We start from the raw sequence: 447,674 nt of genomic DNA, 5'->3' as shown, positions 1-447,674 counted from the left end.
CAGTCGGTGTAGTGCGACAGCGAGTTGACCGTCTTGATCGACATCATCGGACCTTCGAAGGTCGCGATCATGTAGAACGACACCGCCACGATGAGGAACTTCAGGATCGGATCGGTGCGCAGCTTGTCCCACGCGCCGGAGAGCGTGAGGATGCCGTTGATCGCGCCGCCCCAGCTGGGCGCCAGCAGCACCAGCGAGAACACCATGCCCAGCGACTGCGCCCAGTCCGGCAGCGCGGTGTACTGCAGGTGGTGCGGGCCGGCCCACATGTACACGGCGATCAGCGCCCAGAAGTGCACGATCGACAGCCGGTACGAATACACCGGGCGATTGGCCTGCTTCGGGACGAAGTAGTACATCATCCCGAGGAAGCCCGCGGTCAGGAAGAAGCCCACCGCGTTGTGCCCGTACCACCACTGCGCCATCGCGTCGACCGCGCCGGTGTAGAGCGAGTACGACTTGCCCCAGCCGGCCGGCATCGCCATGTTGTTGACGATGTGCAGCAGCGCGATGGTGATGATGAAGGCGCCGTAGAACCAGTTGGCGACGTAGATGTGCTTGACGCGGCGCTTCACGATCGTGCCGAAGAACACCACCGCGTAGGCCACCCACACCAGGGTGATCAGGATGTCGATCGGCCATTCCAGCTCGGCGTATTCCTTGCCTTGCGTGAGGCCCATCGGCAGCGTGATCGCCGCCGCCACGATGACCGCCTGCCAGCCCCAGAAGGTGAAGGCCGCCAGCTTGTCGAACGCCAGCCGCACATGGCAGGTGCGCTGCACGATGTGGTAGCTGGTGGCGATCAGCGCGCAGCCGCCGAAGGCGAAGATCACCGCGTTGGTGTGCAACGGCCGCAACCGGCCGTAGCTCAGCCACGGGATGTCGAAGTTGAGCGCCGGCCAATACAGCTGGGCGGCGATGAACACGCCGACCGCCATGCCGACGATGCCCCAGACCACCGTCATCGCGGTGAACTGGCGCACGATCTTGTCGTTATAGGTTTCTGGTTGGGTATGCATGATGGACACTCCCGAGCGGCAGGGCCGGGGTCGCGGCATGTTAGGAACCCGTTCATGCGCCGCGCTTGATTTCGATCAAAGCGTCGGCTACGGCATTCAAGCGCAACCGGACGGGGCCGGCCGACCGTTCGGCGGCTGAGCCCGTTCAGGGTTCCGGGGGGCGGTTGGACGGGGGGGCGCGCAGTACCGCGCGGGGATCAGGACCAGATGGGTACGACCGCCCAGAAGGGCTTGTCGCGATGGAAGTCGCAGCTGCCGCGAGGGCGACCCCGGGCTGCGGCTTCCGCCTGGCGGCGTTGACTCGCCCGCGCCTAGACCGTCCGCGAATAGCGCGCCGGCGCCGCCTGCGGCTGCCGGAGGTACGCGTCGAAGCACATCGCGATCACCCGCAACAGCAACCGCCCCTCGCGCGTGGCGACGATGCGTTCGGGCTCGATCCAGACCAGCCCGTCGTCCTGCAGGGGCTGCAGGCGGGCAAGCGCGTCGGCGAAGTGGTGCGTGAAGTCGATCCCGTGCGCGCGCTCGATCGCGCCGATGGCTATTTCGCCCTGGCACATCAGGCGCTGGATCACGTCCGCGCGCAGCTGGTCGTCGTCGGTCAGGCGCAACCCGCGCCACACCGGCAGGCGCGGCGCGTCGATCGCCTCCTCCCACGCCGGCAGTTCGCGCGGATTCTGGCTGTAGCTGTCGCCGATGCGGCTGATCGCGCTCACGCCGAAGCCGACAAGATCGCAGTCGGCATGCGTGGTGTACCCCATGAAATTCCGATGCAGGCCGCCGCGCGCCTGCGCGAGCGCGAGCTCGTCGTCGGGCAGCGCGAAGTGGTCCATGCCGATGTACACATAACCGGCGGCGGTGAGCCGTTCGATCGCCAGTCGCAGCAGTTCCAGCTTGAGTTCGCTCGACGGCAGGTCCTCGGCGCGGATCTGCCGTTGCGGCTTGAACAGTTCCGGCAGGTGCGCGTAGCTGTAGACCGCCAGGCGATGCGGGCGCGCGGCGACCACGATGTCGAGCGTGCGTGCGAAGCCATCCAGCGTCTGCAACGGCAATCCATAGATCAGGTCGACGTTGACCGAGCGCATGCCGTGCGTGCGGCACGCGTCGATGATCGCCAGCGTCGCGTCGACGTCCTGCCCGCGATTCACCGCGCGCTGCACGTCGGGGTCGAAATCCTGCACGCCCAGGCTCGCGCGGTTGAAGCCGGCGTCGGCGAGTCCGGCAACATCGTCCGGTGTGAGTTCGCGCGGATCGAGCTCGATCGAGATGTCGCGATTGGCAGCAGTGCTGAAGCGGAAATGGTCGCGCAGGTCCTGCACGGTCGCGCGCAGCTGCGCGGGCGTGAAGAAGTTCGGCGTGCCTCCGCCGAAGTGCAACTGCACGACTTCGCGGTCGGGATCGAACAGGCCGGACATCATCCCGATCTCGCGCGCCAGTCGCGTGCGGTAGGGCTCGCTGCGCGCGCGGTCGCGCGTGATCACGCGGTTGCAACCGCAGTAGAAACACGGACGCGCGCAGAACGGCACGTGCACATAGAGCGAGAGGCGGCGGGGAATCGGATCGCCGTTGCTGCCCAGGGCCGCGTCGCGCAGCTGCTGCGCGCCGAAATCCGCGCTGAACTGGGGCGCCGTGGGATAGGAGGTGTAGCGCGGGCCGGGCCGGTCGTAGCGGCGCAGCAGTTCGGTGGGAAAGGGCGGCGCGATGGGCATGCGCGGAGCCTATCGGCGCCGGTCCGGGGCCTTTTTGACCTGGGTCAATTCGCGTCCGCGAGCCTGTGGGCGTGCGGTCCCGGCCGACGGACGGCACGGCTTCGTTGCATTCGCGTTCGGGTGCGCTGCCTAGAATCCGCGGGATGGTCCGCTCCCGTTCCGCCGTCGCGCTCTTCGCACTGGCGCTCCTGATCGCCGGCAGCGTGGAAGCACGCACCGTATACCGCTGCGTGCGCGATGGCACCGTCAGTCTGTCGACCGCGCCGGAGCCCGGCTCGCGTTGCACGGCCAAGCACATCGACGACAACGCCGCGAGCGTGACGAACCTGTTCGGCACCGGCGAAGCGGTGAGCGGCGTGCTGTACGAACGCATGCAGGACGGCAAGCCGGTGTACGGCACGCGCAAGCTGCCGGGCGCGGTGAAAGTGCTGTCGTTCACCGTGCCGGCGCCGCCGGGCGAGCCCGCGCATGCAGGCCTCGGGCGCGTCGGTCCGCCGAAGCTGGATCGCTACCCGAAGCAGTTCCGCGCCGCGGCGAAGGCGACGGGCGTGGACGAGGCCTGGCTGCGTGCGATCGCGCACGCGGAGAGCGATTACGACGCCGCAGCCGTTTCGTCGAAAGGCGCGCAGGGCGTGATGCAGTTGATGCCCGATACCAGCCGCGAGTACGGCGTCGCCGACCCGTTCTCGCAGGACGAATCGATCATGGCCGGCGCGCGTCACCTGCGCGCGCTGATGCGCCGCTATCGCAACGACATGACGCTGGTCGCGGCGGCCTACAACGCGGGTATCGGGACGGTCGCGCGTTATGGCGGCGTGCCGCCTTACGCGGAAACGCAGGCGTACGTCGCGAAGGTGCAGGCCTTGCATGGGCGCTATCGCGCCGCGCTGGAGAAACCTTCGGCCAAGTCGCGCAGCGGCGCGCTCGCCTCGCCGTAACGTGCTTACGCCATCGCCTTGGTCGACTCGTAGGGAAGATGCGTGCCGCCGGCGGCGACGATCTGCGTTTCGGTGCGGTCGAGGAAATCCTTGTCGCCGTCGAGCACGACGAGAATGCGGCCCTCCTGGATTTCCGCATCGAACTTGCGGCGGATCGGGTCCGGCAGCGACGAACCCACCAGCGCCGAGGCCCACGATCCCACCAGCGCGCCGGCCACCGCCGCGGCGGCTGCGCCGGCGAGCGTCAGGCCGATCGGCGTGATCACGATCGCCGCCAACCCCGCGAGCAGGCCCGCCGCGCCGCCGTAGCCTGCACCGCGCAGGGCGGCGGGCATCAGGTCGGTGTCGGCTTCCTTCAGTTCGTTGGGGATCTCCTCCAGTTCGATGTCCGAACGCGCGACGAGCAGGATGTCGTCGTCGTGCACGCCGGCGCTGCGCGCGGCGTTCATCACGGCCTGCGCGGTGTCGAGATCGGGCGTGCTGAATACGTGGCGGACTTTCATCGGAGCCTCCCTCATCCGTGCTGCCGGCGCACGGTATGGATGCCCGCAGCTTTGCCGCGCCGCGGTTATTGGGACGTGATGAACGCGGGTCTCGCGCGCGCGGTGATAAGGTGCGCGCACCTACCGACACGGGTGCCGAACCATGCGTCTTTCCGCGCGTTCTTCCGTACTGTGCGGCGCGATCGCCGCGTGCGTGCTGGCGGCCTGCCAGGCGCCCTCGACGTCGGAACAGGCGCGGCCCGTCGCCGACACGCCGCAGGTCACCGCCGACACCTCGCAGCAACCGGCCCGTTCGACCGACCAGCCCGCACCAGGGGAAGCCGCGGCGCCCGCAGCGCCGGCCGTCACGCCGGCGGCGTTCACCGATAAGGTATGGCGCGTCAAGTCGTCGAGCGCGGTGGAACCCGACACGGTGTACGCGTTCCTGTCGGACGGAACGCTCGTGATCGATTCGCCGAACGGCACGCCGATGCGCGGCGAGTGGCGCTTCGAGAACGGCCAGCTGACGATGGTCGAGGAAGGGCAGGCGTATCCCACCGACATTCTTCGCCTGGACGCAAGCGAGCTGCACCTGCGCAGCCACAACCCCGGCACGCCGGTCGACATCGTGCTGACGCTCGCACCGGACGAGGCGCTGCCGAAGGCGAAGTGACGTGCTGCCTCCGGTCGACGTGACGTGCCCCTACTGCGGCGAGCCGCTGACGCTGTTCGTCGACGATTCCGCGGGCGCGCAGTCGTACGTCGAGGACTGCCACGTGTGCTGCCGTCCGATGGTGGTGCGCGTGCGCGTGCGCGTGGACGGGGACGGCGAACTCGACGTCAGCGTCGATCGCGAGGACGAGGCCTGAAGGACGCGGTCAACGCGCCAGCAGGGGAGGCGTTGACCTGTGGCGCGGTGAAGGTTGTGTTCCGTTCAGCCGCCAGACGCGTGCGGGGCGCGCGATAACTGCGGCGCAGGTCACGCTCGAGCGTGTCGGACATCACGACCGAGGCGCCTTCCTAGCCTCCACGCACGCTCGAATGGTTAAGGCAACGTTGCCTTAACGGCCGGGCACGCGCGCTCGTTCATCGCGGACACGTCAAGGTCGATCCGTGCGGCACGCCTCGGGCAAGCACGCGCAGAACTTCCTTCCCTCCAGGAGACATCGCATGACCATCCAGAACCGCAAGCCGCTGCTCGCCGCCGCCGCACTGGCCGCCTTCCTCGCGGCGCCGCTCGCGTTCGCGCAGACCGCTTCGCCGCAGCCGCAGGATCCGACCACCTCGTCCGACCAGGCCGGCGCCGCCGGTGCGTCGGATACGAGCGCGGCGCAGGGCAGCAGCTCGGGCAAGAAGAGCTGGTCTGACGTCGACACCGACAAGAACGGCTCGCTGAGCAAGTCCGAAGCCTCCAGCGTGCCGGCGCTGAGCCAGGTCTTCGACCAGGCCGACGCCGACGCCGATGGCGCGCTGACCGCCGACGAATACAAGGCCTACGTCGCCAAGGCGCAGGGCGGCGCGGCGGGCAACAGCGGCGGCAAGTAAGGCGCCGTTGCGGTCGATCCGTCCAACTCGCGCATTGGTTGGACACGGAACAAGGGCGGCTCCGGCCGCCCTTGTCTTTGCTCGTGTCGTGCGAATGCCGCAACCGCCATCGTCACGCCGGGCCGCGCGACATCCGCCTCCATTAAACTGCCCGCATGACCGCCATCCAGCTGATCGGCTTCGACGCCGACGACACCCTCTGGCGCAGCCAGGACTATTTCGACGACGCCCAGCTCGAATTCGAACGCATCGTCGGCACCTACGTGGACCTGCGCGACGCGCGCGTGCAGGAGCGCCTGTACGAAGTCGAGAAGCGCAACATCGCGCTGTTCGGCTATGGCGTGAAGGGCATGGTGCTGTCGATGATCGAAGCGGCGGTGGACATCACCGCGCAGCGCATCGAGGCGCGCGACGTGCATCGCATCGTCGAACTCGGCAAGGCGCTGCTGCGCCATCCGGTCGAACTGCTGCCGGGCGTGCGCGAGGCGGTGGAAGCCATTGCCGCGGACTTCGACGTGGTGCTGATCACCAAGGGCGACCTGTTCCACCAGGAAGCGAAGGTGCGCCAGTGCGGGTTCGCCGATCTGTTCCGGCGCATCGAGATCGTCAGCGAGAAGGATGCGGCGACGTACGCGCGGCTGCTGGACGAATTCGAACTGCCGGCCGAGCGCTTCGTCATGGTCGGCAACTCGCTGCGTTCGGACATCGCGCCGGTCCTGGAACTGGGCGGGTGGGGCATCCACGTGCCGTACCACACCACCTGGGGCCACGAGAACGAAGCCGACGTCGCCGACGACGCGCCGCGCCTGCGCCGCATCGCCAGCGCGCACGAACTGCCCGGCGCGGTGCGCGACCTCGCCGCCCGCGCGGCTTGAACACGTTCCCCAACCGCGGCTGAGCGCACGCGGGGCGGCCCGGCCGGATTAAAAAGGCGTTCACCGCGCCAGCCGCATCGTGGCCGCAAGGCCCGCGGGGTGCGGGCATCGAGGAGCGCAGACAATGGCCACCGTCCTGACCCGATGGTTCGCCCCGATGGTGCTGGCCGCAGGACTGGGCGCCGTCGCCGCGACCGCGCCGGCACCGGCGCGCGCCGGCGACGACTGGGCGCGTGTCGTGGTGGACGTCGCCGACGTGATCTATCACGGCGGCTATCCGTACTATCGCTACGACCGCGGCTATCGCGACCGCCTGGTCGTCGTGCACGACTACCGCGGCCGTCCGAACTACTACCGCCGCGTATACCGCGCCGGCCCGCCGTACGGCAACGCGTACGGATACTGGAATTCCCCGCGCGGGCGCTGCAACAAGCACGGCAAGTGCACCACCCATTACTACGACGCGCGCTACGACCGTCGCTACGATCGCGGCTACTACCACCACGACCGCCGCTGGGACGACCGCCGTTACCATCGCGACTATCGCGACCGTTACGAGCGCCGCTGGCGCGGTGACTGATCATGGGCGTGGACCATAAGGGGATGCCTTCGTGGCGTCCCTTCGACGACGAGAGGAGCTTGGACATGGCGATGACGTGGCGTGCACGACTCGGCGCGGTGCTGGTGGCCGCCGCGGCGACGCTCGGCTGGGGCTCGGCCTCGGCGCAGGACTACACCTTCGGCTGGAATCCGCGCTCGGGCGACGTCTGGGTCGATACCTGGCTGTCGGACATGAACCGCTACGGCACGCGTTACCGCGATCCGTTCGTGGACGAGATGGTGCGTTACTACGGCGCGCCGCGCGATCTGGTCAGCGAACTGCTGGTGGATCGCCGCTGGGCGCCGGGCGACGTGTACTTCGCCTGCGCGATCGCCTCCGTGCTGGGCCGCCCGTGCCGCTACGTCGCCGACGTGTGGGAGCGCGACCACGGGCTCGGCTGGGGCGCGGTCGCGAAGAACCTCGGCATCAAACCGGGTTCGGCGGAATTCCACCGGCTGAAGAAGGGCTTCGTCCCGAGTTACGACCGCTGGGGTCGCAGCATCACGCTCGATGCCGACCTCGCGCGCGATTTCCCCGGCCGGCCGCGCGAACCGGCCAGGGCGAAGCAGGGCGGGGGAGCGTCGAAGTCCTCGGACAAGGGACCCTCGAACAAGGGCGCTGCGTCTTCGGGCAAGACGAAGGCGGCCGGCAACAAGGACGCCGGCAGCAACAAGGGAAACGACAAGGCCGGCGGCACTCCGAAGGGCAAAGGCAACGGCAAGTCCGACGGGAAGCAGAAGGGCGGCCCGAACAAGGGCTGAGTCCGGCCCGTGTTGCGTTCCATGCGGCGGCTTCGGCCGCCGCATGCGTTTGGGGCGCGGCGGCGCCTATCATGGCGGCATGAACGCCCCCACCATCCGCATCGTCGATTACGCGCCGTGCTGGCGCGAGGACTTCGCCCGACTCAACCTGGAATGGCTCGAACGCTGGTTCACGGTCGAGCCGATCGACCGTGAAGTGCTGGGCGATCCGGAAACCCACATCCTCGCCCACGGCGGCCACGTGCTGTTCGCCGTCGACGGGGACGACCGCGCCATCGGCACCGTCGCGCTCAAGCGCGAATCCGACGGCGTGTACGAACTCACCAAGATGGTGGTGGCGCCGGACGTGCGCGGCGGCGGCGTCGGCCGCAGGCTGATGCTGGGCGCGCTCGACCTGTTCCGCGCGCTCGGCGGTCGCGAACTCTTCCTCGAATCCAACCGCAAGCTCGGTCCCGCGCTGGCGTTGTACGAAAGCGTCGGCTTCCGCCATCACCCCGCGCCGCGCCCCGGTTCGCACTACGCGCGCGCGGACGTGTACATGGTGTGGGAACCGGACGGCCCCGCGCCGGCGTGACGTGAACGCACCCGGGTAACGGATAATGCCCGCATGAAAGGCCTTGTCCCGCCCCCCGCCCAGATCCGCCTCTCCGTTGCGCCGATGATGGACTGGACCGACACGCACTGCCGTGTCTTCCACCGCCTGCTCGCGCCGCACGCACGGCTGTACACGGAGATGGTGCATGCCAACGCGGTGATCCACGGCGATCGTGCGCGCCTGCTGGCGATGGATCCGGTGGAGCATCCGGTGGCGCTGCAGCTCGGCGGCAGCGAGCCGGAGCTGCTCGCGCAGGCGGCGAGGATCGGCGCGCAGCACGGCTTCGACGAGATCAACCTCAACTGCGGCTGCCCGTCCGATCGCGTGCAGGCCGGGCGCTTCGGCGCGTGCCTGATGCGCGAGCCGCAGCTGGTCGCCGAAAGCGTCGCGGCGATGGTCGAAAGCTGCGACGTGCCGGTGACGGTGAAGTGCCGCCTCGGCGTCGACGACGATCACGACTGGGACCGCTTCTTCGCCTTCATCGACACCGTCGCGAAGGCGGGCTGCGGCATGTTCGTGATCCACGCGCGCAACGCGTGGCTGCAGGGACTTTCGCCGAAGGAAAACCGCGAAGTGCCGCCGCTGCGTTACGACTGGGCGTATCGGCTCAAGCGCGAGCGGCCGGAGTTGCAGATCGTCGTGAACGGCGGCATCGCCACGCAGGAAGAAGCCACCGCGCACCTCGCGCACACCGACGGCGCGATGCTGGGGCGCGCGGCATACCACGATCCGTACCTGCTGCATCGCCTCGATGTCGCCTGGTTCGGCGGTGACCCGCGCACGCGCGGCGAACTGCTGCGCGCGCTGCGTCCCTACATCGAGGACCAGATTGCGCGCGGCGTGTACCTCAAGCACATCACGCGCCATCTGCTCGGGTTGTTCGCCGGCGAACGCGGCGGACGCGCGTTCCGGCAGGTGCTCAGCGAGGGCGCGCACAAGCCGGGCGCGGGCTGGTCGCTGATCGAACACGCGCTGGCGGTGACCGGATCCTTCGCCGGCGAGCGCGTGGACGCCGCATGATCACGCGCGATTCCGCCGCGTTCTTCGCGCATGCGCGCACCCTGTCGCACGACTTCGGCCCGGCGACGGCGCAGGCGGCATTCCTGGTCGCGCCGGAAGGCTTCTGCCTGGCCGAGCAGTCCGCGCAGGACAACCGCTACATGGCGCAGGCGTCGTGCTTCGATGCCGAATGCGCGCTCACCCAGCATCGCGCGCTGCATCGCGCGATGTCGCAGGTGCTGCCGACATTGTGCTTCCCCGGCGACGCCGACACGCCCGATGCGGTGTTCCCCAACAACGTCTTCGCCACCGCGCGCGGACGTTACGTGGTCGCGCGCATGCGCCATGCGGTGCGCCAGCGTGAGGCCGGCCGCGCCGACATCCGTGGTTTCCTTGGCGGCGTGCTGGATTACGCGGAGATCGACCTGTCTGGGCAGCCGCACCCGTGCGAACTCACCGGCTCGCTGGTGATCGACCGCGCCCGTGGGCTCGGCCTGTGCGGCCTGTCCGAACGCTGCGACGAGGAGGGCGCTCGGCTGATGCACGAAGCGTTCGGCCTGCGCGCGACGCTGATGTTCGACCTCGCGCCGGGCGAGTACCACGCCAACGTCGTGCTCGCGGTGCTGGCGGGAAGGGCGGCGATCGTGAGCCCCCGCGGCTTCGCCGATCCAGCGGTGGCGCAGGGCATCGCCGATTTCTACGCGCCCAACGCCGTGGTGCTCTCGCAGGCCGAACACGCCGCCTTCGCCGGCAATGCCATCGCCCTGTCTGCGGACACGGTCTGGATGAGCGCCCGCGCCGATGCCGCGCTCGATCCGCGGAATCGCCAGTTGCTCGCGGCGGCCGGGTTCCAGGTGCGGGCGGTCGAGCTGGATGCCATCGAAGCGGGCGGCGGCTCGCTGCGGTGCTGCATCGCCGAGATTTTCTAGCCTCCGGCCCGAAATCGGCTGCCTCCGAGCCAAGGTCTGAATGATCGCCGTTGGCAAGCAGAAAAGTTCAGACCGGATTCACCGCATCGTTTCAAGAATGCACACTGTCGCACGGTCGTGCGATATTGCCCCGTTCGTGTGCCCAGTCTCGATGAAGATGCCGTCTTTCCGACCGTTGCCACTCGCCCTGCTCGCCGCGCTGCTCGCGCTGGCCGGCGCCGTGTCGGCACAGGATCGCGGCGGTCCGCATCGGGGTGACCGCGGCGATCGGGGGCACGGCCGCGCCAGCGACCGCCAGGCCCTGTCGGACTCGGTGCGCCGGGTCGAACGCCGCACCGGCGGTCAGGTCCTGAGCGCCGAGCGGGTCCCCTACGACGGCCGCGACGTCAACCGCGTGAAGGTGGTCGATTCGAGCGGGCGGGTTCGCATCTACATGGACGATCCGCAGTCCCGCGACCGCCAGCAGCAGGAAAACCGTACACGCCGCGACGACGACTGACCCGCCACGCTCTCGGGGGCCCGCCGGGGTAGCGGCCTAGACAGAACGACAGACATTGGAGTCCACATGCGAATTCTGCTGGTCGAAGACGAAGCTCCGCTGCGCGAAACCCTGGCCGCCCGCCTGAAGCGGGAAGGGTTCGCGGTGGATGCCGCCCAGGACGGCGAGGAAGGCCTCTACATGGGCCGTGAAGTCCCGTTCGACCTCGGCATCATCGACCTGGGCCTGCCGAAGATGTCGGGCATGGAGCTGATCAAGGCCCTGCGCGACGAAGGCAAGAAGTTCCCCGTGCTGATCCTCACCGCCCGCTCCAGCTGGCAGGACAAGGTGGAGGGCCTCAAGCAGGGCGCCGACGATTACCTGGTCAAGCCGTTCCACATCGAGGAGCTGCTCGCCCGCCTCAACGCGCTGGTCCGCCGCGCCGCCGGGTGGAGCAAGCCGACGCTGGAATGCGGCCCGGTCGTGCTCGACCTCGCCGCGCAGACGGTGAGCGTCAACGGCAGCAACGTCGACCTGACCAGCTACGAGTACAAGGTGCTCGAGTACCTGATGATGCACGCCGGCGAACTGGTCTCGAAGGCCGACCTCACCGAGCACATCTACCAGCAGGACTTCGACCGCGACTCGAACGTGCTGGAAGTCTTCATCGGCCGCCTGCGCAAGAAGCTCGATCCGGACGGTTCGCTCAAGCCGATCGAGACCGTGCGCGGCCGTGGCTACCGCTTCGCCATCGCGCGCAGCGGAGACTAAGCACCAGCGCACGGTTTCGATGAGCCAGCAGCGCCGGGCGTCGGCGAGTCATCGTCAACGCATGGCGCGCTGGGTACCCTTGGCGGCGATGCCGTCGCCCGTTTCCGACTTCGCCCCATGCCACGCCGCCCGCCGCAAGTGAGCTGGGGCCAGCCGCGCTCGCTCCAGGCGCGCCAGTTGCTGGCGGCGAGCCTGGGCCTGGTCGCGTTCCTCGCGCTCGCCGGCTACGCGCTCGACCGCGCGTTCCTGGAAACGGCCGAGAGCAACATGCGCCAGCGCCTGCGCAGCCTCGCGCTGGCCTACGTCGCCGGCGGCGAGTTCGCCCGCAACGGCGAGTTCATTCCGCCGTACGAAACCGTCGACCCGCGCCTCGAACGCCCCGGCAGCGGCCTCTACGCGGAAGTCGTGCTGCCCAACGGGCATTGGGATTCGACCTCGGCGCAGGGGCCGATCCTGCCGGCGGGCAAGATGCTCGATCCGAACCAGGAAATCTTCGAGCGCGCGCTGCCCATCACCGAGATCAGCGGCGAGGCCGGCGAAGCCTATCGCTATGGCCGCGGCCTGATCTGGAGCGCCGGCAGCGACGACGCGCGCGCCGAATTCCCGTACACGATCTACGTGCTGGAAGACACGACCGCGCTGAGCCGGCAGGTCAGCGTGTTCCGGCAGGCGCTGTGGCGATACCTCGGCGGCGCCGGCCTGATCCTGCTGCTCTTGCAGGCGGTGATCCTGCGCTGGAGCCTGCGACCGCTCAAGCGCGTGGTCGATGAACTCAAGCGCGTGCAGCGCGGTCTCGCCTCGCGCATGAGCGGACGCCATCCGCGCGAACTGGAACCGCTTACCGAGAGCATCAACGCCTTCATCGAGAGCGAGCGCGAGAACCTCGACCGCCAGCGCAACACGCTCGCCGATCTCGCGCACAGCCTGAAAACGCCGCTCGCCGTGCTGCGTGCGCGCAGCGGCGAGGACGTGCCCGTGCAGGAACTGCGCGAGGAAATCGACCTGCAGGTGCGACGCATGAGCGACCTGGTGTCGTACCAGCTCGCGCGCGCCGCGCGTTCGGGCCACGTGCTGTTCGCAGCGCCCTTGGAGATCGAGCCGTACGCCGACCAGATCGTGCGCAGCCTGGAGAAGATCTACGCATCGAAGGGCGTGATCTGCGAGTTCGACATCGACGCCGACGCGCGCTTCTACGGCGAGCCGGGCGACCTGCAGGAAGTGCTCGGAAACCTGATCGAGAACGCCTTCAAGTGGGCGCGCTCGCGCGTGCTGCTGACGGTGAAGGAAGGCGAGATCGCACCGAACCGTCGCCCGGGTTTGCTGCTCGCGGTGGACGACGACGGCCCCGGCGTACCGGAGGACAAGATCGACATGGTCCTGCAGCGCGGCGTGCGCGGCGACGAGCGCGTGCAGGGCCACGGCATCGGCCTTGCGACCGTGCAGGACGTGGTGCGCAGCTATCGCGGCACGCTCGATGTCAGCCGCTCGGCCGAACTGGGCGGGGCGCATTTCGAGGTGGTGCTGCCGCCGGGGCTGTAAGCCCCGCCTCATGCCGTCATCCCCACCAAGGCGGGGAGCCATGCAAGCGTGCATCACCGCCTTCGAAGGCGGAGCAGTGTGGGGAGACGGATTCCCGCCTTCGCGGGAATGACATCAAGGAGCGACCGGTCTTCTACCCGAACGGCGACGGCCCGTAGAAACGCTCCAGATGCGCCGCGACCTGCGGCATTTCCGCACGCAACGTGCGCGGGTCGCTGAAGTGGTACTCGGTGACGACGGCGAAGAACTCCTCCGGCGCTTCGGCGGCATACCCGTCGATCGCGGTTTCGCGGCCACGATCCACCTGTTTCGCGAGCCTGTCGTACGCGACCTGGAAATCGCGCGCCCATTCCTTCTGCCACGGACGCGGCAACGGCGGCGTGCCGTCGAGCGCGCCGTCGAGCACGTCGATCTTGTGCGCCATCTCGTGCGCGGCGACGCAGAAGCCGGCGCGCGGATCTTCGCAGTCGGCCACGATGTCCGCCCACGACAGGATCACCGGCCCCATTTCCCACGCCTCGCCGATCAGCTCGTCCTGCCACTCGTGCAGCACGCCGGCCGCATCGACGTGCGTGCGGTTCACGCGGAACGCGTCGGGGTAGACGATCAGCTGCGACCAGCCGCGCAGGCCTTCGGCGCCGAACTCCAGCAGCGGCAGGCAGCACAGCGCGGCGAGGCTGACGCGTTGCGCGTCGTCGAGCGCGAGCTCGCCGATCGGCGTGATGGTTTTCTCGTGCAGGAAGCGCGCGGCCAGCTCGCGCAGTCGCGCCTCGCGTGCGCCGTCGAGCGCGTGCAGCCACGGCACGAAATCGCGCGCGGCGTGCCAGGAATCGTCGGGGATCGGTGCGGGCGAGAGCCGCAGGCGCCGGAAGAAGCTCAGCAAATCACGACGCCCGCGCAGGAATCAGCGGAACATGCCCGGCAGGAAGCTGTGCCAGCGCGGCGACTGCATGCGGCCGGCGCTGGAGCCGGCATCGCTGTGGACGCTCGGACGGGCCGGCTTGACGTCGCGCACCGGTGCGCTCGCGCGCGGGGTCGCCCGCACGCTTTCGCGTGCGATCGAGGACGCCTCCGGGCAGCTGCCGCTGTTGGCGGAGCTGAGCTTGATCTCGCGCGCGGCCACGGTCGAACTGGCGACCACGATCAGCAGGCACAGGCAGATCCGGAACATGGCGGAATCCTCGGACGGACCCGGGGCAGACCCCGGGCAAGGCTGGACTATACCGCGAAAAAGAAACGTCGGCCGGGCGGTCGGGTGGCGCATTGCAACAACTCTCCGTGTTCAGGCGATCCTGCCGGCGGGCCGGCAACGTCGTCGGTCCGGACGGCGCCTTGCCGACGCCATCATCTCCTATCGATGCGCCGATGGAGCAAAGCGTTGCAACGCTTCGGCGCGCACCGCCATCGTCCCGCCGAATCCCCGCGCACGGTGTGCCGCGAGCGCCTTTCGGGAGGGCCCCGGAGCGCCCGGCGCCGTTCGTCGGTTGCAGGCGGCTCCCGCATAATCCGCGCATGACGTCGCTTCCTTCCCGCCGCTCCTGCGCCCGCCGTCGCCCGGTCAGGCCCGTCGCTCCTGCCGAATGCGCGCGCACCCGCCGATGAACGATCGCGAACTGCTCCAGCGCCTGATCGCCGGCCCGGTCTCGGGCGACGCCCTGGCCCGCGAAGGCGGGCAGACCCGCGCCGCCGTGTGGAAGCGCATCGAAACGCTGCGCGAGGCCGGCGTCCCGATCCAGGCCCAGGCCGGGCGCGGCTACGCACTCGCGGCGCCGATGGACCTGCTCGACGCGGAGGCGATCCGCGCCGCGTTGCCGTCGCCGGTCCGCGATGCGTTGGCGTTGCTCGAGACCGCGTGGTCGATCGACTCGACCAACACCGAACTGGTGCGTCGTCCGGTGCCGACGCGAGGCGCCGACGTCCTGCTGGCGGAGCGCCAGACCGGCGGGCGCGGACGCCGGGGCCGCCCCTGGGCCTCGCCGTTGGCCGCGCACCTGTACCTCTCTGTGTCGCGCCAGTTCGGCGGCGGGCTGGCGCGGCTGGGTGGGCTCAGTCTGGTGGCCGGCGTCGCGGCGGCCGAAGCACTGCGCGAAGCCGGCTTCGGCGTCGCGTTGAAATGGCCCAACGACCTCGTCGTCCCCGCGCAGGACGGTACGCTGCGCAAGCTCGGCGGAATACTGGTCGAAGGCGGTGGCGAACACGCCGGACCGGTGCGCGCGGTGATCGGCATGGGCATCAACGTGCGCATGCCGGCGGCAATCGCCGCCGGCATCGACCAACCCTGGTGCGATCTGGCCGGCCTTTCGGATGCACCGCCGGACCGTAACCGCCTCGCCGCCGCCGTCCTCGCGCGGTTGTTGCCGGCGCTGGACGAATTCGACGCCGAGGGGCTGGCGCCCTTCCGCGAACGCTACGCCGCGCTCGATGTGCTCACCGAACGTCGCGTCACCCTGCACACGCCATCGGGCGAACTGCACGGCATCGCGCTGGGACTCGCCGACGACGGCGCGCTGCGCGTGCGCCTGGCCGGCGGCGAGGAGCGCAGCTTCCATTCCGGCGAAGTCAGCGTGCGCAGCGGAGCGGCGGCATGAGCGCGTGGCTGTTCGACCTCGGCAACACGCGGCTGAAATGCGCCCCCCTGCATGCGGACGGCCGCATCGGCGACGCCATCGCGCTGCCGCATCGCGAAGAGGACATCGCCGCCGCGATGGCGTTGCACCTGCCCGCGCGCATCGACGTCGCGTACCTGGCGAGCGTCGCGCAGCAGGGCCTTCGGGTCGCGGTGCTCGACGCGTTGGCCGCGCGCTGCGGGCGCATTTCCATCGCGCGGACACAGCCTCGTTTCGACGAGCTGCGCATCGCCTACGCCGATCCGCGCAAGCTCGGCGTGGATCGCTTCCTCGCGCTGCTGGGCGCGCGCGCCCGCGTTCGCGGTGCGGCGCTGGTGTGCGGCGTGGGGACGGCGCTCACGATCGATCTGGTCGACGCGGACGGCCGCCATCTCGGCGGTCGCATCGCGCCGTCGCCGACGCTGATGCGCGAAGCGCTGCACGCGCGTGCGCCGCAATTGCCGGAAACCGGCGGCGCATACGAGGACTTCGCGAGCGACACCGAGGATGCGCTGGTGTCCGGTTGCGACGGCGCGGGCGTGGCCCTGATCGAGCACAGCCTGCGCGTCGCGACCGACCGCCTCGGTCAGGCGCCGCCGGTCCTGCTGCACGGCGGCGGATCGGACGCGCTGGCCCGCCACCTGCCGAACGCGACCGAAGTCGCAACGCTGGTGCTGGAAGGCCTCGCCCGCTGGGCCTGGGTCGAAACCGCCGCTTAGAATCGCCCCATGCTCGCTCGCGCCCTGGTCGTCCTGCTGCTGGTGCTCAATCTCGGTGTGGCCGCCTGGTGGGCGCTGCGCGCGCCGCCGGCCCCCGCGCCCGCGTTCGTGCCGCCGGCGGGCGTGGCGCGCCTGCAACTGGCGAGCGAGACGGTGAAGGCGACGGCGCCTACCGCGACGACATCCGCCGCGCCGGCGCCGACTTCACCGGCGGCAACGCCCCCCGTCGCGTCGGCCGCCACCGCGCCTGCGCCGCCTGCAATCGCAACCGCGCGCTGCTACAGCGTCGGCCCGTTCGCCAACAGCGCCGCCGCATCGAATGCGCGCGAAGTGCTGATGGCCGTCGCCACCCGCGTCGTGCCGCGCGAGCAGCGCACCGGAAGCGGCCGAGGCTGGCGCGTCTACCTGCCCGCCGCGGCGTCGGCCGAGGAAGCGTCCGCGACCACGCAGCGCATCGCCGCCGCCGGTTTCAACGACTATTTCATCGTCCGTCAGGGCGACGAGACGAACTCGATCGCGCTCGGCCGCTACCGCAGCGAGGACTCCGCACGCCGCCGCGCCGAAAGCCTCGTCGCCGCCGGCTTCCCCGCGCGCGCCGAACCGCTGGGCGACGGCCGCACCAGCGTCTGGCTGGACCTCGTCGCCAAGCCCGCGTTCGATCCCGCGCGTGCCGAAGCCGCCGTGCAGGTCCCGGCCCGCGAACTCGACTGCGCGCGCATGCGCTGACCGTTCCGACATGAACCTGCGCGTCGCCGCAGGCTAGAATGCCCTCTTCGCCGGCATAGCTCAGTTGGTAGAGCAACCGCCTTGTAAGCGGTAGGTCGTCAGTTCGATTCTGACTGCCGGCACCAGACGCGTTTGAAGACCCCGCGGATCGCGGGGTTTTTTGTTGGCGGCGCGTGGGTGATGGCTGGGAGTGTCGTCCGGCCCTGGTGTCGAGGGCGGACCACCCGCCCATTTTCCCCTCTACGCACACCCTGATTTCACGGGACGAGCGAACTGGCGTGTGCCACGCGCGGCGTCGCGGGGCGCTACTATTTCCCATTGCTCCGTCTGCGTGATGGGCGCAGCGTTGTCGAGTCACCGCAAATTCGGTGATCGGGTTTAGCAGCCCGCAGCTAAGGCGCGTAAGCGCCCATCGTCCGATGCTCGGCGCTTTTTTCATGCCCGCATCGTGATGGGCGTCAGTGCTGTTCGCTTTACGGCGGGCGGCGCGGGGGCACCGCAAGGTGCGCCGGTCCTTGGCCCGGTCTGCTAACCCCGCGTCGTCCGTCACCATTTAGCAGCGGTGGCGGATTTCCTATAAGCCAAGGAATCCATCATGCCGAAGTCCGCTTTCCCGCCGCGACGCAATTACGCGCGTCGCACTGGCCGCGCGCCCTTCTTCGATCTGCCCTTCGTGTCCCACCCGGGCAAAGGCCAGCACAGCAACTGGCAGGTACCGCCCGTGCAGGACTATGCCGAGGCGTGCGGCTTGGGCCGCGAATACGCCGCACATCTTCTGCAGTACCTCAAGGACAACCCGGACTCCGTCGGTTCGAACCTGCTGGGCCACATCGCCAAGCACATCGACTTCACGGACACGTCCGTCGCGAAAGGCTGCTGGGTCGGCTTCTTCACGCATCTGGAGCGCGTGCTGCATCACGGCGCCAGTTTGATCGATGTTTTCGCGGATGTGGATGAAGTGAAGGCCCATTACGCACGCTTGGTGAGAGTGCATCCATGAACGCTATGCACGATCCGCCGCACTCCGGCTAAGTCCTGCGCGACGTCGCGGATCAACCCACCGCCGCGCGCGGATGCACGTCGCGCGCGATCTCGGCCCGGTTGGGCAGCGTCTTCAACTCATAGTCGGCCTGCAACGCCATCCAGCTGCCGGCGTCGCCGCCGAAATAGCGGGCGAGGCGCTCGGCCGTGTCCGCGGTGATGCCACGACGCTCGTTGACGATCTCGTGCAGACGCGTCGCCGGCACGTGCAGCTTCACGGCGAGCGCATTGACGCTCATCTGCAATGGCGCAAGGAATTCCTCGCGCAGGATCTCGCCCGGATGGACGGGGCGCATGCGGTTGACGGGTCGATTCATGGGGTGTCGCGGGGTCTGCATCACTCATTGAAAGTGGAAGGACGGTTAGTTCAAGGCGAAAGAATCAGCTTGCGATCAGGTCGGGATGTCGGCCTATGGTTCGGCTGCAACACGTGCCGACAACAAGAAGGAGCCGAAGGATGCCTGGTAGCAACCCGCCGCAAACTTTGAATTTCGATACGCATGGAGACCGCGTCCTGCGAAGGACGTACCGGATCGCAGTGCTGGGAACGAGGACAGAACGAGGTGGCGTTGTGGTCGCGGTCCACGACAAGATTCACGAGCTGGAGGGGCGCCTCGTCGCATGCGTAGGCGACACCGTCCGATACTCCGACGGCACTGAGTCCAGGATCTCGACAGGCATCCCCAAGGTGCTGGTCAATGATCGCCCGTTGGCGGTCGTCGGAAGCCAACTGGAGAACGGAGACACGCTGGTCGAAAGCCCGCAGAGCACCTCCGGGATCGTGGAGTTCGACGACGATGAGCTGCTCCTGGTTCCGTGCGAGATGCCCAAATGAGCGAGCGGTTCCTGTGTGTGGTGGGTGACCCCACCACCGGGGGAGGTCAGGCGCTGACGGGGGCGGCGGGGTTCGACCTCGAATGTCTCGACGGTGTTCTCAGGCCAGTCGTTCGGGTGGGGGACCCCGTGCTCTGCGGGCAATGCGGTCCCACGCAGGTCGTGTCGGGCGTTGAGGCGTTCTGGGTAAGCGGCCCCCTCGTCGCGGCGGACGGGAGTGATCTCGCCTGCGGGCACAAGCTCGTCGCAAAGCTGCAGCGCGGCTTCTCCGTTACGGACGGAACGTCCGCCCGCAGGGGGCGACTCGCGGCGGCTCGCGCCGGCATACGTAGCCCCGCCGTCTGGGGTGCGATACAGCGCCCAGTTCGTGGTCAGGGACGCGAAAGGGCGCCCGGTCGCCGACTTCCCGTATCTCATCGTCGACGGTGCGGGAAAGGAGTATCGGGGGCGCACCAACACCGCCGGCGAAACTGCGCGGCGGTACTCGTCTGTATACACCCGCTTTGAGCTCTACCCGGACGAGACGGTTGAGCAAGGTGGTAACGGACTGGAAGTGTGCAAGGAGTGCTGACGATGCCAAATACTCAACAACGTGGCGTTCCATTGGCGCAAACGACTGCTTCCGAAGATCACGCGCGACAGCAGGTAGTGAGGGCCGATGGCCGTCGAATTCAATATCATTTCATTGCTGCGCCTCTCGATTCTGGAGCGCCCGGCGGACGCGCTTCGGATCGAATCGTCACGGACAGCGCGAGTAAACTCAGGAACCTGCCATATGTCGTTACCGAGGCAGGGAACAAAGAAAGAGTGCTTCACAGAACGAGCAACGGAAAATCGTTCTCGCTTCTCGGAACCACTTACGTAACTCCGGTTATTCCTGTTCCCGATGATGTCGCCGAGGTCGAAATATAGTTGGGTAACGACGCCTACGAGGCCCGTAGGATTTCGCCGCTATTCCGTGTCACGCCAAACGCGGAAGGTTTGACGGTTGTCTATATTCATGAACTGCCGCACCTCCGCTTGAGTCGGCTCCAGGCAAGCCCCGCGACTACGGCTGCCTATCCAGTGGCGGCGCATGCTCAAACCTTCAAGAAGCCAGACGACACGCACATCGGCTACCTGACAGGCGATGTATGGAAGGACTTCTCATACGAATTCTCCATTACAGACATCTCTCGTCTCTGCGCGCCGTCCACTCTAACCCGGCCTTTCGCAGAGGATCGTGGGCGGAATCGAGTCCGCCCCGCAGCAACGAGACCAGAGTTACCGCCTACTGCAACTGGGGAAGGAAGGCCGATTCCACCATTTCCTGGACGTCACGAGGTCGTTCCACCGCCCGCGCTCCCACGTCCCGACACACAGGAAACCCTAATCATTGACGATTGGGCGGCTGTCCTCTTGCCGATATTTGAGGGGCGATATGACGGGCTGATAGGCGCCCGCCACAGTGACTGGGGCTGCCACATTGACCTTCCGATCGTGAATATCCGCCTGCGTTATCAGCAAGGTGCGTTCGCGAACGCGATCGGGGCTGGGGAGCGCATCACTGTGGCCGATGTTCTGAAGCGCACCAATCCATTGACTTATAAGGGCGTTATCGAAGCGGCCTGGAAGTCAGGCATCGACGAACTGGTACTCAGCAGCACGTGGCGCCCAATGCTTGGATCAGTGCTGCATCGCATGGGCGTGGGGCTGGATGTAGTGTTCGTTGATGACTTTGATGACCGAGATGCCCAAGGGCGGCCGATCAACCGTTTCCAGGTGAACATCGCGTCGGGCGCGAGGAGCCGACTCTATTCAACATTTGAGGCGATCGTCTTCGCAGACTCGGAAAATCTCGGTGGGTTCAAGGCGGACCCTTGGCTCAACACTGACCAGACCCATCGAAACCATCTTCACGTGTCCGCTGTTGACCCCGACGCAGATTGAGCTCGAACCCATGAAAAGCGAATTTGTTGTGGCCTTGGCTCTAGCAGTCACCCCCGTATCGGCAACCGCAGACGGAGTTAGCTCTCCCGACGCGTCGTCTGGCTCGCCTTGCCGGTCCGAAGAACTGCGGAACTTCCGATCCGTCGTTTTCGCGAAGGCTGCCGAACCCGACACGCTGTGGCGACTTTTGACCAAGGTGCTGTGCGGCTTTGATGATCCGGCGGACTCTGCCGCAGTCGTGCTGCCGTATCTCCCGCAGCCCGTGCGTTTGGTGGAGGAAACCTTCACTTCGGAAGGAAACATTGAACAAGTGGCCAGGCGTGCGCCCCCAAAGGAGGTCGTCGGCATGCTCATCCCGGCACGTGAACCAGGCTATGCCGATCTAAGGGTCCACAATAGGCAGAGCATTCGCTTACAGACCAACAACGACGTTTGCGCAATGGACATGAGTGCGGAGTTGCGCAAGAGAAAATGGGTCGTGCGCGAGGTGCGAACACAATGCGAGTAGGCGGGTTGAGGGGCGTCCGGTATCGTGGACTTCTGCTCCGGCGGGTGACGGCGGTCGTTCGGCTAGAAGTTTGACCGTATCTGCTTATGATTCAGCTACTTACGTCGATCCCCGGGCGCCTACACCTCAAGAGGACCCCCGTTCGATGAGCCGCACCTATCCCCCCGTTTCGCTGATCGGCGCGCCCACGGATGTCGGCGCTGGACACCGCGGCGCGCGGTTGGGGCCGGAGGCGCTGCGCATCGCGGGGCTTGGGGAGGCGCTCGCCAAGCGCGGCGTGGACGTGATCGATCGCGGCAATCTCGACGGTCCGCGCAATCCCTGGCAGAAGCCGGTCGAGGGCTACCGCCACCTGGCCGAGGTGGTCGCGTGGAACCGTGCGGTGATGGACGCCGTCGGCGCCGAGCTCGACGAAGGTCGCATGCCGATCCTGCTGGGCGGCGACCACTGCCTGGGCCTGGGGTCGATCACCGCCGTCGCGCGCCATTGCCGCAGGGCCGGCAAGCAGCTGCGCGTGCTGTGGCTCGATGCGCATGCGGACTTCAACACGCACGAGGTCACGCCGTCCGGCAACATCCACGGCATGCCGGTGGCGTGCCTGTGCGGGCTCGGGCCCGATGCGCTCATCAACCTCGGCGGCGACGCCCCGGCGCTGCGGCCGGACGAGATCCGCCAGATCGGCATCCGTTCGGTCGACGAAGGCGAGAAGCGCCTCGTGCAGGAATACGGCCTGGACGTGTACGACATGCGCTACATCGACGAGATCGGCATGAAGCGCGTGATGGAGGAAGCGCTGGAAGGCGTGGACGACAACACGCACCTGCACGTGAGCTTCGACGTCGATTTCCTCGATCCCAGCATCGCGCCGGGCGTGGGCACCACGGTGCCGGGCGGGCCGAACTACCGCGAGGCGCAGCTGGTGATGGAGATGATCGCCGACACCGGGTGCATGGCGTCGCTCGACATCGTCGAACTCAATCCGATCATCGACAAGCGCAACCGCACCGCGAAGCTGGCGGTGGACCTGGTGGAGAGCCTGTTCGGCAAGTCCACGCTGATGCGCGACTGAACCGGATCCGCGCATCGCGGCGGACGGCGCCCGCCGGCAGGTGCGGCGCCGTTGCCATCGTGCGATGCTTCGCGCCCATCGACCCAACGTCTCCCGGGAGAGACATATGAAGCGTTCCATCGCCACGCTGCTGCTCGTCGCCCTGTCGCTCGTCCTGCTCAACGGCTGCAACACCATGGAAGGCCTGGGCAAGGACGTGGAGAAGCTCGGCCAGAAGATCGACGAGAAGGCGAGCAACTGATCCACGCGTCGCGTGCGCTGCGAAGGCCGGCTTCTGCCGGCCTTTCTTTTTCCGGCGTTCGGCGCGGACGAAGCGGCGCCAAGCGTGCACGGGGCCATCCACCGCGCGTTCACGGTCCCTCGCGTCAGATGCAGGCGCACGCCGCAAGCGTGACCAGGAATTCCCACGAACGAGGTGACCCATGAAGCGTTTGATGGCCCTGTTGCTGCTGGCCCTGTTTTCCGTCGGCACGCTGAGCGCGTGCAACACGATCGCCGGCGCCGGCAAGGACGTGCAGAAGGCGGGCGAGAAGGTCGAGGACGCGGCGAAGTAAGCGCCGCACGGAACCGCCGAACGCATCGGAAGGGCCGGCATTCGCCGGCCTCTCCGTTGCTGGCCGAGCGCTGAATCGCGCGCTCCCACATCCACTTCGCTTTCACGCCTTCTCGCGTGTGATGCATCCACCGCACGCCGTGGCGTGCCTGGAGCCGAGGAGACTTCCATGAAGCGTTTGATGGCACTGCTGCTGCTGGCCATGTTCTCGATGGGCACCCTGAGCGCCTGCAACACCGTCGCCGGCGCCGGCAAGGACGTGCAGAGCGCGGGCGAGAAGGTCGAGAACACGGCCGAGGACTGCAAGGACGGCAAGTGCTGATGCACGAAGCGTGACGCAACCCGATTGTCGAACAAGGGGCCGGAGCGATCCGGCCCCTTGTTTTTCAGGGGTTTTGCGCAAGCCCGGTTCGAGTGCATTCACCGACATCAAACGCCGGCTAACACAATCGCGACTCCATTCGAATGGCCCGATTGCGATGCTGGCCCCGCGGTTGAAGCCGTCACTTACGACAAGAGGAATGCAACGGATGAACAAAGACATCATCGCCGGCAAGTGGACGCAGTTGAAGGGCAAGGCGCAGGCGCGTTGGGGCGACCTGACCGACGACGACTTCGATGTCGCCGAAGGCAACGCCGAATATCTCGCCGGCAAGCTGCAGGAACGCTACGGCTGGGAACGCGATCGCGCCCAGCAGGAAGTTCGCGACTTCGAGAAGACGCTGAACTGACGTAGTGAATGCGGCGCGCGCGCCGGCATCGGGGCGGCCCCCGGCTGCCACCGGCGCGCGCAACGGCACGAACGCCGCGTCGGAAAGAACAGGCCGGCCGGGAAGGAGCAGGGCGGACGCGCAAGCGGGCCGCCCTTTCTGTTGCCTGTCCTGCCGCGATCGCGGGACGGGCGGGAGCGCCCCGGGTGACGGGGCGTCCGCTGGCGTTCCGCCGGGTACACTGTGGGGCCGTTTCCCGCCGTCAGCGTTCCATGAGCCTCACCCGCGTCCTCACCGGCATCACCACCTCGGGCACCCCGCACCTGGGCAACTACGTCGGCGCGATCCGCCCCGCCGTCGCGGCCAGTCGCGATCCTGGCGTGGAGAGCTTCTACTTCCTCGCCGATTACCACGCCCTGATCAAGGTGCAGGATCCGGCGCGCGTGCAGCGCTCGACGCTGGAAATCGCCGCGACATGGCTCGCCTGCGGGCTGGAGCCGGACAAGGTGTGGTTCTACCGCCAGAGCGACGTGCCGGAAGTGCAGGAGCTGACGTGGTTCCTGACCTGCGTCGCCGGCAAGGGCATCCTCAACCGCGCGCATGCCTACAAGGCCGCGGTGGACCGGAACCGCGAGACCGGCGAGGACGACGATGCGGGCGTGAGCGCCGGGCTTTTCATGTATCCGGTGCTGATGGCGGCCGACATCCTGCTGTTCAACGCGAACCAGGTGCCGGTCGGTCGCGACCAGATCCAGCACATCGAGATGGCGCGCGATTTCGGACAGCGCTTCAACCATCTCTACGGCGAGCATTTCGCGCTGCCCGAAGCGGTGATCGACGAGAACGTCGCGACGCTCCCCGGCCTCGACGGCCGCAAGATGAGCAAGAGCTACGACAATACGATCCCGCTGTTCACGCCGCGCGAGACGTTGAGGAAGCTGATCTATTCGATCGTGACCGATTCGCGCGCGCCGGGCGAGGCGAAGGACGCCGACACCTCCAACGTGTTCCAGCTGTACCAGGCCTTCGCGTCGAACGATGAAACCGCGGCGATGCGCCGTGCCTTCGAGGACGGCATCGCGTGGGGCGAGGCGAAGCAGGCGCTGTTCGAACGCATCGATCGCGAGATCTCGCCGCTGCGCGAGAAGTACGAAGCGCTGATCGCCCGGCCTTCGCACATCGAAGCCATCCTGCGCGACGGTGCGCAACGCCTGCGCGCGCGTTACGCGCGCCCGACGCTCGACACGCTGCGCGCGGCGGTCGGCCTGCGCGACCTGTCGCAGGTGCAGGTCGGTGCGAAGACGAAAGCCGCGAAGGCCTCGCTGCCGACGTTCAAGCAGTATCGCGAAGCCGACGGGCGCTTCTACTTCAAGCTGGTCGATGGCGACCGCCTGTTGCTGCAAAGCGGCGCGTTCGACTCCGCGCGCGATGCGGGCACGCTCATCGCGAGCCTGAAGTCGGGCGCGACCGGGTTCGATGCGCTTGCCGGCCTGGCGACGCCCGCCGAGGGCGTATCGCCCGATGAAGTGCGCGAAGCGCTGGTCGCGATGATCGAAGCCGACCTGGAAAAGAGCGCGCAGAAGGCATGAACCCGTTCGTCGAACTCAACCTTGCGCTGATCCTGTTCCTGCCGTGGTTCGCGATCCTGGGCGTGCTGTACTGGATGTTCCCGCGCCAGCCGCGCACCGCCTCGCGCAAGCTGTTCGACGGCGTCGCGTTGCTGCTGGCGTTCACCGCGTTCCTGCTGAGCCTGTACTGGTCGCACGCGAACGCCGATCCGGTGTACGGCAAGATGTGGCAGCAGATCCTCGCCACCGCCGTGGGATACGGCGTGTTCCTGGCGGTGCTGACGGTGGCGTTCTTCGTGCGGCGCCGCTGGCTGCGCCGGCACACCTGATCGCGCATCACGACCAAAGCCGCATCGAGGCATCATCCGGCGCGGCCTAGACTGGGCGGACGTCCCCCCAAGGAGCGCCACGGCATGAACGACGCGCACGGCATCGTCACCATCGACACCGGATTCCAGCGGCCGGACTTCGACGCCGCCTACCTCATCGTCGAGCACGGCCGCGGCGCCTACGTCGACTGCGGCACGCAGCATTCGGTTCCGGCGATGCTCGATGCGCTGTCCTGGCAGGGCCTGCAGCCGCAGGACGTCGACTGGCTGATCCTCACGCACGTGCACCTGGACCACGCCGGCGGCGCGGGCGCGCTGATGCGCGCGCTGCCGAACGCGACGCTGGCGGTGCATCCGCGCGGCGCGCCGCACATGATCGATCCCGAACGCCTCGTCGCCGGCGCCACCGCCGTGTACGGCGAGGAGGAAATCGCGCGCAGTTATGGCGAGATCGTGCCCATCGACGCGGTGCGCGTCCGCGAGGTGCACGACGGCGAAACGCTCGACCTGGCCGGCCGTCCGCTGCTGTGCATCGACACGCCCGGCCACGCACGCCATCACCTGTGCGTGTGGGACGAACGCAGCCGCAGCTGGTTCACCGGCGACACGTTCGGCCTGTCGTACCGCGAGTTCGACAACGCGCATGGCGAGCCGTTCGTGATCCCGACGAGTTCGCCCGTGCAGTTCGAACCCGAGCCGCTGAAGCGGTCGATCCGCACGATGCTGGCGCGCGATCCGGCGGCGATGTACCTCACGCATTACGGCCGTGTCGGCGATGTGGCGCGGCTCGGCAACGATCTGATCGAGCAGATCGACGCGATGGTCGAGCTGGCACGCGACGCGGAAGGCCGGGCGGACCGGCACGAGCGCCTGGTCAGGTCGCTGGCGGCGCTGTACCTCGGGCGCGCCCGCGAGCATGGCGCGCCGGTGACGGCGGAAGAGGCCCGCGCGCTGCTGGCCATCGACATCGAGCTCAACGCGCAGGGCCTGGAGGTCTGGCTGGCGCGCGAGGCCGCGGTCCGCCGCCCTGTTCAGGTTCGCTGACCTGCCGCGTCGCTGAACGGAGTGCGGGCAGCCGCGCAGGTTGTGGGCTGCATCACGAGTCGGGCGGCGGGCCGGGAGTAGCCTTAGCGACCTTTTTGGCCCCGCCCATGTCCGCCCTGCGCTCCCTTCCTCCGCCACCGCCCGACGAGGCGCGCCGCCAGGCCGCGCTGGACGCGTATGCGGTGGTGGATTCGGTGCCGGAGCAGTCGTACGACGACATCGTGCGGCTGGCGATCACGCTATGCGACGTGCCCGCGGCGGCGATCTCGCTGATCGACCACGATCGCCAGTGGTTCAAGGCCCAGATCGGCCTGGACACGCGCGAGACCGCGCGCAGCGAGGCGATCTGCGATCGCGTCATCCGCCATCCCGACCGCACGCTCGTGGTCGAGGACCTGCTCGAACATCCGGAACTGCCGCGTCCGGCGATGCGCGTGGATGGCGACCCGCTGCGCTTCTACGCCGGCGTGCCGCTGCTCAGTCCCGACGGCCAGCCGCTCGGCGCGGTGTGCGTGCTCGACAGCAGGCCGCGCACGCTCACCGACGCGCAGCGCGAAGGCCTGGAAGTGCTGGCGCGACAAACGCAGCACCTGCTCGAACTGCGTCGCTACGCGATGGAGCAGCGGCGCCTGCTCAGCGAGCGCGAGGCCTTCGCGCAGCGCCTGGAAGACGCGCGCGCCGACCTCCAGCGCCGCAACGACCTGCTCGAACACAGCGCCACGCACGACGCGCTGACCGGCCTGCTCAACCGTGCCGCGCTCGCCCAGCTGCGCGACAACGTCGAGGCGATGCGCCAGCTGCAGCAGGCGCCGTACACGCTGATGCTGCTCGACGTGGACCACTTCAAGGACGTCAACGACCGGCACGGCCACCTGCTCGGCGATCGCGCGCTGCGCGCCGTGGCCGACGCGGTGGCGGCGTCGATCCGCGACCACGACGTCGCGGTGCGTTATGGCGGCGAGGAATTCCTGATCCTGTTGCCCGACACGCGACTCGCGCAGGCCACGCAGGTGGCCGAACGCATCCGCCAGCGCATCGCCGTCGCGCCGCTGCCGTTCACGCTGACGGTGTCGATCGGCGTGGCGGCGGGCGAGCCGACGCGCGACTGGTCGGAGCAGGTGTTCGACCGCGCGGACCAGGCGTTGTATCGGGCGAAGGCGGGCGGACGCAATCGAGTGGTGGTGGACGATACGCCGGTGCACGATTGAGCGAAGCGTCGCATGGCGTTGTTTCGCGCTGCGCGCACTCACCATCCAGGCGGCCTTGCGGGCTCACGTCCATTCGTTAGGCGGAGACCGCTTCTCCGGTTCCTTCATCCGCACCACGCAGAACCGCTGTCCCGTCGGCGCTTCCATCACCCACCAGCGCTTCACGAACGCGACCTTCTTCGCGCCGAGCTTCTCGAGGCGTTCGGCTTCGGCATCGATGTCGTCGGCTTCGATGTCCAGATGCACGCGCGAAGGGTGATCGACCTTCTGCACCTCGATGTACAGGTCGCCCGGTGTGTCGCCGAAGTACTGGTATTCGGCCGTGTCGTCGCCGGCGTTGCGGTCGGCGATGGTGACGCCCAGCGCCTGCGCCCAGAAATCGGCGGCGGCGTCGAGGTCATCGGTCTTGCAGTCGATGATGAAACCGGCAAGGCGGCTGCGATGGGCCATGGCAACACTCCCGTTCGGATGGCAGTGGTTGCAGGTTGTACCGCAGCTGCTGACAACCTGGTGTCAGCAGCTTTCACGTGCAGTCGATGTCGCTCTCGTAGCCCGGGGAAGCGGAGCGCACCGGGAGCTTCGCCGAGGTGCATCCCGGGCGCGGCATCGCATGCCCGGGCTACGAATGCCGGTGATTACTGCGGCAACGCCATGTCGTCCAGCAGCGCCTTCAGGAAGCGCGCCGCTTCGCCGCCCGTGCAGGCGCGGTGGTCGAACGTCAGCGAGATCGGCATGCGGCGATGCACTTCGATGCCGCCCATCACCGCGACCACGTCGTGGCTGAGCTTGCCCGCGCCAATGATCGCCACGCACGGCGGCACCACGACCGGCGTCGCGTAGCGGCCGGCGAACATGCCGAAGTTCGACAGCGAGATCGTGTAGCCGCTCAGTTCGGTCGCCGGAATCGTGCGGTCCTCGACCTGCGCACGCAGGCGCTGGATGGCGCCGCGCACGCCGGCGCCGTCGAGCATGTCGGCGTTGCGCAGCGCCGGGACGAACAGGCCGTCCTCGGTATCCACGGCGATGCCGATGTCCACGTGCGGATGCAACGTGCGCGTCAGCGTTTCGCCGTCGAACCAGGCGTTGAGCGCCGGCACGGTCTTGCAGGCGGCGACGATCGCGCGCACCAGGCGCGCGGTGATGTCCTGCTTGCCGAGCCATGCGTGCAGGTCGGCGTCGTCGCACAGCGTGGTCGGCACGACCTTCGCGTGCGCGTCGGCCATCACGCGCGCCATGTTGCGACGCACGCCCTTGAGCTGTTCCGGCTGGCCGCTGGCGGAGACACCCGGCGGCTGCGTGCGCATCGGCTTGCCGCCCTGAGAGAGCGTGCTGCGCGACGGTGTCGTCGCCCCTGCCGTTTGCGGGATCGCGCTGGGGTGAGGGCGGGACGGCGGCAGGTCGGCGCCGCCGGTGCCTTTCACCCGGGCGGACGGGGCGATGCCCGAAGCCGAACCATCGGCCGCCGCGCGCTTCACGTCATCCATCGTCACCACGCCATCGGCGCCCGACGCGCGAACGCGCGCGATGTCCACGCCGAGTTTGCGCGCCATCGCGCGCACGGCGGGCATCGCCTTCACGCCGCCGACCGCGACGGCCTGTTCGCTGCGCACCGCGTCGGAGCTCTGCATCGCGCCGACGACCGTGCCCGAATCCGCGCGCGCTTCGCCCTTGGGGGCTGCCTCGCCCGCATCGCTGATCACGCCGCCTTCGTCGGACGCGACCACCTTGTCGCCGTCTTCCGGCGCATGGCTGCCCGCGCCGTGGTGATGGCCGGTGTCCTGGCCTTCGGCGCGCTGCGGCATCGACGGGTCGATCTCGAACTCGGCCAGCATCTTGCCGGTGACGATCACGTCGCCCGCGGCGCCCGCCAACTTGATCACCTTGCCCGACACGGGCGAGGGCACGTCGACCACCGCCTTCGCGGTTTCCATCGACACCAGGTTGTCGTCGAGGCGGATCGTGTCGCCTTCCTTCACGTACCACTCGACGATCGTCGCGTCGGGCAGGCCCTCGCCGAGGTCGGGGAGCAGGAAGGTCTTCTTCGTGTTGGCCATACGGTCGTTGTCTCGTTGGAGTGCGGTGATGGCCCTCGCGCGGCGCGCGGCGGGCCGTGTCTTTCAATGGCGGAACGTGGAAAGCGCGGCGACGGCGGTCATGCGTCCTCGCCTTCGTCGTCGTCGAGCAGTTCGAGCGCGCGCGCCGGAATCCAGCCCTGGTGGCCGAGCGCGTTCTCGGCCCACCACCAGTTCGCCAGCTCGTAGTGCAGCGTCAGCACTTCGTCGGCCTGCGCGTCGAGCTCGCGCGTGTCGTAGTCCTGCAGCGCGGTGGCCGGGCCCTGGTCGCGATCGAACAACCGCGCCGGAACCCAGCCCTCGTGCCCTTCGGCGATCGTGGTCCACACGAACTCCGGCCAGTCGGTGTCGCGCTCGCCAAGGTGCACGGCGTCGCCGCGCGCGAGCCGGATCGGCGGGCGATCCGGCGCGCTGTGCGAGACGACGACGCGTGCGTGGCGCATGCGCTCAGCTCGCCGCCAGCGTGCGCCTGGCCGCCGCGACGATGCGGTCGACGCTCGGCAGGTACTTCATTTCCAGGCGGAACAGCGGGATGTGCGTGTCGTAGCCGGTCACGCGTTCCACCGGCGCGAGCAGGTCGAACATCGATTCCTCGGCCAGGCGCGCGGCGATTTCCGCGCCGAAACCGGCGGTCTTCGGTGCTTCGTGCACGATCACGCAACGCCCGGTTCGGCTGACCGATTCGGCGATGGTGTCGAAGTCGAGCGGACGCAGCGTGGCGACGTCGATGACTTCGGCGCTGATGCCTTCGGCTGCCAGTTTTTCCGCTGCTTCCAGCGCTTCCTTCACCTGCGCGCCCCACGTCACCAGCGTCACGTCGGTGCCGTCGCGCAGCACGTAGCACACGTCCAGCGGCAGCGCTTCGCCGTCGTCGGGCACGACTTCCTTGTACTGGCGGTAGATGCGCTTGGGCTCCATGAAGATCACCGGATCCGGATCGCGGATCGCGGCGAGCAGCAGGCCGTAGGCGCGCGCGGGCGAGGACGGCATCACCACGCGCAGGCCGGGCACGTTGGTGAAGATCGCTTCGTTCGCTTCGGAGTGATGCTCCGGCGCGCGGATGCCGCCGCCCCACGGCACGCGCAGCACCATCGGGCAGGTAAGGCGACCGCGCGTGCGGTAACGGAAGCGCGCGGCGTGGCAGATGATGTGGTCGACCATCGGGTACACGAAGCCGTCGAACTGCGATTCGGCGACCGGCTTCATGCCCTGCGACGCAAGGCCGACGGTGAGGCCGGCGATCGTGGTTTCGTCGAGCGGTGTGTCGAGCACGCGCTCCGGACCGAACTGCTGCTGCAGGCCGGCGGTGGCGCGGAACACGCCGCCGTTGACGCCGACGTCCTCGCCGAGCACCAGCACCTTCTCGTCGGCGCGCATCTCGTAGGCGAGCGCCTGCGTGATGGCTTCGATCAGCGTGATCGCCGTCGGCGTCGCGGCCTTCGCGGCGTCGATTTTCTTCTTGTCCTCGGCGTTCATCAGCGGCCCTCCTGTGCGAGCGCGAAGGCGCGTTGCGCCAGCAGGTCCGGCGGCGGATCGGCATAGAGGTAATCGAACATCGCCTCGACCGGCTGCACCGGCGTTTCCAGGTAGGCGTTGATCTCGACGTCGACCTTCGCCGCGCACTCGTCGGCCCAGGCTTTCTCTTCCGCCTCGCTCCACACGCCCTGCGCGGAGAGGTAGGCACGCAGGCGCGCGATCGGTTCGCGCGTCCAGGCGTCCTTCACTTCGCTTTCGTCGCGATAACGGCGCGCGTCGTCGGCGGTGGTGTGGTCGTGCAGGCGATAGGTCATGAACTCGATCACGCTGCCGCCTTCGCCGCTGCGTGCGCGTTCGCTCGCGCGGCGCATGCCTTCGAGCACGGCGATGAGGTCGTTGCCGTCCACCTGCAGGCAATGCAGGCCGCCGGCCAGGCCCTTCTGCGCGAGCGTCTTCGCGCCGGTCTGCGCCGAACGCGGGACGGAGATCGCCCAGCCGTTGTTCACCACGCACAGGATCAGCGGCAGCTGGTAAGCACCGGCGGAATTGAGCGCGGCGTAGAAGTCGGTCTTCGACGAACCGCCGTCGCCGCAGCACGCCACGGCGAGCAGCGATTGCTTCATCAGCTTGAACTTCAGCGCGGCGCCGGCGGCGTGCAGGCACTGCGTGGAGATCGGCACGCACCAGGCGTAATCCTGCTTCGGGCCGGAGAAGTCGTTGCCGCGTTCGTCGCCGCCCCAGTACAGCAGCACTTCGCGCGGCAGTACGCCGCGCATGAACTGCGCGCCGTACTCGCGATAGCTCGGCGCGAACACGTCGTCGGGCTGCATGGAAGCGCCAATGCCGACGTGCGTGGCTTCATGGCCCAGGCAGCTGGCGTAGGTGCCGAGCTTGCCGGTGCGTTGCAGCGCGATGGCCTTCGCGTCGAAGGTGCGCACGAACAGCATCTGCTTGAACAGCGGCAGCAACGCCTTGGGATCGCGGAATGCGGAAGGAAGTTCGGCGACGGGCTTGCCGTCCGGGCCGAGGTATTGCAGGTATTCGATTTCGAAGGTCGCGGCGACCGTCATCGCGGGAGTCCTGACTGGGTGTCGGGTGACAGGGAGCCGAAACGGCCGCGTCCCGGATCCAGTGCCGGCAGGGACCGTTCGGAGGGCTGGGCCGGGGCGCGCCCGACCTGGCTCCGAGGCGCGCAGGCGGCCGGGAAACCGGGCCGTAGCAACGCGCTGTTGGACGCGATGATACCCAAGCCCGCGTCAAGGCCCGTTGCGCGGTGCGGCATGCAACTTTGCGGAAAAGACGCTAGATGGCGCCGGACGCGTCGGTATGGAGCGCGGCTGAATGCGCGCCGGAAAGCGGAAAGGGCGCGGGATGCCGCGCCCTTCCGGCCGATCGTCCGGGTTCTCAGCGCCGGATCGCCACGCGCAGCGTGTCCGTATTGTCGGACGCGTCGGGATCGGGCGTCACCGATTCGACGTGCGCGTTGAACTCCAGCTGCGTGCCGTTGGCCGGACGGTTCGGCACCACGATCGCGAAGGCGAACCACTGCACGCCCTGGCCGATGCTGCCGCCGTGCGTGCACTGCGCGCGGAAGCCGGCGACGGTCGCGGTGCGCGCGCAACTCCAGCCGGACGGCGCGGCGATCGCGGCGGCCGACGCCGCGACGTTGCCGTCGATCGACAGCGTCGGTTGCGCGGCCGCGTCCGGACCGGCGTTGCGCACCGGCACGAGGAAGGTCGCGATGGCGCCACGGCGCACGGGCAGCGCGCCGCCTTCGATCCGCACCGACAGGTCGGCCGCGGTCACCACGGTGACGCTCGCGGTGGCGTCGTTGTCTGCGTTGACCGGATCGCGCGTCTGCGAACGCGCAGCCACGGCCATGCGAACGACGGTGCCGTTCGGCAGCGACGGCATCGGCGTGAGCAGCGTGAATGTCGCCTGCGCCGTCGATGCGAACGAGCCGATCGTGCAGGCCACCGTCGTCGTCGCGGCGTCGTGCACCGGCGCGGCGCACCTCCAGCCGGGGGGCGCGGTGATGGACGGCGTCACATCGGCATCGAAGGCGAATGCGACGGCGGTGCCTTCCGCCGCATCCGGGCCGGCGTTGCGCACGTTGGCGCTCCACGTCGCGGTTTCGCCCGCACGCAGCGTCGACGGCGTCGCCGACGCGCTGGCCGACAGGTTCGCGCTGCGGAAATCCGGCACGCGGATCGAGACGCGCACCGGATCGTGGTCGGACACGCGCAGCGGCAGCGAGGCATCGGCGTAATGATCGACGGCGAAGCCGGCGTTGATGCGCGCGTGTTCGACGGTGACGGCGGACGCGCCCATCACCACCGCTTCGTTCACCAGTGCATGGTCGAGCGTCTGCGCGCTGCCACCGAACACGTAGGACCAGCGCTGCGCGGGATCGGCGATGAGTTCCGAGCCGTCGATCAGCGGCGTCGTCACCGGGCTGTCGACGTAGGTCAGCACCTGGTCCTCCGGCGCTTCGGTGCCCTTGATGACACCGAGCACGTCGACGTAGCCGTCGTTGAACTCGAACGCGTTGAAGTCGCCGACCAGCACGATCTTCTCGTCTGGATTCGTCGCCTGCATCTGCTGCACCAGGCCGGCGAGATACGCCGCCTGCGCGCCGCGCTTGGCGCGAACACGCGCGCCGTCGGTGCTCCAGCCGTTGCTGCCGGGCGCGACCGAGTCGATGTCGTTGAGCGAGCGCAGGTGGTTGACGATCACGGTCACCGGATACGTAGCGCCATTGTCGTGATGCACGGAGGCGCGCAGCAGCAGCGGCGGGCGATCGTTGAGCAGGCTGGTGCTGCCGTCGGGATTGGCGAGCGTCGCGTCCTTGCCGAACTGCACGACTTCGTGCACCTCGACGCGCGACACGCCGGCGTCGACCGCCCGCGTGGACACCAGGAAACCGACGTTGATGCCGCCCACATCGTTGCCCTGCGACAGATACGGCACGTATTGCGGCGCGCTCGCGCAGTTCGCGTTGATGCGATCGGCGAGCAGGCCCAGCACGCGCAGGTTCTCGACTTCGACCACACCGAGGATGTCGGGCGCCTTGAGGTAATCGCAGATCGCGCCGGCGGTCTTGGTCAGGCGTTTGTCGAGCGCTTCGGGCTTGATCGTCGGCGCGCCGTTGTTGTCGTCGATCTCGTCGAAGAAGCGCAACAGGTTGAAGCCGCCGATGGTGACTTCATCCGGGCCCGCATCGTTCACTGCCTGCGGAAGACCGCCGCCGGTGGCGGTGGGCGGCGTCCCGGTGTCGGGCAGCAACGCCCAGGTGCCGCCGAAGTAGTCGAGCACGCCGAACAGGCCCGCGACCTGCGCGCCGGTATCGACCGACAGCGGGAACGCGCCGACCTGGCCGCGGCTGCGGATCATCAGGCGTTCCTGGTTGGTGTCGAACAGCGGAGGGTCCTTGCCCGGGGGCAGCGTCGCGAGCGCGGCGTCCATCACGCCGATGCCGGGTTCGCGGAACGGCGTGGGCACGTCGGGCAGCGTCACGTAGAACACGCCGTCGCTGCTCGCGGTGGCGTCGTCCTCGTCGATGCGGCCTTCGGACGGGCCCACGACGACCGCGTTGCCGACGCTCACGCGCATGCCTTCCAGGCGTTCGAGCGTGCCCGGCGTGGCGTTCGGCGACAGATCGGCGGACGTGAGTTCGACCGGCGCGGGCAGGGCGAGGCCGGCTTCCAGCAACTCGACCGTCGGTCCGGTGATTTCGGTGATGGTGAGCTGGTTGACGTTGGAGGCCGGGACGAATTCCTCGACCTTGCCCGTCACGCGCACGCGGTTGCCGACGGCGGCGCTGGCGGGCGGCGCGGAACTGGTGAACACGAACACGCCGTTCGACGTGGCCGCATCGCCGTCGTCGTTCGCGGCCTGCAGGAAGAAGCCGTTGTTGAACTTCAACGCCGTGACGATGCCTTCTGTCACCACGCGCTCGCCTTCATGCGGCGAACGCAGCGCGCTGCCCTGGATCTGTCCGATCGTGCGCGGCGTCGCGGGTTCGGGTTCCGGCGTGGTCGATCCGCTGTTGCGCGGCGTGGGCGCGCCGGCGGTGAAGTCGGCGTTGTTGTTGTCGGTGTCGGTCGCGCCGTTGTCGTTGCGCAGCGCCGCGGTGGCGGCGCTGAGCGTCGGCGCCGCACCGGCGCCTTCGAAGAAGTTCGCGCTGCCGTATCCGACGAGGTCGGCGATCAGCGCGCGCTGCTCGGCCGAGCACGGCGCGCTGCCGCCGTTGCAGGCGAGTGCGGCGGACTGGCGCACGAGAACGACCTTGCCCGCGCTGGCGGACATCGCCGCGGGGCCGGTGGCATCGGGTGCCGGCAGCGGCGCGCCGGCCGACCCGCCGCTCATCGCGACGAGGAAGTACTTGCCCGGCTGCACCGTGACGGACGGCAGCACGGCGACGCCGCTGAAGTTGCCGGTGCCGGTCGCGCTGGCGTACTGCACCGACATGCCGGCGAGCGAGACGGGCGCCGTGCCGCGGTTGTGGAGCTCGACGTAATCGTTGGCGTAGACGGCCGTGCCGCCACCGCCGCCGCCGTACACCTGGCTGATGACGACCTGCGCATGCGCGCCGCCGGCGAGGGCGAGCAGCGATGCGAAGGCGAACAACGCGACCGCCCGGCGGCCCCTGACCCTGTCCATAGACTTCCCCGTTGTCGCGCCGCCCTGGCGGGCGGGCACTGAGAGTGAGCACCCGGTCCGCCAACGCCACTGTCGCGGACCGGCCGAGTCTGCCGCATGGTCCGTCGCGGGTATTTCACGCCGGTGACCACGCCGCCATCCCCGGGCGCAAAGGGCCGATGCGTTACCCTTTTGGCCCCCCTGGCCGGAACGATCCGGCGTCACCCGAGCCTGCAATGACGGTCGAGAAGAACGAGCGCGAACTGGAATCGAGCATCCACACCGACTTCGAAGGGCGGATGAGCTATTCCGGCTACCTGCAGCTCGACACGCTGCTGTCGGCGCAGCAGCGGCTGTCCAATCCGCCGCACCACGACGAACTGCTGTTCATCGTCCAGCACCAGGTCGCCGAGCTGTGGATGAAGCTGATGATCCACGAGCTCAAGGCCGCCATCGCGAACCTGCGCGAGGACCGCCTGGGCGAATGCCAGAAGATCTTCGCGCGCTGCAAGAACATCCTGCGCCAGCTCACCGAGATGTGGTCGGTGCTGGAAACGCTGACGCCGTCGGAATACATGGAATTCCGCGAGATCCTCGGGCCTTCGTCGGGCTTTCAGTCGCTGCAGTACCGCACGATCGAGTTCCTGCTCGGCAACAAGAACGCGTCGATGCTCAAGGTCTTCTCGCACGACGCGAAGGCGGAAGGCGCGCTGCGCGAGGTGCTCGAATCGCCGAGCCTGTACGACGAAGTGCTGCGCTACCTCGCTCGCCACGGTCATGCGGTTCCGGCGCGCCACGTCGAGCGCGACTGGTCGCAGTCGCACGTGGCCGATCCGGAGCTGCTGCCGGTGTTCGAACGCATCTACGAGGACACCGACGCGCACTGGGCCGCGTACCACCTGTGCGAGGACCTGGTCGACCTGGAAAGCCAGTTCCAGCTGTGGCGCTTCCGCCACATGCGCACGGTGATGCGCATCATCGGCTTCAAGCGCGGCACTGGCGGCTCCAGCGGCGTGGGCTTCCTCAAGCAGGCGCTGGAACTGACCTTCTTCCCGGAACTGTTCGACGTGCGCACGATGATCGGCGCGCAGGCCGGGTACGGCACGCCACCGCCGGCGAAATGACGACGTCGCGGCCGGTGCACGACTGCGTCGGCGCGCTGCTGGTGCGCGATGGGCGGGTGCTGCTCGGCCGCCGCAGCGACGATTGCGACTGGCTGGCCGGCGCGTGGGACGTGTTCGGCGGCCACGTCGAAGCGGGCGAGAGCGGCGAGCAGGCGATCGCGCGCGAGCTGGCGGAGGAGCTCGGCATCGTCGCGCGCGACTTCTTCTATCTCGATCGCCTCGAAGGCGCCGCGCCCGAGCCATGGCGCCTTCGGCTCTACCTCGTCCGCGACTGGAGCGGCGAGCCGGCGAACCTCGCCGAGCACACCGAGCTGCGCTGGTGCGCGCTGGACGAGGCCCAGGCGCTGCTGCGCGACGCGCATGCGGATTTCCCGCGTTTGCTCGCCTTGGCGATCGAAGCCGCCGCCGCGGGCGGCTAGGCGCGACGCCGTCCCCGTTCAGCTGCGATGCTGCGGCGCAGCACGACTTTTGGGCATTCACGCGGGTTTGACGGATCGGGCGCCGGCCGGTAATCCTCCCCGGTCCCGTGCCGCCCGGCGTGGGTTTTCCTTTGCCAGTACTTGATCCACCACGGGGGATACCGCATGAGCGGAACCGCATCATCGGCGAACGGCACGGCCGCGCCTCTTCCCGCATTCCCGCAGACCATGGGCCATCCGCGCCCGCTGTGGATGCTCTTCATGACGGAGTTCTGGGAGCGCTTCGCGTTCTACGGCATCCGCTGGGCGCTGGTGCTCTACATCGTCGCCCAGTTCTACGACGGCAGCGGCACGGGCGAGACGCCCGCCAACCAGCTCTACGGCGCGTACCTGGCGCTGGTGTATGCCGCGGCGATCTTCGGCGGCTACGTGGCCGACCGGGTGATCGGCTACCAGCGTTCGATCCTGCTCGGCGCGACGATCATGGCCGCGGGCCTGTTCATGATCGCGATGCCGAACCATGAGGTCTTCAAGCTCGGCCTGGCGACGATCATCGCCGGCAACGGCCTGTTCAAGCCGAACATCTCCACGATGGTCGGCAAGCTCTACGCCGTCGGCGACGAGCGCCGCGACTCGGGGTTCACCCTGTTCTACATGGGCATCAACCTGGGCGCGATGGTCTCGCCGCTGATCACCGGCTGGTTCGCCGAGAACGTGTTCGGTTCGCCCGAGATGCCGGCCTACAAGGTGGTGTTCATCACCTCGGGCATCGGCATGCTGATCAGCCTGGTGTGGTTCTGGATCGGCCGCAGCCAGCTGCAGGGCATCGGCCGTCCGCCGGCGGGCAGCGAAAGCCGCGCGCGCCTGGCGATCACTGCGCTGTGCGCGATCGTCGCGATCCCCGGCATCTACTTCCTGCTGAGCATGGGCGCCGATTCGCTGCAGTGGGTACTCACCGCGATGTTCATCGCACTGGCGATCCTGCTGCTGGTGGAAGGCATCCGCGAAGGTCCGCGCCAGCGCGACATGGTCATCGCGATGCTGATCATCTTCGCGTTCAACGTGCTGTTCTGGTGCTTCTTCGAACAGGCCGGCAGCTCCTTCAGCTTCCTGGCCGAGAAGATCGTCAACCGCGAGTTCGGCGCCTGGACGTTCCCGGTTGGCTGGTTCCAGTCGGTGAACTCGGTGGCGATCATCACGCTGGCGCCGATCATCGCGTGGATCTGGGTGAAGATGGGCCGCAACAACCCGTCGATCCCGCGCAAGTTCAGCCTGGGCCTGATCTTCAACGGCCTGGCGTTCCTGCTGCTGATGTTCGCGCTGTCGTCGCTGGTGAACCCGCAGACGCTGAAGATCCCGTTCTGGACGCTGTTCGCGGTGTACTGGATCCAGTCCATCGGCGAGCTGTGCCTGTCGCCGATCGGCCTGTCGATGGTGACCAAGCTGGCGCCGGTGCGCCTGGTCGGCTTCGGCATGGGCGGCTGGTTTCTCTCGACCGGCATCGGCAACAACCTGTCGGGCATCTTCGCCAGCCACGTGTCGGGCGAGACCGGCATGAACGTGCAGTCGGCGCTGTCGGGCTACACGTTCGGCTTCTGGGCGCTGGTGATCCCGGGCGTGCTGCTGTTCCTCATCGCGCCGCTCGTGCAGCGATTGATGCATGGGGTGAAGTGACGATCCGGCCCGCTCGCGCTTTGCGCGAGCGGCTTTGCCGGATCGCCGTCCCGGTGAGAGCCGGGATCCAGGCCCGCAGCCTGGCAGATCGCGATGCTTCACGAACAACGGCGACCTCAAGGTCGCCGTTGTTTTTTTGAATGGTCACGTTGAAACACTACGAGCCTTTGTAGCCCGGGTAAGCGAAGCGCACCCGGGTCGGGCATGACAGCCCCCGGGTGCGCTTCGCTTACCCGGGCTACAAGAACCTTCACGACATCCCTTCCGCCTCAGCCCGCAACTCCAGCTCATCCAGCTTGTCCAGCAACCGGAACAACACCGCCCGTTCCTGGTCGTCGATCCCGTCGAGCAACCGCCGCTCGAACTCCAGCGCCAGCGGCGCCACCTCGTCGTAGATGCGATACCCGCCCTCGGACAGTTTAAGGACCGAACGCCGCCGGTCGTCGCCATGGATCTCGCGATCCAGCCGCCCTGCATCGAGCAGGCGGGCCACCGCGCGACTCACGGCCACCTTGTCCATCGCGGTGCGCTGCGCGACCTCGTTGGCCGACAGGCCCGGGTATCGACCCAACACCGCCATCACCCGCCATTCGGTGATGCTGAGCTGGAATCGCTCGGTGTAGATGCGCGCGATGGTGCCGCTCACGCGGTTGCTCAGCACCGACAGCCGATAGGGAAGGAAATGCTCCAGATCGAGCTGGGCGTGGCCGGGCAGGGGTTGTCCGAGCCTTGGGAATCCGGGGTCGCGCGCATTCATGATGCGATGTGCCTTGATTATGGTTTCAGGTGAAACTATAACGTTCGTTTCCGAATGACCCGGCCGGAAGTCCGTCCCCACAGCCGGGTCGCCATCTGAGAACAATGCCATGAATGCACAGCCCAACCTCGGCATGCAGGTCACCACGTTCGAGAACCCGCTCGGCATCGACGGTTTCGAGTTCGTCGAATTCGCCGCCCCCGCCGGCCAGGGCGAGGCCCTGCACGATTATTTCCGCAAGCTCGGCTTCACCGCCGTGCTGCGCCACAAGACGCGTGCGATCACCGTCTACCGCCAGGGCGACGTGAACTTCCTGGTCAACGAGGAACCGGACAGCTTCGCCGCCGACTTCGCCGCCAAGCACGGCCCGAGCGCATGTGGCTTCGCGATCCGCTTCAAGGAGCCCTCGTCGAAGGTGTTCGACACCGTCGTCAACAACGGCGGCGAAGCCATCGTCGACAAGGCCGAAACGCGCGCCGTCGCCGCACCGGTGGTGAAGGGCATTGGCGACTGCATGCTGTACCTGGTCGACCGCTACGGCGCCGCCGGTTCGATCTACGACGGCGACTACCTGCCGGTGCAGGGCGCGGACGCCAATCCGAAGGGATTCGGCCTGACCTTCATCGACCACCTCACGCACAACCTCTACTTCGGCAACATGCAGAAGTGGTCGGACTACTACGAGCGCCTGTTCAATTTCCGCGAGATCCGCTATTTCGACATCAAGGGCGTCAAGACCGGCCTGGTGTCCAAGGCGATGACCGCGCCGGACGGCATCGTGCGCATCCCGCTGAACGAGTCGAACGACCCCAAGTCGCAGATCAACGAATATCTGGACGCGTACAAGGGCGAGGGCATCCAGCACATCGCCTGCTTCACCGACAACATCTACGACACGGTCGAGGCGATGCGCGAGCAGGGGGTCGAATTCCTCGACACGCCGGACACGTACTTCGAGGTGATCGACCAGCGCGTGCCGGGCCACAACGAGGACGTCGCGCGCCTGCAGAAGAACAAGATCCTGATCGACGCCGACCCGGAAACGCACCAGCGCAAGCTGCTGCAGATCTTCACCCAGAACGCGATCGGCCCGATCTTCTTCGAGATCATCCAGCGCAAGGGCAACGAAGGCTTCGGCGAAGGCAACTTCCAGGCGCTGTTCGAGAGCATCGAGCGGGATCAGATGCGGCGCGGAGTGTTGTAAGTAGCGCGAAGACCGTTTAGGCGGAGACGATGTCTTCGTAGCCCACGGGCTTTTAGCCCCTCTCCCACCGGGAGAGGGGTTGGGGTGAGGGTAGGGAAGCCCATGTCGTCCAAGCCGCCATTGCCGACACGAACCCACGCGCATGCGAAACGGTTGCGTGGCGGCATGACGGACTCGGAGCGCGTGCTGTGGCAACGGTTGCGTGCAAGCCAGCTCGGTGGCTTCAAGTTTCGTCGCCAACATCCAGTGCCCCCGTACATCGTGGACTTCTACTGCGAGCGTGCGCGGTTGGCGGTAGAGGTGGATGGCTCGCAGCACACGGCCGTATCGGATGCGGCGCGGGACGCCTTCCTCCATTCGCGCGGAATTGCGATCCTCCGCTTCGCAAGCAATGAAGTTCTCCAGCAACTGGACGCGGTGATCGAGGCGATCTGGAACCATCTGGACACCCCGACCCTCACCCCAACCCCTCTCCCGGAGGGAGAGGGGCTACAAGCAAAGGCGGACCCGTCATGACCATCACCCCCAACGGCTACCAATCCGGTTTCGGCAACGAGTTCGCGACGGAGGCCGTGGCCGGCTCGCTGCCGGTCGGGCGCAACTCGCCGCAGCGTGTCGCGCACGGCTTGTATGCCGAGCAGATCTCCGGCACCGCATTCACCGCGCCGCGCCATGCGAACCGGCGCAGCTGGCTCTACCGCATCCGCCCGGCGGCGATGCACGGAAGCTTCGCGCCTTACGCGCAGGCGAAGGCGACCTTCCACAACGAGTTCGGCGACGGCCCGGTCTCGCCCGACCAGCTGCGCTGGAGCCCGTTGCCGATGCCCGCCAACGGCATCGATTTCGTCGACGGCCTCTTCACCATGGCCGGCAACGGTTCGCCCGTGTCGCAGCACGGCGTCGGCATCCACGTGTATGCCGCCAATCGCGACATGCACGGCCGCTGGTTCTACGACGCGGACGGCGAACTGCTGATCGTGCCGCAGCAGGGCCGGCTGCATATCGAAACCGAGCTGGGCGTGCTCGACGTCGAACCGCAGGAAATCGCGGTGATTCCGCGCGGCATCCGCTTCGCGGTGACGCTGCCCGATGGCGAAGCGCGCGGCTATGTGTGCGAGAACTTCGGCGCGATGCTGCGCTTGCCCGACCTCGGGCCGATCGGCAGCAACGGCCTGGCGAATCCGCGCGATTTCCTCGCGCCCAATGCCGCGTACGAGGACGTCGAAGGCGAGTTCGAATTGATCGCCAAGTTCCAGGGCCACCTGTGGCGCGCGACGATCAACCATTCGCCGATCGACGTGGTCGCATGGCACGGCAACTACGCGCCGTACAAATACGACCTGCGCCACTTCAACACGATCGGATCCATCAGCTACGACCATCCCGATCCGTCGATCTTCCTCGTGCTGCATTCGCCCAGCGACACCGCCGGCACGAGCAACATGGATTTCGTGATCTTCCCGCCGCGCTGGCTCGTGGCGCAGGACACGTTCCGTCCGCCGTGGTTCCACCGCAACATCGCCAGCGAGTTCATGGGCCTGGTGCACGGCGCGTACGACGCGAAGGCCGAAGGGTTCGTCCCGGGCGGTGCATCGCTGCACAACTCGATGACCGGCCACGGCCCGGATGCGGCGACCTTCGAGAAGGCGAGCGCGGCCGACCTGTCGAAGCCGGACGTCATCCGCGACACGATGGCCTTCATGTTCGAAACGCGCGCCGTGATCCGCCCGACGAAGCAGGCGCTGGACGCCGCGCATCGCCAGCGCGATTACCAGGCGTGCTGGGCAGGCCTGAAGAAGCACTTCGACGCGAAGGCGTGAGGCCGTGCGTTTGCGCGACGTTGACGGCGCTCCGGAGTAGGCTGCGGGCCAGCCGTGGTCGAGGGAGCGGGTCGATGAGGATGGCGTTTGCGACGGTGCTGCTGCTGGCGTTGTCGGCCTGCGGCGAACGCGAACCGTCGCGCCCGCCGGGGCCCGCATCGCCGCCGTCGTCCGCATCCACGGCCCCCGCCGTACCCGCGCAGCCCGCGCCCGCCCCTCCGGCGCCGACTCCTCCGCCCGCACCGGCCGGCGCGATGCCCGCGCCGGGTGCGATCGGCTACGCCGGCTTCGGCCCGGCGCCGTTCGGCGCGACCGAGGAAGAGGTGCGCATGGCGTGGGGCAAGGACCTCGCGGGTCCGACGCCCGACACGCCGGCCGGCTGCTACTACCTCATGCCGCAGCCGCGCACGCAGCGCGGCTACCGCATCGGTTTCATGTTCGAGGACCAGCGCTTCGTGCGCATGGACGTCGATGCCGACGACATCGAGGCCCCGGGCGGTGGCCGCATCGGCATGACGACGCAGGACATCCAGCGCCTCTACGCCGGTCACGTCCAGGTGCAGAACCACAAATACGTCGAAGGCGGCCATTACCTGCGCATCCCGAACCCCGGTGGCGGGCCGGGCGTGGTGCTGTTCGAGACCGATGCGGACGGCCGCGTGACCGAGTGGCGCATCGGCGAGCCGCCGCAGGTGGACTACGTGGAAGGTTGTTCCTGAGGCAGGCCATGCGCTCGTCCTGTACGCCGCGCGGTGCCACGGGCATAGAATCCAGGGATTGAGGCGTGGAGGGGACACGATGCTCGAGGCCATCGGGTGGTTCGTACTGGGATTGGTGCTGCTCGCGCTGGGCGGCGACTCGATCGTGAAAGGCGCCTCCGGGCTGGCGCAGCGGCTGGGCGCATCGCCCTTCGTCGCCGGGCTGGTGCTGGTGGCCTTCGGCACCTCGCTGCCGGAACTGGCGGTCAACCTGCAGGCGGTCGTGCGCGACCAGCCGATGCTGGCGCTGGGCAACGCGGTCGGCAGCAACGTCGCCAACATCGGCCTGACCCTCGGCGCGGCGGCGCTGATCGCGCCGCTGACGGTGCGCTGGCGCGCGTTGGCGCCGCTGCTGCTGGCGCTGCTGCTGGGCACGCTGCTGACGATGATGCTCGGCTCCGATGGCGAACTCACGCGCGTGGAAGGCGCAATCCTGCTCGTCGCATTCCTCGTCGTGGTGGTGTACGCCGGGCTGCGGACGCGGCGCGAATCGCCCGAACTGCAGGACGCGATCTCCGCCTTCGCGCGCACCAGCACCGACCTGTGGCTCAACCTGATCCGCTTCGGCATCGCCGCGGTGCTGCTGTATTTCGGTTCGCGCATGATCGTGCGCAGCGCGCCGACGATCGGCGAAGGGATCGGCATGGCGCCGCTGCTGACCGGCCTGCTGCCGGTCGCCATCGGCACCGCGCTGCCGGAAATGGCCGCGGCCGTCTCCGCCGCGCGCAAGGGCCACGGCGACATGGTGGTGGGGCACGTGATCGGATCGAGCCTGTTCAACCTGCTCGTGGTGGTCGGCGGCATCGCGGCGGTCGGCGGTTCGCTCGCGTTCCCGGCGTCGTTCGTGACGTTCGAACTGCCGGCGGCGTGCGTGTTCGCGCTGATGCTCTATCCGATGCTGCGCGGCGACCTGCACATCAGCAAGGGCGAGGGCGCCGGGCTGCTGATCGCGTTCCTGGCGTGGGTCGCGTTCGAACTGCTGACGATGCATTGACTCCCGCCCGGCCGCGGCCTCGCCGGATGCGTCTCGCCGCGCCCGATATACTCGTGGCATGACGCAATCCCCGATGCACACCACCGACCGTTCTTCCCCGCGCGCGCTGCGGCTGCTGGCCGAGTTCTTCCGGCTCGAAGCGGCCGGCGGCATCGTGCTGATCGCCGCCGCGCTGCTGGCGATGGTCGCGGCGAACTCGCCGCTGGTCTCGGTCTACGAGGGATTCCGCGAGCTGCCGGTGCAGGTGCGCATCGGTGCGTTCGAGATCGCCAAGCCGCTGCTGCTGTGGATCAACGACGGCCTGATGGCGGTGTTCTTCCTGCTGGTCGCGCTGGAGATCAAGCGCGAGGCACTGAGCGGCCAGCTCGCCAGCCGCTCGCAGCTGGTGCTGCCGCTGGTGTGCGCCGCCGCCGGCGTGGCGGTGCCAGCGGTGCTGTTCATCGCGTTGAACCACCACGATGCGCAGGCGATGCGCGGCTGGGCGGTGCCGACGGCGACCGACATCGCCTTCGCGCTGGGCGTGCTCGCGCTGCTGGGGTCGCGCGTGCCCAGCGGCATGAAGCTGCTGCTGTCGACCATCGCGGTGGTCGACGACCTCATCGCGATCCTGATCATCGCGTTCTTCTATTCGCACGGGCTTTCGGTCACCGCGCTGGTGTGGGCGGCGGCCGCCGTCGCCGGCATGTGGCTGCTCAACCGCCGTGGCGTGATGCGGCTGGCGCCGTACCTGCTGCTGGGCGTGGTGCTGTGGGTGTGCGTGCTGAAGTCGGGCGTGCACGCGACGTTCGCCGGCGTGCTGACCGGCCTGATGATTCCCCACCGGCGCAATGTCGCCGACGCGCGGGACGGGGCGGAGCACGTGCATTCGCCGCTGGAATCGCTCGAGCACTCGCTGCATCCGTGGGTCGCCTACGCGATCCTGCCGCTGTTCGCGTTCGCCAATGCCGGACGCGTGCTTGCCGGCATGCATCTGGACGAACTGCTCGCGCCGCTGCCGATGGGCGTCGTGCTGGGCCTGGTCGTCGGCAAGCCGATCGGCATCGTGAGCGCGGCGGTCCTGATGCGCGCGCTGGGCTGGGCGCGCTTCCCGGCCGGCATGGACCTGCGCGCGATGATCGGCTTGGGCTTGATGTGCGGCATCGGCTTCACGATGAGCCTGTTCATCGCCTCGCTCGCCTATCACGACTCGGACGCCTACGGCGAAGCGGTGCTGGGCGTGCTGCTCGCCTCGCTGCTGTCGGCGGTGCTCGGCTGGCTGTGGCTGCGCGCGACCCTGCCGGCCACCGCGAAGGCGGATTGACGGCATGCGCCACGCACTGGTGTTCGGCGCGACCGGGCAGATCGGATTCCCCCTGCTCGGCATGCTGCAGGGCGACGGCTGGCGGGTGACCGCGCTGTCGCGGTCGGAACACACCGACGAGCCCGGCCTGCATTGGCTTCGCGGCGAACTTCCCGCCGCGCAGGGGCTGCCTGCGCGCGTGGATGCGATCTTCAGCTGCGGGCCGCTCGACGGATTCGCCGCGTGGTACGCGCAGGCGCCGATCGAATGTGCGCGCGTGATCGCGTTCGGTTCGACCAGCGTGGAGGTGAAGCGCGGTTCGGCGGACGCGGCCGAACGCGACGTCGCGCGTCGCCTGCGCGAAGGCGAGGAGCTCGTGTTCGCCACCGCCGCCAAGCGCAGCGCGACCGCGACCCTGCTGCGTCCGACGCTCATCTACGGCGCGGGGCGGGACGCCACGCTCACGCGCATCGCGCAGCTCGCGCGCCGCTGGGGCCGTTTCCCGCTGCCGCGCGGCGCGAACGGCCTTCGCCAGCCGGTGCATGCGGACGATCTCGCGGCGGCGGCGTTCGCCTGCGCCAACACGCCGGCCACGCAGGGACAGACCTACGCGCTGCCCGGCGGCGAAACGCTGACCTATCGCGATATGGTCGCGCGCGTGCTCGCCTCGCTGACGCCGCCGCCGACCCTGATCGAACTGCCGTCGCCGATGTTCAACGCGGCGTTGTTCGTCGCGCAGCTGACCGGTCGCGCGACCGGCCTGGGCGAAGCGGCAGTGCGTCGCATGCGCAGCGATCTCACCTTCGACATCGGGCCCGCGCAACGCGATTTCGGCTACGCGCCGCGCCCGTTCCGTCCGAACGCGAAGATGTTCCAGCCGCGAAGCGGGGAAGGCTGAGTCAGATTTCCTCGGCGGCCGGCGCAGGGCGCTGGCGGCTCAATGCGCGCATCGCGATCAGCAGCACGCCGCCGAGCACCATGGCGCCGCCGATCAGCAATCGCGGTCCCGGACGATCGCCCCAGAACGCGATGCCCAGTCCCATCGCGAGCACCGGCACCAGCAGCAGCCACGGCATGACGCGCGCCACCGGGTGGCGTTGCACCAGCACGTAGTACAGGCCGTGGCCGAGCAGCGAGGACACGAACGCCGCATAGAGCGCACCGGCCCAGGCGACCCAGCTCCAGCGCGGCAGCGTCGCGATCGCACCGGGCTCCAGCACCGCGCTGATCGCCAGCAGCGGCAGCACCGCGATCAGCGCCGTCCAGCCCTGCTGGCTGTAGGCGTCCATGCCGCGCAGGCCCTTCATCAGCACCGTGCCGACGGCGAGGAACGCCGCCGAAATCAGCATCAGCACCAGCGACATCGGATGGTCCATCACCGTCGGGTCCAGCCCGAGCACCAGCACGCCGGCGAAGCTGATCGCGATCGCCAGGCCCGTGCGCCACGCGAACCGCTCGCCCAGCCACCACCATGCGAGCAGCGTCGTCATCGGCACATAACTCTGCATGACGATGGCGGGTGAGGAGAGATCGCCAGCGAGCTTCAGCGCGGTGAAGCTCAGACCGAAGTGCAGCACGCCGATGCACAGGCACACCGCGAGCAGCCGCGGCCACTGTCCGGGCGCGGGCCGCTTCACCAGCCACGCCAGCGGCAGCGCGAGCAGCGCGAAACGCAGCGCGGTGAACAGGAACGGCGGGATCTCGCGCATCGCCAGCGCGGAAGTCAGGAAGTTCACGGCCCACGCCACGACGACGAGCAGGACCAGCAGGAGATCGCGGGGAGACATGGCACTCCACGGACGCGGGTGGAGGAGGCGTCCGGCCCGGCCATTGTCGTCGTTTCGCCGTGAGCGCGGCCAGACGGCGCACGCATCGTTTGATCCGGCTCAAGCGCGCGTGCCGCCCGCGTTCCTAAAGTCGCCCGCTCGTGCAAAGGGAAAAACCATGGCGACGATCCTGTTCGAGCAGCCCGGCCATCACTGCATCGCCTTCAGCGACCTGGTGCGCGGCGACGACGGCGTGCAGGCGAACCAGTTCCTGATCCAGCATGGCGACAGGAGCGCGCTGCTCGATCCCGGCGGCGCGCTGCTCTACAACCCGCTGATCCTGGCGATGGGCGAGTTCGTCGCGCCGACCGACGTCACCTGGCTGCTGTGCTCCCACCAGGACCCGGACATCATCGGTTCGGTCGACAAGTGGCTGCTGTACACCAACACCACGGTGGTGTGTTCGAAGCTATGGGGCCGCTTCGTGCCGCACGTCGTGCCGGGCTATCTGCGCAATGCCGGGAGCGATCGCTACCTGCTGCTGCCCGACGAGGGCGGGCACGTGCCGATGGGCGACAGCGTCGTGCGCGCGCTGCCGGCGCACTTCATGCATTCGGTGGGGAATTTCAGCTTCCACGATCCGGTGAGCGGGATCCTGTTCTCCGGCGACGTCGGCGCGTCGATGGTGCCCAGCCGAACGCCGTACGCGTTCGTGCAGGATTTCGACGCGCACGTGCCGCGCATGGAAGGATTCCATCGACGCTACATGGCCTCCAACCGCGCCACGCGGTTGTGGGCGCGGATGGTGCGCGAACTCGCGCCGTCGATGATCGTGCCGCAGCACGGCCTGCCCATGCGCGGCGAGGCGATGGAGCGTTTCCTCGACTGGATCGAACGGCTGGAGTGCGGCGTGGACCTGATCGGCCCCGAGCACTACAGGCTGTGAGGTGCAGGCCGTGATCGCTCAGTAGCGCAGGCCGATCTTGCGATAGAGCTTCGACAGCACCCAGGCCGGGCCGATCAGCAGGTAGGTGAGATCGGTGAGGAAGCTCGGGCGCTTGTTCTCGAAGCGCGCGCTGTGGCCGATGAACTGGCCGATCCACGCGACCACGAACACGCCGATCGCCAGCCACAGCAGCGTGCTGGCGCCGTGGCTGTCGTAAATCCACTTGGTCAGCAGGCCCATCAGCACGTAGACCGCCAGCATGCCCAGGCCGAGCATGCGCGAGGCGCGGTAGTAGAACAGCACCGTGGCGAGCATCGCCACGCCGGCCCAGAAGCCGGAGTTCATCCACGAGGCCGGCGTCGGGATGCACCACAGCAGCGCGATCACGCTCCACAGGATCGCCGGCACGCAGATCACGTGGATGCGCTGGTTGGTCTGGTTGCGATGATCGGCGGAGTAGTGCGCGAACCAGCGGTCGATCGGGCGCTGCGTGGCGTGCTGCGAAGATTCGGCGGCGGTGTTCATGGCGACCCTCCAAGGCGCATGACGGCCCGCGCTCGATGCGCGGGTGTAGGGAGGATAGCGGGATCGAAGGGGAGGCGCAGACCCGGCCTTTGTAGCCCGGCAAGCGCAGCGCACCCGGGTCCCGATCGCCAGAAGAATCGCGGCTTCATCGATGCAACGCGCTGCGGCGTGGTCATCGACCATGACGCCTGTATTACCCGGGGGCGCGGTGCGCTGCGCTTACCCGGGCCGCGCCGCCTTCAGTCGACCGAAATCCCCGCCAGCTTCATCAGCGCCTCGGCGTACTTCGCGCGGGTGCGGTCGATCACCTCGGCCGGCAGGTTCGGGCCGGGCGGCGTCTTGTCCCAGGCCAGCGTTTCCAGGTAGTCGCGGACGAACTGCTTGTCGTAGCTCGGCGGGCTGGTGCCGACCTGGTACTCGTCGGCCGGCCAGTAGCGCGAGGAATCGGGCGTGAGCATCTCGTCCATCACGTGCAGGCGGCCGTCGGCGTCCAGGCCGAACTCGAACTTGGTGTCGGCCAGGATGATGCCGCGCTGCGCCGCGTAGTCGCGCGCGAACTTGTACAGCCGCAGCGTCGCGTCGCGCACCTGTTCGGCCAGGTCCGCGCCGACCGTGCGCACGGCCGTGTCGAAGTCGATGTTCTCGTCGTGGTCGCCCACCGCGGCCTTGGTCGAGGGCGTGAAGATCGGTTCGGCGAGCTGCTCGGCCTGGCGCAGGCCATCGGGCAGGGCGATGCCGCTGACGCGTCCGGTTCGCTGGTAATCCTTCCAGCCGCTGCCGATGAGGTAACCGCGCGCGATGCATTCCACCGGCACCGGCTTGAGCTTCTTCGTCACCACCGCGCGCTTGCCGTACAGCGATGCGTCCACGCCCTCGGGCAGCACCGAGGCGACGTCGATGCCGGTGAGGTGGTTGCGGATGATGTGCTCGGTCTTGCCGAACCAGAAATTGCTGATCTGGCAGAGCATCTCGCCCTTGCCGGGGATCGGATCGGGCAGCACCACGTCGAAGGCCGAGAGCCGGTCGGTGGCGACCATCAGCAGGCATTCGCCGGCGTTGGCGGGCAGGCGGTCGGCGGGCAGGTCGAAGACGTCGCGGACCTTGCCGCGATGGCGCAGGTGGAGGCCGGGGAGATCGGACTGGAGCAGGGTCGTGGACAACGCAGGAGTCCCCAATGGGTGCGATGGAGTCCCCGCCCGACGCTCGCCTTGCCTCGCGCGCGTGCGCGACAGGGCCGGCCAGTGTACGCCGGCCGGCGACGGCGTGCAGGTACACTGTCGCCGGACCTAAACGGGCGACCGCGGACCCGCGGGGAGGACGATGAAACGCTGGTACGGCAAGCTGCTGGGCTTCTTGGCGGGAGCCGCGCTGTTCCGCACCAACCCGCTGTTCGGGGCCCTGGTCGGGCTCCTGATCGGCCACGCCTTCGACACCGACTGGTTCAAGCTGCGCCGGGACAACCCGTATGCCGCGCTGGGCCTGACCTCCGACGCGACCGACGCCGAAGTCGACCAGGCCTACCGCCGCCTGATATCCCAGTACCACCCGGACCGCCTCGCCGGCGCCGCCGCCGAACTGCGCGAGCAGGCCGAGGCGCGGGCCCGGGAGATCAACCAGGCCTACGACCGGATCAAGACGCTCAGGCGCAAGGCCTAGGAACCAGCGAAGAGGAACGGGTAAGGAGCGAGGCGCTCGTCCCGGACTCTTCCGGTCCATCCGTTTCCAGCAACAGGAATTCCCATGCAATCCACCGTCATCGCCCCTTCCATCCTTTCGGCCAACTTCGCCCGGCTCGGCGAGGAGGTCGACAACGTGCTCAAGGCCGGCGCCGACTGGGTGCATTTCGACGTGATGGACAACCACTACGTCCCCAACCTCACCATCGGCCCGATGGTCTGCGAGGCGCTGCGCAAGCATGGCGTCACCGCGCCGATCGACGTGCACCTGATGGTCGAACCGGTGGACCGCATCGTCCCCGACTTCGCCAAGGCCGGCGCCACGCTGATCAGCTTCCATCCCGAAGCCAGCGCGCACGTGCATCGTACGATCCAGCTGATCAAGTCCCACGGCTGCCAGGCGGGCCTGGTGCTCAATCCCGCCACGCCGGTCGACGTGCTCGAGTGGGTGCTCGAAGACCTCGACATGGTGCTGCTGATGTCGGTGAACCCCGGCTTCGGCGGGCAGGGCTTCATTCCGTCCGCACTGGCGAAGCTGCGTCGCGTGCGCGAGATGATCGACGCGAGCGGCAAACCGATCCGGCTCGAAATTGACGGCGGCGTGAAGGCCGACAACATCGGCGAGATCGCCGCTGCCGGTGCGGATACCTTCGTCGCCGGCTCGGCGATCTTCAATGCGCCTGACTACGCGGACGTCATCGGCCGCATGAAGGACGCGGTCGCGAAGGCACGCGGATGAAGACCTGCGACCTGTGCGATCTCCACGACGCGCAGGTGCGCGTGATCGAGCTTGCGTTCCGCGATTTCGGCGGGCGCATCGCGTTCAACGGCCCGGTCAGCACGGTGCGCGCGTTCGAGGACAACTCGCGCGTGCGCGAAGCGGTGGACCAGCCGGGGCTGGGCCGCGTGCTGGTGATCGACGGCGCGGGATCGATGCGCCGCGCGATGATCGGCGACCTGCTCGCGGGCAAGGCCGCCGAAAACGGCTGGGCGGGCATCGTCGTGTTCGGCGCGATCCGCGACAGCGATGCGATCGCCACGATCCCGATCGGCGTGAAGGCGCTGGGCACCTGTCCGCGCAAGACCGACAAGCTCGGCGCGGGCGAGCGCGACGTGGAGGTGGAATTCGGTGGCGTGCGCATCCGTCCGGGCGACTGGCTGTGCGCGGACGAGGACGGCGTGGTTCTCGCCGATACCGACCTGCGCTGACTCGCGCTGGCCGCCACGGTCGGATCGGCAAAACAAAGGAGCAGGCCATCGCTGGCCTGCTCCGGAATACTTGGAGGCAATCCCCCCTCCGCCCGTCGTCCTTGAGAATGGATTCCGATTCTCCGGACGTTCGATGACGGGCATGTGACGCGACGCGTACGTCTTGCCTGTTCACGAACGCTCACGCCCGCGCTGTTTAGCCTGCGCATCGGGCTCACGATCATGACGACGATGGCGACGCACTGGCGCCTGATCCTCAACGGAAAATCCGCGGGCAACGATGCCGTGCGCGCCGCGGTCGAAGCGATGCGCGCGTCCGGCGTGACGCTGGACGTGCGTGTGACCTGGGAACGCGGCGATGCGAAGCGCTACGTCGACGAAGCCATCGCGGATGGCGTGCGCTGCGTGATCGCCGGCGGCGGCGATGGCACGCTGGGCGAAATCGCCGGCGCGCTCGCGCAGCGCGCGGAAGACGCCGATGCGCTGCCGGCGCTCGGTGCGATGCCGCTCGGCACCGCGAACGATTTCGCCACCGCGGCGACGATCCCGATGGAGCCGCACGAAGCGCTGCAACTGATCGCCGACACGTCGCCGCACGCGATCGACGTGCTGCGCGTCGACGCCGACGGCGCGCGCCACTGGTGCATCAACCTGGCAAGCGGCGGTTTCGGCACCGAGGTGACGGTCGAGACCGACGATGGACTGAAGCGGCTGCTCGGCGGCGTCGCGTACCTCGTCACCGGCGTGGCGCGGATGGGGCGCATCGAGCCGATCGTCGCGCGCGTGCACGGCGACGGCTTCGACTGGCGCGGCGACTTCATCGCGCTCGGCATCGGCAACGGGCGGCAGGCGGGCGGCGGGCAACTGCTGTGCCCGGAGGCACGCATCGACGACGGGCTGCTCGACCTCACCATCGTCCCGGAACTCTCCGGCGAGCTGGCGACCACCGTCGCCACCTGGATCCGCGAGGGCCGCATCGCCGCGCTGGACCACGTCGGCGAACGCGGGCGCATGCGCGAGGTGCGCGTGGAAGCGGACGCGCCGATGACGCTCAACCTCGACGGCGAGCCGGTGCAGGCGCGGCGGTTCGCCATCGCCTGCGTCCCGGCGCGCCTGCGCATGCACCTGCCCGCGCATTGCCCGTTGCTCGCCCACGCTCGCATCGCGGCCCGTTGAGCGGCTACAGTACCGGCATGATTCCCGTGCCGGACACGCACCTGTCGAACCCGCATTTCCCGACCGTCGAGGCGGGATGGCGATGGTGACGCGCATGCCGCGACCGCCTTCCGCCACCGCCTGACACATCCAGGGATTTGCCCCGTGACCTCCGATCCTTTCCAGCCCGCCCCCGCGGCGGGTGCCGACCGCCATACCCTCGTCCCCGTCGTGCGCGAGGTCCTGAGCGATCTCGACACGCCGCTGTCGGTCTACCTCAAGCTCGCCGACGGCCCGCACACCTACCTGTTCGAATCGGTCGAAGGCGGCGAGCGTTTCGGCCGTTATTCGATCATCGGCCTGCCGGCGCGTCGCGTGTACGCGTTCGCCGGCCACACGCTGTTCGTCACCGAGGACGGCGAGCTGGTCGAAAGCCGCGTCGTCGAGGATCCGTTCGCCGAAGTCGAACGCCTGCGCGCCGTGCACAGCGTGCCGACGATCCCGGGCCTGCCCGGCTTCACCGGCGGGCTGGTGGGCTGGTTCGGTTTCGAGTCGATCCAGTACATCGAGCCGCGCTTCGCCGCTGGCGAAAAGGAAGACGAGCTCGGCACGCCCGACATCCTGCTGATGCAGAGCGATGAGCTGGCGGTGTTCGACAACCTCAAGGGCCGGCTGTACCTGATCGTGCACGCCGATCCATCCGAACCGCGCGCTATGGCGCGCGCGAACCGCCGCCTGGACGAGCTGGTGCATCGCCTTCGACAGGGCGGGCCGGGGTATCCGGAGACGCTGGAAGGCCGCCTGCTGGACGAGGCCGATTTCGTGTCCGGCTTCACGCGCGAGGGCTTCATCGACGCGGTGGAGAAGTCGAAGGAATACATCCGCGCCGGCGACATCTTCCAGGTCGTGCTGAGCCAGCGGCTGTCGGTACCGTTCAAGGCGCGCCCGGTCGACGTGTATCGCGCCCTGCGTGCGTTGAACCCGTCGCCGTACATGTACTACCTCGACGTCGGCGGCACGCAGGTGGTGGGTTCGTCGCCGGAAATCCTCGTGCGCCTGCAGGACGGCAAGGTCACCGTGCGCCCGATCGCCGGCACGCGCCCGCGTGGCGACACGCCCGAGCGCGATGCGGAACTGGAAGCCGAACTGCTCGCCGATCCGAAGGAGCGCGCCGAGCACCTGATGCTGATCGACCTCGGCCGCAACGACGTCGGCCGCGTCTCGGAGGCGGGCACGGTCGAGGTCGGCGAGCAGTTCGTGATCGAACGCTACAGCCACGTCATGCACATCGTCAGCGAAGTCACCGGCACGCTGAAGCCGGGCCTGAGCTACGCCGACGTGCTGCGCGCGACGTTCCCCGCCGGCACCGTCAGCGGCGCGCCGAAGATCCGCGCGCTGGAAGTGATCCGCGAGCTCGAACCGATCAAGCGCAACGTGTACGCCGGTTCGATCGGCTACCTCGGCTGGGGCGAACCCGGTCGCAGCGGCGACGCCGACACCGCCATCGCGATCCGCACCGCCGTCATCCAGGACGGCCGCCTGTACGTGCAGGCCGGCGCGGGCATCGTCTACGACTCCGATCCGGCGATGGAATGGGAGGAGACGATGAACAAGGGGCGCGCGCTGTTCCGCGCCGTCGCGCAGGCGGCCCGCGGGCTTTGATGGCCCGGGCATCGCGGCGCACCGGCGCCGCGATGCGATGCGAATCACGGTTCCTTTCTCACGCCGCGTTCACTTCGCGCGGGGTGGCGGCCGACTGCGCGCGCCAACAACGTTTTATTCACAAACACCGGGTTTCACTGCCGGGACGGTGTCATCGCGGCACCGACAACGCGGGAAGGAGACGGCCATGCAGCTCGTCCACGACTCACACGTCCAGTCGCGTTTCTCCAATACGTTCCCGCGCACGGTGGAAATCCTCTGCCCCCATTGCCTCAAGGAAGCGCTGTTCGAAGCGCGGCCCTGGCAGGAACACGGACGACAACTGGCGGCGAGCGAACTCGAATGTGCGCGCTGCGAACACACGGTGCTGTTCGTGCAGCTGCTCGAAGCCGACGGGACCAACAAGCCTTCCGGACTGTTCTGCCATCCCGGCCCCGGCGGACGCGAGACGATGGCCGGCGTCGAACACCTGCACGCGATGTCGGCGCCGCTGGCGCGCAGCTACGAATCGGCGCTGAAGCTGTACAACCATGCCGAATGGGGCGCGAGTTCACTGATCGTGCGGCACCTGCTCGGCGGGCTCACGGCGCGCATGCTGCCCGACGAGAAAGCCGAGCTGTCGCTCACGCGCAAGCTCGAAGCCTTGCCGAACGACGTGGACCTGTCGCGTCCGTTGCAGGACATCGCGCAACTGCTTGCGCCCAGCGGCACGTTCGGACGGCAGTTCGAGGACGAGACGACGATCGACAAGGCCAACGCGGAACTGCTGCTGGAACTGGCCGAGCAGCTGATCACCTACCTCGTCGTGTTGCCGGGGACCATGGCGGACCTGAAGGCGCGCATCGCGACGGCACCGGTGCCGCTGCGGCGGGGGAGCGGCGTGGCATAGGGGCGATTCGCCGTTGGTTCGCTGCTGGAAGGTCGGTCGCGTCGACCCCACCCGTACCGTCGTCCCGGCGTAGGCCGGGACCCTGGCCGTCACGTCGTCCGGAAGAAGCGCGCACCGCACGTAGCTCCGCTACCAGCCTGGATCCCGGCCTTCGCCGGGATGATGGGTTGTGACGAATTCCAGGAGGACGGATCGGCGGGGATGACGTCCATCGGCGCGCACAACATTACCGATCGTTAATCCAGCGGAAATCCCGTGGTGAGCCGCGTCGGCGCAGTCTGATCCTGCGACCGGGAAGACAGTCCCGGCCGGCAAAGATCCTCGTCCGAGTCATCCCGCGTCTTACCAAGGAGTCACCCATGAACCTGCGCAAGTCCCTGTTCGCCGTCGCCCTGACCGCGCTGGCCGGTTCCGCCCTGGCCGCGCCGCCGAGCACCGCGCCCGCCTCCCCGACCGCGTCGACCGCCCCGGCCAAGCACACGATCTCCAAGCACAAGCACGCCGGCAAGAAGGCCGCCGCCCCCGCCAGCAAGAGCGACGCGAAGAAGAGCTGATCCCCTTCAACGTCCCCGGAGCCCGTGCAACGCGGGCGGATACCCCGGCGGTGAGCACCGTCGGGGTATCCTTTTTTGCCTTCCGGAGTTGCCATGCGCGTCCTGCTGATCGAAGACGATCCCCACACCGCGGCCTTCATCGGCAAGGGTCTGCGCGAGGACGGGCACACCGTCGAACATGCCGGCGACGGCAGGCAGGGCCTGTTCCTCGCGACGACGGAAAATTTCGACGCCATCGTGCTCGACCGCATGCTGCCCGCGCTCGATGGCCTGGTGCTGCTGCAGACTCTGCGCGGCGCCGGAAACCGTACGCCGCTGCTGCTGCTCACCGCACTGGGCGAGGTGGACCATCGCGTCGAAGGCCTGCGCGCCGGCGCCGACGATTACCTCGTCAAACCCTTCGCGTATTCGGAACTGGGCGCGCGGCTGGACAGCATCGTGCGCCGGCAGCGCGAGGACACGCAGCGCGAACCGACGCGCCTGTCGGTGGGCGAACTCGAACTGGACCTGCTCGCCCGCGACGCGCGCCGCGCCGGCAAGCGCATCGAACTGCAACCGCGCGAATTCCGCCTGCTCGAATACCTGATGCGCCAGGCCGGTCGCGTCGTCACGCGCACGATGCTGCTGGAAGCGGTGTGGGACTACCACTTCGATCCGCAGACCAACGTCATCGACGTGCACATCAGCCGCCTGCGGCAGAAGATCGACCACGGTTTCGAACGGCCGCTGCTGCACACCGTGCGCGGCGCCGGCTACCGGCTGGGCGAATGACGCGGCCGCTGCGCTCCACGAGCACGCGCCTCGCGCTCGCGGTGATGGGTGCGTTCCTGCTTGCCTTCGTGCTGCTCGGCACGGGCGTGTACGTCGCGGTCTCCACGCTGCTGCTGCAGGACACGCGCGAACTCGTGCGCACAGACGCCGCCGGACTGATGCAGTTGCACCGCGACGGCGGCCGTGCCGCGCTGGTGCAGGAACTGCGCGATCGCGTGGAAGCGCCGGACGATCCGGACGCCGTGCACGCGCTGATCGCCGCGAGCGGCCGCGTCGAAGTGGGCGATGTGCCGTCGATGGGCGCGCGGGCGATGCGGACCGGCCGCGGCGCGCGCTGGGTCACGTTCGAACTCGCCGACGCGCAGGCGCCCGGCATCGGTGCGCAGTCGCGCCGCGTGCTCGCGCAACTGCAGCCGCTGCCCGGCGGCGACACGCTGCTGACCGGACTGCGGCTGCAATCGCAGGACCGCTTCCTCGCGCTGATGCTGCGCACGGCGCTGGTGGCGCTGGCGGTGGCGGCGACGCTCGGCGCGCTTGCCGGCTGGCTGACCTCGCGCTGGGTGTCGCACCGGCTGGAGCATCTCGATCGCACGGCCGCGCGCGTGGGCCGCGGCGAACTTGGCCTGCGCGTGCCGCTGGACGGCAGCGGCGATGCGTTCGACCGGCTCGGGCGGCGCTTCAACGCGATGCTCGACCGCATCGAGGAGCTGCTCGGCGGCGTGCGCCACGCGACCGACCATATCGCCCACGACCTGCGCACGCCGCTCACCCGCCTTCGCAACCGGCTGGAAGACCTGCGCCACCGTGCCGACGCCACGCCCGCCGAACGCGCCGCGCTCGACGGCGCCGTGCAGGAGACCGACCAGCTGCTCACCACGTTCGGCGCGCTGCTGCGGCTCGCGCGGATCGAAGCGCAGCCGCCGGCGGGCGAGGGGCCGTTGCTCGACCTTTCCGCGCTGGCCGCCGACGCCGCCGAGCTGTACACGCCGATCGGCGCCGAACGCGGCGTGCGGCTGCGCGTGGACCTCTCGCCGGCGCGCGTGCGCGGCGATCGCGACCAGCTGTTCCAGTTGCTGGTGAACCTGCTCGACAACGCGCTCAAGTACGCGCCCGAAGGCAGCCAGGTGGGCCTGTCGCTGCATGCGGGCGAGGCCGTCGTGCTGTGCGTCGACGATGAAGGCCCCGGCATTCCGGACGCCGATCGCGAGCGCGTGTTCGACCGCTTCCAGCGCCTGGAATCCCATCGCGGCACGCCCGGCAGTGGCCTGGGGCTGAGCCTGGCGCGGGCCATCGCGCTGCGCCATGGCGGGCGGATCGAACTCCTCGACCGCGGGCCCGGCCTGCGCGTGCGGGTGATCCTGCCGCCTGCCTGAGCCGGCGGGTCGCATCGCGCCGGCCGAGCCGTTACAGTAGGCCCATGATCGTGCGTCGCTCCCCACAGTTCCGAAAAGCCGACCAGGGTTGGCGATGGTGGCCGTTGGCTGCCGTCCGCCCGTCTTCGTCGTCCAAGGAACTGCCGAGTGTTTCCCGCCCCACGCACTGACCTTCCGCCGGACGCACCGGCCGCGTCCCGCACATCCCCTTCGCACCGATGCCCCCGCCGGCCCGCCGCCGCGCGGGATAATCGCGTTGCGTCCACATCGAACCCGAGCCCGTGCCGATGCTGTTGATGATCGACAACTACGACAGCTTCACCTACAACCTCGTGCAGTACCTGCAGGCGCTGGGCGCCGAGGTGAAGGTGATCCGCAACGACGAGCTCGGCGTGGCGCAGATCGAGGCGCTCGCGCCTGAGCGCATCGTCGTCTCCCCGGGCCCGTGCACGCCGAACGAGGCGGGCGTGTCGGTGGACGTGATCCGCGAACTCGGCCCGCGCATCCCGGTGTTCGGCGTGTGCCTGGGGCACCAGAGCCTGGGGCAGGCGTACGGCGGCGACGTCGTCCGTGCCAAGCGGATCATGCACGGCAAGACCTCGCGCATCCGTCACGAGGGGCGCGGCGTGTTCGCTGGCCTGCCCGACGGTTACGAGGCCACGCGCTACCACTCGCTGGTCGTCTCCCGAGACACGCTGCCCGATTGCCTCGAAATCACCGCCTGGACCGAAGTGGAGGGCGAAAACGGCGCGCCGGCCTTCGACGAGATCATGGGCCTGCGCCATCGCGAGCATCCGGTCGAGGGCGTGCAGTTCCACCCCGAGTCGATCCTCACCGAACACGGCCATGCGCTGCTGAAGAACTTCCTCGAGCGATGACCGGCTCCCACGCCAAGCGCCGGTTGCGAAACGCCCCGGTGCCCGCGCGCCAGCTGCTATCGTTCCGCTCTCACCCGCCCGAGACCCGCTTCCCGTCCGCCACGCCCGCCGCCGCCATGCCCATCACCCCGCAAGAAGCCCTGCAACGCACCATCGAGCATCGTGAAATCTTCCACGACGAGATGGTCGAGCTGATGCGCATGATCATGCGCGGCGAGGTCTCGCCGACGATGACCGCGGCGATCCTCACCGGCCTTCGCGTGAAGAAGGAAACCGTCGGCGAGATCGCCGGCGCGGCAACGGTGCTGCGCGAGTTCGCGCGGCCGGTGGACGTCGCCGATCGCACCCACCTGGTCGACATCGTCGGCACCGGCGGCGACGGTGCGCACACCTTCAACATCTCGACGGCGAGCATGTTCGTGGTCGCCGCCGCCGGCGCGAAGGTCGCCAAGCACGGCAATCGCAGCGTGTCGTCCAAATCCGGCAGCGCGGACGCGCTGGAAGCGCTGGGCGCGGCGATCGAACTCCAGCCCGGGCAGGTCGCGCGCTGCATCGAACGCTGCGGCATCGGCTTCATGTTCGCGCCGATCCACCACCCGGCGATGAAGGTCGTGGCGCCCGTGCGCCGCGAGATGGGCGTGCGCACGATGTTCAACATCCTCGGGCCGCTGACCAACCCGGCCGATGCGCCGAGCATCCTGATGGGCGTGTTCCATCCGGACCTGGTCGGCATCCAGGTGCGCGTGCTGCAGGAACTCGGCGCGCAGCGTGCACTGGTGGTGTGGGGACGCGACGGCATGGACGAGCTGTCGCTCGGTGCCGGCAGCCTTGTCGGCGAACTCCGCGACGGCGTCGTGCGCGAGTACGAAGTGCATCCGGAAGACTTCGGCATCGCCATGGCCGCCAGCCGCAACCTGCGCGTGAACGACGCGGCCGAATCCAAGGTCCTGCTGATGCAGGCGTTGAACGACGAAGCCTGCCTGCCGCGCGAGATCGTCGCGCTCAACGCGGGCGCCGCGATCTATGCCGCCGGCGTGGCCGACAGCATCGCCGAAGGCATCGAACGCGCGCGCGCGGCGCTGGCCTCCGGCGCGGCGAAGCGCAAGCTGGAGGAATTCGTCGCGATCACGCGCGAACTCGCCGGCGAAGCGGTGGGCGCCTGATGGACGACGCGTTCGCCCGCCTGCCGGCCCCGCCGTATTACGCGGTGATCTTCTCCTCGCGCCGCAACGGCGAGGACAACGCCGGCTACGGCGAGGCGGCGCAACGCATGGTCGAACTCGCCGCCACGATGCCGGGCTTCCTCGGCGTGGAATCCACGCGCGGCGCGGACGGCTTCGGCATCACCGTCTCGTACTGGGACAGCGAGGCCGCGATCGCCGCCTGGCGCCAGCACGCCGAACATGCCGCCACGCGCGCGCACGGTCGCGTGCACTGGTACGAACACTTCGAGCTGCGCGTGGCGAAAGTCGAACGCGCGTACGGAAAGGAGAGAAAACGCTGAAGAGGAACGAGAAACGAGTGGGAGGCAACACCCCGCACTCGTTTCTCGTTCCTTTCCACCCGTTCCTGTCATGAGCGACATCCTCGACACGATCCTCGCCCGCAAGGCCGAGGAGATCCAGCAGCGCAGCCGCGTACGGCCGCTCGAAGACCTGCGCGCGCGCGCGCTGCAGCAGCCACCCACGCGCGGATTCGCCGATGCCATCCGTCGCAGGCATGCCGCGGGCGAGGCGGCGGTGATCGCCGAAGTGAAGAAGGCCAGCCCGTCGAAGGGGCTGATCCGCAAGGACTTCGATCCTGCGCAGATCGCGCGCAGCTACGAAGCCGGCGGCGCTGCGTGCCTGTCGGTGCTGACCGACGTCGATTTCTTCCAGGGCAGCAATCTGTACCTGGGCGAAGCGCGCGCGGCGTGTTCGCTGCCGGTGCTGCGCAAGGACTTCACCATCGATCCGTACCAGGTGTACGAGGCGCGCGTGATCGGCGCCGACGCGATCCTGCTGATCGTCGCCGCGCTGGAAGACGGTCCGCTGGTGGAAATGGCCAACCTCGCCATGGAACTGGGCATGGACGTGCTGGTGGAAGTGCACGACATCGACGAGCTCGAGCGCGCGTTGCAGACCGACTGCGAACTCATCGGCGTCAACAACCGCAACCTGCGCACGTTCGAGGTCTCGCTCGACACCACGCTCGCGCTGAAGGACGCGGTGCCGCGCGACCGCACGCTGGTGACCGAAAGCGGCATCGCCACGCAGGCGGACGTCGCCAAGATGCGCGAGGCCGGCGTGCAGACCTTCCTGGTCGGCGAATCGTTCATGCGCGAGGCCGAGCCCGGCGTCGCCCTGCAGCGGCTGTTCGTCGCATGAGCACGCACAAGGCGAACATGCCCGAAGGCGTCGAGCACCTGCCGGGCGCGGCGGCCGTGCAGACGACGGGCGAGGACAAGCCGGGCGAACGCCCGTACGCGCCGCTGGTCGTGTTCGACTTCGACCACACGCTGTACGACGGCGATTCGGGCAGCCACCTGGTGTTGTGGCTGATCAGGCGCGATTGGGCGCGCGTGGCGGCGGCGATCGCGCTGTCGCCGCTGCTGCTGCCGCTGATCGCGTGGCTGCCGACGCGCCGTCACGCGATTTCGGTCTACCTGTGGATCGCGACGCTGGGCACGCACCGGCGCCACGACATGGACCGCCTGATCGACCTGTACGTGCGCAAGCATGCGAAGGAGATCCGCGCGCGCCTGCTGCCGACCGCGCTGAAGGTGCTGCAGAAGCACCGCGACGCGGGCGATCGCGTGATCATCGCCACCGGCGCCTCGCCGGAGCTGGCGCGCGCGATCCTGGACTTCGTCGCGCACGAGGACCTGCCGGTGATCGGCAGCATCGGCGGCCCGTTCCTCGGCGGCATGATCACCGTCGAACACTGCCATCACGAGAACAAGATGCGGATGATCTGGGACGCGGGCTACGACCAGATCGCCGTCGCGTACTCCGACAGCAGCGCCGACCTGCCGCTGCTCAAGGCCGCGCGCAAGCCGGTGGTGGTCAATCCGAAGCGCCGCCGCGTGGCGATGTTCCGCCGCGTGCTGCCACCGGGCACGCCGATCCTCAACTGGGGTTGCAAGGAGCGCGGCGGGGATCCCGTCGCGCCGTGAGGAGACTCAAGCCCTCTCACGCCGGGGAGGGCGGGGCGGTGGCGGCGTAACCGCTCGCCGAGGGTGACGCTTTCGATGGCGGACTAGTCGCCCAGCGCCTTCACGAACCGCATCGACCCGTCCAGATACCCGCACTGGCGGTAGAACGCGTGCGCCTCGGTGCGGCTGGCGTTGCTGGTGACTTCGATCCGGCGCACGCCGTAGCGGCGGCAGATCGACTCGACTTCGCGCAACAGGCGCCTGCCGACGCCTTTTCCTTGTTCTTCGGGCAGGACGACCAGGCCGGTGATGCGGCCCAGCTCATGACCGTGCACGACCGAGTAGAGCGTGTAGAGGGAAATCAGCCCGCAGGCATCGCCGTCGATTTCCGCCAGCAGCAGGTGCTGGCGCGGGTCGTGGCGGACGACGGCGATGCGTTCGGCGGCTTCGTCGCGAGAGCAGGGATAGCCGAGCTCGCCGAGCAGGCGGGCGACGTCGCTGGCGTCGCCCAGTTCGGCCTGGCGCACCCGGGCCGTCACGGCTTCATCGGGTGCGCCGGCGCGGGCCACGCGTCAGCGCGTGCCGTACAGGACGACGGTCTTGCCGCGCGCGTGCAGCTTGCCGTCGGCCTGCAGCTTCTTGAGCACGCGGCCGGCCATCTCGCGCGAGCAGCCGACCAGGCGCGACAGCTCCTGGCGCGAGACGCGGATCTGCGTGCCCTGCGGGTGGCTCATCGCCTCCGGCTCGCGGGCGAGGTCGTGCAGGGCGCGGACGATGCGGTCGGTCACGTCGAGGAACGCCAGGCGGCCGGCCTTCCTGCTGGTGTCCAGTAAACGACGGGAGATCTGCGCGCCGATGGCGTACAGCAGCTTCGGCGCGTCCAGCGACAGGCGGGTCAGCAGCAGGTCGTAGAGGCGCTCGTGGCCGATCTCTGCCAGCTCGCAGGTGCTGCGCGTGCGCAGGATCACTTCCCGCTGGTCGCTGGCGATGAACAGGCCCAGCTCGCCGACGAACTCGCCGGGGCCGAAGTAGCCCAGCACCAGTTCGCGGCCGTCTTCCTCCTCGGTGATGATGCTGACCGAGCCGGACACGATGTAGTACAGCGTGCTGGCCGGGTCGCCCGGACGGAACACATCCGTCCGCGAGGGGTAACGGCGGCGGTGGCAGTGGGCCAGGAAGCGTTCGATGGTGGCACCGTCCGGCAGCAGCGGGCTGTTGGTGCGACGCATGACGGACGAGGAGGCAGCCGGATTTGCGGACATGGGCGTGAAAGTTTTGTGATCGGTCGAGCTTAGGACGAAGTAACGCGTTGGGCAAATATCCGCCCTAGCGCGTCACTCCGTGTGAACTCTAACCTGTGACGGCAATCAGGTTCAGCCCCGGGTCGGCGCGGAAGCCCCCGCTGGGCGGTTTCCGGACCGCACGCGTTCCCCCGTGGGGGTTTGTGCCGCATAATCGCGGCCCTCGCCGCCCTACCGGGATCTCACTGCCGTGGTCAAGCCGTTGCCTCGCCTGAGGTTGCAAGGTTTCAACAACCTCACCAAGGCCCTCTCGTTCAATATTTACGACGTCTGCTTCGCGGCGTCGGAGGACGAGCGTCGTCGCTACATCGAGTACATCGACGAGGCGTACAACGCCGATCGCCTGACCCAGATCCTGACCGACGTCGCCGAGATCATCGGCGCCAACATCCTCAACATCGCCCGCCAGGACTACGACCCGCAGGGCGCGTCGGTGACCATCCTCATCTCCGAGGAACCGGTGATCGACAAGAAGGATGCCGGCAAGGAGATCATCTCCGACGCGGTCGTGGCGCACATGGACAAGTCGCACATCACGGTGCACACGTATCCGGAGACGCATCCGGACAACGGCATCGCGACCTTCCGCGCCGACATCGACGTGGCCACCTGCGGCGTGATCTCGCCGCTGAAGGCGTTGAACTACCTGATCGAGAGCTTCGAGTCCGACATCGTGGTGATGGACTACCGCGTGCGCGGCTTCACCCGCGACATCAAGGGCAAGAAGCACTACATCGACCACAAGATCAATTCGATCCAGGACTACCTGGCGAAGAACATCAAGTCGCGCTACGAGATGCTCGACGTGAACGTCTACCAGGAGAACATCTTCCACACGAAGATGCACCTGAAGGAGTTCGACCTCGACACGTACCTGTTCGAGGAAAAGGCCAAGAACCTGTCGTTCAAGGAGCGCATGAAGATCGAGGCGCGCCTGAAGCGGGAGATCGAGGAGCTTTATCACGGGCGCAACCTGGCCGATTGAGGCCGGGCTGTCGTCCTGAACGAAAAGGCCCGCGCTTGCGGGCCTTTTTTGTTGCTGTCGTGCGAACCGTCAGATGCGATACGCGACGGTCTTCATCACCTTCGACGCCATCGCCATCAGCGACGGCACCGGCGGGGGCAGCACGCGCGCGCCCGCGGCCTCGGCGTGATCGGCGTGGCGGGCTTCGTCGGCCTTCATCACTTCCAGGATCGCGCGGCTGCGCGCATCGGCGGCGGGCAGGGAGTCGAGGTGTTCGTCGATGTGCGCCTCGACCTGGCGCTCGGTCTCCACCACGAAGCCCAGGTTCCAGCCATCGCCGCGCAGGCCGGCGAGCGTACCGATCGCGAAGCTGCCGGCGTACCAGAGCGGATTGAGCAGACTGGGGCGGCTGTCGAGTTCGCGAAGGCGATCCGCGCACCAGGCCAGATGGTCGGTCTCTTCCTGCGCGGCGGCGAGCAGGTGCGCGCGCGTGGCCTCGTCCTGCGCGATCGCCGCCTGCCCGCAATACAGCGCCTGCGCGCAGACTTCGCCCACATGGTTGATGCGCATCAGACCGCTGGCGTGACGACGTTCGTCTTCATCGAGTTCGATCTGCGCGACGTCGCGCGCGGGATTCGGTCGCTGCGCGCCGGGCGCGCCGAAGACGGTGTCGAGCGCGCGCTGGGTGTCGGTGAGGAAACGGTCGAGGGGCGTGAGCTGGCGGTGCGTATCCATGCCGGCAGTTTACGCGCCGGCCGGAACGGTCCGCGGTGAAGGCGCCGCTTCGAGGCGTTCGGCCAGGAATTCGAGTGGATGCTGCACCGGCACCGCCGTGCCGTTGGCGAAGTGGAGACGGCAGCCGAGGTTCGCGCTGAGCAGCCGCGTCGCGCTGCTTGCCTCGAGCTGGCGCAGCAACGGCGCGCGGAACGCGGCGGCGCGGGCGGGATCCTCCAGCATCTGCGTGCCCGAGGCCCCGCAGCAGCCGGAGGCGTCGAGCTCGACGATCTCCAGCCCGGGCACCGACGCCAGCAGCGCGCGCAAGGCGCCAGCCGAGCGCACGACGTTGCGCTGTGTGCACGGCAAATGCAGCGCGATGCGCTCGGGCATCGCTCGCCATCGCCAGCGATCGGGGCGGACGGTGAGCTGCCGCGAGAGGTAGTCGAGGGCGTCGACGGTGCGGCGCTCCGGACCCTCGTCGACGGCCCGTGAGACGGCTTCGTGGCAGCCGCTGGCAAGCGTCAGCACGATGCTCGCGCCGCCGAATGCGTCGTGGTTGCGGCGGGCCAGTTCGTCCGCACCTGCTGTATTGCCCGCGTGCGCGTGAACGCTTCCGCAGCACGTCTGGCCGGAAGGGATGTCGACGCCGATCCCGAGCACGGCGAGGCATCGCGACAGCGCATCGCGCAGGCCGGCTTCGTACGTCCCCGCAGCGCAGCCGACGAACAGGGCGATGCGGGCTTCCGCCGATTCGACCGCTATCCGGCGGCTCGGAGCGGGCGCCGGCGGCGGCAACGGCCGCCAGCGGGCCGGCAACCACGGATGCAGCCGTCCATAGGTCCGCAGCACCAGGCCAAGCAGGGCGGGGCGCTCGACGAGCGCTTCGATCGCGCGCTGGCCCAGTCCAGCCGGCCGACGCTCGCGCTGGCGTGTCCGCGCCTGGACGAGCAGGGTGCCGTACCGGACCCCGGCCGGACAGACCGCCTCGCAGCTGCGGCAGCCCAGGCAATGGTCCAGGTGCGCCTCGCCGACCGGCGTCGGCTCGAGAGTGCCAAGCGCCCAGGCTCGGGCCAGGGCGATGCGGCCCCTCGGCGACTCGGTTTCCAGCCGGGATTCGGCGTAGGTCGGGCACGCTGGCAGGCATAATCCGCACTGCACGCAGCGGTCGGCCAGGGCCACCAGCGGATCCGGGGCGGTGGGTCGGAGCGGGGCGGCGGGCGGCATGGCGCAATTCTAGCCGGGCGGGCCGGGCGACTTGCGGCGCCGTCCCGGGCCGGCTATCATTCCGCCTCTTCGTTTTACCCCCTCTACAACGCGTGGCGAAGTTCCGCCGGTCCGGCCCTGCCGGAAACGAGTACGGAACCAGCCCGACCGGAACACCATCAAAGACCAGTCATGAAGACTTTTACCGCCAAGAACGAGACCGTCCAGCGTGACTGGTACGTCGTAGACGCCGAAGGCAAGACCCTCGGCCGCCTCGCTTCCGAACTCGCCCGCCGTCTGCGCGGCAAGCACAAGCCGGTGTTCACCCCGCACGTCGACACGGGTGACTACCTCATCGTGATCAATGCCGAGAAGGTGGCCGTCACCGGCAAGAAGCTGCAGGACAAGCAGTACCACCGCTTCACCGGCTACATCGGCAACCTCAAGACCGAGACCCTGGCCCAGGCGCTTGAGCGCCATCCGGAGCGCGTCATCGAGATCGCCGTGAAGGGCATGCTGCCGAAGAATCCGCTCGGCCGCGCCATGTACCGCAAGCTCAAGGTCTACAAGGGCTCCGAGCACCCGCACGCCGCCCAGCAGCCGCAGCCGCTGGACTTCTGATTCGGACCCTATTCTTAGAGACATCCCATGGCACTCCAGCAGAACTACGGCACCGGCCGCCGCAAGTCCTCCACCGCCCGCGTTTTCCTGCGCAAGGGCGCTGGCAACATCACCGTCAACCAGCGTCCGCTGGATGAGTTCTTCGGTCGCGAAACCGCGCGCATGATCGTGCGCCAGCCGCTCGAACTCACCCAGTCGACCGACAAGTTCGACGTCGTCGTCACCGTCGCTGGCGGCGGCATCACCGGCCAGGCCGGTGCGATCCGCCTGGGCATCGCCCGCGCGCTGGTCGAGTACGACGAAACCCTGAAGACCGAGCTGCGCAAGGCCGGCTTCATGACCCGCGACGCGCGTGAAGTCGAGCGTAAGAAGGTCGGTCTGCACAAGGCCCGCCGCGCTACGCAGTTCTCGAAGCGCTAATCGTTTTTGGGTTACAATCTGTCCCATAGCCCCGTCGCCAAGCGGTAAGGCATCTGACTCTGACTCAGACATTCGGTGGTTCGAATCCATCCGGGGCTGCCAGACAAAACAAGAAACCCGCCGCAAGGCGGGTTTTTTGTTGCCTGCGATTCCATGGCTCCGATACGTGACGCGTCTCGCGGCACCACGGCGGCGAGCCGCCGCCCGCGCTGTCAGAATGCGCCGGTGTTTTGCGTTCTCGTTCATGTCTCGCCACGCCGCGCGCAGTCGTTACAATTGAAACCATCGCGCGGCAGCGCTGGAATCCGGGAGTTTCGATGAAGCTTGGTTCACTGAAGGAAGGCGGTCGCGACGGCACGTTGATCGTGGTTTCGCGCGATCTTTCGCGCGGCGTGCGCGCCACCGGCATCGCCGACACGCTGCAGCGCGCGCTGGAAGACTGGTCGAACACCGCGCCGCGCCTCAACGCGCTGTACGACGCGCTCAATGAAGGCAATGCCGAAGGCGCGTTCGATCTCGACATGACCGCACTCGCCGCGCCGCTGCCGCGCGCGTACGAATTCGTCGATGGCTCGGCGTACCTGCCGCACGTCGAGCGCGTGCGCCGCGCGCGCGGCGCCGAAGTGCCGGAGAGCTTCTACACCGATCCGCTGATGTACCAGGCGGTGAGCGCCGGCTTCTATGGGCCGCGCGATCCGGTGCGCGTGCCGAGCGAGGAGTACGGCATCGACCTGGAAGCGGAAGTGGTCGTGGTCACCGACGACGTGCCGATGGCCGTCACGCCCGCGGAAGCGGCCTTGCACATCCAGCTCGTCGGCCTCGTCAACGACGTGTCGCTGCGCAACCTCATTCCGAACGAACTCGCCAAGGGCTTCGGTTTCCTGCAGTCCAAGCCGCGTTCGGCGCTGAGCCCGGTGTTCGTCACGCCGGACGAACTCGGCGACGCATGGCAGGGCAACAAGGTGCACCTGGCGCTGACCACGCACATCAACGGCGAGTGGTTCGGTGCGCCGGAAGCGGGCGTCGACATGCAGTTCGATTTCGCGCAGCTCGTCGCCCACGCGGCGAAGACGCGTCCGCTCTCGGCCGGCACGATCGTGGGCTCCGGCACCGTCGCCAACCAGGACACGTCGCTGGGCGCATCGTGCTTCGCGGAAAGGCGCACGGTCGAGACGCTGGAAACCGGCAAGCCGATCACGCCGTTCATGAGCTTCGGCGACACAGTGCGCATCGAGATGCTTTCGCGCGATGGCGCGAGCGTCTTCGGCGCGATCGAGCAGCGCATCGAGAAGGGCGGCAACGCCTGACGCATCACGCCGCGCATGGCCTCGCGCCGTGCGCGGATCGACACAGCTTCGCGGGGAACGGCATGGCGGCTGAGCATCTGCGGTTGTACTCGTATTGGCGATCGAGCGCGGCGTATCGCGTGCGCATCGGGCTGAACCTGAAATCGCTGCCGTACGAGACGGTGCCCGTGCACCTGGTGCGCGACGGCGGCGAGCAGCATTCGGATGCCTACCGGCAGATCAATCCGCAGGAACTGGTGCCGGTGCTTCAGCATGGCGATCGCGTGATGCGGCAGTCGGTCGCGATCCTGGAATACCTGGACGAAACCTGGCCCGAGCCGCCGCTGCTGCCCGCCGCGGCGCGCGATCGCCAGCGCGTGCGTGCGCTGGCGCAAACGATCGCCTGCGACATCCATCCGCTGAACAACCTGCGCGTGCTGCAGCATTTCGATCGCGCATGGCATGTTCCGCAGCCCGAGCGCGACGCGTGGGTGCAGCACTGGATCCACGAGGGATTCACCGCGCTGGAGGCAATGCTCGCCGACCATCCCTCGACCGGCATGTTCTGCGAAGGCGATTCGCCGACGCTGGCCGACTGCTGCCTCGTGCCGCAGGTCTACAACGCGCGGCGCTTCGCGGTGGATCTGTCGGAGTACCCGACGATCACCCGCATCGAGAAGGCGTGCCTGGCGTTGCCGGCGTTCGAAGCCGCGCGGCCGGAGAAGCAGCCGGATGCGCCGGTGACATAGATGGCGCTGAGCCGGGGCTTTTGTAGCCCCGGGAAGCGAAGCGCACCGGGGGCCGCCGTGCTTGCGTTCGGAGCGTTATCACACGAAGCATCGCGGGCGCCGAGGCGACCGCACGTCCGTCCCTCGGCCCAACCCCTCTCCCGGAGGGAGAGGGCTCAACAGCGCGGCCTGCTACGCAGGCGCTGACGTGGTCCGATGGAGGGCGCCCGAGGATTACTGGGTGGCCGAATCGTAGATATCCGCGTACGGATCGTGTTCGCCAGTGGAGCCTTCCGAGAGGCGGAACTTGAGCGCCAGGCCTTCGCGGGAGTCGGCGGCCTTCAGCGCCTCCTCCATGTCGATGCGGCCTTCCTTGTGCAGGCGGAACAGGCACTGGTCGAACGACTCCATGCCTTCCTCCAGCGATTCCTCCATCGCCTGCTTGATCTCGTGCACCTGGCCACGACGCATCAGGTCGCGGATGTGCGGCGTGTTGATCAGCACTTCCGCCGCCGGCAAACGGCGGCCATCGGTGCCGACCACCAGGCGCTGGCTGACCACCGCGCGCAGGTTGAGCGCGAGGTTCATCAGCACGTTCTTGTGCGCCGCTTCCGGGAAGAAGTTGAGGATGCGTTCCAGCGTCTGGTCGGCGTTGTTGGAGTGCAGCGTCGCCAGGCACAGGTGGCCGGTTTCGGCGAAGGCGATGGCCGCCTCCATCGTGGTCGCGTCGAGGATTTCGCCGATGAGGATGACGTCCGGCGCCTCGCGCATCGCGTTCTTGAGCGCGTTGTGGAAGGCGTGCGTGTCCAGGCCGACCTCGCGCTGGTTCACGATCGACTTCTTGTGCTTGTGCAGGTATTCGATCGGGTCCTCGATGGTGAGGATGTGGCCCGAGATGTTGCTGTTGCGGTAGTCGATCATCGACGCCAGCGTCGTCGACTTGCCCGAGCCGGTGGAGCCGACGATCAGCACCAGGCCGCGCGGGGCCATGATGATGTCCTTGAGCACCTGCGGCAGCTGCAGTTCCTCGATCGACGGGATCACGCTGCGGATCGCGCGGATCACCATGCCGACTTCGCCGCGCTGCTTGAACACATTGATGCGGAATCGGCCCGCTTCGGGGAGCGCGAGCGCCATGTTCAGTTCAAGGTCACGCTCGAAAAGCGGAACCTGTCCCTCGTCCATCAGGGAATAGGCGATCTTCTTGACCATGCCCGGAGGCAGGCCGGTGTTGCCCAGGGGGTAGAGCTTGCCTTCGACCTTGATGTACACAGGTGCGCCGGTCGTCAGGAACATGTCCGACGCGTTCTTTTCCGTCATCAGCTTCAGGAAATAGCCGATGTCCATGCAAGCAACCCCTATTCTTGCGCCGTCACGCCCCGGAACGGTCCCGTTGCAAGCGCGGCGGCGGCTTTACGACAATGGCCGGGTACCTAACTCAGGCACGGCCTCCCCAATGCGTCCAAGCTTCGCACAATTCCGATTTCCGCTGCTGGCTGCAGTTCTCGCTTCCGCACTCTGCTCCTGCGCTTCGCTGCCACCGCCGACGGGCGAGCTGGCCGCGGCCCGGCAGGCCGTGACCCGCGCCGAGGACGCCGACGCCGACCAGTACGCGCCGCAGGAACTGGGCACCGCCCGGACCGGGCTGTCGCAGGCCCAGGCCGCGATGAGCGCCGGCGACGACGACGAGGCGCGGCGCCTCTCGCTCGCGTCCGCCGCCGACGCCGACCTGGCATACGCGAAGAGCCGCGAGGCGCTGGCCACGGCCGAACTCAACCAGCGCCGCGCGGAAGTCGCCGAGCTGCGCAGCCGCCTGCAGGAGGCCCAGCCGTGACCATCCGCCCGATGCTCCTGACCCTCGCGCTGGCCGCGGCCTTCGCCGCCACGCAGGCCCATGCGGCCGACAACCCCGATACGGCCCGCCTGTCGCAGCGCCTGACCGCGCTCGACGCCGATTCGACCCTGAACACCTTCGCCGCCTACGAGCGCCTGCAGGCACGGCAGGCGATCGGCGTCCTCGATCAGGCCGCCAAGCGCGATCGTCCGGGCGCGCTGTACGTCGCCGAGCGCCGCGTCGCGATCGCCGAATCCGCCGCGCGCACGCAGGCCATGCAGCGCCAGGCCGACCAGCTGGAGCGCGAGCGCGCCGAGCTGCTGGTCGAGGCCAGCCAGCGTGACGCCGCGCGCGCCCGCGCCGAGAACGAGCGCCTGCGCCTGCAGGCCCAGATGCAGGCCGAGGAAGCCGAACGCCTGCGCCTGCAGAGCGAGGCCGACGCCGCCGCGATGCAGGACGTCGAGACCGCGCTGAAGGGCGTGGCCGGCGCCCAGACCGCGCGCCTGAACGCCGCCCGCGAACGCCAGGCCAAGCTCGCCCGCGAGGAAGCCGAACTGGTGACCGGCGGCAAGCTGCCGGCCGCCAAGCGCGACAATCGCGGCGAAGTGTTCGCGCTGGGCAAGGGCACCTTCGGTTCCGGCAAGGCCAGCCTCAGCGATGGCGCCCAGACCACCGCCAGGACCATCGCCGCCTACGCGCAGGCCTCGTCCTCGCCGGGCGTCCGGGTCGAGGTGACCGCCGCCGATGCCCAACTCGCGCAGCGTCGCGCCGAGGCCGTCCGCGACGCGCTCGTGGCCGGCGGCTGGCCGCAGGGCCAGGTGCAGGTGACCGGTCGCGCCGGCAAGGGCGATCGCGCCGAAGTCGTCGTTCAGTCCAAGTAAATCTGAGCGAAAACAATCAGTTACGCTGAATGCGCGGAAGCGCGGCGCAGACCGCCTTCCGTTCGTCGCGACCTTCGCGACGGTGCTCACAAGCCGCCCTCGACGCCCTTGCCGACCGCTGGAGGGAGGAGTAGGGTCGGTACTCCAAGCGGCCTGTTTTCCGCTTGGCGATGAGCCCGGTCGATGACGTCAACGCCCCTCTCGCAGGACCCCGCCGCCCCACGTCAGTACGGGGCCGGTCCTTGTGAGGCCGCCGCCCCGACCGGCTCTTCCACGACCCCGCGCAACGCCCTGGCCCGAGGACGGCTGGGGCGTTTTCGTTTGCGGGGCCTTCCGCACGGGCCCGGGCCTCGCGCCCGGGCTTCCATACCCGCTGAAGGAGGCTCTACATGTTCGAAGAACGACCGCAGCCGGAGATCGAGGCGCTGATGAAGGCCAACCCGGAATTCAAGCAGCTCTACCAGCGCCACAAGGATCTCGACAAGAGAGTGATGGATGCCGAACTGGGCGTGCTACCGATCGACGACATCACCCTGGCGCAGATGAAGCGCGAGAAGCTGGCTGCGAAGGACCGACTGGTCCGCATGTACGACCTGCAACACCACTGACGTCCACCCCTTTCCTCGCCGCGGGCGGCGACTTCCTCGTCGGTCTCTCCGCCCGCGTCTCCGAAGAGCCGGGGCGGCTGCGCCCAGCAGCCGCCCCGGTGCGAAGGAACTTCCCCTCCCCGATGGCGCCCGCATGGCCGGGCGCCCCCTGGCGCGCCGCGAATCGCGGCCCCGGCGGCGCCGCGACGTCCATCCGGCCTTTCCGCGCTTCACGCCGGGCTTTTACACTGCCCGGATGAGCATCCATCAATCCGTACTCGAATTGATCGGCGACACGCCGATCATCAAGGCGCAGCGCCTGGACACCGGCGTCTGCGAGCTCTATCTCAAGCTCGAATCGCAGAACCCGGGCGGCTCCATCAAGGACCGCATCGGCCTGTCGATGATCGAAGCGGCCGAGAAGGCGGGGCGAATCCGCCCCGGCGACACGCTGGTGGAAGGCACCGCCGGCAACACCGGCATCGGCCTGGCGCTGGTCGCGCAGCAGAAGGGCTACAAGCTCATCCTCGTCGTGCCCGACAAGATGAGCCGCGAGAAGATCTTCAACCTCAAGGCGATGGGCGCGCAGGTCGTGCTCACGCGTTCGGACGTCGCCAAGGGCCATCCCGACTACTACCAGGATCTGGCCGAACGCCTCGCGCGCGAAACGCCCGGCGCGTACTTCATCAACCAGTTCGGGAACCCGGACAACCCGGCCGCGCACGAATTCGTCACCGGCCCGGAAATCCTGCGGCAGATGGGCGACGTCGGCGGGCTCGACGCGATCGTCTTCGGCTGCGGCAGCTCGGGCACGATGACCGGCCTGTCGCGCTACTTCGCGAAGGAATCGCCGGATACCGAACTGATCCTCGCCGATCCCGTCGGTTCGATCCTCGAGGAATACATCAACCGCGGCACGCTGTCGGACAAGTCGGCGAGCTGGATGGTCGAAGGCATCGGCGAGGATTTCCTGCCGCCGATCTCCGACTTCACCCGGGTGAAGAAGGCCTACGCGATCAGCGACAAGGAAAGCTTCCTCACCGCGCGCGAACTGCTGGAGAAGGAAGGCATCCTCGGCGGTTCGTCCACCGGCACGCTGCTCGCCGCGGCGCTGAAATACTGCCGCGAACAGACCACGCCGAAGAAGGTGCTGACGCTGGTGTGCGACACCGGCAACAAGTACCTGTCGAAGATGTACAACGACTACTGGATGCTGGACAACGGCTTCCTCGCGCGCCAGTCCACGGGCGACCTGCGCGACCTGATCCTGCGTCCGTTCTCGCAGCGCGACACGGTGGTCGTCGGCCCGAACGACCTGCTGGTCACCGCGTACCAGCGCATGAAGCTGTACGACGTCTCGCAGCTTCCCGTGATGGACGGCGACAACATCGTCGGCATCGTCGACGAGAGCGACGTGCTGCTGCACGTGTACGGCGACGAATCGCGCTTCCGCGATCCGGTGTCGACCGCGATGGTGAGCAAGCTCGACAAGATCGACGTGCGTTCGCCGATCGAATCGCTGCTGCCGGTGTTCGATCGCGGGCATGTCGCGATCGTCGTGGACGGCGAGAAGTTCATCGGCCTGATCACGCGCATCGACCTGCTCAACTACCTGCGCAGGCGCGTGCAGTAATGAACGCCGCGGCGTCCGCGCACTGGCTGCCGGGCGACCGGTTGCCCGACGTGCGCCTGCGCGCTGCCGACGGAACGAACTGCACGCTGCACGCCGAATTCGCCGGCGCTCCGTTGTGGCTCGCAACGCCGGCCGATGCGCAGGACGCCGCGCGGCTTCCGCAGCCGCCGTCCGGCACGTTCGCGCTGTGCGTGGGTCCGCAGGCGCCGGTCGGCGCACCGCAAGGCTGGCGCGCGTTCGCCGCCGATGCGCGCTGGTGCGCCGGCGTCGGCACCGGCCTGCTGTGGCTGGTCGACGCGAACCTGCGCCTGTGCGCGTCGCTCGCGTTGCCGCAGCGGGCGCCGCCTGCAATAGCGCATCCGATCGAGCCGTTGACGGGTGAGCGCACGTTTCCGATCGCGCCGGTGCTGCAGATCCCGGGCGTGTTCGAGCCCGGGTTCTGCGCCGAATTGATCCGTCATCTCGAAGTCGACTGCGGCGGCGGCGACGTGTCCGCGGTGATGGTGATGCAGGACGGCGAACGGCGGATGCAGGTCGATCCGGACATCAAGCAGCGGCGCGAGACGATTCCGCGCGACGCGCAGCTCGAAGCGCGCATGCACGAGCGGCTGATGCGTCGCGCGCTGCCGGAGATCGCGCGCGTGTTCAATTTCGAAGTGCGGCGGCGCGATCCGTTCAAGCTGCTGGCGTATCCGGAACGCGCGGGCTATTTCCGCGCGCATCGCGACAACGAGTCGCCCGACGTCGCGCACCGGCGCTTCGCGCTGTCGGTGAACCTCAACCAGGGCGACTACGTCGGCGGCGAGTTCCGCTATCCGGAATTCGGCCCGCACCTGTTCTCGCCGCCGACCGGTGCGGCGCTGGTGTTCTCGTGCTCGCTGCTGCATGAAGTGCTGCCGGTCGAACGCGGCACGCGTTACGCGATGACCACGTTCCTGGCCTGATTCAACCGCGAGGACGCAGGCGCGGCGCCAGGTCGGCGGTGCCGATCGCGTCCAGCGCGGCCTGTGCCCATTCCATTCCGTCGCCGATGCCGTCGGCGTGTTTCTCCGCTGCGGCGGCGAGTTCGCGCCGGCGCGCGTTCGCATCGAAATGCGCGCCACCGTCCTTCGCGTAGCGGCTCAGCAGTTCGGACGCCTTGATGCGCTGCGCCCAGTCGTCGGGCACCGCGAGGCCGTAATGCGCCGCCAGCCGTGCCGTCGCCGGTGCGGGGTCGCGCAGGACGTCGGCGAAATCCAGGTCGATCAGGCGCCCGGCCAGGGCCGGGTCGGCGGACAGCGTTCGCCAGCGCAGCTGCTCGACCAGCCATGCGCGGGCGAGCCGGGCGCCGGTCAGTTCCGCACGCGGCAGCGCGGGCTGGCGCGCCAGCCGCAGCGGCTCGGTGGCGAGGACGCCCTCGATGAGGCCCGGGTCGCGGAGCATCGTCGCCAGCCAGGTCTGCAGGTCGACCCACAACAGGCAGCCACGGCCGGTGGGCGGCAGCAGGCGGTCGGCGAGGGTGGTCACCACGCTGGTCGGCTTCACCACGACCGCCCGGCTGTCGGGGAATCCCCGCGCGAGCAGGGCCAGCACCGGCGCCTCCCACGCGCGTACGGCCGGGTCCTCGCGGCCGTGGGCGAGGGCGAGCAGGGGCAGGGGTTCGCGCAGGCCGAGCACGCCCGGCACCAGGTCCAGCAGCCGGCTCACCAGCGAGGAACCGCAGTGGCCGACATGGAACAGCCAGTGGACGTCGCGCAGGGGCGGCGACGGCCCGAGCGCCGCGTCGAGTTCGGCCCGGTCGAGGGTCCAGCCGGACACCTCGCGGCGGCCCAGCGAACGCTGGTCGAGGAAGCTCGCCCGCCGGTAATCCCCGGCCTCGAAATGCAGCACCCAGGCCCGGTTTTGCGCCGCATCGAACGCGAACAGCGGATACGCTGCACTGCGGCTGAAGTCCGGCGGCAAACGCCTGGGTGGGCTCATGTGCGGTGCTAGAATCGTCGGCCGCCCATGCTAGCGCGGACTAGCTAAAAAAGACGGAAGGACGTAATGACTGAACGACATGCCGACGGCAGGGCGGGGAAGCCTGGCCTTGGTACCCTCGCGATCCACGCCGGCCAGGCGCCCGACCCGACCACCGGGGCGGTGATGACGCCGATCTACGCGACCTCGACCTACGCACAGAGCAGCCCGGGCGTGCACCAGGGCTTCGAGTACTCGCGCAGTCACAACCCGACCCGGTTCGCGTACGAGCGCTGCGTCGCCGGCCTGGAAGGCGGCACGCGCGGCTTCGCGTTCGCTTCCGGACTGGCGGCGACCTCGACGATCCTCGAGCTGCTGGATTCGGGCAGCCACGTCATCGCGATGGACGACGTCTACGGCGGTACGTACCGCCTGTTCGAGCGCGTGCGACGCCGCTCCGCCGGCCTGGACTTCAGCTGGGTCGACCTGAGCGACGCGGCTGCATTCGAAGCGGCGATCCGACCCGAAACGAAGATGGTCTGGATCGAAACACCGACCAACCCGCTGCTCAAGCTGGTCGACATCGCGCAGATCGCACAGATCGCGCGCAAGCGCGGCCTCATTGTCGTGGTCGACAACACGTTCTGCTCGCCAATCCTGCAGCGCCCGCTCGAACTGGGCGCGCACATCGTCATGCATTCGGCGACCAAGTACCTCAACGGCCATTCCGATATCGTCGGCGGTATGGCGGTGGTCGGCGACGACGCCGAGATCGCCGATCGCATGGCCTTCCTGCAGAACGCCGTCGGCGGCGTGCAGGGCCCGTTCGACAGCTTCCTCGCGCTGCGCGGCCTGAAGACGCTGCACCTGCGCATGAAGGCGCACTGCGAGAACGCGCAGGCACTGGCCGAATGGCTGGAGCAGCACCCGCAGATCGAAAAGGTCATCTACCCCGGCCTGAAGTCGCACCCGCAGCACGAACTGGCCAAGCGCCAGATGCACGGCTTCGGCGGCATGCTGAGCATCTGCGTCAAGGGTGGCGAAGCCGCCGCGCGCCGCATGATGGAGCGTTGCGAATACTTCACCGTCGCCGAATCGCTCGGCGGCGTGGAAAGCCTCATCAACCACCCGGCGATCATGACGCATGCCTCGGTGCCCGCCGAGCGCCGCGCCGCGCTGGGGATTTCGGACAACCTGGTGCGGTTGAGCGTGGGGGTGGAGGATCTGGCCGACCTGCGCAATGACCTGGGCCAAGCTCTGGGGCTGCTCGGATGAATCGGCAGTCAACAGCCTCGTTCTGGATTCAACGCGCGCTCGCGTGGGAAATGGCCAAGCGCGAAGTCTACTCGCGCTATCAAGGATCTGTGGCAGGGCTTGCTTGGTCGTTCTTCTACCCGGTCTTGATGCTTGGGGTCTATACGTTCGTCTTCGGCGTAATTTTCCGCTCTCGCTGGAGCGCCGATGCCGGAAACCTGCCTACGTCTGAGTTTGCATTGATACTTTTTGCTGGGTTGATCGTATACGGCATGTTCTCTGAATGCCTGATCAAAGCACCAGCGCTGATTACTGCGAATATCCAGTTCGTGAAGAAGGTGGTATTTCCATTGGAAGTGCTCCCTGTCTCATGCGTCCTCGCGGCTACTTTCCATATGGTCGTCGGATTGCTGGTGTTGTTTGCCGCGATGTTGCTGGTCCAGGGGTGGATTCCGGCAACGGCGCTGATGTTCCCGTTCGTTTTCCTTCCGCTGGCGTTTGCGACGCTAGGCATCACCTGGTTCATCGCGGCCTCAGGCGTATACCTGCGTGATCTGACGCAGGTCATGCCGCTCGTCTCGACGATGCTGCTCTTTCTTTCGCCCATTTTCTATCCAATCACTGCAGTTCCGGAAAAGTTTCGGCGCATCGTCGAGCTCAATCCCATTACCGGTGTCGTGGAAGGTGTGCGAGAAGTCCTCATCTTCGGAAGGTTGCCTGACCTGAGCGTTCTTGCTTGGCAATACGTGGCAGCGTTGACCATTGCTTCGCTCGGATTGTGGTGGTTCCGGTTCGTGCGCAAGGGGTTTGCCGATGTCATCTGAAGTCGTAATCCGGGCATCGGGTCTTGGCAAACGATATGAAATCTTCGCGAGTCCTGCTGATAGGTTGATGCAACTGGTCGAGACTCCGCTTACGAGAGCGCTCGGCCGCGAACCGCGCGCGCGTGGTCGGGAGGTGTGGGCCCTGCGTGGCGTGGACTTCGAAGTCGAACGCGGGGAGACGCTTGGTGTAATCGGCCGCAATGGATCGGGCAAGAGCACTCTTCTGCAGATGCTATGCGGCACGGTCAATCCGACCGAAGGCCATGTTTTCGTTGATGGACGAGTGGCCGCGCTGTTGGAGTTGGGTGCCGGATTCAATCCGGAGTTCAGCGGACGCGAAAATGTGTTCCTCAGCGGCATGCTGCTCGGACTACAGCGGGAAGAAATCGAGCAGCGCTTCGACGATATTGCCGCGTTCGCAGATATCGGACAGTACATCGATGAGCCTGCCAAGACCTACTCCAGTGGCATGTTCGTTCGATTGGCGTTCGCCGTGGCGACGTCGGTGAATGCGGACGTTCTCATCATCGATGAGGCGCTTGCCGTGGGCGATGCTCGCTTTCAGGCGCGCTGCATGAAACGGCTACGGCAGATTCAAGACCGTGGCGCCTCGGTGTTGTTTGTCAGTCACGATGTCTCGGCGGTACGCGCGTTGTGTCAGCGCGCTCTATGGCTGGATGGGGGGCGGGCGCGGGCGCTGGGACCGGTCCTCCAGGTCACCTCCCGTTACATGGAGTCGATATTCGCCGATGATCCGGAAGCAGCGGCAGAGGTAGGGGGCATCGGTACCGGAATGCCCGGCGTTGCCGAATCCGAGGCTGCCACATCTGTGCACAACGTGAGGGTGGCGGAGGACGGCATCAAGGCGCCCAAGATCGCCGACGTGGCTTTGGATGCGCGCCCGGTCGCTCACTGGGGCGAAGAGGTCGGTCTAATACGCTCTGCAAACGTTCTGGACGTCAATGGCCAGCCCGTCGACCTCATCTATTGGGGCGACGTCTGTCGAGTGCGGATTCGTTTCGTGCTTCCGGAGAGCTATTCGCCGGATACATTCGGCGTGGCCTTTTCTATCAAGGATCTGCGCGGGTCGGACATCATCGTGTCCAGCACGCACGATGCAGGCGAGGCTCGATATCCCAACTGGCGTGCTGGCGACGAGGTAGAAGTCGAGTTCGACTTCGAGAATGGTCTCGTCGAAGGGAAATATTTCCTGGTGGCCGCACTTGAGCGGCGACATGGCACATCGATTGAATACTATGAGTATGTTGAAGGGGCACGATACTTTTCATCGTTGACTCCGAGGCGCTTTTCTGGGGTCTATCAGCCGAGTATGAAGCACCGCTTCCGGGAGGCGTCGGGTGTCAGGTGATTCGATCAACTCTCAGGATTACTGGGACGGCCGCTTCGACGAAGACTGGGAGGCGCTTCACGGCCGCGAGCAATCACGGTTTTTCGGCGCGCTTGCACTGCAGATGCTGCCCGATTGGCTGAAGCAAGCATCGCGCAGGCTACCATTGAGCTGGTGCGACTGGGGATGTGCCTTGGGCGACGGCACGAACGAGCTCGCATTGGGCCTGAGCGGCGTGCCGATAACGGGCATCGACTTCTCACCGGTCGCTATTAAATCGGCGATGACGGCCTACCCTGCCCAGAACTTCGTTGTCCAGGATTGGACGAATGGCAGTGCCGAAGCCTCGTTGTACGACGTGGTCTTCAGTTCCAACACGCTTGAGCACTTTCACGAGCCGTGGGCGATTCTTGAGCGGGTGGCATCGCACGCGCGCTATGCCGTCGCGATGCTGTTGCCTTTCCGCGAGCGACGCTTGATTGATGAGCATCACGCGTCGTTCGATCCTTCGAACGTGCCGATCACGCTTCCGGGCGGCAAAGTACTGGTGCATGTGCAAGTGCGGGATACCAGCGCTGACCAGCCGTGCTATTGGCCGGGTGAGCAAGTCATGCTCGTATGGGCCGATCCGGCGTGGTTGGACTCGTTGTCGCTGCGGGTCAACGATGTTCGGTTCGAAGTCGAACCGTCCAGCACCGTGGCTGGGCTGCGCTCGGATGTCGAGAGTCTGGTTTCCGACCTGGGGACGACCCTCAACGCCCTCGCCGAATCTAGACCCGATCGTGCGGATGACGCCCAGCGACTGCGCAATGCACTCATGCACTGGCTTGCAGTGCGTCAATCCCAAAAGCAAAGTGCTGCGCCGGCGTGGCACTTCGAGCAAGTGGCCCGGGACCAGCGGCACGCGATCGAGCTTTCGTCTGCGCTCAACGCCTTGGTGCCATTGGTCGGCGAGACTGAAGCGGTCAGTGGACTCCGAGAGAAGCTGGCGTCGGCAGATGAGATCGCAGCTAAAGCAATTCAGGACATGGAGCTGTGGAAGAGGTTGTACGAACGCGAGTGCGCCGAAGCTGAGCGCTGGCAGCGCGTCGTAGAGGCGGAGCAGAAGCAATCTCTGGAAGCATTGAGAGAGATCGAGGTTATGTATGCGTCGCTAAAGGCGCAGAACAACCAAGCAGCCAGCTACCAAGCGGAGCTGAGTGCAGTCTATGCCAGTACGTCCTGGCAGATCACTCGTCCTTTGCGGTTGCTGCGGCGGTTTATGAGTCGCCCGCTTGAAACGACGAAGTATGTGGCGCGGTTATGCGTGCGCGGGCTGGGCGGGCAGTCGCGGGAAGTGGCCGCCTGGAAGCGGCGCATCGCCTCCGGGCTGAGGTTCGCCAGGCGCACCTTGAAGGCGCGGCGGATCGATCCCTCCGATCGGGCACGTGTGATGTCCATGATCCGCTCGCGAGCGGTCAAGCGGCTCAAGCATAGTGACTTTTCCAGACTTCCTAAGCTGGCTGGCGTTGCCGACGGCGTTGGCGATGTGTTCGTGTGGGCGGTGATCGACTGGAACTTCCGCACCCAGCGCCCTCAGCACCTTGCAACAGCGATGGCGAAGAAGGGGCATCGCGTTTTTTATATCTCTAACAATTTTGTGGACTCAGAGGTTCCTGGCTTTTCGGTGGAGGCAATCGAGGGGAGCGACAGGCTCTTCCAAGTCAATCTGAATGTTTCAGGGGCTCCCCAGATCTATTCTGACATGCCTACCAGAAGCCAGGTCGAAAGCATCCGCGGGAGTCTGTGCACGTTACTGGAGTGGACCAGATCCACGAAGTGTGTTTCATTCGTCCAGCACCCGTTCTGGCTCGATCCGGCGCAATGTCTGCCGAATGCGCAGCTGGTCTACGATTGTATGGACCATCACGGTGGATTCGAGAATAACGCGTCATCGATTCTCGAAGGCGAGCGTGCGCTGATCAACGCCTGTGACTTGTTGATCGTGACCTCCCAGTGGCTGGAGGATGAGCTTTCCGGCGAAGGGCGGAAGATCGCGCTTATCCGCAACGCAACGGAGTTCGACCACTTCAGTCGCGCGCCCGCCTCGGTATTCCGCGACGAACATGGACGCAAAGTAATCGGCTACTACGGTGCGATCGCCGAATGGTTCGACGCCGAGCTGGTCCGGCGTGTCGCGCTCGCACACCCTGACGCTCTGGTCCTGCTGGTCGGTCGCGACACGGCTGGCGTCGCCGCAGAGCTTGCCGACCTGGCCAACGTGCGGATGACCGGCGAAGTACCGTATGCCGAGTTGCCGTACTGGCTCTACGGGTTCGACGTCTGCCTGCTGCCGTTCAAGGTGATTCCGCTGACATTGGCGACGAATCCCGTGAAGGTTTACGAATACCTGAGTGCGGGCAAGCCTGTGGTGTCTGTCGACCTGCCGGAGCTGGCCCAGTTCGAAGACTTGGTCGCGCTGGCTGGCGACGCCGATTCGTTCGTGGATGAAGTGGGCAAGGTACTGGTCGACCAGACCGATGGCGCTTCCTCGGCCGAACTCCGCAGGGAGTTCGCCGCGCGTCAAACCTGGGCACATCGGGCGCAGGCGCTCGATGACGCGTTGGCCAGCATCAGCGAGCCGCGCGTCAGCGTCGTGGTGCTGACCTACAACAAGCTCGACTATACGAAGGCGTGCCTGGAAAGCCTGGAACGCTACAGCGATTACCCCAACATGGAAGTGATCGTCGTCGACAACGCATCCAGCGACGGCAGCCAGGACTACCTGCGCGAATGGGCCGCGCGCGGCGAAGACCGACGCTTCATCGCGAACGAGGTGAACTCGGGCTTTTCGGCCGGCAACAACATCGGGCTGGCCGTCGCGTCCGGCGATTACCTGGTGATCCTCAACAACGACACGTACGTCACGCCGGGTTGGATCAGGACCATGATCTCCCACTTCCGGCGCGACGCCAGCGTCGGCCTCGTCGGGCCGGTGACCAACAACATCGGCAACGAAGCGAAGATCGACATCCAGTACTCCGGCATGCCCGAAATGATCGAGGCGGCCGGCGCGTACACCCGCGCGCGCGTGGGCAGGTCGTTCCCGCTGGAAACCGCCGCGTTCTTCTGCGTCATGCTGAGCCGCGCCGCGTACACCGCGGTTGGCGGGCTGGATGAGCGGTTCGGCATCGGCTTCTTCGAGGACGACGACTACTGTCGGCGCCTGGCGATCGAAGGCTTCCGCATCCTCTGTGCCGAGGACGTCTTCGTGCATCACCAGCTGTCGGCGAGTTTCGGTGCGCTCGACACGGGCGTGCGCCAGGCCCTGTTCGAAAAGAACAAGGCGATTTACGAAGAGAAGTGGGGCGAGTGGAAGCCCCATTGCTATCGTCAGAAGGCATGACGCGGCAGGGGTGCCGCGTCGGCTTCACGGGTCGGTCGTAAGGGGGATGTCTTGAAGGATTCCAAGGGGACGGCCGTGTCGCTGCCACTGCGAACCATGGCGATCTCCGCCGTGATCGTGGTGTCGTGCGCGCTCCTGTCGAAGTTTCTGTTCGGATTCACCTACGGCATCCTTGCCGTGGTCATCGACACGTTGCTGCTCTGGCCTGCCGTTTGGCTCATCGGCTGGATGGCGCCGGGCCGTTCGTCGACATGGGTGTTCGCGACGGTCATCGCCGGCGTCTTCGTGCTCGGGCAGTCGGCCAAGATTTCGCTGATGGCCTTGCCGATCACGTTCGGCGACATCGTCTCCGGCGTCCAGCTGATCCGCGTGCTGCATGGGGCGCACCTCGTGTTCGCGCTAGCCGGGTGCGTGGTCGCGGTTCTCCTGCTGGCATGGGCGCTGCGGTTCCGCAAGGCGAGGTGGTACGCGCTGCCGGCACTCCTCGCCTACATTGCCTGCCTTCCGCTGCTGGCGTACGGCCTGGCATCGCTGGCCGGGCCCCGTTCGGAAGGAGCGTCCAGCGCATCCGTCGTCGGCGAACACGGAAGCCTCACGTTCGTATTCGCCGACCTGGCGCAGGGATGGCGGGAGAGATGGTCGTCCGTCGATGAGGCGAAGATCGACGCGCTCGCCGCTGGACACCGCGGGCGCGAGTCCCTGGGTGGGGACTTCAGGAAGCGCAACGTCCACCTGCTGCTGATGGAGGGATTGTGGGATCCGCTCCGCCTGGAGACCTACAAGTTCTCGCGCGACCCGTGGGATCCGCGTTTCCGGCGCCTATGGGAGCAGGGCGGGCGTTCGACCGTCCTGAGTCCGACCTTCGGAGGCGTTACCGCCAACGCGGAATTCGAGGCGTTGTGCGGCCTGCCCGCGTATCCCGACCGCGTCGTCTTCGAAGACGGATTGGACAATACGGTGCCGTGCCTGCCACGCATGTTGCGCGAGCGCGGTTACCTGACGGTCGCCAACCATCCCTACAAGGCCAAGTTCTGGTCCCGCGACGAGGCGTATCCGAAGGTCGGCTTCGAGCAGTACAACCCCAGTGGCGCCTACCGGCTGGACGACATGGACGGTGCGTTCCTCAACGACCGCTCCATGTATTTCCAGACGCTGGATCGGCTGAACAAGTTCGATCCCCAGCGCCCGTACTTCGCTTACGTGGTCAGCCTGAGTTCGCATTTCCCCTACGATCGCGATCGCGCCAAGCGCCCCGACCTGGTCACGGTCTCGCCCCAGGCGGACCTGTTGCAGGCGTACGCGAACGCGGTGGCGTATTCGACCGCGGCGATGATGGATTACATCGAAGCCGTTCGCGAACTGGATCCCGACGCCATCATCGTGCTGTTCGGCGACCACGCCCCCGTGCTGGGAGCCAATCCTGATCCCTACGTCGTCTCGGGCTTGAAGGGCGAGGCGGGGGCGGGTCGATCCGGCCTGGTGCAGATGAGTTCCACGCCCCTGCTGGTAATCGATGGACAGAAGGGCGCGGCGGACATGGGTCAGATCCCGCTGTACGCACTGCCTTCCCGCGTGCTCGCGCTGCTGGGCCCCGGCGCGCCTAAGTTGCCTTACGCGCAGGTCACGGGCGATGCGCGCAGCCGAATCTTCCTCGGGGCCTTCCTTGCGAGGAAGAATCGAGGCTGGGACGCCTGCACGACCGACACGCCTGATTGCAGGAAGGCGTCGAAGCAGCTCGAGCAGACCAAGATGCTGCGCAAGGATCTCATCCAGGGCAAACAGCAGTTCCTGCACGCCGCCAACCAGGCGTGGCTCGCGAAGCCCGTCGCCATGCAGCAGAACCTGCCCTACGGGGCCTGCAAGCTGGGCGTGCAGAACTGGGGGCCCCGCACGGCATCGAGCGGAAAGGGCTTCAACGTCCAGCCCGATGGTTCCAATGCGATCTGGCTGAAAGTGACGGAAGGCCGGGGCACGCCCATCCTGATGATCGGCGAGGACGAGGTCCGCGTGACCCTGGCGGGAAACATCGCGTCGGCCGGCTTCGACAATCCGCAATTCCTCACGGCGCCCGGTGAGTACCCGGTCAAGTACCGCTGCGAGGATGAAGCCGGTGAAGTTTCGGTCGGCACCTTCGTGGTCACCGCCAGCCCGTAGGCGATGCGGGGCAGGCTGATGCTCGCCCCTATGAAAGGCCCAGCGCCCACAGGGCGAAGCGGATGCGCCGCCCTGTTCTAAAGCGCCGTCAGGCCAGGATGCGTTCGACGATCCGCCTGGAGGCCTGCCCGTCCCCGTAGGGATTGTGGGCGCGTGCGAACTGCTCGTAGGCAGACGGCTCATCCAGCAGGCGGTTCGCTTCGGCGACGATCTTCCGGCTGTCGGTGCCCACCAGCACCACCGTGCCGGCCTCGACCGCTTCCGGGCGCTCGGTGGTATCGCGCATCACCAGGACCGGCTTGCCGAGCGACGGAGCCTCCTCCTGCACGCCACCGGAGTCGGTGATGATCAGGTAGGCGCGCGACATCAGGTACACGAACGGCAGGTAGTCCAGCGGCGGGATCAGCGTGACGCCAGGGTGGTTGGCGAGGATGCGGTTGACCGGTTCCTGCACGTTCGGATTGAGGTGCACCGGATACACGACCTGGGTGTCGCCCCGGTCGGCGATGGCCTTGAGCGCCAGGCAGATCTGCTCGAATCCGCCACCGAAGTTCTCGCGGCGATGACCGGTCACCAGGATCAGCCGCTTGCCCTCCTCGAGGAACGGGAACTGCGCGGACAGCGAAGCCTGCAGCTCTGGCGAGGCTTCGATCTTGCCGATGACTTCAAGCAGCGCGTCGATCACGGTGTTGCCGGTCACCAGGATCTTCCCGTCCGCAACGCCTTCGCGCAGCAGGTTGTCGCGCGCGGTCGCGGTTGGTGCGAAGTGCAGGCTGGCCAGAGGAGCCGTCATGCAGCGGTTGCCCTCTTCAGGCCATGGCGCATAGAGGTTGCCCGTCCGCAATCCCGCTTCGACATGGCCGACCGGCGTGCGGTTGTAGAAGGCCGCAAGGGCGGAGGCCAGCGTCGTGCTCGTGTCGCCATGCACGAGCACAAGGTCCGGCTTGTGCCTGCCGATGACTTCGCTCATGCCGGAGACGATCTTGCCGAACAGGCCCGGCAAGGTCTGCCCCGGCTCCATCACGTTGAGGTCGTCGTCGGGCGTGATGCCGAACAGGTCCAGGACCTGGTCGAGCATCTGCCGGTGCTGGGCGGTCACCACCACGATCGGCTCGACGGCGGGCGCTGCGGCGAGTGCCTTGATGACCGGCGCCATCTTGATCGCCTCTGGCCTGGTGCCGAAGGCCACCAGGACTTTCTTGCTGCGTTGATTCATTTATTCCCGTGGAGATGCTGGTTCAAAGAGCGCGCTTGCGGAACGTGCCATGGAGCTCGGTCGGGCGACCGCCGTTCCTGAAATGCGCGAGTTCCTGTTCGACGAGGGAATGGATGCGCAGGACATCCCCCTCTCGCGAAAGATCGTAGTTGTCGGAATAGGCCAGGTCGACGAGGCGCCACAGGAAGCAGTTGCGCCGATACACCGCGATGGGTTCGAAGCGATGGAGCAGCAGTGGTTCGATCTCGTCGCTGCGGATTCCCTCGAACGTCGCGTCCGAGAAATCGACGTTGGGCAGATCTTCGTCGACACGACCGGTGTTGCGGTTGCGACGATACCGCTCGGGAAGCGCACGGAAGACCGAGTTGCCGACCCGGTAGTCCTCGTCGAACAGGCGGTTGCCGCTGCGACCGATGGCTTCGCCGATGCTCCAGAACTCGCCGTCATCGGTGAGGGCATCGCGAATGAAGTTCAGCACGCCCTCCAGTTCGACGACGTGGTGCAGTGCCGAGACGCACATCACGATGTCGTACTGCTCGCCGAAGTCCCGGATCTCGTTGACGTCGGCCAGGATCAGCCGCGGTTGCTGGTCCGGCGGGAAGTTCAGCGCCGCGCTCTTCAGCAGGTCGCGGCTGATGTCGAGCAGCGTCCACCGTGCGCGATCGCCGACGCGCGATGCGAACTGCGCCTCGATCCTGGCCGCTCCCGCGCAGAGCGAAAGGATCCGCACGGGCTTGTTGGGCGTGGCCTGCAGGCGTTCCGCGGCGCGCACCAGCCGTTCGCCGAAGTCCGGCGCCGTCGCCTGCAGCGTGCTTCCAAGCAGGTGGTGTGCGTACTCGTAGGCGCCGGAAGGGAACCGGGCCAGCTGATGCGGGAACGGAAACTCGGGCCTGCCGGGCGGTGCCGGCTGCTGCTGCGTCGCCCGCGCGTTCGCCAGCAGCTCATGCAGGGGGATGCATTCGGCGGGCGGGACCGCGCTCCCGGACCGGTCCAGCGAGCCCTGGTACATCGAATGATCGTAGACGCTGGAAAAATGCGCGATCTCGTTCGCGATGCGCTCCTTGCGGAACGCCATCGCACGCAACGCGCCCATGCGCTCCTCGCTGCCGACCGCCAGGTCGTAGATCGCGATCCAGTCGCCGCGCGGATCGTTCGCATCGCCCGCGCCGCAGACCAGGCGGACGGTGAACTGCGCACCCATCCAAGGGCTCAGGTCGAAGTACGCATGGCGGGGAGCGAGCCCGAATTCCCCGTACGGCACCTTCAAGGCGCCGATGCGATGGGTACCGCCCTTGTCGTCGATCAGTTCGATGAAGAGCTCGGCGCCGTCCCGGCTCAGGTTGCCGTGGGCAGCGCCGTAGCGCACGGCCATCCGCTGCCCACTGGAGATCGTGATGGAACCCAGCCGCACCCGCTCGCCCGCGAGCAGCAGCAGGGCGGGGCGGGCGACGCCGCTATGGCCGATGGTCATCCATCTGCTGGGAGGAGGCGCCGCTCCGGCCTCGACCTCGATATGGCTGTCACTGGACAGATACAGTTCGTGCATATCGGAGCCCATCCGAGGGGAGCCCGATACTAACCGGACTGTAGGGCAGTCGTAAGTTCAGGGAGAAGGCTGAACAGATCCCCCACCAGCCCGATATCCGCGATCTCGAAGATCGGCGCGTCGCCGTCCTTGTTGATCGCCACGATGGTGCCGGCGTCCTTGATGCCGGTCAGGTGCTGGATCGCGCCGCTGATGCCGACGGCGATGTAGAGCTCCGGCGCGATGATCTTGCCGGTCTGGCCGACCTGCAGTTCGTTCGGCACGTAGCCCGCGTCGACCGCGGCGCGCGATGCGCCGACGGCGGCGCCGAGCTTGTCGGCCAGCGCGTAGATGACCTTGAAGTTCTCCGCCGATCCGACGCCGCGACCACCGGAGACGACGCGGCGCGCCGACTGCAGGTCCGGGCGATCCGACTTGCCGGCCGCCAGGCCGACGAAGCGCGTGTGCGAGGGCAGGGCGGCGTCGACGCTGGCGGCTTCGACCGCCGCATTGCCGCCCCTCGCCGCTTCCGGCCACGAGGCCGTGCGCACGGTGGCGACCACGGTCTGTCCGGCCGGCGCTTCGACGGTGATGATCGCGTTGCCCGCGTAGATCGGGCGCTTGAAGGTGTGGCTGCCTTCCGCGGCCATGACGTCGGACACCTGCGACACGCCCAGCAGCGCGGCGACGCACGGCATCAGGTCCTTGCCGAAGGTGGTGCTCGGGCCGAAGACGTGGGTGTAACCGGCGGCGATCTTCGCCACCTGCGGTGCCAGGATCTGCGCGATGGCGTTCGCGTTGGCCGCGTTGGCGACCGTCAGCACCTTGCCGACGCCGGCGATCTGCGCGGCTTCGGAGGCAACGGCCGACGGATCGGCGGCCAGCACCACGATGTCGATGGACTCGGGTTTCAGCGCCTGGGCAGCGGAAACGCACTTGGCGGTGGAGGCGTTGAGCTTGCCGTCCAGGTGTTCGGCGACGATGAGTACCTTGCTCATTACAGCAGCCCCTTCTGCTTGAGTGCGGCGACCAGTTCGGCCGCGTCCTTCACCATCACGCCCTTGCTGCGCTTGGCCGGCGCGGCGTAGTGCGTGGTCTTGAGGCCTTCGCCGGCATCGACGCCGAGATCGGCGAACTGCACGGTTTCCAGCGGCTTGCTCTTGGCCTTCATGATGTCCGGCAGCTTGATGAAGCGCGGCTCGTTCAGGCGCAGGTCGGTGGTGACGACCGCCGGCAGGTCGACTTCGAGCGTTTCCAGTCCGGCATCGACTTCGCGCGTGACCGTGGCCTTGCCGCCTTCCACCTCCAGCTTCGAGGCGAACGTCGCCTGCGGACGGCCCCACAGCGTGGCGAGCATCTGGCCGGTCTGGTTGGCGTCGTCGTCGATGGCCTGCTTGCCGAGGATCACCAGGTCCGGCTGTTCCTTCTCGATCAGCTTGAGCAGCGTGCGTGCGGCGGTCAGCGGCTGGATCGGCTGGTCGGACACGACGTGGATGGCGCGGTTGGCGCCCATTGCCAGGCCGTTGCGCAGGTGCGCCTGGGCGTCGGCCGGGGCGATGGTGGCGACCACGACCTCGGTCGCGATGCCCTTGTCGCGCAGGCGCAGGGCTTCTTCCAGCGCGATTTCGTCGAACGGGTTGGCCGACAGCTTGACGCCGTCGGTGACCACGCCGGAGCCGTCCGGCTTGACCTGGATGCGGACATTGAAGTCCACCACGCGCTTGTAGCCGACGAGGATCTTCATCGTGCGGGGATTCCTATGGTTGCTGGGCCGAAAGCGGGCCGAGAACCGGCGATTCTAGCCGAGTGGGGCTCCCTACGCAGGCGGATGGAATCGGTCTTCCTGCGTCCGGCAGGGACGGTAGGCGCGCCGCAATCCGTTCATTGTCTGGAATCCCGGCTTCGGCCGGGGCAGCCCGATCCGGTACCCTTCAGCGGGCTCGTTCCCCCCAAGGCGGAGTCCAAATGCTTCATCCGGTCATTCTCAGCGGCGGCAGCGGAACCCGGCTCTGGCCGTTGTCCCGCCAGAACCAGCCCAAGCAGTTCCTGGCGCTCGTCGGCGATCACTCGCTGTATCAGGAAACCGTGCGGCGGGCGAGCAAGCTGCCCGGCGCGCAGCCGCCCATCACCGTCTGCGCCGACGACCACCGGTTCATGGTCGGAGAACAACTGCAGGGCGCGGGAATCGCCAGCGGCGGCATCCTCCTGGAGCCCGCCGCGCGCAGCACCGCCCCGGCGATCGCGCTGGCCGCGCTGCACGCGCTGGCGCGCGACCGGGAGGCGATGTTGCTGGTGATGCCGGCCGACCACCTCATCGAGGACGAAGCGGCGTTCCGCGCCGCCGTCGAAGCCGCGACCGGGCTGGCCCACGAGGGCTGGCTGGTCACGTTCGGCATCCGCCCCGAATACGCCGAGACGGGCTACGGCTACATCCTGCGAGGCACCGAGCTCGGAGAAGGCGGCTTCCGTGTCGAGCGCTTCGTCGAAAAGCCGGACAAGGCGACGGCCGAGCGCTATGTCGCCGAGGGCACGTACGCCTGGAATTCGGGCATGTTCCTCTTCGGCGCGCAACGCTATCTGGACGAGCTTGGGCGCCATGCGCCGGCGATCCTGGAGGCCGCGCGCGCCGCCATGGGCGGTGCGAAGGCCGACCTCGATTTCACCCGCGTCGATCACGACGCCTTCGCGGCGAGTCCGAGCGACTCGATCGACTACGCGGTGATGGAGAAAACCGACAGGGCTGCCGTGGTTCCGGTGAGCTGCGGCTGGAGCGACATCGGGTCGTGGTCGTCGCTGTGGTCGGTCGCGCAGCGCGACGGAGACGGCAATCGGTACGAAGGCGACGTGATCGCCGTCGACACGCGCGACAGTCTCGTGCGTGCGTCGGAGCGGCGCATGGTTGCCACGATCGGCGTCGAGGACCTGGTGATCGTCGATACGCCCGACGCCACGCTGGTGGCGCGCAAGGACCGGGTCCAGGACGTCAAGGCCATCGTCGACAAGTTGAAGTCCGACGGTCGCCAGGAGCACCTGTTCCATCGCAAGGTCTACCGTCCGTGGGGTAGTTACGACTCCATCGGTGTCGGACCGCGCTTCCAGGTCAAGCGCATCATGGTGAAGCCCGGCGCCGCGCTCAGCCTGCAGAAACACGCGCATCGCGCCGAACACTGGATCGTCGTCTCCGGCGTCGCCGAGGTCACCTGCGACGACCGCGTGTTCGACCTGCACGAGAACGAAAGCACCTACATCCCATTGGGCAGCGTGCATCGTCTGCGCAACCGCGGCACCGAACCTGTCGAGCTGATCGAAGTGCAGTCCGGTGGCTACCTGGGCGAGGACGACATCGTCCGCCTGGAAGACGTGTACGGGCGTTCGTAAGCGATACCCCAGGGCGCCCCGGTCCGGGGCGCCTTGGACGATGCGGCCGTCAGGGCGAAACGCCGCCGAGGCGCTTCGCCAGCAACGACGCGAACCGCTCCGCGCTGCCCGGCGCATGCGCGAAGAACAGCGACGGCTCGCACAGCTCGAGTTCGAGCAGGCGCGGCGTGCCGGCACCGTCGTGGATGAGGTCGACGCGCGCGTAAAGCGGCGCTTCGTCCAGGCCCAGCGCATCGCGTGCGGCTGCCATGACGCGATCCGCCAGTGAGAATTCTTCTTGCGACGGCAGCCGCGGCGCGATCGCTTCGGCGGCGAACAGATGGTTCGTGGGCGCTTCGCCCGGCCGCAGCAGCGCGCCCTTGCGGATCGCGTGGCTGAATTCGCCGGCGAAGAACATCAGCGCGGTTTCGCCGTGTTCGTCCACCGACGCGAGATACGGCTGCAGCATCGCGCTGCGATCGGCGTCGAGCAGGCGCGCGAGATGGTTGGCCGCGGCGAATTCCTGCGACCGCGCGTAGCGCTGCGCATCCTTCGAGCCCGCGCCCACGCTCGGCTTCACGACGAACTCCGCCGCGTCCGCATGTTCGGCGAGGAACGCCTGCAACGCCGGCAGCGGTTCCATGTCCGGTTCGACGAACACCGTCGGGACGATCGGCGCGCCACGCGTGGCGAGGTCGGCGAGATAGTGCTTGTCGGTGTTCCAGCCGATGACGTGGAGCGGATTGATCAGCCGCGTCTGCGTCGACACGCGCGCGCTCCATGCGAGGAATTCGCGCAGCCGCGGCACGTAATCCCAGGGCGAACGCAGGATCGCCGCATCGAAGCGGCTCCAGCCGACGGTCGGGTCGTCCCAGGCGCGGACATGGGCGGCAAGGCCGGCACGGGCGCAGGCGTCGAGCAGCGGCGCCAGGTCGTCGTCGGCACCTGCGGCGGCGATGGCGGTCACGAGGGCGATCCGGGTCATGCCCGAAGTCTAGACGCTGGCGGCCTCCGGCCGCGATGAGAGCAACTCCCCGCCGCATGCCCGAACGTACGGTGGGGCGCGTCGCGCGGCCACGGTAAACTGCCGGCCATTGCGCAGAACCGAACGGAGTCCGTCATGGCCGCGACGCAAAACGGCAAGAACAAGGTTTTCCCCAGCGCGAAGGCGGCGCTCGACGGCATCGTCGCCGACGGGCAGACGCTCGCCGTCGGCGGTTTCGGCCTGTGCGGGATTCCCGAGGCGCTGATCGCCGCATTGCGCGACAGCGGCGCCAAGGGGCTCACCGCGATCTCCAACAACGCCGGCGTCGACGGCTTCGGCCTGGGCCTGCTGCTGGAGACGCGGCAGATCAGGAAGATGATTTCGTCCTACGTCGGCGAGAACAAGGAGTTCGAGCGCCAGTTCCTCTCCGGCGAACTGGAGCTGGAATTCAACCCGCAGGGCACGCTGGCCGAGCGCCTGCGCGCGGGCGGCGCGGGCATCCCGGCGTTCTTCACGCGCACCGGCTACGGCACCGTCGTCGCCGAAGGCAAGGAAACGCGCGAATTCGACGGCCACCATTACGTGATGGAAACCGCGCTCAAGGCCGACGTCTCGCTGGTGAAGGCGTGGAAGGCCGACAAGGCCGGCAACCTGGTGTTCCGCAAGACCGCGCGCAACTTCAATCCGGCCTGCGCGATGGCCGGCGCCGTCTGCATCGTCGAAGTCGAGGAACTGGTCGAAGTCGGCCAGATCGACCCCGATCACGTGCACCTTTCGGGCATCTACGTCGACCGCATCGTCGTCAACGCCACGCCCGAGAAGCGCATCGAGCAGCGCACCGTGCGCGCCGCCTGACCCCACGAATACAGGAACAACGACATGGCTTGGACCCGCGACCAGATGGCGCAGCGCGCCGCGCAGGAACTCACCGACGGCGCCTACGTCAACCTCGGCATCGGCCTGCCGACGCTGGTGGCCAACTTCATTCCCGACGGAGTGGACGTGTGGCTGCAGAGCGAGAACGGCCTGCTCGGCATCGGCCCGTTCCCGACGGAAGCCGAAGTCGACGCCGACCTCATCAACGCCGGCAAGCAGACCGTCACCGCACGCCCCGGCGCCAGCTATTTCGGCAGCCACGATTCCTTCGCGATGATCCGCGGCGGCCACATCGACCTGGCGATCCTCGGCGCGATGCAGGTCACCGAGAAGGGCGACCTCGCCAACTGGATGGTGCCCGGCAAGATGGTGAAGGGCATGGGCGGCGCGATGGACCTGGTCGCCGGCGTGAAGCGCGTGGTCGTGCTGATGGAGCACACCGCGAAGAACGGCGAGCACAAGATCCTGCCCGAATGCACGCTGCCGCTGACCGGCGTGGGCGTGGTGAACCGCATCATCACCGACCTTGCGGTGCTGGACGTCGCCGAAGACGGCCTGAAGCTCGTCGAGCTCGCGCCGGATGTGACCGAGGAAGAGCTGCGCGAGAAGACCGGCGTGCCGGTCTCGCGCGCCGCGTGAGATCGAGCGTTCGATGAAAGTGCTGGTTTGCGGAGGTGCGGGCTACATCGGCTCGCACATGGTGCGTCGCCTCGTGCGCGACGGCGTCGGTACGGTCGTGTTCGACAACCTTTCCACCGGTCATCGCGAGTCGATCGGCGACGCCGCCTTCGTGCGCGGCGATCTGCTCGATGCGGCGCAGCTGCGCGATCTGTTCGCGCAGCATCGCTTCGACGCGGTGATGCATTTCTGCGCGCGATCGCTGGTCGGCGAATCGGTGCAGGAGCCCTACGCGTACTACCAGAACAACGTCGCTGGCACGCTCAACCTGTTGCAGGCGATGCGCGACGCCGATGTCGGGAAGCTCGTGTTCTCGTCCACCGCGGCGGTGTTCGGCCATCCGGAATCGGAACTGATCGACGAGTCGCATCCGACGCGGCCGATCAATCCGTACGGCGCGAGCAAGCGGATGGTGGAAATCATCCTGGAAGATGCGGCGCGTGCGTATGGACTGCGTTCGGTCGCGCTTCGCTACTTCAACGCGGCGGGCGCGTCGCCGCAAGGCGACATCGGCGAGTCGCATTCGCCCGAAACGCACCTGATCCCGAACATGCTGCGCGCGGCCAACGGCGACGCGCCGTCATTGAAAGTCTTCGGCAACGATTACGCGACGCCCGACGGCACCTGCGTGCGCGACTACGTGCACGTCGACGACCTCGCCGATGCGCATTCGCGCGCGCTGGATTTCATGGCGTCGAACGAAGGCGCGCACGCGTTCAACCTCGGCAACGGCGCGGGGTTCAGCGTGATGCAGATGATCCAGGCCGCGGGCGACGTGGCCGGCACGCCCATTCCCTACGAGATCGCGCCGCGACGCGCGGGCGATCCCGATCGCCTCGTGGCAGGTAGCGAAAAGGCGCGGCGCCTGCTGGGGTGGCAGCCGCATTACACCGACATCGCGCGAATCATCGACACCGCGTGGCGCTGGCATCGCAATCCGCGCTACTGATTTCCAGCAAGCGCCTGCGAGGAAGTTCCCCGCAGGCGCGATGCCTCACAGGTTCTGGTAGTTCGGTCCCGAGCCGCCTTCCGGCGTCACCCAGTCGATGATCTCGTAGGGATCCTTGATGTCGCAGGTCTTGCAGTGGACGCAGTTGGCGGCGTTGATCTGCAGGCGCTTGCCGGCTTCATCCTGCACGATCTCGTACACCGCCGCCGGGCAGAAGCGCGTGCAGGGGTTGTCGTATTCCTCGGCGCAACGCGTGATGCAGATGGACGTGTCGCGCACCTTCAGGTGCACGGGCTGGTCCTCGTCGTGCTCGGTGGCGGCGTAGTACACGCCCTGCAAACGGTCGCGCGGCGCGAGTGGGCGGTCGATGTAGTCGCGTTTGGGACTTTCGTATTCGCCGATCTTTTCCAGCGAACACCAGTCGGCCTTGTTCTTCAGCGTCCATGGCGAGAGCCCGCCGGTGACGGTTTCCCACGCCGAGTTGAGGATGCCGAACCATAGTCCGCGCTTGAAGCCCGGTTTGATGTTCCGGACCTTCTTCAGCTCGGCCATGATCTCCGAGCCGCGCAGCTTCGCGTCGAAGCCTTGCGCCGACAGCTGCGAAGCGACGAGGTGCTCCGCCGCGAGCATGCCGGAGCGGATCGCCTGGTGCGTGCCCTTGATCTTGGGCACGTTGAGCAGGCCGGCGGTGTCGCCGATCAGCAGCGCGCCGGGCATCTCGATCTTCGGCAGCGACTGGTAACCGCCCGTCACGATCGCGCGCGCGCCCGCCGAAAGAATGCTGCCGCCTTCCAGCAGCGGCCTGAACAGCGGGTGGTTCTTCCATTGCTGGAAGGCCTCCCACGGTTTGTATTCCGGGTCCTTGTAGTCGAGTCCGCTGACGTAGCCCAGCGCGATGCGGCCCTTGTTCAGGTGGTACAGGAAGCCGCCGCCGTAGATGGCGTTGTCGGCCGGCCAACCGAAGCTGTGCACGATCTTGCCGGGCGTCACGCGGTCTTCCGGCACCTGCCACAGTTCCTTGATGCCGATCGAATAACCCTGCGGATCGCTGTCGGCGTCGAGCTTGAACTGCTTGATCAGGCGCTTGGTGAGATGGCCGCGCGCGCCTTCGGCGAGCACGGTGACTTTGGCGCGGATGTCGATGCCGGGCGTGTAGCCGGGCTTGTGCGAGCCGTCCTTCGCCACGCCCATGTCGCCGATGCGCACGCCCACGACGGCGCCGCTGTCGTCGTGCAACGTCTCGGCGGCGGCGAAGCCGGGGTAGATCTCCACGCCCAGCGCTTCGGCCTGCGGCGCGAGCCACGCGCACATCGCGCCGAGGCTGACGATGAAATTGCCCTCGTTGTGCATGCCGGGCGGAATCGGCAGGCGACGGTGGCCTTCGTGCGTGAGCAGCCAGAACTCGTCGTCCTTCGCCGGCACGCAGATTGGCGGCGGGTTGTCGCGCCAGCCGGGCAGCAGGGCGTCGAGCGGGCCCGGTTCGATCACCGCGCCGGACAAAATGTGCGCGCCGATGGTGGACGCCTTCTCGATCACGCAGACGGACAGCTCCGGATTGAGCTGCTTCAGGCGGATCGCGAACGACAGCCCGGCCGGACCGGCACCGACGGTGACGACGTCGTACTCCATCACGTCGCGTTCGACGGCGTTCGGATCGGGTTGGCTCATGGGAGGCGCTCCAAGACGGGCTGGCGTACAGCGGCTGGCGGATTTCAGGGCGGATTCCAGGGCGAGTCCGCAAGGCGTGATTGTCGCGGTTTGCGCCGCCCGCGCCAAATCCGCCGGCGGGCGCACGCGATACGGCGTGCTAGCTTGGCGTATGGTCCTCGCCCCCGTTCCCTTGCCCGACGCACAGCTGCGGTTCGATCCGCACTGGCTGGGCCCGGTCGAGGCCGATGCGCTGCTGGATACCCTGCGCGCGCAGGTTCCCTGGGAGGTCCACCGCATCCGCATCTTCGGCCGCGAAGTCGATTCGCCGCGGCTGAGCTGCTGGATCGGCGATCCCGACGCGCGCTACCGCTATTCGGGCACGTTGTTCGATCCCCACCCGTGGCCAGCGTCGCTCGGTCCCGTGCGTGAGCGACTCGAGCGTACGCTCGGCGTCGCGTTCAACAGTGTCCTGGCGAACCTGTATCGCGATGGAAACGACGCGATGGGCTGGCACAGCGATGCCGAGCCGGAACTCGGGCGCGAGCCTGTGATCGCCTCGATCAGCCTCGGCGCGACCCGGCGGTTCGCGTTGAAGCATCGCGACGATCCGGCCCGGAAACTCGCGCTGGACCTGCCCCACGGCAGCCTGCTGGTGATGTCCGGCGGGACGCAGCGCCATTACCGCCACGCGCTGCCGCGCACGACGCGGCCGATCGGACCGCGGATCAACCTGACCTTCCGGCGGATCCTCGCGCCGGACGGTTGAACGCGCTCAGGGTTTCGCGGGCGGAAGCGTGCGGCGGTAGGCCTCGCCGCTGGTCAGCGTCCAGCCGGCGATGTCGCCGCCGATGTTCGACAGCGCCTGTTCGAACGCGCGCGCCACATCGGCCACCGCCGTGCTCGAGGACGGCACTGCCTGGCGGAACACCTTCGACGCGGCGACCTTCTGCTGCGGCACGTGCAGCAGCTTGGCGCTGACCTCGATCGTCGCCGACGGCAGCGCGCCGCCCGCGTAGTCGGATTCGAAGCGGCGTACTTCGAAGAACAGCTTGAATTCGGACGCGACGCCCGTGCCCTGGCGTGCGACGCCGCCGATGCGGCCGGAGTCTTCCAGCGCGCGCAGAACGGTGTCCACGAGCATGTCCGAAGGCGGGCGCACCCATTGCGCGTCGCGATAGACCTGCACTTCGCCGGGCGTCGGGCGCACGGCGATGCGCAGGCTGTCGACGATGCGCGGTGCGGCGGGCGGGGCGACCACCAGCTGCCAGTCGACCTTCGGCCACGACGGATCGGCCTGCACGGTCGGCTCCGGTGCGTAGATCGTGCTGGTGCTGCGCGGCTTGTCGCTCAGGATCGAGCAGCCGGCGAGCGCGAGCAGCATTCCGGTGGCCAGCGCGAGGCGGGCGGTGCGGGTGAAGGTCGGAGCGGTCGTCGTCATGTCGGCGCGCGTGGTCATTCGGGTTCGAACTCGGAAGGGTCGAACTGTTTGGGGCCGTCGCGACCGAGCAGGTACCGCGTCGGGTTGCCGTCGAGGCGATCGCTGATGCGGCGCAGGTCGCGCACCAGCGTGCGCAGTTCGGCCAGCGTCGGGCCGAGCTGCGCCAGGCCTTCGTTGGCGAAGCTGTTGATCGCCGCGCGGTTGTCGGTGAGCACGCCGTTGGCATTGGCGGCGGCCGAATCCAGGCGCGTGAGCGTGCTGTCGAGCTTTGCGATCAGGCCCGGCAGCTTGGCGACCAGTTCGCGGTCCACGCTCTGCACCGCGCGGTTGGTGTTGTCGAGCGTGGCGGAGAGCTGCTCGCTGGACTTGCGCGCGTTGACGATGAGCGCGCGCAGGTCCTCGCGCTGCTCGGCGATGGAGCCGGTCATCGATTCGATGTTCGCCAGCGTGTTCGACACGCGCTGCACGTTCTGGTCGCTCAGCACCTGGTCCAGTCGCGACACCAGCCGGTTCGCGGTGTCGGCGATGTTCTGCAGCGCGGAGGCTTCGGTCTGGATCACCGGCACTTCGCGGCGGTCGGTGTCGGCCAGCATCGGGCTGCCCGGACTGCCGCCGGTGAGCTGGATGAAGGGGCTGCCGGTGATGCCCTGGATCGACAGCTTCGCGCGCGTGTCGGTCTTGACCGGCGCGTTGGCCTGGAGGCGCAGGATCGCGATCACGCGACGCGGATCGTCCGGCGCCAGGCTCAGGTTCTGCACGGTGCCGATGGAGATGCCGTTGTACTGCACCGAGCTGCCTTCGCTCAGGCCGGTCACCGGTTCGTTGAACAGCACCGCGTAGGTGCGCCATTCCTTTTCGGAGGAATACTTCGCCGCCCACAGCGCGAACAGCAGCAGCGCCAGCGTCACCAGGATGGTGAAGGCGCCGATCAGGACATAGTTGGCCCGGGTTTCCATGACGTCAGCTCGCGGCCTCGAGGGTGGTGCGTGCGGCGCGCGCACGCGGACCGTGGAAATACTCCTGCACCCACGGATGATCGAATCGTTCCACTTCCTGTATCGGCGCGCACACCACGACCTTGCGGTCGGCGAGCACGGCGACGCGGTCGCAGATCGCGTACAGCGTGTCCAGGTCGTGCGTGATCAGGAACACCGTCAGCCCCAGCGCCTGCTGCAGCGTGCGGATCAGGCGGTCGAACGCCGCCGCGCCGATCGGATCCAGTCCCGCCGTTGGCTCGTCGAGGAACAGCAGCGGCGGATCCAGTGCGAGTGCCCGCGCCAGGCCCGCGCGCTTGCGCATGCCGCCCGACAGTTGCGACGGCAGCTTGTTCAGCGCATCGGCCGGCAGGCCGGCGAGCTTCACCTTCAGCAGCGCCAGTTCGTAACGCAGCGAATCGGGCAGGTCGGCGTGGTATTCCTTCAGCGGCACCTGCACGTTCTCGCCGACGGTGAGCGAGGAGAACAGCGCGCCGTCCTGGAACAGCACGCCGGTGTTGCGCTCGATCGCGCGTCGCTGCGCGGCGTCGTCGGTGAGCGCGTCCAGCCCGAGCACCTCGATCTCGCCCGCCTGCGGCGGGCGCAGGCCGAGGATCGCCCGCATCAGCACCGATTTGCCCGTGCCGGATCCGCCGACGATGCCGATGATTTCGCCCGGCCGCACCTCCAGGTCCAGCCCGTCGTGCACGACCTGTTCGCCGAAGCGGTTCACCAGCCCGCGCACGCGCACGATCGGCCGGCCGCTTTCGCGGGTCGGGCAGAGCGGATGCACCGCACCGTTCGACGGGGAAGCCGACGTCGCGCTCACACGCCCATCTCCATGAACCAGATCGCGAAGAACGCGTCGAGCACGATCACCATCGAGATCGACTGCACCACGCTGGAGGTTGTGCGCTCGCCCACCGACTGCGCGGTGCCTTCCACCTGCAGGCCTTCCAGGCAGCCGATCAGGCTGATCAGCAGCGCGAATACCGGCGCCTTCGCCAGGCCAACGAGGAAATGCCGCAGCTCCATCGTCTCGTGCATGCGCGCGAGGTACTGTTCCGGCGGGATGTCGAGACTGTAGGCGCCGACGGTAAGACCGCCGAGCAGGCCGAAGACCATCGCGATGAAGGTCAGCAGCGGCAGCATCACCAGCAGCGCCAGCATGCGCGGGATCACCAGCAGGTCGATCGGGTCCATGCCCAGCGTGCGGATCGCGTCGACTTCCTCGCGGCTGACCATCGCGCCGATCTGCGCGGTGAACGCGCTGGCGGTGCGGCCGGCGAGCACGATCGCGGTGAGCAGCACCGCGAATTCGCGCAGGAACGAGATGCTCACCAGCTCGACCACGAAGATCACCGCGCCGAAATCGCGCAGGATGTTCGCGCCGAGGAACGCGACCACCGCGCCGACCAGGAAGCACAGCAGCGCGACCAGCGGCACGGCGTCGAGGCCGACCTGTTCCATGTGGTGCACGGTCGCCGTGGGACGGAAGCGGGCCGGCTCCTTGAACATGCGCAGCAGCTTCAGCTGCGTCTCGCCGAGGAAGCCCACCAGCGCCAGCGCCTCGTGCCAGTTGTTGTGCACCGCGCGGCCCAGGCGGGCCAGCGCCGCGCTGACGCCGTATTCGCGCTTGCGACGCGGGCGGTCGTCGGCGACGTCCTCGATCGCGCTGACCAGCGCGCGGTGCGAGTCGTGGAAGGTGAAGACGTCGAAATCGAGGTTGCTGCGCCGCGCGAAGCGCAGCAGTTGCAACACGCCGACCGAATCCAGCCGCTCCACGCCGGTGGCGTCGATCGCCTCGACGCCACCGGGCGCGCCGCCCAGCGCGGTGCCGATCTGCCCGGCGTAGTCGAGCGTCCAGGACCCGGACAGCCGCAGTCGCGACGGCGAGGGGCCGTCGGCGTCGATCTGCGGCGGGTGCGCGGTGGATTCCGTCATCGGGCGGGCCAAGGCAATGGCGCGAGGATAGCAGCCTGCGTATCGCGCCCGCCGCGAACGCGGCGCGAAGGTGTCCATGCGCATCCGCCCCGCTGCCACGCGGCACGGCCGCATGCGATGCTTCCGCGCATGTCGAATCCGCCTCCCCTCAGCGCCGCCACTTACGCCGCACGCATCAACTTCGTGATCGAGCTGGCCGAGCGCCTGCACGCCTACGGCACCACGGCGCAGCGCCTGGAGGGCTCGATCAGCGCCGTCGCGCACCGCCTGCGCCTGGAATGCGAGCCGTGGTCGAATCCGACGGGACTGATCCTCACCTTCGCCGACCCGCAACGCGCGCCGGGCGAGAGCGACACCACGCGCGTCATCCGCCTCCCACCCGGCGAGACCGACCTGCACCGGCTGGCCGAAACCGACCGCATCGCCGAGGAGGTGCTCGCCGGCAAGCTCGGCCTGGTCGACGCGCACGCGCAGATGAGCGCCCTGGACACGCCGTCGACGTTCCGCTTCCGCGCGATGCAGGTGCTGGCCTACGGGCTGGCCGCGCTCGGCATCGCCGGCGTGCTGCGGCTGCCGTGGCTCGACATCGGCGTGGCGGGCGTCAACGGGCTGATGATCGGCCTGCTGGTGCAGTGGTCCGAATCGCACCCGCGCTTCAAGGAAGCACTGGAAGCGGTGACCGCGATGTTCGCGGCACTGGTGACGCTGCTGGTGGCCTCGTTCGTCGCGCCGCTCAACCAGAACACGGTGATCATCGCCTCGCTGATCGTGCTGCTGCCCGGAATGGCGCTGACCAACGCGATGAACGAGCTGACCAGCCAGCACCTGGTGTCCGGCACGGCGCGTTTCGCCGGTGCGGTGACGACGGTGCTCAAGCTCGCCATCGGCACGATCATCGCGCTGTACCTGGCGAAGGTCGCCGGCCTGGACGCGCAGGTGCGCGCCTCGCGACCGCAACCGGAATGGGTGGAGTGGGGCGCGCTGACGCTGGCGGCGTTCGCCTTCGCGGTGCTGTTCCGCGCGCAGTGGCGCGACTATCCGAAGGTGATGGCGGCGGCGGCCGGCGGCTACCTCGTGTCGCGCTTCGGCGGGCAGGCGTTCGGCAGCCCGGCGGGCATCTTCCTCGCCGCGCTCGTGCTGACCGCCGCCGGCAATGCGTACGCGCGCTGGTGGAACCGTCCCGGCGCGATCCTGCGCGTGCCCGGCATCATCATGCTGGTGCCCGGCAGCGTGAGCCTGCGCGGCCTGCTCACGCTGATCCAGCAACAGGACATCGACGCCGGCCAGGCCGCCATCCTGGCGGTACTGAACATCCTGCTGGCGCTGATCGCGGGTCTTTTGTTCGGCAACCTGTTGTTGCCGGCCCGGCGGAATCTTTGAAGCCTTGGGGGAATCGGGAATCGGGAGTCGGGAGTCGGGAGTCGGGAGTCGGGAGTCGGGAGTCGGGAGAGCGAACGTCCGGACCTCTTTTCCCGTCATCCCGGCGAAGACCGGGATCCAGGCTGATGGCTGTCTGTCCGCAGGCTCCGTAATTCCACGACATCTCGCAGTGCCCCTGAAAACAGAAACGCCGGCACATGGCCGGCGCTCTGGTCGTACAGGCGACAGGCGATCCCTAGATCACCTGATCAGGAAATCCTCGAGCTTCTTCCCCGCGCTCGTCTGCGCCGCCAGCCAGCGCGGCTGCTTGCCGCGCCCGGCCCAGGTTTCCGACGGGTTCGCCGGGTTGCGATACTTCGGCGCGACCGGCTTCCCGGCGTTCTTCGACACCTTTCGGGCGGGCGCCTTCGCGGCGCGTGCGGCGGACGCCGGGGCCGACGAGCCGCCGAACAGCTCGGCGATGCTGTAACCCTCGGCCTTGGCGAGCTGGGTCAGCTTCTTGCGCACCACGGCGATCGGCTTGCGCTTGCTCAGCGTGGTCTTGCGCTTCTTCGCCTGGCTGATCAGCGCGTCGAGTTCCTTCGCGGACAGCGCATCGAGATTGATCGACATTGGAGCCTCCGGGCGGACGGGATTATCGGGGAATAATCGCGGCCATTTACCGCGCATTTTCCCGATGATAATCGCCGGCGGCAGGCGTCGTAAACGAAGCGCGGCCGGGGACCGGCTGTTTCGCCGCGGTATTGGGTTCGGCCAGAAGCGTTTGACCATTCCATCATCGGTGCCCGTACCAGCCCCCGGGCCGGGTCGACCAGAGCAGGAGCAGGAAGCCGGCGAACAAGCCTCCGCTTACGACCGTCATTACGGCCAGGGCTTCCGAAACGTCGCAGTTGCCGCTGTTCACGCCAGCAGCGAGCCCGACGGCGAGAAGCGTGCAGTGGCTCACGAGCGAGCGACGGCCCGCGAGGCGAAGTTCCGATCGTTGCGTATTTTTTTCGCTGTCGCGCTCACGAAGCAGCCATCCCCAGTCGCCGCTCGACAGCGAAAAGCCAAGCCACGATCCGGGACTGAGCGAGAACCAGAATCAGCCTGCGCAACCGGCGACTATCAGGAGAACAGACTGGCTCGTCATGCGCTCCGGTCCTTGATTCAAAACTGCCGCAGCAGAGGTCCATCCCTGGGTCGAAAGCAGGCGTAGGAACGCGACCCCGGGGCAGCGGGTCACCCTGTCCCGGATCCGGGACAGGGCTTCGAAGACGCGGTATGCGCGTCTACTTCCCGAACTTCGCGAACACGCCCGCGCGATCCAGGTTTTCCGCCTCGCTCGCCTGGCGGTGGCGGTACTCGAAGGTGCCGGCGGCCAGGCCGCGTTCGGAGACGACCACGCGGTGCGGGATGCCGATCAGTTCCATGTCGGCGAACATCGCGCCCGGGCGCAGGCCGCGATCGTCCAGCGCGGTTTCGATGCCGGCGGCGTTGAGGTCGCGGTACAACGCTTCGGCGGCTTGCGCGACGGTCGCGTCGTTCTTCGGATTGATCACGCACACCACCGCCCGCCACGGCGCCATGGGCTCGGGCCAGGCGATGCCGTTGTCGTCGTGGTTCTGTTCGATCGCGGCGGCGACGATGCGCGACACGCCGATGCCGTAGCAGCCCATCGACGGCGTGGCGGCCTTGCCGTTCGCGTCGAGCACGGTGAGCTTCATCGCCTCGGTGTACTTGCGGCCGAGCTGGAACACGTGGCCGACCTCGATGCCGCGCGCGATCTGCAGCGTGCCGCGGCCGTCGGGCGAGGGATCGCCTTCGACGACGTTGCGGATGTCGGCGACTTCATCGGGCTCGGGCAGGTCGCGGCCCCAGTTCACGCCGGCGAGGTGGAAGCCCTTTTCGTTGGCACCGACGACGAAGTCGGCCAGCGCCGCGACGCTGCGGTCGGCCACGATGCGGATCTTCTTTTCCGGGTTCACCGGGCCGAGGAAGCCCGGCTCGCTGCCGAGGTGTCCGGCGATTTCCGCTTCCGTCGCCAGGCGGTATTCGCCCAGGCCGGGAAGCTTGGCGAGCTTCACCTCGTTCACGACGTGGTCGCCGCGCACCAGCGCGAGCACGAACTGCGGATTGCCTTCGGCGTCCGCGCCCATGACCGCGACCGACTTCACCGTGCGATCGAGCGTGATGCCCATCAGCGCGGCGACGTCCTCGCAGGTCTTCTGGTGCGGCGTGTCGATCCGGCGCATCGTTTCGCTTGCGACAGGGCGCGGGCCGGGCGAGATCGCTTCGGCCAGCTCGACGTTCGCCGCGTAGTCCGAACCGTCGGAGAAGAAGATCGCGTCCTCGCCCGAATCGGCGAGCACCTGGAACTCATGCGACACCGCGCCGCCGATCGCGCCGCTGTCGGCGGACACCGCGCGGAACTTCAGCCCCAGGCGCGTGAAGATGCGCCCGTAGGTCTCGTACATGTTGCGGTATTCGCGATCGAGGTCCTCGTCGGTGACGTGGAAGGAGTAGGCGTCCTTCATCAGGAACTCGCGCGCGCGCATCACGCCGAAGCGCGGGCGGATCTCGTCGCGGAACTTGGTCTGGATCTGGTAGAAGTTGACCGGCAGCTGCTTGTAGCTGGACAGCTCGTTGCGCGCGAAGTCGGTGATGACTTCCTCGTGCGTGGGGCCGTAGCAGTACCAGGCTTCCTTGCGATCCTGCATCTTCAGCAGCTGGCCGCCGAACTTCTCCCAGCGGCCGGTTTCTTCCCACAGTTCCTTCGGCTGCGCGGCCGGCATCAGCACCTCGATCGCGCCGGCGGCGTTCATTTCCTCGCGCACGGCGCGTTCGACCTTGCGCAGCACGCGCAGGCCCAGCGGCGACCAGGTGTACAGGCCGGCGGCGAGCTTGCGGATCATGCCGGCCTTGAGCATCAGCTTGTGGCTGACGACCTCGGCCTCGGCGGGGGTTTCCTTGCTGGTGTGGAGGTGGAACTGCGACAGGCGCATCGGCGTGGGGCTTTCGAACGTAAGGGAGGCGGCCATTCTGCCATGCGTTCCCGGCCCCGCCGGACGCCCGGAACGACGAAGCCGGCGCGGGGCCGGCTTCGGTGGACGCGCCTGCGGTGCGGCTCAGGTGTTGCTGCTGGCGACCGCCGGGCTCTCGCAGTAGGTCTTGATCTGAGCTTCGGCCAGCGCAGTGCGGTTGGCGCGCTCGGTCTCGTTGAGGCTGCGGTCGGGCTTGCCGTCCTTGTCCTCGTCGATGCCTACCTCGCCGCCGTCCTTGAGCACGGCCAGGTTGCTGCGCGCATTGGAGCAGTTGGCGTTGACGACGGGCTTGGCCGGCTGCGCGGCCTCCGCCGTGCCGCCCTTGTCGGTCAGGTTGCGGCCCTTGATGTACTGGTCCGGCGGCGGCGCGTCGGAATAGTGGGTAACGCCCTTCTCGTCCTTCCACTGGTAGACCTTCGCGGCGAAGGCCGGGGTCGCGATGAGCAGGCTCAGGCCGGCCAGGAGGCCGGGCAGCAGGCGGATCGGGCTGGACATGCAGGGCTCCGGGGCGCGGTCGGGCGGGGGAATGGCCGCGATTGCAGCACCGCGACCGGCCGCAGGCAAGCGCCGGGAGCCGCTATCGTCCACTTATGTGGCCTGGGTCTCGTTGCCCGCGCGACGCGGCGACCGTCCCGGGGATGCCGGGTCGCGCGCCGATGGACTTACACTTTCCTGTCGCGGTCCGCCGCTTCCCCGATCCGTCATGCCGACTGCCCCCCACATGGACGACACGCAACAGCCCCCACGCCCGCGTGGCCGCGGGATCTACCTGCTGCCCAACCTGTTCACCACCGGCGGCCTGTTCGCCGGCTTCTACGCGATCATCGCCGCCACGCAGGGCCGCTTCGACGACGCCTGCATCGCGGTGTTCGTCGCCGGCATCCTCGATGGCCTCGACGGCCGCGTCGCGCGCCTGACCAACACGCAGAGCGAATTCGGCGTGCAGTACGACTCGCTGGCGGACCTGGTCAGCTTCGGCCTGGCGCCGGCGCTGGTCATGTACCACTGGGCGCTGCAGGAGATGCGGCTGGACGGCGCGATCCCCGGCAAGATCGGCTGGGTCGCCGCGTTCGTCTACGCGGCCTGCGCGGCGCTGCGGCTGGCGCGCTTCAATTCGCAGGTGGGCCAAGTGGACAAGCGCTGGTTCATCGGCCTGGCGAGTCCCGCCGCGGCGGGGCTGGTCGCCAGCTTCGTGTGGACCTGCGACGACCTGGGCTTCACCGGCGAGCAGCTGCGCTACCTCGCGCTGGGCGTCACCGTGGCGGCGGGCCTGCTGATGGTCAGCCGGATGCGCTATTTCAGCTTCAAGGGCGGCGGTCCGAAGAGCGACCGCGTGCCGTTCCTCGCCATCATCGTGGTGCTGGCGGTGCTGGTCGGCATCGCCATCGATCCGCCGCGCGTGCTGTTGGCGATCGGCGCGCTGTACGCCTTGTCCGGACCGGTGTACGCCGCGTTCCGCCGCGTGCGTCGCGCACCGGGGAGCGAGATCGCGTCATGACCGAGCCGTGGACCGCCGAGCAGCGCGAATGGCTGGAGGCCATGGGCCACACGGTGTGGTCCATCGCGCCGGCGGAGGCGCTGGTCGCCGAGCGGCAGCCGGAGTCGCCCGACGAACGCGGCCCTGACGAGCGTGGACGCGAAGCCCCAGCCGGCTCCTCCGGTGCGGGCGCCGCGATGCGCGAAGCGGCGGCGTTGCTCGCACGCGAGGAGCGCCCGGCGCGACCCGCGCCCGCGAGGCCGGCCCCGGCACGCGCGGCAGGCGGCGACCGCCTGATGCAGGCGCTGATGCGCGCCAGCGGCGGTGCCGACGAAGCACGCGTGCGCGACCTCGCCGGCGACCTCGCCGCGCTGCGCGGCAACGCCGCCGCCAAGCGCGCGCTGTGGCCGCGGCTGCGCGCACTGCGCAGGACATCGCGCGGATGAATGCGCTCGCCTCCGACGCCGGCCAACGCCCGCTGCCCGGCGCGCTGCGTCCGATGCGCGAGGACGATCTCGACGCCGTGCACGCGGTGGAGATCCGCGCCTACGAATTCCCGTGGACGGTCGGGATCTTCCGCGACTGCCTGCGCGCCGATTACCCCGCGTGGGTGATGCAGCACGAAAGCCGCATCATCGGCTATTTCCTGATGAGCATCGCCGCCGACGAGGCGCACGTGCTCAACATCTGCATCGATCCGGCCTTCCAGGGGCGCGGGCTCGGCCGCCAGTTGCTGCGCGCGCTGGTCCGCGTCGCGCGCGGGCGCAATGCCGAGCGGGTGTTCCTCGAGGTGCGCCCCTCCAACGCGGGGGCGATCGCGCTCTACCACTCCGAAGGCTTCAACGAGATCGGCCGCCGTCCGCGCTACTACCCGGCGCGGGACGGCCGCGAGGACGCCCTGGTGATGGCCATCGAGCTGTTGCCGCCGGAAGACTGATCGCGCGAGGATGCCCCTCACCTTGGGTGCGGGAGGCGGCAATGGGGAAGGGCAGGGCGTTGGCGATGGCGATGGTGATCGCGATGCTGTTCGGACTCACGCCGCTGCACGCGGCCGAACCGGTGGTCCCGGTGGTGTGGGAATCGCCGGGATGCGATCACGAGAAGCTCGGCGCCGTCGTCGTCACGGCGGGCGAGCGCGTCAGCGAGATCACGCAGGACGACAACGTGCCCACCGTCGATTACTCGCGCGCACTGCGCAAACTCGCCGGCGCCGCGGCGGACAAGGGCGCCAACGCGGTCGTGCTGCGCAATCATCAGGGCGTGTACTTCACCCGCAACGGCAAGCGCACCCGGAAACCCGTCTACGTGAAGCTGAGCGGCGCGGCGATCCATCTGCCGGCGGCATCGGCGGCGGAGTGCGTGTTGAAGCCGGTCGATGTCGCGGAACTGGAAGCGCGATCGCGCGGCATCAAGCCGCAGAACGTGAATTCGCGTACCGCGTTCGAGGGAGATGACGCGGCGGAGTGAGGCGGCGCGACGCTTCGGAAACACCCGCCTCGTCATCCCGGTTTCCGCCGGGATGACGAGTGAAGCGGACGCGTCAGCCCAGCTTCGCGCGCTGCACCGCCAGCGCGTCGCGCTGCAGGTTCCAGTCGGCCAGGCGCTTGCGCTCCTGTTCGACCACCGCCGGCGGGGCGTTGGCGACGAAGGTTTCGCTCGCCAGCTTGTTGTGGCACTTGGCGATCTCGCCATCGACGCGCTTGAGTTCCTTGTCCAGGCGCGTGCGCTCCGCGCCAAGGTCGACCAGCCCTTCCAGCGGCACCAGCAGTTTCAGTTCGCCGACCAGCGCGGTGGCGGCGGCCGGCGCGGCGTTCGCGTCGTCGAGGATCGCGATGGACTCAAGGCGCGTCAGGAAGCGCAACTGCGAGTCGAAACGCGCCGCGCGTTCGCGATCGCTTGCGCCCGCATCGGCGAGCAGCAACGGCACGGTCTTCGACGGCGCGACGTTGAGCTCGCTGCGGATCTTGCGCAGCGAGGTGACCATCGCCTTGAGCCATTCGACATCGCCTTCGGCCGCGGCGTAGTCCTGCCCAGCGAAGTCCGATGCCTGCGGGTACGGGCGCAGCATGATCGTCTTTTCGCCGACGCCGAGCTTCGGCGCGACCTGCTGCCACAGCTCCTCGGTCACGAACGGGATCAGCGGGTGCAGCAGCGACAGCAGGCGTTCGAGCACGAACAGCAGCGTGTGGCGCGTGCTGTTGGCGGCGAGGGCGTCCTCGCCCTGCAGCGCGGGCTTGGCCAGCTCGACGAACCAGTCGCAGAACTCGTTCCACGCGAATTCGTACAGCGCCTGCGACAGCAGGTCGAAGCGGTAGCCGGCGAAATGCTGCTCGGCCTCGGCGGCGACCTTCGCCAGGCGCGAGAGGATCCAGCGCTCGGCATCGGTCTTCGGGTCCGGGACGCCGATGAAGTTCGCGCCTTCGGTGTTCATCAGCACGAAGCGCGTGGCGTTCCACAGCTTGTTGCAGAAATTCTTGTAGCCCTCGGCGCGGCCGAGGTCGAACTTGATGTCGCGGCCGTGCGTGGCCAGTGCTGCGATGGTGAAGCGCAGCGCGTCGGCGCCGAAGGCGGGGATGCCGTCCGGGAATTCCTTGCGCGTCGCCTTCTCGATCTTCTCGGCCATCTTCGGCTGCATGAGGCCGCCGGTGCGCTTGGCGACGAGATCGTCGAGCGAGATGCCGTCGATCAGGTCCAGCGGATCGAGCACGTTGCCCTTGGACTTGGACATCTTCTGGCCGTGCGAATCGCGGATCAGGCCGGTGACATAGACGTCGCGGAACGGCACGCGGCCGGTGAACTGGTCGGTCGCCATGATCATGCGCGCGACCCAGAAGAAGATGATGTCGAAGCCGGTGACCAGCACGCTCGACGGCACGTAGCGATCGAAGCCGCGCTCGGCCATGGCCTGCTCGTCCGGCCAGCCCATCGTCGAGAACGGCCACAGCTGCGAGGAGAACCACGTCTCCAGCACGTCGCTGTCCTGCGAAAGCGTCACGTTCGAGCCGAGGCCCCGCTTTGCGCGCACTTCCTCCTCGGTGCGGCCGACGTAGATCCTCCCGTCGTCGTCGTACCAGGCCGGGATGCGGTGGCCCCACCACAGCTGGCGGCTGATGCACCAGTCCTGGATGTTTTCCATCCAGTGGCGGTAGGTGTTGATCCAGTTCGCCGGGACGAACTTCACGTCGCCCTTCTCGACCAGTTCGAGCCCGCGCGCGGCCAGTCCGTCCATCTTCACGAACCACTGGTCGGTGAGGTACGGCTCGATCACCTGGCCGGTGCGATCGCCGCGCGGCACCTGCAGCTTGTGCGGCTTGGTCTCGACGAGGCGGCCTGCGGCTTCCAGGTCGGCGAGCACGACCTTGCGCGCCTCGTAGCGGTCCAGGCCGCGGTATTTCTCCGGCGCGTTCTCGTTCACCGCCGCGGTGGGGGTGAAGATGTTGATCAGTTCGAGGTTGTGGCGTTGGCCGACCGCGTAGTCGTTGAAGTCGTGCGCCGGCGTGACCTTCACCACGCCGGTGCCGAATTCGCGATCGACGTAATCGTCGGCGATGACCGGGATTTCGCGGCCGGTGAGCGGCAGCGTGACGGTCCTGCCGATGAGGTGCGTGTAGCGCTCGTCCTGCGGATGCACCATCACGGCGACGTCGCCGAGCATGGTTTCCGGGCGCGTCGTGGCGACGGTGAGTTCGCCGCTGCCGTCGGTCAGCGGATAGCTGATCGACCACAGGAAGCCGTCTTCCTCCTCGTTGACGACTTCAAGGTCGGAGATCGCGGTCTTCAGTACCGGATCCCAGTTGACCAGGCGCTGGCCGCGGTAGATCAGGCCGTCCTCGTACAGGCGAACGAACGCCTCGATCACCGCCTCGGCGGCCATCGGGTCCATCGTGAACACGCTGCGCGACCAGTCGCCCGACGCGCCGATGCGCCGCATCTGCTTCTCGATGGTGTCGCCGGACTGCTGCTTCCACTCCCAGACCTTGGCGATGAAGCCGTCGCGACCCAGCGAGTCGCGCGTCTCGCCCGCGCCTTCGGCGGCGAGGTTGCGCGAGACGACCATTTCCGTCGCGATGCCCGCGTGGTCGGTGCCCATCTGCCACAGCGTGTCGTAGCCGCGCATGCGGTGGTAGCGGATCAGCGCGTCCATCAGCGTGTGCTGGAACGCGTGGCCCATGTGCAGCGTGCCGGTGACGTTCGGCGGCGGCAGCAGGATCGAATACGGCTCGCCTTCGCCGCGCGGCTGGAATACGCCGCTGGCTTCCCACTCCTGGTAGAGGCGGGTTTCGAACTGCTTGGGGTCGTAGGAGGAGGCGAGGGAGGACATGATGCCGTGATTCGTGATTGGTGATTCGTGATTCGAAAGAGCGGGAGGGGGCGGCGTACGTGCTTGGCTTCAACGAATCACCATTCACGAATCACCCATCACCGCTCCTCACATGTCGTACTTCTTCAGTTCCAGCCCGCGCGACTGGTACTGCTTCCAGCGTTCGCGCAGCGGGCCGCGCGCGCTGTCGTCGGCGGGTACCACTTCCAGCACGCGGTCGAAGCTGCCGTTGACCGGTTCGTCGCGCAGGTTGATCACCAGCGCGCGCATGGGCGTGTCGGTGTCGGGCGTGGCGATCAGCACGGGCGCGAGTTCGTCCTCGTCGTCGCCGGCCAACTGGTGCGGGATGTAGGCGTCCTCGTCGAATTCCCACAGCAGCTCGTCCAGTCGCTCGGCCTGTTCGGCGTCGCGCGCGAGCACCAGCGTCCACAGGTTCGCGTCGTGCGCCTTGCGGGCCAGCTCGCAGACCAGCAGGAGCGGTTCCTCGCGGAAACGCTCCTTCTGGATCAGGTAGAAATCGGCGCGTGCCATCAGGATCGGGAATCGGCAGTGGGGAATGGGGAATCGTAGGAGCGACAGGCCTCATGACTCGAAGCGAGTCCATCTGCGTCGTGCGCGTGTTTCACGATTCCCAATTCCCGGTTCTCAATTCCCGGCCCGATCCAGCAGCCACTGGCTCAGCAGGCCGACCGGGCGGCCGGTCGCCATGCCGCGCTTGCCCTCGTCCGACGCCGAGCCGGCGATGTCCAGGTGCGCCCAGCGCTGGCCTTCGGCGAAGCGGGCGAGGAAGCAGCCGGCGGTGATCGCGCCGGCCCAGCGGCCGCCGATGTTGTAGACGTCGGCGAAGCTGGATTCCAGCAGCGTCTGGTATTCGTCCCACAGCGGCAGGCGCCACGCGCGGTCGAACACGTTCTCGCCGGCGTCGAGCAGTTCGTTCGCCAGGTCGTCGTGCTTGCTCATCAGGCCGGAGGCGAACTTGCCCAGCGCGATCATGCATGCGCCGGTGAGCGTGGCCACGTCGACCAGCGCCTGCGGTTCGAAGCGCTGCGCATAGGTCAGCGCGTCGCACAGGATCAGGCGGCCTTCGGCGTCGGTGTTGCCCACTTCGATCGTCTTGCCGGACATGCTGGTGAGTACGTCGGACGGGCGGTACGCATCGGCGTCGGGCATGTTTTCCACGGCCGGCACGACCACGACGAGGTTGATCGGCAGCTGCATGCCCACCGCGGCGACGAAGGTGCCCATGACGGTGGCGCCACCGCACATGTCGTACTTCATTTCCTCGATGCCGCCCTGCGTCTTGAGGTTGATGCCGCCGGTATCGAAGGTGATGCCCTTGCCGACGAGCACGTACGGCTTGGCGTCGCCGCCATTGCTGTACTTCAGGACGATCAGCTTGGGCGGATTGGCCGAGCCGCGGCCCACGGCCAGCAGCGAGCCCATGCCCAGTTCCTGCATCTGCGCCACGTCGAGCACGTCGCACGAGGTGGTCGGGAAGCGGCCGGCGAATTCCTGTGCCTGCTGCGCCAGGTACGCGGGGTTGCAGATGTTCGGCGGCAGGTTGCCCAGCTCCCGCGAGAACTGCACGCCGGCGGCGATCGCCTGGCCCTGCGCCAGCGCGAGCGCGTCGTCGCCCAGCACGGAGAACGTGCGCAGGCCCGGCTCGTCCTTCTTGCGCGAGGTGCCCAGCGTGGCGGTGTAGCGATAGCAGGCGTGGTCGGCGGCGATCACGGCCTGGCGGATGTTCCAGGCCTTGTCGCGGCCGGCGACGTCGAGTTCGGACAGCGTGAACAGCGCCGTCGACACCGGGCCGCTCTTCAGCGCGCGGGCGGCGTCGCCCACGGCCTTGAGGTACTGCGGCACGCCGAACTTGCCGGCTTCGCCCAGGCCGATCACCAGCACTCGCGGCGCGGTCACGCCCGGCAGGTCGTGCAGCAGCGCGGTCTTGCCGGTCTTGCCGCTGGCGTCGCCGCGCTCGAGCAGGGCGCGGATGCGGCCGTTGCTGGCCTCATCGAGGGCTTTCGCCGCGGGCGTCAGGCTGTTGTCGGCAAAGGCGCCGACCACGATGCAATCGGTGTGGGCGGCGGCGGGCGCGTCGCGGTTCAGGTCGAATTCGAGGGCCATCCAACAGATTCCCGGGCAGATTGAGAGGCAGCTCCGTACGGTAGTTCCGTACGGAGTACGACAGTTCCGTACAATTGGGCGGTGAGGGGGATTCGATCCCGGGCCGCGCATCGCGCAGCCGCCTCACGCCCTCGGACGAACCTCCGATTCTAGCAGGCCGCACACACCCGGCCCGCGGAACGGTGGGGCCCGGCGGCGACGGTCGCGGCGGCAAAGGCGGAGGCTCGGGCGCAGGGCGGCCCACGGCGGATGCCCACGCGCTGCATGCGTCCGTTGCACCACACTGGCCCGTCCTTCCCCCGAAACGCCCAGGCCCGACCGACCCGATGCCCAAGCTGGACCGCTACCTCATCAGCGAATTCGCGCAGGCGATCCTTGCCACGCTGATCGTCCTGCTGATCGTCACCGTCGGTGGCGCGTTCACCGATGTGCTGCAGGACATCGCCCGGGGCCGCGTTCCGGCCGGATTGATGATGGCGCAGCTCGGGCTGGTGCTGCTGAAGTGGCTGCCGCTGATCCTGCCGCTGGCGCTGATGCTCGGCCTCATGATGGCCGTGGGCCGGCTGTACCGCGATTCGGAAATGCCGGTGATCGCCTCGATCGGCGTCGGCCCGCGACGCATGCTCCGGCCGCTGCTGATGGTGGTCGGGCCGCTGGTGGGCGTGGTCGCCGCGTGTTCGCTGTGGCTGGGGCCGTGGGCCGATCGCATCTCCAAGCAGATGATCAACGACGCCAACCGCAGCCTGGTGATGGCCGGGCTGGAACCGGGCGCCTTCACCGGCATTCCCGGCGACGGCGGGGTCATCTACGTGTCGAACATGTCCAAGGACGGCAGCGGCCTGGAAAAAATCTTCGTCTATCGCGACAACGGCGAGGGCCGCCTCGACGTGATCACCGCCAACGACGGCAAGCTCACCGTCGATGAAGCCGGCCACCGCTATCTCACGTTGAACCACGGCTTCCAGATCGAAGGCCAGGCCACGGGGGCGAAGGATTTCCGCCTGCTGCGCTACGCGCGCAACGAGATCCTGCTGCCCGCGAACGACGAACGCTACGACCCGGATGCGCCGGAAATGCAGCCCACGCTCATGCTGCTCGCCGACGGCAGCCGCGAGGCGCGCGCGCAGCTGCATTACCGCATCGCGCCGCCGCTGCTCGCGCTGGCCTTCGCGCTGATGGCGGTGCCGCTGGCGCGCAGCATGCCGCGGCAGGCGCGCTACGGGCGGATCCTGGTCGGCTTCCTCGCCTACCTGATCGGCCAGAACCTGATGACCGCCGGCCGCGGCTGGCTGGAGGACGGCAAGATCGCCACCGGCCTGGGCCTATGGTGGCTGGTCGTGCCCATCATGGCGATCGCGCTGTGGCTGTACTTCACCGACGGCCGCGTGGGCCGCCGCAAGAGCGCACCCGCCGCGAACGGAGCGGCCGCATGAAGCCGTTCCCGAAGATCCACGACCTATACGTCGGTCGCGTCGTGCTCGGCACGGTCGCGCTGACCTGGGCGGTGCTGGCCGGCCTGGACGTGATGCTCGGCCTGGTGAGCGAGTTCGGCGACATCGGCAAGGGCAAGTACGGCCTGTCGGAGGCGTTCGTCTACATGGCGCTCAGCATTCCGCGACGGCTGTATTACCTGTTCCCCTATGCCGCGGTGATCGGTTCGCTGATGGCGCTGGGCCAGCTCGCCGCCACGTCCGAACTCACCGCGCTGCGCGCCCTGGGCCTGTCGCGTCGCCGGCTCGGCCTGGCGGTGGCGGGCGCGCTCGCGCTGCTGACCGCGCTGATGGTGTTCAACGGCGAGAGCGTGGCGCCGTGGGCGCAGCAGCGCGCCGATGCGCTGAAGTCCTCGGCCAAGTCCGGCAACACCGTGGTGGCGCAGTACACCGGACTCTGGGCGCGCGAGGGCGAGACGATCCTCCACGCCGCCGGCGGGCAGGAGCGCGAGCGCGATGGCGAACGCTTCCTCGAACTGAACGACGTGAAGCTGTTCGAGTTCGCCCCCGACGGCCACCTGCGCTCGCTGGCCAACGCGCGCGTCGCCCAGCACCGCCCCGGCGGCTGGGTGCTGCGCGACGTGACGCGCAACTATTTCGAGGAGCGTTCGGTGCGCCAGGTGAAGGTGCCCGAGGAGCGCTGGGAATCGCAGCTCGACGCCGCCGCGCTCTCGTCCGGAACCGAGCGCCCGCGCTATCTCTCGGCGATGGCCCTTCGCGCCGCCATCGAGTATCGCCAGCGCAACGACCTGGACGCCTCGGAGTTCCAGGAACACTACTGGGGCCGCTGGTTCTATCCGCTCAACGTGCTGGCGCTGTGCCTGGCCGCGGTTCCGTTCGCGTTCGGCACGCTGCGCAGCGGCGGCATGGGCAAGCGGTTGTTCATCGGCATCGTGTTCGCGCTCATCTTCTGGCAGCTGCAGACACAGGCGGTGGGGCTGGCGAAGGTGGTGAAGTTCGACTTCCGGCTCGCCTATCTGCTGCCGACGTTCGTCATGCTCGGGGTGTCGTACTTCCTGTTCAAGCGACGATCGGGATGAAAACCTGCGGGCGTGCGCACACCTGCACGTCATGCCGCGTCAGCGTCTGTAGCCCGGGTAAGCGAAGCGCACCCGGGATCGCAGCCGCATCTCCTTCCCGGGTGCGCTTCGCTTACCCGGGCTACAACCGCATCACCTACGTCCGCTTGGGCAACCGCACCATCCGCGTGCCGCTCGCACGGTCGTGCCAGGTCAGCCGTTCGCGATCGACCCACGCCCACCAGAACCCCAGCCCCGCCAGCGCCAGCGAAAACGTTGCGACCACGAACCGGATCGTGAGCGCACGCAGTTCCGGCGCCGAGACAGCGTCGGCGGCGACGACCTTCAACCGCCACGGCCGCATCCCCAGCGTCTGCCCGCCGCGCCGCCAGCTCAACAGTGCGTAGCCGGCGGTGATCAGCCAGCACACCAGCCACAGCAGCCACTGCAGGGCGCTGAACGGCGCGATGTTCTCGCGACTCGCATGGCCGCTGAGCGTGAAGCCGACGGTGAACAACAGCGAGGCGACCATCCACATCGCGATCACCGGCCACATGTCGTAGACGAGCGCGAGCATGCGCCAGCCGATGAGCGCGGAAGGACGGGGCGATGCGGGAGTCGATGCCATCGCATCAGGATAGCCGCTAAGCTGCGGCGATGACCGCACGTACGCCCGCGCAACGCCGTTCCATCGCCATGGCGCTGCCGCCGCTGCCCGACGACGATGCCGCGCTGATCGGCCGTTTCCTCGATGCCATCTGGGCCGAGAACGGCCTCGCGCAGCCCACGCTCGACAGCTATCGCCGCGATCTGGAACTGCTCGCGCGCTACCGCTCGGGTCGCAGGGGCGGCCTTGCCGACGCCGATCGCGCCGCCTTGTTCGACTACCTGGCGTGGCGTTCGCAGCAGGGCTATTCGCCGCGCAGCAACGCGCGCCTGCTCTCGGCGTTGCGCGCGTTCTACGGCTGGCTCGTGCGGCGCGGTGCGCGCGCGGCAGATCCGACGGCGCTGCTCGATCCGCCGAAGCTGCCGCGTTCGTTGCCGAAAGCGCTGGCGGAAAGCCAGATCGATGCGCTGCTCGCCGCGCCCGACATCGCCACGCCGCTGGGCCTGCGCGATCGCGCGATGCTCGAGTTGATGTACGCCGCCGGCCTGCGCGTGAGCGAACTGGTGAACCTGCCCGCGACCGCGGTGAACCTGCGCCAGGGCGCGTTGCGCGTGATGGGCAAGGGCAGCAAGGAACGGCTGGTGCCGCTGGGTGAGGAGGCGCAGCACTGGCTGGAGAAATACCTCGCGCAGTCACGTCCGCAGCTTGCCGGCAAGCGTTCGCTCGCGCCGTTGTTTCTCTCCGCGAACGGCGAGGCGCCGACGCGCCAGCAGTTCTGGCAACTGGTGAAGAAATACGCCGCCGCTGCCGGCATCGACCCGGACCGCATCAGCCCGCATGGCCTGCGCCACAGTTTCGCGACGCACCTGCTCAACCGCGGCGCCGACCTTCGCGCGCTGCAGATGCTGCTGGGGCACAGCTCCCTCTCGACGACGCAGATCTACACGCTGGTGGCGCGGGAGCAGCTCAAGCAGCTCCACGCCAAGCATCATCCCAGGGGGTGAGCGACCGCGCTTGCGCGCCACTGGCGCGCGGTCGCGAACGCCCGACCACGGAAGGCCGGGCAGGGCGACCCGAAGCCGGTTGCGTGACGCCATGGATGGCGGCGAAGTGCGATTCGAAGCGGCGCTTTTGCGGTTGCGTTTGCAGTTGCAAGTTGCGTTTGCAGTTGCCTTGCTCTTGCTCGTCATCCCGGCGAAGGGCGGGATCGGCAACAGCAACAGCAAAAGCAAAAGCAAAAATGGGTTCCAGCTTCCGCTGGAATGGAGGTGGAATGGTTCACCGGGAAGGGAGTGCCCGAGCGTTGCGGGCCTGGATCCCAGCCTTCGCCGGGATGACGAGCCTCTGGTGCTGGGGTGAGGTTCTTCCTTCCAGCGGTGACGTGCCTCCCGGGGCAACGATCTTTGAGGAATGCGGATTGATCTACAACGGCAACAACCCAAACCGCAACCCGCCCCAACACCGCCCCCGCGACAAGCCTGCGCCGACACCGAAAGCGATCGTCCCAGACGCCCGCACCCCATGAACCCCCACCCAAACCCCCGCCCCACACCGGGACCTACGACACTCGCCCCGCCACAGCCCCGTGCCACAATCGGCCATTCCCCCTCGCGGCCCCATGGCCGCCCGACAGGATCGCGAATGAAACGACTCGTCCTCGCCGTGCTCGGCGCCATCAGTCTTTCCGCCTGCGCCCAGGCGCCCGGCGACAACAAGGCCCCGGTTTCGACGGCGACCACCGCCGCCGCCAAGCCGATCGCCGCGCCCAAGCCGGCCGCCGGCACGCCCGAGGCCCGCGCCATCGAGGCCGTGCGCACGCTGAACCCGCAGGTCGAAGTCGAGCGCGTCGCGCCGGCGGCGATGCCGGGCTTCCGCGAGGCCATCGTCGCCGGCCAGGTCGTCTACGTCAGCGACGACGGCCGCTACCTGTTCCTGCCGGGCTCCGGCGGCGCGCTGTTCGACGTGACCGCGAAGAAGAATCTCAGCGAAGACGCCATGGCGGGCCTGCGCAAGGAACTGGTCGCCACCATCCCCGCCAGCGAGCGCATCGTCTTCTCGCCGGCCAAGCCCAAGTACACCGTCACCGTCTTCACCGACGTGGAATGCGGCTACTGCCGCAAGCTGCACAGCCAGATCGCCGAGTACAACCGCGAAGGCATCGCCATCGAATACCTCGCCTTCCCGCGCATGGGCCTGGGCAGCGACGACTACCGCAAGATGGTCGCCGTCTGGTGCGCGCCCGACCGCCGCAAGGCGCTCACCGACGCCAAGAACGACCACGGCCCGACCAAGGCCGACTGCAAGAGCAGCGTCAACCAGCAGTACGACGTCGGCCAGCGCGTCGGCCTGACCGGCACGCCGATGATCCTGACGGCCGAAGGCGTCCAGGTCGGCGGCTACGTCCCGCCGGCCGCCCTGCGCGAGACGCTGGACAAGCTCGCCGCCGAACAGGCCCGCACCGCGTCCGCGACGCCGGGCATCTGACAAGCCGCAACTGGAAGCCCGACCCGACGTTCCGACGCCGCCCGAGGGGCGGCGTCGGCGTTTTCGGACCCCGATCCGGCCGGTTTCGGCGGCGGGGCGCGGGGCGCTTGGGTACAATGGCGGGCCCGACGTTGCACGGTTCCCCGGACATGATCGTCCTCGAGGGCGCTTCCGCCCTGTCGCCGTTCCGACTGGAACGGCTCCAAGCCCGACTGCAAGCCCTCCATCCGTCCGTCCGCCTTCTCGGCGCATGGCCCGTCTACTGGGTCGAGCCGGACGCCGGCGCGACGCCCGACGCGGACGCGCTGCGTCGCATCCTCCAGGCCGGTTTCGATGCCGCACCGCGCGCGGACGGCGCGGTATCGCGCTACGTCACGCCGCGCCTGGGCACGCTGTCGCCCTGGGCGAGCAAGGCGACCGAGCTTCTGCACGGCGCAGAGCTCCCGGTGAAGCGCGTCGAACGCGGTACGCGTTACGACCTCGCCGGCTGGCCGTCGGACGCCCCGACGCAGGGCGCGCTGGCGAAGGTGCTGCACGACCCGATGACGCAGTCGTTGCTGGAAGCGCACGAAGACGCCATCGCGCTGTTCTCCGTGCCGGTGCGCGGCGAACTCGAGCGCATCCCGCTGGCCGACCTGGAACTGGCGAACACCCGCCTGGGCCTGGCGCTGGCCGACGACGAGATCGCCTACCTGCGCGAGCGCTACGGCGCGCTGGGTCGCGTACCGTCGGACGTCGAGCTGATGATGTTCGCGCAGGCCAATTCCGAGCACTGCCGCCACAAGATCTTCAACGCATCCTGGACCATCGACGGCGTCGAGCAGACGACCTCGCTGTTCAAGATGATCAAGCACACGCACGCGACCACGCCGGAGTACACGCTCTCGGCGTACAGCGACAACGCGGCAGTGGTCGAAGGCTACGCGAGCCGTCGCTTCCGCCCCGACCCGCAGACGCATGCGTACCGCGAGGAAGCGCAGGTCGATTCGGCCTTCGCGATCAAGGTCGAAACGCACAACCATCCCACCGCGATCGCGCCGTTCCCCGGCGCGTCCACCGGCGCCGGCGGCGAGATCCGCGACGAAGGCGCGACCGGCCGTGGCGGCCGGCCGAAGGCGGGCCTGTGCGGTTTCAGCGTGTCGCACCTGCGCATTCCCACGCTGCCGCAGCCGTGGGAGCGCGAGCGTTCGCTCAACCCGCGCATGGCGTCCGCGCTGGAAATCATGATCGAAGGCCCGATCGGCGCCGCCGCGTTCAACAACGAATTCGGCCGCCCGAACCTCACCGGCTATTTCCGCAGCTTCGAGCTGGATGAAGGTGCGCACGCACGTGCGTACGACAAGCCGATCATGCTCGCCGGCGGCCTGGGCGCGATCGATCGCGTGCAGGTGAAGAAGCTCGGCCTGCAGCCCGGCGATGCGGTGATCGTGCTCGGCGGCCCGGCCATGCTCATCGGCCTGGGCGGCGGCGCGGCCAGTTCGGTGGCCTCGGGCGAAAGCCACGAGGAACTCGATTTCGCCAGCGTGCAGCGCGACAACCCGGAAATGGAACGCCGCTGCCAGGAAGTCATCGACCGCTGCGTCGCGCGCGGCGAGGACAATCCCATCGCGACCGCGCACGACGTCGGCGCGGGTGGTCTGTCGAACGCGATTCCCGAACTGCTCCACGACTCCGGTCTGGGCGGCATCATCGATCTGGCGAAGGTGCCCAGCGACGATCCCTCGCTCTCGCCGATGCAGCTGTGGTGCAACGAATCGCAGGAGCGTTACGTGCTCGGCGTGCCGGCCGACCGCGTCGAGGAATTCGCCGCGATCTGCGAGCGCGAGCGCTGCCCGTTCGCCGCCGTCGGTTTCGCGACGGCGGAGGAGCGGCTGGTCGTCGGTTACGGCGCCACGCGCGAAACCGCACGCGAAGCCGGCCGCGACTGGCCGATCGACCTGCCCATGGACGTGCTGTTCGGCAAGCCGCCCAAGATGCACCGCGACACGCGCCGCCCGCCCGCCGCGCCGTGGCCCGCGCTGCGCTGGGACGGCCTGGAACTGCGCGATGCCGCGCTGCGCGTGATGGCGCATCCGTCGGTCGCATCGAAGAACTTCCTGATCACCATCGGCGATCGCAGCGTCGGCGGCCTGACCGCGCGGGACCAGATGATCGGCCCCTGGCAGGTGCCGGTGGCCGATTGCGCGATCACGCTCGCGGGCTTCGACGGTTTCGTCGGCGAGGCGATGGCGATCGGCGAGCGCACGCCGCTGGCGCTGATCGACGCCGCCGCCGCCGCGCGCATGGCCGTCGGCGAGGCGATCACCAACCTGTGCGCCGCGCCGGTGGAATCGCTGGACCGCATCAAGCTTTCGGCGAACTGGATGGCCGCCGCCGGCCACGACGGCGAGGACGCGCGGCTGTTCGACGCGGTCAGGGCCGTGGGCCTGGAACTGTGCCCGGAACTCGACCTCAGCATCCCCGTCGGCAAGGACTCGCTGTCCATGCAGGCGCAGTGGCATGCCGATGGCGAAGCGCACAAGTCGGTGTCGCCGGTGTCGCTGATCGTCAGCGCGTTCGCGCCGGTCGTCGACGTGCGCGCGCAGCTCACGCCGCTGCTGGCGCGCGAGGAAGAATCGGAGCTGTGGCTGATCGGCCTGGGCGCAGGCAAGCAGCGCCTGGGCGGTTCGGTGCTGGCGCAATGCCATCCCGACGCCGCGGACGGCCAGGGTTCGCTGCCCGCGTTCTCCGGCCCGCTCGGCGTGCCGGATCTCGACAACCCGCAGCGCCTGCGCGATTTCTTCGAACTCATCCGCGATGCACGCGAAGCCGGCCTGGTCCGCGCGTACCACGACCGTTCCGACGGCGGCGCGTTCGCGGCGCTGTGCGAAATGGCGTTCTGCTCGCGCATGGGCTTGGACATCACGCTGGACGGCTGGGGCGACGATCCGTTCCGTACGCTGTTCAACGAGGAACTCGGCGCGATCGTGCAGGTGTCGGTCGAGGATCGCGCCGAATTCGCCGACCTCGTCGCGCGCCACGGCCTCATCGACTGCGCGCAGCGCATCGCCCGCCCGACCACCGCGCCGGCGATCCGTGTGCGCGATGACGGCCGGACGCTGGTCGAATGGCGCTGGGAAGAGCTCTTCGACGCGTGGTGGTCCACCAGCCACGCGATCCAGAAGCTGCGCGACAACCCGGAAGGTGCCGACGAGGAACGCACCGTCGCGCGCGACTTCAACGCGCCGGGCCTGAAGCCGAAGCTGACGTTCGATCCGTCCGACGACATCGCCGCGCCGTTCATCAACACCGGCGTGCGGCCGAAGGTCGCGATCCTGCGCGAGCAGGGCGTCAATGGCCAGATCGAGATGGCGTTGGGCTTCACGCGCGCCGGTTTCGAAGCGGTCGACGTGCACATGAGCGACCTCATCGCCGGCCGCTTCGACCTGGCCGACTTCAAGGGCATCGCCGCGTGCGGCGGTTTCAGCTACGGCGACGTGCTCGGCGCGGGCCGCGGCTGGGCGACGTCGGTGCTGGAACGCAGCGCGCTGCGCGACGCGTTCGCGGCGTTCTTCGCGCGCCCGGACAGCTTCTCGCTGGGCGTGTGCAACGGCTGCCAGATGCTCTCGCAGCTCAAGCCGATCATCCCGGGTGCCGGGCACTGGCCGAAGTTCCTGCGCAACCGCAGCGAACAGTTCGAAGCGCGCACGGGGCTGCTGGAAGTCGTCGAATCGCCGTCGCTGTTCCTGCGCGGCATGGCCGGTTCGCGGATTCCGGTCGCCGTCGCCCATGGCGAAGGCCGCGCCGAGTTCGACAGCCCGCTCGACCAGAGCGCCGCGCACGTCTCGCTGCGCTACGTGGACGGCAACGGCCACGCGGCCACGCGTTACCCGCTCAATCCGAACGGTTCGCCGGACGGTATCACCGGACTCACCAGCGCCGACGGCCGCGCGACCATCCTCATGCCGCACCCCGAGCGCACGTTGCGCACGGCGAACCTCAGCTGGGCGCCGGCGGAGTGGGGCGACGATTCGCCGTGGATGCGCCTGTTCCGCAACGCGCGGGTGTGGGTGGGGTGAGCGGTCGCTGAGAGTGCGCGACGGGGCGAGTGGCCCCGTTGCGTCTCATAGCGATTTTTCTTCGCGAAGTCGCGAGGAAGCGACGCGGCGTGATGCGTGGATTCCCGCTTCGCGGGAACGAGGGCAGAAGAGTGCCGCTCCTTCCGACGGCGCTCGGAGCCTGGTGTCGAACATCTCCAGTCAGTACGTCGCGCCGGCGAAAGTCGGCCCCCAGGCACACAGGCGCGCGGCGTACCCGCCATCCAGACGTCATCCCCGCGAAGGCGGGGATCCAGGCTTGCGTGCATCACCGCTTCCGGAGAGCGGAATCGCCGCGGATACATGGATTTCCGCCTTCGCGGGAACGACGGCAGACGCAAAAAAACACCGGCTCCTGCTGAGGACACCGGAGCTGGGTTGGCATCCACTCCACCGACGCATCGGCTCAGGAACACCGGATACGCCCGCCATCGGCGTCGCCACCTGCGCGCCCCTGCAAGCGACTACGCCGAAGCCGAGCCGCCTCACTCCTGCGGCTTGACGTCCAGATACGCGCCCGCCATGTGCAGCGTCGCCCACAGGTCTTCCGGTTCGATCGCGACCGAGCGGTCGAACATCTGCTCGGCCGTCTGCCGGTCGCCGTTGAGCAGGTAGAGCGCGCCGACTTCGGCCAGGCCGGTGCCGTCGTCGTCGGTGGTCTTGAAATACTGCTGGAACAGCGGCTGCGCCCGGGACCATTCACCGGCTTCGCTGTACACGCGGGCGATGCGGAACACGTCGCTGTCCTCGTGCTTGCCGTTGAGGATGGCGTCGAAGATCGCCTGGCCTTCCGCCTTGAATCCCCCGAGGTAATACACGCGGCCCACCGCGATCTGCTCCCAGCTGCCCTTGCCGGCCTGGATGCGCGCGGCGGCGAGCAGCGCCTTCGCGGCGTCCTGGTTCTGCCTGGCGTGGTACATGTCCGGCGCGGTGCGCTGCGCCTTTTGCGCGGTGTAACCGGCGCCGGCGCCGGCGATGAACACGGCGACGGCCGCTGCTGCGGCGTAACGGATCTTCATGCGTTGTCTCCCCTGTGAACGGGGCCAAGCGTACGCGATCGGCGCGGGCCGGCGTCAGGGAAGGGCGTGGTGACAAAAGCGCGTGGGCCTGCGCGCTTCCGTCAACCTCGGCCTGCTAAAGTCGAAGGCCCCATCGCGGAGGACGGTCGGCAACGACCTGACAAGCGTGAACGCCGTCGCCAACGATCTCATTCCCCCCTCGGACGCCGAGCACCGCATCGTCGACGCGCTGCTCGCCAAGGGCCGCCTCAAGGATGCCGACCTCACCCGCGCACGCCGCCTGCAGGAGGAAACCGGGGGCAGCCTGCTGGCGCTGCTCGCCCGGCTAGGCCTGGTGTCCGAGCGCGACCACGCCGAAACCTGCGCCGAAGTCCTCGGCCTGCCGCTGGTCGCCATCAAGGACGCACCGGAGCTGCCGCCCGAAGGCGTCGCGCTGTCCACCCGCTTCATGAAGCAGTTCGCCGTCTGTCCGGTCGGCGAGAGCGAAGCCGCCGTCGACGTGCTGATGGCCGATCCGCAGGACGAATACACGCGCGACGCGCTGCGCCTGGCGACCGGGCGCGACATCCATCCCGCCGTGGCCCTGCGTTCGGAAATCGGCGACCTCGTCGAACGCTGGTACGGCCAGGGCCGCAGCGCGATGGGCGCGATCGTCGAAACCGCCGAGGGCGAAGGCGCGGGCGGCGACCTCGACGACGTCGAACACCTGCGCGACCTGGCATCCGAAGCGCCGGTGATCCGGCTGGTGAACCTGATCATCCAGCGCGCCGTCGAACTGCGCGCGTCCGACATCCACATCGAGCCGTTCGAGAACCGCCTGAAGGTGCGTTACCGAATCGACGGCGTGCTCAGCGAAGGCGAAAGCCCCCCGGCGAACCTCACCGCCGCCGTGATCAGCCGCATCAAGATCATGGCCAAGCTCAACATCGCCGAGCGCCGCCTGCCGCAGGACGGCCGCATCATGCTGCGCGTGCAGGGCAAGGAACTCGACCTGCGCGTGAGCACCGTGCCGACCGCGCACGGCGAAAGCGTGGTGATGCGACTGCTCGATCGCGAAACGGTGGTGTTCGACTTCAAGCGCCTGGGCTTCACGGACGCGTTCCTGCCGCAGTTCCAGAAGGTGCTCGACCAGCCACACGGCATCCTGCTGGTCACCGGCCCGACCGGCTCGGGCAAGACGACCACGCTGTACACCGCGCTGAGCAAACTCAACACGCCTGACGTCAAGATCATCACGGTCGAGGACCCGGTCGAATACCAGATCGAAGGCATCAACCAGATCCAGGCCAAGCCGCAGATCGGGCTCGATTTCGCCCACGCGCTGCGCAGCATCGTGCGACAGGACCCCGACATCATCATGATCGGCGAAATGCGCGACCTGGAAACGTGCCGCATCGCGATCCAGTCCGCGCTCACCGGCCACCTCGTGCTGTCCACGCTGCACACCAACAACGCGGCCGGCGGCATCACGCGCCTGCTCGACATGGGCGTGGAGGATTACCTGCTGACCTCCACCATCAACGGCATCCTCGCGCAGCGCCTCGTCCGCCGCCTGGAACAGACGCATGCGCGTCGTTATCCCGCCTCGCCGGAGGAAATCGAGCGCTTCGATCTACGCCGCTACCAGCCCGAAGGTGAGATCTTCCTGTACCACCCGATGCCGTCGCCGATCGCGACGACCGGTTACCTGGGCCGCACGACCATCATGGAGTTCCTGGTCATGAACGACGAACTCCGTCGCGCGGTGATGCGCCACGCCGGCATGGGCGAGATCGAGCAGATCGCGCGCCAGAACGGCATGCGCACGATGTACGAGGACGGCATCGCCAAGGCCCTGCGCGGCGAGACGACGATCGAGGAAGTGTTGCGCGTCACCGAGGACGCGTAACGCCATGCCCCTCTACCACTACAAGGCCCTCAACCCGCGCGGCGAGCTGCTCGACGGCCAGATGGAAGCCGGCAGCAGTGCGGAGGTGGTCGCGCGCTTGCAGGAGCAGGGGCATCTGCCGGTGGAGGCGAAGCTCGCCAGCGAGGCGTCCGGGGCGTCGGTGTGGAAAGGGCTGTTCAAGGCCAAGCCTTTTGCCGGTGCGCGACTGGTGCAGTTCACCCAACAGCTTGCGACGCTGCTCGGGGCGGGACAGCCGCTGGATCGCGCGCTCACGATCCTGCTCGAACTGCCCGAGGACGAAACCGCACGTCGCACGATCGGCGATGTGCGCGATGCGGTGCGCGGCGGCAGTTCGCTGTCGACGGCGCTGGAGCGCCAGCACGGCACGTTCTCGCGGCTGTACGTGAACATGGTGCGCGCGGGCGAAGCCGGCGGCAGCCTGCAGGAAACCCTGGCGCGACTGGCCGATTACCTGGAACGCACGCGCGCCCTGCAGGGGCGCGTCGTCAACGCACTGATCTATCCCGCGATCCTGCTGCTGATGGTCGGCGGCAGCCTGCTGTTCCTGTTCGGTTACGTGGTGCCGCAGTTCGGCGCGATGTACGAAAGTCTCGATGCCGAGCTGCCGGTGTTCACGCAGATCGTGCTGGCCATCGGCCTGTTCGTGCGCGACTGGTGGATCCTGCTGCTCGCGGTGCCTGCGCTGGCGCTGTGGTGGTTCGATCGCAAGCGTCGCGATCCGGTGTTCCGCGAAGCCTTCGATGCATGGCTGCTGCAGCGGCGTTTCGTCGGCGGCCTGGTCGCCAAGGCCGAAACCGCGCGACTGGCGCGCACGCTCGGCACGCTGGTGCGCAACGGCGTGCCGCTGATCACCGCGCTGGGCATCGGCCGCAACGTGCTGGGCAATCGCGTGCTGGCGGCGGACGTGGACGCGGCAGCGCAGGAAGTGAAGAACGGCGTCGCGCTGTCCACCGCGCTCGGCCGGGGCAAGCGCTATCCGCGGCTGGCGCTGCAGATGATCCAGGTCGGCGAGGAGTCCGGCGCGCTGGACGCGATGCTGGTCAGGACCGCCGAGACGTTCGAACAGGAAACCTCGCTGGCGCTGGACCGCATGCTGGCCGCGCTGGTGCCGGTGGTGACGATCGTGCTGGCGGCGGTCGTCGGCGTCGTCGTGCTGGCGGTGCTGATGCCGCTGTACGGGCTGACGAACGCGATAGGGTGAGTCCGCAATGCGGGTCTGCGGCCCGCTCGCGGACGCCTCACGCAGCGGGGCGGCATCGCGACGAAGCGCGCCGCGAGGCCCGCAAGGCGACATATGCCCCTTCACACCGGCATCGCAGGAACTGAACATCGCCCCCCGCAGTCAGTCCACTTGCAATCGTTTTCGGGTAAACATCCCCTCTTCCGGACTCCAAAGGAACCCACATGCGCAACCGCCGTTCACCGACCCGTTCGCCATCGGCCGCCCGCCAGCGCGGCATGAGCCTGATCGAGATCATCATCGTGATCGTGCTGATCGGCGCGGTGCTGGCCTTCGTCGGCAGCCGCGTGCTGGGCGGCAAGGATCGCGGCGACTACAACATCGCCAAGGCGCAGGTGCAGACGATGGCCGGGAAGGTCGAGTCGTTCCAGATGGACACCGGCCGCCTGCCGACCTCGCTGGAGGAACTGGTCACCCAACCCGCCGACGTGAACGGCTGGCTCGGCCCGTACGCGAAGCCGGCCGAGCTGAAGGACCCTTGGGGCCACGCGCTCGAATACCGCGCGCCGGGCGAAAGCGGCCCGTTCGACCTGGTCAGCCTGGGCAAGGATGGAAAGCCGGGCGGCACCAGCGTCGACGGCGACATCAAGTACGAGTAAGCGCGAGCCCAGCGGGGGCATTCGGCCATGCATCGCGCGCGGGGTGTGTCCCTGCTGGAAATGCTGCTGGTGATCGCGCTGATCGCCGCCATCAGCGTGCTCGCGCTGGCGGCGATGAGCGGCGGTCGCGAAGGCATGCAGCTGCGTTCCAGCGCGAAGCAGGTGTCCGCCGCGCTGCGTTTCACCCGCACCCACGCGATCGCGACCGGGCAACCGCAGCGCTTCACGCTCGATCCGGCCAAGCGCGCCTGGGCCGCGCCGATGGGGCGCCGCGGCGACATCCCGCCTTCGTTGCGCATCACCTTCACCGCCGCGCGCGAAGTGCAGCCGCGACGCGGCGAAGGCGCGATCGTGTTCTTTCCCGACGGCGCCAGCACCGGTGGCCGCGTGCAGCTCGCCGCGCGCCGGGCAGCGTGGAATATCGACGTCGCCTGGCTCACCGGCGAAGTGAAGCTGCGGCGCGCGCAGGCCCAGCCATGAACGGGGAACGGGTGGAGAGGAACGGGAAACCAGTCACGGCCACGCGCCGATGCGCGCTTTCGACGCGTTCCTCGTTCCTCTCCGCTCGTTCCTCGCTCCAGACCGGCTACACGCTGCTGGAAGTCATCGTCGCCTTCGCGCTGCTCGCGATGGCGCTCACGCTGCTGCTCGGGATCCTGTCGGGTTCGACGCGGCAGGTACGGCAATCGGCCGACGCCGGACGCGCCGCGATGTACGCGCAGTCGGTGATGGACCAGGTCGGCGTCGGCGAGCGCCTGGCGGCGAGCGAGCGCGATGGCGAGTTCGAGCAGGGCCGTTATCGCTGGCGCCTGCGCGTGGCGCCGTGGCGCGATCCCGCGGTGGCCGCCAGCGGCCAGCCGATGACGCTCGGCGGGCCGGAACTGTTCGAGATCACCCTGGCGATGCAGTGGGGCGACGGGCCGGGGCAGCGCCTGCAGCTGCGCACGCTGCGCATCGCCGCGGCCGGCAGCGGAGGCGTGCTGCCATGACCCGCGCGCGTGGCTTCACCCTCATCGAAGTGCTGATCGCGATGGTGCTGCTCGTCGCGGGCCTTTCGCTGGCGTTCGCCACGCTCGGCGCCGCCACACGCACGACCACGCGCGGCGAGGCGATGGCCGGTCGCAGCGAGCGCATGCGCACGGTCGAAGGCTTCCTGCGCGCGCGCCTCACCGGCACGCGGCCGATCCCGTTCGACATCGACCAGTCGCGCGCGATCGCCATCCGTTTCATCGGCGAGCGCGAGCGCATGCGCTTCGTCGCCGACATTCCCGATTACCTCGGACGCGGCGGCCCATACCTGCACGATTTCCGCATCGAGGACGCAGGCGAGGGCGTGCGGATGACGCTCGCGCTGAGCATGGTGCAGGCCGGCAAGACCGTGGAGGAGCGCGATCCGCGCCCGCCGGAGCAACTGGTGGGGAACCTGCGCGAAGCACGCTTCCGCTATCGCGCGCTCGATCAGGAGGGGCGCCTCGGCGAGTGGCTCGACACGTGGGAAGCGACCGAACAGCTGCCGCTGCTGGTGGAAGTGACGATGGTCGACCGCGACGGCGTGCCATGGCCGCCGCTGATCGTTTCGCTGCCGCTCGCGCCGGCGTTCAGCGCGTACGCACAACCGGTGCAGACGCAATGACGCGCGCGCCGCGGACTCCCTCACGCGCACGCGGCGCCGCGCTGATCCTGGTGCTGTGGCTGATCGTGCTGCTGACCGCGCTGATCGGCGGTTTCGCGCTCGCCGCACGCGTGGAGGCGTTGCAGGGCCGCGTGCTGGTGCGCGGACTGGTGGCGTCCAACGCCGCGCGCGCGGGGCTGGAATATTCGCTGACCCGCGTCGCGCTGCCGGACGCGCGCCTGCAGTGGAAGCCCGACGGCCAGCCGCACCCCTGGCGCTTCGGCGATGCGCAGGTCGAGGTGAGGATCGTCGACGAGAACGGCAAGCTCGACATCAACCAGGCGCCGCATCCGCTGCTCGCCGCGTTGATCCAGCGCCACGGCGTGGAGCCGTCCGAGGCCGGGCGCATCGCCGGGGCCATCATCGACTGGCGCGATGCGGACCCGCTGACCCAGCCCGCCGGCGGCGCCGAGGACGGGGACTACGAAGCTGCCGGCCGCCCCTACGGCGCCAAGGACGCGGACTTCGAAAGCGTGGCCGAACTGCTGCAGGTGCTGGGCATGACGCCGGAGCTGTACGCAAAGCTGGAACCGGACCTGACCGTCTTCAGCGGCCGAGCCCAGCCGGATCCCGCGTATGCGTCTGCGGTACTGCTCGATGCGATGGGATTGAACGGCGCCGAGCTGGTGGCCCAGCGCGGTCGACCGGCCGGTTCGCTGCCCGTGGACGGCGCCTCGACAGGCCCGAACATGGCCGGCGCCGGCAGCGGCACCTATAGTATCGACAGCCGCGCGCGGCTTCCGGATGGTCGTCAGTCGCTGCTGCGAGCGGTGGTTCGTACGGGCGGAGGAGGCCTGCCTGGCATGGCGTACGTGCCGTTGCGCTGGGAGGAGGGAGCATCACCGCGATGAACGCTAGGAGCGAAAGCCGGTCCCCGAACCGGCCTGCCGCCGACTGGGCGCAGGACCGGCTGCGTCGCCTGGGCGCGCGCCTCGCGCCCGGCGCGGGCGGGTTCGCGCACTGGTGGGCGCACAACCTCGCCGCCTGGCTGCCGGCGCGGGTGCGCCGCGTGCTCGGGTTCGATCGCGGCCGGCTGCTGCTGCAGGTGCAGGGCGATGCGGTGCAGTTGCGGCTCCAGCAGGCCGGCGATCTCCGCGACCTCGGCGCGGTGCCGCAGCTGGCGTTGCCGGACGAGGACGCCATCGTCGCGCCGGTGGATCCGCTGGCGACGCTGCTTCCGTCGCGCCTGGCCGACCTGCCGCGCTGGCTGCTCCTGCCGGCCGCCGCCGGCCTGCGCCGCCGACTGACCCTGCCGGGCGCCGCGGGCGACCGGCTCCGCGACGTGGTCGGTTTCGAGATCGACCGCCAGACCCCGTTCTCCGCCGACACCGTCGCCTTCGACGCGCGCGTGCTCGGCCGTCGCGATACCGATGGGCTGATCGAGGCCGAACTCGTCGTCGTGCCGCGCCAGCGCCTGGAGGCGCCGATGGCGGCGCTCGGCCCGATGGCCGGATCGCTGGCCGGCATCGACCTGTGCGCCGAGAACGGCATGCCGCTGGGCGTGAACCTGCTCGATCCAGCGCTGCGTCGCCGCCACGGCGATGCCTTCCGCTACTGGAACCTCGCGCTTGCCGCGCTGGCGGTGATCGCCGTCGCCGCGACGATGTGGCAGCTGCTCGCCAATCGCCGCGCGGCGGCCGACGAACTCGAAGCGCGCATCGCCCAGCAGGCGACCGCCGCGCGCGACGCCGCGGCGCAGCGGCAGGCGTTGATCGACCTGATCGAAGGCCAGGCCTTCCTCGACCGCGAGCGCGCGCAGCGGCCGACCACGGTGGAAGTGCTCGACGAACTCACCCGGCGCCTGCCCGACAGCACGTACCTGGAAAAGCTCGCCGTCGAGGACGGCAACCTGCTGATGATCGGCCTCAGCCGCGAGGCGCCGTCGCTGGTGCAGCGCCTGCAGGGATCCAGGCTGTGGCGCGCGCCGTCGCTGACCGGCGCGCTGATGCCCGATCCCGTGACCAGCCGCGACCGTTTCACCCTGACCGCCGAACTCGGCGCGCCCGCGCCCGCCGCGCAGCGCGCACCCCCGCAACCGCAGCCGGAGGACGCCGATGGCGGTTGAACCGACCTCCGTGCAGGCGCAGGCGCCGATGGCGACGCCGGCGCGACGCATCGGCCGCGACCAGTGGCTCGCGCTCGGCCTGCTGCTCGCGGCGCTGCTGCTGGGCTATCTGGTGCTCGTGCATCCGTGGTTCACCGCGCCGATGCTGGAAGCCAACGAACGCGTCGAAACCCTGCAGCAGCGCGAACTGCGCCAGCGCATGCAGCTGCAGCAGGCGCCGCAGGTGCAGCAGCGCCTCGCGCAGGTGCGTGCGCAGCAGGCGCGTTCGCCCGGATTCCTTCCCGAAAGCAGCGCGGAACTGGCGACCGCCGGCCTCGTGCAGCGGCTGGAACGTGTCGTCGCCGAGGCCAGCCCGGGCAATCGCAGCTGCGCGATCAGCAACCGCTCGCCGCTCAGCGAGCCGCGCCGCGAACGCTACGCGCGCGTGATCGTGCAGGTGCGCCTGCGCTGCGGCACGCCGGAACTGGCGAGCGTGCTGTACGCGCTGGAAAGCGGATCGCCGCGCCTGTTCGTCGGCAACCTCAACCTGTTGTCCTCGCGCGGCTACTTCCTGCCCGGCGCGAACCAGCCCAGCGGCGACGGCGGACTCGACGTGAGCTTCGACCTCTACGGCTACCTGCGTCCCTCGCCCAACACCGCGGAGGTGCCGCGTGCGCCTTGACGACGCCGGTCCGCGCACCTGGCTGCTGGCGACCGTCGCCGGCTGGGCGGTGCTCGCCTGGGGCTTGGCGGTGTTCGGCATGGGCCGGCACGCGCAGGCCCTGGACGCCGACCCCGGCCTGCTGCGCCCGTTGCCGAACGCGCGGCCTCCCGCGCCGCAACGGCTCGGCCCGTTGTCGCAGTACGCGGCCATCGCGCAGCGTCCGCTGTTCTCGCAGGACCGCCAGCCCAAGCCGTTCTTCCTGCAGGGCGAAGGCGAGGGCGAAGGCCAGCAGACCGCGTTCGATTACGTGCTGACCAGCGTGCTGATTACGCCGACCCTGCAGATGGCGATCCTGCAGCCGGCCGACGGCAGCGAATCGGTGCGCGTGAGGCTCGGCGAAGTGCCCGAATCGCATCCGGCCTGGCGTCTGACCGCGCTGGATGCACGCAGCGCCGTGTTCGAAGGTCCAGAAGGCCGTCGCGAGATGATGCTGCGCGTGTTCGACGGGCAGGGCGGCCAGCCGCCGACCGCGGTGAACAACGCGCTGCCCGGTGCGAACCGGGCGCAGCCGGTGGGCGTTCCGGTCGCGCCGCCGCCGAGCGCTTCGACCAGCGCCGCACGCCCCGCCGCCAACGCGCGTCCGGCGAACAACGCCGCCGCGCAGAACCGCAGCGCGAACGGCAATGCCAACCCCCAGGCGCAGCCGGCCCCGCCGCCTGCGCCCGAACCCAGCGAAAACACGCCGATGACGCCGGAGGCGCAGATGGAAGCCATCCGCAAGCGGATCGAAGCGCGTCGCGCGCAGATGCGGCAGCAGCAATCCGCGCAACCCCCGGCCCAGACGCCTTGAGAGACTGCATGAAGCCTCGTCCGATGAAGCTCCGCCCCAGCCTCGCCGCACAGGCGATCGCGACCGCGACCATCGCCAGCCTGCTGGCCTCGTGCGCGACCGCACCCGTGCCGGACATCCGCCGCGCCGAGGTGCCACCCGGCCAGGCTGGCGCACCCGCTACGGCGCCCGGCGCCACGACCCAGGAAACCCTGCCCGAGTCCACCGCCGGCGGCGACGCGCGTCCGCAGATCCGTCGCGGCACCGGCCAGGTCATCAACCGCAGCGCGGCCTCCGCGCCGCCGCCGGGCCTGGGCGGGACCACGGGAGCGGCCACGTTCAATTTCGAAGGCGAATCGCTGCATGCGGTGGTCAAGGCGATCCTGGGCGACATGCTCGGCCAGAACTACGTGATCGCGCCGGGCGTGCAGGGCACGGTCACGCTCGCCACGCCCAAGCGGGTGAGCCCGGCCGAAGCGCTGAACCTGCTGGAGATGGTGCTGGGCTGGAACAACGCCCGCCTGGTCTACAACGGCGGTCGCTACAACATCGTGCCGGCCGACCAGGCGCTGGCGGGCAACGTCGCCGCGCGCACCGGCGCGCCGAGCACCGCGCGCGGTTTCGAAGTGCGCACGGTGCCGCTGAAGTACGTCTCGGCGACGGAGATGGAGAAGATCCTAAAGCCGTACGCGCGGCCGAACGCGATCGTCAACGTCGACAACTCGCGCAACGTGATCACCGTCGGCGGCAGCCGCGCGGAACTCGAAAACTACATGCGCACGATCGAGGTGTTCGACGTCGACTGGCTGTCGGGCATGTCGGTGGGCGTGTTCCCGCTGCAGTCGGGCAAGGCGTCCCAGGTCGTGGCCGACCTGGAGAAAGTGTTCGGCGAACAGAGCAAGTCGCCGGTCGCGGGCATGTTCCGCTTCATGCCGCTGGAAGGCGCCAATGCGGTGCTGGTCATCACCTCGCAGGCGAACTACCTCGACGACATCCAGCAGTGGCTCGACCGCATCGACAGCGCCGGCGGCAGCGTGCAGCTGTTCTCGTACGAGCTGAAGTACATCAAGGCCAAGGACCTCGCCGACCGCCTGGCGGACGTGTTCGGGTCCGGGCGCGGCGGTGGCGCGGGCGGGACCGGTGGTCCGCCCTCGCTCATGCCGGGACTGGAATCGGTGGAGCTGAAGGACACCGACGCCGGCAGCACCGCGACGCTCGGCAACTACCAGGACGGCACCGGCATGGACACCGGCACCGGAAGCGGTACCGGCTCCAATGGCACGCTGTCGCTGGGCCAGCAGCAGAACGGCAACGCCGCCCTCACCCTCGACGTCAACGGCGACCGCGTCGGCGTGTCGGCGGTGGAGGAAACCAACTCGATCATCGTGCGCAGCAGTCCGTCGGCATGGAAGTCGATCCGCGACGTGATCGAACGCCTCGACGTGATGCCCATGCAGGTGCACATCGAAGCCCAGGTGGTGGAGGTGCAGCTCGAAGGCGACCTGAAATACGGCGTCAACTGGTACTTCGAACGCGCCGTCACCGACGCAGGCCTGCCCAGCGCGGTCGGCCGCACGACGTGGAGCACGCTCGCCGGCAGCATCCTGCCCGGCGACGGCGAAGGGGGCGGCGGCCTGGCGTGGACCTTCCTCGGCCGCAATGCGGCGGCGGTCATCAGCGCACTGGATTCGGTCACCGACCTGCAACTGCTGCAGACGCCGTCCGTGGTCGTGCGCAACAACGCCGAGGCGACGCTCAACGTCGGCAGCAAGATTCCGATCTCGTCCGTCACCTTCAATCCGACCACCGGCAGCGACAACACTTACAGCCAGGTGCAGTACATGGACACCGGCATCATCCTCAAGGTGCGCCCGCGCGTGGCGAAGGATGGCGTGGTGTTCCTCGACATGGTGCAGGAAGTCAGCTCGCCCGGCGCCCAGTCCACCGCCGACCAGAACGGCAACGTGCGCATCGACACGCGCAAGCTCAAGACGGAAGCCGCGGTGCAGAGCGGCGACACGGTGATGCTCGCCGGCCTCATCAGCGACAGCGTCGAACGCGGAGCGTCGGGTTTCCCGGGCCTGAGCCGCATCCCGGTGATCGGCGGCCTGTTCGGCCAGCAGCGTTCGAGCAAGACGCGCAACGAAGTGATCGTGCTGCTCACGCCGACGATCGTGCGCAACCCGCAGGAAGCGCGCAATCTCACCGACGAATACACCCGTCGTTTCCGCGCGATGGAGCCGCTGCAGAAGAAGCCTCGCCGCCCAGGCCAGCAACAGTGACGAAGACGACCGCCTCGCCGGCGGTCGTCGGGCCCATCGTCGTCGTCCCGGTCGGCCCGGACGACGACGCGCTCGACGCCTGCCTGGCCGCACTCGACGCCGCCACCGCGCCGGGCACGCCGGTGTGGCTGGCCGACGACGCGCAGGCCGGCCCGCGCGGCTACGCGATCATCGAACGCTGGATCGCGCGCACCGCATTGAAGGCCGACTACACGCGCCGCCAGCGCAGCGTCGGCGAAGTCGCGCACCTGGACGAAGTGCTGGGCGCATGCGGCGATGCCGACGTCGCGGTGCTCGCCAGCGATTCGCTACCCGCGCCCGGCTGGCTCGCACGACTCGTCGCCAGCCTCGCCGGCGATGGCGCGATCGCGACCGCCACGCCGTGGAGCAACGCGGGCGAAGCCGCCTCGTGGCCGCGCATCGGCGAGATCGAACCGGTACCTGACGATCTCGAACGCGTCGCGCGCGCCGCCAAGGCGATGCCGGCGCTGCACCCGGAACTTCCCGCCGCCGTGAGCCACGCCGTGCTGCTGCGCGGCACGGCGCGACGTCGTGCGGGCGGACTCGACGCGAGCAGTTATGGCTCGTGGTATGCGGCGCTGATCGATCTGTCGCTGCGCCTGTCCGGCCTGGGCTGGCGCAACGCCCTGTGCGATACCGCCTTCGTCGCGCGCCGTGGCGAAGGCGTGCCGTTCGACGGCGACATGGACGCGCTCGCCGCGCGCTGGCCCGACTGGCACGCGCGTCTGGCGAACCACCTCATGCAGGACCCACTGCGCGCGTCGCGTGCGCAGCTTGCGGCGCTGCTCGAACACCTCGGACCTCCGGAACCGCAACGTGATCTCTTCGCCTGACGCCAGCGCCGGCATCGCCGCGGTGGTGGTGACCTACCGCAGCGCCGAAACCATCGACGACTGCCTGACGCGCCTGCGCGCGGCCGATGGCGTGCACGCGATCCGCGTGGTCGACAACAACTCCGACGACGGCACGCTGGAGATCGTCCAGCGCCACGCCAGCCACGATGCGCGCGTGCGCTTCATCGCCAATCCCGACAATCCCGGCTTCGGCACCGCCTGCAACCAGGGCGCGCGCGACGCGGGCGAGGGCGTGCAGTGGCTCGCGTTCGTCAATCCCGATTGCCTGGTCGAACGCGACACGCTTGCGCGCCTGCGCGCACTCGCGGCAAGGCAGGGCGAGGCGCTGCTCGGCGCCGACCTGGTCGACGACGAGGGCGTGCGCGACGGTGCCGCGCGCCGGCGCGACCCAGACTTCGGCGCGATGCTGACCGCCGCACTCGGCGGCACGCCCGCACCGAAACTCGAATTGCCCATCGACGACACGCGCGCGCTGCAGCAGGTCGAAGCGGTGTCGGGCGCATTGATGCTCATGCCGCGCGCATTGTTCGAACGCCTGCACGGCTTCGACGAAGGCTATCGCCTGCACGCCGAGGATCTCGACCTCTCGCGTCGCGCCCGCGAATCCGGCGCGCTGGTCGCCGTCGCCAACCACGTCCGCGTGTTGCACGTGCGCGGCGTATCGAGCCGCTCGCGTCCGTTCTTCGTCGAATGGCACAAGCATCGCGGGCTGTGGCGTTATTACCGCAAGTTCGAAGCGCCGCGTCGCGGCATCGCGATGTCGGCGGCGGTGTTCGCGGCGGTCTGGTTGCGGTTTCCGGTGGCGTACCTGCGGGCGCGACTCAAGTCATAGCGGTTGGCTGTCTTCGGCGCCGCCGTTCCCTTCCACCTGTACGACGACATCCAGGCGCACGGTTGTCCGGACAGCGATGCCGGCGCGACGTTCCGGCTCGAAATGCCACGCGTGAGCGGCGCTCATTGCACTCAGGTCGATCTCCTCAGAGCCGCTGGATTCGGCGATGGCGGCGTGAGTGATGGCTCCAGTCTCGTCCACCTCGAGTTCGAGAACGACACGCGCGTTCGACTGTGTCCGCAGGGATTCGGAAAAGGCCGGCGGATTCTCGATCCAGGAAGCGCCGTCGAGGTGTGCGGCAGTCGTTTCATCGTTCGCCGGGGTCAATCGCACGAATGCCCTGGCGTCGGGCGCAACCGTCTGTGTGCGGCTTGGGTCGTAAACGGAACCAGAGGTGTCGACGGGAAGGCCGACGGGAGCTGCATCTTCTTGCGTGGCGACCGAGGTGGTTGGCGCGTCGGAACTCGGCGTTGGCAGCTCTTCGGTCGAGGGCTCCGGCACGACATCAGGCACGCTGATCGCTTGCATTGCATGGGTGGGCTTTGCCGGCGATGTCGCTGGAATCCATTCGATCTGCAATGCATCGTCCGGCGTGAATCCGTACTTGTCGTCGGCGGTCAGTGTCGTCGGATCCATCAACCACACGACCATAAACAGTGGCAACCCGAGCGCAAGGATCGCGGCTATCAGTCGATCTTCATTGGATGAGGTGCTGTTGTCCATGCAGATCTCAGTGTTCGTGCGCGGTGATGTGCGCGACGTTCGCCATCCCGCACGGTTCTTGTGGGAGCGGAAAAGCTCCGGATTGGCAGCGAATAGCGGCGCTACGCGAGCGTCAATACGAGGAAGTCGCTACGACTTTTACGCGTAGTGCCTGTCTGAATGCGGAGATAACGTGACTCCCGGATCATGGAGAGAAGGGGAGTACGCATGAAGCATTTCTGCGCCGCATTGATCGTCTCGTGCTTGCTGCTCGGATCGCAGGCATATGCAGGCTCCGTGGCCTACACCTACGACTCGCTCGGACGCGTGATTCGCGTCGTGTACACGGTCGGTACCACGACCACGATGGTCAACTACACGTACGACGCCGCGGGAAACCGGACGTCGACGGTAACGACTTCGCCTTGATCGCCCGAAACCCGGGCTGATCGATCAATCCGCCAAGACGTGGCTGTACCGCGACCAGCTCGGCAGCGTTGTCGCCACCGCGAGCAGCACGGGAACCCGCAAGGATGCGTACACCTACGGTCCGTTCGGCGAAGCTCGGCGATCTGCTGTGGCCATCCACGCTTGTGAGCGCTGGTCTCACCCTCATCGCGTCCCGTGATGGAGTGATTCATCGCTGGCCGATCGCGTTTGGCGAATACAAAGTGCCGGCCGGAGCCGGCCTCATCTTCGCGGGGCTGGAGATGTTGTTGCGTACGAAACAACGCGATGAGTGAGCGGAGCTCAAACGCCGCCCGGCGTCGTCACTCCAACGCAAACCGCAGCACGAACAGCACCGCCACCAGCCACACCGCCGCGTGCGCCTCGCGGGCGCGGCCGGTGAACAGCTTCAGCACGGCGTAGGCGATGAAGCCGAACGCCAGACCATTGGCGATGGAGTAGGTGAACGGCATCGCCAGCGTGCACAGCGCGGCGGGGATGGCTTCGGTGAGGTCGTCCCAGTGCACGTCGCCCAGTTCGCGCAGCATCAGGCCGGCGACGTAGAGCAGGGCGGGCGCGGTCGCGTATGCGGGGACCATCGACGCCAGCGGCGAGAACAGCAGCGCGAGCAGGAACAGCGCGGCGATCACGAGCGCGGTGAGTCCCGTGCGCCCGCCGGCCTGCACGCCCGACGCGCTTTCGATGTACGCCGTGGTGCTGCTGGTGCCGAGCACCGAGCCGGCCAGGATCGCCGAGCTGTCGGCGAACAATGCGCGGCCGAAACGCTTCTGCTGCGCGGCCGAGGCATCGTCCAGCGGCAGCAGGCCCGCGCGGCGTGCGACGCCCATCAGCGTGCCGGTGGCGTCGAACACTTCCACCAGCACGAACACGATGACGACGTGCAGCATCGCCGCGATCGAGAACCCGTCGCCACCGCCGAGCGCGCCGGCGATGTCCAGCTGCAGGAACGTCGGCGCCAGGCTTGGCGGCACGTCGACGATGCCGTGGTACTGCACGCGGCCGAACAGCAGCGCGACGCCGGTGACGGCGAGGATGCCGATCAGGATCGCGCCCTTCACGCGCCACGCTTCGAGCACGGCGATCAGAAGGAAGCCGGCGACGGCCAGCAGCGGTTCGGGCTCGCGCAGATCGCCGAGCGCGACCAGCGTGTCGGGATCGCCGACGATCAGTTCGGACTTCTGCAACGCGATGATCGCGAGGAACAGGCCGATGCCTGCGGTGATCGCACTGCGCAGCGAATGCGGAATGCCCGCGATCAGCCACGCGCGCGCGCCGGTGATGGTGAGCAGAAGGAACACCACGCCCGAGACGAACACCGCGCCCAGCGCCTGCTGCCACGTGTAGCCCATCGCGCCGACGACGGTGAAGGCGAAAAACGCGTTGAGGCCCATGCCTGGCGCCATGCCGACCGGGTAATTCGCGGCGAAGGCCATCACCAGCGTGCCGATCGCCGCTGCAAGACAGGTCGCGACGAACACCGCACCGGTGTCCATGCCGGTATTGCCGAGGATGCTCGGGTTCACGAACACGATGTAGGACATCGTGAGGAACGTAGTCAGGCCGGCGACCATTTCGGTGCGCACGTCGGTGCCGTGCTGGCGCAACCTGAACAGCGAATCCAGCGCGCGGAAGGCGGGGCGTGCCATGGCGGGTCCTGGGGGAGGGGAGTGCGGCAGACTGGAGAGGTTAGCCTGCGGCGGCGTGCGGCAGCATCGGGAAATGGTCGCGACATGCCACGGGATGAGCCTCGCGCCGCCGCAAGTCCCGGGTGCGCTCCGCTTACCCGGGCCACAAGACTGCTGGACTCAGCGGAAGCGGTTGATCTGGTCGCGCAGTTCGCGCGCCGCGTTCGCTGCCGCGTCGGCGAAATCGTCGCCCTTCGATGCGTACAGGATCGCGCGCGAGCTGCTCACCATGAGTCCGGCGCCGTCCGCGCTCTTCGCATGGGTCACCACCGCTTCGACGTCACCGCCCTGCGCGCCCACGCCCGGGACGAGGAAGGGCACGTCGGAACCGACGATCGCGCGGACTTCCTTCAGCTGCGCGGGCCAGGTCGCGCCGACCACCAGCGAGCAGTTGCCGTGCGTGTTCCACTCGCGCGCGACCTTCTCGGCGACGTGCTGGTAGAGCGGCCGGCCATCGATGACGAGGTCCTGCAGATCGCCCGCGCCCGGATTCGACGTGCGGCACAGGATCACCACGCCGCGATCGGCGCGATCCAGGAACGGCTGCACCGAATCGCGACCGAGATAGGGATTGGCGGTCACCGCGTCGGCGGCGTAACGATCGAACGCCTCGGTGGCGTAATGCTGCGCCGTGCTGCCGATGTCGCCGCGCTTGCTGTCGAGGATCACCGGCACGCCGGGATGTCGCGCGTGGATGTGCGCGATCAGCCGCTCCAGCGCGCCTTCCGCGCCGAGTGCGGCGAAGTGCGCGATCTGCGGCTTGAAGGCGCAGGCATACGGCGCGGTGGCATCGGCGATGGCGCGGCAGAAGTTGAAGACCGCGTCGTCGTCGTTCGCGAAGATCGCGGGGAACTTCGCCGGTTCCGGGTCCAGGCCGACGCAGACCAGCGAACCGGCCTGCGTCCATCGTGCGCGCAGCGTCTGCATGAAGCTCATCGTGGCGTTCCTTGTTCCATTGCGAAGACGCCCGCCTTTGCAGGCGAGCGTCGGTCGTCGCCTTACTTCAAAGCCTTGAAGCGCAGGCGATGCGGCTTGGAAGCCTCGTCGCCCATGCGGCGCTTCTTGTCTTCCTCGTACTCGCGGTAGTTGCCCTGGAAGAACTCCACGTGCGAGTCGCCCTCGAAGGCGAGGATGTGGGTGGCGATGCGGTCCAGGAACCAGCGGTCGTGCGAGATGACGAACGTGTTGCCCGGGAACTCCAGCAGCGCGTCTTCCAGTGCACGCAGCGTTTCGATGTCCAGGTCGTTCGACGGTTCGTCGAGCAGCAGCACGTTGCCGCCCTGCAGCAGGGTCTTGGCCATGTGCAGACGGCCGCGTTCGCCGCCGGAGAGCGTGCCGACCAGCTTCTGCTGGTCCTGGCCCTTGAAGTTGAAGCGGCCGATGTAGGCGCGCGACTGGATCTCGATGCCGTTGATGTTGAGGATGTCCAGGCCGCCGGAGACTTCCTGGAAGACGTTGTGGTTGCCTTCCAGCTTGTCGCGGCTCTGGTCGACGTAGGCCAGCTTCACGGTCGGGCCGATGTCGATTTCGCCGGTATCCGGCGTCTCCTGGCCCGTGATCATCCTGAACAGCGTCGACTTGCCCGCGCCGTTCGGGCCGATGATGCCGACGATCGCGCCGGCCGGCACCGAGAACGACAGGTTGTCGATCAGCAGGCGGTCGCCGAACTTCTTGCTGACGTTCTTGAACTCGATGACCTTGTTGCCCAGGCGCTCGCCCGGCGGAATGAAGATTTCATTCGTCTCGTTGCGCTTCTGGTAGTCGACCGACTGCAGTTCCTCGATGCGCGCGAGACGGGCCTTGCCCTTCGAACGGCCGCCCTTGGCGTTCTGGCGCGCCCACTCCAGTTCCTTGGCGATCGCCTTCTGGCGCGCCTTCTCCTGGTTTTCTTCCTGCTTCAGGCGCTCTTCCTTCTGGACGAGCCACTCGGTGTAGTTGCCCTTCCACGGAATGCCGCGGCCGCGGTCGAGTTCGAGGATCCACTCGGCGGCGTTGTCGAGGAAGTAGCGATCGTGGGTGACGGCCACCACGGTGCCGGTGTAGCGCGCGAGGAACTGCTCCAGCCATTCGACGGATTCGGCGTCGAGGTGGTTGGTCGGTTCGTCGAGCAGCAGCATGTCCGGCTTCTGCAGCAGCAGGCGGCACAGCGCGACGCGGCGCTTCTCGCCGCCCGACAGGTTGCCGATCTTCGCGTCCCACGGCGGCAGGCGCAGCGCGTCAGCGGCGACTTCCAGCTGGTTCTCCAGGGTGTGCGCGTCGCCGGCGGCGAGGATCGCCTCCAGGCGCTCCTGTTCCTTGGCGAGCGCGTCGAAGTCGGCGCCTTCCTCGGCATAGGCGGCGTAGACGGCTTCCAGCGCGGCCTGGGCGTTGATGACGTCGCCCACGCCTTCTTCCACGGCCTGGCGCACGGTCATTTCCGGATCGAGCTGCGGTTCCTGCGGCAGGTAGCCGACCTTGATGCCCGGCTGCGGGCGCGCTTCGCCGACGAAATCGGTGTCCACGCCGGCCATGATCTTCAGCACGGTGGACTTGCCGGCGCCGTTGAGGCCCAGCAGGCCGATCTTCGCGCCCGGAAAGAAGGACAGCGAGATGTCCTTGATGATCTGACGCTTCGGCGGCACGACCTTGCTGACGCCGTTCATGGTGTAGATGTATTGCATGCGCTCTCCGGAACCGGGACGCGCCCATGCCGGCCGGGAGTGGCCTGGTCGGGCGGGTGGAAGCGGCGATTATCCCGCAGAAGGGGCGGCTTTCCCAGCGCGGGAGGCGCGCTGGCTTCAGCTTGGGAAACCCGGGCGTCTGTAGCCCGGGTAGGCGGAGCGCACCCCGGGGTTCGGGCCGCGGCGGGCTCCCGGGTGCGGCCTTCGGCCTTGCCCGGGCTACACGCGCAGGAACGTCAGATCCAGACGATGAGCGCCACCACCAGCGCCACCGCCGCGTACTTCAGCCCGTAATAGAGCGACTTGTTGCGCTCGCGCAGGCCCTTGGCCTTCAGGCGCAGGGCATAGAAGTACTTGAAGAGCCGGTTGAAGCCGCCCGTCCTGTCGCCTTCCTGGTTCGGCGAGGCGCCGGCGGCGATCAGGTTCCGCGCGACGAACCGGTTGAACACCCGCGCCGGGGCGGTGTGCAGCGGACGCTCCACGTCGCAGAACAGGATGATCCGGTTGCCCTGCGTGTCGTTGCGGGCGCTGTGGATGTAGGTCTCGTCGAACATCGTCCACTCGCCGTCGCGCCAGCTGTAGCGCTGGCCGTCGACCTCGATGAAGCAGCCGTCGTCGTTGGGCGTTTCCAGACCCAGGTGCAGGCGCAGCGACCCGGCGTACGGGTCGCGGTGCGGGCGCAGCTCGCTGCCCGGGGGCAGCTCGGTGAACATCGCGGCCTTCACGCTGGGGATCTGTTTCAGCAGCGCGGTGGTCTGCGGGCACAGCTCGGCGGCGGACGGGTGGGCGTCGTCGTACCACTTCAGGTAGAAGCGCTTCCAGCCGCGGCGGAAGAACGAGTTGAAACCGACGTCGGTGTAGCCCTCGGCCGCCTTGATGTGCTGCAGCTCGCGCAGGCGGAGGGCTTCGGCGCGGATCGCCCGCCAGTTCTGGCGAAGCGGTTCCAGCTCGGGGAAGTGGCGGCCCGGATCGGCGATGAACGGCGTGGTCGGCACGCGCGAGAACGCGTACATCAGCACGTTGATCGGGGCCATGAAGGTGGAGTGGTCCAGCAATTGCCGGCCCAGGCGGTGCCGCACCCGGCCGCGGTAGTGCACGTACACCGCGCTGGCGAGGAACAGCAGGACGAAGACCCATTTCACGGTCGGAGGATTCCCTGTGGGGTGGGGGGCGGAAAGCTCGCCTTGACGGCCCATGGGCCGGCGTGCTCGCTGGCCGCATTTTAAGCCCTGGGCTACCATCTTCGACCCGGCCGCGGCAGCTTTCCGGGCCTCGCCGGCCCCTGACCACCCCACGCCCGAGGTTGCCGAATGTTCCCCAGCTCCGCCCGCATCGCCGGTTACGACGATGAACTCGCCCAGGCCATCGCCAACGAGGCGCGCCGCCAGGAGGACCATGTCGAGCTGATCGCCTCGGAAAACTACGCCTCCCCGCGCGTGATGGAGGCCCAGGGCAGCGTGCTGACCAACAAGTACGCCGAAGGCTACCCGGGCAAGCGCTACTACGGCGGCTGCGAGTACGTGGACGTGGCCGAGCAGTTGGCGATCGAGCGCCTGAAGCAGCTGTTCGGGGCCGACTACGCCAACGTCCAGCCGCATTCGGGCAGCCAGGCCAACCAGGCGGTCTACCTGGCCCTGCTCAACCCGGGCGACACGATCCTCGGCATGTCGCTCGCCCACGGCGGCCACCTGACCCACGGCGCCAAGGTCAACGTCAGCGGCAAGCTGTTCAACGCGATCCAGTACGGCGTGAACGACCAGGGCCTGATCGACTACGACGAAGTCGAGAAGCTCGCCCTGGAGCACAAGCCGAAGATGGTCGTCGCCGGTTTCTCGGCCTATTCGCAGCAGATCGACTGGGCGCGCTTCCGCGCCATCGCCGACAAGGTCGGCGCGTACCTGTTCGTCGACATGGCGCACGTGGCCGGCCTCGTCGCCGCCGGCGTGTATCCGAACCCGCTGCCGCACGCGCACGTGGTCACGTCCACCACGCACAAGACGCTGCGCGGACCGCGCGGCGGCATCATCGTGGCGAAGGGCGCCGGCGAGGAGATCGAGAAGAAGCTGCAGTCGATCGTCTTCCCGGGCATCCAGGGCGGGCCGCTGATGCACGTCATCGCCGCCAAGGCCGTGGCCTTCAAGGAAGCGCTGGAGCCGGAATTCACCGCCTACCAGCAGCAGGTCGTGAAGAACGCGCAGGCGATGGCGAAGACGATCATTGCGCGCGGCTACAAGATCGTGTCCGGCGGCACGCAGAACCACCTGATGCTGATCGACATGATCGGCAAGGGCGTGACCGGCAAGGACGCCGAAGCCGCACTCGGCAAGGCGCACATCACCGTCAACAAGAACGCGGTGCCGAACGACCCGCAGAAGCCGTTCGTCACCTCCGGCCTGCGCATCGGCACGCCGGCGGTCACCACGCGCGGTTACGGCGAGGCCGACTGCATCGAGCTCGCCAACTGGATCTGCGACGTGCTCGACGCGCCGAAGGACGAGAGCGTCATCGCCGCCGTGCGCGAGAAGGTGACGGCGCAGTGCGCGAAGTTCCCGGTGTATGGCTGATACGGGAATCGGCAATCGGGAATCGGGAATGCCCGGAGCAGGCGCCCGTCGCCTTGGCCTCGCTTTCCGATTCCCCATTCCCCATTCTCCTTTGCCGGCTCGCTGATGCATTGCCCCTTCTGCCAACACCCCGACACCCGCGTGATCGACTCGCGCGTGTCCGACGACGGCGCGACGATCCGCCGTCGTCGCGTCTGCGAAGCCTGCGGCGAGCGGTTTTCGACGCTGGAAACCATTGAGCTCAAGCTGCCGCTGATCATCAAGAGCGACGGTCGGCGCGAGGCATTCGATGCGCGCAAGCTGCGCGCCAGTTTCGATCGCGCGCTGCAGAAGCGCCCGGTGTCGGAAGAGCAGATCGAAGCCTCCGTGCGCGCCGTAGTGCACCACCTGCGCATGACCGCCGAACGCGAACTGCCGTCGCGTCGCGTCGGCGATTTCGTCATGACCGAGTTGCGCAAACTCGACCACGTCGCCTACGTGCGCTTCGCCTCGGTGTATCGCGCGTTCCAGGACGTGGCCGATTTCCGCGAGGAACTCGACCGCCTGGAGAGCGACAATGCCGGCGAGGGCCAGCTGCCGCTGCTGGAAGAAGAAGCCGAGTCCTCGCCGCGCAACAGGAAACGTTGATGAGCCAGCGTCCGATCGACGCCTTCACCGCCACCGACCACGCCATGATGGCGCGCGCGCTGCGCCTGGCCGAGCGCGGTGCTTACACGACCAGGCCCAATCCGATGGTCGGCTGCGTGATCGCGCATGGCGAAGAGGCCGTCGGCGAAGGCTGGCACCAGCGCTCGGGCGAACCGCACGCGGAGGTCTACGCGTTGCGCGATGCCGGCGAACGCGCGAAGGGCGCGACCGCCTACGTCACGCTGGAGCCGTGCGCGCACGTCGGCCGCACCGGCCCGTGCGCGGATGCGTTGATCGCCGCGGGCGTGGCGCGCGTCATCGCGGCGATGCGCGATCCGTTTCCGCAGGTCGATGGCGCCGGTTTCGAGAAGCTGCGTGCAGCGGGAATCGAAGTCGCTTCGGGCTTGATGGAAACGCAGGCACGCGCGCTCAACCGCGGCTTCCTTTCGCGCGTCGAGCGCGGCCGGCCATGGCTGCGCGTGAAGCTCGCCACGAGCCTGGACGGGCGCAGCGCGCTCGCCAGCGGCGAATCGAAATGGATCAGCGGCGAGGCCTCGCGCCTGGACGTGCAGCACTGGCGCGCGCGCAGCGGCGCGATCGTCACTGGCGCGGGCACCGTGCTCGCCGACGATCCGGCGCTGACCGTGCGCATGCACGACGACACGCCGTTCGTGCCGCCGATGCGCGTGGTGCTCGATCCGGGACTGGCGACCGTCGCACGTGGCCGCGTGCGCGAAGGCGACGCGCCGACGCTGTACCTGCACGCGCCCGATGCCAAGCCGCCGCGCGGACTGGTCGCGCAGCATGCCGCCGTGCCCGTGCGCGAAGGTCGCTTCGACCTGCACGCCGTGCTCCGCCTGCTCGCCGAACGCGGCGTCAACGAGATCCAGCTCGAAGCCGGAGCCACGCTGGCGGGTGGTTTCCTCAGTGCGGGACTCGTCGACGAAGTGCTGCTCTACGTCGCGCCCGTGCTGCTGGGCGAACGCGCGCGCCCGATGTTCGACGGGCTGGCGATCGACACGATGGCGCAGAAGTTGAAGATGTCGATCGTCGAATCGCGCTACATCGGGCAGGACATCCGCCTGCTGCTGCGCCCGGAGGCTTCCGCGCAGGAGCCGACGGCCTGATCGACGCCTGAGGAGGCGCACATGAGCGGCGCGAACTTCAAGGACCACTTCTCCGGCATCGCCGATGCGTACGCGCAGGCGCGCCCGGAGTACCCGGACGAACTCTTCGACGCGATCGCCGCGGTCGTGCCGCGGGACGCGCGCGTGTGGGAGCCGGGCTGCGGCAGCGGGCAGGCGACGCGCGGGCTCGCCGCGCGCTTCGCGCACGTGCACGCGACCGAGCCGAGCGCGAAGCAACTGGCGCAGCATTGGGCACAACCGGGCACGGACAGCGTGAGTCTTGCGGTGGAGCCCGGCGAGCGCGCATCGCTGCCGGATTCGAGCGTCGGGCTCGTCGCCGTCGCGCAGGCGCTGCACTGGTTCGACCGGCTGACGTTCTTCGCTGAATGCGAACGCGTGCTCGCGCCGGGCGGCGTGCTGGCGGCGTGGGGCTATGCGGATTTCGTCGCGCCGGAAGGAATGGTCGAAGCCGTGGAGGATTTCCGCGCGCGCATCGATCCGTACTGGCCGCCCGAACGCGCGCAGATCGACGCGCACTACGCCGGCTACGACTGGCCGTTCCCCGCGCTGCCGGCCCCCGCGCTGTGGCTGGAGGCGGAGTGGTCGCTGGCGCATTTCCTGCGCTATCTGTCGAGCATGTCGGCCGTCGCGCGGTGCGCGGCGGATGCGGGCGAGGACCCGGTGGCGCGGCACGCGCCCTCACTGGCGGCGAGCTGGGGCGATCCGGACGAGACCCGGACAATCCGCTGGCCGCTGTTCCTGCACCTGCGGCAGAAGGCCTGAAACCCGCCGGTGCCGGGTAGGCGCCAGACGCGGAACAGTCCGTCCGGCGGGCCTCCCGGGGCGCGGGTGCTAGAATCCCCGCGCCGGTTCGCCGGCATCCACAACACGTAACGTCTTCAGGGCGGGGTGAGATTCCCCACCGGCGGTAGGTGCGATGGCGCTGTCGGCAGCGTCGTTCGCACGAGCCCGCGAGCGCCTCGCCGCCCATGGCGAAGAGGGTCAGCAGATCCGGTCCAATGCCGGAGCCGACGGTCGGAAAGCGCGAGCTTCCCGGAAAGTCCGGATGAAAGAAGACAGCCGCACACGGCCCCGTGCCGTGCGCCTGCCTCATGCCTTGAGGCGTTTTTCGTTCACTCCAGATCGAGAAACGTTTCAATGACCCAGCGCTTCACTACCCATGCCGCTTCCAAGCAGGAGGCGCGCTGATGTTCACCGGCATCATCGAAGGCGTCGGCCGCCTGGCTTCGCTCGAACACCGCGGCGGCGACGTCCGCCTCACCGTCGACGTCGGCACGCTCGCGTTCGACGCCGTGCGGCTGGGCGAAAGCATCGCCGTCAACGGCGTCTGCCTCACCGTCATCGAGTACGGCGCGCGCAGCTTCGCGGCCGATGCATCGAACGAAACGCTCGCGCTCACCACGCTCGGCGCGCTCGCCGTCGGCGACGCGGTGAACCTGGAGCGCGCGATGCGCCCGACCGATCGCCTCGGCGGGCATCTGGTCAGCGGACACGTCGACGGACTCGGCCGCGTCGAGCGCATCGAACCCGATGCGCGCGCGCAGCGCTGGCGTTTCTCGGCACCGGCGCCGCTGCTGCGCTACATCGCCAAGAAAGGCTCGATCTGCGTCGACGGCGTGAGCCTCACGGTGAACGAAGTGGACGATGCGGGTTTCGAAGTCGCGCTGATCCCGCACACCGTCGCGCACACGCGTTTCGCGCATACGCAGGTGGGCGACGCGGTGAACCTGGAAATCGATCTGGTCGCGCGCTACGTCGAGCGGCTGCTCGCCGGCCGTGCCGAATAGGGGGAACGACATGCCTTTCAGCCCGATTCCCGAACTGCTCGAAGAAATCCGCAACGGCCGCATGGTCGTGATCGTCGACGACGAGGACCGCGAGAACGAAGGCGACCTGATCATGGCCGCCGAACTCGTGCGGCCGCAGGACATCAACTTCATGGTCACGCACGCGCGCGGCCTGGTGTGCCTGTCGCTCACGCGCGAACGCTGCCGCCAGCTCGGCCTGCCGCCGATGGTGCGCGACAACACCTCGCCGCACCACACCAACTTCACCGTCAGCATCGAGGCGGCCGAAGGCGTCACCACCGGCATCAGTGCCTACGACCGCGCGCATACGGTGCGCACCGCCGTGCGGCCGGACGCTTCTGCAAGCGATCTCTCGCAGCCCGGCCACATCTTCCCGCTGCAAGCGCAGCCCGGCGGCGTGCTCAATCGCGCGGGGCATACCGAGGCGGCGAGCGACCTGGCGCTGCTGGCCGGCCTGGAACCCGCCGGCGTGCTGGTCGAGATCCTCAACGCCGACGGCAGCATGGCGCGTCGTCCGGAACTGGAGGCGTTCGCGGCCGAGCATGGATTGAAGATCGGTTCGATCGAGGAACTGATCCGCTATCGCCTGGAGACCGAACACACGGTCGAGCGCGTGGATGCGCGCGAGATCGACACCGAGCACGGTCCGTTCGAACTGTTCACCTACCGCGACCGCCTCAGCCACGCGCTGCATTTCGCGCTGCGTCGCGGCACGCCCGACGCGGCCACGCCGACGCTGGTGCGCGTGCACGTGCAGAATCCGCTCGCCGACGCGCTGCACTGGCGGCGCCCGGACTTCGGCCCGGCCGTGGGCGACGTGCTGAAGGCGATCGCCGCCGAAGGCCGCGGTGCGCTGGTGCTGCTGGCCGACCACGCCGATGCCGACGCGCTGCTGGCCCGCATCCGCGCGCCGCAGCATGCCGACGAGGCCGGCCCGACCCGCGGCCACGCGCTCGCCGAGTGGCGGCGCAACGGCGCCGGCGGCCAGATCCTCGCGGACCTCGGCCTGGGCAAGCTCCGCGTGCTGGGCACGCCGCGCAAGCAGATCGGGCTGGCCGGGTTCGGGCTGGAGGTGGTGGAGTACGTGCCGGGACCGGAAACGAGTGACTAGGAACGAGCGACGGGCGACGAGCGACGATTGCCTCACTCGTTCCTCCACTCTCGTTCGTGGCGGCGAGGGCTCCACGGCGCCCACGCCGACATCGCGCTAGAATCCCCGCCCTTCACCAAGAACGCCCCATGACCCACTTCGAAGGCGACCTGCGCAGCCCCCCGGGCGCGCGATTCGCGATCATCGCCAGCCGCTGGAACCCGCGCATCACCGATACGCTGGTCGCCGGCGCGCGCAAGACCTTCGCCGAGAACGGCGTGGACGAGTCCGCGGTCGACGTCATCCGCGTGCCCGGCGCATGGGAAATCCCCGTCGTCGCCACGCGCCTGGCGAAGGCCGGCCGGCATGCCGCCGTGGTCGCGCTGGGCTGCGTCGTGCGCGGCGATACGCGTCATTACGAGCAGGTCGCCGACGGGTGTTCGGACGGCCTGATGCGCGTGCAACTGGAGTACGGATTCCCGGTCGCCAACGGCGTGCTCGCCGTGGAGCGCCACGAGGACGCCGAGGCCCGCGCCGGTGGCACGCACGGCAACAAGGGCGAGGAAGCGGCGCTGGCCGCACTTGAAATGAGTCATCTGCTGGGGCAATTGCCATGAACCGTCGTCGTCCGGATGGAATCGATCCTGTCGCCCGTTCGCGTGCGCGCCGCCGCGCGTTGCAGGCGGTCTATGCATGGCAGATGTCGGGATCGAGCGCGCGCGAGGTGATCGCGCAGTTCGCCCACGAACAGGCCAAGGAGCAGGCGGACCTGGAGTATTTCGAGGACCTCGTGCGCGGCGTCGAAGCGAATGTCGAATCGCTGGACGATGCGCTCAAGCCGTTCCTCGATCGCGACATCGAGCAGGTCGACGCCATCGAGCGCGCCGCGCTGCGCATCGCGGCGTACGAGCTGCGCATGCGCCCGGACGTGCCGTACCGCGTGGTCATCAACGAGGCGATCGAAACCGTGAAGCGTTTCGGTGCCGAACACGGGCACACCTACGTCAACGGCGTGCTCGATCACGCCGCCGCCGAGTGGCGCGCGACGGAAGTGAAGGCGCCGCGTCCGCGATGAAGCGGCATCGCCGCGACCGCGCAACGCGCGTCGCGGTGGCAGTGTCGAACCGCACACGCCGGAGTGTCCCGTGAGTGATCCGCATCGCGACGCACGCGAATTCGACCTGATCGACCGCATCCGTCGCCGCGTGCATGCGCGGGACGACGTGGTGCTCGGCATCGGCGACGACGCCGCGCTGCTGCGGGTCCCAACCGGGCGCCTGCTGGTCGTAGCCGCAGACACGCTCAACGCGGGCGTGCATTTCCCCGAAGACACCGCACCGGCGGACGTCGGCTGGAAGTCGCTGGCGGTGAATCTGTCCGATCTGGCGGCGATGGGCGCGGAGCCCGCGTGGTGCACGTTGTCGCTGTCGCTTCCGGGCGGCGACGCGGCCTGGGTGGATGGCTTCCTCGATGGTTTTCTCGAACTCGCCCACGCGCATCGCGCCGCGCTGGTGGGCGGCGACACGACTCGCGGGCCGCTTTCGATCAGCGTGACCGTGCACGGGTTCGTGGCGCCGGACCGCGCGCTGCGTCGTGATGCCGCTCGTATCGACGACGACGTCTGGGTCAGCGGCACGCTCGGCGACGCCGCCGCCGCATTGGCGCAGTGGCACGAAGGTTCGCCGCGCGACGCGTTCCTGCGCGCGCGCCTGGATCGGCCGACGCCGCGTCTTGCGTTCGGCGCGGCACTCGCCGACGTGGCGCATGCGTGCATCGATGTTTCCGATGGCCTGCTGGCGGATTTGGCGCATGTCGCGCGTGCGAGCGGTGTCGGTGCGCGCGTCGAGCTCGACCGCCTGCCTGCATCGGATGCGCTGCGCGCCGCGTTCGACGATGCGACGCGTCATGCCCTGCAGGCCACCGGGGGCGACGATTACGAACTGTGCTTCACCGCTGCGTCCGGGCTGCGGGATGAGATCGAGCGGATCGCGCGTGAGACCGGAACGCCCGTCGCGCGCATCGGTCGCGTCGAGGCGGGCGAGGGTGTGCGGGCGTTCGATGCGCTCGGTGCGCCGTGGGAATCCGGTCGTGCGGGGTATCAGCATTTCGCGTGAGCGCTGAAGGCCGACAAGGTCCGTTCGCGGTTTCCCGGAGGTCGGGTGGCGGGCGACATCGACGATTCGGGCGAGGCGATCCCCGGGTGCGCTTCGCTTACCCGGGCTACAATAGCGGCCGGCCTCGCCGAAGCCCGATAGCATCGTAAGATCAGCCCGTCGCCGGTAGTCCTTGCCCAGGGAGGATTCGCGTGGAAACGAGGTTCCTGATCGGCATGCTGTTCTTCATCGTGCCCACCGTGCTGCTGGCGCTGGGTTTCTGGATGCAGCGCCGGCGCGGCAGGATCGGCAGCAACTGGGGTGCGGTGCTGCTGGTGATCCTGTGCTGGGTGGTCGGCATGATGCTGGTGATGCGCAAGCTCGACCAGTTCCTCTGACGCGCCGCGCTCAATCGGGCAGCAGCTTGCCCGGATTGAGGATGCCGTCCGGATCGAACGCCGATTTCACCGTGCGCATCATCGCCAGCGTCGGCGCGTCGATCGCCTGCGGCATGAATTCGCGCTTCGCCAGGCCGATGCCGTGCTCGCCCGACAGCGTGCCGCCCAGCGACAGGGTGAGCGCGAACACGCGCGCCATCGCGGCATGCGCGCGCGTCGTCTGCGCGGCATCGTCGGGATGGTAGAGCAGGTTGACGTGCAGGTTGCCGTTGCCCGCATGGCCGAAGCAGACGATCGGCAGGTCGAACTCGCGCGACAGCGCACGTACGCCGTCGACGAGTTGCGGGATACGCGACACCGGCACGACCACGTCTTCGTTGATCTTTCCCGGAGCGAGCGTCCGCAGCGACGGAGACAGCGCCTTGCGCGCGGCCCAGAGCCGTTCGCGGGCAGCGTCATCGGCGGCATCGTCGAGCGACACGAGCCCGTCGCCGGCCGCGGCGCGCATCAGCGCTTCCATGTCGTGCGGCAGCGTCTGCGCATCGCCGTCGGCTTCGATCATCAGCAGCGCGCCGGCATCCGGCGGCAGGTCGGCGCCGCCCACGTCGCGCGCGAGGCGCACCGCATCGGCGTCCATGAATTCCAGCATCGACGGCGTGACCGGTTGCGCCATCAAGCGGGCGACGGCCTGCGCGGCGGACGATACATCGCGATAGATCGCACGCAGCGCGCGCCGCGATGCCGGCGACGGCGTGAGGCGCAGGCTCGCCTCGACGATCAGCGCCAGCGTGCCTTCGCTGCCGACCAGCAGGCGTTGCAGGTCGTAACCGGTCGCGCCCTTCGTCGTCGCAGTGCCGCAGTGGATCAGCTCGCCCGCACCGGTCACCGCGGTGAGCGCGAGCACGTTGTCGCGCGTGGCGCCGTACTTCACCGCGCGCGGGCCGCCCGCGTTGCAGGCGAGGTTGCCGCCAACGCTGCTGTAGCCGGCGCTGGTCGGATCCGGTGGCCAGAACAGGCCGTGCGGCTTCAGCGCGGCCTGCAGGTCGCCATTGAGCACGCCGGGCTCGACCACCGCGCAGCGATCGCCCGGCCGGATGTCGAGGATCCGGTTCATCCGTTCGAACGACACCACCACGCCGCCGGCGACCGGCACCGCCGCGCCGGTGGTGTTGGTACCGCGCCCGCGCGCGATCACCGGCACGCGCGCCTCGCGGCAGGCCCGCACCAGCGTCACGACGTGCTCGCGCGAGGTTGGCAGCGCCACCGCATCGGGCAGCGACTGCCGGCGCGAGTTGTCGTAGGCGTAGGTAAGCCGCTCGCTTTCGTCGGTGCGCCAGGCGTCGCCGAGCAGCGAGCGCATCCGTGAATCGAGCGTGGTGGGCAGCGATGTCATGGACGCGAGGATAACGCCCGCCGCGCGGCGAAGCCCGCCACTGCGATCAGCGCGCAGGGCCACCAGATCCAGCGGAACTCCGACGCCATCACCGCCACGCCGCGCGCGCTGAAGAACCCGTTGCCGATGGGCGACACGGCGATCGGACGCCACGGCGCGAACAGCCGCACATCCGACCACGGCCACCACAGCGCGACGCCGAGGCCGCCGTTGGTGAATGCGTCGAGCAGCGGGTGCGACGCGACGCACGCGAACAGCCACACGGCCGCGATCCACGGCGACGTTCGCAGCGGCCGATGCAGCAGCGCGCCGAGCATCGCGACCACGCCGGCGAAGAACAGCGAATGGCTCGCTCCGCGATGGCCGAGATCGTCCGCGTACGCGATGCCCAGCTTGAACGCGACGACGTCGGCATCGGGCAATATCGCGGAGATCATGCCTGCCGCGACCAGGTGCGGCGGAACGCGCCGGGAACCCAGCGCGATGCCCGCCGCCAGCGGCACGACCGCGTGCGTGAAGATCGTCGGCATGTCAGCGACGGCGCCTGCGCCACGCGCGCCATGCGAGCACGGCCAGCGCGGCGCCCAGCCACAGCGGCCACAGGTACGCAAGGCCGATGATCAGGTTGAGCCCGAGCCGCCCGCCTTCGGCCAGCGCATCGCCCAGGCGCGCGAAGAAGCTTGGACCTTCGCGACGCATCGCCACTTCGAGGTCCGGCCGTTCGGTACGACGCAGCTGCGGCGCCTGGTGCAGGGCCAGGTCGATGCGCGCGAAGGCGATGCGGTCTTCCAGTTCGGCGCGCGCCACGGTCGCTTCGTCGCGCTGCGCCTGTGCGTCGGCGCGTGCGCCGATGGCGTCGGTCTTCTCGCCGGTCTTCCCGGGCGCGCGGGCCGCGTTCGCGAGCGCCTGTTGGGCGTTCTGGTGACGGTCGTATGCCAGCTGCTGGCGGAGCAGGTCGAACTGCGCGTCGGTCGCTTCGAAGGTGCGGGCGTCGAGGAATTCGACGTGGGTGGCGAGCGCGCGCAGGAACTCCTGCGTGCGTTCGCTCGGGACCCGCACGGTCAGCGCGCCTCGCAGGGTGTAGGTGGCCAGATCGACGCGCATGCCATCGCGGCTGGCATGCGATCGGACCACGCCGACGTCGCTGCGCATGACGTTGCGAGCCACGTAGCCGCCGTGTCTCGCGGCCAGGTCCTCGATCGCCAGCGCCGAGCGGTAGACGTCCGCGACGCGGAAATCGACGCTGGCCGTACGGATGAAGCGCCGCCCCTCCGGCGTCTGGGTGTTCGCCGCAGATTGCAGCTGCGAGGGCACATCAGGTGGCAAAGCCGACGTGGCGGGTGCGGGCGCGTCGGGTGCAGAGGTGTCCGACTTCATCTGCGACGACGTGGCCTGTGAGGGATCCTCGGCTGCTGCCGCCATCTCGGCGTTTGCCGCCTCTTGCTGCTGCGAGCACCCACCGAGCACCATCGCCCACGCACAGGCCAGAACGGCCGTCCGGATCATCGTTCGCATCATCGTCCCCTGATCGATTGAACTGCCGCGGCCCGATGCCGCGTCGGAGTTCAACGCGCGTCCGCACGGTTCGGGGTTGGCGGATCTTCGCCTAGACGTCGTCCGCGCGGAAGGCGTCTTTTACCCAGTGCAGGCGCGGCGACGCCGGGTCGCCCTCGGCTTCGACGACGTCGAAGCGGCACGGCGCGTTCGCATGTCGGGGGTGGTGTGCGAGGAAGGCGCTTGCCGCGTGCACGAGCTTGCGGCGCTTGTGCACGTCGACCGAGGCCGCGCCGCCGCCGAAGCGCGTGTCGCGCCGGTAGCGCACTTCGACGAACACCAGCGTGGCGCCGTCGAGCATCACCAGGTCGAGTTCGCCGAACCGGTAGTTCGCGTTCGCGGCGACGTCGCGAAGGCCGGCGCGGCCCAGATGCGCGCGTGCAGCGGCTTCCACCGCCGCGCCGCGCGCGCGCCGGTCAGCGGCGGGGCGCATCCGCCAGCGGCGTCGGCATGCCGGCGGTGAAGGTCGACCACGACGGCGTGCGCTGCACGTTGCCGTAGCCGTCCAGGCGCAGCGTGCCGGTGGCGCCGTCGATGTGGCCGTCGGCCGTGGTCGCCAGGCGCTGCAGGTAGGCGGTGATCTGCCACGCGTCGAAACCGAAGGCGAACAACCGCGCCGCCGGGCCCTTCGCGTTGTTGAGCTGCGAACCGGCGATCGTCGCCGGCGGCAGGCCCGGGACGCCGCGCGTGGTCCAGGTTTCGGTCGGGAACGCGATGCCGTCCAGCACGCGGTCTTCCTCGGCCTTGCCGGTGCCCGAAAGCAGCTGCGAGGTGGCCACGCGCGGCTTGCCCGCAAGGCCCGCGAGCGCGAGCTTGGGCATCAGCAATCGCGCGCTGCTGCCCCTCACCGCGAGGAAGACGGCGTCCACGCCGCCTTCCTTCTGCGCGAAGGGAATGAAATCGGACGTGCCTTCGCCGGCGACGTCGGTCACCGTCGCGCCGCGCGCGACCAGGCGCTCGCGCAGGCTCGACACCGCGCGCTGCTGGGTGTCGTCGACGGCCGCGACGACCAGCACGCGCTTCGCGCCCAGGCCGAGCAGGTATTCGGCCGCGGCGATGCCTTCGTCTTCCGGCGACAGCGAGAAGCTCGCATTGCCGGCCGGCGGTTCGCTTTCGCCGCGATTGAGCGCGAGCACCGGCACCTGCAGCGTGCCCCGCGCGAACAGCGCGCTGACTTCGTCGCGGCCGAGCGGACCGACAACGAAATCGTTGCCTTCCAGCGCCGCGCGGTCGTACGCGGCGAGGGCCCCGCCCGGCATGCCGGCGGTGTCGTAGAAGTTCACCTCGGGACGGCGGCGCGGTTCGCCGTAGTAACCGGCGAGGAAACCGTCGCGCACCGGTGCCGCGGCAACGGCGAGGTTGCCCGACATCGGCAGCAGCACGGCCAGCTTCACCGGCGGGCGATAGCCGTCGCTGTCGGCCGCCGGACGGCCGGCGGCGTCGAAGTTCCAGCCGGTGCGGTCGAACGGTCGCGGCAGCGGCAGCCCGCGGCGCAGCAGCGCCTGGCCGGCGTGGTTGTAGAGCGGATCGCCTGCCGGCAGCGCCGCGGTTTCTCGGGCGAGGGTGGCGTTGTCGAGCGTGGAGAGCAGGCGTTCGATCTCACGATCGTTCGCGGCGCGCGCCGCGCCGGTGAGCGCGGCACCACTGCGCACCAGTTCGCCGGCCTGGGCGATCGTCGCGTTGCGGCTCTGCTGCGAGGTCGTGGTGCCGGTGGTGGAGACGGTGGCGCAACCGCCCAGCAGCATGGCGGCCAGCGCCGCCGCGCACATCGACTTCATCGCCCAGCCGTTGGAAGCTCGGATCATCTGCATGCAAAGGCCGCGACGCGGCGTTCCTGAGGGACCGGTTAGGATTCTACCCGGCCCCACCGCAGACGCACGATGCACACGTCCCAGCCCGCCGTCCCGAAAGCCGGCGGCTCGAAAGCCCCCGGCACGCTTCACGTCGTCGCCACGCCCATCGGCAATCTCGGCGATCTCTCCAGTCGCGCGCTGGACACGCTCAGGTCCGTCGACGCGATCTGCGCCGAAGACACGCGCCACACAAGGCAATTGCTCTCGCACTTCGGGCTGGAACGCCCGTTGGTCGCGCTGCACGAGCACAACGAGGACGCGCAGGCCGCGCAGCTGGTCGCGCGGATGCAGGCGGGAGAAAGCTTCGCATTGGTGTCCGATGCGGGCACGCCGCTGGTAAGCGATCCCGGTTTTCGCCTCGTGCGCACCGCGCGCGCCGCCGGCCTGCGCGTGTCGCCCGTGCCCGGCGCCTGCGCCGCGATCGCCGCGTTGAGCGTCGCCGGCATGCCGAGCGACCGGTTCGTGTTCGAAGGCTTCCTGCCGGCGAAGGCGTCGGCGCGCCGGGAGCGGTTGTCGCGCCTGGCCGGAGAGGTGCGCACGCTGATCTTCTACGAGTCGGCGCATCGCATCGAGGAATCGCTGGAGGACCTCGCCGCCGCCTTCGGCGAAGCACGCCGCGGCACCATCGCGCGCGAACTGACGAAGCTGTTCGAAACCGTCCTCGACGGAACCTTGGCCGACTTGCGCCAGCGCGTCGGCGCGGACGCCAACCAGCGCAAGGGCGAGTTCGTCCTGATCGTCGAAGGTGCCGGCGAAGACGCCGATGCCGCCGTCGCCGAAGGCAAGCGCCTGTACGCCAAGCTCACCGAATACCTCAAGCCCTCGCAGGCGGCCAAACTTGCCGCCGAGCTGAGCGGCGCGCCGCGGAAGGCGTTGTACGGCGCGGAGGAGTGAGTCTGGGAGCGACAGCTTAGCGCTGTGCGGGAACCACCCGGCCACGGTTGACGCTTCGTTGCCCCTCACCCCAACCCCTCTCCCGTTGGGAGAGGGGCTCAACCCGGGCGGCTTTGAAGCGCAGCGGTGGACTCACCAATACGCCAAAGATGCGAACAGCCCCCTTTAGTAAAGGGGGCGCGCCGGCAGGCGCGGGGAATTGGAGGTCGTGAGCCGGGGCCCGAAGTTTTGCTTCAGCAAAACTTTGGGGGCAATTCGCTGCGAAGCAGTAGAATGCCGGCGCGGAGTCAGCCAGGCAGTCGCGTCATCCGAAAGGATGCCGAGGAAAGTCCGGGCTCCACAGGGCACGGTGCCAGGTAACGCCTGGGCGGCGAAAGCCGACGGAAAGTGCAACAGAGAGCAGACCGCCGAACGGCGTCGCAAGACGTGCGTGGTAAGGGTGAAACGGTGCGGTAAGAGCGCACCGCGAGTCCGGCAACGGACCGGCACGGCAAACCCCACCGGGAGCAAGACCAAATAGGGAGGCAATGCCGCGGCCCGCGGTGCCTCCGGGTAGGTTGCTTGAGCGTTGCGGTGACGCAGCGCCTAGAGGAATGACTGTCCACGACAGAACCCGGCTTATCGGCTGGCTTCGCGCTTTTTCTTGCCGCTTCGCGGCTTCAAAAAAGCCCCAAAGTTTTGCTCGCAAAACTTCGGGCCCCAGCTCCGGGGCTTCCAATTCCCCGCCGCTGCCGCGGCGCCCCCTTTACTAAAGGGGGCTGCTGCTTCGGGTGCGGATCCGGGCCAGTGTGGCTGCCGCTTCTGGGAGGCGGGTACCCCGTCAGGACAGCCCAGTGGCAATAGTCATTGGCGAATGATTCGCATGTTTCGATCACTTTCGCATATGGACATGCGGATGCTGCGGGGCAGCATGCGCGCCGCGGCCCTTTGGGACTTCGTCCCGACGCGGGTTGACCCGCAGGTTCCGTCTCAAAATTTGAGACGAAACAAAGGCTAGTGGATAACTCTTGAACAAACCTGTGAAGTTCTTCGCAAGTCATTGACGGGACAGGTGAATTTCCCTCCCAAAACTTGTTGACAACCCTGTGGGGCGTGCCTAAGGTGGGCATCTGAGGGAAAACCGGGTTTTTTGTGGTTTTCCGTGAACAAGCCGTCCGTAGAGGCGGCCCCAACAGGTGCGCAATGTTCCAAGGCGAGACCGCCATCACGATCGACGACAAGGGCCGGTTGGCGGTACCCACCGTCTACCGGGATGCCGTCGCGCGCGAGTGCGAAAACCGCCTGGTCATCACCTACAACCCCTTCGAATCCGGCTCGCTGTACCTCTACCCGCAGGCCGCGTGGGAGCGGCTGCGCGACCAGGTCAACGCGCTGCCGAAGGCGAAGGCGGTCAACCGCAGCATGCAGCTCAAGCTCGTCGGCGCCGCGGCGTTCGTCGAACTCGACGGCAACGGGCGCATCAGCATCCCGGCCAGTCACCGCGCCGCGGTGGGGATCGAGAAGAAGGCCGTGCTGCTGGGCATGGGCGACAAGTTCGAACTGTGGAGCGAGCAGGCGCACCACGCGCAGATCCGTCAGACGATCTCTGACGCCGATCTGAGCGAGGAGCTGCTCGACCTTCAGCTGTGACGGTGGGTGGCATGGAGCGCGGCGCGCTTTCCGGCCACCTTCCCGTGATGTACGCGCAGGTGCTCGACGGCCTGAACGTGCGCGGGAATGGAACGTACCTGGACGGCACGTTCGGGCGTGGCGGTCACGCGCGCGGCGTGCTGGAACGACTCGGCCCCGGAGGCCGGCTGCTGCTCATGGACAAGGACCCCGAAGCGATTGCGGTGGCGATGCGCGATTTCGCGCAGGACGCCCGCGTCGCCGTGTTCCGGGGCAGCTTCGCCGAACTCGCGCATTGGGACGAAACCGCCGCCGGCCTCGACGGCGTGCTGTTCGACCTGGGCGTGTCGTCGCCGCAGCTGGACGTCGCCGAGCGCGGTTTCAGCTTCGGCAAGGACGGCCCGCTGGACATGCGCATGGATCCGGACAGCGGCGAAAGCGCGGCGCAGTGGCTCGCGCGCGCCGATGATCGCGAGATCGCCGACGTGCTGTGGACCTACGGCGAGGAACGCATGAGCCGCAGGATCGCCCGCGCCATCGTCGCCCGGCGCGACACGCAGCCGCTGGAGCGCACCGCGCAGCTGGCCGACCTCATCGCATCCGTCGTGCCGCGCGGCGACCAGAAGATCCATCCGGCCACGCGCAGCTTCCAGGCGATCCGCATCTTCATCAATCGCGAGCTGGCGGATCTGGAAACCGGCCTCGACGCCGCGCTCGCGCGCCTGAAGCCGGGCGGCCGGCTCGCGGTCATCAGCTTCCACTCGCTGGAAGACCGCATCGTCAAGCAGTTCATCGCGCGTCACAGCAAGGCGCCGCCGGCCAACCGCCGCATGCCGGTGGAAGCGGCGTTCACGCCGGTGCTGCGTGCGATCGGTTCGGCGCAGAAGGCGACGGACGAGGAAACCTCGGCGAATCCGCGTGCCCGCAGTGCGGTGCTGCGCGTGGCGGAGAAGCTGGGAATCGGGAACGGGGAAGGCGCGAACGCATCGGACGGCGTCTCCGACACGGCACAGCCGGAAACGGGCCGTGGAGACCGGTGGGAAGCGATGGCGCCCGGCGAGCCGGTGCTCCGGCGATCGACTCTTCCCCGCACCCGATTCCCGGCTGGGGCGCAGGCGCGCGCTCCGCGCATGCACGTGCCACGTCCGCACGCGGGAGCTCAGCCATGAGCATCACCCGGCTGCTGCTGAGCGTCCTGGTGGTGGCCAACGTCGTCTCGGCGTTGGCCGTCGTGCAGGCGCGCCACCAGCATCGCCAGCTGTTCGTGCAGCTGAGCCGGCTGGAGCGCGCGCGCGACGAACTCAACATCGAATTCGGCCGCCTCCAGCTCGAACAGGCGACGTGGTCGGAAAGCAACCGCATCGACCAGGTCGCACGCGACCGCCTGGGCATGAAGTTCCCGGAAGGCGCCGAAACCGTGGTGATCCGTCCATGAGCGGCGCCTCCCGCAATCCGCGCAATGCCTCCGGTCGCAGCGGCCCGCTCGATGCCGTGCTCGCGCTGCGCGAGAAGTTCGGCGGCGGCAACGATCGCGGCGCCGCCGGCAAGGGTCGCAGCCGCGCCTCATTCAACCTGCGCAACCGCCTGCTGCTGGTCGGCGGCGCGCTGGGGCTGTGCTCGATCGCGCTGGTCGGCCGCGCGCTGGACCTGCAGGTCATCAGCAACGATTTCTACCGCCAGCAGGGCGATGCGCGCTCGCTGCGCGAGATCCCGATCCCGACCTCGCGCGGCATGATCACCGACCGCAACGGCGAGCCGCTCGCGGTGTCCACGCCGGTCGAGTCGATCTGGGCGAACCCGCAGGAACTGCTGAAGAATCCCGAACGCATCCCGCAGCTCGCGCGTGCGCTGGGCGTCCCGCCGGACGCGCTGACGCGCAAGCTCAGCCAGCGCGCCGGCAAGGAATTCGTCTACCTCAAGCGCCGCATCAACCCGGACGAAGCCAGGCGCATCCTCGCCGCCAGGATCCCCGGCGTGTTCTCGCAGCGCGAATTCCGCCGCTTCTACCCGCAGGGCGAAGCGATGGCGCACATCCTGGGCTTCACCAACATCGACGATCTCGGCCAGGAAGGGCTGGAGCTCGCGTTCGACGACTGGCTGCGCGGCAAGCCCGGCGCCAAGCGCGTGATCCGCGACGGCGCCGGCCGCATCGTCGAGAGCGTGGACCTGGTGAAGGCCGCCGAGCCCGGTCGCGACCTCACGCTCACCATCGACCGCCGCATCCAGTTCCTGGCGATGCGCGAACTGCGCGGCGCGCTGGAGCGCACCGGCGCCAGCAGCGGCTCGGCCGTCGTGCTCGACATCGCGACCGGCGAAGTGCTGGCGATGGCGAACCTGCCCACCTACAACCCGAACGCCGTGGGCGTCGGCAATCCCGACACGCACCGCAACCGCGCGGTGACGGACGTGATCGAGCCGGGTTCGACGATGAAGCCGCTGACCGTCGCCGCGGCGCTGGAGGCGGGCGTCATCACGCCGCACACGATGTTCGACACGAACCCGGGCTGGATGCCGAACGGCAGATTCCGCACGACCGACCATCGCAACTACGGCATGCTCGACACCACGGGCGTGATCACCAAGAGCTCCAACGTCGGCGCGGCGAAGATCGTCGCGAAGATCCCGAGCCAGGAGTACTACGAGTTCCTCAAGCGCTTCGGCTACGGCCGCAAGACCCACAGCGGCTTCCCGGGTGAATCGTCCGGCGTGCTCGCGCCGCCTTCACGCTGGAGCGGCACGACCAAGCAGACGATGTCCTATGGCTATGGCCTGTCGGCCACGCCGTTGCAGATCGCGCAGGCGTACGCCGCGCTGGGCAACGGCGGCAAGCTGGTCGCGCCGACGTTCGTGAAGGGCGAGCGGCACGAGCCGGTGCAGGTGCTCGACCCGGCCATCGCCGGAACCATCATGCGCATGATGCAGACCGTGACCGAGTCCGGCGGCACCGCCACGCAGGCGGCGATCCTGGGCTACCACGTCGCCGGCAAGACCGGCACCGCGCGCAAGTTCAACGCGTCCGGCGGCTATTCGCGCCGCTACGTGTCGTTCTTCGCCGGCGTCGTGCCGGTGAACAACCCACGCTTCTCGATGGTGGTGGTGATCAACGATCCCGATCCGGCGAAGGGCTACTTCGGCGGCTACGTCTCCGGTCCGGTGTTCAAGAGCGTGATGGAAGGTTCGCTGCGCCTGATGGACGTGGCGCCGGACGACATCGACACCTGGATGGCCGCACAGGCCGCCGCCGAAGCCAAGCGCGCCAGGCAGAACGGCGGCAAGCCGACCGGTACCGTCCTGCCGTCGCCGACGCATGCCTCCGCCGCGCTGCCCGCGCCGGTCGGCATGATCAGCCCGCCCGGAGGTGCGCGATGAGCCGCCTCATGCCGCTGGCCGAACTGCTGCCGGACGTCGCCGGGATTCCTGCCGATCTGACCATCACCGGCCTGGTGCTCGACAGCCGCGCCGTGCGTCCGGGCAATGCCTTCGTCGCGATCGCCGGTTTCGGCGCGCATGGGCTGCGCTTCGTCGACCAGGCGCGCGCGGCGGGCGCGGCGGCGATCCTGTTCGAACCGCCGGCGCCCGACGATCTGCCCGCGCCGGGCGATGCCATTGCCGTGCCCGGGCTGCGTTCGCGCCTGGGCGAGATGGGCGACCGTTTCCACGGCCGCGCGACCGAGGCGATGACCGTCGTCGGCGTCACCGGCACCAATGGCAAGACTTCGACCGTGCAGCTGCTCACGCAGGCGTGGCATGCGCGCGGCGTCGTCAGCGGCAGCGTCGGCACGCTCGGCGCCGGGCTGTATGGCCACGTGGTGCCGACCGGCTTCACCACGCCGCTGGTGCTGCAAACGCACGAACTGCTCGCGACGATGCACGACGACGGCGCGCAGGCCATCGCGATGGAAGCCAGTTCGCACGCGCTCGACCAGGGCCGCGTAGACGGCGTGCATTTCGATGTCGCGGTGTTCACCAATCTCACGCGCGATCATCTCGATTACCACGGCGACATGGCGACCTACGGCGCCGCCAAGGCGCGCCTGTTCGCGTGGCCCGGTTTGAAGGCCGCCGTGATCAACCTCGACGACGCGTTCGGTCGCGAGCTCATCGCCACGCTGCCGCAGGGCGTGCGTGCGATCGGCGTCAGTTCGCGCGGCGATGCGACAGCGACGCTGCAGGCGCGCAACCTGCGTTTCGACAACGCCGGCATCGGTTTCGACCTGGTCGTTGATCGCGAGTCGCACCCGGTGCAGTCGCCGCTGCTGGGCCGCTTCAACGTCGACAACCTGCTTGCGGTGGCCGGCGTGCTGTTCGCGCTGGGCGACCGGCCGGCGCAGGTCGCCGGGACGCTTGCGAAGCTCCAGCCGATCCATGGCCGCATGAACCGCCTCGGCGGCGACGGTCGCGCTCCGCTGGTCGTCATCGATTACGCGCACACGCCCGACGCGCTGGAACAGGCGCTTTCCTCGCTGCGTGCGCACGTGCAGGCGAAGCTGGTCTGCGTGTTCGGCTGCGGCGGCGATCGCGATCGCGGCAAGCGTCCGCAGATGGCGGCGATCGCCGAAGCGCATGCCGACGAGGTGATCGTCACCGACGACAACCCGCGCTTCGAGGACGGCGACGTCATCGTGGCCGACATCATGGCCGGCTTCGCGCATCCGGAACGCGTCACCGTGCAGCGCGACCGCGCGGCGGCGATCGCGCATGCGGTGGGCGAGGCGGGGCCGAACGACATCGTGCTGGTGGCCGGCAAGGGCCACGAGCCTTACCAGGACATCCAGGGCGTGCAGCATCCGTTCGACGACACGCAGTTCGCGCGCGCGGCGCTGGGGGCGAAGCACATGGATGTGCGAGTGCTGCGTCCGCAGGATGCGGAGGAGCAGCCATGAAGGCGCGCATGCTCTCCGACATCGCCCGCATGACGCACGGCCGCCTGGTCGGCGACGACCGCACGGTCGATGCCATCGCGACCGACACCCGCGCGTTGCCGCAAGGCGGCGCGGCGCTGTTCGTCGCACTGAAGGGCGAACGCTTCGACGGACACGACCACGTCGCGAAGGCCGCGCAGGCCGGCGTCGCCGCGGCGCTGGTGTCGCGGGAAGTCGACGCGTCGGTGCCGCAGGTCGTCGTCGCCGACACCGAACGCGCGCTGGCCGATCTCGCGGCCGCCGTGCATCGCGAGCGTCTCGAACAGGGCGGCGCGCAGAAGGTCGTCGCGATCACCGGCAGCAACGGCAAGACCAGCGTGAAGGCGCTGACGCTGGCGATCCTCGAGCGCGTTGGCAGGACGTACGCGACGCCGGGCAACCGCAACAACGAGATCGGCCTGCCGCTCGCCGTCATCGACGCGCCCGAGGACGTGCAGTTCGCGATCTACGAAATGGGCGCCGGCAAGCCGGGCGACATCGCGTACCTCACCGATGTCGTGCGCCCCGATGTGTCCATCGTGAACAACATCGCGCCGGGCCATCTGGAACGCATGGGCAGCCTGCTTGGCGTGGCCGACACCAAGGCCGCGATCTACGACGCGCTGCCGGGCGAGGGCGTGGCGGTGATCAACGCCGACGACGCGTTCGCACCGTACTTCGCCGAGCGCGCGCATGGCCGCAGGCTGCTGCGCTTCGGCCTGGAAGCCAGCGCCGACCTGACCGCGCGCGACATCCGCGCGACCATCGACGGTTCCAGCTTCACGCTGGTTACGCCGCAGGGCGATGCGGACATCACCCTCGCGCTTCCGGGCCGCCACAACGTGAGCAACGCGCTCGCCGCGGCCGGACTCGCGCTGAGCGTGGGCGCGTCGCTGCAGCAGGTCGCCGAAGGCCTCAACGCCGCCAGGCCCGTCGCGGGCCGCCTGATCACCCATCGCCTCGGCAACGGCGCGGTGCTGATCGACGACAGCTACAACGCCAACCCGGGGTCGCTCGCCGCGGCGATCGACACCCTCGCCGCTGGCGGTGGCGAAGCGTGGCTGGTACTGGGCGACATGCGCGAACTCGGTGCCGATGCCGAAGCGATGCACGCCGAAGCCGGACGCCGCGCGAAGGGCGCCGGCATCCGCCGGCTGCTCACGCTCGGCGCGTACAGCGCCGCGGCGTCGCAGGCGTTCGGCGAAGGCGCCACGCATTTCGAAACGCACGACGCGCTGGCCGGCGTGCTGCGGAACGAACTGCGCGAAGGCGTGCGCGTACTGGTAAAGGGATCGCGCGGCAGCGCGATGGACAGGATCGTGGCCGCGCTCGTGGGCCCGCAAGAAGGGGGAACCCATGCTGCTTGAACTCACGCGTTGGCTCGAACAACTGCAGAGCCTGTTCGGCCTGTTCGGCTATCTCACCTTCCGCGGCATCCTCAGCGCGCTGACCGCGCTCGCGCTGTCGCTGTGGTGGGGCCCTGCGGTGATCCGCAAGCTCGGCCAGCTCAAGGGCGGCCAGCCGATCCGCAAGGAAGGCCCGCAGTCGCACTTCTCCAAGGCCGGCACGCCGACCATGGGCGGTGCGCTGATCCTGTTCACGGTGATGGCCTCGGTCCTGCTGTGGGGCGACCTGCGCAACAAGTACGTGTGGATCGTGCTGCTGGTGATGCTCGCCTTCGGCGCGATCGGCTGGTACGACGACTGGATCAAGATCGTGCGGCGCGATCCCAACGGTCTGAAGTCGCGGTGGAAATACCTGCTGCAATCGATCTTCGGCCTCGGCGCCGGCCTGTACCTGTGGTTCTTCGCCGACGTCCCGACGGCGACGACCTTCTACGTGCCGTTCTTCAAGTCGATCGCGCTGCCACTGGCGGGCATCGGCTTCGTCGCGATCGCGTACTTCTGGATCGTCGGCTTTTCCAACGCGGTGAACCTCACCGACGGCCTGGACGGCCTGGCGATCATGCCCACCGTGCTGGTCGCCTGCGCGCTGGGCATCTTCGCGTACGCATCGGGCCATGCGGAATTCTCGAAGTACCTGCAGATTCCCGCCGTCCCCGGAGCGGGTGAGCTGGTGATCATCTGCGCGGCGATCGCCGGCGCGGGCCTGGGCTTCCTGTGGTTCAACACCTATCCGGCGATGGTGTTCATGGGCGACATCGGTGCGCTCGCGCTCGGCGCCGTGCTCGGCACCATCGCGGTGATCGTGCGCCAGGAACTGGTGCTGGTGATCATGGGCGGCATCTTCGTCATCGAAACGCTCTCGGTGATGATCCAGGTCGCCTCGTTCAAGCTCACCGGCAAGCGCGTGTTCCGCATGGCGCCGATCCACCACCACTTCGAGCTCAAGGGCTGGCCGGAGCCGCGCGTGATCGTGCGCTTCTGGATCATCTCCGTCGTGCTCGTCCTCGTCGGCCTTGCGACGCTGAAGGTGCGTTGATGAGCGAATCCGCGCGCCAGGCGACACGACTCGAGGCGATCGGCGGCCACTTCGATCCGTGGCTGCTCGGCATCTCGTGCGCGCTCGCGTGCCTGGGCGTGGTGATGGTCGGCTCGGCCTCGATCGGCGTCGCCGACGGCCACGACGTCGGCCCGTTCTACTTCCTCACCCGCCACATCGTCTTCCTCGCCATCGGCGTGGTCGGCGCGCTGTGGGTGATGCGCACGGAACTGAAGACCATCGAGCAGCACAACCAGTGGCTGCTGCTGGTGTGTTTCGTGCTGCTGATCGCGGTGTTCTTGCCGGGCATCGGACGCAGCGTGAACGGCGCGCGCCGCTGGTTGAACCTGGGCGTCTCGAATTTCCAGGCCGTGGAAGCGGTGAAGCTGCTCTACATCGTCTGGCTGGCAAGCTACCTCAAGCGTTACAGCGAGGAAGTGACCGCGACCTGGGGCGCGATGCTCAAGCCGATCGGCGTCGCCGTCGCCCTGGTCATCATGCTGCTGCTGCAGCCGGACTTCGGTTCGTCGTCGCTGCTGCTGGCGATCACCGCCGGCATGCTGGTACTCGGCGGCGTGAACATGCCGCGCATGTTCGGGCCGGTGCTGATCGGCCTGCCGGTGCTGGCGATCGTCGCGATCGCCGAGCCTTACCGCGTCGTGCGCCTGACCTCGTTCCTCGACCCGTGGCAGGACCCGTTCAAGACCGGTTACCAGCTGACCAACGCGCTGATGGCGGTCGGTCGCGGCGAATGGCTCGGCGTGGGCCTGGGCGCATCGGTGCAGAAGCTCTCGTACCTGCCCGAAGCGCACACCGACTTCATCATGGCGGTGATCGCGGAGGAGTTCGGATTCCTCGGCGTGTGCCTCGTCGTCGGTCTGTACGCGGGACTCGCCGGTCGCGCGTTCTGGCTCGGCCTGAAATGCGTGGAGATGCGCCGCCATTTCGCCGGCTACTGCGCGTTCGGCATCGCGCTGTGGATGAGCCTGCAGAGCTTCGTCTCGATCGGCGTGAACCTCGGTCTTCTGCCGACCAAGGGTCTCACGCTGCCGATGATTTCCTACGGCGGTTCCAGCGTGATCATGACCTGCGCCGCGCTCGGTCTGCTGCTGCGCGTGTCGTACGAACTCGATCGCGCGCAGCGCCAGGTGGCGCGCGTGCGCAACGAGACCGCGCCGCCGTCGGCCGCGAACGATCCGGGCGCACCGTCGCCGGCCGCCGCGCCGATGCCGTCACGCAAGCCCGCGCCCGTGGCGTCGGCAGCGACGTCACGCGGCACCAGCCGCCTGCAGCAGCGCGTCGAGCCGACGCTGGGGAGGATCGCGTGATGCACGCCGCGACCGACTCCGACCTGCATCCGGTGATGATCCTCGCCGGCGGTACCGGCGGGCACATCTTTCCGGGTCTCGCCGTGGCGAAGGCGCTGAACGAGCGCAACGTCCCGGTGCTGTGGCTCGGTGCAGAAGGCGGCATGGAGACGCGCCTGGTCCCGCAGCACGGCATCGCCATCGACACCATCGCCGTGCGCGGCATGCGCGGCAAGGGCGTCGCGACGCTGCTGGCCACGCCGTTCCGCCTCATCGGCGCCGTGCGCGCCGCGATGCAGACGCTTCGCGAGCGCCAGCCTCGCGCGGTGATCAGCTTCGGCGGCTATGCAGCGGGGCCGGGCGGTCTTGCGGCGAAGCTTGCTGGCATCCCGCTGATCGTGCACGAACAGAACCGCGCGCCGGGCCTGACCAACCGCGTGCTCGCGCGTTTCGCGCGCCACGTGCTGACGGGCTTCCCGGACACGTTCCCGAACGAGGAAGTTGTCGGCAATCCGGTGCGTGCCGAGATCGCCGCGGTCGCGCCGCCGGCGCAGCGTTTCGCCGGACGCACCGGCGCGCTGCGCGTACTCGTGCTCGGCGGCAGCCAGGGCGCGCGCGCGTTGAATACCGCCGTGCCGAAGGCCGTCGCCGGCCTGCGTGGCCGCATCCAGTGCGAAGTGCGCCACCAGTGTGGCGAGAAGCTGCGCGAAGAAGCCGAGCGCGCGTATGCCGAAGCGGGCGTGCAGGCGTCGGTGGAACCTTTCATCGCCGACATGGCGTCCGCTTACGCGTGGGCCGACATCGTCGTGTGCCGCGCCGGCGCGCTGACGCTGGCTGAACTCTGCGCGGTCGGCGTCGGCAGCGTGCTGGTGCCGTTCCCGCAGGCGGTGGACGACCACCAGACCAAGAACGCGCAATACCTCGTCGATCGCGGCGCCGCGCACCTCGTGCCGCAGGGCACGGCGGGCGACCTGGCGCAGCGTCTGTCGGCCACCCTCGAAATCCTCGGCGAACGCGGCGCATTGCTGCAGATGGCGCAGGCCGCGCGCGCGATCGCCAAACCCGACGCAGCCGAACGCGTCGCACAACTGGTTCTGGAGCAAGTCGAATGAGTACGGCCCTGCGTCGCCGCCTGCAGCACACCGGCGACCTCGCCAAAGCCTTCCCGCGCGTCCACTTCGTGGGCGTCGGCGGCGTGGGCATGAGCGGCCTGGCCGAAGTGATGTGCACGCTCGGCTACCAGGTGTCGGGTTCGGACAACGCCGACAACGCGGTGACGCGCCGTCTCGCCTCGCTCGGCGTCACCGTGAACAAGGGCCACGCCGCGGCGAACGTGCTCGGCACCGACTGCGTCGTGGTGTCCAGCGCGATCAAGCCCGACAACCCGGAGCTGATGGAAGCGCGCGCGCAGCGCATCCCGGTCGTGCCGCGCGCGGAAATGCTTGCCGAGCTGATGCGCTTCAAGCGCGGCATCGCGGTGGCCGGCACGCACGGCAAGACCACGACGACCTCGCTCGCGGCCAGCGTGCTCGCCGAAGGCGGCATCGATCCCACGTTCGTGATCGGCGGCCAGCTGCTCGCAGCCGGCGCGAACGCGCGCCTCGGCACGGGCGAATGGCTCGTGGCCGAAGCCGACGAAAGCGACGGCAGCTTCCTGCGCCTGAATCCGCAGATCGCCATCGTCACCAACATCGACGCAGATCACCTGGAAAACTACGGCGGCGATTTCGCCCGCGTGCAGGCGGCGTTCGAGGAATTCATGCATCGCCTGCCGTTCTACGGGCTGGCGGTGCTGTGCATCGACGATGCGGAAGTCGCCGCGCTCGCGAAAAAGACGCCGCGCCACGTGATGACGTACGGCTTCAGCATCGAAGCCGACGTGCGCGCCGAGGACGTGCAGCAGGACGGCCCGAACATGCGCTTCACGCTGTGCCTGCCCGATGCGACGCGCACGCCGATCACGCTCGCTCTGCCGGGCCGCCACAACGTGCTCAACGCGCTGGCCGCGGCGTCTGTCGCGTGGCAGCTGGGTGTCGCGGCCGATGCGATCGCCCGCGCGTTGCAGAACTTCGCCGGCGTCGGTCGCCGCTTCAACCTGCTTGCAAGCCCGACCACGTCGAAGGGCGCGACGGTGCAGCTGGTCGACGACTACGGCCATCACCCGAAGGAACTGGATGCGGTGTTCGCCGCTGCACGCGGTGGCTGGCCGGACAAGCGGCTGGTCGTCGCGTTCCAGCCGCATCGCTACAGCCGCACGCGCGATCTGTTCGACGAGTTCGCCGCGGTGCTCTCGACAGTCGACGTGCTCGTGCTGACCGAGGTGTACCCGGCCGGCGAGGCGCCGATCGCCGGTGCCGACGCGAAGTCGCTGGCACGCGCGATCCGCGCGCGCGGCCGCATCGATCCGGTGGTCGTCAGCGGCGCGGCAGATCTGTCGAGCGTGCTGCCCGACGTCCTCAACGATGGCGACCTGCTGCTGATGATGGGCGCGGGCGACATCGGCTACGCCGCGCAGCAGATCGCTGCGAACGGCTTCAACGCATCCAACGGAGAGAAGAAGTGAGCTTGCAGTCCGCAGCGGCGAAACTCGGTCCGACCCGCATCACCGATCCGGCCGCGTTCGGTCGCGTCGCCGTGCTGATGGGCGGCACCAGCGCCGAACGCGAGGTCTCGCTGGACTCGGGCCGCAACGTGCTCGAAGCGCTGCGCTCGCGCGGCGTCGATGCGTTCGCCGTCGATGGCATCCCGGCGCTGATCGACGCGATCCGCGCCGACAGCGTCGATCGCGTGTTCAACATCCTCCACGGCAACAAGGGCGGCGGCGAAGACGGCGTGCTGCAGGGCCTGTGCGAAGCGCTCGGCGTTCCGTACACCGGTTCGGACGTGCTGGGTTCGGCGCTGACGATGGACAAGATCCGCACCAAGCAGGTGTGGCTCGCCATCGGCCTGCCGACGCCGCGTTACGTGCGCCTGGCGAAGGGCAGTGACGTGCACTCCGCCGCGCGCGAGCTCGGGCTGCCGGTATTCATCAAGCCGTCGAGCGAAGGCTCCAGCGTCGGCGTGTCGCGCGTGCTGAGCGACGCCGACCTCGATGCCGCCGTCGAACTCGCCGCGAACTATCCGGGCGAGATGCTGATGGAGCAGCTGATCGTCGGCGAGGAACTCACCGTGCCGGTGCTCAACGACATCGCGCTGCCGTCGATCCGCATCGTCCCGAAGGGCGAGTGGTACGACTACCACGCCAAGTACATTTCCGACGACACGCAGTACCTGTGCCCCGGCCTGGAAGGCTCGGAGGAAGCGGAGATCGGCCGCATCGCGGCGGAGGCCTTCGTCGCAGCCGGTTGCCGCGGCTGGGGTCGCGTGGACTTCATGCGCGATCGCGCGACCGGCCAGCTGTACCTGCTCGAAGTGAACACCGCGCCGGGCATGACCAGTCATTCGCTGGTGCCCAAGGCCGCGCGCCAGATCGGCATCGAGTTCGACGAGCTGTGCTGGCGCGTGCTCGAGTCCAGCCTGGCCGACGACACGAACGCGGGAGGTGCGCTGGCGTGAACGCCATGCTTCGCCTCGTCGGATGGATCCTCGCGCTGGCGCTGGTCGCGCTGCCGGTCGTGGCCGTGCTCAACGGCTGGATCGGCGCGTCGCACTGGCCGCTGACGAAGCTGCGCGCGACGGGCCAGTTCGAGCGCGTCGATGGCGTGCTGCTGCAGAAGACGCTGCTGCCGTACGCGCAGCGCGGCTTCTTCGCGGTGGATCTGGCGGGCGCGCAGGACGCGGTGTCGAAGCTGCCGTGGGTCGAGCGCGCCGAAGTGCGCAAGCGCTGGCCCGATGTGCTGGAAGTGACGGTGTTCGAACACCGCCCGTTCGCACGCTGGAGCGGCGGGATGCTGCTGTCGGAGCAGGGCAGGCTTTTCCCGGCGAAGGGCATCGACGTGCCGAAGGGGCTGCCGCTGCTCGGCGGTCCCGAAGCGCGCGTCAGTGAAGTCGTCGAGCTCTACAACGAATCGCGCGCGATGTTCGCGCCGATCGGTCTTGAAGTGCGCGAAGTCGGCCTCGATCCGCGCGGCAGCTGGACGCTCGGCCTCGACAACGGTGCGCGCATCGTGGTCGGTCGCAGCGAGGCGCGTGCACGCCTGTCGCGTTTCGTGCGCCTGCTGCCGCAGCTGCTCACGCAGCAGGCGCAGGTGCTCAAGCTCGCCGACCTTCGTTACACCAATGGTTTTGCATTGACGTGGGCGCCCGTGCCGGCGCCGGCGGCAGTACCGCAGCAGCAGGGACAATCATGAGCGTGTTGTTATGAATCGCAAGGGTGACAAGTCGCTGATCGTCGGCCTCGACATCGGCACCTCGAAGGTGGTGGCGCTGGTGGGTGAATACTCGCCGGGCAACCCGATCGAGGTGATCGGTATCGGCTCGCACGAATCGCGCGGCCTCAAGCGCGGCGTCGTGGTGGACATCGAGTCCACCGTGCAGTCGATCCAGCGCGCCATCGAGGAAGCCGAGCTGATGGCCGGCTGCGAGATCCGTTCGGTCTACGCGTCGATCTCCGGCAACCACGTGCAGTGCCGCAACTCGCAGGGCATCGCACCGATCCGCGACGGCGAAGTCACTTACGGCGACCTGGATCGCGTGCTCGAAGCGGCCAAGGCCGTCGCGATCCCGGCCGACCAGAAGATCCTGCATGCGATCCCGCGCGACTACGTGCTCGACGATTCGCAGGAAGGCATCCGCAATCCCGTCGGCATGACCGGCGTGCGCCTGGAAGTGCACGCGCACCTGGTCGTGTGCGCGCAGTCGGCGGCAGCGAACATCAGCAAGTGCGTGCAGCGCTGCGGCCTGCAGGTTGACGACCTGATCCTCAGCGTGCTCGCCTCCAGCCAGGCCGTGCTCACCAGCGACGAGCGCGAGCTCGGCGTGGTGCTGGTCGACATCGGTGCCGGTACGACCGACATCGCGGTGTTCGTCGGCGGCGCGATCGCACACAGCGCGAGCCTGCCGATCGCCGGCGACAAGGTGACCGAGGACATCGCGCACATGCTGCGCACGCCGACGCCGGAAGCCGAGCAGATCAAGGTGCGCTACGCCTGCGCGCTGGCGCAGATGGCGACGGCGGAAGAGTCCATCCAGGTTCCGAGCGTCGGCGATCGCCCGCCGCGCCGCATGCCGCGCGCCTCGCTCGCGCAGGCCGTGCAGGCGCGCTACGAGGAGATCTTCGAAATGATCCAGGCCGAGCTGCGCCGCAGCGGCTTCGAGCAGCACGTGCGCGCCGGCATGGTGCTCACCGGCGGCGCCGCGAAGATGGAAGGCGTGGTCGAACTGGCCGAGGAAATGCTGCAGATGCCGGTGCGCGTGGGCATTCCGCAGCACGTGACCGGTCTTGGCGAGGTGGTGGGCAACCCGGTGCACGCGACCGGCGTGGGCCTGCTGCTGATGGGCAGCCAGATCGAGAACCCGCGCCGCCCGGTGATCCCAACCGGCCGCGCGGGCAGCTTCTTCAACAAGATCAAGAACTGGTATCGCGGCGAGTTCTGACGACGCGGCGACCAGGGGTTTTCAAGGAATCGACGCGGCATGGGCCGACGCCGGTTCCCGATCCGGGCAGGGCCTGGATCGAGCGGGCAGGCGAGGCGATGACGGCAGTACTTGCGGTTCCGGCACTACGACGATTCGAAAGCACAGCAAATAACTAGCACTACATAACGAGGACGACGACATGGCACATTTCGAACTGGTTGAAAAAATGGCCCCGAACGCGGTCATCAAGGTGGTCGGCGTGGGTGGCGGCGGCGGCAACGCCGTGGCGCACATGGTCAGCGGCAACGTCGATGGCGTGGAATTCATCACCGCCAACACCGACGCGCAGGCCATCAAGAACTGCGGCGCGAAGCTGCAACTGCAGCTCGGCAGCAACGTCACCAAGGGCCTGGGCGCAGGCGCGAATCCGGAAGTCGGCCGCCAGGCCGCGCTGGAAGACCGCGAACGCATCATGGACGCGCTGACCGGCGCCGACATGGTGTTCATCACCGCCGGCATGGGCGGCGGCACCGGCACCGGCGCTGCGCCGGTCGTGGCGCAGCTGGCCAAGGAGATGGGCATCCTGACGGTGGCCGTGGTCACCAAGCCGTTCCCGTTCGAAGGCCGTCGCCGCATGCAGGTCGCGCTGAAGGGCATCGAGGAACTGAGCCACCACTGCGACTCGCTGATCACCATCCCGAACGAGAAGCTGATCACCGTACTGGGTCGCAACGCGACGATGATCCAGGCCTTCCGCGCCGCCAACGACGTGCTGCTCGGCGCCGTGCAGGGCATCGCCGACCTGATCGTGCGTCCGGGCCTGATCAACGTCGACTTCGCCGACGTGCGCACCGTGATGAGCGAGATGGGCTTGGCGATGATGGGCACGGGCGCCGCGCGCGGCGACGATCGTGCACAGGCCGCGGCGGAAGCGGCGATCCAGAACCCGCTGCTGGACGACGTGAACCTGTCCGGCGCCAACGGCATCCTGGTCAACATCACGGCCGGTCCGGATTTCACGATGGCCGAGTTCGACGAAGTCGGCCGCACCATCGAGAACTTCGCCTCCGAGGACGCGACCGTCGTCATCGGCACCGTGCTGGATCCGGACATGCAGGACGAGGTGAAGGTCACCGTGGTCGCCACGGGCCTGAACCGGGCCGTCGCCCGCCAGAGCCAGCGCGGCAACGAGCGCGAGGCGTACCGCGCCCCGATCTCGCTGGTGCGCAACGCCACGACCGGCCAGCCGGAATTCTCGGCGATGGACGAGATGCCGTCGGCCCGCCCGAGCTTCGGCAACAGTCTGCGCGGCAGCGCCGGCGCCCGCAGCGCGGAACCGGCGGCGACGCCGGCCGTGGCGGACTTCGGCAGCGACAGCAGCTACCTGGACATCCCCGCGTTCCTGCGCCGCCAGGCTGACTGACGTACCTCGTCCGGCGGCGCTTCAACCCGCCGCCGGACGCTGAGCTTCACCCGGCCTTCCCCGGCGACGGGGAAGGCCATGTCGCCGTCGTCCTTCTGGCCCCTCGTGGGGCAGGGGCCGGCCGGTCCGCCCAGGCGGGTCCGGCCGGCCGTCTTGACGCCGGCTTTCCGTGACTCGTTTCCGTCATGGTTCAGCGTTCGCGGTGCTATTCTTGCCGGCCGTTCAGGCGAGAACCATTTGCATTCGCCTGCGGTCGCACACACCTGTAACAAGAAGAACGCCGCCTCCCAAGGTTCCCCCATGCTGCGCCAGCGCACCCTCAAGAACGTGATCCGCGCCACCGGCGTGGGCCTGCACAGTGGCGAGAAGGTGTTTCTCACGCTGCGTCCGGCGCCGGTCGATACCGGGATCGTGTTCCGTCGCGTGGACCTGGACCCGGTGGTGGAAGTGCCGGCGAGCGCCGAGCTGGTCACCGAGACCACGCTCTGCACGGGCCTGAGCTGCGGTCCGGCCAAGATCCAGACCGTCGAGCACCTGCTGTCCGCGCTGGCGGGCCTGGGCGTCGACAATCTCTATGTGGAGCTGTCCGCGGCCGAAGTGCCGATCATGGACGGCTCCTCCGGTCCGTTCGTGTTCCTGCTGCAGTCGGCGGGCATCCTCGAACAGGACGCGCCCAAGCGCTTCATCCGCATCCGCCAGCCGGTGGAAGTGCGCGAGGGCGACAAGGTCGCGCGGTTCGAGCCGTACGACGGCTTCCGCCTCGACTTCACCGTGCAGTTCGACCATCCGGCGATCCCGGCGTCGCAGTCGCGCGCGGTGGTGGAGTTCTCCACCGCCAACTACATCCAGGAAGTCAGCCGCGCCCGCACGTTCGGTTTCATGCGCGACCTGGAATACATGCGCGAGCGCAACCTCGGCTTGGGCGGCTCGATGGACAACGCGATCGTGCTGGACGAATTCCGCGTGCTGAACGACGACGGCCTGCGTTACGCCGACGAATTCGTCCGCCACAAGATCCTCGACGCCGTCGGCGACCTGTATCTGGCGGGGCGTCCGATCATCGGGGCGTATGTCGGTTACAAGTCCGGCCACGCCCTCAACAACAAGCTGGTGCGCGCGCTGCTCGCCGAGCGCTCGGCCTGGGACGAGGTCAGCTTCACCGAGTCCGACCTCCACGACGCGCCTGTCACCTACGGGATTCCGGCAACCGCCTGAGCGCGGTTCGCAAAGCGGCTGGGCACACGCCGCAAGCGTTTTCATGAATTGGGCGGGCGTCACAGACGTGAACTTCACGTGACGCCTTAACCTTTTTTTAACCAAATATTTCCGAAAGGTTTCTAACCTCTTAACAAATTCAAGGGGTTAGCCCTTTAGCATGCCCCGGACCCTGGCGTATCGACGCAATGGCGACACCTCAGCCGATGCGAAGAAATCTCAGGTCGGATCCCGGGAGCCGGAAGTATCCGGGTCTTTCAGGGAATCCAGCGCTGCCTGCAGAGCCTGCAGTGCAGTGGCGGAGATGGGTTTGGCTTTCCGGTCCGATTGCGGGGAGGCAGTCACCGGCGTTGTCGTTTTGACGATGAGTTCAGCCGCATCCAGCCCGATGGAACGGGCCGCGTCGAGCAGTTCAGGGGCAGCGAGCCGCATCTTGGCCCGCCATACCGGGGCATCGACGACAAACACGAGCCGGCCACCCCGCTCGTAGTTGGCCAGTCGCGCATGCGCGGCCAGCGACGGTGGGAGGAGCGGGCGAAACCGTTGGTCCAGTTCGTCGAGCCAAATGGCACGTCGTACGGGACCGCCAGCGGGCTCGGCGAGCAGCGCATCCAGCGCGGCGCGTGGAGTCGAGGGGCCGCCTTTGCGGGGCCTGGGCTTGGAATCAGAACTGGACATGACTTATTCGACCATCCTAAACAAATCGCGCGTGCAGCTCTCGCATTGGCTGCATCGCGCCGGCCACTGGGGCGCGCAGCGTCCCGCGCTGGCGATGGCGCTGCTGCTGGGCACCGGCACCGCGCTCGGCGCGGGCATCGGCCTGGCCGACAACGCCGTCCTGCGCAGCAAGGCCGACCGGCAGGAGGCGCTGATCGAAGCGACCCGCCGCGACGCCCAGCGTGAAATCAACGCCCTGGCCGCCCGCATGGGCGAGCTCCAGGCAGAGGCCAACCGCCTCAACGCCCTCGGCGAGCGCCTGACCCGCATCGGCCAGCTCCAGGACGGCGAGTTCGACTTCGACAAGCCGGTGGGCGTCGGTGGTGTCGGCCCCGTGCGCGACATGACCAAGTCCGAACTGGACGATGGCATGGCCACGCTGGACGCGCAGTTCAAGGCGTCGGGCGAGCAGCTGTCCGTGCTGGAATCGCTGCTGTTCAACCGCCAGCTCGACATGAACGCCGTGCCGGGCCGCGAGCCGATCGCCAACAGCTACATCACCTCCGGCTTCGGCGGTCGCGCCGACCCCTTCAGCGGCGGGCATGCCAACCACAAGGGCATCGATTTCAAGGCGAACGTCGGCGATCCGGTGCTCGCGGTGGCCGACGGCGTGGTCAGCTACTCGGGCGTGCGCTCGGGCTACGGCAACGTCATCGAAGTGGATCACGGCAACGGCTACGTCACACGCTACGCGCACAATTCGCGCCTGACCCGCAAGGTCGGCGAGCTGGTCCGCGCCGGGCAGGAAATCGCCAAGGCCGGTTCCACGGGCCGCTCGACCGGCGCCCACGTGCACTTCGAGGTGTGGGAGAACGGTCGGGTCGTGAACCCCCGCAAGTTCCTGAGCCAGCAGTCGCCGTTGAAGATGGAGATCAAGGGCTGAAGTAGGCGTCAGGGGAGGGATGGGTGAGACTTCGGGGCAACCGGACGCCTCACGAGGATCCCGGGCCCTCCGCGACACGCTCCAGGCGCCCGGACGGTGCAAGGCGGTGCCTTGCAAGCACCCGCCCTCGCCCACACGCTACAATCGGCGTGGCCACAGTTCAGGCTCGAGACGATCGGGGCGCGCGGCGCCCCGATTTCATTTGAGCCGGCCAGAGCCTTCCTTCGGGGAACTCGCTGGCGGACGCGGACTCTGATGCGTCCAGCCGCCGGTTTCCCTGTTCCGCTACAACGGACCCAGTCGCACTCCATGCTCAACAGCCTGCTTACCCGCGTTTTCGGCAGCCGTAACGAACGCCTGCTGCGCCAACTGCAACGCTCCGTCGCCAAGATCAACGCACTTGAGCCGGAGATGCAGAAGCTCTCCGACGAGCAGCTGCAGGCCAAGACGCCGGAGTTCCAGAAGCGCATCGCCGATGGCGAATCGCTCGACAGGATCCTGCCGGAGGCGTTCGCCGTCTGCCGCGAGGCATCCAAGCGCGTGCTCGGCATGCGCCACTACGACGTCCAGCTGATCGGTGGCATGGTCCTGCACCTGGGCAAGATCGCCGAAATGCGCACCGGCGAAGGCAAGACCCTCGTCGCGACCCTGCCGGTCTACCTCAACGCGCTGGAAGGCAAGGGCGTCCACGTCGTCACCGTGAACGACTATCTCGCCCGCCGCGACTCGGCCTGGATGGGCCGCCTGTACAACTGGCTGGGCCTGTCGGTCGGCGTCGTCTACCCGGGCATGCCGCACGGCGACAAGCACGCGGCGTACGGCGCGGACATCACCTACGGCACCAACAACGAATTCGGCTTCGACTACCTGCGCGACAACATGGCGCTGTCGAAGGACGACCGCTTCCAGCGCGGCCTGCATTACGCGATCGTCGACGAGGTCGACTCGATCCTGATCGACGAGGCACGTACGCCGCTGATCATCTCCGGCCCGGCCGACGAGTCGCCGGAGCTGTACATCAAGGTCAACCGCATCGTCCCGCAGCTGTCGCGCCAGGCGACGGAAGACAGCGAAGGCGACTACTGGGTCGACGAGAAGAGCAAGCAGGTGCACCTGTCCGAAGCCGGCCAGGAACACGCCGAGGACCTGCTGCGCCAGGCCGGCATCCTGCAGGGCGACGACGATTCGCTGTACGGCGCGCAGAACCTCAGCGTCGTGCACCACCTCAATGCCGCCATGCGCGCGCACGCCATCTACCAGCGCGACGTGGACTACATCGTGCGCGACGGCGAGGTGGTGATCGTCGACGAATTCACCGGCCGCACGCTGGCCGGCCGCCGCTGGTCGGACGGCCTGCACCAGGCGGTGGAAGCGAAGGAAGGCGTGCCGGTCCAGCGCGAGAACCAGACGCTGGCGAGCATTACCTTCCAGAACCTGTTCCGCATGTACAAGAAGCTGTCCGGCATGACCGGTACGGCGGACACCGAAGCGTACGAGTTCCAGAGCATCTACGGCCTGGAAGTCATCGTGATCCCGACCCACAAGCCGGTGCAGCGAAAGGATCACCCCGACGCGGTGTTCCTCAACCGCAACGGCAAGTACCGAGCGGTGCTCAACGAGATCAAGGACGCCAACGCGCGCAAGCAGCCGGTGCTGGTCGGCACGACCTCGATCGAAGTGTCGGAAATGCTCAGCCAGCAGCTGCGCGATGCCGGCATCCACCACGAGGTGCTCAACGCCAAGCAGCACGAGCGCGAGGCGCAGATCGTCGCGCAGGCCGGTCGCCCGGGCGCGATCACCATCGCCACCAACATGGCCGGCCGCGGTACCGACATCGTGCTGGGCGGTTCGCTCGAGAACGAGATCGCCGAGCATGAGTCGCGCAACGGCGGCGAGATCGACGAAGTCACCAAGGCCCGCCTGAAGTCCGAATGGCAGGCGCGCCACGAAGCGGTCAAGGCCGCCGGCGGCCTGCACATCGTCGGCACCGAGCGCCACGAAAGCCGCCGCATCGACAACCAGCTGCGCGGACGCGCCGGCCGCCAGGGCGACCCGGGCTCCTCGCGCTTCTACCTGTCGCTCGAAGACAACCTGATGCGCATCTTCGCGGCCGACTGGGTGCAGCGCGTGATGGCGCGCATGGGCCTGAAGGAAGACGACATCATCGAAAGCCCGCTGGTGACCAAGCAGATCGCCAACGCGCAGCGCAAGGTCGAAGCCCACAACTTCGACATCCGTAAGAACCTGCTGGACTTCGACGACGTCAACAACGACCAGCGCAAGGTGATCTACGCCCAGCGCGACGAACTGCTGGAAGCCGAGAGCGTCCAGGAGAACATCGAGGGCATCCGCGGCGACGTGGTGGCCGATACGGTGGCGCGCTTCGTCCCGCCGAACTCGGTGGAAGACCAGTGGGACCTGCAGGGCCTGGAAGCGACGCTCGCCTCGGAGTTCGGCGTGCAGATGTCGCTGGCCGACTTCGTCGGCAAGAGCGAGGAAGTCGACGCCGAGACGATCGAGCGCCTCGTGCAGGAAGCCGTCGAAGGTCACTTCGCGCAACGCGAGACGCAGCTGGGCGGCGAGACGATGCGCCTGCTGGAAAAGCACATCATGCTCAACGTGCTGGACCAGAACTGGAAGGAGCACCTGGCGCGCATGGACTACCTGCGCCAGGGCATCCACCTGCGCGGCTACGCGCAGAAGCAGCCCAAGCAGGAATACAAGAAGGAAGCCTTCGAGCTGTTCTCCGAGATGCTGGAGAAGGTCAAGCGCGAAGTCGTGACCCTGCTGGCGCGCGTGCGCATCCGCAGCGAGGAGGAGATCGCCGCGATGGAAGCGCAGGAGCGCGCCGCCGCCGAGGCGCAGGCACGGCAGATGCAGTTCCAGCACGCCTCCGCCGGTGGCTACGGCGCTGACGAGGAAGCCGCGCAGGCACAGGCGGGCGCGGGCGGCGATGTGTTCGCCAATGTCGGCCGCAACGATCCCTGCCCCTGCGGCAGCGGCAAGAAGTACAAGCATTGCCATGGGCAGATCGCCTGACGGCAGCGACTCCGCAGGCCCTCTCCCGCGCGCGGGGGAGGGCAGCCGGAATGCGCGACGCGTTCCGGTGAATGGATGAGCATCACCGCTTCGAAGGACGCCCCGCCGGCCATCGTGCCGGGCGCCGGGTTGCGTCATGTCGAAGTCGTCGCGGGCGTGATCCGCGATGCGCGCGGACGCGTGCTGCTCGCGCGGCGCACCGAAGGCCGCGACCTCGCGGGCCTGTGGGAATTCCCCGGCGGCAAGCACGAACCCGGCGAATCCGCCGAAGCGGCGCTGGCGCGCGAGCTGCACGAGGAGCTCGGCATCGAAGTCGACATCGGCGCGCCGCTGATCAATGTCCCCCAGCGTTATCCCGACAAGCGCCTGCGCCTGGACGTGCGCGTCATCGCCGCATGGCGCGGCCACGCGCGCGGGCTGGAAGGGCAGGCGCTGGTCTGGGTGCCGCCGCAGAAGCTGGCGAGCTATTCGATGCCGCCGGCCGACCGGCCCGTCGTCGCGGCGCTGCTGCAACCGCCGACGTATCTGGTGACGCCAATGCCCGATGGCGGCGACATCGCGTGGCTGGCGCAGCTCGAACAGGCCTTGGCGAACGGCGTTCGTCGCGTGCAACTGCGCGCGACGGGCCTGGATGACGGACGCTGGCGTTCGCTCGTCGCACGCGCGGCGCACGCCTGCCGGCAGGCCGGGGCCGACGTGCTGGTGAATGGCGACGCCACGCTCGCGGTGGAGTTCGGCATCGGCCTGCATCTGCCGGGGCGCCAGTTGCATGCGCTGTCCGGCCGGCCCATTCCGGACGGGCTGCCGCTGGCCGCCTCCTGTCACGACGTCGAGGACCTGCTCGCCGCCGAGGCGATGGGATGCGACTTCGCGCTGCTCGGCACGATCAAGCCGACGCCGAGCCACCCGGGCGTGGAAGGCATCGGTTGGGACGGTTTCGCGCAGATGCGCGAACGCGTGTCGTTGCCGATCTACGCCATCGGCGGCCTCGGCCCGGCCGACGTCGAGGAGGCCCGTGCGCATGGCGCGCAGGGCATCGCGGCGATACGGGGCTTGTGGCCTTCGACGTGAGCGCGCGCGGGGCGCAGGATCCTATCCGCTGACCGCAGCCAGCGACCGGTAACGCCGATCCAGCGCCGCCACATGCTCGGCGAGTGCTTCGATCGGCCCGTCATTCACGATGACGTCGTCCGCGATCGCGAGCCGCTGGTCACGCGTGGCCTGCGCGGCGATCATCCGCTGCGCCAGTTCCGCATCGACGCGGTCGCGCGCCATGACGCGCGCGCGCTGCACGTCGACCGACACATCGACGACGAGGATGCGCGAGAGCCACGGATAAGCGGCACGACCGCCGCCTTCGGCCAGCAGCGGGATCGCGGCGACCGCGTACGGCCCAGGCGCCGCGGCGGAGGTCTCGCGCAGGCTCGCGCGCACGCGGGGATGGATGATGGCTTCCAGGCGGCGGCGTGCGGCGGCGTCGCCGAAGACGTGGCGGCGCATCGCGGCGCGATCCAGGCTGCCGTCGGGCGCGAGCACGTCGGCGCCGAAGCCCGCGACCACCTCGGCCAGTCCTTCCGAACCCGGGGACACCGCTTCGCGGGCGGCGACGTCCGCGTCCGCGACGACGACGCCCAGCGCCTCGAAGCGGCGCGTGACTTCGCTCTTGCCGGAGGCCACGCCTCCGGTAACGCCGATGATGAATCCGCTCATGGACCTGCGCGCCGCTCCGGGGCGGCTAGGGTAAACCGGCGCGAGCGGTGCCCGTCTATTTCAGTCCGGCGATCTGCATGTACGAGCCGATCAGCTGGTCGCCCCAGAAGAAGGTGATCCAGCCGGCGATGGCGAGGTACGGGCCGAACGGAATCGGCGTCGCGCGGTCGCGACCCTTCATCGCCAGCCAGACCGATCCGACGATCGCGCCGACGACGGACGACAACAGGATCGTCGGCAGGATTCCCTTGAGCCCCGTCCAGGCACCGATGGCCGCCAGCAGCTTGAAGTCGCCGTGGCCCATGCCTTCCTTGCCGGTGAGCTGCTTGAACAGCCACCACACGATCCACAGGCTGAGGTAGCCCGCCACCGCGCCCAGCAACGCCGGCTTGGCCGGGAAGTACAGGTTGTCCGATGCCGCGATCAGGCCCAGCCACATCAGCGGCAGGGTGAGCTGGTCGGGCAGCAGTTGCGTGCGCAGGTCGATGCCGGACAGCACGATCAGGAAGCAGGTGAAGACGATCGCGCCGAAACCCTGCCAGCCGAAGCCGAAGCGCCACACGCTCGCGACCACCAGCAGCATCGTCAGCAGCTCGATGGCCGGGTATTGCGGGGAGATCGGCGCCTTGCAGTTGCGGCACTTCCCGCGCAGCGCGAGGTAGCTGAACACCGGGATGTTCTCGTACCACGACAGCTGGTGCTTGCAGTGTGGACAGTGCGAGCGCTCGACCACGATCCCCGGTGGCGGCGGATCGTAGGTGTCGGGCTCGCCGAGCACCTCGCGGCTGTCGCGCCGCCACTGCCATTCCAGCCGCTTGGGCAGCCGCAGGATGACCACGTTGAGGAAACTGCCGACCAGCAGGCCGAGTCCGGCCGCCAGCGGGAAACCGATGGCGGGGTTTTGATCGAGGAATGCCATTAAGGAGCAGGTTCGAGGTTAGATGGCCGCACCGAGCTTGAAGATGGGGAGGTACATGCCGATCACCATGCCGCCGATCAGCACGCCCAGCACCACCATGATCATAGGCTCGATCAGGCTCGACAGGGCATCCACCGCGTTGTTGACCTCCTGCTCGTAGAACTCGGCCACCTTGAACAGCATTGAGTCCAGCGCACCGGCTTCTTCGCCGATCGCGGTCATCTGGATCACCATGTGCGGGAACAGGTTCACCTGCTTCATCGCGAGGTTGACCTGGTAGCCCACCGATACGTCGTCGCGAATGCGCTTCACCGCCTTCTCGTAGACGGTGTTGCCGGTGGCGCCCGCAACGGTGTCAAGGGCCTCCACCAGCGGCACGCCCGCCTTGAAGGTCACTGCCAGTGTTCGGGCGAAACGGGCGATGGCCGAGTTGTGCATCACCTGGCCGATGACGGGGAGCTTCAGTACCATGCGGTCGAGGAAGTGCGAGAAGGCCAATGACCGGTTCTTGGCCATGATGAAGGCTACGCCAGTGCCTATTACGCTGACCAGCATCAGCCACCAGTAGCTGATCATGAACTCGCTCATGGCGATGATCATGAGCGTGAAAGCAGGCAGGTCGGCGCCGAAATTGCTGAATACTTCCTTGAACTGCGGCACCACGAAGATCAGCAGGATTGCGCTCACCAGGATCGCCACGGCGATCACCGCGGCCGGATAGAACAGCGCCTTCTTGATCTTGCCCTTCAGTGCTTCCAGGTTTTCCTTGTAGGTCGCGATAGTGTCGAGGACGGTCTCGAGCACACCCGCCGACTCGCCCGCCTTGACGAGGTTGCGGTACAGCTCGTCGAACTGCACCGGGTGCTTGGTCAGTGACTCATAGAGCGACGAACCGTTCTCCAGGTCCGAGCGGATGGCATTCACCATCTGCTTCATCCTGGGATTCTTGTGGCCGTTGCCGATGATCTCCAGCGCACCGACGATCGGTACGCCCGACTTCATCATCGTGGCGATCTGGCGGCTGAAGACGGCGATATCGAGCGGAGTGATGCGCTTTCCGGCGCCGCCGAACAGCGGCTTCGGTTTCACCTTCACCACGCCGGGCGTGATGCCCTGGCGGCGCAGCTCGGCACGCACGAAGTTGGCGTTCTTCGCCTGCTGCTCGCCCTTCATCTTCACGCCACGCTTGTCCGTGCCTTCCCACACGAACATGGGCATGGCCTCGACGCGTCGCGCGTTCTGTTGCGTCTTGGAGATCGTACGGGTAGCGGACATGGCTTAGTCCTTGGTAACGCGGTTGATTTCGGCGAGGCTGGTGACGCCGTTCTTTACTTTCAGCAGGGCGGACTGGCGAAGGTCGCGGATGCCCGCCTTCTGCGCCGCTTCGGCGATCTGCATGGCGTTGCCGCCTTCCAGGATGATGGCCTGGATCTCTTCGGACATCGGCATCACCTGGTAGATGCCGGTGCGCCCCTTGTAGCCCTCGGTGCAGTCGGGGCAACCGACAGGCTCGTAGATCTTCAGGCCGGCGGCCACTTCCTCTTGCGAGAAGCCTTCGGCCAGCAGCGCGTGCCCGGGCAGTTCGACTTCGCGCTTGCAGTCGTGCAGGCGGCGCGCCAGTCGCTGGGCGATCACGAGCGTCACCGACGAGGTGATGTTGTACGGCGCCACGCCCATGTTCATCAGACGCGCGATGGTCTGCGGCGCGTCGTTGGTATGAAGGGTGGACAGCACCATGTGGCCCGTCTGCGCGGCCTTGATGCCGATCTCGGCGGTTTCGAGGTCGCGGATTTCGCCGACCATGATCACGTCCGGGTCCTGGCGCAGGAAGCTGCGCAGCGCGGCGGCGAAAGTCATGCCGCGCTTGACGTTCATCTGCACCTGGTTGATGCCCGGCACGCGGATTTCGACCGGGTCCTCGACGGTGGAGATGTTGCGCTGGTCGTCGTTGAGGATGTTCAGCGCGGTATACAGCGACACGGTTTTACCGGAGCCGGTGGGGCCGGTGACCAGCACCATGCCGTAGGGCTTCTGGATCGCCGCGAGGAACAGGTCCTTCTGGTCGTCCTCGTAGCCCAGCTTGTCGATGCCGAGCCTGGCGGCGCTGCCGTCCAGCACACGCAGCACGACCTTCTCGCCGAACAGCGTCGGCAGCGTGCTGACGCGGAAGTCGATCTGCTTGGTCTTGGACAGGTTGAGCTTGATGCGGCCGTCCTGCGGCACGCGCTTCTCGGCGATGTCCAGCTGCGCCATCACCTTCAGGCGCGCGGCGATGCGCGCCTGCAGCTTGACCGGGACTTTCGCCACCGTCTTGAGGATGCCGTCGATGCGCAGGCGCACGCGGTATTCGGTTTCGTACGGCTCGAAATGGATGTCCGATGCGCCCCGGCGGATCGCGTCCACCAGCACCTTGTTGACGAACTTGACGACAGGCGTGTCGTCGCCTTTCGCGTCAACGCCGCTGTCGCTGGACAGATCGTCGTCCTTGCCGACGTCGAGCGTTTCGAGACCTTCGCCGTCGTCGCCCACGGCATCGCCGAGCGCGTCGGTGTGTTCGAGGGCCTTCTCCACGCTTCGTACGATCGTGTCCTGGTCGACCAGGATCGGCTCGATCGTCAGGTTCGTGTGGAACTTGATTTCGTCCAGCGCGTGCGAGTTGGTGGGGTCCGCGACGCCGAGGAACAGCTTGCCGCCGCGCTTGAACAGCGGCAGCACGTGATGCTTGCGCAGCAGTTCCTCGCTGACCAGTCGCACGGCCATCTGCGAAGGGTCGAGCGCGGCGGCGTCGAAGATCGGAATGCCGAATTCGACCGAGTTGGCCGCGGCCATCGCCTTGGGCGTGACCAGCCGTTTTTCGGTCAGGTAGGCGGCAATCGGTTTGCGTTCAGCGCTGGCAGCGCGCATGGCCTCACGGGCGGCGTGCTCTTCGAGCGCGCCGTCCAGAACCAGGCGTCGTGCAATACCGGTGACCCCCACCAGGTTGGCCGTGGCGACCGTGGACATGGTTGACCTTCTGTTTTCCCCGTCTGCAATGTACTCCAAGTCGCCCAGAATGGGGTGTTTCAAGGGCCGGGCCTGAGAGCGGCATCACGTCTCGGCCGTGAAAAACAGCAGCGGGATCGCCAGTACAGCCGAGCCGCGTTCCCAGCGCGCCCCCTGCAGCCGCCGGGAGCCGACGCGGCTAGAGTCGTGCGTGAACGATATAGCCGAAGCTTAACAGGGGGGTGAACCGCTCCACGCCCCTGACGCATGAGGCAGCCAGGCGCGTTCCGGCGCGTTTCAGGCCGGACGATCCGAGGATCATCTCGGTTGCATAGAAGTGGTACGGAATGATCCGCCAACCCGGAATGCCCGCTCGCAGGCAGAGGGTGTTGAGCGTCTTGAACGTGAAGTTGTGAAGATGATCCGGGTGTTGGACCTCTCTTCCGAGCACGCCCATCATCGTGTTGGAAAGACTCATTCCATTCGGTGTCGAGAGGAGCATCTCGCTGCCGGCGAACGATCGCGTCATCTGGCGCAGGAACTCGAGCGGATGCTCGATGTGCTCGATGAATTCGCCGGCGACCACGACGTCGACTCGGTCGAAGCCGAAGGCGTGCAGATCCAGAAGCGTTGCATCGCCCCGAACGATGCGACTGTTCGATCCCGAGACGAGACCCTCGTCCGGAACCTTGGGCGAGTTGTCTACGCCCAGGACCCGCTCGGCCACCTTTCCTATCCGACCGTGAAGCCAGTGCTGCGTATCGCGCTTGACCAGCGCGGTTTCATCAAGGCAACCAATGTCCAGCACCGACTTGCCCCGGCATGCCCCGGAAATATAGTCCAGGCGATCCACCGGCCTAGGGACCGGCAGTTTCTCGAAATTCGCGTAGGTGAGCCGTGGCGTATCCAAAGTCGTCCTTCAGCCCTGCCGGGCGATGAGCATCACGCCGATGGAAATGAAGATGATGCCCGACCACTGGTAGGGCGTGAGCCTTTCCGAGTAGAAGTGCCAGGCCGCAAGCGCCGTGAGAATGTAGAAGAGCGAGCCGGAAAGCGCGAAGGACACCGCAAGACGCTCGCGACTGAGCACGAAGAACCAGACGACATAGCCGCCCACCTGCAGGCAAAGTGCCAGCCAGGTGAAAGGATGCATGGCGGCCGAGAGGATGAAGCTCGTCGGGCCGGCGGCCATCGCCTCGCGGGTCGCCGGGTCCACGATGACCTTTTTCAGCATCAATTGTGCCGACAGCGTGCACAACGTGCTGACGGCGATCAGCAGATAGGTCAGGACGTTCAACTCAGGTATCCACGATAGGAAAGGCGGTAAACCGCCGCGATGCCCCGCGCAAGGGTGGACGGCCATAGGGACGCGAAGATCATCCTATCTTCGGCCAGCCGGCTCCCGTCGACAATGCAGCGTGCCGTCTCGCTGGCCTCGTGAACACGTCGGCGGACTAATGCCCGCCGGACGCGGATCACGGGCGCATGGCGGGACAAGGTGCTCCACGCCAGCCAGTCCATGTTCGTGCGCAGATCCTCGCGAAAGGCGAAGGTGGGTGCGACGGACCGGTCGAAAGTGACGGTGGCGCAGATGATCGGGTTGCCGAACCCCAGCAGCAACTGCCGACGAAGCTGCCCGCGCATCGTGCCCGCACCAAAGGTGGCCATTGCGATCAGGAGGCGCTTGATGCGGTGATTCAAGCCCCAGGTACGCACCCGCCCATCCGGCCACACTTCTTCCGAATCGCAGAACGAGAACGCCGCAGCCGGCGTGGCGCCATGGGCGTCCACGACCGTGCGAACGAAGTCCGGCAGGTACAGGTCGTCCTGATGGGCGAGCGTCACCAGGCGCGCATCCCCCGCCGCTCTGAGCGCGGCATTCCAATCGGGGCCGATGCCACGGTTTGGACCGTGTACATGCAGGGCCGCTCCATGCCGGCGACACAGTTCGTCGAGTCCCTCGAAGGGCGTGGAGGTGCTGACGATCACTCGCGATGGTAGCGATTGCGTCGCCAGTGATCGAAGGCATTCCTCGAGGTAAGGCGAGCGTCCATACGCGAGGACGACGAAGGCATGCTGGTCAGACACGTTCTTCACGCCGTTCCGAGGGGAGCCGGAGCGCTTCCAGGAAGAACGCGGCCAGGCCAACCTCGCCGGCTACCGCCATCATCGTGACGGACGGGATGACCCAACGCATCGTTTCCCTTGGCGCCAACGGGCCGAAGTCGGTGGCAGCCCACAGCGAGACGGCATGCAACGACAGCATGATGCCTGTGGCGAACAGCAACGCCGATGCGATCAGGCATCGTTCCAGCGTGAGTCGCGACAGCCATCGTTGCTGCAGTGGGGAAATCGGAAGCCAGCCGTTGCGAACGCCCATCAGCTTGGTCAGGATCGCGAAAACGACCATCTGCACACCGAGCGTGATCGCGGCGCCCGCGTACGAGAGCGTGTGGATGTCCAGTCCCAGGTTGCCGATCGCGACGGAGTGGAACGCGATCGCGGCCATGCCCAGCATGCCGGCAACGGCAAGTAACAGGCCCGGAATGAGGAAAAGCCAGCGGGGGCTATAGAGCAGGAGGAAGCGCAGATGGCGCCAACCATCGCGCCATGTTCGCAAGTGTGGTGGCCTGGAGCGTCCGTCGGGCGACAGCGTGACCGGCACTTCAGCGATGCGGAGCCGGTTGAGTGCGCTCTTGACCACCATTTCGCTGGCGAATTCCATCCCCGGCGTGGACAGGCCCAGCGATCGGATGGACTCCCTGCGGAAGCCACGCAGCCCGCAGTGAAAGTCTCCGATCGGCACGCGGTAGAAGAGTCGGCCGAGGAAGCTCAGGACGGGATTGCCGAGGTACCGGTGAAGCAGCGGCATCGCCCCGGGCTGGATTCCTCCCTTGAACCGGTTCCCCATCACCAGGTCGGCGCCATCGCGCAGGGCTTCGAGGATGCCCTGCAAGGAGGAGAAGTCGTAACTGTCATCGGCGTCCCCCATCACCACGAAGCGACTCCGCGCCGCCGCGATGCCTCCCCTGAGCGCCCCGCCGTAACCGCGTTCCGCGATGCTCTCGACTCGCGCGCCGGCTGCGATGGCCAGCGCCTGGGAGCCGTCCGTAGAGCCGTTGTCGGCCACGAGCACTTCGCCTGCGACGCCATGGTTCGAAAGGAAATCGCGCGCCTTGCGCACGCAGCGCTCGATCGTTTCGGCCTCGTTGAGGCAGGGCAGCAGGATGGTGAGCTCGAGTTCGTTGCTCATGGGAGCCATGTCATTCCGGCGTGGACAGCGGCCACAACTTGCATTGAAGATCACCGCGACCTTCGAGCACTTCATCGATCGTGCCCAGGTAGCGGATGGACAGCACGCGCTCGCGCGAGGCGAGCACACCCTTGGTCGGAGAGACGACCACGACAGTGTCGGTGTTTGCGTATAGACGTTCCCAGGCGTTCGGTGCCCGCTCGGTAACTGGCGGAGACGGCCCATAGACGAGGGGGCATTCGCGTTCGAGCAACGCGAATACGCGTTCTGCCTTCTCGTTCATGGGGTCGATCGTTGTCGGCAGGATGGGGGCCGCAATCAAGGCGCAGCTCGTGAGCTGGCGATCGAGTTTGCCCGGCAGGAACTTCTGGTGAATCCACCAGTAACTCGAATCATCAGGAGCGGTTGCGGCTCGATAGCGGACCTGCACGCAATCGCTCCAATCGACGGTAAATCCCAACCGCCGGATCATCACGGCGACCGCGTTTCGAAGGCGATCCTGCTTGCTCACTGCGGGAAAAGCCGGAAACAGCAGTCTCGTTCGGCCCTTCCATCGTTCGAAGCGTCGCTTGAGTTGGTCGCCGTTCGCGCCGTGCATTGGAAGGGACATCTGCCCAATGGGATTGATCAGCGCACCGTTACGATGGAAGAACGCTGCGAGCGATGCATTCGTTTGTGAGCCGCCGACAACCAGGTGCAGATACGGAGTGTCGGCTAGCTTTTCCGGCACTTCGACCGGAAGGTAAGACGCGTTCGTCCACGGCTCCGCTGCGATGCGGACGTCCTGGCCGGAAACGAAATGAGCCAACTGCAGCGGAATCACGATGAGCGCGAGGCTACGCGCAAGCTTGTCCGGCATGACCAGGTAGCAGGCGCGCGCCAGCCACAGCCCCATCAGCATCAGCAGCGCCAACGCATAACGCCCGTTACCGGACGTGGCCAGCCATCCGACATAGGCAACGATGCAGAAAACGGCGAGATCGGCGTCGGCCCCCGACCATCGCGAGACATGATTTGACGTAGCTTGCGTTCGACGCCGGACAAGGCGATGAACGGCGATCAGTACTCCGCCCAGTGTCACCATCAAGGCGAGGGCAGGGCGGATATCGGGAGCGAAGGTCTCCTGGTAGACATAGCGCCGCATGGACGCCATTTCCCATAGCCGCGAGATCCACTGCAACGGCGAGTCGGGCATGAAGCGCCGCGCCATGAGCGGCTGCGTCGACACGTGCGGCGAGTGGAAGATGTTGTTGGCGAATGGGAATACCGGGTTGCCGAAATGTTCCCAGAGCACCCAGGCATGCCACCCCATGCCTGCCGCGACGCCCACTGCGCCTCCCATGGCGCAAAGCAGCAGCGACGCAACCGGGAGTCGGCCGCGTGCGGTTTGCCAGATGGCCATTGCGCCGGCTGCGGCAACGAAGATGGCGTTGCTCAACTTGATGGCAAAGGCCAATCCGATCAGCGTGCCGGCCGCTATGGCTATCCATGGCGAGCGGCGTCCGTTCAGCGAAACGAGGCACCAGATGCCGCCTAGCACGAGGACCGCTGAAATCGGGTCCGCGGAGGACGTGCCCAAGGTCATGAGGAAAGAGGGCGAGACTGCCGCAAGTGCGGTGGCGAGGGTTCGCCACAACACCGCCTTGCGTTCATGGGTCCACAGTGCGCCCGTAATCCGCCAGACGAAATAGATGGCCAGTGCATGTAGAAGCCCAAGCAGCAGCCCTACGACCCAGGAGGGCAGGCCTGCAGAGACCAGCACATAGAACGGCAGGTAACCCAGCGGGTTCTGGTAACTCTGCGGTCCGGCACCGAAGAAGTCGGCGTCGATACGGCCCGTCATCCACGCGAAGGGGATGTAATAGTGATGATTGAAGACGTCCCAGCTGGCGTCCTTGCCTGCGCAGAAGATCCAGAGCGATGCCAGGATCGCGATCACCGTCGCAGCCGTAGCCTCGCGTGGCAGCCGCAAGGATGCAGCGTCGTCGATGGGATGCGCTCTCGCGCGATCCATGGCTTGTACCATGCGAAACTCCCCGTTCCGGTCGGCTGATGGCCGATCGACTTCAAACGGCAGCCGGTAACCCACGGCTGCGAACCCCAAGATTAGTTTGCCAAAAAAAACCCCGACCGAAGCCGGGGTTTTTGTTCAACTGACAATTGCGATTACTTGCACGAACCCGGCAGGAACTTGGGGTCGATGCCGGAGGTGGTGCCCGGCTTGCAATCGAAGGCGGTGATCTGCTCACCGATGTTGTTCGCCGTGGCAGCCGCCGGCGGGTTGCCGGCCATCGGGATCAGGTCGATCGTGGTGCTGGCCGCATCGCCCAGGCTGCCGTCAGCACTGGTGGTGACGGTGATCTTGCCGACGCCGTCGGTAGCGACGGAGGCCACGAACTTGGTCGCCGTGGTGGTTTCGCAGCCCCACTCGCCGGCGCCCGGCAGCGCGGTGCCGCTGGCGCTCTGGTACACCTCGGCCACCGTCGTGCGGCACTGGCTGGCCGCCAGGATCGCTTCCGACACCTTGGCCTTGATGGTGTAGGTCTGGTAGGCCGGCAGCGCGATGGCGGCCAGGATGCCGATGATCGCGACGACGATCATCAGTTCGATGAGGGTAAAGCCCTGCTGCTTCTTCATACGATTTCCCCTAGGAGTGTTGAACTTCACGTGCCTGTGGGCCGGACTTTCCGGTCCTCGGCAGCCGTGCCCACTTGCACGTGCCGCAAAGGTACACGCATAAGCCGTGCCAACAAGCTTTTCCGCACATGGGCGTGCTGAACTGGAGATGACATCACGCTAAATGTCAGAAGCCGCCAAACGTCGGGTGACGCAAATTGTCACGCAACTCAGGGGCTGACCATTTGCGTCAGTCCTGTGCGGGATTTCCGGACAGGGTTGTACGGATGCGTACGGCCGGATGTGGGGGGAGAGCCTACTTTCGGGGCTCATAGCGGCGGAGGTGGCGACCGTCATGCGGAGCCGCGGCGGCCCCGGGTGCGGCCTATGGCCTTACCCGGGCTACCAAAAGCGTCATGAGATCCAGTGCGGACATGCGCGCGCGATCGCACCCGATCACGCGGAACCAATCAGCGCGGACCGACGCGACGCATCGAGGCGTCGCGTTGCGATGCCCTCAATCGATCCCCAGCTTCTTCAGCTTGTACCGCAACGCGCGGAAGGTGATGCCCAGCGCCGCGGCGGTGCGGGTCTTGTTGTAGCGGTTTTCCTGCAACGCCTGCTGGATGGCGGCGCGTTCGATTTCCTCGATGTACGAGGGCAGGGGGCTGCTGGCGGTATCGCGCGGGTTGAGCGTGCGCGGGTCGATGGCCTGCGCGGGCTGGCCGGGGACCATCAGCGGCGGCGAAGCCGGAGCTGCGGGCGCAGCGGGCGCGCCGGGCGCTGGCGATGTCGTGACTGCCGAAGGCGCCGGCACGGCCGGCTTCGGCAGGCGCAGGTCCTCCGCCGTCAGGCTGTCGCCTTCGGCCAGGGCGAGCGCGCGCTCGAGGATGTTCTCCAGCTCGCGCACGTTGCCCGGGAAGGCGTACGCACGCAGCGCGTCGAGCGCGTCGGGGCTGAGCGTCGGCGGGAACACGCGGCCCTGCGCGACGGACAGGCGCTGCAGCACCTTCTCGGCGAGGCCGGGCAGATCGTCCTGGCGTTCGCGCAGCGGCGGCACGCGCAGTTCGATCACGTTGATGCGGTAATAAAGGTCCTGGCGGAAGCGGCCGTCGGCGACGAGCGCGGCCAGGTCCTTGTGCGTGGCCGAGAGGATGCGCACGTCGACCGGCACCTCGGCATTCGCGCCGACGGGACGGATCGATTTTTCCTGAATCGCGCGCAGCAGCTTCACCTGCATGGCGAGCGGCAGCTCGGCGATCTCGTCGAGGAACAGCGTGCCGCCGTCGGCGGTCTGGAACAGGCCGGGCTTGTCGGCATGCGCGCCGGTGAAGCTGCCCTTCTTGTGGCCGAAGAACTCGCTTTCCATCAGCTCGGCCGGGATCGCGCCGCAGTTCACCGGTACGAACGGCCCGGTGGAACGCGCGCCTTCGGCGTGGATGGTGCGGGCGACGAGTTCCTTGCCCACGCCGGATTCGCCGACGATGTACACCGGCGCCTGGCTGCGGGCGACCTTGGCGATGGTCCCGCGAAGCTGCGCCATCGCCGGCGACTGGCCGTACAGGCGCGCGGCCACGGCGTCGGCGGGCGGCGCGCTCTTGCGGCGTTCGTTGAGATCCAGCGCGTGGCGGACGAGGTCGCGCAGCACGGCCAGGTCCACCGGTTTGGCGACGAAATCGAAGGCGCCGGCCTTCAGCGCTTCCACCGCGGCTTCGACGTTGCCGAAGGCGGTGATCATCGCGACCGGGGTTTCCGGATGCTTCTGGCTGATTTCGGCGACCAGGTCCATGCCCGACCCGTCCGGAAGGCGCATGTCCGTCAGGCACAGGTCATAGCGATTGCGCGCGAGTTGCCCGCGCGCCTCGCCGAGGGTGGAGGCGGTGTCGCATCGCAGGCCCATGCGGCCCAGGGTCATGACGAGCAGTTCGCGGATGTCGCGTTCGTCGTCGACCACCAATGCACTACGTGTTTCGGCCATCCTCTCCTCCGGCCTTCACGATAACTTAAGGTCGCACGGGGCGCCAAGCGCGGCCGGTCGTCTCGCCTGTTCAGGCATTGGAATTGCGCACGCCACCTCAGGATGCGAGCAGCGAGTGGCTGCCGATCAGCCGCACGCGGAAGCATCCGCCACCGCCCGGCATGGCGACGTAATCGAGCGTGGCCTGATTCGCGCGGCACAGCTCGCGCGCGATGTAGAGGCCCAGCCCGGTGCCGTGGCTGGAGGTGGTGAAGAACGGCCGGAACAGCCGCGTCGCCACGGATTCGGGAATGCCGGGGCCGCGATCGAGCACGTCGATGCACGGCAGCCCGGCGTCATCCGTATACACGCTGACGGTCACCCGCGCCGGTTCACCCGGCATGCGCCCGTAGCTCAGCGCGTTGGACACCAGCACGGTGAGCACCTGGTGCAGGTGGCGCGGATCGATCAGCACCGGCAGTCGCGCGACCACGGAGGTGCAGCGCAGTGTGTCCAGGTCCAGCGGGTGGCTGGCGAGGTATTCCTCGACGAACTGCCGCCCGAAGCCGACCAGTTCGACGTGCTCGGGCTTGGCCGGTTCGCGTCGCGCCATGCCCAGCACGTTCTCGACGATGCCGTTCATGCGGATGCCCTGCTGGCGGATGATCTCCAGCAGGCGGCGCTCGGCGGTGGGGACGTCGTCGGATTCCTCCAGCAGTTGCACGGCGTAGTTGATCGCCGCCAGCGGATTGCGGATCTCGTGCGCGAGGCTCGCGGAGAAACGGCCCAGCGTCGCCAGCGTCATCGATTCGGCGTGGCGCGAGAGCAGCGAGGTGTCGTCGAGGAACACCAGCACCTGCTCGCTTCCGGCGAGCAGTCGGGTGAAGCGCGGCACGACTTCCGGAAGGTCCGGCGCCAGCTGCAGCGGGCTGTCGTTGTGGCTGCCGTCCTGGCGCCAGCGTTCCAGGCGTCGCGCGAGTTCCGGCGCGGCCACGGCGAGGCTGCGCTGCCCGTGCAGATCGGTGCTTTCGCCGGCGTCGCCGAGCAGCAGCATCGCCGCTTCGTTCGCCAGGCGGATGCGGTCGCCGCGGTCGACCAGCAGTACGCCGGTGCGAAGGCGGCGGATGATCAGCTCGTTGATCTCGCCCAGGTGCGCGGCCTCGGCGCCGCGGCGCTCGGCCAGGTCGTAGCTCTCGCGCATCTGCCGGCCGAGGATGCTGGTGAGCGTGGCGATCGCCATGTAGCCCACCGCGAACATCATCGGCTCGGCCAGCGTGCGGTCGCTGCCTTCGGGGTCGAACTGGGTCCAGATGAACTCCCCGAACAAGCCCAGCACCGCCACCACCGCCGCGCCGAGGCCGTACCGCGCCGGCAGCAGCAGCGAGGCCGCGCCGACGTTGAACAGCAGCATCAGCGCGATGCCGGTGCCGGCGGCGGGCATCGCGTGCATGGCCAGCAGGCCGAAGAACAGGTCGGCGCCGATGCCGGTCAGCGTCTGTGCGCGCAGCTCGCCGCGCCGGCCGAAGGCGAACAGCAGGGCCGCGATGAAGAGGTAGGACAGGGCGACCGACCGCGCGCCCAGCTCGTTGCGCAGCGGCTCGACCAGCCCGGTGGCCGGTCCGAACAGGAAGAACACCAGCAGCGCCGCCTCGAACAGGCGGTACAGCGTGAAGAAATACAGCTCGCGGCGAAGCGCGCTGTCGGCGTCGGCGGCAATGGGCGGCCGGGCGGAGGCGGTCGGCAAGCGGCGTTCCTTCCGTGCGAAAACGATGTGCCGAGTATGGCCGGCGGTGCCGCCGAACCGCTACCACGGGCGCCCGACCGCCGGGCGGTTTTGCCCGGGCCGCGTGGATGGGCGACAATACCGCCCCCTCGCGCTCGACCGTACGGGTGTCCCCGGGCTTCACGGACCACCGGCGCGGCATTGGCCGCGGGGATTCTTTTCACTCCCCTCGGTGACGCATGAATTTTCACGAATATCAGGCAAAGCAGCTGTTTGCCGACTACGGCATCGCGGTGCCGACCGGGCGCGTCGCGCGCACTCCGGACGAAGCCGTCGCGGCCGCCAAGGCCATCCCGGGCGACCTGTGGGTCGTCAAGGCGCAGATCCACGCGGGCGGCCGCGGCAAGGCCGGCGGCGTCAAGCTGGCCAAGTCGTACGACGAGGTGAAGCAGTACGCCGCCGCGATGCTCGGCACGAAGATGGCGACCTACCAGACGGCGGGCGTCGAGCTGCCGATCGATGCGGTCCTGATCTCCGAAGGCACCGACATCGCCAAGGAGCTGTACCTGTCGGTGCTGGTCGACCGCTCGACCAAGTCGGTCACCTTCATCGCCTCGGCCGAGGGCGGCATGGACATCGAACAGGTGGCCGCGGAGAAGCCGGAAGCCATCCACGCGCTGCACGTGAACTACGTGCAGGGCCTGCAGCCCTACGAGTGCCGCGACCTCGGTTTCGCGATGGGCCTGAACGCCAAGCAGGTGAACCAGCTGACCAAGATCATGCTGGGCCTGTACAAGCTGTTCAACGAAAAGGACCTGGCGCTGGTCGAACTGAACCCGCTGGCCATCCTCACCAACGGCGACCTCGCCGTGCTCGACGGCAAGGTCGACTCCGACGACAACGCCTCGTTCCGTCATCCGGAACTGGTTGCCATGCGCGACATCCGCCAGGAAGACGAGACCGAAGTGCTGGCCAGCCAGCACGACCTCAACTACGTCACGATGGACGGCAATATCGGCTGCATGGTCAACGGCGCAGGCCTGGCCATGGCGACGATGGACGTCATCAAGCTCAACGGCGGCGAGCCGGCGAACTTCCTGGACGTCGGTGGCGGCGCCACCAAGGAGCGCGTGACCGAGGCCTTCAAGCTGATCCTGTCGTCCGACAAGGTGAAGGCGATCTTCGTGAACATCTTCGGCGGCATCGTCCGCTGCGACATGATCGCCGAGGGCATCATCGCCGCGGTGAAGGAAGTCGACGTCAAGGTCCCGGTGATCGTCCGCCTCGAAGGCACGAACGTCGAAGCCGGCAAGGAACTGCTGAAGAACTCGGGTCTGGCCATTACCCCGGCCGACGACATCAACGATGGCGCGAAGAAGGCCGTTGCGGCCGTCGCTGGCAAGTAAGGGGCTGATGACATGTCCGTTTTGATCAACAAGAACACGAAGGTCATCGTCCAGGGCTTCACCGGCTCGCAGGGCACCTTCCACGCGCAGCAGATGCTGGAATACGGCACCCAGGTCGTGGGCGGCGTCACGCCGGGCAAGGGCGGCACGCAGCACCTCGGCCTGCCGGTCTTCAACACCGTCGCCGAAGCCGTGAAGACCACCGGCGCCGACGCGTCCGTCATCTACGTCCCGCCGCCGTTCGCGGCCGACGCGATCATGGAAGCGGCCGCGGCCGGCATCAAGGTCATCGTGTGCATCACCGAGGGCATCCCGGTGCTGGACATGCTGCGTGCGAAGAACGCGCTGAAGGGCTACCCGGACACCGTGCTGGTCGGTCCGAACTGCCCGGGCGTGATCACGCCGGGCGAGTGCAAGATCGGCATCATGCCGGGCCACATCCACATGCCGGGCAAGATCGGCATCGTGTCGCGCTCCGGCACGCTGACGTATGAAGCCGTGAAGCAGACCACCGACGTCGGCCTCGGCCAGTCGACCTGCATCGGCATCGGCGGCGACCCGATCAACGGCACCAACTTCATCGACGCGCTGAAGCTGTTCCAGGAAGACCCGCAGACCGAAGGCATCATCATGGTCGGCGAGATCGGCGGTTCGGCCGAGGAAGAAGCGGCCGAGTTCATCGCCACGCACGTGACCAAGCCGGTCGTGGGCTTCATCGCCGGCGCCTCGGCCCCGAAGGGCAAGCGCATGGGCCACGCGGGCGCGATCGCCTCGGGCGGCTCGGGCACGGCGGAAGGCAAGTTCGCCGCGATGGAAAAGGCGGGCGTGACCACGGTGAAGTCGCCCGGCGACCTCGGTGCGGCGATCGCCAAGCGCCTGGCGAAGTAAGCACGACGCGTCATCCGCGCTGCTTCGATGCATCGAAGAAAGGCCGCCTCCGGGCGGCCTTTTTTCTTGCCCGCCGCGCGGGCTTCAACCCCGATGGTCCGGCTGGGACGTTTGCAGGTCCCGACTGGAGTTTCCATCGGAGGATGACGCAGTGAACCTGAATTTCCGCATCGCCGGAGCGGCCCTGGCGCTATGCCTGTCGGCTCCCGCCGCATTCGCGCAGACCGCCGCGAAAGCCGCCACCGCGCCGCGCGTGTCGCTGGAGAGCGCCACGGTCTTCCTGCGCGGCGCGCAGCTCGACGGCTCGGTGACGCTCGACGTGCCGGCGGGCGACAGCGAGTGGGTGCTGCAGGGCGTGTCCGGCGGCATGGACCCCGACAGCCTCGCCCTGGCCACGCGCGCCGACGTCGTGGTGTTGTCCTCGATGTTCACGCCGGCGCTGGAAGGCGATGACGACGCGCTCTCGCCCGAAGCCCGCAAGGCGCGCGACCAGCTCGATGCGGCGATGGCGCGCACCGCGCGGATCGAGGCGCGGCAGGCGGTGATCGACGAGCAGCTCGCGCTGCTCAAGGAAAACCGCCGCGCCGGCAGCAAGGACGGCGCGGTGGCCGCCGCCGAAGTGACCCGCATGCTCGCGCTGCTGGGCACGACGATGCAGCAGGCGCTGGTCGAACGCGCGGCGAACGTGCCGCGGCTGGCGCGCGCGCAGGCGGAGCAGGCACGCGTGCAGCAGATGTTCGACGAGGTCGCCGCGCAGGGCTTCCAGCGTGCCGGCACGCTGACCCTCGCGCTGCATGCGCGGCAGCCGACGCGCGCGACGTTCCGGCTGTCGTACTGGGTGGACGATGCGGGCTGGGTGCCGTCGTACGACCTGCAGGTCGGGCGCATTGATCAACCGGTGACGCTGGTGCAGAAGGCGCGGATCTTCCAGAACACCGGCGTCGCCTGGAACCAGGTGCGGCTGACGCTGTCCAGCGGCGATCCGGCGCGGAGTGCGCAGGCGCCGGAGCTGCGGACGTGGCAGGTGGGTGTGCACGAACCGCGACTGGTCGCGCAGGCGACGGCCGGCTACGCGCCCGCGCCGGAGGCATCGGTATCGGATCGTGTCGAAGTGACCGGCGCGCGCCGGCGGCAATCCACGCTCGACGGCTACGTCGCCACCGAGGCCGCGGGCCTCAACGTCCAGTACAGGGTCGCGCTGCCGTACACCGTGCCGTCCGATGGCAAGGGCCACATGGTGATGCTCGGTTCGACCGATCTTCCCGCGAGCTACCGCTACGTCGCTACCCCCAAGCTCGATGCGGACGCGTTCCTGCAGGCGCGGGTGCGCGACTGGGATCGGCTCGACCTGCTGCCGGGACAGAGCAGCATCTTCCACGACGGCGCCTACGTCGGGCAGGGCAGGGTGGACGTGCGGCAGGCGCGCGACACGATGGACGTCTCGCTCGGTCGCGATCCACGCATCCTGGTGACGCGCAGGCAGACCACCGAACGCGCCACCCGCACGGGCAGCCGCCAGCAGTTCGCCTACACGATCACCGCGCGCAACACGCGTCCGGAGCCGATCGATCTGGTGGTGGTCGACCAGATCCCCGTCTCCACCGACAACCGCCTGCGCGTGGAAGACCTGCGCTACGCCGACGCGAAGCTGGAGCCCGACACCGGCCGGCTCGAGTGGACGTTGCGCCTCGCCCCGGGCGAGCAGCGCGAACTGCCGCTGTCGTACACGGTCGTCGCGCCGCGCGGCCTGGACGTCTGGGGGCTCTGACGAAGGCAGGGCGCCGCCGCGCGTGAGCCGCGCGTGTGCGGCGCGGGCGCCGGATTCTGCAAGAATTACCGCACCCCACGCCATCGCCGTACGCCCATGCGCATCGCCCTTGCCCAGTTCGATTTCCCCGTCGGCGCCGTCCAACGCAATGCCGAGCGCATCGCCACGATGATCGAACAGGCGCGCGACGAATACGGCGCCGACGTCGTCCTCTTCCCGGAACTGGCGCTCAGCGGCTATCCGCCGGAGGACCTGCTGCTGCGGCCCTCCTTCCTGGCCGATTGCCAGGCGGAGATCGAACGCATCGCTGCCGGCGTGCGCGGCATCGTCGCCGTCGTCGGCTGGCCGCAGGCGGCAGGCAGCGTGGTCTACAACGCCGCGAGCGTGCTGCGCGACGGCCACGTCTCGCATACCTATCGCAAGCGCGAACTGCCGAACTACGCCGTCTTCGACGAACGCCGCTACTTCGACGTCGATCCCGACCGCGACGACTGCATCTTCGACGTGGATGGCGTGCAGGTCGGCCTGCTCGTCTGCGAGGACCTGTGGTTCCCCGAGCCGCTCGCCAGCACCGTGGCAAAGGGCGCGGAGATCGTGCTGGTGCCCAACGCCTCGCCGTTCGAACGCGACAAGCATGCCGACCGCGACGCGCTGATGGCGCAGCGCGTGCAGGAAACCGGCGTCGGCCTGGTCTACGTCAACGCGGTCGGCGGGCAGGACGCGCTGGTGTTCGATGGCGGCTCGGTCGTGGCCGATGGCGACGGCACCGTGCATCCCGCCGCGGCGGCGTTCACCGACCAGTGGCTGGTGGTGGATTTCGATCCCGACTCGCGCCGTTTCTCGCCGGTGCAGTGGATGGAGGACGGCGACGAAAGCCGCGACGCGCTCGCGTGGCGCGCGGTGGTGCGCGGCACGCGCGACTACTTCGCCAAGAACGGCTTCAAGCATGCGTGGCTGGGGCTGTCGGGCGGCATCGACTCCTCGCTGGTGCTGGCGATCGCCGTCGATGCGCTCGGCGCCGACAACGTCACCGCCGTGCGCATGCCCTCGCGCTACACGGCGGGCATGTCGAACGACCTCGCCGAGGAGCAGTGCCGCATGCAGGGCGTGCGCTTGCTGACCTTGCCGATCGAGAAGCCGTTCCAGGGTTTCCTCGATGCGTTGGCCGACACCTTCGCCGGCCGTCCGGTCGACACGACCGAAGAGAACCTGCAGTCGCGCACGCGTGGCGCGCTGCTGATGGCGATGAGCAACAAGTTCGGCGGCCTGCTGCTGACCACCGGCAACAAGAGCGAATACGCGGTCGGCTACGCCACGATCTACGGCGACATGTGCGGCGGCTATGCACCGTTGAAGGATCTCTACAAGACCGAGGTCTTCGCGCTTGCACGCTGGCGCAACACGGTGGGCGATCGCGTCATTCCGCAGGCGGTGATCGACCGCCCGCCGTCGGCCGAGCTGCGCGAGAACCAGAAGGACCAGGATTCGCTGCCGCCCTACGACGTGCTCGACGCGATCCTGCTGCGCTACGTCGACCAGGAGCAGTCGCGCGAGGACATCATCGGCGCGGGCTTCGACCAGGCGACGGTGGATCGCGTGCTGCGGCTGGTGCGCATCAGCGAATGGAAGCGCCACCAGGCCGCGCCGGGCCCGAAGGTGTCGCGTCGCGCGTTCGGCCGCGAGCGGCGGTATCCGATCACCAACGGGTACGGGCACTGACGCCGGCGACTGCACGCACGCGTCATTCCGCCCTCATCGTCATCCCGGCGCCAGCCGCGACGCGGGCCCGCACCCTCCCGCGCGCCCATGCTTTTGTAGCCCGGGCAAGCGCAGCGCGCCCGGGTTGCCGACACGTTCACGGATCCCCGGGTGCGCTGCGCTTACCCGGGCTACAACGGCCGACTTCGGCAGCAACGGTTGCGCGAAACAAATAGAAACGCCGCCCGGGGGGGCGGCGTTTCGTTTGCATCCGGCCGAACCGGTTACTCGTTGTCCAGCGCCGACTTCTCGCCCGCGAACGGGTTGAGCTTGCGCCAGTTGCTCGGATAGTCCGGCCACTTGCCGGCCAGGAACGGGTGGTTCGGCTCGTTGAGCTGCAGCACACGTCGAGCGTCGGCGGCCAACGCCTCGTTGCCCAGGCCCTCGTACGCGGCGGCCAGCGTGGCGACGGCATCGTTCTGGTACTGGCTCTGCGGGTAGGTTTCCAGCAGGAACTTCGCGCGTTCGGCCGCCGCGACGTAGGCGGTGCGGCGCAGGTAATACAGCGCGGTGTCGAGCTCGTGGCGGGCGAACATGTCGCGCAGGCCGCGCATGCGCTCGCGCGCGTCGGCGGCGTAGCGGCTGTTCGGATAGCGGTCGGCGACGATCGAGAAATCGTTGAACGCCTGCAGCGGCGTCGCCAGGTCGCGGCGGCTGGCGTCCAGCGTCCACACCTTCTGCAGGAATACCGTGTCGCGGCTGGAGTTGGTCAGTCCGCGCAGGTAGTACATGTACGCGATGTTCTTGTGCGTCGGGTAGGTGCGGATGAAGCGGTCGATGCTGCTGATCGCGTCGTCGTGCTTGCCGGCCTTGTACTGCGCGTAAGCCGTCTCGACCAGCGCCTGCTCGGTGTACGGGCCGTACGGATACTGGGCAACGAGGCGCTTGAAGGTGGTCTCGGCGCCGGCCCAGTTGCCGTTGGTCATCGACTTGTGGGCCTTCTCGTAGAGCTGCTCGACCGGCACGCCCTCGTCCGAATCCTTGTCTTTGAATCGGCTGCAGCCGACGCCGGCGAAGACGACGATCAGCAGCAGGGCCAGCAGGCGCGAAGGGGCGGAACGGTGGGTCATGGGATCTCGACGGGCGCCGAAGGTACGAAGACCGGATAATAGCAGTCCCCACCTGCCCGCCCTGAATCCTGCCCGTCCGATGACCGACGATTCCAACCCGCCCGAGGCCCCCCTGCAGGCGACCGTCCCGGACGCCGCCGCCGGGCGCCGCTTCGACGCCGTGCTGGCCGAGCTGTTCCCCGACTTCTCGCGCTCGCGCCTGGCTGCCTGGATCAAGTCCGGCGACGCCCGCCTGGACGGCCGCGAGGTCCGCCCGCGCGATCCGGTGCGCGGCGGCGAGACGGTCACGCTGCACGTGCAGCTCGACATCCAGACGCATTCGCAACCCGAGGACATCGCGCTCGACGTCCTGTACGAGGACGAGCACGTCATCGTCATCGACAAGCCGGCGGGCCTGGTCGTCCATCCGGGCGCCGGCAATCCGGCCGGCACGCTGGTCAACGCGCTGCTGCACCGCGACCCCTCGCTCAACACGCTGCCGCGCGCGGGCATCGTGCACCGGCTCGACAAGGACACCTCCGGCGTCATGGTCGTCGCGCGCACGCTGCCGGCGCATACGGCGCTGATCGAACAGCTGTCCTCGCGCGAGGTGCACCGCCAGTACCTGGCCGTCGTGGTCGGCTCGCTGGTGTCCGGCGGCACGGCCAATGCGCCGATCGACCGCCACCCGCGCGACCGCATCCGCATGGCCGTGCGCGAGGACGGCCGCGACGCGGTGACGCATTACCGCCTGCGCGAGCGCTTCCGCGCGCACACGCTGCTGGAATGCCGCCTGGAAACCGGCCGCACCCACCAGATCCGCGTGCATATGGCGCACCTGAAGCATCCGATCGTCGGCGATCCGCTGTACGGCGGTCCGCTGAAACTGCCGCGCGGTGCGACCGGGGAACTGGTCGCCACGCTGCGCGGCTTCAAGCGCCAGGCGCTGCACGCCGAGACGCTGGAGTTCGCGCATCCGATGACCGGCGAGCCCGTACGTTGCACCGCGCCGGTGCCGGCCGACCTGAAGGCGCTCATCGGCGTGCTTCGCGACGACACGGCCGCCGCGGCCGAGCGGGAGCGCTGAGCGATGCCGGCGGCGTGGATCGACGCCCGTTGGCCGGCGCCTGCGCAGGTGCGCGGCTTCACCACGCTGCGGCACGGGCTGGGCGTTTCCGCGCCGCCGTTCGATCGTTTCAACCTCGGCCTGCGCGCCGGCGACGAAGCGGATGCGGTGCAGCGCAACCGCGCGTTGCTGGCCGAACACGCCCGCCTGCCTTCCACGCCGTGCTGGCTGCGGCAGGTGCACGGCACGCACGTGCATCGTTTCGATGCGCCGGCCGCGGAGGAGGTCGAAGCCGATGCGTCGGTGACATCCGAACCCGGCGTCGTGCTGGCGATCCTCACCGCCGATTGCCTGCCCGTGCTGTTCTGCGCCGACGATGGCCGCGAGGTCGGCGGCGCGCACGCGGGCTGGCGCGGCCTGGCCGCCGGCGTGCTCGAAACCACGCTGGTCGCGATGCGCACCGCGCCCGATCGCGTGCACGCCTGGCTCGGTCCCGCCGCCGGACCGCAGGCGTACGAGATCGGACAGGACGTGTTCGACGCCTTCGTTTCGCGCGATGCGGATGCGGAAAGCGCCTTCGCCGCCACACGTCCCGGTCACTGGCGCGTCGATCTCTACGAACTGGCGCGACGCCGCCTGCAGGCCGCGGGCATGACGCCCGATCGCATCCACGGCGGCGGCCTGTGCACGATCTCCGAGCCGCAACGCTTCTTCTCGCATCGCCGCGACCAGCGCGGTGGGCGCATGGCCTCGCTGGTCTGGATCGAGCCGCGCGGATGAACGCGACGACGCCGACGCCGCTGTACCGTCAGCTGCTTCCGGCGCGTTTCGACGATCTGCCGCCGACCGTGCGCGCGCTTCACGAACGCGTCGGGCGGCATCGTTATCGCGGCAAGGTCGAGGTCGAACGCGGACACGGGCTGCTCTCGCGCATGTGCGCCTGGGCGACGCGACTGCCCGGCGAAGGCCGGGGCACGATCGAAGTCGAGATCGACAGCGCCGCGCAGGGCGAACGCTGGGCGCGCATCTTCGCGGGGCGCGCGATGCGCTCGCGCCTGTGGGCACGCGACGCGCTGCTGTGCGAACGCCTGGGGCTGGTGACGTTCGCGTTCCGCCTCGACGTCGAGCCGCTCGGCGCCGGTCATGCCGTGGTGTGGCGTGTGGCGAAGGTGCGCGCGCTGGGCGTGCCGCTGCCGCGCCGCTGGTTCGACGCGGTGGGCGCGCGTGAGTACGAACGCGATCGTCGCTATCGGTTCGACGTGTTCGCGGCGCTGCCGTGGATCGGGCGGCTGGTGCATTACCGGGGGTGGCTGGATGTCGATCCAACCTGATCGCGATGGCGCGGTCATCGTGTTCGATGGCGTCTGCGTGCTGTGCAACGGCTGGGTTCGTTTCCTGCTGCGACACGATCGCCGCGGGCGCTACCGCTTCGCCGCGATGCAGGGCGAGAGCGGGCGCGCATTGCTGTTTGCGCACGGCCTGGATGCCGACGATCCGGCGTCGTTCCTGCTGATCGAGGAGAACGCAGCATGGACCGACACGGACGCGATCGTGCGCGTGCTGTCGGGCCTGGGCGGAGCGTGGCGGCTCGCGGCGCTGCTGCGCGTGTTGCCGCGTGGCGTGCGCGATCGCCTGTATCGCGGAATCGCGCGCAACCGGTATCGGATGTTCGGTCGCCACGAACACTGCATGATCCCGGCGCCGGAGCAGGCGGCGAGGTTCCTGCCATGACGAATCTTCGCTTCGTGCTGGGCGCGCTGTTCGCGGCGGTCGCATTGACCGGCTGCGCGACCACCGCATCGACCACCGCCGTGATGCACGGCGACGCCTCGCGCCCGGCGCAATCGTCCGGCTGGGTCCGCAGCGAGCTTTACTTCGCGGTCGGCAACGAGGACGGCACCGGTGTGATCGACGAAGCGCGGTGGCGCGCATTCCTCGATGCGGAAGTGACGCCGCGCTTCCCCGACGGCCTGACGGTGCTGGACGGTTACGGGCAGTGGCGTTTCCAGCAGGGCGGCCGGCTGGTTCGGCAACGCGCGAAGGTGCTCGTGGTGCTGCACGCGGACAGCGTCAGGCCGCACGAGGATATCGAGGCGATCCGGCTGGCGTGGAAGCGCATGACCGGACACGAGTCGGTGCTGTGGGCCCGTTCGGCGGTCGAGGTGTCGTTCTAGCCGGCGGCGCCCGCGCCTGTCGGCGACGCTGCATCGCCCGGCGCCATGTGCCCATTCCAATCCTTCCGGTGCCCGGCGGACCAAAGCCGCTACGATTCGCACATCCCACGTCGCGAGCCCTCCATGCCGCCATCCCCTTCCCGTCGCTGGTTCGTCCCCGGCGACCTCAACGGCTTCTTCGGCCTGGTCGTCGACAACCTGTCGATCCTGGGCTTCATCTCCGCCGCGCTGATCGGCATCTTCGGTTTCCCGGCGGAGGTCGTGTTCACCCGCATGTTCCCCGGCACCGCGTTCGGCGTGCTGGTCGGCAACCTGATCTACACCTGGATGGCGCACCGCCTCGCGCGCGAGAGCGGGCGGACGGAAGTCACCGCGATGCCGCTCGGCCTGGATGCGCCGACCAGCATCGGCATGGCGCTGCTGGTGCTGGGGCCGGCGTTCGTCGGCTTCAAGCAGCAGGGCATGGACGAAGCGGCGGCGGCGACCGCGACCTGGCAACTCGGCATGGCGTCGCTGGTGGTGATGGGCGTGCTGAAGCTGGTGCTGTCGTTCTTCGGCGATGCGATCACGCGCGCGGTGCCGCGCGCGGCGCTACTGGGTTCGATCGGCGGCGCGGCCCTCGCGTTGCTCGGCTTCCTGCCGCTCATCGAAACCCTGCGCTCGCCGCTGGTCGGCTTCGTGACCTTCGGCCTGCTGATGTACGTGCTCGTCGCGAAGGGCAAGCTGCCGATCCGCATGCCCGGCGTGCTGCTCGCCTTCATCGTCGGCACGGTGCTGTATTACGGACTCGGCCTTGCGGGCCTGGGCACGCCGGGCTTCAAGCTGCCCGACGCCGCACCGCTGCGTTTCACGCTGCCGCTGCCGACGCTGCAGTTCATCGATGGCCTGGCGTACACCGTGCCGTACCTGCCGCTGCTGCTGCCGTTCGGCCTGCTGATGGTGGTGGGCGGCATCAACGTGAGCGAAAGCGCGCGCGCCGCCGGCGACGACTACCGCACGCGCGACGTGCTGCTCGCCGAAGCCGTGTCCACGCTGGTCGCCGGTTTCTGCGGCGGCGTCGCGCAGACCACGCCGTACATCGGCCAGCCCGCGTACAAGCACATGGGCGCGCGCATGGGCTACACCCTGCTGACGGGCCTGTTCATCGGCCTGGGCGGCGTGTTCGGCTACGTCTCGGGCCTGGTGCAGTGGCTGCCGATCGCGGTGCTCGCGCCGATCATCGTCTACGTCGGCATGGACATCACCGTGCAGGCCTTCCACGACAGCCCGCGCCGCCATGCGCTCGCGGTCGCGCTGGCGTTCCTGCCGTCGGTGGCGTACCTGCTGGTGATCAAGCTCGGCAATCCGGCGTGGATCGCGCCGGACCGTTTCGCCGCGCTGTACGAAGGCATCGATGGCCACGGCCTGCCGGATCTTGCGACGATCGTGACGCTCGGCAACGGCTTCATCATCACCGCGATGATCTGGTCCACCGCGCTGGTGGCGATGATCGACCACCGCTTCCGCCGTGCCGCCGTGGTGCTGCTGATCGGCGCGGTGTTGACGCTGTTCGGCTTCATCCACTCGGTCGATCCGCGCGGCAGCATCTACTGGCCGTGGACGCTGGACGGCCTGCGGCGCGTCATCGCGTGGCAGTTCGCCGGCGCGTACGTGGCGCTCGCCGTACTGCTGGGGCTGCTGTCGCTGCAACGCCAGTCGCCCGAAAGCGCCGACGGCGCACATTGACCGGCGCGTCCGTAGCCCCTATTTCAGAAGTTCGATTCCCCCAGACGATCCAACGCCCATGTCCCTGCAAGACGAACTCAACGCCAACCCCGGCGTGACCGCGCAACGCGACGCGGCCACGCACGGTTTCGTGTTCAACCACACCATGCTGCGCGTCAAGGACGTCGCGAAATCGCTGGATTTCTACACGCGCGTGCTCGGCTTCACGCTGGTGCGCCGTCGCGATTTCGACGAGGCGAAGTTCAGCCTGTACTTCCTGGTGCTGGTGGACGACCCCTCGCAGATCCCGGCCGAGGAACCCGCGCGTGGCGAATGGCTGCTCAGCCAGCGCGGCGTGCTGGAACTCACGCACAACCACGGCACCGAATCCGATGCGGACTTCCGCTATCACGACGGCAATGGCGAGCCACGCGGTTTCGGCCACATCTGCGTGTCGGTGCCCGACGTGGAAGCGGCGTGCGCGCGTTTCGAACAGCTCGGCGTCGCCTTCCAGAAGCGCCTCACCGACGGGCGCATGAAGAACATCGCCTTCATCAAGGATCCGGACGGGTACTGGGTGGAGATCCTGCAGCCCACCGCGCGGGTCTGATCGCCGGCGGATGAGGTGATGGCCTCTGTGTCCGGGTGCGGCCTTCGGCCTTGCCCGGGCTGCAAAGGCATCAGCGCCCGGCGGTTGTAGCCCGGGTAAGCGAAGCGCACCCGGGGCGCCATACGTTTGCCGGAGCCTTCAGATCGGCTCCCGCAACGCCGCCAGGTACTTGCGCCGCCACGCGGTGATGTCGTTCTCGCGCAGCACGGCCATCATGGTTTCCCAGCGCTCGCGGCGTTCCTCCAGCGGCATTTCCATCGCGGCGGCGAGCGCGTCCGCAACGCCGTCCATGTCGTAGGGATTCACCAGCAGCGCCGCGTCGAGCTCGCGCGCGGCGCCGGCGAAGCTGGACAGCACCAGCACGCCCGGGTCCTTCGGATCCTGCGCGGCCACGTATTCCTTCGCCACCAGGTTCATGCCGTCGCGCAACGGCGTGACCAGGCCCACGCGCGAGAGCCGGTAGAAGCCGGTCAGCGTCGGGTGCGGATAGTTGCGATTGACGTAGCGCACCGGCGTCCAGTCGGGCTCGGCGTGCGCGCCGTTGATGTGGCCGGACAACTGTTCCAGCTCGCTGCGCAGCTTCTGGTATTCGAGCACTTCGCCGCGCGACACCGGCGCGATCTGCAGGAAGGTCAGCTTTCCGCGATGCTCCGGATGCCGCTTGAGGAAGCGTCCGAACGAACGGAATCGCTCGGGCAACCCCTTCGAGTAATCCAGTCGATCCACGCCGATTGCCAGCGCGCGTCCCGACAGGCTCGTCGCCAGCCGCTTCACGCCGGCCTTGCCCGCCGCCGCGCGCGCCTGCTCCTCGATCTGCGCGGTGTCGATGCTGATCGGGAACGCGCCCGCGCGCAGCCGCTTGCCCTTGCGGGTTTCCAGCACGCCGTGCGAGATCACGCGACCGCGCCCGAACAGGCGCACGTAGTCCTGGAAGCGTTCGAGGTCGCGCTCGGTCTGGAAGCCGATCAGGTCGTACGACGACAGGCCTTCGAACAAACGTTCGTGCTGCGGAAGCGCGGCGAGCAGGTCGGAGGAGGGCATCGGCACGTGCAGGAAGAAGCCGAGCCGGCACGTCACGCCGAGTTCGCGCAGCAGCTTCGCCATCGGGATCAGGTGGTAGTCGTGTACCCACACGATGTCGTCCTCGCGCAGCAGCGGCGCGAGTTTCTCGGCGAACAGCGCGTTGACGCGCCGGTACGCCGCGTATGTGATGCGGCTGTAATCCACCAGATCGACGCGGAAATGCAGCAGCGGCCACAACGTGCGGTTGGCGAAGCCGTTGTAGTAGTCGTCGTGGTCGCGCTTGGACAGGTCGACGGTGACGTAGCGGATGTTGCCGGCGTCGTGCTCGTGCACTTCGCCCGAATCGTTCGGGTCGATCCGGCCGCTCCAGCCGAACCACATGCCGCCGGTTTCCTCCAGCGCCGCCTGCAGCGCCACCGCGAGTCCGCCGGCGCTGCTCACTCCGGGTACTGCCACACGATTGGATACGACGACCAGACGGCTCATGCCGCATCCTGCCAGGGCCGCGACAGGCGCATGGCGGCGTTGATCAGCCCGACGTGCGAATAGGTCTGCGGGAAATTGCCCCAGGCCTCGCCGCCTTCGAATTCCAGGTCTTCCGACAGCAGACCCAGCGGGTTGCGCCGTGCGAGGATGCGCTCGAACAACGCGCGGGCTTCCTCGTGCCTGCCGATCGACGCGAGCGCGTCGATGTACCAGAAGGTGCAGATGGTGAAGCTGGTTTCCGGTGCGCCGAAATCGTCGGGGGTCACGTAGCGGAACAACGCGTCACCGCGCTTGAGCCCCTTGCCGATCGCCTCCACCGTGCGCACGAAGCGCGGATCGTCCGGCTTGACGAAGCCCAGGTCGGCGAGCAGCAGCAGCGAGGCGTCCAGGCGGTTGCCGTCCAGCGCTTCGACGAAGTGTCCGAGCTCCTCGTTGTAGGCGTGCGCGACGATGCGCGCGTGGATCTCGTCCGCGCGCTGGCGCCACAGCTGCACCTGCGGCGCGAGGCGAAGATGCACGGCGATGCGCGCGAGGCGATCGCACGCCGCCCAGCACATCACGCTGGAATACGTGTGCACTTCCTCGCGGCCGCGGAATTCCCAGAGCCCCGCATCGGGACGATCGTGCAACGCGTAGGCGAGTTCGCCCACCGGCTCCAGGCGCGCGAACACCGACGCATCGCCCACGCGCGCCAGGCGCTGGTCGAAGAACAGCTGCGTGGACGCCAGCACCACGCTGCCGTACACGTCGTGCTGCTTCTGCAACCACGCGAGATTGCCGCGACGCACCGGCCCCATGCCGCGATAACCGGCGAGCGATTCGACTTCCGATTCGGCGAGCTGCCGTTCGTAGCCGATGCCGTACAGCGGTTGCAGCTCGCCCTCGTTGGAGGCGACGTTGGCGAGGTAGCGAAGGTATTCCTCCATCGTGCGCGTCGCGCCCAGGCGGTTCAGCGCACGCACGACGAAGGCCGAATCGCGCAGCCAGCAATAGCGGTAATCCCAGTTGCGCACGGTGTGGGGCGCTTCGGGAATCGAGGTCGTCATCGCCGCCACGATCGCGCCGGTCTCGTCGTACTGGCACAGCTTGAGCGTGATCGCGCTGCGGATCACCGCGTCCTGCCATTCCAGCGGAATGTAGAGATTGCGCACCCAGTTGCGCCAGTAGTTGAGCGTGTGCTCCTCGGCCATGCGCACGAAGCCGGAGACCGACTGCGTCAACGTCTCGTCCGGGCCGAGCACGAAGTGCGCGTCGCGATCCAGCACGAACGGCAGCGAGTCGCGCACCAGCCGCACGGGAATGTCGCTGGTGAGGCGCAGCGTGAATTCGGGAATGAGGTAGCGGATGTGATTGCTGCCCCAGGTCGTTTCCGGCTTCATCGAGCCGTACTCGGCCAGCGGCCTCAGGTGCACGCGGATGCGCGGCGTTCCCGACAACGGTCGCACGCGGCGCATCAGCATCACCGGGCGATAGAAGCGGTCGTTCTGGTGCCAGCGCGGGGCGAAATCGACGATCTCGATCGCGCCGCCGTTCGCATCGCGCAGCACCGTGCGCAGCATCGCGGTGTTGGTGATGTACGACTGCTCGGCGGACACGCAGCCTTCCAGCTCGATCGTCCAGTCGCCACCGTCGTGCTCGCGTGGCGAGAGCAGGGAGCAGAACGTCGGGTCGCCATCGAACGCGGGCACGCAGCCCCAGACGATGCGTGCGTGCCGATCCACGAGCGCGGCGATGCTGCAGTTGCCGATCAGGCCGAGATCGAGGCTGGCGGTGCGGTCGGTCGAGGTCGAAGTCATCCTTTGTCCGGTCCGTTTCGAAGAAGTCGCGCGGCGGTCACGCGAGCGAGAGGCCTTCCTCCAGCCACGCGCGCACCGCCGCCGGATCGTGCAAGCCGTAGCGCGCGGCACTGGGCTGGCGCGAGCCCACGAGCACGCCGAATCCGCCGTGGCTGTCGACCGCGTGGAAGGCGTGTTCGTCGGTGAAGTCGTCGCCGACGAAGACCGGGCGGCGGCCGTGGAACGGCGGATGCGCGAGCAGGTCCGCCACCGCATGGCCCTTGTGCGCGCCGTTCGGGCGCAGCTCCACCACCATGTTCCCGTATTGCAGGTGATAGTCCGGCAGTTCGATCAGGATCGAGTCGGCGTACTGCCGCAGCAGGTCTTCGGCATCCGGCGCGGCGCGCCAGTGCAGCGCGATGGTGGTGCCCTTGTCCTCCACGCGCGCGCCGGGATAGCGCTCGGCCAACGCCCGGCCCCAGGCCACGGCCTCGTCCAGTATCAGCGGGCGCGGGTGGCGCTCCTGGTGTCCTTCCTCGCGGCGTTCGAGGCCGTGCAGGCCCACGGCGGGCAGTTTCAGCGGGGCGAACAGCGCGTCCAGCTGCGCCAGCCGGCGCCCGCTGACCAGCGCCATCGCGCCGTCGAGGCGCCCGTGCAGCACGGCGAGCACGTCGATCAGGCCGGGATCGACCAGCACGTCGCCGGGAACATCGGCGAAATCCAGCAGCGTGCCGTCGACATCGAGGAACAGCGCCCATTCGGAGGAGACCGCGGGCGGGGCGGGCAGGGTGAGGGAGGCGATGGACATGCACGCATTGTGAACACGGGCATGTAAGCATGAAGTGGACGAGCTCCCCAATGGCGGCAAGCGGGCGGCACTGGCGGGTTCGGACGTTGAATCGGGCAAGGATTGCCCGCATCTGGTGCACATTCGCGGCTGCGCGACGTGGCCGCCACCTGTCTAGAAGGACCCCTTCCATGCGGATGGACAAACTCACCTCGCGCTTCCAGCAGGCATTGCAGGACGCGCAATCGCTGGCGCTCGGCCGCGACCACAGTGTCATCGAACCCGTTCACCTGATGGCCGCGCTGCTCGACCAGAGCGGCGGCAGCACGCGCCCGCTGCTCGCGCAGGCCGGCGTCAACGTGCCGCTGCTGCGCGAACGCCTCGGCGAAGCGCTGGAAAAACTGCCGAAAGTGACCGGCCAGGCCGGGCAGATCAGCGTCGGCAACGACCTGGCGCGGCTGCTCAACGTCACCGACAAACTCGCGCAGCAGCGCGGCGATGCGTTCATCGCCAGCGAGCTGTTCGTGCTCGCCGCGCTGGACGACAACGGCGAAGTCGGTCGCGCCCTGAAGTCCGCCGGCGCGAACAGGGACAAACTCGAGGCGGCCATCGCCAAGGTGCGCGGTGGCGAAAGCGTGCAATCGGAAAACGCCGAGGACCAGCGCCAGGCGCTGGAGAAATACACCATCGACCTCACCGCGCGCGCCGAGGGCGGCAAGCTCGATCCGGTGATCGGCCGCGACGAGGAGATCCGCCGCACCGTGCAGGTGCTGCAGCGTCGAACCAAGAACAACCCGGTGCTGATCGGCGAGCCCGGCGTGGGCAAGACCGCGATCGTCGAAGGCCTCGCGCAGCGCATCATCAACGGCGAGGTGCCCGAAGGGCTGCGCGGGAAGCGCGTGCTGTCGCTCGACATGGGCGCGCTGATCGCCGGTGCGAAGTTCCGCGGCGAATTCGAGGAGCGCCTGAAGGCCGTGCTCAACGACCTGGCGAAGAACGAAGGCCAGATCATCCTGTTCATCGACGAACTGCACACGATGGTCGGCGCCGGCAAGGCCGAAGGCGCGATGGACGCCGGCAACATGCTCAAGCCCGCGCTCGCGCGTGGCGAGCTGCACTGCATCGGCGCGACGACGCTGGACGAGTACCGCCAGTACATCGAGAAGGACGCCGCGCTGGAGCGCCGCTTCCAGAAGGTGTTCGTCGGCGAGCCGAGCGTGGAGGACACCATCGCGATCCTGCGCGGCCTGAAGGAAAAGTACGCCGTGCACCATGGCGTGGAGATCACCGACCCGGCGATCGTCGCCGCGGCCACGCTGTCGAACCGCTACATCACCGACCGCCAGCTGCCCGACAAGGCCATCGACCTGATGGACGAAGCCGCATCGCGCATCCGCATGGAGATCGATTCCAAGCCGGAAGAACTCGATCGCAAGGAACGTCGCCTGATCCAGCTCAAGATCCAGCGCGAGGCGTTGAAGAAGGAGAAGGACGAAGCGTCGAAGCAGCGTCTCGCGGACCTGGAAAGCGAGATCGCCACGCTCGAACGCGAGTTCAACGATCTGGAAGAGGTATGGAAGGCCGAGAAGGCCACGCTGCAGGGCGCGACGAAGATCAAGGAGCAGATCGAGCAGGCCAAGCTCGAACTGGAAGCCGCGCAGCGCCGGCAGGATTTCGCGAAGATGAGCGAGATCCAGTACGGCACGCTGCCGGAACTCGACAAGCAGCTCAAGGCGGCGCAGGAAGCCGAAACGAAGGGCTTCACGCTGTTGCAGGACAAGGTGACCGCGGAGGAAATCGCCGAGGTCGTCGCGCGCTGGACCGGCATTCCCGTCAGCAAGATGCTCGAAGGCGAGCGCGAGAAGCTGCTGCGCATGGAAGAGCAGCTGCACACGCGCGTGGTCGGTCAGGAAGAGGCGATCAAGGTCGTGTCCGACGCCGTGCGTCGTTCGCGCGCGGGGCTGTCCGATCCGAACCGGCCCTCGGGCTCGTTCCTGTTCCTCGGCCCGACGGGCGTGGGCAAGACCGAGCTGTGCAAGGCGCTGGCGGAATTCCTGTTCGACTCATCCGACGCGATGGTGCGCATCGACATGAGCGAGTTCATGGAGAAGCACTCCGTGAGTCGCCTCGTCGGTGCGCCTCCGGGCTATGTCGGTTACGAGGAAGGCGGTTACCTCACCGAAGCGGTGCGTCGCCGTCCGTACAGCGTGATCCTGCTGGATGAAGTCGAGAAGGCGCATCCGGACGTGTTCAACATCCTGCTGCAGGTGCTGGACGACGGACGCCTGACCGATGGGCAGGGTCGCACGGTCGACTTCCGCAACACCGTCATCGTGATGACGTCGAACCTGGGTTCGCACCAGATCCAGGAGCTGTCCGGCGACGATTCGCCGCAGGCGTACATGCAGATGAAGGCGGCGGTGATGGGCGTGGTGCAGGCGCACTTCCGTCCGGAGTTCATCAATCGCCTGGACGACATCGTGGTCTTCCATCCGCTGGACAAGCAGCAGATCCGGCAGATCGCGCGCATCCAGCTCAACGGGCTGGAGAAGCGACTTTCCGAACGTGGCTTGAAGCTGGTGCTGTCGGACGACGCGCTCGCGTTGCTGGGCAACGTCGGCTTCGATCCGGTGTACGGTGCGCGTCCGCTCAAGCGCGCGATCCAGCAGCAACTCGAGAATCCGCTGGCGCAGAAGATCCTCGCGGGCGAATTTGCCAGCGGCGATACGGTGCATGTGGAAGCGCAGGGTGGGCAGCTGGTGTTTCGGAAGGCGTGATTGGTTGCCGTGGGGTGAACCACGCTCACCGTCATCCCGGCCGTCGCCGGGATGACGTGGTTCTTTTGTAGCCCGGGTAAGCGAAGCGCACCCGGGTTGGAGAAGCGCCTGCGGCGTTCCCGGGTGCGCTTCGCTTACCCGGGCTACAACGGCTTTTGGCGGCAACAGCAAAGTGGGTTCCAGCTTTCGCTGGAATGACGGTGTGGTTTGCCGATGCGAGGTTGCCCAGGCGCTACGCGCCTGGATCCCGGCCTTCGCCGGGATGACGTGGTTCTTTTGTGGCCCGGGTAAGCGAAGCGCACCCGGGTTGGAGAAGCGCCAGCGTTCCCGGGTGCGCTTCGCTTACCCGGGCCACAACGGCTTTTGGCGGCAACGGCAAAATGGGTTCCAGCTTTCGCCGGAATGACGGTGTGGTTTGCCGATGCGAGATTGCCCAGGCGCTACGCGCCTGGATCCCGGCCGTCGCCGGGATGACGTGGTTCTTTTGTAGCCCGGGTAAGCGAAGCGCACCCGGGTCGGAGAAGCGCCTGCGTTCCCGGGTGCGCTTCGCTTACCCGGGCTACAACGGCAACAGCAGCAGCCGTATCCGCAGAACGTACCTCAACCCTCGTCACGCCCCGCTTCAAGCGCGATCAGCCGCGCCTCAAGCTCCGCCACGCGCTGCTCCAGTTCGGCGACGCGCTCCGACAAGGGGGAGGACGCCGTACCGGTTCCCGCTTCGGCAGGCGATCCAACACTCACGTCCGGCTCGCCGCACAGCAGGTGCGCGAAGCGCTCTCCGCGCTGTCCGGACTGGCGCGGCAAGGCGACCACCAGCGCGGGCGAACGCTGCGACAGGCGTTCGAGTGCGTACTGCACATCCTCCACGCTCTCGAAACGCGCAAGACGCTCGCTGCGCGACATCAGCTCGTACGCGGTCTGCGGACCGCGAAGCATGAGCAGCGCCGTCTGCGGTCGCGTCAGGCTGAGCACCGCTTCGAGGCGATGCGCGTAACGCTCCGCGCGCGCGGTGTGCTGCGACTTCACCCAGCCGCGCGTTTCCAGGCGGCGCAGCGCGTTGCCGACTTCGCCGGGTTCCAGCTCCATCACCGGTTCGCGCGCGGTCTTCTGGTTGCACGCCAGCACAATCGCGTTGAGCGTCAGCGGATAGGCGTCCGGGGTCGTCGCTTCCTTTTCGAACAGCGACGCGAGGATGCGCGCGTCGATGGGCGACAGCAGCGGTGCGGTGTCTTCGCTCATGCGTGCGTCCTCAGGCCGTGGCCGGTGGCAGGTGCCGCGAACCGCGATACGGCGGCGTGGCCATCACCATCTCGGCGAGGCTGTGCGCCAGCTCGCGCTCGGCCATCACCGCGCCGTCGGCGCCGTGCTGCAGCAGATGCTTCACCTCGGCGTCGCTGTGCGCGCGCGCCACGATGGTGAGCGAGGCATTCGCTTCGCGCAGGCGCGCGATGATCTCGCCGGCCTCCAGCGCATTGGGAATGGCGAGCATCACCGTATGCGCGCGTTCCGGCGCGGCTTCGCGCAGCACGCGCTCGTTGGCGGCGTTGCCGCGGATCGCCGGAATGCCCGCGGCGCGGGCGCGATCGACCAGGTCTTCCTCGCCGTCGATCACCACCAGCCCCACGCCGCGGTCGGCGAGCAGGCGGCCCAGTTCGCTGCCGACGCGACCGTAGCCGATCAGGATCACGTGGTCGCGCAGGTCGGCGGGAATCGGCGGGTAAACGTGCTCCTCGACCTCGGCCGCGCGCTGCGCCTGCTCGCGCGCCTCGCGGCGGTCGAGCCAGGCGAACAGCAGCGGATTGACGATGATCGACAGCAGCGCGCCGGCGAGGATCAGGTCCTGGCCCTCCTTCGGCAGCACTTCCAGCTGCAGGCCGAGGCCGGCGAGGATGAAGGAGAACTCGCCGATCTGCGCCAGGCTGGTGGAAATCAGCAGCGCCGTGTTGTTCGGCTTGCCGAATGCGCGGACGATCGCGTATGCGGCGATCGACTTGCCCACCACGATGATCAGGAACGTCGCCAGCACCTGCAGCGGGCGATCCAGCAGGATCATCGGGTCGAACAGCATGCCCACCGACACGAAGAACAGCACCGCGAACGCGTCGCGCAGCGGCAGCGTTTCGTTCGCGGCCTGGTGGCTGAATTCGGATTCGTTCAGCACCATGCCGGCGAAGAACGCGCCCAGTGCGAAGGACACGCCGAACATGCCCGCCGAGCCGAACGCCACGCCCAGCGCGATGGCGAGCACGCACAGCGTGAACAGTTCGCGCGAGCCGGTGCCGGCGACGCGTTCGAGCACCCACGGGATCACGCGACGGCCGACGATCAGCATCACCGCGACGAAGCCGCCGACCTTCACCAGCGTCTTGAACAGCGCTTCCCACACGTCGGCCGCGCTCACGTCGCCGCCCTTGAGCAGCCCCGCCAGCGCGGGCAGCAGCACCAGCGCGAGCACCATCGCCAGGTCCTCGACGATCAGCCAGCCGACTGCGATCCGGCCGCGGCCGGTTTCGACCAGGCGGCGTTCCTCGAGCGCGCGCAGCAGCACCACGGTGCTGGCGACCGAGAGCGAGAGACCGAACACCAGACCTGCGCCATGCGACCAGCCCAGCAGCAGGGCCATGCCCCAGCCGAGCGCGGTGGCGAGCGCGATCTGCGCGATCGCGCCGGGCAGGGCGATGGCCTTCACGTCCAGCAGGTCGCGCAGCGAGAAATGCAGGCCCACGCCGAACATCAGCAGGATCACGCCGATTTCGGCCAATTGCGGGGCGAGCGTCTGGTCGCCGACGAAGCCGGGCGTGAACGGGCCGGCGACGACACCGGCCAGCAGGTAGCCGACCAGGGGCGACAGGCGCATTTTCTGGGCGAGCGCGCCGAAGACGAAGGCCAGGACGAAGCCGGCCACGAGGATCGCGATGAGGGACGTGTGGTGCATCGGCTCTCCGGAAAGGGATCGCGTTCAGGATGTGGGGCGGACCCGGTCGACGCAACCCGCGACCCCGCACGCCGTCGCCGAGCCAGCAGATTGCGTCAAGCGGCGTCAAACGAGGGTCATCGGCCGCCGCGCGTCCGGGCGCCCGGCCGAGCCTTTAGACTACGCGGCCCGGATCGCACCCGATCCCGCTTCCGCGACCCACGCCGTGATTTCCTTCCGCAATTTCGCCCTGCGCCGGGGCGAGCGCCTGCTGCTTTCGAACGTCGATCTGGCCCTGCACGCCGGCTGGCGCGTGGGCGTGATCGGCCGCAACGGCACCGGCAAGTCGTCGCTGTTCGCCGCGCTGCAGGGCGAGGTCGAAGCCGACCAGGGCGACATCGACATCCCCGCGCGCGTGCGCATCGCCAGCGTCGCGCAGGAAACGCCGGCGCTGGACGATCCGGCGCTGGACTTCGTGCTGTCCGGCGACGCCGCGGTGCACGCGGCCATCGTGATGGAACGCGAGGCGATGGCGCGCGAGGACTGGGAAGCCGTGGCCGAGGCCCACCACAAGCTGGAAGAGCTCGGCGGCTACGACGCTACCGCGCGCGCCGGCAAGTTGCTGCACGGCCTGGGCTTCACGCCCGACACGCACGAGCGCGCGGTGAAGGAATTCTCCGGCGGCTGGCGCGTGCGCCTGAACCTGGCGCGTGCGTTGATGACGCCGTCGGACCTGCTGCTGCTCGACGAACCGACCAACCACCTCGACCTCGACGCGGTGCTGTGGCTGGAGCAGTGGCTACTCAAATATCCCGGCACGCTGTTGCTGATCTCGCACGATCGCGAGTTCCTCGACGGCGTGTCCACGCACACGCTGCACCTGCACGACGGCAAGGCGAAGCTCTACACCGGCGACTACACCGCCTTCGAGCGCCAGCGCGCCGAGCAGCTGCGCCAGCAGCAGATCGCGTTCGAGAAGGAACAGGCCGAGCGCGCGCACCTGCAGAGCTTCATCGACCGCTTCAAGGCGAAGGCGAGCAAGGCCAAGCAGGCACAGAGCCGCATGAAGCGCCTGGCCAAGCTCGCCGGCACCGAAGCGGTGCGCGCCGAGCGTTCGCTGCACATCGACTTCCCCGCGCCGGCGAAGCTGCCGCACGCGCTGCTGCGCATTTCCGACGCCGATTGCGGATACGGCGAACACGTCGTGCTGGACAACATCCGTTTCGTGCTGGAAGCCGGCGACCGCGTCGCGCTGCTCGGCCCGAACGGCGCGGGCAAGTCGACGCTGGTGAAATCGCTGGTCGGCGAGATTCCGCTGCTGTCGGGCGAGCGCGGTGGGCATCCGGACCTGCGCATCGGTTACTTCGCGCAGCACACGGTGGAGTCGCTGCGCGAAGGCTCCAGTCCGATCGACCATCTGGGCGACATCGCGCCGGGCGTGCCGACGCAGCAGCTGCGCGACTTCCTGGGCAAGTGGAATTTCCCGGGCGATCGCGCGTTCGAATCGGTCGATGGCTTCTCCGGCGGCGAGCGCGCGCGCCTGGCGCTGGCGCTGATCGCGTGGCGCAAGCCGAACGTGCTGCTGCTCGACGAACCGACCAACCACCTCGATCTCGACATGCGCGAGGCGCTGGCCGAAGCGCTGTCGGATTTCGACGGCGCGATCGTGCTGGTCTCGCACGACCGCCATCTCATCGGCCTGGTGTGCGAGACGTTCTGGCGCGTGGCCGATGGCGTCGCGCAACCGTTCGACGGCGACCTGGACGCGTACGCGGTCTGGCTGCGCACGCGCGAATCCGCCGCGGAAAAGCCGAAGGCGCCGGTCGCCGCCGCGCCCGCGCCGAAGACGGCGTCGAAGGGGCCGAAGGTCAATGCGCACAAGCTCGCGCAGGCCGAGGCGCGCGTGGCGGAACTGGAGTCGAAGCTGCACACGCTGGACCTGGATCTCGCCGATCCGGATCGCTATGCGGGCGGTGGCACCGACGCTGCCGCCCTGGCGAAGCAGCGCGATCGGGTGGCGGCGGAGTTGGCCGCGGCGGAAGAAGCGTTGCTGGGGTTGTACGACGCCTGATCGGCTGGTTGATCTCACCGGGACCACGGCTTTTGTAGCCCGGGTAAGCGCAGCGCCCCCGAGGCTGGCCGCGTCCCCACGTGCGCTGCGCTTACCCGGGCTACCACGGCTTCCGTTGTCCTCAGGCGAGAGGATCCCGGTCGACCGATCGGATCGTCTCCTCTCCCAACACGGCGCGTCCCTCGATCGCCACCGCGACCGGCTCGCCGCCTTCCACCGTCACCGCGACATCCATGAACCCGCCGCGCCCCGCGCCATTGCGCTGCCGTGCGCGGAAGCGCGCTTCGCCGTCGCGAGCCGCGAGCAGACCATGCTTCACCAGCCACGCGCCCATCGGCCCGTTCGCGTTGCCGGTCACCGGGTCTTCCTCGATGCCGATGCCCGGGGCGAACATGCGGCCATGCGTCAGCGCGTCGTCGCCTTCTTCGGTATCGAGCGTGAAGACGAAGTAGCCGTGGCTGCCGCTGCGCTCGTCGAGCGCGGCCAGCCGCGCCATGTCGGGGCGCAACGCGCGCAGGCGCTCGCGGCTGCGGATCGGCACCATCAGCTTCCCGTGCCCCGTGCTGACGAACTGCACCGGCCCGCGCGGATCGAGTTCGTCGATCGTCAGCCCGAGCGCGTCGGCGAGCTCGCGCACCACCTCGTCCCCGAGCGGTGCGTCGAACTGCGGTGCGTTCTGCTGGATGCGCACGATGACCCCGTCCGCATCCCCGCGCGTGTCGACGTGCTGCACGCCAGCGCCCGTGAGCTGGCGCCGCATGCCACGGGCGCCGCCTTCCAGCGCCAGCGCGAAGTGCGTGCCGACGGTGGCGTGCCCGCACACCGGCACTTCGACCGTCGGCGAGAAGAACCGCACGTGCACGTCGTGATTCCCGCTGCGCGGCGGCAGGACGAACGCGGTTTCCGAATGTCCGAGTTCCGCGGCGATCGCCTGCATCTGCGCGTCGCTCAAGCCGCGCGCGTCGGTGACCACGCCGGCGGGGTTGCCTTCGCCGCGGGTGGTGGTGAAGGCGTCGATCCGGTAGATGCGAAGCGGAGACATTCCGTGTTCCTGGAAGGGGGCAGGGCAGTCTAGGGCCTCGTGCCGGACGCATCGCCGCCAAATTTTCGCGAGCCGCCCTTGTAGCGCGGGCAAGCGAAGCGCACCCGGGGGACGGACACGCTCGGATCAAGCGCGAGCGCACGCCACTTCACCCGTCCCCGGCCCTCCCCAGCCTTCGCGGAGAGCCCAACCCGGCGCATATGGCCCCAAACCCTTGAAAACCCCGCATTCGCCGCCAGAATGCCCGCCTGACTTCGCAACGTCCGTCGTGCCATGCCGATCTACGCCTTCGAATGCGCCGCCTGTGGCCACTCCTTCGACCGCCTGCAGAAGATGTCCGACGCCGACCCCGTCGAATGCCCGTCCTGCGGCGAGCCGCAGGTGCGCCGGCAGCTGACCGCCCCGCAGTTCCGCCTTGCCGGCGGCGGCTGGTACGAAACCGACTTCAAGAAGGACGGCGACAAGAAGCGCAACCTGGCCGGCGACGCCGGTTCCACGTCGAAGTCCGACGCCAAGCCGGCCGAGAGCAAGCCGGCGGAGAAAAAGGCCGACACGGCGGCCTCCAAGCCCTCGACCTGAGGTTCCCGGGCTCGCGCAGGCGATCGCGCCCGCGTCGGCCTCGCTCCGGTGCCCGCCGCTGCCGCTAAAATGCGCAGTTCTCCGGCCACGCGGCCGGATCGCGAAACCTGGAGCCCCCATGCGTACCCACTTCTGCGGCCTCATCGATGAGGCCCTGATCGGCCAGACCGTCACCCTGTGCGGCTGGGCCGACGTCGCCCGCAACCTCGGCGGCCTGTGCTTCATCGACCTGCGCGACCACGAGGGCATCGTGCAGATCGTGGCCGAGCCGACCACGGATAAGGCGCTGGGTGCGGGCGAGGCCAATGCGGCGGTCATCGCCACGGCGGCGAACGTCGGTTACGAGGACTGCCTGCGCGTGACCGGCGTCGTGCGCAAGCGCGAATCGGTGAACGCGAAGATCCGCACCGGCCAGGTCGAAGTCGTCGCGACGCAGATCGAAGTGCTGAACAAGGCCGAGCCGCTGCCGTTCCACGCGCACGAGAACGCGGGCGAGGACATCCGCCTGAAGTACCGCTACCTCGACCTGCGCCGCCCCGAGATGCAGAAGATGATGCGCACGCGCATCAGGCTCGTGCAGGCGCTGCGCCGTTACCTCGACGAGCGCGGTTTCCAGGACATCGAAACGCCGATCCTGACCAAGGCCACGCCGGAAGGCGCGCGCGACTTCCTGGTGCCTGCGCGCATGCATCCGGGCGAGTTCTACGCGCTGCCGCAGTCGCCGCAGCTGTTCAAGCAGATCCTGATGATGGCCGGTTTCGACCGCTACTATCAGATCGCCCGCTGCTTCCGCGACGAAGCGCTGCGTGCCGACCGCCAGCTCGAATTCACCCAGCTCGACATGGAATTCGCGTGGGTGTCCGAGCGCGACGTGCAGGACATGGTGGAGGAGATGATCCGCGTCGTGTTCCGCGAGGTGATGAACGTCGAACTCGCGGCGCAGTTCCCGCGCATGACCTACGCCGAGGCGATGCGCCGCTACGGTTCGGACAAGCCGGACCTGCGCATCGCGCTGGAATTCACCGACGTCGCCGAGCTGGTGAAGTCGTGCGAGTTCAAGGTCTTCACCGACTGGGCGAACCATGAGGATGGCCGCGTCGTCGCGCTGCGCGTGCCGGGCGCCGCCACGCTGAGCCGCAAGCAGATCGACGACTACGCCGCCTACGCCGGCAAGTTCGGCGCGAAGGGCCTGGCGTGGATGAAGGTGGAAGACGCATCCAAGGGTCGCGAGGGCATCAATTCGCCGATCGCGAAGTTCCTCGACGACGCGACGCTTTCGGCCATCGTGCAGGCCACCGGCGCGACCACCGGCGACGCGATCTTCTTCGGCGCGGCCACGTACAAGTCGGCGTCGGATTTCATGGGCGCGCTGCGCCTGAAGCTCGGCAGGGATCTCGGCCTCGTCGCCGAAGGCTGGGCGCCGCTTTGGGTCACCGACTTCCCGATGTTCGAGTGGGACGACGAAGAGAACCGCTACGTCGCGCTGCATCACCCGTTCACCGCGCCGGCGGTCGATTCGATCGACGACCTGCGCGCGAACGCGAAGACCGCCGTATCGCGCGGCTACGACATGGTGCTCAACGGCAACGAGATCGGCGGCGGTTCGATCCGCATCCATCGCCCGCAGATGCAGAGCGCGGTGTTCGAACTGCTGGGCATCGGCGCGGAAGAGGCCGAGGGCAAGTTCGGCTTCCTGCTTGACGCGCTGAAATTCGGCGCGCCGCCGCACGGCGGCATCGCGTTCGGCATCGACCGCATCGCCGCGCTGATGGCCGGCACCGAGTCGATCCGCGACGTGATCGCGTTCCCCAAGACCACCACCGCGCAGTGCCTGATGACCGGTGCGCCGTCGCCGGTGCCGGACGCGCAGCTGGCGGAAGTGCACATCCAGATTCGTGAAAAGAAGGAAGGGAAGTAACCATGAGCGAAGTTCCGTTTGACCTCGAGTGGGAAGCCCTCGGCGAAGCGGGTTCGGCCGCGGGCGCGGGCCTGGTGACCGAGCGCGCGCAGGTGTTCGGCGGCTGGCTGGTGCGCACGCGCGCCGGTGCGGGCGTCGTGTCGCTGGCGTTCGTCCCGGACGACCAGTTCCGCTGGGACGGTGAGGATTTCGGCGACGAGTACGAGGAAGAGGACGAAGACGCCGAGGACGAGGGAGACGAGGAGTCCGACGAGGACGAGGAAGAGGACGAGGAAGAGGACGACGAGTAACGATGGCGCTTCGTCGCGCGACCGTTGCCGACGCACAGGCGCTGTCGGCGCTGTCGTCGGCGTGCTTCACCGAAACCTTCGGCCATCTGTATCCGCCGGAGGATCTGTCGCACTTCCTCGACGAGGCCTACGCCGTTCCGGCATGGGCCTCGTTGCTTTCCGATCCGGCGTACGCGACGTGGCTGCTGGAGGAGGATGGCGTCGCGATCGGTTATGCCACGGCCGGCGCCTGCACGCTGCCGCACGCGGATGTCGCGCCCGGCGATGGCGAACTCAAGCGCCTGTACGTGCTGGCCGCGCACCAGGGCGGTGGCCGCGGTTCGCGCCTGTTCGACGCGGCGCTGGCGTGGCTGCTGCGCGACGGGCCGCGCACGCTGTGGATCGGCGTGTGGAGCGAAAACTTCGGCGCGCAGCGGTTCTATGCGCGGCATGGGTTCGAGCGGGTGGGAGCTTACGACTTCGTGGTCGGAAACACGCGCGACCATGAGTTCATTCTGCGGCGTTTAGGGTAGCTGCTCGGAAGCGGGCATCGGCAGCGTCGTTGCACCGCTTGTCCGCTCCCCACTCGAATGCCTTCCGTAGGGAAAAGGGCTTGAAGCTCCCTCCTCTGCGAATGCAGGGGAGGGTTGGGGAGGGTGAAGTGGAGCACCTCAGCCTTTCTGGCTACCTAACCTTTCTGGCCAGTTAAGGCCTAGGACGCACCGGGAGCAGCACCATCGGAGACGTTGGCCCGGGTGCGCTTCGCTTACCCGGGCTACAAGGGCGGCAGCTGCATCGTTGCATCGCTTGTCCCGACCCTCACCCCAACCCCTCTCCCGGAGGGAGAGGGGCTCAAACGCGGGAGAGCCTCGAGCGCGCGGAGACGCCCAAGCGACAGGAAAGCCAAAGCAACACCCCATCGGGCACCATGCCCCCATGACCGACCCCAGCCACATCCGCCACGTCGTCCTCATCCACGGCCTCTGGATGCCGAGGCTGTCGATGCAGTGGCTCGCCCGTCACCTCCGCGCCAGCGGTTTCACGCCCGAGGTCTTCGGCTACCCCACGATCGCGGGCGGCCCCGAAGCCGCCGTCCCGCGCCTGGCGCAACGCTTGCGGCAGCGGCCGGCGCACGTGCTCGCCCACAGCCTCGGGGGGCTGGTGACCCTGACCGCGCTGGAGCGCGACTCCGGCCTGCCGGTCGCCCGCGTGGTCTGCCTGGGCTCGCCCCTGCGCGGCAGCGCGGCGGCGGACCGGCTCGCCGGGCACTCGTGGAGCGCGCCATACCTGGGCCGCAGCGCCCGGCTGCTGCGGACCGGCTGCCAGCCATGGCGCGGCCGGACCGAGGTCGGCGTGGTCGCCGGCCGCACTCCGCTGGGGCTGGGCCGCTATTTCGGCCGTTTCGACGGCGAGAACGACGGCACCGTCGCGGTCGACGAAACCCGCCTGCCCGGGCTCGCCGACCACGTCGTGATCCCGACCAGCCACACCGGCCTGCTGTTCTCGCCCGAGGCCGTCCGGCTCGCCGTCGGCTTCTTCCGCGAGGGCCGCTTCGAGGCGCGCGGCACGTCGGGCCCGATCAGGTAAAATTCCGCGCTTCGACACGTTTTGAGCCGGACGATTCCATGGGCAGAGGTCCCTCCATCGAAGCGCGCAAGAACGCGGTGGACGCGCAGCGCGGCAAGATCTTCACCAAGGTGATCCGCGAGATCGGCGTGGCCGCGCGCAGCGGCGGCGGCGATCCGTCGGGCAACCCGCGCCTGCGGGCCGCCATCGACAAGGGGCTGGCGGTCAACATGTCCAAGGACGTGATCGAGCGCGCCATCAAGAAGGCCACCGGCGAGCTGGAAGGCGTCGAGTACGAGGAGATCCGCTACGAGGGCTACGCCCCGGGCGGGGTCGCCGTGATCGTCGACTGCCTGACCGACAACAAGGTCCGCACCGTGGCCGACGTGCGCCACGCGTTCGGCAAGTTCGGCGGCAACCTCGGCACCGACGGCTCGGTGTCCTTCATGTTCCGGAAGCTCGGCGTGCTGTCCTTCGCCGCCGGCGCGAACGAGGAGAAGATCACCGAGATCGCCATCGACGCCGGCGCCGACGACGTCGTCGTCTACGACGACGGTGCCATCGACGTGATCACCGCCCCGGACGCCTTCGCCGGCGTGAAGTCGGCCATGGAGGCCGCCGGCCTGACCGCCGACATCGCCGAAGTGACGATGCGCGCCGACAACGACATCGCCGTGGCCGGCGAAACCGCGCAGCAGGTCGTGAAGCTGCTGCGCTGGCTGGAAGACATGGACGACGTGCAGAACGTCTATTCCAACGCCGATCTCGACGAGGGCGCCTACGCCTGACCTTGCGTCGGCGCAGGCCAACCACCCCGTGATCCGCATCCTGGGCATCGATCCCGGCTCGCAGCGCACCGGCGTGGGCGTCATCGACGTCGCCCCGGACGGGCGCTGCACCTTCGTGCACGCGCAGGCGCTGGTGCTGCTGGAGGCCGAGGATTTCCCCTCGCGCCTGGGTCTGCTGTGCGACGGACTGGAAGCGCTGCTGGACCAGTGGCAGCCGCAGCAGGTCGCCATCGAGACGGTGTTCATGGCGAAGTCGGCGACCTCGGCGCTGAAGCTCGGCCACGCGCGCGGCGCGGCGCTGGCGACCGTCGTGCGCCGGCGCCTGCCGGTCAACGAGTACGCGCCGCGCGTGATCAAGCAGTCGCTGGTCGGGCGCGGCGCCGCCGACAAGGAGCAGGTCCAGCACATGGTGCGGCTGCTGCTGAATCTTCCCGGCATGAAACTGCAGGCCGACGCCGCCGATGCGCTGGCGATCGCGCTTACCCATGCCCACATGAGCGCCACGGCCGCGCGCACGGGGCTTTCGACGGCATTGTTGCGGAGACGTGGAGCATGATTGGACGCCTGAGAGGCATGCTCGTCATGAAGCAGCCGCCCTGGCTGGTGGTCGACGTCAACGGCGTCGGCTACGAGCTGGAGGCGCCGATGAGCACCTTCTACGACCTGCCGGACCTCGGCCGCGAAGTCTCGCTGTTCACGCACTACGCGCAGAAGGAGGACAGCGTGTCGCTGTACGGCTTCCTGCGCGAGGGCGAGCGCCGGCTGTTCCGCGACGTGCAGAAGGTGTCCGGCATCGGCGCGAAGATCGCGCTGGCGGTGCTGTCGGGCGTGTCGGTCGACGAGTTCGCCCGCCTGGTGCAGGCCGGCGACATCACCGCGCTGACGCGCATTCCGGGCATCGGCAAGAAGACCGCCGAGCGCATGGTCGTGGAACTGCGCGATCGCGCGGCCGACCTCGCCGGCGTCGGCGCGACGCTGGGCACGCCGGGCGCGGCGGCCGATCCGCAGAGCGAAGCGGTCATCGCCCTGCAACAACTGGGCTACAAGCCCGCCGAGGCCGCGCGCATGGCGCGCGAGGCGACCGAAGCCGGCGACGACGCTGCCGCCATCATCCGCAAAGCGCTAAAGTCCGCGCTTCGTTGACGCACGCACCGGGGCCACGCGCTCCGGTGCCATCTTCCTGCCGATCCCCATCATGTCCCATTCCGCATCCGATCCGCGCAGCCATGGCCATGGCAAGCAGGGACTTGCCAGCCTGATCGTCGGCGCAGTCGGCGTCGTCTTCGGCGACATCGGCACCAGCCCGCTGTACACGCTGAAGGAAGCGTTCTCGCCGCACTTCGCGCAGCAACTGGGCATGGTCGTGGACGAAGCGACGGTGCTGGGCATGCTTTCGCTGGTGTTCTGGGCGCTGATGATCGTGGTCACCGCGAAGTACGTGACCATCATCATGCGCGCCGACAACCAGGGCGAAGGCGGCATCATGGCGCTGATGGCGCTGGCCCAGCGCACGCTGGCGAAGGGCTCGCGGTCGGCGTACGTGGTCGGCATCCTCGGCATCTTCGGCGCGTCGCTGTTCTTCGGCGACAGTGTGATCACGCCGGCGATCACCGTGCTGGGCGCGGTCGAAGGCCTGGAAGTCGCCGCGCCCGGGCTGCACCGCTTCATCGTGCCGCTGTCGGTGGTGATCCTGGTGCTGGTGTTCCTGGCGCAGCGCTTCGGCACCGAGAAGGTCGGCCGCGTGTTCGGTCCGGTGATGCTGCTGTGGTTCTTGTCGCTGGCGGCGATCGGCATCTACAACATCGTCAAGGCGCCGGCCGTGGTGGCCGCGCTGAACCCGATGTGGGGCATGCGCTTCTTCATGGAGCACGGCGGCCTGTCGGTGATGATCCTCGGCGTGGTGGTGCTGGCCGTGACCGGCGGCGAGGCGCTGTACGCCGACATGGGCCACTTCGGCGCACGCCCGATCCGCCATGGGTGGTATTTCCTCGTGCTGCCGTGCCTGACCTTGAACTACCTGGGGCAGGGTGCGTTCGTGCTGGCGCATCCGGAGGCGGTGAAGAACCCGTTCTTCGAGGCGGTGCCGCCATGGGCGCTGTATCCGATGATCGTGCTGGCGACGATGGCGGCGGTGATCGCGTCGCAGGCGGTGATCACCGGCGCGTTCTCCGTGGCGAGACAGGCGATGCAACTGGGTTTCCTGCCGCGCATGCAGATCAAGCACACCTCGCGCGAGACCATCGGCCAGATCTACGTCCCCGGCATCAACTGGCTGCTGATGGTGGCGGTGCTGGTGGTGGTGCTGGCCTTCCGCAGTTCCACGGCGCTGGCGACGGCCTACGGCATCTCCGTGTCGGCGACGATGCTGATCGACACGCTGCTGCTGGCGCTGGTCGCGCGCGCGCTGTGGCCGCGCTGGCGCACCTGGGTGCTGCCGCTGTGCCTGGTGTTCTTCATCGTCGACGTGGGCTTCGTGGTCGCCAACGGCGCGAAGTTCCTGGACGGCGCGTGGTTCCCGCTGCTGCTGGGCGTGGTCGTGTTCACCCTGCTGCGCACCTGGCGCCGGGGCCGCGAGCTGCTGCACGACGAGGTGCGCAAGGAAGGCATCGGCCTGGATACCTTCATTCCCGGCCTGATGCTGGCGCCGCCGGTGCGCGTGCCGGGCACGGCGATCTTCATGACCGCCGACAAGGGCGTGGTGCCGCACGCGCTGCTGCACAACCTCAAGCACAACAAGGTGCTGCACGAGCGCAACGTGTTCCTGACGGTGGAGACGCTCAACATCCCGTACGCGCCGCGCGAGAAACGGCTGAAGATCGAGTCGATCGCGGGCGAGGACTTCTACCGCGTGCTGATCCGCTTCGGCTTCATGGAAGTGCCCGACGTGCCGCTTGCGCTGATGCGCTCGTGCGACGCCGGCGGCACCTATTTCGACCCGATGGACACGACCTACTTCGCCAGCCGCGAGACGGTCGTCGCCAGCCGCCATCGCGGCATGCCGATCTGGCGCGACCGCCTGTTCGCCTTCATGCACCGAAACGCCGCGCCGGCGACGGGCTTCTTCCGGATTCCGGGCAACCGGCTGGTGGAGCTGGGGGCGCAGGTGGAGATCTGAGCACCGGGATTGGAGATCCGGGATTCGGGATTCGGGATCGCCGGCTCGTTGGGATGCAAGGATTCGACCGGCACTGCCGCGGCGGGTTGCTTACAATCGCCTGATGATCCTCGCGTCGAATCTCCAATTCCGAGTCCCGAATCCCGGCCTTCAATGAACGATCAACGCATCATCGCCGCCGGCGCCACGCGCGAGGACGAGGCCATCGAGGCCTCGATCCGCCCCAAGCGCCTGGACGAGTACCTCGGCCAGCAGCCGGTGCGCGAGCAGATGAAGATCTACATCGAGGCGGCCAAGGCGCGCGGCGAGGCGCTCGACCACGTGCTGATCTTCGGGCCGCCGGGCCTGGGCAAGACCACGCTGAGCCACGTCATCGCCAACGAACTGGGCGTGAACCTGCGCCAGACCTCGGGTCCGGTGATCGAGAAGGCCGGCGACCTGGCCGCGCTGCTGACCAACCTGCAGCCGCACGACGTGCTGTTCGTGGACGAGATCCACCGCCTTTCGCCGGCGATCGAGGAAGTGCTCTATCCGGCGATGGAGGACTACCAGATCGACATCATGATCGGCGAGGGCCCGGCCGCGCGCTCGATCAAGCTCGATCTGCCGCCGTTCACCCTGATCGGCGCGACCACGCGCGCCGGCCTGCTGACCGCGCCGCTGCGCGACCGCTTCGGCATCGTGCAGCGGCTGGAGTTCTACAACGCCGAGGAGCTGACCCGCATCGTGCGGCGCTCGGCGCAGATCCTGGGCATCGCGTGCGAGGCGGAAGGCGCGGCGGAAATCGCCAGGCGCTCGCGCGGCACGCCGCGCATCGCCAACCGCCTGCTGCGTCGCGTGCGCGATTACGCGCAGGTGCGCGCGGGCGGGTCGATCACCCGCGAGGTCGCGGACGCGGCGATGGCGATGCTCAAGGTCGATCCGGAAGGCTTCGACGAACTCGACCGCCGCCTGCTGCACACCATCGTCGATGCCTTCGACGGCGGCCCGGTCGGCGTGGAATCGCTCGCCGCGGCGCTGAGCGAGGAGCGCGGCACGATCGAGGACGTGATCGAACCGTACCTGATCCAGCAGGGCTTTCTGGTGCGCACCGCACGCGGTCGCATGGCCACGCCGAAGGCGTACCGCCACATCGGCCTCAAGCCCAAGCCCGGTACGGGCGGACTGTTCGAGGGGGCGTGAGCGTGGCGATCGATCCGACGGTTGGGGTGACGTTCAGTTGGCCGACACGCGTCTATTGGGAAGATACCGACGCGGGTGGGGTGGTCTATCACGCGCAGTACCTGGCTTTCATGGAGCGCGCCCGGACCGAATGGATGCGCGCCCACGGCTACGGCCAGGAACTGCTGCGGCGCGAGCACGATCTGGTGTTCGCGGTGCGCGCGATGCAGATCGATTTCCTCAAGCCGGCGCGCCTGGACGACGCGCTGGCGGTGGAAGTCGAACTGACCGAATGCCGCCGCGCGAGCGCGGTGTTCGCGCAGACCGTCCGCCGTGGCGATGAGGTGCTGCTGACCGCGCAGGTGCGCGTGGCGGCGCTCGATGCCGGCGGCTTCCGCCCGCGCGGGATTCCCTCGCCGCTGCTGGACGAGCTCAAGGCGCTCGAACGGCCGCGCTGAGAGCGTCCCGGATCGACCCCGCAACGACATACGTACGTTAAAGACACACGTTCAGACAGTCCCGCTCGACGGGCACGGAGAACCAAGCATGACGCCACTGCTGACCGCGCTGCAGGCCACGACAGTCGAGGCCCTTCCGGAAGACGCCGCCAACGCCGCGGCCAACGCCGCGCAGGCCGTGACCGCCGGCGCCGCCGGCGACAACAGCCTCAACCTGCTGACCCTGGTGCTGCACGCGAGCATCCCGGTGCAGCTGGTGATGCTGCTGCTGCTGTTCGGTTCGATCGCCTCGTGGGTGATCATCTTCCGCAAGAAGCGCGTGCTCGATCGCGCGGCGCGCGAGGCCGACCACTTCGAGGAGCGCTTCTGGTCCGGCGCCGAGCTGTCCAAGCTCTATGCCGGCGCCACCGAGCGCAATCGCGACATCTCCGGCCTGGAGGCGATCTTCGAAGCCGGCTTCCGCGAGTTCAGCCGCCTGCGCCAGCGTCGCGGCGCCGACAGCCGCATGCAGCTGGAAGGCGCCCAGCGTGCGATGCGCGCCACCGGTTCGCGCGAGATCGACGGGCTGGAACACAACCTCGAATTCCTCGCCAATGTCGGTTCGATCAGCCCGTACGTCGGCCTGTTCGGCACGGTGTGGGGCATCATGATTTCGTTCCAGGGCCTGGCGAACATGAAGGAAGCGACGATCGCCACGGTCGCGCCGGGCATCTCCGAGGCGCTGGTCGCCACCGCGATGGGCCTGTTCGCGGCCATCCCGGCGGTGTGGGCCTACAACCGCTTCGCGACCAAGGTCGAGCGCATCGCGGTGCGTTACGACGCGTTCTCCGAGGAGTTCTCCTCGATCCTGCAACGGCAGGTCGACGAGGCGTGATGCGGGCCCCCGCAGGAACCCGCACCTGGGCGTGCGGACGCTTCAATCTTCTTGCCCTGGTCGCTGACGCGCCGGGCCAACCGAGGTAGCCCATGGCCGGAATCACCGCGCGCCGCCATCGCAAGCGCAAGCTCAAGGCCGAGATCAACGTCGTGCCGTACATCGACGTGATGCTCGTGCTGCTCATCATCTTCATGGTCACCGCCCCCCTGTTGAACCTGGGCGTGGACATCGACCTGCCGCAGTCCAACGCCAAGTCGATCCAGGAGAAGAAGGATCCGGTGATCGTCAGCGTCGACGCCGCCGGCAACTACTTCCTGACGGTGAAGGCCGGCAGCAACGAGGCCGTGTCGGCGCAGACGCTCGAGGCGAAGGTGCGCGGCATCGTGTCGCAGAATCCCGACGTGGCCGTCTTCGTCGCCGGCGACGCCAAGGCCAATTACCAGAAGGTCATGGACGCGCTGGTGCTGCTGCAGGGCGCCAACGTCAAGAAGGTCGGCCTGATGAGCCAGCCGGACCAGGCCGCGCAGAAGGCCGCCCAGGGACGCCGCTGATGCGGGAATCGCGCGCAGACACCACGCAGGCGGTCATCGCGGCGCTGCTGCTGCACGCGCTGCTGTTCGGCCTGATGTTCATCGGCCTGCTGTGGACCCGTTCCACGGCGCCGGTGTCGGTGGCTGGATCGCCCGTGGCGGCCGAGCTTATCGACGCCAACGCGCTGTCGCCGGCGATGCAGCGCACGCTGCGCGATCGCCCGAAGCCGGTCGAGGAGGAGATCCCGCCGCCGCCCGAACCCGAAGACGTCGCGCCGCTGCCGCAGCCGCTGCCCGAACCCGCGCCGCAGGACGCCGTCGCGCCGCCGCAGCAGGAAGCGCAGGACTTCATCCCGGTGCCCGACACCGAGAACCAGGAAGCGGTCGTCGAAACGCCGACCCCGACTCCGGCCGAAGAGAAGAAGGCGCAGGAGCTCAAGCGCAAGCAGGAACAGGTCGACCTGACCGAACAGAAGCGCCAGCAGGAAGTCGAGCAGCAGCGCCGCCTGGCCGAACAACAGGCGCAGGAGCGGGAACGCAAGCTCGCCGAGATCCGCAAGAAGCGCGAGCAGGCCGCGCGTGAGGCCAATCTCGCCGAGCAGCGCCTGCGCCAGATCGCCGACGTGCGCGCGCGCCAGTCGTCCGAGACCGAGCCGAGCAGCGGCAGCGATGCCGCCAGCCCGCCGCCGGGCAACAACGGCACGGACACCGGCCTCAAGGCCCGCTATGCCGCGGCGTTGCAGGAAGCCATCCTCGCCAAGTGGACGCGCCCGGAGACGGTGCCGGTCGGCGCGCGCTGCACGCTGCTGATCCGCCAGTTGCCGGGCGGACAGGTGATGAGCGCCGAAGTGTCCTCGCCCTGCGCTTACGACGAGCAGGGCCGGCGTTCGATCGAGGCGGCGGTCCTGAAGGCCCAGCCCTTGCCGTACGCCGGCTTCGAATCCGTGTTCGCCCGCAACCTGACGCTGAACTTCACGGCCCAGGATCGCTGAGGCCGCCGACGGTGGCCCGGCGCCAAGCGGGCCCGGCCGCGACGGTTCGCGGCGCGGCGGGGTTCAGCTTGAGGCGGCGTTCACCTCCCGGCGTTAACAATTACAAAGCTGAACGGATTGACCTGCGCCGATCCGACGACCGACTGGATTGATGACTGGAGTGCCGATGAAACGATCCCTCGCCTGGCTGGCCTCGCTGCTCGCCCTCCTGCTGCCCCTGTCCGCCCTGGCCCAGCAAGGGCTGGAGATCGACATCGTCGGCGGCAACGCCGCGGCCATGCCGATCGTCGTCGTGCCGATGCCCTACCAAGGCAGCGCGACGGCCCCGCAGACCGATGTCGCCCAGGTGGTCACCGCCGACCTGGCGCGTTCGGGCCAGTTCCGTCCGTTGCCGGTCAACGACATCGTCGAGAAGCCGACCCGCGGCGGCGAGATCAACTACCCGACGTGGCGCGCGCTCAACCAGGACTACATCGTCGTGGGCCGCGTGCTCGATGCAGGCGCCGGCAGCTTCCGCGTCGAGTACGAACTGTTCGACGTTGCCAAGCAGCAGCGCCTGCTCGGCTTCGCGCTGACCGCCCGCGCCAACGCGATGCGCGACGTCGCGCACCAGATCGCCGACGCCGTGTACGAGAAAATCACCGGCGTGCGCGGCGCGTTCTTCACCCGCATCGCCTACGTCACCGCCACCGGCTCCGGCCGCGGTGCGCAGTACGCGCTGATGGTCGCCGATTCGGACGGCTTCAATCCGCAGACGGTGGTGCGTTCGCCCGAACCGCTGCTGTCGCCGTCGTGGAGCCCGGACGGCAACCGCCTGGCCTACGTCAGCTTCGAAGGCGGCAATTCGTCGATCTACATCCAGAACATCTCCACCGGCGCGCGCGAGCTGATCGCCAAGTACCGCGGCATCAATGGCGCGCCGTCGTTCTCGCCGGACGGTCGTCGCCTCGCGCTGACGCTGTCGCGCACGGGTAATCCGGAGATCTACGTGATGGACCTGGGCAGCAAGAACCTGACCCAGCTGACCAACCACTTCGCGATCGACACCGAGCCGACGTGGAGCGCGGACGGCAGCACGATCTACTTCACCTCCGACCGCGGCGGGCGTCCGCAGATCTACTCGGTCCCGTCGAGCGGCGGCAGCGCCACGCGCGTGACCTTCCAGGGCAGCTACAACGCCAGCGCCAGCGTGTCCTTCGACGGCAAGAAGATCGCCACGGCCCAGGGCAGCGGCAACAACTACCGCATCGCACTGATGGACAGCAGCCTCGGGGGTGCGCGATGGAGCACACTTTCGCCCGGATCCCTCGATGAGTCGCCGAGCTTTGCACCCAATGGGGCAATGATCCTTTATGCTGCGCGCGAGGGCCGCCGGGGCGTGCTCTACGCAGTTTCGTCCGACGGCCGGGTGCGCCAGCGCCTGGTGCTGGCGGATGGGGACGTGCGTGAGCCGGCCTGGGGGCCGTTCCGTTTGCCGCGTTGATACAAACAAAGCGGTGTATTGCTGAGAGCTGTTTGCCCCGATCTGTCACACGCCCGATTTCGACGAGGAACAACCATGAATAACACCACTCGTATCCTGCTGGCTGCCGTGCTCTGCACCGCGGCCGTGGCCTGCTCCAAGAAGGTCAAGGAAACCCCGCCGGCCGAAACCACCCCGCCGCCGGCCCAGACCGAACAGCCGGCCACTTCGGGCGTCTACGGCCCCGAAGACCTCGACACCGACGCCTGCCTGCGTCAGCGCGTGGTCTACTTCGACTTCGACCAGGACACCCTGCGTCCGGAGTTCCAGGCCATCGTCGGCTGCCACGCCAAGTACCTGCGCGACCGTCCGTCCTCGCGCATGACGCTGGAAGGCCATGCCGACGAGCGCGGCAGCCGCGAGTACAACCTGGGCCTCGGCGAGCGCCGCGGCAACGCCGTGTCGTCGGCCATCCAGGCCAATGGCGGTTCGGCCAGCCAGATCACCGTGACCTCCTACGGCGAAGAGCGCCCGGTCTGCACGGACTCGAACGAGGACTGCTGGGCCAAGAACCGCCGCGTCGAGATCGTCTACACCGCGAAGTAAGCGTCGATGATCCGCACGACCGTACTCGCCATGGCATTCGCGGCGGCCCTCGGGGTCGCCGCGCCTGCCGCCGCACAGCGCGCCAGCCTGGCCGACCGCGTGACTGTTCTCGAACAGCAGGCGGCCAACAACCAGGGCAACGTCGACCTGCTCAACCAGGTCACCCAGCTGCGCAACGAGATCCAGTCCCTGCGTTCGCAGGTCGAGGAACTGCAGCAGCAGAACCAGCAGCTGCTGCAGAGTTCCAAGGCCCAGTACCTGGACCTGGACGGTCGCATCAACCGGCTCGAGAGCGGCGCGGTCCTTCCGCCCGCTCCCGAAGGTACGCCGGCGCCGGCGGGCACCAAGCCCGCCGCGCCGTCGGCTTCGGCCAAGGACCGCCCACCGGCGGTCTACGGCGACAAGGGCGCCCTGGCGAAGAGCGCCGACGAGCGCGTCGCTTACGACGCCGCCTTCAACGCCCTGAAGACCGGCGATTACGTCGAGTCCGCCCGCCTGTTCCAGAGCTTCATCGAGACCCACCCCGAAGGCGCCTACACGCCCAACGCGCTGTACTGGCTGGGCGAGAGCTACTACGTCACCCAGAACTACCAGATGGCCCAGGTGCAGTTCCAGTCGCTGCTGGACCGCTACCCGACCCACGACAAGGCCCCGGGCGCGATGCTCAAGATCGGCCTGTCGCAGTTCAACCAGAAGCAGGTCGAGGCCGCCGAGCGCACCCTGGCCGACGTGTCGAACAAGTACCCCGGCACCGACGCCGCCCGAACCGCGAGCGACCGCCTCAACGCGATCCAGCTCGGACGCCTGCGCTGATCCGCTAAAATAGCGGGATGAACGCCGTCCCCCTCGATGCGGCCGTCGCATCGCCCGACCGGCTGCGCATCACCGAAATCTTCCTGTCCCTGCAGGGCGAGGCCCGCTCGATCGGCTGGCCCACCGTATTCGTCCGCCTGACTGGCTGTCCGCTGCGCTGCCAATACTGCGACACCGCCTACGCCTTCCACGGCGGGGAGTGGTGGCAGATCGACGACATCCTGGCCGAGGTCGCTCGCCTCGGCGCGCGCCACGTCTGCGTGACCGGCGGCGAGCCGCTGTCGCAGAAGCGCTGCATCGGTCTGCTGAAACGGCTGTGCGACGCAGGCCTGGAGGTGTCGCTGGAAACCTCCGGCGCGATCGACATCGCCGAGGTCGATCCGCGCGTCTCGCGCGTGCTCGACATCAAGACGCCGGGTTCGATGGAGGTGCATCGCAACCTGTGGTCGAACCTGCCGCTGCTGACGCCGCACGACCAGGTGAAGTTCGTCGTCTGCTCGCGCGAGGATTACGACTGGGCGAAGGACATCGTCGCGCAGCACCGCCTGACCGAGGTCTGCGACGTGCTGTTCTCGCCGAGCTTCGCGCAGATCAAGCCGAGCGACCTGGCCGACTGGATCGTCGCCGATCGCCTGCCGGTCCGCTTCCAGCTGCAACTGCACAAGATCCTGTGGAACGACGAGCCCGGCCGCTGAGCCCGCTCGTCCTTGAGGAAACGCCATGAAGAAAGCCGTCGTCCTGGTTTCGGGCGGGATGGATTCCGCCGTCGTCGTCGCCATCGCCCGCGCGCAGGGCTTCGCCGTGCATGCGCTGAGCGTGCGCTACGGCCAGCGCCATACGTCCGAACTCGATGCCGCGCAGCGCGTCGCCGACTCACTCGGTGCCGTCGCGCACAAGACCGTCAATGTCGACCTGCGCAGCATCGGCGGCTCGGCGCTGACGGACGAGGCGATCACCGTGCCGACCGACGCCGACGGCCACGCCGTCGGGCAGGACGCGCCGAAAGATGCGATTCCCGTCACCTACGTGCCCGCTCGGAACACGATCATGTTGTCGGTCGCGCTGGGCTGGGCCGAAGTGCTGGGCGCGAACGACCTCTTCTGTGGCGTCAACGCGGTGGACTATTCGGGATATCCCGATTGCCGGCCCGAGTTCGTCGAAGCCTTCGAGAAACTCGCCAATCTCGCCACGAAAGCCGGCGTGGAAGGCGCGGGCATCCGCGTGCACGCGCCGCTGCAGTTCATGAGCAAGGCCGACATCGTGCGCGAAGGCGTGCGCCTGGGCGTGGATTTCGCGCAGACCGTCTCGTGCTACCAGGCCGACGACGATGGCCGCGCCTGCGGCCACTGCGACGCGTGCCGCCTGCGCGCCGAGGGTTTCGCCGCCGCGGGCGTCGCCGATCCCACGCGCTACGTCTGAACCGCATTCGCCCCGCGTGCGACGCACGCCGCCTGCACCGTCACGGCGCCCTGCGTTAGAATGCACGCCCCGGCGCGACGCCGGGTTCGCGCCCGGGCATCGCCCGCGCCGAACGTCAAAGTGGGCCGTTAGCTCAGTCGGTAGAGCATCGGACTTTTAATCCGCTGGTCGATGGTTCGAATCCATCACGGCCCACCATATCGATCAGGCAGTTAAGCAGCTCATCTGGCGAGAAACTGCCACGGCCGTAGTTAACTCCGTCACGTCCGTAATTGACTCCGTAATTCGTCATCGGGGGCCGCCAGTCGGCGCTCCGGCGTCGACACCATCAGCCACTGATCACAAGGACGAAGGTGCGAACACGAGTTCGTCAGTCCAGCGCGACTCAACGGCCTTTCCGTCCAGCATCGCCGGCTGGAACATCCACTGCAGACAGGCTTCGCGCGCCGCGGCGTCCAGGGATTCCTGGCGAGACGATTTCAGGATCTGCACCGCCTTTACCTTGCCATCTTCGCCCACCGTCAGTTCAACCCTGACGGTTCCGCCGATGCCTTGGGCTGCGGCGCGGTCCGGATACACCGGCGTAACCCGATAGACAATGACAGGATCGAAATAGCCATTCTGCCCAGGAGACGTGTGGCTCTCCGTCGAATGTGCATCCCTGCCAACCGTGATGCGCACGGTCAATAGACGATTGAACACGGCCTCGTAACCCGGGTAGGGCAGCGGCGAGGTCCGTTGAATGGCCTTGTAGATCTCCGCCTTGAGCTGACTGCTGAAACCGCAAGCAGGGCCAAAGTCGACACCTAGCACTGTGCCACCTGGGAGCTGCCGCAAATGCATCTCACATGAAGTGGATTCTTCTTGCCCCATGTCGGGCCATATCCGACGAACCGCTTCGGCGAGAGCCGCGTGATAGCGCTTGCCAAGGTCAGGATTCCGAGTCGTAGCGTCGAATCCGGTGCCGTCGAATGTGCCCTGGGAAATCTCGATACTGACAGCCGTGGCAGTACCGGCTTTGGCCGCCGCGAGCCCGGCCATCGGCATGAAAACCAGAAGGGCGCATGCAGCCGGGAATCGGGCCATGGACGAATCTCAGACGCTATAGAGGTCCAATTTTGAGCCGGCCCAGGCCGGTGCGTCGAGCGTCAAACGGTTCAAGCGAGACATTCACGCGTGCGACGCCATGCGATCGATTTGATTTGCGGGCGCTGGCATATACGCGCAGCCAGTGCCGGTGTCGTGGACGACGTTGTTCTGGGCGTTCTGGTCAAGGATGAACCTTCGCACTTCCCTTGCCCCTAAGGGTCGTAGTGCAGTTGGACTACTTTCTCGTGCCCTATCGGCCGCGATAGGGTTCGCAGCCAACGCCGTCGCCGTCGCGGTCCAGATGTGGCCCATAGCCAGGCTCGCCCCGGTATACAGGCGCTGCTCCAGCTGCTCGCGCTTCCGGGCAGTTGGCAAATGCGTTTGTTCGCGCCGGCGCCCTGCGAGTTGGCTGCAGGTTGTTCGTCGGAATGTTGGGCGAATGGTTTGATGAACTACCGCCACCGCGATGACAGTGATAGTCGCCGGTCTTGCGATTGGTGTGGCAACCGTCCTTATCAAGGCCGCCTCCGTGCGCGAACGCGCTGCTGGATGCGATCAAATAGACGATCACGGCAAAACGACAAGTCGCGCGCATGCAGCCCCCGTCGCGTCCTGACTCCCTGCGCTGATCATCAGTGCCGGAGCGAACAGCTGTCAACAAATTGCGCGTCGCGTCACATAATGAGGCGATCAGATGAAGCTTCGGCGCGCCGCATCTTTCTTCAGTTGGTTTCAAGCAGCGTTGCTCATGGCGACATGCGCTTGCATGTGATCGCTTGCTCGCACGCGACGCAGCGGCCTCAGAGCGCGCCCGCACTTGAAGACCTCAAGTATCCCGATCTGCGGCCGATCTCAGGAGTATCCGACAGCCGGTGACCCGATCACTCGTGCTGTGTGGCGCCAGGAATACCCTGCGCGTCCGATGCAGGAGAAGGATCTACGTGGCTCGATCGACAGGGATGTGGTTTGCACAGCTGGGTCCCAATGGCGTGTGGATTGCCCGCGCCCCCGACACTGATGCGAACGCTGACGTCAGCGCAAGAGCGACGCATGCGAACCGAAGCGCGCGACCGCGACGTACCCACGAACCCGCCACCCGTGCTGCATCGCCCGACGCGGATTGCGGGCGCGTCTGCGCTGATGCCCCTCAAACATATCCATCCATCCCGACAGCCGAACGCTGTGTCCTTTCCAACCAACCTGATCGACCCATGCAAATGAACAAGAAAACCACCGCCTGCCTCCTCTCGCTCGCACTCGCCGTCTGCAGCACGCAGGCCGCGGCTGCCGAGGCGGTATCCATCGATGCGCTGCGCGCCGGCGGCATCACGTTCGAGCCCGTCAAGGGCGCCAAGAACGTGGCCGTGAAGACCAAGGGCCAGCGCATGGCGGCCTTCGGCATCGGCATGCTGGTAGGCAATGCCATGGGCAGCGGCGCGAGCAATCCGCAGGATGCGCTGGAGATCGCGCAGCAGGCCGGAAACCTGACCCAGCAGGCCATCGACGACTACGGTCACCAGCGCGTCGGCCTGCTTGGTCCGGCGCCGGTCATGCAGGACGCGTTGCAGCAGCGCCTGGCCGAGATCGGCGTGCCCGTGCACGCCGCCGACGCCGCGGTGGGCTATCGCGTGCAGGTCCAGCAGAAGGTGTGGACGCTGGAGTACGAGGGCATGTTCAAGGACGACTACCACCTGGCGTACGCGATCGACGTGTCGATGAAGACGCCGGAAGGCAAGAAGGCCGGCAGGACGACCTGCACGGGCCAGTTTCAGCAGGTGCGCCCGCTGCCCGAATGGCAGGCGGACGAATACGCGAAAGTCGTGGAAGCGGCGACCGCCATCGGCGCGGAGTGCGCGGGTCAGGTCGCGAAGGATCTAGGCCTCGTCGGCATCGAGGGATGACTGCGAGCGTGCCCGCCAACGAGCGGGCTCAGGGCATCGTGGCGCGGTTCGCGCCCCGACGTCCTCAAGGCGGTATGGCCGCCTGCATCGACGCGCATCGGCGCGTCGGGTGAAACCCGGCGCGCGTGACCGCCCAGGCAGCCACGCGCACCGTCGAAGCGCTTACTTCAGCGCGTCCTTCAGGGCCTTGCCCGGCTTGAAGGCCGGCACGATCGTCGCCGGGATCACGATGTCCTCGCCCGTCTTCGGATTGCGGCCGGTGCGGCCGGCGCGGTTGCGCGCCTCGAAGGTGCCGAAGCCGACCAGCGTGACCGCTTCGCCGTTCTTCAGGGTCTCGGTCACGGATTCGACCAGCGCGTTGAGCGCCGCCTCGGCCTGGGACTTGGTGAGCTGCGAGCGCTCGGCGATCGATTCGACCAGCTGTGCCTTGTTCATGCGGATTCCTGCTTGGAAGGGCCGCGTAGCATACAGGCAAGCCGGGGATGTCTCATGTCCGCGGCCCGTCGGCCGGGGCGCCGGACCGGATCAGACCCCGGATCAGGGCGTGGTGTTCCAGACGATCGAGAGCAGCTGGTGGCGGTCCTCGAAGACGGGCCGGCACGGGTCGCCGCGGGTCGAAATGCGGTACCAGAACTCCAGCGTCGCCCCGTTCACCCGCATCCGGTGCGCGTAGGTGCCGATGTACACCGGCAGGTGGCCGACGTAGATCGCCCCGTATAGCGCGTCCTTCTGCGCCATGAAACGCGGGCGGCGAGGGCGCCGGCCGGTCGGGACGGGCTCGTCCATCAACGCGAACCGCTCGGCGTACATCTGCTCCATGACGCGCGCGACGGCGGCGTAGCTCTTGTGCGCCGGCAGCACCGACAGCAGCCGGCGCGGCGCATCGTGGCCACCATAGTCTTCGTAGATCACCCAGCCCGCGCTCTGGTCCATGGCGTCGACTCTCTGTTCGATCAAGCCGTTGGCACGTTCTGTCCAACGAACGTGCGCGGCGCCACCTTTCGAGACGCATTCTTGATCCGCGCACGCACCGCGCGCGCACCGGACGACGCGTTCGCCGACGAAGAGCAGTCGCCGCGCCATTGCCCCCGGTGTCACGCATGTCGTGCGTTCAGACGGGGAGCCGCAACATCCGGCACTCGAAGATCGGCCCGGGCGTTCCGCGGTCGGTGGCGATGCGGTACCAGAACTCGAGCACGCTCGCATGCGACACGATCCTCTGCGCATACACGCCGACGAACCGCGGCGAGTGCCCGACGTAGATGCCGCCGTGGCGCGGATCGGTCTTGGCCGAATAGCGCGAATCCTGCGGCTTGCGCCGGTACTGGAAACGCTCCTCCAGCGTCGCATGGCGATCGACGTAGACCTGCTCGGCGTACCGCGCCACCGACGCCACGCTGCGATGCGCCGGCAACAACGACATCAGCCGGCACGGTCCGCCGAAGGAAACGTCGTCTTCGTAGATGATCCAGCCTGCGCCACGGTTGATGGGCGTGGGCATCGGTCAGGCGTCCTTCCGCAAGGTGCGCATGTCGCGCCGGACGCCATTCGGTCCCGCGCGATTCGATACGTGCGGCAGTGACACCGTGAAGCATCGGCGCAGCGCTCGTTCTCCGTGCGCGCAGCTTCCCGATCGATTCCGTTCCAGGCGGCTTTCCATCTCGATTCCCGTGTGTTGCGACGGGTCTAAGCATTTTTCGCCATCGTGAAGATCGGCAACGCGAAGTTTTCTCATCAGGGCTGCGCGTGAGGAGCGGCCCGCAACTCCCGGTTTCGTACGCGCGGTGGCGGGAAAAAGGCCCTTGCGGCGGTGATCTGGCGGGAGGAATGGATGCCTTCCACGGCGACCGGACGCGATGCGCTCACTCAGAAAATTCCTGCAATGACATCTCGCGTACTAGGAGATAACAAGGTCCGCACATCGTTCGTGCGGCATGTCCAATGCGCTCAGTTGATCCTGAGCATGTCGGCTCCCCGCCAGCAGGGAACGGGCTGAAAATTCCGCATTGATTCCTGCGATTGTTGGCGGTGGTAGATCGCGGTGCCGCTGCCAGGCGCTGACGACGCCTGAGGCTGCCGGCCACGCGCAAGCGAAGTGGCCCGACATGACGGGACCGCAACCGAAGGCGATATCCTGTGACCGCCGGGACGCACCGGCACTTCCCCCTCGTTCGTCCCACGGAATGCGCGCGTTCCCGTGGGACAAGCACTGCCAACGCCCACCGGATTCGACCGCAATGGATCGCCCATTTCCTTCAGACGCGAACGCTTCCACCCGTACGGCGGCGCTCGTCAGCATCGCGCTTGTCGCGTTCGCCGTGATTTTCCAGGGGCAGGACGCGAACTGGGACCTGCGCAACTATCACCTCTACAACGCCATCGCCTGGATCGACGGACGCATGCTCGTCGACGTGGCGCCGGCGCAGCTCCAGTCCTGGCACAACCCGACGCTGGACCTGCCGATGGCGCTGGCCGTTCGCGCCGGTGCGCCGGGCTGGCTGGTGTCGATCTGGTTGGCGGCGTTCAGCGCGATCGCGCTCTTCTTCGGCCTGCGCCTGCTGGATACGCTGTGGCCCGCCCGCACCAGTTGGCAGCGGACGCTGGCCGCCGGCATCGTCGCGATCTCGGGCGCGGGCTTCTGGAGCGTCACTGGAACCACGTTGAACGATGCGCCGGTGGCCGCCGCCGTGATCGGCTCGCTGTGGTGGATGGTTTCATCGGACGGCCGTCGCGGCGTGTTCGCCACGTGGCTGCCGATCGGGCTGGTCGTTGGCGCCGCGGTGGGCCTCAAGCTGACGGCGGCGATCTATGCGCTCGGCTTCATTGCCGCGGCCTGCTTCGCGGGGCCCGTGCGTCAGTTGCCCATGCGGATCGTGGCGCTCGGGATCGGCGGCGTCGCCGCGACCCTACTATTCGCCGGGCCGTGGATGTGGACGATGTGGTCGCTCTACGAGAACCCGCTGTTCCCGTACTTCAACCACTGGTTCCATTCGCCCTACGCGCTGCCGCAGGCATGGAACGACACGCGCTTCCTGCCGCAGGGCGCGGGCGATGCGCTGCTTGCGCCGCTCAGGCTCCTGCGCAACAGCAAGCACTTTTCCGAAGTGAATCTCGCCGATCCGCGCCTTTTCCTGGGATGGCTCGCGCTCATCGCCATCGCCGTGGCGACCTGGCGCGGCCGGCGCGGTGCGATCGATCCGGGCGGCGGAAAGCGAGGCCCGCTCGCTCCGATCCTCGCGTTCTGCGCAGTCTCGTATGCGCTGTGGGTGTGCGGTTACGGCATCTACCGCTATGCGCTTCCGCTCGAACTGCTCTTCTCGCTGCTCATCGTCGGGTTCCTTTCGGAAATTCCGCTCACGCGGAAGCGCTGGATCGTCGCGCTGGTGGCGTGCTCGCTGGTGATGATCGCCGCGACCAATCGTCCGAGCTGGTGGCGGCAGAAGTTCGCTTCGCCGATGGTCTCGGTCGAATTCCCGGCGATGCCGGCCGATGCGCTGGTGCTGCTCGACACCAACGAACCCATCGGCCATGCCGCGGCGTTCCTGCCTGCATCGGTTCCCGCGGTGGCGATCGGCAACGGATTCATCCAGCCCGATGCATGCACGAAGTTCCAGTCGAAGGTCGTCTCGACCGTCCAGTCCCATGCCGGGCCGATGTTCCTCCTGCAACCGGCAGGGACCGATCCGGCCACGGGGCATCTGGCGCGATACGGACTGGAGCGACGCGGCACGTGCGCGCCCGTTGCCGACAGCCTGACGCCGCTGGAGCTTTGCCCGGTCGCCAGGACCGGCCCGGTCGTCACGAACTGCCGCTGATTCCGGGCGGATTTCCATCCTCCGCCAGGCTCGCCACCGCCGCGCTGCTGCGTTCGAAACGCGGCAGCCGGTCGGTCGTGTCGAACCATGGCACGCGCGAGCGCGTCCACACGTGGTCGTCGATGCGTACGCGGGAGGGGTCGTCGAGGCTGCCCACGCAGACCTGCACGCGATCGGCGAGTACGTCCTCGCGCATCCCCAGCGTGCTCCCGCATCGCGGGCAGAAGGCGCGCTGCGCGTGCGCGGAAGACTGGAACCACGCCGGCGCCGCGCCGATCCATTCGAAGGCAGTACCGGGGAAGTGCACGAACGCCAGCGCCGGCGCGCCGGAGTGGCGGCGGCAGGGCTCGCAATGACAGATCACCCCCCGCAGCGGTTCGGCCGTAGCGCGATAGCGGATCGCGCCGCACAGGCAGCCGCCTTCGAAACTGCCGAGCTCCGGCATCCTGTCGCTCCCGTGTCAGCCCGCGCTCGTGCGCGGGTAATGCCGCATTGCTTCGTTGGCGCGTTCCCACGGCAGTTTGTGCTCGATCCAGATTTCCTTGGTCGGCGGGAACTGTTCGGGTGCGTCGAGCGTCGCGGTGGTGATGTCGATGCTGTCCACGTCGTCGTCGTGCCGGTAGCTCAGTTGCGTGCCGCAGATGCCGCAGAACGTGCGCATCACTTCCTTCGATGAGCGGTAACGCACCGGCAGGCCGCGGGTGAAGACGAAACTGTTGACGTGGAAGGTCGACCAGGCGACGGAAGGCGCGCCGCTCGCCTTCCGGCAGCTGCGGCAATGGCAGATGCTTCGCGACACCGGCGGCGCCGTGGCGCGATACCGGACCGCTCCGCACAGGCAACCGCCTTCGATGGACATTCCCATGCCGGCCTCCACGACCCTGACGTGGCGGAGGTTTTGAGGCTAGCGGGGCGGGTGTGTGGGCCGCGCGAGGGAGCCCGGAGCGCGCGCCTGCAATTGCACGGATGAAACGGGAAATCGTCCGCTTCGCCGTCGCAGGCGCGATCGGGTTCGTGGTCGACGCCACGGCTCTGTACGCCGCGCTTGCGCTCGGGGCCGGTTATTTCGCCGGTCGCGCGTGCTCGTTCCTGCTGGCGGTGTGGACGACCTGGCGGATCAATCGCCGCTTCACCTTCGCCGGCGGGCGTCGCGGGTCGGCCTGGGCGGAGTGGTGGCGCTATCTGCTGGCGATGTCGGCCGGGGGCGTGGCGAACCTGGCCGCCTACACCGTGACCGTCCTGCTGCTGCCGAGGGCCGCGTGGGTGCCGCTGCTGGCGGTCGCAGTGGGGTCGGGTTTGGGCATGTGCCTCAATTTCGCCAGCGCGAAGTGGTGGGTGTTCAGGCGCTCCAGCCGGACCCCGGGCTGATCGCCGCCGGCCGCTCGCTCAGGCGGCATCGAACAACTGCTGCAGCACCGCCTCGCCGTAGCGATCGAGCTTGCTCGCCCCGATGCCCGGCACGCGCGAGAGCTCGTCGAGGTCTTCCGGCGCGGCCTGCGCGATGGCACGCAATGTGCTGTCGTGGAAGATCACATACGCCGGCACGTTCTGTTCGCGCGCGGTGCTGGAGCGCCACTCGCGCAGCGCGTCGAAACGCACCTGCGATTCCGGATCCAGGTCCACCACCATTGCCGTGCCGGCCGAGCCGCCACGCGTGCGGCGACCGCGCGCGGGCTTCTCGGGTTCATGGCGGAAGCGCAGTTCGACTTCGCCGCGCAGGACCGGCCCGCTCAGCGTGGTGAGGCGCAGCGCGCCGTGGTGCTCGACGTCGGCTTCGAGCAGTCCGCCGGCGACGAGCTGGCGAAACACGCCGCGCCACTGGCGCTCGTCGAGATCGCTGCCGATCGACCAGGTGCTCAGGCGTTCATGGCCCCACTGCTTCACCTTGTCGGTCGCCACGCCGCGAAGCACGTCGATGACATGCCCGGCGCCGAAGCGCTGCCCGGTGCGGTACACGCACGACAGCCCCTTGCGCGCGGCCTGCGTGCCGTCCCAGCTGCGCGGCGGGTCCAGGCAGTTGTCGCAATTGCCGCAGGCGCCGCCGTGCGCTTCGCCGAACCAGCCCAGCAGCGCCTGCCGCCGGCATTGCGTGGATTCGCAGTAGCCCAGCAACGCGTCGAGCTTGCGAAGTTCCAGGCGCTTGCGTTCCTCGCCGGCTTCGCCCTGCTGGATCAGTTGCCGCAGGTTGACCACGTCGCCCAGGCCGTAGCTCAGCCAGGCTTCGGCTGCCTCGCCGTCGCGGCCGGCGCGGCCGGTTTCCTGGTAGTAGCCCTCGATGGATTTGGGCAGGTCGACGTGCGCCACGAATCGTACGTCCGGCTTGTCGATGCCCATGCCGAAGGCGATCGTCGCCACCATCACGATGCCGTCCTGCTGCAGGAAACGCCGCTGGTTCTGCGCGCGCAGCGATGCGTCCATGCCGGCGTGGTAGGGCAGGGCGTTGAGGCCGGCGGCCTGGAGCTGCTCGGCGACGGTTTCCACGCGCTTGCGCGAGAAGGCGTAGACGATGCCGCTTTCGCCGCGATGACCGTCGAGGAAATCCAGCAGCTGGCGCACGCCGCCGCCGTCCTTGTGCACGATGCGGTAGCGCAGGTTCGGACGGTCGAACGAGCTGACGAACTGGCGCGCGTCTTCCAGGTTCAGGCGTTCGGCGATTTCGCGCCGCGTCGGCGCGTCGGCCGTGGCGGTCAGCGCGATGCGCGGGATGTCCGGCCAGCGCTCGTGCAGGACGGTGAGCTGGCGGTATTCCGGGCGGAAATCGTGGCCCCATTGCGAGACGCAGTGCGCCTCGTCGATGGCGAACAGCGCCAGTCGCGCGCGGTCCAGCAGCGAAAGGAAGCGCTGGGTCAGCAGCCGCTCGGGTGCGACGTAGAGCAGGTCCAGTTCGCCGGACAGGAGCTCGCGCTCGATCCGCGCGGATTCCTCCGCATCGAGCGTGGAGTTGAGGTACGCGGCGCGCACGCCGAGCTGGCGCAGCGCCTCGACCTGGTCCTGCATCAGCGCGATCAGCGGCGAGACGACCAGCGCGCAGCCTTCGCGCAGCAACGCGGGCAGCTGGTAGCACAGCGACTTGCCGCCGCCGGTGGGCATGAGGACGAGGGCATCGCCACCGCCGGTGACGTGTTCGACGATCTGCCGTTGTTCGCCGCGGAAGCCGGGGTGGCCGAACACGCGGCGGAGCAGATCGAGTGCGGGGTCTGACATGCCGCCAGTTTACCGGGCGACGCGGGCAGAGCTGTCAGGAAACTGCGGGAAGAACGGTCGGAAGGCGCCTCGTCCTGCGTCCTGCCGCCAGGATCCCTCTCCCGCGGACGGGAGAGGGGCGGAACCTTGAAACCTCAGGCGCGCGGCGCCATCACTCCAGCAGCGAGCGCAGCATCCACGCGTACTTCTCGTGGGTCTGCAGGCGCTGGGTCATCAGGTCGACCGTCGGGTCGTCGCCGGCATCGTCGGCGGTCTTGAGGACCTTGCGCGCGGTGCGGGCCACGGCCTCGTTGCCGGCGACCAGTTGGCGGACCATCTCCTTCCAGTCGGGCGCCTCGGTCAGGCCGGGCTCCTCGGGGATCGAGCTCAGGCGGATGAATTCGGCGTACGAACCCGGTGCGTTGAAGCCCAGCGCGCGAATGCGTTCGGCGGTTTCGTCCAGGGCGGTCCACTGTTCGGTGTACTGGGTTTCGAACATCACGTGCAGGCTGTTGAACATCGGCCCGGTGATGTTCCAGTGGAAGTTGTGGGTCTTCAGGTACAGCGTGAAGCTGTCCGACAGGAAGCGCGACAGCCCCTCGGCGATCTTCTGGCGGTCGCCGCCGCTGATGCCGATATCGATGGCCTGGCTGCTGGCGGTGGGGGTGAGCTGCGACTTTGCGGATTTCTGCGGCTTGGCGGTCTTGTCGTTCTTGGCTTTGGCCATTGCGGTTCTCCCTTCGATCATGGCATTGCGGCGACAATAGGCCATGCCGTCCGCGATGTGGGTGGTTTCTTCCAGGCAGTGCAATCGATGAAGTCTATGGACCCGGCGGAGTCTAGTCAGGGCAACGTCAGCAATACGTTACGCCAGGCCCGGCGCGCGATCGACGGCGCGCTGAGTCGCGATCGTGGCCGCCTGCACGGCCTGTGGTCGCGCTGGAGCGGCAAACCCGCCGACGCCCGCGCCCGCGATGCCTTCGCGCAGGCGCTGGCGGCATCGGTCGCGCAACGCGAAGCCCGCACCGCCGCGCTGCCCACCGCGCCGGTCGATCCCACCCTGCCGATCGCGGCGAAGGCCGACGAGATCGTCGAACTGATCCGCGCGCATCCGGTGGTGGTGATCGCCGGCGAAACCGGCTCGGGCAAGACCACCCAGCTGCCCAAACTGTGCCTGGCCGCCGGACGCGGCGCCGCCGGCATGATCGGCTGCACGCAGCCGCGCCGCATCGCCGCCCGCGCGGTGGCGCGCCGCGTGGCGGAGGAACTGCAGACGCAGCTCGGCGGTGCGGTCGGCTACCAGGTGCGCTTCACCGAGAACGTCGGCGAGCAGACCGCGGTGAAGTTCATGACCGACGGCATCCTGCTGGCCGAGATCCAGTCCGACCGCTGGCTGTCGCAGTACGACACCATCCTCATCGACGAGGCGCACGAACGCAGCCTCAACATCGACTTCCTGCTCGGCTACCTCAAGCAACTGCTGCAGAAACGCAAGGACCTGAAGGTCATCGTCACCTCGGCGACGATCGACACCGAGCGCTTCGCCGCGCACTTCGGCGACGCACCGGTGGTGAACGTGGAAGGGCGCAGCTATCCGGTGTCGGTGCGTTATCGCCCGCTGGAAGGCGAGGGCGAGGACGACGGCGATCGCACCACCAACGACGGCATCGTCGCCGCATGCGACGAGATCACGCGCGAGGACCCGCGCGGCGACGTGCTGATCTTCCTGCCCGGCGAACGCGAGATCCGCGACGCGCATCTGTCGCTCGAACGTCGCAAGTATCGCGAAACCGAGGTGCTGCCGCTGTACGCGCGATTGTCCGTGCGCGACCAGGACCGCGTGTTCAATCCCGGCCCGAAGCGCCGCATCGTGCTGGCGACCAACGTCGCCGAAACCTCGCTGACCGTGCCGCGCATCCGCTACGTCGTCGATCCGGGCCTGGCGCGCGTGAAGCGCTACAGCCCGCGCGGCAAGCTCGATCGCCTGCACATCGAGCCCGTCAGCCAGGCCAGCGCCGACCAGCGTAAGGGCCGCTGCGGACGCATCAGCGAAGGCACCTGCTATCGCCTGTACTCGGTAGCCGATTTCGAATCGCGTCCGCGCTACACCGATCCGGAAATCCGCCGCGCCGCGCTGGCCGGCGTGATCCTGCGCATGCTGTCGCTGGGGTTGGGCCGCATCGAGGAATTCCCGTTCCTGGAACCGCCCGATCCGCGCGCCGTCGCCGACGGCTGGCAGCAGCTGGCCGAACTCGGCGCGGTGGACGAACAGCGGCGCCTCACGCCGACCGGCAGGCTGATGTCGCGCCTGCCGGTGGACGTGAAGCTCGCGCGCATGCTCGTGGCCGCGAACGAACACGGCGTGCTGCGCGAGATGCTCGTCATCGCGTCGTTCCTCGGCATCCAGGATCCGCGCGAACGCCCGGCCGACCAGCGCGCCGCGGCGGACAACGCGCATGCGCAGTTCGCCGACCACAAGTCGGAGTTCGTCGGCATCCTGAAGTTGTGGAATGCCTACTACACCGCGCACGAGGACCTCACGCAGTCGAAACTGCGCGCGTGGTGCGAGAAGAACTTCCTCGGCTTCCTGCGCATGCGCGAATGGCGCGAACTGCATCGCCAGCTGAAACTGATGGCGGAGGAGTTGAGCTGGAAGGAATCGCGCGCCGCGCTCAACGAACACGGCGCGCTCGATCAATCCGCCTACGCCACGCTGCACAAGGCGCTGCTCGCCGGCCTGCCGACGCAGATCGGCACGCGCGGCGACAAGGGTTTCGACGGCCCGCGCGGTCGCAAATTCCAGCTGTTTCCCGGCTCGCCGCTGGCGAAGAAACCGCCGCCGTGGGTGTTGTCGGCGACCTTGCTCGACACCGAACGCGTTTGGGCGCTGACCAACGCGGCGATCGAACCGGACTGGGCCATCTCCGAACTGGCGCACCTGCTTTCGCGCCGGCAGCACGATCCGCGCTGGTCGCGCTCGCAGGGGCGCGTGATCGGCAGCGAACAGATCAGCCTGTTCGGACTGGTGCTCGCGCCCAAGCGCCCGGTGCATTACGGCGCGCTGTTCCCCGAGGAGAGCCGCGCGATCTTCGCGCGCGACGCGCTGGTGACGGGCGAGATCAACACGCGCAGCGCGTTCCTGCAGCGCAATCTGGCGACATTGGCGAAAGCGCGCGAGGAGGAAGCCAAGCAGCGCCGCAGCGGCCTGGTCGTCGACGAGGACTGGATGGCGCAGTGGTACCTCGATCGCCTCCCCGCGAACGTGCACAACACGCAGGCGCTCGATGCGTGGTACGGCAAGCTGCCGCAGCACGGGAAGGCCGCGCTGGAATGGTCGCTGTCGGATTTGATGATCGGCGACGAGAGCGATGCCGTGCGCTTCCCGCCGTACCTCGCGCTGGGCAACGTGCGGCTCGCGGTGAAGTACCGCTTCGAGCCCGGCGCGAGCGACGACGGCATGACGCTCGCGGTGCCGCTGCACCTGCTCAACGCGATCGATCCGGTGCGCCTGACCTGGCTTGCGCCGGGCTTCGTGCAGGACAAGGCCGCCGCGCTGATCAAGACGCTGCCCAAGACCATTCGCCGCAACTTCGTGCCTGCGCCGGATTTCGCGCGTGCGTTCCACGAGGCGCATCCGCAGCCGTCGGCGGACAGCATCACCGGCGAGCTCGCGCGCTTCCTGCACAAGCTCGGCGGCGTGCCCGTCGCACAGGCGGACTTCGACGAATCCGCGCTGGAGCCGCACCTGCGCATGAACCTGCGCCTGTTCGACCGCGACGGCAAATCCGTACTGGCCGAATCGCGCGATCTGGACGACCTGCGCCAGCGGTTCGGCGAACGTGCGGCGGCGGCGTTCGCGGCGAAGGCCGCAGATGGCCTCGCGCAACGCGGGCTGGTGGCGTTCCCGGATGCGCCGATTCCGGCGTCCGTGCCGGGTGCCGGCGGCGTGCCGGCGTATCCGGCGCTGCACGACGATGGCGACAGCGTCTCGCTGCGCGTGCACGCCGAGCGCGACGTCGCGCTGCGCGAACATCCGCGCGGCGTGCGGCGGCTGATGGCCATCGCGCTGGCCGACAAGCTCCGGCAGGCGCGCAAGCAACTGCCGGTGACGCCGAAGATGGGGCTGCTGTACGCCTCGATCGAAGCGGCGGCGCCACGCACGGACGGCCTGAAGGAAGGCGACCGGCTGCGCGCGGATCTCGTCGACGGCGCGTTCGCTTCGCTCACCGCCGAGGACGCGATCGGCGACATCCGCGACGCCGACACCTTCGCCGCGCGTCGCGATGCGATCGGCAGACAGGTGTTCGGCGATGCGATGGAGCGGTTGAAGCAGGCGGAGGCGATCCTCGCTGCCGTCGCGGAAGCGCGTGCCAAGCTCGAATCGCCGCTGATGGGCTGGGCGAGCGGCAACCTCGACGACATGCGCGCGCACCTGTCGACGCTGACCCCGCCGGGATTCCTGCGCAACGTGCCGGCCGATGCGCTGCGCGAATATCCACGCTATCTGAAGGCGCTCGCGTTGCGTGGCGAGCGTGCGTTGCGCGATCCGATGCGCGACCAGGCGCGCATGCTCGAACTCAAGCCCTTCGCCGACGCGCTGGCCGAAGCGGTGGAGAACGACGAGGCGGACGCGCCGGAATGGCAGGCGCTGCGATGGGACCTGGAGGAACTGCGGGTGTCGCTGTTCGCGCAGGAACTGGGCACGCGCGGCGGCGTGTCGCCGAAGAAACTGGCGCAGCGGCTTTCGCAGCTGCGCCGTTGACGCAGGCGCGCGTCAGTCGACGCGCTGCACCTTCACCGCCGGCGTGTCGTCTTCCATGCGCATCCACCACGCGCCCAGGAAGCCCGGCGCGATGGTGACCTTCGGGTTGCTCACCGGCCTCGAGAAATACACGTCGCCCTGCACGATGCGCCAGCGCTGGCCGTTGTCCAGCTGCACGGTCTGGCCGGTGGACCATTTGCGCAGTTCGCCGGCCACCGTGCCGGACACCGGCTGGCGTTCGACGCGCTCGGCACGCTTGCCGGCGCTGTCCTGCGTGTGTTTCGCGACCACTTCGGCCTCCACCGCGCGCGCCACTTCGGCGCGGTCCTCGCTGAGCAGGCGGTTGAGCAGCGACAGCTGCTCCTGCGACAGCGTGTCCAGGCCCGTGGCGCGCATCTGCTCGGCGCTCAGGCGCTGTTCGATGGGAACGTAGGTCTTCTCCGCGGCATGCGCCGACGGAGACGGAAGGAACGCATACAGCGACATCACAACGGCGAACGGCAACGACCAGCGCATCGGATCACCTCGTCGGACTCAATCGCGAACGGACATCCCGGGAACGGCCGAGGCCGTCGTCACTTCACGCGCTGCACCTTCGCGCGGGTGTTGTAGCCGTCGACCGCCAGGTACCACGCGCCGCCGAGCAGGCTCGGGGTGATGCGCACCTTGGGGTTGTCGAGCTTGGCGCTGAGCGAGACATCGTCGATCTGCTGCCACACCTGGCCGTTGTCGAGCGTGAACTGGCGCCCCTTGCCGAAGCCGGTGAACGCGCCGGTGATGGCGCCGGCGACCGGCTCGCGCGATTCGCGCTGGGCGATACCGCGGCGGTCCTCGCCCGATTGCTGGCGGACCTCGTCGGCGGCCTTCGCGGTCTCGACTTCCAGCTTGCCCGACAACCACGCGTTGAGGTTCGCCAGCTCCGCCGCCGACAGCTTGTCCAGGCCCGAGGCCTTGAACTGCTCGTAGGTCATCTGCTGTTCGATCTTCTCCTGCGCCATCGCCGCCAGGGCGAAGGGCAGCAGCGCGGCGAGCGCGAGAAGGCGGGCAGGCGGGGCGATGCGGGTCATGCGCTGTTCCTCCAGTCGGATGCGGGCTAGTGTAGACCGTCCCCGCGTCGCCGACTCCAAGGCACATCCGTTCAGCGCCATGGCAACACCGTCCCCCTCGTCGCATCCGGCACTGGCGCATCCGGCCAGCGCGGGCATCCCCGCGCCGCTGCAGCGGGCGATGCAGCAGGCGGCGGCGACCGCCGATGCGGAAGGCGGCGATCCTCCCGAACTGGTGGCCAGCATGCTCGATGCGCTGGCGCTGCTCGGCGCCGACGGCGACACCGCGGCGGCGGCGATCCTCCACGCGCATCCGGCGTGGGAGGAAGCGCTGCGCCCCCGCATCGAACGCGATTTCCCCGGCATCGCGCCGCTGCTGGAAGGCCAGCGCGCCGCCGGGCAGGTGTGGGAACTGCATGCCCAGCGCCACGGCCAGGCCGGCAACGAGGGCCTGCGCCGGCTGCTGCTGGCGATCGTGCGCGACCTGCGCGTGGTGCCGATCCTGCTCGCGCGGCAGCTGGCGCGCATGCGCCACGCCGAGCGTCTGCCCGAAGCCGAGCGCCGCGAACTGGCGACGCTCACGCGCGACATCCACGCGCCGCTCGCGAACCGGCTTGGCATCTGGCAGTTGAAGTGGGAACTGGAAGACCTCGCGTTCCGTTACCTGGAACCGGCGACCTACCAGCAGATCGCGCGCCTGCTCGACGAGAAGCGCACCGATCGCGAACGCTACATCGAGCAGGTGAAGCGCACGCTGCGCGAGGCGATGGCCGCGCAGGGGCTGACGGCGGACATCGCCGGCCGTCCCAAGCATATCTACAGCATCTGGAAGAAGATGCAGCGCAAGAACGTGCCGATCGGCGAGTTGTACGACCTGCGCGCGGTGCGCGTGATGGTCGACAGCCTCGCCGACTGCTATGCCGCGCTCGGCGTCGTGCACGCGACGTGGACGCCGGTGCCCAGCGAATTCGACGATTACATCGCGCGACCCAAGCGCAACGATTACCGCTCGCTGCATACGGCGGTGATCGGCCCGGAAGGCAAGACGCTGGAAGTGCAGATCCGCACGCACGAGATGCACCGCCAGGCCGAGCTCGGCGTCGCCGCGCACTGGAAATACAAGGAAGTCGGCAGCCACAGCGCCGATGCCGCGTTCGACCGCAAGATCGCGTGGATGCGCCGGCTGCTGGAAGCCGGCGGCGAGGGCGGACGCGAGGAGGTGTCGCTCGCGGGCGAGTTCGACACCGAACTGGTGGAGGACCGCATCTACGTGCTCACGCCGAAGGGCGAGGTGATCGACCTGCCCACCGGCGCGACGCCGCTGGATTTCGCGTACCACGTGCATACCGAAGTGGGCCATCGCTGCCGCGGTGCCAAGGTGGACGGACGCATCGTCCCGCTCGACCACAAGCTGCGCAGCGGCGATCGCGTGGAGATCATGACCGCGAAGACCGGCGAGCCGCGCCGCGACTGGCTGGTCGCGGCGAATGGTTTTCTCGCCAGCGGGCGTTCGCGCGACAAGGTGCGCGCGTGGTTCCACAAGCTCGACCGCGCGCGCAACGAAGCGGCCGGCAAGGAGCTGCTCGACAAGGAACTGCGCCGCCTCGGCCTGCTCGGTGCCGACCTCGCGCCGGCGCGGGAGAAGTTCAACCTCGCCAGCGATGCGGAGGTGTACGTGCAGGTGGCGCTGGGCGACATCGGCCCGCACCAGGTGGGTCGCGCGCTGCTCGAGCACGAACGCGCCCGCGAAGCCGCGCAGGCCGTCGCCGCCGCGCCCGCGACGACCACCACCGTCACGCCGCCGACCCCGCGCCGCGCGCCTCGACGGAGCAACGACTTCACCGTGGAAGGCGTGGGCAACCTGCTGGTGCAGCTCGCGCGCTGCTGCCAGCCGCTGCCGGGCGAGGCGATCGTCGGCTATCTCACGCGTGGGCGTGGGGTGAGCGTGCACCGCCCTGGATGCGCCGCGTTCCAGCGCCTGGCGGCCGCGCAGCCGCAGCGCGTGCTGCCGGTCGAGTGGGGCCGCGCGGGCAGCGGCTACGAGGTCGACGTCGAAGTGCTGGCGCTGGACCGCAAGTGGCTGCTGAAGGAAGTCACCAACCTGATCGCGCAGGGCAACGCGCACATGGTCAGCATCCGAAGCGAAAGCGAGCGCAACGGTGCGCGCGTTCGGTTGCGCCTGCGCCTGCGCGTGGGCGACTACGGCCAGCTGTCCACGCTGCTGGGCAAGCTGTCCGCGCTGCCGGGCGTCGAGCACGCGCAGCGCCGCTGAACGCGCGCCGCTGAACGCACGCCGAAAGTTGCGACGGACCCACCACTTTCCCGGCGTTATCCTTGCGTGGTGAGTTCAAAGACGCCCCGCGATCCCAACCCGGACCCCTGGCACGGCCCGCTCGGCGACGATGCGGCCTCGCCGCGTGGTCGCATCGAGCCGACGCTGGGCGCCGAGCCGCGCGAGGAAATGGTCGGCTGGGAGGTCGACGACTTCCGTGCCGGGCCGAAGAAGCGGCATCGCCGTCGCAGCCCCATCGCCGAGCCGGCGCAGCCGTCGCGTCCTTGGGCGTGGCTCGTGGCGATGCTCGCCCTCGCCGCGCTCGGTGCCGGCCTGTTCGTGCTGCGCCAGCCGCTGTCGGACATGCTCTGGCCGGAAACGCGCGCCCAGCAGTTGCAGGCCGACGCCGCACGCGCGCTGGCGCAGGGCCGCCTGACCTCGCCCGACGGTCGTGGCGCCCGCGAGCTGTATGCCGCGGCGCTCGCGCGCGATCCGGACCGCAGCGAAGCGCGCGCAGGCCTGGCGAAGGTCGGCCAGGCAGCGCTGGCGCGCGCCGGCAAGGCGATGAACGCCCGGCGCCACAAGGAAGCGCATTCGATGCTGGCGCTCGCCCGCGAACTGTCCGTGCCGCGTGCGCAGGTCGACGCGCTCGAAAAACGCCTGCGCGCCCGCGAAGCCGCCGAAGCGGGCATCGACACGCTGCTGGCGCAGGCCGCGGCTGCACGCCTGGCGGGCCAGCTCGACGGCAACGAGCACGCAGCATTGCCGCTCTACCAGCGCGTCCTCGCGTTGCAGCCGGCGCGCATCGAAGCGCTCGAGGGCCGCGAGGACACGCTCGCCGATCTGCTCCAGCTCGCGCGCACCTCGCTCTCGCGCGGCGAACTGGCCGAGGCCTCCGCGCGCATCCGCCGCGTGCAGTCGGCCGATCCGGGCCACGTCGACCTGCCCGACGCGCTGGCGCAGCTCGCGCGCGCCGGCGAACAGCACCGCAGCCGCGGCGACCAGGCGCTGCGCCGGGGCCACCTGGACGATGCGCTCGACGAATACCTCGCCGCGCTCGCCGCGATGCCCGACGATGCCGCCGCCGAGCGCGGGCTGATCCAGATCGCCAACACCTACGCCCAGCGCAGCGAACGCTACGCCGCGGATTTCCGTTTCGATGAAGCCGAAGCCGCGTTGCGCGACGCGCGCGCGATCTCGCTGCAGGCGCCGGGCATCGACCAGGCCCAGCAGCGGCTGACGCAGGCCCGGCAGACGCAGCAGCGCTACGGGCAACGCGAATCGTCCGGGCAGCGTGCGCGCCGCATCGACCAGTTGCTCACCGATGCCTCGCGGGCCGAAGCGAACGGCGACCTGCTCACGCCGCCCGGCGACAGCGCGTACGACAAGCTGCGCGCCGCGCAGGCGCTGGCGCCGCAGGATCCGCGCGTGCGCGGCGCGATGGCGCGATTGTTGCCGGCCGCGCAGCGGTGCTTCGAGAACGAACTGCGCGGCAACCGCCTGCGTCGCGCGCGCGAATGCCTGGACGCACGCGCCGTGCTGGAAGGCGAAAGCGCCGCCCTGCGCGACGCGCGCCGGCGTCTTGCGCAGCGCTGGATCGCGGTGGGCGACGAGCGCCTGGGCGCGGGCGAGATCGGCGCCGCCCAGGCCGCCCTGACCGCCGCCCGCGAACTGGATCCGCAGGCGACGGGACTCGGGGAATTCGCCGACCGGCTGCGGGCGGCGTCGGCGGCGAACTAGCGGTCAGTCGCGTTCCAGCAATACGCGACGTACGACGTCGCGCGCGGCGTCCAGCGAGAAGTGGCGCTCGACGTTCGCGAGGCCGCTGCGGGACAGGCGATTCCACAGCGCCGCATCGGTGTAGAGCCGTACCACGGCCTGGGCGAACGCCTCCGGGTCGTTGCCGACCAGCACGTCCTCGCCGTCGCGCAGGTGCATGCCTTCGACCGCGCAGGCCGTCGCCACCACCGGCTGGCCGTGCGCCATGCTCAGGTTTACCTTGCCCTTCACGCCGGCGCCGTAACGCAGCGGCGCCACGGCGATGCGTGCGCCATCCATGTACGGGTCGATGTCGGGCACATACCCGTGCACGACCACGCCGGGGCGTGCGGCCAATGCCGCGATCTCCGGCGGCGTGTCGCTGCCTATGCAGTGGAATCGCACTTCGGGCAATTGCGCGCGGACGATCGGGAACACGTCACCTACGAACCACTGCACCGCGTCGACGTTCGGCGGATGGCGGAAACCACCGACGAAGACCAGGTCGTGGCGTTGCTCGAATGGCAGGCCGCGGCCGCGCACGTGGTGCAGGTTCGACACGATTTCCACACGGGCGCCGGGTGCGTCCTGCGCGAGCAGCGTGCGTTCGACCTCGCTCACGACCAGCGTCGCGTCGCTGCGGGCGATCATCTCCAGTTCCAGCGTGCGGGTACGCTCGGACGCGCGCTTGCGCGCGACATCGCCCGCGAGCTCGGCGCCGCGGCGTTCGCGCAGGTAGTGCAGGTCGACCGTGTCGAAGACCAGCTTGGCCTGCGGCGCGAACCGGCGCACCAGCGGCAGCCATTCGCGCAGGACGTAGTGGCGGCAGATCACGATCGTGTCGAAGGCCCGGCCGTGCGTGCGCATCCATTGTGCGGGCGTCGTCGCGAACGGCGCGTACCAGGCTTCGACGCCAAGCGACTGGAGCCTGCGCGTGTTGTCGCCCGCATGGCTCAGGTCGCCAGGGAAGAACGCCACCTGCGCCTGCTCCTCGCGCAGCAGCCGCATCAGATTCACCAGCCGCAACGAAGCCGAATCGCGATCGGGTTGCGGCGTCGCGCCGTCTACGATGAGCACCCGCCGCGCAGCGCCGGCACCGGCTGCGAGGTACGGGGTTGTTTGCGGTGGCGGCTGATGCTGCAGCGCTTCATGCCATTTTTCGGCGAAAACATGGCGATTTCGCGCCTGGTAGGCCTTCACGCCTTTGGTGTCGTCCACGCCGGCCGTGGTGCCTTCCATGTGCACGACGTGGGCGTGCGGCTGGTAGACGACGCGCAATCCCTTCGCGCGGACCGCGAAGGCCATATCGGTATCTTCGAAGTACGCCGGCTCATAGCGTCGATCGAAGCCGCCCACGCTTTCGAAGAGCGCACGCGGCATGGCCAGCGCCGCGCCGGAGCAGTAATCGGCGTCGCGCACGAACCCATAACGCGGATCGTTGGGGCTTTCGAAACGGCCGTAGTTGTGCGCGGAGCCGTCGGAGAACACGAGGCCGCCGGCTTCCTGCAATCTCCCGTCGGGATACACCAGTTGCGCGCCGGCCAGTCCGATGTCCGGGCCGCTGTCGAACGTCGCCAGCAACGTATCGAGCCAGCCCGGTTGCGGAATCGTGTCGTTGTTGAGGAAAACCAGGAACTCGCCGCGTGCCTGCATCGCGCCATCGTTGCAGGCGGCGATGAAACCGCCGTTGCGCGCACGGCGGTGGTAACGCACGCCTTCGACCTGCGCGAGCGCATCCGCTGTTTCGTCCGAGGAACCATCGTCGGAGACGATGATTTCGATCGGGGCTGACGGCGGATGCGCTGCGATCGCCCGCAGGCACGCCAGCGTGTGCGCGAACTGGTTGTAGACGGGAATGACGATGCTCGCCTTCGGCCGCTGCGCATGCGGCACCGCGAACGGTGCGAACGGCTCCGCCTGAGGCAGGTACAGTGCCAGACGCTGCTCCATCGGCACGGTGTGGAACTGCTTGAGCACCCGCTCCCACGAGGCGCGCACGCCGCGCGTGCGCACGCTGGCGAGCCCCCGGCGGACAAGACCGGTTCCCCGGTCGTAGAAGAATCGCAACTCGGTCCAGCTCAGGCCCATCGGATCATCGTCATGCTGAAGGAACTCCCTAACGCGAACGGCGGTCCCGCACCCCGTTCGCGGGGCCGCCGGCCGGCTGCGCTAGACTCGCGGGCACGAGGGCGCAGCCCCGCCATTGTCCCATGCCGTGGCCCGAATCCAGTACGACGAAGACGACAACGACGACACCGAGCAGCGCGACGCCCCGCAATGGCGCCGGCGGCTGGTCATCTGGGTACTCGCGGCGATCGGCCTGGGGCTGGGCTTCCTGGTCCCGTACACCCTCTACCTGAACCATGAAGTCGGCGAGCGCTTCGGCCAGCTGAAGTGGCAGATCCCCACGCGTGTCTACGCGCGACCGCTGGAACTGGCGCCGGGCCTGACCCTGGATTCGGCGACGCTCAAGACCGAACTCGATGCGGCGGCCTACCACGAAGGCGACGGGACGCGCCCGGGCACCTACGCGCGCAAGGGCGGGCGATGGCTGGTGTCCAGCCGCGGCTTCCAGGACGTCGACGGCCCGGTGCCGGCGCGGCGCATCGAAGTGGTGCTGTCCGGCAGCAAGGTCGCCTCGGTGCGCGATGCGTCGGCGAAGCGCGCGCTGAAATCCGTGCGCCTGGACCCGGCGCGCATCGCCACGCTCTACGGCCAGAAGAACGAGGAACGCCGCCTCGTGCGCCTGCGCGAGGTGCCCGAATTGCTGGTCACCGGCCTGCAGGCGGTGGAAGACCGCGATTTCAACAGTCACCACGGCATCGACGTCAGCGGCATGGTTCGCGCCGCCTTCAAGACCGCCACCGGCAGCACGCAGGGCGCGAGCACGCTGACCCAGCAGCTCGCGCGCAGCGGCCTGCTCGGCATCGGCCGGGAGCGCACGCTCAGCCGCAAGGGCAAGGAAATCCTCTACGCCCTGCTGATCGAAGCGCGCTACGACAAGGGCACGATCCTGGAGGCGTACTTCAACCAGGTCTACCTCGGCCAGCGCGGCGCGCAGGCGATCCACGGCGTCGCGGCGGGTTCGGAGTTCTGGTTCGGGCGCGACTTGTCGGACCTGAGCACCGAACAGATCGCGCTGCTCATCGGCATCGTGCGCGGCCCGTCGTACTACGACCCGCGCCGCAATCCCGGGCGTGCGCTGGAACGCCGCAATTTCGTGCTCGGCGAGATGCACGAAACCCACCTCATCGACGACGCCGAGTACCAGCGCGCGCTGAAGGCGCCGCTCGGCGTGACCACCGATCCGGGCAGCATCGCGGCCAACCGTTTCCCGGCCTATGTCGACCTGATCCGTCGCCAGCTGGCGCGCGACTATCCCGCCGACGCGCTCGCCGGTGCGGGCCTGAGCGTGATGAGCGGCATGTCTCCCTCCGCGCAGGCGATGGCCGAAGGCGCGGTCGCGCGCACGCTCAAGGGCCTGGACAGCAAGCGTCGTCCGCCGTTGCAGACCGGCCTGGTGGTCACCGACGTGCACAACGGCAACGTGGTGGCCGTCGTCGGCAGCCGCAGCGTCGCCGAACACGGTTTCAATCGCGCGATCGAAGCGCAGCGTCCGGTCGGTTCGCTGCTCAAGCCCTTCGTCTACCTGCTCGCGCTGGCGCAGCCGGGCAGGTATTCGCTGGCCAGCTGGGTCGACGATTCGCCGGTCACCGTCGCGCTGGGCAAGAACAAGAACTGGAATCCCGGCAATTCCGATGGCCGCAGCCACGGCACGGTGCGCCTGGTCGATGCGCTGGCGATGTCCTACAACCAGGCCACGGTGCGCGTGGGCATGCAGGTCGAGCCCGAACGCATCGCCAGCCTGATCCGCACGCTTGCCGGCATCGAAGCTCCGCCGCATCCGGCGCTGATCCTCGGCGCGGTGGACCAGAGCCCGTACGCGATGGCGCAGCTGTACCAGTTCCTCGCATCCGGCGGCGAAATCCAGCCGCTGCACGCCGTGCGCGGCGTGCTCGACGCGAACGGAAAGGCGCTCAACCGCTACGACAAGGAGCCGGCGCCGGCGCAGGAAGGCGACGCGATCGCCGCGCGGCTGATCACCATCGCGCTGCAACAGGCGGTGTCCAACGGCACCGGCACGCAGCTCGTGCGCGACGGCCTGGGCCGGCTGTCGCCGGCCGGCAAGACCGGTACGTCGAACGACGGCCGCGACAGCTGGTTCGCCGGCTGGACGGGCGACCATCTCGCGGTGATCTGGGTCGGCAACGACCAGAACAAGGAAACCGGCCTGTACGGCGCGACCGGTGCGATGCGCGTGTGGTCGTCGATCTTCTCGCGCCTGCCCACCGCGCCGCTGGAAGTGGGCAACAAGGGCATCGACTGGCAGTGGACGATCGGCTCCAACTCCACCGACGCCGATTGCCCCGGCGCCCGCCGTTTCGCCTATGTCGCCGGCTTCGCGCCGCAGTACGCGCCGTGCCCGCAGCCCGAACCCGTCGAGGAAGAGAGCGGCGGCTGGCGCGAGTGGTTCGGCTTCGGCCGGAAGGAAGAGGAGGCCCCGCGCGAGGAGGCCCCGCCGCAAGAGACCCCGTGATGAACCCCCGCATCCCCCGCATCGTCCTCCACGCGCTGGCGCTGTCCGTCCTGGCGGCCTGCAGCAGCACTCCGCCGGCGCCGCCGGCCCCGAGCATCGACGCCGTCGCGGCGGTCGCCGCGATCCGTGCCGCCGGTGGCGCCGCCAGCACCGAGCTGGACGTGCAGCCGATCCGCGATCCCCAGGTCGAAGACCTGCGCGAGGACGCCGAACGGCTCGAACAGAGCGGCCAGTACGCGCAGGCCGTCGCCGCGCTGGACCAGGCGCTGCAGCTGAACCCCGACGATCCCGCGCTGCTGCAGGAACGCGCCGAGGCCGCGTTGCTGGTGAAGGACCTCGCCGCTGCCGAGCGCTTCGCGAAGCTCGGCGTCGAGCGCGGTTCGAAAGTCGGCCCGCTGTGTCGCCGCCACTGGGAAACCATCGCCCAGGTGCGCCAGGCGCGACCGGTTCCGCTGGAAGTGCCAGGCGAAACCGTCGCCGACGCGCGCCGCGAGCGCGACGCGTGCACCGTCGCCGCCCCGCCGCGCTACTGAGCGGCAGCGGCGTTCCGACACACCGGATCGCGACGCCGCATCGGCGCTCGTCGCATTCATCTCGAATGCGCTTCTGACCGGCTCCTCCCATCGCGCAGGCTAGAATGGCCCGGTGCACGCGGCGTCGCCGCGGATTCCCGTGATCGGCAGGTGTCGTGAGTGGGGCGGCCACGTGGGATGGCCGGAGGCGCGAAGCTCGCGCCGCGCCATTCACAGGAACCGTCGAGACCATGCAGGCCGCGCCGCCATCGCCCATCGAAACGAGCTTCGACGACGCCTCCATCGAAGGTGCGACGGCCGATGCGCGCGCCTTGAGCCGCCTCGCGCAGGCGAGCCGCGACGCGCTGTCCGAAGGCGGTGAACTGGCGCGCAACATCCCGTCCTTCGCGTCCCGTCCGGCGCAGCAGGACCTCGCCGCCGCCGTCGCCGATGCCGTCGATCGCCGCGGCACGCTGCTCGCCGAAGCCGGCACCGGAACGGGCAAGACCTTCGCCTACCTCGTGCCGGCGCTGCTGTCGGGCAAGAAGACCATCGTTTCCACCGGCACGCGCGCGCTGCAGGACCAGCTCTACCATCGCGACCTGCCGCGCGTGCGCGACGCGCTCGGCGTGGGGCTCAAGACGGCGCTCCTGAAGGGACGCGCGAATTACCTGTGCCATTACCGCATGCGGCAGGCGCAGGGCGAACCGCATCTTTTCAAGGGCGCGTTCAGCTCGCGCGAGATGGCCGCGCAGTTCCAGCGCATCGTCGCGTGGTCGGGCCGCACGCGCATGGGCGACCTCGCCGAACTCGACGCGCTGCCCGAAGACTCGCCGCTGCTGCCGATGGTCACCAGTACCGCGGAAAACTGCCTCGGCAGCGAGTGCCCGTTCTTCAACGACTGCTTCGTCGTGCAGGCGCGCCAGCGCGCGCAGGCCGCGGACCTGGTCGTGGTGAACCATCACCTGCTGCTCGCCGATCTGGCGCTGAAACAGGAAGGTTTCGGCGAAATCCTGCCGGGCGCGCAGACCTTCGTCGTCGACGAGGCGCACCAGCTGCCCGAACTCGCCGCGCAGTTCTTCGGCGAAGCGCTGAGCGCGCGACCCCTGGTGGAGCTTGCGCGCGACGCGCTCACCGAATGCAGGCAGGTCCCGTCCGCGCTCGCCGCCGTGCAGGATCCGGCACGCGCGCTGGAGCAGGGCGTGCGCGCGCTGCGTGCCGCGATGGACGAACTGCCCGTGCGCGGCACGCGACGTCGCGCCGCGGAGGATGCCGGCGTCGAACAGGCGTTCGACGCGCTGGAACACGCGCTGCGTGCGTTCCATTCGGCGGTCGTGCCGTTCGCGTCCGCGTCGCCCGGATTCGATGCGTGCGCGGCGCGCGCGGTGGAATTCGAAGGACGTTTGAAGCGCTGGCGCGATGGCGAGGACGTGCCCGTCGACGAAGCCGCGGAAACGCCGGATGACGAAAGCGTCGCGGGTGAGAGCGAGGCGGAGTCGTCACGCAAGCGCGCCGACGACAGCGTGCTCTGGTACGAACTCACCGCACGCGGTTTCCGCCTGAGCCGCACGCCGCTCGATGTCGCGGGGCCGTTGGCGCAGCATCGCGCGCGCTCGCAGGCGGCATGGATCTTCACGTCCGCGACGCTCGCGGTCGGCGGGCGTTTCGAACATTTCGCGATCAAGCTCGGCCTGTACCTCAAGGGCGAGGATCCGCCGCACACGCTGCTGGTGCCCAGTCCGTTCGATTGGGAAACGCAGGCGCTGTGCTACCTGCCGCGCGGCCTGCCCGAGCCGATCGTGCGTCACTACAACGAGAGCATGATCGAGAAGATCAGGCCCGTGCTCGAAGCGTCCAACGGCCGCGCGTTCGTGCTGTTCGCCTCGCATCGCGCGCTGCGCGAAGCCGCCGAGTTGCTGAAGGACGGGCCGTGGCCGCTGTTCGTTCAGGGCGAGGCGCCGCGCCCGGTGCTGCTGGAACGCTTCCGTGCATCGGGCAACGGCGTGCTGCTGGGCGCGGCGAGTTTCCGCGAAGGCGTCGACGTGGCCGGCGATGCGCTCAGCGTGGTGGTGATCGACAAGCTGCCGTTCGCTGCGCCCGACGACCCGGTGTTCGAGGCGCGCCTGGATGCGATCCGCCGCAACGGCGGCAACCCGTTCCGCGACGAGCAACTGCCGCAGGCGGTGATCGCGCTGAAGCAGGGCGCCGGCCGCCTGATCCGCAACGAGAACGATCGCGGCGTGCTCGTCCTGTGCGACCCGCGCCTGACCAGCAAGACCTACGGCAGCGTGTTCCTCAATTCGCTGCCGCCGCTGCCGAAGACGCGGCGGGTGGAGGATGTGGCGGCGTTCTTCGATAGGCGGGAAGGAGGCGGCGCGTGATGCACGGGAACGACAGGCAGGACGACGACCTGGCGCCCGAGGAGGCCGCGGCGATCGTGGCCTCGCTCGAGGCGGAGATTCGCGAGGCGATATTGATGTATTGCCCGGAACTGGAAGCCCGGGTCGTCGCGCCATTTTGTGTGCAATGCGATGAGGGCGAAGCCTGGGTGGTGGCCCGCGAACGCGAGGCCGCACTCTTCATCTCGCTGGAATTCGAGCAATGCGGCGTAGGTTTCCTGGACGAGGATGGCATGCTTCGCGAAAGCACGCGGTACCCCGACATCATCCAGGCAGCCCAGGCGTTTGGATGGGCCGTTTCGAACACCGCGACACCGGCCACCTCACATTGATCCACGCGGCGGAACCCAATGAACCTGCTCGCCTTTGAGACCTCCACCGAAGCCCTTTCCGTCGCGTTGTCCATCGACGGCGAGGTGCGCGAGCGGTTCGAGATCGCCCCGCGCCGGCATGCGGAACTCGCGCTGCCGTGGGCGGAAGAACTGCTCGCGGATGCGGGCCTGAAGCGCGCGCAGCTCGACGCGATCGCCGTCGGTCGTGGGCCCGGTGCGTTCACCGGTGTGCGTCTTGGGATCGCGCTGGCGCAGGGGATCGCGCTTGCGCTGGATCGGCCCGTCGTGGCGATTTCGACCCTGGCCGCGCTTGCGATGCGCGCCGATGCGCACGCTACCGGCGCGTCGCGCGTGTTCGCCGCGATCGACGCGCGCATGGGCGAGGTGTATTCGGCAGCGTTCGAACTGCGCGACGGCGACGCCCGCGCACTCAGCGATGAGCGTGTCAGCGCGCCCGGCGATGTGGTCGTGCCGGGAGAAGCCGGCGGCTGGATCGGCGTGGGAACCGGCTTTGCTGCGACGGAGCATGCGTTGTCGGAACGGCTGGCGTCACGCTTCGTTTCGATCGACGCAACGCAATTGCCGCATGCGGCGGACGTCGCGCGGCTCGCGGCGATGGCCTTCGCACGTGGCGATGCGGTCGCGGCCGAACGCATCGAGCCGGCCTACCTGCGCAACAACGTCGCGTTGACGTTGAAGGAGCAACAGGCGTTGCGCGAGTCGAAGCGGTAAGCCACGCGTGTGGCGTTAGCGCTTTCACTCCACTCATCCTGTCATCCCGGCGAAGGCCGGGGCAGGGCGTCAGGGCAGCCGCGGGCGATGGCTTTTGTCGCCCGGGTAAGGCCGAAGGCCGCACCCGGGATCGCCACGTCGCCTCGACCTCAGACCATCAAGCGCCACGGATGCGCTTCGCTTGCCCGGGCTACAACCGCGGCGTAGTCAACGCCTCAGTCGTCCACCAGCGTCCCGCCCGGCAGGAAGTTCCACGTCCGCGTGACGTGCAGGATGTCCGGGTTCTCGTCCGTGCGCGGCAGCGGCGCATACGGTTCGGCGAGTTTCGCGATGCGCAGCGCGGAGGCATCCAGCAACGGAATGCCGCTGGTGCGCACGATGTCGGCGCGCTCGACCGAACCGTCGCGACGGATCGCCACGCTGATCACCACCTGTCCCGCGAGCCGGCGGCGACGCGCTTCATCGGGGTAGTTGAGATTGCCCACACGCTCGACGCGATCGACCCAGTCGCGCAGGTAACCGGCCCACACGTACTCCTGCGTGCTGGCCGAAACGAACTTGCGCGACGGGCGCTTCGCGTAGCGTTCCGAACGCATGTGGATTTCGGCCGCCAGTCGCGCCATCTGCATGTCACGCTCGATCTTCTCCTCGCCGCGCGGCAGTGCACGTTCGCTCGGCGACGGCGTGCTGCGCGGCGTCGGCGTGGCGGTTTCGCCGCGCGTGCTGGCGACCACGCGCGCCTGCGGCGCCGGCTGCGGCGCGGGCGACTGCGCGCGCAGCGTACGCGGCGCGATGCCGGTGGCCGCCTGGGGCAGCGGGCCGGACTGCGCATCGCGCGGACGCGTGCTCTTGTCGTGTTCGCCGCCGCCCTGGTTGTTGGCCTGGGCGAGGAAATCGGCCTGTTTCGGCGTCAACGCGCTCGTCGTCTGGGTGAGGATCACGTCCAGCGTCGGCATCACCGGCGCGGCGGTTTCCAGCGTCCAGCCCACGCCCAGCAGCACGATGCCGTGCACGATCAGCGACAGCACGAAGGTCGCGCTGACGCGGCCATTGCCGGCCGGTTCGTAGGGAGTGGCGACTGCTGCGTTCATGCGTGCCTAGCGTACGCGTCGATCGTGGCTGCCGGAGCGGAATTGCGTCGGGATTTCACGCGCCGATCCGGCGTTCGATCGCGTCGAACAGCAGGCCGGCGATGTTGATCCCGAACTGCGCATCGAGTTCGCGGATGCACGTCGGGCTGGTGACGTTCACCTCGGTGAGGTAATCGCCGATCGCATCCAGGCCGACGAACAGCATGCCGCGGCGCTTCATTTCCGGGCCGACCTGTGCGGCGATCCAGCGGTCGCGCTCGCTCAGCGGACGGCCTTCGCCGCGCCCACCGGCGGCGAGGTTGCCGCGGAATTCGTCGCCCTGTGGAATGCGCGCCAGGCAGTAGTCCACCGGCTCGCCGTCGACCAGAAGGATGCGCTTGTCGCCGTCGGTGATTTCGGGGAGATAACGCTGCGCCATCGCGAGGCTGTGGCCGCCCTGCGTGAGCGTTTCGAGGATGACGTTGAGGTTCGCTTCGCCGGCGCGCGCGCGGAAGATCGAACGCCCGCCCATGCCGTCCAGCGGCTTGAGCACGGCGTCGGTGTGTTCGTTGACGAAGGCTTTCAGCGCGGCCGGATCGCGGCTCACCAGCGTCGGCGGGCAGCACTGCGGGAACAGCAGCGCGGCGAGCTTCTCGTTGTAGTCGCGCAGGCCCTGCGGGTCGTTGACGATCAGCGCGCCGGCGTTCTGCGCCAGGCCGAGGATCTGCGTGTCGTGGATGTATTCGCTGTCGACCGGCGGGTCCTTGCGCATCAGCACGACCTGTCCCGGCCCGAAGCGCAGCGTCGCGAATTCGCCCAGTTCGAACCAGCCGTTCTTGTCGTCGCGCACGCGCAGCGGGGCGACGATCGCCTCCGCCGCGCCGTCGCGGACCGACAGCCCGCCGGGTCGCACGTAATGCAGCCGATGCCCGCGGCGTTGCGCCTCCAGCAGCATGGCGAAGGTGGAATCCTTGGCGATCTTGATCGACCCGATCGGGTCCATCACGACGACGATGTCGAGCGGCATGGCGGGCTGCTGGGGGAGGGTCGGGGGATGGTAGCAGGCGAGAAACGCGCAGAGAGGAACGGGAAACGAGGGGGTGCCACCCCACCCATCACTCGTTTCTCGTTCCTTTCCGCTGGTTCCGGGCTAATGAGACCGCCGTCCCGGCTCGGCCCCGAAGTGCTCGGAATTGTCACTTCGTTACGGTATATGCAATGGGCGTGCCCACCATCGTCGCCTGACCGCCCCGCGGCACCTCAAGCACGATCCGGATGCGGAACCGGCCGGGCCGGCTCCGTGGCGCATTCAGCTTGCCTGCCGGAACGGCTGCTTGACAGCTTCCGCGCGGCTTGGAATAAAGGCGACTGGCGAAGTGCCTGCACACGGCGGCATTCGCATGGGGGAATTCGAAAATGCTAGACGAGGTCCGCAACGGCAGCCTCGGCGGTCTGAAAGTCATGGTCATCGATGACTCGAAGACGATCCGCCGAACCGCCGAGACGTTGCTCAAGCGCGAGGGGTGCGAGGTGGTCACCGCCACCGACGGCTTCGAGGCGCTGGCGAAGATCGCCGATCAACAGCCGCAGATCATCTTCGTGGACATCATGATGCCGCGGCTGGATGGCTACCAGACCTGCGCGTTGATCAAGAACAACCATCTGTTCAAGGGCACGCCGGTCATCATGCTGTCCTCCAAGGATGGCCTGTTCGACAAGGCGCGCGGACGCATCGTCGGCTCCGAGCAGTACCTCACCAAACCATTCACACGCGAAGAACTGCTCGACGCGATCCGCACGCACGTAAACGCCTGACCGGGGGGTAGGGCACCAATGGCACGTATTCTTCTGATCGAGGACTCGCCGACCGACACGGCGGTCCTGACCCAGCTCCTGGAGCGCAACGGACACCAGGTCCTGGCCTCGGGCAATGCCGAGGACGGCATCGAGACCTGCAAGCGCGAGAAGCCGGACCTGGTGATGATGGACGTCGTGCTTCCGGGCATGAACGGCTTCCAGGCCACGCGCGCGCTGTCGCGCGACGCCGACACCAGCGCCATCCCGGTGCTGATCGTCAGCACCAAGGGCATGGACACCGACAAGGCCTGGGGCATGCGCCAGGGCGCGCGCGACTACATCGTCAAGCCGCCGCGCGAGGACGAACTGATCGCCCGCATCAACGCCCTGCTGGGCGCCTGAGCCGGACCCGCCGATGCTCCATTCGCCCTTCGACGTGCTGGTGGATTACGAGCGCCGCAGCCTGGCGCACGTGGTCGGCCTGCCCGAACAGCTCGACGCGCCCGGCCTGTGGCGCGGCGTGGGCTACCGCATCGGCGCCCGCCGGCTGGCCTCGGGCTTCGGCGAAGTGCTGGAAATCCTGCCGCTTCCGCAGGTCACGCAGGTCCCGGGCGCGCAGCCCTGGCTGCTCGGCCTGGCCAACGTGCGCGGCAACCTGCTCCCCATCGTCGACCTGAAGCAGTTCCTCGAAGGCGAGCGCACCGTCCTGCACGAAAGCCAGCGCATCCTGCTCGTCCGCCAGCCCGGCGGCGACGTGGCCGTGCTGATCGACGAGCTCTACGGCCAGCGCAGCTTCCACGAGCAGCACCGCATCGAACTCACGCCCGGGCAGGACGACGACGAAGACATCGTCGCGCTGACCCAGGGTCGTTACGCGCATTTCGTCGAACGCGGCTATCGCCTCGACGCGCACACGTGGGGCATCTTCAGCCTGGACAGGCTGGCCCGCACTCCCGAATTCCGCCAGGCGGCATCCGACATGCCGCATCGCATCAGCAACGTTGAGGTTCAACCATGAGCACTGTTATGGATAGCGCTGCCGGCAAGGGCCGCAATCTTGGCGTCAACACCTGGCTGGTCGTGCTGGGCGTATCGGTGCTCATCTTCGGTTTGAACACAGGCTACGCGACATGGAAGGCCGCACGCCTCGGCGGCGCGAGCTCCTCCGCCTCGGACCTGCAGGTGAATTCGCAGAAGCTCGCGGTGCAGGGCCAGGAAGCGGTGAGCGGCGACGCCGCCGCGTTCTCCGCGTTCAAGGAAACGCGCGCGCAGATCGTGAAGGACGTCGAGCAGCTCAACGCCAACTTCGGCCAGACCGCCGGCGTGGCCGGGCCGATCAACACCGTGACCGACACCTGGGGTCCGCTCGGCAAGAGCGCCGAACAGGTGGTCGCCTCCGAAAAGGCCGTGCTGGCGCTGGCCGGCAATGCCGACAGCTTCGCCAGCCGCGTGCCGCAGTTGCAGGCGCGCCTGGACGAACTGGTTCGCGCGATGTCGGCGTCGGGTTCGCCATCCTCGCAGGTCTACATCGCGCTGCGCCAGGTGGTGCTGTCGGGCAAGATGGCCGAGCGCATCACGCAGATCCGCGCCGGCGGCAGTGGCGCCGCACTCGCCGGTGAGGCGCTGGGCCGCGACGCGGCGGTGTTCGGCAACGTGCTGACCGGCCTGCGCAAGGGCGACGCCGCATTCGGCGTGACCCCGCTGGGCAACGCCAACGCGATCGCCGCGCTCGGCCAGGCCGAAACGCTGTGGCTGGAAATGAAGAAGGACCTGGACGCGATCCTGTCCTCCTCGCAGAACCTGTTCGCCGCGCAGGCCGCCGCCGAGTCGATCACCGGTGGCTCCAACAAGCTGCTGACCGACAGCCAGGCGCTGTTCCGCGCCTTCACCTCGTTCGGCTCGGTGCGTTCGACCAACCCGATCGGCCACATCCTGGTGTCGATCATCTCGGGCCTGGTCGCGCTGCTCGCCATCGTCTTCCTGGTGGTCTCGCTGAACAGCCAGCAGAAGAAGCGCTACCTGACGACGAAGGAACTCAACGACCGCAACCAGGAGGCGATCATGCGCCTGCTGGACGAAATGGGTTCGCTCGCAGAAGGCGACCTGACCGTGAAGGCGACCGTGACCGAGGACATGACCGGCGCGATCGCGGACTCGATCAACTTCGCCGTCGAACAGCTGCGCAGCCTGGTGCAGACGATTACCGACACCTCGGTGCAGGTCGCGGCCAGCGCGCAGGAAACGCAGGCCACCGCCATGCACCTCGCCGAGGCCGCCGAACACCAGGCGCAGGAAATCAACTCCGCCTCCAGCCGTATCAGCGAAATCGCGGCGTCGATCAACCAGGTGTCGCGCAACTCGGCCGAATCGGCGGACGTGGCGCAGCGCTCGGTGCAGATCGCGACCAAGGGCGCGGGCGTGGTGCGCCAGACAATCGCGGGCATGGACAGCATTCGCGACCAGATCCAGGAAACCTCGAAGCGAATCAAGCGACTGGGTGAGTCGTCGCAGGAAATCGGCTCGATCGTGGAACTGATCAACGACATCTCGGAACAGACGAACATCCTCGCGCTGAACGCCGCAATCCAGGCGGCCTCGGCGGGTGAAGCGGGCCGCGGCTTCGCGGTCGTGGCGGACGAAGTGCAGCGACTCGCAGAACGCGCATCGAACGCGACCAAGCGAATCGAAACGCTGGTGCAGACGATTCAGTCCGACACCAACGAAGCGGTGTCCTCGATGGAACAGACGACCTCCGAAGTGGTCGCCGGTGCGCGACTGGCCGAGGACGCGGGTACCGCGCTGGGCGAGATCGAAAAGGTGTCCAGCGATCTGTCCAACCTCATTCAGGGCATTTCGAGCGCGGCGCAGCAGCAGTCCAGCGCGGCATCGAACATCACCGCCACGATGAACACCATCCAGTCGATCACGGCGCAGACGTCGCAGGGTGCGAACCAGACCGCCGCGTCGATTGGAAACCTGGCGCAACTGGCCGCCGACCTGCGCCGCTCGGTCGCCGACTTCAAGCTGCCGGCCTGAGCAGGGACGCGAGGTCCATGAAAATGTTGACCACCGGCCACCGTAAGCGGGGCCGCCTCGGCCACATGCGAGGTGGACGATGACCGTGATGCGCGAGGCCATCGACACGACCACGCTGGGTTGGATCAAGCCCGAGCTGGACGAGACCCTGCGCCTGGCCCAGCAGGAGATCGAGGCGTACGCCGAGAATCCCGCCGACGCCACCCGCATGCGCCACTGCGCCGACCAGCTGCACCAGGTGCACGGCACGCTGCGCATGGTCGAGCTGTACGCGCCGGCGATGGTCGCCGAGGAGATGGAGCGCCTGGCGCTGGCATTGCAGCAGGGCAAGGTCGCCGACCGCGACGAAGCCTGCGCGGCGCTGATGCGCGGCGTCGTCCTGCTGCCCGATTACCTGGAACGCCTGCAGGGCGGCCATCGCGACATTCCGATCGTGTTGCTGCCGCTGCTCAACGAACTGCGCGCCACGCGCGGCGAGGCGGGCCTCAACGAAAGCGTGCTGTTCGCGCCGGATCTCGACCGCCCGCTCCCGGCCAACCTGCCCAGCGCCCTGCCGGCGGCTGCGCCGACGCGCGGCGCGACGTCGCCGCACCTGGCCGCCCTGCGCGATGCGCTGGCGAACTGGCCGGAAGACGGCAACCCGACCCAGCCCGAGAAGCTCGCCGGCGCCATCGACGGCCTGCTCGGCGAGGTCGTGCTCGAACCCGTGCGCCGCATGCTGTGGGTCGCATCGTCCGTTGCCGGCGCCCTGCGCGACGGCGCGCTGCCGGCCACGCGCGCGCTGCGCCAGGCCTTCGGCGGCGTCGAGCGCGAAGCGCGCCTGATGCTCGCCGACGACGGTTTCGGTGCGCACCGCTCCGAGCCGGCGGCCGAGCCGACCCGCCAGCTGCTCTACCACGTCGCCCACAGCGACGGCCGCCATCCGGCGCTGGACGATCTGCGCCACACCTTCGAACTGGCGTCGCACCTGCCCAGCGAGTCCGAACTCGAACACGCACGCGGCTCGTTGTCGGGCCGCAACCGCGCGCTGCTGGACACCGTCGCCGCGGCGATCAAGGAAGACCTGTTGCGCGTCAAGGACGCGCTCGACCTGCACCTGCGCACCGGCCAGACCGACGTCGCCGAGCTCAAGCCGCAGGTGGAAGCGCTCGGCCGCGTCAGCGACACGCTCGGCATGATGGGACTGGGCGTCGCCCGCACCGTCGTGCTGCAGCAGCGCGATGCGATGCACGACATCGTTTCCGGCAAGCGTCCGGCCGACGAAGGCGCGCTGCTCGATGTCGCAGGCGCCTTGCTCTACGTCGACGCCTCGCTGGACGACCAGGTCTCGCGCCTGGGCCTGCCCGACGCCGGCGCCGAGGACGACCTGCTCGCCGGCGAGGCGCGCAAGGTGCTCGACGTGCTCGTGCGCGAAGCCATCGCCAACTTCGGCGATGCGCGCCAGGCGTTCGTCGCGTTCGTGGAAACCAACTGGGACCACGCCGAACTGGCCGAAGTCCCGCGCGTGCTGGACGAAGTCGCCGGCGCCTTGCGCATGCTGGAGCTGCCGCAGCCGGCCGACTACCTCACCGGCGTGAAGCGCTACACCGAGGTCGAGCTGATCGGCCGCAAGCGCGTGCCCAACGGCCAGCAGCTGGACACGCTCGCCGACGCGCTCGCGAGTCTTGAGTACTACCTCGAAGCGCTGCGCGAGCAGCGCCCGAACCGCAACCACATCCTCGACATCACCCGCCAGAGCCTGGAAGCGCTGCGCTACTGGCCGCTGCCGGAGTTCGACATCGCCGCGACGATGGCGCCGTCCTCGCCGATCAGCCGCGAGGACCTGGCGCGCGTTCCGGACTTCGAACTGACCGACGAGATCACGCTTGGCACGCCGGCCGCGCCGGCCTTCGACGCGAATGCGTTGACGCCATCGCCGACGCTGGCCGCCGAAGTGCCGGTCGCGCAGGTCGCCGCTTCCGCGCCGGCCGCTCCGGCGCCGGCGCCCGCGCCGGTCGCGAGCACGCCGCAGCAGATCGCCGCCGGCGGCTTCGAACACAGCGACGACATCGACGACGAGATCCGCGAGGTGTTCCTCGAGGAACTCGACGAGGAAATCCGCCATCTGGGCGACCTGCTGCCCGAATGGCACGCGCGGCCGGAAGACAGCGAGCGCCTGCGTCCGATCCGCCGCGTATTCCACACGCTCAAGGGTTCGGGCCGCCTCGTCGGCGCGAAGACGCTGGGCGAGTTCAGCTGGAAGATCGAGAACCTGCTCAATCGCGTGCTCGACGGCACCCGTCCGGCGAGCCCGGCGGTGATCGGCCTGGTCGGCCACGCGTACACGGCGCTGCCGCAGTTGCACGCCGCGCTGCGCAACGAAGGCGCCATCACCGCCGACCTGCCGGCGATGGAAGCCCACGCCGATCGCCTCGCCGAGGGCGACGAAACGCTGTACACGCCCGCGCCGCCGAAGGTGGAAGTGGTTGTCCAGGCGGTCGAGCCGGTGGTCGAACCGGTCGCCGAGCCGGCGATCGAGGAGATCACGCTGGAAGCCGTCAGCTTCGACGGCCTGGACGGCGTGGACGTCGAGGAAATCAGCTTCGACGACGTGCCCGTCCTCGACGCCGCCCCGGTGCTGGAACCCGAGTCCGGCGTGCCGGCCTCGGTCGATTCGGTGCTGCTGGAAATCCTCGACGCCGAAGTCAGCGGCCATCTGGCCACGATCGAACAGTGGCTGGCCGCCGCCCAGGCGCAGCCGCGCCCGGCCGACGACGGTCTGCAGCGCGCGTTCCACACGCTCAACGGCGCCTTCGCGATGACCGAAGTGCCGGTGATCACCGAGATCACCGGTCCCACCGAGGTCTACGTCAAGCGCCTGCTGGCCTCCGCCCAGCCCGCCAGCACCGAGGGCGTGGCTGCGATGGGCGAGGTCGCCGACGCGATCCGCCGCACGCTGGCGACGCTGAAGTCGCCGGCACCGCGCATCCCGACCTTCGACGGCCTCGCCGAGCGCATGCGCGCGCTGCGCGACAGCCTGCCGGACGCGCGCCAGCCGATGCAGCACGAGCCGGCCGAGCCCGCGTTCACCGCGATCGACCTCAGCGAGTTCACCGACCTGGCCGCCGACGTCGGCCCGGACTACCTCTCCGATCCCGCGCACGCCGCGCGCATCGAGGCCGAGCTGGCCGAAGCGCGCCGCATCGAGGCCGAACGCGAGGCGATCGAGCGCGCCAACGCCGAGCGCATCGAAGTCGAACGCCTGGAAGCGGAGCGTTTCGCGCTGGAAGAACAGCAGCGCGAAGCCGAACGCCTGGCGCTGCTCAAGCGCGAGGAAGACGCGCGCGCGGACGCGGAACGACGCGAAGCCGAACGCCTCGCCGCCGAAGCCGCCGAAGCCGAGCGCCTGGAAGCCGAGCGCATCGCGGCCGAGCAGGCGCAAGCCGAACGCCTCGCTGCCGAACGTGCCGAGGCCGAGCGCCGCGCCGCCGAACAAGCCGCCGAACGCGCCGAAGCGGAGCGTCTCGCCGCCGAACACGCGGAAGCCGAACGCGCCGCGGCCGAACGCGCCGAAGCCGAACGCCTTGCCGCGGAACACGCCGAGCGGCTCGCTGCGGAAACCGCGCACCAGGCCGCCGTCGAAGCGGCGATGGCCGAGCGCCAGGCCGCCGCACTCGCCGAACAGCAGCGCATCGAAGCGCAACTGCTGGAAGCCGAGCGCCTCGCCACCGAGCGCCTGGAAGCCGAACGCCTCGAAGCGGCGCGCATCGCCGACGAGGAAGCCGAGTACGCGCGCCTGGAAGCCGAATACGCCGAGGCCGAGCGCGTCGCCCGCGAACAGCAGGCGACGGTCGAAGCCGCGTCGCTGGAAGCGGCGTCCATCGGCCAGGGCTTCGTGGATGCGCCGGCGATCGGCGACGTGCGCGACGAATTGCCGGACGTGGAGGAGATCGCGCAGGACGCGTTCGCCGAAGCGCCCGCGCACGAGCCTTCGCAGGCATCGCACGAAGCGCCCGCTCCGTCCATCGAAGCGCAGGAGCCGGCCGTGGCCGCGCTCATCGCGCACGCGCTGGCCGGGGCCGACGATCCGGACGAAGCGCTGGACCTGAGCGAGCTCGATCCGGAGCTGGTCGACATTTTCGTCGAGGAAGCCAGCGACCTGCTCGACCATTCCGACGGTCTGCTCGCGCAACTGCGCGAAGCCCCGACCGAGCGCGAATCGCTGGTCGGCCTGCAGCGCGACCTGCACACCATCAAGGGTGGCGCGCGCATGGCCGGCATCATGGCCGTGGGCGAACTCGGCCACGCGATGGAATCGCTGCTCGAAGCCGTGGTCGAGAACCGCTGCGAACTCGGCCGCGACGGCGTGCCACTGCTCGAGCGCGGTTTCGACCGCCTGCATGCGATGGTCACCCGGGTCGGCGACCGCCGCGCGATCGCCATGCCCGAAGCGCTCATCGCCGAGTTCGACGCGCGTTCGCGCGGCGAGACGACGCTGGGCGACCTGGCTGCCGCCCATGTCGCGAAGCCCGCTGCAAAGCCGGCGCCCGCGCCCGCGCCGAAGCCGACTCCGCAGGTTGTCGACGACGCGACGCACGAACCGCACGTCGACCTGAAGCCGCTGTCCGCACCGATCAGCGACCAGCCGCTGACCGACGAGGACGACATCGGCGTGCGCGCCCCACAGGAACAGGTGCGCATCCGCGCCGACCTGCTGGACCGCCTCGTCAACTACGCCGGTGAGGTCGCGATCTACCGCGCCCGCCTGGAACAGCAGCTCGGTGCGTTCCGTGGCGCCATCGCCGAAATGGCGGCGACGAACACGCGTATGCGCGACCAGCTGCGTCGCCTGGAAATCGAAACCGAAGCGCAGATCGTCGCCCGCTACCAGCGCGAGGGCGACGACGGCGAGCAGGCGTTCGATCCGCTGGAACTCGACCGCTTCTCCACGTTGCAGCAGCTCTCGCGCGCGCTCGCCGAATCGGCGGCCGACCAGGTCAGCCTGCAGACCACGCTGGACGACCTGACGCGCCAGTACGAAACGCTGCTGCTGCAGCAGTCGCGCGTGAGCTCGGACCTGCAGGAAGGCCTCATGCGCACGCGCATGGTGCCCTTCGATGGCCTGCTGCCGCGCCTGCGCCGCGTCGTACGCCAGGCCTCGAACGAGCTGGGCAAGCACGTCGCGCTCAAGCTCGACGGCACCCAGGGCGAACTCGACCGCAACGTGCTCGAGCGCATGACCGCGCCGCTGGAGCACATGCTCCGCAACGCCGTCGCGCACGGCCTGGAAACGCCGGACAAGCGCAGGAAGGCCGGCAAGACGGACGAAGGCACGATCCGCATCGCGGTGCGCCGCGAAGGTTCGGAAGTCGTGCTGATCGTGGCCGACGACGGCGCCGGCCTGAACCGCGAGGCGATCCTGCGCCGTGGCCGCGAGCGCGGCCTGGTGCCGGAAGGCGCCACGCTGTCCGATGCCGCCATCGACGCGCTGATCCTGGAACCGGGCTTCTCCACCGCCGAATCGGTCAGCCGCCTGGCCGGTCGCGGCGTGGGCATGGACGTGGTCGCCAGCGAAGTGCGCCAGCTCGGCGGCACGCTCGACATCGCGTCCACGCCGGGCAAGGGCGTCACCTTCACCCTGCGCCTGCCGCAGACGCTCGCCGTCACGCAGGCGGTGTTCGTGCGCATCGGCGAGACCACCTTCGCCGTGCCGATCGCCTCGGTGCGCGGCGTGGGCCGCATCGCCCGCGACCGCCTGGACATGGTCGACGCGACCTACCGCTACGGCGGCGAGGACTACGCGGTGCACGATCTGGGCACGCTGGTCGGCCATGGCACCGCCAAGGCCGAAGGCGCGCTGCAGATGCCGCTGCTGCTGATCCGCTCGGGTGACCTGCGCGCGGCGGTGTGCGTCGACCAGGTCGTCGGCAACCGCGAAATCGTGGTGAAGCCGGTCGGTCCGCAGGTGGCGTCGGTGCCGGGCATCTTCGGCGCGACCATCATGGGCGACGGCCGCGTGGTGGTGATCCTCGACGTCGCGCCGCTGGTGCGCCGCCAGTCGATGCTGCCGCGCGAACACGTCGCCGCGCCGGTCGCGCCGGCCGAAACGCGCCGCGTTCCGCTGGTCATGGTGGTCGACGACTCGGTCACCATGCGCAAGGTCACCGGCCGCGTGCTCGAACGCCACAACTTCGAGGTGCTCACCGCGAAGGACGGCGTCGACGCGCTGGAGCGCATGGTCGAGCGCGTGCCCGACCTGATGCTGCTCGACATCGAAATGCCGCGCATGGACGGCTACGAGCTCGCCACCGCGATGAAGGGCGATCCGCGCCTGCGGAGCGTGCCGATCGTGATGATCACCTCGCGTACCGGCGACAAGCATCGCCAGCGCGCGTTCGAGATCGGCGTGGAGCGCTACCTGGGCAAGCCGTACCAGGAGCCGGAACTGATGCGCAACGTGTACGAGCTGCTGGGGGCTGCACGGAATGAGTGAGTCCTCCCGTCGCGCGGTCCTTCTGGCGCGACCGGGCGCAGCCTGCGAACGCCTGCGCTCGGCCCTGGCCGACGCGGGCGCGCACCTGGTGCTGGAAGCCGACCCGACCACGCTTCAACCCGAAGCACTCGGCCAGGCCGCGCCGCAGGTGATCGTGGTCGCGCTGGATCCGGTCACCGAGGACGTGATCGAGAAGTTCGATCCGGTGCTGGCCGATCCGTCGGTCGAAGTGATCTACGAAGAAGCCGCGCTGGCCGCCACGCGCGAGGGCTGGGACCTGGCGCGCTGGGTGCGCCATCTCGCCGCGAAGCTGCACGGCCACGGCGACGTCCTGCCGCCGGGCCACGAACCCGAAGGCATGGAGCCGCCGGAACCGGTCGCCGCGCCACGTGCGGTCGAAGCCGCCGCGCCGGTCGCGACGTTCGACGCGCCATCGCGGGCGCAGACCAGTGAAGCGGCGCCGGTCGCCACGATCGCGGCGCGTGGGCCGGTGATCGAAACGCCCGCGCCGGTTGCCGTGGCGAACACCGCCCCGCCGGCGCTGGAAATCGCCGAAACGCAGGTCCAGTACACGCACGAAACCACGCTCAGCCCGTTCGACCCCGTCGCCGCGGAAGCCGGCTTCGATGTTTCCGAGGCCGTCGAACTGCCGCCGGCGCTGGCCGACATCGAACTGAGCTTCGCCGCCGACACGTCGCTGGTCCCGGCCGATGCCATCGATGCGTCCGCGGAACTGGTGATCGAACCGTTCGAATCGAGCTTCGACTACGAAGTCGCCGACACGCCAACGCCGGTGTTCGAATCGACGATGCCGGACGTGGTCGAGCTGTCCACGTCGATTCCGGCGGCAGCGCCCGCCGCGTCCGCACCGGTGCTGATGTTCGACGTCAGCCGCGACGGCGCGCCGGCGGTGGACGCGCCAAAGGCCGCCGCACCGGCCGCGCCGGACTGGTCCTTCACCGACGATGCGCCCGCCTCGGCGCCTGCCGCGCGCGAGGCCGATCCGAACCACAAATTCCAGCGCGACCTCGGCGACATCGAGCGCCGCATCTCCGCGCTCGAACTCGTCGAGGACAAGCCGGCGGTGCAGCTGGGCGGCGCGATCCTCGTGCTCGCCGGCATCGGCGGACCGGATGCGGTGCGCCAGCTGCTCGGCGGCCTGCCGGAACAATTCCCGCGTCCGGTGATCGTCCAGCAGCGTCTGGACGGTGGACGCTACGACCGCCTCGTCGCGCAGATGCAGCGCGCCACGCCCCTGCAGGTGCGCCTGGCCGAGCCCGGCCTGATCGCGATGGCCGGCACGATCTACATCCTCCCGGCGGACGTCTCCATCGCGGTGAGCGAGTCGGGCATGCGCTTCGTCGAAGGCGGCGACGACGTGCTCGCCACGTTGCCGGCCAGCGATTCCGCCGTGCTGATGCTGAGCGGCGCGGATCCGGCGCAGGTCGATGCGGCGATGAAGTTGTCGTGGTCGGGCGCGCTGGTCGCCGGACAGGCGGCGGACGGCTGCTACGATGCGGTCGCCGCGTCGGCGCTCGTCTCGCGCGGCGCGCAGTCGGGCCAGCCGGCCGAACTGGCGGCGCGTCTGGCCGAACGCTGGCGCTGAGCGAGCAGGTGCACGACCCAGGAGCACAGGACATGGCCACCGAACACGCAGCCCAATCCAGCGGCGCACCCGAAAACGACATCCGCGGCGTGCTCATCCAGGTCGCGGGCGGACGGCTGCTGCTGCCCAACGCGACCATCGCCGAAGTGCTCTCCTACGCCGAACCGGACGCCGTCGCCGACGCACCGGACTGGCTGCTGGGCCGCATCCGCTGGCGCGGCTGGCAGCTGCCGCTGCTCGCGTTCGGCCGGTTCTCGGGTCTGGCGAACGAACGCGGTGGCCTGGGCAGCAAGGTGATCGTGCTGCGCGCGCTGGGCGGCAATCCGCGCGCACCATATTTCGCGCTGCTGACGCAGGGCTTCCCGCGACTGGTCACCGTGTCGCGCGATGCACTGGTGGTGGTCGACGACCACAACCCGCTCCCCAACGGCGTGCAGGCGCGCGTGCTGCTCAACGAGGACGCGGCGTTCCTGCCGGACCTCGGCGCGATCGAAACCCAGATCGGCCTCGCGCTGGCGCAGGCGGCTTGAGCCGCGGCGACCGCGCTGGCGGTCCGTCCGCACCGCGCTACGCCTCGGTCGATGCGCTGCGCGGGCTCACCGTCGCGGCGATGCTGCTGGTCAACAACCCGGGCGACTGGGGCCACGTGTTCGCGCCGCTCGAACACGCGGCGTGGCACGGCTGCACGCCGACCGACCTGATCTTCCCGATGTTCCTGTTCATCGTCGGCGTGTCGATCGCGCTGGCGCTGCTGCCGCGCGTCGAACGCGGCGACGACGTGCGCGCGCTGACAAAGACCGTGCTCGTGCGCGCCGCGCGCATCGTCGGGCTCGGGCTGCTGCTGCACCTGTGCGCGCTGTGGGCGTTCGACCTGCCGCACTACCGCGTGATGGGCGTGCTGCAACGCATCGGCCTGTGCTTCGCCGCCGCGGGCGTGCTCGCGCTGCACACGCGGGCGCGCGCGCAGTGGGTCCTCATCGGCGCGCTGCTCGCCGGCTACGGCGCGCTGCTCGCGACCGGCGGCTCGCTGGAGCCGTTCGTGAACATCGCCAGCCGCATCGACCATGCGCTACTCGGCGCGCACGTTTACCAGCTCGATGCGGCCACCGGCCGCGGCCACGATCCGGAAGGCCTGGTCAGCACGCTGGGCGCGCTCGCCACGACGCTGCTCGGCCTGCGCGCGGGCGAATGGCTCAGGCGCGGGAACCGTCGCGCGCTGTGGATCGCGGGTGCGGTCGCGATGGCTGCCGGCCTCGCGTGGTCGTCGTGGCAGCCGCTCAACAAAAACCTGTGGACGCCGTCCTACGTGCTGTGGACTGGCGGCATCGCGTGCTGGGTCCTCGCGATCTTCCATTCGCTCATCGACCTGCGTGGCTGGCCGCCGCTGGGCCGCGCCTTCGGCGTGAACGCGATCGCCGCGTACGCCGGTTCGGCCTTCATGCTCTACGCGCTGGTCGCGCTCGGCTGGCTCGATCCGCTGTACCAGCACGCATTCGCCGGATGGATCACGCCGCACTCCGGGCCGTACGTGGCGTCGCTCTCGTATGCGATCGCGTTCGTGCTGGTGTGGTGGGGCGTGGTGCGGGTGCTGGATGCGCGGAAGGTGTACTTCAAGATCTGATCCTCTACCGACCGGCCTGAATGGAATTCATCTGCCGCTTCCACGATGGCGACGAACTGAAACGCGTTCGCCACCTGCTCGCTTCAAAGGGCATTCCGACGTTCGCGCCATTGGTCGAGCGGCCCAGAATGGGCGAACAATGGGCCCTGTTCGCCTGCATCAACGAGCAGGCGGACGACGTCCGCAAGTTGCTGCGCGATCCCACGCACCAGCCCGCGCTCAGCGTGGATGCGCAGGCGTTCGAGGCCATGCTTGAACATCCCGACACCTCATTGCTGACGCGCTATGCAACCGTCATCGCGATGACGGTGTTCGTCCTGTTTGCGTTGCTCATGTGGCTGATGATGCGTTACGCGTGAGCGGACGATTGGGGCCAAGGCCGCGGGGCCTCACGCGAAATCGCCGAGCTTCGCCTGCAACGCCGCCACCGCAGCCAGTCCCGCCGTTTCGGTGCGCAGGATGCGCGGGCCGAGCCTGAGACCACGGAAGCCGGCGGCACGCAGTTGGGTGCGATCGAGGTCGGACCAGCCGCCTTCCGGTCCGATGGCGAGATGGACCGGTTGCGCGATATCGACCTCGAGCGTGCCGAACGACAGCTCGCCTTCCGGGTCGAGGATCAACCGCAACCCGCCCGAAGGCAGCGCCGTCAATGCCGCCGCCAGCGACACCGGTGCGGCGACCTCCGGCACGAACGCACGTCCGCTCTGCTCGCACGCCGACGACACGACGCTGCGCCAGTGTGCCAGGCGCTTCTCCGCGCGCGCTTCGTCGAGCTTCACCTCGCTGCGCTGCGACCACAGCGGATGGAACGCGTGCGCGCCGAGCTCGGTCGCCTTCTGCAGGATCAGGTCCATCTTCTCGCCGCGCGCGACGCCCTGCAGCAGCACGAGTTTCAGCGGCGACTCGCGCGTCACCGGTTCCATCGAATCGATCGCCACGCGCAGCTCGCGCTTGTTCATCGCGACGATGCGCGCCGCGTAATCGTGGCCGTCGCCGTTGAACAGCACGCACGCATCGCCCACGCCCAGCCGCAGCACGCGGCCCAGGTGCGCGGCGGCGCTGTCGGGCAACGCGATCTCGCGGCCGACGGCCAGCGGTTCGTCGACGTGGACGCGGGTCAGGCGCATGCGGCTTCCTCGATGGCGTGGTCGATCGCCGCACGCGTGGTGTCGGCGAGCAGTTGCAGGGCGTCGTCGTCGACGCAGTAGGGCGGCATCCAGTACAGCACGTCGCCCAGCGGACGCAGCAGCACGCCGCGACGCAGCGCTTCGCGGTACGCGCGAAGCCCGATGCGCGCGGACGCGTCGAACGGCGTGCGCTTGTCGCCGCCGCGCGTGAGTTCGAACGCGACGATCATCCCCGCCTGCCGCACATCGGCCACGTGCGGATGTCCGGCGAACGCGGCGGCGAGCTGCGCCATTCGCTTCGAAGTGGCGCTGTTGCGCGCGATGACGTCGTCCTGCTCGAAGATCGCCAACGACGCCAGCGCCGCGGCGCAGGCGAGCGGATTTCCGGTGTAACTGTGCGAATGCAGGAAGGCCTTCTCGCGCGAATCGTCGAGGAATCCCTCGTAGATGGACTGCGTCGCCAGCACCGCCGCGAGCGGCAGCGCGCCGCCGGTGAGTCCCTTCGACAGGCACAGCAGGTCGGGCTGCACGCCGGATTGTTCGGAAGCGAACAGCGTGCCGGTGCGGCCGAACCCCACGGCGATCTCGTCGCAGACCAGGAACACGCCGTGCGCGTCGCACAGCTCGCGCGCGCGCCGGAGGTACAGCGGATCGTGCATGCGCATGCCGCCGGCGCATTGCACGCGCGGTTCCAGGATCAGCGCGCAGACTTCGCCCGCGTGGCGTTCGAGCAGCGCGGCGAGCGCGTCGGCGGCGCGTTGCGCACGCTGCGCGGGCGTTTCGCCGTCGTCGCACAGGTACGCGTCCGGCGAGGGAGCGAACATCGCCTCGGCCAGCAGCGGCGCGTACACGCGGCGGTACAGCGGGATGTCGCCGACGGCGAGCGCGCCGAGCGTTTCGCCGTGGTATCCGTTGTCGAGCGCGATGAACTTCGTGCGTCCCTCGATGCCGCGGTTGCGGAACCAGTGGAAGGCCATCTTCAGTGCGACTTCGACACCGGCCGAACCGTTGTCGGCATAGAACACCTTCGCCAGCGGTTCGCGCCCGGCCTCGCGCGGCGCGATGGCGAGCAGCTTCTCCGCCAGTTCGACCGCCGGCGCGTGCGACACGCCGGCGAGGATCACGTGCTCCAGCGTGCCCGCCTGGCGCGCGATGGCGGCGGCGATGCGCGGCTCGGCGTGGCCGAAGAGGTTGGTCCACCAGCTGCTGATGGCGTCGAGGTAGCGGCGGCCGTCGCGGCCGATCAGCCACGCGCCTTCGCCGCGTTCGACCGGCAGCAGAGGCAGGGTGCCCCCCGGATCGAGGTGTTCGCGCATCTGCGTGCACGGGTGCCACAGCACCGCCAGGTCGCGCTCGCGCCACGCGGCCGTCGCGTCGCCGCGCGCTATCATGTCGTCCATTCGCTGCATCCCGCCATTCTAGCCGCGCGCCGGGCCGGGACCTTCCACGCCCGCGTTCGCGCCATTCCGGATGGCGCATGTCTGGAGCCCGCATGTCGCGTCGCCTGCCCACCATCCACCGCATCACCGAACACGACGCCGGCCCGTACCGGCTCGAGCGCCTGGACCTGGAGTTCGCCAACGGCGAGCGCCGCCACTACGAGCGCCTGCACGGGCGCGGGCACGGCGCGGTCGTGGTGGTGCCGATGATCGACCAGGACACCGTGCTGCTCGTGCGCGAGTACGCGGCGGGCGTGCACCGGTACGAACTCGGGCTGGTGAAGGGCCGCATCGACGCGGGCGAGACGCCGGAGCAGGCGGCCGATCGCGAACTGAAGGAAGAAGCCGGCTACGGCGCGCGCGACGTGCAGGTGCTGCGCGCGCTCACGCTCGCGCCGACCTACATGAGCCACCAGGCGCACCTGGTGATCGCGCGCGACCTGTATCCCGAGCGCCTGCCCGGCGACGAGCCGGAGGAACTGGAAGTGGTGCCGTGGAAGCTCGACGCGCTGCACGAACTGATCCTGCGCGAGGATTTCTCCGAAGGCCGCAGCATCGCCGCACTGTTCATCGCCCGCGAATGGCTGAGGACGCACTCCCGATGACGAACCCGTCCGCACTTCCCAATGCCGCGATGCGCGAGGCGGTGATCGCCGTGGCTTTCGATGCCGCCAGCGCGATCCTGGGCATCTACGACAGCGAATTCGCCGTGCAGCACAAGGACGACGATTCGCCGCTCACCGCCGCCGACCTTGCCGCGCATCGCTGCATCGTCGATGCACTGGCGCGGATCACGCCCGATATTCCGGTGCTTTCGGAGGAATCCGCGCACGAAGTGCCGACGGCGATGCGTCGCCAATGGACGCGGTTGTGGATCGTCGACCCACTCGACGGCACGCGCGAGTTCGTCAAGCGCAACGGCGAATTCACCGTGAACATCGCGCTGATCGAGGACGGCGTTGCCGTGTGGGGCATCGTGCAGGCGCCGGTGACCGGCGAGCTGTGGCACGGCGGTGCGGCGCTGGGCGCGTTCCGCCGCGAAGGCTCGCGCGACCTGCCGCTGCACGTGCGCAGGCCGGCGACGGCGCCGCTGCGCGTGGCGGCGAGCCGTTCGCATCGCGACGGCCGCACGCAGGCGTTCATCGATCGCATGGGCGAGACCGAACCGGTCGGACTCGGTTCGTCGCTGAAGTTCTGCAAGCTCGCCGAGGGCACGCTCGATGTGTATCCGCGCTTCGGCCCGACCAGCGAATGGGACACCGCCGCGGGCCAGTGCGTGCTGGAAGGCGCGGGCGGCGCGGTGCTCGATCCGCAGGGACGGCCGTTCCGTTACAACCAGCGCGAACGCATCCTCAACGGCGATTTCATCGCGCTCGGCGATGTGGAATTGCCGTGGCGGGAATGGATGGGCGATCGCGCGTAGCGCGCAGCTACAGAGCCGTCATCCCGGCGAAGGCCGGGATCCACGCACGGGCGGCAGGTTCTTGCGGGCCTTTCTTTCGGGAACGTGACCGCCTGGATTCCGGCCTTCCGGGATGACGATCATCAGGAATCGTCTTTGGAACGAGAACATGCGCAAGTCCAGTGACATCCACCGCCTGCTCGACATCATGGCCCGCCTGCGCGATCCGAAGGGCGGTTGCCCGTGGGATCTGGAACAGGACTTCGCGACCATCGCGCCGTACACGATCGAGGAAGCGTACGAAGTCGCCGATGCGATCGATCGCGGCGATCTGGCGGACCTGAAGGACGAACTCGGCGATCTGCTGCTGCAGGTCGTCTTCCATGCACAGATGGCGTCGGAGCAGGGGGCGTTCGCGTTCGGCGATGTCGTCGCGGCGATCTGCGACAAGATGGTGCGCCGGCATCCTCACGTGTTCGGCGATGCATCGGTGGACGATGCACAGGCGCAGACCGTCGCGTGGGAAGAGACCAAGCGTCGCGAACGCGAAGCGAGCGGGCACGCGGACACCTCCGCGCTGGCCGGCATCGCGCGCGGCCTGCCCGAATGGCAGCGCGCCGTGAAGCTGCAGAAGCGCGCCGCGCGCGTGGGCTTCGACTGGCCGGACGTGACGCCGGTGTTCGCCAAGCTGCACGAGGAAATCGACGAGGTGCGCGCCGAATTCGCCGCGCTCGACGCCAATCCGGACGATGCCGCGGCGCGCGACCGGCTGGAGGACGAGATCGGCGACGTGCTGTTCGTCTGCGCCAACCTCGCGCGGCATGCGCAGGTCGACGTGGGCGCGGCGATGCGGCGCGCCAACCTCAAGTTCGAACGCCGCTTCCGTGCGATGGAGGCGCTGGCGCAGGCCGACGGCACATCGCTTGCCGGCCTTCCGCTGGAAGCGCAGGATCGCCTCTGGGATCGCGCGAAGGCCGCCGAGAAGGCCTGAGCGCCCGGCATCGGAGGACGACATGTCGCGCTTCGCCAGCTTCCGCGAGTTCTATCCGTTCTACCTGAGCGAACACCGCCACCGCACCAGCCGACGGCTGCATTTCATCGGCAGCTGCGGCGTGCTGGCGCTGGTCGCGCTGGCGATCGTGCGTGCCAATGCGTGGTGGTTGCTCGCGGCGCTGGTGTGCGGCTACGGCTTCGCGTGGGTCGGGCATTTCTTCTTCGAGAAGAACCGGCCGGCGACGTTCAAGCACCCGTTCTATTCGTTCCTCGGCGACTGGGTGATGTTCAAGGACATCGTGACGGGGAAGATCCGGTTCTAGGGGAGGGACGAGGAACCAGGAACGAGAAGTGGGAAGCGCGGCTTTGCCCGCTTCCCGCTCCTGCTCCAAACCCCTCACTCCAGGAAGATCAACCAGGCGGCTACCGCGATCAGCGCGAATCCCGCCCAGTGGTTCCACTTCAGCGGCTGGTCCAGGTACCACGCCGAGAACGCGGCGAAGACCAGCAGCGTGATGACTTCCTGAAGGCCCTTGAGCTGCGGCGCGGAGTAGACTGCGCTGCCCATCCGGTTGGCCGGGACCATCAGGCAGTATTCGAAGAACGCGATGCCCCAGCTGGCGAGGATCGCCATCATGAGCGGCGCGGACTTGTACTTCAGGTGGCCGTACCAGGCGAAGGTCATGAAGACGTTCGAGCCCAGCAGCAGGGCGATGGGGAGGATGCGTTCCAGGGGCATGGGCAGGATTCGCTGGGGCTGGTTCAGTTTTCGTGGTGGGCCTTCACGGTCCCTCCACCCGCGCCCCGGCAGCCTTCACAAAGCTGAAGCGTCGGGAGGTTTGCATGCAGGGTACCGGAACAAGGGATGGCGGCCTGGTCCTCATTGTCGAGGACAACCGCAACATCTCGGAGATGGTAGGCGAGTATCTCGAAGGTCGCGGCTTCGAGGTGGACTATGCCAGCGACGGCCTCGACGGTTATCGCCTGGCGACGGAAAACAATTACGACGTCATCGTGCTGGACCTGATGCTCCCGCGCATGGACGGCGTGGAGCTTTGCAAGAAACTACGCGAGGAAGCGCGCAAGTCGACGCCGGTGCTCATGCTCACCGCGCGCGACACGCTGGACGAGAAGCTCACCGGCCTGGGCGCCGGGGCCGACGACTACCTGACCAAGCCCTTCGCGATCCAGGAGCTGGAAGCGCGCCTGCGCGCGTTGATCCGCCGCGAACGCCGGCAGGTCGGGGGCGAGGTGCTGAAGGTCGCCGACCTGGTCCTCGATCCCGCCAGCCTGCGCGTGACGCGCGGCGGAAGCGAGCTGCAGCTTTCGCCGATCGGGCTTCGCCTGCTGACCATCCTCATGCGCGAATCGCCGCGCGTGGTGAGCCGCCAGGAGATCGAACGCGAGATCTGGGGTAACGGCCTGCCGGATTCGGATACCTTGCGCAGCCATCTCTACAACCTGCGCAAGACCATCGACAAGCCGTTCGACAAGCAGCTGCTGCATACCGTGCAGAGCGCGGGCTATCGCGTGGCGGACATATCCCAGCCGCCTGAATAGTCGCGACTCATGGCGCACGGACTACCGCGCAGGATCAAACTCGCGTTCATCACGCAGGCGTTGATCGGCAGCATCGTGATCACGGTGGGCATCCTGCTCACCGGGATCATCGTGCGCCAGAAGGTCGTGGAACAGCGCGTCGCGCAGGAAGCGCAGGCGTTCTGGCAGGCGTACGCGGAAGATCCTTCGCATCGCCTGCCGGGCAGTTCGACGATGACGAGCTACCTGGTCATTCCCGGCAACCTGCAGCCGGCGTTGCCGGCCGAACTGCGCGCGGTGACCGGCAACGGCGTGCAGCGCCTGCGCGACAGCGGGCGGCTGGTGTACGTCGATCGCCGCGAGCAGGGCACGCTGTACATCGTGTTCTCCGCGTGGCTCGCCGACCAGTCGGTGCTGCTGACGGGACTGGTGTCGCTGTTGCTTTCGCTGGTCACCAGCGGCGTGCTGATCTGGATGACGTATCGCACGTCCAAGCGCCTGGTTTCGCCGGTGAGCTGGCTGGCGAACCAAGTCGCGCACTGGGACCCGCGCGATCCCGATGCGAGCGCGATCGCCTCCGCGCACCTGCCGCCGGAAGCGGGCGACGAAGTGCGCAAGCTCTCGCGCGCGCTCACCGGGCTGTCGCAGCGCGTCGGCGATTTCGTCCAGCGCGAACGCAACTTCACCCGCGACGCCAGCCACGAACTGCGCACGCCGCTCACGGTGATCCGCGTCGCCACCGACCTGATGCTCGCCGACACCGAGAACAGCCCGCGCACGCGGCGTTCGCTGTCGCGCATCCAGCAGGCCGGGCGCGACATGGAGGCGGTGATCGAGGCGTTCCTGATCCTCGCCCGCGAAGCCGACGTGGCGCCGCAGAGCGAGGAATTCGAGGTGCGCGAGATCGTCACCGCCGAGGTCGAACGCATCCGCCCGCTGCTCGGCGACCGCCCGGTCACCGTGAGCCTGCACGACGAAGGCGCGCCGCGACTGGTCGCGCCGCCGCACGTGCTGCGGGTGATGGTCGGCAACCTGCTGGGGAACGCGGCGCGGTTTACCGAATCGGGCGAGATCGAGGTGCGCCTGATGCCCGATCGCGTGGTGATCCGCGACAGCGGCATCGGCATGTCGCCGGAAATCCTGGCCAAGGCGTTCGATCCGTTCTTCCGCGCCGATTCGGCCGACAGCGACGGCAAGGGCATGGGCCTGTCGATCGTGCGCCGGCTCGGCGAGCGCTTCGGCTGGCCGGTGAGCCTGGCGAGTGCGCCGGGGCAGGGGACGACGGCGGTGATCCGGTTCGGGCGATGAGTCCGTTCCTCTCCCCCGGCGTCTGCTCGTCCCCCTGCTTGCAGGGGTAAGCGGCGCTAGCGCCGAACCTCCGCGCGGGAATCCCGCCGCTGTCGCGGCCTCCGCAACCCCGCGGCCATCGGGCCTGGCCCGTTCGTCGGGACGCGCGCCAGTGGTGCGCAAGCGTCCCTCCTCACCCGTGCACGCAGGGGAGGGAGAATCGGCTGAACGATTCCCTCCGCCCACTGTCAACGCACACGCCGCTGGCGCGTTCGCGCCGGCATACCTCCTGAATAGAGCCCCATGAGCGCAGCCCGCCCGACCCGCAATGCCCGCAAGCCCACGCCCTGGATCCGCCACGGCATCGTCGCCGCGGTGGTGCTCGCCCTGGTCGCGGGCGGCGCGTACTTCTATCGCAAGCGCGGCGCGGAAGCGGCCGAGGGCGCGTTCCGCACCGTGCCCGTGGAGCGCGGCGACATCCGCGTGGCGATCTCCTCCACCGGCACGCTCAGCGCGATTTCCACCGTCACTGTTGGCAGCCAGATTTCCGGCCAGGTCACCGACGTGCTGGTCGACTTCAACGACCAGGTGAGCAAGGGACAGGTCATCGCGCGCATCGACCCGAAGACCTACGAGGCGCAGATCGCGCAGGGCAACGCGCAGATCGCCAGCGCACGCGCGTCGCTCAACCAGGCGCAGGCGACGCTGCTCAACGCCGAGCTCGATTACAGGCGCAAGGCCGACCTCGGCGCGCGCCAGCTGGTCGCGCGCAGCGACGTCGACCTCGCCAAGGCCGCGCTCGACCAGGCGCGCGCGCAGGTCAATGCGGCGCAGGCGTCGATCCGCCAGCAGACCGCATCCACGCAGACCACGCAGGTGAACCTGGAGCGCACCGTGATCCGCTCGCCGGTGGACGGCGTGGTGCTCACGCGCAGCATCGAGCCCGGCCAGACCGTGGCCGCGAGCCTGCAGGCGCCGGAGCTGTTCACCATCGCCGAGGACCTGGCGAAGATGAAGATCGAACTGGCCGTGGACGAAGCCGACATCGGCCAGGTCCGCACCGGGCAGAACGTGTCGTTCACCGTCGATGCGTTCCCGGATCGCCAGTTCCGCGGCACGGTCGAGCAGGTGCGCCTGTCGGCGACCACCACGAACAATGTCGTGACCTATCCCGTCGTCGTCACCGTCGACAACAGCGACGGCACGCTGCTGCCGGGCCTGACCGTCAACGCGGAAATCGAAGTCAGCAAGCGCGACGACGTGCTGAAGGTGTCCAACGCCGCGCTGCGCTTCAAGCCGGCCGACACCGGGCAGAACGCGGTCGCCACGCCGCAGGCGGGTGGCCCCCGCGGTGGCACGGGCATGCTCGACGATCTCTCTCGCACGGCCGCTTCGATGAAGTTGAACGCCGACCAGCAGGCGGCGTTCGACACCGCCGTCGAAGCCGTACGCGCGCGCCAGGCCGCGCGCCAGGCGCAGGCGACGCAGCAGGGCGGCAACGGCTTGTTCGGCGGCGGTCGCGGTGGCCCGGGCGGGCCTGTGACGATCGGCGGACCCGGCGCCGGCAACGTGCAGGCGCAGGTGCGCCAGCGCATGGCCGACCGCTTCAAGGAAGACTTCGCCGCCTTCCGCGCGACGCTCGACGATGCGCGGAAGAAGCAGTGGGATGCCGCGCTGTCGAACCTGGTCAACGCCAAGCGCGTGCCGCTCTACAAGCTCGTCGACGGCCAGCCGCAGGCGGTGATGGTGCGCCTGGGCGCGAGCGACGGCACCGACACGGAAATCTCCGGCGGCGGCCTCAAGGCCGGCGACGCGATCGTGACCGGCGAAAGGGCGCGCGAATGAGCGCGCCCTCGAACGAGCAAGGTCGCGCGCGAATGAGCGCGCCCTTGAACGCCGCCGTACGCGACGGCGCAGACGTGCCGGTGATCCTCACCCGCGCGCTCAGCAAGACCTACGCCGCGCACACCGAAGCCGAAGTGCAGGCGTTGCGCGGCGTGAACCTGCGCATCGATCGCGGCGAGTTCGTCGCGATCATGGGGCCGTCGGGCTCGGGCAAATCCACGCTCATGAACCTCATCGGCTGCCTCGACACGCCCACCGCCGGCACCTACGAATGCGACGGCGTGGACGTCTCCACGCTCGATGCGGAAGAGCTGGCGGCGCTGCGCCGGGACAAGATCGGCTTCGTTTTCCAGGGGTTCAACCTGCTGCCGCGCATGAGCGCGCTGGACAACGTGGCGATGCCGCTCGGCTACGCGCGCGTGCCGCCGCACGAACGCCTGGAGCGCGCGCGCGAAGCGCTGGTGTCGGTCGGCCTGGGCGAACGCGTCGGCCACAAGCCCAGCGAACTTTCCGGCGGCCAGCAGCAGCGCGTGGCGATCGCCCGCGCACTGATCAACCGCCCCCCGATCCTGCTCGCCGACGAACCCACCGGCGCGCTCGACAGCAGGACGGGCGAGGAAATCCTCGCGCTGTTCAAGCGCCTGCGCGACGACGACCATACCGTGGTGCTGATCACGCACGACGCGGAGGTCGCCGCGCATGCGGACCGGGTGTATGTGATGCGCGATGGGGAGTTGCACGCCGAAGAGCCGGTTCCCGAAGGAAGCGCGCCATGAACTTCTCCGACATCCTGAGAACCGCCATCTACGCCCTGCGCGGCAACTGGATGCGCAGCGCGCTGACGTCGCTGGGCGTGATCATCGGCATCGCGGCGGTGATCGTGATGGTCTCCGTCGGCCAGGGCACGCAGCAGGAGATCGACAAGATGGTCTCCGGACTGGGCTCGCAGCGGCTGGACATCAGCCCGGGTTCGCGACGCGGTCCGGGCGGCGGCGGGCGCATGAGCGCGTCGAGTTTCTTCACGCTCAACGAAAGCGACGTCGACGCGATCCGCAACGAGATCCCCGAAGTGCAGTACGTCGCCGGCGCCCTGCGCGGCAACACGCAGGTGGTCTACGCGGAGAACAACGCGTCCACCAGCTGGCAGGGCGTGCAGGCGGATTTCTTCGACATCAACGGCTGGGCCATCGACAACGGCCAGGGCTTCGACGCGCAGGATTACACCAGCGCGGCGAAGTCGGTGATCATCGGCGAGACGGTGCGGCGCACGCTGTTCGGCGACGACTCCGGCGTGGGCCAGACGATCCGCCTGGGACGCGTGCCGTTCACCGTGGTGGGCACGCTCAAGCCGAAGGGGCAGGGCGGTTTCGGCCAGGACCAGGACGACGTGGTGATGGTGCCGCTGGAAACCGGACGCCGCCGCCTGATGGGCGCGATGGGCCTGCCTTCGGGCGCGGTGATGCAGATCGCGCTGACCGTCGCCGATGCGAAGGACCTCTCGTACGCGCAGGGCGAAGTCGAGGCGCTGCTGCGCCAGCGGCATCGCATCAAGCCGGGCGAGGAAGACGACTTCAACGTGCGCAACATCTCCGAGATCGTCGCCACGCGCACCGCGACGACGCGCCTGATGTCGCTGCTGCTGGGCGCGGTGGCGACGATCTCGCTGATCGTCGGCGGCATCGGGATCATGAACATCATGCTGGTGTCGGTGACCGAGCGCATCCGCGAGATCGGCCTGCGCATGGCGGTCGGCGCGGGGCCGTCGGACGTCCGGCGGCAGTTCCTCGCCGAGGCGATGCTGCTCTCGCTCGGCGGCGGCGTGCTGGGCATCGCGATCGGCGTCGCCGGTGCGCTGGTCGTCGGCCGCTTCAGCGACCTGCCGGTGGCGTTGAACGGACAGGTGATCGCGCTGGCCGCGACGTTCTCGATCATGACCGGGCTGTTCTTCGGCTATTACCCGGCGCGGAAGGCTTCGCAGCTGGACCCGATCGAGGCGCTGCGGCAGCAATAGGCGGACGCGACAGCGGTCCCCGTGCAGCAGGCGCGGGGACCCGGGTTGGCGTTCAGGCGGATCCCGCCGTTTGAGGACTGCGATGTCCCGGGCCGGCCCGGGCTCCGCCGCCCATCGGACGGGCCCGGCAACGTTGGCCAGACTGCGACTCTGTCGCATGAGAAAAAGTCGCTATCCTCGGGCCAGGTTTCCATCCGGTCCGTCCATGCGTCTTTCGCTCCCGCTCGCCGTCCTGTTCGCCATGTCCTTCAACCTCCATGCGGCCGACGCGCCGGCCACCGGCAAGACCGCGCTGGTGATCCACGGCGGCGCCGGCTTCGTGCCGCGCAACGCGATCACGCCGGGCGAGCGCAAGGCCTACCACGAAGCCCTCAACCGCGCGCTCGACGCCGGCAACGCCGTGCTCAGCCGGGGCGGCAGCGCGCTGGACGCGGTGACCGCGGCGGTGGTGGTCCTGGAGGACGCGCCGCAGTTCAACGCCGGCAAGGGCGCGGTCTTCAACGCCAAGGGCGGGCACGAGCTCGACGCCTCGATCATGGAAGGCCACACGCGCCGCGCCGGCGCGATCGCCGGTGTCACGACGATCAGGAACCCCATCAGGCTCGCGCGCACGGTGATGGAGAAGAGCCCGCACGTGATGCTCGCCGGCGACGGCGCGGAAGCGTTCGCCGATGAGCACCCCGAGATCGAGCGCGTCCCCAACAGCTATTTCGACACCGACAAGCGCCGCCAGCAGCTTGAAAAGGCGCAACGCGACGAAGCCGCGAAGGGCAAGCGCGAGGCGTACAACGGCACGATGGAGGCGCCGACGTATTTCGGCACCGTCGGCGCGGTCGCGCTGGATTCGCAGGGGCACATCGCCGTGGCGACCAGCACCGGCGGCATGACCAACAAGAAGTGGGGCCGCGTCGGCGATTCGCCGGTGATCGGCGCCGGCAGCTGGGCCGACGAACGCTGCGGCGTCTCCGGCACGGGCTGGGGCGAGTTCTACATCCGCAATGCGGTGGCGCATGACATCTGCGCGCGCATGGCGTATCGCGGCGATTCGCTGGAAACGGCGGCGAACGCGGTGGTCAACGAAGTCGTCACGGCGGCTGGCGGCGACGGTGGCGCGATCGCGCTCGACCGCGACGGCAACATCGCGATGCCGTTCAACAGCGGCAGCATGTTCCGCGGCTGGATCAGGCCCGATGGCAGCCGGGGAACGGCGATTCACGAGGGGGAGTGAGGGGCTTGTCCGTTCAGGCGGATGACGCCTCCGCATGGAGCGGTTCCGCGCGACAGGGTCGCGTGACACTTCGCCGACCCTCACCCAACCCCTCTCCCGGTGGGAGAGGGGCTCGAACCCTCAGGCCGTCAGCCCCGCCTGCTGCTGCATCCATTCGTCCATGCGGCGCTTGAGTTCCTCCGGCGACACGTCCTCGACGTGCGTCGCCAGGCTCCACTTGTGGCCGAACGGATCGACCACGGTGCCCATGCGGTCGCCCCAAGCCTGGTTCTCGACGGGGCGGTCGATCTTCGCGCCGGCCTTCACCGCGCGGTCGTAGGACGCGTCGACGTCGGGCACGTAGATCACGAACGTCGCCGTCGCGCCGCCCCGGCGTTTCGGGCCGAAGGCGTCCATGTCGGGCCATTCGTCCGACAGCATGAGCATCGAATCGCCGATGCGGATTTCCGCATGGCCGATCTTGTCGCCCATCGGCAGGCGGAAGATCTCCTCCGCCGCGAGCGCTTCGCGATAGAAGTCCAGCGCGGCGCTGGCGTCGTCGACGATCAGGTACGGCGTGACGCTGTGGTAACCCTCGGGAGTGGCGGGGACGCTCATGTCGGCCTCCATGGGCACGTGGCGGCGCGTGGTGCGCCGGTGGGGTGGAACCGGTGGGAATCAGTGCGGCAGCTTGCTCGCCAGAAGATCGACACGGTCGATCTGCGGCGGCGCGGCCAGCAGGTCGCCGGCGCGTTCCATGAGCGCGGCGGCGATCGGGCCGTCCAGGTGCGCCTGGCGGCCGGCTTCGGTGTCGAAGGTGTCGTAGATGCCGAACGAGGTCGGCCCGAAGCGCAGCGCGAACCATGTCCGCGTGCCCGGTTCGGCTTCGGCCAGCGGGAGGGCGCCGCGCAGGAACCGCTCGACTTCCTCTTCCTTGCCCGGCTTCGCCTCCAGGCGGGCCAGCAGCGCGCAGCGGGACATGGCGGACCTCCGGGCGGGTCGGTCAGGATGGGCCCGCCCGCGCTAACGGGACGCGAAGAACCCGCTACCGGCGCATGACACGCACGGCTCGCCGCACGGCGCGTTCCGTGAACGCCGGCGGGCCGGAGGCTTTGTGGCAAAATCGGCCCCCTGCCGCGGCCCGTCCGCGACCTCTTCCTTCCACGACCGCCTCCCATGCCGATCGCAGATCCGCTCCTCGCCGTGTGCGCGCCCGCCGGGAATCCCGGCCGCGCTCCCGTCGCGTGCGGCCCGGATCGCCCACGGCAGGCCTCCTGAGTCCACGAATGGCCGACGAATTCGGGCACCTTCCGCGCGGTCCCGCGCGTATCGCCAAAGCCACCCAATGGTCCATGCAGGGCCTGCGCGCAGCCTGGCTGCACGAGTCCTCCTTCCGGCTGGAGGTATACCTGTTCGTCGTCCTGGCCCCGGTCGGCTGGTGGCTCGGGCAGACGCCGGTGGAACGCGTGCTGCTGATCGGCTCGATGCTGCTGGTGCTGAGCGTGGAACTGCTCAACTCCGCGGTCGAGGCGGTCATCGAACGCTACGGCCCGGAGTTCCACGAACTGGCCGGCCGCGCGAAGGACATGGGGTCGGCGGCGGTGTTCGTGGTGATGATGAACGTATTGCTGACCTGGGGCGCGATCGTGCTGCCCCGGTTGCTCTGACTCGCTGAAATGAATCTGGCAGGAAATCGAACGTGATTCTGGAAATGCTGACCGATCCGCAGGTGTGGATCACCCTGGTGACGCTGAGCGCGATCGAGATCGTGCTGGGCATCGACAATCTCGTCTTCATCTCGATCGCGGTCAGCAAGCTGCCGTATGCGCAGCGCGAGAAGGCGCGCAAGTTCGGCATCGCGGTGGCGTGCATCACGCGTATCGCGCTGCTGCTCACGCTGGCCTGGCTGGCTGGGCTGACCAACGATCTGTTCACCGTGTTCGGCCAGGGCATCTCGGTGCGCGACCTGGTGCTGATCCTGGGCGGCGCGTTCCTGCTGGTGAAGGGCACGATGGAGATCAAGGACCTCATCATCGGCGAGTCCGAGGAAGAGGACATCCACACCAAGCCCAAGGCGTCGTTCATGGGCGTGATCGCGCAGATCGCGGTGATCGACATCGTCTTCTCGCTGGACTCGGTGATCGCCGCCGTCGGCATGGCCAACCACACGCCGGTGATGGTCGCGGCGATCCTGCTCGCGGTCGCGGTGATGCTGCTGGCCTCCAAGCCGCTGGGCCAGTTCATCGACCACAACCCGACGATCAAGATGCTGGCGCTGGCCTTCATCGTGCTGGTCGGCGTGTACCTGGTGGCGGACGGTTTCGAACTGCACATCCCGAAGGGCTACATCTACGGCGCGATGGGTTTCTCGGCGCTGGTGGAATGCCTCAACCTGTGGGCGAAGCGCCGCGCGCAGGCGCGACTGCAGCCGGAATGATGTTGCGAGGAACGAATCGATAGGAAAGAGAAACGAGCGAGGCCAGAGCCGCGTCCGTTTCCACGACGGCCTTCCCCGCGGAAGGCCGTTTGTTTTTGGCGCCTGCGTTCCTCGTTCCTCTTCGCTCGTTCCCACACCCCGCTCCGTCGTAACGCCTTCGTAACGAGCCGTCCAAGACCCTCATTGCGTCTCGACCTTCCCGGTGCTGCAATGCCCGCCAATCGTCACCCCAGGAGTTCCCCATGATCCGTCTGGTGCAAGCGCTCGTGCTGCTCATGATGGTCGCCACGCTCAGCGGCTGCGGCTACAACACCATCCAGGAGAAGGACGAGGCGGTGAACGCCGCCTGGTCGGAAGTGCTCAACAACTACAAGCGCCGCGCCGACCTGGTCCCCAACCTGGTCGCCACGGTGAAGGGCTATGCCAGCCACGAGCAGCAGGTGCTCACGCAGGTCACCGAAGCGCGTTCGCGCGTGGGCAGCATCAACGTCAACGCCAACGATCCGGCCTCGCTCGCGCAGTTCCAGCAGGCGCAGGGCGAACTGCAGAGTGCGATCAGCCGCCTGCTGGTGGTCAGCGAGAACTATCCGCAACTCAAGGCCGACCAGAACTTCCTGCAACTGCAGGCGCAGCTGGAAGGCACCGAGAACCGGATCACTGTCGCGCGCCAGCGCTTCATCCGCGCGGTGCAGGACTACAACACCACCATCCGCCGCTTCCCGGTGAACCTCACCGCGATGATGTTCGGCCACAAGACGCGGCCCAACTTCACCGTCGAGAACGAAGCGCAGATCCAGCAGGCGCCGCAGGTCGATTTCAGCGCGCCGGCCCAGCCGCAGACGCCGCCGCAGCAGCAGGCGCCGCAGCAGCAGCCGGCACCGTCGAACGGCTGATCGGCGCGACGGACGGATCGTGATGCCGATGCGCCGCAGTTTCGTCGCAGCCCGCGTGCTGCCCGCATGGCGTCGCGCGCTTGCGTCGGTTGCGCTGATGCTGTTCTGCGCGATCGCGCAGGCACAGGATCTCGCGCCGGTCCCGCCGCTGGATTCGCCGGTGATCGACACCACCGGCACGCTCGATGCGACGACGAAGCAGCAGCTCCAGGCGCAGGCGCTCGCCCTGCAGCAGCGCAAGGGCAGCCAGTTGCAGGTGCTGGTGGTGCCGACCACGCAGCCGGAAGACATCGCGCAGTACGCGGTGCGTGCGTTCGAGGAATGGAAGATCGGCCGCAAGGGCGTGGACGACGGCGTGCTGCTGGTGGTCGCCAAGGACGACCGGCGCGTGCGCATCGAGGTCGGCTACGGACTGGAAGGCGCGATTCCCGATGCGACCTCGGCGCGCGTGATCCAGGAGTACCTGGTGCCGAAATTCCGCAGCGGCGATTACGCCGGCGGCATCACCGACGCCACCGCGGCGCTGGTCAAGCTGATCGACGGCGAAGCGCTGCCGGCGCCGATGGCCGACCACCGGCCCGAACGCAGGAAGGGCGGCGGATGGCTGATCGCGCTGTTCGTCGCCTTCGTCGTGGCGCAGGTCGCGCGCGGGATCTTCGGGCGCGCACCGTCGCTGGTGCGTGGCGTGATCGGCGGCGCTGCGGCGGGCGGCATCGCCTGGCTGCTGTCGTCGCTGATCGTCGTCGGCGGCATCGGCGCGCTGATCGGCTTCTTTTTCGGCCTGACCTCGATGCCGGCCGGCCGCTACGCGCGCGATCGCGGATTCGGCGGCTGGGGCGGGGGAGGTTGGGGCGGCGGCGGTTTTGGCGGTGGCGGTGGCGGCTTCGGCGGAGGCGGCTGGGGCGGTGGTGGCGGCATGAGCGGAGGCGGTGGCGCCTCCGGAAGCTGGTGAGGCGCGCACGATGAGGCTCTTCAAGCACCTGTTCGCGCCGTCGGCCAAGCGCCTGTTCCCGGGCGACAGCCTCAAGCGCATCACCGATGCGATCGCCGAAAGCGAGCGCCATCACACCGGCGAGATCTGCTTCGCCGTCGAGCCCGCGCTGCACCCGCGCGCGGTGCTGTCCGGCGTGCAGGCGCGCGATCGCGCCCACGAGGCTTTCGCCCAGTTGCGTGTGTGGGACACGCAGGCGAACAACGGCGTGCTGCTCTACCTGCTGCTGGCCGACCACCGGATCGAGATCGTGGCCGATCGCGGCTTCGTCGGCCGCGTGAGCGACGAGCAGTGGCGCGGTGTGTGCCAGCTGATCGAGGAACGCCTGCGTGCCGGTGAGCCGGAAACCGGCGTGCTTGCCGGCGTGTCCGCGCTCACGGCGATCCTGGTCGAGCACTTCCCGCGCGAGGAAGGCATGCACGACGCCAACGAGTTGCCGGATCTGCCCTACGTGCTCTGACGCGCGCCGACCGGCGCCACGGCGACCCGCCGCGCGCCTGCCTGCGGCACAATACGGCGACGCCTTCCCGAGCCGCCGCAGCCGAGCCGCCGAATGACAGTCCTGCACCAGATCGACCCGATCGCCTTCAACCTCGGCCCGTTGCAGGTGCACTGGTACGGGATCATGTACCTGCTCGGCTTCGGCACGGCGTGGTGGCTCGGCCGCATGCGCGTGCGCGCCGGACGCCTGCCGGGCGTCAACGAACAGGCGTACGGCGACCTGCTGTTCTACGCGATGCTCGGCGTGGTGCTGGGCGGCCGTCTGGGCTACGTCTTCTTCTATTCCTTCGGCGACCTGCTGCGCGATCCGCTGATGCTGTTCCGCATCTGGGAAGGCGGCATGAGCTTCCATGGCGGCCTCGTCGGCGTGGTCGCAGCGGCGTGGTGGTGGTCGCACCGCCACCGGCTGCACCTGATGGACACCGTCGATTTCCTCGCGCCGCTGGTGCCGCCCGGCCTGGGCTTCGGCCGGCTGGGCAACTACATCGGCGGCGAACTCTGGGGCAAGTACACCCAGGCCGGATGGGGCGTGATCTTCCCGCGCGCGGAAGCCGAATTCGCCGGCATGACGCTGCCGCAGTTGCAGGCGCAGTTCGCGACGGGCGCGCTGGACCGGTTCGCACGCCATCCGTCGCAGCTGTACCAGGCGGCGCTGGAAGGGCTGACGATGTTCCTCGTGCTGTGGTGGTTCTCCAGCAAGCCGCGTCCGCGTTACGCGGTGTCGGGCCTGTTCGCGCTGCTGTACGGCTGCTTCCGCTTCCTCGTCGAATTCGTCCGCGTGCCCGACGCGCAGATCGGCTATCTCGCGTTCGGCTGGCTGACGATGGGCCAGGTGCTGAGCCTGCCGCTGATCGCGTTGGGCCTGTTCTGGCTGTTCGTGTGGTCGCGCCGCCAGCCGACCCTGGAACCGCAGCCGTTCGTGCCCGTGAAGTAAGCCGGAGAGATCGCGATGAAGCAGTACCTCGACCTGCTCCGCCACGTGCTGGAACACGGCAGCGACAAGTCCGACCGTACCGGCACCGGCACGCGCAGCGTGTTCGGATGGCAGATGCGCTTCGACCTTGCGGAAGGTTTCCCGCTGGTCACCACGAAGAAGCTGCACCTGCGCTCGATCGTGCACGAACTGCTGTGGTTCCTGCAGGGCGACACGAACATCGGTTACCTGAAGGACAACAAGGTCTCGATCTGGGACGAATGGGCCGATGCGCAGGGCGAACTCGGCCCCGTGTACGGCAAGCAGTGGCGGGGCTGGGCGGGCGCGGACGGCATCGAGATCGACCAGATCCGCTGGGTGGTCGACGAGATCAGGCGCAATCCGGATTCGCGCCGCCTGATCGTCAGCGCCTGGAACGTCGCCGACCTGCCGCGCATGGCGCTGATGCCGTGCCACACGATGTTCCAGTTCTATGTCGCCAACGGAAAGCTCAGCTGCCAGCTGTACCAGCGCAGCGGCGACATCTTCCTCGGCGTGCCGTTCAACATCGCCAGCTATGCGCTGCTGACGCACATGGTGGCGCAGGTGTGCGGACTGGGCGTGGGCGATTTCGTGCATACGCTGGGCGACGCGCACCTGTACTCCAACCATTTCGAACAGGCGCGCGAACAGCTCTCGCGCACGCCGCGCGCGCTGCCGCAGCTGCGACTGAATCCGGAGGTGAAGGACATCTTCGGCTTCGCCTTCGACGACATCGCCATCGAGCATTACGACCCGCTGCCGGCGATCAAGGCGCCGGTGGCGGTCTGAGCGCATGAAGCTGAGCCTGATCGCGGCGCTCGACCGCGACCACGCGATCGGTCGCGACAACGATCTGCCGTGGCGCCTCCCGGACGATCTCAAGCGCTTCAAGGCGCTGACGATCGGCAAGCCGGTGCTGATGGGACGCAAGACGGCGCAGTCGCTGGGGCGCGCGCTGCCGGGACGGCGGAACCTGGTGCTGACGCGCTCGGGGGCGGTGCCGTTCGAGGGGATGCAGGCGGTGGCGTCGGTCGACGAGGCGTTGCGTATCGCCGGAGCCGACGGTGCCGACGAACTGTGCGTGATCGGCGGCGGTGAGGTGTATGCGCTGACGCTGCCCGTCGCGACGCATCTGTTTCTCACGCATGTCGAAACCCGGGTCGAAGGGGGCGAAGCGTTCTTTCCGGCGTTCGACGTGTCGCAGTGGCGCGTGGTTTCGCGCGAGCGGCATGACGCGGATGCGAAGCATGCGTTCGCGTTCGAGTTCGTGGATTACGTGCGGGTTTAGGGACGTTCCGCCGAGGGCCCTCGGTCCGCATCCACGAAGAACGTCATCCCGGCGAAGGCCTGGATCAAGGCTCACGGCGCAGGGGCACTCTGTCGACGGTTCCAAACCACACCGTCAATCCAGCGAACGCTGGAACCCATTTTGATCTTGCGTGTGCGTTCGCTGCGGGGGCAAAAGCGTATCGCGAGCGCCAGCGTGCCCGTACGTCCCGACCCTCACCCCAACCCCTCTCAGCGCTGCACTTCCTTCGGTCGCCGAAGGGAGAGGGGCTCAATGCGTCGCGTGGTGAAGGATCCCGATGATTCCGAGGCATGCGGAATTTTCCGCTCGCTGCGCCACCTCAGTCGCGATCCTGCTCCGTCGTCGCCTTCGGCGCGGGCGCTTCGTTACGCGGTCCCTGCGGACCATTCGGATTCGGCCGTCCATGATGGCGCCGCTGCCCGTTATGGTTCGGACGTGGGCGTTGCGCGCGCTTGTCGTCGCCGTGGTACGGCGGACGCGGACGCGGCGGCTGGGCGGGAACGTCGCGTCCCGGCACCTGCACGATGCGCAGTTCGTCGGTGTCGAGTTGGAGTGCGGTCAGCTTGCCGCCCCACACCGCGCCGGTGTCGATCGCGTGGACGCCGTGGCCGATGAACAGGCCCAGCGTGGACCAGTGGCCGCAGACGATCTTCAGGTCGCGCTCGGCGCGGCCCGGGACTTCGTACCAGGGATACAGCCCGACCGGCTGCGTGCCCGGCGCGCCCTTGTCCTCGAACGAGATCCGGCCACGCGGCGTGCAATAACGCAGGCGCGTGAACACGTTGATGATCGCGCGATGGCGATCGATGCCGGCGAGCTTGGGGTGCCATGCCGGCTTGTCGCCGTACATGTTCTTCAGCAGCCGGCGGAACTGGTCGCCATGCAGGCGTTCCTCGACCTCGCGCGCGAAGCGTTCGGCCATCTGCGTGGTCCACTGCGGCGCGAGCGCGGCATGCACCATCATCCAGCCGAGCGAGCGGTCCACGTGCACCAGCTTCTGCATGCGCAGCCAGTCCAGCAGCACGTCGCGATCCTCGGCGAGCACGATGCGCTGCAGATCGGGATTGACCTTGCGCTGCTCGTCCTCGCGACGCTCGCCGATCGCCAGCAGCGACAGGTCGTGGTTGCCCAGCACGACGACGCTGTGCTCGCGCAGCGAATGCACCAGGCGCAGCGTTTCCAGCGATTGCCCGCCGCGGTTGACCAGATCGCCGCAGAACCACAGGCGGTCGCGCGCCGGATCGAACGCGATGCGTTCGAGCAGTCGCTGCGTCGCGTCGTAACAGCCCTGCAGGTCGCCGATGGCCCAGATGCTCATGGGGCGTCCGTCAGTGCAGCGTGCGGGGCACGGACAGGCTGAAAGCCGGGATCGGCGCTTCGACCTGCGTGCCGTCGTCGCCGACCATCGTGTAGGTGCCCTCCATCATGCCGTGCGTGGTTTCCAGCACGGCGCCGGAGGTGTATTCGAAATCGTCGCCGGGACGCAGCCAGGGCTGTTCGCCCACGACGCCTTCGCCCTCGACTTCCTGCACCTTGCCGTTGCCGTCGGTGATCAGCCAGTGGCGGCGCGTGAGCCGCGCCGGCGCGCTGCCGCTGTTTCGGATGCTGATGGTGTAGGCGAAGACGTAGCGGTCCTGGCCCGGCTCCGACTGGGTGTCGAGGTAGCGGGTCGCCACGGAGATGTCGAAGGAATAGTCGGTACTGCGGTTCATGCGGACAGTGTAGGGGCTGCGGTGCACGATAGGTCAACGCGTCGTGGAGAACGCGTTGCCGCCGGCGTCACGCGTTGCGTTGGCGTGCGAGCGAATTGGCCAGGCGTACGAAATCGGCGACGTCGATCTGCTCGGCGCGCGCGTCCGGGCGTACGCCCGCGGCTTCGATCGCCGCGCCGTCGCACTGGTTCGAAAGCGCGTTGCGCAGCGTCTTGCGGCGCTGGCCGAAGGCGTCGCGCACCACGGCGGAGAACACGGCCGGATCGTCGATGCCGATCGTCTCCGGCTTGCGCGGCACCAGCCGCACCACGGCCGAGTCCACCTTCGGCGGCGGGCGGAACGCGCCCGGCGGCACGTCGAACAGCGGCGTCACGTGGCAGTACGCCTGCAGCATCACGCCCAGGCGCCCGTACACCTTGCTCCCGGGGCCGGCGGCCATGCGGTCGACGACTTCCTTCTGCAGCATGAAGTGCATGTCGCGGATCGCGTCGGCGTGTTCCAGTGCGTGGAAGAGGATCGGCGAGGACAGGTTGTAGGGCAGGTTGCCGACCAGCCGGATCTGCCCGCCTTCGTCGCCGGCGTTGCGCGCCAGCGCGGTGAAATCGACGGTGAGCACGTCGCGATGGATCACTTCCAGCGTACCGTGCGCACGCGCGGCTTCGGTCAGCGGGAAGATCAGGTCGCGGTCGAACTCGATGACCGTCAGCTCCTTGTGGCGATCGAGGAGCGGGAAGGTGATCGCGCCCTGGCCGGGGCCGATCTCGACCAGCCGGTCGCCGGGCTTCGGGTCCACGGCCTGGACGATCCGGTCGATGATCCGGCGTTCGTGCAGGAAGTGCTGGCCCAGATGCTTCTTGGCCGGCTCGGTGAAATGGGGGCTGCGCGTGCTCATCGGGGCATCATGCCGGGGTGCGGAAGCGGGCGATACGGGCACAGGTGTCGGCCGCGGCGAGCAGGCTCGACGGATCGGCGGTGCCGCGCCCGGCGAGTTCCAGCGCGGTGCCATGATCCACCGCGACGCGCGGGTAGGGCAGGCCCAGGGTGAGGTTCACCGCGCGCTCGAAGCCGCTGTATTTCAGCACCGGCAGTCCCTGGTCGTGGTACATCGCGACCACCGCGTCGAAGCCGCGCAGCTTGGCCGGCAGGAACGCGGTGTCGGCCGGAAGCGGACCGACCAGGCGCATGCCGCCCGCGCGCAGCGTCGCGAGCACCGGCTCGATCACGTCGATTTCCTCGTACCCAAGATGGCCGGCTTCGCCCGCATGCGGGTTGAGGCCGAGCACGGCGATCGCCGGATCGTCGATGCCGAAATCACGACGCAGCGCCTCGTGCGTGATGCGCAGCGTGCGGTCGAGCGCGACGGGCGTGATCGCATCGGCGACCTCGCGCAGCGGCAGGTGCGTGGTGACGAGCGCGACACGGACGACGTCGTTGGCGAGCATCATCACGACGTCGCGGCCGGCCTGGTCGGCAAGCAGTTCGGTCGTGCCGGTGTAGGCGATGCCACCCTGGTTGATCACCGCCTTGTGCACGGGCCCGGTGACCACGCCGGCAAAGCGGCCGTCGAGGCAGCCCTGCGCCGCTTCGCACAGTGCGCGGATCACGGCGGCGGCGTTGCGCGGATCAGGTTGGCCGAAGGCGGGAACGGTGGCGTTCGGGATGTCGACCAGCGCCAGCTCGCCGGGAGCGGTCGCCGCGTCGTCCGGACCGAGCAGTCGCAACGGCAGCGAAACCGCCTGCGCCGCCGCAAGCAGCGTGCGTGCGTCGGCGAACGCCGTCAGGGAGTAATCGCGTGGCTGCTGCGCCAGGCGGACGCAGAGCTCGGGGCCGACACCCGCCGGCTCGCCCGGCACCAGCGCGAGCCGAACAGGGGTCACTCAGCCCACCTCAGCCGCCGTTGGCCGGCGCGGTGGGCGTGGCGGTCTCTTCGGCGGCCTTGCCGACGCGCACGTCGACGAAGGCTTCGCCGCGCATCTCGCGCAGGAAGCGGTTCCACTCGTCTTCGAGCTTGCGGCGGCCGATGGTTTCCTGGACCTGGGCGCGGCGGTTGCGCTCGCCGACGTCGGCCTCGCGCGTGCCTTCGAGCTTGATCAGGTGGTAACCGGCCTGGGTGCGGATCGGCTGCGAAACCTGGTTCGGCTGGAGGCCCGCGACGGCATTGCCGAATTCCGGGCCGAACTCGTCGCGGGTGAACCAGCCCAGCTCGCCGCCCTTCGAGGCGGAGCTCTGGTCCTGCGAGTGCTCCTGTGCGAGCAGGGCGAAGTCGGCGCCGCCCATCAGGCGGGCCTGCAGGGTCTGCGCCTGCGCCTTGGCCTTGGCGTCGTCCACCGAATCGCTCACGCGGATCAGGATGTGGCGCGCCTGGTACTGCGTGACCATGCTCGGGCCGGCCTGCGAGGCGTCGCGGACTTCGATCAGCTTGAGCAGCTGGAAGCCGCTCGGGCCGCGGATCGGCTCGGTGACCTGGCCGGGCGACATGTTGCGCATGAGCGAGGCGAACGCGTTCGGGATCTCGTCCACGCTGCGCCAGCCCAGGTCGCCGCCTTCCAGCGCGTTGGGGCTGTCGGAATAGCGCACCGCGGCGGCGGAGAAGTCCATCTCGCCCTTGTCGATCAGCGACTTCACGCCTTCGACCTTCTTCTGCGCCGTGGCGATCTGCTCGGCGGTCGCGCCCTCGGGCAGGGCCACGAGGATGTGCGCGAGGTGGAACTGCGCGCCCTGGTTCGCCTGGGCGGCCATGGCGGCATCCACTTCAGACTCGCTGACCGAGACGCGGCTCTGCGCGAAACGCTGGCGCAGGCGCTGGATCAGCAGTTCGTCGCGGATCGAATTGCGGAAATCGGTGTACGGCGTGCCCTCGCGCGCCAGCTGCTGGCGCAGCTGCTCGGGGGTGACGCGGTTCTGCTGGGCGATGCCGGCGATGGCCTGCTCGACTTCCTGGTCGGTCACGCGCACGCCGGTGCCCTGGGCGCGGGCGACCTGCAGCTTCACCAGCACCAGGCGCTCGAGCACCTGGCGCTGCAGCACGTCGCGCGGCGGCAGCTGGTTCTCGCGTCCCGCGTACTGGGCCAGGATGTTGTTCACCGCGCGATCCAGCTCGGTCTTCAGGATCACGTCCTCGTCCACGATGGCGGCGATGCCATCGATGGGCTGGACGGAGGCCGCGGTCTGGGCCAGGGCGGTCGCGCCGGGCAGGAGGGTGCCGGACAGCACCGCGACGGCGAGGGCGGACGCGAGTAGTTTCTTCATAGGGTCGGGTCGGGGGTGGATTCGACTTGGCCGCCGCCGTTGTTCAGGCGTTGCGTCGAGGTGGGCGGCACGAGATACAGGTCGTCGCGGTCGTAGCCGAGGATACCACGGCGCAGGACCCGCTCCGTGTTCTGGCCCGCGGAGCCAAGGCCCTTCAGCTCGAATTCGAACATGATCCGGGTGTCCAGTTCGCCGTCGCGGTTTCTCAGGTATCGGCGGCCCACCAGGCGCGCGGCCAGGCAGCAGCTTTCCCATTGGACACCGGCGATCGTCTCCAGTTCCTTCCTGTCCAGGATCGAGTAGTAGTAGCGCCCGACGACGCTCCAGGTCTCGTTGATCGGATACAGGAAGGAGAAATCCGCCTGCTCGAGCTGATCGCGGTTCTGCGGCGGGTCGATGCCCTCGCGGAACGCCGCATTGCGACGGTAGCGATAGCCCAGGTTGACGATGCCGCCACGCTCGAACATGTAGCGCACGCGTGCGCTGACGAAGTCTTCGCCGCGGTATTTCGGATTCCAGATGTAGGTGGCGCCGAGGTTCCAGCGGTCGTTCGGGGTCACGCTCGCGTCGGCGACCCAGGCCGACTTGCCCGACTCGATCGTCGCCTGGTTCGGCAGCGTCACACGGCTGTCGTCGAAGTACTGGATCTGGCCGATGCTCGCGGCCAGGCGCTCGCGGCCGTCCTCCTCGCTGATGAAACGCGTGGTCAGGGCGGCGGTGAGCTGGTTGGCGTCCATCTGACGGTCCGCGCCGGTGTAACGGTTGTCGCGGAACAGCTGGCCCCAGCTGAAGGTCATCGAACCGGTGTCGAAGACCGGGAAATCGTCCTGGTTGCGGTACGGGACCTTCAGGTAATACAGGCGCGGCTCCAGCGTGTGCAGATAACTGGTGCCGCGGAACATGGTGTTGCGGTCGAAGTACATGCCCGCATCGACCGAGGTGATCGGCATGCTGCGGGTCAGGTGGCTGTCCTGGAACTGCTCGGGAGACGCGGTGCCGCCGCTGCGGCTCACGCGTTCGTCGGCGCGCTGCTGTGCGCTGCCGTCCAGCTGGTAGGCCGTGTAGCGCCAGGCCAGCTTCGGGCGGACGAACCAGCTCGCGCCTTCCAGGGGGAAGGTCACGAACGGTTTGACGTCCAGGCGCGCGCCGCCGAGGAACTCCTGGTGCTCGAAGCGCACGCCCTCGGCGTCCACGCCGGCCTGCACCCACGAGGTGAGCGGCTGCTCCCAGCTGAAGTAGGCGCGGGGCAGGCGGTCGAAGGCGAGGTTTCGCTCGCGCAGGGTGTAGTCGGCGAGCTGGTAATGGTCGGCCATGACCGCCGCCTGCCAGTAGCGGCCACGCCCGTACACGCCCGCATCGCTGCGGATCGAATAGCTCGAGATGCCGTACAGGCTGCTGCTGAAGTCCTCGAAGTAGTGGGTGTCGCTCACCCAGCCGAGGTTGGTGCTGGCGTACCACGCGCTGTTGATGTTGTGCGAGGCCGACAGCGCGAACTGCCCGCGGTTCTTCTCAGGCAGGCTCGACACCGGAAAGCCGACGTCCGGGTTGAGGTAGCGGTCGGGCTCGTCGCCCGGCAGCTTGTCGCTCGGCATCCAGTTGCCGTAGACCTCGCCCTTGCCGCGCTCGTACAGCCAGCGGAATTCGGCGCCGAGCAGCCCGCCGCGATCGGCCATGATGCGCGGGTAGAGCGTGGCGTCGTAGTTCGGCGCGAGGTTGAGGTAGATCGGCTGCCGGTAGTCGAAGCCGTTGCGGCCGGACATCGACAACTGCGGATACAGCAGGCCGGTGCGGCGGCGTTCGTCGACCGGGAACATGAACCACGGCACGTACAGCACCGGCACGTTGCCGATGCGCACGGTGGCGTTGCGTGCCACGCCCATGCCTTCGACGGTGTCGATGTCGATGCGGTTCGCGCGCAGTTCCCACGCGCGCTGGTTCGGCGCGCAGGTGGAGTAGGTCGAACCGACCAGCCGGCCGCGTGCGCCATCGAGTTCGATGCGCTCGGCGCCGCCGTTGCCTCGCCGCTGGGTGAGCTGGTACTGCACGTCCTCGATGCGATGGCGGTCTGCGTTCTGGTCGCCTTCGGCGCGCTCGGCCAGGATGCGCATGCCGCTGTCCTGGTAGCGCACGTTGCCGATCGCGCTGTAGCGACCGGTCTCGGCGTTGTAGCTGAGCTTGTCGGTACCCAGGAACTGGTCGCCGCGGTTCAGGCGCACGTTGTCCTGCACGACGATGTCTTCCGCGGTGCCCGCGCGTTCGAGCTGGCCGCCGGCGATGTCGGTGGGCTCGTTCGCGCGCGTGGTGGCGTCGCCGGTCGGGACGGGTGCGTCCTCGAACGTCGGCACCACGTCGATGATCGGGCACAGGCCCCAGTCGTCCTCGTCGCCGTCGGCAGCGTAGGCCGGCAGGGCCAGCGCGATGCACAGCGATAACGGGAGCAGTCGGAGGGGTCGGCGCACTCGGGAACCGTGATCGTCGGCGTTCAGGAAAACGGGGTCGCTAGCTTGCCGCATCCCTTGCAAGGGGGCAACGCGAGCACCATCTTGCTCCCGGCACTGTTCATTTCCGCGTCAAGACAGGAGTGGCCCATGTCCCAGCAGCCTTCTTCCGACAACGCATCGGTCTGCCGGACCGACGACGAATGGCGCGAGCGCCTCAGCCCCGAACAGTTCGCGGTATGCCGCTGCTCGGCGACCGAGCGCGCATTCACCGGCCGCTTCTGGAACCACAAGGAAGCCGGCACGTACACCTGCGTGGCTTGCGGCGCGCCGCTGTTTTCCTCGAAAACGAAGTACGACTCCGGCAGCGGCTGGCCCAGCTACTGGGAACCGGTCTCCAGGGACGCCGTCAGCGAGCACGTGGACGACAGCCACGGCATGCGGCGCGTGGAGATCAAGTGCGCGCGCTGCCAGTCGCACCTGGGCCACGTCTTCCCCGACGGCCCGCCGCCGACCGGCCTGCGTTACTGCATCAATTCGGCCGCGCTGGAGTTCGTGCCGGAGACCTGATCGCCGCCAGGCGGTTCAAGCGAGCATCGCGCCCACGTGCGCGACGCTCGCCTCGCGCAGCGCGGCCAGGTCGTAGCCGCCTTCAAGCATCGACACGATCCGGCCGTCGCCATGCCTTTGCGCGATCGCGACGAGTTCGCGCGTGATCCAGTCGTAGTCGTCGGTTTCCAGTTCGATCTGCGCGAGCGGGTCGCGCTTGTGCGCGTCGAAGCCAGCGGAGATGAAGAGCAACTGCGGCCGGAAGGAGTCCAGCGTCGGAAGCAGCAGCTCGCGCCAGATGCGGCGGAACGCCTCGCTGCCGCAGCCCGGCGGCAACGGCGCGTTGGCGATGTTGCCCACGCCGCGCTCGTTTGCGTAACCGGTGTCCGGATACAGCGGCATCTGGTGCGAACTCAGGTACATCACGCGCGGGTCGGTATCGAAGATCGCCTGCGTGCCGTTGCCGTGGTGCACGTCGAAGTCGACCACCGCCACGCGCGCGAGCCCGTGTTTGTCGCAGGCATGCGCCGCGGCGACGGCGATGTTGTTGAACAGGCAGAACCCCATCGCCGCCGAGGGCGTGGCGTGATGGCCGGGCGGACGCACCGCGCAGAACACGCGTCGTGCCTCGCCGTGCATCACCGCATCCACCGCCGCGATGCCGGCGCCGGCCGCGCGCAGCGCCGCTTCGGCCGAACCCGGCGCGAGGACGGTGTCGGGATCCAGCGGCATTGGACCATCGACGGGCGTGTCGAGCACCAGCGCGAGCAGCGCGTCGTCGTGCACGCGCAGCAGCTGCCCGCGGCTCGCGCGCGGCGCTTCTTCCCAGTGCAGGTCGGGGAACGCCTCGCGCAGCGCTTCGGTTACCGCGACCAGTCGCGATGGACGTTCCGCGTGACCCTCGCCGGGATCGTGGCGCGTGCAGGCAGGATGCGTGTAGATGCGCATGGCGCGCGGCGCGTCAGGCCTTGCGCCGTTCGTGATTCCACAGCACTTCGCCGTGGCCGCTGGCGCGCGCGAGCACGCGGGCCAGCACGAACAGCAGGTCGGACAGGCGGTTGAGGTAGCGCACCGCTTCCGGACGGACCGTTTCGACGCGCGACAGCGAGACGGCTTCGCGTTCGGCACGGCGCACGACCGTGCGCGCGATGTGGCAGCGCGCCGCCGCTTCGCCGCCGCCGGGCAGGATGAAATCCTTCAGCGGCGGGAGCGGTTCGTTGAAGGCGTCGAGCTGCTGTTCGAGGCGATCGATGTCGGCGTCGACGATCGCGGCATGGCCCGGGATGCACAGCTCGCCGCCCAGGTCGAACAGCTGGTGCTGCACGGTGGTCAGCAGCGCGCGGACGTCGTCGGGGACGTCGCTCGCCAGCACCAGGCCGATGCACGAATTGGCTTCGTCCACCGTGCCGTACGCGGCGACGCGGGCCGAGTCCTTCGCGACGCGGCTGCCGTCGCCCAGCCCGGTCGTGCCGTCGTCGCCGGTGCGGGTGTAGATCCTGGAGAGACGGTTGCCCATGTGAGTCTGGATGGGGATTCGGAGACGGGCTTCTTACGAATCCGGAATCCCGAATCCCGTCCTTCTCAGACCGTCTGCGCGCGCAGCGCCGGGACGCGGCGGCGCAGCAGGGCGAAGCCGCCGAACAGCAGCGCGGCGTAGAACAGCGTGCCCAGCACCGTCCACTGGAAGAACGGCAGCGCGGCGACGTAGCACGGGCCCAGGCCGACCAGGCAGGCCGGATGCGCGGTCATCGGCGTGGCCGTCGCCCACACGGCGAAGTTGGTGACCACGAAGAACAGCACCGAGCCGACGATCGAATAGCCCAGCACGCGCGCGCCGTTGACGCGACCGCGCAGGCCGAAGCCCAGCACCGCCGAGATCGCGATGCACGCGTACACCGACAGCCACGTCGCCAGGTAGGCCGGGCTGGTGAAGTGTTCGAAGTAGGTCCCGCCCAGCGTCAGGCCGAGGACGAGGTCCGACACCAGCATCGCCACCAGCGGCACCGCGATCGCCAGCGCGCGCGAGGCGAAGTAGGCGCCGCCGAACAGCGCCACCGCTTCGACCGGCGAGAAATTCGGCGGATGCGGCAACAGGCGCGTGAGCGCGGCGATCACGATCATGCCGATGAGCACCAGCGGACCGGGCGCGAACAGGCCGGAAGCGGGACGGTCGTGGGCGGCAGGCGAGGCGGAAGCGGGACGGTTCATCGTGTTCGGGTCTTGAGAAGGTCACGGCCTTCAGGAACCGCTAGCATAGCGCAATGCCTGTCGCGGCCCCCTCAAACCCGCCCTCCGGCGCGCCCGGAGATTCCCTCGCCCAAGGTCCGTCCCACGATCTCCACGATGTCCTCATCGTGGGCGGTGGCCTGGTCGGTGCCAGCCTGGCGATCGCGCTGGAGCGCCTGGGCCTCGTCGTCGGCCTGGTCGAGGCGACGCCGCCCGGCGCGCTCCCGGCGGTCTTCGACGAGCGCAACCTCAGCTTCGCCGAAGCCACGCTCAACGCACTGACCGCACTGGAGGTGATGCAGAAGCTGCGCGCGCCCACCGGCGCGATCGCACGCATCCACGTCAGCCGGCGCGGCGATTTCGGTCGCGGCCTGCTGGATGCCTCGCGCTACGGGCGCAGCGAATTCGGTCGGGTCGTGGTCGCGCGCGATTTCGGCGAGGCGCTGGAAGCCCGTCTCGCCGACGCAACGCGCCTGCTGCGCCATCGCCCCGTGCGTTTCATCGGCCTGGCCGAAAGCGCCGGCGACGTGCGCGCGATCCGCGTGGCCGATGCCGATGGCGAACGCATCCTGCGCGCGCGCCTGCTGGTGGCGGCCGATGGCACGCGCAGCCTCGTGCGCGACGCGCTGGGCATCGGCGTGGACGAGCACGATTACGCGCAGACGCTGTTCGTCGCGCGCCTGCGCAGCTCGCGCCCGCCGGACGGCACCGCCTTCGAGCGCCTCACCGACCACGGCCCGACCGCCCTTCTGCCGCGCGGCGATCGCCACCACGGACTGATCCACGCCGTCGCGCGCGAAGACGCGGATGCCGTCGCCGCGCTCGACGAAGCCGGGTTCCTCGCGCGTGCGCAGGACGCGTTCGGCTGGCGCGCGGGACGCTTTCTTTCGTGCGGCCCGCGCAGTTCGCATCCGGCGATCCGCGTCGTCGCGCAGCGCACCATCGCCTCGCGTGCGGTCCTGGTCGGCAACGCCGCGCAGACGATCCATCCGATCGGCGCGCAGGGTTTCAACCTCGGTTTGCGCGACGCGCTCACGCTCGCCGAACTCATCGAGGACACGCGCGCGCTCGATGCGCAGGCCGACTGCGGCAGCGATGCGCTGTTGCAGGCCTATGCCGAACGGCGCCGCGAGGACCGCGAGCGCACGATCGGGTTCTCCGACGGCCTCGCGCGCCTGACCGCAAACGACGCGACGCTCCTGCGTCCGCTGCGCAGCCTCGGCCTGTTCGCGGTCGATCGCGTTGCCTCGGTGCAGTCGTTCCTCGTCGGCGGCGCGATGGGATACCGCGGCGACGTGCCGGCGCTGTGCCGCGAGGTGCACGCATGAGCCGTCGCGGATCGGGACTCGACGCGATCGTCGTCGGCGCCGGCGTGGTCGGCGCGGCTGCCGCGCTTGCGTTCGCGCGCGATGGAATGCGGGTCGCGCTGGTGGAACCCCGCCAGCCGCCCGCATGGCAGCCGCTGCCCACCGATGCCGATCGCATCGACCTGCGCGTGTATGCATTCGCGCCCGACAACGCGGCGCTGCTCGACAACCTGGGCGTCTGGCGCGAGGTCGCGAACGCGCGCGTGCAGCCGTACCGCGCGATGCGCGTGTGGGATGCCGCCGGCGGCGGCGAGCTCGCGTTCGATGCGGATGCCTTCGGGCGTCGCGAACTCGGCTGGATCGTCGAGCACGCCCTGCTGGTCGACCGTCTCTGGAACGCGCTGCCCGGCGCCGGCGTGCAGCTGCATTGCCCCGACAGCGTGGTCGGATTCGAACAGGACGAAAGCGGCGCGACGGTCGTGCTCGAAAGCGGCCTGTCGCTGCGTTCGAAGCTTGTGGTCGCCGCCGACGGCGCGGAGTCGAAGCTGCGTTCGCTCGCCGGCATCGAAGCGCCACGCCACGATTACGGCCAGCGCGGGCTGGTCGCGTTCGTCGAAAGCGAGCGGCCGCATCAGGCGACGTGCTGGCAGCGCTTCCTGCCGACCGGGCCGCTCGCGTTCCTGCCTTTCGACGCACACAACGTCAGTTCGATCGTGTGGACGCTGCCGGAGGCCGAAGCGCAGCGTCTGCTCGAAGCCGACGAGACGGCGTTCCTGCGCGAACTCGACAATGCCTTCGCCGGCACGCTCGGCGCATCGACGCGCGTATCGCGGCGCGCCGCGTTCCCGTTGCGCCTGCAACTCGCGCAGTCGTTGGCGAGCGGTCGCATCGCGGTGATCGGCGATGCCGCGCACGCGGTGCATCCGCTGGCGGGGCAGGGCGTGAACCTGGGGCTGCGCGATGTCGCGACCCTGCGTCGCACCGCCGCCGATGCGCGTGAGCGCGGCATCGATCCGGCATCGCGACTGTCGCGCTGGGCGCGCGCGCAGCGCAGCGGGAACGCGCTGTCGGCCTATGCCTTCGATGGCATCAACCGGTTGTTCTCGAACGATTCGCTCGCCGCCACGCTGCTGCGCGGCCCGCTGCTGGGCCTGGCCGGCAAGCTGCCGCCGCTGACGCACGCGTTCTGGCGGCACGCGGCCGGGCAATAAAGCGAACCCCTCCCGACGCGGGAGGGGTTCGCCATCGCCAGCGGCTTCGACAGGTCACTTACCGCCGGCAAGCTCGGACTTGGAGATGCGACCGTCGCGGTTGGCGTCGATCGCGGCGAAGTCGGCGGACAGCATCGTTTCGGATTGGACTTCGGCGCGGCTGAGGTTGCCGTCGCGGTTGGTGTCGAGTCCGTCGAAATCCACCTTGTTGGCGAGCGTCGAGTTGGGCGGGCTGGAGGTCGCGTTCACTTCCTGTCGCGTCGACGCGCCGGTCGTCGTCTGCGGGGTGGTGGGCGTCATCGGGGTCGCGGGAGGCGGATTCGCGGCCTGCGCGGCGGCGTCGGCCGCATCCTGCGCCTGCATGCTGGCGTTGCCTGCGGTGGTTGCCGCCTGCTGCGCTTCGGCGGCCGGCGTCGCGGGGTTGGCGGCCGACTGCGCGGCCGAGGTCGCATCGTGCGCGTCGTGCGACGCGTCCACCGCCTGGTTGGCGGCGCGCTGCGCGGTGTCGGCGTGCTGGTGCGTGGTGGTGTAGCCGCCGGTCGTCGCCTTGGTCGCGTCGCGCGCACTCTGCGCGGCGTCGCGTGCGGTTTCGGCTTCATCGGTCGCGGCCTGCGCTGCCGCTTCGGCCTGCTGCTGCGCCTTCGCCGGCTGGGCCTGGGTGCGCTGCGCGGCTGCCGGACCGGCGATGCCGATCGTCGCGAGCACCGCGGCCGCCAGCAGTTTCGGTGAAAGAACATGCGCGGAATTCATGGTGGGTCTCGCCTGGTTTGGGGGCGAGGCCGACGCTAGTCCCGCACGCATCAACCACAGGTAAATTTCACGCGTGCGGTCGCGCCCAGCGTTCACCCACGTGATCGCCGCGTCAGCGCACCGTCGCGAAAACGGTGATTTCCTCGCGGTCGTGGTAGAGCTGGCGCGCCCGCAGGAGCAGCGGCTTCTCTGCGCGCTGCTGGAACAGGTCCAGGCACAGCCGCGTTTCGTCCCAGCGCTTCTTCATCGGCAGCTTGAGGTTGAAGATGGTGTGCCGGCACCAGCCCTCGCGCAGCCAGGTCGCCATGCGTTCGGCGACGCGGCGCGGCTGTTCGACCATGTCGCACACCATCCAGTCCAGTGGCGCGCGCGGCTGCCAGTGGAAACCGTCCTCGCGCAGGTGGTCGACGCGCCCGCTTTCGAGCAGGTGTTCACGCAGCGGACCGTTGTCGACCGACGTGACGTGCAGGCCCTGTCGCATCAGCACCCACGTCCAGCCGCCGGGTGCGGCGCCGAGGTCGGCGCCACGCATGCCTTCGCGGAACAGTCGTTCGCGTTCCTTCCCGCTCATCAGCACCATCAGCGCTTCCTCGAGCTTGAGCGCGGAACGGCTCGGCGCGTCGGCATGCATGCGCAGGCGCGGAATGCCGAGCGGCCACGGCGCGCTGTCGCCGGCCTCGCCGATGGCGAGCAGCACGTGGTCGCCGGAAAGGAACACGACATGCAGGCGCGACTTGCGTGAATCGTCGAACTGCGTGAGCCAGCCGCCCTTTCGCAGCACGGGGCGCAGTGCATTGCCGAAGGCGCGCGCAAGGCCCGCCAACGGTTTGGCTTCGTCGGAATCGGGATGCTCCACCCACAACTCGCCGAAGGTGTACGTGTTGCCCAGCGTCGCTTCGAGCGCACGCAGGATCGGCGTGATGCGGTCCTTCGGATCGAGGCCGCGCAGTTCGGCGAATCGCGCAAGCTTCTGCCGCGCGAAGATGAGCGAGTCGAACGGCATCGCGCGCGTCAGCGCGCCGGCGTCCGCACCGAGGAATTCCACGTAGCCGCTGTTGCGCTCGGTGCGCGCATAACCGGGATGGCCGGCGAGCGCCGCGCGTTCGCCGAGTTCTGCCGCGAGTTCGGGCTCGAAGCCGGGGCGGCAGTAGCAGAGCAGGGCGTCGGCCGGGATCATGTCGATGCGGGCGTCAGTACCGCTCGCCGCCGGATTCGCCATACGCACGCAGCACCTCGCGTGCGAGTTCGCGATGCACGTCGCGCACGACTTCGATGCCGCGGCGTTCGAGTTCGCCGATCCAGTCCGCGGGCAGCGGGCCTTCGTCGAATTGCGTCAGCGATTCGACGTCCTCGCTGCGCGCCCCGATGAGCAGCCGATCGATGCCGGCCCACATCGTCGCGCCGTAGCACTGGCAGCACGGCTGCGACGAGGTCGCCAGCGTGACCGGCCCGAGCTTCGCGCCCACCGCATCCTCGTTGAGGCGCGGGCGCTGCGTGCGCTGCTGCGCGAGCATGTAGGCCATCGTCTCGGCATGCGCGAGCGAACACGTGTGCGGCATCACGCGGTTCACGCCGATGGAGATGATGCGTTCGTCCGGCCCGAACACCGCCGCGCCGAACGGTCCGCCGCTGCCGGCTTCGATGTTCATGCGCGAGAGCGCGATGGCGAGTTCGACCTTCGCGGCGTCGCCGACGTAGAGGCGTTGCGTATCGACCGATTCGTGGACCCAGGCGGGCAGGGTGAGGTGAACCTGCGCGTAGAGCATCAGTGCACCATCTCCACTTCGGCGATCTTGTCCTTGCACTGGCCCTGCACGCACTGGCAGCCCTCGATCGGCTTGAAGCCGCACATCGCCATCATGCCCTTGCGCGCGCATTCGGCCTTGACGCCTTCCGGATCGGTCGGGCTGTTCGCGTTGACGCACGCCGGCCTGGCGCCGCAGCAGTTGCCGACGTTCTTCACCGCGCAATCCGCATCGGTCCTGCAGCTGAAATCAAGTTTGACGGGCGTCTGCGCGGAGTCGGCCTGACGCACTTTCGGCGTGGGCTCCGGAGCGCGTGCACGGGTCGCTTGCGCGGCAGCCTGCGCGTCGTCGGATGCAGGCGTGGCGACATCGCCCGCCGTCGGCGTGGCCGCACGTGCGCCTTCCGGCGACGGCGCGGCGCACGCCGCAAGCGCGAGCAGGGACGAAACCAGCAGTACGGTCAGCAGGCGGCGCATGGCGTGCTCCTTCGCGTTGTTCAACCCTTCGTGGTCCAGGTGTCGCGAAGCGTGACGCTGCGGTTGAACACCGGCGCCTCGCTGCGATGGTCGTAGCGGTCGGCGACGAAATAGCCGATGCGCTCGAACTGGAACGACTGCTCCGGATGCGCGTTCGCCGCAGCGGGTTCGACATAGCCCGTGACGACCCGGCGCGATTCGGGATTGAGATGATCCTTGTACGTCTTGCCGCCTTCCTCGCTGTCCGGATCGGGCACGACGAACAGGCGGTCGTACAGGCGCACTTCGGCCTTCGTCGCGTGCTTCGCGCTCACCCAGTGGATCGTGCCCTTGATCTTGCGATCGGCGCCGGCCATGCCGGGGCGCGATTCGGGATCGAGCACGCCGCGGATCTCGACGACGGTATCGCCGTCCTTGACCACCTCATCGCAACGGAAGATGCCGGCGCCGCGCAGGCGCACTTCGCCGCCCGGGATCAGGCGCTTGAAGCCCTTCGGCGGCACTTCCTCGAAATCCTCGCGCTCGATCCACAGCTCGTTCGAGAACGGCAACGTGCGCGTGCCCGCGCTCTCGTCCTTGGGATGGTTCGGGAACGTCAGCGATTCCTCGTGGCCCGCATCGAGGTTGGTGATGACCAGCTTCAGCGGATCGATCACTGCCATGCGGCGCTGCGCGGCGGCGTCGAGGTCGTCGCGCAGCGCGCCTTCCAGGATCGAGATGTCGAGCAGCGAGTTCTGCTTGCTGATGCCGACGCGATCGACCATCAGGCGCAGCGCGCTCGGCGTGTAGCCGCGACGACGTATGCCCTGCAAGGTCGGCATGCGCGGGTCGTCCCAACCGTCCACGAGGCCTTCGTTCACCAGCGCGAGCAGCTTGCGCTTGCTCATGACGAGGTAGTTGAAGTTCAGGCGCGAGAACTCGATCTGGCGCGGCTTGCTCGCTTCCTTCGGGAAGCCCTTCGACAGCACGGGTTCGAGCAGCTCCGGCGAGTTCGCCAGATCGACCTTGTCGACGCACCAGTCGTACAACGGGCGGTGGTCCTCGAACTCCAGCGTGCACAGCGAATGCGTGATGCCTTCCACCGCGTCGCTGAGCGAATGCGCGAAGTCGTACATCGGGTAGATCGGCCACTCGTGGCCGGTGTTCTGGTGTTCGACGTGCTTGATGCGGTACAGCGCGGGATCGCGCAGGTTCATGTTGCCGCTGGCCATGTCGATCTTCGCCCGCAGCGTGCGCGTGCCGTCGGGAAATTCGCCGGCGCGCATGCGGCGGAACAGATCGAGGTTTTCCTCGACGCTGCGGTTGCGGAACGGCGATTCGCGGCCCGCCTCGGTCAGCGTGCCGCGGTATTCGCGCACCTGTTCCGGCGTGAGGTCGCACACGAACGCGTCGCCCTGGCGGATCAGTTTTTCCGCGGCGAGGTACAGCACGCCGAAGTAGTCCGACGCGTGGCGCAGGTCGTGCCATTCGAAGCCGAGCCAGCGCACGTCGTCCTGGATCGCGCGGACGTACTCGGGGTCTTCCTTCACCGGGTTGGTGTCGTCCAGGCGCAGGTTGCAGTCGCCGCCGAACTCCGCCGCGATGCCGAAGTCCAGGCAGATCGCCTTGGCGTGGCCGATGTGCAAGTAGCCGTTGGGCTCTGGCGGGAAGCGGGTGCGGATCGCGTGGTGCTTGCCGCTGGCCAGGTCCTCGCGGACGATCTGCCGGATGAAGTCCTGCTTCACGGGCGCGGTTTCGGGGAGGGCCGATCCAGGGTTGGCCGATCCGGGCGCGGACGGGGCGGGGTGGGGCGTAGCGGACATGCGTGAAGCCGTGGACGGAGTAGACCGGCAAGTTTAGCCGGTGGCGCAATTCCCCGCCGTGCCCCCGCCGGCATCCGCGTTCAGGCCGGGCGTATGCTGTCCGCGAGCCTCTTCCCCCGGAGCGTCCCATGAAAGTCGTCTACCAAGCCGCGAACCTGATCGACGCCCACCTGGTGCGGCACGCGCTTGAGGCGGAGGAAATCCCCGTGTTCCTGCAGGGCGAGGCGCTGACGGGCGGGATGGGCGAGCTGCCGCTGTTCGGGACCATCCTGGTGTGCGTGCCGGACGTGGTCTGGCCGCAGGCGCAGGACATCGTCGCCGCGCTCCCGCTGAATGCGCCTGCCGAAGCGTCGGACGACGACGAGGCCGCGGATTCCTCGCAGGGCTGGCTGCCGGCCTGAACGCCGGGTTCGGGTATCGTGGCCGGCCGTTTCATGGGCCCCGCGCCATGTCCTTCGATTTCGATTCCCTGATCCGCGCCGTCGCCGATTTCCCCAAGCCCGGCGTGACCTTCCGCGACGTGACCCCGTTGCTGGCCGATGCCGGCGGTTTCGCGCGCTGCATCGACGCGCTCGCCGAGCCGTGGCAGGGCAGCCAGGTGCAGGCGGTGTGCGGGATCGAATCGCGCGGCTTCATCTTCGGCGCGGCGCTCGCGCAGAAGCTGCACGCGGGCTTCGTCCCGCTGCGCAAGCCGGGCAAGCTGCCGCCGCCGCTGGTCGAGGTGGACTACGCGCTGGAATACGGCACCGATCGCCTGCAGGCGCGCAACGATGCGCTGCGTCCGGGCGAACGCACGCTGATCGTCGACGACGTGCTCGCCACCGGCGGCACGCTGGCCGCGGCGCGCGAACTGGTGGGGAAGCTCGGCGCGAACCTGGTCGGTGCGAGCGTGCTGATCGAGCTTGATGCGCTGGGCGGTCGCGAACGCTGGGGCGCGGACGTGCGCCTGCATTCGCTGCTGCATTACTGATCGTTCGATGCGGTCGACGCTGTTGCAGCTGTTGTAGCCCGGGTAAGCGAAGCGCACCCGGGCAGGCGGCCGGCTACTTCCCGGGTGCGCTTCGCTTACCCGGGCTACAAAAAACCGGGCTGCTACTAAAGCCGGGCTACTACAGCCGGCTGTCCTGCGACGGTGCCGGTTGCGGCGGGCGCAGCAACTGCTCGGGCAATGAACGGAACTCGGCGGCGAGCTGCTTCAGGAATTCGCCCATCGCCGAGCTGCGCCGCCACACCATCGCGATCTGCCGGTGCGGCGGCTGCCCGCGGAAACGCAACAGGTGGATGTCGGGCGAGGACGGCACCGGCGGCTGCACGGCGAGCACCGGCAGCAGCGTGATGCCGACGCCGGCGGCGACCATCTGCCGCAGCGTCTCCAGGCTCGTCGCGCGAAAGCCGTCGCGTTCGTCGGCACCGGCCATGTGGCAGACATCCAGCGCCTGGTCGCGCAGGCAGTGGCCTTCCTCGAGCAGCAGCAGGTGCTGGTTGTCGAGGTCGCCCAGTTCCAGCGAATCCTGTTCGGCCATCGGATGCTGCTGCGGCACGGCCAGCAGGAACGGTTCGTCGAACAGGACTTCCACGTGCAACTGGTCGTCGTGGATCGGCAGCGCGAGCAGGCCCGCGTCCAGGCGGCCATCGCGCAGGCGCTGCAGGATCTGGTCGGTCTTCTCTTCGATCAGCAGCAGTTCCAGGCGCGGGAAACGTTGCCGCAATCTCGGCACGACGTGCGGCAACAGGTACGGGCCCAGCGTCGGGAACAACCCCAAGCGCACCGTTCCGGCTTCCGGGTCCTGGCTGCGGCGCGCGATTTCCGCCATCTGCTCGACATCGGCGATGACCTTGCGTGCGCGTTCGGCGACTTCGCGGCCGACCGGCGTGAGCATCACGCGACGCGGCGCGCGCTCGACCAGCGCGACGCCGAGTTCGTCCTCGAGTTTCTTGATCTGGGTCGACAGCGTGGGCTGGCTCACGAAGCTCGCCGCCGCGGCGCGGCCGAAATGCTTGTGGTCGGCCAGGGCCACCAGGTACTTGAGATCGCGCAGGTTCAAGGCGTGTCCCTCGCGTGATGCTGCATGGATGTGGAGCATCGGCCTCCGCGCCCTTCCCCCGCAAGCAGGGGAAGGGCCGGGGACATCAGGCCGCGGCGGCGGTCGTCGCCTGCGCCGGTGCGCTGGTGCGGATCAGGTGGTCGAACGCGCTCAGCGCCGCCTTCGAGCCTTCGCCCATCGCGATCACGATCTGCTTGAACGGCGTGGTCGTGGCATCGCCGGCGGCGAACACGCCCGGGACCGAGGTGCGGCCGTGCGAATCGACTTCGATCTCGCCACGCGGCGACAGCGCCACCGCGCCCTTCAGCCATTCGGTGTTGGGCAGCAGGCCGATTTGCACGAACACGCCTTCCAGGTCGATGCGGTGCGCGTCACCTTCGATGCGGTCCTTGTAGACCAGGCCCGTGACCTTCTGGCCGTCGCCGAGCACTTCGGTCGTCTGTGCGCTGACGATCACGTCCACGTTCTTCAGCGAACGCAGCTTGCGCTGCAGCACTTCGTCGGCACGCAGCTGCGCGTCGAACTCGATCAGCGTCACGTGCGAGACGATGCCCGCCAGGTCGATCGCCGCCTCGACGCCCGAGTTGCCGCCGCCGATCACCGCCACGCGCTTGCCCTTGAACAGCGGGCCGTCGCAGTGCGGGCAGTAGGCCACGCCCTTGTTCTTGTATTCCTGTTCGCCCGGCACGTTCATCTGGCGCCAGCGTGCACCGGTCGACAGGACGACGCTGCGCGACTTCAGCGACGCGCCGTTTTCCAGCTGCACTTCGATCAGGCCGCCCGGCTCGTTCGCCGGGATCAGCTTGCTCGCGCGCTGCAGGTTCATGATGTCGACGTCGTACTCGCGCACGTGCTGTTCCAGCGCGGTGGCGAGCTTCGGGCCTTCGGTGTAGGTGACCGAGATGAAGTTCTCGATCGCCATCGTGTCCAGCACCTGGCCGCCGAAACGCTCGGCCGCCACGCCGGTGCGGATGCCCTTGCGCGCGGCGTAGATCGCCGCCGCGGCGCCGGCCGGACCGCCGCCGATCACGAGCACGTCGAACGCATCCTTGGCCTTGATCTTCTCGGCATCGCGCGTCGATGCGCCGGTGTCGAGCTTGGCCATGATCTGTTCGATGGTCATGCGGCCCTGGTCGAACGGCTGGCCGTTGAGCAGCACGGTGGGCACCGACATGATCTGGCGTTGCTCGACTTCGTCCTGGAACAGCGCGCCGTCGATGGCGACGTGGTGGATGTTCGGGTTGATGACGCTCATCAGGTTCAGCGCCTGCACGGTGTCCGGGCAGTTCTGGCACGAGAGCGAGAAATAGGTTTCGAAGTGGTACTCGCCTTCGAGGTCGCGCACCTGTTCCAGCAGTTCCGGCGCGGCCTTGGACGGATGGCCGCCGACCTGCAGCAGGGCGAGCACGAGCGAGGTGAACTCGTGGCCCATCGGAATGCCGGCGAAGCGCACGCTCACGTCCGTGCCTGCGCGGTTGATCGCGAACGACGGACGGCGCGCGTCGTCGTCGCGGCGCGAATAGGAAATCTTGTCCGACAGCGTGGCGATGTCCTGCAGCAGGCTTTCCAGCTCGCGCGACTTCTCGCCGTCATCGAGCGATGCGACGAGCTCGATCGGCTGCGTGACCTTTTCCAGATAGGCCTTCAACTGGTTCTTGAGATCGGCATCCAACATGCGATGACTCCATTGGCTTTGTTCGGGTGAACGCCGCGAGCGCCCGGGCGGAGGGAGGGAGAGACCCGAGCGTCGCGACATTCAAAAAAGAGTGGCCAGCATCTGACCGGAACGGCCTCGCGATGAGGCGGTGGAGCGGGGCGGTTGCGCGATGCGCGGCTCGCCGCCCCGTCCAGACCACGCCCTGCGGACAGGGCGTGGCGTGCGGTCGTCAGATCTTGCCGACCAGGTCCAGCGACGGCTTCAGGGTCTGCTCGCCTTCCTTCCACTTGGCCGGGCAGACTTCGCCCGGATGCGCGGCGACGTACTGGGCGGCCTTGACCTTGCGCAGCAGCTCGCCCGCATCGCGGCCGATACCGCCGGCGTTGATCTCGACGATCTGGATCTTGCCTTCCGGATCGATCACGAACGTGCCGCGATCGGCCAGGCCGGCTTCCTCGATCATCACGCCGAAGTTGCGGGTGATCACGCCGGTCGGATCGCCGATCAGCGGGTACTGGATCTTCTTGATCGTGTCGGAGGTGTCGTGCCACGCCTTGTGCGTGAAGTGGGTGTCGGTCGACACGCCGTAGATCTCGACGCCGAGCTTCTGGAATTCGGCGTAGTTGTCGGCGAGGTCGCCCAGCTCGGTCGGGCAGACGAAGGTGAAGTCGGCCGGGTAGAAGAACACGACGGACCACTTGCCCTTCAGGTCGGCATTGGTGACTTCGATGAACTCGCCGTTCTTGTAGGCGGTGGCCTTGAACGGCAGGACTTCGGTGTTGATCAGCGACATCAGGATGGTTCCTTTGGCTGGGTGGGTGAGGGTTGAAACCAGTGCGAGTAGGGTAAGGAGGCCGATCCAATCCATCAAGTTGATTGATGAGATTGATTCAATAGGCGATGTCTATGGACATGTCGGGCCGATAGGAAGCCCGGCACCCATTCGACATGCGGGTGGTGGAGCGCCGCGCAAGGCCTCCCTGCGCGGGCCGCGGCAGGCGAAAATGCGGGATGCATGACGACCTTCGCTCCCTCGACGCCGGCGACGGCCCGACGCCGGCCACGGTCGGCGAACTCCTCGCCGCTGCCACGCGCCGTTTGCCCGGCGACGAGGCGCGCGCCGAGGCGGAGCGCCTGCTCACCCACGCGCTGGGCGTGGGCCCGACCTGGCTGTACACGCATCGGGACGACGTTCCGCCGATCGCGCGCCAGGCCGAATTCGAGCGCCTGCTGCAGCGCCGCCTCGCCGGTGAGCCGGTCGCGCACCTGCTCGGCCATCGGGGGTTCTGGCGGTTCGACCTGGCGGTGACGCCCGCGACGCTGATTCCGCGTCCGGAAACCGAGCGGCTGGTCGAACTCGTCCTGGAACGCCTGCCGGAAGGCGTGTCGCTGCGCGTGGCGGACCTGGGCACCGGAACGGGCGCGATCGCGCTGGCGATCGCCTTCGAACGCCCGCTCGCGCAGGTAGTGGCGACGGATGCGAGCGCGGCGGCGCTGGCGGTGGCGCAGGCGAATGCGAACGCGCTGGGCCTGTCGCGCGTGCAGTTCCGCGAAGGCGACTGGTTCGCGCCGCTCGCGGACGACCGCTTCGATCTGATCGCGAGCAATCCGCCCTACATCGCCGATGACGATGCGCATCTGAAGCTGGGGGATCTGCGTTTCGAGCCGGCGAGTGCGCTGGCGTCGGGCGCGGACGGGCTCGACGATATCCGTCGCATTGCGGCTCATGCGCCGATGCATCTGAATCCGGGCGGCTGGTTGCTGGTGGAGCACGGCTGGGATCAGGGTGCCGCGGTACGGTCGATCTTCGAACACGCGGGCTTCGACGCGGTCGAGACGGTGCAGGATTGGGAGCGGCGCGATCGGGTGACGTTGGGGCGGGTGGGCGCGTAATCGATTCCCCACCTCACCGTCGTTCCAGCGAAAGCTGGCCATTGCTAGTCGTCCCGGGTTGCGCCGGGATGACGATCTTCTCGGACGAAGGTTTGCTGTTGTAGCCCGGGTAAGCGAAGCGCACCGGGAAGGAGAGGCGACCGCGCACCCGGGTGCGCTTCGCTTACCCGGGCTACAACATCCAGAGCGACAGAAACGTCCACAGCGACAGACGCGACGTCCACACCACAAGCGTTCGCGACGCAAAAGGCTTGCGACCAGGAACTCGCGACCAGGAAGTTCACGCGCAAAAAAGGGCCCGCAAAGCGGGCCCTTTCGTACAACGCCGGGAAACAACCCCGACTCAGAAGCTCGCGCGAACGCCCAGCGAGTAGGTGTCGACGCCTTCGGCCAGGCGCAGGCCGCCGTGCAGGCCCCAAGTCTTGTTGAAGGCATAGACCATGCCGAACTCGGCGAAGAAGTTGCCGTCGTAGTTGTGGTTGTAGTCCTCGTAGCCGAGGTAGGCGTTGGCGGTCAGGCCGTCGAAGACGCGGCCCAGCACGCCGGTGCTGATCTGGCCGCCCTGGTAGTCCAGGTCGAAGCGGCAGTCGTCGCAGACCCAGAAATCACGGTCCAGACGGACGCGCGCGTCGCTGTCGATGTACTTGATCTGCGAGACCCAGTCGGCGTTCGCGCCGATGGCGGTGTTGAAGCCCAGGCCCAGCGACCAGTTCGGGTCCTTGTACTTGGCGTGGTAGCCCGAGTCCTCGGTCCAGCCCCAGCTGGCCGTGCCGAACACGTTGTCGGTGAACGCGTACGAGCCGCTCAGGTTGCCGCCATTCGGGTAGGCGTTGACGCCGTCGATCTGCGCGCCGTCCTGGTAGACGTAGTCGAGCTGCACGTAGTTGTAGCCGATGTCGTTGGCCTCGCTGGCCGCGGCGAAGAACGGAACGGCGGCGAGCGCCAGGGCAAGGAAAGACTTCTTCACGGGTGTTCCTCATCAGGGGGATCCCCGGCGGACGCCGGGCGGTGCGCAGTAAAGCCGCGCGGCACCGGACCCCACATCGGACGGTTCTTAAAAATTCGTTTCCCGAGAAAAGGTCGTCATCGGCCCGCGCGCTAGAATTTCCGGACTCCTCCCACGAGAGCACGCGATGCGCACGCTTTATCCCGAGATCGAACCCTTCGACAGCGGCACGCTCCAGGTCGACGGGCGCCACACGCTGTACTTCGAGCAGTGCGGCAATCCCGACGGCAAGCCGGTCGTGCTGCTGCACGGCGGTCCGGGCGCGGGGTGCAGCGCGAAGATGCGGCGTTTCCACGATCCATCGCGCTACCGCATCGTGCTGTTCGACCAGCGCGGCAGCGGGCGTTCGACGCCGCACGCGGACCTGGTCGACAACACCACCTGGGACCTCGTCGCCGACATCGAACGGCTGCGCGGGAAGCTGGGCATCGACCGCTGGCAGGTGTTCGGCGGCTCATGGGGTTCCACGCTCGCGCTCGCCTACGCGCAGACGCATCCGCAGCGCGTCACCGAACTGGTGCTGCGCGGCATCTTCATGCTGCGTCGCTGGGAGCTGGAATGGTTCTACCAGGAAGGCGCCTCGCGCCTGTTCCCGGATGCGTGGGAGCACTACCTCTCGGCCATCCCGGCGGACGAACGGCACGACCTGATCAGCGCCTTCCATCGCCGCCTGACCTCGCCCGACGAAGCCACTCGCCTGGCGGCGGCGAAGGCATGGAGCGTGTGGGAAGGCGCGACGAGTTTCCTGCACATCGATCCGGACTTCGCGGCGAGCCACGAAGACCCGCAGTTCGCGCTCGCGTTCGCGCGGATCGAAAACCACTACTTCGTCAACGGCGGATTTTTCGAGGTCGACGACCAGCTGCTGCGCGACACGCATCGCATCGCCGACATCCCGGGCGTGATCGTGCACGGCCGCTACGACGTGGTGTGCCCGGTCGCCAACGCGTGGGATCTGAAAAAGGCGTGGCCGAAGGCTGACCTGGAGATCACGCCGGCCTCCGGCCACTCCGCGTTCGAAGCGGAGAACGTCGACGCGCTGGTACGCGCCACGGACCGTTGCGCGGGCTGACTTTTTCCCAATCGCCGGAGCCGGATCGACCGGCTCCGGCGCATGCATACGTATTCAGCCCTTCCGCCGTCCGCCCGGCCGCGCACAATCGGCCGCGCATGGTGCCCACCGTGGGTGCCCGGGAGAGACGATGGATACCTTGGTGCATGCGCAGCAGCACGCCACTTCGCGCGTGGTGCTGATTTCCCTGGCCGCCGCGATGGGCGGCTTTTTGTTCGGCTTCGATTCGGCGGTGATCAACGGCGCGGTCGATGCGATCCGCGGCGGCTTCGCGCTGGACGCGGCGCGCATCGGCTTCGCGGTGTCGTGCGCGCTGCTCGGCGCGGCGCTGGGCGCGTGGTACGCAGGTCCCGTCGCCGACCGCTGGGGACGCGTGCGCACGATGCAGGTCGCCGCGGTGCTGCTGGCCGCCAGCGCGATCGGCTCGGGGCTGGTGATCGGGCTGTGGGACCTGATCGCCTGGCGCTTCGTCGGCGGCGTCGGCATCGGCGTGGCGTCGGTGATCGCGCCGGCCTACATCGCCGAAGTCTCGCCCGCGCACGTGCGTGGACGTTTGGGTTCGCTGCAGCAGCTGGCGATCGTGCTCGGCATCTTCGCGGCGCTGCTCAGCGATGCGTGGATCGCCGGTGTCGCCGGCGGTGCCGCGAAGCCGGCATGGCTGGGGCTGGAGGCGTGGCGCTGGATGTTCCTCGTCGCGACGGTGCCGGCGCTGGTCTACGGCACGCTGGTGCTGGGCGTTCCCGAGTCGCCGCGCCATCTGGTCGCCAAGGGGCGCATCGACGAAGCGCGTGGCGTGCTGCGGCAGGTGCTCGCGCTGGAGGACGGCCCGGCGCTGGAGCAGAAACTGCAGGACATCCGCCGAAGCCTCGCCAGCGAGGTGCGCCCGCGCCTGCGCGACCTGCGCGGTCCGCGCTTCGGCCTGCTGCCGGTGGTGTGGGTGGGCATCGCACTGTCGGTGTTCCAGCAGGCGGTCGGCATCAACGTGATCTTCTACTACAGCGCCACGCTGTGGCATTCGGTCGGTTTCAGCGAGTCGGACGCCTTCACCATCACCGTGGTCACCTCGATCGTGAACGTGCTGGTGACGCTGCTGGCGATCGCGCTGGTGGACCGCATCGGGCGCAAGCCGCTGCTGATCATCGGTTCGATCGGCATGACGGTGACGCTCGGGCTGATGGCGCTGTGCTTCGCGCAGGCGGTCGGCAATGGGACGGCGCTGTCGCTGCCGCCGCCCTGGAACATCGTGGCGCTGGTGTCGGCGAACGCCTACGTCGTGTTCTTCGGCCTGAGCTGGGGGCCGATGGTGTGGGTGCTGCTCGGCGAGATGTTCCCCAACCGCATCCGCGCGATCGCGCTCGCCGTCGCGGCGTCCGCGCAATGGCTGGCGAACTTCGCCATCACGGTGAGTTTCCCGTCGCTGGCGGAGATCGGACTGAGCTTCGCCTATGGCCTGTACGCGACGTTCGCGCTGGTGTCGCTGGTGTTCGTGCTGCGTGCGGTGCGTGAGACGCGAGGCGTGGAACTGGAGGACATGCAGGGCTGAGCTGCGGTTTTGCTTTTGTAGCCCGGGTACGCGAAGCGCACCCGGGGTCAGGCGTGACAGGTCCCGGGTGCGCTTCGCTTACCCGGGCTACAAAGGCAAAAGCTCGCGCAGTGGGGCGGCGGATCAATCCGCCGGCGAGCCGTCCGGGTTGTGCTCGAGCATCCACAGGCCCGCCCAGAGCTTGAGATCGAGCTCATAGCCCTCGCGCTGCTTCTGCATCAGCCACGCCGGCGCCTGCGCGCGCGGGACTTCGTGCACGGTGATCTGCTCGTTGTCGACACCGCCGCCGCTGCCGACCCTGGAAAGCCCGCGCGCGCGCACGAAGGCGATGCGTTCGCTGCTCATGCCGGCCGAAGTGGGGCCGACCAGCAGCACTTCCAGGCGCTGCGCGGCCCAGCCGGTTTCCTCGATCAGCTCGCGCCCCGCGGCGGCTTCCAGCGTGTCGGTGTCGTGGTTGTCGCCGACCAGGCCGGCCGGCATTTCGATCGTCGGCGCGCCCAGCGGCACGCGGAACTGCTCGACGAACAGCAGCTTGTCCTGCGGCGTCACGGCGATGACGATCACCGCCATGCCTTCGCCGGTCGTGCGTTCCACGTATTCCCAACGGCCGCGCCGCAGCATGCGCAGCCACGGGCCTTCGTACAGGGTTTCGATGGGTTCGTTTTCGTCGTGTCCGGCGGGGTTCGCGTTCATGCGGTTCGCGTCGAGGGTGATCGCCCGATGCTATTACGGAGCCTGTGACGGAGCGAAGTCGAGCCCGGCCGACTGGTACAGCCGCCGGCGCGTCATCGGGCCGAAGCGCAGGCCATCGCACAGCGTCCCGAGGATCGCCGCGTCCGCCGCGCCGCGTGCGAAATGCAGCGAGGTCTCGCCCAGCGGCGCATCCAGCGCGATCGTCGTCAGCCGACGGCACAGCAACGCCTGGTCGCGGTGCTGGCGCAGCTTCGCGGCGGTGGACGCGGCGCCGCGAAGGCGCAGGAACGGCACTTCCTCCACCCGATCGAGCAGCGCGTCGAGCGTGCCGAAGTGCGCCAGCAGCGCGGCGGCGGTCTTGGCGCCGATGCCCGGCACGCCCGGGATGTTGTCCACCGCGTCGCCGGTCAGCGCGAGGTAGTCGGCGATCTGGTGCGCGCCCACGCCGTGGCGCTCCGGCACGCCGGCCGCGCCCCAGCGCTGGCCCTTGGCGAAGTCCCACTGCTCGTCGTGGTCGCCCAGCAGCTGCGAGAGATCCTTGTCGGCCGAGACGATCACCGAGCGGAACCCATGCGCGCGCGAGGCCGCGACGGCGCTGCCGATCAGGTCGTCGGCCTCGTACTCGCCGTGCGAGAGCACCGCCAGCCCGAGCGCCGCGCACAGCGTGCGGCAGTGGACGAACTGGCGGCGCAGCTCTTCCGGCGCCGATTCGCGATTGGCCTTGTAGGCCGGGTAGATCGCGTTGCGGAAGCACGAGTCCAGCGCTTCATCGAAGGCGATGGCGATGTGCTGCGGGCGCGCGCGGTCGAGCAGCTCCAGCAGGAACCGCGCGAAGCCGTGCACGGCGTTGGTCGGCCATCCCTCGGTGTCGTGGAACTCGTTGGGCATCGAATGCCACGCGCGGAACACGTACATGCTCGCGTCGACGAGATAGAGCGTGCCCGACGATGCGGACGCCGTGGCGACGGGCGTGCTCATGCCGGCGTCCATTCGGACAGCAGCTCGTGCGGGTCGGGGCGTTCGCGTTCGGGGGCGTCCAGCTTCGGCGTGCCGATGTGGATGTAGCCGACCACGCGCTCGTGTTCGGCCAGGCCCAGCCAGCCGGCGACTTCGGCGTCGTAGGCCAGCCAGCCGGTCAGCCAGATCGCGCCGAACCCAAGCGCCTGGGCGGCCTGGAGCAGGGCGAAGCAGACGCAGGAGGCCGTGGAGAACCGCTCGGATTCAGGAATCTTTTCGTCCGGCCCGAGCCGGGCGATGACCGCCACCACCAGTGGGGCGTGCGAGAATCGCGTACGGTCCTTCTCGAACACCGCCTCGCTGGCCTCCGGGTCGCGCTCGCGGCTGCGGGCGGCCAGGCGCTCGCCGAAGGCGTGCCGGGCCTCGCCCCGGAAGCTCAGGAAGCGGAACGGCACGCGCTTGCCGTGGTCGGGCACGCGGACGGCCGACTGGAGCATGCGCAGGAGGGTGTCCGGGTCGGGAGCGGGCTCGCCGAGCTGCTTCGGCGGCACCGACCGGCGGGCGTCCAGACCCGCCAGGGCCTGATCGATTTGCCGGGTATCAGAAGTGTTTAGCGACATCAGTCACAATTGTCTAATGTGGGCCTGCAAGAGGTGTCGTATCTTGCCACTATGTGCCGGGGAACTGCCGGCAAGCGGCAGGTTCGGTCCTAACTTCAGCTTCAAATCTTCGCTCCGCTTCAGGATGTAACAGGGGACATCGAAGTGTCCGGCTACCCGCACGGCGTCGCTCAAGCCACGCGTACCGATCCCTTGCGCGTGCTCGAGGAAATCAAGCGTCTGTCCCTGGAGGTCCTCGGCGGCCTGCCGGGCACGCTCTATGGCCCGGTCGAGGATGCCCTGAAGGTCGCCATGCTCAAGGGCGACGGCAAGACCAACCATTATGAGGAACAGGCGGCGTTGTGGATGCTGCGCCAGCACCAGGCCACGCACGTCATGAAGTTCCGCCAGCAGATCGCGCAGGCCTTCGACGACTTCCGCGCGCTGCGCATCCGCAGCGGCGGTGACGTCCCGCTGCGCCTGCTCGACGAACAGCAGCTGGAATACGAACTGGCCAGCGGTCGCCTCAACGAATCGCTGGTGGCGCGCTTCGCGCGCCCGCTGGACACGCTGCAGGGGCGCCTGCAGACGCTCTCCGACACGATGCGCGTGCCGTCGGGGACGAACCCGATCGGCCCGGAGCGCCTGGTCACCGCGTTCTCGCAGACCCTTCAGGATGCGCAGGTACCCGACACGCTGCGCGGACGGCTGTTCCGTCATTACGAAAACGAACTGATCCGCCTGCTCGGCGATCTCTACGCGCGCGTGAACGCGCTGCTCGGCAGTTCGGGCTATGGCGCGCCGATCGCGCGTTCGCAGGAGAATTTCCGGCGGAACGAGCCCGCCCCGCCCGCACCTGGTTACGGCACCTATCCACCCCAGGACGGGTTCGGGGCACCGGAGTACGGCCCGCCGCCGGCACGTCCGTCCAGTCCGCCGATGTCGCAACAGGACATCGCGTCGATGGCGCAGGAACTGGCGCAGCTGCGCAGCCAGTTGCATGCCTGGCGCGATTCGATCTCCCGCGGCGACGTGGCCGCAGGTCCCGCCGGCATGTCCGATCGCCCGGTCATGCAGCGCCGCGAAATGCGCGTGGACGAGATCCTCAGCGTCGCCTCGCTGCTGCAGGCCGAGCCGCCGGATGCGTTCGCCCGTGCGCTGGCCGTGTCGGGCCGGCTGGGCGAGACCATTCGCGACCACCTCCAGGACGGCGCGCGCCGGTTGGGCCTCAACCCGGACCAGGCCTGCTTCAGTCCGGAAGAAGAGGACGCGATCGATCTGGTCGCGATGCTGTTCGATTCGCTGTTCCACCACAACGCGCTGCAGGATCGTGCGCGTCGCCTGTACGCGCGCCTCGTGCTGCCATACGTCAAGGTCGCGCTCACCGACAACGCCGTTTTCGTCAAGCGCGAACACCCGGCGCGCCGGCTGCTCGACGCGATCACCGAAGCCTGCGAAGGCAACGACGGCGAAACCCCGCAGGATCGCGAGCTGCTCGACCGCGCCACCGAGATCTCGCAACGCATCGTCGCCGATTACAACGAGGACCTGGCGGTGTTCGAGATGGCGCACGCCGAGCTCGACGCCCTCCTCGCGCAGCAGCGCCGTCGTTTCGAACTGCAGGAGCAGCGCGCCGCCAAGGCAACCTACGGCCGCGAGCGCCTCGGCGCCGCGCGCGCGCAGGCCGAATCGGCGCTGGAAGAGCGCCTGGCCGACTCGACGCTGACGCAGGCGGTGGCGGATTTCCTCGCCATGCCGTGGCGCCATCATCTGGTGCAGATGCTATTGCGCGAGAACACCGACCAGCGTCGCCACGCCGAAGCCATCGCGCTCGGCGATGCGCTGGTGATGGCCGATCGCCTGGCCGAGGAAGGCCGCGGTCGCGAGCTGGCCGACCAGTTGCTCGCGTTGCAGCCGGCGATCATCGAATGCCTGGCCAGTTCCGGCCTGGACGACAGCGCCGCGCAGCACGGCATGGCCGGCCTGGTGCGTGCGCTGGCGACGCCCGACACGCCGCGCCGCCAGCGCCCGGTGTCGCCGCTGGCGATGCCCGAGGACGATGCGGGCGAGGCCGAGCGCCGCCTGTGGCTGGCCGGCGGCACCGACGAGGTGCGCCACGATCCGCTGCTCGCCGACCGCATGCGCACGCTGGAAGTCGGCGACTGGCTGCGTCTGAGCAGTACCGAAGGCGAGAGCACGGCGGTGAAGGTCGCCTGGCTCAGCCCGCTCACCTCGCGCTACCTGCTGGTGAACCGTCGCGGCCTGCGCGTGCTGGTCGCCTCGGCGGAGGAACTCGCTTCGCTCGCCGGCACCGGTCGACTGACCATCGGCGCGGAGCGCACCGCCTTCGACGAGGCGATGCGTCAGGTGAAGCGGCACCTGGATCGGGCGTCGGCCACGCGCTGAGTGGATTTGCGCCGACGGTGGGTCTTTCACCGGCGTTGCGATGAAGGGGTAGCTTGCCGGCACTTCGCACGGGCACTCTTTCATCGGTGAACTGCTTGGGATGATGGTGTTCCCGGACGACGATGTTCTTTTGTAGCCCGGGCAAGCGAAGCGCACCCGGGTTGGAGAGGCGGTCGCGTTCCCGGGTGCGCATCGCTTACCGGGCTACAACATCAGCAACAACAAAATGGCTCCAGCTTTCGCTGGAATGACGGTGACGTGGTTTGCCGGTGCAGGAGTGCCCGTGCGTTGCGGGTCTGGTCCCGGCCTTCGCCGGGATGACGATGTTCTGGGATGACGGTGTTTCGGGCGGCGATGTTCCGGGACGACGATTTTCTTTTGTAGCCCGGGTAAGCGAAGCGCACCCGGGTTGGAGAGGCGGCCGCGTTCCCGGGTGCGCTTCGCTTACCCGGGCTACAACATCAGCCGCGACGCATGCGCACGCGCAACTTCCATCGCAACATCGCGACGCCTCGACCCCCGTTGCTGCGTTGCCACGTCTGATCGTCATTGCCACGCAGGCGGCCCAAGCCGACCGCCTTCGCTCGAATGACCGGCAACCCCAGCCGAACCAGCCTCGCCCTACGTCGCAGCCGCAGCCACCGCAGCCGCAACCACCCGCTCCGGCCACACCGTCTTCGCCAGCAGTTCGTCGCCCCAGTCCAGGGCCAGCCGCCCTTCGCGAGAGGCGTCGCCGGTCACGAACAGGTTCACGAAATTCAGCACGTTGCGCGCGTACATCTCGCTGGCGTGCACCGCGCCCATGCTCGCCAGGTCGAGCGGTCCGGCGACGGTCACGCCGCCGATGTCGATCGTCTCGCCCGGACGGGTGAGTTCGCAGTTGCCGCCGGTTTCCGCGGCGAGGTCGACGATGACGCTGCCCGGACGCATGCCCGCGACCATCGCGGCGGTGACGATCTTCGGCGCGGGTCGGCCCGGCACCGCGGCGGTGCAGACGATGGCGTCCACGTTCTTCAGGTGTTCGGCGAGACGGCGCTGCTGCTCGGCGCGTTCCTCGTCGGTGAGCGCGCGCGCGTAGCCGCCTTCGCCCGCGGCGCTGACGCCGAGATCGAGGAAGCGTCCGCCCAGCGATTCGATCTGCTCGCGCGTTTCCGGTCGCACGTCGAAGCCTTCGACCTGCGCGCCCAGGCGCTTGGCGGTGGCGATCGCCTGCAAACCCGCCACACCCGCGCCGACGATCAGCACCTTCGACGGCCGGATCGTGCCGGCGGCGGTGGTCAGCATCGGGAAGAAGCGCGGGGCGAGCTGCGCGGCGATCAGCACCGCCTTGTAGCCGGCCATGCCCGCCTGCGAGCTGAGCACGTCCATCGCCTGCGCACGCGTGGTGCGCGGCAGGCGTTCGAGCGGGAAGGCGATGAGGTTGCGCGCGTTAATCGCCTCGCCGCGCGCGGCATCGGCCTGCGGCGCGAGCAGGCCGACGATCGCCGCGCCCTTGCGCAGGCTCATCAGCGTCGGCGAGGAAGGCGGTTGCACGCAGAGCACGACGTCGGCTTCGCGCAGCGCATCGGCGGCGGTGTCGACCAGCTCCGCGCCGGCCTCGGCATAGGCGTCGTCGGTGAAGGCCGAACGCAGGCCAGCGCCGCGCTGCACGCGTACGCGCGCGCCGAGGGCGACGAGTTTCCTGCAGGTTTCGGGCGTCAGTGCAACGCGGCGCTCGCCGCGTGCGGTCTCGCCCGCCACGCCAATGGTGATGCCCGCCATCGTTGCTCCCCATGCCGGTTTTTCCGCATCGTAGCGGAAGGTTCCGGGATGCGGGGTGCGACCGGCTGCGGATGCGGGTCCCGGCTGTAGCCGGGAGGGGGCGGGATGCGGGAAGCCTCGGCGACGCGCGATCAATCCCGCGGCGGCGGCCCCGGCGGCATGTCGGCCGGCGCCGGGTTGGCCTGCACCCAGACCCGGCGTTCCTCCGGCGACATCGCGCGCCACTTCACCTTGAGCGCCTTGCGCTGGGGTTCGTCGAGCGTGCGCATCTTCGCGAACAGCGCGCGGGTCTGCTCGCGCTGCTCGGGACTCATGCTTTCCCAGCGCTGCATGCCATGGCGCGCGCGCTTGCGCTGTTCGGGCGTCATCTGCTGCCAGCGCTGGGCGCGTTCGAGCATGCGCGCGCGTTCGTCGGGTTGGGCGTTCCAGCGATCGCGGATCGGCGCGAGCAGGGTGTCGCGCTGCGCCGGCGTCAGCTGCTCCCATGCGGGCAGCGGATTGGCCGGGGCTGCCGGCGGATCGGCGGCCAGCACCGGCGCGCTGGCGATCAGCAGTGCGAAGGCGAGGGACGTCAGGGCGATGCGCATGTCACGGCTCCAGGGCAGGCACGGCGTCGCTGTTGGACGCGAGCCACAGGTACAGGTCGGGGTTTTCGTCGAGCGCCGCGACGGCGGTATCGGCGTCGAAGGCGATCGCGGGTTCGGTCGTCGCGACCGCCACGGCCGGCGGTGCGGCGGTGGGCACGGGCGCCTGCGACGGCCGCAACTGCAGGCCGATCGCCACCGCGAACACCGCGGCGAGGCCGCTGCCGAGCATCCAGTTGCCCGCGCCCCAACCGGCCTTGCCCCCATGGAGCCGCGCACGCGGCACGGCCGGCCGGGCAGCGGCGTTGCGGGCCACGCGCAGGCGCGCGCGGGTGGCGGAGGACACCTGCGTGACGGCCTGCGCGTGCAGCTCGCGCATGGCCTGGTCGAAGCGGTCGTCGTGGGTGGTCCCGCCGTGTGGGGTCATGGGGTCGTGCTCGCGTGTCATCGCCAATCCTCCAGTTGCCGCTGCAGCGCTTCGCGTGCGCGCGACAGATGGGTCTTCACCGCGCCTTCGCTGCATCCCATCGCCCGCGCGGTCGTGGCGACGTCGAGTTCCTCCAGCACGCGCAGCGTGAACGCCTCGCGTTGCCGGGCCGGCAGCGTGCCCAGCGCATCGGCGAGCTTGCCGTAGGCCTCGCGCCCCTCGTGGGCGCGCGAGGGATCGGGCGCGTCGTCGGCCCAGTCCAGCGCGCTGTCCTCGCGCTCCGGCGTCGGCATCAGCCAGCGCAGGCGGAAGGTGCGGCGCCGCTGCACGTCGACGATGCGGCTGCGCAGGATGCTCCAGAACAGCGGCGTCCATTCCGGCGCCGGGCGCTCGCGGTAGACGAGCATCTTCATCATCGCGTCCTGCACCGCGTCTAGCGCGTCGTCGCGATTGCGCAGGCCGAGCTCGGCGAAACGGAACGCGCGCGTGCCGATGCCGGCGAGGAATTCCTCCAGCGACGCCGGCAGCCGTTCCGGCGCGGCGTCGGGCGCCGCGCCCGGCGCGGACACTGCCTGTGCGTGTGCGTCCGCCGCGGAAGCGGACGGCGCGTCGTCTTCGGTTTCGCGGTTCACGCGTCGGAGCATACGGGGTCCGGGGCGATGCCGACGCCAGCGGTCCCGGCACGCGGGGCGATGGTCGATGCGGTCATGCGTCGCGGTCCTTCCTCGTGTCGGCCCGGGTGGCCTTGCGGGAAGGGGAACGCCCCGGCGCCGGGCCGGTTGACACGACTGGCGCCGCATTCATCCGCGGTTATGATGCCGACGACAACTGGATGGGGATGGATGATGGGCGACGGGTTCGTGGCGCTGTACATCTTCATGCTGGCGGCCATCGCCGGCCACGTGATCATCTCGCGCGTGCCGGTGATCCTGCACACGCCGCTGATGTCGGGTTCCAACTTCATCCACGGCATCGTGCTGATCGGCGCGATGGTGGTGCTCGGCCATGCCGACACCACGCTGGAGAAGGCCATCGGCTTCCTCGCCGTGCTGCTCGGCGCGGGCAACGCGGCGGGCGGTTACGTGGTGACCGAGCGGATGCTGGAGATGTTCAAGTCGAGCCGGAAGCCCGGAGGCAAGGCATGAGCGCCACGGCGAACGTGCTCGTCTGGGTCGCTTCCGCCAGCTACTTCGTCGCCGCCACGCTGTTCCTGCTGGGCCTGCAACGCATGGCCTCGCCGGTGACCGCGCGCAGCGGCATCCGCTGGGCGGGCCTGGGCATGGTGATCGCCACTGCCGCCACGTTCCTGCTCCCCGGACTGCACAACCTGCCGCTGATCGTGACCGCGCTGGTGATCGGTACCGCAGCCGCGTGGATCTCCGGCAGGAAGGTCGCCATCACCGACATGCCGCAGATGGTCGCGCTCTACAACGGCATGGGCGGCGGCTCGGCGGCGGCGATCGGCGCGGTGGAACTGCTGCGTTTCGCGTCCGTCGGGCAGGCACCGTCGCCGACGGCGCTGGTGCTGGCGGTGATCGGCGCGGCGATCGGCGCTATCTCGCTGTCGGGTTCGATCGTCGCGTGGGCCAAGCTCGACGGCCGCCTCGACAAGCGCGTCGTTTTCCCGGGACAACAGCTGTTCAACCTCGCGGTATTCGTCGCGATGCTGGTGCTCGGCGGCATCGTCGTGCATTCGCTCAGCGTGCCGGCGATCGTCGGCTTCTTCGTGCTGGCGCTCGCGCTGGGCGTGCTGATGACGCTGCCCATCGGCGGCGCCGACATGCCGGTGGTGATCTCGCTCTACAACGCGCTCACCGGTCTTGCGGTCGCATTCGAGGGCTACGTGCTGGGCAACGAGGCGCTGATCATCGCCGGCACCATGGTCGGCGCGGCGGGCACGCTGCTCACGCAGCTGATGGCCAAGGCGATGAACCGGCCGATCCGCAACGTGCTGTTCTCCAACTTCGGCGGCGGCGGGCAGGCGCAGGACGCGATCACGGGTTCGCAGAAGCCCATCGAAGCCGGCGACGTCGCGGCGATGATGGCCTACGCCGAGCGCGTGGTGATCGTGCCCGGCTACGGCATGGCCGTGGCGCAGGCGCAGCACAAGATCTGGGAACTCACGCAGAAGCTGATGGAGCGCGGGGTGAAGGTGAAGTTCGCCATCCATCCCGTCGCCGGACGCATGCCCGGTCACATGAACGTGCTGCTCGCCGAGGCCGGCGTGCCCTACGACCTCATCGCCGACATGGACGACATCAACCCGGAATTCCCCAACACCGACGTGTCGCTGGTGATCGGCGCGAACGACGTGGTGAATCCGGTGGCGAAGACCGATCCGGCCTCGCCGATCTACGGCATGCCGATCCTCGACGTCGCCAATTCGAAGAACACCATCGTGATCAAGCGCGGCAAGGGCACGGGCTTCGCCGGCATCGAGAATGCGCTGTTCTACCAGGACAACACGCGCATGCTCTACGGCGATGGGGCGGAAATGGCGAGCGCGCTGGTGAGCGAGCTGAAGACGCTCGACGGCGGCGGACACTGACGACGCCAATGTCCGCCGCTCTCCTTGCAGGAGCGGCGGACGTTGCAGGCACTATGCCGCCGCTGCGTGCGCCAGTCCGGTCACCACGCCGAGCGATGCGTCGCCGCGCACGATCCGCGCATCGGGGAATACTTCCGCCGCCAGCGCAGGCACGTACGGCGAACGCGACATGCCGCCGGTGAGATACACCACCTCGGGCGCCTGCGCGGCACCGCCCTTCGCCGCGTGCATCAGCTCGCGCAGCTGGAACAGGAACGGCCGCTGCGCGGCCTCGTGCAGGCGCGCCTGGTCGATCGTGCAACGCAGGTGGTCCTCGATGTAGTCGAGTTCCAGCGTGACGCTGGCCTGCTCGCCGAGCTCGATCTTGGCGCGCTCCACCGCGCGGTTCAGACGCACGGTGTGGCCGGATCGCTTCAGCGCATGAAGGCGCTCGCGATACGGCGATGCGACGTCGTCGAAGTTCGCGGCGCGGAAACTCGCCTGGCGCTGCAGGTCCTGCACGTGCGACGCCTCGGAGTAGCGATGCACCGGCGTCGGCGTGACCCCCTTGCCGAAGACCGGCATCACCCCGCGCAGGCTCAGTTCCAGGTCCACGTCGGTGCCGCCCACCGGCTGGCCCCACGACCCGCGGATCACCGGCACCGGTGCATCGCCGCCGACGTCGGCCAACGCCATGTCGGTCGTGCCGCCGCCGATGTCGAGGATCATCGTGCGGCGCGGACGATCGACGCTGCGGTGATAACCGTAGGCGGCCGCGGACGGTTCCTCGAGGAAGCTCACGTCCTCGAAGCCGGCGGCATTGGCGGCATCCGTCAGGATTTCCAGCGCCTGCACGCCACCGGCTTCCTTCATCGAACTGCGGAACTGCACGGGCCGGCCGAGCACCGCGGCGCGCACGTCGGTCCCGAGCTGCTCCGATGCGGTGATGCGGATGTGACGCAGGATGTGCGTGGCGATGCCGAGCAGCACGTCGCGCGCGTGCGCTTCCAGCTTGTAGCCGAGCATCGACTTGGGCGAAACGACGAGATGGCCTTCGCCGGCCGACAGGAACGCATCGACGGCCTCATCGCCGTACAGCGCGTTGCCGACGTCGGCCTTCGCTTCCATCGCCTCGCGCACCTGCGTGGCGGCCCAGTCGCGACGCACCGCGGCGACGGCCGCGCGCCAGAGCTCGTCGTCGCTGCGCCTGCGCAGGGTCGGGATCTGCGCCAGCGCCTCGGCGCGCCGGTGCGCGGGCTGGTTCATCGCGTCGCGTCGCAGCGCGTCCAGTCGCGCGATCTCGCGCGTCTGCCCGCTCTTCGCGGTGGCCGCCCACTGCCGGGCCTGTTCCTGCAGTGCGTCGGTCAGTTCGAACTGATGCACGTCCGGCAGGCGCTGCGGGAAGAACACGGTCGTGCGGAACTGCCGCGCATCGCCGAAGCGGATCAGCTGCACCTGGCCGTCCACGACCGCGCCGGCCGCCGAATAGCTGGTGCCGAAGTCGATTCCAATGCGCATGCGTCCCCGGCCCTGCTCCACGAAAGGGCGCTATTTTGAACGCAATGACGCACTGCGTGGCGCTGTTTTCGCGCGGCGACGTTCAGGTCCCGCCGCAGCGCAGGCCGTGCATCCAGCGCCGTTGCCCGTCGGCAACGGCGCTGGCCGATCGCTCATGGCGCGCAGATTTCACCGTTGACGAAGGTGTCGACGGTGCCGCCGCTCTTGTGCCCGCTGACGAAGAAATAGCCCGTCACGCCCGCGAATTCGCCGGTGCCCGACACGATCTGCTGGTACGCCGTCACCACGCCCTCGCTGCCGCGCGTCGTCGCTCCGGTTTCGCGCGCGACGATGGTGCCGCGGCCGGTGCGATATTCGAACGGTCCGCTGTAGATGATGAAGTTCGGCGAGGTCGACGGGCTCGTCTGCACCGCGCTGTCGGAATTGAAGTGCGTGGTGCCGCGCAGGCCGTGGTTGCCGTCGACTTCGCCGAGGAAGCAGCCGCTCAGGCCGGGATTGCAGCCCTGGGTGGACTGGACCTCGTCGAGGTCCGCGTGGATCTTCCTGCATTCGCCGGCGCTCGCCGGCAGGACCATCATCGCGCTCGCGGCCAGCACGGCGAGCAGGGCGGGTTTCACTACGTTCATGGCATGACTCCATGCATGTGCGGGCCGCATGCGCGCGGTGCGGCGCCGCGTGCTCCATGCGGGCGCGCGAGCGAGGGGGAAGTGCGGTCAGGTCGTGGAATCGACGAATGCGTGCGATACCGGTCTTCGCGACCATCGGCCGTCCCAGCCGCGCCGCGCGAACCACGCGCACGGCCAGCCGACGAGCGCGACGTGCGCGATCACGCTGCACACGGTCCACGACACCGGCAAGGTCGCGCTGCGCGGCGACGCCGACAGCGGCACGACCACGAAGGTCATGAACGCGTACAGCACCAGTCCGTACAGCGCGCCAAGGCGCCACGGGCGGTCGCGCAGCGCCGGGGCGTCGCGCGCAGCCCACGCATACGCCAGGCCCATCATTGCGGCGATGAGGTAATGCAGGGCGAGGCCGAGCATCGCCGTCGTCCATCCGCCGGCATACGCAGCGGTTCCGAGCGCGCCCGCCGCGACGCTCTGGAAGATGCGTTGCGATGCCACGCCATGCAGCGTCCAGAAGCCCGTGGCGTAGAGCATGTCGAGCGTCCCGGCGACCACGCCACCGAGCAGGCCCCAGCCCACGGCGCGCCGCGTCACGCCGCGCATGCATCGGTCTCCCCGCGGCGCGCCTGCGTGGCGGTCATGCCGAAGGCGTGCTTGAACGCGCGGCAGAACGCACTCTGGCTTTCGAACCCGAGCCGGTGCGTGATCGTCGCCACCGGCATGTCCGTCTCGCGCACGAGTTCCCATGCGCGCGCGTGGCGCAGCCGCGTGAAGTAATCGCTCGGCGTTTCGCCGAACACCGCACGGTGCAGGCGGATGAGGTGGCCGGGCGAGTAGTGAGCGCGCGCGGCGAGCCACGATACGTCGATGGCCGCGTCGTCGTCGGTCTCGACATGGCACTGCATCAGGTGGCGAAGATGCAGCAACCGCAGCAGCGCCTGGCGCCGATGCGCGAGCGTGCGTCCGCGACAGCGCGGCAGGCACGCGGCGACGTCGCGCTGGCGTCCGATCAATGCGGGGATCAGCGATGCCAGCGCCGCGTCGTCATCCGCGAGTCGTTCGATGGCGGCGTGCACGTCGTCGCCCGGATCGCCGCGCCACGGAAGCGGTTCTTCCTCGATGCACGTTGCGTCCGCATGCATGTTCGCGAACGCGTCGTTCCACGTCGCCGGTGCGGCGGTCAACGCGAACCAGCGTGCGTCGCGCGAGGCCTGCATGCACAGCGCGCCGGCACGCCACAGCTGCGCCTGGCCGCCGATCAGCGTCCAGCGTGCGTCCTGCGCCTGCATCGACAGGCGCCCGCGCATCGGCAGCCAGAGCGACGGCCAGGCGGGTGGAAGCTGCAGCGATCCCGCGCCGCCGCCGGCGATGAAATGCCAGCCATCGGCGGCGTGCGCATCGCCGTCGGCGGCGAACGGGCAGGGCATGACGTGTCTGTGCAACGGCATGTCGAAGGTCCAGTCGGCGCATCGCGCCATTGGCCCCACGCTAGTTGCGTTGGTGTGGCGTTTGGAGAACCAATCCGGAGGTGTGGGCAGGGGCCATTTGGACCGCGTCCGCGCCCGAAGCCGCGCTCTTGTAGCCCGGGCAAGCGAAGCGGACGGGGAGCCGTCAAGCGCGAACCGGGCGCAACCGATGGCGTTTGATTACGTTCGAAGGGGAGGGAGCCACCGCTGCGCTTGCGTCAACGCACGCCCCCATACCACCGCCGCGCCATCCACGCCGCAGGAATCCCGATCAGCACCACGTGCGCAAGCAGGCACGCGAGGTTCCAGTCCGGCAGGAAGCGCTTCGGCGGCGCCGCGGAGAACACCGGCACGAGGACGACGTGCAGGAGCACGAACCACGCCGCGCCATACAGCGCGCCCGGCAGCAGCGGACGTTCGCGCAGGACGCGGTGCTCGCGCGCGGCGGCGTGGTAGATCGCAACGATCGCCGACATCAGCACGAAGTACAGCGCCGCGCCGGCGAACGCGGTGATCGCGCCGCCGCCGAACGCCGCCTCGCGGCCCGCGATCCATGCCCACACCGATTGCAGGATCCGCGCCGGCGGGGTGCCTGACTGCGCCCACCAGGCCATCGCGAACAGCATGTCCGCGCTGGCGATGGCCAGGCCCCCGAGCGCGATCCAGGCCCACAGGGCGGGGCGCGAACGGCCCGGGTGAATGCGGGACGAGGCGAAGGGGCGGGCGGTCGCTTTCATCGGCGCTCTCCGGCGGCGGGCGAATGGCCCTATGAGGCCGCGCCGAATTGGCACTGGCAAGGGCCAATCGGGGGCGGTTGAATGGAGCCAATCGCCTTTTGGCGCTTCAGGGAGAGCGGCCATGCACCTCCAGCTCGACGGCCGCGGCCCGCTCCATGCGCAACTGACCCGGGCGCTGAAGAGCGCGGTCTTCGCCGGCCGCGTCAGCGAGGGCGCGCGGCTGCCGGCCACGCGCCAGCTCGCCCGCGAGCTCGGGCTTTCGCGCAACACTGTGCTGGCCGCGTACGAACAACTGCGCGCGGAAGGCTTCGTCGATGGCCGCGTCGGTTCGGGCAGCTACGTGACGCCTCCGCTGCAGAACGCGCGACCGCTGCACGCGGTCGATTCGCCGCTGCCGCCGCAATCGCAGTTCGCGCGGCGCGCGCGCATCGTGCACGACCACCTGCGCATTCCCGGTCGCGCGATCCCCGGCGTGCGTTACGCCTTCCAGTACGGCGTGCCGCTGGCGAACCCGGCGCTGACCAGCGCCTGGGCGCGCGAACTCGCGCATGCGGCGGCGTACACCTCGCCGAACTATCCCGCCTCGCAGGGCGTGCCCGCGTTGCGCGAGGCGGTGTGCGATTACCTCGCGCGGCGGCGCGGCATCCAGGCCGAGCCGCAGGACGTGGTGATCGTCGACGGAACGCAGCAGGCCGTCGCGCTCACCGCGCGCGTGCTGCTCGACCCCGGCGACGAGGCGCTGCTGGAGGAGCCGCACTATTCGGCGATGCGCGAGGCACTGCAGATCCACGGCGCGAAAGTGACCACGCTGGCGGTCGACGACAACGGCATGAAGGTCGGCGAACTTCCGGCCACGCCGCCCAAGCTGATCTGCGTCACGCCCTCGCACCAGTTCCCGAGCGGCGCGGTGCTGTCGCTGCCGAGGCGGCTGCAACTGCTGGATTACGCGCGACAGCACGGCAGCTGGATCCTGGAGGACGACTACGACGGCGAATTCCGCTACGACGCGCGTCCGCTCGCCGCGTTGCGCTCGCTCGACGAAGGCGATCGGGTGATCTACGTCGGCACGTTCTCCAAGGCGATGTTCCCGTCGCTGCGGCTGGGTTACCTCGTCGTGCCCGCCGGTCTGCGCGGGGATTTCGTCAATGCGAAGTGGCAGGACGACTTCGGTTCGTGCGGCATCGAACAGGCGGCGCTGGCGCGGTTCATCGTCGATGGCGGCTTCGAACGCCACCTGCGCCGCGCGTGGAAGACGCTGAAGGAGCGCCGCGACGCGCTGCTCGACGGGTTGCGCCGATGCAGTCGCGGGCGGCTGCAGATCAACGATTCGCACGCCGGCATGCACCTGCTGGTGTGGCTGGTCGATCGCAGCGCGGAAGAGGGGGAGGCGTTCATCGCGCGGGCGCGCAGCCTGGGGCTGGGGCTGTATCCGATCGCGCCGTATTACCGGTCGCCGCCGGATCGCGCGGGGCTGCTGCTGGGGTATTGCGGATTGTCGGTGGGAGAGATCGAACAGGCGGTGGCGTTGTTCGGGCAGTGCCTGGAGGAGTTCTCGTCCCCTCGCGTGCAGCCCTGCGAAAGCGGCCTCAGCGCGACAGCCACGCCGCCACCAGCAACCCCACGCCGATCCACACCGCGTCCATCGCATGGTTCGCCAGCGACACCAGGATCCACGCGTGATGCCAGCCCAGCCGCATCGCCGAATCCCATGGATCCAGCCCCAGCATCGCACCCAGCTGGGTCGCGGTGATGAACCAGTTCGAGGCGATCACGATGGCGGCGGTCGCGCCGACGCCTGCGAGCATGCGGCCCGGGCCCCGTTGCCAGCCGCCCAGGCGCAGCATCCAGGCGATGTCGAGTGCGCCGAGCACCGCCATCCAGCCCAGCTGGCGCCCCGTGTAGAGGCTCGCGAGCACCCAGACCGCGGCGAAACCGAAGGCGCCCAGCAGCAACAGCAACCACGAGAAGAACGTGGAGCGGCGGGCGGGCAGGGCGGCTGGGGTCATCGAACGCTCTAGCGACGGCAGGCCGCACAGCATAGCCGGCAAGGCCGCGAGACACCGCGCGCACCCATGGACGCCGCACGCGGCACGCTGCGTGCTGTCGCCGGACGGCCCGCGCGAAGGCGCTGCCGGTAGAATGCACGGCCTTGTGCCGGGGTCCGGCACCCCAATCTTCCCGGCATGTATTCCCGCAGCAGCGAACCCGTCCGATTCGAGCGCGATTGCGCCGTCGTCATGGTCCCCCAGGGCGAACAGGTCACCTTGCCGGCCGGCAGCGTCGGCTACATCACCCAGGGCCTGGGCGGCAGCTACACCGTCTTCGTCGAGGGCAACCTGTTCCGCGTCGCCGGCCGCGACGCCGACGCCATCGGCAAGGAACCGCCCGAACCGCTCGAACTCCCCGAGGGCGCCGACGACGACGCCGTCGAGCAGATGGTGTGGCGCCAGCTGCGCACCTGCTTCGACCCGGAGATCCCGATCAACGTCGTGGACCTGGGCCTGGTGTACGAGGCGCGCATCCTGCCGCATCCGGAAAAACCCGGCCGCCGCGTCGAGGTGCGCATGACCCTGACCGCGCCGGCGTGCGGCATGGGCGACATCCTGGTCGCCGACGTGCGCGACAAGCTGGAGATGATCCCGACCGTCGCCGAAGCCGACGTCGAACTGGTCTTCGACCCGCCGTGGAACCGCACGATGATGTCCGAGGCGGCGCGGCTGGAAACCGGGATGTTCTGAGCGCGTCGAACCGCGCCTTCACGCCATCCTCATGCTGCATCGCAAGAGCGCCCCGCATCGCGGGGCGTTCGCGTTTGTGGTGTCCACCGGGCGCATCGACCGTGTCACCGCCGCTGAACGGGGACGCCATCCACAGAACTCGACTTTGCGCTAACTGTCGCTTCGATGAACGGTGGGGCGTGGGGTAGATGTCGCGTTGAGTTGAAACGCGCCCCGGATTCCAGCCGGACGCGTGACCCCTTCCGGTACCGGGCCGGGCGGGGTGGAAGTCCCGACAGCTGCGCAGGCAGGGGTCACGGGAACAGGGGGCGGGCGACCGCCGGGACCCCGGAGTGCGTGATGCCGGGCTGTCGCAGGTTCTGCGGCACCGGGGGTGTCAGCTGGCAGCACGGCCGATCGCCTCGATGCGGCGGCCGCACAAAGGCCGGCCGCACGGCGCTCGCGCGCCGGTAGGCCGGGCTTCCCATCACGCAGTTCCAACTTCGGGGGTTCCACCAGATGTCGATGCACCAGGATGAACGTAGCCGTACCCGTCGTTTCCGCGCGCATGCGCTTTCGATCGCCACCGCCATCGCCCTGTCGTCCGCGCTCGCCGCGCCGGCGCTCGCGCAGCAGGCGCGTGTCAACCTCTCGGGGCTGGACGCCCAGGCAGGCAGCGATCGCTTCATCGTCAAGTACAGGGACGGCAGCGCGCAGCGCGCCAATGCCGCCTCGTTGCAGAGCGCGTTGAGCACCGCCGCCGCCGCGTCCGGCGGCAAGGCGCTCGGCGTGCGGCACGTGCGCCGCACCGCCACTGGCGCCGACGTCGTGCGCGCCGACCGCAAGCTCGACCGCGTCGAAGCCGAATCGCTGATGCGCCAGATCGCGGCCGATCCGGACGTCGAGTACGTCGAGCTCGACAAGCTCAACCGCGCGTACCTCACGCCCAACGACACGCGCTATTCCGAACAGTGGGGCTATTCGGGCACCTACGGCATCAAGGCCAACCAGGCGTGGGACGTGACCAACGGCGCGGGCTCGGTCGTCGCCGTGCTCGACACCGGCATCACCAGCCACAGCGATCTGTCGGCGAACGTGCTGCCGGGTTACGACTTCATCATCGACACCAGCGTGTCGAACGACGGCAACGGCCGCGACAGCGACCCGAGCGATCCGGGCGACTGGGTCAGCGCGAACCAGTGCGGCTTCTCGCACGCCGCGCAGCCGTCGAGCTGGCATGGCACGCACGTGGCCGGCACGATCGCCGCGGTCACCAACAACGCCAAGGGCGTGGCCGGCGTGGCGTACGGCGCGAAGATCGTGCCGGTGCGCGTGCTGGGCACCTGCGGTGGTTACGACTCCGACATCGCCGACGCGATCATCTGGGCCTCCGGCGGCACGGTCAGCGGGGTGCCCGCCAACGCGAACCCGGCCGAGGTGATCAACCTCAGTCTCGGCGGCAGCGGCGCGTGCGGCACGACCACGCAGAGCGCGATCAACAGCGCCGTTTCGCGCGGCACCACGCTGGTGATCGCCGCCGGCAACGACAACACCAACGTGTCGAACGCCTCGCCGGCGAACTGCAACAACGTCATCGCGGTGGCCTCCACCACCAGCACCGGCGCGCGTTCGAGCTTCTCCAACTACGGCTCGCTGATCGACATCGCGGCGCCCGGTTCGAACATCCTGTCCACGCTCAACAGCGGTTCGACCACGCCGGGTTCGGAAACCTACGCCTCGTACAACGGCACCTCGATGGCGACGCCGCACGTGGCGGGCGTGGTCGCGCTGCTGCAGTCGGTGGCGACCACGCCGAAGACGCCGGCGCAGGTGGAATCGCTCATCAAGGCGAACGTCACCGCGTTCCCGTCCACGCCGTCGCAGCAGATCGGTCCGGGCATCCTCAATGCGAAGGCCGTGGTCGACGCCGCCAACGGCACCACGCCGCCGCCGACCGGCACGCTCACCAACGGCGTACCGGTGACCGGCCTGTCGGGCAGTGCGGGCACCGAACTGCGTTACACGCTGGTCGTTCCCGCGGGCGCCACCGGGTTGAAGTTCGTCACCACCGGCGGCAGCGGCGATGCCGACCTGTACGTGAAGTTCGGCAGCGCGCCGAGCACGTCCAGCTACGACTGCCGCTCCGAAGGCAGCACCAACGCCGAGACGTGCAACATCGCCACCGCGCAGGCGGGCACCTACCACGTGCTGGTGCGCGGCTATTCGGCGTTCTCCGGGCTGAGCCTCACCGGCAGCTACACCGCCGGCGGTGGCGGCACGCAGACCTACACCAACGGCACCGACTACGCGATCGGCGACAACACCACGGTCGACAGCCCGATCACGGTGTCCGGCCGCAGCGGCAACGCGCCGACGAATGCGTCGGTGACCGTCGCCATCGTGCACACCTATCAGGGCGACCTGAAGGTGGACCTCGTCGCGCCGGACGGCAGCCTCTACAACGTGCACAACCGCAGCGGTGGCAGCGCGGACAACGTCAACAAGACGGTGACGTTCAACCTGTCGAGCGAACCGCTCAACGGCACGTGGAGGCTGCGCGTGAACGACAACGCGGGCGGCGACACCGGGTACATCAACAGCTGGTCGGTCACGTTCTGATCCGCTTCACCGGTTGATCTGTTCCAGGCATGTGCGACACCCGCTCCCGGGCTTCCGGGAGCGGGGTTGCCGCGTGGTTTCGAGCCTCTCTCCCCATGGGAGAGGGGTTGGGGGTGGAGGTGACGAAGTGTCGGGGCTCGCACTCGCATCGGCACCGCCGCGCCCGCTCGAAATCACGCGGGAAAGGACACCCATTCCACGCAGGAGAACGCATCCATGAACCGCAACGCTTCGCTTCGCGCACGGCTGCTGGTCGCGGCCGGCGCACTCGTCGTTTCCGGCGCGGCCTTCGCCGCGCAACCGCTGTTCCTCGGTCCCGCGCAGGTGCAGGCCGGATCGGCCGCCACCGCCGGCCGCCTCGCCGCGCAACCAGCCTCCGCTTCGCTGCGCGCGCTGCGCGCCAACCCGGATGCGGTCGCCGCGCAGAACGCTGAAATCGGCCTTGATCTCGGCCTGAAGAACGTCACGGCCGTGCTCGAGCAGGCGACCGCCAATCCCGACGGCAGCCTCACCTGGATCGGCCACGTGCGCGAGACCGCGAAGTTCCGCACGATGACCGCGCGTGAAGTGCGACATGACGGAAACAACTCGGTGATCCTCGTCCGGCGCGGACAGGGCGTCACCGGCAACGTGCGCGTGAACGGGCAGCTGTACCGCATCCGCCCGCTGCCCGATGGCAGCCACGCGGTGATCGAAGTCAACGAACATGCGATGCCGCCGGATCATCCCGCCGCCTTCCGCGACCTGCCGCAGATCGACATGCAGGCGCCGTCGGGAATGGTGGGCGCGCTGGCGATCGATCCGGGCCCGACCGCGACCATCCGCGTGCTCGTCGTCGCGACCAACGCGGCGGTGTCCGCGTACGGCGGCGACATGCAGGCGCTCGCGCAACTGGCGGTGGCCGAATCGAATCAGGGGTACGTCAACTCCAACGTCGGCATCAACCTGCAACTCGCCGGCTACACCAGCGTGGCCTACAGCGAAGTGGGCATGAGCACCGACCTGTCGCGTTTCCGCGGCACGTCCGACGGCTACATGGACAGCATCCACTCGCTGCGCGACAGCACCGCCGCCGACGTCGCCGTGCTGATCGGCAACGACGGCTCCGCGTGCGGCCTCGCGTCGGGCATCGGTTCCAGCGCGACGACCGCGTTCGCGACCGCTTACTGGGATTGCGCGACGGGCTATTACTCCTTCGCGCACGAGATCGGCCACCTGCAATCGGCGCGGCACGATCCCGCGACCGACCCGAGCACCTCGCCCTACGCCTACGGCCACGGTTATCGCGCGCCGAACAACGCCTGGCGCACGATCATGGCCTACGACTGCAGCGGCGGCTGCCCGCGCCTGAACTACTGGTCGAACCCCGACGTCACCTACGGCGGTGTCGCCATGGGCACGGCGGCCACCAGCCACAACCAGCGCGTGCTGGTGAACACCAAGGCGACGATCGCCGCGTTCCGTGGCGGTACCCCCGGTGGCGGCACGCAGATCTACACGAACGCGACCGACTATCCGATCAACGACAACGCCACCATCGACAGCCCGATCACCGTTTCGGGCCGCACGGGCAACGCGCCGAGCAACGCGTCGGTCAGCGTCAACATCGTGCACACGTACCGGGGCGACCTGAAGGTGGACCTCGTCGCGCCCGACGGCACGCTCTACAACATCAGCAACCGCAGTGGCGGCAGCGCCGACAACCTCGTCGGCACGTACACGAAGAACCTGACCAGCGAGCCGCTCAACGGCACGTGGAAGCTGCGCGTGAACGACAACGCCAACGCCGACACGGGCTACATCAACAGCTGGTCGATCACGTTCTGACGAACACGTCCTGATGAAGCCGGGGCCGGCGGATCGGCTCCGGCAGGCGCGGAACCCGCACGACCTCCTCCCCCTCGTGCGGAATGGAACCCCTCTCCCGCCACGCGGGGGAGGGGCTCCTGGAGGGCCGCGGTGGACATCGCCGCCGCGCGGGATTCTTTCGCATGGAAGGCGTGGCGAAGGCTCGTCGACGATCGGTGCGCGCGCATGCGCGCGTCCCGCTCTCAACGGAACCTCCAACATGTCCCTCCAATCGCACGCCACCCGGCGCGCCCGGCGCCTGTGGGCGCTTTCGTTCGCCGCGCTCGCGGCTTTGACGGGCATCCCGCCCGTCCTCGCACAGGACGCGCGGGTCCACCTGTCCGGCACCGACGTCCCCGCCGGCACCGATCGTTACATCGTCCGATACCGCGACGGCTCCGCGCCGCGGCGCGATGCCGCCGTGCTGCGCTCGACCCTGGGCGCCGCCGCGACGACCACCGGCCGCGCCACGCAACTGCAACCGCTGCGGCGCATGGCGAATGGCGCCGACGTGATCCGTGCCAGCCGCAAGCTCGATCGCGTCGAAGCCGAATCGCTGATGCGCCGCCTCGCGGCCGACCCGGATGTCGAGTACGTCGAAGTCGACAAACTCAACCACGCCCTGCTCACGCCCAACGACACGCGTTATGGCGAGCAGTGGGGTTATGCCGGCGCCTACGGCATCCGTGCGGACCAGGCATGGAATGTCGCCAGCGGCGCCGGCGTCGTGGTTGCCGTGGTCGACTCGGGCATCGTGAATCACAGCGACCTCGGTGCGAACGTGCTGCCGGGGTACGACTTCGTCAGCGATGCGTGGATGGGCAACGATGGCGACGGCCGCGATTCCGATGCACGCGATCCGGGGGACTGGGTCAGGGCAGGCGAATGCGATTACGGAAGCGCGGCGAGCAACTCGCTGTGGCATGGGACGCACGTCGCCGGCACGATCGCGGCGGTCACCCACAACGGCAAGGGCGTGGCGGGTGTCGCGTACGGCGCCAAGATCCTGCCGGTGCGCGTGCTCGGACGCTGCGGCGCCTACGACTCGGACATCGCCGACGGCGTGATCTGGGCGTCCGGCGGCGCGGTGCCCGGCGTGCCGGGCAACACGACGTCCGCCGAGGTCATCAACATCAGCCTGGGCGGACGGAGCGCATGCGGCGTCACGCTGCAGAACGCGTTCGACGTCGCTGTCGCGCGCGGCAGCACGGTCGTGGTCGCGGCCGGCAACGAGAACATCGATGCATCGCTGTCGACGCCGTCGAACTGCCGCAACGTCATCGTGGTCGGCGCCAGTACGGCCACCGGCACGCGCGCGTCCTTTTCCAACCACGGCTCGCCGGTGGACGTCGCCGCGCCGGGTGTCGGCATCCTCTCGACGCTCAACGCCGGCCAGACCTCGCCAACGACCGAGTCGTACGCCGCGCTGCACGGCACGTCCATGGCCGCGCCCCACGTCGCGGGTGTGGTCGCGCTTATGCAGTCGGTTTCGCCGATGCCGAAGACGCCGGCGCAGATCGAGGCGCTGCTGAAATCCACCGCGACGCCGTTCCCGTCGGCGCCCTCGCAGCCGATCGGCGCGGGCATCGTCAACGCGCGCGCGGCGGTGGAAGCGGTGATGCCGCCGCCGATCGTCGCGCTGGTCAACGGCGTGGCGGTCACCGGACTGTCGGGTGCGAGGCTGGGCGAACGGCTGTTCACGCTGGCCGTGCCTGCGGGTGCCACCGGACTGACGTTCGCCACCAGCGGCGGTACGGGCGACGCCGACCTGTACGTGAAGTTCGGCAGCGCGCCGACCACGACGAGCTACCAGTGCCGCTCGATCAGGTCCGGCAATGCCGAGACGTGCAGCATCGGGGTCGCGCAGGCCGGCACGTACTACGTGCTGGTGCGCGGGTACGCCGCGTACAGCGGAGCCTCGCTGGTGGGCCGCTACACGCCCGCGACGACGAGCGCGCGCAGGACCTACGCGAACGCCACGGAAGTCCCGATCCTCGACCTGCGCACGGTCGAGAGCCCGATCGTGGTGTCCGGTCGCGGCGGCAGGGCGCCCGCCAATGCGTCGGTGTCGATCGACATCGCGCACACGTATCGCGGCGACCTGAAGGTCGACCTCGTCGCCCCCGACGGCACGCCGTTCAACCTGCACAACCGCAGCGGCGGCAGCGCGGACAACCTGGTGAAGACGGTGGAACTCGACCTGTCGAACAAGCCGCTCGACGGCACGTGGCGTCTGCGCGTCTACGATGGCGCGCGAGGCGACACCGGCCGCCTGCGGCAGTGGTCGATCACGTTCTGATCGGGCGCGTTGCGGGCCGGTGTCGTGCCGGCCCGCATCGCCGATGGCTCAGGCGAGCGGCTCGAAGCGGTTCGCCGCGACGTTCTTGCGAACCTGCATCGGGTCCCAGATGCGGCCGTTCATGGCGATGTACACGCCCGCCGGCAGCGACTGCACGGCGCCAACCGCGCAGCCGACGTTGAATTCGGCGTCCGAACCGCGGAATCGCGCCGGACTCAGCGCGCCGGTCAGGACGATGGTCTTGTCCTTGAGGTTCGCCAGCACCTTGGCCGTTTCCACCATCGTGTCGGTGCCGTGCGTGAGCAGTACGTGGCGCGCAGGCTGGGCGGCGATGGTGGCGCGGATCAGCTCGCGGTCCTCGGCGGTGATGTGCAGCGAATCCTTGCGCAGGATCGGGATCACGTTGAACTGGAACGCCACGCCCAGCTCGCGGAGGATGCCGCCGATCTGCGGCTCGCCGATCTGGTAGTCCGACTTGTCGTCGAAGTAGATCTTGTCGATCGTGCCGCCGGTGGTGACGATGCAGAGCTGGTCCATCGAAAGTGCGCGCGGTGGGGATGCGCGCAATTGTAGCCCGGGTGGGCGCAGCGCACCCGGGAGATGCATCCGAAGGCCAACCCGGGTGCGCTGCGCTCACCCGGGCTACAAAAGCTATTTCGTCTTCGCGAAGCGGGCGCGCAGGCCCGGCAGGCTCGCCGAGAAGATGACGACCAGCGCCAGCACGACCTCGGCCAGGGCGAAGCCCCGTTCGGCCGGGCGCGACCAGGCCACCATCACGCCGTGGCTGAACCACGCCAGCCCCAGCACGCCGGCCCAGAACGGGGCGGTGCGCATGCGGCGCAGCACGCCCATGGCGAGCGCGAGCGGCGGGAAGGCGAACACCAGCAGTTCGGCGACGGGCGAGGATTGCGGCGCGAACCAGGCGATGAACACCGCCGCCAGCGCCAGCAGCGCGAGGACCAGTATGTGACGTGCGTTCATACGGCCACCTTCGCGACCAGCGCGGCCAGGCGGCGACCGAGGGCGCGTGCGAGCTGTGCCTCCTCCTCGGTCGGCTGCGGATCGTCGGAACCGCCGGCCACGTGAGAGGCGCCGTAGGGCGTGCCGCCGCTGCGCGTGCTGCTCAGTGCGCTTTCCGTGTACGGAATCCCCATCAGCACGCAGCCGTGGTGCAGCAGCGGCACCATCATCGTCAGCAGCGTGGATTCCTGCCCGCCGTGCATGGTCGCGGTCGAGGTGAACACCGCCGCCGGCTTGCCGACCAGCGTGCCGCTGGTCCATTCGCCGACCAGGCCATCGAGCCAGTACTTCACCGGCGCGGCCATGTTGCCGAAGCGCGTCGGACTGCCAAGCGCCAGGCCGGCGCATTCGACCAGGTCGCGCGGTTCGACGTAGGGCGCGCCGTCCTCCGGCACCGGGGGCGCCGCGGATTGCGTCACCGCCGCCACCGGCGGCACCGTGCGGATGCGCGCGGACACGCCCTCGACCTCGCCGATGCCGCGCGCGATCTGCCGCGCCAGCCGCGCCACCGAACCGCCGCGGCTGTAGTAGAGCACCAGGATCTCGGGCATTTCGTCCTCCTAAGCTGGAGGGGAAGGATAGCGGCGGAGGCTGGAAACCGCAGCGTTGCGATGTTGATGGATCTTCGAAGCCGCTGCTTCGTTGGTCCTCACCCAACCCCTTTCCCGCTGGGAGCGGGGCTCGACGATGAGAAGGGCTCAACGATTGGAGAGGGGCTCGGCGGTGGGACAGGGGCTTTGCACTGACCCCGCCGCATGCCCCCATCGGTTACCCTCCGCCGCATGGAGCCACTGGATTCCCTGTACCGCTGGAGCGAACGCGCGCGCGACCGCGCCCGGGTGGGCACGTTCTTCCGCTTCCTCGCGCGGCGCTTCCTCGAGGACAACCTGTTCCAGGCCGCCGGCGCGCTGGCGTACACGACGGTGTTCGCGCTGGTGCCGCTGTCGATGGTGGTGTTCGGCGTGCTGTCGGCGTTCCCGGTGTTCGGCGAATGGAGCGATCGCCTCAGCGACTACATCTTCTCCAACTTCGTGCCCAGCGCGGCGCGGTCGGTGGAGGCGTACCTCAAGCAGTTCTCGGCGAACGTCGGCCAGCTCACCACCGCCGGCGTGATCGCGCTGGTGGTGTCGCTGCTGATCACCCTCAACGGCGTGGAGGCGGCGTTCAACCGCATCTGGCGGGTGAAGTCGGCACGGCCGCGCATCGGCCGCTTCCTGGTGTACTGGACGGTGCTGACCCTGGGTGCGCTGATCGCCGCGGCGAGCCTGGCGATGTCGGCGAAGTTCTTCGCCATGTCGCTGTTCGAAACGCAGGCCGGTCGGACCCTGCAGACCGCGATGCTCCGGCTCACGCCGATGACGCTGGAGCTGCTCGCCTTCGCCGCGATCTACCGCGTCGTCCCGCACCGCACGATCCACTGGCGCCACGCCTTCGCCGGCGCGGCGCTGGCGGCGGTGCTGTTCGAGATGGTGAAGTGGGGCATCGGCCTGTACCTGGGCAACTTCAATTCCTATTCGAAGATCTACGGCGCCCTCGCGGTGGTGCCGATCTTCCTGCTGTGGATCTACCTGAGCTGGGTGGCGATCCTGCTGGGCGCGTCGCTGGCGTCGTCGATATCCGAGTTCCGCTACCAGCCGGTCGGCATGCGCCTGCCGCTGGGCTTCGAGATCTACGGCCTGCTGCGCCTGCTCGCGCGTTTCAACGAGGCGCGCAGGACCGGGCGCGGCCTGCACAGCGACCAGATCGAAGCGATGGAGCCGATGCTCACCGACGCGCTGGTGCAGCAGATGCTGGCGCAGCTGAACACCATCAACGTCGTGCGCCGCGCCGAGACCGGCGAATGGCTGCTCGCGCGCGACCTGGACGAGCTGTCGCTCGCCGAACTGTACGAAGCCTGCCAGCTGCGCATCCCCGTCACCGAAGCGGTGCTGCCGTGCCGGGACGATTCGCTGGGCCGCTCGGCGATCGCCGCGCTCGACGAACTCCGCCTTCCCCTGCGCGAGCTGCTCAAGCGGCGCGCCTCCTCCATCCACGCCGACGAGGTCTGACATGTCCCGCGCACCCGTGCGTTCCCTTCTTGCCGTCGCATTCGTGATGACGGCGCTCGCCGCCGGCTGCCAGAAGAAACCCGCCGACACCGACCTCGCCGAACCGCAGGCGCCCGACGAAACCGGCGCGCTGACGCTGCCGCAGACGCCGGAACATCCGGTCAGCGAGGGCGGCGCCGAAATACCGAAGCTCACCATCGCCACCGTCGACGGCAAGCAGTTCGATCTGGCCGCGCGTCGCGGCAAGTGGGTCGTGGTGAACTTCTGGGCCACGTGGTGCAAGCCGTGCCTGAAGGAGATGCCCGAGCTGTCGGCGCTGGACGCGATGCGCGAACACATCGAAGTCGTCGGCCTCGCCTACGAGGACATCACGCCGGACGACATGAAGGTGTTCCTGAAGCTGCATCCGGTGGTGTACCCGATCGCGGTGGTGGACACGTTCAATCCGCCCGCCGATTTCGCCACGCCGCGCGGCCTGCCGATGACGTACCTCATCGCGCCCGACGGCAAGGTCGCCGACAGGTTCCTCGGCCCGGTCACGGCGAAGGACATCGAATCGGCGATCGCCAAGGCCGGCGGCCCCAAGCCGTTGCAGGAACCGGCCGCGCAAGCGCCGGCGGCGCAGTCGTGAGCGCCGCGCGCTTCGTCGTCAGCGGCAAGGTGCAGGGCGTGTTCTTCCGCGCGTCCACGCGCGACCGCGCGCAGGCGCTCGGCCTGCGCGGTTTCGCGAAGAACCTGGCCGACGGCCGCGTCGAAGTGCTCGCCGCCGGCGACGATGCGGCGATCGACGAACTCGCCGCGTGGCTGCGCGAAGGCCCGCCGATGGCGCGCGTGGACGATCTGGAGCGCCTGCCGGCGCGCGAGGACGAGGCGGGGCAGGGTTTCTCGGCGGTGTGAGACATCCGCTTCACGAAGCGTAACGAACGCGCTGGACCTGGTTCGACGTTGTGACGGCGCCTTTCATCGGACCTGCCGGAGACTGGCCCGCGCGTGGACGATTTCGAGGGCGACGACATCGCTGCGCAGGTGCGCTTCCGCGACGCCGAATCGCTGGCGGCGCGCCTCGGCCTGCACTGGGCGCGCGACCGGCGCCTGGAGCCGACACCCGCGGCGCGCCGCGTCTCATGCGCGGCTGGCTGCGTACGGGCACGAGTTCAAGGGCGAGCCGCGAACGGTGTTCGCCTCGGGCCATCGCGACCTGCCGTTCCAGGCCGACGTGTCGGGCACGTGGTGGCAGTTGAACGCGGGCGGGACGCGCCAGTTCGGCGGCAACACGGCGCGGTACGCGAACCCCGGCTACCAGCGCAGTTTCGCCGGCAACCGCTTCGATGCGCGGGACGGGAAGCCGGGCGTGCGCTGGAACTGGTGAATCAGTCCTCGTCCGGCTCGACCGGCTCGATGGGTTCGATCACCGTGTAGCGCTCCTTCCTCAACTTGCGCTCCAGCGGCGGGAATTCGATGCAGTGCTCCGGCACGCGCTTGTCGGGAATGCGCGAGAGCAGGTCGCGGATCAAGGTCAGCCGGCCGCGCCGCTGGTCGTTGAAGTCCACCAGCGTCCACGGTGCGTGCTGCGTGTGGGTGGCCTTGAGCATGGCCTCGCGCGCCTTCGTGTACTCCTCGTAGCGTTCGCGCGAGGCGACGTCGATGGGCGAGAGCTTCCAGCGCTTGAGCGGGTCTTCCTGCCTTTCGGCGAAGCGTTCTTCCTGCCTGGCCTGGTCGCAGCACAGCCAGTACTTGAACAGCAGCACGCCGTCGTCGACGAGCAGCTGCTCGAACACCGGCGCCTGGCGCAGGAACGTGCGCACCTGTTCGGCGTCGGCGTAGCCCATGACCTGCTCCACGCCGGCGCGGTTGTACCAGCTGCGGTCGAACAGCGCGATCTCGCCCGCGGCCGGCAGGTGCGGCACGTAACGCTGGAAATACCACTGCGTCTGTTCGCGATCGGCCGGCTTGGGCAGCGCGACGATGCGGCACTGGCGCGGGTTGAGGTGTTCGGCGATCGCGTCGATCGCGCCGCCCTTGCCGGCGGTGTCGCGGCCTTCGAACAGCACCACCAGCCGCTTGCCGGTATCGGCGAGCCAGCGCGCCATTTCCACCAGTTCGATCTGCAGCGGTTCCAGCGCCGCCTTGTAGTCCTTGCGCTTGAGCTTGCCCATCACGATGCGCTCCGGTTGCGCGCGCGCGATGCGACCGCCTTCTTCGGCTTCGATGCGCCGCGCCGGCGCGTGCCGGCCATGCTGCGCGCGACTTCGAGCAGGGCGCCCCGCTGGCGCGTGTCGAGCGCGCGATATGCGGCGAGCAGGTCGTGTTCGCCCTGTGTGCGCGCGGGGTCGAGCGTGCTCGCCAGTTCCGCGAGCAACGCGCCGGCCGGCACGCCGAAGGCGCGTGCGAGTGCGTCGAGCTGTTCGCGTCCGGGAAGCCTGTCGCCGCGCAGCCACGCGCTCACCGTCGCCGCGCCGGCGCGCGGGATCGCGGTGGCGATGTCGGCGGCGCTCATGCCGCTGGCCTTGGCGAGCAATCGCAGGGTGGTGTCCAGCGGCATGTCTGACTCCAACGCGGGAAGGAACTGCGCCGAACCAAGGATCCGGAGACCGTGGTGACGCGCGCGTCAGCGCTCGCGCAAGCGCGGGCGCAGCGTGGCGAGGTTGCAGGGCTTCGTGCGCGAATCCAGCTGCGTGCGGATGATCTTCTCCCACGCCGTGCGGCATGCCGACGTCGAACCCGGCAATGCGAACACGAACGTGCCGTTCGCCAGCCCGGCGAAGGCGCGCGACTGCAGCGTCGAGGTGCCGATCTCCTCGAAGCTCACCGCGCGGAACAATTCGCCGAAGCCGTCCATCTGCTTGTCGAGCAGCGGCAGCAGCGCTTCGGGCGTGGAGTCGCGGCCGGTGAAGCCGGTGCCGCCGGTGACCAGCACCCCGTCCACGTTCTCGTCGGCGATCCAGCGCGAGACGACCGCGCGCAACTGGTAGCGGTCGTCCTTCAGCAGGGCGCGCTCGGTGAGGCGATGGCCGGCGTCGGTGAGCGACTGCACGAGGTAATCGCCGGAAGTGTCCTCGGCGGGCGTGCGCGTGTCGGACACGGTCAGCACGCACAGGTTGAGCGGAATGAGATCGGCGGTGGCGGTCATGGGGGGAGCGTACTCCTACGCAACAGGGGATCGCGCCATGCGTTGCACGGCGTCGGTGAAATCGCGGGCGAAGCCGGTCATGTCGAACAGGCCGCTGTCGCTGCGACGCCGTGCGAGTTCCGCACGTAGCGCACGCACCGCCGCCGGATCGCGCGCCAGTTGGATGCCGCGCGCGACGAAGGCTTCATCGGTATCGACGTTCATCCCGGCCATGCCCAGATGATGGTTCAGGCTGCCGGCGACGCGCGCGGCGAACGTGTCGCCGGGGCGCGTCAGCACGGGACAGCCGGCCCACAGCGCGTCGGAAGCGGTGGTGTGGGCGTTGTACGGTTCGGTGTCGAGGAACAGGTCGGCATGCTGCAGGCGCGCCATGTACGCGGCGTGCGGCTGCTTGGGCATGAAGACCAGGCGTTGTGGATCGACGCCGTTCGCCTGCGCCGCCGCGCGCAGCCGCGCATCGGCGTGGCCCGGGCCGGACAGCAGCCACAGCACGCTTCCCGGCGCATCGCGCAATATCGTGAACGCACGCGCCATGCTGCGCGGGTTGAGCTTGTAGCTGTTGTTGAAGCAGCACAGCACGATCGCGTCCTCGGGCAGCCCCCATTCGGCGCGCGAAGGCGGCGGCGGGATCGCGCGCGTCGTGTCGGAAGGCTGGAAGCAGCGCGGCAGGCGGACCACCTGTTCGCTGAAGGCGCTTTCCATCGATTCGGGCAGCACGAAGCCGTCGGCCAGCACGAAGTCGATCCACGGCGCGCCCGAGGTGCCGGGATACGCGAGCCAGTTCACCTGCACGCGCGCGGGCCGCATCGCCAGCACTTCCGGCGTGCCGCCGCCGCCCCAGCCGCGCAGGTCGAACAGCACGTCGATGCCGGCATCGCGAATGCGCTGCGCGACGCGCGCGTGCGGTTGCTGCGATACGTCGTGCAGCACGTGCGCCGCTGCGTGCAGGCGCGTGCGGATCGGGCTGCGATCGTCGGCGTCCAGTGCGAACAGGTGGAGGTCGAGTTCGTCGAGCGCGCGCAATCGCTCGAACATCGCCGCCGTCAGCAGGCCGGTCGGATGCGCGCCGAAGCCGTTGGACAGGAAACCCACGCGCAGGCGGCCGCGCGTGCGCGGCGGCGCGGATGGCATCGGGCGGATCTGCCGCGACAGTACGACGGCGCGAAGGCGCGCGCAGCGCAGCTGTTCGGCGGCGCTCGCGTCCTCGCTGAGGAAGGCGAACGGTTCCACCGACGCCGTGCCGTCGTTCACCGCCGCGCGCACCTGCATCGCGAGCGTGTCCAGGTCGCGCCAGTCGCACAGCTTGCGTCGCCACGCGAGCAGGTAGGCGGCGATCTGCGGTTCCTGCGGCGCCAGTGCGTGCGCGCGCGCATATGCTTCGGACGCGGCTTCGGCTTCACCGGTGTCCTCCAGCGCATGGCCGAGCCACACCGCGATGCCGGGATGGTCCGGCGCATTGTTCGCGGCCGCGCGCAGGCTGGCGACGGCGTCCTCTCGGTGTCCCTGCATCCACTGCGCGCGGCCCAGGCGCGCGAGCGCTTCCGGATGCCCCGGCCGCAGCGCCAGCGCGCGCCGCGCCGCGGTTTCGCCGGCCACCGCGTCGCCGCGATCGAGTTCGTGTTCGGCCAGCAGGATCCACGCGTATCCGTCGGCCGGATTGCGCTCCAGTGCGCGACGCAACTCGATGCGCGGATCGGCGTGGTTCATTGGCGCCCGTTCGCGAACGACAGGCCGTACCACTGCGTGTCCGCTTCTTCCCATCCGGCGGTGCGATAAAGCGCGCGTGCGGTGGCGTTGTCGCGCGTGGTTTCCAGGGTGATGCCGACGGCACCGTCGGCGCGGGCGAAATCCGTCGCGGCGTCGAGCAGCGCGCGGCCGGCGCCGATACGGCGTGCATCGGCATCGACGTAGAGGTCGTTGAGGATCCACAACCGCCCGGTGCGGACCGAAGAGAACATCGGATAGAGCTGGGTGAAGCCGACCGCGCGTTCGCCATCGCGTGCGATGAGGATGACCGATTCGCCGGCGCGCAGGCGCGCTTCGAGGAAGGCGCGGCCACGCGCTTCGTCCGAGGGCTGCGCGTAGAAGCGGCGGTAGGCGTCGAACAGCGGTACGACGTCGTCGAGGTCGTCCAGCGTGGCGCGTGCGATCGCGAGGGGCATGGGGCGGGTCCGTGCTCGGGTGCTGCGATTGTAGCTGTGCTCCCTTCGGCACACGCGCAGCGCGGTAGCGCACGGGGGCGCGAACACTTCGGCTCCGTTGTTGTCACTCAAGCCCGCCCCTCTCGCGGTGGGAGGGGGCTCAAAGCGCAGCGTCAGCCTTCCTGCGTCAAACGCGCCAGCTCGTCCGCCTGGTGCTCGTGCTGGAGGCGCGCGACGAGTTCGTCCAGGTCGCCCTGGATGACGTTGGGCAGGTCGTAAAGCGTGAGGCCTTCGACGCGGTGGTCGGTGATGCGGCCCTGCGGGAAGTTGTAGGTACGGATGCGCTGGCTGCGGTCGCCGCTGCCGACCTGCAGTTTGCGCATCGAGGCCTGCGCCGCCGCGGCCTTCGCGGCCTGCGCTTCGGCCAGCATCGCGGCCAGGCGTTTCATCGCCTTGTCGCGGTTGGCGTGCTGGCTGCGTTCGGTCTGGCTCTCGACCACTATGCCGCTGGGCACGTGGGTGATGCGGATCGCCGACTCGGTCTTGTTGACGTGCTGGCCGCCCGCGCCGCTGGAGCGGAACGTGTCCACCTTCAGGTCGGCGGGGTTGATCTCGATGGGATCGCCTTCGGCTTCCAGCGGAATGATGGCCACCGTCGCCGCCGAGGTGTGGATGCGGCCCTGCGATTCGGTTTCCGGCACGCGCTGCACGCGGTGCGTGCCGGATTCGAACTTCAGCCGGGAATACGCGCCGCGGCCTTCCACTCGCGCGATGACTTCCTTGAAGCCGCCGTGTTCGCCGGGGCTGGCCGATTCGATCTCGACCTTCCAGCCCTGCCGCTCGGCGTAGCGCGCGTACATGCGGAACAGGTCGCCGGCGAAGATGGCCGCCTCGTCGCCGCCGGTGCCGGCGCGTACTTCCAGGTACAGGTCGCCTTCGTCGCGCGGGTCCTTGGGGATCAGGTGCGCGAGCAGTTCGGCGTCCAGGCGCTCCAGGCGTTCCTGTGCGGCGGCGATTTCGTCGGCGGCGAGTTCCGCCAGTTCGGGGTCCTCGCGCATCGCCTGCGCGGCGGCGAGGTCGTCCTTCGCCTGCGCTTCGGCCTTCAGCGCGTTCGCGACCGGTTCCAGCTGGGCGAATTCGCGCGAGAAGCGGCGGAAACGGTCCGCGTCGCCGATGACGTCGGCGTCGGAGAGCAGGCGTTCGAGTTCGTCGCGGCGTTCGGCGAGTGCTTCGAGTTTGCGGCGCAGGCTGGGCGTCATGGGGCGAGCAACGAGTGTGGAGGAGTGGGAAACGGGTACAGGCGGCGACATGAAGGTCGCTAGGCTTCCCGTTTGCCGCCCTCGTCCACTCGTATCTCGTTCCTGTCCACTCGTTCCTCGCTCTGCGCGAAGAGTTTCTCCGCCGCGCGCGCGAGTTCCGCATTGCCGGTCAGTGCGGCTTCGCGCAACGCGATCGTCGGCGCGTGCAGCAGGCGGTTGGTGAGGGTGTGCGCGAGGAAGTTCAGCACGTCCTCCGGCGCCTGCCCGGCGGCGAGCTGCTGCTGCGCGCGCGCCAGCACGTCGGCCTTGGCGGCTTCGCCGTGCGCGCGCAGGCGCTTGAGCGGCTCGGTGCGCGTGCTGGCGGCCATGGTTTCGGTGAAGCGCGCGACCTGCAGTTCGACGATCGCTTCGGCTTCCGTCGCGGCTTCGCGGCGGCTGCGGCGGTTGTCCTCGATGGCGCGTTCCAGATCGTCCACCGTGTAGAGGAACACGTCCTTGAGCTCGGCCACGTCGGGTGCGATGTCGCGCGGCACGGCAAGGTCGAGCAGCAGCATCGGCCGATGCTTGCGCGTGGCAAGCGCGGCGGCGACCTGCGGGCGCTGCAGGATCGGATCGCGGCTGGCGGTGGCGGAAATCACCACGTCGGCCTCGCCGAGATGCTTGTCGATCTCGCTCAGCGGCAGCGCGAAGCCGCCGTGGCGGCTGGCGAGTTCCTGCGCATGCGCGAGCGTGCGGTTGGCGACGAGAAGACGTTTGGCGCGCGCCTGCACGAGGTGGCGCGCGGCCAGCTCGATGGTCTCGCCGGCGCCAATCATCAGCACCGTGGAGTCTTCCAGCCGGGCGAAGGATTCCTGCGCCAGGCGCACCGCGGCGGAAGCGACCGACACCGGATTGGCGCCGATGCGCGTGTCGGTGCGCGCGCGCTTGGCGGTGGTGAAGGCGTGCTGGAACAGGCGGTCGAGCTGGCTGCCGAGCGTGCCGGCGTGGCGCGCGGTGGCCCACGCGTCCTTCACCTGGCCGAGGATCTGCGGTTCGCCGAGCACGAGCGAGTCGAGGCCCGTCGCCACCCGGAACAGATGGCGCACGGCATCGGCGTCGCGATGGCGGTAGAGATAGGCGTGCAGATCGCCGACGTCGTCCGGATGCGTCGCCAGCCAGTCGGCCAGCGCCTGTCCGTCGTCGTTGGACACCGCGTAGAGCTCGGTCCGGTTGCAGGTGGAGAGCAGGGCGACTTCCTGCACCTGCGGCAGCGTCTTCAGGGCATCCAGCGCGGCCGGCACCGTATCGGCCGAGAACGCCACGCGCTCGCGCAGGCTGACCGGCGCGGTCTGGTGGTTGATGCCTAGTACGAACAAACTCATTGACGCCGGACTCTCGTTCAGGTGCTTGCGATAAGCTGCTGGCTACCCGGAGGCCGACATTCTACCGGCCCCGTCCCGTCCCGGCTTCCCTCAGGCCCGTTCGAATGCCCGCTGGCTCGCGCACGCACTGTTTCGCTCCCGTCACGTTCGCCCTCATCGCCGCGTTCGCCCTCACGCCTCTGTGGGCGGCCGAGAAGGAGCCGCCGGCACCGGCCGATCCGACCGGCGCCTCGCTGGAATCGCTGCTCGCGGGCGAATTCGCGCTGCAGTCCGGCCGTCTGGACGACGCCGCGCAGGCGTACCTGGACGCGGCGCGACAGGCAGACGACGTCGCGCTGGCCGAGCGCGCGACGCGCATCGCGCTGCTCGCCAAGGACGACAAGCGCGCCGCGCAGGCGCTGGACCTGTGGCGCGAGCAGGGCGGCGAGGGGCTGAGCCTGACCGCCGCCGAGGCCGTGCTGGCGATCCGCCGCGGCAACGAGCGCGAAGCCCGCAAGCACCTGACGGCGCTGCTGCAATCGCCGGGCGACGCCGGCTGGCGCCAGGTGCTGGGCGTGCTGTCGGGCGGGGCGCGCGATCCGAAGCAGGCGGCGCGGCTGCTGGAGAAGCTCGTCGACGGCGGGCGTATTCCCGACAAGCTGCAGGCGTGGCTGGCATTCGGCGGGCTGGCGCAGGCGCTGGAGCAGCCGGAGTTGGTCGAGCGCATCGTTGCCGAGGTCGTCGAGCGTTTCCCCGGCGAGGCGCGCGTCGGCCTGCTGCGCGCAAGCCAGCTGCGCGAGGCCGGCAAGACCGATGAGGCTCGCGAGCTGCTGGCCTCCCTCACCGGCCAGGCCGGCGACGATGCCGACCTGCGTCGCGCGATCGCCGACGAATACCACCGCCTGGGCGACTACAACGCGGCCGAGAACGTGCTCGCCAAGGGCCCGCAGGACGACCAGACCTTCGCGTTGCGCGCGGCGCTGCTCGCGCAGGCCGAGGACAAGACCGCGCTCGGCCGGCTGTACGACGAACTGCGTACGCGTTCGAGCGACCCCGATCCGCAGCGTCGCCTGCTGCTGGGGCAGATCGCCGAATTCCTCGAGCGCAACGACGAGGCGCTCGCCTGGTATCGCGGCGTGCCAGGCGGCGACCAGCGCTGGTCTGCGCGGCTGCGCGCGGCGAACGTGCTGCACGAACTCAAGCGGGGCGACGAGGCCTACAAGTCGCTGCGCGAGCTGCAGGCCGACGCGGCGGCCGACGACGAAGCGCGCCGCGATGCCTACCTGCTGGAAGCTTCCCTGCGCGACAAGGACGACGACGCCACGGGCGAAATGGAAGCGTACGCGCGCGGACTGGCGGCCTTCCCGGACGATCCGGAAATCCTCTACGCACGCGGGCTGAGCTGGGAGCGCCGCGACGACATCCCGCGCGCCGAGGCCGACCTTCGCAAGATCCTGGTCGCCGAACCCGACAACGTGGCCGCGCTAAACGCGCTGGGCTACACGCTGGCCGATCGCACCACGCGCTACCAGGAAGCGCTGCAGCTGATCGAGCGCGCGCGCACCGCCGAGCCGGACAACGCCGCGATCATCGACAGCTACGGCTGGGTGCTCTATCGCCTGGGCCGCAAGGAGGAAGCGCTGGTCGAGCTGCGCCGCGCGCTGACCTTGCAGAAGGATGCGGAAATCGCCTCGCACCTGGCGGAGGTCCTGTGGGAGCTCGGCCGCAGGGACGAGGCGCGCAAGGTTTTCGAGCAGGCGCGCAAGATCGATCCGGACAACCGTGCGCTCAAGCGCGCGCTGGAGAAGACCGGCGCATGAAGGCGATCCACGCGTTCCTCGCGCCGGCGATGCTGGCGCTGACCCTCGCGGGTTGCGTCTCGCAGCCGACGCGCGCGCCGCAGGTACCGGTCGATGCCGCGAACGCGCGGGCGCAGGACGAACGTCGCGCGGCGCTGACGGACTGGTCGCTGTCCGGGCGCATCGCAGTGTCGAACGGCAAGCAGGGCGGGAGCGGGCGCATCGACTGGCAGCAAACGGGCGATCGCTACACGATGTCGCTGGGCGCGCCGGTGACGCGGCAGAGCTGGCGCCTGAGCGGCGATGCCGGCGGCGGCCGGCTCGAAGGCATCGAAGGCGGGCCGCGCGAGGCGGCCGACGTCGAGGCCATGCTGCGCGAGACCACCGGCTGGAACATTCCCGTGCGCGCGATGGCCGATTGGGTCCGCGGCGTGGGCGCGGACGCCGGGCGCTTCGGCGAGGCGCGCGTCGTCTACGGCGAAGGCGACCGCCCGGTGCGCCTGACCCAGGCTGGCTGGACCATCGACTACACGCAGTGGCAGCCGGATGTCGCAAGCGGACCGGTCCTGCCTGCCCGCCTGACCGCGACGCAGGGCGAGGCGAAGGTCCGCCTGATCGTCGACCAGTGGACGCCCGGCGCGACGCCATGACCGGGATTGCACCGACTCCGGCGTGGACCCTCTGGCCCGCGCCGGCCAAGCTGAACCTGTTCCTGCGGATCACCGGTCGGCGCGACGACGGCTATCACCTGCTGCAGACGGTGTTCCGGATCCTCGAATGGGGCGACACCGTGCGGTTGCGGGTTCGCGATGACGGGCGGATCCGGCGGCATGGGGTCTCCGTGCCGGGGGTCGAGGAGGCCGACGACCTGACGGTGCGTGCGTCCAAACTGCTGCAATCGGCTGCGAACTGCACCCAAGGTGCCGACATCATCATCGACAAGCGGATTCCGGCAGGAGGCGGTTTCGGCGGCGGATCGTCGGACGCCGCATCGGTGCTGGTCGGGCTGGATGCGCTCTGGGGCACAGGGCTGGGCACCGACCGGCTCGCCGAGCTGGGCCTGAAACTTGGTGCCGACGTTCCCGTCTTCGTGCGCGGTGAGAACGCGTGGGCCGAGGGGGTGGGGGAGCGGCTTTCGCCGGTCGAACTGCCACCGGCCTGGTATGTCCTGGCCGACCCCGGCGTGCACGCGCCGACGGCGACTTTGTTCAAAGCCCCTGAATTGACGCGTGATGCCCCGGCCGCGACAATATCGGACTTCGTTTCGGGTGGGCCGCTCGGGAATGCGTTCGAGCCGGTATTGCGCGCGCGCGAGCCAGCCGTCGAGGCTGTCTTTGCTGCGCTGTCGCGGATCGGCTCGCCACGCCTGACCGGTTCCGGCAGCGGGTGCTTCGTCGAATTCGCCACGCGCGAAGCCGCCGAAGCGGCGCTGGCCGCATTGCCGACCGGGCTTCGCGCCTGGGTGGCGGAAGGGGCGCACGCCTCGCCGCTGCACCGTGCACTGGCGGACTGGACGAAACAGGCAACACCGGCGCCCTGACGGGCTCCACTGCAGGGGCGTCGCCAAGTGGCCCAAGGCACCGGGTTTTGATCCCGGCATCCGTAGGTTCGAATCCTACCGCCCCTGCCAACTCCATCCGGAACCACTTGCTTGAGGGATCGGGCATTCGGGATTGGGGATTCGGTTCGTCGAATCCCCAATCCCGAATCCTTGATCCTCGACCGGCCCGACCATGCAGAACGATCGCAACCTGCTGATTTTCAGCGGTAACGCCAACCGCCCGCTCGCCGATTCGGTGTGCAGGGAACTCGGCATCCGCCTGGGCAAGGCGCTGGTCGGCCGTTTCTCCGACGGCGAAGTGCAGGTGGAAATCGAGGAGAACGTGCGCCGCCAGGAAGTGTTCGTCATCCAGCCGACGAACGCCCCCACGGCGGAGAACTTCATGGAACTGCTGGTGCTGGTGGATGCGCTCAAGCGCGCCTCGGCCGCCAGCGTGACCGCGGTGGTGCCGTACTTCGGCTACGCCCGCCAGGATCGCCGCCCGCGTTCCTCGCGCGTGCCGATCACGGCGAAGGTCGCGGCGAAGATGTTCAGCGCGGTCGGTACCGATCGCGTGTTGACGGTCGACCTCCACGCCGACCAGATCCAGGGCTTCTTCGACATCCCGGTCGACAACGTGTACGCCTCGCCGCTGCTGCTCGCCGACATCTGGCGCGCGCACGGTACGGAAAACATGGTGGTGGTCTCGCCCGACGTCGGCGGTGTGGTGCGTGCGCGCGCGATCGCCAAGCGCCTGGACGACGCGGATCTGGCGATCATCGACAAGCGCCGTCCGCGCGCCAACGTCGCCACGGTGATGAACATCATCGGTGACGTCGCCGGCAAGACCTGCGTGCTCGTCGACGACATCGTCGATACCGCCGGCACGCTGTGCGCCGCGGCGAACGCGCTCAAGGCGCAGGGCGCGACCAAGGTGGTCGCGTACTGCACGCATCCGGTGCTGTCGGGCGCGGCAATGGACAACGTGACCAGGTCGCAGCTCGACGAGCTGGTGGTCACCGACACCATCCGCCTCTCCGACGCGGCGCGGGCCTGCGGCAAGATCCGCCAGCTCAGCGTCGCCGAGCTGCTGGCCGAGACGATCCGGCGCGTGGCGTTCGGCGAGTCGGTCAGTTCGCTGTACGTGGATTGAAGTTTTCCGGGAGCGGTTTCCGGTCCCGGTCCAAAGGCTCTTCTGGTCGCGGAAGAGTCACATCGCCGCCGCGAGGCGGCATAACGAAGTAAGTGAGTAAACGAAAATGTCCGAACATACCCTCAAGGCCACTGGCCGCAAGGTCGAAGGGAAGGGTGCGAGCCGCCGCCTTCGCCACGCCGCCAGCATCCCGGCCATCGTCTACGGCGGCAAGTCCGAGCCGAAGGCGATCCAGCTCGACCACGAGAAGATCTGGCTGGCCCAGCAGAACGAGTGGTTCTACTCGTCGATCCTGAACCTCGACATCGACGGCACCGTCGAAGCCGTGCTCCTGCGCGACATCCAGCGCCATCCGTTCAAGCAGATCATCATGCACCTGGACTTCCAGCGCGTTGATCTGAACGCCGCGCTGAAGGCGTCGGTGCCGCTGCACTTCATCGGCCAGGAAGGCTCGCCGGCCGGCAAGTCGGCCGACGTCGTGATCACGCACGAACTCAACGAAGTCACCGTCAGCTGCCTGCCGCGCGACCTGCCGGAGTTCATCGAGATCGACCTGTCGGCGCTGAAGGTCGGCGACATCGTCCACCTGTCCGACATCAAGCTGCCCAAGGGCGTCGAGCTGCCGGAACTGAAGCTGGGCAAGGAACACGACGTCGCCGTCGTGATCGCCAAGCATGGCCGCGTCGAAGCCGAAGAGTCGGCCGAGGCTCCGTCGGCCGAAGTGCCGGCCACCAAGGCCGCCAAGAAGGACGAGAAGTAATCGCGTCCCGACGACCTGCCCGCGCGGGCGGGCAGGTTGCGGCGTGACTTCACGATGGACGGTTTGCGCCTCCTCGTCGGCCTGGGAAATCCCGGTGCCGAACATCTCCGGACCCGGCACAACGCCGGGTTCTGGTTTGTGGACGCCCTCGCGTTGCGCCAGGGTGTCCGCTTCGGCCTGGAATCCAAGCTGTTCGGCGAGACCGCCAAGGTCGATATCGCCGGCCGGCCCGTGTGGCTGCTCAAGCCGGCCACGTACATGAACCTTTCCGGCAAGTCGGTCACGGCGGCGCTGCGCTACTGGAAGATCGAGCCGGAACAGATGCTGGTCGTCCACGACGAACTGGATCTCGCTCCCGGTACCGCGCGCCTGAAGTTCGACGGCGGCCACGGCGGCCAGAACGGCCTGCGCGACATCACCAGGCTGCTCGGCCACGGCAAGTACCACCGCCTCCGCATCGGCATCGGTCACCCGGGCCACAAGGACCGCGTGACGTCCTGGGTGCTTGGCAAGCCCGGCGTGGACGATGAAGCGTCGATCCTGCGCGCCATCGGCGATGCCGACGACGTGCTTCCGCTGGCGGTCGCCGGCGATTTCAACGAAGCCATGAAGCGGCTGCACACCAGCCGATGATCCGCGATTGGTGATTGTCGATTCGCAGCGAGCGCAGCGAGTCGCCAATCACGAATCCCGAATCACGGAACACCGCCATGGGCATCAAATGCGGCATCGTCGGCCTGCCGAACGTCGGCAAGTCGACCCTCTTCAACGCCCTGACCAAGGCCGGCATCGCCGCGGCCAATTTCCCGTTCTGCACGATCGAGCCGAACGTCGGCGTCGTGCCGGTGCCGGATCCGCGCCTCAATGCGCTGTCGGAGATCGTCAAGCCGCAGAAGGTCATTCCGACCGCGGTGGAGTTCGTCGACATCGCCGGCCTCGTCGCCGGTGCCGCGAGCGGCGAAGGCCTGGGCAACAAGTTCCTCGCGCACATCCGCGAAGTCGATGCGATCACGCACGTCGTGCGCTGCTTCGAGAACGACGACGTCATCCACGTCAGCAACCGCATCGATCCGATTTCCGACATCGACACGATCGACACCGAGCTCGCGCTCGCCGACCTGGAGTCGGTGGAGAAGGCCCTGCAGCGCGCCGAGCGCTCGGCCAAGACCGGCGACAAGGACGCGAAGATCCGCGTGGAAGTGCTGGGTCGCGTTCGCGCGGGTCTCGACGACGGCAAGCCGGCGCGCGCGCTGGGGCTGTCGGACGATGACAGGCTCGTGCTGCGCGATCTTTTCCTGCTCACGCTCAAGCCGGTGATGTACGTCGCCAACGTGCTCGAGGACGGCTTCGAGAACAACCCGCACCTGGACGCCGTGCGCGCCCGCGCGGTGACCGAGGGCGCCGAAGTCGTGCCGGTCTGCGCGGCGATCGAGGAAGAGCTGAGCCAGCTCGACGATGCCGACCGCGATGCGTTCCTGGCCGACCTGGGCCTGGACGAGCCCGGCCTGAACCGGGTGATCCGCGCCGCGTACAAGCTTCTGGGCCTGCAGACCTACTTCACCGCCGGCGTGAAGGAAGTCCGCGCCTGGACCGTGAAGGCCGGCGCGACCGCGCCGCAGGCCGCGGCGGTGATCCACACCGACTTCGAGAAGGGCTTCATCCGCGCCGAAACCATCGCGTTCGACGATTTCATCAAGTACAAGGGCGAATCCGGCGCGCGCGATGCCGGGCGCCTGCGCCTGGAAGGCAAGGAATATCGCGTCCAGGAAGGCGACGTGCTGCACTTCCGCTTCAACGTGTAAGGCGCTGGCCTGCCGTTCGTCGGCGGGCCTGAAGGACCGGGAAAGTGCCCCAGGGCGCATCGCGCGAAAATTGATGCGTGAAACGCGTTGACAACCCCGGATCCCAGCCCCAAAATTGCGGGCTCTTTTGGAGGGATACCCAAGCGGCCAACGGGGGCAGACTGTAAATCTGCTGGCTTACGCCTTCGGTGGTTCGAATCCACCTCCCTCCACCAGTTCCAATCCGGCCCGGCTTCAAGCAAGGTCTGGTGGATGCAAGACCCGACGGACTTACCACCTGTCGGCGCAGTACCCAAGCAGGTTTGTCCGGCGCGGGAGTAGTTCAATGGTAGAACCTCAGCCTTCCAAGCTGATGGTGCGGGTTCGATTCCCGTCTCCCGCTCCATTGATGCCGCGACAGACGAACTGCTGGAACAACCTGCTCACGTAGCTCAGTCGGTAGAGCACCTCCTTGGTAAGGAGGAGGTCGCTGGTTCGATTCCAGTCGTGAGCACCATCTTTCCGTACCACCCGTAATTCCGTCCTTAAGCGAGAGTCGACTGTCATGGCCAAGGGTAAGTTTGAGCGCACCAAGCCGCACGTGAACGTGGGCACGATCGGTCACGTCGACCACGGCAAGACCACGCTGACGGCGGCGCTGACGAAGGTGGGCGCGGAGCGTTTCGGTGGCGAGTTCAAGGCGTACGACGCGATCGACGCGGCGCCGGAAGAGAAGGCGCGCGGCATCACGATCTCGACGGCGCACGTCGAGTACGAAAGCCCGACGCGCCACTACGCGCACGTGGACTGCCCGGGCCACGCCGACTACGTGAAGAACATGATCACGGGTGCGGCGCAGATGGACGGCGCGATCCTGGTGTGCTCGGCCGCTGACGGCCCGATGCCGCAGACGCGCGAGCACATCCTGCTGTCGCGCCAGGTGGGCGTGCCGTACATCGTGGTGTTCCTGAACAAGGCCGACATGGTGGACGACGCCGAGCTGCTGGAGCTCGTCGAGATGGAAGTGCGCGAGCTGCTGACGAAGTACGAGTTCCCGGGCGACGACACCCCGATCATCAAGGGTTCGGCGCGTCTGGCGCTGGAAGGCGACCAGTCGGAAATCGGCGTGCCGGCGATCCTGAAGCTGGTGGACGCGCTGGACACGTTCATTCCGGAGCCGCAGCGTGACGTCGACAAGCCGTTCCTGATGCCGGTGGAAGACGTATTCTCGATCTCGGGCCGCGGCACCGTGGTGACCGGCCGTATCGAGCGCGGCATCATCAAGGTGGGCGACGAAATCGAAATCGTCGGCATCCGCCCGACGCAGAAGACCACGGTCACCGGCGTCGAGATGTTCCGCAAGCTGCTGGACCAGGGCCAGGCGGGCGACAACGCCGGTCTGCTGCTGCGCGGCACCAAGCGTGACGACGTGGAGCGCGGCCAGGTGCTGGCCAAGCCGGGTTCGATCACCCCGCACACCGAGTTCGAAGCCGAGGTGTACGTGCTGTCGAAGGACGAAGGCGGCCGTCACACGCCGTTCTTCAAGGGCTACCGCCCGCAGTTCTACTTCCGCACGACCGACATCACCGGCGCGGTGACGCTGCCGGAAGGCGTCGAGATGGTCATGCCGGGCGACAACATCAAGATGTCGGTCACGCTGATCAACCCGGTGGCGATGGACGAAGGCCTGCGCTTCGCGATCCGCGAAGGCGGCCGTACGGTCGGCGCCGGCGTGGTGGCGAAGATTCTGAAGTAACAAACCGGCCCTGCGCGCCTTGGCGCGCAGGGCGCTTCCGCGAGAGCGGGATCCGACGACCTGGACGCGCCCTGCGGCTAGGCGACGCCGGAATCGACAGCAGGGCGGGCTTCGGTCCGCCCTTGCCGTCTGAGAAAGCCCTACACTAGTTCCATACGCCAGTAGCTCAATTGGCAGAGCAGCGGTCTCCAAAACCGCAGGTTGGGGGTTCGAGTCCCTCCTGGCGTGCCAACCCATGCGGGTCCTCCGCAGAAGCCCGGTCAGACGTGGTCGGTCTTTCCCTCTACAGACGCGGCGCGGCTGCCGCGCGATGGATCGGATGAACAGCAAGGTCGAACAACCCGGGTCCGGTTCCGCCGGCGACATCGTCAAGTACGCACTTGCGGTGCTGCTGGTGGCCGCTGGCGTGGCTACGTACATCTACTTCGACCAGTGGGCGGGTATCGCCCGCGCGGGCGCCGTGGCCGCCGGCCTCGTGCTCGCCGCTGTCGTGTTCCTGACCAGCGCCAAGGGGCTGCAGACCCGCGAGTTCCTCTCCGAGTCGCGCTTCGAGCTGCGCAAGGTCGTCTGGCCGACCCGTCAGGAAGCGATGCGCACCACCTGGGTGGTGATCATCGCGGTGGCCGTGCTGAGCCTGATCCTGGCCGCCATGGACCTGCTCATCCAGTTCCTGGTCAAGTTGATTCTGGGGCAGTAAGCAAATGACCGAAGTGCACAAGCGCTGGTACGTCGTCCACGCCTATTCGGGCTTCGAGAAGTCCGTGGCGCAGGCGCTGCGCGACCGCATCGCCCGTGACGGCATGCAGGACAAGTTCGGCGAAGTGCTCGTCCCGACCGAGGAAGTGGTCGAGATGCGCTCGGGCCAGAAGCGCCGTTCCGAACGCAAGTTCTTCCCCGGCTACGTGCTGGTCCAGATCGCGACCCATGAAGAGGCGGGCATCCCGCGCATGGACAACGAGAGCTGGCACCTGGTCAAGGAGACCCCGAAGGTCATGGGCTTCATCGGCGGCACCGCCGATCGTCCGCTCCCGATCGCCGACCGCGAGGCCGATGCCATCCTGCAGCGCGTTCAGGAAGGCGTCGAGAAGCCCAAGCCGAAGGTCCTGTTCGAGCCCGGCGAGATGGTCCGCGTCATCGACGGCCCGTTCAACGACTTCAACGGCGTGGTCGAGGAAATCAACTACGAGAAGAGCCGCCTGCGCGTGGCGGTGCTGATCTTCGGCCGCTCGACCCCGGTCGAGCTCGAATTCGGCCAGGTCGAAAAGGCCTAAATCTCTGCTATACTTGCCGGCTCGCTGCCTCTGGCGCGGGCCGGAACACCGGCCGCCGCAGGGCGGCCGTTGCCGTGTCAGCGGCAACCCCAGGTTCAAACGTGATGTCGGGACACGTGATTTTCCCGGCGCGATGGGGAGCCTGAGGTCCAGGCGCTAGCACCCGGAGAGAAGAAATGGCTAAGAAAGTAGTCGGTTACATCAAGCTGCAGGTCAAGGCCGGCCAGGCCAACCCGTCCCCGCCGGTGGGTCCGGCGCTGGGCCAGCGCGGCCTGAACATCATGGAGTTCTGCAAGGCCTTCAACGCCGCGACCTCCAAGCTCGAGCCGGGTCTGCCGACCCCGGTCATCATCACCGCGTACTCCGACCGTACGTTCACCTTCATCACCAAGTCGACCCCGGCCACGGTGCTGCTGAAGAAGGCTGCCGGCATCACGTCCGGTTCCAAGCGCCCGAACACCGAGAAGGTCGGCAAGGTCACCCGCGCCCAGCTGGAAGCCATCGCCAAGCAGAAGGAGCCCGACCTGACGGCGGCCGACCTCGATGCGGCGGTGAAGACGATTGCGGGTTCGGCCCGCAGCATGGGCCTGGTGGTGGAGGGTTAAGACATGGCAATGAGCAAGCGCGAGAAGGCCATCAAGGCCGCAGTCGTCCCGGGTAAGGCGTACGCCATCGACGAGGCGATCAAGATCATCAAGACCGCCACCAAGGCCAAGTTCGTCGAGTCCGTCGACGTCGCCGTGCGCCTGGGCGTGGATGCGAAGAAGTCGGACCAGCAGGTCCGCGGTTCCACCGTGCTGCCCGCCGGCACCGGCAAGAGCGTCCGCGTGGCGGTGTTCGCTCCGTCCGGTGCGAAGGCCGATGAGGCCCTGGCCGCGGGTGCCGAAGCCGTCGGCATGGACGATCTGGCCGAGAAGATGATGGCCGGCGACCTGAACTACGACGTCGTCATCGCCACGCCGGACGCCATGCGCGTCGTCGGCAAGCTGGGCCAGGTGCTCGGTCCGCGTGGCCTGATGCCGAACCCGAAGGTCGGCACCGTGTCGCCGAACCCGGCCGAGGCGGTCAAGAACGCCAAGGGCGGCCAGGTGCGTTACCGCACCGACAAGGCCGGCATCATCCACTGCACCATCGGCAAGGCCTCGTTCGAAGACGCCTCGCTGAAGGACAACCTGCAGGCCCTGCTGCTCGACCTGATCAAGGCCAAGCCGGCGACGGCGAAGGGTCAGTACCTGCAGAAGATCTCGATCAGCTCGACCATGGGCCCCGGCGTGACCGTGGACCAGGCCTCGCTGACCCTGAAGTGACGCATTGGCGCGCTCGCGCATAGCGCGAGCGCCTTTGCCAATGCGTCATCCCGGCGAAGGCCGGGATCCACCAGTGCCCTCACCGCAACAGCCGCGAGGACACTGGAAGAATCAAACGTCGATGGATCCGCGCAGCGGAATCGATTGACGAAACTTTTGAGGGCGTCGCAACGACTCCGGTCCGCGCGGCAGCCGTCAAAGACCGCAGGTGCGGTCAGCGCCTACCGGCGACGGGCAGGGATGCTCGACATGGCAGGGAATCGCCGTCGGTGGAAGCGGGGCTGCTTAATCCGGACCCGTCCGGGTCGGCCTGCGTAGATGGTGCCTTCTGGAAATCTTTCTGGATTGGCCACCACCGGGATGCTTCGACATCCCCGGCGCCAGGGATCCGGTGCCGCCCAGGACCGCAAGCGGCTGGAGCCGCGAGCGGAGTTCATTTGGAGGAGTGCAATGGCTCTCAATCTGTCCCAGAAGCAAGAAGTAGTCGCCGAATTGGCGGAAGTCGCTTCGAAGGCGCACTCCCTGGTCGCTGCCGAGTACGCAGGCACCACGGTCAGCCAGATGACCGCGATGCGCAAGAAGGCTCGCGAGACCGGCGTGTTCTTGAAGGTTGTCAAGAACACCCTGGCCGCGCGCGCCGTCGAAGGTACCGAGTTCGAGTGCACGAAAGACGCGCTCGTCGGTCCGCTGCTGTATGCGTTCTCGTCGGAAGACCCCGGTGCTGCCGGGCGTCTGATCAAGGAATTCGCCAAGACCAACGACAAGCTGCAGGCGAAGGTCGTTTCCATCGACGGCAAGCTCTACCCGGGCGCGCACGTCGAAGTCCTCGCTTCCCTGCCGACCCGCGAACAGGCCCTGGCCATGCTGGCCCGCGTCCTGGCCGAGCCGGTCACCATGTTCGGCCGCGCCGTCAAGGCGGTCGCCGACAAGCAGGGTGGTGGCGAAGCAACTGCCGAGGCCGCAGCCGAGACGGCGTAACCGCCGCTCGTGTGACGCGACTGAACCGATTCGTACGTTCAAATATTTCCAGAGGTTAACAACATGTCCCTTACCAACGAACAGATCGTCGACGCCGTTGCCGGCATGACCATCAGCCAGGTCATGGACCTGGTCAAGGCGATCGAAGACAAGTTCGGCGTCTCCGCCGCCGCTCCGGTTGCCGTGGCCGCTGGCCCGGCCACTGCCGGCCCGGCCGTCGAAGAGCAGACCGAGTTCACCGTCGTCCTGAAGGATGCCGGCGCGAAGAAGGTCGACGTCATCAAGGCGGTTCGCGCCATCACGGGCCTGGGCCTGAAGGAAGCGAAGGACCTGACCGAGGCCGGCGGCATCATCAAGGAAGGCGCTTCGAAGGAAGACGCCGAGAAGTTCAAGAAGGAACTCGAGGCCGCTGGCGCGACCGTCGAGCTGAAGTAAGCAGTACCCGCGTCGCCAGCTCTTGACCGAGAGCGCAGTACCGGCGACCACCTGAAGGCTGGGGACGAAAGTCCCCGGCCTTTGGCCGTTCCAAGGGAAACGCGGATTTTCACGTTCCCGGCAACAAAGAAAACCCAACCGAGTTGGTAGTTGGAAGCAGCACTAGAGGGCGTGCGGGTGCCGGCAATACCCGCGGCTTCCAACTGACAGTTCATTCCCCTGAAGGGGTCGCGATTCGAGACAACGGAAACGCCGCAAGCGAAACACGTCAGTCCGGTTGGAATGACATGGCACGCAGGCACCCGTTTCCCTTCTCGATCCGAACCTTCGATCCAGAGAAAACCGAGGCGGCAGCTCATCATGACCACGGCTTCCACGACGAATTATTCGTTCACCGAAAAGAAGCGCATCCGCAAGGACTTCGGCAAGCGCAAGTCGATCCTTGAAGTGCCCTTCCTGCTGGCCATCCAGGTCGATTCCTACCGCGAGTTCCTGCAGGAACACACCGATCCGGCCAAGCGTGCCGATCGCGGCCTCCATGCCGCGCTGAAGTCGGTGTTCCCGATCGTCAGCTACAGCGGCAACGCCGCGCTGGAATATGTCGGCTACAAGCTCGGCGAACCCCCGTTCGACGAGCGCGAGTGCCGCAACCGCGGCCTCTCCTACGGCGCGCCGCTGCGCGTGACCGTGCGCCTGGTGATCTACGACCGCGAGTCGTCGACCAAGGCCATCAAGTACGTGAAGGAGCAGGAGGTCTACATGGGCGAGATCCCGCTCATGACCGAGAACGGCACCTTCATCGTCAACGGCACCGAGCGCGTCATCGTCTCGCAGCTGCACCGTTCGCCGGGCGTGTTCTTCGACCACGACCGCGGCAAGACGCACAGCTCGGGCAAGCTGCTGTACAGCGCCCGCATCATTCCGTATCGCGGCTCGTGGCTGGACTTCGAGTTCGACCCGAAGGACGCGCTGTTCACCCGTATCGACCGTCGCCGCAAGTTGCCGGTGACCGTGCTGCTGCGTGCGCTCGGTTACAACAACGAAGAAATGCTGCGCGAGTTCTTCGAGATCAACACGTTCCACGTCGATCCGAGCGAAGGCGTGCAGCTGGAGCTCGTGCCGGAGCGCCTGCGCGGCGAAACGCTGAACTTCGACCTGTCCGATGGCGAGAAGGTCATCGTCGAAGCCGGCCGCCGCATCACCGCGCGCCACGTCAAGCAGCTGGAGCAGTCGGGCATCTCCGCCCTGGCCGTGCCGGACGAATACCTCGTCGGCCGCATCCTGGCGCATGACGTCGTCGACACGAAGTCCGGCGAACTGCTGGCCATCGCCAACGACGAGATCACCGAAGACCATCTGGCCGCGTTCCGCAAGGCCGGCATCGAGTCGGTCGGCACGTTGTGGGTGAACGACCTGGATCGCGGTGCGTACCTCTCGCACACCCTGCGTATCGACGCGACCAAGACGCAGCTGGAAGCGCTGGTCGAGATCTACCGCATGATGCGTCCGGGCGAGCCGCCGACCAAGGACGCCGCGCAGAACCTGTTCCACAACCTGTTCTTCACCTTCGAGCGCTACGACCTGTCGGCCGTGGGTCGCATGAAGTTCAACCGTCGCCTCGGCCGCAAGGAAACCGAGGGCGCGTCGGTGCTGTACGACGCCAAGTACTTCGCCGAGCGCAAGGACGAAGAGTCCGTGCGCCTGCGCGGCGAGTGCGGCCAGACGTCGGACATCCTCGACGTCATCCGCGTGCTGACCGAGATCCGCAACGGTCGCGGCACCGTCGACGACATCGATCACCTGGGCAACCGTCGCGTGCGTTCGGTCGGCGAAATGGCCGAGAACGTGTTCCGCGTCGGCCTGGTCCGCGTCGAGCGCGCCGTGAAGGAGCGCCTGTCGATGGCCGAGTCCGAAGGCCTGACGCCGCAGGAACTCATCAACGCCAAGCCGGTGGCCGCCGCGATCAAGGAGTTCTTCGGCTCCTCGCAGCTGTCGCAGTTCATGGACCAGAACAACCCGCTGTCGGAAGTCACGCACAAGCGTCGCGTGTCGGCCCTCGGTCCGGGCGGCCTGACCCGTGAGCGCGCCGGCTTCGAAGTGCGCGACGTGCACCCGACCCATTACGGTCGCGTCTGCACCATCGAGACGCCGGAAGGCCCGAACATCGGCCTGATCAATTCGCTGGCCGTGTTCGCGCGCACCAACAAGTACGGCTTCCTCGAGACGCCGTACCGCAAGGTCGTGGACGGTCGCGTGACCGATGCCGTCGAGTACCTGTCGGCGATCGAGGAGAACGAGTACGTCATCGCCCAGGCCAACGCGCCGCAGGACGAGAAGGGCCACATCACCGCCCAGTTCGTCGCGTGCCGTTACCAGGGCGAGTCGATGCTGCGTCCGCCGAGCGAGATCCACTTCATGGACGTCTCGCCGATGCAGACCGTGTCGGTCGCGGCGGCGCTGGTTCCGTTCCTGGAGCACGACGACGCCAACCGCGCACTGATGGGCGCGAACATGCAGCGCCAGGCCGTGCCGACGCTGCGTGCGCAGAAGCCGCTGGTCGGCACCGGCATCGAGCGCGCCGTGGCGCGCGACTCGGGCGTGACGGTGAACGCGCGTCGCGGTGGCGTGATCGAGCAGATCGACGCCGGCCGCATCGTGGTGAAGGTGAACGAGTCGGAGATCGTCGGTGAGACCGACGCCGGCGTCGACATCTACACGCTGATCAAGTACACGCGTTCGAACCAGAACACCTGCATCAACCAGCGTCCGCTGGTGAACGTGGGCGACGTGGTCGCGCGCGGCGACGTGCTGGCCGACGGTCCGTCGACCGACATCGGCGAGCTCGCGCTGGGCCAGAACATGCTGGTCGCGTTCATGCCGTGGAACGGCTACAACTTCGAAGACTCGATCCTGCTCTCCGAGCGTGTGGTCGAGCAGGATCGCTACACCACGATCCACATCGAAGAGCTGACCTGCGTCGCGCGCGACACCAAGCTGGGTCCGGAGGAAATCTCCGCAGACATCCCGAACGTCTCCGAGCAGGCGCTGAACCGCCTCGACGAGTCGGGCGTGGTGTACATCGGCGCCGAGGTGCGCGCGGGCGACATCCTCGTCGGCAAGGTCACGCCGAAGGGCGAGAGCCAGCTGACGCCGGAAGAAAAGCTGCTGCGCGCGATCTTCGGCGAGAAGGCGTCCGACGTTAAGGACAGCTCGCTGCGCGTGCCGCCGGGCATGGACGGCACCGTCATCGACGTGCAGGTCTTCACCCGCGACGGCATCGAGAAGGACAAGCGCGCCCGCCAGATCGAGGAATCGGAAATCCGTCGCGTCAAGAAGGACTTCGACGATCAGTACCGCATCCTCGAAGCCGCGATCTACGACCGATTGAAGTCCCAGCTGGTCGGCAAGACCGCCAACGGCGGCGGCGGCCTGAAGAAGGGCGATACCGTCACCTCGCTGGTGCTCGATGGCCTGGCGAAGAAGGACTGGTTCACCCTGCGCATGAAGGACGATGACGCCGTCGAGGCGATCGAGCGCGCGCAGAAGCAGATCGAAGTGCACAAGGCGGAGTTCGAGAAGCGCTTCGCCGACAAGCGCGGCAAGATCACCCAGGGCGACGACCTCGCTCCGGGCGTGCTGAAGATGGTGAAGGTGTTCCTCGCGGTGAAGCGCCGCATCCAGCCGGGCGACAAGATGGCCGGCCGTCACGGCAACAAGGGTGTCGTGTCGACCATCGTGCCGGTGCAGGACATGCCGTACGCGGCCGACGGCCAGACCGTCGACATCGTCCTGAACCCGCTGGGCGTGCCGTCGCGTATGAACATCGGCCAGATCCTGGAAGTGCATCTGGGCTGGGCCGCCAAGGGCCTGGGCCAGAAGATCCAGCGCATGCTGGAAGCACAGCAGGCGATCGGCGAGCTGCGCAAGTTCCTCAACGAGATCTACAACCACGACAACTCGGTCGTGGGTGAGCGCGTCGACCTGACGCAGTTCACCGATGAGGAGCTGCTGCGTCTGGCGAAGAACCTCACCGATGGCGTGCCGATGGCGACGCCGGTGTTCGACGGTGCGGCCGAGTCGGAGATCAAGCGCATGCTGGAGCTGGCGGACCTTCCGTCCAGCGGCCAGACCGAACTGTTCGACGGTCGTACCGGCGAAGCGTTCGAGCGCAAGGTCACCGTCGGCTACATGCACATGCTGAAGCTGAACCACCTGGTCGACGACAAGATGCACGCGCGTTCGACCGGTCCGTACTCGCTCGTCACCCAGCAGCCGCTGGGCGGCAAGGCGCAGTTCGGCGGCCAGCGTTTCGGCGAAATGGAAGTCTGGGCGCTGGAAGCCTACGGCGCGGCCTACACCCTGCAGGAAATGCTGACGGTGAAGTCCGACGACGTGCAGGGCCGCAACCAGATGTACAAGAACATCGTCGACGGCGAGTACGAGATGGTGGCCGGCATGCCGGAGTCCTTCAACGTCCTGGTGAAGGAAATCCGCTCGCTCGCGATCAACATGGAGCTGGAAGAGAACTGATCGGGTTGCGGGAAGCGCCGCGGAACGCGCGCTTCCCGCTGCATTGACTCAGCGATTTACGGCCCATCGACGAATTCCTCCGATTGGAGAAAAACATGAAAGACCTGCTCAACCTCTTCAACCAGCAGCGCGCGGCGATCGACTTCGACGCCATCAAGATCGCGCTGGCCTCGCCGGACCTGATCCGTTCCTGGTCCTACGGCGAAGTGAAGAAGCCGGAAACCATCAACTACCGCACCTTCAAGCCCGAGCGCGACGGCCTGTTCTGCGCCGCGATCTTCGGTCCGATCAAGGACTACGAGTGCCTGTGCGGCAAGTACAAGCGCATGAAGCACCGTGGCGTGGTGTGCGAGAAGTGCGGCACGGAAGTGACGCTGGCCAAGGTGCGCCGCGAGCGCATGGGCCACATCGACCTGGCCTCGCCGGTCGCGCACATCTGGTTCCTGAAGTCGCTTCCGTCCCGCATCGGCCTGATGCTGGACATGACGCTGCGCGACATCGAACGCATCCTGTACTTCGAAGCCTACGTGGTGACGGAGCCGGGCCTGACCGCGCTGGAGCGCGGCACGCTGCTCACCGAAGAGCAGTTCCTGCAGGCGCGCCAGGAGCACGGCGACGACTTCGAGGCGTCGATGGGCGCCGAGGCCGTCTATGAGCTGCTGCGCACGATCGATCTGCAGTCGGAAATGGTCACGCTGAAGGAAGAGATCGCCGCGACCAACAGCGAGACCAAGCTCAAGCGCCTCACCAAGCGCATCAAGCTGGTCGAAGCCTTCCTCGAATCCGGCAACCGTCCGGAGTGGATGGTCATGACCGTGCTGCCGGTGCTGCCGCCGGACCTGCGTCCGCTGGTGCCGCTGGACGGTGGCCGCTTCGCGACCTCCGACCTCAATGACCTGTACCGCCGCGTCATCAACCGCAACAACCGCCTGCGTCGCCTGCTCGAACTCAACGCGCCCGACATCATCGTGCGCAACGAGAAGCGCATGCTGCAGGAGTCGGTCGACGCGCTGATGGACAACGGCCGTCGCGGCCGTGCCATCACCGGCACCAACAAGCGCCCGCTCAAGTCGCTCGCCGACATGATCAAGGGCAAGCAGGGCCGCTTCCGCCAGAACCTGCTCGGCAAGCGCGTGGACTACTCGGGCCGTTCGGTCATCGTGGTCGGTCCGACCCTGCGCCTGCACGAGTGCGGCCTGCCGAAGAAGATGGCGCTGGAGCTGTTCAAGCCCTTCATCTTCGCCAAGCTGCAGCGCCGTGGCCTCGCCACGACGATCAAGGCCGCCAAGAAGCTCGTCGAGCGCGAAGAGGCCGAGGTGTGGGACATCCTCGAAGAGGTGATCCGCGAGCATCCGGTCCTGCTGAACCGCGCGCCGACGCTGCACCGCCTGGGCATCCAGGCGTTCGAGCCGGTGCTGATCGAAGGCAAGGCGATCCAGCTGCATCCGCTGGTCTGCACCGCGTTCAACGCCGACTTCGACGGTGACCAGATGGCCGTCCACGTGCCGCTCTCGCTGGAAGCCCAGCTGGAAGCGCGTGCGCTGATGATGGCGTCGAACAACATCCTGTCGCCGGCGAACGGCGAGCCGATCATCGTGCCGTCGCAGGACGTCGTGCTCGGCCTGTACTACATGACCCGCGCCCTGGAAAACAAGGCGGGCGAGGGCATGGCGTTCGCCAACGTCGCCGAAGTCAAGCGCGCCTACGACAACCGCGTCGTGCAGCTGCACGCCAAGTGCAAGGTGCGCATCACCGAGACGGTGAGGAACGAGGACGGCACCACCGAGCAGAAGACCTCGATCGTCGACACGACCGTGGGTCGCGCCCTGCTGCGTGAAATCCTGCCGGAAGGCCTGCCGTTCGCGCTGGCCAACGTCGAGCTGACCAAGAAGAACATCAGCCGCCTGATCAACTCGTGCTACCGCATGCTCGGCCTGAAGGACACGGTCGTGTTCGCCGACAAGCTGATGTACACCGGCTTCGGCTACGCAACGCGTGCCGGCGTGTCGATCGGCATCGACGACATGCTCATCCCGGTCGAGAAGAAGGGCATCCTGGACGAGGCGGAAGCCGAAGTCCTGGAAATCCAGGAGCAGTACCAGTCGGGTCTGGTCACCGCCGGCGAGCGCTACAACAAGGTCGTCGACATCTGGTCGCGCACGAACGAGCGCGTGGCCAAGGCGATGATGGACGCGATCGGCACCGAGAAGGTGCAGAACGCGAAGGGCGAGACCATCGACCAGAAGTCGATGAACTCGATCTACATCATGGCCGACTCCGGCGCGCGTGGTTCGCAGGCGCAGATCCGTCAGCTGGCCGGCATGCGCGGCCTGATGGCCAAGCCGGACGGCTCGATCATCGAGACGCCGATCACCGCGAACTTCCGCGAAGGCCTGAACGTCCTCCAGTACTTCATCTCGACCCACGGTGCCCGTAAGGGTCTGGCCGATACCGCGCTGAAGACGGCGAACTCGGGTTACCTGACCCGCCGCCTCGTCGACGTGGCGCAGGACGTGGTGATCACCGAGACCGATTGCGGCACGTTCGAAGGTCTCACCATGACCCCGATCGTCGAAGGCGGCGACGTGGTCGAACCGCTGCGCGACCGCGTGCTCGGTCGCGTCGTGGCCGAGGACGTGTTCCTGCCGGGCAACGACGAGGAACCGATCGTCACGCGCAACACCCTGCTCGACGAAGCCTGGGTGCAGAAGCTCGAGGACGCCAGCGTCCAGTCGATCAAGGTGCGTTCGACCATCACCTGCTCCAGCTCGTTCGGCGTGTGCTCGCACTGCTACGGTCGCGACCTGGGTCGCGGTCACCTGGTCAACCACGGCGAAGCGGTCGGCGTCGTCGCCGCGCAGTCGATCGGCGAGCCGGGTACGCAGCTGACGATGCGTACGTTCCACATCGGTGGTGCGGCGTCGCGTGCTGCGGCCATCGACAACGTGACCGTCAAGACCACCGGTACGATCAAGTTCAACAACCTCAAGCACGTCGAGCACGCCAGCGGCAGCCTGGTGGCGGTCTCGCGTTCGGGCGAACTGTCGGTGCTCGACGGCCACGGCCGCGAGCGCGAGCGCTACAAGCTGCCGTACGGCGCCACCGTCACCGTGAAGGACGGCGCGGAGATCAAGGCCGGCCAGACGGTCGCCAACTGGGATCCGCATAACCACCCGATCGTGTCGGAAGTGGCGGGCTTCGTGCGCTTCATCGACTTCGTCGACGGCGTCACCGTCATCGAGAAGACCGACGAACTGACCGGCCTGGCCTCGCGCGAGATCACCGATCCGAAGCGTCGCGGCTCGCAGGGCAAGGACCTGCGTCCGATCGTCCGCATCGTCGACAAGAACGGCAAGGACCTGACCATCCCGGGTACCGACCTGCCGGCGCAGTACCTGCTGCCGCCGCGCTCGATCGTGAACCTGCAGGACGGCGCGCCGGTGGGCGTGGGCGACGTGGTCGCCAAGATCCCGCAGGAAGCGTCGAAGACCCGCGACATCACCGGTGGTCTGCCGCGCGTGGCCGACTTGTTCGAAGCCCGCAAGCCGAAGGATCCGGCGGTGCTGGCGGAGCGTTCGGGCATCGTGTCGTTCGGCAAGGACACCAAGGGCAAGCAGCGCCTGATCATCAAGGACACCGACGGAAACGAGCACGAAGAGCTCATCCCGAAGTACCGCCAGATCATCGTGTTCGAAGGCGAGCACGTCGAGAAGGGCGAGACCGTGGTGGACGGCGAGCCGAGCCCGCAGGACATCCTGCGCCTGCTGGGGGTCGAGCCGCTGGCCGTGTACCTGACCAAGGAAATCCAGGACGTCTACCGCCTGCAGGGCGTGAAGATCAACGACAAGCACATCGAGGTGATCGTTCGCCAGATGCTGCGCAAGGTCGAGATCATCGACCAGGGCGACAGCAAGTTCCTCAATGGCGAGCAGGTCGAGCGCCAGCGCGTGATCGAGGAGAACGCGCGCCTGGCGGGTCGCAACGAGATCGTGGCGAAGTTCGAGCCGGTGCTGCTCGGCATCACCAAGGCCTCGCTGGCGACCGAGTCGTTCATCTCGGCGGCTTCCTTCCAGGAAACCACCCGCGTGCTGACCGAGGCCGCCGTGCGCGGTACCCGCGACAGCCTGCGCGGCCTGAAGGAGAACGTGATCGTGGGTCGCCTGATCCCGGCCGGTACCGGTCTGGCGTACCACACCCAGCGCCGTCGCGGCGCCACGGGCCTGACGGAATCGGAGCTGGAAGCGCTGTCCACCCCGGTGGCGAGCGCCGAGCCGGCGACCGAGACCGCCGACGTCCAGGGCGAGGAGTCCAGCGCCTCGTAAGGGGCGCCACGCCGGGCGGGTTTCCACCCGCCCGGTTTGCCGGTACAATCCCGGGCGTTTTCGCGAACCTTCGTGGTTCGCCCAGATCACGAAATGAGGTCGCACGGAATGCGCCTCGTGTTCGGCCCAGGACGGGCGGGATCGCAGTGAAGCCCCAGCCGTGCGCCATCCATGATGGCCGGGCAGGGCATCCGGTTTAGTCCGCGTTGACGGTAACGTCGAACGCGGGCTATACTTTTTCGTCTCGGTATGCCGGGTTCCTCCGGCGTGCCGTTCGTTTTTTCCACGTAGGCCCGACGGCCTTCCTCAAAGAGTTCCAGATGGCGACGATCAATCAGCTGGTCCGCAAGCCGCGGCAGGCGACCACCTACAAGAGCGCCTCGCCGGCGCTGGCGAACTGCCCGCAGCGTCGTGGCGTTTGCACCCGTGTGTACACCACCACCCCGAAGAAGCCGAACTCGGCGCTGCGCAAGGTGGCCAAGGTGCGCCTGACCAACGGTTACGAGGTCATCTCGTACATCGGTGGCGAAGGCCACAACCTGCAGGAGCACTCGGTGGTGCTGATCCGCGGCGGCCGTGTGAAGGACCTGCCGGGCGTGCGTTACCACACCGTGCGTGGTTCGCTCGACGCCGCCGGCGTCGCCAAGCGTCGCCAGGCCCGCTCCAAGTACGGCGCCAAGCGTCCGAAGTCCTGATCCGTTCGGTCGCTCCAACGGCCTTTCGTACAAGAATCACAGAATAGGTACGCACCATGTCGCGTAAAGGTTCCACCCCCCAGCGTTCGGTCCTGCCGGACCCCAAGCACGGCAGCGAGACGATCGCCCGTTTCATCAACATGGTCATGCAGAGTGGCAAGAAGTCGGTCGCCGAGAAGATCGTCTACGGCGCGATGGATGTCATCGGCGAGAAGAACCCCAACGCCCTCGAACTCGTCGAGAAGGCGCTGGGCAACGTGGCTCCGGCGGTCGAAGTGAAGTCGCGTCGCGTCGGCGGCGCCACCTACCAGGTGCCGGTCGAAGTGCGCGCCTCGCGCCGCATGGCGCTGGCGATGCGTTGGCTGATCGAGTCGGCCCGCAAGCGCGGTGAAAACACGATGCCGCGCAAGCTCGCGGCGGAACTGCTGGACGCCTCGGAAAACCGTGGCGGCGCCATCAAGAAGCGCGAAGAAACCCACCGCATGGCGGAAGCGAACAAGGCGTTCGCTCACTACCGCTGGTGATCTGAGCGAGGCGGCCCCATATCGGGGTCGCCGGCCCCGGCAGCCCGCTGAGCTGCCGCGGCGGCAAGAGAGCCGCCATGCGAACCGGACGCCGGCCCAGTGCCGGCATCTGGCCATCTGGAATTCCAAAATTTACGAGAGGGTCCCGTGGCTCGCACCACTCCCATCGAGCGTTACCGCAACTTCGGCATCATGGCCCACATCGATGCCGGCAAGACCACCACGTCGGAACGCATCCTGTTCTACACCGGCGTCAGCCACAAGATCGGCGAAGTGCACGAAGGTGCCGCGACGATGGACTGGATGGAGCAGGAGCAGGAGCGCGGCATCACCATCACGTCGGCCGCGACGACCGCGTTCTGGACCGGCATGGACAAGTCCCTGCCGCAGCACCGCTTCAACATCATCGACACCCCAGGCCACGTCGACTTCACCATCGAGGTGGAGCGTTCGCTGCGCGTGCTCGACGGCGCGGTGTTCGTCCTGTGCGCCGTCGGTGGCGTGCAGCCGCAGTCCGAGACCGTGTGGCGCCAGGCCAACAAGTACTCGGTGCCGCGCATGGCGTTCGTCAACAAGATGGACCGCACCGGTGCCAACTTCGACAAGGTCGTCGAACAGCTGAAGTCCCGCCTGGGCGCGTACGCCGTGCCGATGCAGGTGCCGGTCGGCGCTGAAGACGGCTTCGAGGGCGTGATCGACCTGCTCAAGATGAAGGCCATCCACTGGGATGTCGCCTCGCAGGGCACGAAGTTCGAGTACCGCGACATTCCGGCCGATCTGCAGGCGAAGTCCGAGGCTGCGCGCAGCTTCATGGTCGAAGCCGCGGCCGAAGCGAACGAAGCGCTGATGGACAAGTACCTGTCCGAAGGCGAGCTGTCGGAGGCCGAGATCATCGCCGGCCTGCGCGAGCGCACCCTGCGCGTGGAAATCGTGCCGGTGTTCTGCGGCTCGGCGTTCAAGAACAAGGGCGTGCAGGCCATGCTCGACGGCGTGATCAACCTGCTGCCGTCGCCGGCCGATCGTCCGCCGGTGCAGGGCATCGACGAGAACGAAAAGGAAGACAGCCGCAAGGCGTCGGATTCCGAGCCGTTCTCCGCGCTCGCGTTCAAGATCATGACCGACCCGTTCGTCGGCGCGCTGACGTTCTTCCGCGTCTACTCGGGCGTGCTCAACTCCGGCGACCAGGTGTTCAACCCGGTCAAGTCGAAGAAGGAGCGCATCGGCCGCATCCTGCAGATGCACGCCAACCAGCGTGACGAAATCAAGGAAGTCCGCGCGGGCGACATCGCTGCCGCCGTGGGCCTGAAGGACGTGACCACCGGCGACACGCTGTGCGCCGCCGACCACGTCATCACGCTCGAGCGCATGACCTTCCCGGAACCCGTCATCTCGATGGCGGTCGAGCCGAAGACGAAGTCGGACCAGGAAAAGATGGGCATGGCCCTGTCGCGTCTCGCGCAGGAAGATCCCTCCTTCCGCGTCCGTACCGACGAGGAATCCGGCCAGACCATCATCGCCGGCATGGGCGAGCTGCACCTGGACATCATCGTCGACCGCATGCGTCGCGAGTTCAACGTGGAAGCGAACGTCGGCAAGCCGCAGGTGGCCTACCGCGAAACGATCCGCAAGTCGGACGTGAAGTCGGACTACAAGCACGCCAAGCAGTCGGGCGGTAAGGGTCAGTACGGTCACGTCGTGATCGAGCTGTCGCCGATGACCGAAGCCGATCGCGCCAATCCGGACGTCGAGAACGATTTCCTGTTCATCAACGACATCACCGGTGGCGTGATCCCGAAGGAATTCATCCCGGCGGTCGAGAAGGGCCTGCGTGAGACGATCACCAGCGGTCCGCTCGCCGGCTTCCCGGTGGTGAACGTCAAGGTCAAGCTCGTCTTCGGTTCGTACCACGACGTCGACTCGTCGGAGATGGCGTTCAAGCTCGCCTCGTCGATGGCCTTCAAGGAGGGCTTCCGCAAGGCCGATCCGGTCCTGCTGGAGCCGATGATGAAGGTCGAGATCGTGACGCCGGAAGAGTACGTCGGCGACGTCATGGGCGATGTGAGCCGCCGCCGTGGCCTGCTGTCCGGTCAGGACGACAGCCCGTCGGGCAAGGTCATCAACGCGATGGTGCCGCTGGGCGAAATGTTCGGCTACGCGACGTCGCTGCGTTCGATGTCGCAGGGCCGCGCGACCTTCACGATGGAGTTCGACCACTACGCCGAAGCCCCGGCCAACATCGCCGACGCGGTGATGAAGAAGGGCGGCTGATAGCTGAGTCCGCGGGTGCCGGCCCCCGCCGGCACCCTGTTATGCCAGATCAACTAGCAACAACTTTTTTTAGAGAGAGATAGCCATGGCCAAGGGTAAGTTTGAGCGCACCAAGCCGCACGTGAACGTGGGCACGATCGGTCACGTCGACCACGGCAAGACCACGCTGACGGCGGCGCTGACGAAGGTGGGCGCGGAGCGTTTCGGTGGCGAGTTCAAGGCGTACGACGCGATCGACGCGGCGCCGGAAGAGAAGGCGCGCGGCATCACGATCTCGACGGCGCACGTCGAGTACGAAAGCCCGACGCGCCACTACGCGCACGTGGACTGCCCGGGCCACGCCGACTACGTGAAGAACATGATCACGGGTGCGGCGCAGATGGACGGCGCGATCCTGGTGTGCTCGGCCGCTGACGGCCCGATGCCGCAGACGCGCGAGCACATCCTGCTGTCGCGCCAGGTGGGCGTGCCGTACATCGTGGTGTTCCTGAACAAGGCCGACATGGTGGACGACGCCGAGCTGCTGGAGCTCGTCGAGATGGAAGTGCGCGAGCTGCTGACGAAGTACGAGTTCCCGGGCGACGACACCCCGATCATCAAGGGTTCGGCGCGTCTGGCGCTGGAAGGCGACCAGTCGGAAATCGGCGTGCCGGCGATCCTGAAGCTGGTGGACGCGCTGGACACGTTCATTCCGGAGCCGCAGCGTGACGTCGACAAGCCGTTCCTGATGCCGGTGGAAGACGTATTCTCGATCTCGGGCCGCGGCACCGTGGTGACCGGCCGTATCGAGCGCGGCATCATCAAGGTGGGCGACGAAATCGAAATCGTCGGCATCCGTCCGACGCAGAAGACCACGGTCACGGGCGTGGAGATGTTCCGCAAGCTGCTGGACCAGGGCCAGGCGGGCGACAACGCCGGTCTGCTGCTGCGCGGCACCAAGCGTGACGACGTGGAGCGCGGCCAGGTGCTGGCCAAGCCGGGTTCGATCACCCCGCACACCGAGTTCGAAGCCGAGGTGTACGTGCTGTCGAAGGACGAGGGTGGCCGTCACACGCCGTTCTTCAAGGGCTACCGCCCGCAGTTCTACTTCCGCACCACCGACATCACCGGCGCGGTGACGCTGCCGGAAGGCGTCGAGATGGTCATGCCGGGCGACAACATCAAGATGTCGGTCACGCTGATCAACCCGGTCGCGATGGACGAAGGCCTGCGCTTCGCGATCCGCGAAGGCGGCCGCACCGTCGGCGCCGGCGTCGTGGCGAAGATCCTGAAGTGATGAACGAAGCCCGGCGCCTCGCGCGCCGGGCTTTGTCTTGCCGGACCCGGTGCTTGCGCAGGCTGTGGATATCCGGTTAGAATGCACGACCACTGCGGCAGATCCCTCGGGAACCGCCGCAACCAGCGAAATGAGGTGCAGGAAGCGCCTCGTGTTCGCCAGACAGGGACATGTCGCACGGCGCGCTCCGTACGTTCCGGGCCTTCGGGCTTCCAAGGAACGCTAAACGGGGCTCTTCGTGCGTTCTACTCCGTCTGGGCGGGCCGGGTGACCGGTCTGCCTTGTTTTTTGAGGCATGGAAGCTCCGGGGCGAGGGTGCAGCTCCGGGGTGTTTGCATTTTTTCAGGGGTACGGCACACCCAGAGGCCGGCCCGTCGCTCTTTTAACCAAGGAATTCCGTCATGGCGGACCAAAAGATCCGAATCCGGCTCAAAGCGTACGATCATCGCCTGATCGACCGCTCGGCCAGCGAGATCGTCGAGACGGCTAAGCGCACCGGTGCCCAGGTCAAGGGCCCGATTCCGCTGCCGACCAAGATCGAGCGCTACACCATTCTCGTGTCGCCGCACGCCGACAAGGACGCGCGCGACCAGTACGAGACCCGCACGCACAAGCGCGTGCTCGACATCGTCGATCCGAACGACAAGACCGTGGACGCGCTGATGAAGCTCGAACTCGCGGCTGGCGTCGACGTCCAGATCAAGCTGACCTGAGGCTCCCACCATGACCGCGAAGAAGTATTCGTTGGGCATCGTCGGTCGCAAGGCCGGCATGAGCCGTTTCTTCACTGAAGACGGCAAGTCGGTTCCGGTGACGCTGATCGAAGCGACCCCGAACCGAATCACCCAGATCAAGACCGACGACACCGACGGCTACAGCGCCGTGCAGGTCACCGTCGGCGTGCGCCGCGCCGCGCTCGTCAACAAGCCGGAAGCCGGTCACCTCGCCAAGGCGAAGGTCGAAGCCGGTCGTGGCCTGTGGGAGCTGCGCGTGGAAGCCGACCAGATCGGTGGCTTTGAAGTGGGCGGCGAGATCAAGGCCGACATCTTCAGCGCCGGCCAGCTGGTCGACGTCCAGGGCGTCACGAAGGGCAAGGGCTTCCAGGGCACGATCAAGCGCTGGAACTTCACGATGGGCGACGCGACGCACGGTAACTCGCTGTCGCATCGTTCGCCGGGCTCCATCGGCCAGCGCCAGACGCCGGGCCGCGTGTTCCCGGGCAAGAAGATGGCCGGTCACATGGGCGCGGAAACCCAGACCACGCAGCGCCTTGAAGTGGTGAAGGTCGACGCCGAGCGCGGCCTGATCGCCATCAAGGGTGCCGTGCCGGGTGCGCCGGGTGGCGACGTCATCGTGCGTCCCTCGAGCAAGGCATAAGGAGAGATGACGATGGAACTCGCCATCACCAACAGCAGCAAGACTGTGTCGGTTTCCGACGCGATCTTCGGCCGCGAATTCAGCGAAGACCTGGTCCACCAGGTGGTCGTTGCCTATCGCAACGCCGGTCGCGCGGGCACCAAGGCGCAGAAGACCCGTTCTGAAGTCAACGGTACGACCAAGAAGTCGAAGAAGCAGAAGGGCGGCGGTGCGCGTCATGGCGCGCTGACGGCTCCGATCTTCGTCGGCGGCGGCGTGACCTTCGCGGCCAAGCCGCGCAGCTTCGCGCAGAAGGTCAACCGCAAGATGTACCGCGCCGCGATCGCCGCGATCCTGTCCGAGCTGAACCGCCAGGGCCGCATCAAGGTCGTCGAGTCGTTCGATCTGGACGCCCCGAAGACCGCCGGTCTGGTTTCCAAGCTCAAGGGCCTGGAAGTCGGCAAGCGTCCGCTGATCGTCACCGAAGATGCCACCGAGAACCTGTACCTCTCGGCGCGCAACCTGCCGTACGTCGAAGTGCGTGACGTCCAGGGCCTGGATCCGGTCGCCCTCGTCGGCGCCGACTCGGTCGTGGTCACCGCCGACGCGGTCAAGAAGATCGAGGAGTGGCTGGCATGAACGAGGCCAAGCTCTACAACATCATCCGTGCGCCGCGCGTGTCCGAAAAGACCGCCCGTCTGCAGGAAGTTTCCAACCAGTACGTCTTCGAAGTCGCGACGGACGCTACCAAGGCAGACATCAAGGTCGCCGTGGAAAAGCTGTTCGAAGTGAAGGTTGAAGCGGTCAACGTCGTGAACGTCAAGGGCAAGAACAAGTCCTTCCGTTTTCGCGCCGGTAGCCGCGGCAGCTGGCGCAAGGCGTACGTGACGCTGGCCGAAGGCCAGTCGATCGACGTGATGGCCAAGGCCTGAGGAAAGACCCATGGCATTGATGACTTTCAAGCCCACCTCCGCCGGCCGCCGCAGCGCGGTTCGCGTGGTGACCCCGGGCCTGCACAAGGGCGCCCCGCACGCGGCGCTCGTCGAGAAGCAGGGCAAGACCGGCGGTCGTAACCACCACGGCCGCATCACCACCCGTCACATCGGTGGTGGTCACAAGCAGCACTACCGCATCATCGACTTCAAGCGCGACAAGGAAGGCATCCCCGCCCGCGTCGAACGCATCGAGTACGACCCGAACCGCACCGCGCACATCGCGCTGCTGTGCTACGTCGACGGTGAGCGCCGTTACATCATCGCCCCGAAGGGCCTGAAGGATGGCGACCAGGTGATCGCGGGCCGTGACGCCCCGATCCGCGTCGGCAACACGCTGCCGCTGACCAACATTCCGGTCGGTACGACGGTTTGCTGCGTCGAAATGAAGCCGGGCAAGGGCGCCCAGCTGGCCCGCGCGGCCGGCGCCAGCGCCTACCTGGTCGCTCGCGAGCAGGGCTACGCCACGCTGCGTCTTCGCTCCGGCGAAATGCGCAAGGTGCCGGCCGAGTGCCGCGCCACGATCGGCGAAGTCGGCAACGACGAGCACAACCTGGAGAAGCTGGGCAAGGCCGGTGCAGCGCGTTGGCGCGGCATCAAGCCGACCGTCCGCGGTGCGGCCATGAACCCGGTCGACCACCCGCACGGCGGTGGTGAGGCCAAGGCCGGCCAGGGTAACCCGCATCCGGTCACCCCGTGGGGTGTGCCGACCAAGGGTTACAAGACCCGCAAGAACAAGCGCACCCAGCAGTTCATCGTGCGCGATCGCAGGAGCTAATCGGCCATGGCACGTTCACTGAAGAAAGGCCCGTTCGTCGACCACCACCTGATCAAGAAGGTGGAGACCGCGGGCAACAACAAGAAGCCGATCAAGACCTGGTCGCGTCGTTCGATGATCCTGCCGGAGATGGTGGGTTTCACCATCGCCGTGCACAACGGCAAGAACCACATCCCGGTGCTGGTCAACGAGAACATGGTTGGCCACAAGCTTGGCGAGTTCGCCCTGACCCGTACGTTCAAGGGTCACGGCGGCGACAAGAAGTCGGGCAAGTAAGGAGATGACCATGGAAGCGAAAGCCATCCTGCGCACCGCGCGCATCTCCCCGCAGAAGGCCCGCCTGGTCGCCGACCAGGTGCGTGGTCTGTCGGCCGAGCGCGCCGTCAACCTGCTGAAGTTCTCGGACAAGAAGGCTGCCCACCTGATCAAGAAGGTGGTGGAGTCCGCGATTGCCAACGCCGAGAACAACCAGGGCGCCGACATCGACGAGCTCAAGGTCAAGACCATCATGGTGGACGAGGGTCCCGCACTGAAGCGCTTCATGGCGCGTGCGAAGGGCCGCGGCACCCGCATCCTCAAGCGCACCAGCCACATCACTGTGGTTGTGGGCGCGGGCAAGTAAGGCGGAGTCAGACAATGGGTCATAAAGTTCATCCCACCGGCATCCGCCTGGGCATCGCCAAGGATTGGAACTCCAAGTGGTTTGCCAACAAGAAGCAGTACGCCGACTTCCTGGCGGCGGACCTGAAGGTCCGTGATCTGCTTCGCAAAAAGCTGGCGCAGGCCGGCATCTCGAAGATCTTCATCGAGCGTCCGGCGAACAACGCCCGCGTGACGATCCACACCGCCCGTCCGGGCGTGGTGATCGGCAAGCGCGGCGAGGACATCGAGAAGCTGCGCAAGGAAGTCAGCGACGTGATGGGCGTTCCGGCGCACATCAATGTCACCGAGGTCCGCAAGCCGGAACTCGACGCGCAGCTGGTCGCCGAGTCGATCGCGCAGCAGCTCGAGCGCCGCATCATGTTCCGTCGCGCGATGAAGCGCGCCGTGGGCAATGCGATGCGCCTGGGTGCCCTGGGCATCAAGGTCAACGTCGCCGGCCGCCTGAACGGCGCCGAGATCGCGCGTTCGGAGTGGTACCGCGAAGGTCGCGTGCCGCTGCACACGCTGCGTGCCGACATCGACTACGGCTTCGCTGAAGCCAAGACGACGTACGGCATCATCGGCATCAAGGTCTGGATCTACAAGGGCGAGGTGTTCGACTTCTCGCAGGTGGGCCAGGAGAAGCAGGAAGAAGCGCCGCGTGCAGAGCGCAGCGAGCGTCCGGCCCGTCCGGCGCGCGCCAACCGCGAGGCGAGGGACTAAGCCATGTTGCAACCCAAGCGAACCAAGTACCGCAAGGTACACAAGGGCCGCAATGAAGGCCTGAGCTGGAACGGCAATGCCGTCAGCTTCGGCGAGTACGGCCTGAAGGCGACGGCGCACGGTCAGCTGACCGCGCGCCAGATCGAGGCCGCGCGTCGTTCCATCAGCCGCTACGTGAAGCGCGGCGGCAAGATGTGGATCCGCGTGTTCCCCGACAAGCCGATCACCAAGAAGCCGATCGAAGTCCGAATGGGCTCCGGTAAGGGCAACGTCGAGTACTGGGTCGCCCAGATCCAGCCCGGTCGCATGATTTACGAGATCGAAGGCGTGGCAGAGGACGTGGCGCGTGAAGCGTTCCGTCTGGCCGCCGCCAAGCTCTCGGTGACCACCACTTTCGTTACCCGGACGGTGCGCTAATGGACCTCAAGCAACTGCGAGAGAAGTCGGCCGACGAACTGAAGGCCCATCTGGCCGAGCTGCACAAGGAGACGTTCTCCCTGCGCATGCAGAAGGCCACCGGCCAGCTCGCCAAGACCCACGACGTCCGCCGCGTGCGCCGCGAGATCGCTCGCGTCAACACGCTGCTCGGCGAGAAGAAGTAAGGACCCGCCATGACCGACAACAATACAGAGAAGGCTGTCCGCACGGTTGAAGGCCGGGTTGTCAGCAACAAGATGGACAAGACCGTCACCGTGCTCGTCGAGCGCCAGGTCAAGCACGCGCTGTACGGCAAGTACATCCGCCGCTCGACCAAGCTCCACGCCCACGACGCCGACAACGCCTGCAAGGAAGGCGATGTCGTGCGGGTGAAGGAAATTGCGCCGATGTCGAAGACCAAGAACTGGAGCGTGGTTGAGATCGTCAGCCGCGCGGCCGAATAAGAGGAGGCTGAGTCATGATCCAGATGCAGAGCTACCTCGATGTGGCTGACAACTCCGGTGCCAAGGAAGTGATGTGCATCAAGGTGCTGGGCGGCTCGAAGCGCCGTTACGCCGGCATCGGCGACATCATCAAGGTCACCGTCAAGGACGCGATCCCGCGTGGCAAGGTCAAGAAGGGCGACGTCTACGACGCCGTTGTCGTGCGCACCCGCAAGGGCGTGCGTCGACCGGACGGTTCGCTGATCCGCTTCGACGGCAATGCCGCCGTGCTCCTGAACAACAAGCAGGAACCGATCGGTACCCGCATCTTCGGGCCTGTGACCCGCGAGCTGCGTACCGAGAAGTTCATGAAGATCGTCTCGCTCGCTCCTGAAGTGCTCTGAGCGGAGGAATTGATATGAACCGTATCCGCAAGGGCGATCAGGTGATCGTCACCACCGGCAAGGACAAGGGCAAGAAGGGCGAAGTGGTGCGCGTGCTCGGCGAGAAGGTCGTCGTGTCGAACATCAACGTCGTCAAGCGCCACACCAAGCCGAATCCGCAGGCTGGCCAGCCGGGCGGCGTGGTCGAGCGCGAAGCGCCGATCCACATTTCCAACGTGATGCTGTTCAACCCGGCCACTGGCAAGGGTGAGCGCGTCGGTTTCAAGGTGCTGGAGGATGGACGCAAACTGCGTGTGTTCCGCTCCAGCGGTGAGGCGGTTGACGCCTGAGGAATGCTCAAATGACCACCCGTCTCGAAAAGTTCTACAAGGACGAAGTCGTCCCGGCCCTGACCAAGAAGTTCGGTTACACGAACCCGATGGAAGTGCCGCGCCTGTCAAAGATCACGATCAACATGGGCGTTGGCGAAGCCGCCACGAACAAGAAGATCCTGGAGAACGCGGTCGCCGACCTGACCAAGATCTCGGGCCAGAAGCCGATCGTGACCAAGTCCCGCGTGTCGGTGGCTTCGTTCAAGATCCGCGACGGCTGGCCGATCGGCTGCAAGGTGACGCTGCGTCGCGCCCACATGTTCGAGTTCCTGGACCGTCTGATCAACATCTCGCTGCCGCGCGTGCGTGACTTCCGCGGCGTGTCGGGGCGTTCGTTCGATGGCCGTGGCAACTACAACATGGGCGTCAAGGAACAGATCATCTTCCCGGAAATCGACTTCGACGCCGTCGACGCGATCCGCGGCATGGACATCGCGATCACCACGACCGCGAAGACCGACGCCGAGGCGAAGGCCCTGCTGGAAGCGTTCCGCTTCCCGTTCCGCAACTAACTCGAGGATTGAACAATGGCTAAGACCTCCATGGTCAACCGCGAGATCAAGCGGGCGAAGCTGGCCAAGCAGCACGGCGCCAAGCGCGAGGCGCTGAAGAAGATCATCTCCAGCCAGACGGCCTCGTACGAGGACAAGCTGGAAGCGGCCACCAAGCTGCAGAAGCTGCCGCGCGACTCCTCGCCGAGCCGCCAGCGCAACCGCTGCGAGCTGTCGGGCCGTCCGCGTGGCGTGTACCGCAAGTTCGGCCTCGGCCGCAACATGCTGCGCAAGGCCACCATGAACGGTGACGTTCCGGGCCTGCGCAAGGCCAGCTGGTAAGACAGGGCGCCGGCAAGTCTGCTAGACTTGCCGGCTCGCTCGCGTCATGCCCCGACCGACAGGGCGGGGCGCCTGCCGGGAACTTTCCCGATCAAGCAGGCACTACAACTGAATTCGCAATCCCGCGGATATCGGTGCTACTCATAGGTGCATATTCATGAGCATGACTGATCCCATCGCCGACATGCTGGTCCGCATCAAGAATGCGGCGGCTGTCCGGAAGCAGACGGTGAAGATGCCGTCGTCGAAGGTCAAGGTGGCCATCGCCAAGGTGCTGCAGGACGAGGGCTACATCCTCGGTTCGCGCGTGACCGAAGCCGGCGCCGGCAAGTCCGAACTCGAAATCTCGCTGAAGTACTACGAAGGCAAGCCGGTGATCGAGCGCCTCGAGCGCTACTCCCGTTCGGGCCTGCGCCAGTACCGCGGCAAGGCCAATCTGCCGAAGGTCCTGGGCGGCCTCGGTATCGCCATCATCTCCACCTCGAAGGGCATCATGACCGATGCGCAGGCGCGCCAGCAGGGCGTCGGCGGTGAGGTCCTGTGCTTCGTGGCCTAAGGGAGGAATAGACATGTCCCGAGTTGCCAAGAAGCCGGTCGCCCTCCCGAAGGGTGTCGAACTCAACATCCAGGCCGAATCGATCAGCGCCAAGGGCCCGAAGGGAACCCTGAGCGTCGCGAAGCCGGCCGGTATCAACGTCAATGTCGACAACGGCACGGCCACGTTCTCCACCGAGGACGCCGCCCTGATCCCGCTGGCCGGCACGCTGCGCGCCATCCTGTCCAACATGGTCAAGGGCGTTTCCGAAGGCTTCGAGCGCAAGCTCGAGCTGGTGGGCGTCGGTTACCGTGCCTCGATGCAGGGCAAGGACCTGAACCTGGCGCTGGGTTTCTCGCACCCGGTGCTGCTGCAGGCTCCGGCCGGCATCACCATCGCCACGCCGTCGCAGACCGAAATCGTCGTCGCCGGCGCAGACAAGCAGGCGGTCGGTGAGTTCGCCGCCAAGATCCGCGCTGTCCGTCCGCCGGAGCCCTACAAGGGCAAGGGCGTGAAGTACGCCGGCGAAGTCATCATCCGCAAGGAAGCCAAGAAGGCCTAACCGGGTCTTCAGCTTTCGGAGATACGCACATGAACAAGAACACCGCCCGTCTGCGCCGCGCCAAGTCGACCCGCGCGCACATCCGCGAACTCGGCGTGCCGCGCCTGTCGGTGCTGCGCACCGGCCAGCACCTGTACGCCCAGGTCTTCACCTCCGACGGCTCCAAGGTCCTGGCTTCGGCCTCGACCGTGCAGTCCGACGTCAAGGAAGGCCTGAAGAACGGCAAGAACGCCGACGCCGCCGCCAAGGTCGGTCGCATCATCGCCGAGAAGGCGAAGGCCGCCGGTATCGAGAAGGTCGCCTTCGACCGCTCGGGCTACCGTTACCACGGTCGCATCAAGGCGCTCGCCGACGCCGCCCGCGAGGGTGGCCTGCAGTTCTGATGCCTTGAAGGCGTGGGGATTCGTCCCCACGCCTGGGTTTTCGCCCGCCGGCATGGGGAATGCCGGGCGCGACCACGGATTTCCGCGATCGCGAAGCACCCGCAACACACCACAACGATAAGCGGCGAAGCCGCAAATCCCTCAACTACCGAGCTATCGAAATGGCAGAAGAACAACGTGCACCGCGGGGTCGTGATCGCGACCGCAACCGCGAAGAGATCGACGACGGCATGATCGAGAAGCTGATCGCGGTCAACCGCGTCAGCAAGACCGTCAAGGGCGGTCGCCAGTTCACCTTCACCGCGCTGACGGTGGTGGGCGACGGCAACGGCAAGGTCGGCTTCGGTTACGGCAAGGCGCGCGAAGTGCCGGTCGCGATCCAGAAGTCGATGGAATACGCTCGCAAGTCGATGGCAAACGTCGACCTGAACAATGGCACTCTGTGGCACTCGGTGAAGGCCGGCCACGGCGCAGCCCGCGTGTTCATGCAGCCTGCTTCCGAAGGTACCGGCGTCATCGCTGGTGGCGCGATGCGCGCCGTCCTGGAAGCCGTCGGCGTGAAGAACGTGCTGGCCAAGGCCGTCGGTTCGCGTAACCCGATCAACCTGGTCCGCGCCACGCTGAAGGGCCTGACCGACATGCATTCGCCGGCCAAGATCGCCGCGAAGCGTGGCAAGAAGGTGGAGGACCTGATCAATGGCTAAGAACGAAGCTGTCGCCGGCGGCACCGTCAAGGTGCGCCTGGTCAAGGGTCTGCGTGGCACCCAGTCGCGTCACCGTCTGTCGGTGCGTGCGCTGGGCCTGAACAAGCTCAACGACGTGCGTGAACTGAAGGACAGCCCGCAGGTGCGTGGCCTGATCAATCAGCTGCACTACCTCGTCCGAGTCGAGGAGTAATCAACATGCGTCTCAACACTCTGCAGCCCGCCGACGGCGCCCGTACCGAGCGTACCCGCGTCGGTCGCGGTATCGGTTCCGGCCTGGGCAAGACCGCCGGTCGCGGTCACAAGGGCTCGTTCGCGCGCTCGGGTAAGGGCAAGATCAAGGCCGGCTTCGAAGGCGGTCAGATGCCGATGCAGCGCCGTCTGCCGAAGATCGGCTTCCGTTCGAAGCTCGCCAGGGACACGGCCGAAGTGCTGCTGTACCAGCTGGACAAGCTGCCGGCCGGTGACGTCGATTTCGCCGCCCTGAAGGCCGCCAAGCTGGTGCCGAGCACCGCGAAGCAGGCCAAGATCGTGGTGAAGGGCGAGCTGACCAAGAAGTTCGTGCTCAAGGGCGTGGCCGCTACGGCCGGCGCGAAGGCCGCGATTGAAGCGGCCGGCGGCAAGGTCGAGGAGTAATCGACGGATGGCGCGCAGCGGTAGCAACGCGGTAGCCGGCCTCGGTGGCGGACTCGGTAAGTTCACCGAGCTCCGCCAGCGCCTGCTGTTCGTGGTCGGTGCCCTGATCGTCTACCGCATCGGCTGCTACATCCCGGTGCCGGGCGTCAATCCGGAAGCCATGCTCCGGCTGATGGAAACCCAGAAGGGCACCATCGTGGACATGTTCAACATGTTCTCCGGTGGCGCCCTCCATCGCTTCAGCCTGTTCGCGCTGAACGTGATGCCGTACATCTCGGCGTCGATCATCGTGCAGTTGCTGGTGCAGATCGTGCCCAGTCTGAAGGCCATCCAGAAGGAAGGCGAGTCGGGCCGGCGCAAGATCAACCAGTGGTCGCGCATGGGTGCGATCCCGTTGGCCGTGTTCCAGGCCTGGGGTATCGCCACTGCGCTTCAGGCCGGTGGCGCGAGCCAGGGCATCGCGGTGGTCTACAACCCGGGTCCGGGCTTCATCCTGACCGCGGTGATCGCGCTGACGGCGGGCACCATGTTCCTGATGTGGCTGGGCGAACAGGTGACGGAGCGCGGCATCGGCAACGGCGTCTCGCTGATCATCTTCGCGGGCATCGTGGCAGGCCTGCCGGCAGCCGTGTTCGGCATGTTCGAGCAGATCCGCAACGGCGACATGAGCGCGCTCGTGGCCATCGTCGTGGTGGCGATCGTCCTGGGCTTCACGTACTTCGTGGTGTTCGTCGAGCGGGGCCAGCGCCGGATCACGGTGAACTACGCCCGTCGTCAGGGCGGCCGTAGCGCGTACATGAACCAGTCGTCGTTCCTGCCGCTGAAGCTCAACATGTCGGGCGTGATCCCGGCCATCTTCGCCTCGAGCATCGTGATGTTCCCGGCGACGGCGGCCAACTGGTTCAGCCAGGGCAATTCGGGGTCGTTCCTGCATCGTGTCAGCCAGTGGCTGAACCCGGGCGAGCCGCTCCACATGATCCTGTACGCCGGGCTCATCGCTGGTTTTGCGTTCTTCTACACCGCGCTGGTGTTCAACTCGCAGGAAACCGCCGACAATCTGAAGAAGTCGGGCGCGCTGATTCCGGGCATCCGTCCGGGCAAGGCGACGGCTGACTACATCGACGGCGTCCTCACCCGCCTCACGGCGGCCGGCGCGGCTTATCTGGTGCTGGTGTGCCTCCTGCCGGAGGTCATGCGCACCGAACTGGGCACCTCGTTCTACTTCGGCGGCACCTCGCTGCTGATCGTGGTCGTGGTGGTCATGGATTTCATCGCCCAGATCCAGGCTCATCTGATGTCGCATCAGTACGAGAGCCTGCTGAAGAAGGCGAACTTGAAGGGCGGCTCGCGCGGCGGTCTCGCGCGCGGGTGATCCCGGACCTTTCGCGCGCCAGAGTAGCGCGCGGGGCCGGGCAGGGCAGTTCAACGCCTTGTCCGACCAGTCCGGTTTCGTCGCCGGAGCATGGGCACACTCCCCATGCCGGGCACTGCCGCGTCCCCCGGGATGCGGCAGGGCTTCCTATTAACCCGAGACCTTGTTAAAATTTCCAGTTCACTCCGCCGGGATTAATCCGTCCTGGCCGCCAAACCAGTTGGAGATCGCGTTATGGCGCGTATTGCGGGCGTCAATCTGCCTGCCCAGAAGCATGTCTGGGTCGGGCTGCAAAGCATCTACGGCATCGGCCGTACCCGTTCGAAGAAGGTCTGTGAAGCCGCTGGCGTCACCTCGACCACCAAAATCCGTGACCTGTCCGAGCCGGAAGTCGAGCGCCTGCGCGCCGAGGTCGGCAAGTACGTGGTCGAGGGCGACCTCCGCCGCGAGATCGGCATCGCGATCAAGCGCCTGATGGACCTGGGTTGCTACCGCGGCCTGCGTCATCGCCGCGGTCTGCCGCTGCGTGGCCAGCGCACCCGTACCAATGCCCGTACCCGCAAGGGTCCGCGCAAGGCCATCAAGAAGTAAGGACTTAGACCATGGCTAAGCCGGCTGCTACCAAGACCAAGAAGAAGATCAAGCGTGTCGTCACCGACGGCATCGCCCACGTCCACGCTTCTTTCAACAACACCATCGTCACGATCACCGACCGCCAGGGCAATGCGCTGTCGTGGGCGACCTCGGGCGGCGCGGGTTTCCGCGGCTCGCGCAAGTCGACCCCGTTCGCTGCCCAGGTCGCCGCCGAGAAGGCCGGTCGTGCCGCGCTGGACTACGGCGTCAAGTCGCTGGAAGTCCGCATCAAGGGCCCGGGTCCGGGCCGCGAATCCGCCGTTCGTTCGCTGAACAACGTCGGGTACAAGATCATCAACATCATCGACGTGACGCCGATCCCGCACAACGGGTGCCGTCCGCCGAAGAAGCGTCGCGTCTGAGGAGCTGAAAGAACATGGCTCGTTATATTGGTCCCACCTGTAAGCTCGCCCGTCGCGAAGGCGCTGACCTTGGCCTGAAGTCGTCGGCTCGCGCCCTCGACTCCAAGTGCAAGCTCGAGCAGAAGCCCGGCCAGCACGGTCCGACCGCCCGCAAGGGCAAGCTGTCCGACTACGCCACCCAGCTGCGCGAGAAGCAGAAGGTCAAGCGTATCTACGGCCTGCTGGAGCGTCAGTTCCGCAACTACTACAAGAAGGCCTCGACCAAGAAGGGCAACACGGGTGAAAACCTGCTGCAGCTCCTCGAGACCCGCCTGGACAACGTCGTTTACCGCATGGGCTTCGCGGTGACCCGTCCGGCCGCCCGCCAGCTGGTTTCGCACCGCGGCGTCACGGTCAACGGCAAGCCGGTCAATCTGCCGTCGTACCAGGTCAAGGCTGGCGACGCGATCGCGCTGGCCGAGCGCGCCCAGAAGCAGCTGCGCGTGCAGGAATCCCTGACCGTCGCATCGCAGATGGACCTCTCGCCGTCGTGGGTCGAAGTCGACAGCAAGAAGTTCTCTGGCGTGTTCAAGGCCGTTCCGGATCGTGCCGACCTGCCGGCCGACATCAACGAAGCGCTGATCGTCGAGCTGTACTCGAAGTAATCCCAGGAGACGCCAACACATGACGGTTACCGCAAACCAGGTGCTGCGCCCGCGCGGCCCCCAGATCGAGCGCCTTACGGGCAACCGTGCCAAGGTCGTGATCGAACCGCTGGAGCGTGGCTACGGCCATACGCTCGGCAATGCGCTGCGCCGTGTGCTGCTGTCGTCGATTCCGGGCTTCGCAATCACGGAAGTCGAGATCGATGGCGTGCTGCACGAGTACACCACGGTCGAAGGCCTGCAGGAAGACGTGCTTGAGGTTCTGCTGAACCTCAAGGACGTGGCGATCCGCATGCACACCGGCGAGTCGGCGACGCTGTCGCTGGCGAAGCAGGGCCCGGGCATCGTCACCGCTGGCGACATCAAGACGGACCACAACGTCGAGATCCTCAACACGGATCATGTGATCGCGCACCTGACCAAGGACACCGCGCTCAACATGCGTCTGAAGATCGAGCGCGGTTTCGGCTACCAGCCGGCGGCCGCGCGTCGTCGTCCGGATGAGGAAACCCGCGCCATCGGTCGCCTGATGCTGGACGCCAGCTTCTCGCCGGTCCGCCGCGTCGCGTATGCCGTGGAAGCGGCCCGCGTCGAGCAGCGCACCGACCTGGACAAGCTGGTCCTGGACATCGAGACCAACGGCACGATCGACGCCGAGGAAGCCGTCCGCACCGCGGCCGACATCCTGACCGACCAGCTGTCGGTGTTCGGCGATTTCACCCACCGCGATCGCGGTGCGGCGAAGCCGGCCACCAGCGGCATCGACCCGATCCTGCTGCGCCCGATCGACGACCTCGAACTGACCGTGCGTTCGGCCAACTGCCTCAAGGCCGAGAGCATCTACTACGTCGGCGATCTGATCCAGAAGACCGAAGTGGAGCTGCTCAAGACCCCGAACCTCGGCAAGAAGTCGCTTACCGAGATCAAGGAAGTCCTCGCCCAGCGTGGTCTTTCGCTCGGCATGAAGCTCGAGAACTGGCCGCCGGCAGGCATCGCCTCCCACGGCATGATGGGGTGAACGGCCCGCGCTTTGCCGATGCCCACCGGCATCGGCTGCGGGCGCGAACGACCGGGCAGGATGCCCGGGCAGGACTCTCCGGAGCCCACCACCTTTCGCCAGGGATGGCAGCAGCAAAGTTCAAAGCGCGGCGCTTTTGATCCGATCAAAGCGCCGCGTCCTGCCGACAGGGCCCAAGCCCTGCGGCATAGCCGGCAACGGAGCGCCGGTTCGGACCATCCGCAGTCCAGGTAACAGCGCCACGAAGGCGACAGCGAACTCCAGCGTTTCAACATTCAACAGGAATCACAGTCATGCGCCACCAGAAAGCCGGCCGTAAGTTCAGCCGTACCAGCGCCCATCGCGATGCCATGTTCACCAACATGGCGGCCTCGCTGATCAAGCACGGCCTCATCCGCACCACCCTGCCCAAGGCGAAGGAACTTCGCCGCGTCGCCGAGCCGCTCATCACGCTGGCCAAGGTCGACGGCGTCGCCAACCGCCGCCTCGCCTTCTCGCGCCTGCGCGACAAGGAAGCCGTGGGCACGCTGTTCACCACGCTGGGTCCGCGCTACCAGGCGCGTCCGGGTGGCTACGTGCGCATCCTCAAGTGCGGCTTCCGCGCTGGCGACAACGCGCCGATGGCCTACGTCGAACTCGTCGATCGTCCGGAAGCCGCCGCGGAGTAATCCGAAGGCTGCCGGTAGCCCAGGCTGCCGACGGAAGATCCAGCAGAACCCCGGCGAGAGCCGGGGTTTTTTGCTTTTGCGACTCGCGCACGAGCGCCGATAGGGGACGAGCGGTCGGTGCGCGGGAGCGTCGCCGCCGTTGTAGCCCGGGTAAGCGAAGCGCACCTGGGTTCGCCACGCCGCTGCATCGCGCCTATGCATCCGCCCATTCCGCGACGGGATATGCGCGCAGTCGAACGCCACCCGCACGTACGACGGCCCCGGCCAATCAAACGTCCGCGCGCCGAACCGTGCACCGCCGGCGACCAGCCGTGCGATCGCCGCCCATTCGCCGTGCAATCGAACACGCAGGCCGGTTAAGCTCTCCCGCCATGACGACCCTCCTGCGCGGCTCGTTCCGCCTCCAGTTCTTCCTCGGCTTCCTCGCGTGCGCAGGGCTGCTCGCTTATGCGATCTACCTGCAGCTGCACGACGGGCTGGAGCCGTGCAACCTGTGCATCTTCCAGCGCGTGGCGTTCGCCGCGCTGGGGATCGTATTCCTGATCGGCGCACTGCACGGCCCGAAGCGCCCGGCCGGACGCAAGTCCTACGGCATCGCCGCGTTGCTCGCGGCGCTCGCCGGCATCGCGGTGGCCGGCCGCCATGTGTGGGTGCAGATGCAGCCGCCGGGCGTGGCCTCGTGCGGCGCGCCGCTGTCGTTCATGCGCGAGACCATGTCGACGTGGGACGTCGTGCGCAAGGTGATGACGGCGACCGGCAACTGCGGCGACGTCGACTGGACCTTCGCCGGGCTGTCGATGCCCTGGTGGAGCCTGATCTGGTTCGTCGCCCTCGCGCTGTGGGCCGGTTACGCGGCCTTCCGTCGCGCCTGAGCGCGTTCCTTACCGTATCCCGGACCCGAAGAAGGGCGGCCCGGCTCGGTTGCCGCTGTAACGGTTGCAGCGCGCCGGACGAGCGCCCATAGTGGTTCGCCGCATCGCAGCATCGTGTCATGCCCACGTCCGACCGCACCCTCCGCGCCGTGAACCTGCCCGCCGACTGGTCGCCCCAGTCCTGGCGCAACCGCACCGCGATGCAGTTGCCGCAGTATCCCGACGCCGCAGCGCTCGACAGCGCGCTCGCCGAACTGCGTACTCTGCCGCCGCTGGTGACCTCGTGGGAGATCCTCTCCCTCAAGCAGCAGCTCGCCGAAGCGCAGGAAGGCAAGCGCTTCCTGCTGCAGGGCGGCGATTGCGCGGAGACGTTCTCCGGCTGCACCTCCGACGTCATCTCCAACCGGCTGAAGGTGCTGCTGCAGATGAGCCTGGTGCTCGTGCACGGCCTGCGCAAGCCCGTGGTGCGCGTGGGGCGCTTCGCCGGCCAGTACGCAAAGCCGCGTTCGGCCGATACCGAGACCATCGGCGATGTCACGCTGCCCAGCTACCGCGGCGACATGGTCAACGCGCCGGAGTTCACGAAGGACGCGCGCACGCCCGATCCGCGCCGCATGATCAAGGCGCACGCGCGTTCGGCGATGACGATGAACTTCGTTCGTGCGCTGATCGACGGCGGTTTCGCCGACCTGCATCACCCCGAATACTGGAACCTGAGCTGGGTCGGCCATTCGCCGCTCGCCGACGAATACCGCCGCATGGTCAACGCGATCGGCGATGCGGTGCGCTTCATGGAAACGCTGTCGGGTAGCGAGGTGCACAACCTCAACCGCGTCGACTTCTACACCTCGCACGAAGCGCTGCTGCTGCCGTACGAGGAATCGCTCACGCGCCAGGTGCCGCGCCACTGGGGCTGGTTCAACCTGAGCACGCACTACCCGTGGATCGGCATGCGCACCGCGCAGGTCGACGGCGCGCATGCGGAATACTTCCGCGGCATCCGTAACCCGATCGCGCTGAAGGTCGGCCCGTCGGTCACGCCGGACCAGTTGCTGCGCACGATCGACCTGCTCAATCCGGAAGACGAGCCGGGCCGCCTGACCTTCATCCACCGCATGGGCGCGACCGGCATCGCCGAGAAGCTGCCGGCGCTGCTCGACGCCGTGCGCCGCGACGGACGCCGCGTGTTGTGGGTCTGCGATCCGATGCATGGCAACACGGAAAGCACGAGCAACGGCTACAAGACGCGCCGTTTCCGCAACATCCGCAGCGAGCTGGAGCAGGCGTTCGAACTGCATGCCGCCGCCGGCACGCGCCTGGGCGGCGTGCACCTGGAACTCACCGGCGAGGACGTCACCGAATGCCTCGGCGGTGCGCGCGAACTCACCGAGAGCGATCTGGAACGCGCCTACAAGTCCACGGTCGATCCGCGCCTGAACTACGAGCAGGCGCTGGAAATCGCCATGCTGATCGTGCGCAAGCAGGCGCAGATCGCGGCGCCCGCGTAACCCTCGCGCTCATCGCGCTGCTTGACGGCCCCTCCGCGAACGGGGCGGCCGTCTGCTTGGCGGCCGCGTCAGCCCTTCGTCGTTTGCAGCGGAGCCGTCGCGAGGAACTGCGGCGCCTTGCGCGCCTTCGTCTTCTGCTCGAACGCGTACGCCAGCTCGATCAGGCGCGGTTCGCTCCACGCCGGGCCCATGAAGACGATGCCCATCGGCAGCCCGAAGTAATCGCCCATCGGCACGGTGATGCTCGGCGTGCCGGCGACCGCGGCGGCGCCGTAGCCTTCGCCGAGGAAGTGGTCGCCGTTGACCGGATCGATCAGCCACGCCGGCGAGGTCGCCGGCGCCACGATCGCGTCGAGCGACGACGCCGACAGCACCGCCTCGAGCCCTTCCGCACCCGCGAGACGCCGCGCCTTGCTGCGCGCGTCGATGTAGGCCATCTCGTCCAGCGTGCCCTTCGCCTGCGCGCGTTCGAACAGCTCCTGCGCGAAGAACGGCATCTCGGTCTTCGTGTTGCGGCGGTTGTATTCGATCAGCGCCGCCAGCGAGTTCACCGGCGCGCCGCTGCGCGACAGATAGCCGTTCAAGCCGTGCTTGAACTCGTAGAGCAGCACGTCCATCTCCGCGTCGTTCCACTGATCGGCGGTGGGCAGCTCGACGTCGACGATTTGCACGCCGGCCTGGCGCATCGCGTCCAGGCTGCGTTCCAGTGCCGCGTCGGCCGCGGGATGGAAGCCCATCGCCTTGCGCAGCACGCCGATGCGCGCGCCGCGAAGGCCGTCGCGGTTGAGGCGCGCGTGGTAGTCGAAGATCGCGCGGCCCGTGCTTTCGGCCGTCGCCGCGTCGTTGTCGTCGCGGCCGACCATCGCCGACAGCAGGATCGCCGCATCGGCGACGCTGCGTGCCATCGGGCCGGCGGTGTCCTGGCTGTGCGAGATCGGGATGATGCCGCTGCGGCTCACCAGACCCACGGTCGGCTTGATGCCCACCAGCCCCGCGACCGAGGACGGGCAGACGATGCTGCCGTCCGTTTCGGTGCCGATCGCCGCGGCGGCGAGGTTCGCGGCCACCGCCGTGCCGCTGCCGGAGCTGGATCCGCACGGCGAGCGGTCGAGCGCGTACGGATTGCGCGTCTGCCCGCCGCGCGCACTCCAGCCGGAGGTCGAACGCGTGGAGCGGAAGTTCGCCCATTCGCTGAGGTTCGTCTTGCCCAGGATCACCGCGCCGGCGTCGCGCAGGCGTGCGACCACGAACGCGTCGGTGCGCGGATGGTGCGAGGCCAGCGCCAGCGAGCCAGCGGAATTCGCCATCGGCGTGGCGTCGATGTTGTCCTTCAGCAGGACCGGTATGCCGTGCAGCGGCCCACGCACGCGGCCGGCCCTGCGCTCGGCATCGAGCGCGTCGGCTTCCTTCAGGGCGGCCGGATTGAGCTCGATGACGGCGTTGAGCGTGGGCCCGGCGTCGTCGAGCGCGGCGATGCGGTCGAGATAGGCCTGCGTCAGCGCGTGGCTGGTGAGTTCGCCGCGGCCCATGCGGGCCTGCAGTTCGTCGATGCCGACCTCGGCGAAGGCGAAGCCATCGCGCGGCGCCGAGGCGGGCGACGTCGTCGCGGCAGCGGCGGGCCTGGCGGCGTGCGCGGTGCCCGGCGCGTCGGTGCGTTGGCAGGCGGGCAACAGGGCGAGCAGCGTCGCCAGCGGCAACGTCTTGACGATCAAAGAGCGCATTGCGATTCCCCGGTCGCAGGTGGCTGACCGGAGGATACGTCATTCAGGTTCGCGCGCGCGGCCTAGTGGTGGCGCTTGAAGATGTCGCGTGCCAGCACTGCGACGACGATCAAGTTGAGCGCCAGCACGCCGACCGACATCCAACCCGGATGGCGGAACAGCGCATAGACGTCGAGGGGCAGGTAGATCGCCGCGCTGATGCAGCCCAGCCACGAGGCCCAGACCTTCACCCGCCACAGGCCCCAGGCTTCGACCATGCGCAGCACCCCGTAGGCGAAGATGAGCGCCGCGGCGAGATGCACGCTGTCGGGATTGATGGCGCTGGAGAGCCACGCCAGCGCGCCGTGTTCGGTGCTGATCTGGAATCGCAGCGTCAGCTCGTGCAGCCAGCGCAGCAGCGGCTCCGGGCCCAGCAGTTCCAGCCCGAAGGCCGCCGCGAAGGCCAGCAGGCCCTTGGCGGCTTCGAAAATCGCGATGAGATGCAGGCCCGGATGCGCTTGCGGATCCGGGTCGTAGTGGGCGTCGCTCATGGCCTGGTCAGACATGGCGACGCCCCGTTGGTTCACGCCGCACGCGAGGCGCGCTTGCGGTCGTTCTCGGTACGCAGCTTCTTGCGCAGGCGGATCGCCTTCGGCGTGACTTCGACCAGTTCGTCGTCGTCGATGAATTCCAGCGCCTGTTCCAGCGAGAACTTGATCGGCGGGATCAGGCCTTCGTCGTCGTCCTTGCCGGCGGCGCGGAAGTTGGTCAGCTGCTTGCCGCGCAGGGCGTTGACGGTGAGGTCGTTGTCCTTGGCGTTGATGCCGACGATCTGGCCTTCGTAGATCTCCTCGCCCGGCTCGATGAACAGACGACCGCGTTCCTGCATCGCCGCCTGCGCATACGCCGGCGACGGGCCGGTGCCGTTGGAGATCAGCACGCCGTTGATGCGCTGGCCGATCGCGCCCTCGGTCTTCGGGCCGTAGTGGTCGAAGACGTGGAACAACAGGCCGGTGCCGGCGGTGAGGGTGCGGAACTCGGTCTGGAAGCCGATCAGGCCGCGCGCCGGGATGATGTAGTCCAGGCGCACGCGGCCCTTGCCATCGGGTTCCATGTTCTGCAGCAGCGCCTTGCGCTCGCCCAGGCGACCCATGACGCCGCCCTGGAACTGTTCTTCCATGTCGACGACCAGCGACTCGTACGGCTCCTGCATCACGCCGTCGATTTCCTTGATGATCACTTCCGGACGCGACACGGCCAGCTCGTAGCCTTCGCGGCGCATGTTCTCGATCAGGATCGACAGGTGCAGCTCGCCGCGGCCGGAGACCTTGAACTTGTCGGCGTCCTGCGTGTCCTCGACCTTCAGCGCGACGTTGTGCTGCGTCTCGCGGGTGAGGCGGTCGCGCAACTGGCGCGAGGTGAGGAACTTGCCGCCGCTGCGGTCCTTCACGCCGGCGAACGGCGAGTCGTTGACCTGGAAGGTCATCGAGATGGTCGGCTCATCGACCGTCAGCACAGGCAGCTGTTCGACCGCGGACGGATCGCACAGCGTGTCGGAAATGCCCAGGCTTTCGATGCCCGAGAAGGCGATGATGTCGCCGGCCTGCGCCTCGCCGACTTCCACCCGCTCCAGGCCCATGAAGCCCAGCACCTGCAGCACCTTGGCGTTGCGGGTCTTGCCGTCCGGCGCGATCACCGTGACCTGCTGGTTCGTCTTGACCTTGCCGCGCTGGATGCGGCCCACGCCGATGATGCCGACGTAGTTGTTGTAGTCCAGCGACGTGACGCGCATCTGGAACGGGCCGTCCGGATCGACCGGCGGCGCCGGCACGTGCTCGCAGATCGCCTCGAACAGCGGGGTCATGTCGCCGCCGCGCACGTCCTCGGTCATGCCGGCGTAGCCCTGCAGGCCCGAGGCGTAGACGGTGGTGAAGTCGAGCTGCTCGTCGTTCGCGCCGAGGCGGTCGAACAGGTCGAAGGTCTGGTCCAGCACCCAGCTCGGGCGCGCGCCCGGGCGGTCGACCTTGTTGACCACGACGATCGGCTTGAAGCCCATCGCGAACGCCTTCTGCGTCACGAAGCGCGTCTGCGGCATCGGGCCGTCCATCGCGTCGACCAGGATCAGCACCGAGTCCACCATCGACAGCACGCGCTCGACCTCGCCGCCGAAGTCGGCGTGTCCCGGGGTGTCGACGATGTTGATGCGCCAGGTTTCGCCCGTCTTCGGGTTGGTCCAGCGGATCGCGGTGTTCTTCGACAGGATCGTGATGCCACGTTCCTTTTCGATGTCGTTGCTGTCCATCACGCGGTCCGGGACGACGGCGCGCTCGTTCAGGGTGCCGGACTGCTTGAGCAGCTGGTCGACGAGCGTGGTCTTGCCATGGTCGACGTGGGCGACGATGGCGATGTTGCGCAGGCGTTCTACGGACTGGGAAGCGGACATGGGAAGAGGGCGCCGGTCGGCGCTCAATTTGGAAAAGGAAGCCTGACAGTATACCTGGATTGTGACCGCACCGGCCTGTTCATCTGAACGGCGTCGCTTCCCCCTTGTGCGGGCTCCGCGCCGCCGCCATGTGGGCCCACGAATGCGGGAATCCTTCCCCCAGCTGTCCAACGTCCAGGAGAGACGGTTATGAGCCTCATCGCCACCTTCGACACCGAGCGCGGCCCGATCCGCGTGGAACTGGCCGCCGACAAGGCGCCCCTGACCGTCGCCAACTTCGTGAATCTGGCCCAGCGGGGCTTCTACGACGGGCTGAACTTCCACCGCGTCATCAACGACTTCATGATCCAGGGCGGCTGCCCGCAGGGCACCGGCACCGGCGGCCCGGGCTACCGCTTCGAGGACGAAACCCGTACGGGGCTCAGCCATGAGCGCGGCGTGCTGTCGATGGCGAACGCCGGCCCGGGCACCAACGGCAGCCAGTTCTTCATCACCCACGTCCCGTGCCCCTGGCTGGACGGCAAGCACACCGTGTTCGGCAAGGTGATCGAGGGCCAGGAGATCGTCGACAGCGTGAAGCAGGGCGACACGATCAAGTCGGTGAAGATCGAGGGCGACACCGCGGGCGTGCTGGCGGCGAAGGCCGATCGCGTCGCGGAGTGGAACAAGACGCTCGACGCGAACGCTCGTCCGTAATCGCGCGATGCTTGAGCCCCTCTCCCACCGGGAGAGGGGTTGGGGTGAGGGTCGGGACGAGCAATGCGCTGCTGATCGCGATGATCTCGGACGAATGCTTCGGGCCCGTCCCGGCGTTCGGCGGCAGGACGGTTTCTGCTCCGCCACGTAAAGCCCGAGGAACGCCCGCCCGGCTTGCCCAGGCGGGCGTTTTCGCATCGGCCGCCGGCAGGCACGCCGCCCCCGCGTGTTAACATCCGAAGGCTCGATGGCCGACGTTCGCGGCGTGTTCCAGGCGGACTGATCCAGCCGCGAGCCACACCCCACATCCGACTCCCACGAGGTTCCGCGATGCCCCAGCTTGCCCGGCGCATCGGTCGCGCCAAGCCCAGCGCGATCATGCAGGTTGCCGAGAAGGCCAAGCGGCTCAAGGCCGAAGGCCGCGACATCATCAGCTTCTCGATCGGTGTTCCCAACTTCCTGCCCGGCGAGCACGTCTACGCCGCCGCACGCGAGGCGCTGTCGAAAGACAGTGGCCAGTACGGCAGCAACCGCGGTCCCGACGCGCTGCTGGACGCCTTCGTCGAGCACATGGCGAAGATTGGCCTGACCGGCTACGGCCGCGTCAACTGCGCCACCGGCATCGGCGCCAAGCACGTCATCTACAATCTCGCCGAAGCGCTGCTCGACGAAGGCGACACGATCGCGTTCCCGACGCCGTACTGGACCAGCTACCTCGACATCGCCGAAATCGTCGGCGCGAAGATCGACCTGCTGCCGTGCCCGCCGGAACAGGACTACAAGCTCAAGCCCGCGCAGCTCGACGCCGCGCTCGCGAAGAAGCCGAAGGTCTTCCTGTTCAACAACCCGTCCAATCCGACGGGCATGGTGTACACGAAGGAAGAAATCGACGCGCTGGCCAACGTCGTGGCGAAGTATCCGGACACGTGGATCATCACCGACGACATCTACAACCGCATGGTGTTCGACGGCATCGGCTACCACAACTTCGTGCATTCGCGCCCGGAGCTGAAGGACCGCGTGATCTTCCTGGACTCGCTGTCCAAGACCTACGGCATGCCGGGTTGGCGCGTGGGTTTCATGGCCGGTCCGGAAGTCGTCGCGCAGGCGCTGGTGACGATGAACTCCAACCACATCACCAACGTGCCGGAAATCGTCAATGCCGCGGCCGTCGCCGCGCTCAACGGCCCGCAGGACGTCCCGACGCAGAAGTGCGCCGAGTTCCAGGCCAAGCGCGACCAGGTGATGGACGTGATGAACGCGATCCCGGGCGTCGTCTGCCCGCGTCCGCAGGGCGCGTTCTACGTGTTCCCCGACATCAGCGTCGCCTTCGGCAAGACGCACGGCCCCAGCGGCATCAAGATCAACAACGACGTCGACGTCTGCAACGCGCTGCTGGAAACCAAGGGCGTCGCCTGCGTGCCGGGCTCGGCGTTCGGCGAGCCGCGCGCGCTGCGCATCAGCTACACCTGCCCGACGCCGCAGCTCGCTCCAGGCCTGCAGCGTTTCCAGGAATTCTTCGCTGAATTGCAGTGATTCGTGATGGGTGATTCGTGATTCGCGAAAGCGGGTCACGCATCACCGTCCTCACTGCTCTTGCGAATCACCAATCCCCGATCACGAATCACGATCACGAATCACGGAGTCACCCATGAAAACCCCCGTCCGCGTTGCCGTCACCGGTGCTGCCGGCCAGATCGGCTACTCGCTGCTGTTCCGTATCGCGTCCGGCGAAATGCTCGGCAAGGACCAGCCCGTCATCCTGCAGATGCTCGAGCTGCCGATGGAGAAGGCCCAGGCCGCGCTCAAGGGCGTGATGATGGAGCTGGAAGACTGCGCGTTCCCGCTGCTGGTCGGCATGGTCGGCACCGATGATGCCGAAGTCGCGTTCAAGGACGCCGACATCGCCCTGCTCGTCGGCGCGCGTCCGCGCGGCCCGGGCATGGAGCGCAAGGACCTGCTGCTCGAGAACGCCAAGATCTTCACCGCCCAGGGCGCCGCGCTGAACAAGGTCGCCTCGCGCAACGTGAAGGTGCTCGTCGTCGGCAACCCGGCCAACACGAATGCCTACATCGCCATGAAGTCGGCGCCGGACCTGCCGGCGAAGAACTTCACCGCGATGCTGCGTCTGGACCACAACCGCGCGCTGTCGCAGCTGGCGAACAAGGCCGGCGTCGCGGTGGGCGACATCGAGAAGCTCGTCGTGTGGGGCAACCACAGCCCGACGATGTACCCGGACTACCGCTTCGCCACCGTCAACGGCCAGTCGCTGAAGGACAAGATCAACGACGCCGACTGGAACGCGAACGAGTTCATCCCGAAGGTCGGCAAGCGCGGTGCGGCGATCATCGAAGCGCGCGGCCTGTCGTCGGCCGCCTCGGCCGCCAACGCCGCCATCGACCACGTGCGCGACTGGGTGCTGGGCAGCAACGGCAAGTGGGTGACGATGGGCATTCCGTCCGACGGCAGCTACGGCATTCCGAAGGACGTGATGTTCGGCTTCGCCGTGACCACGCAGAACGGCGAGTACACGATGGTCCGCGACCTGCCGATCGACGATTTCAGCCAGAAGGCGATCGACAAGACGCTGGCCGAGCTGGAAGAAGAGCGTTCGGGCGTGGCGCATCTGCTGGGCTGATGCGGTTCCCGCGTTGAATGCGAACGGGGCGGCCAATGGTCGCCCCGTTTGTTTTTGCGGCGCGTGTTGCCGCGCACGCACCAGGCCGCGCCGCATCCGCAGTAAGCAGGTGCGGCGCGCCTCGCGTCAGAACTGCACCTGTCCCCGCAACTCCACCGCATCGCTCGCCGAATACGCGGAACGCTTTTCGTCGAGCACATGCACGTAGTTCGCCTGGAACTTGAAGTGCGAGGTGAGATACCAGTTCGCGCCGAACGTCAGGTCGCGCTGCCGGCCGCCGGCCAGGCCCGCGTCGTCCAGATCGAGGTCGCCGTAGCGCGCCAGCAGTTCCACCGCGCCGTAGCCGTGCGCAGGCTTCACGTTGCCGACGTTGCCGTTCGAGTACGGGCGCGATTCGCCGGTCACGACCCAGCTGCCCGTCAGATAGCCGCCCTGCGCCGTGTAATCGCGCAGTCCGTCGGCACGGTTGGAGGTGCCGCGCAGGTATTCGCCCTGCAGCGACCACGGGCCGTCGATCCACAGGCCTTCCAGGCCGCTGCGGACGATGCGGTCGGTCGGGCCGAGCTTGCCCGAATCGACCAGCCGCACGTCGGTGAGACCCGCCTCGGGACGCGCACGGAAGCGTGAATCGGGGCCGTGGTGGATATCGCGCCCATCGGTGCTGCCGTGCGGATTCTCCACCGATGCCGACACGCCCAGGTGCAGCGTGCGACCTTCACCGTGCACCGGCAGCCAGTACGCGCGACCGGCGGCGGTCGTGCCCGGGTTGTCGCCGTGCAGATCCTGACCGAAGAAATACGCCGCGCTGACGCCGTAGTCCGGACGCGCGAGCGACCATTCCACGCCGGTGCGGCGGCCTTCGTACACGGCCTGCGTGGCGGACGCGGTTTCCATCAGGCTGGTCGCGCGCGCGGCGGTGTTCGCCTCCAAGCCCACCGGCGTCTTGAAATAGCCCACGCGCACGCGGCCGACGTCCGCGCCGAACAACGCCCTGGTTTCGACGCGAAGCGCGACGTCCAGCCAACTGTCGTTGTAGAAATCCATGCCGACGGTGAAGTCGTACACGTCCTTCTTCTTCACGAACAGGGCAAGCTCGCGACGGCGCACCGCGTCGTCGTCGTGCAGCGTGGTGGCGGGCGTGCCGTAACCGCGATCGCCGGAGAAATCGTTGAGGTCGTAGGCGAAGCTGCCGGTGAGGCCGACGTCGGTGCCGTCGGCGAAAACGCGGTGCGTGGGCCACTGGTCGAAGTCGGCGGCGGAGGCGGCAAAGGGCAGCAGGCCGCCGAGTGCGGCGGCCAGGAACGCATGTTTCATGGGGGATGGGACCGTGGGGTGGGAGGGACTCAGTCGGCAGCGGTACGCACGGCCTGCTGCGGTGCGAGCGGGAACGAGCCGGGGTGCCGCAGCTCCTGCTGGAGGCGGACGCGGTCGAGGTCGTTCTCCCAGCGCGCGACGACGATCGTCGCCACGCCGTTGCCGATGATGTTGGTGAGCGCGCGCGCCTCGCTCATGAAACGGTCGATGCCCAGGATCAGTGCGAGCCCCGCGACCGGTACCGACGGCACCACCGCCAGCGTCGCGGCGAGCGTGATGAAGCCCGCGCCGGTCACGCCCGAAGCGCCCTTGGACGTCAGCATCGCCACCGCGAGCAGGGTGATTTCCTGCGTGAGCGTCAGTTCGATGCCCAGCGCCTGCGCGACGAAGATCGCCGCCATCGTCAGGTAGATGTTGGTGCCGTCGAGGTTGAACGAGTAACCGCTGGGAATCACCAGGCCCACGACCGAACGCGCACAGCCCAGGCGTTCCAGCTTCTGCATCAGCGGCACCAGCGCCGACTCCGACGAGGACGTGCCCAGCACCAGCAGCAGTTCGTCGCGGATGTAGCGGATGAAACGCAGGATGCTGAAACCAGTGAGGCGCGCGATCAGCCCCAGCACGACCAGCACGAACAGCGCGCAGGTGAGGTAGAAACTGCCCATCAGCAGTGCCAGCGGGCCGAGCGAATCCACGCCGTACTTGCCGATGGTGAAGGCCATCGCCGCGCCCGCGCCGATCGGCGCGAGCTTCATGATCGTCGCCATCATTCCGAAGAACGCCTTGGAGATCGTGTCGAACAGCTCGACCACGCGCGCGCCGGATTTGCCCATGTGCATCAGCGCGAAGCCGAACAGCACCGCCAGCAGCAGCACCTGCAGCAGGTCGCCGCTGCCGGTGAAGGCGTCGGTGAAGGTCTTGGGGATGATGTGCAGCAGGAATTCGGTGGTGCTTTGTTCCTTCGCCGCATCGACGTACTTGGCGACGGCGCCCGCATCCAGCGTGGCCGGGTCGACGTGGAATCCGGCGCCCGGCTTGATCGTGTTCACCACGATCAGGCCGATGACCAGCGCGATGGTCGAGACCACTTCGAAATAGGCGATCGCCTTCACGCCGACGCGCCCGACCTTCTTCACGTCGGACACGCCGGCGATGCCCAGCACCACGGTGAGGAAGATGATCGGCGCGATCAGCATCTTGATCAGCGCGATGAACGCGTCGCCGAGCGGCTTCAGCTTGACGGCGGTGTCGGGAAGGAAATGGCCCAGCGTGCCGCCGATCACGACGGCGGCCAGGACCCAGAGATAGAAGCGGGAAGGGGAAGACTTCATGGGCGATGCGATGGCATGGAGCGGGAACGCCCGCGCTGGCGGACGTCCGGGTGTCGGGGGAAACGCGGTCCCGATCCCCGGGGCCGCGATGCCCGACACAATGCGGCCCGCGGTGCCGGCAGGAGCAGGGCGAAAATTCCGCATTGCCCACGTGCGCCGTTGCTGCATCGCGCCAGGCGCTTTGCCGGATCGGTGCGCCGCGCCGGCCAGAATCAACCGCTTACGCGCGCGCCCGTGCCGATCGCCGCCCGTTCGACCATCGTCGTAACGAATGCTCACGCCGCCCGGACTAGCCTGAAACGCATCGCCGCCGGAGGGCCATCCATGCGCTACGAAGAGTTCTACCGCCGCTCGATCGAACAGCCCGAGGAGTTCTGGGGCGAGCAGGCGAGGGCGATCCACTGGAACAAGCCGCCGGAAAAGATCCTGGATTACTCCAATCCGCCGTTCCGCAAGTGGTTCGCCGGCGGCGAGACCAATCTCTGCCACAACGCGGTCGATCGCCATTTGCACGAACGCGCCGACCAGCTCGCGCTCGTCGCGATTTCGACCGAAACCAATGCCACCCGCGAGATCACCTATCGCGAGCTGCATCGCGAAGTGAACACCTTCGCCGCCGCGATCCGTTCGCTCGGCGTCGGGCGCGGCGATCGCGTCGTCATCTACATGCCGAACATGGCCGAGGCGGTGTTCGCGATGCTCGCCTGCGCGCGGATCGGCGCGGTGCATTCGGTGGTGTTCGGCGGATTCGCCGCGCACAACCTCGCGCTGCGCATCGACGATGCCACGCCGCAGCTGCTGATCTGCGCCGACGCCGGCATGCGCGGCGGCAAGGTGATTCCGTACAAGCCGCTGGTCGATGCCGCATGCGATGCCGCGAAATCGCCGCCGCCGAAGGTGCTGATCGTCGAGCGCGGCCTCGATCCGCAGCACGCGATGGTCGACGGCCGCGACGTGCACTACGCGCCACTGCGCGAGCGGTTCGACGGCGCGGAAGTCGACGTCGAATGGCTCGAATCGAACGAGCCGAGCTATCTGCTCTACACCTCCGGCACGACCGGGAAACCCAAGGGCGTGCAGCGCGACGTCGGCGGCTACGCGGTGGCGCTCGCGCTGTCGATGTGGTCGATCTACGACGTGCGCGCGGGGCAGGTGATGTTTTCCACGTCCGACGTCGGCTGGGCGGTCGGACATTCGTACAACGTGTACGGGCCGCTGATCGCCGGCGCCACATCGGTGCTGTACGAAGGATTGCCGACGAATCCCGATCCCGGCATCTGGTGGCGCATCTGCGAGCAGTACGGCGTGCGCACGATGTTCTCCTCGCCCACCGGCATCCGCGTGCTGAAGAAGCAGGACGCGTCGTTCCTGAAGAAGCACGACCTGTCCGCGCTGCAGTGGCTGTTCCTCGCCGGCGAACCGCTGGACGAACCGACCGCGCAATGGATCACCGACGGCATCGGCAAGACCATCGTCGACAACTATTGGCAGACCGAAACCGGCTGGCCGGTGCTGTCGCTGATGCCGGGACTCGACCTGAAACCGGTGAAGTTCGGCTCGCCCGGTTTGCCGACGCCGGGCTACAAACTGCGCGTGATCGACGACGTCACGGGCGACGACGTGCCCGCCGGAACCAAGGGCGTGCTGGTGATCGAACCGCCGCTGCCGCCGGGCTGCCTGACGACGGTGTGGAAGGACGACGCGCGTTTCCTCTCGAGCTACTTCAGCCATTTCAAACAGCTCGTCTACAGCTCGCTGGACTGGGCGATCCGCGACGAGGACGGCTACACCTTCATCCTCGGTCGCACGGACGACGTCATCAACGTGGCGGGCCATCGCCTGGGCACGCGCGAGATCGAGGAGTCGTGTTCGACGCATCCCAGCGTCGCCGAAGCGGCGGTGATCGGCGTTCGCGACGAACTGAAAGGGCAGGTTCCGGTGGTGTTCGCCACGCTCAAGCGGCAGGATGAATCGGCGAGCGATGCGGCGATCGGGATGCAGCAGCGCGTGGTGGAACAACTCGGTGGCGTCGCGAAGCCGGCGCGCGTGTATGTCGTGAACGCGTTGCCGAAGACGCGGTCGGGCAAGCTGCTGCGGCGTTCGCTGCAGGCGTTGGCGGAAAGCCGCGATCCAGGCGATCTGTCGACGCTGGACGATCCCGGTGCGCTGGAGGAAGTGAAGCGCGCGCTGGAGCGCGGGCCCGACGCGGAACGTTGACTCGCATCATTCCTGCGCGGGCGTCACCCCGGCGTAGCGGGCGCGCGGGCGGATCAGTCCGCCCTGCGCCTGCTGTTCCAGCGCGTGCGCGAGCCAGCCGGCGAGGCGGCCGGCGGCGAACATCACCAGCGCCGGCGTCGCCGGCAATGCGTGCGCGTGGCAGATCGCCGCGAGCATGAAGTCGATGTTCGGACGCTGGCCGCTGATTTCCTCGGTCGCGGTGACCAGCGCGTTCAACGCGTCCATCTTCGCCGCATCGGGCGCGCAACGGCGCAGTCGCGACAGCAGCTCGGCGGCGCGCGGATCGCCGTGCGGATACAGCGCGTGGCGGAACCCCGGCAGGTCGTCGCCGCGCTGCCAGCGCGCCGCGATCGCCTCGCGCGGAGATTCCGATTGCAGCGCCTCGCCGATCAGCGCGTACGCACGCGCGGTCGCGCCGCCATGCCGCGGTCCCGACAGCGCGGCCAGGCCGCTGCAGACCGTCGCGTGCAGATGCGCGCCGGTCGATGCGACCACGCGCGCGGCGAAGGCCGACACGTTGAGCTCGTGGTCGGCGCACAGCACGAGCGCCGCGCGCACCAGATCCTCGAACGCCGCATCGCGCGGCATCCATGCATGCGCGAGCAGCGCATGCACCGGTGCCGAGGCCGGCGCTCCGGCGACCAGCAGCGCCGCGTTCTGGCGCAGCAGCGTGGCCGCGACGCGATGGCGCGTTCGCGTGGCCGCGTTGAGGGAGTGGCGTTCTTCCAGCGCGAGCAGCGGGAACGCCGCCATCGTGCGTTCCAGCGGAGGAAGCGACGCATCGCTGGCGATCGCCGCCACCGTGGCCGGCCACGCGGCCGGAAGGGGTGCGTCGAACGGATCGTCATCGCCACAGTCCCACAGCAGACGCGCGGTGTCCTCCAGCGTGGCGCCGCCGCGCACGAGCGCGATCGCCGACCGCCCGCGGTAATACGGGCCCTCGTCGGGATGGATCAGCGAGATCCGCGTCTCCAGCACGGGCAGGCCGCGATCCAGGCTCTGCGCTGCCCCGCGCGCCTCGCCGCGGCCGGCGCGCTGGCGCTGGGCCAGGCGCTCGACGTCCTGCCGCAGGTACAAGCGGCTCCGATGGTCGGGCCCGGGGCGGGATTCGAGCAGGCCGCGGCTGACGTAGGCGTACAGCGTCGCCGGGCTGATGCCGAGCAGGCGGCAGGTTTCGCGGGCGGAAAGCAGGTCCTGGGTCGGCGGCATGGCGGTGACATATTGATTGGGTCGATCAAGATTGATCAACCAATGCGATGGTGCCAGATTGACGGCCGCCGCACACAGGAGCCCCGCATGACCACCGCCTCCGCCGGCGCGCGTTTCCGCGCCGCCCTTGCCGCCGAAAAGCCCCTGCAGGTCATCGGCGCCATCAACGCCAACCACGCGCTGCTCGCCCAGCGTGCGGGGTATCGCGCGATCTATCTGTCCGGCGGCGGCGTCGCGGCCGGTTCGCTCGGCCTGCCGGACCTGGGCATTTCCGGGCTGGAAGACGTGCTGATCGACGTTCGCCGCATCACCGACGTCTGCGAATTGCCGCTGCTGGTCGACATCGACACCGGCTTCGGCCCCAGCGCGTTCAACATCGAGCGCACGGTGAAGTCGCTGATCAAGGCCGGCGCCGCCGCCTGCCACATCGAGGACCAGGTCGGCGCGAAGCGCTGCGGCCATCGTCCCGGCAAGGAAATCGTGTCGCAGGGCGAGATGGTCGATCGCGTCAAGGCCGCCGCCGATGCGAAGACCGACCCGGAGTTCTTCCTCATCGCGCGCACCGACGCCATCGCGGTGGACGGCGTGGACGCGGCGATCGAGCGCGCCATCGCCTGCGTCGAAGCCGGCGCCGACGGCATCTTCGCCGAGGCCGCGTACGACCTGGACACCTACCGCCGCTTCGTCGATGCGGTGAAGGTGCCGGTGCTGGCGAACATCACCGAGTTCGGCAAGACGCCGCTGTTCACCCGCGACGAGCTGGCCTCGGCGGGCGTCGCGATCCAGCTGTTCCCGCTGTCGGCGTTCCGTGCGATGAACAAGGCCGCCGAGAACGTCTACACCGCGATCCGTCGCGACGGCCACCAGAAGGCCGTCGTGGACACGATGCAGACGCGCGATGAGCTTTACGATCGCATCGGTTACCACGATTTCGAGAACAAGCTCGACGCGCTGTTCGCAAGCAGGAAATAAAGGTCGGCCGACGGAGCGTACAGGGCCTTCCCATGGAGTCCCCCTGTCCCCATCTCCGCCGGCGCGTCCGTCGCCCTTCGACCGTGGCGGGCGCGATCCGGCCCACCACGGTCGGCTGCGACCCCCGTCGCAGGCTGGCTTTGATCGAATAATCCCGCTGTCGCCCCTTCACGCTCACCCTTCGATCCAGACAACGTCGCACCCCGGGCCGACCGGTCACCCCGCGTCGGACCACGCACGAGGAGAAACCCGATGACCGAGACCACACAGGTCCTGCCCAAGGCCAAGAAATCCGTCGCGCTCAGCGGCACCGCCGCGGGCAACACCGCGCTGTGCACCGTCGGCCGCAGCGGCAACGACCTGCACTACCGCGGCTACGACATCCACGACCTGGCGACGAAGTCGACCTTCGAGGAAGTCGCGCACCTGCTCGTGCACGGCGCGTTGCCGACCGCGTCGCAGCTGAAGCAGTACAAGGCCAAGCTCAAGCGCCTGCGCGGGCTGCCGGCGATCGTGTCCGAAGCGCTGGAACTGGTTCCCGCCAACGCGCATCCGATGGACGTGCTGCGCACCGGTTGCTCGGTGCTGGGCACGGTGCTGCCCGAGCGCGAAGGCCATCCGGCGTCCGAAGCGCGCGACATCGCCGACAAGCTCATCGCCAGCTTCGGTTCGATGCTGCTGTACTGGTGGCACTTCACGCGTAATGGCCGTCGCATCGACGTGGAAACCGACGACGATTCCGTCGCCGCGCATTTCCTGCACCTGCTGCATGGCGAGGAGCCCTCGCAGCTGCATGCCGACTCGCTCGACAAGTCGCTGATCCTCTACGCCGAGCACGAGTTCAACGCATCGACGTTCACCGCACGCGTGATCGCCGGTACCGGTTCGGACCTGCATTCGTGCATCACCGGCGCGATCGGCGCGCTGCGCGGCCCCAAGCACGGCGGCGCGAACGAAGTGGCGATGGACATCATCGCGCGCTACGGTTCGGCCGATGAGGCGGAGGCCGACATCCGCGCGCGCATGGATCGCAAGGAAATCATCATCGGCTTCGGCCACCCGGTGTACACCATCGGCGATCCGCGCAACCCGATCATCAAGGAACTCTCGCGCAAGCTGTGCATCGATGGCGGCAACAAGACGCTGTTCGACGTGTCCGAGCGCATCGAGAACCTGATGATGGACACCAAGAAGATGTTCCCGAACCTCGACTGGTACAGCGCGTCGGCCTATCACATGATGGGCATCCCGACGCCGATGTTCACGCCGCTGTTCGTCATCGCGCGCACCACCGGCTGGAGCGCGCACGTGATCGAGCAGCGCGAGGACGGCAAGATCATCCGTCCGAGCGCGAACTACACCGGGCCGGAAGATCGCGAGTACGTGGCGATCGACAAGCGCTGACCGGCGCTTCGTTCGAGATGGAAAGGGCCGCGCATTGCGCGGCCTTTTTCCTGGGAAGGTCTGTGGCGGGGAACGCGGACGTCGCAGGGCAGGGCAGGCCGCCCGGCATCGGCGGCGTCGAACATTGAACGGGTGCCGAGCGCGGCGCGTCCAACCGTGGCATAGTCGGCCGGCTTTCGCAGCCAATGGTCCGGGGGGAACCATGCGCGACGACGAAGTGCCGAACAAGACCGATGCCGGTCGCGACGAGATCCAGAGCCGCACGCTGAAGCTGCCGAACGGGTTGCGGTCGATCCTGCTGATGGTGGACGGGCAACGCAACGGGGCGCAGCTGCGTGGCGTGGCGGTCGGCCTGAAGGCGCCGGACGACGCCCTGCAGCAGCTCCAGGCGATGGGCCTGATCGCCGTGCCGCAGAGCCTGGCCGCCGCCGCTGCCGCGACGATCCGCGAAGCCGCGCGCCCGGCGTCGGCAAACGAACCGGCTCCCGTGGCGCCCGCGCCCGTCTCCGGGCCGTCTGCCGCGAACGGCTATTCCGCGCTCTACACGCTGATGTCCGACACCGTGCGCGAGCACCTCGGGCTGCGCGGCTATTTCCTGCAGCTCAAGGTCGAACGCTGCACCGACGTGGGCGAACTGATCGCGCTGCTGCCGGACTTCAGCACCGCGCTGGGCAAGGCGCGCGACACCGATTTCGCCGCGGAGATGGAGCGCCGCTTCCGCGCGCTCGCGCAGGCCTGAGGCGCGGCGGGGTGCCAACGACACGAAGGCGGCCGGAGCCGCCTTCGTGCGTTCGTGGCGTGGCTTCGCGCGTTACGCCAGCCCTTCGATCTGCAACGCCTTCTGCACCGCCGGGTCGGCCTCCATGCGGGCCTTGAACGCGGCCAGGTGGTCCAGGCCCGTCAGATCGATGCCCACGCCCCGCGCCCAGCGCAGGGTGATGTAGAGGTAGGGATCGGCGTAGCTGCGGAAGCCGGCGAGCCACTGCCGGCCGGCGAGCTGGCGGTCGGCGACCTCGAACAGCGAACGCACGCGGGCGCGGGCGGCGTGCTTCACGGCTTCGTACTGGCTCTCGTCGCCGATGAAGTTGCCCGGCCCGAACAGCGGCTTGAACGCCGGGTGCAGGTCGGAATTGACGAAGGCCAGCCAGCGGGACGCCTCGGCGCGCTGGCGCGCGCTGCCGTCGCCGGCGAGGCCGGCTTCGGGGAAGGAGTCGGCGATGTAGCCCATGATCGCGGCGTTCTGGGTCAGCACGAAGTCGCCGTCCACGATCGCCGGCACCGCGCCGGTGGGATTGATCGCCAGGTACGCCGGCGCCTTCATCGAGTCCTTGTCGAGGATCTCCAGCTGGAAGGGCTGGCCCGTCCACTGCAGCGCGATGTGGTCGGCGGTCGAGCACGCGCCGGGCTTGGTGTAGAGCTTCATGCGGGATCCCTTCAAGGAAAGCGAATCCCGACACTATGGCCGACGCGCGGGCCGCGGCTCAACGCCGTGGAATGCAACAGATCATTGCCATGAATGCGCCCGGACGGGCCATGCCGCCGGGCGGAGGCGCCGCGCGCCTACGAACGCCGCGGCTTCAACGACTGCACCTTATAGAAGGTGTGGTCGCCGATCGTCGCCACCTGGTACGCCGTGCGCCAGGACGGACTGGCGATCGCGTGTGCGGCGAAGTGGCTGGCGCCGGGGACGATCTCCTTGCGCTCGCCGGGCGGCAGCGCCCAGTTGCGCTCGGCGTCGAGGGCGATGCCGACGGCCTCGGCCCAGGCATCGGTGTTGCTCAGCCGCGTGCCCGGCGACACCAGGGTCGGGGCGAACTGCTTGCGTGCGGTGACCACGTCGCAGACGGTGTTGCCCCACAGGCCGCTGTCGCGGCGACGCAGGGCGACCTCGGCGACCGCCTTCTGGCCGCGGACCGACTGGTCGCGCGCTTCCAGGTAGACGGTGGTGCTCAGGCACAGCGAGTCGGCGGTTTGTGGCGGAAGCACGGAGGCCAGCCACAGGATCCAAGCCAGTTTCATCTAATCGGACTCCTTGCTCCGTTGCGCCGGGCCGCTTGGAGTCCGCTTCCCAAGGGGAAGGGGCCGCCGCGCGAACCGGCATGGCGTACTGGGGAGGGCAGCGCACTCTGCGGCGCGCTTTTGCCCATTCACCAAAGCCGCGCGGAAGGGTGGGGTGCGCGGGCGGTGAGGGTCGCCACCAAGGGGGGTGGCCGAAAAAAGTTGGCGCACGGTAGCGGCGCGAAGATAAATGCCTCGTGAACAAAGGGGGCTTGACCGGGCCTCCCGGTTCCGGCTGGAAATCCGCCGGCCCGATCGCAACTCGTTGTATGCAAACGGGATTGGGTTGCCGGCCCCGGTCACCGGAACGCCGAACGCCTGTTCAGGAAGCTGCCGGTCGGGTCGGCGCACGCCCCAAACCAGGCCTCCCGATCGACTGCGCGACACCCCTGCAGCCCTTGCCCCGCAAGGGCTGCGCAATTCGCTACAGGATGGCCGCGAGGCGGCTTCCCTGGGCGATGGCGCGCTTCGCGTCGAGCTCCGCCGCGACATCCGCGCCGCCGATCACATGCACCACGGCGCCCTGCGCCACGAGCTCCTCCGCCAGCGGTTTGAAGGGCTCCTGACCCGCGCAGACCACCACATGGTCGACCGCCAGCACCTGTTCGCTGCCGTCCACGCGCACGTGGAAGCCCTCGTCGTCCACGCCGAGGTATTCGACGCCGCCGAGCATCCGCACCTTCTTCGCCTTGAGCGTGGCGCGGTGGATCCAGCCGGTCGTCTTGCCGAGCCGGGCGCCGGGTCGGCCGGGGCTGCGCTGCAGTAGCCAGACCTCGCGCGCGGGCGCTTCGGGCTTCGGCGCGGCCAGGCCGCCGCGGTTGCCGTCGTAGGCCAGGTCGACGCCCCATTCGGCGCGCCAGCGGGCCGGGTCCAGCGCGGCGCTGGGCCCGTGCTCGACCAGGAATTCCGCCACGTCGAAGCCGATGCCGCCCGCGCCGACGATCGCCACCTTCCGTCCCGGCACGACGCGACCGCCCAGCACATCGAGGTAACTGACGACCTTCGGGTGGTCAGCGCCGGGGAAATCCACCTCGCGCGGGCGGATGCCGCTGGCGAGCACCACCGCGTCGAAGCCCGCCAGCGTCGCGGCCTCGGCGTAGGTGCCCAGGCGGACGTCCACGCCGGTCTGCTCCAGCCGGCGGCCGAAGTAGCGCAGCGTTTCGTGGAACTCCTCCTTGCCCGGGATCCGCTTGGCGAGGTTGAACTGCCCGCCGATCTCCCCCGACGCTTCGAACAGGGTCACCCGGTGCCCGCGTTCGGCCGCGACCGTCGCCGCGGCCAGCCCGGCCGGGCCGGCGCCGACCACGGCGATGCGCTTCGGGTTCGAGGTCGGCACGTAATTCAGTTCGGTCTCGGCGCAGGCGCGCGGGTTGACCAGGCAGCTCGCGGTCCTGTTCTCGAACACGTGGTCCAGACACGCCTGGTTGCACGCGATACACGTATTGATGTCGAGCGCGCGCCGCTCGCGCGCCTTGTTCACCCACTGCGGGTCGGCCAGCAGCGGTCGCGCCATCGAGACCATGTCGGCCTCGCCGCGGGCGAGCACGCCCTCGGCCACCTCGGGCATGTTGATGCGGTTGGTCGTCACCAGCGGCACGCCGACGTGCGGCTTCAGGCGCGCGGTGATCCCGGTGAACGCCGCACGCGGTACCGACGTGGCGATCGTCGGCACCCGCGCCTCGTGCCAGCCGATGCCGGTGTTGATCAGCGTCACGCCGGCCGCTTCGATCGCCTTCGCCTGCTGCACGACCTCGTCCCACGCCAGGCCGTCGTCGACCAGGTCCAGCATCGAAAGCCGGTAGACGATGATGAAATCCGGCCCGCAGGCCTCTCGGATGCGGCGAACGATCTCCACCGCGAAGCGCATGCGCTTGCCGGCATCGCCACCCCACGCGTCGTGACGTTTATTGGTGCGCGGTGCGGTGAACTGGTTGAGCAGGTAGCCCTCCGAGCCCATGACTTCGACACCGTCGTAGCCGGCCTCGCGCGCCATCGTCGCGCTGCGCACGAAGGCGCGGATCTGCCGCTCGACGCCACCGGCCGAGAGCGCGCGCGGCGTGAACGGGTTGATCGGCGCCTTGAGCCGGCTCGGCGCGACCTGCAACGGGCTGTAGCCGTAGCGGCCGGCGTGGAGGATCTGCAGGCAGATGCGCCCGCCGTGCGCATGCACCGCGCCGGTGACCTGCCGGTGGCGCCGCACTTCCCACGGAAAGCGCATCGTCCCGCCGAACGGCTTGAGCCAGCCGGCGAGATTCGGCGAGAACCCGCCGGTGACGATCAGCCCGACGCCGCCGGCCGCGCGCTCGGCGAAGTAGGCGGCGAGCTTCGGGAAGTCGGCCGCCTTGTCCTCCAGCCCCGTGTGCATCGATCCCATCAGCACGCGGTTGGGCAGGGTGCAGAAGCCCAGGTCCAGCGGCGCGAACAGGTGCGGGTAGAGCGGGTGGGGCTCGTGCGGCGCGGCGGGGGCGAAGCTCAGGGGGCTGGCGACCGTCATCGGCGGATGTCGTCGATATGTACGCTGGCGTACGGAAGCGGGCACGATGCCGGGAAAGCCGGTGGCGTTCAAGCAGGGGGCGCCCACCGCCCACGCCCAAAAGGCCCCGGCGCGCAAGGGTTGTCTCCCGCCCGCCCCTCGCCGAACATGGCCCACCCGTAGTTTCCGGTCCTGTATGGACGACGCTTCCGCACCCCTGCAGGACTACCTCCGCGCCGGCATCGTCGCGGCCGACCTGCCCGACCTGCATCCGCTCCTGTCCGCCCGCGACCTCCTGCGCGCCTTCTCGACCCTGTTCCACGGTGGCGAGGAGAGCGTGATGGTGCGCCTGCTGGTGCTGCGCGCCATCGGCGAGCGCGGCGCCGCGCCGGACTGGAGCCCGCAGGAGCTGCGCGACCACTTCGCCTACCTGGACCCGGTGAAGTTCGACACCGTGCTGGGCCGCCTGCGCGAGAACGACCTGCTGCGCTGGGACAACGACACGCAGCGCTACCGCATCAGCCCGGTTGGGCGCCAGGCGCTGTCGTCGATCGGCCTGCTGCTGCAGTTCAACCGCGAGGGCGACGAGCTGGCCTACGTCACCGCGCAGCTCGCCGCCGGCCAGGCCGTCGGGCGCGTGCGCGGCGACGACCTGCAGCACCTGCTGTCGCGCCTCAACGAATACCGCGAGGATTTCGACCAGGCCGTGCTCAGCGGCTCGGAGCACCGCATCCAGCGCGCCGCCGGCACGCTGCAGCAGGTGTGGCAGTGGGTCGAGAAGGGCACGGCGATCGTCAAGGAGATCGCCGCCGACGAGGAACTCGACGCCGCCACGCACCGCGTCGCGCAGCAGATCGGCCGCGCGCAGAGTTCGATGCTGCGGCAGGCGTCGGTGTTCCAGCGTGCGCTGAACCAGCTCGACCGCCATCGCGTACACATCGGCGCGAGCGGTCTGTCGTCCACCGACGTCAACCGCTTCCTGCGCGGCATGGACACCGACGCGCTCGCCGCGCTGGCGGACGATGCGCTCGCGCGCGTGGTCGCGCCGGCTTTCATGCTGGCGCCCATCGCACTGGACATCGCCGAATACGAGCTGGTCGAACGCGAGCGCGAGGCGCAGGAAGACGCCTCGCTGCCGCCCGCGCAGGACGCGCCCGACGACACGCAGGCGCCGGTGGCCGAGAACGACTACGCGCACGCGGAGCAATGGTTGTCGCAGCTGACCTCGCTCGAACGCGATGCCGACACGGCGCTGTCCGACTGGGTACCGCAGGACGGCTTCGCGGTCAGCGCGTACCGGCTGTCGCTGCTCGGCCTGATCGGCGACCCCGGCGCGGAAAACCGCAACGGCGTCAGCGCATCGATTGCCCAGCTGCCGCTGCGCTGGAAGGTCGGCACGCAGTTCGAGCAGGTCAACCGCGCGGGCGTGGCGTACATGAGCCGGGCGTGGCTGACGGGGAAGGACGACGCGGCGTACGAGGCCGACTCGGTGAACCACGGCGACGACGAATGCGATGCAGGTAGCGAAGCCGACACGCATGCCGCTCCGAAACCTTCCAGGAAACCGTCATCCCGGCGAAAGCCGGGACCCAGGCCCGTAGCGTCCGACGACGCCGTGCCTGCTTCCGACGCTGCCAGCCTGGATCCCGGCCTTCGCCGGGATGACGGGGCAAGCGAGGCAACGGCGAAACAACCAAAGCGGAAGAAAAAGTCCGCCGCAACAACGGAAACCCCATGAGCGACCCCACCGCCACCCTCATCGCCCGCCTGCTCGCCGAGCGCTGGTTGCCGCGCGACGACTCCGCGGTGCGTCAGGTCCTGGTCGACGCGGAACTGCGCGACGACCTCGACCGCCGCCTCGCCGGCGTCGGCCTGCGCCTGCTCGAACATCCCTACGCCGCTCACGTCGCCGTCGGCGTGGCGCGCGCGCAGGAGAACGACGTGTTCGGCAGTGCCCGCGCGTGGGCCGCGAGCAACCTGCAGCTGGATCGCGACGCGCTCGCGCTGCTGGTCGTGCTGTGGTCGCTGCTGGTGCTGCCCAAGCGCCAGCGCCAGATCGCGCGGCAGGAAAGCGAACGCCAGCAGGACCAGGAGCAGATGTTCGCCGAACTCAAACCGGTGCCGGTGGGCCAGGACATGGTCGAACCGATCAACGAACGCACGCTGGTGGCCGACTTCGGCGACAAGCTCGGCGGCAAGTTCCGCATCAACCTCTCGCTCGGCGCGCTGCAGCGACACGGCTTCATCGTGCGCCGCAAGGAACGCATCGCCGAAGGCCCGCTGCTCGACCTCGCATTCGATTACGAACGCATCGCCAGCCGCGTGATGGATGGCGCGCTGTCGTTCGTCGTCGAACAGGCGCGCGCGACGCAGGCGGCCAACGCCGACAGCCTCGACGACGATGCGTACGACGCACCGCTCGACGACGACCTCCACGAAAGCAGCGACACCACCGAAGAGGCGCAGGCCGATGTTTGAGTTCCGCAGCCTGGAAGTCGTGCACTGGGATTACTGGCAGCGTTTCCAGCTGCCGCTCGATGCCTCTGTCATCACCGTCGTCGGGCCGAACGGTTCGGGCAAGACAACGCTGCTCGACGCGCTGCGCACGCTGCTCGCCATCGAGGACCGCGAAACCGCGCGCGACTACAAGACCTACCTGCGCCACAACGGCAAAGGCCAGGCGTGGCTGCGCGCGGTGGTGAGCAATCGCCCCGATCGCCGCGGCGGTCGTCCGTTCTTCCCGATCAAGGACGAGACCGTCACGCTCGCATGCCGCATCCGCAAGCGCGGCGGCGACTGGTCGCGCGATTACCAGATCCTTGCCGGCGACGTGCCGGTCGAACAGATCGAAACCGGCGGCGAATGGCTCGGCGTGCGCGATTACCGCGTGCGGCTTGCCGGCGCCGGCCTCACGCGCGCGATCTGCCGGGTGCTCACGCTGGAGCAGGGCGCCACGGACAAGCTCTGCCAGCTTTCGCCGCGCGAACTGCTCCAACTGGTGTTCGACGTGTTCGAGGACAAGGCGGTGCTGGACGACTACCAGCGCGCCAAGAGCGAACAGCTCGACGTCGAGAAGGAAATCGAACAACTGCGCCACGGGTTGGGCGAGCTGCATTTCAAGCTCGAATCGGCCCGCGTGGACGTGCGTTCGTTCGAGGAAGGCCAGGCGCTGCGAAACCAGCGCCAGCGACTGCAGGCGGAGATCGCGCCGAAGATCGAACTGGCCGATTTGCGCGCCACGCTGGAAGGCGCGCGTCCGCGCCTGACCGGCCTGCGTCGCGCGCTGCGCGAACGCGAGCGCGTGTTCGATAGCCTTCGGACGCGCGAAGCCAACGCCGTCGGTCAACGTGACGAACTGCGCGCGGCGATCGAACGCGCCCGCGCCGATGTGCGCGCATGCGAAACCGAATTCACCGCCGCGCGCGATCACGCACGCGATGCCGAGATGCTGGTGCGCCGTCGCGACGAACTCGCGCGCGTGCAGGCGCAGCGCGGTGCGGTGGACGTGGAAGCGCTCAGCCGCCGCGTGGAAGAAGGCCGCCGCCGTCAGGCCGAACTGAAGCTGGAAGCCGAGCGCGATCGCCAGCGCACCGGCGAAATCGCCGCGCAGGTCGCGGCGCTCAGCGGTGGCGGCCGCATCGTCGAGCCGTTCGAGCGCGATTTCCGCACCACGCTCGACAACGCGGGCATCGAACACCGCGTGCTCACCGAACTGGTCGACATCGTCGATCCGAAGTGGTCGGTCGCCGTCGAAGCCGTGCTGGCGCCGTATCGCCACCTCATCGTGCTGGAGAATCCGCGCGACGAAGGTGCGGCGTGGAAGCTCGGCGAGAAGATGCAGTACCGCCACTTCGTCGTGTCCACGCGCACGCCGGTGGAGAAGGCGACGAAGGGCTCGCTGCTGGAAGTGGTGAAGTTCTCGGCCGAGCCGCCGTCGTGGCTGCCCAAGCAACTGGACAAGATCCAGCGCGTGGAGGACATCGAGGACGGCCGTCGCCTGCCGAAGGGGCAGGACTGGATCACGCTGAAGGGCTACCTGCGCGAACATCGCGGCGGTCGCCACATCGGCGGCGGTGCGCCGCACTTCGGCAGCGGCGCTCGGCAGGCGCGCCTGGATGAGCTGCGCGCCGAACAGGTCAAGATCCAGCAGCGTACGCACGCCCGCGAAGACGAATTGAGCGAACTAGGCAGGCGCGTCGACGCCGAACAGAGGCGATTGCTTGGCTTGGATGCCGGGCAGGAGCTGGTGACGCGCGCGGCGGAGTTCGCCGATGCCGCCGAACGCCTTCCTGCGCTGGCCGAAGCGGCGCAGCAAGCGGGCCTCGCATTGTCCGACGCGCGCGCGAAGCTCGACGGGCTGGAAGCCGAAGACAAGGCCCAAAGCATCGCCGGTGCTACGCGCGCCGGCGAGATCCGTTCCCTCGACAATGAAGTGCGCGAGCGTGCCCAGCAGATCGCGCATGAACGTCAACAACTGGTGCAGCGCATTGTCGAGTTCCGCCGCAAACGCGCGCTGATGCCTGCCGCGTGGCGGACCACCGATGCCCTACGCCTGGTGCGAGAGGAGTACGAAAGCGTCGGTGCTGTGCGGCGCGAGCTGGAACGCCTTGACGAGCGCCTACAACGTGGTGGCTACATCGAGGACGATGGGTGCATCGCGCTGCGCGACAAGTTCGCCGCCGACCATGATGGCCTTGAATCGACCATCGGCAAGCGCGAGGCGCACCTGCAGCGCGCGCGCCGCATCACCGAGGAAGCGCGCGGCGCGTACATCAACGTGCTGCGCGCGACGGTGCGCCGTTACAAGAAGAACCTCGCCGCGCTGGGTGAACTAGCCGGCATCGGCGTCGATGTCGACATGCCGGAGCTGGTGAACGAGGACGCAGCGCTCGCGCAGGCAGGGCTGACGGTAAAGTTCGACTTCGACCGCAAGGGCTGGATCGGGCTCGACGACGGCGAAGCGTCTGGTGGCCAGCAGGTGATGAAGTCGTTGTTGCTGCTCGTCGGCCTGCTGCGCGACGACGATCAGCCGGGCGGTTTCGTCTTCATCGACGAACCCTTCGCGCATCTAGATGTGTTCAACATCGAGAAGGTCGGTCGCTTCCTTCGCTCGACCGATGCACAGTACATCCTGACTACGCCGATCACGCATAACTTAAACGTGTTCGAGCCTTCAGATCTCGTCTTGGCGACCAGTAAGCGTCGCGGCGGCAATGTGTGGGCCGAACCGGTTGCGGTGCTCAAGCGCGATAGAAGCGGGGAGGTTGTAGCAGCGTGAGCACAATAGATGGGTGGTCTGCGCCGGATGGACGGGGGATACGATCCCATGCTTTGCAAAGCGCTCGGATATCGGAGCGCCGTCGTCTACGGCGAAGTTTCGCAAGCGGACACCAAATTGTCGTCGATGCGTGGTCAAAGGAGCAAAGAGAACTAGCGTTGGCTTGGTTGCGGTTACGGACAGGAAAGCAGGGAACCCTTACCTGGAAGGCGATGTCCCAGAAGGCGGGCGAGCAACGATGGGCTGAGGCGCGAAGGCTGTTACAAGCATTGCTTGAAGAGGGATGGGTCGAGCTATGTGAGCAGATAAGGAAGGGGGAGTGGTTACCTCAGCACGTGAGATGGCTGCGTCGCGAGGTGTTGGAGGCCGCTCTCGGCATGCCAAATCTGTTAGACATAGGAACAGGCGTCCAGCGGCTGCGCACGCTCGGCTTCGCGGACTCACGCTTGATCGCACTTGCCGATAGCGTGTCGGGGCTGCGGCCGGATTTGCAACTGCGGCGCATGCACCTGCTCCATAAGCTGGATGCATGGTTGGCATCAGACCAAGTCGGTACGCGCCGACAGTTTGCATTGGCTGCTCGTAATGACACTAAAGGGATAACCGAAGCTGAGTGGAAATGGCTGGACGAGTCACTTGGTTTGGAAACATTGGGCATCGAGGCTCACACGCCGGGCCTCTGGTTGCGTGCGCCAATACGACTTTCATGTGCTGACGGTATTCTGGATCTGCGAGCTGTGCCGGACGCGATCGCAATCACTCCGGCTACCTTCGCGGCCGCCAAGATTGAAGGCTCCATGGGTTGCTGGCGTGTGGTGGAGAATCGAACAAGTTTTGAACAGGCAGCGCGTGCGCATGGTGCTAAAGAAGGCGTGTTGTGGCTGCCCGGATTTGCTCCAAAGTGGTGGAGAGCGATAGTTTCCAATCTCTTGAAAGTGGCGCCAGCGCCACTGTGGATCTCCTGCGACCCTGATCCCGCTGGCATTCGCATCGCCCTATCTGTCGCTGAACTCTGGGAAGAGCATGGCTTGCAATGGCAGCCTTGGAGAATGAGTTCTACTGACTTGCTTTCTTTGTCGGCGCACAGGCCTTTGAATGATTACGATCGGGCCGAGATCCTGCGGATTTCAGACCACCCATCGCATACGATTTTCGCTGGCCTGATATGCGCTCTAACAGAGCGCGGTAAAGGAGAGCAGGAAGGATTAGATCTGGGGCTTTGAATCACATTGGATCGTTGATGTAGTCCGGGTGCTGGTGCACGTCCTTCTTAACCTTGTGTGTGTGTTCTTGCCTGGAGCAAAGAATCCCGTGAATGTGCGGGCTGGAACTCGACTCAGATAGAGGGTTGGGTTCACCACCCCGACACCACCAGCTTCCCGATCGTAGTCCCCGATTCCAGCCGGCGATGCGCCTCGCGCAGGTTCCCGGCGTTGATCGGCGACAGCGTGTCGCGCTGCGTGCCGCGCAGTTCGCCCGCGTCGATCAGCTGCGCCACGCGCGCCAGGATGCGGCCCTGTTCGTCCATGTCCGGCGTCTGGAAGCGCGGGCGGCCGAACATCATTTCCCAGTGGATGCCGATGCACTTGAACTTGTACGGGTCGCCCAGTCGCACCGGCTCCTTCGGCTCGACGATCAAACCGACATGGCCCTGCGGCGCGAGGATCTCGCCGAGCTCCTCCCAGTAACGATTCGTGTCGTACAGATTCAGCGCCGCATCGACCGTTTCAAAACCCAGCGCCTTCAACTGCGCATGCAGCGGCTTGCGATGGTCGATGACGTGATGCGCGCCGAGTTCGCGACACCACGCGATGGTGTCTTCGCGCGACGCCGTGGCGATCACGGTGAAGCCTGCACGGCGCGCGATCTGGATCGCGATCGAACCCACGCCACCGGCACCAGCGATGATCAGCAGCGACTTGCCCTTGCCGCCGTGCTCGGAATCGAACGGCATGCGCTGGAACAGCAGTTCCCACGCCGTGAGCGCAGTCAGCGGCAGCGCGGCAGCCTGCGCGGCATCGAGCGTCTTGGGCGCATGCGCGACGATGCGCGAATCCACCAGCTGCAGCTGCGCGTTGCTGCCCGGGCGCGTGATGTCGCCGGCGTAGTACACGCGGTCGCCGGGCTTGAATTCGGTGGCCTTGTCGCCGATGGCTTCGACGATGCCGGCCGCGTCATAGCCGAGCACCTTCGGCTGTTCTTCGACCTGCGGCTTGGGCGAACGCACTTTCGTGTCGACGGGGTTCACCGATACCGCTTCGACGCGCACGAGCAGATCGAAACCGGTCGGTGCGGGCGGGTCGGGAAGTTCGACGTCGAGCAGCGACTGCGGATCGTCGATGGGGAGATAGCGGGTGAGGGCGACGGCTTTCATGTGAGGTTTCTCGTTGTCCGAATGTCGCCTCCTCCTGCGCGCAGAGGGAGGGTGGGAAGGGTCTTGCGGCGACGTCAGCGCCGGGCTCGCGCGATGCGGCTTCGCGACCCAGCCCTCCCCTGCGAGCAGGGGAGGGAGCATCACGGGGGTGTTTCGATCACACCGGCGACGGATTGCGCTCGAACGTGCGCTGGTGCCAGTACGGATAGGCCGGCGTCACGGCGCTGGCTTCGTCGAGCACGGCCACCTGTTCGGGCGTGAGGTTCCAGCCGACCGCGCCGAGGTTCTGCTTCAGCTGTTCCTCGTTGCGCGCGCCGATGACGATGGTCGAAACGGTCGGGCGCTGCAGCAGCCAGTTGAGCGCGATCTGCGGCACCGTCTTGCCGGTTTCGGCGGCGATCGCATCGAGCACATCGACCACGCGATACAGCAGTTCCTCGTCGACCGGCGGGCCGAAATCCGAACTGCCCGGCAGGCGGCTCACTTCCGGACGCGGCTGGTTGCGACGGATCTTGCCGGTGAGGCGCCCCCAGCCAAGCGGGCTCCAGATCACGCCGCCCACGCCCTGGTCGAGGCCGAGCGGCATCTGCTCCCATTCGTAATCGCGACCGATCAGCGAGTAATACGCCTGGTTGGCGACATAGCGCGTCCAGCCGTAGCGATCGGCGGTGGCGAGCGACTTCATCAGGTGCCAGCCGGAGAAGTTCGACACACCGAGGTAACGGATCTTGCCCGCGCGCACGAGATCGTCGAGCGTGCGCAGCGTTTCCTCCACCGGCGTCTTCGCATCGAAGCCGTGCAGCTGGAACAGGTCGATGTAGTCGGTGCCCAGGCGCTTGAGCTGCGCGTCGATCGTGCGCAGCAGATGGAAGCGCGACGAACCGACGGCGTTGGGATCGTTCTCGTCGAAGCGGAACGTCGCCTTGGTCGAGATCAGCACCTTGTCGCGGCGGCCCTTGATGGCCTCGCCGAGGATGCTTTCGGCCATGCCGCCGGAATACACGTCGGCGCTGTCGAACAGGTTGAGGCCGGCATCGAGGCAGATGTCGATCAGTCGCGACGCTTCGGCGACATCGGTATTGCCCCACGAACCGAACAACTGCCCTTTGCCGCCGAACGTGCCGGTGCCGAAGCTCAGTGCGGGAACGCGGAAGCCGGAATTGCCGAGATAACGAAAGTCCATCGTGGAATCCTCTTGGAGCCTCTTCCGCGCGCGGAAGAGGGTGGGGGTGAGGGGAGGAAGCGGCGGCGTTCGAGCGTGCCACCGCCGTTGATGCGTTTCAGTGAACCCGGGTGCGTCAGGCCGCTTCGGCGGCGCAGTCGCGCGGCAGGGCCTCGGTGCGCGCGGCGCGACGCTCGATCCGCACGCTCCACAGTGCGACGAGCAGGCCGGCGGCGGTGACCAGCGCGGCGGCCCAGGTGATCGCGGCAAGTCCCGGGCCACGTTCGATCACCATGCCGCCGAGCCACGCGCCGGTCGCATTGCCGAGATTGAACGCGGCGATGTTGAAGCTCGACGCGAGGTTCTGCCCGGCACCCTCGGCGAAACCTAGCACGCGCAGTTGCAGCGGTGAGACGGTGGCGAACGCGGCGATGCCGAGCAGGCCGACGAAGGCGACCATCAGCACCGGGCTGTGCAGCACGAAGCTCATCACCGCCAGCACGACGGCCAGCGCGAACAGCGTGCCGAGCAGCGCGGGCGTCGCCCGGTGGTCGGCGAGTCGGCCGCCGAGCAGGTTGCCCACGACCATGCCGCCGCCGAACACCAGCAGGATCGGCGACACCGCAGCGTCGGAGAAACCGGTGAGCGACGTCAGCAGCGGCTGCACGTAGGTGATCACCACGAACACGCCGGCGAAGCCAAGCATCGTCATCAGCAGGCCGAGCAGCACCTGCGGACGCGCGATCGTCGCCAGTTCCTCGCGCAGCGGCGCGGGCTCGCTGGTGTCGCGGCTGCGCGGCACCAGCAGCGCGATCACCGCCAGCGACACGACGCCGACCAGGCCCATCGCCCAGAACGTCGAACGCCAGCCGAAATGCAGGCCGAGCCACGCGCCAACCGGCATGCCCAGCAGCGTCGCGAGCGTCAGTCCGGAGAACATGATCGAGATGGCGGACGCCTTGCGTTCGGCCGGCACCAAGCCGGTGGCGACCACCGCGCCGACACCGAAGAACGTGCCGTGCGTGAGCGAGGTGACGACGCGGGCGATCATCAGCGTCGTGTAGTCCGGCGCGAGCGCGCAGGCGAGATTGCCGACGGTGTAGATGCCCATCAGCGCGAGCAGCACCGCCTTGCGCGGCATGCGGCGCGTGAGCAGCGTGAGGATCGGCGCGCCGGCGAACACGCCCAGCGCGTAGCCGGACACGAGCATGCCGGCGGCGGCGATCGAGACATGGAGGTCCGCGGCGACCTGCAGCAGCAGGCCCATGATCACGAACTCGGCGCAGCCGATGCCGAAGGAGCCGGCGGTCAGCGCGTACAGCGCCAGCGGCATGCGGCCGGGCGCGGTGCCGGCAGCGGGAGAAGCGGGAAGGGGAGTGGCCATGGGGCGTGCTTTCGAAGGGAAGCGCGCAGGCTAGGCCCTTGCATCTTGTCGGGAAACCGGCAGGATCGCTAAGGAGTTTCAATGAAGCATTGATAATCCACGAATCCCGAATCCCGAATCCCGATTCCCGATTCCCGATTCCCGATTCCCGAATCCCGATTCCCGATTCCCGATTCCCGAATCCCGAATCCCGATTCCCGATTCCCGATTCCCGATTCCCGAATCCCGATTCCCGAATCCCGAATCCCGAATCCCGAATCCCGATTCCCGATTCCCGATTCCCGAATCCCGAATCCCGAATCCCGAATCCCGAATCCCGATTCCCGATTCCCGAATCCCGAATCCCGAATCCCAAATCCCGAATCCCGAATCCCGAATCCCGATTCCCGAATCCCGAATCCCGAATCCCGAATCCCGATTCCCGAATCCCGATTCCCGATTCCCGATTCCCGAATCCCGAATCCCGAATCCCGAATCCCGAATCCCGAATCCCGAATCCCGAATCCCGAATCCCGAGCCAGACCAATGGACCGCATAGGCGACCTCACCCTGTTCCTCCGCGTGCTCGACCTCGGCTCGATCAGCGCAGCCGCGCGCAGCCTCGATCTGTCGGTCGCGGTGGCGAGCCAGCGCCTCAAGCGGCTGGAGCGCGACCTCGGCGTGCGCCTGCTCCACCGCACCACGCGCCGCCTGCACGCCACGCCCGAAGGCGCCGCGCTTGCGGAGCAGGGGCGGCCGCTGGTGGAAGACCTGGAGGCGCTCACCGGCGGTCTGCGGCAGGCCGCCGCGGAAATCAGCGGCACGTTGCGCGTCACCGCGTCGGCGTCGTTCGGGCGCCAGTACCTGTCGCCGCTGCTGCCCGAGTTCCTCGCGCTGCATCCGCGCGTGAAGCTCAGCATCAACCTCACCGACCAGATGGTCGATCTGGTCAGCGCCGGCGTCGACCTGGCGATCCGCATCGGCGCGCTCGACGACTCCTCGCTGGTCGCGCGCAAGCTCGCGGTGAACCGGCGCGTGGTGTGCGCCTCGCCTGACTACCTGCGTCGCCACGGCACGCCGCGCACGCCGCAGGATCTGGTCGAACACGAATGCGTGCTGCTGGTCGGCAGCCAGGGGCGGCAGGACGTATGGCGTTTCGGCGATGGCTCTGGCGGAGAGATCGTGGTGCGCGTGCGCGGTCGCATGGAGACGAATTACGGCGAACTCGTGCGCGATGGTGCGGTCGCGGGAATGGGCATCGCCATCCATTCGAACTGGCACGCCAGCCGCGACCTGCGCGAAGGCCGCCTGGTGCAGGTGCTGCAGGATTACCCGATCGCCGAAAGCGGCATCTACGCGGTGATGCCGCAGCGGCGCCTGGTGCCGCCACGCGTGCGGGCGTTCGTGGATTTCCTGGCGGAGAAGTTTGCGGACCCGCCTTGGGAAATGGATTCGCGTACTTGAGTTCTGAAGTCCCTATCCATCGGAAGAGGGGTCGAGGGGGAACGAAGGGCCAACGGCAAACACACGGTGCAGTGATGCACCTGTGGTTCAAAGCTTCTGTAGCCCGGGTAAGCGAAGCGCACCCGGGGAAGCTGCCGCGCCTCAATCCCGGGTGCGCTTCGCTTACCCGGGCTACAAGAGCTACAAGAGCTACAAGAGCTACAAGAGCTACAAGAGCTACAAGAGCTACAAGAGCTACAAGAGCTACAAGAGCCCGGGCCGGGCAGTTCAGTCGAACGCGAACGCATCCAATGCGAGCGACCCGAACTCGTACGAGCGATGCAAGGTCCGCACGTTCGCCATCGCACCACCGGCGCCCAGCGCCACGAATAGCGGCATCAGGTGCTCCACGGTCGGGTGCGCGCGTCGCGCATGCGGCGCGCGCGCGTGCCAGTCGATCAACGCGTCGACGTCGTTCGCCTCCAGCTTCGCACGCATCCACTGTGCGAACTCGTCGGCCCACGGCGCGATCGGCGCGTCGGCGTGGCTCCAGTCCAGTTCGCCCAGGTTGTGCACGAAACCGCCCGAGCCGATCACCAGCACGCCTTCGTCGCGCAGCGGCGCGAGCGCGCGGCCGATCGCCACGTGCTGTGCCGCATCGCCGTGCGGCATCACCGACAGCGGCACCACCGGGATGTCGGGCTGCGGATACATGCGCCGCAAGGGGACCCACACCCCGTGGTCGAGCCCGTGGTCCTCGCGCACGCGCGCGGGCAGTCCCGCCTCCGCCAGGTGCTTCGCGATCGCCTCCGCGAGGTCCGGCGAACCCGGCGCCGGATAGCGCAGTTCGTACAGCGCCGGCGGGAAGCCGCCGAAGTCGTGCACGGTCCGCGGTTGCGCGGCGCCGCCGACGAGCGGCGTTTCGCTGGCGAAATGCGCCGACGCAACGACGATCGCCTTCGGCCATGGCAACTCGCGGCCCAGGGTGTCGAGGAAGCGACCGGCGGGGGAATCCTGCACGGCCAGCATCGGCGAGCCGTGGGAGAGGAACAGGCTGGGGAGTCGGATGGGAACGTCCATTCCATGAAACTTGAGCCTGACAGGGCAATTTTCCAAGCACGGGCGCCGGTCCGGTGCGTTCCGCCCGTCGCGCTTCGCCCCGGGCTTTTCACGGCCGGCGTGCGAAGGGTGCACCAACATGGCGGTTTTCACGCATGGAACCGCGCGCATGAGCCACGCCCAGGTCCGCTCCGCCGTCCGTCCGCCGCCGGACGCGCCGATGACGCAGGTCGCCGATTACGTCCTCGATCCCGGCGTCGGTTCGCGCGAAGCCTTCGAGACCGCGCGCTTCATGCTGCTCGACTCGCTCGCCTGCGCCGCGCTGGCGATGGACCACGAGGAATGCCGCAAGCACCTGGGCCCGCTCGTGCCCGGCGCGGAGCTGCCCGGCGGCGCACGCGTGCCGTACACCGCGTACGAACTCGATCCCGCGCAGGCGGCCTACAACATCGGCACGCAGATCCGCTGGCTCGACTTCAACGACACCTGGCTCGCTGCCGAATGGGGCCATCCGTCGGACAACCTCGGCACGATCCTCGCGATCGCCGATTACCTCGGACAGCAGGCGATCGCGCAGGGCAGGGCGCCGATGACGCTGCGCGAGGTGCTCGGCTGGGCGATCAAGGCGCACGAGATCCAGGGCTGCTATGCGCTGAAGAACGCGTTCAATCGCGTCGGTCTCGATCACGTGATCCTGGTGCGCCTCGCATCGACCGCCGTCGCGACGGCGATGTTCGGCGGCAGCCGCGAACAGGTCGTCACCGCGATCTCGCACAGCTGGATCGACAACGGCGCACTGCGCACGTACCGACACGCGCCCAACACCGGACCGCGCAAGAGCTGGGCCGCGGGCGATGCGTGCCGGCGCGCGGTGATCCATGCGCTCAACGCGATCAAGGGCGTGGTGGGTTATCCGAGCGCACTCACCGCGCCCACGTGGGGTTTCTACGACGTCGCTTTCGATGGCAAGCCGTTCGAGTTCGAACGCGACTTCGGCAGCTACGTGATGGAAAACGTGCTGTTCAAGATCAGCTTCCCCGCCGAGTTCCATGCGCAGACCGCGGTGGAATGCGCGATGCAGCTGCATCGGCTGGTCGCTCCGAAGCTGGAGCACGACGGCGTTGAATCGGTCGAACGGATCGTCATCGAGACCCAGCAGGCGGCGCTGCGCATCATCGACAAGACCGGCCCGCTGGCCAACTACGCCGACCGCGACCACTGCATCCAGTACATGGTGGCCGTCCCGCTGCTCTTCGGCCGTTTGACCGCGCAGGACTACACCGACGCCGTGGCGATCGATCCCCGGATCGATGCGCTGCGCGCGCGGACGACGGTGGTGGAAAACCCCCGTTTCACCCAGGAGTACTTCGATCCCGACAAACGGTATATCGGCAATTCGGTCCAGGTGTTCTTCAAGGACGGTGCGTCGACGCCGAAGGTTTCGATCGACTTTCCGATCGGCCACCGACGCCGGCGCGCGGAAGGCATGCCCGTGCTGATGCGCAAGTTCGAACACGCGGTCGCTTCGAAACTCCCTGAAATGCAGGCACGCACGTTGACGACGCTCGCTTCCTCGCCGGGCGGATTCGATGCGGTGCCCATCACGCAGTTCATGTCGTTGTTCAGGAAATGAACCCCCGCGTAGCAATGAAAACGCAGGCGGGAACTCCTGCGTTTGTTAGTTCACCGTTAACACCGCTTTCACATAGGCAAACTTAACCTCCGCGTCGATGGCGTCGTTAGGGCGGCCGTCCTCCATGGAACGGGAGGACCACGCAGGCGCTGTTCCCGTTTCTCAGATCAAGGAGCTGGATACATGAATAAGAAACTCCTCTGCGCCGCCCTGCTGGGTGGTCTGAGCCTGGCCCAGGTCGCCAATGCCCAGGTCGCCGATGACCGCTGGTACCTCACCGGTTCGGCCGGCATGAACATCCAGGACAACGATCGCGGCACACGCAACGCGCCGTTCGGCGCGCTCGGCGTGGGCAAGTTCCTCAACGACAACTGGTCGCTCGACGGCGAGCTGAATTACCAGAACCCCAACTTCGACGACAATCAGGACCTCAACTGGTCGCAGTACGGCATCTCGTTCGATGCGCGCCGCTTCTTCAATGCGGAAGGCCGCAACTGGGCGCCGTACATCCTGATGGGCCTGGGTTACCAGGAATCGGAAGAGGAGTTCGACCGGTTCCCCGATCCGAACTCGCCCGGCGAGCGCAAGGAAGGCAACGTCGCCGCGAAGGTCGGCGTTGGCATCCAGAGCGCGCTGGCCGGCAAGCGCGCGGCGATCCGCACCGAACTGGCCTACCGCGCCGACTTCGACGACGGTGCGCCGGACGTGGGCGCCGAAGCGCTGCGCGACGAGAGCTGGTACGGCGACCTGCTGGCCTCGGTCGGCGTCGTGATCCCGCTGGGCGCCCCGGTCGTCCCGCCGCCGCCGGCTCCGGCCGCGCCGAGCTGCGCCGACCTCGACGACGACGGCGACGGCGTCAACAACTGCGACGACAAGTGCCCGGATTCGCAGGCCGGCCAGACCATCGGTCCGGACGGCTGCCCGGTCCCGGTGTCGATCGACCTGAAGGGCGTGAACTTCGACTTCGACAAGGCGACGCTGCGTCCCGACGCGGTTTCGATCCTGTCGGAAGCGACCGAGATCCTGAAGCGCTATCCGGAGCTGCGCGTCGAAGTCGCCGGCCACACCGACCAGTGCGGCAGCGACGAGTACAACCAGAAGCTGTCCGAGCGTCGCGCAACGGCCGTGTACGACTACCTGACCAGCAACGGCGTGGATGCCTCGCGCCTGCAGGGTCCGATCGGCTACGGCGAGAGCCGTCCGCTGGAGGACAAGGGTCAGAAGTTCCCGGAGTGCAAGAGCGAGATCAACCGCCGTACCGAGCTGAACGTCCAGAACTAAGGACCGGCCGGTACGCGGGAGACGCCCGCGGTACCAAGACGAAGCCCGGCGATCGCCGGGCTTCGTTTATTTACCGGACATTCTTTGCAAAGAACGTTAACTAGTATTAACAATCGTCTTGACGGGTGTATCATTCCCGCGTCAGTGACCCGCGGTGCTGACCCTCGCTGGTCCCCGTTCAGGTCCTGCCGGGTGTGCGCCGCCTGCAGTAATGACGTGTTTTCCCCCAACCGCTTCCTTACTGATCCAAGGAGTGACAGATGAAGATCCGTTTGTTGAGCACTGCGCTGCTGGCTGGTCTGGCGTTCGCCCAGGTCGCCGGTGCGCAGGAATTCGATGACCGTTGGTACCTGACCGGCTCGGCCGGCATGAACATCCAGGACAACGATCGCGGCACCCGCAATGCCCCGTTCGCGGGCCTGGGCGTCGGCCGTTTCCTGAACCAGAACTGGTCGCTCGATGGTGAGCTGAACTACCAGAACCCGAACAACGACGCGAACCAGGACCTGAACTGGAGCCAGTACGGCGTCTCGCTCGACCTGCGTCGTCACTTCACGGCCGAAGGCCGCGACTGGGCGCCGTACCTGCTGATGGGCCTGGGCTACCAGCGCTCGGAAGAAGAGTTCGATGCGTTCCCGAGCACCAACTCGCCGGGCGAGCGTGAGGAAGGCAACCTGGCCGCCAAGATCGGCGTCGGCGTGCAGAGCGCGCTGGCCAACAAGCGCGTCGCCATCCGCACCGAGCTGGCCTACCGCGCCGACTTCGACGACGGCAGCGTCTCGGCCCCGAGCGAAGACTGGTTCGGCGACGTGCTGGCTTCGGTCGGCGTCGTGATCCCGCTGGGCGCCCCGGTCGTCCCGCCGCCGCCGGCTCCGGCCGCGCCGAGCTGCGCCGACCTCGACGACGACGGCGACGGCGTCAACAACTGCGACGACAAGTGCCCGGATTCGCAGGCCGGCCAGACCATCGGTCCGGACGGCTGCCCGGTGCCGGTCTCGATCGACCTCAAGGGCGTGAACTTCGACTTCGACAAGGCGACGCTGCGTCCCGACGCGGTTTCGATCCTGTCGGAAGCGACCGAGATCCTGAAGCGCTATCCGGAACTGCGCGTCGAAGTCGCCGGTCACACCGACCAGTGCGGCAGCGATGCGTACAACCAGAAGCTGTCGGAGCGTCGCGCCACGGCCGTGTACGACTACCTGACCACCAACGGCGTGGATGCCTCGCGCCTGCAGGGTCCGATCGGCTACGGCGAGAGCCGTCCGCTGGAAGACAAGGGCCAGAAGATGCCCGAGTGCAAGAGCGAGCTCAACCGCCGTACCGAGCTGAACGTCCAGAACTGAGGACACAGCCAGGTACGCGGGTAGTTCCGCGGTACTTCGAAGCCCGGCCTCGTGCCGGGCTTTTTTTTGAGCGCGTTTTTCGTACGCCTTCGAAGAACTCCAGCGAGAACCTTTCTCGGATACGTGCAGCTAACGACTTCTTATCATTCCTGCGCTTCGTGAATGCGTACCGCGGCGACACCGCGAGCGGCGGCCTTCATGAGAACCCGTTGCTTTCCAAACTGCTGCAAGGAGTGAACCTTGAAGAAGATGCATCTGCTCGGCTCGGCCATCCTGGCCGGCCTGACGTTCGCCCAGGTGGCCAACGCGCAAGTTTCCGACGACCGCTGGTACCTGGCCGGTTCGGCCGGCATGAACATCCAGGACAACGACCGCGGCACACGCAATGCGCCGTTCGGCACGCTGGGCGTCGGCAAGTTCCTCAACGAGAACTGGTCGCTCGACGGCGAACTGAACTACCAGAACCCGAATTTCGACGGCAACCAGGACATGAACTGGTCGCAGTACGGCGTCTCGCTCGACGCGCGCCGCTACTTCAACGCCGAAGGCCGCGACTGGGCGCCGTACCTGCTGATGGGCCTGGGCTACCAGCGTTCGGAAGAAGAGTTCCTCGGCGCCGGCGTGCCGGCTCCGCTGCTGGATCGTGAGGAAGGCAACCTGGCCGCGAAGGTCGGCGTCGGCCTGCAGAGCGCCCTGGCGGGCAAGCGCGCCGCGATCCGCACCGAAATCGCCTACCGCGCCGACTTCGACGACGGCAGCGTCCACGTGGGCGACAAGGAAGACTGGTTCGGCGACGTGCTGGCTTCGGTCGGCGTCGTGATCCCGCTGGGGGCGCCGGCCGCAACTGCCGTGCCTCCGCCGGTCGTCACCCCCGGTTGCGAAGATCGCGACGACGACGGCGACGGCGTCAACAACTGCGAGGACAAGTGCCCGAGCTCGGTCGCCGGCCAGACCATCGGTCCGGACGGTTGCGCGGTGAACGTGTCGATCGACCTGCGCGGCGTGAACTTCAACTTCGACAAGGCGACGCTGCGTCCGGACGCGGTTTCGATCCTGGCCGAAGCCGCCGAGATCCTGAAGCGTCACCCGGAACTGCGCGTCGAAGTCGCCGGCCACACCGACCAGTGCGGCAAGGACGGCTACAACCAGAAGCTGTCCGAGCGCCGCGCACGCGCCGTGTACGAGTACCTGACCGCGCAGGGCGTCGATGCCTCGCGTCTGGCCGGACCGAACGGCTACGGCGAGAGCCGTCCGCTGGAAGACAAGGGCCAGTCGTTCCCGGCGTGCAAGAGCGAAACCAATCGCCGCACCGAGTTGAACGTCCAGAACTGACGGACGTGCGATCCGCGCGGTCCGTTCCGCGCGATCCCTTCGAAGCCCGGCCTCGCGTCGGGCTTCGTCGTTTTCGCGGGCGACGATCCAGCCGGCCGATGCGCCACGCATTCACGGCCGCTCGCACGTCCGGCGGCGTACACTGCGCACGCCCGATTGAAGGAGAACGGCCATGCGCGCGCTGATCGCCCTGTCCTGCCTGCTGCTTGCCGGCGTCGCCCAGGCGCAGGGCGCGCAATGCGGTTCGATGACGCCGCCGAAGGCGCTGCCGATCCGTCCGACCCTCGTCGCGCCGATCGCCCCGGAACTGGTCGCGCCCAGCCACCAGCTCGGCGCGCCCACCGGCGTGCTGTCGCAGGCGTTCGATGAATCCCTCGCGGTCGACCAGGTGCTGTTCCGGCTGCGCGTGGAAGGCTGCCAGGTCGCCAAGGCGCTGCCGGCGGCTGGCTCGGTGACGCCGGCCGATCCGAACGACCCGGCCGCGTACAAGCCGAAGACGCAGTTCGACAACACGCCGTGGCGCTTCAACATGAACCAGAACGGCAAGCGCATGACCGCCGAGGAATTCGATGCATGGATGAAGGCCAAAGGCGTGCGCGTGGTGAAGGGCAAGACGGTCGTCACGCCGCCGGCCGCAACCGAAGCGCCGAAGACCGAACCCGAGAACAAGTGACGCCGCGCGCGCCCCGCGCGCCGGCGAGAGGCGGATCGCAGCACGGACGCGGGCACGCGTCGACCGCGCCGCGCCACGGGCTCGCACGCGTGCTGTCGAAGCAGGGCCTGTGCTCGCGCACCGAAGCGGCGCGCTGGATCCACGCTGGACGCGTCGAAGTGGACGGCCGCGTGGTTCGCGATCCCGAGTTCCCGATCCTGCGCGATGGCGGCCAGCGCATCGTCGTCGACGGCCGCGCGATCGACGTCGCGCCGCGCGTGTACCTGATGCTCAACAAGCCACGTGGGCTGGTGACGACGACGCAGGACGAACGCGGACGCGACACGGTGTACCGCTGTTTCGACGGCGCAGGCCTGCCGTGGCTCGCGCCGGTGGGACGGCTCGACAAGGCCAGCGAAGGGTTGCTGCTGTTCAGCAACGATCCCGCGTGGGCCGCGCGCATCACCGATCCCGACACCGGTCCACTGAAGACCTACCACGTGCAGATCGACACCGTGCCGGACGCGCACGTGCTCGCGTCGCTCGTCGAAGGCGTGGAGGCCGATGGCGAACGTTTGCGTGCCGCCTCCGCGACACTGCTGCGCAGCGGCGAGCGCAACGCATGGCTGGAGATCGTCCTCGACGAAGGCCGCAACCGGCAGATCCGCCGATTGCTCGCCGCCGTCGACATCGCCGTGCTCCGGCTCGTGCGTGTGGCGATCGGTCCGCTCGCGCTCGGCGAATTGCAAAAAGGGCAGTGGCGCGAGCTCGACGCCACCGAAGCCGAAGCGCTATTCAGCAACGTGCATGTGCAGCCGCGGTGACGCCGCTTGTCGCGGCAATGCAGGAATGTGGGGGAAATCACTGTTTTTCCGACGATTCTGCTTGCGTTGCCCCCCTGTGTCGGGCCTAAACTTCCGCGAACTTCGTCGTGGGGAAAACCGGAAATGAACAAGGCAATGGTGGCGGTTTCGCTGCTCCTGGTGAGCGCCGCGGCGTCGGCGCACAGCGGTTCGCAGCTGAAGGTGGACGGCGTGCGCGCGCAGGGTTCGGAGCATTCGCTGGTGCGTTTCGATGCGGCGCACACGGTCGCGTTCGCAGGCAAGAAGAAGCCGGCCGCGAAGGCCAAGGCGGAAGCGCCCAAGGCCGAGCCGGCCAAGGAAGAGACCGCCAACCTCGATCCGAACACGTACAAGCCGAAGACCCAGTTCGACA

426 protein-coding genes, 8 tRNA genes, 1 other RNA gene, 7 pseudogenes and 1 riboswitch (2 of these 443 only partly in view) are annotated in these 447,674 nt (G+C 68.1%); of the genes and pseudogenes, 300 read left to right on the top strand and 142 right to left on the bottom strand.

All coding sequences use genetic code 11. The annotated features are described in order from the left end of the window. Both ccoN and hemN read right to left on the bottom strand, forming a co-directional pair. Window positions 1–1,019: the 5' portion of a cytochrome-c oxidase, cbb3-type subunit I gene (gene ccoN, locus I4U41_RS05890; protein WP_206860157.1), read on the bottom strand. Its footprint begins 421 nt before the window's first position; 1,019 of the gene's 1,440 nt are visible here — the first part of the coding sequence; the start codon lies at window positions 1,017–1,019; its stop codon lies off the left edge, out of view. A gap of 311 nt (window positions 1,020–1,330) precedes the next feature. Continuing rightward, on the bottom strand, window positions 1,331–2,725 hold the full coding sequence (gene hemN / locus I4U41_RS05885; protein WP_206860156.1) for an oxygen-independent coproporphyrinogen III oxidase: 1,395 nt from the start codon (window positions 2,723–2,725) through the stop codon (window positions 1,331–1,333). A 143-nt stretch (window positions 2,726–2,868) separates the two neighbouring features. Between hemN and I4U41_RS05880 the strand changes: the two genes are divergently transcribed. Continuing rightward, window positions 2,869–3,663 carry a lytic transglycosylase domain-containing protein gene (locus I4U41_RS05880; RefSeq protein ID WP_206860155.1) on the top strand — a complete coding sequence of 265 codons (795 nt, stop codon included), beginning with the start codon at window positions 2,869–2,871 and terminating at the stop codon, window positions 3,661–3,663. 5 nt (window positions 3,664–3,668) lie between these two features. Here the strand turns inward: I4U41_RS05880 and I4U41_RS05875 are convergent, their stop codons facing one another. Further along, on the bottom strand, window positions 3,669–4,166 hold the full coding sequence (locus I4U41_RS05875) for a hypothetical protein (RefSeq protein WP_206860154.1): 498 nt from the start codon (window positions 4,164–4,166) through the stop codon (window positions 3,669–3,671). Between the two features lie 142 nt (window positions 4,167–4,308). On the opposite strand from I4U41_RS05875, the gene I4U41_RS05870 reads away from it, so the two are divergent. The 12 genes from I4U41_RS05870 (at window position 4,309) to I4U41_RS05815 (ending at window position 13,238) form a co-directional block, all read left to right on the top strand. Further along, entirely contained in the window at window positions 4,309–4,818 is a 510-nt protein-coding gene (locus I4U41_RS05870) for a hypothetical protein (RefSeq protein WP_206860153.1), read from the top strand. A 1-nt stretch (window position 4,819) separates the two neighbouring features. Further along, on the top strand, window positions 4,820–5,014 hold the full coding sequence (locus tag I4U41_RS05865; protein ID WP_206860152.1) for a zinc ribbon domain-containing protein: 195 nt from the start codon (window positions 4,820–4,822) through the stop codon (window positions 5,012–5,014). A gap of 301 nt (window positions 5,015–5,315) precedes the next feature. Continuing rightward, entirely contained in the window at window positions 5,316–5,690 is a 375-nt protein-coding gene (locus I4U41_RS05860) for an EF-hand domain-containing protein (protein ID WP_206860151.1), read from the top strand. 155 nt (window positions 5,691–5,845) lie between these two features. After that, window positions 5,846–6,565, top strand: a complete 720-nt coding sequence (locus tag I4U41_RS05855) for an HAD family hydrolase (protein WP_206860150.1) — start codon at window positions 5,846–5,848, stop codon at window positions 6,563–6,565. 124 nt (window positions 6,566–6,689) lie between these two features. Beyond that, window positions 6,690–7,145: a hypothetical protein gene (locus I4U41_RS05850; protein WP_206860149.1), complete on the top strand. Its 456-nt coding sequence runs from the start codon at window positions 6,690–6,692 to the stop codon at window positions 7,143–7,145. 65 nt (window positions 7,146–7,210) lie between these two features. Then, window positions 7,211–7,927, top strand: a complete 717-nt coding sequence (locus tag I4U41_RS05845; RefSeq protein WP_206860148.1) for a hypothetical protein — start codon at window positions 7,211–7,213, stop codon at window positions 7,925–7,927. Window positions 7,928–8,006: 79 nt separating this feature from the next. Continuing rightward, window positions 8,007–8,501, top strand: coding sequence for a GNAT family N-acetyltransferase (locus tag I4U41_RS05840; protein ID WP_206860147.1), 495 nt, complete (start codon window positions 8,007–8,009; stop codon window positions 8,499–8,501). A gap of 33 nt (window positions 8,502–8,534) precedes the next feature. Then, a complete protein-coding gene (gene dusA / locus I4U41_RS05835; RefSeq protein ID WP_206860146.1) occupies window positions 8,535–9,542 on the top strand; it encodes a tRNA dihydrouridine(20/20a) synthase DusA in 1,008 nt (335 codons plus the stop codon). Next, window positions 9,539–10,450: an arginine deiminase-related protein gene (locus tag I4U41_RS05830; RefSeq protein ID WP_206860145.1), complete on the top strand. Its 912-nt coding sequence runs from the start codon at window positions 9,539–9,541 to the stop codon at window positions 10,448–10,450. The genes dusA and I4U41_RS05830 overlap by 4 nt, the downstream gene beginning before the upstream one ends. Window positions 10,451–10,490: 40 nt before the next feature. Next, a complete protein-coding gene (locus I4U41_RS18305) occupies window positions 10,491–10,949 on the top strand; it encodes a hypothetical protein (protein WP_242524996.1) in 459 nt (152 codons plus the stop codon). 66 nt (window positions 10,950–11,015) lie between these two features. Further along, window positions 11,016–11,699 carry a response regulator transcription factor gene (locus I4U41_RS05820; RefSeq protein ID WP_115841270.1) on the top strand — a complete coding sequence of 228 codons (684 nt, stop codon included), beginning with the start codon at window positions 11,016–11,018 and terminating at the stop codon, window positions 11,697–11,699. Between the two features lie 117 nt (window positions 11,700–11,816). Continuing rightward, window positions 11,817–13,238 (top strand): ATP-binding protein, encoded by a 1,422-nt coding sequence (locus tag I4U41_RS05815; RefSeq protein ID WP_206860144.1) that lies wholly within the window; start codon window positions 11,817–11,819, stop codon window positions 13,236–13,238. A gap of 133 nt (window positions 13,239–13,371) precedes the next feature. Here the strand turns inward: I4U41_RS05815 and I4U41_RS05810 are convergent, their stop codons facing one another. Together I4U41_RS05810 and I4U41_RS05805 are read right to left on the bottom strand one after the other, a co-directional pair. After that, complete coding sequence (locus I4U41_RS05810; RefSeq protein ID WP_242524995.1) at window positions 13,372–14,121, bottom strand: M90 family metallopeptidase; 750 nt, start codon at window positions 14,119–14,121, stop codon at window positions 13,372–13,374. Window positions 14,122–14,142: 21 nt separating this feature from the next. Next, window positions 14,143–14,409, bottom strand: coding sequence for a hypothetical protein (locus I4U41_RS05805; protein WP_206860143.1), 267 nt, complete (start codon window positions 14,407–14,409; stop codon window positions 14,143–14,145). A 409-nt stretch (window positions 14,410–14,818) separates the two neighbouring features. Here I4U41_RS05805 and birA point away from each other — a divergent pair, with 409 nt between their 5' ends. From birA to I4U41_RS05780, 5 genes are all read left to right on the top strand, one after another. Beyond that, window positions 14,819–15,826, top strand: a complete 1,008-nt coding sequence (gene birA, locus I4U41_RS05800) for a bifunctional biotin--[acetyl-CoA-carboxylase] ligase/biotin operon repressor BirA (protein ID WP_425492495.1) — start codon at window positions 14,819–14,821, stop codon at window positions 15,824–15,826. Beyond that, complete coding sequence (locus I4U41_RS05795; RefSeq protein WP_206860141.1) at window positions 15,823–16,563, top strand: type III pantothenate kinase; 741 nt, start codon at window positions 15,823–15,825, stop codon at window positions 16,561–16,563. The genes birA and I4U41_RS05795 overlap by 4 nt, the downstream gene beginning before the upstream one ends. 9 nt (window positions 16,564–16,572) lie before the next feature. Next, the gene (locus I4U41_RS05790) at window positions 16,573–17,289 is read left to right on the top strand and encodes an SPOR domain-containing protein (RefSeq protein WP_206860140.1); all 717 of its coding nucleotides are present in this window, start codon (window positions 16,573–16,575) and stop codon (window positions 17,287–17,289) included. Between the two features lie 49 nt (window positions 17,290–17,338). Beyond that, window positions 17,339–17,414, top strand: a tRNA-Thr gene (locus I4U41_RS05785). A gap of 470 nt (window positions 17,415–17,884) precedes the next feature. Next, the gene (locus I4U41_RS05780) at window positions 17,885–18,289 is read left to right on the top strand and encodes a hypothetical protein (RefSeq protein ID WP_206860139.1); all 405 of its coding nucleotides are present in this window, start codon (window positions 17,885–17,887) and stop codon (window positions 18,287–18,289) included. A gap of 52 nt (window positions 18,290–18,341) precedes the next feature. Here the strand turns inward: I4U41_RS05780 and I4U41_RS05775 are convergent, their stop codons facing one another. After that, entirely contained in the window at window positions 18,342–18,647 is a 306-nt protein-coding gene (locus I4U41_RS05775) for a HigA family addiction module antitoxin (RefSeq protein WP_206860138.1), read from the bottom strand. A gap of 140 nt (window positions 18,648–18,787) precedes the next feature. On the opposite strand from I4U41_RS05775, the gene I4U41_RS05770 reads away from it, so the two are divergent. From I4U41_RS05770 to I4U41_RS05710, 13 genes are all read left to right on the top strand, one after another. Further along, entirely contained in the window at window positions 18,788–19,165 is a 378-nt protein-coding gene (locus I4U41_RS05770) for a PAAR domain-containing protein (RefSeq protein WP_206860137.1), read from the top strand. After that, window positions 19,162–19,671, top strand: coding sequence for a PAAR domain-containing protein (locus I4U41_RS05765; protein WP_206860136.1), 510 nt, complete (start codon window positions 19,162–19,164; stop codon window positions 19,669–19,671). Before I4U41_RS05770 ends, I4U41_RS05765 begins: the two co-directional genes overlap by 4 nt. A gap of 972 nt (window positions 19,672–20,643) precedes the next feature. Beyond that, on the top strand, window positions 20,644–21,093 hold the full coding sequence (locus I4U41_RS05760) for a hypothetical protein (RefSeq protein WP_206860135.1): 450 nt from the start codon (window positions 20,644–20,646) through the stop codon (window positions 21,091–21,093). After that, a complete protein-coding gene (locus tag I4U41_RS05755; protein WP_206860134.1) occupies window positions 21,074–21,601 on the top strand; it encodes a hypothetical protein in 528 nt (175 codons plus the stop codon). The genes I4U41_RS05760 and I4U41_RS05755 overlap by 20 nt, the downstream gene beginning before the upstream one ends. 145 nt (window positions 21,602–21,746) lie before the next feature. Beyond that, on the top strand, window positions 21,747–22,670 hold the full coding sequence (gene rocF / locus I4U41_RS05750; protein ID WP_206860133.1) for an arginase: 924 nt from the start codon (window positions 21,747–21,749) through the stop codon (window positions 22,668–22,670). A 106-nt stretch (window positions 22,671–22,776) separates the two neighbouring features. Further along, window positions 22,777–22,911: an entericidin A/B family lipoprotein gene (locus I4U41_RS05745; RefSeq protein ID WP_206860132.1), complete on the top strand. Its 135-nt coding sequence runs from the start codon at window positions 22,777–22,779 to the stop codon at window positions 22,909–22,911. Window positions 22,912–23,092: 181 nt separating this feature from the next. Next, on the top strand, window positions 23,093–23,224 hold the full coding sequence (locus I4U41_RS05740; RefSeq protein ID WP_206860131.1) for an entericidin A/B family lipoprotein: 132 nt from the start codon (window positions 23,093–23,095) through the stop codon (window positions 23,222–23,224). Window positions 23,225–23,392: 168 nt separating this feature from the next. Then, entirely contained in the window at window positions 23,393–23,545 is a 153-nt protein-coding gene (locus tag I4U41_RS05735) for an entericidin A/B family lipoprotein (protein WP_206860130.1), read from the top strand. Between the two features lie 208 nt (window positions 23,546–23,753). Then, window positions 23,754–23,954: a CsbD family protein gene (locus I4U41_RS05730; RefSeq protein WP_206860129.1), complete on the top strand. Its 201-nt coding sequence runs from the start codon at window positions 23,754–23,756 to the stop codon at window positions 23,952–23,954. An 8-nt stretch (window positions 23,955–23,962) separates the two neighbouring features. Then, complete coding sequence (locus I4U41_RS05725) at window positions 23,963–25,522, top strand: tryptophan--tRNA ligase (RefSeq protein ID WP_425492494.1); 1,560 nt, start codon at window positions 23,963–23,965, stop codon at window positions 25,520–25,522. Then, window positions 25,519–25,830: a hypothetical protein gene (locus I4U41_RS05720; RefSeq protein ID WP_206860127.1), complete on the top strand. Its 312-nt coding sequence runs from the start codon at window positions 25,519–25,521 to the stop codon at window positions 25,828–25,830. The genes I4U41_RS05725 and I4U41_RS05720 overlap by 4 nt, the downstream gene beginning before the upstream one ends. 84 nt (window positions 25,831–25,914) lie before the next feature. Beyond that, window positions 25,915–26,874, top strand: a complete 960-nt coding sequence (locus I4U41_RS05715) for an MBL fold metallo-hydrolase (protein WP_206860126.1) — start codon at window positions 25,915–25,917, stop codon at window positions 26,872–26,874. Window positions 26,875–26,981: 107 nt separating this feature from the next. After that, window positions 26,982–28,082: a GGDEF domain-containing protein gene (locus tag I4U41_RS05710; protein WP_206860125.1), complete on the top strand. Its 1,101-nt coding sequence runs from the start codon at window positions 26,982–26,984 to the stop codon at window positions 28,080–28,082. A 63-nt stretch (window positions 28,083–28,145) separates the two neighbouring features. Here the strand turns inward: I4U41_RS05710 and I4U41_RS05705 are convergent, their stop codons facing one another. From I4U41_RS05705 to I4U41_RS05680, 6 genes are all read right to left on the bottom strand, one after another. After that, window positions 28,146–28,532, bottom strand: a complete 387-nt coding sequence (locus I4U41_RS05705; protein ID WP_206860124.1) for a VOC family protein — start codon at window positions 28,530–28,532, stop codon at window positions 28,146–28,148. A gap of 185 nt (window positions 28,533–28,717) precedes the next feature. Further along, entirely contained in the window at window positions 28,718–30,136 is a 1,419-nt protein-coding gene (locus tag I4U41_RS05700) for a dihydrolipoamide acetyltransferase family protein (RefSeq protein WP_206860123.1), read from the bottom strand. Window positions 30,137–30,234: 98 nt separating this feature from the next. Further along, complete coding sequence (locus I4U41_RS05695; protein WP_206860122.1) at window positions 30,235–30,597, bottom strand: SH3 domain-containing protein; 363 nt, start codon at window positions 30,595–30,597, stop codon at window positions 30,235–30,237. Between the two features lie 4 nt (window positions 30,598–30,601). After that, window positions 30,602–31,630 (bottom strand): alpha-ketoacid dehydrogenase subunit beta, encoded by a 1,029-nt coding sequence (locus I4U41_RS05690; protein WP_206860121.1) that lies wholly within the window; start codon window positions 31,628–31,630, stop codon window positions 30,602–30,604. Continuing rightward, window positions 31,630–32,700, bottom strand: a complete 1,071-nt coding sequence (pdhA, locus tag I4U41_RS05685; protein ID WP_206860120.1) for a pyruvate dehydrogenase (acetyl-transferring) E1 component subunit alpha — start codon at window positions 32,698–32,700, stop codon at window positions 31,630–31,632. Before pdhA ends, I4U41_RS05690 begins: the two co-directional genes overlap by 1 nt. A 334-nt stretch (window positions 32,701–33,034) precedes the next feature. Then, window positions 33,035–36,292 carry a lamin tail domain-containing protein gene (locus I4U41_RS05680; RefSeq protein ID WP_206860119.1) on the bottom strand — a complete coding sequence of 1,086 codons (3,258 nt, stop codon included), beginning with the start codon at window positions 36,290–36,292 and terminating at the stop codon, window positions 33,035–33,037. 215 nt (window positions 36,293–36,507) lie between these two features. Between I4U41_RS05680 and I4U41_RS05675 the strand changes: the two genes are divergently transcribed. The 3 genes from I4U41_RS05675 (at window position 36,508) to I4U41_RS05665 (ending at window position 39,488) form a co-directional block, all read left to right on the top strand. Then, complete coding sequence (locus I4U41_RS05675; protein WP_206860118.1) at window positions 36,508–37,395, top strand: tryptophan 2,3-dioxygenase; 888 nt, start codon at window positions 36,508–36,510, stop codon at window positions 37,393–37,395. Then, window positions 37,392–37,814, top strand: coding sequence for an NUDIX domain-containing protein (locus tag I4U41_RS05670; protein ID WP_206860117.1), 423 nt, complete (start codon window positions 37,392–37,394; stop codon window positions 37,812–37,814). Before I4U41_RS05675 ends, I4U41_RS05670 begins: the two co-directional genes overlap by 4 nt. Before the next feature lie 165 nt (window positions 37,815–37,979). After that, window positions 37,980–39,488: a peptide MFS transporter gene (locus I4U41_RS05665; protein ID WP_206860116.1), complete on the top strand. Its 1,509-nt coding sequence runs from the start codon at window positions 37,980–37,982 to the stop codon at window positions 39,486–39,488. A 250-nt stretch (window positions 39,489–39,738) separates the two neighbouring features. Here I4U41_RS05665 and I4U41_RS05660 read toward each other — a convergent pair whose 3' ends face one another. Further along, complete coding sequence (locus I4U41_RS05660; protein WP_206860115.1) at window positions 39,739–40,245, bottom strand: MarR family winged helix-turn-helix transcriptional regulator; 507 nt, start codon at window positions 40,243–40,245, stop codon at window positions 39,739–39,741. Window positions 40,246–40,354: 109 nt separating this feature from the next. Between I4U41_RS05660 and hppD the strand changes: the two genes are divergently transcribed. From hppD to I4U41_RS05625, 7 genes are all read left to right on the top strand, one after another. Then, the gene (gene hppD / locus I4U41_RS05655; RefSeq protein WP_242524994.1) at window positions 40,355–41,449 is read left to right on the top strand and encodes a 4-hydroxyphenylpyruvate dioxygenase; all 1,095 of its coding nucleotides are present in this window, start codon (window positions 40,355–40,357) and stop codon (window positions 41,447–41,449) included. 102 nt (window positions 41,450–41,551) lie between these two features. After that, window positions 41,552–41,965: an endonuclease domain-containing protein gene (locus tag I4U41_RS05650; protein ID WP_206860114.1), complete on the top strand. Its 414-nt coding sequence runs from the start codon at window positions 41,552–41,554 to the stop codon at window positions 41,963–41,965. Further along, entirely contained in the window at window positions 41,962–43,269 is a 1,308-nt protein-coding gene (gene hmgA / locus I4U41_RS05645; RefSeq protein WP_206860113.1) for a homogentisate 1,2-dioxygenase, read from the top strand. Before I4U41_RS05650 ends, hmgA begins: the two co-directional genes overlap by 4 nt. 74 nt (window positions 43,270–43,343) lie before the next feature. Then, window positions 43,344–43,988 carry a hypothetical protein gene (locus I4U41_RS05640; RefSeq protein ID WP_206860112.1) on the top strand — a complete coding sequence of 215 codons (645 nt, stop codon included), beginning with the start codon at window positions 43,344–43,346 and terminating at the stop codon, window positions 43,986–43,988. Between the two features lie 79 nt (window positions 43,989–44,067). Next, complete coding sequence (locus I4U41_RS05635; RefSeq protein WP_206860111.1) at window positions 44,068–45,021, top strand: calcium/sodium antiporter; 954 nt, start codon at window positions 44,068–44,070, stop codon at window positions 45,019–45,021. A gap of 58 nt (window positions 45,022–45,079) precedes the next feature. Beyond that, on the top strand, window positions 45,080–46,321 hold the full coding sequence (gene nhaA / locus I4U41_RS05630) for a Na+/H+ antiporter NhaA (protein WP_206860110.1): 1,242 nt from the start codon (window positions 45,080–45,082) through the stop codon (window positions 46,319–46,321). Between the two features lie 4 nt (window positions 46,322–46,325). Continuing rightward, window positions 46,326–47,198 (top strand): NAD-dependent epimerase/dehydratase family protein, encoded by an 873-nt coding sequence (locus I4U41_RS05625; RefSeq protein WP_206860109.1) that lies wholly within the window; start codon window positions 46,326–46,328, stop codon window positions 47,196–47,198. A gap of 1 nt (window position 47,199) precedes the next feature. On the opposite strand, the gene I4U41_RS05620 is transcribed toward I4U41_RS05625, so the two are convergent. After that, the gene (locus I4U41_RS05620; RefSeq protein WP_206860108.1) at window positions 47,200–48,087 is read right to left on the bottom strand and encodes a DMT family transporter; all 888 of its coding nucleotides are present in this window, start codon (window positions 48,085–48,087) and stop codon (window positions 47,200–47,202) included. Between the two features lie 157 nt (window positions 48,088–48,244). Here I4U41_RS05620 and I4U41_RS05615 point away from each other — a divergent pair, with 157 nt between their 5' ends. After that, window positions 48,245–49,012 carry an oxygen-binding di-iron domain-containing protein gene (locus I4U41_RS05615; protein WP_206860107.1) on the top strand — a complete coding sequence of 256 codons (768 nt, stop codon included), beginning with the start codon at window positions 48,245–48,247 and terminating at the stop codon, window positions 49,010–49,012. Window positions 49,013–49,030: 18 nt separating this feature from the next. Here I4U41_RS05615 and I4U41_RS05610 read toward each other — a convergent pair whose 3' ends face one another. Together I4U41_RS05610 and I4U41_RS05605 are read right to left on the bottom strand one after the other, a co-directional pair. Continuing rightward, entirely contained in the window at window positions 49,031–49,537 is a 507-nt protein-coding gene (locus I4U41_RS05610; RefSeq protein WP_206860106.1) for an Mpo1 family 2-hydroxy fatty acid dioxygenase, read from the bottom strand. Between the two features lie 239 nt (window positions 49,538–49,776). Beyond that, window positions 49,777–50,697 carry a phosphoribosylaminoimidazolesuccinocarboxamide synthase gene (locus tag I4U41_RS05605; RefSeq protein WP_206860105.1) on the bottom strand — a complete coding sequence of 307 codons (921 nt, stop codon included), beginning with the start codon at window positions 50,695–50,697 and terminating at the stop codon, window positions 49,777–49,779. 160 nt (window positions 50,698–50,857) lie between these two features. Here I4U41_RS05605 and I4U41_RS05600 point away from each other — a divergent pair, with 160 nt between their 5' ends. The 14 genes from I4U41_RS05600 (at window position 50,858) to I4U41_RS05535 (ending at window position 62,858) form a co-directional block, all read left to right on the top strand. Further along, window positions 50,858–51,193: a J domain-containing protein gene (locus tag I4U41_RS05600; RefSeq protein WP_206860104.1), complete on the top strand. Its 336-nt coding sequence runs from the start codon at window positions 50,858–50,860 to the stop codon at window positions 51,191–51,193. 84 nt (window positions 51,194–51,277) lie between these two features. After that, window positions 51,278–51,952: a ribulose-phosphate 3-epimerase gene (gene rpe / locus I4U41_RS05595; protein WP_206860103.1), complete on the top strand. Its 675-nt coding sequence runs from the start codon at window positions 51,278–51,280 to the stop codon at window positions 51,950–51,952. After that, window positions 51,949–52,422: a ribonuclease E activity regulator RraA gene (gene rraA, locus I4U41_RS05590; RefSeq protein ID WP_206860102.1), complete on the top strand. Its 474-nt coding sequence runs from the start codon at window positions 51,949–51,951 to the stop codon at window positions 52,420–52,422. Before rpe ends, rraA begins: the two co-directional genes overlap by 4 nt. Window positions 52,423–52,644: 222 nt before the next feature. After that, complete coding sequence (gene yegS, locus I4U41_RS05585) at window positions 52,645–53,598, top strand: lipid kinase YegS (protein WP_206860101.1); 954 nt, start codon at window positions 52,645–52,647, stop codon at window positions 53,596–53,598. Between the two features lie 144 nt (window positions 53,599–53,742). Next, the gene (gene trpE / locus I4U41_RS05580; RefSeq protein WP_206860100.1) at window positions 53,743–55,239 is read left to right on the top strand and encodes an anthranilate synthase component I; all 1,497 of its coding nucleotides are present in this window, start codon (window positions 53,743–53,745) and stop codon (window positions 55,237–55,239) included. 187 nt (window positions 55,240–55,426) lie between these two features. Beyond that, a complete protein-coding gene (locus tag I4U41_RS05575) occupies window positions 55,427–56,128 on the top strand; it encodes a hypothetical protein (RefSeq protein WP_206860099.1) in 702 nt (233 codons plus the stop codon). A gap of 359 nt (window positions 56,129–56,487) precedes the next feature. Further along, window positions 56,488–56,682 carry a hypothetical protein gene (locus I4U41_RS05570; RefSeq protein WP_206860098.1) on the top strand — a complete coding sequence of 65 codons (195 nt, stop codon included), beginning with the start codon at window positions 56,488–56,490 and terminating at the stop codon, window positions 56,680–56,682. 93 nt (window positions 56,683–56,775) lie between these two features. Further along, window positions 56,776–57,453: a winged helix-turn-helix domain-containing protein gene (locus I4U41_RS05565; RefSeq protein ID WP_206860097.1), complete on the top strand. Its 678-nt coding sequence runs from the start codon at window positions 56,776–56,778 to the stop codon at window positions 57,451–57,453. Further along, a complete protein-coding gene (locus tag I4U41_RS05560) occupies window positions 57,450–58,826 on the top strand; it encodes a sensor histidine kinase (RefSeq protein WP_206860096.1) in 1,377 nt (458 codons plus the stop codon). Before I4U41_RS05565 ends, I4U41_RS05560 begins: the two co-directional genes overlap by 4 nt. A 287-nt stretch (window positions 58,827–59,113) precedes the next feature. Then, on the top strand, window positions 59,114–59,704 hold the full coding sequence (locus I4U41_RS05555; protein WP_206860095.1) for an anthranilate synthase component II: 591 nt from the start codon (window positions 59,114–59,116) through the stop codon (window positions 59,702–59,704). Between the two features lie 116 nt (window positions 59,705–59,820). Next, the gene (gene trpD / locus I4U41_RS05550; protein ID WP_206860094.1) at window positions 59,821–60,867 is read left to right on the top strand and encodes an anthranilate phosphoribosyltransferase; all 1,047 of its coding nucleotides are present in this window, start codon (window positions 59,821–59,823) and stop codon (window positions 60,865–60,867) included. Then, complete coding sequence (locus I4U41_RS05545) at window positions 60,867–61,208, top strand: antibiotic biosynthesis monooxygenase family protein (RefSeq protein ID WP_206860093.1); 342 nt, start codon at window positions 60,867–60,869, stop codon at window positions 61,206–61,208. The genes trpD and I4U41_RS05545 overlap by 1 nt, the downstream gene beginning before the upstream one ends. A gap of 70 nt (window positions 61,209–61,278) precedes the next feature. Beyond that, window positions 61,279–62,070, top strand: coding sequence for an indole-3-glycerol phosphate synthase TrpC (gene trpC, locus I4U41_RS05540; protein WP_206860092.1), 792 nt, complete (start codon window positions 61,279–61,281; stop codon window positions 62,068–62,070). A 17-nt stretch (window positions 62,071–62,087) separates the two neighbouring features. Then, window positions 62,088–62,858 (top strand): haloacid dehalogenase-like hydrolase, encoded by a 771-nt coding sequence (locus tag I4U41_RS05535; protein ID WP_206860423.1) that lies wholly within the window; start codon window positions 62,088–62,090, stop codon window positions 62,856–62,858. 83 nt (window positions 62,859–62,941) lie between these two features. Here the strand turns inward: I4U41_RS05535 and I4U41_RS05530 are convergent, their stop codons facing one another. Both I4U41_RS05530 and crp read right to left on the bottom strand, forming a co-directional pair. Beyond that, a complete protein-coding gene (locus I4U41_RS05530) occupies window positions 62,942–63,376 on the bottom strand; it encodes a GNAT family N-acetyltransferase (RefSeq protein WP_206860091.1) in 435 nt (144 codons plus the stop codon). Between the two features lie 33 nt (window positions 63,377–63,409). Beyond that, window positions 63,410–64,066, bottom strand: coding sequence for a cAMP-activated global transcriptional regulator CRP (gene crp / locus I4U41_RS05525; RefSeq protein WP_242524992.1), 657 nt, complete (start codon window positions 64,064–64,066; stop codon window positions 63,410–63,412). 262 nt (window positions 64,067–64,328) lie between these two features. On the opposite strand from crp, the gene speD reads away from it, so the two are divergent. Continuing rightward, entirely contained in the window at window positions 64,329–65,123 is a 795-nt protein-coding gene (gene speD, locus I4U41_RS05520; protein ID WP_206860089.1) for an adenosylmethionine decarboxylase, read from the top strand. Window positions 65,124–65,192: 69 nt separating this feature from the next. Here the strand turns inward: speD and coq7 are convergent, their stop codons facing one another. Both coq7 and I4U41_RS05510 read right to left on the bottom strand, forming a co-directional pair. Next, complete coding sequence (coq7, locus tag I4U41_RS05515) at window positions 65,193–65,837, bottom strand: 2-polyprenyl-3-methyl-6-methoxy-1,4-benzoquinone monooxygenase (protein WP_206860088.1); 645 nt, start codon at window positions 65,835–65,837, stop codon at window positions 65,193–65,195. Between the two features lie 9 nt (window positions 65,838–65,846). Beyond that, window positions 65,847–66,998 carry a heterodisulfide reductase-related iron-sulfur binding cluster gene (locus tag I4U41_RS05510; RefSeq protein ID WP_206860087.1) on the bottom strand — a complete coding sequence of 384 codons (1,152 nt, stop codon included), beginning with the start codon at window positions 66,996–66,998 and terminating at the stop codon, window positions 65,847–65,849. 216 nt (window positions 66,999–67,214) lie between these two features. On the opposite strand from I4U41_RS05510, the gene rplM reads away from it, so the two are divergent. From rplM to maiA, 5 genes are all read left to right on the top strand, one after another. Continuing rightward, window positions 67,215–67,643, top strand: a complete 429-nt coding sequence (rplM, locus tag I4U41_RS05505) for a 50S ribosomal protein L13 (protein ID WP_115841323.1) — start codon at window positions 67,215–67,217, stop codon at window positions 67,641–67,643. 27 nt (window positions 67,644–67,670) lie between these two features. Then, entirely contained in the window at window positions 67,671–68,063 is a 393-nt protein-coding gene (rpsI, locus tag I4U41_RS05500) for a 30S ribosomal protein S9 (RefSeq protein ID WP_115841324.1), read from the top strand. Between the two features lie 27 nt (window positions 68,064–68,090). Continuing rightward, window positions 68,091–68,165: transfer RNA gene (locus I4U41_RS05495), tRNA-Gln, on the top strand. 215 nt (window positions 68,166–68,380) lie between these two features. Then, the gene (locus tag I4U41_RS05490) at window positions 68,381–69,370 is read left to right on the top strand and encodes a fumarylacetoacetate hydrolase family protein (protein WP_206860086.1); all 990 of its coding nucleotides are present in this window, start codon (window positions 68,381–68,383) and stop codon (window positions 69,368–69,370) included. A 62-nt stretch (window positions 69,371–69,432) separates the two neighbouring features. Further along, window positions 69,433–70,098: a maleylacetoacetate isomerase gene (maiA, locus tag I4U41_RS05485; protein WP_206860085.1), complete on the top strand. Its 666-nt coding sequence runs from the start codon at window positions 69,433–69,435 to the stop codon at window positions 70,096–70,098. Between the two features lie 213 nt (window positions 70,099–70,311). On the opposite strand, the gene I4U41_RS05480 is transcribed toward maiA, so the two are convergent. Next, window positions 70,312–71,424 (bottom strand): PilT/PilU family type 4a pilus ATPase, encoded by a 1,113-nt coding sequence (locus I4U41_RS05480; protein WP_206860084.1) that lies wholly within the window; start codon window positions 71,422–71,424, stop codon window positions 70,312–70,314. Here I4U41_RS05480 and I4U41_RS05475 point away from each other — a divergent pair. From I4U41_RS05475 to I4U41_RS05455, 5 genes are all read left to right on the top strand, one after another. Continuing rightward, window positions 71,417–71,911: a DUF4398 domain-containing protein gene (locus I4U41_RS05475; RefSeq protein ID WP_320415140.1), complete on the top strand. Its 495-nt coding sequence runs from the start codon at window positions 71,417–71,419 to the stop codon at window positions 71,909–71,911. The genes I4U41_RS05480 and I4U41_RS05475 overlap by 8 nt on opposite strands. A 2-nt stretch (window positions 71,912–71,913) precedes the next feature. Then, window positions 71,914–72,792, top strand: coding sequence for an OmpA family protein (locus I4U41_RS05470; protein WP_425492508.1), 879 nt, complete (start codon window positions 71,914–71,916; stop codon window positions 72,790–72,792). Window positions 72,793–73,181: 389 nt separating this feature from the next. Continuing rightward, complete coding sequence (locus tag I4U41_RS05465; RefSeq protein ID WP_206860082.1) at window positions 73,182–73,400, top strand: HP1242/YdcH family protein; 219 nt, start codon at window positions 73,182–73,184, stop codon at window positions 73,398–73,400. Window positions 73,401–73,635: 235 nt separating this feature from the next. Beyond that, window positions 73,636–75,012 carry a pyridoxal-phosphate dependent enzyme gene (locus I4U41_RS05460; RefSeq protein ID WP_206860081.1) on the top strand — a complete coding sequence of 459 codons (1,377 nt, stop codon included), beginning with the start codon at window positions 73,636–73,638 and terminating at the stop codon, window positions 75,010–75,012. After that, complete coding sequence (locus I4U41_RS05455) at window positions 75,012–75,956, top strand: 2OG-Fe(II) oxygenase family protein (protein WP_206860080.1); 945 nt, start codon at window positions 75,012–75,014, stop codon at window positions 75,954–75,956. The genes I4U41_RS05460 and I4U41_RS05455 overlap by 1 nt, the downstream gene beginning before the upstream one ends. 1 nt (window position 75,957) lies before the next feature. Here I4U41_RS05455 and I4U41_RS05450 read toward each other — a convergent pair whose 3' ends face one another. Beyond that, entirely contained in the window at window positions 75,958–76,971 is a 1,014-nt protein-coding gene (locus I4U41_RS05450; RefSeq protein ID WP_206860079.1) for a hypothetical protein, read from the bottom strand. Window positions 76,972–77,037: 66 nt separating this feature from the next. Between I4U41_RS05450 and I4U41_RS05445 the strand changes: the two genes are divergently transcribed. From I4U41_RS05445 to I4U41_RS05425, 5 genes are all read left to right on the top strand, one after another. Further along, window positions 77,038–78,225 (top strand): cystathionine gamma-synthase, encoded by a 1,188-nt coding sequence (locus I4U41_RS05445; protein WP_206860078.1) that lies wholly within the window; start codon window positions 77,038–77,040, stop codon window positions 78,223–78,225. Between the two features lie 50 nt (window positions 78,226–78,275). Further along, entirely contained in the window at window positions 78,276–79,028 is a 753-nt protein-coding gene (locus I4U41_RS05440) for an ABC transporter permease (RefSeq protein WP_206860077.1), read from the top strand. Between the two features lie 67 nt (window positions 79,029–79,095). Further along, a complete protein-coding gene (locus I4U41_RS05435) occupies window positions 79,096–80,397 on the top strand; it encodes an ABC transporter ATP-binding protein (RefSeq protein ID WP_242524991.1) in 1,302 nt (433 codons plus the stop codon). After that, window positions 80,387–83,761, top strand: coding sequence for a glycosyltransferase (locus I4U41_RS05430; protein ID WP_206860075.1), 3,375 nt, complete (start codon window positions 80,387–80,389; stop codon window positions 83,759–83,761). The genes I4U41_RS05435 and I4U41_RS05430 overlap by 11 nt, the downstream gene beginning before the upstream one ends. 75 nt (window positions 83,762–83,836) lie before the next feature. Continuing rightward, the gene (locus I4U41_RS05425) at window positions 83,837–85,915 is read left to right on the top strand and encodes a sulfatase-like hydrolase/transferase (protein WP_206860074.1); all 2,079 of its coding nucleotides are present in this window, start codon (window positions 83,837–83,839) and stop codon (window positions 85,913–85,915) included. 88 nt (window positions 85,916–86,003) lie between these two features. Here the strand turns inward: I4U41_RS05425 and wecB are convergent, their stop codons facing one another. The 4 genes from wecB to I4U41_RS05405 all read right to left on the bottom strand — a co-directional run bounded on the left by wecB (window position 86,004) and on the right by I4U41_RS05405 (window position 90,400). Further along, window positions 86,004–87,131 carry a non-hydrolyzing UDP-N-acetylglucosamine 2-epimerase gene (gene wecB, locus I4U41_RS05420; protein WP_206860073.1) on the bottom strand — a complete coding sequence of 376 codons (1,128 nt, stop codon included), beginning with the start codon at window positions 87,129–87,131 and terminating at the stop codon, window positions 86,004–86,006. Between the two features lie 22 nt (window positions 87,132–87,153). Next, window positions 87,154–88,602: a class I SAM-dependent methyltransferase gene (locus I4U41_RS05415; RefSeq protein WP_206860072.1), complete on the bottom strand. Its 1,449-nt coding sequence runs from the start codon at window positions 88,600–88,602 to the stop codon at window positions 87,154–87,156. 104 nt (window positions 88,603–88,706) lie between these two features. After that, window positions 88,707–89,654: an electron transfer flavoprotein subunit alpha/FixB family protein gene (locus tag I4U41_RS05410; RefSeq protein ID WP_206860071.1), complete on the bottom strand. Its 948-nt coding sequence runs from the start codon at window positions 89,652–89,654 to the stop codon at window positions 88,707–88,709. Beyond that, window positions 89,654–90,400 carry an electron transfer flavoprotein subunit beta/FixA family protein gene (locus tag I4U41_RS05405; RefSeq protein WP_206860070.1) on the bottom strand — a complete coding sequence of 249 codons (747 nt, stop codon included), beginning with the start codon at window positions 90,398–90,400 and terminating at the stop codon, window positions 89,654–89,656. The genes I4U41_RS05410 and I4U41_RS05405 overlap by 1 nt, the downstream gene beginning before the upstream one ends. Before the next feature lie 221 nt (window positions 90,401–90,621). On the opposite strand from I4U41_RS05405, the gene I4U41_RS05400 reads away from it, so the two are divergent. Further along, complete coding sequence (locus I4U41_RS05400) at window positions 90,622–92,034, top strand: mannose-1-phosphate guanylyltransferase/mannose-6-phosphate isomerase (protein ID WP_206860069.1); 1,413 nt, start codon at window positions 90,622–90,624, stop codon at window positions 92,032–92,034. 49 nt (window positions 92,035–92,083) lie between these two features. On the opposite strand, the gene I4U41_RS05395 is transcribed toward I4U41_RS05400, so the two are convergent. Continuing rightward, a complete protein-coding gene (locus I4U41_RS05395; protein WP_206860068.1) occupies window positions 92,084–92,998 on the bottom strand; it encodes an ATP-grasp domain-containing protein in 915 nt (304 codons plus the stop codon). Between the two features lie 135 nt (window positions 92,999–93,133). Here I4U41_RS05395 and I4U41_RS05390 point away from each other — a divergent pair, with 135 nt between their 5' ends. From I4U41_RS05390 to galE, 3 genes are read left to right on the top strand one after another with little or no spacing between them, the layout of a single operon-like run. Next, a complete protein-coding gene (locus I4U41_RS05390; RefSeq protein ID WP_206860067.1) occupies window positions 93,134–93,853 on the top strand; it encodes a CoA transferase subunit A in 720 nt (239 codons plus the stop codon). 24 nt (window positions 93,854–93,877) lie between these two features. Further along, entirely contained in the window at window positions 93,878–94,513 is a 636-nt protein-coding gene (locus I4U41_RS05385) for a CoA transferase subunit B (RefSeq protein WP_206860066.1), read from the top strand. Between the two features lie 13 nt (window positions 94,514–94,526). Continuing rightward, the gene (galE, locus tag I4U41_RS05380) at window positions 94,527–95,501 is read left to right on the top strand and encodes a UDP-glucose 4-epimerase GalE (protein WP_206860065.1); all 975 of its coding nucleotides are present in this window, start codon (window positions 94,527–94,529) and stop codon (window positions 95,499–95,501) included. Between the two features lie 45 nt (window positions 95,502–95,546). Here galE and I4U41_RS05375 read toward each other — a convergent pair whose 3' ends face one another. Next, complete coding sequence (locus tag I4U41_RS05375) at window positions 95,547–97,169, bottom strand: electron transfer flavoprotein-ubiquinone oxidoreductase (RefSeq protein ID WP_206860064.1); 1,623 nt, start codon at window positions 97,167–97,169, stop codon at window positions 95,547–95,549. A gap of 151 nt (window positions 97,170–97,320) precedes the next feature. Between I4U41_RS05375 and I4U41_RS05370 the strand changes: the two genes are divergently transcribed. Next, window positions 97,321–97,917, top strand: coding sequence for an alpha-ketoglutarate-dependent dioxygenase AlkB family protein (locus I4U41_RS05370; RefSeq protein ID WP_206860421.1), 597 nt, complete (start codon window positions 97,321–97,323; stop codon window positions 97,915–97,917). A 6-nt stretch (window positions 97,918–97,923) separates the two neighbouring features. Here the strand turns inward: I4U41_RS05370 and I4U41_RS05365 are convergent, their stop codons facing one another. From I4U41_RS05365 to I4U41_RS05350, 4 genes are all read right to left on the bottom strand, one after another. Then, window positions 97,924–98,532, bottom strand: a complete 609-nt coding sequence (locus tag I4U41_RS05365; protein WP_206860420.1) for an ABC-type transport auxiliary lipoprotein family protein — start codon at window positions 98,530–98,532, stop codon at window positions 97,924–97,926. A 71-nt stretch (window positions 98,533–98,603) separates the two neighbouring features. Continuing rightward, complete coding sequence (locus I4U41_RS05360; RefSeq protein ID WP_206860063.1) at window positions 98,604–99,545, bottom strand: MlaD family protein; 942 nt, start codon at window positions 99,543–99,545, stop codon at window positions 98,604–98,606. A gap of 4 nt (window positions 99,546–99,549) precedes the next feature. Further along, entirely contained in the window at window positions 99,550–100,356 is an 807-nt protein-coding gene (locus tag I4U41_RS05355) for an ABC transporter ATP-binding protein (RefSeq protein WP_206860419.1), read from the bottom strand. 32 nt (window positions 100,357–100,388) lie between these two features. Further along, the gene (locus I4U41_RS05350) at window positions 100,389–101,621 is read right to left on the bottom strand and encodes an ABC transporter permease (protein WP_425492489.1); all 1,233 of its coding nucleotides are present in this window, start codon (window positions 101,619–101,621) and stop codon (window positions 100,389–100,391) included. 15 nt (window positions 101,622–101,636) lie between these two features. On the opposite strand from I4U41_RS05350, the gene I4U41_RS05345 reads away from it, so the two are divergent. Further along, a complete protein-coding gene (locus I4U41_RS05345) occupies window positions 101,637–102,887 on the top strand; it encodes a threonine/serine exporter family protein (RefSeq protein ID WP_206860061.1) in 1,251 nt (416 codons plus the stop codon). Between the two features lie 246 nt (window positions 102,888–103,133). Here I4U41_RS05345 and I4U41_RS05340 read toward each other — a convergent pair. From I4U41_RS05340 to I4U41_RS05330, 3 genes and pseudogenes are all read right to left on the bottom strand, one after another. Next, window positions 103,134–103,499: pseudogene (locus tag I4U41_RS05340) on the bottom strand (H-NS histone family protein); the annotation flags it as partial. Window positions 103,500–104,158: 659 nt separating this feature from the next. Then, on the bottom strand, window positions 104,159–105,871 hold the full coding sequence (locus tag I4U41_RS05335) for a proline--tRNA ligase (protein ID WP_206860418.1): 1,713 nt from the start codon (window positions 105,869–105,871) through the stop codon (window positions 104,159–104,161). A gap of 123 nt (window positions 105,872–105,994) precedes the next feature. Further along, window positions 105,995–106,405: a DUF4124 domain-containing protein gene (locus I4U41_RS05330; protein ID WP_206860059.1), complete on the bottom strand. Its 411-nt coding sequence runs from the start codon at window positions 106,403–106,405 to the stop codon at window positions 105,995–105,997. A 226-nt stretch (window positions 106,406–106,631) separates the two neighbouring features. On the opposite strand from I4U41_RS05330, the gene pssA reads away from it, so the two are divergent. Genes pssA through I4U41_RS05310 form a run of 4 tightly spaced genes read left to right on the top strand, consistent with a single transcriptional unit; the run spans window position 106,632 to window position 108,854 of the window. Further along, a complete protein-coding gene (gene pssA, locus I4U41_RS05325) occupies window positions 106,632–107,408 on the top strand; it encodes a CDP-diacylglycerol--serine O-phosphatidyltransferase (RefSeq protein WP_206860417.1) in 777 nt (258 codons plus the stop codon). Continuing rightward, the gene (locus I4U41_RS18300) at window positions 107,405–107,833 is read left to right on the top strand and encodes an alanine acetyltransferase (RefSeq protein ID WP_242524990.1); all 429 of its coding nucleotides are present in this window, start codon (window positions 107,405–107,407) and stop codon (window positions 107,831–107,833) included. Before pssA ends, I4U41_RS18300 begins: the two co-directional genes overlap by 4 nt. Next, complete coding sequence (gene rimI, locus I4U41_RS05315) at window positions 107,830–108,324, top strand: ribosomal protein S18-alanine N-acetyltransferase (protein WP_206860058.1); 495 nt, start codon at window positions 107,830–107,832, stop codon at window positions 108,322–108,324. The genes I4U41_RS18300 and rimI overlap by 4 nt, the downstream gene beginning before the upstream one ends. A 41-nt stretch (window positions 108,325–108,365) precedes the next feature. Then, entirely contained in the window at window positions 108,366–108,854 is a 489-nt protein-coding gene (locus tag I4U41_RS05310; protein ID WP_206860057.1) for a hypothetical protein, read from the top strand. 73 nt (window positions 108,855–108,927) lie between these two features. On the opposite strand, the gene I4U41_RS05305 is transcribed toward I4U41_RS05310, so the two are convergent. From I4U41_RS05305 to I4U41_RS05295, 3 genes are all read right to left on the bottom strand, one after another. After that, window positions 108,928–111,708, bottom strand: coding sequence for a valine--tRNA ligase (locus I4U41_RS05305; protein ID WP_206860056.1), 2,781 nt, complete (start codon window positions 111,706–111,708; stop codon window positions 108,928–108,930). A gap of 108 nt (window positions 111,709–111,816) precedes the next feature. Beyond that, complete coding sequence (locus I4U41_RS05300) at window positions 111,817–112,239, bottom strand: DNA polymerase III subunit chi (RefSeq protein WP_206860055.1); 423 nt, start codon at window positions 112,237–112,239, stop codon at window positions 111,817–111,819. Between the two features lie 114 nt (window positions 112,240–112,353). Continuing rightward, a complete protein-coding gene (locus I4U41_RS05295) occupies window positions 112,354–113,832 on the bottom strand; it encodes a leucyl aminopeptidase (RefSeq protein WP_206860054.1) in 1,479 nt (492 codons plus the stop codon). 326 nt (window positions 113,833–114,158) lie between these two features. Here I4U41_RS05295 and lptF point away from each other — a divergent pair, with 326 nt between their 5' ends. Both lptF and lptG read left to right on the top strand, forming a co-directional pair. Continuing rightward, a complete protein-coding gene (lptF, locus tag I4U41_RS05290) occupies window positions 114,159–115,265 on the top strand; it encodes an LPS export ABC transporter permease LptF (RefSeq protein ID WP_206860053.1) in 1,107 nt (368 codons plus the stop codon). After that, window positions 115,193–116,362, top strand: a complete 1,170-nt coding sequence (gene lptG / locus I4U41_RS05285; protein ID WP_425492488.1) for an LPS export ABC transporter permease LptG — start codon at window positions 115,193–115,195, stop codon at window positions 116,360–116,362. Before lptF ends, lptG begins: the two co-directional genes overlap by 73 nt. A gap of 136 nt (window positions 116,363–116,498) precedes the next feature. Here the strand turns inward: lptG and I4U41_RS05280 are convergent, their stop codons facing one another. Next, the gene (locus I4U41_RS05280) at window positions 116,499–116,969 is read right to left on the bottom strand and encodes an RDD family protein (protein WP_206860051.1); all 471 of its coding nucleotides are present in this window, start codon (window positions 116,967–116,969) and stop codon (window positions 116,499–116,501) included. 29 nt (window positions 116,970–116,998) lie between these two features. Between I4U41_RS05280 and xerD the strand changes: the two genes are divergently transcribed. The 4 genes from xerD (at window position 116,999) to purL (ending at window position 123,490) form a co-directional block, all read left to right on the top strand. Continuing rightward, window positions 116,999–117,952 carry a site-specific tyrosine recombinase XerD gene (gene xerD / locus I4U41_RS05275; RefSeq protein WP_206860050.1) on the top strand — a complete coding sequence of 318 codons (954 nt, stop codon included), beginning with the start codon at window positions 116,999–117,001 and terminating at the stop codon, window positions 117,950–117,952. Between the two features lie 79 nt (window positions 117,953–118,031). After that, on the top strand, window positions 118,032–118,307 hold the full coding sequence (locus tag I4U41_RS05270; RefSeq protein ID WP_206860049.1) for a hypothetical protein: 276 nt from the start codon (window positions 118,032–118,034) through the stop codon (window positions 118,305–118,307). A gap of 282 nt (window positions 118,308–118,589) precedes the next feature. Then, window positions 118,590–119,432 (top strand): DsbC family protein, encoded by an 843-nt coding sequence (locus I4U41_RS05265; RefSeq protein WP_206860048.1) that lies wholly within the window; start codon window positions 118,590–118,592, stop codon window positions 119,430–119,432. Between the two features lie 149 nt (window positions 119,433–119,581). Further along, the gene (gene purL / locus I4U41_RS05260) at window positions 119,582–123,490 is read left to right on the top strand and encodes a phosphoribosylformylglycinamidine synthase (protein ID WP_206860047.1); all 3,909 of its coding nucleotides are present in this window, start codon (window positions 119,582–119,584) and stop codon (window positions 123,488–123,490) included. A gap of 503 nt (window positions 123,491–123,993) precedes the next feature. Here purL and I4U41_RS05255 read toward each other — a convergent pair. Continuing rightward, entirely contained in the window at window positions 123,994–124,527 is a 534-nt protein-coding gene (locus tag I4U41_RS05255) for a tetratricopeptide repeat protein (protein WP_206860046.1), read from the bottom strand. Window positions 124,528–124,693: 166 nt separating this feature from the next. Between I4U41_RS05255 and gspE the strand changes: the two genes are divergently transcribed. From gspE to I4U41_RS05190, 13 genes are all read left to right on the top strand, one after another. Further along, window positions 124,694–126,415, top strand: coding sequence for a type II secretion system ATPase GspE (gene gspE, locus I4U41_RS05250; protein WP_206860045.1), 1,722 nt, complete (start codon window positions 124,694–124,696; stop codon window positions 126,413–126,415). A 4-nt stretch (window positions 126,416–126,419) separates the two neighbouring features. Continuing rightward, window positions 126,420–127,637: a type II secretion system protein XpsF gene (gene xpsF / locus I4U41_RS05245; RefSeq protein WP_206860044.1), complete on the top strand. Its 1,218-nt coding sequence runs from the start codon at window positions 126,420–126,422 to the stop codon at window positions 127,635–127,637. Between the two features lie 203 nt (window positions 127,638–127,840). After that, window positions 127,841–128,275: a type II secretion system major pseudopilin GspG gene (gspG, locus tag I4U41_RS05240; RefSeq protein ID WP_206860043.1), complete on the top strand. Its 435-nt coding sequence runs from the start codon at window positions 127,841–127,843 to the stop codon at window positions 128,273–128,275. A 27-nt stretch (window positions 128,276–128,302) separates the two neighbouring features. Beyond that, window positions 128,303–128,755 carry a type II secretion system protein XpsH gene (xpsH, locus tag I4U41_RS05235; RefSeq protein WP_242524989.1) on the top strand — a complete coding sequence of 151 codons (453 nt, stop codon included), beginning with the start codon at window positions 128,303–128,305 and terminating at the stop codon, window positions 128,753–128,755. Next, the gene (gene xpsI, locus I4U41_RS05230; protein ID WP_242524988.1) at window positions 128,752–129,264 is read left to right on the top strand and encodes a type II secretion system protein XpsI; all 513 of its coding nucleotides are present in this window, start codon (window positions 128,752–128,754) and stop codon (window positions 129,262–129,264) included. The genes xpsH and xpsI overlap by 4 nt, the downstream gene beginning before the upstream one ends. After that, entirely contained in the window at window positions 129,261–129,908 is a 648-nt protein-coding gene (locus I4U41_RS05225; protein ID WP_206860042.1) for a prepilin-type N-terminal cleavage/methylation domain-containing protein, read from the top strand. Before xpsI ends, I4U41_RS05225 begins: the two co-directional genes overlap by 4 nt. After that, the gene (locus I4U41_RS05220) at window positions 129,905–130,798 is read left to right on the top strand and encodes a type II secretion system minor pseudopilin (protein ID WP_206860041.1); all 894 of its coding nucleotides are present in this window, start codon (window positions 129,905–129,907) and stop codon (window positions 130,796–130,798) included. Before I4U41_RS05225 ends, I4U41_RS05220 begins: the two co-directional genes overlap by 4 nt. Next, the gene (locus tag I4U41_RS05215) at window positions 130,795–132,012 is read left to right on the top strand and encodes a PilN domain-containing protein (RefSeq protein ID WP_206860040.1); all 1,218 of its coding nucleotides are present in this window, start codon (window positions 130,795–130,797) and stop codon (window positions 132,010–132,012) included. Before I4U41_RS05220 ends, I4U41_RS05215 begins: the two co-directional genes overlap by 4 nt. A gap of 28 nt (window positions 132,013–132,040) precedes the next feature. Further along, window positions 132,041–132,673: a type II secretion system protein GspM gene (gspM, locus tag I4U41_RS05210; RefSeq protein ID WP_206860414.1), complete on the top strand. Its 633-nt coding sequence runs from the start codon at window positions 132,041–132,043 to the stop codon at window positions 132,671–132,673. Next, a complete protein-coding gene (locus I4U41_RS05205; RefSeq protein ID WP_206860039.1) occupies window positions 132,663–133,505 on the top strand; it encodes a general secretion pathway protein GspN in 843 nt (280 codons plus the stop codon). The genes gspM and I4U41_RS05205 overlap by 11 nt, the downstream gene beginning before the upstream one ends. A 23-nt stretch (window positions 133,506–133,528) precedes the next feature. After that, window positions 133,529–135,766, top strand: coding sequence for a type II secretion system secretin GspD (gspD, locus tag I4U41_RS05200; protein ID WP_206860038.1), 2,238 nt, complete (start codon window positions 133,529–133,531; stop codon window positions 135,764–135,766). Further along, window positions 135,763–136,620: a glycosyltransferase gene (locus I4U41_RS05195; RefSeq protein ID WP_206860037.1), complete on the top strand. Its 858-nt coding sequence runs from the start codon at window positions 135,763–135,765 to the stop codon at window positions 136,618–136,620. Before gspD ends, I4U41_RS05195 begins: the two co-directional genes overlap by 4 nt. Next, a complete protein-coding gene (locus I4U41_RS05190) occupies window positions 136,607–137,473 on the top strand; it encodes a glycosyltransferase (protein ID WP_206860413.1) in 867 nt (288 codons plus the stop codon). The genes I4U41_RS05195 and I4U41_RS05190 overlap by 14 nt, the downstream gene beginning before the upstream one ends. Here I4U41_RS05190 and I4U41_RS05185 read toward each other — a convergent pair. Further along, the gene (locus I4U41_RS05185; protein ID WP_206860036.1) at window positions 137,468–138,196 is read right to left on the bottom strand and encodes an energy transducer TonB; all 729 of its coding nucleotides are present in this window, start codon (window positions 138,194–138,196) and stop codon (window positions 137,468–137,470) included. The genes I4U41_RS05190 and I4U41_RS05185 overlap by 6 nt on opposite strands. A gap of 207 nt (window positions 138,197–138,403) precedes the next feature. Between I4U41_RS05185 and I4U41_RS05180 the strand changes: the two genes are divergently transcribed. Then, complete coding sequence (locus I4U41_RS05180; RefSeq protein ID WP_206860035.1) at window positions 138,404–138,604, top strand: hypothetical protein; 201 nt, start codon at window positions 138,404–138,406, stop codon at window positions 138,602–138,604. A gap of 104 nt (window positions 138,605–138,708) precedes the next feature. Further along, window positions 138,709–138,918 carry a hypothetical protein gene (locus tag I4U41_RS05175; protein ID WP_206860034.1) on the top strand — a complete coding sequence of 70 codons (210 nt, stop codon included), beginning with the start codon at window positions 138,709–138,711 and terminating at the stop codon, window positions 138,916–138,918. A gap of 27 nt (window positions 138,919–138,945) precedes the next feature. Here the strand turns inward: I4U41_RS05175 and I4U41_RS05170 are convergent, their stop codons facing one another. From I4U41_RS05170 to lpxO, 4 genes are all read right to left on the bottom strand, one after another. Beyond that, window positions 138,946–140,289 carry an NCS2 family permease gene (locus I4U41_RS05170; RefSeq protein WP_206860033.1) on the bottom strand — a complete coding sequence of 448 codons (1,344 nt, stop codon included), beginning with the start codon at window positions 140,287–140,289 and terminating at the stop codon, window positions 138,946–138,948. Between the two features lie 159 nt (window positions 140,290–140,448). Further along, window positions 140,449–141,264 (bottom strand): orotidine-5'-phosphate decarboxylase, encoded by an 816-nt coding sequence (gene pyrF, locus I4U41_RS05165; RefSeq protein ID WP_206860032.1) that lies wholly within the window; start codon window positions 141,262–141,264, stop codon window positions 140,449–140,451. 62 nt (window positions 141,265–141,326) lie between these two features. Further along, a complete protein-coding gene (gene ettA / locus I4U41_RS05160) occupies window positions 141,327–142,988 on the bottom strand; it encodes an energy-dependent translational throttle protein EttA (protein ID WP_206860031.1) in 1,662 nt (553 codons plus the stop codon). Between the two features lie 236 nt (window positions 142,989–143,224). Beyond that, on the bottom strand, window positions 143,225–144,184 hold the full coding sequence (lpxO, locus tag I4U41_RS05155) for a lipid A hydroxylase LpxO (protein ID WP_206860030.1): 960 nt from the start codon (window positions 144,182–144,184) through the stop codon (window positions 143,225–143,227). Window positions 144,185–144,298: 114 nt separating this feature from the next. Here lpxO and glyA point away from each other — a divergent pair, with 114 nt between their 5' ends. The 10 genes from glyA to I4U41_RS05105 all read left to right on the top strand — a co-directional run bounded on the left by glyA (window position 144,299) and on the right by I4U41_RS05105 (window position 152,716). Then, window positions 144,299–145,552, top strand: coding sequence for a serine hydroxymethyltransferase (glyA, locus tag I4U41_RS05150; RefSeq protein ID WP_206860029.1), 1,254 nt, complete (start codon window positions 144,299–144,301; stop codon window positions 145,550–145,552). 105 nt (window positions 145,553–145,657) lie between these two features. Then, window positions 145,658–146,179, top strand: a complete 522-nt coding sequence (nrdR, locus tag I4U41_RS05145; RefSeq protein ID WP_206860028.1) for a transcriptional regulator NrdR — start codon at window positions 145,658–145,660, stop codon at window positions 146,177–146,179. Then, window positions 146,179–147,306, top strand: a complete 1,128-nt coding sequence (ribD, locus tag I4U41_RS05140; RefSeq protein ID WP_206860027.1) for a bifunctional diaminohydroxyphosphoribosylaminopyrimidine deaminase/5-amino-6-(5-phosphoribosylamino)uracil reductase RibD — start codon at window positions 146,179–146,181, stop codon at window positions 147,304–147,306. Before nrdR ends, ribD begins: the two co-directional genes overlap by 1 nt. A gap of 21 nt (window positions 147,307–147,327) precedes the next feature. Then, window positions 147,328–148,089 carry a class I SAM-dependent methyltransferase gene (locus I4U41_RS05135; protein ID WP_206860026.1) on the top strand — a complete coding sequence of 254 codons (762 nt, stop codon included), beginning with the start codon at window positions 147,328–147,330 and terminating at the stop codon, window positions 148,087–148,089. 108 nt (window positions 148,090–148,197) lie between these two features. Beyond that, window positions 148,198–148,388: riboswitch (FMN riboswitch) on the top strand. Between the two features lie 126 nt (window positions 148,389–148,514). Next, window positions 148,515–149,114: a riboflavin synthase gene (locus I4U41_RS05130; RefSeq protein ID WP_206860025.1), complete on the top strand. Its 600-nt coding sequence runs from the start codon at window positions 148,515–148,517 to the stop codon at window positions 149,112–149,114. A 10-nt stretch (window positions 149,115–149,124) separates the two neighbouring features. Then, window positions 149,125–150,246 (top strand): 3,4-dihydroxy-2-butanone-4-phosphate synthase, encoded by a 1,122-nt coding sequence (gene ribB, locus I4U41_RS05125; protein WP_206860024.1) that lies wholly within the window; start codon window positions 149,125–149,127, stop codon window positions 150,244–150,246. A 128-nt stretch (window positions 150,247–150,374) separates the two neighbouring features. Next, complete coding sequence (ribH, locus tag I4U41_RS05120; RefSeq protein WP_206860023.1) at window positions 150,375–150,842, top strand: 6,7-dimethyl-8-ribityllumazine synthase; 468 nt, start codon at window positions 150,375–150,377, stop codon at window positions 150,840–150,842. Further along, window positions 150,839–151,300 carry a transcription antitermination factor NusB gene (gene nusB / locus I4U41_RS05115; protein WP_206860022.1) on the top strand — a complete coding sequence of 154 codons (462 nt, stop codon included), beginning with the start codon at window positions 150,839–150,841 and terminating at the stop codon, window positions 151,298–151,300. Before ribH ends, nusB begins: the two co-directional genes overlap by 4 nt. A gap of 70 nt (window positions 151,301–151,370) precedes the next feature. Beyond that, a complete protein-coding gene (gene thiL, locus I4U41_RS05110) occupies window positions 151,371–152,339 on the top strand; it encodes a thiamine-phosphate kinase (RefSeq protein WP_206860021.1) in 969 nt (322 codons plus the stop codon). A gap of 191 nt (window positions 152,340–152,530) precedes the next feature. After that, a complete protein-coding gene (locus I4U41_RS05105; RefSeq protein ID WP_206860020.1) occupies window positions 152,531–152,716 on the top strand; it encodes a hypothetical protein in 186 nt (61 codons plus the stop codon). Between the two features lie 10 nt (window positions 152,717–152,726). Here I4U41_RS05105 and I4U41_RS05100 read toward each other — a convergent pair whose 3' ends face one another. The 5 genes and pseudogenes from I4U41_RS05100 to I4U41_RS05080 all read right to left on the bottom strand — a co-directional run. Beyond that, window positions 152,727–154,109, bottom strand: a complete 1,383-nt coding sequence (locus I4U41_RS05100) for an FAD-binding oxidoreductase (RefSeq protein ID WP_206860019.1) — start codon at window positions 154,107–154,109, stop codon at window positions 152,727–152,729. Beyond that, window positions 154,106–154,639, bottom strand: coding sequence for a metal-dependent hydrolase (locus tag I4U41_RS05095; RefSeq protein WP_206860018.1), 534 nt, complete (start codon window positions 154,637–154,639; stop codon window positions 154,106–154,108). The genes I4U41_RS05100 and I4U41_RS05095 overlap by 4 nt, the downstream gene beginning before the upstream one ends. Before the next feature lies 1 nt (window position 154,640). Next, complete coding sequence (locus I4U41_RS05090; protein WP_206860017.1) at window positions 154,641–155,531, bottom strand: DUF4349 domain-containing protein; 891 nt, start codon at window positions 155,529–155,531, stop codon at window positions 154,641–154,643. Between the two features lie 184 nt (window positions 155,532–155,715). Further along, window positions 155,716–156,096 carry a YraN family protein gene (locus I4U41_RS05085; RefSeq protein ID WP_206860016.1) on the bottom strand — a complete coding sequence of 127 codons (381 nt, stop codon included), beginning with the start codon at window positions 156,094–156,096 and terminating at the stop codon, window positions 155,716–155,718. Beyond that, window positions 156,080–157,327, bottom strand: a pseudogene (locus I4U41_RS05080) (penicillin-binding protein activator); the annotation flags it as partial. The gene I4U41_RS05085 and the pseudogene I4U41_RS05080, both read right to left, overlap by 17 nt. 216 nt (window positions 157,328–157,543) lie before the next feature. Here I4U41_RS05080 and rsmI point away from each other — a divergent pair. The 17 genes and pseudogenes from rsmI (at window position 157,544) to lpxC (ending at window position 176,823) form a co-directional block, all read left to right on the top strand. Further along, window positions 157,544–158,410, top strand: a complete 867-nt coding sequence (gene rsmI / locus I4U41_RS05075; protein ID WP_206860014.1) for a 16S rRNA (cytidine(1402)-2'-O)-methyltransferase — start codon at window positions 157,544–157,546, stop codon at window positions 158,408–158,410. A 283-nt stretch (window positions 158,411–158,693) separates the two neighbouring features. After that, window positions 158,694–159,047: RNase P RNA component class A (gene rnpB, locus I4U41_RS05070), an RNA gene on the top strand. A 545-nt stretch (window positions 159,048–159,592) separates the two neighbouring features. After that, a complete protein-coding gene (gene mraZ, locus I4U41_RS05065) occupies window positions 159,593–160,039 on the top strand; it encodes a division/cell wall cluster transcriptional repressor MraZ (RefSeq protein ID WP_206860013.1) in 447 nt (148 codons plus the stop codon). A gap of 11 nt (window positions 160,040–160,050) precedes the next feature. Beyond that, on the top strand, window positions 160,051–161,187 hold the full coding sequence (rsmH, locus tag I4U41_RS05060; RefSeq protein WP_206860012.1) for a 16S rRNA (cytosine(1402)-N(4))-methyltransferase RsmH: 1,137 nt from the start codon (window positions 160,051–160,053) through the stop codon (window positions 161,185–161,187). Window positions 161,188–161,189: 2 nt separating this feature from the next. Continuing rightward, window positions 161,190–161,453 (top strand): cell division protein FtsL, encoded by a 264-nt coding sequence (ftsL, locus tag I4U41_RS05055; RefSeq protein ID WP_206860412.1) that lies wholly within the window; start codon window positions 161,190–161,192, stop codon window positions 161,451–161,453. Then, window positions 161,450–163,387, top strand: coding sequence for a penicillin-binding transpeptidase domain-containing protein (locus tag I4U41_RS05050; RefSeq protein ID WP_206860011.1), 1,938 nt, complete (start codon window positions 161,450–161,452; stop codon window positions 163,385–163,387). The genes ftsL and I4U41_RS05050 overlap by 4 nt, the downstream gene beginning before the upstream one ends. Beyond that, entirely contained in the window at window positions 163,384–164,901 is a 1,518-nt protein-coding gene (locus tag I4U41_RS05045; RefSeq protein WP_206860010.1) for a UDP-N-acetylmuramoyl-L-alanyl-D-glutamate--2,6-diaminopimelate ligase, read from the top strand. Before I4U41_RS05050 ends, I4U41_RS05045 begins: the two co-directional genes overlap by 4 nt. Then, on the top strand, window positions 164,898–166,286 hold the full coding sequence (locus I4U41_RS05040; RefSeq protein ID WP_206860009.1) for a UDP-N-acetylmuramoyl-tripeptide--D-alanyl-D-alanine ligase: 1,389 nt from the start codon (window positions 164,898–164,900) through the stop codon (window positions 166,284–166,286). The genes I4U41_RS05045 and I4U41_RS05040 overlap by 4 nt, the downstream gene beginning before the upstream one ends. Continuing rightward, window positions 166,276–167,361: a phospho-N-acetylmuramoyl-pentapeptide-transferase gene (mraY, locus tag I4U41_RS05035; protein WP_206860008.1), complete on the top strand. Its 1,086-nt coding sequence runs from the start codon at window positions 166,276–166,278 to the stop codon at window positions 167,359–167,361. Before I4U41_RS05040 ends, mraY begins: the two co-directional genes overlap by 11 nt. Further along, complete coding sequence (ftsW, locus tag I4U41_RS05030; RefSeq protein WP_206860007.1) at window positions 167,361–168,689, top strand: putative lipid II flippase FtsW; 1,329 nt, start codon at window positions 167,361–167,363, stop codon at window positions 168,687–168,689. Before mraY ends, ftsW begins: the two co-directional genes overlap by 1 nt. After that, window positions 168,689–169,780, top strand: coding sequence for an undecaprenyldiphospho-muramoylpentapeptide beta-N-acetylglucosaminyltransferase (murG, locus tag I4U41_RS05025; RefSeq protein WP_206860006.1), 1,092 nt, complete (start codon window positions 168,689–168,691; stop codon window positions 169,778–169,780). The genes ftsW and murG overlap by 1 nt, the downstream gene beginning before the upstream one ends. Then, window positions 169,777–171,231, top strand: a complete 1,455-nt coding sequence (murC, locus tag I4U41_RS05020) for a UDP-N-acetylmuramate--L-alanine ligase (protein ID WP_425492485.1) — start codon at window positions 169,777–169,779, stop codon at window positions 171,229–171,231. The genes murG and murC overlap by 4 nt, the downstream gene beginning before the upstream one ends. Window positions 171,232–171,233: 2 nt before the next feature. After that, window positions 171,234–172,223, top strand: a complete 990-nt coding sequence (locus I4U41_RS05015) for a D-alanine--D-alanine ligase (protein WP_255542014.1) — start codon at window positions 171,234–171,236, stop codon at window positions 172,221–172,223. Continuing rightward, a complete protein-coding gene (locus I4U41_RS05010; protein WP_206860005.1) occupies window positions 172,220–172,957 on the top strand; it encodes a cell division protein FtsQ/DivIB in 738 nt (245 codons plus the stop codon). The genes I4U41_RS05015 and I4U41_RS05010 overlap by 4 nt, the downstream gene beginning before the upstream one ends. A 10-nt stretch (window positions 172,958–172,967) precedes the next feature. Then, complete coding sequence (gene ftsA, locus I4U41_RS05005; protein ID WP_115841421.1) at window positions 172,968–174,203, top strand: cell division protein FtsA; 1,236 nt, start codon at window positions 172,968–172,970, stop codon at window positions 174,201–174,203. Between the two features lie 181 nt (window positions 174,204–174,384). After that, window positions 174,385–175,444, top strand: a pseudogene (ftsZ, locus tag I4U41_RS05000) (cell division protein FtsZ); the annotation flags it as partial. Window positions 175,445–175,908: 464 nt separating this feature from the next. Beyond that, a complete protein-coding gene (gene lpxC, locus I4U41_RS04995; protein ID WP_206860003.1) occupies window positions 175,909–176,823 on the top strand; it encodes a UDP-3-O-acyl-N-acetylglucosamine deacetylase in 915 nt (304 codons plus the stop codon). A gap of 219 nt (window positions 176,824–177,042) precedes the next feature. Here lpxC and I4U41_RS04990 read toward each other — a convergent pair whose 3' ends face one another. Continuing rightward, window positions 177,043–177,501, bottom strand: a complete 459-nt coding sequence (locus I4U41_RS04990; RefSeq protein WP_206860002.1) for a DciA family protein — start codon at window positions 177,499–177,501, stop codon at window positions 177,043–177,045. Here I4U41_RS04990 and I4U41_RS04985 point away from each other — a divergent pair. The 3 genes from I4U41_RS04985 (at window position 177,500) to I4U41_RS04975 (ending at window position 182,533) form a co-directional block, all read left to right on the top strand. Then, window positions 177,500–178,423, top strand: a complete 924-nt coding sequence (locus I4U41_RS04985) for a M23 family metallopeptidase (RefSeq protein WP_206860001.1) — start codon at window positions 177,500–177,502, stop codon at window positions 178,421–178,423. The genes I4U41_RS04990 and I4U41_RS04985 overlap by 2 nt on opposite strands. A gap of 309 nt (window positions 178,424–178,732) precedes the next feature. Then, window positions 178,733–181,462: a preprotein translocase subunit SecA gene (gene secA, locus I4U41_RS04980; RefSeq protein WP_206860000.1), complete on the top strand. Its 2,730-nt coding sequence runs from the start codon at window positions 178,733–178,735 to the stop codon at window positions 181,460–181,462. A 75-nt stretch (window positions 181,463–181,537) separates the two neighbouring features. Next, entirely contained in the window at window positions 181,538–182,533 is a 996-nt protein-coding gene (locus I4U41_RS04975; RefSeq protein ID WP_242524986.1) for a Nudix family hydrolase, read from the top strand. A 21-nt stretch (window positions 182,534–182,554) separates the two neighbouring features. Here I4U41_RS04975 and coaE read toward each other — a convergent pair whose 3' ends face one another. The 12 genes from coaE to I4U41_RS04915 all read right to left on the bottom strand — a co-directional run bounded on the left by coaE (window position 182,555) and on the right by I4U41_RS04915 (window position 196,643). Next, window positions 182,555–183,172 (bottom strand): dephospho-CoA kinase, encoded by a 618-nt coding sequence (gene coaE / locus I4U41_RS04970; RefSeq protein WP_206859999.1) that lies wholly within the window; start codon window positions 183,170–183,172, stop codon window positions 182,555–182,557. Window positions 183,173–183,227: 55 nt separating this feature from the next. Then, window positions 183,228–184,091 (bottom strand): prepilin peptidase, encoded by an 864-nt coding sequence (locus I4U41_RS04965; protein WP_206859998.1) that lies wholly within the window; start codon window positions 184,089–184,091, stop codon window positions 183,228–183,230. Between the two features lie 18 nt (window positions 184,092–184,109). Next, window positions 184,110–185,366 carry a type II secretion system F family protein gene (locus tag I4U41_RS04960; RefSeq protein ID WP_206859997.1) on the bottom strand — a complete coding sequence of 419 codons (1,257 nt, stop codon included), beginning with the start codon at window positions 185,364–185,366 and terminating at the stop codon, window positions 184,110–184,112. A 3-nt stretch (window positions 185,367–185,369) separates the two neighbouring features. Further along, window positions 185,370–187,094 (bottom strand): type IV-A pilus assembly ATPase PilB, encoded by a 1,725-nt coding sequence (gene pilB, locus I4U41_RS04955; protein WP_206859996.1) that lies wholly within the window; start codon window positions 187,092–187,094, stop codon window positions 185,370–185,372. 178 nt (window positions 187,095–187,272) lie between these two features. Then, the gene (locus tag I4U41_RS04950) at window positions 187,273–187,926 is read right to left on the bottom strand and encodes a methyltransferase domain-containing protein (RefSeq protein WP_206859995.1); all 654 of its coding nucleotides are present in this window, start codon (window positions 187,924–187,926) and stop codon (window positions 187,273–187,275) included. Window positions 187,927–187,992: 66 nt separating this feature from the next. Continuing rightward, window positions 187,993–188,370 carry a hypothetical protein gene (locus I4U41_RS04945; RefSeq protein ID WP_206859994.1) on the bottom strand — a complete coding sequence of 126 codons (378 nt, stop codon included), beginning with the start codon at window positions 188,368–188,370 and terminating at the stop codon, window positions 187,993–187,995. Continuing rightward, the gene (locus tag I4U41_RS04940; protein WP_206859993.1) at window positions 188,367–189,170 is read right to left on the bottom strand and encodes a glycosyltransferase; all 804 of its coding nucleotides are present in this window, start codon (window positions 189,168–189,170) and stop codon (window positions 188,367–188,369) included. The genes I4U41_RS04945 and I4U41_RS04940 overlap by 4 nt, the downstream gene beginning before the upstream one ends. Further along, the gene (locus I4U41_RS04935) at window positions 189,154–190,326 is read right to left on the bottom strand and encodes a glycosyltransferase family 2 protein (RefSeq protein ID WP_206859992.1); all 1,173 of its coding nucleotides are present in this window, start codon (window positions 190,324–190,326) and stop codon (window positions 189,154–189,156) included. The genes I4U41_RS04940 and I4U41_RS04935 overlap by 17 nt, the downstream gene beginning before the upstream one ends. Before the next feature lie 10 nt (window positions 190,327–190,336). Continuing rightward, a complete protein-coding gene (locus I4U41_RS04930; RefSeq protein WP_206859991.1) occupies window positions 190,337–192,352 on the bottom strand; it encodes a glycosyltransferase family 87 protein in 2,016 nt (671 codons plus the stop codon). A 140-nt stretch (window positions 192,353–192,492) separates the two neighbouring features. Next, the gene (locus tag I4U41_RS04925) at window positions 192,493–192,963 is read right to left on the bottom strand and encodes a pilin (protein WP_206859990.1); all 471 of its coding nucleotides are present in this window, start codon (window positions 192,961–192,963) and stop codon (window positions 192,493–192,495) included. Between the two features lie 496 nt (window positions 192,964–193,459). Then, window positions 193,460–194,920 carry a sigma-54-dependent transcriptional regulator gene (locus I4U41_RS04920; RefSeq protein ID WP_206859989.1) on the bottom strand — a complete coding sequence of 487 codons (1,461 nt, stop codon included), beginning with the start codon at window positions 194,918–194,920 and terminating at the stop codon, window positions 193,460–193,462. Window positions 194,921–195,017: 97 nt separating this feature from the next. Continuing rightward, window positions 195,018–196,643, bottom strand: coding sequence for a sensor histidine kinase (locus tag I4U41_RS04915; RefSeq protein ID WP_206859988.1), 1,626 nt, complete (start codon window positions 196,641–196,643; stop codon window positions 195,018–195,020). A gap of 218 nt (window positions 196,644–196,861) precedes the next feature. On the opposite strand from I4U41_RS04915, the gene sucC reads away from it, so the two are divergent. The 4 genes from sucC (at window position 196,862) to I4U41_RS04895 (ending at window position 202,403) form a co-directional block, all read left to right on the top strand. Next, a complete protein-coding gene (sucC, locus tag I4U41_RS04910; RefSeq protein ID WP_115841435.1) occupies window positions 196,862–198,028 on the top strand; it encodes an ADP-forming succinate--CoA ligase subunit beta in 1,167 nt (388 codons plus the stop codon). 12 nt (window positions 198,029–198,040) lie between these two features. Continuing rightward, entirely contained in the window at window positions 198,041–198,916 is an 876-nt protein-coding gene (sucD, locus tag I4U41_RS04905) for a succinate--CoA ligase subunit alpha (protein WP_206859987.1), read from the top strand. Window positions 198,917–199,067: 151 nt separating this feature from the next. Next, window positions 199,068–200,684 (top strand): mucoidy inhibitor MuiA family protein, encoded by a 1,617-nt coding sequence (locus tag I4U41_RS04900; protein WP_206859986.1) that lies wholly within the window; start codon window positions 199,068–199,070, stop codon window positions 200,682–200,684. A 96-nt stretch (window positions 200,685–200,780) separates the two neighbouring features. Then, on the top strand, window positions 200,781–202,403 hold the full coding sequence (locus I4U41_RS04895) for an NAD+ synthase (protein ID WP_206859985.1): 1,623 nt from the start codon (window positions 200,781–200,783) through the stop codon (window positions 202,401–202,403). A 263-nt stretch (window positions 202,404–202,666) separates the two neighbouring features. On the opposite strand, the gene I4U41_RS04890 is transcribed toward I4U41_RS04895, so the two are convergent. After that, entirely contained in the window at window positions 202,667–203,512 is an 846-nt protein-coding gene (locus tag I4U41_RS04890) for an outer membrane protein assembly factor BamD (RefSeq protein ID WP_206859984.1), read from the bottom strand. A gap of 79 nt (window positions 203,513–203,591) precedes the next feature. On the opposite strand from I4U41_RS04890, the gene rluD reads away from it, so the two are divergent. The 7 genes from rluD (at window position 203,592) to gloA (ending at window position 209,045) form a co-directional block, all read left to right on the top strand. Beyond that, window positions 203,592–204,578, top strand: coding sequence for a 23S rRNA pseudouridine(1911/1915/1917) synthase RluD (gene rluD, locus I4U41_RS04885; protein WP_206859983.1), 987 nt, complete (start codon window positions 203,592–203,594; stop codon window positions 204,576–204,578). Between the two features lie 3 nt (window positions 204,579–204,581). Then, entirely contained in the window at window positions 204,582–205,337 is a 756-nt protein-coding gene (pgeF, locus tag I4U41_RS04880; protein WP_206859982.1) for a peptidoglycan editing factor PgeF, read from the top strand. Then, window positions 205,334–205,888 (top strand): DUF4166 domain-containing protein, encoded by a 555-nt coding sequence (locus tag I4U41_RS04875; RefSeq protein WP_206859981.1) that lies wholly within the window; start codon window positions 205,334–205,336, stop codon window positions 205,886–205,888. The genes pgeF and I4U41_RS04875 overlap by 4 nt, the downstream gene beginning before the upstream one ends. Next, window positions 205,872–206,288 (top strand): thiol-disulfide oxidoreductase DCC family protein, encoded by a 417-nt coding sequence (locus I4U41_RS04870; protein ID WP_206859980.1) that lies wholly within the window; start codon window positions 205,872–205,874, stop codon window positions 206,286–206,288. Before I4U41_RS04875 ends, I4U41_RS04870 begins: the two co-directional genes overlap by 17 nt. Then, window positions 206,285–206,731: a DUF3574 domain-containing protein gene (locus tag I4U41_RS04865; protein ID WP_206859979.1), complete on the top strand. Its 447-nt coding sequence runs from the start codon at window positions 206,285–206,287 to the stop codon at window positions 206,729–206,731. The genes I4U41_RS04870 and I4U41_RS04865 overlap by 4 nt, the downstream gene beginning before the upstream one ends. 123 nt (window positions 206,732–206,854) lie before the next feature. Beyond that, complete coding sequence (locus I4U41_RS04860) at window positions 206,855–208,456, top strand: SulP family inorganic anion transporter (RefSeq protein WP_206859978.1); 1,602 nt, start codon at window positions 206,855–206,857, stop codon at window positions 208,454–208,456. A gap of 58 nt (window positions 208,457–208,514) precedes the next feature. After that, entirely contained in the window at window positions 208,515–209,045 is a 531-nt protein-coding gene (gene gloA, locus I4U41_RS04855; RefSeq protein ID WP_206859977.1) for a lactoylglutathione lyase, read from the top strand. Window positions 209,046–209,183: 138 nt separating this feature from the next. On the opposite strand, the gene otsA is transcribed toward gloA, so the two are convergent. From otsA to otsB, 3 genes are read right to left on the bottom strand one after another with little or no spacing between them, the layout of a single operon-like run. Next, entirely contained in the window at window positions 209,184–210,554 is a 1,371-nt protein-coding gene (otsA, locus tag I4U41_RS04850; RefSeq protein WP_206859976.1) for an alpha,alpha-trehalose-phosphate synthase (UDP-forming), read from the bottom strand. Next, window positions 210,551–212,350: a glycoside hydrolase family 15 protein gene (locus I4U41_RS04845; protein ID WP_206859975.1), complete on the bottom strand. Its 1,800-nt coding sequence runs from the start codon at window positions 212,348–212,350 to the stop codon at window positions 210,551–210,553. The genes otsA and I4U41_RS04845 overlap by 4 nt, the downstream gene beginning before the upstream one ends. 37 nt (window positions 212,351–212,387) lie before the next feature. Beyond that, window positions 212,388–213,137, bottom strand: a complete 750-nt coding sequence (gene otsB, locus I4U41_RS04840; protein ID WP_206859974.1) for a trehalose-phosphatase — start codon at window positions 213,135–213,137, stop codon at window positions 212,388–212,390. Between the two features lie 170 nt (window positions 213,138–213,307). On the opposite strand from otsB, the gene clpB reads away from it, so the two are divergent. Next, entirely contained in the window at window positions 213,308–215,893 is a 2,586-nt protein-coding gene (gene clpB, locus I4U41_RS04835) for an ATP-dependent chaperone ClpB (RefSeq protein WP_206859973.1), read from the top strand. A 600-nt stretch (window positions 215,894–216,493) separates the two neighbouring features. Here clpB and I4U41_RS04830 read toward each other — a convergent pair. Together I4U41_RS04830 and ybaL are read right to left on the bottom strand one after the other, a co-directional pair. Beyond that, complete coding sequence (locus I4U41_RS04830; RefSeq protein ID WP_206859972.1) at window positions 216,494–217,132, bottom strand: YceH family protein; 639 nt, start codon at window positions 217,130–217,132, stop codon at window positions 216,494–216,496. Window positions 217,133–217,142: 10 nt separating this feature from the next. Then, a complete protein-coding gene (ybaL, locus tag I4U41_RS04825) occupies window positions 217,143–218,828 on the bottom strand; it encodes a YbaL family putative K(+) efflux transporter (RefSeq protein ID WP_206859971.1) in 1,686 nt (561 codons plus the stop codon). Window positions 218,829–219,033: 205 nt separating this feature from the next. Between ybaL and I4U41_RS04820 the strand changes: the two genes are divergently transcribed. Further along, the gene (locus I4U41_RS04820) at window positions 219,034–220,878 is read left to right on the top strand and encodes an ATP-binding cassette domain-containing protein (protein ID WP_206859970.1); all 1,845 of its coding nucleotides are present in this window, start codon (window positions 219,034–219,036) and stop codon (window positions 220,876–220,878) included. Between the two features lie 121 nt (window positions 220,879–220,999). Here the strand turns inward: I4U41_RS04820 and I4U41_RS04815 are convergent, their stop codons facing one another. After that, window positions 221,000–221,920 (bottom strand): PhzF family phenazine biosynthesis isomerase, encoded by a 921-nt coding sequence (locus I4U41_RS04815; RefSeq protein ID WP_206859969.1) that lies wholly within the window; start codon window positions 221,918–221,920, stop codon window positions 221,000–221,002. A 273-nt stretch (window positions 221,921–222,193) separates the two neighbouring features. Between I4U41_RS04815 and I4U41_RS04810 the strand changes: the two genes are divergently transcribed. The 20 genes from I4U41_RS04810 to I4U41_RS04715 all read left to right on the top strand — a co-directional run bounded on the left by I4U41_RS04810 (window position 222,194) and on the right by I4U41_RS04715 (window position 238,671). Beyond that, window positions 222,194–222,499, top strand: coding sequence for an FmdB family zinc ribbon protein (locus tag I4U41_RS04810; RefSeq protein WP_206859968.1), 306 nt, complete (start codon window positions 222,194–222,196; stop codon window positions 222,497–222,499). Between the two features lie 118 nt (window positions 222,500–222,617). Next, on the top strand, window positions 222,618–224,417 hold the full coding sequence (gene aspS / locus I4U41_RS04805) for an aspartate--tRNA ligase (protein WP_206859967.1): 1,800 nt from the start codon (window positions 222,618–222,620) through the stop codon (window positions 224,415–224,417). A gap of 2 nt (window positions 224,418–224,419) precedes the next feature. Beyond that, a complete protein-coding gene (locus I4U41_RS04800) occupies window positions 224,420–224,707 on the top strand; it encodes a DNA primase (protein ID WP_206859966.1) in 288 nt (95 codons plus the stop codon). A 2-nt stretch (window positions 224,708–224,709) separates the two neighbouring features. Next, the gene (locus tag I4U41_RS04795) at window positions 224,710–225,219 is read left to right on the top strand and encodes a GNAT family N-acetyltransferase (protein WP_206859965.1); all 510 of its coding nucleotides are present in this window, start codon (window positions 224,710–224,712) and stop codon (window positions 225,217–225,219) included. A gap of 403 nt (window positions 225,220–225,622) precedes the next feature. Then, window positions 225,623–226,273 (top strand): alpha/beta fold hydrolase, encoded by a 651-nt coding sequence (locus I4U41_RS04790; RefSeq protein WP_206859964.1) that lies wholly within the window; start codon window positions 225,623–225,625, stop codon window positions 226,271–226,273. A gap of 38 nt (window positions 226,274–226,311) precedes the next feature. Next, the gene (locus tag I4U41_RS04785; RefSeq protein WP_206859963.1) at window positions 226,312–227,040 is read left to right on the top strand and encodes a YebC/PmpR family DNA-binding transcriptional regulator; all 729 of its coding nucleotides are present in this window, start codon (window positions 226,312–226,314) and stop codon (window positions 227,038–227,040) included. Between the two features lie 28 nt (window positions 227,041–227,068). Then, window positions 227,069–227,596 carry a crossover junction endodeoxyribonuclease RuvC gene (ruvC, locus tag I4U41_RS04780; protein WP_206859962.1) on the top strand — a complete coding sequence of 176 codons (528 nt, stop codon included), beginning with the start codon at window positions 227,069–227,071 and terminating at the stop codon, window positions 227,594–227,596. After that, complete coding sequence (gene ruvA, locus I4U41_RS04775; RefSeq protein ID WP_206859961.1) at window positions 227,593–228,183, top strand: Holliday junction branch migration protein RuvA; 591 nt, start codon at window positions 227,593–227,595, stop codon at window positions 228,181–228,183. The genes ruvC and ruvA overlap by 4 nt, the downstream gene beginning before the upstream one ends. A gap of 52 nt (window positions 228,184–228,235) precedes the next feature. Beyond that, the gene (locus I4U41_RS04770) at window positions 228,236–230,155 is read left to right on the top strand and encodes a potassium transporter Kup (RefSeq protein ID WP_206859960.1); all 1,920 of its coding nucleotides are present in this window, start codon (window positions 228,236–228,238) and stop codon (window positions 230,153–230,155) included. Window positions 230,156–230,308: 153 nt separating this feature from the next. Next, the gene (gene ruvB / locus I4U41_RS04765) at window positions 230,309–231,337 is read left to right on the top strand and encodes a Holliday junction branch migration DNA helicase RuvB (RefSeq protein WP_206859959.1); all 1,029 of its coding nucleotides are present in this window, start codon (window positions 230,309–230,311) and stop codon (window positions 231,335–231,337) included. Further along, window positions 231,334–231,774 carry a tol-pal system-associated acyl-CoA thioesterase gene (gene ybgC, locus I4U41_RS04760; protein WP_320415139.1) on the top strand — a complete coding sequence of 147 codons (441 nt, stop codon included), beginning with the start codon at window positions 231,334–231,336 and terminating at the stop codon, window positions 231,772–231,774. The genes ruvB and ybgC overlap by 4 nt, the downstream gene beginning before the upstream one ends. 88 nt (window positions 231,775–231,862) lie before the next feature. Further along, on the top strand, window positions 231,863–232,648 hold the full coding sequence (gene tolQ, locus I4U41_RS04755; RefSeq protein WP_206859958.1) for a protein TolQ: 786 nt from the start codon (window positions 231,863–231,865) through the stop codon (window positions 232,646–232,648). Window positions 232,649–232,740: 92 nt separating this feature from the next. Continuing rightward, window positions 232,741–233,202 (top strand): protein TolR, encoded by a 462-nt coding sequence (gene tolR / locus I4U41_RS04750; RefSeq protein ID WP_206859957.1) that lies wholly within the window; start codon window positions 232,741–232,743, stop codon window positions 233,200–233,202. After that, complete coding sequence (locus I4U41_RS04745) at window positions 233,202–234,173, top strand: cell envelope integrity TolA family protein (RefSeq protein WP_206859956.1); 972 nt, start codon at window positions 233,202–233,204, stop codon at window positions 234,171–234,173. Before tolR ends, I4U41_RS04745 begins: the two co-directional genes overlap by 1 nt. A 166-nt stretch (window positions 234,174–234,339) precedes the next feature. Further along, entirely contained in the window at window positions 234,340–235,656 is a 1,317-nt protein-coding gene (tolB, locus tag I4U41_RS04740; RefSeq protein ID WP_206859955.1) for a Tol-Pal system beta propeller repeat protein TolB, read from the top strand. Between the two features lie 75 nt (window positions 235,657–235,731). Next, on the top strand, window positions 235,732–236,241 hold the full coding sequence (gene pal / locus I4U41_RS04735) for a peptidoglycan-associated lipoprotein Pal (RefSeq protein ID WP_206859954.1): 510 nt from the start codon (window positions 235,732–235,734) through the stop codon (window positions 236,239–236,241). 9 nt (window positions 236,242–236,250) lie between these two features. Further along, window positions 236,251–237,054 (top strand): tol-pal system protein YbgF, encoded by an 804-nt coding sequence (gene ybgF / locus I4U41_RS04730; protein ID WP_206860408.1) that lies wholly within the window; start codon window positions 236,251–236,253, stop codon window positions 237,052–237,054. 17 nt (window positions 237,055–237,071) lie between these two features. Next, window positions 237,072–237,749 (top strand): 7-carboxy-7-deazaguanine synthase QueE, encoded by a 678-nt coding sequence (gene queE / locus I4U41_RS04725; protein ID WP_206859953.1) that lies wholly within the window; start codon window positions 237,072–237,074, stop codon window positions 237,747–237,749. Window positions 237,750–237,774: 25 nt separating this feature from the next. Beyond that, the gene (gene queC / locus I4U41_RS04720; RefSeq protein ID WP_206859952.1) at window positions 237,775–238,473 is read left to right on the top strand and encodes a 7-cyano-7-deazaguanine synthase QueC; all 699 of its coding nucleotides are present in this window, start codon (window positions 237,775–237,777) and stop codon (window positions 238,471–238,473) included. A 122-nt stretch (window positions 238,474–238,595) separates the two neighbouring features. Continuing rightward, window positions 238,596–238,671, top strand: a tRNA-Lys gene (locus I4U41_RS04715). Between the two features lie 141 nt (window positions 238,672–238,812). Here I4U41_RS04715 and I4U41_RS04710 read toward each other — a convergent pair. Together I4U41_RS04710 and I4U41_RS18505 are read right to left on the bottom strand one after the other, a co-directional pair. Continuing rightward, window positions 238,813–239,559, bottom strand: a complete 747-nt coding sequence (locus I4U41_RS04710) for a TonB family protein (protein ID WP_206859951.1) — start codon at window positions 239,557–239,559, stop codon at window positions 238,813–238,815. A 253-nt stretch (window positions 239,560–239,812) separates the two neighbouring features. Further along, the gene (locus I4U41_RS18505) at window positions 239,813–240,157 is read right to left on the bottom strand and encodes an excalibur calcium-binding domain-containing protein (RefSeq protein WP_305061841.1); all 345 of its coding nucleotides are present in this window, start codon (window positions 240,155–240,157) and stop codon (window positions 239,813–239,815) included. A 622-nt stretch (window positions 240,158–240,779) separates the two neighbouring features. Here I4U41_RS18505 and I4U41_RS04695 point away from each other — a divergent pair. After that, window positions 240,780–241,463, top strand: coding sequence for a hypothetical protein (locus tag I4U41_RS04695; RefSeq protein ID WP_206859950.1), 684 nt, complete (start codon window positions 240,780–240,782; stop codon window positions 241,461–241,463). A 162-nt stretch (window positions 241,464–241,625) separates the two neighbouring features. Here I4U41_RS04695 and I4U41_RS04690 read toward each other — a convergent pair whose 3' ends face one another. The 3 genes from I4U41_RS04690 to I4U41_RS04680 all read right to left on the bottom strand — a co-directional run bounded on the left by I4U41_RS04690 (window position 241,626) and on the right by I4U41_RS04680 (window position 242,964). Then, entirely contained in the window at window positions 241,626–241,898 is a 273-nt protein-coding gene (locus tag I4U41_RS04690) for an HU family DNA-binding protein (RefSeq protein ID WP_206859949.1), read from the bottom strand. A 102-nt stretch (window positions 241,899–242,000) separates the two neighbouring features. Then, window positions 242,001–242,420 carry a hypothetical protein gene (locus tag I4U41_RS04685; protein ID WP_206859948.1) on the bottom strand — a complete coding sequence of 140 codons (420 nt, stop codon included), beginning with the start codon at window positions 242,418–242,420 and terminating at the stop codon, window positions 242,001–242,003. 154 nt (window positions 242,421–242,574) lie between these two features. Next, complete coding sequence (locus I4U41_RS04680) at window positions 242,575–242,964, bottom strand: hypothetical protein (protein WP_206859947.1); 390 nt, start codon at window positions 242,962–242,964, stop codon at window positions 242,575–242,577. Between the two features lie 736 nt (window positions 242,965–243,700). Here I4U41_RS04680 and I4U41_RS04675 point away from each other — a divergent pair. Continuing rightward, a complete protein-coding gene (locus I4U41_RS04675; RefSeq protein WP_206859946.1) occupies window positions 243,701–245,278 on the top strand; it encodes a glycosyltransferase 87 family protein in 1,578 nt (525 codons plus the stop codon). Here I4U41_RS04675 and I4U41_RS04670 read toward each other — a convergent pair. Together I4U41_RS04670 and I4U41_RS04665 are read right to left on the bottom strand one after the other, a co-directional pair. Beyond that, window positions 245,262–245,723 carry a GFA family protein gene (locus tag I4U41_RS04670; protein ID WP_206859945.1) on the bottom strand — a complete coding sequence of 154 codons (462 nt, stop codon included), beginning with the start codon at window positions 245,721–245,723 and terminating at the stop codon, window positions 245,262–245,264. The two genes, I4U41_RS04675 and I4U41_RS04670, sit on opposite strands and share 17 nt — an antisense overlap. Before the next feature lie 15 nt (window positions 245,724–245,738). Continuing rightward, complete coding sequence (locus I4U41_RS04665; protein ID WP_206859944.1) at window positions 245,739–246,143, bottom strand: GFA family protein; 405 nt, start codon at window positions 246,141–246,143, stop codon at window positions 245,739–245,741. 101 nt (window positions 246,144–246,244) lie between these two features. Between I4U41_RS04665 and I4U41_RS04660 the strand changes: the two genes are divergently transcribed. Next, window positions 246,245–246,646 carry a GtrA family protein gene (locus I4U41_RS04660; protein ID WP_206859943.1) on the top strand — a complete coding sequence of 134 codons (402 nt, stop codon included), beginning with the start codon at window positions 246,245–246,247 and terminating at the stop codon, window positions 246,644–246,646. Between the two features lie 18 nt (window positions 246,647–246,664). Here the strand turns inward: I4U41_RS04660 and recQ are convergent, their stop codons facing one another. Then, on the bottom strand, window positions 246,665–248,482 hold the full coding sequence (gene recQ, locus I4U41_RS04655; protein WP_206859942.1) for a DNA helicase RecQ: 1,818 nt from the start codon (window positions 248,480–248,482) through the stop codon (window positions 246,665–246,667). A gap of 151 nt (window positions 248,483–248,633) precedes the next feature. Beyond that, a complete protein-coding gene (locus I4U41_RS04650) occupies window positions 248,634–249,188 on the bottom strand; it encodes a Dps family protein (protein WP_206859941.1) in 555 nt (184 codons plus the stop codon). Window positions 249,189–249,275: 87 nt separating this feature from the next. Here I4U41_RS04650 and hrpA point away from each other — a divergent pair, with 87 nt between their 5' ends. Continuing rightward, window positions 249,276–253,223 carry an ATP-dependent RNA helicase HrpA gene (gene hrpA / locus I4U41_RS04645; RefSeq protein WP_425492483.1) on the top strand — a complete coding sequence of 1,316 codons (3,948 nt, stop codon included), beginning with the start codon at window positions 249,276–249,278 and terminating at the stop codon, window positions 253,221–253,223. A gap of 12 nt (window positions 253,224–253,235) precedes the next feature. On the opposite strand, the gene I4U41_RS04640 is transcribed toward hrpA, so the two are convergent. Next, window positions 253,236–253,739, bottom strand: coding sequence for a hypothetical protein (locus I4U41_RS04640; protein WP_206859940.1), 504 nt, complete (start codon window positions 253,737–253,739; stop codon window positions 253,236–253,238). A gap of 59 nt (window positions 253,740–253,798) precedes the next feature. Then, entirely contained in the window at window positions 253,799–254,290 is a 492-nt protein-coding gene (locus I4U41_RS04635) for a hypothetical protein (protein WP_206859939.1), read from the bottom strand. 79 nt (window positions 254,291–254,369) lie between these two features. Here I4U41_RS04635 and I4U41_RS04630 point away from each other — a divergent pair, with 79 nt between their 5' ends. Together I4U41_RS04630 and I4U41_RS04625 are read left to right on the top strand one after the other, a co-directional pair. Then, complete coding sequence (locus I4U41_RS04630) at window positions 254,370–256,541, top strand: RelA/SpoT family protein (protein ID WP_206859938.1); 2,172 nt, start codon at window positions 254,370–254,372, stop codon at window positions 256,539–256,541. Window positions 256,542–256,607: 66 nt separating this feature from the next. Continuing rightward, the gene (locus I4U41_RS04625; RefSeq protein WP_320415138.1) at window positions 256,608–258,281 is read left to right on the top strand and encodes a tetratricopeptide repeat protein; all 1,674 of its coding nucleotides are present in this window, start codon (window positions 256,608–256,610) and stop codon (window positions 258,279–258,281) included. A 3-nt stretch (window positions 258,282–258,284) separates the two neighbouring features. Here I4U41_RS04625 and I4U41_RS04620 read toward each other — a convergent pair whose 3' ends face one another. Next, window positions 258,285–260,387, bottom strand: coding sequence for a glycosyltransferase (locus I4U41_RS04620; RefSeq protein WP_206859937.1), 2,103 nt, complete (start codon window positions 260,385–260,387; stop codon window positions 258,285–258,287). 127 nt (window positions 260,388–260,514) lie between these two features. Here I4U41_RS04620 and mrcB point away from each other — a divergent pair, with 127 nt between their 5' ends. The 5 genes from mrcB to tsaB all read left to right on the top strand — a co-directional run bounded on the left by mrcB (window position 260,515) and on the right by tsaB (window position 266,871). Then, window positions 260,515–262,896 (top strand): penicillin-binding protein 1B, encoded by a 2,382-nt coding sequence (gene mrcB, locus I4U41_RS04615; protein ID WP_206859936.1) that lies wholly within the window; start codon window positions 260,515–260,517, stop codon window positions 262,894–262,896. Continuing rightward, complete coding sequence (locus I4U41_RS04610; RefSeq protein WP_206859935.1) at window positions 262,896–263,429, top strand: tetratricopeptide repeat protein; 534 nt, start codon at window positions 262,896–262,898, stop codon at window positions 263,427–263,429. The genes mrcB and I4U41_RS04610 overlap by 1 nt, the downstream gene beginning before the upstream one ends. 311 nt (window positions 263,430–263,740) lie before the next feature. Beyond that, window positions 263,741–265,789 (top strand): DNA repair helicase YoaA, encoded by a 2,049-nt coding sequence (gene yoaA / locus I4U41_RS04605; RefSeq protein WP_206860404.1) that lies wholly within the window; start codon window positions 263,741–263,743, stop codon window positions 265,787–265,789. After that, complete coding sequence (locus tag I4U41_RS04600; protein WP_206859934.1) at window positions 265,789–266,139, top strand: hypothetical protein; 351 nt, start codon at window positions 265,789–265,791, stop codon at window positions 266,137–266,139. Before yoaA ends, I4U41_RS04600 begins: the two co-directional genes overlap by 1 nt. Window positions 266,140–266,157: 18 nt before the next feature. Then, window positions 266,158–266,871, top strand: a complete 714-nt coding sequence (gene tsaB, locus I4U41_RS04595; RefSeq protein ID WP_206859933.1) for a tRNA (adenosine(37)-N6)-threonylcarbamoyltransferase complex dimerization subunit type 1 TsaB — start codon at window positions 266,158–266,160, stop codon at window positions 266,869–266,871. A gap of 215 nt (window positions 266,872–267,086) precedes the next feature. On the opposite strand, the gene I4U41_RS04590 is transcribed toward tsaB, so the two are convergent. Both I4U41_RS04590 and gshB read right to left on the bottom strand, forming a co-directional pair. Further along, complete coding sequence (locus I4U41_RS04590; RefSeq protein ID WP_206859932.1) at window positions 267,087–267,962, bottom strand: energy transducer TonB; 876 nt, start codon at window positions 267,960–267,962, stop codon at window positions 267,087–267,089. 55 nt (window positions 267,963–268,017) lie between these two features. After that, window positions 268,018–268,968 (bottom strand): glutathione synthase, encoded by a 951-nt coding sequence (gene gshB, locus I4U41_RS04585; RefSeq protein WP_206859931.1) that lies wholly within the window; start codon window positions 268,966–268,968, stop codon window positions 268,018–268,020. A 389-nt stretch (window positions 268,969–269,357) separates the two neighbouring features. Between gshB and pilG the strand changes: the two genes are divergently transcribed. The 9 genes from pilG to I4U41_RS04540 all read left to right on the top strand — a co-directional run bounded on the left by pilG (window position 269,358) and on the right by I4U41_RS04540 (window position 282,832). Beyond that, window positions 269,358–269,756: a twitching motility response regulator PilG gene (pilG, locus tag I4U41_RS04580; RefSeq protein ID WP_115843698.1), complete on the top strand. Its 399-nt coding sequence runs from the start codon at window positions 269,358–269,360 to the stop codon at window positions 269,754–269,756. Between the two features lie 18 nt (window positions 269,757–269,774). Next, window positions 269,775–270,140: a response regulator transcription factor gene (locus I4U41_RS04575; protein ID WP_206859930.1), complete on the top strand. Its 366-nt coding sequence runs from the start codon at window positions 269,775–269,777 to the stop codon at window positions 270,138–270,140. A 13-nt stretch (window positions 270,141–270,153) separates the two neighbouring features. Further along, window positions 270,154–270,756 (top strand): chemotaxis protein CheW, encoded by a 603-nt coding sequence (locus I4U41_RS04570; RefSeq protein WP_206859929.1) that lies wholly within the window; start codon window positions 270,154–270,156, stop codon window positions 270,754–270,756. Continuing rightward, the gene (locus tag I4U41_RS04565) at window positions 270,753–272,774 is read left to right on the top strand and encodes a methyl-accepting chemotaxis protein (protein WP_206859928.1); all 2,022 of its coding nucleotides are present in this window, start codon (window positions 270,753–270,755) and stop codon (window positions 272,772–272,774) included. The genes I4U41_RS04570 and I4U41_RS04565 overlap by 4 nt, the downstream gene beginning before the upstream one ends. A gap of 79 nt (window positions 272,775–272,853) precedes the next feature. Continuing rightward, window positions 272,854–279,246 (top strand): Hpt domain-containing protein, encoded by a 6,393-nt coding sequence (locus tag I4U41_RS04560; RefSeq protein WP_206859927.1) that lies wholly within the window; start codon window positions 272,854–272,856, stop codon window positions 279,244–279,246. Then, on the top strand, window positions 279,239–280,852 hold the full coding sequence (locus I4U41_RS04555) for a chemotaxis protein CheB (RefSeq protein WP_206859926.1): 1,614 nt from the start codon (window positions 279,239–279,241) through the stop codon (window positions 280,850–280,852). The genes I4U41_RS04560 and I4U41_RS04555 overlap by 8 nt, the downstream gene beginning before the upstream one ends. 32 nt (window positions 280,853–280,884) lie before the next feature. Next, window positions 280,885–281,382, top strand: coding sequence for a chemotaxis protein CheW (locus tag I4U41_RS04550; RefSeq protein WP_206859925.1), 498 nt, complete (start codon window positions 280,885–280,887; stop codon window positions 281,380–281,382). After that, window positions 281,379–282,473: an acyltransferase family protein gene (locus I4U41_RS04545; RefSeq protein ID WP_255541991.1), complete on the top strand. Its 1,095-nt coding sequence runs from the start codon at window positions 281,379–281,381 to the stop codon at window positions 282,471–282,473. Before I4U41_RS04550 ends, I4U41_RS04545 begins: the two co-directional genes overlap by 4 nt. Window positions 282,474–282,493: 20 nt before the next feature. Further along, window positions 282,494–282,832 carry a hypothetical protein gene (locus I4U41_RS04540; protein ID WP_206859924.1) on the top strand — a complete coding sequence of 113 codons (339 nt, stop codon included), beginning with the start codon at window positions 282,494–282,496 and terminating at the stop codon, window positions 282,830–282,832. Between the two features lie 30 nt (window positions 282,833–282,862). On the opposite strand, the gene I4U41_RS04535 is transcribed toward I4U41_RS04540, so the two are convergent. Next, the gene (locus tag I4U41_RS04535; protein WP_206859923.1) at window positions 282,863–283,600 is read right to left on the bottom strand and encodes a 16S rRNA (uracil(1498)-N(3))-methyltransferase; all 738 of its coding nucleotides are present in this window, start codon (window positions 283,598–283,600) and stop codon (window positions 282,863–282,865) included. Next, complete coding sequence (bioA, locus tag I4U41_RS04530; protein ID WP_425492482.1) at window positions 283,591–285,000, bottom strand: adenosylmethionine--8-amino-7-oxononanoate transaminase; 1,410 nt, start codon at window positions 284,998–285,000, stop codon at window positions 283,591–283,593. Before bioA ends, I4U41_RS04535 begins: the two co-directional genes overlap by 10 nt. 92 nt (window positions 285,001–285,092) lie before the next feature. Between bioA and nudE the strand changes: the two genes are divergently transcribed. The 4 genes from nudE (at window position 285,093) to I4U41_RS04510 (ending at window position 287,757) form a co-directional block, all read left to right on the top strand. Then, a complete protein-coding gene (gene nudE, locus I4U41_RS04525; RefSeq protein WP_206859922.1) occupies window positions 285,093–285,644 on the top strand; it encodes an ADP compounds hydrolase NudE in 552 nt (183 codons plus the stop codon). Continuing rightward, window positions 285,641–286,462: a 3'(2'),5'-bisphosphate nucleotidase CysQ gene (gene cysQ / locus I4U41_RS04520; protein WP_206859921.1), complete on the top strand. Its 822-nt coding sequence runs from the start codon at window positions 285,641–285,643 to the stop codon at window positions 286,460–286,462. Before nudE ends, cysQ begins: the two co-directional genes overlap by 4 nt. Before the next feature lie 148 nt (window positions 286,463–286,610). Continuing rightward, window positions 286,611–287,432, top strand: coding sequence for a nucleoside triphosphate pyrophosphohydrolase (gene mazG / locus I4U41_RS04515; RefSeq protein WP_206859920.1), 822 nt, complete (start codon window positions 286,611–286,613; stop codon window positions 287,430–287,432). Window positions 287,433–287,454: 22 nt separating this feature from the next. Next, on the top strand, window positions 287,455–287,757 hold the full coding sequence (locus tag I4U41_RS04510; RefSeq protein WP_206859919.1) for an Mpo1-like protein: 303 nt from the start codon (window positions 287,455–287,457) through the stop codon (window positions 287,755–287,757). 74 nt (window positions 287,758–287,831) lie between these two features. On the opposite strand, the gene I4U41_RS04505 is transcribed toward I4U41_RS04510, so the two are convergent. Then, the gene (locus tag I4U41_RS04505) at window positions 287,832–288,173 is read right to left on the bottom strand and encodes a DMT family protein (RefSeq protein ID WP_206859918.1); all 342 of its coding nucleotides are present in this window, start codon (window positions 288,171–288,173) and stop codon (window positions 287,832–287,834) included. Between the two features lie 104 nt (window positions 288,174–288,277). Between I4U41_RS04505 and I4U41_RS04500 the strand changes: the two genes are divergently transcribed. The 6 genes from I4U41_RS04500 to I4U41_RS04475 all read left to right on the top strand — a co-directional run bounded on the left by I4U41_RS04500 (window position 288,278) and on the right by I4U41_RS04475 (window position 295,344). Beyond that, the gene (locus I4U41_RS04500; RefSeq protein ID WP_115843669.1) at window positions 288,278–288,994 is read left to right on the top strand and encodes a response regulator transcription factor; all 717 of its coding nucleotides are present in this window, start codon (window positions 288,278–288,280) and stop codon (window positions 288,992–288,994) included. A gap of 9 nt (window positions 288,995–289,003) precedes the next feature. Then, window positions 289,004–290,281, top strand: coding sequence for a sensor histidine kinase (locus I4U41_RS04495; RefSeq protein ID WP_206859917.1), 1,278 nt, complete (start codon window positions 289,004–289,006; stop codon window positions 290,279–290,281). A gap of 282 nt (window positions 290,282–290,563) precedes the next feature. Further along, on the top strand, window positions 290,564–292,105 hold the full coding sequence (locus tag I4U41_RS04490; RefSeq protein WP_206859916.1) for an efflux RND transporter periplasmic adaptor subunit: 1,542 nt from the start codon (window positions 290,564–290,566) through the stop codon (window positions 292,103–292,105). Between the two features lie 32 nt (window positions 292,106–292,137). Continuing rightward, window positions 292,138–292,881: an ABC transporter ATP-binding protein gene (locus I4U41_RS04485; protein ID WP_206859915.1), complete on the top strand. Its 744-nt coding sequence runs from the start codon at window positions 292,138–292,140 to the stop codon at window positions 292,879–292,881. Beyond that, window positions 292,878–294,116: an ABC transporter permease gene (locus tag I4U41_RS04480; protein ID WP_206859914.1), complete on the top strand. Its 1,239-nt coding sequence runs from the start codon at window positions 292,878–292,880 to the stop codon at window positions 294,114–294,116. The genes I4U41_RS04485 and I4U41_RS04480 overlap by 4 nt, the downstream gene beginning before the upstream one ends. A gap of 205 nt (window positions 294,117–294,321) precedes the next feature. After that, complete coding sequence (locus tag I4U41_RS04475; protein ID WP_206859913.1) at window positions 294,322–295,344, top strand: isoaspartyl peptidase/L-asparaginase family protein; 1,023 nt, start codon at window positions 294,322–294,324, stop codon at window positions 295,342–295,344. A gap of 120 nt (window positions 295,345–295,464) precedes the next feature. On the opposite strand, the gene I4U41_RS04470 is transcribed toward I4U41_RS04475, so the two are convergent. Both I4U41_RS04470 and I4U41_RS04465 read right to left on the bottom strand, forming a co-directional pair. Continuing rightward, window positions 295,465–295,941, bottom strand: a complete 477-nt coding sequence (locus I4U41_RS04470; RefSeq protein WP_206859912.1) for a VOC family protein — start codon at window positions 295,939–295,941, stop codon at window positions 295,465–295,467. A 60-nt stretch (window positions 295,942–296,001) separates the two neighbouring features. After that, complete coding sequence (locus I4U41_RS04465) at window positions 296,002–296,304, bottom strand: putative quinol monooxygenase (protein WP_206859911.1); 303 nt, start codon at window positions 296,302–296,304, stop codon at window positions 296,002–296,004. Window positions 296,305–296,609: 305 nt separating this feature from the next. Between I4U41_RS04465 and I4U41_RS04460 the strand changes: the two genes are divergently transcribed. From I4U41_RS04460 to I4U41_RS04425, 8 genes are all read left to right on the top strand, one after another. Further along, window positions 296,610–296,990, top strand: a complete 381-nt coding sequence (locus I4U41_RS04460; protein WP_206859910.1) for a diacylglycerol kinase — start codon at window positions 296,610–296,612, stop codon at window positions 296,988–296,990. Window positions 296,991–297,022: 32 nt separating this feature from the next. Then, window positions 297,023–297,760, top strand: a complete 738-nt coding sequence (locus I4U41_RS04455) for a TerC family protein (RefSeq protein WP_206859909.1) — start codon at window positions 297,023–297,025, stop codon at window positions 297,758–297,760. Window positions 297,761–298,002: 242 nt separating this feature from the next. After that, window positions 298,003–298,653 carry a LemA family protein gene (locus I4U41_RS04450; protein WP_206859908.1) on the top strand — a complete coding sequence of 217 codons (651 nt, stop codon included), beginning with the start codon at window positions 298,003–298,005 and terminating at the stop codon, window positions 298,651–298,653. Between the two features lie 28 nt (window positions 298,654–298,681). Continuing rightward, window positions 298,682–299,605, top strand: a complete 924-nt coding sequence (locus tag I4U41_RS04445) for a TPM domain-containing protein (protein WP_206859907.1) — start codon at window positions 298,682–298,684, stop codon at window positions 299,603–299,605. A 10-nt stretch (window positions 299,606–299,615) separates the two neighbouring features. Beyond that, window positions 299,616–300,104 (top strand): TPM domain-containing protein, encoded by a 489-nt coding sequence (locus I4U41_RS04440; protein ID WP_206859906.1) that lies wholly within the window; start codon window positions 299,616–299,618, stop codon window positions 300,102–300,104. A gap of 93 nt (window positions 300,105–300,197) precedes the next feature. Further along, window positions 300,198–301,079, top strand: a complete 882-nt coding sequence (lgt, locus tag I4U41_RS04435) for a prolipoprotein diacylglyceryl transferase (RefSeq protein WP_206859905.1) — start codon at window positions 300,198–300,200, stop codon at window positions 301,077–301,079. 15 nt (window positions 301,080–301,094) lie between these two features. After that, on the top strand, window positions 301,095–301,889 hold the full coding sequence (locus tag I4U41_RS04430) for a thymidylate synthase (protein WP_206859904.1): 795 nt from the start codon (window positions 301,095–301,097) through the stop codon (window positions 301,887–301,889). Between the two features lie 4 nt (window positions 301,890–301,893). Then, window positions 301,894–302,388, top strand: a complete 495-nt coding sequence (locus I4U41_RS04425; RefSeq protein ID WP_206859903.1) for a dihydrofolate reductase — start codon at window positions 301,894–301,896, stop codon at window positions 302,386–302,388. A gap of 340 nt (window positions 302,389–302,728) precedes the next feature. Here the strand turns inward: I4U41_RS04425 and I4U41_RS04420 are convergent, their stop codons facing one another. From I4U41_RS04420 to lptD, 6 genes are all read right to left on the bottom strand, one after another. Continuing rightward, window positions 302,729–303,727, bottom strand: a complete 999-nt coding sequence (locus I4U41_RS04420) for a symmetrical bis(5'-nucleosyl)-tetraphosphatase (RefSeq protein ID WP_206859902.1) — start codon at window positions 303,725–303,727, stop codon at window positions 302,729–302,731. A gap of 10 nt (window positions 303,728–303,737) precedes the next feature. Further along, window positions 303,738–304,121, bottom strand: coding sequence for a Co2+/Mg2+ efflux protein ApaG (gene apaG, locus I4U41_RS04415; RefSeq protein ID WP_206859901.1), 384 nt, complete (start codon window positions 304,119–304,121; stop codon window positions 303,738–303,740). Between the two features lie 67 nt (window positions 304,122–304,188). After that, window positions 304,189–305,013, bottom strand: a complete 825-nt coding sequence (rsmA, locus tag I4U41_RS04410) for a 16S rRNA (adenine(1518)-N(6)/adenine(1519)-N(6))-dimethyltransferase RsmA (protein ID WP_206859900.1) — start codon at window positions 305,011–305,013, stop codon at window positions 304,189–304,191. Window positions 305,014–305,020: 7 nt separating this feature from the next. After that, the gene (gene pdxA / locus I4U41_RS04405) at window positions 305,021–305,998 is read right to left on the bottom strand and encodes a 4-hydroxythreonine-4-phosphate dehydrogenase PdxA (RefSeq protein ID WP_206859899.1); all 978 of its coding nucleotides are present in this window, start codon (window positions 305,996–305,998) and stop codon (window positions 305,021–305,023) included. A gap of 10 nt (window positions 305,999–306,008) precedes the next feature. Continuing rightward, entirely contained in the window at window positions 306,009–307,370 is a 1,362-nt protein-coding gene (locus I4U41_RS04400) for a peptidylprolyl isomerase (protein ID WP_206859898.1), read from the bottom strand. Next, window positions 307,367–309,829, bottom strand: coding sequence for an LPS assembly protein LptD (gene lptD / locus I4U41_RS04395; RefSeq protein ID WP_425492480.1), 2,463 nt, complete (start codon window positions 309,827–309,829; stop codon window positions 307,367–307,369). The genes I4U41_RS04400 and lptD overlap by 4 nt, the downstream gene beginning before the upstream one ends. Before the next feature lie 129 nt (window positions 309,830–309,958). On the opposite strand from lptD, the gene msrB reads away from it, so the two are divergent. Beyond that, the gene (msrB, locus tag I4U41_RS04390; RefSeq protein WP_206859896.1) at window positions 309,959–310,378 is read left to right on the top strand and encodes a peptide-methionine (R)-S-oxide reductase MsrB; all 420 of its coding nucleotides are present in this window, start codon (window positions 309,959–309,961) and stop codon (window positions 310,376–310,378) included. Between the two features lie 15 nt (window positions 310,379–310,393). On the opposite strand, the gene I4U41_RS04385 is transcribed toward msrB, so the two are convergent. From I4U41_RS04385 to I4U41_RS04375, 3 genes are all read right to left on the bottom strand, one after another. Further along, entirely contained in the window at window positions 310,394–311,305 is a 912-nt protein-coding gene (locus I4U41_RS04385; protein WP_206859895.1) for a histone deacetylase family protein, read from the bottom strand. A 13-nt stretch (window positions 311,306–311,318) separates the two neighbouring features. Then, entirely contained in the window at window positions 311,319–311,873 is a 555-nt protein-coding gene (locus I4U41_RS04380; RefSeq protein WP_206859894.1) for a cob(I)yrinic acid a,c-diamide adenosyltransferase, read from the bottom strand. Window positions 311,874–311,938: 65 nt separating this feature from the next. Beyond that, a complete protein-coding gene (locus I4U41_RS04375) occupies window positions 311,939–312,565 on the bottom strand; it encodes a DUF6580 family putative transport protein (protein WP_206859893.1) in 627 nt (208 codons plus the stop codon). A 53-nt stretch (window positions 312,566–312,618) separates the two neighbouring features. On the opposite strand from I4U41_RS04375, the gene ubiH reads away from it, so the two are divergent. Beyond that, complete coding sequence (ubiH, locus tag I4U41_RS04370; RefSeq protein WP_206859892.1) at window positions 312,619–313,911, top strand: 2-octaprenyl-6-methoxyphenyl hydroxylase; 1,293 nt, start codon at window positions 312,619–312,621, stop codon at window positions 313,909–313,911. Next, complete coding sequence (locus I4U41_RS04365) at window positions 313,908–315,101, top strand: FAD-dependent oxidoreductase (RefSeq protein ID WP_206859891.1); 1,194 nt, start codon at window positions 313,908–313,910, stop codon at window positions 315,099–315,101. The genes ubiH and I4U41_RS04365 overlap by 4 nt, the downstream gene beginning before the upstream one ends. Before the next feature lie 54 nt (window positions 315,102–315,155). On the opposite strand, the gene I4U41_RS04360 is transcribed toward I4U41_RS04365, so the two are convergent. From I4U41_RS04360 to I4U41_RS04340, 5 genes are all read right to left on the bottom strand, one after another. Continuing rightward, on the bottom strand, window positions 315,156–315,851 hold the full coding sequence (locus I4U41_RS04360; protein WP_206859890.1) for an EF-hand domain-containing protein: 696 nt from the start codon (window positions 315,849–315,851) through the stop codon (window positions 315,156–315,158). A 112-nt stretch (window positions 315,852–315,963) separates the two neighbouring features. Next, complete coding sequence (rlmM, locus tag I4U41_RS04355; RefSeq protein WP_206860401.1) at window positions 315,964–317,028, bottom strand: 23S rRNA (cytidine(2498)-2'-O)-methyltransferase RlmM; 1,065 nt, start codon at window positions 317,026–317,028, stop codon at window positions 315,964–315,966. Window positions 317,029–317,041: 13 nt separating this feature from the next. Continuing rightward, window positions 317,042–317,617 (bottom strand): nucleoside deaminase, encoded by a 576-nt coding sequence (locus I4U41_RS04350; protein ID WP_206859889.1) that lies wholly within the window; start codon window positions 317,615–317,617, stop codon window positions 317,042–317,044. Continuing rightward, window positions 317,617–318,072 (bottom strand): hypothetical protein, encoded by a 456-nt coding sequence (locus I4U41_RS04345; RefSeq protein ID WP_206859888.1) that lies wholly within the window; start codon window positions 318,070–318,072, stop codon window positions 317,617–317,619. The genes I4U41_RS04350 and I4U41_RS04345 overlap by 1 nt, the downstream gene beginning before the upstream one ends. 20 nt (window positions 318,073–318,092) lie before the next feature. Next, window positions 318,093–319,874, bottom strand: a complete 1,782-nt coding sequence (locus tag I4U41_RS04340; protein WP_206859887.1) for a glutamine--tRNA ligase/YqeY domain fusion protein — start codon at window positions 319,872–319,874, stop codon at window positions 318,093–318,095. Window positions 319,875–320,002: 128 nt separating this feature from the next. Here I4U41_RS04340 and I4U41_RS04335 point away from each other — a divergent pair, with 128 nt between their 5' ends. Together I4U41_RS04335 and I4U41_RS04330 are read left to right on the top strand one after the other, a co-directional pair. Further along, on the top strand, window positions 320,003–320,275 hold the full coding sequence (locus tag I4U41_RS04335) for a putative signal transducing protein (protein ID WP_206859886.1): 273 nt from the start codon (window positions 320,003–320,005) through the stop codon (window positions 320,273–320,275). A gap of 47 nt (window positions 320,276–320,322) precedes the next feature. Further along, window positions 320,323–320,844 (top strand): adenine phosphoribosyltransferase, encoded by a 522-nt coding sequence (locus I4U41_RS04330; protein WP_206859885.1) that lies wholly within the window; start codon window positions 320,323–320,325, stop codon window positions 320,842–320,844. A gap of 139 nt (window positions 320,845–320,983) precedes the next feature. Here the strand turns inward: I4U41_RS04330 and oxyR are convergent, their stop codons facing one another. The 3 genes from oxyR to ahpC all read right to left on the bottom strand — a co-directional run bounded on the left by oxyR (window position 320,984) and on the right by ahpC (window position 324,369). Continuing rightward, the gene (gene oxyR, locus I4U41_RS04325; RefSeq protein WP_206859884.1) at window positions 320,984–321,919 is read right to left on the bottom strand and encodes a DNA-binding transcriptional regulator OxyR; all 936 of its coding nucleotides are present in this window, start codon (window positions 321,917–321,919) and stop codon (window positions 320,984–320,986) included. An 85-nt stretch (window positions 321,920–322,004) separates the two neighbouring features. Beyond that, window positions 322,005–323,594 carry an alkyl hydroperoxide reductase subunit F gene (ahpF, locus tag I4U41_RS04320; RefSeq protein ID WP_206859883.1) on the bottom strand — a complete coding sequence of 530 codons (1,590 nt, stop codon included), beginning with the start codon at window positions 323,592–323,594 and terminating at the stop codon, window positions 322,005–322,007. Between the two features lie 211 nt (window positions 323,595–323,805). Then, window positions 323,806–324,369, bottom strand: a complete 564-nt coding sequence (gene ahpC / locus I4U41_RS04315; protein WP_206859882.1) for an alkyl hydroperoxide reductase subunit C — start codon at window positions 324,367–324,369, stop codon at window positions 323,806–323,808. Window positions 324,370–324,587: 218 nt separating this feature from the next. On the opposite strand from ahpC, the gene prmC reads away from it, so the two are divergent. After that, window positions 324,588–325,469, top strand: a complete 882-nt coding sequence (gene prmC / locus I4U41_RS04310; RefSeq protein WP_206859881.1) for a peptide chain release factor N(5)-glutamine methyltransferase — start codon at window positions 324,588–324,590, stop codon at window positions 325,467–325,469. Between the two features lie 343 nt (window positions 325,470–325,812). Here prmC and I4U41_RS04305 read toward each other — a convergent pair whose 3' ends face one another. Further along, window positions 325,813–326,436 (bottom strand): hypothetical protein, encoded by a 624-nt coding sequence (locus I4U41_RS04305; protein ID WP_206859880.1) that lies wholly within the window; start codon window positions 326,434–326,436, stop codon window positions 325,813–325,815. A 166-nt stretch (window positions 326,437–326,602) separates the two neighbouring features. On the opposite strand from I4U41_RS04305, the gene pip reads away from it, so the two are divergent. After that, a complete protein-coding gene (pip, locus tag I4U41_RS04300; protein ID WP_206859879.1) occupies window positions 326,603–327,547 on the top strand; it encodes a prolyl aminopeptidase in 945 nt (314 codons plus the stop codon). 130 nt (window positions 327,548–327,677) lie between these two features. Continuing rightward, entirely contained in the window at window positions 327,678–329,090 is a 1,413-nt protein-coding gene (locus I4U41_RS04295; RefSeq protein WP_206859878.1) for a sugar porter family MFS transporter, read from the top strand. Window positions 329,091–329,213: 123 nt separating this feature from the next. Here I4U41_RS04295 and I4U41_RS04290 read toward each other — a convergent pair whose 3' ends face one another. From I4U41_RS04290 to I4U41_RS04280, 3 genes are read right to left on the bottom strand one after another with little or no spacing between them, the layout of a single operon-like run. Further along, complete coding sequence (locus I4U41_RS04290) at window positions 329,214–329,783, bottom strand: NUDIX hydrolase (protein WP_206859877.1); 570 nt, start codon at window positions 329,781–329,783, stop codon at window positions 329,214–329,216. A 33-nt stretch (window positions 329,784–329,816) separates the two neighbouring features. Continuing rightward, window positions 329,817–330,761 (bottom strand): 5'-3' exonuclease, encoded by a 945-nt coding sequence (locus tag I4U41_RS04285; RefSeq protein ID WP_425492479.1) that lies wholly within the window; start codon window positions 330,759–330,761, stop codon window positions 329,817–329,819. Further along, window positions 330,758–331,360, bottom strand: coding sequence for a nitroreductase family protein (locus I4U41_RS04280; RefSeq protein ID WP_206859875.1), 603 nt, complete (start codon window positions 331,358–331,360; stop codon window positions 330,758–330,760). The genes I4U41_RS04285 and I4U41_RS04280 overlap by 4 nt, the downstream gene beginning before the upstream one ends. Before the next feature lie 198 nt (window positions 331,361–331,558). On the opposite strand from I4U41_RS04280, the gene I4U41_RS04275 reads away from it, so the two are divergent. Then, window positions 331,559–333,745: a DUF1631 family protein gene (locus I4U41_RS04275; protein ID WP_206859874.1), complete on the top strand. Its 2,187-nt coding sequence runs from the start codon at window positions 331,559–331,561 to the stop codon at window positions 333,743–333,745. Between the two features lie 621 nt (window positions 333,746–334,366). Here I4U41_RS04275 and I4U41_RS04270 read toward each other — a convergent pair. The 4 genes from I4U41_RS04270 to I4U41_RS04255 all read right to left on the bottom strand — a co-directional run bounded on the left by I4U41_RS04270 (window position 334,367) and on the right by I4U41_RS04255 (window position 337,161). Then, window positions 334,367–335,506, bottom strand: coding sequence for an NAD(P) transhydrogenase subunit alpha (locus I4U41_RS04270; RefSeq protein WP_206859873.1), 1,140 nt, complete (start codon window positions 335,504–335,506; stop codon window positions 334,367–334,369). 131 nt (window positions 335,507–335,637) lie between these two features. After that, entirely contained in the window at window positions 335,638–336,093 is a 456-nt protein-coding gene (locus tag I4U41_RS04265; RefSeq protein ID WP_206859872.1) for a DUF3106 domain-containing protein, read from the bottom strand. A 1-nt stretch (window position 336,094) separates the two neighbouring features. After that, complete coding sequence (locus I4U41_RS04260; protein WP_206859871.1) at window positions 336,095–336,517, bottom strand: hypothetical protein; 423 nt, start codon at window positions 336,515–336,517, stop codon at window positions 336,095–336,097. Window positions 336,518–336,534: 17 nt separating this feature from the next. Continuing rightward, a complete protein-coding gene (locus tag I4U41_RS04255) occupies window positions 336,535–337,161 on the bottom strand; it encodes an RNA polymerase sigma factor (protein WP_206859870.1) in 627 nt (208 codons plus the stop codon). 201 nt (window positions 337,162–337,362) lie between these two features. Here I4U41_RS04255 and I4U41_RS04250 point away from each other — a divergent pair, with 201 nt between their 5' ends. Both I4U41_RS04250 and I4U41_RS04245 read left to right on the top strand, forming a co-directional pair. After that, window positions 337,363–337,662: an NAD(P) transhydrogenase subunit alpha part 2 gene (locus I4U41_RS04250; RefSeq protein ID WP_206859869.1), complete on the top strand. Its 300-nt coding sequence runs from the start codon at window positions 337,363–337,365 to the stop codon at window positions 337,660–337,662. A 38-nt stretch (window positions 337,663–337,700) separates the two neighbouring features. Continuing rightward, a pseudogene (locus I4U41_RS04245) lies at window positions 337,701–339,065 on the top strand (NAD(P)(+) transhydrogenase (Re/Si-specific) subunit beta); the annotation flags it as partial. A gap of 51 nt (window positions 339,066–339,116) precedes the next feature. On the opposite strand, the gene I4U41_RS04240 reads toward I4U41_RS04245, so the two are convergent. From I4U41_RS04240 to I4U41_RS04220, 5 genes are all read right to left on the bottom strand, one after another. After that, entirely contained in the window at window positions 339,117–340,562 is a 1,446-nt protein-coding gene (locus I4U41_RS04240) for an Hsp70 family protein (RefSeq protein WP_206859867.1), read from the bottom strand. A 152-nt stretch (window positions 340,563–340,714) separates the two neighbouring features. Then, window positions 340,715–341,188: a hypothetical protein gene (locus tag I4U41_RS04235; protein ID WP_206859866.1), complete on the bottom strand. Its 474-nt coding sequence runs from the start codon at window positions 341,186–341,188 to the stop codon at window positions 340,715–340,717. 87 nt (window positions 341,189–341,275) lie between these two features. Then, on the bottom strand, window positions 341,276–341,791 hold the full coding sequence (locus tag I4U41_RS04230) for a hypothetical protein (RefSeq protein WP_206859865.1): 516 nt from the start codon (window positions 341,789–341,791) through the stop codon (window positions 341,276–341,278). Next, window positions 341,779–342,636, bottom strand: coding sequence for a helix-turn-helix transcriptional regulator (locus I4U41_RS04225; protein WP_206859864.1), 858 nt, complete (start codon window positions 342,634–342,636; stop codon window positions 341,779–341,781). Before I4U41_RS04225 ends, I4U41_RS04230 begins: the two co-directional genes overlap by 13 nt. Window positions 342,637–342,872: 236 nt before the next feature. Continuing rightward, the gene (locus I4U41_RS04220) at window positions 342,873–343,391 is read right to left on the bottom strand and encodes a hypothetical protein (protein ID WP_206859863.1); all 519 of its coding nucleotides are present in this window, start codon (window positions 343,389–343,391) and stop codon (window positions 342,873–342,875) included. A gap of 121 nt (window positions 343,392–343,512) precedes the next feature. Here I4U41_RS04220 and pdxR point away from each other — a divergent pair, with 121 nt between their 5' ends. The 8 genes and pseudogenes from pdxR to I4U41_RS18610 all read left to right on the top strand — a co-directional run bounded on the left by pdxR (window position 343,513) and on the right by I4U41_RS18610 (window position 352,874). Beyond that, window positions 343,513–345,141: a MocR-like pyridoxine biosynthesis transcription factor PdxR gene (gene pdxR / locus I4U41_RS04215; protein ID WP_206859862.1), complete on the top strand. Its 1,629-nt coding sequence runs from the start codon at window positions 343,513–343,515 to the stop codon at window positions 345,139–345,141. A gap of 433 nt (window positions 345,142–345,574) precedes the next feature. Further along, a complete protein-coding gene (gene sufT / locus I4U41_RS04210) occupies window positions 345,575–346,129 on the top strand; it encodes a putative Fe-S cluster assembly protein SufT (RefSeq protein WP_206859861.1) in 555 nt (184 codons plus the stop codon). Window positions 346,130–346,633: 504 nt separating this feature from the next. Further along, window positions 346,634–348,367, top strand: a pseudogene (locus tag I4U41_RS04205) (S8 family peptidase); the annotation flags it as partial. 87 nt (window positions 348,368–348,454) lie between these two features. After that, window positions 348,455–348,727, top strand: coding sequence for a proprotein convertase P-domain-containing protein (locus tag I4U41_RS18290; protein WP_320415148.1), 273 nt, complete (start codon window positions 348,455–348,457; stop codon window positions 348,725–348,727). A 216-nt stretch (window positions 348,728–348,943) separates the two neighbouring features. Next, window positions 348,944–350,191 (top strand): annotated as a pseudogene (locus I4U41_RS04200) (zinc-dependent metalloprotease); the annotation flags it as partial. Next, window positions 350,177–350,554, top strand: coding sequence for a proprotein convertase P-domain-containing protein (locus tag I4U41_RS18550; RefSeq protein ID WP_320415147.1), 378 nt, complete (start codon window positions 350,177–350,179; stop codon window positions 350,552–350,554). The pseudogene I4U41_RS04200 and the gene I4U41_RS18550, both read left to right, overlap by 15 nt. 241 nt (window positions 350,555–350,795) lie before the next feature. Beyond that, a pseudogene (locus tag I4U41_RS04195) lies at window positions 350,796–352,511 on the top strand (S8 family peptidase); the annotation flags it as partial. Beyond that, window positions 352,500–352,874 carry a proprotein convertase P-domain-containing protein gene (locus I4U41_RS18610; protein ID WP_425492504.1) on the top strand — a complete coding sequence of 125 codons (375 nt, stop codon included), beginning with the start codon at window positions 352,500–352,502 and terminating at the stop codon, window positions 352,872–352,874. The pseudogene I4U41_RS04195 and the gene I4U41_RS18610, both read left to right, overlap by 12 nt. Before the next feature lie 48 nt (window positions 352,875–352,922). Here the strand turns inward: I4U41_RS18610 and I4U41_RS04190 are convergent, their stop codons facing one another. The 3 genes from I4U41_RS04190 to wrbA all read right to left on the bottom strand — a co-directional run bounded on the left by I4U41_RS04190 (window position 352,923) and on the right by wrbA (window position 354,445). Then, window positions 352,923–353,411 (bottom strand): asparaginase domain-containing protein, encoded by a 489-nt coding sequence (locus I4U41_RS04190; RefSeq protein WP_206859857.1) that lies wholly within the window; start codon window positions 353,409–353,411, stop codon window positions 352,923–352,925. Window positions 353,412–353,525: 114 nt separating this feature from the next. Beyond that, window positions 353,526–353,855, bottom strand: coding sequence for a DUF2069 domain-containing protein (locus I4U41_RS04185; RefSeq protein WP_206859856.1), 330 nt, complete (start codon window positions 353,853–353,855; stop codon window positions 353,526–353,528). Beyond that, window positions 353,852–354,445: an NAD(P)H:quinone oxidoreductase gene (gene wrbA / locus I4U41_RS04180; protein ID WP_206859855.1), complete on the bottom strand. Its 594-nt coding sequence runs from the start codon at window positions 354,443–354,445 to the stop codon at window positions 353,852–353,854. The genes I4U41_RS04185 and wrbA overlap by 4 nt, the downstream gene beginning before the upstream one ends. 231 nt (window positions 354,446–354,676) lie before the next feature. Here wrbA and I4U41_RS04175 point away from each other — a divergent pair, with 231 nt between their 5' ends. The 4 genes from I4U41_RS04175 to I4U41_RS04160 all read left to right on the top strand — a co-directional run bounded on the left by I4U41_RS04175 (window position 354,677) and on the right by I4U41_RS04160 (window position 357,311). Beyond that, window positions 354,677–355,942, top strand: coding sequence for a YihY family inner membrane protein (locus I4U41_RS04175; protein WP_206859854.1), 1,266 nt, complete (start codon window positions 354,677–354,679; stop codon window positions 355,940–355,942). 1 nt (window position 355,943) lies between these two features. Further along, window positions 355,944–356,573 carry a TlpA family protein disulfide reductase gene (locus I4U41_RS04170; RefSeq protein ID WP_206859853.1) on the top strand — a complete coding sequence of 210 codons (630 nt, stop codon included), beginning with the start codon at window positions 355,944–355,946 and terminating at the stop codon, window positions 356,571–356,573. Next, entirely contained in the window at window positions 356,570–356,839 is a 270-nt protein-coding gene (locus I4U41_RS04165; RefSeq protein WP_206859852.1) for an acylphosphatase, read from the top strand. Before I4U41_RS04170 ends, I4U41_RS04165 begins: the two co-directional genes overlap by 4 nt. A gap of 277 nt (window positions 356,840–357,116) precedes the next feature. Further along, the gene (locus tag I4U41_RS04160; protein WP_206859851.1) at window positions 357,117–357,311 is read left to right on the top strand and encodes an autotransporter outer membrane beta-barrel domain-containing protein; all 195 of its coding nucleotides are present in this window, start codon (window positions 357,117–357,119) and stop codon (window positions 357,309–357,311) included. Window position 357,312: 1 nt separating this feature from the next. Here I4U41_RS04160 and ppk2 read toward each other — a convergent pair whose 3' ends face one another. The 7 genes from ppk2 to hemA form a co-directional block, all read right to left on the bottom strand. Next, window positions 357,313–358,098, bottom strand: a complete 786-nt coding sequence (gene ppk2 / locus I4U41_RS04155) for a polyphosphate kinase 2 (protein WP_206859850.1) — start codon at window positions 358,096–358,098, stop codon at window positions 357,313–357,315. Continuing rightward, window positions 358,098–358,484 carry a helix-turn-helix domain-containing protein gene (locus I4U41_RS04150; protein WP_206859849.1) on the bottom strand — a complete coding sequence of 129 codons (387 nt, stop codon included), beginning with the start codon at window positions 358,482–358,484 and terminating at the stop codon, window positions 358,098–358,100. The genes ppk2 and I4U41_RS04150 overlap by 1 nt, the downstream gene beginning before the upstream one ends. A gap of 66 nt (window positions 358,485–358,550) precedes the next feature. Then, on the bottom strand, window positions 358,551–359,072 hold the full coding sequence (gene moaB / locus I4U41_RS04145) for a molybdenum cofactor biosynthesis protein B (RefSeq protein ID WP_206859848.1): 522 nt from the start codon (window positions 359,070–359,072) through the stop codon (window positions 358,551–358,553). A gap of 15 nt (window positions 359,073–359,087) precedes the next feature. After that, a complete protein-coding gene (locus I4U41_RS04140) occupies window positions 359,088–360,779 on the bottom strand; it encodes an O-linked N-acetylglucosamine transferase, SPINDLY family protein (protein WP_206859847.1) in 1,692 nt (563 codons plus the stop codon). Beyond that, a complete protein-coding gene (locus tag I4U41_RS04135) occupies window positions 360,776–361,234 on the bottom strand; it encodes a GNAT family N-acetyltransferase (RefSeq protein ID WP_206859846.1) in 459 nt (152 codons plus the stop codon). The genes I4U41_RS04140 and I4U41_RS04135 overlap by 4 nt, the downstream gene beginning before the upstream one ends. 152 nt (window positions 361,235–361,386) lie before the next feature. Beyond that, complete coding sequence (gene prfA, locus I4U41_RS04130; RefSeq protein WP_206859845.1) at window positions 361,387–362,472, bottom strand: peptide chain release factor 1; 1,086 nt, start codon at window positions 362,470–362,472, stop codon at window positions 361,387–361,389. 59 nt (window positions 362,473–362,531) lie between these two features. Further along, window positions 362,532–363,833, bottom strand: a complete 1,302-nt coding sequence (hemA, locus tag I4U41_RS04125; protein WP_206859844.1) for a glutamyl-tRNA reductase — start codon at window positions 363,831–363,833, stop codon at window positions 362,532–362,534. A gap of 104 nt (window positions 363,834–363,937) precedes the next feature. Here hemA and I4U41_RS04120 point away from each other — a divergent pair, with 104 nt between their 5' ends. The 54 genes from I4U41_RS04120 (at window position 363,938) to I4U41_RS03855 (ending at window position 407,063) form a co-directional block, all read left to right on the top strand. Beyond that, a complete protein-coding gene (locus I4U41_RS04120) occupies window positions 363,938–365,632 on the top strand; it encodes a tetratricopeptide repeat protein (protein ID WP_206859843.1) in 1,695 nt (564 codons plus the stop codon). Then, a complete protein-coding gene (gene lolB / locus I4U41_RS04115) occupies window positions 365,629–366,261 on the top strand; it encodes a lipoprotein insertase outer membrane protein LolB (protein WP_206859842.1) in 633 nt (210 codons plus the stop codon). The genes I4U41_RS04120 and lolB overlap by 4 nt, the downstream gene beginning before the upstream one ends. Then, window positions 366,258–367,151: a 4-(cytidine 5'-diphospho)-2-C-methyl-D-erythritol kinase gene (gene ispE / locus I4U41_RS04110; protein ID WP_206859841.1), complete on the top strand. Its 894-nt coding sequence runs from the start codon at window positions 366,258–366,260 to the stop codon at window positions 367,149–367,151. The genes lolB and ispE overlap by 4 nt, the downstream gene beginning before the upstream one ends. Window positions 367,152–367,164: 13 nt before the next feature. Then, window positions 367,165–367,241 (top strand) — tRNA-Gln (locus I4U41_RS04105). Window positions 367,242–367,344: 103 nt separating this feature from the next. Next, on the top strand, window positions 367,345–368,304 hold the full coding sequence (locus tag I4U41_RS04100) for a ribose-phosphate diphosphokinase (RefSeq protein WP_206859840.1): 960 nt from the start codon (window positions 367,345–367,347) through the stop codon (window positions 368,302–368,304). 106 nt (window positions 368,305–368,410) lie between these two features. Continuing rightward, window positions 368,411–369,064, top strand: coding sequence for a 50S ribosomal protein L25/general stress protein Ctc (locus I4U41_RS04095; protein ID WP_206859839.1), 654 nt, complete (start codon window positions 368,411–368,413; stop codon window positions 369,062–369,064). A gap of 54 nt (window positions 369,065–369,118) precedes the next feature. Continuing rightward, on the top strand, window positions 369,119–369,697 hold the full coding sequence (gene pth / locus I4U41_RS04090; RefSeq protein ID WP_206859838.1) for an aminoacyl-tRNA hydrolase: 579 nt from the start codon (window positions 369,119–369,121) through the stop codon (window positions 369,695–369,697). 77 nt (window positions 369,698–369,774) lie between these two features. Continuing rightward, on the top strand, window positions 369,775–370,866 hold the full coding sequence (gene ychF, locus I4U41_RS04085) for a redox-regulated ATPase YchF (protein ID WP_206859837.1): 1,092 nt from the start codon (window positions 369,775–369,777) through the stop codon (window positions 370,864–370,866). Between the two features lie 129 nt (window positions 370,867–370,995). Next, a tRNA-Tyr gene (locus I4U41_RS04080) sits at window positions 370,996–371,081 on the top strand. 96 nt (window positions 371,082–371,177) lie between these two features. Continuing rightward, a tRNA-Gly gene (locus tag I4U41_RS04075) sits at window positions 371,178–371,251 on the top strand. Window positions 371,252–371,286: 35 nt separating this feature from the next. Continuing rightward, window positions 371,287–371,362 (top strand) — tRNA-Thr (locus tag I4U41_RS04070). Window positions 371,363–371,410: 48 nt separating this feature from the next. Continuing rightward, the gene (gene tuf / locus I4U41_RS04065) at window positions 371,411–372,601 is read left to right on the top strand and encodes an elongation factor Tu (RefSeq protein ID WP_206859825.1); all 1,191 of its coding nucleotides are present in this window, start codon (window positions 371,411–371,413) and stop codon (window positions 372,599–372,601) included. 155 nt (window positions 372,602–372,756) lie between these two features. Continuing rightward, window positions 372,757–372,832: transfer RNA gene (locus I4U41_RS04060), tRNA-Trp, on the top strand. Window positions 372,833–372,920: 88 nt separating this feature from the next. Further along, window positions 372,921–373,298: a preprotein translocase subunit SecE gene (gene secE / locus I4U41_RS04055; RefSeq protein ID WP_206859836.1), complete on the top strand. Its 378-nt coding sequence runs from the start codon at window positions 372,921–372,923 to the stop codon at window positions 373,296–373,298. A 4-nt stretch (window positions 373,299–373,302) separates the two neighbouring features. After that, window positions 373,303–373,872 carry a transcription termination/antitermination protein NusG gene (gene nusG / locus I4U41_RS04050; protein ID WP_206859835.1) on the top strand — a complete coding sequence of 190 codons (570 nt, stop codon included), beginning with the start codon at window positions 373,303–373,305 and terminating at the stop codon, window positions 373,870–373,872. A 176-nt stretch (window positions 373,873–374,048) separates the two neighbouring features. Continuing rightward, window positions 374,049–374,477, top strand: coding sequence for a 50S ribosomal protein L11 (rplK, locus tag I4U41_RS04045; RefSeq protein WP_206859834.1), 429 nt, complete (start codon window positions 374,049–374,051; stop codon window positions 374,475–374,477). 3 nt (window positions 374,478–374,480) lie between these two features. Beyond that, a complete protein-coding gene (gene rplA / locus I4U41_RS04040; RefSeq protein WP_206859833.1) occupies window positions 374,481–375,179 on the top strand; it encodes a 50S ribosomal protein L1 in 699 nt (232 codons plus the stop codon). A 450-nt stretch (window positions 375,180–375,629) separates the two neighbouring features. After that, on the top strand, window positions 375,630–376,157 hold the full coding sequence (gene rplJ / locus I4U41_RS04035; protein WP_206859832.1) for a 50S ribosomal protein L10: 528 nt from the start codon (window positions 375,630–375,632) through the stop codon (window positions 376,155–376,157). 63 nt (window positions 376,158–376,220) lie between these two features. Next, window positions 376,221–376,592 (top strand): 50S ribosomal protein L7/L12, encoded by a 372-nt coding sequence (rplL, locus tag I4U41_RS04030; RefSeq protein ID WP_206859831.1) that lies wholly within the window; start codon window positions 376,221–376,223, stop codon window positions 376,590–376,592. Window positions 376,593–376,952: 360 nt separating this feature from the next. Beyond that, window positions 376,953–381,122 carry a DNA-directed RNA polymerase subunit beta gene (gene rpoB / locus I4U41_RS04025; RefSeq protein ID WP_206859830.1) on the top strand — a complete coding sequence of 1,390 codons (4,170 nt, stop codon included), beginning with the start codon at window positions 376,953–376,955 and terminating at the stop codon, window positions 381,120–381,122. A 95-nt stretch (window positions 381,123–381,217) separates the two neighbouring features. Continuing rightward, window positions 381,218–385,444: a DNA-directed RNA polymerase subunit beta' gene (gene rpoC / locus I4U41_RS04020; RefSeq protein WP_206859829.1), complete on the top strand. Its 4,227-nt coding sequence runs from the start codon at window positions 381,218–381,220 to the stop codon at window positions 385,442–385,444. Between the two features lie 320 nt (window positions 385,445–385,764). Next, window positions 385,765–386,139, top strand: coding sequence for a 30S ribosomal protein S12 (gene rpsL, locus I4U41_RS04015; protein ID WP_206859828.1), 375 nt, complete (start codon window positions 385,765–385,767; stop codon window positions 386,137–386,139). Window positions 386,140–386,195: 56 nt separating this feature from the next. Further along, the gene (gene rpsG, locus I4U41_RS04010; protein ID WP_206859827.1) at window positions 386,196–386,663 is read left to right on the top strand and encodes a 30S ribosomal protein S7; all 468 of its coding nucleotides are present in this window, start codon (window positions 386,196–386,198) and stop codon (window positions 386,661–386,663) included. 147 nt (window positions 386,664–386,810) lie between these two features. Then, window positions 386,811–388,931 carry an elongation factor G gene (gene fusA / locus I4U41_RS04005; protein WP_206859826.1) on the top strand — a complete coding sequence of 707 codons (2,121 nt, stop codon included), beginning with the start codon at window positions 386,811–386,813 and terminating at the stop codon, window positions 388,929–388,931. Window positions 388,932–389,016: 85 nt separating this feature from the next. After that, window positions 389,017–390,207 (top strand): elongation factor Tu, encoded by a 1,191-nt coding sequence (gene tuf / locus I4U41_RS04000; RefSeq protein ID WP_206859825.1) that lies wholly within the window; start codon window positions 389,017–389,019, stop codon window positions 390,205–390,207. A gap of 401 nt (window positions 390,208–390,608) precedes the next feature. Beyond that, window positions 390,609–390,920 carry a 30S ribosomal protein S10 gene (gene rpsJ, locus I4U41_RS03995; protein WP_036137876.1) on the top strand — a complete coding sequence of 104 codons (312 nt, stop codon included), beginning with the start codon at window positions 390,609–390,611 and terminating at the stop codon, window positions 390,918–390,920. A gap of 10 nt (window positions 390,921–390,930) precedes the next feature. Further along, window positions 390,931–391,584, top strand: a complete 654-nt coding sequence (rplC, locus tag I4U41_RS03990) for a 50S ribosomal protein L3 (protein WP_206859824.1) — start codon at window positions 390,931–390,933, stop codon at window positions 391,582–391,584. 12 nt (window positions 391,585–391,596) lie between these two features. Beyond that, the gene (rplD, locus tag I4U41_RS03985) at window positions 391,597–392,202 is read left to right on the top strand and encodes a 50S ribosomal protein L4 (protein ID WP_206859823.1); all 606 of its coding nucleotides are present in this window, start codon (window positions 391,597–391,599) and stop codon (window positions 392,200–392,202) included. Beyond that, a complete protein-coding gene (gene rplW, locus I4U41_RS03980) occupies window positions 392,199–392,495 on the top strand; it encodes a 50S ribosomal protein L23 (protein WP_115843875.1) in 297 nt (98 codons plus the stop codon). Before rplD ends, rplW begins: the two co-directional genes overlap by 4 nt. A 10-nt stretch (window positions 392,496–392,505) precedes the next feature. Then, window positions 392,506–393,333 carry a 50S ribosomal protein L2 gene (rplB, locus tag I4U41_RS03975; protein ID WP_206859822.1) on the top strand — a complete coding sequence of 276 codons (828 nt, stop codon included), beginning with the start codon at window positions 392,506–392,508 and terminating at the stop codon, window positions 393,331–393,333. Window positions 393,334–393,339: 6 nt separating this feature from the next. Beyond that, the gene (gene rpsS / locus I4U41_RS03970; protein ID WP_200606502.1) at window positions 393,340–393,609 is read left to right on the top strand and encodes a 30S ribosomal protein S19; all 270 of its coding nucleotides are present in this window, start codon (window positions 393,340–393,342) and stop codon (window positions 393,607–393,609) included. Between the two features lie 10 nt (window positions 393,610–393,619). Continuing rightward, entirely contained in the window at window positions 393,620–393,955 is a 336-nt protein-coding gene (gene rplV, locus I4U41_RS03965) for a 50S ribosomal protein L22 (RefSeq protein ID WP_115843977.1), read from the top strand. A 14-nt stretch (window positions 393,956–393,969) separates the two neighbouring features. After that, window positions 393,970–394,698, top strand: a complete 729-nt coding sequence (gene rpsC / locus I4U41_RS03960; protein WP_206859821.1) for a 30S ribosomal protein S3 — start codon at window positions 393,970–393,972, stop codon at window positions 394,696–394,698. 3 nt (window positions 394,699–394,701) lie between these two features. Beyond that, window positions 394,702–395,115, top strand: coding sequence for a 50S ribosomal protein L16 (gene rplP / locus I4U41_RS03955; protein ID WP_055902334.1), 414 nt, complete (start codon window positions 394,702–394,704; stop codon window positions 395,113–395,115). After that, window positions 395,115–395,300 carry a 50S ribosomal protein L29 gene (gene rpmC, locus I4U41_RS03950; protein WP_206859820.1) on the top strand — a complete coding sequence of 62 codons (186 nt, stop codon included), beginning with the start codon at window positions 395,115–395,117 and terminating at the stop codon, window positions 395,298–395,300. The genes rplP and rpmC overlap by 1 nt, the downstream gene beginning before the upstream one ends. A 9-nt stretch (window positions 395,301–395,309) precedes the next feature. After that, window positions 395,310–395,579, top strand: coding sequence for a 30S ribosomal protein S17 (gene rpsQ / locus I4U41_RS03945; RefSeq protein WP_115843866.1), 270 nt, complete (start codon window positions 395,310–395,312; stop codon window positions 395,577–395,579). A gap of 14 nt (window positions 395,580–395,593) precedes the next feature. Continuing rightward, window positions 395,594–395,962, top strand: a complete 369-nt coding sequence (gene rplN, locus I4U41_RS03940) for a 50S ribosomal protein L14 (protein WP_056136003.1) — start codon at window positions 395,594–395,596, stop codon at window positions 395,960–395,962. Between the two features lie 14 nt (window positions 395,963–395,976). Then, entirely contained in the window at window positions 395,977–396,291 is a 315-nt protein-coding gene (rplX, locus tag I4U41_RS03935) for a 50S ribosomal protein L24 (protein WP_206859819.1), read from the top strand. Window positions 396,292–396,302: 11 nt separating this feature from the next. Continuing rightward, window positions 396,303–396,845 carry a 50S ribosomal protein L5 gene (rplE, locus tag I4U41_RS03930; protein ID WP_206859818.1) on the top strand — a complete coding sequence of 181 codons (543 nt, stop codon included), beginning with the start codon at window positions 396,303–396,305 and terminating at the stop codon, window positions 396,843–396,845. 15 nt (window positions 396,846–396,860) lie between these two features. Continuing rightward, on the top strand, window positions 396,861–397,166 hold the full coding sequence (gene rpsN / locus I4U41_RS03925; RefSeq protein ID WP_206859817.1) for a 30S ribosomal protein S14: 306 nt from the start codon (window positions 396,861–396,863) through the stop codon (window positions 397,164–397,166). A 157-nt stretch (window positions 397,167–397,323) separates the two neighbouring features. Beyond that, window positions 397,324–397,722 (top strand): 30S ribosomal protein S8, encoded by a 399-nt coding sequence (gene rpsH / locus I4U41_RS03920; protein ID WP_206859816.1) that lies wholly within the window; start codon window positions 397,324–397,326, stop codon window positions 397,720–397,722. A gap of 13 nt (window positions 397,723–397,735) precedes the next feature. Next, window positions 397,736–398,263, top strand: coding sequence for a 50S ribosomal protein L6 (gene rplF / locus I4U41_RS03915; protein WP_206859815.1), 528 nt, complete (start codon window positions 397,736–397,738; stop codon window positions 398,261–398,263). 29 nt (window positions 398,264–398,292) lie between these two features. Then, window positions 398,293–398,646 (top strand): 50S ribosomal protein L18, encoded by a 354-nt coding sequence (gene rplR, locus I4U41_RS03910; protein WP_206859814.1) that lies wholly within the window; start codon window positions 398,293–398,295, stop codon window positions 398,644–398,646. A 161-nt stretch (window positions 398,647–398,807) separates the two neighbouring features. After that, window positions 398,808–399,350, top strand: a complete 543-nt coding sequence (rpsE, locus tag I4U41_RS03905; protein WP_206860400.1) for a 30S ribosomal protein S5 — start codon at window positions 398,808–398,810, stop codon at window positions 399,348–399,350. Then, window positions 399,343–399,543: a 50S ribosomal protein L30 gene (gene rpmD, locus I4U41_RS03900; RefSeq protein WP_115843848.1), complete on the top strand. Its 201-nt coding sequence runs from the start codon at window positions 399,343–399,345 to the stop codon at window positions 399,541–399,543. The genes rpsE and rpmD overlap by 8 nt, the downstream gene beginning before the upstream one ends. Further along, window positions 399,543–399,986 carry a 50S ribosomal protein L15 gene (rplO, locus tag I4U41_RS03895; protein WP_206860399.1) on the top strand — a complete coding sequence of 148 codons (444 nt, stop codon included), beginning with the start codon at window positions 399,543–399,545 and terminating at the stop codon, window positions 399,984–399,986. Before rpmD ends, rplO begins: the two co-directional genes overlap by 1 nt. A 7-nt stretch (window positions 399,987–399,993) precedes the next feature. Beyond that, a complete protein-coding gene (gene secY, locus I4U41_RS03890) occupies window positions 399,994–401,358 on the top strand; it encodes a preprotein translocase subunit SecY (RefSeq protein ID WP_206859813.1) in 1,365 nt (454 codons plus the stop codon). A gap of 234 nt (window positions 401,359–401,592) precedes the next feature. Continuing rightward, window positions 401,593–401,949, top strand: a complete 357-nt coding sequence (gene rpsM, locus I4U41_RS03885) for a 30S ribosomal protein S13 (protein WP_206859812.1) — start codon at window positions 401,593–401,595, stop codon at window positions 401,947–401,949. A gap of 11 nt (window positions 401,950–401,960) precedes the next feature. Next, a complete protein-coding gene (gene rpsK / locus I4U41_RS03880; protein WP_115843839.1) occupies window positions 401,961–402,353 on the top strand; it encodes a 30S ribosomal protein S11 in 393 nt (130 codons plus the stop codon). A gap of 14 nt (window positions 402,354–402,367) precedes the next feature. Next, a complete protein-coding gene (gene rpsD / locus I4U41_RS03875; protein WP_115843837.1) occupies window positions 402,368–402,997 on the top strand; it encodes a 30S ribosomal protein S4 in 630 nt (209 codons plus the stop codon). A gap of 19 nt (window positions 402,998–403,016) precedes the next feature. After that, window positions 403,017–404,015 carry a DNA-directed RNA polymerase subunit alpha gene (locus I4U41_RS03870; RefSeq protein WP_206859811.1) on the top strand — a complete coding sequence of 333 codons (999 nt, stop codon included), beginning with the start codon at window positions 403,017–403,019 and terminating at the stop codon, window positions 404,013–404,015. Window positions 404,016–404,308: 293 nt separating this feature from the next. Next, window positions 404,309–404,683 (top strand): 50S ribosomal protein L17, encoded by a 375-nt coding sequence (gene rplQ, locus I4U41_RS03865; protein ID WP_158982351.1) that lies wholly within the window; start codon window positions 404,309–404,311, stop codon window positions 404,681–404,683. 371 nt (window positions 404,684–405,054) lie between these two features. Then, on the top strand, window positions 405,055–405,555 hold the full coding sequence (locus I4U41_RS03860) for a disulfide bond formation protein B (RefSeq protein ID WP_206859810.1): 501 nt from the start codon (window positions 405,055–405,057) through the stop codon (window positions 405,553–405,555). Window positions 405,556–405,674: 119 nt separating this feature from the next. Beyond that, window positions 405,675–407,063, top strand: coding sequence for a class II 3-deoxy-7-phosphoheptulonate synthase (locus tag I4U41_RS03855; RefSeq protein WP_206859809.1), 1,389 nt, complete (start codon window positions 405,675–405,677; stop codon window positions 407,061–407,063). 68 nt (window positions 407,064–407,131) lie between these two features. Here I4U41_RS03855 and I4U41_RS03850 read toward each other — a convergent pair whose 3' ends face one another. The 3 genes from I4U41_RS03850 to typA form a co-directional block, all read right to left on the bottom strand. Beyond that, on the bottom strand, window positions 407,132–408,784 hold the full coding sequence (locus I4U41_RS03850) for an amidase (RefSeq protein ID WP_206859808.1): 1,653 nt from the start codon (window positions 408,782–408,784) through the stop codon (window positions 407,132–407,134). Between the two features lie 62 nt (window positions 408,785–408,846). Then, entirely contained in the window at window positions 408,847–409,314 is a 468-nt protein-coding gene (locus tag I4U41_RS03845; protein ID WP_206859807.1) for a DUF2127 domain-containing protein, read from the bottom strand. Window positions 409,315–409,346: 32 nt separating this feature from the next. After that, window positions 409,347–411,206, bottom strand: a complete 1,860-nt coding sequence (gene typA, locus I4U41_RS03840) for a translational GTPase TypA (RefSeq protein WP_206859806.1) — start codon at window positions 411,204–411,206, stop codon at window positions 409,347–409,349. A 189-nt stretch (window positions 411,207–411,395) separates the two neighbouring features. Between typA and I4U41_RS03835 the strand changes: the two genes are divergently transcribed. From I4U41_RS03835 to I4U41_RS03825, 3 genes are all read left to right on the top strand, one after another. After that, window positions 411,396–411,902, top strand: coding sequence for a peptidylprolyl isomerase (locus I4U41_RS03835; protein WP_206859805.1), 507 nt, complete (start codon window positions 411,396–411,398; stop codon window positions 411,900–411,902). A 330-nt stretch (window positions 411,903–412,232) separates the two neighbouring features. Beyond that, complete coding sequence (locus tag I4U41_RS03830; protein ID WP_206859804.1) at window positions 412,233–413,438, top strand: pyridoxal phosphate-dependent aminotransferase; 1,206 nt, start codon at window positions 412,233–412,235, stop codon at window positions 413,436–413,438. Between the two features lie 115 nt (window positions 413,439–413,553). Continuing rightward, a complete protein-coding gene (locus I4U41_RS03825) occupies window positions 413,554–414,540 on the top strand; it encodes a malate dehydrogenase (RefSeq protein ID WP_206859803.1) in 987 nt (328 codons plus the stop codon). A 126-nt stretch (window positions 414,541–414,666) separates the two neighbouring features. Here the strand turns inward: I4U41_RS03825 and I4U41_RS03820 are convergent, their stop codons facing one another. Together I4U41_RS03820 and I4U41_RS03815 are read right to left on the bottom strand one after the other, a co-directional pair. Next, window positions 414,667–415,854 carry an OprO/OprP family phosphate-selective porin gene (locus tag I4U41_RS03820; RefSeq protein ID WP_206859802.1) on the bottom strand — a complete coding sequence of 396 codons (1,188 nt, stop codon included), beginning with the start codon at window positions 415,852–415,854 and terminating at the stop codon, window positions 414,667–414,669. Window positions 415,855–415,883: 29 nt separating this feature from the next. Continuing rightward, window positions 415,884–417,185 (bottom strand): dicarboxylate/amino acid:cation symporter, encoded by a 1,302-nt coding sequence (locus I4U41_RS03815; protein WP_206859801.1) that lies wholly within the window; start codon window positions 417,183–417,185, stop codon window positions 415,884–415,886. 324 nt (window positions 417,186–417,509) lie between these two features. Here I4U41_RS03815 and prpE point away from each other — a divergent pair, with 324 nt between their 5' ends. Continuing rightward, on the top strand, window positions 417,510–419,402 hold the full coding sequence (gene prpE / locus I4U41_RS03810) for a propionate--CoA ligase (RefSeq protein ID WP_206859800.1): 1,893 nt from the start codon (window positions 417,510–417,512) through the stop codon (window positions 419,400–419,402). 6 nt (window positions 419,403–419,408) lie between these two features. Here prpE and I4U41_RS03805 read toward each other — a convergent pair whose 3' ends face one another. Then, the gene (locus tag I4U41_RS03805) at window positions 419,409–420,632 is read right to left on the bottom strand and encodes a citrate synthase family protein (RefSeq protein WP_206859799.1); all 1,224 of its coding nucleotides are present in this window, start codon (window positions 420,630–420,632) and stop codon (window positions 419,409–419,411) included. Window positions 420,633–420,719: 87 nt separating this feature from the next. On the opposite strand from I4U41_RS03805, the gene prpB reads away from it, so the two are divergent. From prpB to I4U41_RS03790, 3 genes are all read left to right on the top strand, one after another. After that, on the top strand, window positions 420,720–421,604 hold the full coding sequence (gene prpB, locus I4U41_RS03800; RefSeq protein WP_206859798.1) for a methylisocitrate lyase: 885 nt from the start codon (window positions 420,720–420,722) through the stop codon (window positions 421,602–421,604). Window positions 421,605–421,856: 252 nt separating this feature from the next. Next, window positions 421,857–423,008, top strand: coding sequence for a bifunctional 2-methylcitrate synthase/citrate synthase (prpC, locus tag I4U41_RS03795; RefSeq protein WP_206859797.1), 1,152 nt, complete (start codon window positions 421,857–421,859; stop codon window positions 423,006–423,008). 202 nt (window positions 423,009–423,210) lie between these two features. Continuing rightward, entirely contained in the window at window positions 423,211–423,747 is a 537-nt protein-coding gene (locus tag I4U41_RS03790) for a hypothetical protein (RefSeq protein WP_206859796.1), read from the top strand. Between the two features lie 72 nt (window positions 423,748–423,819). On the opposite strand, the gene I4U41_RS03785 is transcribed toward I4U41_RS03790, so the two are convergent. The 3 genes from I4U41_RS03785 to I4U41_RS03775 form a co-directional block, all read right to left on the bottom strand. After that, on the bottom strand, window positions 423,820–424,431 hold the full coding sequence (locus tag I4U41_RS03785; protein WP_206859795.1) for a glutathione S-transferase N-terminal domain-containing protein: 612 nt from the start codon (window positions 424,429–424,431) through the stop codon (window positions 423,820–423,822). A gap of 137 nt (window positions 424,432–424,568) precedes the next feature. Beyond that, window positions 424,569–425,027, bottom strand: coding sequence for a cell wall hydrolase (locus I4U41_RS03780; RefSeq protein ID WP_206859794.1), 459 nt, complete (start codon window positions 425,025–425,027; stop codon window positions 424,569–424,571). A gap of 463 nt (window positions 425,028–425,490) precedes the next feature. Next, complete coding sequence (locus I4U41_RS03775) at window positions 425,491–427,560, bottom strand: NADPH-dependent 2,4-dienoyl-CoA reductase (RefSeq protein ID WP_206859793.1); 2,070 nt, start codon at window positions 427,558–427,560, stop codon at window positions 425,491–425,493. 175 nt (window positions 427,561–427,735) lie between these two features. Between I4U41_RS03775 and I4U41_RS03770 the strand changes: the two genes are divergently transcribed. The 4 genes from I4U41_RS03770 (at window position 427,736) to I4U41_RS03755 (ending at window position 434,040) form a co-directional block, all read left to right on the top strand. Further along, window positions 427,736–429,277: a hypothetical protein gene (locus I4U41_RS03770; protein ID WP_206859792.1), complete on the top strand. Its 1,542-nt coding sequence runs from the start codon at window positions 427,736–427,738 to the stop codon at window positions 429,275–429,277. Further along, entirely contained in the window at window positions 429,274–430,017 is a 744-nt protein-coding gene (locus I4U41_RS03765; RefSeq protein WP_206859791.1) for a hypothetical protein, read from the top strand. The genes I4U41_RS03770 and I4U41_RS03765 overlap by 4 nt, the downstream gene beginning before the upstream one ends. Further along, a complete protein-coding gene (locus I4U41_RS03760) occupies window positions 430,010–432,817 on the top strand; it encodes an AAA family ATPase (protein WP_206859790.1) in 2,808 nt (935 codons plus the stop codon). Before I4U41_RS03765 ends, I4U41_RS03760 begins: the two co-directional genes overlap by 8 nt. A gap of 212 nt (window positions 432,818–433,029) precedes the next feature. After that, window positions 433,030–434,040 (top strand): DUF2399 domain-containing protein, encoded by a 1,011-nt coding sequence (locus I4U41_RS03755; protein ID WP_206859789.1) that lies wholly within the window; start codon window positions 433,030–433,032, stop codon window positions 434,038–434,040. Window positions 434,041–434,171: 131 nt separating this feature from the next. Here the strand turns inward: I4U41_RS03755 and I4U41_RS03750 are convergent, their stop codons facing one another. The 3 genes from I4U41_RS03750 to I4U41_RS03740 form a co-directional block, all read right to left on the bottom strand. Beyond that, complete coding sequence (locus tag I4U41_RS03750) at window positions 434,172–435,191, bottom strand: zinc-binding alcohol dehydrogenase family protein (protein WP_206859788.1); 1,020 nt, start codon at window positions 435,189–435,191, stop codon at window positions 434,172–434,174. A 157-nt stretch (window positions 435,192–435,348) separates the two neighbouring features. Further along, entirely contained in the window at window positions 435,349–436,374 is a 1,026-nt protein-coding gene (locus I4U41_RS03745) for an aldo/keto reductase (protein WP_206859787.1), read from the bottom strand. 115 nt (window positions 436,375–436,489) lie between these two features. Continuing rightward, window positions 436,490–437,737, bottom strand: a complete 1,248-nt coding sequence (locus I4U41_RS03740; protein ID WP_242524981.1) for an MFS transporter — start codon at window positions 437,735–437,737, stop codon at window positions 436,490–436,492. 525 nt (window positions 437,738–438,262) lie between these two features. Between I4U41_RS03740 and I4U41_RS03735 the strand changes: the two genes are divergently transcribed. Continuing rightward, window positions 438,263–439,180: a LysR family transcriptional regulator gene (locus tag I4U41_RS03735; RefSeq protein WP_206859786.1), complete on the top strand. Its 918-nt coding sequence runs from the start codon at window positions 438,263–438,265 to the stop codon at window positions 439,178–439,180. A gap of 267 nt (window positions 439,181–439,447) precedes the next feature. Here I4U41_RS03735 and I4U41_RS03730 read toward each other — a convergent pair whose 3' ends face one another. Beyond that, complete coding sequence (locus tag I4U41_RS03730; protein WP_242524980.1) at window positions 439,448–440,239, bottom strand: DODA-type extradiol aromatic ring-opening family dioxygenase; 792 nt, start codon at window positions 440,237–440,239, stop codon at window positions 439,448–439,450. A gap of 148 nt (window positions 440,240–440,387) precedes the next feature. Here I4U41_RS03730 and I4U41_RS03725 point away from each other — a divergent pair, with 148 nt between their 5' ends. The 7 genes from I4U41_RS03725 to I4U41_RS18275 form a co-directional block, all read left to right on the top strand. Continuing rightward, window positions 440,388–441,851 carry a bifunctional 2-methylcitrate dehydratase/aconitate hydratase gene (locus I4U41_RS03725; RefSeq protein ID WP_206859785.1) on the top strand — a complete coding sequence of 488 codons (1,464 nt, stop codon included), beginning with the start codon at window positions 440,388–440,390 and terminating at the stop codon, window positions 441,849–441,851. A 183-nt stretch (window positions 441,852–442,034) separates the two neighbouring features. Next, window positions 442,035–443,132, top strand: coding sequence for an OmpA family protein (locus tag I4U41_RS03720; protein ID WP_206859784.1), 1,098 nt, complete (start codon window positions 442,035–442,037; stop codon window positions 443,130–443,132). A 260-nt stretch (window positions 443,133–443,392) separates the two neighbouring features. Continuing rightward, on the top strand, window positions 443,393–444,475 hold the full coding sequence (locus I4U41_RS03715; RefSeq protein WP_206859783.1) for an OmpA family protein: 1,083 nt from the start codon (window positions 443,393–443,395) through the stop codon (window positions 444,473–444,475). Between the two features lie 249 nt (window positions 444,476–444,724). Further along, window positions 444,725–445,807: an OmpA family protein gene (locus I4U41_RS03710; protein WP_206860396.1), complete on the top strand. Its 1,083-nt coding sequence runs from the start codon at window positions 444,725–444,727 to the stop codon at window positions 445,805–445,807. A gap of 172 nt (window positions 445,808–445,979) precedes the next feature. Beyond that, window positions 445,980–446,480 (top strand): hypothetical protein, encoded by a 501-nt coding sequence (locus I4U41_RS03705; RefSeq protein WP_206859782.1) that lies wholly within the window; start codon window positions 445,980–445,982, stop codon window positions 446,478–446,480. Further along, window positions 446,381–447,283 carry a pseudouridine synthase gene (locus I4U41_RS03700; protein ID WP_206859781.1) on the top strand — a complete coding sequence of 301 codons (903 nt, stop codon included), beginning with the start codon at window positions 446,381–446,383 and terminating at the stop codon, window positions 447,281–447,283. The genes I4U41_RS03705 and I4U41_RS03700 overlap by 100 nt, the downstream gene beginning before the upstream one ends. A 123-nt stretch (window positions 447,284–447,406) precedes the next feature. After that, window positions 447,407–447,674: the 5' portion of a hypothetical protein gene (locus I4U41_RS18275; protein ID WP_242524979.1), read on the top strand. It continues 176 nt past the right edge of the window; only the first 268 of its 444 coding nucleotides appear in the window; the start codon lies at window positions 447,407–447,409; the stop codon falls past the right edge of the window.

Origin of the sequence: Lysobacter changpingensis (genome assembly GCF_017308985.1) — a bacterium.
GTDB classification, from domain to species: Bacteria; Pseudomonadota; Gammaproteobacteria; order Xanthomonadales; family Xanthomonadaceae; genus Lysobacter_J; species Lysobacter_J changpingensis.
The sequence above is the reverse complement of the archived record's forward strand: the minus strand, read 5'-3'. Positions and strand labels throughout refer to the sequence as shown.

What these genes read in the sequence shown, in the direction of transcription:
- I4U41_RS05390 (WP_206860067.1), top strand. Translation starts at nt 93,134, where the DNA reads ATGGCCGCGACGCAAAACGGCAAGAACAAGGTTTTCCCCAGCGCGAAG.
- pilB (WP_206859996.1), bottom strand. Translation starts at nt 187,094, where the DNA reads ATGTCCACGGTCGCCACGGCCAACCTGGTGGGGGTCACCGGTATTGCA.
- I4U41_RS05775 (WP_206860138.1), bottom strand. Translation starts at nt 18,647, where the DNA reads ATGAATCGACCCGTCAACCGCATGCGCCCCGTCCATCCGGGCGAGATC.
- I4U41_RS05745 (WP_206860132.1), top strand. Translation starts at nt 22,777, where the DNA reads ATGAAGCGTTCCATCGCCACGCTGCTGCTCGTCGCCCTGTCGCTCGTC.
- ruvB (WP_206859959.1), top strand. Translation starts at nt 230,309, where the DNA reads ATGAACGATCAACGCATCATCGCCGCCGGCGCCACGCGCGAGGACGAG.
- I4U41_RS05170 (WP_206860033.1), bottom strand. Translation starts at nt 140,289, where the DNA reads ATGGCACGCCCCGCCTTCCGCGCGCTGGATTCGCTGTTCAGGTTGCGC.
- I4U41_RS05570 (WP_206860098.1), top strand. Translation starts at nt 56,488, where the DNA reads ATGAACCTGCGCAAGTCCCTGTTCGCCGTCGCCCTGACCGCGCTGGCC.
- rpsQ (WP_115843866.1), top strand. Translation starts at nt 395,310, where the DNA reads ATGACCGACAACAATACAGAGAAGGCTGTCCGCACGGTTGAAGGCCGG.
- rpe (WP_206860103.1), top strand. Translation starts at nt 51,278, where the DNA reads ATGCAATCCACCGTCATCGCCCCTTCCATCCTTTCGGCCAACTTCGCC.
- tsaB (WP_206859933.1), top strand. Translation starts at nt 266,158, where the DNA reads ATGAACCTGCTCGCCTTTGAGACCTCCACCGAAGCCCTTTCCGTCGCG.
- I4U41_RS05460 (WP_206860081.1), top strand. Translation starts at nt 73,636, where the DNA reads ATGAGCATCCATCAATCCGTACTCGAATTGATCGGCGACACGCCGATC.
- gspM (WP_206860414.1), top strand. Translation starts at nt 132,041, where the DNA reads ATGGCGACGCCGGCGCGACGCATCGGCCGCGACCAGTGGCTCGCGCTC.
- I4U41_RS18300 (WP_242524990.1), top strand. Translation starts at nt 107,405, where the DNA reads ATGACCGAGCCGTGGACCGCCGAGCAGCGCGAATGGCTGGAGGCCATG.
- rsmH (WP_206860012.1), top strand. Translation starts at nt 160,051, where the DNA reads ATGGAGCGCGGCGCGCTTTCCGGCCACCTTCCCGTGATGTACGCGCAG.
- ettA (WP_206860031.1), bottom strand. Translation starts at nt 142,988, where the DNA reads ATGCAATACATCTACACCATGAACGGCGTCAGCAAGGTCGTGCCGCCG.
- I4U41_RS03770 (WP_206859792.1), top strand. Translation starts at nt 427,736, where the DNA reads ATGGACGACGCTTCCGCACCCCTGCAGGACTACCTCCGCGCCGGCATC.
- I4U41_RS03820 (WP_206859802.1), bottom strand. Translation starts at nt 415,854, where the DNA reads ATGAAACATGCGTTCCTGGCCGCCGCACTCGGCGGCCTGCTGCCCTTT.
- I4U41_RS05705 (WP_206860124.1), bottom strand. Translation starts at nt 28,532, where the DNA reads ATGGCCCATCGCAGCCGCCTTGCCGGTTTCATCATCGACTGCAAGACC.
- birA (WP_425492495.1), top strand. Translation starts at nt 14,819, where the DNA reads ATGCGCGCGCACCCGCCGATGAACGATCGCGAACTGCTCCAGCGCCTG.
- moaB (WP_206859848.1), bottom strand. Translation starts at nt 359,072, where the DNA reads ATGACCGCCACCGCCGATCTCATTCCGCTCAACCTGTGCGTGCTGACC.
- I4U41_RS04660 (WP_206859943.1), top strand. Translation starts at nt 246,245, where the DNA reads ATGAAACGGGAAATCGTCCGCTTCGCCGTCGCAGGCGCGATCGGGTTC.
- tolR (WP_206859957.1), top strand. Translation starts at nt 232,741, where the DNA reads ATGGCCGGAATCACCGCGCGCCGCCATCGCAAGCGCAAGCTCAAGGCC.
- rplA (WP_206859833.1), top strand. Translation starts at nt 374,481, where the DNA reads ATGGCAATGAGCAAGCGCGAGAAGGCCATCAAGGCCGCAGTCGTCCCG.
- rplR (WP_206859814.1), top strand. Translation starts at nt 398,293, where the DNA reads ATGAACAAGAACACCGCCCGTCTGCGCCGCGCCAAGTCGACCCGCGCG.
- I4U41_RS04565 (WP_206859928.1), top strand. Translation starts at nt 270,753, where the DNA reads ATGAGCACTGTTATGGATAGCGCTGCCGGCAAGGGCCGCAATCTTGGC.
- ychF (WP_206859837.1), top strand. Translation starts at nt 369,775, where the DNA reads ATGGGCATCAAATGCGGCATCGTCGGCCTGCCGAACGTCGGCAAGTCG.
- I4U41_RS05370 (WP_206860421.1), top strand. Translation starts at nt 97,321, where the DNA reads ATGGTCCTCGCCCCCGTTCCCTTGCCCGACGCACAGCTGCGGTTCGAT.
- I4U41_RS03850 (WP_206859808.1), bottom strand. Translation starts at nt 408,784, where the DNA reads ATGCGCTCTTTGATCGTCAAGACGTTGCCGCTGGCGACGCTGCTCGCC.
- dusA (WP_206860146.1), top strand. Translation starts at nt 8,535, where the DNA reads ATGAAAGGCCTTGTCCCGCCCCCCGCCCAGATCCGCCTCTCCGTTGCG.
- I4U41_RS03700 (WP_206859781.1), top strand. Translation starts at nt 446,381, where the DNA reads ATGGATGAAGGCCAAAGGCGTGCGCGTGGTGAAGGGCAAGACGGTCGT.
- ftsW (WP_206860007.1), top strand. Translation starts at nt 167,361, where the DNA reads ATGAGCGAATCCGCGCGCCAGGCGACACGACTCGAGGCGATCGGCGGC.
- I4U41_RS05180 (WP_206860035.1), top strand. Translation starts at nt 138,404, where the DNA reads ATGAAGCATTTCTGCGCCGCATTGATCGTCTCGTGCTTGCTGCTCGGA.
- I4U41_RS04270 (WP_206859873.1), bottom strand. Translation starts at nt 335,506, where the DNA reads ATGGCGGGCATCACCATTGGCGTGGCGGGCGAGACCGCACGCGGCGAG.
- ahpC (WP_206859882.1), bottom strand. Translation starts at nt 324,369, where the DNA reads ATGTCGCTGATCAACACCGAAGTCCTGCCGTTCAAGGCCACCGCCTAC.
- xpsI (WP_242524988.1), top strand. Translation starts at nt 128,752, where the DNA reads ATGAACGGGGAACGGGTGGAGAGGAACGGGAAACCAGTCACGGCCACG.
- I4U41_RS04295 (WP_206859878.1), top strand. Translation starts at nt 327,678, where the DNA reads ATGGATACCTTGGTGCATGCGCAGCAGCACGCCACTTCGCGCGTGGTG.
- I4U41_RS05725 (WP_425492494.1), top strand. Translation starts at nt 23,963, where the DNA reads ATGCGGCGCGCGCGCCGGCATCGGGGCGGCCCCCGGCTGCCACCGGCG.
- I4U41_RS04540 (WP_206859924.1), top strand. Translation starts at nt 282,494, where the DNA reads ATGGAATTCATCTGCCGCTTCCACGATGGCGACGAACTGAAACGCGTT.
- I4U41_RS05640 (WP_206860112.1), top strand. Translation starts at nt 43,344, where the DNA reads ATGAGGATGGCGTTTGCGACGGTGCTGCTGCTGGCGTTGTCGGCCTGC.
- I4U41_RS03730 (WP_242524980.1), bottom strand. Translation starts at nt 440,239, where the DNA reads ATGGACGTTCCCATCCGACTCCCCAGCCTGTTCCTCTCCCACGGCTCG.
- I4U41_RS05215 (WP_206860040.1), top strand. Translation starts at nt 130,795, where the DNA reads ATGAACGCTAGGAGCGAAAGCCGGTCCCCGAACCGGCCTGCCGCCGAC.
- pdxR (WP_206859862.1), top strand. Translation starts at nt 343,513, where the DNA reads ATGCACCTCCAGCTCGACGGCCGCGGCCCGCTCCATGCGCAACTGACC.
- I4U41_RS18305 (WP_242524996.1), top strand. Translation starts at nt 10,491, where the DNA reads ATGATCGCCGTTGGCAAGCAGAAAAGTTCAGACCGGATTCACCGCATC.
- crp (WP_242524992.1), bottom strand. Translation starts at nt 64,066, where the DNA reads ATGCGTCGCACCAACAGCCCGCTGCTGCCGGACGGTGCCACCATCGAA.
- tuf (WP_206859825.1), top strand. Translation starts at nt 371,411, where the DNA reads ATGGCCAAGGGTAAGTTTGAGCGCACCAAGCCGCACGTGAACGTGGGC.
- galE (WP_206860065.1), top strand. Translation starts at nt 94,527, where the DNA reads ATGAAAGTGCTGGTTTGCGGAGGTGCGGGCTACATCGGCTCGCACATG.
- I4U41_RS05175 (WP_206860034.1), top strand. Translation starts at nt 138,709, where the DNA reads ATGCGTACACCTACGGTCCGTTCGGCGAAGCTCGGCGATCTGCTGTGG.
- I4U41_RS05350 (WP_425492489.1), bottom strand. Translation starts at nt 101,621, where the DNA reads ATGCGGCCGTGCCGCGTGGCAGCGGGGCGGATGCGCATGGACACCTTC.
- I4U41_RS05455 (WP_206860080.1), top strand. Translation starts at nt 75,012, where the DNA reads ATGAACGCCGCGGCGTCCGCGCACTGGCTGCCGGGCGACCGGTTGCCC.
- I4U41_RS05870 (WP_206860153.1), top strand. Translation starts at nt 4,309, where the DNA reads ATGCGTCTTTCCGCGCGTTCTTCCGTACTGTGCGGCGCGATCGCCGCG.
- I4U41_RS04930 (WP_206859991.1), bottom strand. Translation starts at nt 192,352, where the DNA reads ATGGTACAAGCCATGGATCGCGCGAGAGCGCATCCCATCGACGACGCT.
- ispE (WP_206859841.1), top strand. Translation starts at nt 366,258, where the DNA reads ATGACCGGGATTGCACCGACTCCGGCGTGGACCCTCTGGCCCGCGCCG.
- prpB (WP_206859798.1), top strand. Translation starts at nt 420,720, where the DNA reads ATGACCACCGCCTCCGCCGGCGCGCGTTTCCGCGCCGCCCTTGCCGCC.
- I4U41_RS04465 (WP_206859911.1), bottom strand. Translation starts at nt 296,304, where the DNA reads ATGTCCCGCTGCGCGCTGCTGGCCCGCCTGGAGGCGAAGCCGGGCAAG.
- tolQ (WP_206859958.1), top strand. Translation starts at nt 231,863, where the DNA reads ATGACGCCACTGCTGACCGCGCTGCAGGCCACGACAGTCGAGGCCCTT.
- I4U41_RS04255 (WP_206859870.1), bottom strand. Translation starts at nt 337,161, where the DNA reads ATGCTCCGACGCGTGAACCGCGAAACCGAAGACGACGCGCCGTCCGCT.
- rpsE (WP_206860400.1), top strand. Translation starts at nt 398,808, where the DNA reads ATGGCAGAAGAACAACGTGCACCGCGGGGTCGTGATCGCGACCGCAAC.
- I4U41_RS04360 (WP_206859890.1), bottom strand. Translation starts at nt 315,851, where the DNA reads ATGAATTCCGCGCATGTTCTTTCACCGAAACTGCTGGCGGCCGCGGTG.
- rplN (WP_056136003.1), top strand. Translation starts at nt 395,594, where the DNA reads ATGATCCAGATGCAGAGCTACCTCGATGTGGCTGACAACTCCGGTGCC.
- mazG (WP_206859920.1), top strand. Translation starts at nt 286,611, where the DNA reads ATGCGCAAGTCCAGTGACATCCACCGCCTGCTCGACATCATGGCCCGC.
- I4U41_RS05085 (WP_206860016.1), bottom strand. Translation starts at nt 156,096, where the DNA reads ATGCGCCCCGCCGCTGACCGGCGCGCGCGCGGCGCGGCGGTGGAAGCC.
- I4U41_RS03725 (WP_206859785.1), top strand. Translation starts at nt 440,388, where the DNA reads ATGAGCCACGCCCAGGTCCGCTCCGCCGTCCGTCCGCCGCCGGACGCG.
- trpC (WP_206860092.1), top strand. Translation starts at nt 61,279, where the DNA reads ATGAGCGACATCCTCGACACGATCCTCGCCCGCAAGGCCGAGGAGATC.
- lgt (WP_206859905.1), top strand. Translation starts at nt 300,198, where the DNA reads ATGACAGTCCTGCACCAGATCGACCCGATCGCCTTCAACCTCGGCCCG.
- gspG (WP_206860043.1), top strand. Translation starts at nt 127,841, where the DNA reads ATGCGCAACCGCCGTTCACCGACCCGTTCGCCATCGGCCGCCCGCCAG.
- secE (WP_206859836.1), top strand. Translation starts at nt 372,921, where the DNA reads ATGAACAGCAAGGTCGAACAACCCGGGTCCGGTTCCGCCGGCGACATC.
- I4U41_RS05770 (WP_206860137.1), top strand. Translation starts at nt 18,788, where the DNA reads ATGCCTGGTAGCAACCCGCCGCAAACTTTGAATTTCGATACGCATGGA.
- ribH (WP_206860023.1), top strand. Translation starts at nt 150,375, where the DNA reads ATGACCCACTTCGAAGGCGACCTGCGCAGCCCCCCGGGCGCGCGATTC.
- I4U41_RS05565 (WP_206860097.1), top strand. Translation starts at nt 56,776, where the DNA reads ATGCGCGTCCTGCTGATCGAAGACGATCCCCACACCGCGGCCTTCATC.
- rimI (WP_206860058.1), top strand. Translation starts at nt 107,830, where the DNA reads ATGAATGCGCTCGCCTCCGACGCCGGCCAACGCCCGCTGCCCGGCGCG.
- I4U41_RS04875 (WP_206859981.1), top strand. Translation starts at nt 205,334, where the DNA reads ATGAACGCGACGACGCCGACGCCGCTGTACCGTCAGCTGCTTCCGGCG.
- I4U41_RS05435 (WP_242524991.1), top strand. Translation starts at nt 79,096, where the DNA reads ATGCAACTGGTCGAGACTCCGCTTACGAGAGCGCTCGGCCGCGAACCG.
- I4U41_RS04140 (WP_206859847.1), bottom strand. Translation starts at nt 360,779, where the DNA reads ATGAACCACGCCGATCCGCGCATCGAGTTGCGTCGCGCACTGGAGCGC.
- I4U41_RS05440 (WP_206860077.1), top strand. Translation starts at nt 78,276, where the DNA reads ATGGCCAAGCGCGAAGTCTACTCGCGCTATCAAGGATCTGTGGCAGGG.
- I4U41_RS04480 (WP_206859914.1), top strand. Translation starts at nt 292,878, where the DNA reads ATGAACTTCTCCGACATCCTGAGAACCGCCATCTACGCCCTGCGCGGC.
- I4U41_RS05840 (WP_206860147.1), top strand. Translation starts at nt 8,007, where the DNA reads ATGAACGCCCCCACCATCCGCATCGTCGATTACGCGCCGTGCTGGCGC.
- I4U41_RS04440 (WP_206859906.1), top strand. Translation starts at nt 299,616, where the DNA reads ATGAGGCTCTTCAAGCACCTGTTCGCGCCGTCGGCCAAGCGCCTGTTC.
- secY (WP_206859813.1), top strand. Translation starts at nt 399,994, where the DNA reads ATGGCGCGCAGCGGTAGCAACGCGGTAGCCGGCCTCGGTGGCGGACTC.
- I4U41_RS05715 (WP_206860126.1), top strand. Translation starts at nt 25,915, where the DNA reads ATGAACGACGCGCACGGCATCGTCACCATCGACACCGGATTCCAGCGG.
- hemN (WP_206860156.1), bottom strand. Translation starts at nt 2,725, where the DNA reads ATGCCCATCGCGCCGCCCTTTCCCACCGAACTGCTGCGCCGCTACGAC.
- I4U41_RS05790 (WP_206860140.1), top strand. Translation starts at nt 16,573, where the DNA reads ATGCTCGCTCGCGCCCTGGTCGTCCTGCTGCTGGTGCTCAATCTCGGT.
- I4U41_RS04430 (WP_206859904.1), top strand. Translation starts at nt 301,095, where the DNA reads ATGAAGCAGTACCTCGACCTGCTCCGCCACGTGCTGGAACACGGCAGC.
- I4U41_RS05695 (WP_206860122.1), bottom strand. Translation starts at nt 30,597, where the DNA reads ATGCGCCACGCACGCGTCGTCGTCTCGCACAGCGCGCCGGATCGCCCG.
- lolB (WP_206859842.1), top strand. Translation starts at nt 365,629, where the DNA reads ATGAAGGCGATCCACGCGTTCCTCGCGCCGGCGATGCTGGCGCTGACC.
- I4U41_RS04365 (WP_206859891.1), top strand. Translation starts at nt 313,908, where the DNA reads ATGAGCCGTCGCGGATCGGGACTCGACGCGATCGTCGTCGGCGCCGGC.
- rpmD (WP_115843848.1), top strand. Translation starts at nt 399,343, where the DNA reads ATGGCTAAGAACGAAGCTGTCGCCGGCGGCACCGTCAAGGTGCGCCTG.
- prmC (WP_206859881.1), top strand. Translation starts at nt 324,588, where the DNA reads ATGCATGACGACCTTCGCTCCCTCGACGCCGGCGACGGCCCGACGCCG.
- I4U41_RS04790 (WP_206859964.1), top strand. Translation starts at nt 225,623, where the DNA reads ATGACCGACCCCAGCCACATCCGCCACGTCGTCCTCATCCACGGCCTC.
- I4U41_RS05375 (WP_206860064.1), bottom strand. Translation starts at nt 97,169, where the DNA reads ATGAGCCAACCCGATCCGAACGCCGTCGAACGCGACGTGATGGAGTAC.
- I4U41_RS05615 (WP_206860107.1), top strand. Translation starts at nt 48,245, where the DNA reads ATGGCGACGATCCTGTTCGAGCAGCCCGGCCATCACTGCATCGCCTTC.
- I4U41_RS04670 (WP_206859945.1), bottom strand. Translation starts at nt 245,723, where the DNA reads ATGCCGGAGCTCGGCAGTTTCGAAGGCGGCTGCCTGTGCGGCGCGATC.
- pilG (WP_115843698.1), top strand. Translation starts at nt 269,358, where the DNA reads ATGCTAGACGAGGTCCGCAACGGCAGCCTCGGCGGTCTGAAAGTCATG.
- I4U41_RS04340 (WP_206859887.1), bottom strand. Translation starts at nt 319,874, where the DNA reads ATGTCCGCTACGCCCCACCCCGCCCCGTCCGCGCCCGGATCGGCCAAC.
- I4U41_RS04555 (WP_206859926.1), top strand. Translation starts at nt 279,239, where the DNA reads ATGAGTGAGTCCTCCCGTCGCGCGGTCCTTCTGGCGCGACCGGGCGCA.
- rplP (WP_055902334.1), top strand. Translation starts at nt 394,702, where the DNA reads ATGTTGCAACCCAAGCGAACCAAGTACCGCAAGGTACACAAGGGCCGC.
- I4U41_RS03740 (WP_242524981.1), bottom strand. Translation starts at nt 437,737, where the DNA reads ATGGCCACTCCCCTTCCCGCTTCTCCCGCTGCCGGCACCGCGCCCGGC.
- gshB (WP_206859931.1), bottom strand. Translation starts at nt 268,968, where the DNA reads ATGCCGCTCGACATCGTCGTCGTGATGGACCCGATCGGGTCGATCAAG.
- I4U41_RS05255 (WP_206860046.1), bottom strand. Translation starts at nt 124,527, where the DNA reads ATGAAGATCCGTTACGCCGCAGCAGCGGCCGTCGCCGTGTTCATCGCC.
- hemA (WP_206859844.1), bottom strand. Translation starts at nt 363,833, where the DNA reads ATGAGTTTGTTCGTACTAGGCATCAACCACCAGACCGCGCCGGTCAGC.
- I4U41_RS04490 (WP_206859916.1), top strand. Translation starts at nt 290,564, where the DNA reads ATGAGCGCAGCCCGCCCGACCCGCAATGCCCGCAAGCCCACGCCCTGG.
- queE (WP_206859953.1), top strand. Translation starts at nt 237,072, where the DNA reads ATGAACGCCGTCCCCCTCGATGCGGCCGTCGCATCGCCCGACCGGCTG.
- nrdR (WP_206860028.1), top strand. Translation starts at nt 145,658, where the DNA reads ATGCATTGCCCCTTCTGCCAACACCCCGACACCCGCGTGATCGACTCG.
- I4U41_RS05300 (WP_206860055.1), bottom strand. Translation starts at nt 112,239, where the DNA reads ATGGCACGCGCCGATTTCTACCTGATCCAGAAGGAGCGTTTCCGCGAG.
- pth (WP_206859838.1), top strand. Translation starts at nt 369,119, where the DNA reads ATGGACGGTTTGCGCCTCCTCGTCGGCCTGGGAAATCCCGGTGCCGAA.
- I4U41_RS04420 (WP_206859902.1), bottom strand. Translation starts at nt 303,727, where the DNA reads ATGAGCATCTGGGCCATCGGCGACCTGCAGGGCTGTTACGACGCGACG.
- rpsN (WP_206859817.1), top strand. Translation starts at nt 396,861, where the DNA reads ATGGCTAAGACCTCCATGGTCAACCGCGAGATCAAGCGGGCGAAGCTG.
- I4U41_RS04610 (WP_206859935.1), top strand. Translation starts at nt 262,896, where the DNA reads ATGAACCCCCGCATCCCCCGCATCGTCCTCCACGCGCTGGCGCTGTCC.
- I4U41_RS04800 (WP_206859966.1), top strand. Translation starts at nt 224,420, where the DNA reads ATGAGCGAAGTTCCGTTTGACCTCGAGTGGGAAGCCCTCGGCGAAGCG.
- rraA (WP_206860102.1), top strand. Translation starts at nt 51,949, where the DNA reads ATGAAGACCTGCGACCTGTGCGATCTCCACGACGCGCAGGTGCGCGTG.
- xpsF (WP_206860044.1), top strand. Translation starts at nt 126,420, where the DNA reads ATGCCCCTCTACCACTACAAGGCCCTCAACCCGCGCGGCGAGCTGCTC.
- I4U41_RS04190 (WP_206859857.1), bottom strand. Translation starts at nt 353,411, where the DNA reads ATGGACCAGCTCTGCATCGTCACCACCGGCGGCACGATCGACAAGATC.
- aspS (WP_206859967.1), top strand. Translation starts at nt 222,618, where the DNA reads ATGCGTACCCACTTCTGCGGCCTCATCGATGAGGCCCTGATCGGCCAG.
- I4U41_RS04535 (WP_206859923.1), bottom strand. Translation starts at nt 283,600, where the DNA reads ATGCGCCTGACCCGCGTCCACGTCGACGAACCGCTGGCCGTCGGCCGC.
- I4U41_RS04935 (WP_206859992.1), bottom strand. Translation starts at nt 190,326, where the DNA reads ATGAGCAACGAACTCGAGCTCACCATCCTGCTGCCCTGCCTCAACGAG.
- gloA (WP_206859977.1), top strand. Translation starts at nt 208,515, where the DNA reads ATGTCCCTGCAAGACGAACTCAACGCCAACCCCGGCGTGACCGCGCAA.
- I4U41_RS05050 (WP_206860011.1), top strand. Translation starts at nt 161,450, where the DNA reads ATGAGCGGCGCCTCCCGCAATCCGCGCAATGCCTCCGGTCGCAGCGGC.
- I4U41_RS05665 (WP_206860116.1), top strand. Translation starts at nt 37,980, where the DNA reads ATGAGCGGAACCGCATCATCGGCGAACGGCACGGCCGCGCCTCTTCCC.
- nhaA (WP_206860110.1), top strand. Translation starts at nt 45,080, where the DNA reads ATGACGCAATCCCCGATGCACACCACCGACCGTTCTTCCCCGCGCGCG.
- I4U41_RS04890 (WP_206859984.1), bottom strand. Translation starts at nt 203,512, where the DNA reads ATGACCCACCGTTCCGCCCCTTCGCGCCTGCTGGCCCTGCTGCTGATC.
- I4U41_RS05610 (WP_206860106.1), bottom strand. Translation starts at nt 49,537, where the DNA reads ATGAACACCGCCGCCGAATCTTCGCAGCACGCCACGCAGCGCCCGATC.
- I4U41_RS05740 (WP_206860131.1), top strand. Translation starts at nt 23,093, where the DNA reads ATGAAGCGTTTGATGGCCCTGTTGCTGCTGGCCCTGTTTTCCGTCGGC.
- I4U41_RS04100 (WP_206859840.1), top strand. Translation starts at nt 367,345, where the DNA reads ATGCAGAACGATCGCAACCTGCTGATTTTCAGCGGTAACGCCAACCGC.
- I4U41_RS04220 (WP_206859863.1), bottom strand. Translation starts at nt 343,391, where the DNA reads ATGAAAGCGACCGCCCGCCCCTTCGCCTCGTCCCGCATTCACCCGGGC.
- rpsH (WP_206859816.1), top strand. Translation starts at nt 397,324, where the DNA reads ATGAGCATGACTGATCCCATCGCCGACATGCTGGTCCGCATCAAGAAT.
- nudE (WP_206859922.1), top strand. Translation starts at nt 285,093, where the DNA reads ATGTCGCGTCGCCTGCCCACCATCCACCGCATCACCGAACACGACGCC.
- I4U41_RS05040 (WP_206860009.1), top strand. Translation starts at nt 164,898, where the DNA reads ATGAAGGCGCGCATGCTCTCCGACATCGCCCGCATGACGCACGGCCGC.
- I4U41_RS04635 (WP_206859939.1), bottom strand. Translation starts at nt 254,290, where the DNA reads ATGACCCGCATCGCCCCGCCTGCCCGCCTTCTCGCGCTCGCCGCGCTG.
- prpE (WP_206859800.1), top strand. Translation starts at nt 417,510, where the DNA reads ATGCGCTACGAAGAGTTCTACCGCCGCTCGATCGAACAGCCCGAGGAG.
- I4U41_RS05345 (WP_206860061.1), top strand. Translation starts at nt 101,637, where the DNA reads ATGTCGAATCCGCCTCCCCTCAGCGCCGCCACTTACGCCGCACGCATC.
- I4U41_RS05710 (WP_206860125.1), top strand. Translation starts at nt 26,982, where the DNA reads ATGTCCGCCCTGCGCTCCCTTCCTCCGCCACCGCCCGACGAGGCGCGC.
- rplV (WP_115843977.1), top strand. Translation starts at nt 393,620, where the DNA reads ATGGAAGCGAAAGCCATCCTGCGCACCGCGCGCATCTCCCCGCAGAAG.
- I4U41_RS03825 (WP_206859803.1), top strand. Translation starts at nt 413,554, where the DNA reads ATGAAAACCCCCGTCCGCGTTGCCGTCACCGGTGCTGCCGGCCAGATC.
- rplL (WP_206859831.1), top strand. Translation starts at nt 376,221, where the DNA reads ATGTCCCTTACCAACGAACAGATCGTCGACGCCGTTGCCGGCATGACC.
- I4U41_RS04265 (WP_206859872.1), bottom strand. Translation starts at nt 336,093, where the DNA reads ATGCGCATCGCCCTGACGTCCCTCGCCTTCGCACTGCTGATCGCCAGC.
- rplB (WP_206859822.1), top strand. Translation starts at nt 392,506, where the DNA reads ATGGCATTGATGACTTTCAAGCCCACCTCCGCCGGCCGCCGCAGCGCG.
- I4U41_RS05700 (WP_206860123.1), bottom strand. Translation starts at nt 30,136, where the DNA reads ATGGCCAACACGAAGAAGACCTTCCTGCTCCCCGACCTCGGCGAGGGC.
- I4U41_RS03870 (WP_206859811.1), top strand. Translation starts at nt 403,017, where the DNA reads ATGACGGTTACCGCAAACCAGGTGCTGCGCCCGCGCGGCCCCCAGATC.
- I4U41_RS04620 (WP_206859937.1), bottom strand. Translation starts at nt 260,387, where the DNA reads ATGGGCCTGAGCTGGACCGAGTTGCGATTCTTCTACGACCGGGGAACC.
- I4U41_RS04560 (WP_206859927.1), top strand. Translation starts at nt 272,854, where the DNA reads ATGACCGTGATGCGCGAGGCCATCGACACGACCACGCTGGGTTGGATC.
- purL (WP_206860047.1), top strand. Translation starts at nt 119,582, where the DNA reads ATGATCGTCCTCGAGGGCGCTTCCGCCCTGTCGCCGTTCCGACTGGAA.
- rsmA (WP_206859900.1), bottom strand. Translation starts at nt 305,013, where the DNA reads ATGAGCACGCGCAGCCCCCATTTCACCGAGCCGGCCAAGAAGCATCTG.
- I4U41_RS03785 (WP_206859795.1), bottom strand. Translation starts at nt 424,431, where the DNA reads ATGAAGCTCTACACCAAGCCCGGCGCGTGCTCGACCGCCGACCACATC.
- ribD (WP_206860027.1), top strand. Translation starts at nt 146,179, where the DNA reads ATGAGCCAGCGTCCGATCGACGCCTTCACCGCCACCGACCACGCCATG.
- I4U41_RS04845 (WP_206859975.1), bottom strand. Translation starts at nt 212,350, where the DNA reads ATGACTTCGACCTCGACCGACCGCACCGCCAGCCTCGATCTCGGCCTG.
- I4U41_RS04385 (WP_206859895.1), bottom strand. Translation starts at nt 311,305, where the DNA reads ATGCGCATCTACACGCATCCTGCCTGCACGCGCCACGATCCCGGCGAG.
- pdhA (WP_206860120.1), bottom strand. Translation starts at nt 32,700, where the DNA reads ATGACGGTCGCCGCGACCTTCGAAATCGAATACCTGCAATACCTCGGC.
- I4U41_RS04600 (WP_206859934.1), top strand. Translation starts at nt 265,789, where the DNA reads ATGCACGGGAACGACAGGCAGGACGACGACCTGGCGCCCGAGGAGGCC.
- I4U41_RS03735 (WP_206859786.1), top strand. Translation starts at nt 438,263, where the DNA reads ATGGACCGCATAGGCGACCTCACCCTGTTCCTCCGCGTGCTCGACCTC.
- I4U41_RS04230 (WP_206859865.1), bottom strand. Translation starts at nt 341,791, where the DNA reads ATGCGCGGCGTGACGCGGCGCGCCGTGGGCTGGGGCCTGCTCGGTGGC.
- pyrF (WP_206860032.1), bottom strand. Translation starts at nt 141,264, where the DNA reads ATGAGCTTCATGCAGACGCTGCGCGCACGATGGACGCAGGCCGGTTCG.
- I4U41_RS03755 (WP_206859789.1), top strand. Translation starts at nt 433,030, where the DNA reads ATGTCCCAGAAGGCGGGCGAGCAACGATGGGCTGAGGCGCGAAGGCTG.
- I4U41_RS05135 (WP_206860026.1), top strand. Translation starts at nt 147,328, where the DNA reads ATGAGCGGCGCGAACTTCAAGGACCACTTCTCCGGCATCGCCGATGCG.
- I4U41_RS04590 (WP_206859932.1), bottom strand. Translation starts at nt 267,962, where the DNA reads ATGAACGCAGCAGTCGCCACTCCCTACGAACCGGCCGGCAATGGCCGC.
- I4U41_RS04990 (WP_206860002.1), bottom strand. Translation starts at nt 177,501, where the DNA reads ATGTCCAGTTCTGATTCCAAGCCCAGGCCCCGCAAAGGCGGCCCCTCG.
- I4U41_RS05575 (WP_206860099.1), top strand. Translation starts at nt 55,427, where the DNA reads ATGCAGCTCGTCCACGACTCACACGTCCAGTCGCGTTTCTCCAATACG.
- I4U41_RS03745 (WP_206859787.1), bottom strand. Translation starts at nt 436,374, where the DNA reads ATGGACTTTCGTTATCTCGGCAATTCCGGCTTCCGCGTTCCCGCACTG.
- I4U41_RS05415 (WP_206860072.1), bottom strand. Translation starts at nt 88,602, where the DNA reads ATGACCATCGGCCATAGCGGCGTCGCCCGCCCCGCCCTGCTGCTGCTC.
- I4U41_RS04095 (WP_206859839.1), top strand. Translation starts at nt 368,411, where the DNA reads ATGTCCGAACATACCCTCAAGGCCACTGGCCGCAAGGTCGAAGGGAAG.
- rpsI (WP_115841324.1), top strand. Translation starts at nt 67,671, where the DNA reads ATGGCACTCCAGCAGAACTACGGCACCGGCCGCCGCAAGTCCTCCACC.
- I4U41_RS05545 (WP_206860093.1), top strand. Translation starts at nt 60,867, where the DNA reads ATGGACGACGCGTTCGCCCGCCTGCCGGCCCCGCCGTATTACGCGGTG.
- I4U41_RS03830 (WP_206859804.1), top strand. Translation starts at nt 412,233, where the DNA reads ATGCCCCAGCTTGCCCGGCGCATCGGTCGCGCCAAGCCCAGCGCGATC.
- I4U41_RS04335 (WP_206859886.1), top strand. Translation starts at nt 320,003, where the DNA reads ATGAAAGTCGTCTACCAAGCCGCGAACCTGATCGACGCCCACCTGGTG.
- I4U41_RS03805 (WP_206859799.1), bottom strand. Translation starts at nt 420,632, where the DNA reads ATGCCGCCGACCCAGGACCTGCTTTCCGCCCGCGAAACCTGCCGCCTG.
- I4U41_RS04450 (WP_206859908.1), top strand. Translation starts at nt 298,003, where the DNA reads ATGATCCGTCTGGTGCAAGCGCTCGTGCTGCTCATGATGGTCGCCACG.
- I4U41_RS05100 (WP_206860019.1), bottom strand. Translation starts at nt 154,109, where the DNA reads ATGACATCGCTGCCCACCACGCTCGATTCACGGATGCGCTCGCTGCTC.
- trpD (WP_206860094.1), top strand. Translation starts at nt 59,821, where the DNA reads ATGCCCATCACCCCGCAAGAAGCCCTGCAACGCACCATCGAGCATCGT.
- rpmC (WP_206859820.1), top strand. Translation starts at nt 395,115, where the DNA reads ATGGACCTCAAGCAACTGCGAGAGAAGTCGGCCGACGAACTGAAGGCC.
- murC (WP_425492485.1), top strand. Translation starts at nt 169,777, where the DNA reads ATGAGTACGGCCCTGCGTCGCCGCCTGCAGCACACCGGCGACCTCGCC.
- lptF (WP_206860053.1), top strand. Translation starts at nt 114,159, where the DNA reads ATGCCCAAGCTGGACCGCTACCTCATCAGCGAATTCGCGCAGGCGATC.
- I4U41_RS03815 (WP_206859801.1), bottom strand. Translation starts at nt 417,185, where the DNA reads ATGAAGTCTTCCCCTTCCCGCTTCTATCTCTGGGTCCTGGCCGCCGTC.
- I4U41_RS04475 (WP_206859913.1), top strand. Translation starts at nt 294,322, where the DNA reads ATGCGTCTTTCGCTCCCGCTCGCCGTCCTGTTCGCCATGTCCTTCAAC.
- clpB (WP_206859973.1), top strand. Translation starts at nt 213,308, where the DNA reads ATGCGGATGGACAAACTCACCTCGCGCTTCCAGCAGGCATTGCAGGAC.
- hppD (WP_242524994.1), top strand. Translation starts at nt 40,355, where the DNA reads ATGAATGCACAGCCCAACCTCGGCATGCAGGTCACCACGTTCGAGAAC.
- I4U41_RS04745 (WP_206859956.1), top strand. Translation starts at nt 233,202, where the DNA reads ATGCGGGAATCGCGCGCAGACACCACGCAGGCGGTCATCGCGGCGCTG.
- cysQ (WP_206859921.1), top strand. Translation starts at nt 285,641, where the DNA reads ATGACGAACCCGTCCGCACTTCCCAATGCCGCGATGCGCGAGGCGGTG.
- I4U41_RS05360 (WP_206860063.1), bottom strand. Translation starts at nt 99,545, where the DNA reads ATGGAAACCCGGGCCAACTATGTCCTGATCGGCGCCTTCACCATCCTG.
- I4U41_RS04895 (WP_206859985.1), top strand. Translation starts at nt 200,781, where the DNA reads ATGCGCATCGCCCTTGCCCAGTTCGATTTCCCCGTCGGCGCCGTCCAA.
- wecB (WP_206860073.1), bottom strand. Translation starts at nt 87,131, where the DNA reads ATGAATCAACGCAGCAAGAAAGTCCTGGTGGCCTTCGGCACCAGGCCA.
- rplM (WP_115841323.1), top strand. Translation starts at nt 67,215, where the DNA reads ATGAAGACTTTTACCGCCAAGAACGAGACCGTCCAGCGTGACTGGTAC.
- typA (WP_206859806.1), bottom strand. Translation starts at nt 411,206, where the DNA reads ATGTCCGCTTCCCAGTCCGTAGAACGCCTGCGCAACATCGCCATCGTC.
- I4U41_RS05045 (WP_206860010.1), top strand. Translation starts at nt 163,384, where the DNA reads ATGAGCCGCCTCATGCCGCTGGCCGAACTGCTGCCGGACGTCGCCGGG.
- I4U41_RS05860 (WP_206860151.1), top strand. Translation starts at nt 5,316, where the DNA reads ATGACCATCCAGAACCGCAAGCCGCTGCTCGCCGCCGCCGCACTGGCC.
- I4U41_RS04260 (WP_206859871.1), bottom strand. Translation starts at nt 336,517, where the DNA reads ATGACCCCACACGGCGGGACCACCCACGACGACCGCTTCGACCAGGCC.
- I4U41_RS04380 (WP_206859894.1), bottom strand. Translation starts at nt 311,873, where the DNA reads ATGGGCAACCGTCTCTCCAGGATCTACACCCGCACCGGCGACGACGGC.
- pgeF (WP_206859982.1), top strand. Translation starts at nt 204,582, where the DNA reads ATGCCGGCGGCGTGGATCGACGCCCGTTGGCCGGCGCCTGCGCAGGTG.
- I4U41_RS05855 (WP_206860150.1), top strand. Translation starts at nt 5,846, where the DNA reads ATGACCGCCATCCAGCTGATCGGCTTCGACGCCGACGACACCCTCTGG.
- I4U41_RS04860 (WP_206859978.1), top strand. Translation starts at nt 206,855, where the DNA reads ATGCCGCCATCCCCTTCCCGTCGCTGGTTCGTCCCCGGCGACCTCAAC.
- bioA (WP_425492482.1), bottom strand. Translation starts at nt 285,000, where the DNA reads ATGGACGACATGATAGCGCGCGGCGACGCGACGGCCGCGTGGCGCGAG.
- rplJ (WP_206859832.1), top strand. Translation starts at nt 375,630, where the DNA reads ATGGCTCTCAATCTGTCCCAGAAGCAAGAAGTAGTCGCCGAATTGGCG.
- rlmM (WP_206860401.1), bottom strand. Translation starts at nt 317,028, where the DNA reads ATGATCCCGGCCGACGCCCTGCTCTGCTACTGCCGCCCCGGCTTCGAG.
- I4U41_RS04150 (WP_206859849.1), bottom strand. Translation starts at nt 358,484, where the DNA reads ATGCCGCTGGACACCACCCTGCGATTGCTCGCCAAGGCCAGCGGCATG.
- I4U41_RS04815 (WP_206859969.1), bottom strand. Translation starts at nt 221,920, where the DNA reads ATGTCTCCGCTTCGCATCTACCGGATCGACGCCTTCACCACCACCCGC.
- I4U41_RS05220 (WP_206860041.1), top strand. Translation starts at nt 129,905, where the DNA reads ATGACGCGCGCGCCGCGGACTCCCTCACGCGCACGCGGCGCCGCGCTG.
- rplC (WP_206859824.1), top strand. Translation starts at nt 390,931, where the DNA reads ATGACCGCGAAGAAGTATTCGTTGGGCATCGTCGGTCGCAAGGCCGGC.
- I4U41_RS05330 (WP_206860059.1), bottom strand. Translation starts at nt 106,405, where the DNA reads ATGTCCAGCCCGATCCGCCTGCTGCCCGGCCTCCTGGCCGGCCTGAGC.
- rplF (WP_206859815.1), top strand. Translation starts at nt 397,736, where the DNA reads ATGTCCCGAGTTGCCAAGAAGCCGGTCGCCCTCCCGAAGGGTGTCGAA.
- I4U41_RS04285 (WP_425492479.1), bottom strand. Translation starts at nt 330,761, where the DNA reads ATGAGCACGCCCGTCGCCACGGCGTCCGCATCGTCGGGCACGCTCTAT.
- I4U41_RS03775 (WP_206859793.1), bottom strand. Translation starts at nt 427,560, where the DNA reads ATGACGGTCGCCAGCCCCCTGAGCTTCGCCCCCGCCGCGCCGCACGAG.
- I4U41_RS05450 (WP_206860079.1), bottom strand. Translation starts at nt 76,971, where the DNA reads ATGAGCCCACCCAGGCGTTTGCCGCCGGACTTCAGCCGCAGTGCAGCG.
- I4U41_RS03855 (WP_206859809.1), top strand. Translation starts at nt 405,675, where the DNA reads ATGCCCACGTCCGACCGCACCCTCCGCGCCGTGAACCTGCCCGCCGAC.
- I4U41_RS03765 (WP_206859791.1), top strand. Translation starts at nt 429,274, where the DNA reads ATGAGCGACCCCACCGCCACCCTCATCGCCCGCCTGCTCGCCGAGCGC.
- I4U41_RS05660 (WP_206860115.1), bottom strand. Translation starts at nt 40,245, where the DNA reads ATGAATGCGCGCGACCCCGGATTCCCAAGGCTCGGACAACCCCTGCCC.
- I4U41_RS05795 (WP_206860141.1), top strand. Translation starts at nt 15,823, where the DNA reads ATGAGCGCGTGGCTGTTCGACCTCGGCAACACGCGGCTGAAATGCGCC.
- I4U41_RS04925 (WP_206859990.1), bottom strand. Translation starts at nt 192,963, where the DNA reads ATGAAGAAGCAGCAGGGCTTTACCCTCATCGAACTGATGATCGTCGTC.
- nusB (WP_206860022.1), top strand. Translation starts at nt 150,839, where the DNA reads ATGAACCGTCGTCGTCCGGATGGAATCGATCCTGTCGCCCGTTCGCGT.
- I4U41_RS05815 (WP_206860144.1), top strand. Translation starts at nt 11,817, where the DNA reads ATGCCACGCCGCCCGCCGCAAGTGAGCTGGGGCCAGCCGCGCTCGCTC.
- I4U41_RS05385 (WP_206860066.1), top strand. Translation starts at nt 93,878, where the DNA reads ATGGCTTGGACCCGCGACCAGATGGCGCAGCGCGCCGCGCAGGAACTC.
- I4U41_RS04795 (WP_206859965.1), top strand. Translation starts at nt 224,710, where the DNA reads ATGGCGCTTCGTCGCGCGACCGTTGCCGACGCACAGGCGCTGTCGGCG.
- I4U41_RS04240 (WP_206859867.1), bottom strand. Translation starts at nt 340,562, where the DNA reads ATGCGCATTGGAATCGACTTCGGCACCAGCTATTCGGCGGCCGGCGCG.
- I4U41_RS05875 (WP_206860154.1), bottom strand. Translation starts at nt 4,166, where the DNA reads ATGAAAGTCCGCCACGTATTCAGCACGCCCGATCTCGACACCGCGCAG.
- wrbA (WP_206859855.1), bottom strand. Translation starts at nt 354,445, where the DNA reads ATGCCCGAGATCCTGGTGCTCTACTACAGCCGCGGCGGTTCGGTGGCG.
- I4U41_RS04330 (WP_206859885.1), top strand. Translation starts at nt 320,323, where the DNA reads ATGTCCTTCGATTTCGATTCCCTGATCCGCGCCGTCGCCGATTTCCCC.
- I4U41_RS04710 (WP_206859951.1), bottom strand. Translation starts at nt 239,559, where the DNA reads ATGGCCCGATTCCCGGCTGCATGCGCCCTTCTGGTTTTCATGCCGATG.
- prpC (WP_206859797.1), top strand. Translation starts at nt 421,857, where the DNA reads ATGACCGAGACCACACAGGTCCTGCCCAAGGCCAAGAAATCCGTCGCG.
- yegS (WP_206860101.1), top strand. Translation starts at nt 52,645, where the DNA reads ATGACGACGATGGCGACGCACTGGCGCCTGATCCTCAACGGAAAATCC.
- I4U41_RS04650 (WP_206859941.1), bottom strand. Translation starts at nt 249,188, where the DNA reads ATGGCCAAAGCCAAGAACGACAAGACCGCCAAGCCGCAGAAATCCGCA.
- I4U41_RS05130 (WP_206860025.1), top strand. Translation starts at nt 148,515, where the DNA reads ATGTTCACCGGCATCATCGAAGGCGTCGGCCGCCTGGCTTCGCTCGAA.
- I4U41_RS05305 (WP_206860056.1), bottom strand. Translation starts at nt 111,708, where the DNA reads ATGTCCTCCCTCGCCTCCTCCTACGACCCCAAGCAGTTCGAAACCCGC.
- I4U41_RS05625 (WP_206860109.1), top strand. Translation starts at nt 46,326, where the DNA reads ATGCGCCACGCACTGGTGTTCGGCGCGACCGGGCAGATCGGATTCCCC.
- murG (WP_206860006.1), top strand. Translation starts at nt 168,689, where the DNA reads ATGCACGCCGCGACCGACTCCGACCTGCATCCGGTGATGATCCTCGCC.
- I4U41_RS05805 (WP_206860143.1), bottom strand. Translation starts at nt 14,409, where the DNA reads ATGTTCCGGATCTGCCTGTGCCTGCTGATCGTGGTCGCCAGTTCGACC.
- tuf (WP_206859825.1), top strand. Translation starts at nt 389,017, where the DNA reads ATGGCCAAGGGTAAGTTTGAGCGCACCAAGCCGCACGTGAACGTGGGC.
- I4U41_RS05095 (WP_206860018.1), bottom strand. Translation starts at nt 154,639, where the DNA reads ATGCCGACGATCTTCACGCACGCGGTCGTGCCGCTGGCGGCGGGCATC.
- I4U41_RS05465 (WP_206860082.1), top strand. Translation starts at nt 73,182, where the DNA reads ATGTTCGAAGAACGACCGCAGCCGGAGATCGAGGCGCTGATGAAGGCC.
- I4U41_RS05490 (WP_206860086.1), top strand. Translation starts at nt 68,381, where the DNA reads ATGAAGCTTGGTTCACTGAAGGAAGGCGGTCGCGACGGCACGTTGATC.
- rpsS (WP_200606502.1), top strand. Translation starts at nt 393,340, where the DNA reads ATGGCACGTTCACTGAAGAAAGGCCCGTTCGTCGACCACCACCTGATC.
- rpsD (WP_115843837.1), top strand. Translation starts at nt 402,368, where the DNA reads ATGGCTCGTTATATTGGTCCCACCTGTAAGCTCGCCCGTCGCGAAGGC.
- I4U41_RS04170 (WP_206859853.1), top strand. Translation starts at nt 355,944, where the DNA reads ATGTCCCGCGCACCCGTGCGTTCCCTTCTTGCCGTCGCATTCGTGATG.
- rpsM (WP_206859812.1), top strand. Translation starts at nt 401,593, where the DNA reads ATGGCGCGTATTGCGGGCGTCAATCTGCCTGCCCAGAAGCATGTCTGG.
- I4U41_RS18505 (WP_305061841.1), bottom strand. Translation starts at nt 240,157, where the DNA reads ATGCGCGCGACTTGTCGTTTTGCCGTGATCGTCTATTTGATCGCATCC.
- mraY (WP_206860008.1), top strand. Translation starts at nt 166,276, where the DNA reads ATGCTGCTTGAACTCACGCGTTGGCTCGAACAACTGCAGAGCCTGTTC.
- secA (WP_206860000.1), top strand. Translation starts at nt 178,733, where the DNA reads ATGCTCAACAGCCTGCTTACCCGCGTTTTCGGCAGCCGTAACGAACGC.
- rplK (WP_206859834.1), top strand. Translation starts at nt 374,049, where the DNA reads ATGGCTAAGAAAGTAGTCGGTTACATCAAGCTGCAGGTCAAGGCCGGC.
- mraZ (WP_206860013.1), top strand. Translation starts at nt 159,593, where the DNA reads ATGTTCCAAGGCGAGACCGCCATCACGATCGACGACAAGGGCCGGTTG.
- glyA (WP_206860029.1), top strand. Translation starts at nt 144,299, where the DNA reads ATGTTCCCCAGCTCCGCCCGCATCGCCGGTTACGACGATGAACTCGCC.
- I4U41_RS05395 (WP_206860068.1), bottom strand. Translation starts at nt 92,998, where the DNA reads ATGACCCGGATCGCCCTCGTGACCGCCATCGCCGCCGCAGGTGCCGAC.
- I4U41_RS05680 (WP_206860119.1), bottom strand. Translation starts at nt 36,292, where the DNA reads ATGGACAGGGTCAGGGGCCGCCGGGCGGTCGCGTTGTTCGCCTTCGCA.
- I4U41_RS04830 (WP_206859972.1), bottom strand. Translation starts at nt 217,132, where the DNA reads ATGAGCGAAGACACCGCACCGCTGCTGTCGCCCATCGACGCGCGCATC.
- I4U41_RS05650 (WP_206860114.1), top strand. Translation starts at nt 41,552, where the DNA reads ATGTCGTCCAAGCCGCCATTGCCGACACGAACCCACGCGCATGCGAAA.
- I4U41_RS04640 (WP_206859940.1), bottom strand. Translation starts at nt 253,739, where the DNA reads ATGCGCTGGTCGTTGCCGTTCGCCGTTGTGATGTCGCTGTATGCGTTC.
- sucD (WP_206859987.1), top strand. Translation starts at nt 198,041, where the DNA reads ATGTCCGTTTTGATCAACAAGAACACGAAGGTCATCGTCCAGGGCTTC.
- I4U41_RS04630 (WP_206859938.1), top strand. Translation starts at nt 254,370, where the DNA reads ATGGCAACACCGTCCCCCTCGTCGCATCCGGCACTGGCGCATCCGGCC.
- I4U41_RS03720 (WP_206859784.1), top strand. Translation starts at nt 442,035, where the DNA reads ATGAATAAGAAACTCCTCTGCGCCGCCCTGCTGGGTGGTCTGAGCCTG.
- I4U41_RS04575 (WP_206859930.1), top strand. Translation starts at nt 269,775, where the DNA reads ATGGCACGTATTCTTCTGATCGAGGACTCGCCGACCGACACGGCGGTC.
- I4U41_RS04960 (WP_206859997.1), bottom strand. Translation starts at nt 185,366, where the DNA reads ATGTCCGCTACCCGTACGATCTCCAAGACGCAACAGAACGCGCGACGC.
- msrB (WP_206859896.1), top strand. Translation starts at nt 309,959, where the DNA reads ATGTCCCAGCAGCCTTCTTCCGACAACGCATCGGTCTGCCGGACCGAC.
- gspD (WP_206860038.1), top strand. Translation starts at nt 133,529, where the DNA reads ATGAAGCTCCGCCCCAGCCTCGCCGCACAGGCGATCGCGACCGCGACC.
- I4U41_RS05225 (WP_206860042.1), top strand. Translation starts at nt 129,261, where the DNA reads ATGACCCGCGCGCGTGGCTTCACCCTCATCGAAGTGCTGATCGCGATG.
- I4U41_RS04810 (WP_206859968.1), top strand. Translation starts at nt 222,194, where the DNA reads ATGCCGATCTACGCCTTCGAATGCGCCGCCTGTGGCCACTCCTTCGAC.
- ppk2 (WP_206859850.1), bottom strand. Translation starts at nt 358,098, where the DNA reads ATGGGCAAGCTCAAGCGCAAGGACTACAAGGCGGCGCTGGAACCGCTG.
- I4U41_RS03790 (WP_206859796.1), top strand. Translation starts at nt 423,211, where the DNA reads ATGCGCGACGACGAAGTGCCGAACAAGACCGATGCCGGTCGCGACGAG.
- I4U41_RS04120 (WP_206859843.1), top strand. Translation starts at nt 363,938, where the DNA reads ATGCCCGCTGGCTCGCGCACGCACTGTTTCGCTCCCGTCACGTTCGCC.
- I4U41_RS05720 (WP_206860127.1), top strand. Translation starts at nt 25,519, where the DNA reads ATGAACCCGTTCGTCGAACTCAACCTTGCGCTGATCCTGTTCCTGCCG.
- xpsH (WP_242524989.1), top strand. Translation starts at nt 128,303, where the DNA reads ATGCATCGCGCGCGGGGTGTGTCCCTGCTGGAAATGCTGCTGGTGATC.
- I4U41_RS05670 (WP_206860117.1), top strand. Translation starts at nt 37,392, where the DNA reads ATGACGACGTCGCGGCCGGTGCACGACTGCGTCGGCGCGCTGCTGGTG.
- I4U41_RS04770 (WP_206859960.1), top strand. Translation starts at nt 228,236, where the DNA reads ATGTCCCATTCCGCATCCGATCCGCGCAGCCATGGCCATGGCAAGCAG.
- I4U41_RS05690 (WP_206860121.1), bottom strand. Translation starts at nt 31,630, where the DNA reads ATGAACGCCGAGGACAAGAAGAAAATCGACGCCGCGAAGGCCGCGACG.
- prfA (WP_206859845.1), bottom strand. Translation starts at nt 362,472, where the DNA reads ATGACGCCCAGCCTGCGCCGCAAACTCGAAGCACTCGCCGAACGCCGC.
- I4U41_RS05780 (WP_206860139.1), top strand. Translation starts at nt 17,885, where the DNA reads ATGCCGAAGTCCGCTTTCCCGCCGCGACGCAATTACGCGCGTCGCACT.
- I4U41_RS04985 (WP_206860001.1), top strand. Translation starts at nt 177,500, where the DNA reads ATGACTTATTCGACCATCCTAAACAAATCGCGCGTGCAGCTCTCGCAT.
- hmgA (WP_206860113.1), top strand. Translation starts at nt 41,962, where the DNA reads ATGACCATCACCCCCAACGGCTACCAATCCGGTTTCGGCAACGAGTTC.
- I4U41_RS05735 (WP_206860130.1), top strand. Translation starts at nt 23,393, where the DNA reads ATGAAGCGTTTGATGGCACTGCTGCTGCTGGCCATGTTCTCGATGGGC.
- I4U41_RS05620 (WP_206860108.1), bottom strand. Translation starts at nt 48,087, where the DNA reads ATGTCTCCCCGCGATCTCCTGCTGGTCCTGCTCGTCGTCGTGGCGTGG.
- rocF (WP_206860133.1), top strand. Translation starts at nt 21,747, where the DNA reads ATGAGCCGCACCTATCCCCCCGTTTCGCTGATCGGCGCGCCCACGGAT.
- ahpF (WP_206859883.1), bottom strand. Translation starts at nt 323,594, where the DNA reads ATGTTGGATGCCGATCTCAAGAACCAGTTGAAGGCCTATCTGGAAAAG.
- xerD (WP_206860050.1), top strand. Translation starts at nt 116,999, where the DNA reads ATGACCGCACGTACGCCCGCGCAACGCCGTTCCATCGCCATGGCGCTG.
- I4U41_RS04375 (WP_206859893.1), bottom strand. Translation starts at nt 312,565, where the DNA reads ATGAACCGTCCCGCTTCCGCCTCGCCTGCCGCCCACGACCGTCCCGCT.
- I4U41_RS04870 (WP_206859980.1), top strand. Translation starts at nt 205,872, where the DNA reads ATGTCGATCCAACCTGATCGCGATGGCGCGGTCATCGTGTTCGATGGC.
- I4U41_RS05880 (WP_206860155.1), top strand. Translation starts at nt 2,869, where the DNA reads ATGGTCCGCTCCCGTTCCGCCGTCGCGCTCTTCGCACTGGCGCTCCTG.
- pal (WP_206859954.1), top strand. Translation starts at nt 235,732, where the DNA reads ATGAATAACACCACTCGTATCCTGCTGGCTGCCGTGCTCTGCACCGCG.
- I4U41_RS05400 (WP_206860069.1), top strand. Translation starts at nt 90,622, where the DNA reads ATGCTTCATCCGGTCATTCTCAGCGGCGGCAGCGGAACCCGGCTCTGG.
- sucC (WP_115841435.1), top strand. Translation starts at nt 196,862, where the DNA reads ATGAATTTTCACGAATATCAGGCAAAGCAGCTGTTTGCCGACTACGGC.
- otsA (WP_206859976.1), bottom strand. Translation starts at nt 210,554, where the DNA reads ATGAGCCGTCTGGTCGTCGTATCCAATCGTGTGGCAGTACCCGGAGTG.
- ftsA (WP_115841421.1), top strand. Translation starts at nt 172,968, where the DNA reads ATGAATCGCAAGGGTGACAAGTCGCTGATCGTCGGCCTCGACATCGGC.
- I4U41_RS05830 (WP_206860145.1), top strand. Translation starts at nt 9,539, where the DNA reads ATGATCACGCGCGATTCCGCCGCGTTCTTCGCGCATGCGCGCACCCTG.
- rpsK (WP_115843839.1), top strand. Translation starts at nt 401,961, where the DNA reads ATGGCTAAGCCGGCTGCTACCAAGACCAAGAAGAAGATCAAGCGTGTC.
- I4U41_RS04570 (WP_206859929.1), top strand. Translation starts at nt 270,154, where the DNA reads ATGCTCCATTCGCCCTTCGACGTGCTGGTGGATTACGAGCGCCGCAGC.
- I4U41_RS05295 (WP_206860054.1), bottom strand. Translation starts at nt 113,832, where the DNA reads ATGGCCCTCGAATTCGACCTGAACCGCGACGCGCCCGCCGCCGCCCAC.
- I4U41_RS05730 (WP_206860129.1), top strand. Translation starts at nt 23,754, where the DNA reads ATGAACAAAGACATCATCGCCGGCAAGTGGACGCAGTTGAAGGGCAAG.
- rpoC (WP_206859829.1), top strand. Translation starts at nt 381,218, where the DNA reads ATGAAAGACCTGCTCAACCTCTTCAACCAGCAGCGCGCGGCGATCGAC.
- rpsJ (WP_036137876.1), top strand. Translation starts at nt 390,609, where the DNA reads ATGGCGGACCAAAAGATCCGAATCCGGCTCAAAGCGTACGATCATCGC.
- ubiH (WP_206859892.1), top strand. Translation starts at nt 312,619, where the DNA reads ATGCCTGTCGCGGCCCCCTCAAACCCGCCCTCCGGCGCGCCCGGAGAT.
- ybaL (WP_206859971.1), bottom strand. Translation starts at nt 218,828, where the DNA reads ATGCACCACACGTCCCTCATCGCGATCCTCGTGGCCGGCTTCGTCCTG.
- recQ (WP_206859942.1), bottom strand. Translation starts at nt 248,482, where the DNA reads ATGTCAGACCCCGCACTCGATCTGCTCCGCCGCGTGTTCGGCCACCCC.
- I4U41_RS05410 (WP_206860071.1), bottom strand. Translation starts at nt 89,654, where the DNA reads ATGAGCAAGGTACTCATCGTCGCCGAACACCTGGACGGCAAGCTCAAC.
- I4U41_RS04550 (WP_206859925.1), top strand. Translation starts at nt 280,885, where the DNA reads ATGGCCACCGAACACGCAGCCCAATCCAGCGGCGCACCCGAAAACGAC.
- I4U41_RS04425 (WP_206859903.1), top strand. Translation starts at nt 301,894, where the DNA reads ATGAAGCTGAGCCTGATCGCGGCGCTCGACCGCGACCACGCGATCGGT.
- I4U41_RS04470 (WP_206859912.1), bottom strand. Translation starts at nt 295,941, where the DNA reads ATGAGCGTCCCCGCCACTCCCGAGGGTTACCACAGCGTCACGCCGTAC.
- I4U41_RS04350 (WP_206859889.1), bottom strand. Translation starts at nt 317,617, where the DNA reads ATGCTCTACGCGCAGGTTCACCTCACCCTGCCCGCCTGGGTCCACGAA.
- I4U41_RS05765 (WP_206860136.1), top strand. Translation starts at nt 19,162, where the DNA reads ATGAGCGAGCGGTTCCTGTGTGTGGTGGGTGACCCCACCACCGGGGGA.
- I4U41_RS05600 (WP_206860104.1), top strand. Translation starts at nt 50,858, where the DNA reads ATGAAACGCTGGTACGGCAAGCTGCTGGGCTTCTTGGCGGGAGCCGCG.
- coq7 (WP_206860088.1), bottom strand. Translation starts at nt 65,837, where the DNA reads ATGGATACGCACCGCCAGCTCACGCCCCTCGACCGTTTCCTCACCGAC.
- rplD (WP_206859823.1), top strand. Translation starts at nt 391,597, where the DNA reads ATGGAACTCGCCATCACCAACAGCAGCAAGACTGTGTCGGTTTCCGAC.
- I4U41_RS04485 (WP_206859915.1), top strand. Translation starts at nt 292,138, where the DNA reads ATGAGCGCGCCCTTGAACGCCGCCGTACGCGACGGCGCAGACGTGCCG.
- I4U41_RS04495 (WP_206859917.1), top strand. Translation starts at nt 289,004, where the DNA reads ATGGCGCACGGACTACCGCGCAGGATCAAACTCGCGTTCATCACGCAG.
- I4U41_RS04865 (WP_206859979.1), top strand. Translation starts at nt 206,285, where the DNA reads ATGACGAATCTTCGCTTCGTGCTGGGCGCGCTGTTCGCGGCGGTCGCA.
- I4U41_RS04505 (WP_206859918.1), bottom strand. Translation starts at nt 288,173, where the DNA reads ATGCCCCTGGAACGCATCCTCCCCATCGCCCTGCTGCTGGGCTCGAAC.
- I4U41_RS05335 (WP_206860418.1), bottom strand. Translation starts at nt 105,871, where the DNA reads ATGCGCCTGTCGCAGTTCCACCTCCACACCAGCAAGGAAACCCCCGCC.
- I4U41_RS05265 (WP_206860048.1), top strand. Translation starts at nt 118,590, where the DNA reads ATGAAACGACTCGTCCTCGCCGTGCTCGGCGCCATCAGTCTTTCCGCC.
- rplX (WP_206859819.1), top strand. Translation starts at nt 395,977, where the DNA reads ATGAACCGTATCCGCAAGGGCGATCAGGTGATCGTCACCACCGGCAAG.
- pssA (WP_206860417.1), top strand. Translation starts at nt 106,632, where the DNA reads ATGGACGACACGCAACAGCCCCCACGCCCGCGTGGCCGCGGGATCTAC.
- I4U41_RS05365 (WP_206860420.1), bottom strand. Translation starts at nt 98,532, where the DNA reads ATGCTGCTCGCGCTCGCCGGCTGCTCGATCCTGAGCGACAAGCCGCGC.
- I4U41_RS05480 (WP_206860084.1), bottom strand. Translation starts at nt 71,424, where the DNA reads ATGGACATCGGCTATTTCCTGAAGCTGATGACGGAAAAGAACGCGTCG.
- I4U41_RS04445 (WP_206859907.1), top strand. Translation starts at nt 298,682, where the DNA reads ATGCGCCGCAGTTTCGTCGCAGCCCGCGTGCTGCCCGCATGGCGTCGC.
- I4U41_RS05310 (WP_206860057.1), top strand. Translation starts at nt 108,366, where the DNA reads ATGGGGAAGGGCAGGGCGTTGGCGATGGCGATGGTGATCGCGATGCTG.
- nusG (WP_206859835.1), top strand. Translation starts at nt 373,303, where the DNA reads ATGACCGAAGTGCACAAGCGCTGGTACGTCGTCCACGCCTATTCGGGC.
- lpxO (WP_206860030.1), bottom strand. Translation starts at nt 144,184, where the DNA reads ATGGGCCGTCAAGGCGAGCTTTCCGCCCCCCACCCCACAGGGAATCCT.
- I4U41_RS05535 (WP_206860423.1), top strand. Translation starts at nt 62,088, where the DNA reads ATGCCCGAAGGCGTCGAGCACCTGCCGGGCGCGGCGGCCGTGCAGACG.
- rplQ (WP_158982351.1), top strand. Translation starts at nt 404,309, where the DNA reads ATGCGCCACCAGAAAGCCGGCCGTAAGTTCAGCCGTACCAGCGCCCAT.
- rpoB (WP_206859830.1), top strand. Translation starts at nt 376,953, where the DNA reads ATGACCACGGCTTCCACGACGAATTATTCGTTCACCGAAAAGAAGCGC.
- rplW (WP_115843875.1), top strand. Translation starts at nt 392,199, where the DNA reads ATGAACGAGGCCAAGCTCTACAACATCATCCGTGCGCCGCGCGTGTCC.
- I4U41_RS04250 (WP_206859869.1), top strand. Translation starts at nt 337,363, where the DNA reads ATGGGCGACGGGTTCGTGGCGCTGTACATCTTCATGCTGGCGGCCATC.
- I4U41_RS03750 (WP_206859788.1), bottom strand. Translation starts at nt 435,191, where the DNA reads ATGAAAGCCGTCGCCCTCACCCGCTATCTCCCCATCGACGATCCGCAG.
- lpxC (WP_206860003.1), top strand. Translation starts at nt 175,909, where the DNA reads ATGCTGCGCCAGCGCACCCTCAAGAACGTGATCCGCGCCACCGGCGTG.
- rpsG (WP_206859827.1), top strand. Translation starts at nt 386,196, where the DNA reads ATGTCGCGTAAAGGTTCCACCCCCCAGCGTTCGGTCCTGCCGGACCCC.
- coaE (WP_206859999.1), bottom strand. Translation starts at nt 183,172, where the DNA reads ATGAGCGGATTCATCATCGGCGTTACCGGAGGCGTGGCCTCCGGCAAG.
- I4U41_RS03860 (WP_206859810.1), top strand. Translation starts at nt 405,055, where the DNA reads ATGACGACCCTCCTGCGCGGCTCGTTCCGCCTCCAGTTCTTCCTCGGC.
- I4U41_RS04185 (WP_206859856.1), bottom strand. Translation starts at nt 353,855, where the DNA reads ATGAACGCACGTCACATACTGGTCCTCGCGCTGCTGGCGCTGGCGGCG.
- I4U41_RS04235 (WP_206859866.1), bottom strand. Translation starts at nt 341,188, where the DNA reads ATGAACGTAGTGAAACCCGCCCTGCTCGCCGTGCTGGCCGCGAGCGCG.
- I4U41_RS04460 (WP_206859910.1), top strand. Translation starts at nt 296,610, where the DNA reads ATGGCCGACGAATTCGGGCACCTTCCGCGCGGTCCCGCGCGTATCGCC.
- I4U41_RS04175 (WP_206859854.1), top strand. Translation starts at nt 354,677, where the DNA reads ATGGAGCCACTGGATTCCCTGTACCGCTGGAGCGAACGCGCGCGCGAC.
- I4U41_RS04280 (WP_206859875.1), bottom strand. Translation starts at nt 331,360, where the DNA reads ATGTCGCTAAACACTTCTGATACCCGGCAAATCGATCAGGCCCTGGCG.
- I4U41_RS04345 (WP_206859888.1), bottom strand. Translation starts at nt 318,072, where the DNA reads ATGCGCCGCCTGCTGACCGTACTGCTGGTTTCGTCCCTGCTCGCGCTT.
- queC (WP_206859952.1), top strand. Translation starts at nt 237,775, where the DNA reads ATGAAGAAAGCCGTCGTCCTGGTTTCGGGCGGGATGGATTCCGCCGTC.
- I4U41_RS05185 (WP_206860036.1), bottom strand. Translation starts at nt 138,196, where the DNA reads ATGGACAACAGCACCTCATCCAATGAAGATCGACTGATAGCCGCGATC.
- I4U41_RS04690 (WP_206859949.1), bottom strand. Translation starts at nt 241,898, where the DNA reads ATGAACAAGGCACAGCTGGTCGAATCGATCGCCGAGCGCTCGCAGCTC.
- I4U41_RS05405 (WP_206860070.1), bottom strand. Translation starts at nt 90,400, where the DNA reads ATGAAGATCCTCGTCGGCTACAAGCGCGTGGTGGACTTCAATGTCCGC.
- hrpA (WP_425492483.1), top strand. Translation starts at nt 249,276, where the DNA reads ATGAAGTCTATGGACCCGGCGGAGTCTAGTCAGGGCAACGTCAGCAAT.
- pip (WP_206859879.1), top strand. Translation starts at nt 326,603, where the DNA reads ATGCGCACGCTTTATCCCGAGATCGAACCCTTCGACAGCGGCACGCTC.
- sufT (WP_206859861.1), top strand. Translation starts at nt 345,575, where the DNA reads ATGTATTCCCGCAGCAGCGAACCCGTCCGATTCGAGCGCGATTGCGCC.
- I4U41_RS05850 (WP_206860149.1), top strand. Translation starts at nt 6,690, where the DNA reads ATGGCCACCGTCCTGACCCGATGGTTCGCCCCGATGGTGCTGGCCGCA.
- I4U41_RS04680 (WP_206859947.1), bottom strand. Translation starts at nt 242,964, where the DNA reads ATGCCCACGCCCATCAACCGTGGCGCAGGCTGGATCATCTACGAAGAC.
- I4U41_RS03845 (WP_206859807.1), bottom strand. Translation starts at nt 409,314, where the DNA reads ATGAGCGACGCCCACTACGACCCGGATCCGCAAGCGCATCCGGGCCTG.
- I4U41_RS05475 (WP_320415140.1), top strand. Translation starts at nt 71,417, where the DNA reads ATGTCCATGCAAGCAACCCCTATTCTTGCGCCGTCACGCCCCGGAACG.
- I4U41_RS04920 (WP_206859989.1), bottom strand. Translation starts at nt 194,920, where the DNA reads ATGGCCGAAACACGTAGTGCATTGGTGGTCGACGACGAACGCGACATC.
- I4U41_RS04975 (WP_242524986.1), top strand. Translation starts at nt 181,538, where the DNA reads ATGAGCATCACCGCTTCGAAGGACGCCCCGCCGGCCATCGTGCCGGGC.
- I4U41_RS05445 (WP_206860078.1), top strand. Translation starts at nt 77,038, where the DNA reads ATGACTGAACGACATGCCGACGGCAGGGCGGGGAAGCCTGGCCTTGGT.
- I4U41_RS04290 (WP_206859877.1), bottom strand. Translation starts at nt 329,783, where the DNA reads ATGAACGCGAACCCCGCCGGACACGACGAAAACGAACCCATCGAAACC.
- I4U41_RS04400 (WP_206859898.1), bottom strand. Translation starts at nt 307,370, where the DNA reads ATGAAGAAACTACTCGCGTCCGCCCTCGCCGTCGCGGTGCTGTCCGGC.
- I4U41_RS05675 (WP_206860118.1), top strand. Translation starts at nt 36,508, where the DNA reads ATGACGGTCGAGAAGAACGAGCGCGAACTGGAATCGAGCATCCACACC.
- rluD (WP_206859983.1), top strand. Translation starts at nt 203,592, where the DNA reads ATGACCGACGATTCCAACCCGCCCGAGGCCCCCCTGCAGGCGACCGTC.
- rsmI (WP_206860014.1), top strand. Translation starts at nt 157,544, where the DNA reads ATGCACACGTCCCAGCCCGCCGTCCCGAAAGCCGGCGGCTCGAAAGCC.
- I4U41_RS03705 (WP_206859782.1), top strand. Translation starts at nt 445,980, where the DNA reads ATGCGCGCGCTGATCGCCCTGTCCTGCCTGCTGCTTGCCGGCGTCGCC.
- I4U41_RS05090 (WP_206860017.1), bottom strand. Translation starts at nt 155,531, where the DNA reads ATGGCGGCAGCAGCCGAGGATCCCTCACAGGCCACGTCGTCGCAGATG.
- I4U41_RS05555 (WP_206860095.1), top strand. Translation starts at nt 59,114, where the DNA reads ATGCTGTTGATGATCGACAACTACGACAGCTTCACCTACAACCTCGTG.
- I4U41_RS04785 (WP_206859963.1), top strand. Translation starts at nt 226,312, where the DNA reads ATGGGCAGAGGTCCCTCCATCGAAGCGCGCAAGAACGCGGTGGACGCG.
- I4U41_RS03835 (WP_206859805.1), top strand. Translation starts at nt 411,396, where the DNA reads ATGAGCCTCATCGCCACCTTCGACACCGAGCGCGGCCCGATCCGCGTG.
- I4U41_RS04675 (WP_206859946.1), top strand. Translation starts at nt 243,701, where the DNA reads ATGGATCGCCCATTTCCTTCAGACGCGAACGCTTCCACCCGTACGGCG.
- I4U41_RS04965 (WP_206859998.1), bottom strand. Translation starts at nt 184,091, where the DNA reads ATGGCATTCCTCGATCAAAACCCCGCCATCGGTTTCCCGCTGGCGGCC.
- tolB (WP_206859955.1), top strand. Translation starts at nt 234,340, where the DNA reads ATGAAACGATCCCTCGCCTGGCTGGCCTCGCTGCTCGCCCTCCTGCTG.
- ribB (WP_206860024.1), top strand. Translation starts at nt 149,125, where the DNA reads ATGCCTTTCAGCCCGATTCCCGAACTGCTCGAAGAAATCCGCAACGGC.
- I4U41_RS03710 (WP_206860396.1), top strand. Translation starts at nt 444,725, where the DNA reads ATGCATCTGCTCGGCTCGGCCATCCTGGCCGGCCTGACGTTCGCCCAG.
- rpsC (WP_206859821.1), top strand. Translation starts at nt 393,970, where the DNA reads ATGGGTCATAAAGTTCATCCCACCGGCATCCGCCTGGGCATCGCCAAG.
- I4U41_RS03780 (WP_206859794.1), bottom strand. Translation starts at nt 425,027, where the DNA reads ATGAAACTGGCTTGGATCCTGTGGCTGGCCTCCGTGCTTCCGCCACAA.
- I4U41_RS05845 (WP_206860148.1), top strand. Translation starts at nt 7,211, where the DNA reads ATGGCGATGACGTGGCGTGCACGACTCGGCGCGGTGCTGGTGGCCGCC.
- I4U41_RS03760 (WP_206859790.1), top strand. Translation starts at nt 430,010, where the DNA reads ATGTTTGAGTTCCGCAGCCTGGAAGTCGTGCACTGGGATTACTGGCAG.
- I4U41_RS04695 (WP_206859950.1), top strand. Translation starts at nt 240,780, where the DNA reads ATGAACAAGAAAACCACCGCCTGCCTCCTCTCGCTCGCACTCGCCGTC.
- I4U41_RS04510 (WP_206859919.1), top strand. Translation starts at nt 287,455, where the DNA reads ATGTCGCGCTTCGCCAGCTTCCGCGAGTTCTATCCGTTCTACCTGAGC.
- apaG (WP_206859901.1), bottom strand. Translation starts at nt 304,121, where the DNA reads ATGAACCGCAGTACCGACTATTCCTTCGACATCTCCGTGGCGACCCGC.
- I4U41_RS05635 (WP_206860111.1), top strand. Translation starts at nt 44,068, where the DNA reads ATGCTCGAGGCCATCGGGTGGTTCGTACTGGGATTGGTGCTGCTCGCG.
- rplE (WP_206859818.1), top strand. Translation starts at nt 396,303, where the DNA reads ATGACCACCCGTCTCGAAAAGTTCTACAAGGACGAAGTCGTCCCGGCC.
- maiA (WP_206860085.1), top strand. Translation starts at nt 69,433, where the DNA reads ATGGCGGCTGAGCATCTGCGGTTGTACTCGTATTGGCGATCGAGCGCG.
- I4U41_RS05280 (WP_206860051.1), bottom strand. Translation starts at nt 116,969, where the DNA reads ATGGCATCGACTCCCGCATCGCCCCGTCCTTCCGCGCTCATCGGCTGG.
- rpsL (WP_206859828.1), top strand. Translation starts at nt 385,765, where the DNA reads ATGGCGACGATCAATCAGCTGGTCCGCAAGCCGCGGCAGGCGACCACC.
- I4U41_RS03715 (WP_206859783.1), top strand. Translation starts at nt 443,393, where the DNA reads ATGAAGATCCGTTTGTTGAGCACTGCGCTGCTGGCTGGTCTGGCGTTC.
- I4U41_RS04135 (WP_206859846.1), bottom strand. Translation starts at nt 361,234, where the DNA reads ATGCCCCTCGCGATCGCACGCGCCACGCTGGACGACCTCGACGACGTC.
- I4U41_RS04665 (WP_206859944.1), bottom strand. Translation starts at nt 246,143, where the DNA reads ATGGGAATGTCCATCGAAGGCGGTTGCCTGTGCGGAGCGGTCCGGTAT.
- ruvA (WP_206859961.1), top strand. Translation starts at nt 227,593, where the DNA reads ATGATTGGACGCCTGAGAGGCATGCTCGTCATGAAGCAGCCGCCCTGG.
- I4U41_RS04500 (WP_115843669.1), top strand. Translation starts at nt 288,278, where the DNA reads ATGCAGGGTACCGGAACAAGGGATGGCGGCCTGGTCCTCATTGTCGAG.
- I4U41_RS05820 (WP_115841270.1), top strand. Translation starts at nt 11,016, where the DNA reads ATGCGAATTCTGCTGGTCGAAGACGAAGCTCCGCTGCGCGAAACCCTG.
- otsB (WP_206859974.1), bottom strand. Translation starts at nt 213,137, where the DNA reads ATGTCCATCGCCTCCCTCACCCTGCCCGCCCCGCCCGCGGTCTCCTCC.
- I4U41_RS04225 (WP_206859864.1), bottom strand. Translation starts at nt 342,636, where the DNA reads ATGCCGTTGCACAGACACGTCATGCCCTGCCCGTTCGCCGCCGACGGC.
- I4U41_RS05560 (WP_206860096.1), top strand. Translation starts at nt 57,450, where the DNA reads ATGACGCGGCCGCTGCGCTCCACGAGCACGCGCCTCGCGCTCGCGGTG.